General features: G+C 64.7%; 317 protein-coding genes, 6 tRNA genes, 1 pseudogene and 1 riboswitch. Of the genes and pseudogenes, 160 read left to right on the top strand and 164 right to left on the bottom strand.

Translation table 11 applies throughout. The features are described 5' to 3' along the window. A partial coding sequence (locus OWC48_RS22080; protein ID WP_282521831.1) for an OmpA family protein occupies positions 1–1,149 on the top strand: 1,149 nt, incomplete at its 5' end. 67 nt (positions 1,150–1,216) lie between these two features. On the opposite strand, the gene OWC48_RS22075 is transcribed toward OWC48_RS22080, so the two are convergent. The 7 genes from OWC48_RS22075 to OWC48_RS22045 form a co-directional block, all read right to left on the bottom strand. Then, positions 1,217–2,974, bottom strand: coding sequence for an alkaline phosphatase (locus tag OWC48_RS22075; RefSeq protein WP_282521830.1), 1,758 nt, complete (start codon positions 2,972–2,974; stop codon positions 1,217–1,219). 163 nt (positions 2,975–3,137) lie between these two features. Continuing rightward, the gene (gene argG, locus OWC48_RS22070; protein WP_166346871.1) at positions 3,138–4,475 is read right to left on the bottom strand and encodes an argininosuccinate synthase; all 1,338 of its coding nucleotides are present in this window, start codon (positions 4,473–4,475) and stop codon (positions 3,138–3,140) included. Positions 4,476–4,568: 93 nt separating this feature from the next. After that, positions 4,569–5,345: a phosphatase PAP2 family protein gene (locus tag OWC48_RS22065; RefSeq protein WP_282521829.1), complete on the bottom strand. Its 777-nt coding sequence runs from the start codon at positions 5,343–5,345 to the stop codon at positions 4,569–4,571. Between the two features lie 268 nt (positions 5,346–5,613). Then, on the bottom strand, positions 5,614–6,108 hold the full coding sequence (locus OWC48_RS22060) for a hypothetical protein (RefSeq protein ID WP_282521828.1): 495 nt from the start codon (positions 6,106–6,108) through the stop codon (positions 5,614–5,616). Positions 6,109–6,277: 169 nt separating this feature from the next. After that, positions 6,278–7,480 (bottom strand): 23S rRNA (adenine(2503)-C(2))-methyltransferase RlmN, encoded by a 1,203-nt coding sequence (rlmN, locus tag OWC48_RS22055; RefSeq protein WP_071908693.1) that lies wholly within the window; start codon positions 7,478–7,480, stop codon positions 6,278–6,280. 166 nt (positions 7,481–7,646) lie between these two features. Continuing rightward, positions 7,647–8,294, bottom strand: coding sequence for an invasion associated locus B family protein (locus tag OWC48_RS22050; protein ID WP_282521827.1), 648 nt, complete (start codon positions 8,292–8,294; stop codon positions 7,647–7,649). A gap of 105 nt (positions 8,295–8,399) precedes the next feature. Next, on the bottom strand, positions 8,400–9,239 hold the full coding sequence (locus tag OWC48_RS22045) for an SDR family oxidoreductase (protein WP_282521826.1): 840 nt from the start codon (positions 9,237–9,239) through the stop codon (positions 8,400–8,402). A gap of 240 nt (positions 9,240–9,479) precedes the next feature. On the opposite strand from OWC48_RS22045, the gene OWC48_RS22040 reads away from it, so the two are divergent. The 3 genes from OWC48_RS22040 (at position 9,480) to OWC48_RS22030 (ending at position 12,877) form a co-directional block, all read left to right on the top strand. Next, positions 9,480–10,454 (top strand): NADPH:quinone oxidoreductase family protein, encoded by a 975-nt coding sequence (locus OWC48_RS22040; RefSeq protein ID WP_014490699.1) that lies wholly within the window; start codon positions 9,480–9,482, stop codon positions 10,452–10,454. Positions 10,455–10,849: 395 nt separating this feature from the next. Then, positions 10,850–11,704 (top strand): hypothetical protein, encoded by an 855-nt coding sequence (locus OWC48_RS22035; RefSeq protein WP_282521825.1) that lies wholly within the window; start codon positions 10,850–10,852, stop codon positions 11,702–11,704. An 18-nt stretch (positions 11,705–11,722) separates the two neighbouring features. Further along, positions 11,723–12,877, top strand: a complete 1,155-nt coding sequence (locus OWC48_RS22030; RefSeq protein ID WP_282521824.1) for a TAXI family TRAP transporter solute-binding subunit — start codon at positions 11,723–11,725, stop codon at positions 12,875–12,877. Positions 12,878–13,116: 239 nt separating this feature from the next. Here the strand turns inward: OWC48_RS22030 and OWC48_RS22025 are convergent, their stop codons facing one another. After that, entirely contained in the window at positions 13,117–13,488 is a 372-nt protein-coding gene (locus tag OWC48_RS22025) for a YkvA family protein (RefSeq protein WP_282521823.1), read from the bottom strand. Positions 13,489–13,579: 91 nt separating this feature from the next. Then, a complete protein-coding gene (locus tag OWC48_RS22020; RefSeq protein WP_282521822.1) occupies positions 13,580–13,882 on the bottom strand; it encodes a 4a-hydroxytetrahydrobiopterin dehydratase in 303 nt (100 codons plus the stop codon). Positions 13,883–14,033: 151 nt separating this feature from the next. On the opposite strand from OWC48_RS22020, the gene OWC48_RS22015 reads away from it, so the two are divergent. Both OWC48_RS22015 and OWC48_RS22010 read left to right on the top strand, forming a co-directional pair. Next, a complete protein-coding gene (locus OWC48_RS22015; protein ID WP_282521821.1) occupies positions 14,034–15,479 on the top strand; it encodes a TAXI family TRAP transporter solute-binding subunit in 1,446 nt (481 codons plus the stop codon). A gap of 165 nt (positions 15,480–15,644) precedes the next feature. Beyond that, positions 15,645–17,186, top strand: coding sequence for an alkaline phosphatase (locus OWC48_RS22010; protein ID WP_282521820.1), 1,542 nt, complete (start codon positions 15,645–15,647; stop codon positions 17,184–17,186). Positions 17,187–17,210: 24 nt separating this feature from the next. Here OWC48_RS22010 and OWC48_RS22005 read toward each other — a convergent pair whose 3' ends face one another. Next, positions 17,211–17,594, bottom strand: coding sequence for a response regulator (locus OWC48_RS22005; RefSeq protein WP_282521842.1), 384 nt, complete (start codon positions 17,592–17,594; stop codon positions 17,211–17,213). A gap of 187 nt (positions 17,595–17,781) precedes the next feature. On the opposite strand from OWC48_RS22005, the gene OWC48_RS22000 reads away from it, so the two are divergent. The 3 genes from OWC48_RS22000 (at position 17,782) to OWC48_RS21990 (ending at position 22,094) form a co-directional block, all read left to right on the top strand. Beyond that, positions 17,782–18,558: a Crp/Fnr family transcriptional regulator gene (locus OWC48_RS22000; protein ID WP_282521819.1), complete on the top strand. Its 777-nt coding sequence runs from the start codon at positions 17,782–17,784 to the stop codon at positions 18,556–18,558. A gap of 291 nt (positions 18,559–18,849) precedes the next feature. Continuing rightward, the gene (gene typA, locus OWC48_RS21995; RefSeq protein WP_282521818.1) at positions 18,850–20,676 is read left to right on the top strand and encodes a translational GTPase TypA; all 1,827 of its coding nucleotides are present in this window, start codon (positions 18,850–18,852) and stop codon (positions 20,674–20,676) included. A gap of 173 nt (positions 20,677–20,849) precedes the next feature. Beyond that, positions 20,850–22,094, top strand: a complete 1,245-nt coding sequence (locus OWC48_RS21990; protein ID WP_282521817.1) for an NAD(P)/FAD-dependent oxidoreductase — start codon at positions 20,850–20,852, stop codon at positions 22,092–22,094. Positions 22,095–22,234: 140 nt separating this feature from the next. Here the strand turns inward: OWC48_RS21990 and OWC48_RS21985 are convergent, their stop codons facing one another. Genes OWC48_RS21985 through OWC48_RS21970 form a run of 4 tightly spaced genes read right to left on the bottom strand, consistent with a single transcriptional unit; the run spans position 22,235 to position 25,394 of the window. Beyond that, positions 22,235–22,642, bottom strand: coding sequence for a thiol-disulfide oxidoreductase DCC family protein (locus tag OWC48_RS21985; protein WP_282521816.1), 408 nt, complete (start codon positions 22,640–22,642; stop codon positions 22,235–22,237). Between the two features lie 60 nt (positions 22,643–22,702). Further along, positions 22,703–24,022 carry an SDR family oxidoreductase gene (locus OWC48_RS21980; protein WP_282521815.1) on the bottom strand — a complete coding sequence of 440 codons (1,320 nt, stop codon included), beginning with the start codon at positions 24,020–24,022 and terminating at the stop codon, positions 22,703–22,705. An 8-nt stretch (positions 24,023–24,030) separates the two neighbouring features. Beyond that, entirely contained in the window at positions 24,031–24,498 is a 468-nt protein-coding gene (locus OWC48_RS21975) for a DUF2269 domain-containing protein (RefSeq protein ID WP_282521814.1), read from the bottom strand. After that, entirely contained in the window at positions 24,495–25,394 is a 900-nt protein-coding gene (locus tag OWC48_RS21970; protein ID WP_282521813.1) for a dienelactone hydrolase family protein, read from the bottom strand. The genes OWC48_RS21975 and OWC48_RS21970 overlap by 4 nt, the downstream gene beginning before the upstream one ends. Positions 25,395–25,655: 261 nt before the next feature. On the opposite strand from OWC48_RS21970, the gene OWC48_RS21965 reads away from it, so the two are divergent. Both OWC48_RS21965 and ppa read left to right on the top strand, forming a co-directional pair. Then, positions 25,656–26,165 carry a GNAT family N-acetyltransferase gene (locus tag OWC48_RS21965; RefSeq protein WP_014490714.1) on the top strand — a complete coding sequence of 170 codons (510 nt, stop codon included), beginning with the start codon at positions 25,656–25,658 and terminating at the stop codon, positions 26,163–26,165. Positions 26,166–26,343: 178 nt separating this feature from the next. Next, positions 26,344–26,880 carry an inorganic diphosphatase gene (ppa, locus tag OWC48_RS21960; RefSeq protein ID WP_014490715.1) on the top strand — a complete coding sequence of 179 codons (537 nt, stop codon included), beginning with the start codon at positions 26,344–26,346 and terminating at the stop codon, positions 26,878–26,880. A gap of 43 nt (positions 26,881–26,923) precedes the next feature. Here the strand turns inward: ppa and folD are convergent, their stop codons facing one another. Genes folD through OWC48_RS21945 form a run of 3 tightly spaced genes read right to left on the bottom strand, consistent with a single transcriptional unit; the run spans position 26,924 to position 28,484 of the window. Further along, entirely contained in the window at positions 26,924–27,808 is an 885-nt protein-coding gene (gene folD / locus OWC48_RS21955; RefSeq protein WP_282521812.1) for a bifunctional methylenetetrahydrofolate dehydrogenase/methenyltetrahydrofolate cyclohydrolase FolD, read from the bottom strand. A 1-nt stretch (position 27,809) separates the two neighbouring features. Further along, positions 27,810–28,178 (bottom strand): DUF167 domain-containing protein, encoded by a 369-nt coding sequence (locus OWC48_RS21950; RefSeq protein WP_282521811.1) that lies wholly within the window; start codon positions 28,176–28,178, stop codon positions 27,810–27,812. 15 nt (positions 28,179–28,193) lie between these two features. Continuing rightward, on the bottom strand, positions 28,194–28,484 hold the full coding sequence (locus tag OWC48_RS21945) for a YggT family protein (protein WP_007598721.1): 291 nt from the start codon (positions 28,482–28,484) through the stop codon (positions 28,194–28,196). Positions 28,485–28,673: 189 nt separating this feature from the next. On the opposite strand from OWC48_RS21945, the gene OWC48_RS21940 reads away from it, so the two are divergent. Beyond that, positions 28,674–28,749 (top strand) — tRNA-Ala (locus OWC48_RS21940). 121 nt (positions 28,750–28,870) lie between these two features. Here the strand turns inward: OWC48_RS21940 and OWC48_RS21935 are convergent. From OWC48_RS21935 to OWC48_RS21905, 7 genes are all read right to left on the bottom strand, one after another. Beyond that, positions 28,871–29,683, bottom strand: a complete 813-nt coding sequence (locus OWC48_RS21935) for an enoyl-CoA hydratase (RefSeq protein ID WP_282521810.1) — start codon at positions 29,681–29,683, stop codon at positions 28,871–28,873. Positions 29,684–29,834: 151 nt separating this feature from the next. Continuing rightward, the gene (locus OWC48_RS21930) at positions 29,835–30,629 is read right to left on the bottom strand and encodes a glutamine amidotransferase (RefSeq protein ID WP_282521809.1); all 795 of its coding nucleotides are present in this window, start codon (positions 30,627–30,629) and stop codon (positions 29,835–29,837) included. Positions 30,630–30,821: 192 nt separating this feature from the next. Further along, positions 30,822–31,601: an SDR family oxidoreductase gene (locus tag OWC48_RS21925; RefSeq protein WP_282521808.1), complete on the bottom strand. Its 780-nt coding sequence runs from the start codon at positions 31,599–31,601 to the stop codon at positions 30,822–30,824. Between the two features lie 231 nt (positions 31,602–31,832). Then, positions 31,833–32,321: a TerB family tellurite resistance protein gene (locus tag OWC48_RS21920; protein ID WP_282521807.1), complete on the bottom strand. Its 489-nt coding sequence runs from the start codon at positions 32,319–32,321 to the stop codon at positions 31,833–31,835. A gap of 121 nt (positions 32,322–32,442) precedes the next feature. Further along, a complete protein-coding gene (locus OWC48_RS21915) occupies positions 32,443–33,852 on the bottom strand; it encodes an adenylate/guanylate cyclase domain-containing protein (protein WP_282521806.1) in 1,410 nt (469 codons plus the stop codon). Between the two features lie 51 nt (positions 33,853–33,903). Further along, positions 33,904–35,271: a cytochrome P450 gene (locus OWC48_RS21910; protein WP_282521805.1), complete on the bottom strand. Its 1,368-nt coding sequence runs from the start codon at positions 35,269–35,271 to the stop codon at positions 33,904–33,906. A gap of 34 nt (positions 35,272–35,305) precedes the next feature. Beyond that, on the bottom strand, positions 35,306–36,676 hold the full coding sequence (locus OWC48_RS21905) for a hydrolase (protein ID WP_282521804.1): 1,371 nt from the start codon (positions 36,674–36,676) through the stop codon (positions 35,306–35,308). 136 nt (positions 36,677–36,812) lie between these two features. Here OWC48_RS21905 and OWC48_RS21900 point away from each other — a divergent pair, with 136 nt between their 5' ends. Then, the gene (locus OWC48_RS21900; RefSeq protein ID WP_282521803.1) at positions 36,813–38,501 is read left to right on the top strand and encodes an MFS transporter; all 1,689 of its coding nucleotides are present in this window, start codon (positions 36,813–36,815) and stop codon (positions 38,499–38,501) included. A gap of 26 nt (positions 38,502–38,527) precedes the next feature. Here OWC48_RS21900 and OWC48_RS21895 read toward each other — a convergent pair whose 3' ends face one another. Together OWC48_RS21895 and OWC48_RS21890 are read right to left on the bottom strand one after the other, a co-directional pair. Further along, the gene (locus OWC48_RS21895; protein WP_282521802.1) at positions 38,528–38,743 is read right to left on the bottom strand and encodes a hypothetical protein; all 216 of its coding nucleotides are present in this window, start codon (positions 38,741–38,743) and stop codon (positions 38,528–38,530) included. Positions 38,744–38,905: 162 nt separating this feature from the next. After that, positions 38,906–39,214 carry a hypothetical protein gene (locus OWC48_RS21890; RefSeq protein WP_282521801.1) on the bottom strand — a complete coding sequence of 103 codons (309 nt, stop codon included), beginning with the start codon at positions 39,212–39,214 and terminating at the stop codon, positions 38,906–38,908. A gap of 253 nt (positions 39,215–39,467) precedes the next feature. On the opposite strand from OWC48_RS21890, the gene OWC48_RS21885 reads away from it, so the two are divergent. After that, a complete protein-coding gene (locus tag OWC48_RS21885; RefSeq protein WP_282521800.1) occupies positions 39,468–40,529 on the top strand; it encodes a polysaccharide deacetylase family protein in 1,062 nt (353 codons plus the stop codon). Positions 40,530–40,602: 73 nt separating this feature from the next. Here OWC48_RS21885 and OWC48_RS21880 read toward each other — a convergent pair whose 3' ends face one another. Next, entirely contained in the window at positions 40,603–40,977 is a 375-nt protein-coding gene (locus OWC48_RS21880) for a hypothetical protein (protein WP_282521799.1), read from the bottom strand. Between the two features lie 284 nt (positions 40,978–41,261). On the opposite strand from OWC48_RS21880, the gene OWC48_RS21875 reads away from it, so the two are divergent. Further along, positions 41,262–41,918: a hypothetical protein gene (locus OWC48_RS21875; RefSeq protein ID WP_282521798.1), complete on the top strand. Its 657-nt coding sequence runs from the start codon at positions 41,262–41,264 to the stop codon at positions 41,916–41,918. A 22-nt stretch (positions 41,919–41,940) separates the two neighbouring features. Then, positions 41,941–42,762 (top strand): class I SAM-dependent methyltransferase, encoded by an 822-nt coding sequence (locus tag OWC48_RS21870; protein WP_282521797.1) that lies wholly within the window; start codon positions 41,941–41,943, stop codon positions 42,760–42,762. A gap of 1 nt (position 42,763) precedes the next feature. Here OWC48_RS21870 and OWC48_RS21865 read toward each other — a convergent pair. From OWC48_RS21865 to OWC48_RS21850, 4 genes are all read right to left on the bottom strand, one after another. After that, a tRNA-Thr gene (locus tag OWC48_RS21865) sits at positions 42,764–42,839 on the bottom strand. A gap of 99 nt (positions 42,840–42,938) precedes the next feature. Further along, complete coding sequence (locus OWC48_RS21860; protein ID WP_282521796.1) at positions 42,939–44,714, bottom strand: heme biosynthesis protein HemY; 1,776 nt, start codon at positions 44,712–44,714, stop codon at positions 42,939–42,941. A gap of 37 nt (positions 44,715–44,751) precedes the next feature. Next, a complete protein-coding gene (locus tag OWC48_RS21855) occupies positions 44,752–45,969 on the bottom strand; it encodes a COG4223 family protein (RefSeq protein ID WP_282521795.1) in 1,218 nt (405 codons plus the stop codon). Between the two features lie 65 nt (positions 45,970–46,034). Next, positions 46,035–46,781: a uroporphyrinogen-III synthase gene (locus OWC48_RS21850; protein ID WP_282521794.1), complete on the bottom strand. Its 747-nt coding sequence runs from the start codon at positions 46,779–46,781 to the stop codon at positions 46,035–46,037. 151 nt (positions 46,782–46,932) lie between these two features. Between OWC48_RS21850 and tsaD the strand changes: the two genes are divergently transcribed. The 3 genes from tsaD to OWC48_RS21835 are packed head-to-tail and all read left to right on the top strand — an operon-like array spanning position 46,933 to position 49,405. Next, positions 46,933–48,006: a tRNA (adenosine(37)-N6)-threonylcarbamoyltransferase complex transferase subunit TsaD gene (gene tsaD, locus OWC48_RS21845; RefSeq protein ID WP_282521793.1), complete on the top strand. Its 1,074-nt coding sequence runs from the start codon at positions 46,933–46,935 to the stop codon at positions 48,004–48,006. Between the two features lie 2 nt (positions 48,007–48,008). Further along, a complete protein-coding gene (locus OWC48_RS21840; protein ID WP_282521792.1) occupies positions 48,009–48,989 on the top strand; it encodes an NAD(P)H-dependent glycerol-3-phosphate dehydrogenase in 981 nt (326 codons plus the stop codon). A 2-nt stretch (positions 48,990–48,991) separates the two neighbouring features. Then, positions 48,992–49,405, top strand: coding sequence for an EVE domain-containing protein (locus OWC48_RS21835; protein WP_282521791.1), 414 nt, complete (start codon positions 48,992–48,994; stop codon positions 49,403–49,405). Between the two features lie 88 nt (positions 49,406–49,493). Here OWC48_RS21835 and OWC48_RS21830 read toward each other — a convergent pair whose 3' ends face one another. Further along, positions 49,494–50,588, bottom strand: coding sequence for an adenylate/guanylate cyclase domain-containing protein (locus OWC48_RS21830; RefSeq protein ID WP_282521841.1), 1,095 nt, complete (start codon positions 50,586–50,588; stop codon positions 49,494–49,496). A gap of 101 nt (positions 50,589–50,689) precedes the next feature. Between OWC48_RS21830 and OWC48_RS21825 the strand changes: the two genes are divergently transcribed. Beyond that, positions 50,690–51,145 carry an SRPBCC domain-containing protein gene (locus OWC48_RS21825; RefSeq protein WP_085403026.1) on the top strand — a complete coding sequence of 152 codons (456 nt, stop codon included), beginning with the start codon at positions 50,690–50,692 and terminating at the stop codon, positions 51,143–51,145. Positions 51,146–51,254: 109 nt separating this feature from the next. On the opposite strand, the gene OWC48_RS21820 is transcribed toward OWC48_RS21825, so the two are convergent. Further along, complete coding sequence (locus OWC48_RS21820) at positions 51,255–52,424, bottom strand: DNA topoisomerase IB (RefSeq protein ID WP_282521790.1); 1,170 nt, start codon at positions 52,422–52,424, stop codon at positions 51,255–51,257. A 410-nt stretch (positions 52,425–52,834) separates the two neighbouring features. Between OWC48_RS21820 and acs the strand changes: the two genes are divergently transcribed. Both acs and OWC48_RS21810 read left to right on the top strand, forming a co-directional pair. Then, positions 52,835–54,781: an acetate--CoA ligase gene (gene acs, locus OWC48_RS21815; protein ID WP_282521789.1), complete on the top strand. Its 1,947-nt coding sequence runs from the start codon at positions 52,835–52,837 to the stop codon at positions 54,779–54,781. Between the two features lie 412 nt (positions 54,782–55,193). Further along, positions 55,194–55,709, top strand: a complete 516-nt coding sequence (locus OWC48_RS21810) for a L,D-transpeptidase (protein ID WP_282521788.1) — start codon at positions 55,194–55,196, stop codon at positions 55,707–55,709. A 50-nt stretch (positions 55,710–55,759) separates the two neighbouring features. Here OWC48_RS21810 and OWC48_RS21805 read toward each other — a convergent pair whose 3' ends face one another. Further along, positions 55,760–56,341 carry a thermonuclease family protein gene (locus tag OWC48_RS21805; RefSeq protein WP_282521787.1) on the bottom strand — a complete coding sequence of 194 codons (582 nt, stop codon included), beginning with the start codon at positions 56,339–56,341 and terminating at the stop codon, positions 55,760–55,762. A gap of 69 nt (positions 56,342–56,410) precedes the next feature. Next, a complete protein-coding gene (locus tag OWC48_RS21800; protein WP_282521786.1) occupies positions 56,411–56,605 on the bottom strand; it encodes a DUF1674 domain-containing protein in 195 nt (64 codons plus the stop codon). Positions 56,606–56,792: 187 nt separating this feature from the next. Here OWC48_RS21800 and OWC48_RS21795 point away from each other — a divergent pair, with 187 nt between their 5' ends. The 3 genes from OWC48_RS21795 (at position 56,793) to purH (ending at position 61,772) form a co-directional block, all read left to right on the top strand. Further along, on the top strand, positions 56,793–58,139 hold the full coding sequence (locus OWC48_RS21795; RefSeq protein WP_282521785.1) for an RsmB/NOP family class I SAM-dependent RNA methyltransferase: 1,347 nt from the start codon (positions 56,793–56,795) through the stop codon (positions 58,137–58,139). Positions 58,140–58,294: 155 nt separating this feature from the next. Beyond that, positions 58,295–60,013 carry a heparinase II/III family protein gene (locus OWC48_RS21790; RefSeq protein WP_282521840.1) on the top strand — a complete coding sequence of 573 codons (1,719 nt, stop codon included), beginning with the start codon at positions 58,295–58,297 and terminating at the stop codon, positions 60,011–60,013. 59 nt (positions 60,014–60,072) lie between these two features. After that, a riboswitch (ZMP/ZTP riboswitch) is annotated at positions 60,073–60,154 on the top strand. Positions 60,155–60,179: 25 nt separating this feature from the next. Further along, positions 60,180–61,772 (top strand): bifunctional phosphoribosylaminoimidazolecarboxamide formyltransferase/IMP cyclohydrolase, encoded by a 1,593-nt coding sequence (gene purH / locus OWC48_RS21785; RefSeq protein WP_282521784.1) that lies wholly within the window; start codon positions 60,180–60,182, stop codon positions 61,770–61,772. A gap of 101 nt (positions 61,773–61,873) precedes the next feature. Here purH and OWC48_RS21780 read toward each other — a convergent pair whose 3' ends face one another. Next, on the bottom strand, positions 61,874–63,259 hold the full coding sequence (locus tag OWC48_RS21780; protein WP_282521783.1) for an MFS transporter: 1,386 nt from the start codon (positions 63,257–63,259) through the stop codon (positions 61,874–61,876). Between the two features lie 100 nt (positions 63,260–63,359). On the opposite strand from OWC48_RS21780, the gene ggt (OWC48_RS21775) reads away from it, so the two are divergent. After that, entirely contained in the window at positions 63,360–65,111 is a 1,752-nt protein-coding gene (gene ggt, locus OWC48_RS21775) for a gamma-glutamyltransferase (protein ID WP_282521782.1), read from the top strand. A 96-nt stretch (positions 65,112–65,207) separates the two neighbouring features. After that, positions 65,208–66,503: an MFS transporter gene (locus OWC48_RS21770; protein WP_282521781.1), complete on the top strand. Its 1,296-nt coding sequence runs from the start codon at positions 65,208–65,210 to the stop codon at positions 66,501–66,503. Positions 66,504–66,536: 33 nt separating this feature from the next. On the opposite strand, the gene OWC48_RS21765 is transcribed toward OWC48_RS21770, so the two are convergent. Continuing rightward, positions 66,537–67,202 (bottom strand): glutathione S-transferase family protein, encoded by a 666-nt coding sequence (locus OWC48_RS21765; protein WP_282521780.1) that lies wholly within the window; start codon positions 67,200–67,202, stop codon positions 66,537–66,539. Between the two features lie 163 nt (positions 67,203–67,365). Between OWC48_RS21765 and OWC48_RS21760 the strand changes: the two genes are divergently transcribed. The 4 genes from OWC48_RS21760 to panE all read left to right on the top strand — a co-directional run bounded on the left by OWC48_RS21760 (position 67,366) and on the right by panE (position 71,139). Continuing rightward, on the top strand, positions 67,366–67,947 hold the full coding sequence (locus OWC48_RS21760) for a DUF2239 family protein (RefSeq protein WP_404979809.1): 582 nt from the start codon (positions 67,366–67,368) through the stop codon (positions 67,945–67,947). A gap of 89 nt (positions 67,948–68,036) precedes the next feature. Then, positions 68,037–69,386 (top strand): MATE family efflux transporter, encoded by a 1,350-nt coding sequence (locus OWC48_RS21755; RefSeq protein ID WP_282521778.1) that lies wholly within the window; start codon positions 68,037–68,039, stop codon positions 69,384–69,386. A gap of 107 nt (positions 69,387–69,493) precedes the next feature. Further along, complete coding sequence (locus OWC48_RS21750) at positions 69,494–70,102, top strand: 2-hydroxychromene-2-carboxylate isomerase (RefSeq protein WP_282521777.1); 609 nt, start codon at positions 69,494–69,496, stop codon at positions 70,100–70,102. 113 nt (positions 70,103–70,215) lie between these two features. Continuing rightward, complete coding sequence (gene panE, locus OWC48_RS21745; RefSeq protein ID WP_282521776.1) at positions 70,216–71,139, top strand: 2-dehydropantoate 2-reductase; 924 nt, start codon at positions 70,216–70,218, stop codon at positions 71,137–71,139. Positions 71,140–71,146: 7 nt separating this feature from the next. Here the strand turns inward: panE and OWC48_RS21740 are convergent, their stop codons facing one another. From OWC48_RS21740 to OWC48_RS21725, 4 genes are all read right to left on the bottom strand, one after another. After that, positions 71,147–71,740, bottom strand: a complete 594-nt coding sequence (locus OWC48_RS21740; protein ID WP_282521775.1) for a cytochrome c — start codon at positions 71,738–71,740, stop codon at positions 71,147–71,149. A gap of 203 nt (positions 71,741–71,943) precedes the next feature. Beyond that, a complete protein-coding gene (locus tag OWC48_RS21735; RefSeq protein WP_282521774.1) occupies positions 71,944–73,224 on the bottom strand; it encodes a sorbosone dehydrogenase family protein in 1,281 nt (426 codons plus the stop codon). Positions 73,225–73,599: 375 nt separating this feature from the next. Continuing rightward, entirely contained in the window at positions 73,600–74,586 is a 987-nt protein-coding gene (locus tag OWC48_RS21730; protein ID WP_282521773.1) for an NAD(P)-dependent oxidoreductase, read from the bottom strand. 76 nt (positions 74,587–74,662) lie between these two features. After that, a tRNA-Gly gene (locus tag OWC48_RS21725) sits at positions 74,663–74,737 on the bottom strand. 275 nt (positions 74,738–75,012) lie between these two features. On the opposite strand from OWC48_RS21725, the gene trxA (OWC48_RS21720) reads away from it, so the two are divergent. Together trxA (OWC48_RS21720) and OWC48_RS21715 are read left to right on the top strand one after the other, a co-directional pair. Next, the gene (trxA, locus tag OWC48_RS21720) at positions 75,013–75,936 is read left to right on the top strand and encodes a thioredoxin (protein WP_014490757.1); all 924 of its coding nucleotides are present in this window, start codon (positions 75,013–75,015) and stop codon (positions 75,934–75,936) included. 98 nt (positions 75,937–76,034) lie between these two features. Continuing rightward, the gene (locus OWC48_RS21715) at positions 76,035–76,712 is read left to right on the top strand and encodes an LON peptidase substrate-binding domain-containing protein (protein WP_282521772.1); all 678 of its coding nucleotides are present in this window, start codon (positions 76,035–76,037) and stop codon (positions 76,710–76,712) included. A 2-nt stretch (positions 76,713–76,714) separates the two neighbouring features. Here the strand turns inward: OWC48_RS21715 and OWC48_RS21710 are convergent, their stop codons facing one another. The 3 genes from OWC48_RS21710 to OWC48_RS21700 all read right to left on the bottom strand — a co-directional run bounded on the left by OWC48_RS21710 (position 76,715) and on the right by OWC48_RS21700 (position 78,302). Beyond that, positions 76,715–77,308: a cytochrome b/b6 domain-containing protein gene (locus OWC48_RS21710; RefSeq protein ID WP_282521771.1), complete on the bottom strand. Its 594-nt coding sequence runs from the start codon at positions 77,306–77,308 to the stop codon at positions 76,715–76,717. A gap of 44 nt (positions 77,309–77,352) precedes the next feature. Further along, entirely contained in the window at positions 77,353–77,631 is a 279-nt protein-coding gene (locus OWC48_RS21705) for a PepSY domain-containing protein (protein WP_028150199.1), read from the bottom strand. A gap of 320 nt (positions 77,632–77,951) precedes the next feature. Further along, positions 77,952–78,302 (bottom strand): hypothetical protein, encoded by a 351-nt coding sequence (locus OWC48_RS21700; protein WP_028150198.1) that lies wholly within the window; start codon positions 78,300–78,302, stop codon positions 77,952–77,954. 91 nt (positions 78,303–78,393) lie between these two features. Here OWC48_RS21700 and OWC48_RS21695 point away from each other — a divergent pair, with 91 nt between their 5' ends. Then, positions 78,394–78,924 (top strand): TetR/AcrR family transcriptional regulator, encoded by a 531-nt coding sequence (locus OWC48_RS21695; protein WP_282521770.1) that lies wholly within the window; start codon positions 78,394–78,396, stop codon positions 78,922–78,924. 122 nt (positions 78,925–79,046) lie between these two features. Then, the gene (locus tag OWC48_RS21690) at positions 79,047–79,244 is read left to right on the top strand and encodes a Trm112 family protein (RefSeq protein ID WP_011083431.1); all 198 of its coding nucleotides are present in this window, start codon (positions 79,047–79,049) and stop codon (positions 79,242–79,244) included. Positions 79,245–79,359: 115 nt separating this feature from the next. Here the strand turns inward: OWC48_RS21690 and OWC48_RS21685 are convergent, their stop codons facing one another. Beyond that, a complete protein-coding gene (locus OWC48_RS21685) occupies positions 79,360–80,580 on the bottom strand; it encodes a ubiquinone biosynthesis hydroxylase (protein ID WP_282521769.1) in 1,221 nt (406 codons plus the stop codon). Between the two features lie 148 nt (positions 80,581–80,728). Between OWC48_RS21685 and tesB the strand changes: the two genes are divergently transcribed. After that, a complete protein-coding gene (tesB, locus tag OWC48_RS21680; RefSeq protein WP_282521768.1) occupies positions 80,729–81,592 on the top strand; it encodes an acyl-CoA thioesterase II in 864 nt (287 codons plus the stop codon). Positions 81,593–81,629: 37 nt separating this feature from the next. Here the strand turns inward: tesB and OWC48_RS21675 are convergent, their stop codons facing one another. Further along, entirely contained in the window at positions 81,630–82,541 is a 912-nt protein-coding gene (locus OWC48_RS21675; protein WP_282521767.1) for a DUF4339 domain-containing protein, read from the bottom strand. 238 nt (positions 82,542–82,779) lie between these two features. On the opposite strand from OWC48_RS21675, the gene OWC48_RS21670 reads away from it, so the two are divergent. From OWC48_RS21670 to xth, 12 genes are all read left to right on the top strand, one after another. Then, on the top strand, positions 82,780–83,118 hold the full coding sequence (locus OWC48_RS21670; RefSeq protein ID WP_008142802.1) for a P-II family nitrogen regulator: 339 nt from the start codon (positions 82,780–82,782) through the stop codon (positions 83,116–83,118). Positions 83,119–83,191: 73 nt separating this feature from the next. Further along, positions 83,192–84,493, top strand: a complete 1,302-nt coding sequence (locus OWC48_RS21665; protein ID WP_282521766.1) for an ammonium transporter — start codon at positions 83,192–83,194, stop codon at positions 84,491–84,493. 42 nt (positions 84,494–84,535) lie between these two features. Beyond that, positions 84,536–84,850 carry a helix-turn-helix transcriptional regulator gene (locus OWC48_RS21660; protein ID WP_282521765.1) on the top strand — a complete coding sequence of 105 codons (315 nt, stop codon included), beginning with the start codon at positions 84,536–84,538 and terminating at the stop codon, positions 84,848–84,850. A gap of 12 nt (positions 84,851–84,862) precedes the next feature. Then, the gene (locus OWC48_RS21655) at positions 84,863–85,219 is read left to right on the top strand and encodes an SRPBCC domain-containing protein (protein ID WP_282521764.1); all 357 of its coding nucleotides are present in this window, start codon (positions 84,863–84,865) and stop codon (positions 85,217–85,219) included. A 41-nt stretch (positions 85,220–85,260) separates the two neighbouring features. Next, the gene (locus OWC48_RS21650) at positions 85,261–85,863 is read left to right on the top strand and encodes an ATP-dependent Clp protease proteolytic subunit (RefSeq protein WP_282521763.1); all 603 of its coding nucleotides are present in this window, start codon (positions 85,261–85,263) and stop codon (positions 85,861–85,863) included. A 392-nt stretch (positions 85,864–86,255) separates the two neighbouring features. Then, positions 86,256–86,594 carry a P-II family nitrogen regulator gene (locus OWC48_RS21645; protein WP_008142813.1) on the top strand — a complete coding sequence of 113 codons (339 nt, stop codon included), beginning with the start codon at positions 86,256–86,258 and terminating at the stop codon, positions 86,592–86,594. Between the two features lie 37 nt (positions 86,595–86,631). Then, complete coding sequence (locus OWC48_RS21640) at positions 86,632–88,080, top strand: ammonium transporter (RefSeq protein ID WP_028158681.1); 1,449 nt, start codon at positions 86,632–86,634, stop codon at positions 88,078–88,080. Positions 88,081–88,295: 215 nt separating this feature from the next. After that, entirely contained in the window at positions 88,296–88,700 is a 405-nt protein-coding gene (locus tag OWC48_RS21635) for a GFA family protein (protein WP_282521762.1), read from the top strand. Between the two features lie 359 nt (positions 88,701–89,059). Next, positions 89,060–90,274, top strand: coding sequence for an aminotransferase class I/II-fold pyridoxal phosphate-dependent enzyme (locus OWC48_RS21630; RefSeq protein ID WP_282521761.1), 1,215 nt, complete (start codon positions 89,060–89,062; stop codon positions 90,272–90,274). Between the two features lie 9 nt (positions 90,275–90,283). Beyond that, positions 90,284–92,764 carry a DNA translocase FtsK gene (locus tag OWC48_RS21625; RefSeq protein ID WP_282521760.1) on the top strand — a complete coding sequence of 827 codons (2,481 nt, stop codon included), beginning with the start codon at positions 90,284–90,286 and terminating at the stop codon, positions 92,762–92,764. Positions 92,765–92,914: 150 nt separating this feature from the next. Next, positions 92,915–93,658 carry an outer membrane lipoprotein carrier protein LolA gene (locus OWC48_RS21620; RefSeq protein WP_028150187.1) on the top strand — a complete coding sequence of 248 codons (744 nt, stop codon included), beginning with the start codon at positions 92,915–92,917 and terminating at the stop codon, positions 93,656–93,658. 119 nt (positions 93,659–93,777) lie between these two features. After that, the gene (gene xth / locus OWC48_RS21615; protein ID WP_282521759.1) at positions 93,778–94,593 is read left to right on the top strand and encodes an exodeoxyribonuclease III; all 816 of its coding nucleotides are present in this window, start codon (positions 93,778–93,780) and stop codon (positions 94,591–94,593) included. A 116-nt stretch (positions 94,594–94,709) separates the two neighbouring features. Here xth and OWC48_RS21610 read toward each other — a convergent pair whose 3' ends face one another. Then, a complete protein-coding gene (locus OWC48_RS21610; protein ID WP_028158686.1) occupies positions 94,710–95,153 on the bottom strand; it encodes a cyclic nucleotide-binding domain-containing protein in 444 nt (147 codons plus the stop codon). Between the two features lie 59 nt (positions 95,154–95,212). Beyond that, positions 95,213–95,899 (bottom strand): response regulator transcription factor, encoded by a 687-nt coding sequence (locus OWC48_RS21605; RefSeq protein ID WP_007598630.1) that lies wholly within the window; start codon positions 95,897–95,899, stop codon positions 95,213–95,215. A 204-nt stretch (positions 95,900–96,103) separates the two neighbouring features. On the opposite strand from OWC48_RS21605, the gene OWC48_RS21600 reads away from it, so the two are divergent. Together OWC48_RS21600 and OWC48_RS21595 are read left to right on the top strand one after the other, a co-directional pair. Continuing rightward, positions 96,104–96,673 (top strand): L,D-transpeptidase, encoded by a 570-nt coding sequence (locus OWC48_RS21600; protein ID WP_282521758.1) that lies wholly within the window; start codon positions 96,104–96,106, stop codon positions 96,671–96,673. Positions 96,674–96,679: 6 nt separating this feature from the next. Beyond that, complete coding sequence (locus OWC48_RS21595) at positions 96,680–97,465, top strand: 2-keto-4-pentenoate hydratase (RefSeq protein ID WP_282521757.1); 786 nt, start codon at positions 96,680–96,682, stop codon at positions 97,463–97,465. Between the two features lie 141 nt (positions 97,466–97,606). Here OWC48_RS21595 and OWC48_RS21590 read toward each other — a convergent pair whose 3' ends face one another. After that, the gene (locus tag OWC48_RS21590; RefSeq protein WP_282521756.1) at positions 97,607–98,296 is read right to left on the bottom strand and encodes a YggS family pyridoxal phosphate-dependent enzyme; all 690 of its coding nucleotides are present in this window, start codon (positions 98,294–98,296) and stop codon (positions 97,607–97,609) included. A 109-nt stretch (positions 98,297–98,405) separates the two neighbouring features. Between OWC48_RS21590 and OWC48_RS21585 the strand changes: the two genes are divergently transcribed. Beyond that, the gene (locus OWC48_RS21585; RefSeq protein WP_282521755.1) at positions 98,406–100,109 is read left to right on the top strand and encodes a diguanylate cyclase domain-containing protein; all 1,704 of its coding nucleotides are present in this window, start codon (positions 98,406–98,408) and stop codon (positions 100,107–100,109) included. Here the strand turns inward: OWC48_RS21585 and OWC48_RS21580 are convergent. Then, positions 100,106–101,152 carry a GGDEF domain-containing protein gene (locus OWC48_RS21580; RefSeq protein WP_282521754.1) on the bottom strand — a complete coding sequence of 349 codons (1,047 nt, stop codon included), beginning with the start codon at positions 101,150–101,152 and terminating at the stop codon, positions 100,106–100,108. The genes OWC48_RS21585 and OWC48_RS21580 overlap by 4 nt on opposite strands. A gap of 190 nt (positions 101,153–101,342) precedes the next feature. Between OWC48_RS21580 and leuS the strand changes: the two genes are divergently transcribed. From leuS to holA, 3 genes are all read left to right on the top strand, one after another. Beyond that, the gene (gene leuS, locus OWC48_RS21575; RefSeq protein WP_282521753.1) at positions 101,343–103,967 is read left to right on the top strand and encodes a leucine--tRNA ligase; all 2,625 of its coding nucleotides are present in this window, start codon (positions 101,343–101,345) and stop codon (positions 103,965–103,967) included. After that, positions 103,954–104,505 (top strand): LPS assembly lipoprotein LptE, encoded by a 552-nt coding sequence (gene lptE, locus OWC48_RS21570; protein ID WP_282521752.1) that lies wholly within the window; start codon positions 103,954–103,956, stop codon positions 104,503–104,505. Before leuS ends, lptE begins: the two co-directional genes overlap by 14 nt. Positions 104,506–104,615: 110 nt before the next feature. After that, positions 104,616–105,644, top strand: a complete 1,029-nt coding sequence (holA, locus tag OWC48_RS21565) for a DNA polymerase III subunit delta (protein ID WP_071908756.1) — start codon at positions 104,616–104,618, stop codon at positions 105,642–105,644. A gap of 281 nt (positions 105,645–105,925) precedes the next feature. Here the strand turns inward: holA and OWC48_RS21560 are convergent, their stop codons facing one another. From OWC48_RS21560 to hemJ, 7 genes are all read right to left on the bottom strand, one after another. Further along, complete coding sequence (locus OWC48_RS21560; protein ID WP_028150177.1) at positions 105,926–106,813, bottom strand: ParB/RepB/Spo0J family partition protein; 888 nt, start codon at positions 106,811–106,813, stop codon at positions 105,926–105,928. A gap of 139 nt (positions 106,814–106,952) precedes the next feature. Next, the gene (locus OWC48_RS21555; RefSeq protein WP_282521751.1) at positions 106,953–107,837 is read right to left on the bottom strand and encodes a ParA family protein; all 885 of its coding nucleotides are present in this window, start codon (positions 107,835–107,837) and stop codon (positions 106,953–106,955) included. A 30-nt stretch (positions 107,838–107,867) separates the two neighbouring features. Further along, a complete protein-coding gene (gene rsmG / locus OWC48_RS21550) occupies positions 107,868–108,548 on the bottom strand; it encodes a 16S rRNA (guanine(527)-N(7))-methyltransferase RsmG (RefSeq protein ID WP_404979812.1) in 681 nt (226 codons plus the stop codon). Between the two features lie 96 nt (positions 108,549–108,644). Beyond that, a complete protein-coding gene (gene mnmG / locus OWC48_RS21545; protein ID WP_282521749.1) occupies positions 108,645–110,525 on the bottom strand; it encodes a tRNA uridine-5-carboxymethylaminomethyl(34) synthesis enzyme MnmG in 1,881 nt (626 codons plus the stop codon). 696 nt (positions 110,526–111,221) lie between these two features. After that, complete coding sequence (gene mnmE, locus OWC48_RS21540) at positions 111,222–112,580, bottom strand: tRNA uridine-5-carboxymethylaminomethyl(34) synthesis GTPase MnmE (RefSeq protein ID WP_282521748.1); 1,359 nt, start codon at positions 112,578–112,580, stop codon at positions 111,222–111,224. Between the two features lie 316 nt (positions 112,581–112,896). Then, positions 112,897–114,162, bottom strand: a complete 1,266-nt coding sequence (rho, locus tag OWC48_RS21535) for a transcription termination factor Rho (protein ID WP_014490793.1) — start codon at positions 114,160–114,162, stop codon at positions 112,897–112,899. Between the two features lie 247 nt (positions 114,163–114,409). After that, positions 114,410–114,844: a protoporphyrinogen oxidase HemJ gene (gene hemJ / locus OWC48_RS21530; protein WP_282521747.1), complete on the bottom strand. Its 435-nt coding sequence runs from the start codon at positions 114,842–114,844 to the stop codon at positions 114,410–114,412. Between the two features lie 459 nt (positions 114,845–115,303). On the opposite strand from hemJ, the gene OWC48_RS21525 reads away from it, so the two are divergent. Genes OWC48_RS21525 through dnaQ form a run of 4 tightly spaced genes read left to right on the top strand, consistent with a single transcriptional unit; the run spans position 115,304 to position 118,128 of the window. Next, positions 115,304–116,143 carry a pyruvate, water dikinase regulatory protein gene (locus OWC48_RS21525; protein WP_282521746.1) on the top strand — a complete coding sequence of 280 codons (840 nt, stop codon included), beginning with the start codon at positions 115,304–115,306 and terminating at the stop codon, positions 116,141–116,143. An 8-nt stretch (positions 116,144–116,151) separates the two neighbouring features. After that, on the top strand, positions 116,152–116,760 hold the full coding sequence (locus tag OWC48_RS21520; RefSeq protein ID WP_282521745.1) for a Maf family protein: 609 nt from the start codon (positions 116,152–116,154) through the stop codon (positions 116,758–116,760). A 23-nt stretch (positions 116,761–116,783) separates the two neighbouring features. Next, on the top strand, positions 116,784–117,383 hold the full coding sequence (gene coaE / locus OWC48_RS21515; protein ID WP_282521839.1) for a dephospho-CoA kinase: 600 nt from the start codon (positions 116,784–116,786) through the stop codon (positions 117,381–117,383). A gap of 28 nt (positions 117,384–117,411) precedes the next feature. Continuing rightward, complete coding sequence (dnaQ, locus tag OWC48_RS21510; protein WP_282521744.1) at positions 117,412–118,128, top strand: DNA polymerase III subunit epsilon; 717 nt, start codon at positions 117,412–117,414, stop codon at positions 118,126–118,128. Here the strand turns inward: dnaQ and secB are convergent. After that, positions 118,125–118,610 (bottom strand): protein-export chaperone SecB, encoded by a 486-nt coding sequence (gene secB, locus OWC48_RS21505; protein ID WP_282521743.1) that lies wholly within the window; start codon positions 118,608–118,610, stop codon positions 118,125–118,127. The genes dnaQ and secB overlap by 4 nt on opposite strands. Before the next feature lie 413 nt (positions 118,611–119,023). Between secB and OWC48_RS21500 the strand changes: the two genes are divergently transcribed. The 3 genes from OWC48_RS21500 to OWC48_RS21490 are packed head-to-tail and all read left to right on the top strand — an operon-like array spanning position 119,024 to position 121,849. Then, complete coding sequence (locus OWC48_RS21500; protein ID WP_014490800.1) at positions 119,024–119,731, top strand: Tim44/TimA family putative adaptor protein; 708 nt, start codon at positions 119,024–119,026, stop codon at positions 119,729–119,731. Beyond that, entirely contained in the window at positions 119,709–121,262 is a 1,554-nt protein-coding gene (locus OWC48_RS21495; protein ID WP_282521742.1) for a murein transglycosylase A, read from the top strand. Before OWC48_RS21500 ends, OWC48_RS21495 begins: the two co-directional genes overlap by 23 nt. Beyond that, entirely contained in the window at positions 121,259–121,849 is a 591-nt protein-coding gene (locus tag OWC48_RS21490; RefSeq protein ID WP_282521741.1) for a Smr/MutS family protein, read from the top strand. Before OWC48_RS21495 ends, OWC48_RS21490 begins: the two co-directional genes overlap by 4 nt. Here the strand turns inward: OWC48_RS21490 and OWC48_RS21485 are convergent. Genes OWC48_RS21485 through hslV form a run of 5 tightly spaced genes read right to left on the bottom strand, consistent with a single transcriptional unit; the run spans position 121,846 to position 126,046 of the window. After that, positions 121,846–122,970 (bottom strand): hypothetical protein, encoded by a 1,125-nt coding sequence (locus OWC48_RS21485; protein WP_282521740.1) that lies wholly within the window; start codon positions 122,968–122,970, stop codon positions 121,846–121,848. The genes OWC48_RS21490 and OWC48_RS21485 overlap by 4 nt on opposite strands. Positions 122,971–122,998: 28 nt before the next feature. Continuing rightward, positions 122,999–124,303 carry an ATP-dependent protease ATPase subunit HslU gene (hslU, locus tag OWC48_RS21480; protein ID WP_282521739.1) on the bottom strand — a complete coding sequence of 435 codons (1,305 nt, stop codon included), beginning with the start codon at positions 124,301–124,303 and terminating at the stop codon, positions 122,999–123,001. Positions 124,304–124,353: 50 nt separating this feature from the next. Beyond that, positions 124,354–124,986, bottom strand: coding sequence for a DUF2585 domain-containing protein (locus tag OWC48_RS21475; protein ID WP_282521738.1), 633 nt, complete (start codon positions 124,984–124,986; stop codon positions 124,354–124,356). Further along, a complete protein-coding gene (locus OWC48_RS21470; RefSeq protein WP_282521737.1) occupies positions 124,983–125,468 on the bottom strand; it encodes a GNAT family N-acetyltransferase in 486 nt (161 codons plus the stop codon). The genes OWC48_RS21475 and OWC48_RS21470 overlap by 4 nt, the downstream gene beginning before the upstream one ends. A gap of 17 nt (positions 125,469–125,485) precedes the next feature. Next, on the bottom strand, positions 125,486–126,046 hold the full coding sequence (hslV, locus tag OWC48_RS21465) for an ATP-dependent protease subunit HslV (protein ID WP_282521736.1): 561 nt from the start codon (positions 126,044–126,046) through the stop codon (positions 125,486–125,488). 241 nt (positions 126,047–126,287) lie between these two features. On the opposite strand from hslV, the gene hisB reads away from it, so the two are divergent. The 7 genes from hisB to coaA all read left to right on the top strand — a co-directional run bounded on the left by hisB (position 126,288) and on the right by coaA (position 131,023). Further along, complete coding sequence (hisB, locus tag OWC48_RS21460; RefSeq protein ID WP_014490808.1) at positions 126,288–126,881, top strand: imidazoleglycerol-phosphate dehydratase HisB; 594 nt, start codon at positions 126,288–126,290, stop codon at positions 126,879–126,881. A gap of 65 nt (positions 126,882–126,946) precedes the next feature. Then, on the top strand, positions 126,947–127,477 hold the full coding sequence (locus OWC48_RS21455) for a DUF2628 domain-containing protein (RefSeq protein ID WP_282521735.1): 531 nt from the start codon (positions 126,947–126,949) through the stop codon (positions 127,475–127,477). Beyond that, positions 127,474–128,124 carry an imidazole glycerol phosphate synthase subunit HisH gene (hisH, locus tag OWC48_RS21450; RefSeq protein ID WP_282521734.1) on the top strand — a complete coding sequence of 217 codons (651 nt, stop codon included), beginning with the start codon at positions 127,474–127,476 and terminating at the stop codon, positions 128,122–128,124. The genes OWC48_RS21455 and hisH overlap by 4 nt, the downstream gene beginning before the upstream one ends. After that, positions 128,121–128,858, top strand: a complete 738-nt coding sequence (hisA, locus tag OWC48_RS21445; protein ID WP_282521838.1) for a 1-(5-phosphoribosyl)-5-[(5-phosphoribosylamino)methylideneamino]imidazole-4-carboxamide isomerase — start codon at positions 128,121–128,123, stop codon at positions 128,856–128,858. Before hisH ends, hisA begins: the two co-directional genes overlap by 4 nt. 10 nt (positions 128,859–128,868) lie before the next feature. Then, positions 128,869–129,642 (top strand): imidazole glycerol phosphate synthase subunit HisF, encoded by a 774-nt coding sequence (gene hisF / locus OWC48_RS21440; RefSeq protein WP_282521733.1) that lies wholly within the window; start codon positions 128,869–128,871, stop codon positions 129,640–129,642. Positions 129,643–129,720: 78 nt separating this feature from the next. Continuing rightward, a complete protein-coding gene (locus tag OWC48_RS21435) occupies positions 129,721–130,041 on the top strand; it encodes a phosphoribosyl-ATP diphosphatase (protein ID WP_028150153.1) in 321 nt (106 codons plus the stop codon). Positions 130,042–130,066: 25 nt separating this feature from the next. After that, complete coding sequence (gene coaA / locus OWC48_RS21430; RefSeq protein ID WP_028150152.1) at positions 130,067–131,023, top strand: type I pantothenate kinase; 957 nt, start codon at positions 130,067–130,069, stop codon at positions 131,021–131,023. A gap of 119 nt (positions 131,024–131,142) precedes the next feature. On the opposite strand, the gene OWC48_RS21425 is transcribed toward coaA, so the two are convergent. From OWC48_RS21425 to OWC48_RS21415, 3 genes are all read right to left on the bottom strand, one after another. Then, the gene (locus OWC48_RS21425) at positions 131,143–133,377 is read right to left on the bottom strand and encodes an ATP-binding protein (protein ID WP_282521732.1); all 2,235 of its coding nucleotides are present in this window, start codon (positions 133,375–133,377) and stop codon (positions 131,143–131,145) included. A gap of 119 nt (positions 133,378–133,496) precedes the next feature. Then, positions 133,497–133,970, bottom strand: coding sequence for a hypothetical protein (locus OWC48_RS21420; RefSeq protein ID WP_282521731.1), 474 nt, complete (start codon positions 133,968–133,970; stop codon positions 133,497–133,499). A gap of 99 nt (positions 133,971–134,069) precedes the next feature. Beyond that, a complete protein-coding gene (locus OWC48_RS21415; protein ID WP_282521730.1) occupies positions 134,070–135,608 on the bottom strand; it encodes a YifB family Mg chelatase-like AAA ATPase in 1,539 nt (512 codons plus the stop codon). A gap of 227 nt (positions 135,609–135,835) precedes the next feature. Between OWC48_RS21415 and OWC48_RS21410 the strand changes: the two genes are divergently transcribed. Together OWC48_RS21410 and OWC48_RS21405 are read left to right on the top strand one after the other, a co-directional pair. Continuing rightward, a complete protein-coding gene (locus OWC48_RS21410; protein ID WP_027534981.1) occupies positions 135,836–136,081 on the top strand; it encodes a PilZ domain-containing protein in 246 nt (81 codons plus the stop codon). Positions 136,082–136,160: 79 nt separating this feature from the next. Further along, a complete protein-coding gene (locus tag OWC48_RS21405; RefSeq protein ID WP_282521729.1) occupies positions 136,161–136,934 on the top strand; it encodes a tetratricopeptide repeat protein in 774 nt (257 codons plus the stop codon). Positions 136,935–137,043: 109 nt separating this feature from the next. Here the strand turns inward: OWC48_RS21405 and OWC48_RS21400 are convergent, their stop codons facing one another. The 7 genes and pseudogenes from OWC48_RS21400 to rsmI all read right to left on the bottom strand — a co-directional run bounded on the left by OWC48_RS21400 (position 137,044) and on the right by rsmI (position 144,264). Further along, positions 137,044–138,336, bottom strand: coding sequence for an AAA family ATPase (locus OWC48_RS21400; protein WP_282521728.1), 1,293 nt, complete (start codon positions 138,334–138,336; stop codon positions 137,044–137,046). Further along, a complete protein-coding gene (locus tag OWC48_RS21395) occupies positions 138,333–139,067 on the bottom strand; it encodes a CpaD family pilus assembly protein (protein ID WP_063980257.1) in 735 nt (244 codons plus the stop codon). Before OWC48_RS21395 ends, OWC48_RS21400 begins: the two co-directional genes overlap by 4 nt. 52 nt (positions 139,068–139,119) lie before the next feature. Continuing rightward, positions 139,120–140,637 (bottom strand): type II and III secretion system protein family protein, encoded by a 1,518-nt coding sequence (locus OWC48_RS21390; RefSeq protein ID WP_282521727.1) that lies wholly within the window; start codon positions 140,635–140,637, stop codon positions 139,120–139,122. A 13-nt stretch (positions 140,638–140,650) separates the two neighbouring features. Further along, on the bottom strand, positions 140,651–141,466 hold the full coding sequence (gene cpaB / locus OWC48_RS21385; RefSeq protein WP_282521726.1) for a Flp pilus assembly protein CpaB: 816 nt from the start codon (positions 141,464–141,466) through the stop codon (positions 140,651–140,653). 506 nt (positions 141,467–141,972) lie between these two features. After that, positions 141,973–142,917 carry a glutathione synthase gene (gene gshB / locus OWC48_RS21380; protein WP_282521725.1) on the bottom strand — a complete coding sequence of 315 codons (945 nt, stop codon included), beginning with the start codon at positions 142,915–142,917 and terminating at the stop codon, positions 141,973–141,975. Positions 142,918–142,927: 10 nt separating this feature from the next. Beyond that, positions 142,928–143,327, bottom strand: a pseudogene (locus tag OWC48_RS21375) (YraN family protein). Then, a complete protein-coding gene (rsmI, locus tag OWC48_RS21370) occupies positions 143,314–144,264 on the bottom strand; it encodes a 16S rRNA (cytidine(1402)-2'-O)-methyltransferase (protein WP_282521724.1) in 951 nt (316 codons plus the stop codon). Before rsmI ends, OWC48_RS21375 begins: the two are co-directional and overlap by 14 nt. Positions 144,265–144,603: 339 nt before the next feature. Here rsmI and OWC48_RS21365 point away from each other — a divergent pair, with 339 nt between their 5' ends. Then, complete coding sequence (locus OWC48_RS21365) at positions 144,604–145,839, top strand: penicillin-binding protein activator (protein ID WP_282521837.1); 1,236 nt, start codon at positions 144,604–144,606, stop codon at positions 145,837–145,839. A 102-nt stretch (positions 145,840–145,941) separates the two neighbouring features. Here OWC48_RS21365 and hemW read toward each other — a convergent pair whose 3' ends face one another. Genes hemW through rph form a run of 3 tightly spaced genes read right to left on the bottom strand, consistent with a single transcriptional unit; the run spans position 145,942 to position 148,443 of the window. Beyond that, on the bottom strand, positions 145,942–147,096 hold the full coding sequence (gene hemW, locus OWC48_RS21360; RefSeq protein ID WP_282521723.1) for a radical SAM family heme chaperone HemW: 1,155 nt from the start codon (positions 147,094–147,096) through the stop codon (positions 145,942–145,944). After that, positions 147,083–147,718, bottom strand: a complete 636-nt coding sequence (gene rdgB, locus OWC48_RS21355) for an RdgB/HAM1 family non-canonical purine NTP pyrophosphatase (protein ID WP_282521722.1) — start codon at positions 147,716–147,718, stop codon at positions 147,083–147,085. The genes hemW and rdgB overlap by 14 nt, the downstream gene beginning before the upstream one ends. An 11-nt stretch (positions 147,719–147,729) precedes the next feature. Beyond that, entirely contained in the window at positions 147,730–148,443 is a 714-nt protein-coding gene (gene rph / locus OWC48_RS21350) for a ribonuclease PH (RefSeq protein ID WP_028148792.1), read from the bottom strand. Positions 148,444–148,624: 181 nt separating this feature from the next. Between rph and hrcA the strand changes: the two genes are divergently transcribed. Both hrcA and grpE read left to right on the top strand, forming a co-directional pair. Continuing rightward, positions 148,625–149,713 (top strand): heat-inducible transcriptional repressor HrcA, encoded by a 1,089-nt coding sequence (gene hrcA / locus OWC48_RS21345; RefSeq protein ID WP_014490831.1) that lies wholly within the window; start codon positions 148,625–148,627, stop codon positions 149,711–149,713. 96 nt (positions 149,714–149,809) lie between these two features. Continuing rightward, the gene (grpE, locus tag OWC48_RS21340) at positions 149,810–150,415 is read left to right on the top strand and encodes a nucleotide exchange factor GrpE (RefSeq protein WP_063980247.1); all 606 of its coding nucleotides are present in this window, start codon (positions 149,810–149,812) and stop codon (positions 150,413–150,415) included. Positions 150,416–150,486: 71 nt separating this feature from the next. On the opposite strand, the gene pncA is transcribed toward grpE, so the two are convergent. After that, positions 150,487–151,209: a bifunctional nicotinamidase/pyrazinamidase gene (gene pncA / locus OWC48_RS21335; RefSeq protein ID WP_028155509.1), complete on the bottom strand. Its 723-nt coding sequence runs from the start codon at positions 151,207–151,209 to the stop codon at positions 150,487–150,489. A gap of 112 nt (positions 151,210–151,321) precedes the next feature. Next, positions 151,322–152,263, bottom strand: a complete 942-nt coding sequence (locus OWC48_RS21330) for a hypothetical protein (protein ID WP_282521721.1) — start codon at positions 152,261–152,263, stop codon at positions 151,322–151,324. A 394-nt stretch (positions 152,264–152,657) separates the two neighbouring features. Here OWC48_RS21330 and dnaK point away from each other — a divergent pair, with 394 nt between their 5' ends. From dnaK to OWC48_RS21265, 13 genes are all read left to right on the top strand, one after another. After that, complete coding sequence (gene dnaK, locus OWC48_RS21325) at positions 152,658–154,559, top strand: molecular chaperone DnaK (RefSeq protein ID WP_014490835.1); 1,902 nt, start codon at positions 152,658–152,660, stop codon at positions 154,557–154,559. 245 nt (positions 154,560–154,804) lie between these two features. Next, positions 154,805–155,932, top strand: coding sequence for a molecular chaperone DnaJ (gene dnaJ / locus OWC48_RS21320; protein WP_282521720.1), 1,128 nt, complete (start codon positions 154,805–154,807; stop codon positions 155,930–155,932). A gap of 88 nt (positions 155,933–156,020) precedes the next feature. Next, on the top strand, positions 156,021–156,620 hold the full coding sequence (locus OWC48_RS21315; RefSeq protein WP_028148799.1) for a class I SAM-dependent methyltransferase: 600 nt from the start codon (positions 156,021–156,023) through the stop codon (positions 156,618–156,620). 57 nt (positions 156,621–156,677) lie between these two features. After that, on the top strand, positions 156,678–157,256 hold the full coding sequence (locus tag OWC48_RS21310; protein WP_282521719.1) for an NADPH-dependent FMN reductase: 579 nt from the start codon (positions 156,678–156,680) through the stop codon (positions 157,254–157,256). A gap of 6 nt (positions 157,257–157,262) precedes the next feature. Beyond that, positions 157,263–157,973, top strand: a complete 711-nt coding sequence (gene pyrF, locus OWC48_RS21305) for an orotidine-5'-phosphate decarboxylase (RefSeq protein WP_282521718.1) — start codon at positions 157,263–157,265, stop codon at positions 157,971–157,973. Between the two features lie 18 nt (positions 157,974–157,991). Further along, the gene (locus OWC48_RS21300) at positions 157,992–158,297 is read left to right on the top strand and encodes a DUF1330 domain-containing protein (RefSeq protein WP_282521717.1); all 306 of its coding nucleotides are present in this window, start codon (positions 157,992–157,994) and stop codon (positions 158,295–158,297) included. A 408-nt stretch (positions 158,298–158,705) separates the two neighbouring features. Then, positions 158,706–160,007 (top strand): calcium-binding protein, encoded by a 1,302-nt coding sequence (locus OWC48_RS21295; RefSeq protein WP_282521716.1) that lies wholly within the window; start codon positions 158,706–158,708, stop codon positions 160,005–160,007. Between the two features lie 152 nt (positions 160,008–160,159). Then, positions 160,160–161,845: a type I secretion system permease/ATPase gene (locus OWC48_RS21290; RefSeq protein WP_282521836.1), complete on the top strand. Its 1,686-nt coding sequence runs from the start codon at positions 160,160–160,162 to the stop codon at positions 161,843–161,845. Beyond that, on the top strand, positions 161,842–163,206 hold the full coding sequence (locus OWC48_RS21285) for an HlyD family type I secretion periplasmic adaptor subunit (protein WP_282521715.1): 1,365 nt from the start codon (positions 161,842–161,844) through the stop codon (positions 163,204–163,206). Before OWC48_RS21290 ends, OWC48_RS21285 begins: the two co-directional genes overlap by 4 nt. Before the next feature lie 178 nt (positions 163,207–163,384). Then, positions 163,385–164,467 (top strand): helix-turn-helix transcriptional regulator, encoded by a 1,083-nt coding sequence (locus OWC48_RS21280; protein WP_282521714.1) that lies wholly within the window; start codon positions 163,385–163,387, stop codon positions 164,465–164,467. Between the two features lie 18 nt (positions 164,468–164,485). After that, positions 164,486–165,496, top strand: a complete 1,011-nt coding sequence (locus OWC48_RS21275; protein WP_282521713.1) for a M23 family metallopeptidase — start codon at positions 164,486–164,488, stop codon at positions 165,494–165,496. A 103-nt stretch (positions 165,497–165,599) separates the two neighbouring features. After that, complete coding sequence (gene dapB / locus OWC48_RS21270; RefSeq protein WP_282521712.1) at positions 165,600–166,415, top strand: 4-hydroxy-tetrahydrodipicolinate reductase; 816 nt, start codon at positions 165,600–165,602, stop codon at positions 166,413–166,415. A gap of 106 nt (positions 166,416–166,521) precedes the next feature. Further along, positions 166,522–167,145, top strand: a complete 624-nt coding sequence (locus OWC48_RS21265) for a 2,3-bisphosphoglycerate-dependent phosphoglycerate mutase (RefSeq protein ID WP_014490847.1) — start codon at positions 166,522–166,524, stop codon at positions 167,143–167,145. Between the two features lie 121 nt (positions 167,146–167,266). Here OWC48_RS21265 and OWC48_RS21260 read toward each other — a convergent pair whose 3' ends face one another. Next, positions 167,267–168,163 (bottom strand): bifunctional helix-turn-helix domain-containing protein/methylated-DNA--[protein]-cysteine S-methyltransferase, encoded by an 897-nt coding sequence (locus OWC48_RS21260; protein ID WP_282521711.1) that lies wholly within the window; start codon positions 168,161–168,163, stop codon positions 167,267–167,269. Positions 168,164–168,218: 55 nt separating this feature from the next. Then, positions 168,219–168,752, bottom strand: coding sequence for a DUF2244 domain-containing protein (locus OWC48_RS21255; RefSeq protein ID WP_282521710.1), 534 nt, complete (start codon positions 168,750–168,752; stop codon positions 168,219–168,221). Between the two features lie 22 nt (positions 168,753–168,774). On the opposite strand from OWC48_RS21255, the gene nth reads away from it, so the two are divergent. Genes nth through OWC48_RS21240 form a run of 3 tightly spaced genes read left to right on the top strand, consistent with a single transcriptional unit; the run spans position 168,775 to position 172,354 of the window. Further along, the gene (gene nth / locus OWC48_RS21250) at positions 168,775–169,542 is read left to right on the top strand and encodes an endonuclease III (RefSeq protein ID WP_282521709.1); all 768 of its coding nucleotides are present in this window, start codon (positions 168,775–168,777) and stop codon (positions 169,540–169,542) included. A gap of 60 nt (positions 169,543–169,602) precedes the next feature. Beyond that, entirely contained in the window at positions 169,603–170,739 is a 1,137-nt protein-coding gene (locus OWC48_RS21245) for an HlyD family secretion protein (RefSeq protein ID WP_282521708.1), read from the top strand. After that, positions 170,726–172,354: an MFS transporter gene (locus OWC48_RS21240; RefSeq protein WP_282521707.1), complete on the top strand. Its 1,629-nt coding sequence runs from the start codon at positions 170,726–170,728 to the stop codon at positions 172,352–172,354. Before OWC48_RS21245 ends, OWC48_RS21240 begins: the two co-directional genes overlap by 14 nt. A 54-nt stretch (positions 172,355–172,408) precedes the next feature. On the opposite strand, the gene OWC48_RS21235 is transcribed toward OWC48_RS21240, so the two are convergent. Both OWC48_RS21235 and OWC48_RS21230 read right to left on the bottom strand, forming a co-directional pair. Then, positions 172,409–173,149, bottom strand: coding sequence for a sulfate transporter family protein (locus tag OWC48_RS21235; protein ID WP_282521706.1), 741 nt, complete (start codon positions 173,147–173,149; stop codon positions 172,409–172,411). A 172-nt stretch (positions 173,150–173,321) separates the two neighbouring features. Continuing rightward, complete coding sequence (locus tag OWC48_RS21230) at positions 173,322–174,494, bottom strand: hypothetical protein (protein WP_282521705.1); 1,173 nt, start codon at positions 174,492–174,494, stop codon at positions 173,322–173,324. A gap of 286 nt (positions 174,495–174,780) precedes the next feature. On the opposite strand from OWC48_RS21230, the gene OWC48_RS21225 reads away from it, so the two are divergent. Beyond that, positions 174,781–176,424, top strand: coding sequence for a protease pro-enzyme activation domain-containing protein (locus OWC48_RS21225; protein WP_282521704.1), 1,644 nt, complete (start codon positions 174,781–174,783; stop codon positions 176,422–176,424). A 101-nt stretch (positions 176,425–176,525) separates the two neighbouring features. On the opposite strand, the gene nikR is transcribed toward OWC48_RS21225, so the two are convergent. Further along, positions 176,526–176,972, bottom strand: a complete 447-nt coding sequence (gene nikR, locus OWC48_RS21220) for a nickel-responsive transcriptional regulator NikR (RefSeq protein ID WP_282521703.1) — start codon at positions 176,970–176,972, stop codon at positions 176,526–176,528. A 132-nt stretch (positions 176,973–177,104) separates the two neighbouring features. Beyond that, on the bottom strand, positions 177,105–179,594 hold the full coding sequence (locus tag OWC48_RS21215; protein WP_282521702.1) for a heavy metal translocating P-type ATPase: 2,490 nt from the start codon (positions 179,592–179,594) through the stop codon (positions 177,105–177,107). Between the two features lie 50 nt (positions 179,595–179,644). On the opposite strand from OWC48_RS21215, the gene OWC48_RS21210 reads away from it, so the two are divergent. Beyond that, a complete protein-coding gene (locus OWC48_RS21210) occupies positions 179,645–179,920 on the top strand; it encodes a metal-sensitive transcriptional regulator (protein WP_007598521.1) in 276 nt (91 codons plus the stop codon). Between the two features lie 152 nt (positions 179,921–180,072). Here OWC48_RS21210 and OWC48_RS21205 read toward each other — a convergent pair whose 3' ends face one another. Then, on the bottom strand, positions 180,073–181,044 hold the full coding sequence (locus tag OWC48_RS21205; protein WP_282521701.1) for a YiiX/YebB-like N1pC/P60 family cysteine hydrolase: 972 nt from the start codon (positions 181,042–181,044) through the stop codon (positions 180,073–180,075). Positions 181,045–181,236: 192 nt separating this feature from the next. Between OWC48_RS21205 and OWC48_RS21200 the strand changes: the two genes are divergently transcribed. Next, on the top strand, positions 181,237–182,634 hold the full coding sequence (locus OWC48_RS21200) for an NAD(P)/FAD-dependent oxidoreductase (protein ID WP_282521700.1): 1,398 nt from the start codon (positions 181,237–181,239) through the stop codon (positions 182,632–182,634). Here the strand turns inward: OWC48_RS21200 and OWC48_RS21195 are convergent. From OWC48_RS21195 to pheS, 3 genes are read right to left on the bottom strand one after another with little or no spacing between them, the layout of a single operon-like run. Beyond that, positions 182,631–183,401 (bottom strand): sulfite exporter TauE/SafE family protein, encoded by a 771-nt coding sequence (locus OWC48_RS21195; protein WP_282521699.1) that lies wholly within the window; start codon positions 183,399–183,401, stop codon positions 182,631–182,633. The two genes, OWC48_RS21200 and OWC48_RS21195, sit on opposite strands and share 4 nt — an antisense overlap. Further along, entirely contained in the window at positions 183,398–185,806 is a 2,409-nt protein-coding gene (gene pheT / locus OWC48_RS21190; protein ID WP_282521698.1) for a phenylalanine--tRNA ligase subunit beta, read from the bottom strand. Before pheT ends, OWC48_RS21195 begins: the two co-directional genes overlap by 4 nt. After that, positions 185,803–186,885: a phenylalanine--tRNA ligase subunit alpha gene (gene pheS, locus OWC48_RS21185; protein ID WP_282521697.1), complete on the bottom strand. Its 1,083-nt coding sequence runs from the start codon at positions 186,883–186,885 to the stop codon at positions 185,803–185,805. The genes pheT and pheS overlap by 4 nt, the downstream gene beginning before the upstream one ends. Before the next feature lie 136 nt (positions 186,886–187,021). Here pheS and OWC48_RS21180 point away from each other — a divergent pair, with 136 nt between their 5' ends. After that, positions 187,022–187,429 carry a hypothetical protein gene (locus tag OWC48_RS21180; protein WP_028148823.1) on the top strand — a complete coding sequence of 136 codons (408 nt, stop codon included), beginning with the start codon at positions 187,022–187,024 and terminating at the stop codon, positions 187,427–187,429. 26 nt (positions 187,430–187,455) lie between these two features. On the opposite strand, the gene rplT is transcribed toward OWC48_RS21180, so the two are convergent. Both rplT and rpmI read right to left on the bottom strand, forming a co-directional pair. Then, a complete protein-coding gene (rplT, locus tag OWC48_RS21175) occupies positions 187,456–187,815 on the bottom strand; it encodes a 50S ribosomal protein L20 (protein WP_014490867.1) in 360 nt (119 codons plus the stop codon). Positions 187,816–187,903: 88 nt separating this feature from the next. Then, entirely contained in the window at positions 187,904–188,104 is a 201-nt protein-coding gene (gene rpmI, locus OWC48_RS21170; RefSeq protein ID WP_008539890.1) for a 50S ribosomal protein L35, read from the bottom strand. 271 nt (positions 188,105–188,375) lie between these two features. Here rpmI and OWC48_RS21165 point away from each other — a divergent pair, with 271 nt between their 5' ends. Beyond that, positions 188,376–188,780, top strand: a complete 405-nt coding sequence (locus tag OWC48_RS21165; RefSeq protein ID WP_282521696.1) for a hypothetical protein — start codon at positions 188,376–188,378, stop codon at positions 188,778–188,780. Positions 188,781–188,843: 63 nt separating this feature from the next. Here OWC48_RS21165 and infC read toward each other — a convergent pair whose 3' ends face one another. After that, positions 188,844–189,383: a translation initiation factor IF-3 gene (gene infC, locus OWC48_RS21160; protein WP_071917037.1), complete on the bottom strand. Its 540-nt coding sequence runs from the start codon at positions 189,381–189,383 to the stop codon at positions 188,844–188,846. A 251-nt stretch (positions 189,384–189,634) separates the two neighbouring features. Between infC and OWC48_RS21155 the strand changes: the two genes are divergently transcribed. Both OWC48_RS21155 and OWC48_RS21150 read left to right on the top strand, forming a co-directional pair. Beyond that, positions 189,635–190,423: a carboxylesterase gene (locus OWC48_RS21155; RefSeq protein WP_282521695.1), complete on the top strand. Its 789-nt coding sequence runs from the start codon at positions 189,635–189,637 to the stop codon at positions 190,421–190,423. A gap of 160 nt (positions 190,424–190,583) precedes the next feature. After that, positions 190,584–191,051: a nuclear transport factor 2 family protein gene (locus OWC48_RS21150; RefSeq protein ID WP_282521694.1), complete on the top strand. Its 468-nt coding sequence runs from the start codon at positions 190,584–190,586 to the stop codon at positions 191,049–191,051. 85 nt (positions 191,052–191,136) lie between these two features. Here OWC48_RS21150 and OWC48_RS21145 read toward each other — a convergent pair whose 3' ends face one another. The 3 genes from OWC48_RS21145 to OWC48_RS21135 form a co-directional block, all read right to left on the bottom strand. Next, on the bottom strand, positions 191,137–191,934 hold the full coding sequence (locus OWC48_RS21145) for an acyl-CoA thioesterase domain-containing protein (protein ID WP_282521693.1): 798 nt from the start codon (positions 191,932–191,934) through the stop codon (positions 191,137–191,139). Between the two features lie 183 nt (positions 191,935–192,117). Continuing rightward, positions 192,118–193,293 (bottom strand): tRNA epoxyqueuosine(34) reductase QueG, encoded by a 1,176-nt coding sequence (gene queG, locus OWC48_RS21140; RefSeq protein WP_282521692.1) that lies wholly within the window; start codon positions 193,291–193,293, stop codon positions 192,118–192,120. Next, entirely contained in the window at positions 193,242–193,934 is a 693-nt protein-coding gene (locus tag OWC48_RS21135; protein WP_063980220.1) for a glutathione S-transferase family protein, read from the bottom strand. Before OWC48_RS21135 ends, queG begins: the two co-directional genes overlap by 52 nt. Before the next feature lie 169 nt (positions 193,935–194,103). On the opposite strand from OWC48_RS21135, the gene OWC48_RS21130 reads away from it, so the two are divergent. The 3 genes from OWC48_RS21130 (at position 194,104) to OWC48_RS21120 (ending at position 197,213) form a co-directional block, all read left to right on the top strand. Then, on the top strand, positions 194,104–194,910 hold the full coding sequence (locus tag OWC48_RS21130) for an undecaprenyl-diphosphate phosphatase (protein WP_282521691.1): 807 nt from the start codon (positions 194,104–194,106) through the stop codon (positions 194,908–194,910). A 233-nt stretch (positions 194,911–195,143) separates the two neighbouring features. Further along, a complete protein-coding gene (locus tag OWC48_RS21125; protein WP_282521690.1) occupies positions 195,144–196,469 on the top strand; it encodes an FAD-binding oxidoreductase in 1,326 nt (441 codons plus the stop codon). 3 nt (positions 196,470–196,472) lie between these two features. Next, positions 196,473–197,213 (top strand): SDR family oxidoreductase, encoded by a 741-nt coding sequence (locus OWC48_RS21120; protein WP_282521689.1) that lies wholly within the window; start codon positions 196,473–196,475, stop codon positions 197,211–197,213. Positions 197,214–197,379: 166 nt separating this feature from the next. Here the strand turns inward: OWC48_RS21120 and OWC48_RS21115 are convergent, their stop codons facing one another. Beyond that, entirely contained in the window at positions 197,380–198,345 is a 966-nt protein-coding gene (locus tag OWC48_RS21115) for a complex I NDUFA9 subunit family protein (RefSeq protein WP_282521688.1), read from the bottom strand. 163 nt (positions 198,346–198,508) lie between these two features. Between OWC48_RS21115 and OWC48_RS21110 the strand changes: the two genes are divergently transcribed. Next, positions 198,509–198,595 (top strand) — tRNA-Leu (locus OWC48_RS21110). Between the two features lie 189 nt (positions 198,596–198,784). On the opposite strand, the gene OWC48_RS21105 is transcribed toward OWC48_RS21110, so the two are convergent. Further along, the gene (locus OWC48_RS21105; RefSeq protein ID WP_282521687.1) at positions 198,785–199,915 is read right to left on the bottom strand and encodes a PepSY domain-containing protein; all 1,131 of its coding nucleotides are present in this window, start codon (positions 199,913–199,915) and stop codon (positions 198,785–198,787) included. Between the two features lie 629 nt (positions 199,916–200,544). Between OWC48_RS21105 and OWC48_RS21100 the strand changes: the two genes are divergently transcribed. From OWC48_RS21100 to OWC48_RS21065, 8 genes are all read left to right on the top strand, one after another. Then, positions 200,545–202,584, top strand: coding sequence for a TonB-dependent siderophore receptor (locus OWC48_RS21100; RefSeq protein ID WP_282521686.1), 2,040 nt, complete (start codon positions 200,545–200,547; stop codon positions 202,582–202,584). A gap of 78 nt (positions 202,585–202,662) precedes the next feature. Then, positions 202,663–202,750, top strand: a tRNA-Leu gene (locus tag OWC48_RS21095). A 620-nt stretch (positions 202,751–203,370) separates the two neighbouring features. Next, positions 203,371–204,729, top strand: coding sequence for an RNA-binding domain-containing protein (locus OWC48_RS21090; RefSeq protein WP_282521685.1), 1,359 nt, complete (start codon positions 203,371–203,373; stop codon positions 204,727–204,729). Positions 204,730–204,884: 155 nt separating this feature from the next. Beyond that, positions 204,885–206,594, top strand: coding sequence for an ATP-binding protein (locus OWC48_RS21085; protein ID WP_282521684.1), 1,710 nt, complete (start codon positions 204,885–204,887; stop codon positions 206,592–206,594). Between the two features lie 295 nt (positions 206,595–206,889). Continuing rightward, positions 206,890–207,162, top strand: a complete 273-nt coding sequence (locus tag OWC48_RS21080) for a hypothetical protein (RefSeq protein ID WP_282521683.1) — start codon at positions 206,890–206,892, stop codon at positions 207,160–207,162. 1,097 nt (positions 207,163–208,259) lie between these two features. Further along, the gene (locus OWC48_RS21075; RefSeq protein ID WP_282521682.1) at positions 208,260–211,214 is read left to right on the top strand and encodes a formate dehydrogenase subunit alpha; all 2,955 of its coding nucleotides are present in this window, start codon (positions 208,260–208,262) and stop codon (positions 211,212–211,214) included. Between the two features lie 12 nt (positions 211,215–211,226). Continuing rightward, positions 211,227–211,829: a formate dehydrogenase FDH3 subunit beta gene (gene fdh3B, locus OWC48_RS21070; RefSeq protein WP_014490880.1), complete on the top strand. Its 603-nt coding sequence runs from the start codon at positions 211,227–211,229 to the stop codon at positions 211,827–211,829. Between the two features lie 49 nt (positions 211,830–211,878). Next, a complete protein-coding gene (locus OWC48_RS21065) occupies positions 211,879–212,877 on the top strand; it encodes a formate dehydrogenase subunit gamma (protein WP_282521681.1) in 999 nt (332 codons plus the stop codon). Positions 212,878–212,912: 35 nt separating this feature from the next. Here the strand turns inward: OWC48_RS21065 and OWC48_RS21060 are convergent, their stop codons facing one another. Continuing rightward, complete coding sequence (locus OWC48_RS21060) at positions 212,913–214,898, bottom strand: 4Fe-4S binding protein (RefSeq protein WP_282521680.1); 1,986 nt, start codon at positions 214,896–214,898, stop codon at positions 212,913–212,915. A 249-nt stretch (positions 214,899–215,147) separates the two neighbouring features. On the opposite strand from OWC48_RS21060, the gene OWC48_RS21055 reads away from it, so the two are divergent. The 5 genes from OWC48_RS21055 to OWC48_RS21035 all read left to right on the top strand — a co-directional run bounded on the left by OWC48_RS21055 (position 215,148) and on the right by OWC48_RS21035 (position 217,379). Beyond that, positions 215,148–215,609, top strand: coding sequence for a DUF3305 domain-containing protein (locus OWC48_RS21055; RefSeq protein ID WP_282521679.1), 462 nt, complete (start codon positions 215,148–215,150; stop codon positions 215,607–215,609). A 20-nt stretch (positions 215,610–215,629) separates the two neighbouring features. After that, positions 215,630–216,265: a DUF3306 domain-containing protein gene (locus tag OWC48_RS21050; protein WP_282521678.1), complete on the top strand. Its 636-nt coding sequence runs from the start codon at positions 215,630–215,632 to the stop codon at positions 216,263–216,265. Between the two features lie 66 nt (positions 216,266–216,331). After that, positions 216,332–216,913 carry a molecular chaperone TorD family protein gene (locus OWC48_RS21045; RefSeq protein WP_282521677.1) on the top strand — a complete coding sequence of 194 codons (582 nt, stop codon included), beginning with the start codon at positions 216,332–216,334 and terminating at the stop codon, positions 216,911–216,913. A 74-nt stretch (positions 216,914–216,987) separates the two neighbouring features. Continuing rightward, on the top strand, positions 216,988–217,113 hold the full coding sequence (locus OWC48_RS21040) for a hypothetical protein (protein WP_282521676.1): 126 nt from the start codon (positions 216,988–216,990) through the stop codon (positions 217,111–217,113). Positions 217,114–217,169: 56 nt separating this feature from the next. Further along, on the top strand, positions 217,170–217,379 hold the full coding sequence (locus OWC48_RS21035) for a hypothetical protein (protein WP_282521675.1): 210 nt from the start codon (positions 217,170–217,172) through the stop codon (positions 217,377–217,379). Between the two features lie 7 nt (positions 217,380–217,386). Here the strand turns inward: OWC48_RS21035 and OWC48_RS21030 are convergent, their stop codons facing one another. Further along, complete coding sequence (locus tag OWC48_RS21030; protein WP_282521674.1) at positions 217,387–218,658, bottom strand: MFS transporter; 1,272 nt, start codon at positions 218,656–218,658, stop codon at positions 217,387–217,389. A gap of 300 nt (positions 218,659–218,958) precedes the next feature. On the opposite strand from OWC48_RS21030, the gene OWC48_RS21025 reads away from it, so the two are divergent. The 11 genes from OWC48_RS21025 (at position 218,959) to OWC48_RS20975 (ending at position 232,485) form a co-directional block, all read left to right on the top strand. Then, a complete protein-coding gene (locus tag OWC48_RS21025; protein ID WP_282521673.1) occupies positions 218,959–220,284 on the top strand; it encodes a UbiA family prenyltransferase in 1,326 nt (441 codons plus the stop codon). Between the two features lie 117 nt (positions 220,285–220,401). Further along, on the top strand, positions 220,402–221,016 hold the full coding sequence (locus OWC48_RS21020; RefSeq protein ID WP_071908880.1) for a ribonuclease D: 615 nt from the start codon (positions 220,402–220,404) through the stop codon (positions 221,014–221,016). A gap of 146 nt (positions 221,017–221,162) precedes the next feature. After that, positions 221,163–221,894 carry an LPS export ABC transporter periplasmic protein LptC gene (gene lptC, locus OWC48_RS21015; protein ID WP_282521672.1) on the top strand — a complete coding sequence of 244 codons (732 nt, stop codon included), beginning with the start codon at positions 221,163–221,165 and terminating at the stop codon, positions 221,892–221,894. Positions 221,895–221,899: 5 nt separating this feature from the next. Further along, on the top strand, positions 221,900–222,613 hold the full coding sequence (locus OWC48_RS21010) for an LptA/OstA family protein (RefSeq protein WP_282521671.1): 714 nt from the start codon (positions 221,900–221,902) through the stop codon (positions 222,611–222,613). A 246-nt stretch (positions 222,614–222,859) separates the two neighbouring features. After that, a complete protein-coding gene (gene lptB, locus OWC48_RS21005) occupies positions 222,860–223,870 on the top strand; it encodes an LPS export ABC transporter ATP-binding protein (protein WP_282521670.1) in 1,011 nt (336 codons plus the stop codon). A gap of 90 nt (positions 223,871–223,960) precedes the next feature. Next, complete coding sequence (gene rpoN, locus OWC48_RS21000; RefSeq protein WP_282521669.1) at positions 223,961–225,574, top strand: RNA polymerase factor sigma-54; 1,614 nt, start codon at positions 223,961–223,963, stop codon at positions 225,572–225,574. A gap of 84 nt (positions 225,575–225,658) precedes the next feature. Further along, complete coding sequence (gene hpf / locus OWC48_RS20995; protein ID WP_212484999.1) at positions 225,659–226,258, top strand: ribosome hibernation-promoting factor, HPF/YfiA family; 600 nt, start codon at positions 225,659–225,661, stop codon at positions 226,256–226,258. Positions 226,259–226,479: 221 nt separating this feature from the next. Next, positions 226,480–226,941, top strand: a complete 462-nt coding sequence (gene ptsN, locus OWC48_RS20990) for a PTS IIA-like nitrogen regulatory protein PtsN (protein ID WP_008141251.1) — start codon at positions 226,480–226,482, stop codon at positions 226,939–226,941. A 275-nt stretch (positions 226,942–227,216) separates the two neighbouring features. Next, the gene (locus OWC48_RS20985; RefSeq protein ID WP_282521668.1) at positions 227,217–228,953 is read left to right on the top strand and encodes a ShlB/FhaC/HecB family hemolysin secretion/activation protein; all 1,737 of its coding nucleotides are present in this window, start codon (positions 227,217–227,219) and stop codon (positions 228,951–228,953) included. A gap of 19 nt (positions 228,954–228,972) precedes the next feature. Beyond that, entirely contained in the window at positions 228,973–231,147 is a 2,175-nt protein-coding gene (locus OWC48_RS20980; RefSeq protein ID WP_282521667.1) for a filamentous hemagglutinin N-terminal domain-containing protein, read from the top strand. Between the two features lie 39 nt (positions 231,148–231,186). Next, the gene (locus OWC48_RS20975; protein ID WP_282521666.1) at positions 231,187–232,485 is read left to right on the top strand and encodes an MBG domain-containing protein; all 1,299 of its coding nucleotides are present in this window, start codon (positions 231,187–231,189) and stop codon (positions 232,483–232,485) included. Between the two features lie 376 nt (positions 232,486–232,861). Here OWC48_RS20975 and OWC48_RS20970 read toward each other — a convergent pair whose 3' ends face one another. Next, positions 232,862–233,500, bottom strand: a complete 639-nt coding sequence (locus OWC48_RS20970) for a TetR/AcrR family transcriptional regulator (protein ID WP_282521665.1) — start codon at positions 233,498–233,500, stop codon at positions 232,862–232,864. A 279-nt stretch (positions 233,501–233,779) separates the two neighbouring features. On the opposite strand from OWC48_RS20970, the gene OWC48_RS20965 reads away from it, so the two are divergent. The 3 genes from OWC48_RS20965 to OWC48_RS20955 are packed head-to-tail and all read left to right on the top strand — an operon-like array spanning position 233,780 to position 237,346. Next, the gene (locus OWC48_RS20965) at positions 233,780–234,583 is read left to right on the top strand and encodes an SDR family NAD(P)-dependent oxidoreductase (protein ID WP_282521664.1); all 804 of its coding nucleotides are present in this window, start codon (positions 233,780–233,782) and stop codon (positions 234,581–234,583) included. A gap of 36 nt (positions 234,584–234,619) precedes the next feature. Continuing rightward, positions 234,620–235,750, top strand: coding sequence for a DUF5938 domain-containing protein (locus OWC48_RS20960; RefSeq protein WP_282521663.1), 1,131 nt, complete (start codon positions 234,620–234,622; stop codon positions 235,748–235,750). A gap of 57 nt (positions 235,751–235,807) precedes the next feature. Next, positions 235,808–237,346, top strand: a complete 1,539-nt coding sequence (locus OWC48_RS20955) for a long-chain fatty acid--CoA ligase (RefSeq protein ID WP_282521662.1) — start codon at positions 235,808–235,810, stop codon at positions 237,344–237,346. A gap of 189 nt (positions 237,347–237,535) precedes the next feature. On the opposite strand, the gene OWC48_RS20950 is transcribed toward OWC48_RS20955, so the two are convergent. Beyond that, positions 237,536–237,940: a nuclear transport factor 2 family protein gene (locus OWC48_RS20950; RefSeq protein WP_085398148.1), complete on the bottom strand. Its 405-nt coding sequence runs from the start codon at positions 237,938–237,940 to the stop codon at positions 237,536–237,538. 1,700 nt (positions 237,941–239,640) lie between these two features. On the opposite strand from OWC48_RS20950, the gene OWC48_RS20945 reads away from it, so the two are divergent. Further along, a complete protein-coding gene (locus OWC48_RS20945; protein ID WP_282521661.1) occupies positions 239,641–239,823 on the top strand; it encodes a hypothetical protein in 183 nt (60 codons plus the stop codon). A 283-nt stretch (positions 239,824–240,106) separates the two neighbouring features. Here the strand turns inward: OWC48_RS20945 and OWC48_RS20940 are convergent, their stop codons facing one another. The 8 genes from OWC48_RS20940 to OWC48_RS20905 form a co-directional block, all read right to left on the bottom strand. Beyond that, entirely contained in the window at positions 240,107–240,379 is a 273-nt protein-coding gene (locus tag OWC48_RS20940) for a DUF1150 domain-containing protein (protein WP_011083553.1), read from the bottom strand. Between the two features lie 51 nt (positions 240,380–240,430). After that, complete coding sequence (locus OWC48_RS20935) at positions 240,431–240,856, bottom strand: Hsp20 family protein (RefSeq protein WP_014438749.1); 426 nt, start codon at positions 240,854–240,856, stop codon at positions 240,431–240,433. Positions 240,857–241,195: 339 nt separating this feature from the next. Next, positions 241,196–242,281 carry a sn-glycerol-3-phosphate import ATP-binding protein UgpC gene (locus tag OWC48_RS20930; RefSeq protein WP_282521660.1) on the bottom strand — a complete coding sequence of 362 codons (1,086 nt, stop codon included), beginning with the start codon at positions 242,279–242,281 and terminating at the stop codon, positions 241,196–241,198. A gap of 108 nt (positions 242,282–242,389) precedes the next feature. After that, on the bottom strand, positions 242,390–243,238 hold the full coding sequence (ugpE, locus tag OWC48_RS20925; protein ID WP_063980180.1) for a sn-glycerol-3-phosphate ABC transporter permease UgpE: 849 nt from the start codon (positions 243,236–243,238) through the stop codon (positions 242,390–242,392). Beyond that, on the bottom strand, positions 243,238–244,119 hold the full coding sequence (gene ugpA / locus OWC48_RS20920) for a sn-glycerol-3-phosphate ABC transporter permease UgpA (RefSeq protein ID WP_282521659.1): 882 nt from the start codon (positions 244,117–244,119) through the stop codon (positions 243,238–243,240). The genes ugpE and ugpA overlap by 1 nt, the downstream gene beginning before the upstream one ends. Before the next feature lie 48 nt (positions 244,120–244,167). Then, a complete protein-coding gene (gene ugpB, locus OWC48_RS20915) occupies positions 244,168–245,484 on the bottom strand; it encodes a sn-glycerol-3-phosphate ABC transporter substrate-binding protein UgpB (RefSeq protein WP_282521658.1) in 1,317 nt (438 codons plus the stop codon). A 220-nt stretch (positions 245,485–245,704) separates the two neighbouring features. Then, complete coding sequence (locus OWC48_RS20910; RefSeq protein WP_282521657.1) at positions 245,705–246,907, bottom strand: CaiB/BaiF CoA-transferase family protein; 1,203 nt, start codon at positions 246,905–246,907, stop codon at positions 245,705–245,707. Positions 246,908–247,092: 185 nt separating this feature from the next. Further along, on the bottom strand, positions 247,093–247,518 hold the full coding sequence (locus tag OWC48_RS20905; RefSeq protein ID WP_014490914.1) for an organic hydroperoxide resistance protein: 426 nt from the start codon (positions 247,516–247,518) through the stop codon (positions 247,093–247,095). Positions 247,519–247,672: 154 nt separating this feature from the next. Here OWC48_RS20905 and OWC48_RS20900 point away from each other — a divergent pair, with 154 nt between their 5' ends. Next, positions 247,673–248,131: a MarR family winged helix-turn-helix transcriptional regulator gene (locus OWC48_RS20900; protein WP_282521656.1), complete on the top strand. Its 459-nt coding sequence runs from the start codon at positions 247,673–247,675 to the stop codon at positions 248,129–248,131. Positions 248,132–248,135: 4 nt separating this feature from the next. On the opposite strand, the gene OWC48_RS47075 is transcribed toward OWC48_RS20900, so the two are convergent. From OWC48_RS47075 to OWC48_RS20885, 3 genes are all read right to left on the bottom strand, one after another. After that, positions 248,136–248,372 (bottom strand): GIY-YIG nuclease family protein, encoded by a 237-nt coding sequence (locus tag OWC48_RS47075; protein ID WP_282521655.1) that lies wholly within the window; start codon positions 248,370–248,372, stop codon positions 248,136–248,138. Between the two features lie 139 nt (positions 248,373–248,511). Then, positions 248,512–248,587: transfer RNA gene (locus OWC48_RS20890), tRNA-Ala, on the bottom strand. Positions 248,588–248,683: 96 nt separating this feature from the next. Further along, positions 248,684–249,091, bottom strand: a complete 408-nt coding sequence (locus tag OWC48_RS20885; protein WP_063980175.1) for a TIGR02300 family protein — start codon at positions 249,089–249,091, stop codon at positions 248,684–248,686. A 170-nt stretch (positions 249,092–249,261) separates the two neighbouring features. Between OWC48_RS20885 and aroA the strand changes: the two genes are divergently transcribed. The 13 genes from aroA (at position 249,262) to OWC48_RS20820 (ending at position 262,001) form a co-directional block, all read left to right on the top strand. Then, on the top strand, positions 249,262–250,599 hold the full coding sequence (gene aroA / locus OWC48_RS20880; protein ID WP_282521654.1) for a 3-phosphoshikimate 1-carboxyvinyltransferase: 1,338 nt from the start codon (positions 249,262–249,264) through the stop codon (positions 250,597–250,599). Continuing rightward, positions 250,596–251,234, top strand: a complete 639-nt coding sequence (cmk, locus tag OWC48_RS20875; RefSeq protein WP_282521653.1) for a (d)CMP kinase — start codon at positions 250,596–250,598, stop codon at positions 251,232–251,234. The genes aroA and cmk overlap by 4 nt, the downstream gene beginning before the upstream one ends. 265 nt (positions 251,235–251,499) lie before the next feature. Then, on the top strand, positions 251,500–253,203 hold the full coding sequence (rpsA, locus tag OWC48_RS20870; protein WP_014490919.1) for a 30S ribosomal protein S1: 1,704 nt from the start codon (positions 251,500–251,502) through the stop codon (positions 253,201–253,203). 257 nt (positions 253,204–253,460) lie between these two features. Further along, positions 253,461–254,441 (top strand): signal peptide peptidase SppA, encoded by a 981-nt coding sequence (sppA, locus tag OWC48_RS20865; RefSeq protein ID WP_282521652.1) that lies wholly within the window; start codon positions 253,461–253,463, stop codon positions 254,439–254,441. A 171-nt stretch (positions 254,442–254,612) separates the two neighbouring features. Further along, positions 254,613–254,918 carry an integration host factor subunit beta gene (locus OWC48_RS20860; RefSeq protein ID WP_007598410.1) on the top strand — a complete coding sequence of 102 codons (306 nt, stop codon included), beginning with the start codon at positions 254,613–254,615 and terminating at the stop codon, positions 254,916–254,918. Between the two features lie 71 nt (positions 254,919–254,989). Beyond that, positions 254,990–255,382, top strand: a complete 393-nt coding sequence (locus tag OWC48_RS20855) for a lipopolysaccharide assembly protein LapA domain-containing protein (RefSeq protein ID WP_282521651.1) — start codon at positions 254,990–254,992, stop codon at positions 255,380–255,382. A gap of 66 nt (positions 255,383–255,448) precedes the next feature. After that, entirely contained in the window at positions 255,449–256,120 is a 672-nt protein-coding gene (locus tag OWC48_RS20850) for a phosphoribosylanthranilate isomerase (RefSeq protein ID WP_282521650.1), read from the top strand. Then, entirely contained in the window at positions 256,117–257,334 is a 1,218-nt protein-coding gene (gene trpB, locus OWC48_RS20845; RefSeq protein ID WP_028149800.1) for a tryptophan synthase subunit beta, read from the top strand. The genes OWC48_RS20850 and trpB overlap by 4 nt, the downstream gene beginning before the upstream one ends. Continuing rightward, complete coding sequence (trpA, locus tag OWC48_RS20840) at positions 257,331–258,167, top strand: tryptophan synthase subunit alpha (protein ID WP_282521649.1); 837 nt, start codon at positions 257,331–257,333, stop codon at positions 258,165–258,167. The genes trpB and trpA overlap by 4 nt, the downstream gene beginning before the upstream one ends. A gap of 113 nt (positions 258,168–258,280) precedes the next feature. Then, positions 258,281–259,222 (top strand): acetyl-CoA carboxylase, carboxyltransferase subunit beta, encoded by a 942-nt coding sequence (gene accD / locus OWC48_RS20835; RefSeq protein WP_282521648.1) that lies wholly within the window; start codon positions 258,281–258,283, stop codon positions 259,220–259,222. Then, complete coding sequence (locus OWC48_RS20830; protein ID WP_282521647.1) at positions 259,219–260,562, top strand: folylpolyglutamate synthase/dihydrofolate synthase family protein; 1,344 nt, start codon at positions 259,219–259,221, stop codon at positions 260,560–260,562. Before accD ends, OWC48_RS20830 begins: the two co-directional genes overlap by 4 nt. 103 nt (positions 260,563–260,665) lie before the next feature. Beyond that, complete coding sequence (locus OWC48_RS20825; RefSeq protein WP_282521646.1) at positions 260,666–261,418, top strand: metallophosphoesterase; 753 nt, start codon at positions 260,666–260,668, stop codon at positions 261,416–261,418. Positions 261,419–261,560: 142 nt separating this feature from the next. Then, a complete protein-coding gene (locus OWC48_RS20820; RefSeq protein WP_282521645.1) occupies positions 261,561–262,001 on the top strand; it encodes an SRPBCC family protein in 441 nt (146 codons plus the stop codon). Between the two features lie 74 nt (positions 262,002–262,075). On the opposite strand, the gene trxA (OWC48_RS20815) is transcribed toward OWC48_RS20820, so the two are convergent. The 11 genes from trxA (OWC48_RS20815) to ubiE form a co-directional block, all read right to left on the bottom strand. After that, on the bottom strand, positions 262,076–262,396 hold the full coding sequence (gene trxA / locus OWC48_RS20815; RefSeq protein WP_008540017.1) for a thioredoxin: 321 nt from the start codon (positions 262,394–262,396) through the stop codon (positions 262,076–262,078). Between the two features lie 67 nt (positions 262,397–262,463). Continuing rightward, positions 262,464–265,973: a double-strand break repair helicase AddA gene (gene addA / locus OWC48_RS20810; RefSeq protein ID WP_282521644.1), complete on the bottom strand. Its 3,510-nt coding sequence runs from the start codon at positions 265,971–265,973 to the stop codon at positions 262,464–262,466. Continuing rightward, positions 265,967–269,113 carry a double-strand break repair protein AddB gene (addB, locus tag OWC48_RS20805; protein ID WP_282521643.1) on the bottom strand — a complete coding sequence of 1,049 codons (3,147 nt, stop codon included), beginning with the start codon at positions 269,111–269,113 and terminating at the stop codon, positions 265,967–265,969. The genes addA and addB overlap by 7 nt, the downstream gene beginning before the upstream one ends. A gap of 216 nt (positions 269,114–269,329) precedes the next feature. Continuing rightward, on the bottom strand, positions 269,330–270,052 hold the full coding sequence (locus OWC48_RS20800) for a nucleotidyltransferase family protein (RefSeq protein ID WP_282521642.1): 723 nt from the start codon (positions 270,050–270,052) through the stop codon (positions 269,330–269,332). Positions 270,053–270,207: 155 nt separating this feature from the next. Further along, entirely contained in the window at positions 270,208–270,525 is a 318-nt protein-coding gene (locus OWC48_RS20795; protein WP_282521641.1) for a PilZ domain-containing protein, read from the bottom strand. 89 nt (positions 270,526–270,614) lie between these two features. Continuing rightward, entirely contained in the window at positions 270,615–272,195 is a 1,581-nt protein-coding gene (tsaE, locus tag OWC48_RS20790; RefSeq protein WP_282521640.1) for a tRNA (adenosine(37)-N6)-threonylcarbamoyltransferase complex ATPase subunit type 1 TsaE, read from the bottom strand. Then, positions 272,192–274,696 (bottom strand): PAS domain-containing sensor histidine kinase, encoded by a 2,505-nt coding sequence (locus OWC48_RS20785; RefSeq protein WP_282521639.1) that lies wholly within the window; start codon positions 274,694–274,696, stop codon positions 272,192–272,194. The genes tsaE and OWC48_RS20785 overlap by 4 nt, the downstream gene beginning before the upstream one ends. A gap of 190 nt (positions 274,697–274,886) precedes the next feature. Beyond that, on the bottom strand, positions 274,887–275,345 hold the full coding sequence (dut, locus tag OWC48_RS20780) for a dUTP diphosphatase (protein WP_282521638.1): 459 nt from the start codon (positions 275,343–275,345) through the stop codon (positions 274,887–274,889). Next, complete coding sequence (gene coaBC, locus OWC48_RS20775) at positions 275,342–276,793, bottom strand: bifunctional phosphopantothenoylcysteine decarboxylase/phosphopantothenate--cysteine ligase CoaBC (protein ID WP_282521637.1); 1,452 nt, start codon at positions 276,791–276,793, stop codon at positions 275,342–275,344. The genes dut and coaBC overlap by 4 nt, the downstream gene beginning before the upstream one ends. A gap of 57 nt (positions 276,794–276,850) precedes the next feature. Then, positions 276,851–278,425 (bottom strand): 2-polyprenylphenol 6-hydroxylase, encoded by a 1,575-nt coding sequence (gene ubiB, locus OWC48_RS20770; RefSeq protein WP_282521636.1) that lies wholly within the window; start codon positions 278,423–278,425, stop codon positions 276,851–276,853. Continuing rightward, positions 278,422–279,183 (bottom strand): bifunctional demethylmenaquinone methyltransferase/2-methoxy-6-polyprenyl-1,4-benzoquinol methylase UbiE, encoded by a 762-nt coding sequence (ubiE, locus tag OWC48_RS20765; RefSeq protein ID WP_282521635.1) that lies wholly within the window; start codon positions 279,181–279,183, stop codon positions 278,422–278,424. The genes ubiB and ubiE overlap by 4 nt, the downstream gene beginning before the upstream one ends. Before the next feature lie 81 nt (positions 279,184–279,264). On the opposite strand from ubiE, the gene mutM reads away from it, so the two are divergent. Beyond that, a complete protein-coding gene (gene mutM, locus OWC48_RS20760; protein ID WP_282521634.1) occupies positions 279,265–280,164 on the top strand; it encodes a bifunctional DNA-formamidopyrimidine glycosylase/DNA-(apurinic or apyrimidinic site) lyase in 900 nt (299 codons plus the stop codon). A 245-nt stretch (positions 280,165–280,409) separates the two neighbouring features. On the opposite strand, the gene OWC48_RS20755 is transcribed toward mutM, so the two are convergent. Then, complete coding sequence (locus OWC48_RS20755) at positions 280,410–281,153, bottom strand: ParA family protein (protein WP_282521633.1); 744 nt, start codon at positions 281,151–281,153, stop codon at positions 280,410–280,412. A gap of 244 nt (positions 281,154–281,397) precedes the next feature. On the opposite strand from OWC48_RS20755, the gene ggt (OWC48_RS20750) reads away from it, so the two are divergent. Beyond that, positions 281,398–283,077, top strand: a complete 1,680-nt coding sequence (gene ggt / locus OWC48_RS20750) for a gamma-glutamyltransferase (protein ID WP_282521632.1) — start codon at positions 281,398–281,400, stop codon at positions 283,075–283,077. 3 nt (positions 283,078–283,080) lie between these two features. Here the strand turns inward: ggt (OWC48_RS20750) and OWC48_RS20745 are convergent, their stop codons facing one another. Next, positions 283,081–284,439 (bottom strand): serine protease, encoded by a 1,359-nt coding sequence (locus tag OWC48_RS20745; RefSeq protein ID WP_282521631.1) that lies wholly within the window; start codon positions 284,437–284,439, stop codon positions 283,081–283,083. Positions 284,440–284,672: 233 nt separating this feature from the next. Here OWC48_RS20745 and OWC48_RS20740 point away from each other — a divergent pair, with 233 nt between their 5' ends. After that, positions 284,673–285,476, top strand: a complete 804-nt coding sequence (locus tag OWC48_RS20740; RefSeq protein ID WP_282521630.1) for a molybdopterin-synthase adenylyltransferase MoeB — start codon at positions 284,673–284,675, stop codon at positions 285,474–285,476. A 119-nt stretch (positions 285,477–285,595) separates the two neighbouring features. Here the strand turns inward: OWC48_RS20740 and OWC48_RS20735 are convergent, their stop codons facing one another. Together OWC48_RS20735 and OWC48_RS20730 are read right to left on the bottom strand one after the other, a co-directional pair. Then, positions 285,596–285,910 (bottom strand): YrhB domain-containing protein, encoded by a 315-nt coding sequence (locus tag OWC48_RS20735; RefSeq protein WP_282521629.1) that lies wholly within the window; start codon positions 285,908–285,910, stop codon positions 285,596–285,598. Positions 285,911–286,063: 153 nt separating this feature from the next. Next, entirely contained in the window at positions 286,064–287,065 is a 1,002-nt protein-coding gene (locus OWC48_RS20730; protein WP_014490950.1) for a D-glycerate dehydrogenase, read from the bottom strand. A gap of 312 nt (positions 287,066–287,377) precedes the next feature. On the opposite strand from OWC48_RS20730, the gene OWC48_RS20725 reads away from it, so the two are divergent. Beyond that, on the top strand, positions 287,378–287,908 hold the full coding sequence (locus OWC48_RS20725) for an SH3 domain-containing protein (protein ID WP_282521628.1): 531 nt from the start codon (positions 287,378–287,380) through the stop codon (positions 287,906–287,908). 177 nt (positions 287,909–288,085) lie between these two features. Here OWC48_RS20725 and irrA read toward each other — a convergent pair whose 3' ends face one another. Then, positions 288,086–288,577, bottom strand: coding sequence for an iron response transcriptional regulator IrrA (irrA, locus tag OWC48_RS20720; protein ID WP_063980150.1), 492 nt, complete (start codon positions 288,575–288,577; stop codon positions 288,086–288,088). 352 nt (positions 288,578–288,929) lie between these two features. On the opposite strand from irrA, the gene fabA reads away from it, so the two are divergent. The 3 genes from fabA to fabI all read left to right on the top strand — a co-directional run bounded on the left by fabA (position 288,930) and on the right by fabI (position 291,684). Beyond that, the gene (gene fabA, locus OWC48_RS20715) at positions 288,930–289,451 is read left to right on the top strand and encodes a bifunctional 3-hydroxydecanoyl-ACP dehydratase/trans-2-decenoyl-ACP isomerase (protein WP_282521627.1); all 522 of its coding nucleotides are present in this window, start codon (positions 288,930–288,932) and stop codon (positions 289,449–289,451) included. A gap of 39 nt (positions 289,452–289,490) precedes the next feature. After that, positions 289,491–290,714, top strand: coding sequence for a beta-ketoacyl-ACP synthase I (gene fabB / locus OWC48_RS20710; protein WP_282521626.1), 1,224 nt, complete (start codon positions 289,491–289,493; stop codon positions 290,712–290,714). 172 nt (positions 290,715–290,886) lie between these two features. Further along, a complete protein-coding gene (fabI, locus tag OWC48_RS20705; protein ID WP_282521625.1) occupies positions 290,887–291,684 on the top strand; it encodes an enoyl-ACP reductase FabI in 798 nt (265 codons plus the stop codon). A 112-nt stretch (positions 291,685–291,796) separates the two neighbouring features. On the opposite strand, the gene OWC48_RS20700 is transcribed toward fabI, so the two are convergent. The 4 genes from OWC48_RS20700 to OWC48_RS20685 form a co-directional block, all read right to left on the bottom strand. Next, positions 291,797–292,393, bottom strand: a complete 597-nt coding sequence (locus OWC48_RS20700) for a glutathione S-transferase family protein (protein WP_282521624.1) — start codon at positions 292,391–292,393, stop codon at positions 291,797–291,799. A gap of 205 nt (positions 292,394–292,598) precedes the next feature. Next, the gene (locus OWC48_RS20695; RefSeq protein ID WP_282521623.1) at positions 292,599–293,432 is read right to left on the bottom strand and encodes a hypothetical protein; all 834 of its coding nucleotides are present in this window, start codon (positions 293,430–293,432) and stop codon (positions 292,599–292,601) included. Positions 293,433–293,538: 106 nt separating this feature from the next. Then, a complete protein-coding gene (locus OWC48_RS20690; RefSeq protein ID WP_282521622.1) occupies positions 293,539–294,003 on the bottom strand; it encodes a GNAT family N-acetyltransferase in 465 nt (154 codons plus the stop codon). Positions 294,004–294,010: 7 nt separating this feature from the next. After that, positions 294,011–294,937 carry a hydrogen peroxide-inducible genes activator gene (locus tag OWC48_RS20685; protein WP_282521621.1) on the bottom strand — a complete coding sequence of 309 codons (927 nt, stop codon included), beginning with the start codon at positions 294,935–294,937 and terminating at the stop codon, positions 294,011–294,013. Between the two features lie 114 nt (positions 294,938–295,051). Here OWC48_RS20685 and katG point away from each other — a divergent pair, with 114 nt between their 5' ends. After that, complete coding sequence (gene katG / locus OWC48_RS20680) at positions 295,052–297,217, top strand: catalase/peroxidase HPI (RefSeq protein WP_282521620.1); 2,166 nt, start codon at positions 295,052–295,054, stop codon at positions 297,215–297,217. 76 nt (positions 297,218–297,293) lie between these two features. Here the strand turns inward: katG and pnp are convergent, their stop codons facing one another. The 8 genes from pnp to rimP all read right to left on the bottom strand — a co-directional run bounded on the left by pnp (position 297,294) and on the right by rimP (position 307,749). Next, positions 297,294–299,450, bottom strand: coding sequence for a polyribonucleotide nucleotidyltransferase (pnp, locus tag OWC48_RS20675; protein ID WP_282521619.1), 2,157 nt, complete (start codon positions 299,448–299,450; stop codon positions 297,294–297,296). A 464-nt stretch (positions 299,451–299,914) separates the two neighbouring features. Next, on the bottom strand, positions 299,915–300,184 hold the full coding sequence (rpsO, locus tag OWC48_RS20670; RefSeq protein WP_008131787.1) for a 30S ribosomal protein S15: 270 nt from the start codon (positions 300,182–300,184) through the stop codon (positions 299,915–299,917). 2 nt (positions 300,185–300,186) lie between these two features. Then, a complete protein-coding gene (truB, locus tag OWC48_RS20665; protein WP_282521618.1) occupies positions 300,187–301,305 on the bottom strand; it encodes a tRNA pseudouridine(55) synthase TruB in 1,119 nt (372 codons plus the stop codon). Continuing rightward, positions 301,305–301,733, bottom strand: a complete 429-nt coding sequence (gene rbfA, locus OWC48_RS20660) for a 30S ribosome-binding factor RbfA (RefSeq protein ID WP_014490965.1) — start codon at positions 301,731–301,733, stop codon at positions 301,305–301,307. Before rbfA ends, truB begins: the two co-directional genes overlap by 1 nt. 155 nt (positions 301,734–301,888) lie before the next feature. Further along, positions 301,889–304,600 (bottom strand): translation initiation factor IF-2, encoded by a 2,712-nt coding sequence (gene infB / locus OWC48_RS20655; protein WP_282521617.1) that lies wholly within the window; start codon positions 304,598–304,600, stop codon positions 301,889–301,891. A 70-nt stretch (positions 304,601–304,670) separates the two neighbouring features. Beyond that, positions 304,671–305,354, bottom strand: coding sequence for an RNA-binding protein (locus tag OWC48_RS20650; RefSeq protein ID WP_282521616.1), 684 nt, complete (start codon positions 305,352–305,354; stop codon positions 304,671–304,673). Between the two features lie 23 nt (positions 305,355–305,377). Continuing rightward, complete coding sequence (gene nusA, locus OWC48_RS20645; protein WP_085405048.1) at positions 305,378–306,988, bottom strand: transcription termination factor NusA; 1,611 nt, start codon at positions 306,986–306,988, stop codon at positions 305,378–305,380. A 2-nt stretch (positions 306,989–306,990) separates the two neighbouring features. Then, entirely contained in the window at positions 306,991–307,749 is a 759-nt protein-coding gene (rimP, locus tag OWC48_RS20640; protein WP_282521615.1) for a ribosome maturation factor RimP, read from the bottom strand. 382 nt (positions 307,750–308,131) lie between these two features. Between rimP and OWC48_RS20635 the strand changes: the two genes are divergently transcribed. Then, a complete protein-coding gene (locus OWC48_RS20635) occupies positions 308,132–309,214 on the top strand; it encodes a DUF2336 domain-containing protein (RefSeq protein ID WP_282521614.1) in 1,083 nt (360 codons plus the stop codon). Here the strand turns inward: OWC48_RS20635 and trmB are convergent. The 16 genes from trmB to murJ all read right to left on the bottom strand — a co-directional run bounded on the left by trmB (position 309,211) and on the right by murJ (position 324,359). Beyond that, positions 309,211–309,921, bottom strand: coding sequence for a tRNA (guanosine(46)-N7)-methyltransferase TrmB (gene trmB / locus OWC48_RS20630; RefSeq protein ID WP_282521613.1), 711 nt, complete (start codon positions 309,919–309,921; stop codon positions 309,211–309,213). The genes OWC48_RS20635 and trmB overlap by 4 nt on opposite strands. Then, positions 309,918–311,075, bottom strand: coding sequence for a M20 family metallopeptidase (locus OWC48_RS20625; protein WP_282521612.1), 1,158 nt, complete (start codon positions 311,073–311,075; stop codon positions 309,918–309,920). The genes trmB and OWC48_RS20625 overlap by 4 nt, the downstream gene beginning before the upstream one ends. An 85-nt stretch (positions 311,076–311,160) precedes the next feature. After that, on the bottom strand, positions 311,161–311,574 hold the full coding sequence (locus tag OWC48_RS20620; RefSeq protein ID WP_008131807.1) for a helix-turn-helix domain-containing protein: 414 nt from the start codon (positions 311,572–311,574) through the stop codon (positions 311,161–311,163). Between the two features lie 220 nt (positions 311,575–311,794). Further along, positions 311,795–313,408 (bottom strand): apolipoprotein N-acyltransferase, encoded by a 1,614-nt coding sequence (gene lnt / locus OWC48_RS20615; RefSeq protein ID WP_282521611.1) that lies wholly within the window; start codon positions 313,406–313,408, stop codon positions 311,795–311,797. Next, positions 313,405–314,523: a hemolysin family protein gene (locus OWC48_RS20610; RefSeq protein WP_282521610.1), complete on the bottom strand. Its 1,119-nt coding sequence runs from the start codon at positions 314,521–314,523 to the stop codon at positions 313,405–313,407. The genes lnt and OWC48_RS20610 overlap by 4 nt, the downstream gene beginning before the upstream one ends. 1 nt (position 314,524) lies before the next feature. Beyond that, positions 314,525–315,013, bottom strand: a complete 489-nt coding sequence (gene ybeY, locus OWC48_RS20605) for an rRNA maturation RNase YbeY (RefSeq protein WP_404979803.1) — start codon at positions 315,011–315,013, stop codon at positions 314,525–314,527. A gap of 82 nt (positions 315,014–315,095) precedes the next feature. Beyond that, a complete protein-coding gene (locus OWC48_RS20600; protein ID WP_282521608.1) occupies positions 315,096–316,091 on the bottom strand; it encodes a PhoH family protein in 996 nt (331 codons plus the stop codon). 64 nt (positions 316,092–316,155) lie between these two features. Further along, positions 316,156–317,550 carry a tRNA (N6-isopentenyl adenosine(37)-C2)-methylthiotransferase MiaB gene (gene miaB / locus OWC48_RS20595; protein WP_282521607.1) on the bottom strand — a complete coding sequence of 465 codons (1,395 nt, stop codon included), beginning with the start codon at positions 317,548–317,550 and terminating at the stop codon, positions 316,156–316,158. A 189-nt stretch (positions 317,551–317,739) separates the two neighbouring features. After that, entirely contained in the window at positions 317,740–318,420 is a 681-nt protein-coding gene (locus OWC48_RS20590) for an HAD family hydrolase (protein ID WP_282521606.1), read from the bottom strand. 4 nt (positions 318,421–318,424) lie between these two features. Beyond that, a complete protein-coding gene (locus OWC48_RS20585) occupies positions 318,425–318,880 on the bottom strand; it encodes a Fur family transcriptional regulator (protein WP_028150589.1) in 456 nt (151 codons plus the stop codon). Between the two features lie 38 nt (positions 318,881–318,918). Continuing rightward, a complete protein-coding gene (gene rimI / locus OWC48_RS20580; RefSeq protein WP_282521605.1) occupies positions 318,919–319,404 on the bottom strand; it encodes a ribosomal protein S18-alanine N-acetyltransferase in 486 nt (161 codons plus the stop codon). Further along, positions 319,401–320,096: a tRNA (adenosine(37)-N6)-threonylcarbamoyltransferase complex dimerization subunit type 1 TsaB gene (gene tsaB / locus OWC48_RS20575; RefSeq protein WP_282521604.1), complete on the bottom strand. Its 696-nt coding sequence runs from the start codon at positions 320,094–320,096 to the stop codon at positions 319,401–319,403. The genes rimI and tsaB overlap by 4 nt, the downstream gene beginning before the upstream one ends. Before the next feature lie 88 nt (positions 320,097–320,184). After that, a complete protein-coding gene (locus tag OWC48_RS20570) occupies positions 320,185–320,754 on the bottom strand; it encodes a NifU family protein (protein WP_028150592.1) in 570 nt (189 codons plus the stop codon). Between the two features lie 321 nt (positions 320,755–321,075). Continuing rightward, complete coding sequence (locus OWC48_RS20565) at positions 321,076–321,570, bottom strand: universal stress protein (protein WP_282521603.1); 495 nt, start codon at positions 321,568–321,570, stop codon at positions 321,076–321,078. A 110-nt stretch (positions 321,571–321,680) separates the two neighbouring features. Continuing rightward, positions 321,681–322,733 (bottom strand): tryptophan--tRNA ligase, encoded by a 1,053-nt coding sequence (trpS, locus tag OWC48_RS20560; protein ID WP_282521602.1) that lies wholly within the window; start codon positions 322,731–322,733, stop codon positions 321,681–321,683. 75 nt (positions 322,734–322,808) lie between these two features. Next, on the bottom strand, positions 322,809–324,359 hold the full coding sequence (murJ, locus tag OWC48_RS20555) for a murein biosynthesis integral membrane protein MurJ (RefSeq protein ID WP_282521601.1): 1,551 nt from the start codon (positions 324,357–324,359) through the stop codon (positions 322,809–322,811). Between the two features lie 124 nt (positions 324,360–324,483). Between murJ and OWC48_RS20550 the strand changes: the two genes are divergently transcribed. Continuing rightward, complete coding sequence (locus OWC48_RS20550; RefSeq protein WP_282521600.1) at positions 324,484–325,485, top strand: adenosine kinase; 1,002 nt, start codon at positions 324,484–324,486, stop codon at positions 325,483–325,485. Positions 325,486–325,636: 151 nt separating this feature from the next. Here the strand turns inward: OWC48_RS20550 and OWC48_RS20545 are convergent, their stop codons facing one another. Then, positions 325,637–327,331: an AMP-binding protein gene (locus OWC48_RS20545; protein WP_282521835.1), complete on the bottom strand. Its 1,695-nt coding sequence runs from the start codon at positions 327,329–327,331 to the stop codon at positions 325,637–325,639. 118 nt (positions 327,332–327,449) lie between these two features. Continuing rightward, the gene (locus OWC48_RS20540) at positions 327,450–328,643 is read right to left on the bottom strand and encodes a serine hydrolase (protein ID WP_282521599.1); all 1,194 of its coding nucleotides are present in this window, start codon (positions 328,641–328,643) and stop codon (positions 327,450–327,452) included. Between the two features lie 345 nt (positions 328,644–328,988). Between OWC48_RS20540 and OWC48_RS20535 the strand changes: the two genes are divergently transcribed. Both OWC48_RS20535 and OWC48_RS20530 read left to right on the top strand, forming a co-directional pair. After that, positions 328,989–329,309: a hypothetical protein gene (locus OWC48_RS20535; RefSeq protein WP_028150598.1), complete on the top strand. Its 321-nt coding sequence runs from the start codon at positions 328,989–328,991 to the stop codon at positions 329,307–329,309. Positions 329,310–329,421: 112 nt separating this feature from the next. Further along, complete coding sequence (locus OWC48_RS20530; protein WP_282521598.1) at positions 329,422–330,915, top strand: NAD-dependent succinate-semialdehyde dehydrogenase; 1,494 nt, start codon at positions 329,422–329,424, stop codon at positions 330,913–330,915. A 12-nt stretch (positions 330,916–330,927) separates the two neighbouring features. Here the strand turns inward: OWC48_RS20530 and OWC48_RS20525 are convergent, their stop codons facing one another. Continuing rightward, entirely contained in the window at positions 330,928–331,305 is a 378-nt protein-coding gene (locus OWC48_RS20525; protein ID WP_282521834.1) for a helix-turn-helix domain-containing protein, read from the bottom strand. Between the two features lie 552 nt (positions 331,306–331,857). Here OWC48_RS20525 and OWC48_RS20520 point away from each other — a divergent pair. Both OWC48_RS20520 and OWC48_RS20515 read left to right on the top strand, forming a co-directional pair. Further along, positions 331,858–332,778, top strand: coding sequence for an NAD(P)H-binding protein (locus OWC48_RS20520; RefSeq protein ID WP_308776825.1), 921 nt, complete (start codon positions 331,858–331,860; stop codon positions 332,776–332,778). Then, a complete protein-coding gene (locus tag OWC48_RS20515) occupies positions 332,775–333,140 on the top strand; it encodes a nuclear transport factor 2 family protein (protein ID WP_282521597.1) in 366 nt (121 codons plus the stop codon). Before OWC48_RS20520 ends, OWC48_RS20515 begins: the two co-directional genes overlap by 4 nt. Positions 333,141–333,235: 95 nt before the next feature. On the opposite strand, the gene OWC48_RS20510 is transcribed toward OWC48_RS20515, so the two are convergent. From OWC48_RS20510 to OWC48_RS20500, 3 genes are all read right to left on the bottom strand, one after another. Beyond that, complete coding sequence (locus OWC48_RS20510; protein WP_282521596.1) at positions 333,236–335,449, bottom strand: SulP family inorganic anion transporter; 2,214 nt, start codon at positions 335,447–335,449, stop codon at positions 333,236–333,238. 457 nt (positions 335,450–335,906) lie between these two features. Further along, positions 335,907–336,821: a phosphoribosylaminoimidazolesuccinocarboxamide synthase gene (locus OWC48_RS20505; RefSeq protein ID WP_014490995.1), complete on the bottom strand. Its 915-nt coding sequence runs from the start codon at positions 336,819–336,821 to the stop codon at positions 335,907–335,909. A 78-nt stretch (positions 336,822–336,899) separates the two neighbouring features. Further along, positions 336,900–337,817 (bottom strand): pirin family protein, encoded by a 918-nt coding sequence (locus OWC48_RS20500; RefSeq protein WP_282521595.1) that lies wholly within the window; start codon positions 337,815–337,817, stop codon positions 336,900–336,902. A gap of 64 nt (positions 337,818–337,881) precedes the next feature. Here OWC48_RS20500 and OWC48_RS20495 point away from each other — a divergent pair, with 64 nt between their 5' ends. The 3 genes from OWC48_RS20495 to OWC48_RS20485 all read left to right on the top strand — a co-directional run bounded on the left by OWC48_RS20495 (position 337,882) and on the right by OWC48_RS20485 (position 341,151). Further along, positions 337,882–338,454, top strand: a complete 573-nt coding sequence (locus OWC48_RS20495) for a GNAT family N-acetyltransferase (RefSeq protein WP_282521594.1) — start codon at positions 337,882–337,884, stop codon at positions 338,452–338,454. A 62-nt stretch (positions 338,455–338,516) separates the two neighbouring features. Then, complete coding sequence (locus OWC48_RS20490) at positions 338,517–339,581, top strand: helix-turn-helix domain-containing protein (RefSeq protein ID WP_282521832.1); 1,065 nt, start codon at positions 338,517–338,519, stop codon at positions 339,579–339,581. Positions 339,582–339,723: 142 nt separating this feature from the next. Then, the gene (locus OWC48_RS20485) at positions 339,724–341,151 is read left to right on the top strand and encodes a serine hydrolase (RefSeq protein WP_282521593.1); all 1,428 of its coding nucleotides are present in this window, start codon (positions 339,724–339,726) and stop codon (positions 341,149–341,151) included. A 190-nt stretch (positions 341,152–341,341) separates the two neighbouring features. On the opposite strand, the gene OWC48_RS20480 is transcribed toward OWC48_RS20485, so the two are convergent. Beyond that, on the bottom strand, positions 341,342–342,709 hold the full coding sequence (locus OWC48_RS20480; RefSeq protein WP_028155377.1) for an MmgE/PrpD family protein: 1,368 nt from the start codon (positions 342,707–342,709) through the stop codon (positions 341,342–341,344). Positions 342,710–342,828: 119 nt separating this feature from the next. Between OWC48_RS20480 and OWC48_RS20475 the strand changes: the two genes are divergently transcribed. Next, entirely contained in the window at positions 342,829–343,944 is a 1,116-nt protein-coding gene (locus tag OWC48_RS20475) for an aromatic acid exporter family protein (protein WP_282521592.1), read from the top strand. A 548-nt stretch (positions 343,945–344,492) separates the two neighbouring features. Here the strand turns inward: OWC48_RS20475 and OWC48_RS20470 are convergent. Both OWC48_RS20470 and OWC48_RS20465 read right to left on the bottom strand, forming a co-directional pair. Continuing rightward, on the bottom strand, positions 344,493–345,143 hold the full coding sequence (locus OWC48_RS20470; RefSeq protein ID WP_282521591.1) for a 2-hydroxychromene-2-carboxylate isomerase: 651 nt from the start codon (positions 345,141–345,143) through the stop codon (positions 344,493–344,495). A 22-nt stretch (positions 345,144–345,165) separates the two neighbouring features. Continuing rightward, on the bottom strand, positions 345,166–346,560 hold the full coding sequence (locus OWC48_RS20465; protein WP_282521590.1) for an MATE family efflux transporter: 1,395 nt from the start codon (positions 346,558–346,560) through the stop codon (positions 345,166–345,168). Positions 346,561–346,751: the final 191 nt, after the last annotated feature.

Below are 346,751 nucleotides of genomic sequence, written 5' to 3'. Positions count from 1 at the left end.
CCCGCGGCGCCCGCCGGTGCCGCAGCGCCGAGCACAGTCCCGGGCTCGGCGGCCGCAACGCCGCCGCCCAACCGCGCGCAATTCGCTCCGCCGACGGTCACGCCTGCGTTCCAGGCCAGGCCGACAGTCGTCGCACCGCTGCCGCCTCCGCCGCGGCCGCCGCAGCGTGACCTGACACCGCTCGCGATCGGTGCGGGCGTGGTGGCCGGCGTCGTGATCGGCGCGACCATTGCCGACCTCCACAACCAGCGACGCGAGGCCATCGAAGGCGGCCGCACCGTCTACACCGAACCTGATCGCATCATCATCCGCGATCCGGGCGGGCAGGCCTACGTCCGCGGCAACGACCTCTATCGCTTCCGCTATGGCGCCCGCGACATCCGCACCGACACCATCGGCGGCGAAACCCGCACGGTCGTGATCCGTCCTGATGGCAGCGAGGTCATCACCGTGGTCGGTCCCGACGGTTCGTTGCTGCGGCGAATCCGCAGGGACCCCGGCGGGCGCGAGATCATCATCATCGACAACAGCTACCGCGATCCGCGGTCGGTCGGCGGCTTCTATGTCGACGTGCCGCCGCCGGTGGTCAACATGCCCTACGATCGCTACATCGTCGACGCTCAGGAGGCATCGCCGGACGTGATCTACCAGACCATGGAGGCACCGCCGGTACAGCGGATCGATCGGCGTTACACGCTCGACGAGATCCGCTACAGCCCCAATGTTCGCATGCAGATGCCGAGCATCGACGTCAACACGATCACCTTCGAGACGGGCTCGTGGACCATCCCGCCGGACCAGGCGGCCCGGCTGCAGGGGATCGCCGACGGTCTCAACCGTGCGATCCAGCGCAACCCGCGCGCGGTGTTCCTGATCGAGGGACACACCGACGCGGTCGGCAACGAGGTCGACAATCTGTCATTGTCGGATCGCCGTGCGCAGTCCGCGGCCGAATTGCTGACCCAGCAGTTCGCCGTGCCGGCGGAGAACCTGACCTCGCAGGGCTATGGCGAGCAGTATCTGAAGGAGCAGACGCAAGGACCGAGCCTGATCAACCGGCGCGTCACCGTCCGCAACATCACGCCGCTGCTCAACGGCGGCCAGGCCTCGCTGCCGCCGCCCCCGCCCGGCACCGCACCGCCGCGCTGAGGCGAAGCACAAATGCAAAATGGCCGGGAGCAATCCCGGCCATTTTTGTTTGGAACGCGTGTCGCCACTACTGCGCCGCAGCGAGTCCAAGCGCATCGACCATCACGCGAAACACTTCGGTGTTGTCCATCGAGCCGTGCACGCGCTCGCTGGCCGGCCCGGTCGCCGTCAGGATGACATCTTCGCCCGAATGCACGCTGGCGCCGATCATCGCCGACAGATTGCCCGGGCGCAGCACCGCACCGGGGACGTCCTTGTATTTGTCGTTGGCCTTGAAGGTCCCGTCGTCACCGGCCTTGACGGTCGGCTCGTTGGGATTGTCGAGCTTCGGCCGGAATGTCTCATAGTGATCGGGCAGGCTGGCCGAGAAGATGGCGAGCCGGCGGCTCACATCGACGCGTGACGGATAGCCCTCCGCATCCGGCGCCGGATAATTGGGAAATCCGGCCTGCTCGTAGACGCCGACGCGCTCGCGCAGCGGCACGTTGGGCGTGGTGCCCATGTCGTCGTTCACCGTGCCGACAAGGCTGTTGGGATGATTGTGGTCCGCCAAGACCAGGATGAGGGTATCGTCGCCGCGCGCCCGTGCCCATTCGCGCGTCTGGCGGACGGCATTGTCGAGCATGATCGTGTCGTAGACCGCCCGCTCCATGTCGAGCAGGTGCGCATATTTGTCGATCAGTCCGGACTCGACCATCAGGAAGAAGCCGGTCTCGTTCTTCGAGAGGATGTTCAACGCCGCCTGCACCTGCTCGGTCAAATCAGGCTGCTCGGGAAATTTCTTCACGCCGCCGCCTTTGAGGAATTTGCGGTCGAGCACGCCATCCATGTTGCCGGTCGCGAACAGGCCGAGCAGCTTGCTTGTCTCCGGCTTTGCGGCCAAGGCCCCGAGCTCGCTCGCGGTCGTCGCAACCTGATAGCCGGCCTCGCGGAACTTCGCGATGTAGTCGGCTTCGTCCTTGCGTTTGGAGCCGGCCGCGGACTTCGGCAGAAAATTCGCGCTGCCGCCACCCATCAGCACATCCGGCTTCGCCGCGAAAAACTGCTCGACGATCTCGTCATAGGCGGCGCGCCGGCGGGTGTGCGCAACCATCGCGGCCGGCGTCGCGTCTTCGATCTCGGTGTTGGTGACGATGCCGATCGCCATGCCGTGCCGCCGCCTGGCAAGACTCGTGATGGTTTCGACGCGGGGATCGTCGAACGGGCTTGCGGTGCGGTCCGCATAGACGCCCAGGGCGTTGACGGCGCTCTTGTGACCGGTCGCATAGGCGCTGGCCGAGTTCGCGGAGTCCGTGATGATCGAGTCCGAGCCCGCGGTCGCCACCAGCGCCATGTGAGGCATGTCATCGATCGCGAGCTTGCCGCGGCTCTTGCCCTCCGCAATCCCCTTGGACAGGATTCGCGCCGCGACCCGATGCGCCGGCGACATGCCGTCGCCGATGAACAGGATGACGTTCTTCGCCTTGCGCGGACCCGTGTCGTAAACCGTCCATGCGACGCTGCGCTGCTGCGTGCCGTCGCTGACATCCACCGTGACGGTGCCGGGCTTGGTCAGCGTGACGTCGCGCAAAATCAGCGCCGACTGGTCCTTGCCGTCCTCGCGATCGATGAAGGTCCCGCTACGTCCGAACGCGGCAGCATAGTCCGCGCCGTTCACGGTCACCTTCAGCCTGGCCGGATCGACCGGCCCGGGAAACTCGACCTTGAAGTCGAACCGGGCGCCGGCCAGGATCTCGGCACGATCGATCGGATAGATCGCCTGCGCCGACAGCGACGTTGTCCAACAGAGGACGATGAGTGAGGCGAGTGCCGATCCCTTGACCATGCGCGATGCTCCGTAATCCCGTTTCCGACAGGAGCGGAACCCTAGCGGCCGCGCATGACATCGTCATTATGCGCGTAGCCCGGATGGAGCGAAGCGCAATCCGGGAATCTAGCGGCTGGACGAGAGGCCCCGGATTTCGCTTCGCTCCATCCGCGCTACAAGATCAACCCTTGTCGCTCTCGAGCCGGAAGATCTGCGAGCCTTCGCTGCCCGACAGCAGGCCCGTGTCCGTGTAGAGCTTCAGCTTGGTGCGCGTGTCGGCGATGTCGAGATTGCGCATGGTGAGCTGACCGATGCGATCGGCCGGCGTGAATGCCGCGTCCTCCACCTTCTCCATGCTGAGCCGTTCCGGCGCATAGGTCAGGTTCGGACTCTCGGTGTTGAGGATCGAATAGTCGTTGCCGCGGCGCAGCTCCAGCGTCACCTCGCCGGTGACGGCGCGCGCGACCCAGCGCTGCGCGGTCTCGCGCAGCATCAGGGCCTGCGAATCGAACCAGCGGCCCTGATAGAGCAGGCGACCGAGGCGCATGCCGCTGATGCGGTATTGCTCGATAGTATCCTCGTTATGGATGCCGGTGACGAGGCGCTCATAGGCGATGTGCAGCAGCGCCATCCCGGGCGCCTCGTAGATACCGCGGCTCTTTGCCTCGATGATGCGGTTCTCGATCTGGTCGCTCATGCCGAGTCCGTGGCGGCCGCCGATCGCATTGGCTTCGAGGAACAATGCGACGGGATCGCTGAAGGTCTGGCCGTTCAGCGCAGTCGGCTGGCCTTCCTCGAAACGCACCACGACCTTCTCGGCCTTGACGTTGCAGTCGTCACGCCAGAACGGCACACCCATGATCGGGTTGACGATCTTGATGCCGCTGTCGAGGCTTTCGAGATCCTTCGCTTCGTGCGTGGCGCCGAGCAGGTTGCTGTCGGTCGAGTACGCCTTCTCCGCGCTCATCTTGTAGGCGAAGCCCTGCGCCGTCATGAACGCCGACATCTCGGCGCGACCGCCGAGCTCGTCGATGAATTGCTGGTCGAGCCAGGGCTTGTAGATGCGCAGGCTCGGATTGGTGAGCAGGCCGTAGCGGTAGAAGCGCTCGATGTCGTTGCCCTTGAAGGTCGAGCCGTCGCCCCAGATGTTGACGCCGTCTTCCTTCATCGCCGCGACCAGCATCGTGCCGGTGACGGCGCGCCCGAGCGGCGTGGTGTTGAAATAGGTGATGCCGCCGGTCGAGATGTGGAAGGCGCCCGACTGGATCGCGGCGATGCCTTCGTGGACGAGCTGCGTGCGGCAGTCGACGAGCACCGCCTTCTCGGCACCGAACGCCTCGGCCTTGCGCGGGATCTCGTTGTAGTCGGCTTCATCGGGCTGGCCGAGATTGGCCGTGTAGGCGTAGCAGCGCGCGCCCTTCTGCTTCATCCAGAGCAGCGCCGCGCTGGTATCCAGACCGCCCGAAAACGCGATGCCGACTTTCTCACCCTTGGGCAGGCTTTTCAGGATCGTGGTCATGGGGCTTCCAATCGGGTCTCAAGGGGCTGATGGCGTTTGTGGGTTGACCGCGCGAATATCAAATTTCGCACGCCTCGGCACGCATTTAATGGCTCAAATCGACGGCTCGGGGCCCGTCTTGCGGCCGAACAGGCGCTGGCGGAGCCGGTAGGCGGGCATGTTCAGCCGGGTCAGGGCGGCATCGACCGCCTCGTCCGAGAACCGGGTCCGCGGCCAGCGGTAAATCAGCGCGTAGGCGAACCAGATCACGACGAAGGTGACGAGGCCGGCGATCGAGACATCGGTGAAGAAGTGGCCGCCGAAGGCCATCCGCAGCCCGCTGGTGACCATGCCGAACACAACCGCACCGGCATAGGCGAGCGGTCGCCATGCCGGCGGCGCCAGCGCAGCCGGCGCCAGCGTCCAGAACGCGGTCGCGCCCTCGCCCGAGAAGAACGAGCAGTTGCGGGCGCAATCGCCGCGCGGATCCCACCACGGCACGAATTGCTGGTCGCCGGCAAACTCAGTCACCACCACCGGACGCGGCCGGCCCCAGTAGGTCTTGAAGGTGAGATTGGTGAGGATGCCCGCCGACAGCGTCAATGTCACCAGCAGGAAGATGATCGCGCGCCCCGACACCATCAAGGGACGGTCGGGCCGGACCATCTTGGCCACGAGCGCCACGAGCGACGGCAGCGCGAATGCCCAGGCGATCCACATTGCGGCGTCACGCGCAACGCCGGCCCAGCCGACCAGCTTGAGCGGAAATGTCTTCGTCTCGGGGTCAAAGAACAGCGCGGCGAGCTTGAGATCGAGTTCGGGATAGAGGCCGAAAACGACGCCGATCACGAGCCACAGCGCCAGGCCGATAAAGAGTCCAGTCCGGTTCATGGCGCGCGGTTTAGCGGAGTGGGGCGGGGATGGAAACCCCGTGCGAGATGCCCCATCCTCCCCTGGAGGGGAGGATCGGGTCGCATGCAGCGAAGCGAAATGCGAACCGAGGTGGGGTGAAGCCGAGCAAACGGTACATCCACCAACGTCCCGCGCGTAGGTCGACAAAAATGGGACACCACCATCCGGGATAGTCTGTCACCCCGCCCCGCTCGCGCGACGCGCGATCGACCCTCCCCCTCCAGGGACCCTCCAGGGGAGGGTAAAATCACCGCGCATCCGGCCGCGAATTCGACGGCAGCGGCGGAGGCGGCTTGTGCGGGGGCGGCGGATTGCGCCAGGCGCCGGCGTTGCGGCCGGCGATCAGCCAGTAGACCACGCCGGAGACGATGCCCGCGCCGGTCATGATCTCCAGATGCCGCCGCACGATGCCTTCGAACTGGAGCGTATCGGAGTGAAAGGGAATGAGGCCGAGATAGCAGGCGAGACCGACAAGGCCACCGCCAACGGCATAGGCCAGTGCGCTGCGGATGTAGAGCGCTTCGGTGATCGCGACGATCACCGCGGCCGGAACCAGCGCAAAGCCCGAGACGAAGATGAAGCCGAAGCCGAGCAGGATGTCGATCGCGCCCTGATCGACGGGACCGGCGCCGAGATCGGCGAATTCCGGAAACAGCAGCGCGACGACGACGATCATCCCGCCGACGAAGCAGGCGGCGAGAAAGCCGATGAAGATGACGATGAGGCGGCCGATCAGGGACATGCCAAAAATGCCAACTCAGCCGTCATTGCGAGGAGCCACCCGGTCCCGCCTCCGGCGGGCCGGATGACAGGCTCCGCGACGAAGCCATCCAGACTGTCTCAACGGAAAGATTCTGGATTGCTTCGCTGCGCTCGCAATGACGAGGATGCGAGAGCGCGAGCATGATCCATCAATCCGTCATCGCCATGGCGCGCAGCGCCTGACGTTCGCGGGCCGAGAGCTTCTCGGTCTCCGATTTGAGCTGGCCGCAGGCGGCGAGGATGTCGCGGCCGCGCGGGGTGCGCACCGGCGAGGAGTAGCCGGCGTTGAAGATGTATTCGGAGAATTTTTCGATCTGGTCCCAGTCCGAACATTCATAGGCCGTGCCGGGCCAGGGATTGAACGGGATCAGGTTGATCTTGGCGTGAATGCCCTTGAGCAGCTTCACCAGCAGCTTTGCATCATCGAGCGAATCGTTGACGCCCTTGAGCATCACATATTCGAAGGTGATGCGGCGTGCATTCGAGGCGCCGGGATAGTCGCGGCAGGCCTGCAGCAGTTCCTTGATCGGATATTTGCGGTTGAGCGGCACCAGCTCGTTGCGCAGCTCGTCGCGCACCGCATGCAGCGAGATCGCGAGCATGACGCCGATCTCGTCGCCCGCGCGCACGATGTTCGGCACCACGCCCGAGGTCGACAGCGTGATGCGGCGACGGGAGATGCCGATGCCTTCATTGTCGCCGACGATCAGCAGCGCGTCGCGCACCGCGTCGAAATTGTAGAGCGGCTCGCCCATGCCCATCATCACGATGTTGGTGACGCGGCGCGTGCCGTCCTCGCGATCGGCCCAGTCATTGAGGCGGTCGCGCGCCACCATCACCTGTCCGACGATCTCGCCGGCGGTGAGGTTGCGCACCAGCCGCTGCGTGCCGGTGTGACAGAAGGAGCAGTTCAGCGTGCAGCCGACCTGGGAAGAGACGCAAAGCGTGCCGCGATCGGTCTCGGGGATGTAGACGCACTCGACTTCATGCGCACGCTCGACATTGTCGCCGCTCGGCAGCCGCAGCAGCCATTTGCGGGTGCCGTCGTTGGAGATCTGCTCGGCCACGACTTCGGGACGGTCGACCGTAAAATGCTGCGCGAGCTCGGCGCGAATGCCCTTCGAGATCGACGTCATATCGTCGAAGCTTTGGGCGCCACGGAAATAGAGCCAGTGCCACAGCTGCTGGACGCGCATCTTGCGCTGCGCGGGCGCAACGCCGATCTCGCCGAGGCGGTCGGCAAGCTCGCTGCGCGACAGGCCGATCAGCGAGGGCCTGGCCGGCGGCACATAGGTTTCGAGCGGTGTCTTCTCCACCAGTATCGCGTTGTGCGGCTCGGTCGTCGGTTGCATCGATAGGCCTAATTGCTGGGTCGTTCCGGGGCAGCTCGAAGACCTGAACCTGGAACCTCAAGATTCCGGGTTCGCGCTTCGCGCGCCCCGGAATGACGAAAGAAAATCTGGAACCGGCCCTATATAGCAACCGGAACGGCCGATTGCGACCTTCTCGCCCGCAGCCTTAACGCCTGCAATCCTGGGCGATCCGGTCGAGCGCCTGGGCGAGGCCCTTCAGCGAAAACGTATCGGTCGTCTCTGTTCCCTTGGCCGAGACACCCTTGACCACGAGATCGGCGGATTTGCGCATGGCCTCGACCATCCGCTCTTCTTCGGCCGCGTTCTTGATCCAGAGGCCGTCGCCCTGCGTGTACATCGCGAAGGCGGCGCCGCCGACCTCGACCGAGGATTCCGAGCCCGGCTTCAGCGCATAGCCGATCATGACCGAGACTTCGTTGTTCACCTTTTCGGCCGGCCGGGTCGAAACGAAGGCATAGGCGGGATCGCGCGGGCGGTTCGGCGGGTTGGTCTTCGACGACGACGGTTTGGCCAGCGCGAAGCAAACCTTCTTGCCGTTCGGTGTGGCCGAATAGGCGCCCCAGGTGCCGAACTGGCCAATCAGGGTCGGCTCCGCGCCGCCCGCAACCGCGGCGGCTGGAGTCACCGGCTTGCTCTCGGGCTTTGCTACTGTCTTTGCAGCCGGATTGGCCGCCGGTGCAGCCGCCTTCGGCGCGGCTTTGGGCGCCGGTTGCGCGGTCTGCGCCCGCGCGGAATCGGTGATTCCCACGGCTATAACGCCCGTCATCAAGGCTAAAATCAGCACCCGCCACATGCTGGAGTGGTTCCCTCAATATTGTGACTGGAAGATGGCCCGGCCGCGCTTTGTCCCCCGGCAGGGATAACCGGGAAAGTCCAATTTGGGAAGGCAGTTAGCGGCTCAGCCTTTGGATCGCGCAGCGCGCTGCTCGGCCCATTGTGCGTCGGTCCAGCGCAACAAATCCTCGGCGCCGGAGCTGCGCAAATGCGCGCCACCGTCGATCACGACCATCTCGCCATTGATGTAACCGGCACGGTCCGAGACCAGGAAGCTGGCGAGGTCGGCGAGCTCACCGTGCTCGCCGGTGCGCCCCATCGGGTTGCGGGCGGTCCAGCCTTCGTCGCGGCCTTCGGGACGGAGCTGCCCCGAGGCGCCCGCGGTCGGGAACGGGCCCGGGGCGATCGCGACGGTGCGGACGCCCTTCGGACCCCACTCGACCGCGAGACTCCTGGTCATCGCCAGCACCGCCGACTTCGCCATCGCCGACGGAACCGTGAAGGCGCGGCCGGTGATGGTCGAGGTCGAGAGGATCGACAGCACGACACCGCCATGCTTGCCGTCGATCCAGCGCTTGCCGGCGGCGAGCGTGCAATACATCGCGCCATGCAGCGTCGGCGCGAGGATCGCGTCGGCAGCGCGAAACGACAGATGCTCGCTCTGCGCGATGAAGGTTGCGGCAGCGTTGTTGACGAGAATATCGAGCGGCGCCTCGCGCCAGATCGCGTCCATCATGCTCTCGACGGCCGCGCCGTCGCGAATATCGCAAGCCATCGTCGTGACCTTGCCGCCGGTCTGCGCGCGCATCTCGCTCGCCGTCGCTTCCAGCCGGTCGAGCTTGCGGCCGCAGATCACGAGCTCGGCGCCGAGCGCGAGGAAGCGGCGTCCCATCGCGGCGCCGAGGCCGGAGCCGCCGCCGGTGACGAGGATGCGCTTGTCCCTGAGCAGCCCTGTTTCAAACATCGTTTGAATCCTCTTTCCACGTAAGCCGTCATTGCGCGGAGCGAAGCGACGAAGCAATCCAGACTATTTCCGCGGGACGGGCTCTGGATTGCTTCGCTTCGCTCGCAATGACGAGGATAAGCCGGCGCGTAGCGTCAGACAAAGAATCCGGATTGTCGCCCGTGCCTAAATCCGGCAAAACCCGATCAACTATAATTCCGCTCGAAACGCCCAGTGCTTACTTCTCAAGAAGGTGCCGCCATGAAAGCCATCCTCTGCTCGCAATATTGCCAACCCGACGATCTCGTGCTTGCCGACGTGCCGGATCCGGTGGCAGGTCCCGGCGAAGCGGTGATCGCGATCAAGGCGGCGGCGCTGAACTTCTTCGACATCCTGATGATTCAGGGCAAGTACCAGATCAAGCCGCCGTTCCCGTTCTCGCCCGCCGCTGAAGTCGCCGGCGTGATCGAGAGCATCGGTCCCGGCGTGACTGATCTGAAGGTCGGCGATCGCGTCGTCGCCTCTTGCGGCCACAATGGCGCGCGCGAAAAGATCGCGCTGCCGGCGGCATCGATCGTCAAGATTCCCGACAATCTCGACTATGACCGCGCGGCCGGCATCATCATCATCTACGGCACCGCGCTGCATGCGCTGGAAGACCGCGCGAGCCCAAAGCCGGGCGAGACGCTCGCGGTGCTGGGCGCAGCCGGCGGCACCGGCTTGGCTGCCTGCGAGCTCGGCAAGCTGATGGGCCTGAAGGTGATCGCCTGCGCCTCGTCGGATGAGAAGCTCGAATTCGCGAAAGCGCACGGCGCCGAGCTGACACTCAACTACGGCAAGGAAGATCTGAAGGAAGGCTTGCGAAAACTCACCGGCGGCAAGGGCGTGGACATCATCTTCGATCCCGTGGGTGGCGCCTATGCCGAGCAGGCACTGCGCTCGATCGCCTGGGAAGGCCGCTTCCTGGTCATCGGTTTTGCCGCCGGCGACATTCCGAAGATGCCGCTGAACCTCGCGCTGCTGAAGGGCTGCGACATCCGTGGCGTGTTCTGGGGCGCATGGACCCGGCTCAACCCGGCCAAGAACCGCGCCAATCTCGAGAAGCTCGTGAAGTGGACCGCGGAAGGAAAGATTTCCTCGCATGTCGACCGCACCTTCCCGCTGGCACAAACCGCCGACGCGCTGAAGGTTCTGGCGGGACGCCAGGCCATGGGCAAGGTGATCCTGCATCCATGATCATGTGAGCGGCAGCGCTTGCCTGCCACACGCACCCGCCACATATGCGACAGTCGTCGCCCGCCTTCTGCGCAATTGCGTACTGAGGCGGGCGGCCCAGATGTCAGAGACGCCAGAGATTTGAGCCGAGACGCTGCGGCCCACTGGATGCCCCGGGGTTAAAGCCAGCGGAGTCTGGGAAAACCTTCCTCAACCATCACCGCCAAAATCGTGGTGCATTCCCCGGCTCCGCCTCAATCAAACCCAAATATTTCCTGTTTCGCGCAAACCGTTGTCGTTTTTTGGGCTGATTCCCACTGCGTTTTACGGGTTCCATTTGCGGGACACTTTGGACAAAAGCAAGAAGACTTAAGCCGAATTGCCCCTGCGTTGCGTTAGTAATGGGGAGCATGACCATGGAGACGACGGCGCATCGCCCGTCGAAGGAGTCGAAGGCGTTCGACTCTGATCGAGCCACATCACATCCGCCGACCGCATCCTTCATCCGTGCGCGCGCCGCGCGGGCCGATCTTTCGCAGGACGATCCGATTCCACTCTTCCTGTCCGATCCGCTCGGTGCGCCGGACCCGCGCGAATATGCGCCCATTGAGGTGCGCTCCAGAATTGTGCCGCGTGTTCTCGCGGCGGTTCTGACGGCATCCACCGTGGCAGTTCTGGTCACACTGTTTCAGTCCGACTTTCGCGGCCTCTTGGCCGCCAATGCCGGTAGCTGGATGAGCATCGCATCGGAGCAGGCAATGGCGTCCGCCAGCGTGCCGGCCGTACCGCAGACCCCGCAAAGGGATCCGGACCGCGTGACCAACACGAGGCTGGCGAGCGCCGACACGCAGGGTCTCCCTGCACCGTCAACGCCGAGCCGCGAAGCGATCGCGACCGCCTATCAGACGGCGCTGCAAGCCCAGGCACCCGCGCCCGCACCCGTCGCGGCGCCGCCGGCGCCCCCTCCGCCCGCCAAGACGCTCGCCAAGACGCTCGATGCCGACACGCTGGCCGGGCTGATGACACGCGCGAAGAGCCTGTTGAGGATCGGGGATATTGTTGCAGCCCGCCTGCTGCTCGAGCGCTCGGCCAATGCACAGGATGCAGAGGCCGCGTTTCTGCTGGCGCAGACCTATGACCCGGCCGTGCTGGGCACCAGCGACGCGCGGAGCATCGCCGGCGACGCGACCGTCGCGCGCGACTGGTACCAGAAGGCCGCGGCACTCGGGTCGGCGGAGGCGCGGCAGCGCCTCGCTCAGCTTCAGAACTAGAACTTTTTAGAGGGTATCATGCGTAACGCTTTGGGAATGGCGGTTGCCGCCATCATGACGATCTGTGCCTTCGCGGCACGCGCCGAGCAGACCGAATACGATCCGGCCAAGGTCTCGGACAGCCTGAAGGCCATCTTCCAGTTCGGCTCGACCTCGACCAAGCAGTCGCTGAACGCCAATACGGTCACGCTGATCACCGGCACGATCGGCGGCACCTACGTGCAGTTCGGCGCCGACCTCGCCTCCGTGCTCGACGACGGCAACAAGATCCGCGTGCTGCCAATCGTCGGCCGCGGCTCGGTGCAGAGCGTCGCCGACATTCTGTTCCTGCAAGGCGTCGATCTCGGCATCGTACGGGCGGATACGCTCGACTATCTCGAGCGCAAGGGCTTTGCCAAGGACATCAAGAAGCAGTTCACCTATGTGACCAAGCTCTACAATGAAGAGATGCAGGTGATCGCACCGAAATCGGTCGCGACGCTCAAGGACCTCGAAGGCAAGACCGTCAGCGTCGACCTGCCGAACGGCGGTACCTTCGTCACCGCGCTCACCGTGTTCGAACGGCTCGGGATCAAGGCGAACTTCGTCTATGTCGAGCAGCGCATCGCGATGGAGAAGCTGAAAGCCGGCGAGATCGACGCCGTCATCGTGGTCGGCGGCAAGCCGTACAAGTCAGTGTCGACCTTCAGCAATGACGGCCGCTTCCACCTCGCGGGGGTCGACTATGCAAAGCCGCTCCAGAGCGACTATCTGCCGGCGACGCTGACCGCCAAGGACTATCCGAACCTGATCAAGGAAGGCGATAACGTGGACACCATCGCGGTGCCGGCGGTGCTCGCGGCCTACAACTGGGCGCCCAACACCGACCGTTACCGTAAGCTTGCGCTGTTCGTGGATGCGTTCTTCACGAAATTCCCGACCCTGCAGAACCCGCCTTTCCATCCCAAGTGGAAGGAAGTCTCGCTCCCGGCACCTCTGACGGGCTGGAACAGATTGCCGGTGGCGCAGCAATGGCTCGACAAGCACGGCGTCGAACCGGTGACCCGGCAGCGCTTCGAGGCGTTCCTCAAGCAGAACCCCGCGGCCCAGAAGGTGTCGGACGCAGACAGGGAAGCGCTGTTCAAGCAATTCCAGGCGTGGGACGCGGGGAACGCGCGGGCGGAGAAGAAGTAACGAGCGGCATTGCGGCCGATGGTGTCGCAAGCGGCACCCACACACTCGCTGTCATCGCCCGGCTTGAGCGGGCGATCCAGTACTCCGTGACGTCAGTGATTGAATCGAGAGGCCGCGGCGTACTGGATTCCCCGCCTGCCGCCTACGCTAAAGCTTCGGCGGCCCTGGACCGCAACCCCGGCGAAGCCTTGGCGTAGCCGGGTCGCGGGGAATGACAGCGGTACGCTCGGCCTACGCTCCTATACCTCATCCACCCCGCGCTTCAGCACGGCGCGGGCGGCTTCGCGGTGCTCCGTCGTGATGTGGCCGGCGACCATACGGATGGCGGTGGCGAGCACGGCGGCGTCATCAGTGAAGCCGAGGATCGGCATCACGTCGGGAACGAAATCGAACGGCAGGATGAAATAGGCGATCGCCCCGAGCAGCGACGCCTGGACATGGCGCGGCGTCTGCCGGTCGAACGCACAATAATAGGCCGCGAGCAGGTCTTCCGCGAACGGCAATTGCGCGGCGACACGCTTCAGCTTGCGCCAGAAACGGCGGCGCACGCTCTCATGATCCTCCGCGAGCCGATCGGCCGGCTCGAAGCCGATGCTGTGTTCGGCAGCCATGTTCGACAAACTCCCCGTTCAGCCAGGGCCGGCAGATGGCCGCATCTCCTGCTGATCACAACATGGGGATGCAGCCGATCCTCGCAAGATGTCAGGTAGCTGTCAGCTTGGCGATCGTGTTCATCGTCCTGGCGAGCTCGATGTCGAGCTTGGTGACGCCGCCGGCGTCATGGGTCGCCAGCACCACCTCCACCGTCTTGTAGACGTTGCGCCATTCGGGGTGGTGATCCATTTTCTCGGCAACCAGCGCCGCGCGGGTCATGAACCCGAACGCCTCGTTGAAATCCTTGAAGACAAAGGTCTTCCCGATGGCGTCGCGGCCCTGAACCTCGGTCCAGCCCGGTATGGCGCCCAGTGCCTGCTTGCGTGCTTCCGCCGTCAGCCGCTCTGCCATGATCGCCTCCATTTTCAGGGGAACTTTACCCTAACACCGTGCATATGGCCCTGGTTCAGACCGGATTTCGTCCATCCGCTAACCATGACGGAGATGTAACCCCTCGGGACAAGAAATTTGCTATGATTGCGGGTGTAAATCGCCGGCCAAAATGAAACTGAGCCTCAAGCGCCTGTTTGGGAGATCGATGACCGGGGGATTGGACCTGGCCGAAGCGCCCACCCCGCCTTCGCCGCGATCAGCGGCGCGGAGGACGGCGCTCGTATCTCTGGCGCTGGTGCTTGCGATCATCGGCGCGCTCGTCGGCGGCTACTATTTTGCGATGCGGCCGGTGACGCTGAAGATCGCGGTCGGTCCGGCCAATAGCGACGACCTCAAGGTCGTGCAGGCGCTGACGCAGGCATTCGCGCAGCACAAGAGCTATGTGCGGCTACGCCCGATCCAGACCGACGGCGCCACCGCCAGCGCCGATGCGCTCGCGGAAAACAAGGCCGATCTCGCCATCGTGCGCGGCGACGTCGACGTGCCGAAGAACGCGCAAGCCGTCGCGACCCTGCGCAAGAACGTCGTGGTGCTGTGGTCCGTGCCCGGCAAAGGCAAGAAGAAGGGCGCGAAGATCACCAAGATCGCGCAGCTCGCCGGCCATCGCGTCGGGGTGATCGGCCGAACCCAGGCCAACGTCAATTTGCTCAAGGTGATCCTCCAGCAATACGGCGTCGATCCCGCCAAGGTCGAGGTCATACAGTTCCCGGCCAATGAAGCCGCCGAGGCGATCAAGGCCCAGAAGGCCGATGCCTATCTCGCAGCCGGCCCCGTCAACAGCAAGATCACGTCGGATGCGATCGCGGCTTCCGCCAAGGACAGCGGCACGCCGACCTTCCTCGCGATCGATTCCGCGGACGCGATCGCGCAAAACCATCCCGTCTACGAAGCAGCGGAGATTCCCGCCGGCACCTATGGCGGCTCCCCCGATCGCCCCGATGACGAGGTCAAGACCATCAGCTTCTCGCACCACATCGTGGCGCGCAAAGGTGTGTCCGACACCACCATCGCGGCGTTCACGCGCCAGCTCTTCGCCGTGCGCCAGCAACTGGTGGCGGAATTCCCGATGGCGGCGAAGATCGAGACGCCCGACACCGACAAGGATGCGGTGATCCCCGTGCATCCGGGCGCCGCCGCCTTTGTCGACGGCGAGGAAAAGACCTTCCTCGACAAATACAGCGATTACATCTGGTGGACCCTGATGGCGCTCTCGGCGATGGGCTCGCTCGGCGCCTGGTTCGCGGGCTACCTCAAGAAGGACGAGCGCGACAACAACAGCCATTTGCGCGACCGCCTGTTCGACATGATCGCGGCGGCGCGCAAGAGCGAGACGACCGAAGAGCTCGACCAGATGCAAACCGAGGCTGACGAAATCTTGCGCGACACGCTACGCTGCTTCGATCACGGCGCCATCGAAGAGGGCGGGCTCACCGCCATCAACATCGTGCTCGATCAGTTCCACGCCGCCGTCGCCGATCGCAAGGCCGTGCTGTTTGCCATGCCGCAAAGCCTGCAGCGCGCAGGCGCGCAATTCAGGGCCGCCGGCAACGCCTAAACGCTTGCCGCGTTATTGCTGCGTCATACTGTCTCAGTATAGCTTTCGCTGTCATTCCGGAGCGCGCGCAGCGCGAATCCGGAATCTCGAGATTCCGGGTCCGGTCCTTCGGACCGTCCCGGAATGACGACGCGAGATGCGCACGAGACAAAAGGCGAAGCCGCCATGAACATCAAATTCTCCCGCCGCCGCTTCCTCACCACCGGCGCCGGTGCGCTCGGCGCGATCGCGATGCCCCATCTTTCGCGCGCGGCCGACCGGCCGGCGGTTACGCATGGCGTGCAGTCCGGCGACGTCACGGTCGACGGTGGCGTGGTCTGGGCGCGCACTGACCGGCCATCGCAGATGCTGGTCGAGGTGGCCACGACCGAGTCCTTCAAGGACGCCCGCGCGCTGCCGCCGATCGCGGCGCTGCCGGAGAGCGACTTCACCGCGAAGATGCTGATCGAGAACCTGCCGGGCGGACAGGACATCTTCTATCGCGTCCGCTTTCGCGACCTCTCACACAGCGCGATCGAGGGCGAAGCTGTCATCGGCCGCTTCCGCACTGCGCCCGCCGACCGTCGCGACGTCAGCTTCGTCTGGGGCGGCGACGTCGCAGGGCAAGGCTGGGGCATCAATCCCGATGATGGCGGCATGTTCACCTTCTCCGCGATGCGCAAGCATCGCCCGGATTTCTTCCTGCATTCCGGCGACACGATCTATGCCGACGGTCCGATCGAATCCGAAGTGAAGCTCACCGACGGCAAGATCTGGAAGAACGTCACCATCCCCGAAAAGGCCAAGGTCGCGGAGACGCTGGACGAGTACCGCGCCGCGCACAAATACAATCTCACCGACGACAACGTCCGCGCCTTCAATGCCGAAGTGCCGATCTTCGTGCAGTGGGACGACCATGAGGTGACCAACAACTGGTCGCTGTCGAAGGAGTTGCCGGCGTCCTACAAGGTGCGCGACATCTCGCTGCTGGCGGCCCGCGCCGGCCGCGCCTTCCACGAGATGTATCCGATGCGGGAGAGCATCGTTGAGCCGGGCCGGGTCTATCGCCAGATCTCCTATGGCCCGCATCTCGACGTGTTCGTGCTCGACGAGCGCAGCTATCGCGGCCCGAACGGCGCCAATCTCGAAGCCGCTTACGGGCCCGCCAGCTACTTCCTCGGCCCGGACCAGATCGCCTGGCTCAAGCGCGGCCTCCTCAACTCGCGCGCCACATGGAAAGTGATCGCCTCCGACATGCCGCTCAGCCTCGTCGTCTCGGACACGCCGAAGGGCGGATCGGAAGCCATTGCGCAGGGCGACGGCCCGGTGCGCGGCCGCGAGTTCGAGATCGCCGACATTCTGCGCTTCATCAAGATGGCGCCGATCAACAACACGGTGTGGCTGACCGCGGACGTGCACTACGCCGCCGCGCATTATTACGATCCGAACAAGGCGCAATTCCAGGAGTTCGAGCCGTTCTGGGAATTCGTGTCGGGCCCGCTGCATGCGGGCACCTTTGGTCCAAATGCGCTCGACAACACCTTTGGACCGGAGGTGCGCTTCGTCAAAGCGCCGGGCAAGGACAACCAGAATCTGCCGCCGTCCGCGGGCATGCAATTCTTCGGTCACGTCAAGATCGACGGCGCATCCGGCCAGATGATGGTGACCTTGCGCGACCGCGCCGACGTCCCGCTGTGGTCGACCACGCTCGATCCGAAATTTGCCTGAAGCCCGGAGAACGCCGACGGGCGATCAGGCGCCGCGCGAGCGCAGCGCGGCCTCCAGCGCGTCGCTCGAGCAGGGCTTTTGCAGCCGCGGCCGTGCCTTGAATTCGGAAGCGATCCGAGCTTCGGCACCGTAGCCCGTCACGAAGACGAAGGGAATCTGCGCTGCCGCCAGCCGGTCGGCGACGGCAAAGCTATTCTCGCGGCCGAGCTCGACGTCGAGCAACGCGAAATCCGGCGCGCGCGCTGCGATCGCCGCCAGCGCCTGCGCCACCGACCCCGCGGTTCGCACGCTCTTCACGCCAAATCCGAGCAGGCGATCCTCGAAATCGATCGCAATGATCGGATCGTCCTCAACGATCAGAACATCGGCGGGCATGCCGGTCGATCCGTCCGGGGAAGCAGGTATCATGATGGTGGATATCGAGGGCTGCATGTTCTTACCGATCGAGGACAGTCTCATCCCGATGCCTGCGCCCAGCGCATCGGAGGGTTCCAGGAACGAAACTCACCACAGAACAGTTTTCACGTCTGTCCACTTGTGCACATAGCCCATGATCGGACCTCGCTAGTGTTGAAAGGAGAGCAGGGGATTTACGATGGACGCCCGTATCAGCAAGACAACCGAGATCGGCAGCCGGCCGGCCAACAATCTGCTGCGGCGCTTGAGTCCGGCTGATTACGCGCTGCTGGCACCGCACGTCACCCTGGACACCGCCGGGGCCAACGAGCTGCTCTACAGTCCCGGCGACGATGTCCAGGTCGTGCACTTTCCCTGCGGGCCGTCGCTCGCGACATTTCTCGTTCCCAATGAGGACGGCCGCGACGTCGAGACCATCCTGGTCGGGCGCGAAGGCGCAGTGGGCGGCATCGTCAGCGAGGGATTTTTGCCGGCCTATACCCGCATCTGCGTGAAATTCGGCGGACCATTCGCGCGCATTCACGTCGCCAAGCTGGAAGCTGCCAAGATGCGCTCGGCCTCGCTGCGCAACATCTTCGCCCGCTATGCCGACTGCATGCTGGCGCAGATCTTCCAGTCCACCGCCTGCAACGCCATCCACTCCATCGAACAGCGTACGGCAAAGTGGATCATTGCGGCGATGGAGCGGACCGGCGACGAGAGCAGCGTGCCGCTGACGCATGAGCAGCTTGCGACGCTGCTCGGGGTCGGCCGCAGCTATGCGAGCCGCGTGCTCCAGTCGTTCAAGGCCGAGGGCGTGCTCGATACCCGGCGCGGCGCGATCCTGGTCCGCAATCTCGACGGCTTGCGCCTGCGCGCCTGCCTGTGCAACGACGCGGTGAAGATGCACTTCGAGGAGGTGCTGCGCGGGGTCTATCCGACCGAGGAGGCGGACCTGAGCTCCGCGCAGGGCTGATCGAGGCGGCCGCCGGCCGAACAAGGGCCGGTTTGACACCGGATTGTCACTAAGCCCCGGGGATTCCCGGGCAAAATTCAATCAACCAAGGCCCAAAGAACACATTGTTTTTTGGCGGTTTTTGCATATATTGCGCCGCAACGCGTAGGGTGCCTGGTCGAGATGGCCGGGCGGCCCTTTTTGGGCGGAAAGCGCCCGTTTCCAGTCTTCCAGCGTTATTTCGAGAAGAGGTCCCGGTCTGACCGGCGAGATCGCGCTTAACCCATTGTCCGACCGCAAAGAAGCTCACTCATGAACCTTCGTAACGTCGCCATCATCGCCCACGTCGACCACGGCAAGACGACCCTGGTCGACAAACTCCTCCAGCAATCCGGTACGTTCCGCGAGAACCAGAAGGTGACGGATCGCGCCATGGACTCCAACGATCTGGAGCGTGAGCGTGGCATCACCATCCTGGCCAAGGCGGCCTCGGTGCAGTGGAAGGACACCCGCGTCAACATCGTCGATACTCCCGGCCACGCCGATTTCGGTGGTGAGGTCGAGCGCATCCTGAACATGGTGGACGGCGCCCTGGTGCTGGTCGACGCCGCCGAAGGCCCGCTGCCGCAGACCAAATTCGTGGTCTCCAAGGCGCTCAAGGTCGGTCTCAAGCCGATCGTCGTCATCAACAAGGTCGACCGCCCCGACGCGCGTCCGACCGAAGTCATCAACGAGGTGTTCGACCTGTTCGCGGCGCTCGACGCCAGCGAGGAGCAGCTCGATTTCCCGATCCTGTACGGGTCGGCCAAGCAGGGCTGGATGGCCGAAAGCCCCGAAGGTCCGCAGGACAAGGGCATGGAGCCGCTGTTCGACCTGATCCTGCGCCACGTTGCGCCGCCGACGGTCGAGGAAGGGCCGTTCAGGATGATCGGTACCATCCTGGAGGCCAATCCCTATCTCGGCCGTATCATCACCGGCCGCATCTCGTCGGGCGTGCTCAAGCCGAACCAGCAGGTCAAGGTGCTGCATGCCGATGGCAAGCTGGTCGAGTCCGGGCGCATCACCAAGATCCTGGCATTCCGTGGTCTCGAGCGCACGCCGCTCGATGAAGCCGAAGCCGGCGACATCGTCGCCATTGCCGGCCTGACCAAGGGCACCGTCGCCGACACCTTCTGCGATCCGACCGTCGAGGTGCCGCTGCCGGCGCAGCCGATCGATCCGCCGACCGTGTCGATGTCGTTCATCGTCAACAACTCCCCGCTCGCCGGCACTGAAGGCGACAAGGTGACGAGCCGCATGATCCGCGACCGTCTGCTGCGCGAGGCCGAAGGCAACGTCGCGTTGCGCGTCGTCGAGGCCGCCGACAAGGATGCGATGGAAGTGTCCGGCCGCGGCGAATTGCAGCTCGCGATCCTGATCGAGACCATGCGCCGCGAGGGCTTTGAGCTCTCGGTGTCGCGCCCGCGCGTCGTGTTCCAGAAGGATGAAGCGACCGGCGCCACCATGGAGCCGATCGAGGAAGTCGTGATCGACGTCGACGAGGAGCATTCCGGCGTCGTCGTGCAGAAGATGAGCGAGCGCAAGTCCGAGCTGATCGAGATGAAGCCCTCGGGCGGCAACCGCCAGCGCCTGGTGTTCTACGCGCCGACCCGTGGCCTGATCGGCTACCAGGGCGAGCTGCTCACCGACACCCGCGGCACCGCGATCATGAACCGCCTGTTCCACGGCTATGCCCCGTACAAGGGCGAGATCCAGGGCCGCCGCAACGGCGTCTTGATCTCCAACGACCAGGGCGACGCGGTGGCCTACGCGATGTTCAAGCTGGAAGACCGCGGTCCGATGATGATCGAGCCGGGCTGGAAGGTCTACAAGGGCATGATCGTCGGCGAGCACACCCGCGACAACGATCTCGAGATCAACGTGCTCAAGGGCAAGCAGCTCACCAACATCCGCACCACGTCCAAGGACGAAGCGGTGCGCCTGACCCCGCCGATCCGCATGACGCTGGAAAAGGCGCTCGCCTATATCGAGGACGACGAGCTCGTCGAGGTCACCCCGAAGTCGATCCGCCTGCGCAAGAAGCACCTCGACCCGAACGAGCGCAAGCGCGCGGAAAAGTCCAAGGAAGCGGTGGCGTAAGCTACCGCTCTCAACGCTGTCATGCCCCGGCTTGACCGGGGCATCCAGTACGCCGCAGCTTATCGATTCAACCACAAATGTCTCTGGAATACTGGATCACCCGCTTCCGCGGGTGATGACAGCTGTGCGCGTGGCGACTTCAGCACACCCAGCGAACGTGCTAGAGCCCGCCCATGTCCCTGCCCTCCTCCATCAATGTCGCGATCATCGGCGCCGGTGCAGCCGGCCTCGGTGCGGCGCATGCGCTGGCTGGCTCCGGCCTCTCCGTGATCGTACTGGAGGCGCGCGGCCGGCTCGGCGGCCGCGCCTGGACCGTGCAGGCCTCGCCTGAGGTCACCTTCGACGTCGGCTGCGGCTGGCTGCACTCCGCCGACAAGAATTCCTTCGTCGGAATCGCAAAGCAGCTCGGCTTCGAGGTCAACAAGGACCTGCCGCCCTGGCGCGAGCGCGCCTTCGGCAACGCGTTTCCGCAGGCCGAGCGCGACGATTTCATGCGTGCGATGGACGCGTTCTACGAGCGCCTGTGGCAGGCCGCGCAAAAGGGCAAGGACGAACCCGCGAGCCTGAGCCTCGATCCGGGCAATCGCTGGAATCCCATGATCGATGCGGTCTCGACCTACATCAATGGCTGCGAACTGAAGGACATGTCGACACTGGACTGGGACGCCTATGAGGACAGCGACCTCAACTGGCGCATCCGCCGTGGCTATGGCGCGCTGGTCGCGGCCTATGGCGCGCCCTGCCCGGTGGCCCTGGGCTGCAATGTCACGCTGATCGATCATTCCGGCCAGCGCCTCCGCATCGAGACGTCGCAGGGTACGCTGACCGCCGACAAGGCGATCGTCACCGTTCCGACCAATCTCATCGCCGATGAGGCGATCCGCTTCTCACCGCCGCTCCCGGCCAAGGTCGATGCGGCGGCCGGCCTGCCGCTCGGCGCCGACGACAAGGTGACGCTGGCGCTCGAGGATGCAGAAGCCTTTCCGAAAGAGGGCAATCTGCGCGGCGCCACGATGCGCACCGAGATGGGCACCTACCACATCCGCCCGTTCGGCCAGCCCTGCATCGAGGGCTTTTTCGGCGGCAGCTTCGCCCGCGAGCTGGAAGACGCCGGCGACGGCGCCATTGCCGCGCACAGCATCGACGAGATCGCAGGCTTTCTCGGCAACGACATCAGGCGCAAGCTCAAGCCGCTGTACGAGTCGCGCTGGGCCCACGACCCCTTCGCAAGAGGCTCCTATTCGCACGCGCTGCCGGGGCACGCTGGTGACCGGGCCGTGCTGGCTGCGCCGGTGGATGGACGGCTGTTCTTCGCGGGCGAAGCGACGTCGCCAAGCTTTTTCACGACGGCGCACGGGGCCAGGGACAGCGGGGAGCGCGCGGCGAAGGAAGTGCTGACGACTCTGAGCAAGCCGTAAACCGCAAACTCGGTCATTGCGAGCGCAGCGAAGCAATCCAGAATCTTTCCTTGGAGACAGTTTGGATTGCTTCGTCGCGGAGCCTGTCATCCGGCCCGCCGGAGGCGGGACCGGGTGGCTCCTCGCAATGACGAGGGAAGCTACTCAATCACCCGCGCCCGCAGATCGGCATCGGGCACAAAGCAGGCGTCATACTTCCCGAAGATGCGGTAGCGGTTGCGGGCGATGACGCTGTACACGGGGTCTCGCAGCAGTTTTGGCACGGCAAACAACGCGCGCACCCAACTCCATCCCGGCAGATGCGACAGCACGGTCAGCGCGGCGTCGGATTTCATAAAGGCCTCGCCGTCATGGACCACGGCGTTGGTATCGGGATCATCAGGATCGATGCCGAACGTACGCGCAAGCCGCGCCCCATAATCCGACTGGATCGGCGTGAAGCGAAACCGCTTCGCCGTGTCCCGCTTGGCGACGAAGCGGACCCAGCGCGAGCAGAAGATGCAGACGCCGTCGAACAGGATTACGTCATCGTCGGGCCATTTGCTCATCAGTCTCTCTATCTTACGCGTTTTCTTCACGCGAACCGGGATCCACTTCGCTCGAAAACGCTATCGATTATCCAGCATCAGCAGCGCGACCAGCATCAGCACGATCGCGGGGCCTGTCTTCACCAGCGCACCGAGCGGCTCGATCCAGAGGTCGGGCGTGAGGATCGCCGCGCCCACCATGTAGCCGAGTGAGGCGACGATGCCTGCGACCAGGCCGATCGCCGCAGTACGGCGGAAGGCGATCAGCATGCCGATGCTCATGTCCATCAGGCTGGTGCCGATGGTGATGGGATCGACCAGCGCGGGCGGGAAGTTGTGCACACTCAAAATTCCGGCGGCGGCGCGGTAGGAGACGAACAGCGCGATGAAGCCGGAGACGAACCAGAACGCGACCAGGCTGGCGAAAATCAGCGCCTTGATCAGGAACAGCCGCGCGAACCATTTGTCCTGGATGGTGGCGGGATGGCGCCCGATCGTATCAGCCAACGTCTTCGGCGCGACGCCCGTGGCGGCAATCCACGGCGAGGGATCGCCGGTCACGCCGCGGCGCAGCTCGGCGATGGCGGTGGAGCGCATCGGCGGCATCCAGCCGAGATAATTGGCGAGATCGCCAATCTTCGCGCCGAGATCGAGCATGAAGGACGGCATCGCGAGGCGCGGCCAGCCGGCCGTGCCGAAGGCGTGGCGGAACTGTTTGATGACGCCCGCCATGGTGACTGGCTCGGCCTGCATCAGGTCCCACGTCACGGCTTTGACTGAGGCGTCGTCGATATCGCGCGCGGCGAGCCAGGCGATGGTCGCCGAAATGTCCTCGACGGCGACGGACTGGAATGGCGTCGACATCGCCTTCTGCGGCAGGTCGAGCGGTACGGCGGCGAGCGCACGCAGCATGGCGCTGCCGCCATAGGCTGATGGTGCGACGACGAAGCCGGGCCGCAGAATCGCGTGGGGAATGCCGGAGGCCGCAATCAGGCACTCGGCCTCGCGCTTGGTCGTCGCGAAGGCGGTGCGATCCGCCTCCGCGGTCCCGGGGATCGAGATGTGCACCAGCCGGATCGCGCGGCCGCTATCGGCGATCGCCTGAAGCAGACGCGCGACGAAATCGCGATGCACCGCGCCGGTGTCGCTGCCGGGACCATCCTGCAGCACGCCGAGACAGTTCACGACGACGTCGACGGCGTGCTCGCTGAAGAGGCGCGTCAGCGCGGCTGCATCGAGTGGCAGGATCGGCTGCTCGATGTCAAGCGCGCTCATCTTCTGCGCGGGCGACAGGCTGCGCGCGACGCCGACCGCACGAAATCCCCGCGCGCGCAGATCGTCGGTGACGAAGCGCCCGATCAGGCCGGAGGCGCCGAGCACCAAAACGGTTCGCTGGGTCATCGCATCTCTCAAAACGGCTTCGCGATCATCAACCACAGGATCAACATCGTTGCGCCGAAGCCGGGGAAGCCGAACGCGAACCAGCGGCGGTAGAGCACGAAGTAGCGTTCCGGCAGAGCGCCGCGCTGCTCGGCTGCCTTGCGCGCGAGATCTCGCATCTCGATTTGCATGAAGACGACGGGGACCCAGAACAGGCCCGCAAAGACGTAGAGCCCAAGCGAGGCCAGCAGCCAGCGTTCCGTGATCGGCATGGCCGAAAGCATCATCAGCAGGCCGCCCGTCACCGGCTGGAGGATCACGGCCGACAGCGTGAAGACCGCATCCGCGATCACCACCACCGAAGCGGTGCGCGCAATGAATTCGGCGTCATTCGTGCGATGCGCCATCAGCATGAAGAAGGCGATGCCGGTGCCGGTGCCGAGAATGACAATGGCGCCGAGCACATGGAGGTATTTGACCAGGAGATACAGCGTCATGGCTTCTTGGCCGCCGCAGGTTTGGACTGGTTCAGCGCAAGCCCGAGCTCGCGGCTGGCGGCTTTGACGCCGGCTTCGCCCTCGATCATCCAATGCCCCTCGCTGCCGACGGCCGGCAATGTGCGGAAGTCCACCTTGCCGCCTGCGCCATGAAACGCATCGGCCAATTGCCGCGAGAACGCCGGCGCGAAATAGCTGTCATTGGTCGCTACGAGCCATGTCACGGGAATGCGCGCCGCCTTGCCGAACTCGGCCGCCGCGGCGAGAAGCGTCTGCGGCGCGCAGATCCGGTTCGGTTCGTCATTGGCGTGGCCACCGCGCCCCGGCGCAAACACTGCGATCGCGGAGATCGCGTTCGGATCGGCACTCGCGAGCGCCAACGCCCCCCAACCGCCGGCGGAATGGCCGAGCACGACGACCCTGTCTTGACGAACGAAATCCTGCTTTCGCAAAAAATCCAGCGCGAGCGAAATTTCGGCGGCCGTCGCGCGACCCGAACGCGCGTAATCCGCCTCGTCGCAGCCGCCCTGGTCCTCGACATAGCGGCCGCCGGTCGCACCATGGCCGAGCCGCTCCGGCACCAGCACGGCGAAGCCGCGTGCGACGAGAAACGCGACCAGCGCGCGGTATTCAGGCTGCGGCATTTGCGCCCGACGCAGCACATTCTGCGTCGAGGCATGTGCGATCACCGCAAGCCGGAACGGACCGGCGCCGACGGGGCGAAACAGCAGCGCATGCGCGGCAATGTCGGTATCCGGCGATGGCACGCGCCATTGCTGCCGGCGAAACGGCTCGCCCTCCTCACCCGATGACCCAAACGTGACCTGTGCGCACAGAGGCGGCGCCAGCAGCAACGCCAGCACGGGCAGAAGGGCGAAGATGTTGAAGAGCCGCATGAATTGCCGCAGGCGAACACGGACGGCGACCGATCTGCAGGAACGAATCATTGTCGGCGGACTTTTTGCGTTGCCATCGCGGTTCATTGATTGCCGCAGGGCAGTTTTGCACCGGCAATGGCAGGCCGCTGCCGTTCGAAATGGCGTCCTGTCTTTTTTCGGTACAACATGGTTAAAATACTGATGCACAAAATCCACACGTTAACCGATAATTAACGATAGGTCTTGCCGCCGGCGCGACGACTTGGTTTGATTGCGTCCATGAGCACAACCCTGATCGAGGTCCGGCCGGCCAAAGCTGCAGATGCAACTGCGGTGGCGTCCACCCATGACGAAGCCTGGCGCTCCGCCTATCAGGGCATCATTCCCGGTGGCGAACTGGAAAAGCTGATCAACCGCCGCGGACCGCAGTGGTGGGACAGTGCGATTCGCAAAGGCAGCCGCGTCAGCGTGCTCGTGTTCGGCGACAAGATCGCCGGCTATGCCAATTATGGCCGCAACCGCGCCCGCAGCCTGCACTTCGACGGCGAGATCTACGAGCTCTATCTGCGTCCGGAATTCCAGGGTCTCGGCTTCGGCCGCCGTCTGTTCACCGCAGCCCGCCGCGACCTGATGCAGAGCGGCCTGAAGAGCATGGTGGTGTGGGCGCTCTCGGACAACGATCCGGCGACCGAGTTCTACCGCGCCTTGGGCGGCCGCATGGTGGCGCGCTCCTCCGAGCGTTTCGGGCCGAAGTCGCTCGACAAGGTTGCCTTCGCTTGGACCAATTGAGCTGCTGAAAGTCTAGCCGGCAGCGTTTCCCATCCGTCGATACCGTTGCCTTTTGAGCCGGTAGTCGCTGGATTCATTATTTCACAAAAACACGATGGATTGGCGGGCCAAGCCCGCGTATGACAGCGCCAAAATCGCTGCCGGGCGCGATTTAACCTCGGCAACAACGGAGCCTTGAATGCGTATCGATGCGGTCTCGATCGGAAAAAACGTACCCCACGACGTCAACGTCATCATCGAAGTCCCCGTGGGCGGCGAACCGATCAAATACGAGATGGACAAGGAAGCCGGCACGCTCGTTGTCGATCGCTTCCTCTACACGCCGATGCGTTACCCCGGTAACTACGGCTTCATCCCGCACACGCTGTCCGATGACGGCGATCCCTGCGACGTGCTGATCATCAACACCCGCGCCATCATCCCCGGCGCCGTCATGAGTGTGCGTCCGGTCGGCGTGCTGTTCATGGAAGACGAAGCCGGCGGCGACGAGAAGATTCTCGCTGTGCCGTCGTCGAAGCTGACGCAGCGCTACGACAAGGTGAAGTCGTACTCCGACCTGCCCGACATCACGCTGCAGCAGATCCAGCACTTCTTCGAGCACTACAAGGATCTCGAGAAGGGCAAATGGGTGAAGATTTTGCGCTGGGGTGGCCCGGAAGACGCGCAGAAGCTGATCCTCGAAGGCATCGAGCGCGAGAAGAAAAAGAAGGCGTGAGCTCTTCTCCCTCTCCCCGCAAGCGGGGCGAGGTGAAGAGAACCTACACCGCCGGCTTCGGCAGCCCTGCGATCGCGCACGCCGCGCGCAGCGTATTCACCAGCAGGCAGGCGACCGTCATCTGGCCGACGCCGCCCGGGACCGGCGTGATCGCGCCGGCAACGGCGAGTGCTTCCTGATAGGCGACATCGCCGACGAGGCGCGTCTTGCCGTCGTCCTTGGGGATGCGGTTGATGCCGATGTCGATCACGGTCGCGCCCGGCTTGAGCCAGTCACCACGCACCATCTCGGGTCTGCCGACCGCGGCATAGACCAGGTCGGCGCGCTTCACGAGCCCGGGCAGATCGCGCGAGCGCGAATGCGCGATGGTCACCGTGGCGTTCTCGTTGAGCAGCAATTGCACCAGCGGACGACCGACCAGATTGGAGCGGCCGATCACGATGGCATTCATGCCTTCGAGCGAGGCGTGGACGCTCTTGGTCAGGATGATCGAGCCGAGCGGCGTGCAAGGCGACAGCGCCTCGAAACCGCCGGCGAGCCGGCCGGCATTGTTCGGATGCAGGCCGTCGACATCCTTGGCGGGATCGATGGCGTTGATGACGGCCTCGGTGTTCAGGCCCTTCGGCAGCGGCAGCTGCACCAGAATGCCGTGCACGGCCGGATCGCGGTTGAGCTTGGCCACGACGGCCAGCAGATCGGCCTGCGACACGTCGGCCGGCAGCTTGTGCTCGAACGAGGCCATGCCGGCCGCCTGGGTCTGAGTGTGCTTCGAGCGCACATAAACCTCGCTGGCGGGGTCGTTGCCGACCAGAACCACCGCGAGGCCCGGCACCAGATTGTGCTCGCGCTTGACGCGGGCAACCTCGTCAGCGACGCGCGCGCGGAGTTCCGCGGCGATGACTTTTCCATCGATGATCTTGGCCGTCATGTCAGTTCCCTAGGTCTGTCGGTTTGGCGTCTGCCGATCTGGCTTGGGCGAGCTTGCGCAGGGCTTCGCCGAGCCGCGCCGGATCGCCGTCGACCGCGATCTGCTTCAGCCGCGAGGTGGCACCGGATAGCAGCTTTACACTGGCCTTGGGAACGCCGAGCGATTTCGCCAATAGCACCAGAACGGCCTTGTTGGCCTCGCCGCCATCGGCGATCGCGCGCACCCGCACCTTGAGCACGCTGCGGCCATCGGCCAATTGCTCGATCCCGTCGATGTCGTCGCGGCCGCCGCGCGGCGTCACCCGCAGCGCGATGCTGATTCCTGCGGCCGAATAGCGCCAGGGTTCCTTGAAGGCCTGTTTCGCAACCAAGGCGCTCCCGCCTGCTTAGATCACGTTCGGGTAGATGTAATACAGGATCACCCGCTCGATGAACATGATGAGCAGGATCAGGATGATCGGCGAGATATCGAGGCCGCCGAGGCTGGGCAGGAAATTGCGAATCGGCGCCAGCACCGGCTCGGTGATCCGGTACAGGAACTCCGCCACCGCCGAAACGAACTGGTTGCGGGTGTTCACGACGTTGAAAGCGATCAGCCAGGACAGGATCGCGGAGGCGATCAGCAGCCAGACGTAGAGGTCGAGCACGATGATGACGATGTCCAGAACGGCACGCATGGCTTTTGAAGACTCTGGCTTTCGGTCGGGATTGACGCTTTTTGCTAGATATCGGTTCCCCCCGGCCCAAACAAGGGAAGTCGGTGCCGGGATGGTTAAAACCGGGTCACACCTGTCCTTGACTTGACCTTGCCGGGGACTTAAATGGCGCCCGGTTGTCGGCCGCATTCACCAGAGTGGCCGCCAAACGGGGCCATAGCTCAGCTGGGAGAGCGCGTCGTTCGCAATGACGAGGTCGGCGGTTCGATCCCGCCTGGCTCCACCAGCCTTCGCTCGCTTCGCGAGCTACGGCTCGGCAGGCCCGGACAGCCTCTCGTAGCGAAACGAGCGAAGGCTGCCGCGGCGAAGCCCGCAGGGCGAAGCCGGGCTACCTCCGCAAAATCCCCCTACTTCCCCTTAAACCTCGGCGGCCGCTTCTCCATGAAGCTCGCCACCCCCTCCCGGAAATCGCTGCCGTTCAGCGCGACCATCATCTCGCGGTTGGCCTCGATCGTCGCCTCCGCCAGCGTCTGGAACGGCACCTCGTAGAGTTGCCGCTTGATCACGGCCATCGCGCTCGGCGAGACGAAATCGGCGAGGTCGCGTGCATAGGCGTAGGTTTCCTCGCGGAGTTTTTCAGGCGCGCAGAGCCGGTTGACCAAGCCGATCCGCAACGCCTCTTCGCTCGACACGCGCCGCGCCGAGAGCAGCAAATCCATCGCATTGGCGTGGCCGACGATGCGCGGCAGCATCCAGCTGATGCCGTGCTCCGCGATCAGGCCACGCCGCGCGAAGGCCGTGGTGAAGACGGTATTATCGGCAGCAAAGCGCAGGTCGCAATAAAGCGCGTGGACGAGGCCGATGCCGGCGGTGGCGCCGTTGAGCATGGCGATGACGGGCTTTCCGATCGACGGATAGAAGCCGTAGCGCGTCTGCCAGTCCGGCCGGCGGTTCATGTCGAAGGGCGGCAGGTTCGAGGCACGCCTGACGTCGTTGGGGTCGAGCCCCTTCAGCGCATCCATGTCGGCGCCGGCGCAGAAGGCGCGGCCCGCGCCGGTGAGCACGATGACGCGGACATCGTCATCGGCGCTCGATGCTTCCATCGCGTGACGCACGTCGCGCTCCATCGTCGGCGTCCACGCATTCATGCGATCAGGGCGATTGAGCGTGATGGTCGCGACCTTGTCGCTCACCTCATAGAGAATGTGTTCGTAGGCCACGGCGCTCTCCCTGTGTCTGCCGGCACGCGTTCGCGCGCGCTCGTTAGGAACGAGCCTAGCATATCCAGGGATCAGGCAAGGGCTTGCGCCGAGGACTTAGGCCAAGAACTTAGGCCAAGGACTTAGGCGAAGCACCTGCGCGATGGCGCGATCACTCGGCGGCTTGCGCCAGCGCCGGCCGGCGCGCCAGCCAGCCGTCGATGAAATGATCGAGCCAAGCCCGTTCCGCAACGTCGTAGACGGCACGGTCCGCGAAATGATGATGCCGCTCGCGCGCGCCGGGCGCGCCGAGGCCGTCATAGCCGCGCGTGGTCCAGCAATGCATCATCGCGCAGGTCACGTCAGGATGAAATTGCACCCCGAAAGCGTTCTCGGAGCGGAACGCCTGGATCGGAAAATCGTCGCCTTCCGCAAGCAGCTCGGTGCCGACGGGCAGCTCAAATCCCTCGCGATGCCAGTGATAGACCTGCGCCGGCCAATTCGGGCAGAGCGCGTGGCCCGCGGCGGTCGGACGGATCGGATAGTAGCCGATCTGGGCCAGTGCCTGCGCATGCGGTGCGACGCGGGCCCCCAACTGCATCGCCAGCATCTGCGCGCCGAGGCAGATGCCAAGGAACGGTCGCTGTTCGCGGAGCGGAATTTCGATCCAGTCGATCTCGCGGCGGATGTAGTCGTCGGGGTCGTTGGCGCTCATCGGACCGCCGAAGAAAACCGCGCCGGCATGCTGATCGAGCGTGTCGGGCAGGGGATCGCCGAAGCGCGGTCGGCGAATGTCGAGGCGATGGCCGAGCGCGCGCAGCGCATTGCCGACGCGGCCCGGTGTCGAGGATTCCTGATGCAGGATGATCAGAACCGGCAACCGGGCTTCGGAGGCGGCGGCGCTCGGCGTCCTTCTGGGGAAGGGCACCAATTCTGCGCCACCAAACCTGTCCGTCCGGAACGACATGGCCTCTGCGAGTGCTATCGGTTCAGACCGCCAGCATAGCTAAGCGGTAGTTAACATCGTGTGAGTTCGCGCACACGCGTCCCGATATTGAAGCAAGCTCCGGGCCATTACGGAGCTTTGAGCTTTCTTCAAAGCGTTTTCGAGCGAAGTGGATACCGGTTCGCGTCAAGAAAACGCGTCAGAACAAGAAATCTAGTGCCTCTGCCTCTGGAACCGGCTGGTGGCGGACAGGATGAAGCCGCGCGGGAAGAAACGCAGCGCGAACGGCACGATCTTGATGCCGAGACCAGGCAGCACTGCCCGTTTGTTGGCCATCAGGCCTCGATAGGCCTGTTGCGCGACATCGGCGGCAGACACGTTGAGAAGAGCCGTATCATGCCCGGACCCGACGCCGGCGCGCGCCTGGAATTCGGTGGGCACCGGACCCGGGCAAAGTACGGTGACGCGAACGCCGCGCGGCGCGAGCTCCGCCCGCAAGGCCTCGGTGAGGGAAATCACATAGGCCTTGGACGCGTAGTACACGGCCATGCCGGGGCCGGGCAGAAAGCCCGCGACCGATCCGACATTGAGAAGACCGCCCTTGTTCCTGATCAGCTGATCGGCAAAGCGCAGCGACAGATCCGTCAGAGCCCGGACGTTGACATCGACGATGCCGACCTGCTCGACGCGGTCGCGCTCGATCGCATCGCCGAACACGCCGAACCCGGCATTGTTGACGAGATGGTCGAGCTCGACGCCTTCGGCGGCGAGCACGGCCGCGATCTTCTCGCCCGCATCCGCCTCCTGCAGGTCGCAGGCGATCACGATCGGCTTCTTGCCGCCCTTGGCGGCGAGCTCGTTCGCAAGCGCCTCCAGCCGGTCCACGCGTCGCGCCGTCAGCGCGAGGCGATGCCCGTTGGCGGCGAACACACGCGCCAGCTCCGTGCCGATGCCCGCCGAGGCACCGGTGATCAACGTTACCCGCTCAGTCACGATCGAAGTCTCTTGAATTGAAGTTTTTTGGCCCCGCAATAGCGGAACGAGAGCATAGGCCGAGCGCGACAGGCAAGCGTCACCGACAGCATGGCTGCTTGAGCGGGCAACAGGGAAGCAGGAAAACCACGGATTTTACGGGGAAATCCGGGGCCGGGGTGGCCGACGAGGGTATATTAAAGTTTCGTCATGTGGTCAGCACAACCGCCGATAATACCGCGTCGAGACGGCTCAACCCCCGACGGCACCGTCCTTGACCTGACCAACGGCGCGATTTGCGACCGCATGCTTGAGGTCGATCCGGTCCCGCTGGGCGATCCCGAGCAGGTCGGAGGCGCGCCAGACGACGTTGTCCTCGAACTCGGAGACCTGGCCATCGGCATAGACCAGCTCCCACATCATCTGGACGATGCGCTTGCGGCCCTCTTCGTCGAGCGAGCGCATGATGACACTGGTGAAGTGATAGAGGTCGACGGCCTCGCCCTCGACCTGGGTGGCGTCCGCGATCAGGCGATCGGCGGTACCGTGATCCAGCCCGAAATGGCTTTCGATCAGGCTGTGCAGCTTGCGCTGCTCGGTCGCCGTCGGCTGACCGTCCAGCGAGACCACGTGAACCAGCAGCGCAGTCGCCGCAAGGCGGTAATCGCTATCGCCGAATGCGCGATCCCCGGCATGAGGGGCGACAATGTCGGTGATGAATTGGCGCAGGCCGTCGAGCATAGGATCCTACCGAAATCGATGGAGCCGCGGGAGTGCGGCCGCCACCAGCATTATATGAGCGGGAAACTCAACCGCCGCAACGTGCCTCAGCTCCGCGCGGGCATTACCTTTCGGCAATCTGTCACGGTATCTCGTACACCACCATCTTGTCGGCGATGCCGCGCAGGGCCGCCTGCTTCTGGATCGGCTTGATCGCGCGCTGCTCGAGCACTTCGGCGACCGCGGGCGCATCGAGCACGGGGCCCGTGATGTGGATCTCCTGCGCCGTCGACAGGCTCTGGACGCGAGCGGCGATGTTGACGGTCTGGCCGAAATAATCCTGGCGTTCGTTGAGCATCACCGCAAGACACGGGCCTTCATGAATGCCGATCTTGACGATGAGATCGTCGGTGCCGCGCTGCCTGTTGAGCTCGTCCATCGCGGACCGCATCCGCAGGCCCGCGACGATGGCGTGCTCCGGGCGGACGAAGGTCGCCATCACGGCGTCGCCGATCGTCTTCACCACCGCGCCCTTCTCGGAGGAGATGATCTCGAGCAGCGCATGGAAATGCGCGCGCACGAGATCGAAGGCGGCGAGATCGCCGACGCGCTCGTAGAGCGCGGTCGAGCCCTTCAAATCGGTAAACAGGAAGGTCAGCGACGTGATCTGGAGCCGCTGGTCGAGGCTGAGATTGTCCGCCTTGAAGACATCGCGAAACGTCTGGTTCGACAGCATGCGCTTGGCGGTGAGGAACGGCTTGCGCTTGCCGATGAGATGATGGAGCGCCTCGGCCGCGATGAACACCGACGGCAACACGCGCACGCCGGCCTGGTTCTCCAGCGACAGCCGCAGCGGCCCCGGCCGCATGGTCGTCGTCCCCGTCGGAGCCTGCACCTTGTTGTACATGATCGCGAACTGCTGGCGCTCCTTGGTCGGCTCGCCCTGGACGTCGATGAAATGGGCGGCGTGCGTCACCGGCTCGAAGATGATGATGAAGTCGCCCGGCAGTTGCAGCGACATGGTCGCCTTCTCGCCGGCCGGCAGCTCCATGGTATCCAGCGTCACCTCGTTGGCGAGCGTCGCAAACGATTCCTTGTTGAAGTCGACGCCGGAGCTCCAGAACACCTGCTTGAAATATTCCCACACCGGAAGCGTATCGGGATCGTGCGCGGCGATGCGCCGCACGCGCGGATTCACGGTGAAGGAGACCTCGACCTGATCGTCGACCGACGCCTTGTAGCCGCAGGCGCAGAGCGCGCAGTGATAATCGTCCGGCTTGAGCGCCTTCAGCGTCGAATGGGCGCCCAGCACGCCGCCGCAGCCCGGACAGAGCACGTTCCAGCCGAGATCGAACAGTCCGAGCCGCGCCGAATGCAGGAAGGTGGAGATCGTGTGCTCTTCGTCGAGGCCGTGCTGCCTGGAGAAATCGAGGACATTGACGCGGTTGAGCTCGTGATCCTCGCCGTTCTCGATGAGACGCGCAATCGCATCGACCACCTTGGCATCGGCGGTCTGCTTCAGAACGGAAAACTGGGCCTGGATGTCGCTCATGGCGGAGGCTCTATCTGGGGTGGATCGCGCCATCGGGCAGACGAATGTCTGTCACCGACGCGTGATGCGGAACAAAGGTGAATGGTCCGGCTGGGTCGTCACGACGCCGAGCGGGATCACCGGAACCCTGTCGGCAAGCTCGATACGGAACGCGCCGATCAACCGGGCCAGCGCCAGCACGGATTCGGCTTGCGCGAACGGCGCGCCGATGCAGACGCGTGGACCCGCGCCGAACGGCAGGTAAGCGAAACGGTCGGGCGCCTCCTTCGACATGAAGCGCTTTGGAATGAAGGCATTCGGCTGATCCCACAGCTTCTCATGGCGGTGCAGCAGCCAGGGCGCGATCATGATGATGTCGCCCTTGCCGATCTCGACGCCGGCCGCATTGTCCTTCTCGCGCGCGGCACGCGCGACCAGGAAGGCCGGCGGATAGAGCCGCATGGTCTCCTCGATCACCGCGCGTGTGAACTTCTGGCGATCGATGTCGGCCATGCTGTCGAGATGCTCGCCATGCGTCTCGGAGGCAACTTCCTCTTGCGTCTCCGGATCGAGCGCGAGCAGATAGAGCGCCCAGAACAGCGCGGTTGCCGTGGTCTCGTGACCCGCCAGGATCATGGTCGCGACCTCGTCGACGAGCTGCGCGTCGGAAAAGCCCTTGCCGGTCTCGGGATCGCGCGCCGCGTCCATGAGATCGAACAGGTCGCGCGGCGGCGCGCCGTCCTTCTTGCCCATCGTGCGCCGTTCGGCGATCAGCATCGCGACGAATTCGGTCCAGCGTTTGCGGAAGCGCGCGCGGGCAAAATCCATCGGGGTCGGCCAGGACACCGGCAGCAGCATGTCGAGGAAATAGGGCCGTCCCAGCCGCGCGCCGTATTCCATGACGAAGTTGCGCAAGGTCGGGCCGTGACGGTCCATGCCGAACGAGAACATCGTGCGCCCGGCGATCTCCAGCGTCATGCGCTGCATCGCCTCGCGCAGATCGACCGGCTCGCTTGTACGCTCATCCAACTTCGCGATGGTCTCGTCGAGCACCGCGGTCATATGCGGGACGAGATTTGCAGTCGCACGCGGCGTGAAGGCCGGCGCGAGCGTACGGCGCTGATGCGTCCAGGCATGGCCTTCCGCGATCAGAAGTCCTTCGCCGAGCACCGGACGCAGCATGCGGATCCCCGCCGGCGTGCGCGTGTAGTTTTCATAGTTGTTGAGCAGGACATGCCGGATTGCGTCCGGCTGATTCAGGATGAAGCTGTTATGGAGGAAAAAGCGGCCCTTGATGACCTCTTCTTCGTAGGCACGCTGCCCCCAGGTTGCGATCATGTTCTGCTTGAGGACCGCGACCCGCCCGAAAAACGACATATCGTCGGGCGCACGCGGCGGGGTCGGAGGGATGATGGGCCGACGCACACTGGCGATGTTCATGGCTCTCTCCCGCAGATGTGACCCAGCCCAATAGCTAGTAAGTCAGCTCGGCAATCGCAATCCTGTTCTCGGAGGCGGGCCAGGCGCGCGCCACAATTCGTTCTTCGCCGAACTGGGCCACGATGTTACGCCCGGCCTCCGCGGCCGGGAGCCGCAAGGTTGCTGCCGAATCCGTGGGCACACCCGGCTTGACGTCGGCCGGCTCCTTGCCGTCGAGCAACACCACGTCCCGCGGCAGGCCGAAATAGCCGCGCGGGCGCGACATGATCACGACGGCGCCGGCATCCTTGTCCGCCGGCCCGAGCGGGCGCGCGGCACGCAGATGCACGACATCGGACGAGCGCGCGAACGGCGAGCGGTAGATATGCGTCGTCGGCGCGTCTGGCGATGTCAGGACGAATTCGAGGAACCAGGAAGGCTCGACCTGCGCTGGACCCCAGCGGCCGTCGGCGCCGGTCTTCGCGCTGTGCACCGCGCCGCCTTTGCGCTCCCCGGTATCAGGGTCGACGCGGAAGACATCGACGGTTGCACCTGCCACCGGGCGATTGGTCGACACGCCGCCCGGCGTGCCGGTCACAAGGCCGCTCAACCTGACGCTTTGCTCCGGCACAATCGCGATCCGCGCGGGCTCGCGGCCGGCAATGAATTTGTAGATCTCGCGGAAGGCGCGCGGGTGAAACGCCACTTCGCGATGGTCGAGCGCGCCGAGCACGAGATTGGTGGCGCCCGTCAACTCCGGCCCTTCGACGGTGACGCCGGTCGGCGTGCCCGGCTTGCCGATGAAGCGGCCGTCCGCTTGCGCGTACTTGTCCATGCCATCGCTGCGCAGGGTGAGGAAGGCCGTGCCCGGCGTCACCTCGCTCTCGCCCTCGTTCAGGCCGCGCAGAAATGCGCCGCGGCCGTTGAATTCGTTGTTCGGCTGGTCCTCGGTTGCGAAGATGCCGTGATTGGGCGTGCCGCACAGGACCGCATGGCTGACATCGTCAGCCCCGCCGTTCCTGATGACGTTGCGAATGGCGTAGCCGCCGCGCGAGCTGCCGACCAGCGCCACGCGGACCGCGCCGGTGCGGCGCTTCAAGTCCGCGATGGCCGCCGCGAGCTCGCGGCGCTGGTCCTCGGCCGAGGAGCGCCCCGCCTGCTCGACCTTGTCGTCGCTCCGAGCATTGGGATCGGTGAAATTTATCGCCGCCATGCGATCCCGCGCGATGCCGTTGGATTCCATCCGCCAAAGCGTCGTCATCCAGAGCGCGTCGTAATCGCCATTGCCGTGGACAAACAGAATCGGGGGCACCTCGGCGCTCTGCACCGCGGGCGTGGTCTGGGCCAGCGCGCCTGTCCTCAAGCTCGCAACCGCGAAAGGCAAGCTGCCTGCCCCCAGCAGGATCGACCGTCGCGACAGCTTCATATGTTTCTCCGGCAAAACCATCTCTTTGTACCGCTTATACCGGCCTAACCACTGGACAGCGAAGGACTTTCGCGGGCATCACTGAGCCTGCCGGAATCACCTGAGACCACTTCTGCCAGCCCATATGGAAGGGGATATGACCGAGCAGCCGAACCGTCAGAAATTCGCCGGCGACGGCATCGCCGCACCCCTGCGGTACACCGTGTTCCGGCGCATCTGGCTCGCCAGCCTGCTCTCCAATCTTGGCCTCCTGATCCAGGGCGTGGGCGCGGCCTGGGCGATGACGCAGATGGCGGCCTCGGCCGACAAGGTGGCGCTGGTGCAGACCGCGCTGATGCTGCCGATCATGTTGATCTCGATGCCGGCCGGCGCCATCGCCGACATGTATGACCGGCGGATCGTGACCTTGATTTCGCTCGCGATCGCGCTGATCGGCGCGACTGCGCTGACGGTGCTGGCCTGGCTCAAGCTGATCACTCCGGAAACGCTGCTCGTCTTCTGCTTTGTAGTGGGCAGCGGCAATGCGCTGTTCGGGCCGGCGTGGCAATCCTCGGTCAGCGAGCAGGTCCCGCCCGAATCACTGCCGTCAGCCGTCGCACTGAACGGCATCAGCTACAATATTGCACGCAGCTTCGGTCCCGCGGTCGGCGGCGTCATCGTCGCCTCGCTCGGCGCGGTGGCGGCGTTTGCCTGCAACGCGATCCTCTATCTGCCGCTGCTGGTGGTGCTGCTGCTCTGGCGGCGCAGCACCGAGCCCTCGCGCCTGCCGCGGGAGAAGCTCAACCGCGCGATGGTCTCGGGCTTCCGCTACATCACCAATTCGCCGCCGATCAAGATCGTGCTGTTGCGCACGCTGGTGATGGGCCTGATCGGCGGCGCCATCATGGCCCTGATGCCGCTGATCGCGCGCGACCTGCTGCATGGCGGCGCGCAGACCTACGGCATCATGCTGGGTGCCTTCGGCATGGGCGCCGTCGTCGGTGCGCTCAACATCCATGAATTGCGCAAGCGCATGAGCGGCGAGGCCGCGATCCGCGCCTGCACCATCTCGATGGCATTCGCGATGGCCGCGCTTGCCGTGAGCACGGAGCCGGTGCTGACGGCGGCGGCGCTTGTGCTCGCCGGTGCGGTCTGGATGGCCGCCGTCGCGCTGTTCAACATCGGCGTGCAGCTCTCGGCGCCGCGCTGGGTCGCGGGCCGTTCGCTCGCGGCGTTCCAGGCCTCGATATCCGGCGGCATCGCGATCGGCGCCTGGGGCTGGGGCCATCTCACCGATTATGCCGGCGTCGAGGTCGCGCTGCTCACGGCCGCCAGCCTGATGCTGATCTCGCCGGTGCTCGGCATTTGGCTGGCGATGCCGCGCGTCGGCGCCCGCAACGAGGACGCGGACGTGCTGGCCGATCCGGAAGTCAAACTGTCGCTGACGGCGCGCAGCGGGCCGCTGGTGGTCGAGATCGAATATAGGGTGAGCCAAGAGAACGCGCGCGCCTTCCACAATGTGATGCAGGACGTGCAGCTCTCCCGGCAGCGCAACGGCGCCTATGGCTGGTCGATTGCGCGCGACATCGCGGACCCCGAATTGTGGACCGAGCGCTACCACTGTCCGACCTGGCTCGATTATCTGCGCCAGCGCAACCGCTCGACGCAGTCCGAACGCGCGTTGCATCAGCAGGCGATCGATTTCCATATCGGCCCCGATCCGGTGCGGATCCGCCGCATGCTGGAGCGTCCGTTCGGCTCGGTGCGCTGGAAGGAAGAGACGCCGGATCGTGCCGGCGCCGAGGTGCTGCCTGTGGTCGCGAGCGCGGCGGGAAGCAGCACGTAGGTTTTGCTGCGTAGCTACGAGAACCCCTACTGCCCGTGATCCGTCAGCACCTTGTCGCAGGCTTTGCTGAGGCGGGTGCGGTTCTGCTTGAGGCAAGCGAGCACGGCGCCATCGCCATTGTTCATCACGGCACGGCAGAAGCGCGTCACATCGCGCGCGCAGGCATCGTGGCCGGGCTGCTGTTGCGCCGAGACGCTCGATGCGCACAGAATCAAAGAAACAATGAAAAGAAATCTGGTCATCGCGTAATGCCTCTTACCCCAAGGATGTGCGGGGGAAGCTAGTGCGACGATCCCGGAGCCGCAACGGCTTTATTGCCGAGCGGGACTGGCGCGCGTGGCCCCGGCTTGACGCCGAGAGCACATCGCGATGGGAGCCAACAACGATCGCGGTTGCGCGTTGTCCTACTGCTTGTCCTGGGCGTCAGCGACCTTGCGTGAGGCGCCCTTTGCGAGGTCCTTGTCCATCACCGCGCGGCAGCCGGCGCTCAGGTCGGAACGATGCTTCATCATGCACGCCGTGATCTTCGGGACGTTGGGGATTTCCGAGGAGCACAGGCGGAAGGCATCGCCGGTGCACTGCTGCTGCGCCTCGGCCGAGAAGGCGAAGCTCGAGGTCGTCGCGACGATCGAGACGATGGCGGCAAGGCCCAGAGCCAAGCTGGCGTCGCGGATCCTACTGGTCAGCGTTTCGGCAGAAAAAGACTTAGCCATTTGAAGCTCCCATGGGCGTCGCCGGAAGCGGGCCCCGTTGTTGATGGGAACTACGATGCTCCGGCAAAACAGTTTCCACTGTGATGACGGTCACGGGTCGCCCGCCCTCTGTGACCTCCGTCACATGGTGCACCTCGCTGAAAATCCGGCTCAAACGCCGTCGTGTTGGTGTCACGTTAACTGTTCCTTCGCATTAATGGCTCGTCGCGCGGGAGATTCCGCCGGGTTGGTTGCGTAATTGGAAAGAATAGCGATGCGTAATGCGTTGGGCCTGATGCTGGCCAGTGTAGTTGCGGCGGTCGTGATCGCCGCCGGCGGTTGGTTTTATTATTCCGCGCGCGCCGATCAGGGCGCCCCCAAAACAACGGCCGCCCGTGCCGCCGATCAATTGCCGGCACAGGCGAAGCTCGCGGCCAAGGATGACGTCGAGACCACCGCGGCGATCGCGGCCAGGCCGACGGCAGTTGCTCAGGCAGCGGCGCCTGCGCCCGCTCCGGCCATGCCGGTGCAGCAGCGGTCGACCTGTGCCAATCCGAACGCGCTGGGCGTTGCCCGCGTGGTCGAGATCGACACCACCGGCGGACCCGGCTTCGGCTTCGAGCATTTCAAGCAGTTCGACTTCCTCACCGACAAGGAGGTCGTGCTGACCTTCGACGACGGTCCCTGGCCGGTCAACACGCCCGCAGTGCTGAAGGCGCTCGCGGATGAATGCACCAAGGGTCTGTTCTTCTCGGTCGGCAAGCACGCGACCTATCATCCGGAAATCCTGCGCCAGGTGCTGGCCCAGGGCCACACGGTCGGCACGCACACCTGGTCGCATGTCAACCTGAACGGCAAGAAGATGACGGAGCAGCAGGCCAAGGACGAGGTCGAAAAGGGTATCAGTGCGGTGAGATTCGCGCTCGGTGCCAACCCCGCGCCGTTCTTCCGCTTCCCGCAGCTTCAGCACAATCCGGCGATCGTGAGCTATTTCGGCACCCGCAACGTCGCGATGTTCTCGACCGACATCGACTCCTTCGACTTCAGGAAGGGTGCCACACCGGAGAAGATCGTCGAGACGGTGATGACGCGGCTCGACAAGCTCGGCAAGGGCATCATCCTGATGCACGACTTCCAGAAGCACACCGGCGAAGCGATGCCGGCGCTGCTCGCGCGGCTCAAGGCCGGCGGATACAAGGTCGTGCAGATGAAAGCGAAGACGACGCTTCAGACGCTGCCGGAATATGACGAGGCGCTGATGAAAGATATGAAGGTGCCGACCGCAAGCACGAACACGCGTCCGATAACGAGCGTGGTGCAGACGGTGTCGCAGTAAGCCCGAAACGCTTCCTCAATGCGCGCATGGCCGGGCTCTTGCCCGGCCATTTGCTTTTGTAGCGAGCAGCGGCTTACCAGTAGATGCCGTGGCGATGCAGCTCGCTGATGATGCGGCCTTCGGTCCAGCTGCGGTTGTGCTTCGGCTTGCCCGCCTTCGCCGTCTTCGTGGCGGGCTTGCTTGTCGTCACCGGCGCTGAGGTCGTCGTTGTCGCGGTCACGGCAGGAGTCGTCGCCACGGCGGGAGCAGGGGCCGAGACTGCCGGCGGACGATCGACGTATTTCGGAGCTTCCGTGGCTGGCGCGACTTCGCTGATTTGTATCGTCGGCGCGGTGGTCGTGGTGGCTTGCGGAGCGGCCGTTGCCGTGGCCAGTGACAGGCTGCGGTCGCCGGCATGGGCAGATGCAGAAGCCAGGACCATGGCGGCCACCAGAATGATCTTGCGCATGTGAAATCTCCCCGTGTTTGCGAGACCGCGAGACTAGGGGACTCACGACGGGGGTTACGTGACTGGCATCACATAGACTGCGCGCTCGGTCTTGAATCCGCGATCAGGCATCCGCGGCGGTAAACCCGCGACGTCACGTCCGGAAAGGTCTCGGAATCGCGCAGACATCCCGGTGAAAGCCTAGGACGCGCCGCGCAGGATGGCGCGTTTCACGATTGTTTCCGAATGTTTCTGATCGTGGTAGACGCTCGACACGTATCAAAAGGCGTGCCGAGTCCGCCCGTATGACCTTCATCCAGCGAGTGAAGCGTAAGCTGCTGCCGCCGCGAGAGGTTGTTCAGGGGTACGAGAATCCTGAACTGGTCGAAACGATTTTCCTGAAGACAATCAACTACAACCCGGACAGCGACTGGCCGCTGGTCGCGGGCATGAACACGGTTCTGGATTTCGGCGGCGGCGCTGGCCTGCATTACAAGGTGGCGCGCCGGCAATGCCCGGACATTCGATGGGCGGTGGTTGAGACGCCTGCAATGGTGCGGCGCGCCAAGGAGCTTGGCACCGATAGGCTGATGTTTTTCGAGCGCATCGACCAGGCCGCCGACTGGCTCGGCAGTGTCGATCTCATCCACTCGAATGGGGCCATACAATACGTCCCGGATGCATTGGAAACCGTCAGAACGCTGTGCACGGTTCGGCCGGCAACGTTGGCATGGTACCGCGTTCCGATCAGCGAAGAGACCCGGCGAGAGGTTCAGACATCGTACCTCAGCGACAACGGCCCAGGGTCGTCGCTCGCCTCCAGGGAGAAGCTCGTCAGATACGAGCGCAACTGGATCTCCGAGCAAGCATTCATCCAGGCCCATGAGGGATTTCGCATCACTGAGCGGAGCCCGGATCGCACCGAGCGCGGCACGCAACAATTCAGGTTCGCGCGGGTCTAGCTTGCGACAATACGGGGGCGATGTGTTCGACAAGTTTGCAGACTGGTTACGTCAGACGGCCTTTTTCTCGACGGCTATCGACATCGCGCGCCAGACGTTACCAGAGCCCGCGCTGATCTGGTTGCGCACGCAGATGGTGCGCAATCTCCGTGGAACGCCTGGCGAGGTGTTCGGCGAGATCTATCGTCGCAACGTCTGGGGTTACAAGGAAACCGCTTCCGGCGGCGGATCCACGCTGCACAATACCCAAAGGGTGCGGGAAAGCCTTCCTGGTCTGGTTGGCGACCTCGGGATCCGTACCCTGCTCGATTTGCCTTGCGGTGATTTTCATTGGTTGTCGAAGATCGAACTTCCAATTTCTCGCTACATTGGGGGAGACATCGTTCCGGAACTGATTGCGCGAACGGGTGACCAATACAGTCGCCCAGATCGCACGTTCCTCCGGATCGATCTCTGCAACGATCCGCTCCCGGAAGCTGACCTGCTGCTCTGCCGCGATTGCTTCATTCATCTTTCCGAAGAGATGATTTTTCAAGCAATCGACAACATTCTTCGATCCAACATCAAGTATCTCCTGACCACCACTTACCCGGCTGGCCGAAATCGTGCGATCCGCACGGGTGACTTCTTCTCCATCGATCTGAACGCTCCGCCCTACAACTTCCCGCCGCCGATCAAGGTGCTGGACGACTACGTCCCACCGTTCGACCGGCGGCAACTGGCGCTGTGGGAAGTCGAAAGCCTGCGCAAAGTCCGAGGCAATGGTATGCCGTCTCGCGGCGAGGCTGCATCGGAGCGAGGACGAAACAACGGCGGGGAAAACGACGAAAAATCAGAGCGATAAATGGTGCCGCAAGAGGGATTCGAACCCCCGACCCCGTCATTACGAATGACGTGCTCTACCAACTGAGCTATTGCGGCGAACCCTGCCGGGACCCGGCAATGCCGGTCCCGATACGCGCGCTCCTGATATCGGGCGTGGCCCGAATTGGCAAGGTGGAGCGGGCTTCGAAATGTGCCTTACGCGCCCCAGCGGGACCAGAATCCGCGCCAGCCGCCGGCCTGGGCCTTTGCATGGGTTCTGGGCGTGCCGATTTGTTCCGCAAATTCATCGCTCGGACCCTCGTCATCGATCCCGGGATCATCGGGAGCGCGGACGATCGGGATGACGGCCTGGATCGGGGCCGGCGCAGGCTTGCCGAGGTCGGCACGGGTCCGGAACACCGGCGTTGCCGCCTCCGGCGATGATTCGGCCGTCTCAGGGGCGGGATTGACCGGCTCGGCGGCCGGCGTGACCGCGGGCTCTTCCTTGGCGGCCTCGCCGGTCGTCTCCTTGGCCTCAGGAGGCGAATTGTCCTGTGCGGCGGGCAGCGGATCCGGTGCAGCCGCCGGCGGTTCCACCGGGGCTTCGCTCGGGGCCGCCGTCACCCGCTTCGGCGGCGGCGCGGCCAGCATGGCTTCCTCGAAGGCCGAGGATTCGATCGTGGCGCCCTTGTCGGAGGGGAGGCTCGCGACCGGCGTTTGCCACTGGAAGGCATCGAGACGGCCGGTGACCGGCGAGACCGGACGCCAGCGGTCGCTGACATAGCCGTCCGCGGTCCAGGCCGGATCGTGGCGGGCGCGCACCGCGCGCAGGGTCCAGGCGCGGGCACGGCCGCCGTCGCCATGCTCGGTACGCTCGAGCTCGGCCATCAGCAGCGCGACGCGCTGGGTTGGATCATTGACGTAGGGTGCCAGCACCGCGCGCGCGCGGGCGAACTCGGAGGCGTCGATCGCGGCGCGCGCGATCGCGAGCTGGCCCTCGACATGGCCCGCCTTGTCGGCCGGCGTCTTGGCCGCCAGCGTCTCGACCCGCTGCAAGCGCTGTCGCGCGGAGTCGCCGAGCTTCACATGCGCGTAGGCGTCGGCAAGATCCGGATGCGGATTGGCGAGCCACGCGGCCTCGACCAGCTTCATGGAGCGCCGCACCTGATGCGCCTCGCTCTCGAACCTGGCCGCGAGCACCGCGGCCGGCACCAGCGTCGGCGCGAGCTTGATGGCCTCCATCACGCTCTCGCGCGCCACGTCGCGGTCCATGGTTTCCAATTCCAGCGCGCGGGCCGTGAGCAGCACGCCGCGCTGGCGGCGATAGGCCGCCTTGTCGATCAGGCCCGCGGACAGATTCGAATCGAGGATCGCGAGTGCGCCGCTCCAGTCGCCGCGCGCGCAGCGGAAGCCGAGCACCGCGTGCGAGGCCCAGGTCGAGGACGGCGACAGCTTGATCGCCTCCTCCGCGATCATCACGGCGCCGACCGCATCGTCGGCGCGCTGCGCCTCGATGAACAGGCCTCGCAGGCCGAGCAGCCGGGTATCCTCACGCTCGGCCATGACGCGGAAGACGCGCTGGGCCTCGTCGCGATTGCCTTCGAGCTGGGCCGACTGCGCGTGCAGCAGCAGTGCGAGCGGATCGTTCGCGGCCAGCCGCCGGGCGGTATCGGCGTGACGGCGGGCGAGGGCGGTATCGCCATGACCGATCGCGAGCAGGCCGTGGGTGATGGCATGGCGGCCGCGCGCATGGCGTTTCTCATGACGGCGGCGGCGCAGGCGTCCCGGCGCGCGCCAGATCATCGTCACGATGCTCCAGACCAGCACGACCGCCGCTGCAAAGATGCCGAGCAGAAACACGAACCTCGGAAGCGTCGTTGACGCGCGGAAACCGCCCGCGGTCAGGACGAGATCGCCGGGCTGATCGGCAACCCAGGCCGCGCCGGCCGCCGCCAGCGCAATCAGGACGAGGAAGAGGACGATGCGAAGCATGGCGATCCCTATTACGCGCAGATTATTGCGCGAACCTTTACTGAGCAGGCTTGACCAGGTCGGGCTTGGCGAGATCCGCCATGGCATCGTCGGCGAATTTGCGGGAGGCGCCGAGCGCGGCGTCGCGAGCATCGGCCTTGTCGAGCCAGGCCTGTGCCGGTGCACGATCGGCCTCGGACAGCGTCTTCAGCTCGCGCCGCGCTTCCGCGAAATCGTTGCGGAGCGCCGCCGCCGTCACCCGTGCGACGATGGCGCCGCGATCATTGCCGACGCCGTCGGTGCGCTCGATACGAACGAGTTTCGATGCCCCCGCCTGGAGACGCTCGACGATGCCGGCACCGGCGGCTGGGGCTTCCGCCGGCGGAGAGAGCTTTGGCACGATGTTGAGCAGCTCGCGGCTCAGCGCGACCGGCGTCGGAATGCCTGACGATGCAAAGGTGTCGAGCGGCTTCAGCATATCGGGCTTGGCCGCGAGCGACCGCGCCGCGGCCAATTGCGATTCGTAAGCATCGCCATGCCGAACCGCGACGTCGAGCAGAGCCGCCGCCACGACATGGCGCAGTGGCTTGTCATTCGTCGCCTTGTTGTCGGCAATCTTCTCGCCCTGCTGTGCGAGCTCGGCGCGCTCCGTCTTGCTGGCACGCTCCAGCTGCGCAATGCGGTCGCTGAGAGCGGCAAGATCAGGCGCGGCAGCGCGCGGTGCCGATTTCACGTCGTTGGCGATCTTGTCGGACTGTGCGCGCAGATTGGCGATGTCACTGCGCAAGGCATTTGCGGATTTCTCCAGCGCATCGATCCGCGCCACCACGGCCGGATCGGCGGCGGGCTTGCCCGCCTTGGCTTCGACCGCGGCGACACGTCCGCTGAGCGCGTCGACCGTCGCGCTCGTGACCTGCGGCGCGGCCGGCGGCGCCTGCACGGCGGGCCAGCCCAGCATCCAGCCGACGGCAATCACGATCGCGGCTGCGACCGCGCCGGAGAACGGCGCAATGACCCAGGGCGAAACCGGCGCCGCTGGAGCGGACGCAGCCGCGGCCTCCGCGTGCGCGGGCTCCGGGTCGGGCTTGGCCTCTTCGGATTTGGACTCTTCGACCGTGGCCTGCTCCGGCGTCGGCTGAACCTCCGGTTCGGCGGCCGCCGTCGGCTGCGGCTGGGTCGAGACTTCGGTTGCCTCGAGGTCGATGGTGGGCGGGGTGCGCTTGGCACGGCCGGACTCGGGAGCCAATCCTGCGTCTTCAGGCTTGTCGTCGGCCATCGTGACGGTTCCTCACACTTACATGCCCTAAACGGACCCGATCGCGTCGGATTCGGCCCGACCTCTTACGCCAAACGGGTCCGCAAAGCACGCTCCAAGGTATCAAATAGGGCATTTTCGTCCGGCGTCGCGGCCCCAAGAACCTGCGACGCGCCGGCATCGCGCAACACGCTGGCGACCGTCTCGGACAGGCAGCATTGCGGGATCGCCAGCGCCGAGATTTCGACGCCTTCGTCCCGTGCCGCATCCAGGAAGGCCCGCGCGCTGCGACGGGAGTAGTGCAGCACCGCCTCGATCCCATGCGCGGCAAAGCCATCGCAGACATCGCGCGGCAGGATCTTGACCGGAGTCATGCGATAGGTGGTCTGCGTCACCACGCTGAAGCCCTCCGCGCCGAGCTCGCCGCCGAGATCGCGCGACAGATCCGCGCCCGCGAGATAGAGCAGCGTGCTTTTCTTCTTCAGCACCTTGTCGCGCGCGCCCTGCATCACCTTGTCGCGCAAGGCCGCGGCATCGCCACCGGCGACGGTCACCTCGGCGAAGCCGGCGTCGCGCGCCGCGGCAGCCGTGTGCTCGCCGACCGCAAACAGCGGCAGCTCCAGGAGGCCAAGCTCGTGTAATTGCGGCGCGACGGCGCGGATCGCATTGGCCGACGTGACGATGATGGCGCCGTAGTCGGCCTCACTCTCGTCATGGAAGGCGACCGGCTCGAACTTGAGCATCGGGGCGAGCAGCACCACTTGACCCCGCGCCCGCAAATTTTCCGCCGTCGCCTCATTGTCGGGATGCGGCCGTGTGACAAGAATGGACATCGCTTGTGTTCCCGAACCACGTGGCGGTGACGCATTCACGAAGGCGGCTGCGCGTGACGATTGCGCAAGTGGACCCCGGAATGCTACCGGACGTACCAGAACTCTGCTTTACGGATGAGCGCAAGGGCGCAAATTGGATAACAATTCGCCAATGCTGGTACTGGGCATCGAAACCACCTGCGACGAGACCGCCGCGGCCGTGATCGAGCGCGCGCCCGACGGCAGCGGCAAGATCCTGTCCAACATCGTGCGGTCCCAGATCGAGGAGCATGCCCGCTTCGGCGGCGTGGTGCCGGAGATCGCCGCACGCGCGCATGTCGACGTCCTCGACGGCATCATCGACCGTGCCATGCACGAGGCTGGCATCGACTATGCGCAGCTCAACGGTGTCGCGGCCGCGGCGGGGCCGGGGCTGATCGGCGGCGTCATCGTCGGCCTCACCACCGCCAAGGCGATCGCGATGGTGCACGACACGCCGCTGGTCGCGGTCAACCATCTCGAAGCGCATGCACTGACGCCGCGCCTCACCGACGGAATTGAATTTCCCTACTGCCTGTTCCTCGCCTCGGGCGGGCATACCCAGATCGTCGCCGTCACCGGTGTCGGCCAATATGTGCGGCTCGGCACCACCGTCGACGACGCGATGGGCGAAGCCTTCGACAAGGTCGCGAAGATGCTGGGTCTGCCCTATCCGGGCGGGCCGCAGGTCGAACGCGCCGCGGCAAGCGGCGATGCCACGCGCTTCGCCTTCCCCCGCCCGATGCAGGGACGGCCCGATGCCAATTTCTCGCTGTCGGGATTGAAGACGGCGGTGCGCAACGAGGCGAGCCGGTTAGCCGAGATCGCGCCGCAGGATATCAGTGATCTCTGCGCGAGTTTTCAAGCCGCCGTGCTCGACTCGACGGCCGACCGGTTGAGCGTCGGCCTGAGGCTTTTCCGCGAGCAGTTCGGCGCTCCGCATGCACTCGTCGCCGCCGGCGGCGTCGCAGCCAATCAGGCGATCCGCGGCGCCCTGCATCACGTCGCGCGGCAGGCCGGGACGCAACTGATCATGCCGCCGCCCGCGCTCTGCACCGACAACGGCGCGATGATCGCCTGGGCCGGCGCCGAGCGCCTGGCGCTTGGCATGACCGACACGATGGAAGCCCAACCCCGCGCACGCTGGCTGCTCGATGCCAACGCCACGGCGCCGGCCGGTTACGGCAACACCCGGGCGGGATTCTAGCTATGACGGCGTTCCGGTCCGTCGCGGTGATTGGTGCGGGCGCATGGGGCACGGCACTGGCGACGGTCGCGGCGCGCGCCGGGCGGCACGTGACGCTCTGGGCGCGCAACAGCGAACATGTCGCGCGAATCGCCTCGACCCGCGACAATCCGCGGCTGCCCGGCGTGCGGCTTGCGCCGGAGATCGTCGTGACGCACGAGCTTGCTGAGGCCGCGCGCGCGGACATGGTGCTGATCGCGACGCCTGCGCAGCATTTGCGCGGCGCGGTCAACATGCTGTCCTCACATCTGGCAAGGCCGGTGCCGATCGTCGCCTGCGCCAAAGGCATCGAGCACGGCACCCATAAATTCATGACCGAAATCATCGCGGAAGCCGCACCTCACGCGCAGCCGGCGATCCTGTCGGGCCCGAGCTTTGCCGACGACGTCGCGCGCGGCTTGCCGACCGCGGTGACACTGGCGGCGAAGGACGAAGCGCTGGCGAGCGCGCTGGTGCAGGCGCTGGGCTCGGCGACCTTCCGGCCCTATCACACCACAGATGTCCGCGGCGTCGAGATCGGCGGCGCGGCCAAGAACGTGTTGGCGATCGCGGTTGGCATCGCGGTCGGGCGAAAGCTCGGCGCCTCCGCCCAGGCTGCGCTGACGACCCGCGGCTTTGCCGAGCTCACGCGTCTCGGCCGTGCCCTCGGCGCGCGCGGCGAGACGCTCACGGGCCTGTCCGGCCTCGGCGATCTGATCCTGACCTGCTCGAGCCCGCAATCCCGCAATCTCGCGCACGGCCTTGCGCTGGGCCGCGGCGAGCAGCCGCCCGCGGGCAAGCTTGCGGAAGGCGAGTTCACCGCACCGGTGTTGATCGAACTCGCAGCTTCGCACAACGTCGAGATGCCGGTATCAGAAGCGGTCGCTTCGATCCTGAGCGGCCGGAGCACGATCGACGCTGCGATCTCGGGGCTGTTGACGCGCCCCTTCAAGGCAGAGGAATGAACATGGCGTACTGGCTGGTGAAATCCGAACCGTCGGTGTGGTCCTGGGACCAGCAGGTGGCGAAGGGCGCCAAGGGCGAGGCCTGGACCGGCGTGCGCAATTACACCGCGCGCCAGAACCTCGTGAACATGAAGAAGGGCGACAAGGCGTTCTTCTATCATTCCAACGAGGGCAAGGAGATCGTCGGCATCGCGGAGATCGTCAAGGAAGCCTATCCCGATCCGACCGACAAGACCGAAAAATTCGTCTGCGTCGACATCAAGGCCGACAAGCCCTTGAAGACGCCGGTGACGATGGCCGCGATCAAGGCGGACAAGAAGCTCGCTGATATGGCGCTGGTGAAATATTCGCGCCTGTCGGTGCAGCCGGTGACGGCGGAAGAGTGGAAGCTCGTCTGCAAGATGGGCGGGATGTAAGTTATTGCCGTAGCCCGGATGGAGCGCAGCGCAATCCGGGAGAGTCTTCATGCCGCACGACCCCGGATTACGCGGCGCTCCATCCAGGCTACGATGTCCGCACTTGCGTCGCCGGCAGCGTAAACACCTCGCAGGGCGACGCGATGCCGCGCAGCGGATGCGATCCGAGCGCGACGAGAGGCGTGTCCGTCTCCGCGGCCAGCGCCCCCGATACCAGCACGGTCCGTTCCAGGGGCTTGCACAATCCCTCGAGCCGGCTGGCGAGATTGACGGCGGGACCGATCGCCGTGAAATCGAGCCTGTTGGCGGCGCCGATATTGCCCCAGAGTATTTCGCCGAGATGAAGGGCCGCGCCGAATGCAAGCGGCGGCAGTCCTTGAGCGCCGCGCTCCCCGTTGAGATACGCCATGCCGGCTTCGGCTGCGCCTGCGGCACGCAGGGCGGCATCGCACGCGCGGCGCGGTGAGGCCTCGACCACCGGGAAGATCGCGAGCACGCCGTCACCGATGAATTTCAGCACCTCGCCGCCGAAGGCATGAACGGCACCGGCGATGCGATCGAACCAGGCGTCGAGCGCTGCGATGACGTCGGCCGGCGGTGTGGTCTCCGACAAGGTCGTGAAGTTGCGCAGATCCGCGTAGAGGAGGGCGGCTTGAATGGTCTCGCCGAGATCACGCCGCAGCGGCGCCGCCAGCACCCGCTCCGCGCTGCGCTTGCCGAGATAGGCATCGAGCGTCGCGCGCAACGTGGCGCGCGCGGCGAGCACGGCCAGCGGCGTCGCGGCGAAACGCGCAGCCTGGCGCAATTGCTCGATCTCGTCCGCGGTGAACGGACGCGGCCCGATCCAGCCGAGCTGCGGCCCATCTTGTCGTCCGACCACCTCTTCGTGCACCTCGCCGCTCGCGATGTCGCGCAGCCAGCGGCGACCGGCATCATTGGGCGGGTCGGGTGCCAGCCCACTTGGTGCGAAGCCGAGCGCCTCGATGACCCGGCCGGTCTCCGCGCGCCACAGCCAGGTCCGCTTCGCGATCAGCGGATGCGGCACCTCCAACGTCAGGCTGCCTGCCGCAAGCGGCACACCATCGGCGACCAGATGAGCGCCGAGTTCCGCGAGCAGACGGTCGGCCCCGGAGCAATCCGAGGCAGCATCGACGAGCCAGGCGAGGGTCCGGGAGAGTTGCATGGCCCGATGATGACGAAGGTGGACCGTCTTTGTCACGGGCAATCCTTGACGCACCGCTCCACCGCCGCCATGTGCCAATATCAGCCCAGGGATGATCGCCGATGACCGAGCCGTTCGTAGTGCGACGCGAAACCCAGATCGCGGCCCCTCGCGCCACCGTCTTCGCCTATTTGACCGACCCCGAGAAAATCCTGAGCTGGATGGGCTCCGACGCGACCACGGAGCCGCACCCCGGCGGGCTTTATCTCCTCAAGGGCATCGGCCCGCGTGGCGGCGTCGGCCGCGGCACCTTCCGCGAGGTCGTGCCGGTGCATCGTCTGGCCTATACGTTCGGCTGGGAGGGCGGTCAGGAAGTGCCGCCCGGCTCGAGCCTGATCGAGATCGACCTGATCGAGCGCGACGGCGGCACGCTGCTGCGCATGACCCATAGCGGGCTCCCGACCGAGGAACAGGCCGCCGCACACGCGAAAGGTTGGGCGCATTATCTGGGCCGCCTCACGAGCGCAGCCGCGGGCAGCGATCCCGGTCCGGATAAGGGTATCTCAGACAAGATGTAGCTCTCGTAGGGTGGGCAAAGCGAAGCGTGCCCACGCGGCCTATCAACAATGTCGTGAAGAATGGTGGGCACGGCGCTTCGCGCCTTTGCCCACCCTACGGCACCGCCGCTTAAACTGCCGCGGTCGCCACCACCTGCTGCAAAAGTTGCTCGCGCCTGGCCTGCGAACGCTGGCCCTTCATGGTCGCGGCGAACCGTTCGAGGATACCGTCCTCGAAGGCGGTGACGATGGTGTCGTGGACGTAGCTCTTGCGGCAGATCGCCGGCGTGTTGGAGAGCTTGTCGGCCGCGGCGCGGATCGCGTCCAGCACCTGCTTCTTGCGGCCGCGCTGGCTGGTCGCCGGCGTGATCCGCGACAGCGATTCCACCACGACTGCGGACGCCATCAGCGTGCGAAAATCCTTCAGCGAAATCTTGATGCCGGCGATCTCGCGCAGAAACGCGTTCACCTGCGTGGTGCTGACCGCGCGCACGATGCCGTAGGCATCGCGATATTGGAACATGCGCTTGCCGGGAACGCCGCTCAGGATGCCGATGGCGCGCACCAGCTTGGCCGCGTCGCACTCCTTGCGCACCGCCTTGCCACCCTTCGCCTTGAAGGTCAGCACGAAACAGTCGTCTTCCAGCGAGACGTTGGATTTCAGCAGCGTGGTGGCGCCGCGGGTGCCGTTGAGGCGGGCATAGGATTCGTTGCCGGGACGGATCGCGGTGCGCGCGATCAGCTCGATCACGGCGGAGAGTGCGAATTCACGCGTCGGCTCGTCGCCCGACAGGAATGCCGAGACCTTGCGCCGGATCTTTGGCAATGCGCCGACGAGCTTTTCCAGCCGGTGCGCCTTGCGGTGCTCGCGAACCTTTTCCCAATCGGCGTGATAGCGATATTGCAGCCGGCCCGCGGCATCGCGTCCCACTGCCTGGAGATGCGTGCTCGGATCGGCCGAGTAACGCACCTGGCGATAGGCCGGCGGCACCGCCATGGCGTGCAGCCGGCGGATGGTGCGGGCGTCGCGGATATGCGCGCCGTTGGGACGGACGAAGGAATAGCCCTTGCCGCGCTTGATGCGCCGGATGGTCAGCTCGTTCTGGTCGCCGAGCCGCAGCCCCAGTTCCTTGGCGAGCGCCTCGACCGTCGCCGCGGGCGCCGTGTCGAACACCTTTTTCGGGCTGGAACGGGTGGAACCGGCCGGTTTCGGCCATTGTCCGAGGGCTTTGGCCAGCGCGACAGCAGCAGGATCGGCCGAAGCGAGCCGCATCGTCCCGAGATTCTGCTGATCCATCATAGTCTTAAGCCTTAGCCCTGTCTGTTATCGGTCAATGCCGCTGTTCTGATTTTTGTTCCAAGGGGTCCTTGGGCGGTCTCTTGGGACCCGGGTTAGCCACTTAGGGTGTTCCGAACCGCATTGCGAGTCCCGAATCAGTGACAAGCGGTTTCTAAATACCTCCTGCGGCGCATGGACGCCCTGCACGGGCCTATTCCGGCGATTTGGTAAAGACCTGGAAAGCCGCGCCGGCCTGTTTCAGATCTGCGACAGTCGCGCCAGGCGGCGTTGATCCTTCGCATGGCCGGCCGCTCGCCGAAGGTCCAGCTTGTGCTCCTTGTCGGGTCCGGTTAGGCGGACGCATAATCGGTTCAACGATGACGTCGGCTCGCCAGTCACCTGGGCTCGGCTTGCCGTATCTGGAGGGAAGCATGTCCGAGAAGACCTACGACGTCCCCGCGGAATGGGCCAAGCGCGCCTGGATCGACCAAGCCAAATACAAGGACATGTACGCCCGCTCGATCGCGGACCCGAACGCCTTCTGGGCCGAGCAGGCCAAGCGCATCGACTGGATGCACGCGCCGACTAGAATCGAGAACGTCTCGTTCGCGCCCGGCAACATCTCCATCAAATGGTTCGAGGACGGCGTCCTCAACGTCGCCCATAATTGCATCGACCGGCATCTGCACAAGCGCGCCAACCAGACCGCGATCATCTGGGAGGGCGACGATCCCTCACAATCCAGGCACATCACCTACAAGGAGCTGCACGACGAGGTCTGCCGGATGGCCAACATCCTGCGCACCCGCAACGTCAAGAAGGGCGACCGCGTCACCATCTACCTGCCGATGATTCCCGAAGCGGCCTACGCGATGCTGGCCTGCGCGCGGATCGGCGCGATCCACTCCGTGGTGTTCGCGGGCTTTTCGCCGGACAGCCTCGCCCAGCGCATCAACGACTGCCAGTCCAAGGTGATCATCACCGCGGACGAAGGTCTGCGCGGCGGCAAGAAGGTGCCGCTGAAGGCCAATGTCGATGCAGCGCTCGCAAAGGCCGACGGCGTCGACTGGGTCGTGGTGGTCAAGCGCACCGGCGGCACGGTCGAGATGAATCCGTCACGCGATCTCTGGTATCACGACGCCGCCAAGATGGTGACGACGGAATGCCCGGCCGAGCACATGCACGCCGAAGATCCGCTGTTCATCCTCTATACGTCGGGCTCGACCGGCCAGCCCAAGGGCGTGCTGCACACCTCGGGCGGCTATCTCGTGTTCGCCGCGATGACGCATCAATACGTCTTCGACTATCACGACGGCGACATCTACTGGTGCACCGCCGACGTCGGCTGGGTCACCGGACACAGCTACATCCTCTATGGGCCGCTGGCGAACGGCGCGACCACGTTGATGTTCGAAGGCGTGCCGAATTATCCGGACAATTCCCGTTTCTGGAACGTCATCGACAAGCACAAGGTCAATATCTTCTACACCGCGCCGACCGCGATCCGCGCACTGATGCAGAGCGGCGACGAGCCCGTGAAGAAGACCTCGCGTGCAAGCCTCCGGCTGCTCGGCTCGGTCGGCGAGCCGATCAATCCCGAAGCCTGGGAGTGGTATCACCGCGTCGTCGGCGACGACCGCTGCCCGATCGTCGACACCTGGTGGCAGACCGAGACCGGCGGCATCCTGATCACGCCGCTGCCGGGCGCGACCAAACTGAAGCCGGGCTCGGCGACGCAGCCGTTCTTCGGCGTCGTGCCTGAAATCGTCGATGCCGACGGCAAGGTGCTGGACGGCGAGACATCAGGCAATCTCTGCCTGACGCGATCGTGGCCGGGCCAGATGCGCACGGTCTATGGCGATCACGCCCGTTTCGAGCAGACCTATTTCTCGACCTACAAGGGCAAGTATTTCACCGGCGACGGCTGCCGGCGCGATGCCGACGGCTATTATTGGATCACCGGCCGCGTCGACGACGTCATCAACGTCTCCGGCCACCGCATGGGCACCGCGGAAGTCGAGAGCGCGCTGGTCGCACATGAGAAGGTGTCGGAGGCCGCCGTGGTCGGTTACCCGCACGACATCAAGGGCCAGGGCATCTACGCCTATGTCACCCTGATGGCCGGCGTCGAGCCGAGCGAGGATCTGCGGAAAGAACTCGTCACCTGGGTGCGCAAGGAGATCGGCCCGATCGCCGCGCCCGACCAGATCCAGTTCTCGCCCGGCCTGCCCAAGACCCGTTCCGGCAAGATCATGCGCCGCATCCTGCGCAAGATCGCCGAGGACGAGCCGGGCAGCCTCGGCGACACCTCAACGCTCGCCGATCCCGCCGTGGTCGACGACCTCGTCAAGAACCGGCAGAACAAGAAATCGGCGTAAGGCTCCGCTCTCGTGCCCCGGACGCAGCGCAGCGCTTCTTCAGCGGTGCGCAGCAGAGCCGGGGCCGATCCAACGGCAGAGCGTGTGGCCTCCTGGGTCCCGGCTCTGCGCAGCAGGGCCAAGGCGCTGCAGCGCGTCCGAGACACAGAGAGCCCCCCAAATAACGGCCATTCACACCCTCACGCACTTGTCAGGGCGCGCGGCTCCGCGCCCGCATCTTTCCAGCCAAGTGTTGTTTTCTTGTCATTTACTTTATTTCGAACATTTTCTTTGTTCCGCGTGCTGGCGGGCCCTTGGCGGCCGCGCGTGGAAACCATCCGGTTAACAGGCGCGGTTAAGAATATCCGGGCAAGCGGGCAATTGCCGGTGCTGCGTAGTTTTTGACGATCCGTTCGGGGCAGAGGAAAAATTGATGTCGGTAAGGATTGCTGTGGCGCTCACCGCCACCATCGGGGTTGGGGTCTTGATGTCGACGGCGGCGCAGGCGCGGCCGGAAATGGTGGGGGCGCACCTGGCCGACTATTCGCCGGGCACCATCGTGGTCAAAACCAACGAGCGGCGGCTCTATCTCATCCTCGATAACGGCCACGCCGTGCGCTATCCGGTCGGTGTCGGCAAGTCCGGCAAGCAATGGGCCGGCACCACCCGCATCGACGGCAAATATATCAACCCGGCCTGGTCGCCGCCTGCGGAAGTGAAGCGCGACAAGCCCAGCATCCCGGACGTCATTCCGGGCGGCTCGCCGCGCAACCCGATGGGCGTTGCGGCGATGACGCTGGCCGGCGGCGAATATGCCATCCACGGCACCAATGTGCCGGGCTCGGTCGGCGGCTTCGTCTCCTATGGCTGCATCCGCATGCTCAACGACGACATCACCGATCTCTACAGCCGCGTCTCGGTCGGCACGACGGTGGTCGTGACGCGCTGATCGCCGGGATCAGGCAAGCAAGAGCCGCGTCTTTCGACGCGGCTTTTTTGTTACCAGAAGCGCCAGCCGCGCGCGCACCAGCCGTCGCGATGGCCGCCATTGTAGCTGCGCGCGTAACCGCCGGCGAGCAGTGCGGCAGATACGTCCGCGGTTCGCCTTGTCGCAACATTAGCGAGAACGCGGCCGTATTTGTCGGGGCCAAGATTGGTGATCGTCACGCCGCCCTGGCCGAGCAGATCGCGCAGCGCGCCGGTCGCCGCTTGAGCCTTGTCCAATTCATCCTGGCAGGATGCTTTCATCTCGGGCGCATCGATGCCGCGCAGGCGAACGCGCGCAATGAGAACACGTCCGTCGCGCTGGTGCACGCGAGCGAGAAAGGTATCGCCGTCGATCGTGCGAATGACGTCGACCGGCTGACGGATGTCCGGATCGGCCTGCTGCAAAATGATCTTGGCATCCCGCGATTGACCGTCGATCGCATGCGGGAAGGGCCAGTTCATCCCGTGCCGGAACGTAAGCACGACGGCCACCGCGATTCCGACCACGAACATCCACGGCAACAGCCCCGAGAAGTGGCGACCGAACGGCGAACCACTGTATGAAGGCCGGTGGCTGGGATCGAAACGCGGCATCCGCGCACGCTAGGGCTGAGTCGGGCGATCCGGCAACATAGCCTCAAAAGCCAGCCTCAAACGACAGCCTCAAAAGTCCGAGGCGATACCTTTGCGCTCCCAATCGCCGTAGCGGGTGGGCTCAGGTCCCTTCGGTCCCTGCAATTCCTTCGGCGCCGCCGCGGCGTGGGCAGCAGCAGCCTGCCGCCGCGCTTCGGCTTCGGCCAGCGCGCGCTGGGCGGCCGGGGTGAGCTTGCGATCGGGAACGGAGGGCTGGTCACTCATCTCGATGGTTCCTAGCGCAGGATCACTGGGCGTGCGAGGTCCAATATCGCATTGCTGAAATAGTCATGACGGGCTGTAAACACGAGAGGCCATTCTTACATTTGGCATATTCGCGTGCCAGAGATCGGTCTCTCGAGGCATGCGCCCATTGCGGCGGAACTGCCGCTCGCTAAGAACCTTAAGCCGCATGCCATCTCAACGTTTCGCCCCTCCGTCCGAAGTGCCTGGTCTCGCGGCACGGCGGATTGCCGCCGACATCGTCGACGGCGTGCTGCACAAGCACCGCACGCTTGACGATCAACTCGACGGCAGCGGTGCCCATCCCGGATTGAAGACGCTCGCCGACCGCGATCGCGCGCTGATGCGCCGCCTGGTCGCGACCGTGCTGCGCCGGCTCGGCACGCTCGGCCATGTGCTGTCCCGCCTGCTCGACAAGGGCATTCCCTCCGAAGCGCCGCGCGCACAGAGCGCACTCCTGATCGGCGCCGCCCAGATCCTCTGGATGGACGTGCCCGATCACGCCGCGGTCGATCTCTCCGTCCGCCTCGTCCAATCCGACCGGCGCGCCGCGCGTTATGCCGGCCTCGTCAATGCCGTGCTGCGCCGCTGCGCGCGCGAGGGCAAGGCGCTGGTGGATGAAGTTGCCGCGCAATCGCTGGACCTGCCGCCCTGGCTGCTCGCGCGCTGGAGCGCGCATTACGGCGAGGCGACCGCAAGGGATATGGCGCTGGCGCTCGGCCACGAGCCCTCGCTCGACCTCACCGTGAAATCGGATGCCGCGCAATGGGCGAGCCGCCTGCATGGCGAGACGCTGCCGACTGGCACGGTGCGGATGCTGCTGCACGGCTCGGTGACGGTGCTGCCGGGCTTTGCCGAAGGACAATGGTGGGTGCAGGATGCCGCCGCCGCGCTGCCGGCGCGATTGTTCGGCGACATCAAGGGCAAGGCCGTTGCCGATCTCTGCGCCGCACCGGGCGGCAAGACCGCGCAACTGGCCCACGCCGGCGCGCATGTCACGGCGATCGACCGCTCACCCGCCCGGGTGGCACGTCTGCGCGAGAATCTGACGCGGCTGTCGCTCCAGGCCGAGACTGTCGTCGCCGACGCCGTGGAATGGGCCGGCCCTGCCGAGGGTTTTGACGGCATCCTGATCGATGCGCCCTGCACATCGACCGGCACGATCCGGCGCCATCCCGATGTCGCGTGGCTCCGGCAGGAATCCGACGTCGCCGCCCTGACCGCGCTCCAGCGGCGGCTGCTGAAGAAATCCGTCTCGCTGCTCAAGCCGGGCGGGACGCTGGTCTACTGCACCTGTTCCCTGGAACCCGAAGAGGGCGAGCAGGCGATTGCCGCGCTGCTGGCCGTGGAGAGTGGCCTGCGCCGCGTGCCGGTCGACGCTTCCGAGGTCTCGGGGCTCAGCGAGATCATCACCACAGAGGGCGACCTGCGCACGCTGCCCAGCCACCTGCCTAACGCCGATCCCAAGCTCGGCGGGCTCGACGGTTTCTACGCAGCCCGGCTCGTTAAATCCTGATTTTGCACCGGTTTTTGCGCCGGCGCTGATTCGCGACACTTCAAGATGGTGTCAGACGTCCGATTTTGGGATTAAGAAGGATTCGTCGTTAATCCTCTCCCCCTCCAAGGCAAGGCGTGTCGGTCGCTCAACGCAGACGTATCTCGACGCTGGTGATGAACCGCTTCGCGCGGAACATGCTCGCGCGCGCGAGCGGCGGTTCCGTTGCGCTGTCGCGGGTCTGGCCCGGCCGTACCGACCGGCTGATCATCGCGCCGCATGACCTGCGCACGGCGGATGCGACCCGCGCCGCAGAGATCTATGCCGGCCGCTTCGTCTTCGCCGGCAAGATCGTCAATTGCCACGGCCGCTCGATCTTCGATCTCGAACCGCCGTCGGAAGACTGGGAGGTCGCGCTGCTCGGCTTCGGCTGGCTGCGCCATCTGCGCGCCGCCGACACCGCGCTGACGCGCGCCAATGCGCGCGCGCTGGTCGAGGACTGGATCGCCAACCCCGCCAACAAGCGCCGCGCCGTCGCACGGCGCGCCGACGTGCTGGCGCGGCGTGTGATCTCGCTGCTGTCGCAGGCGCCGCTGGTGCTCAACGACACCGACAACAAATTCTACCGCCGCTATCTGCGGGCGCTGGCGCGGGAGGTCCGCCTCCTGCGCTACACCATGGTCAACATTCCCGACGGGGTGCCGAAGCTCCAGGTGCTGATCGCGCTATGCTACGCGGCGCTGTGCCTTGCCAACCAGGCAGGGCAGATCCGCAGTGCGTCGAAAAAGCTCTCGGACGAGTTGCAGCGGCAGATCCTGCCCGACGGCGGCCACATCTCGCGCAATCCGGGCGCGCTGATCGAGATCTTGATCGACCTGCTGCCGCTGCGGCAGACCTTTGCCGCGCGCAACATCGCGCCGCCGCCGGCGCTGCTCAACGCGATCGACCGCATGATGCCGATGCTGCGCTTCTTCCGGCACGGCGACGGCAATTTCGCGCTCTTCAACGGCATGAGCGCGACGCCCTCGGACCTGCTCGCCACGCTGCTCGCCTATGACGACACCCACGGCGCGCCGATGGCGAACATGCCGCATACTGGCTTCCAGCGCCTCGACGCCGGCCAGACCACGCTGATCATCGACACCGGCCCGCCGCCGCCGGCCGGCGTCAGCCACGACGCCCATGCCGGCTGCCTGTCGTTCGAATTGTCTTCCGGCATCAGCCGCATCGTCACCAATTGCGGCATGCCGACCACGGGCCGCGACAATTGGCGGCCGTTCGCACGCGGCACCGCGGCGCATTCGACGCTGACCTATCACGAGACGTCCTCATGCCAGTTCGTCGAGATGTCGGCGATGAAGCGCCTCCTGCACGGCTCGCCCGTTACCAGCGGCCCCGTCGAGGTCGAGAGCTATCGCGAGATCGTTCAGAACGGCACGCTGCTCACGACCTCGCACGACGGCTATCTCGCGAAATTCGGCGCGATCCATCGCCGCGTGCTGATGGTCGCCAATGACGGCGCGCGCATCGACGGCGAGGACACGCTGTCGCCGCCGCAGGGCGGACGCTTCAAGGGCGCCGACGCCGACTTCGCGTTGCGCTTCCATCTGCATCCGGCGGTGAAGGCGAGCCGGCTGTCGGATGCCCGTGGCGTCATGCTGGTGCTGCCGAACCGCGACGTCTGGACCTTCGAGGCGCTCGACGACAAGGTCGATCTCGAGGACAGCGTGTTCCTGGCCGGCAATGACGGCCCGCGCCGCACCGCGCAGATCGTGATCCGGCAGGATGCGCGGCAGGGGCCCTCGATCCGCTGGAGCTTCGTCCGCTCCACCGCTTCGCCGGCAGTCACCAATGCCCGCCGCAACGCCCGGCGCGAGCCGGAACTTCCGCTGTAAACGCGCACGATTCGGCCCCATCTCATCGTTGTGAAAACGGCCGAAAGCTGCTATCGAGCCCTCGCTCGCGCGACTGGCGACCTTGGATGGAGCACCATCGGGAAGCGCGGGACAAAGACGCCGCGCGCCTGGGCATAGACACTCCTTAAGACAGAGGATCTTGCTCATGACTGACCATCCCCGCCGCGTTACCCGTGCTCTTCTCTCCGTCTCCGACAAGACCGGCCTGATCGAGTTCGCAAAGGCGCTTGCCGCGCACGATGTCGAGCTGGTCTCGACCGGCGGCACCGCCAAGGCGATCGCCGCGGCCGGCCTCAAGGTGAAAGACGTTTCCGACCTCACCGGCTTCCCCGAGATGATGGACGGCCGCGTCAAGACGCTGCATCCGAAGGTGCATGGCGGCCTGCTCGCGATCCGCGACAACAAGGAACATGCGGACGCCATGAAGGCGCACGGCATCGCGCCGATCGACCTCCTGGTCGTCAACCTGTATCCGTTCGAGGCCACCGTCGACAAAGGCGCGGGCTTCCAGGATTGCATCGAGAACATCGACATCGGCGGCCCCGCGATGATCCGCGCCGCGGCAAAGAACCATGACGACGTCGCCGTCGTGGTCGAGGCCGAGGACTACAAGGCCCTGCTCGACGAGCTCGCGGCCAACAACGGATCGACGACGTTGAAGCTGCGCCGGCGGCTTGCCGCAAAGGCCTATGCGCGCACTGGAGCTTACGACGCCGCGATCTCGAACTGGTTCAACCGCCAGCTCGAAATCAACGCGCCCGACTTCCGCGCCTTCGGCGGCAGACTGATCCAGTCGCTGCGCTATGGCGAGAACCCGCACCAGACCGCGGCGTTCTATGCGACGCCCGACAAGCGGCCGGGCGTCTCCACCGCGCGGCAGCTCCAGGGCAAGGAGCTTTCCTACAACAACATCAACGACACCGATGCGGCCTATGAGTGCATCGGCGAGTTCGACGCCAAGCGCACCGCGGCCTGCGTCATCGTCAAGCACGCCAATCCGTGCGGCGTGGCCGAAGGGTCCGATCTCGTCAGCGCCTATCGCAAGGCGCTGGCCTGCGATTCCACCTCGGCGTTCGGCGGCATCATCGCGATGAACCGCGCACTCGACGCCGACACCGCGCGCGAGATCACGAAGATCTTCACCGAGGTGATCATCGCGCCCGATGCCAGCGAGGAGGCCATCGCCATCATCGGCGCGCGCAAGAATCTGCGCCTGCTGCTCGCCGGCAGCCTGCCCGATCCGCGCGCGCCTGGCCTCACCGCCAAGACGGTCGCCGGCGGCCTCCTCGTGCAAAGCCGCGACAACGCCGTGGTCGACGACATGACCTTCAAGGTCGTCACCAAGCGTGCGCCTGATGATGCCGAGATGCGCGATCTGAAATTCGCGTTCCGCGTGGCAAAGCACGTCAAGTCCAACACCATCATCTACGCCAAGGATCTGGCCACCGTCGGCATCGGCGCGGGCCAGATGAGCCGGGTGGATTCAGCGCGGATCGCGGCGCGCAAGGCGCTGGATGCGGCGAATGAGCTCAAGCTCGCCGAGCCGCTCACCAAGGGCTCGGTGGTGGCGTCGGACGCGTTCTTCCCGTTCGCCGACGGCATGCTCGCCTGCATCGAGGCCGGCGCCACCGCCGTGGTGCAGCCCGGCGGCTCCATGCGCGACGACGAGGTGATCAAGGCCGCCGATGAGCACGGCATCGCCATGGTGTTCACGGGCACGCGGCACTTCAGGCACTAACTCACCGCGAGCGTAGCCCGGATGGAGCGCAGCGAAATCCGGGTTTCACGTCCCAGCAACAGCGGCCCCGGATTGCGCTTCGCTCCATCCGGGCTACGCCACTACTCCCGTACCCGCATCAACAACCCCAGCCCCGCGACGAAGAACACCACCAGCACGGCCATGCCGGCCTTCTGGCTCGCCGTTACCGCGGTGATCATGCCGATCAGCAGCGGGCCGATGAAGGACGTTACCTTCCCCGTCAGCGCGAACAGCCCGAAATACTGCGCGATGCGATCCTTGGGCGCGAGACGGATCAGCAGCGTGCGCGAGGCGGCCTGAAGCGGGCCGCCGGCAGCGCCGATGAGACAACCCAAAACGAGATAAGCGCGCTCGGCCGCGCTGGAGAACAGGGGCGCGCCCGGAAGAGGTGGTGCGACCTTGACGAACAGGACACTGTCCTTGTCGACCAGAAGAATGGCCGCCACCGCCAGCAACAGAACAAGCAGGCTGCCGGCGATGACGTGCTTCGGCCCGAGACGATCGTCGAGCTTGCCGCCAAGCCATGCGCCAAGGGCGCCGGCAATCGCGAGCATGATGCCGAAGGTGCCGATCTGGATCGTGTGCCAGCCGAAGGTGCCGGCGGCATAGATGCCGCCGAACGCGAACAGCGACACCAGACCGTCGGTGTAGATCATGTTGGCGAGCAGAAATGCCGCGAGCGATTTCCGCTGCGGCAGACCCTTGATCGATTGCTTGAGATCCGACAATCCCTCGCGCAGCGCCTCGCGCACCGGGTGCTTCGCCGGATAATCCGGCGTGAACAGGAACAATGGCGTCACGAAGATGATGAACCACAGCCCGGTCAGCGGCCCCACGATGCGATCGCCCTGATGGCTGACCGGATCGAGCCCGAACAGCGGCTTGAAGCCGAGCAACGTGCGGCCGGTCTCGGGATTGGCGGCGAGGAAGCCGAGCACGATGACGAGGCTGACGATGCCGCCGATGTAACCCGTGGCCCAGCCGGTGCCGGAGAGCCGGCCGATCCGCTCAGGCGGCACCAGGGTCGGCATCATCGCGTTGTTGAAGACGGTGGCGAATTCCGCACCGACGCTGGCGAGCGCGACCGCCGTGAGCAGCGGCGGAATGATGGCGAGATCGCCGGGCTTGCCGATCCACAGCGTGCAGGCCGCCAGCACCAGCAGCGCGCCGAATCCCGCGATCCACGGCTTCCTGCGGCCCGAGGCATCGGCAATGGCGCCGAGCACCGGCGACATCAGCGCGATCGCGAGGCCCGCGGCCGCCATCGCGAAGCCCCACAACGACTGGCCGGTGGCGGGATCTGGCGCAATGCTGGTGGCGAAATATGGCGCGAAAATAAAGGTCGTGATCAGTGTGAAATAAGGCTGCGCGGCCCAGTCGAAGAAAATCCAGCTGATGACGGCGGCGCGCGGCGGATAGGTCCGCTGCGCGCCGACCAAGCGCGCATCCGGGGCGATCGTCGTCATATTCCAGTCCCCATCACGAACAGTTTTGCCTCTGTGAGGGCAAACCGTATAGCATTGAAGCGACGCGTGTGAACTGCCCCAAGGCCACGGCGGAAGCTTGATGATGTCGTCATATTCGACACGGCGGACATTTTTCGCCTTCGTTACCATTCTGGCGTTTGGTCTTGCGCCTGCGACCGCCCAGGATGCGCGGCGGGCCTATGTCCCACCCGCGCTCGACACGGTGCACGCCGTTCCGTCCGAGCACGGCATGGTGGTGGCGCAGGAAAAGATATCGGCGCAAGTCGGCACCGACATCCTGCGCCGCGGCGGCAACGCGGTCGATGCCGCGGTCGCCACCGGCTTTGCGATGGCCGTGACGTATCCGCGCGCCGGCAATATCGGCGGCGGCGGATTCATGGTGATCCATTCGGCCGAGCGCAACGAGGACATCACGATCGATTATCGCGAGACCGCGCCGGCTGCGACCACCCCGCAGATCTTCCTCGGCGCTGACGGCAAGCCCGATGCTGCGAAGTCGCGCGATTCCGCGCTCGGCATCGGCGTGCCCGGCACCGTCGCAGGTCTTGCGCTGGCCTTGGAAAAATATGGCTCGGGCCGGTTCACGCTTGCACAATTGCTCGAGCCCGCGATTGCGCTCGCCCGCGACGGTTTTGTCGTCACCGACGACCTTGCCGACACGCTGCCGGGTTGGCACCGGCGGCTGGCGCGCTGGCCCTCGTCGGCCAAGATCTTCTCGCGCCCCGACGGCACGTCGCTCGGCGAAGGCGACAGGCTGGTGCAGAGCGATCTCGCCGAAACGCTGTCGGCCGTCGCCGCACAGGGGCCGCGCGGCTTCTATGAGGGGCCGGTCGCGGAAAAGCTCGCCAAGGCCGTGACTGACGCCGGCGGCATCATGACGCCGGCCGATCTGAAATCCTATTCTGCGGTGGTCCGTGCCCCGGTGCTCGGCACCTATCGCGGTTACGACATCGTCTCGATGCCGCTGCCTTCCTCCGGCGGCGTGGTGCTGGTGGAGACGCTCAACATCCTCGAGGGCTTTCAGCTCGCCGATCTGAAACAGGGGTCGCCGGCTTCGCTGCATCTGCTGATCGAAGCCATGAAGCGCGCCTATGCGGATCGTGCGCGCTATCTCGGCGATCCCGCTTTCGTCAATGCACCGATCGAGACGCTCACTGCAAAGGACTACGCCGCCAAGCTGCGCGCCGGCATCTCCACGGAGCGCGCTACGCCGTCGAAACAGCTCGTCTCCGCCCCTCCCGCGCCGCGCGAGGGGACCAACACCACGCACTTTTCCGTCGTCGATGCCGGCGGCAATGCCGTCAGCAACACGTATACGCTGAATTTCAGCTACGGCGTCGGCCTCGTTGCCGACGGAACCGGCGTGCTGCTCAACAACGAGCTCGACGATTTCACCGCGGCGGTCGGGGCTTCCAACGCCTACGGCCTCGTCGGTTTCGAGCCGAATCTGCCCGGGCCCGGCAAGCGGCCGTTGTCCTCGATGTCCCCGACCATCGTGCTCAAGGACGGCAAGCCGGTGCTGGTGACGGGCTCGCCCGGCGGCAGCCGCATCATCTCGACCGTGCTCCAGGTCATCGTCAACGTGGTCGACTACAAGATGGATGTGGCCGCCGCCGTGGCAGCACCGCGGCTGCATCACCAATGGCTGCCGGACGAGGTGCGCATCGAAGGCGGCTTTCCCGGCGATGTGCTCTTGAAGCTGAAGGCGATGGATCACCTCATCGTCGAGTCGATGGGACAGACCTCGGCCAATTCGATTATGGTGACGCCGAACGGGCCACTCGGCGCGCCCGATCCGCGTACCCGCGGCGCGGAAGCCGCGGGACAGTAGTCGCGCCGTTCATGGCACGGCAGCGCGCGCCTGCTTGCGCGGGCTGCCCTGCGTGCTACCACCGCGCAGCTTTAAGGGACCGCCGGGGAAACGCACATGAGCACAGCCGATCCGACCCAGCGCATTGAGCGCGCAGAGATCGAAGACACCAGCCTTCTCGCCTTCTACCGCGACATGAACGCGCCGGAGCGGCGGACGTTCTGGGCTTGCGCCGCAGGCTGGGCGCTGGACGGCATGGACTTCATGATCTATCCGCTGGTGATCGGCACCATCATCGCGCTGTGGAAGGTCGATGCGGCCTCGGCGGGACTCGCCGGTACCGTGACCCTGCTGGCCTCCGCGATCGGCGGCTGGCTCGGCGGCTATCTCTCCGATCATATCGGACGTGTCAGGACGCTCCAGATCACCATCATCTGGTTCTCGTTCTTCTCGCTGGTCTGCGCGGTCGTGCAGAATTTCGACCAGCTCCTGATCGCACGCGCCGTGCTCGGCCTCGGCTTCGGCGGCGAGTGGGCGGCGGGCGCCGTGCTGATGGGCGAGGCGATCCGGCCGCAATATCGCGGACGCGCGGTCGGCTCGGTGCAGTCGGGCTGGGCGGTCGGCTGGGGTCTCGCCGTGCTGTCGCAGGCGATCCTGTTCTCGGCTTTGCCGCCGGAGACGGCGTGGCGCTGGATGTTCGTGATCGGCGCGCTGCCGGCGCTGCTGGTGTTCTACATCCGCCGCTCCGTCACCGAGCCGGAGATCGCGGCCGAGGCCCGCGCAAAACAGGCCGCGAGCGGCGATCGTCCGGCGCTCTGGGAAATCTTCTCCGGCCCGATCCTGAAGACCACGATCCTGGCCTCGCTGATGGCGACCGGTTGCCAGGGCGGCTACTACGCCGTCACCTTCTGGGTGCCGCAGTTCCTGACCAAGGAGCGGCACCTGTCGATCGTCGGTTCGACCGGCTATCTCTCGACGCTGATCATCGGCTCGTTCATCGGCTATCTCGTCGGGGCCTGGCTCGCGGATCGCATCGGCAGGCGCAATCTGTTCCTGATCTTCTCGATCGGCGCCATGGCCGTGGTGCTGCTCTACACGCAGCTGCCGCTCACCAACGAGATCCTGTGGGTGCTCGGCTTCCCGCTGGGCTTCTTCGCCTCGGGCTATTTCTCGGGGATCGGCGCGTTCCTGACCGAGCTCTATCCGACGCGGCTGCGCGGCTCCGGCCAGGGCTTCTGCTACAATTTCGGCCGCGGCATCGGCGCGCTGTTTCCGTTCCTGGTCGGCGCGCTCTCGGCGACGACGTCGCTCGCGAATGCGATCGCGATGTTCGCGGTGGTGGCTTACGCGCTGTTCTTCATTGCCGCCTTCGCCCTGCCGGAGACGCGCGGGCGCGTGCTTCACGCGGATTGATCCGGCGCTGTCACGCCGGGGCGGTGAGGAAACTTACCGCCCCACCTGGTACGGCCCGCCCTTTTCCAGCGCTCTGGCGTACGCCGGCCGCGCGTGGATGCGCTCCAGGAACGCCATCGCCTTGGGATGGCCGAGCTCGAGCCCGCCACGCGCCTGCGCGGCTTCGAGCGGGAAGCTCATCTGGATATCGGCGGCGGTGAACTCGGTGCCGGCGAACCACTCGGTCTTGCCGAGCTCGCCCTCCCAATAATCCATGTGCTGCTTGAGCTGCGGATTGACCAGCGCGGTGAGCGCCTGGTTCGAGACCTTGCGCACCAGCGGGCGAAGCAGCGCGGGTGCGCGCTTCGGCATCAGCGTGAACAGCAGCTTGAGCAGCAGCGGCTGCATCGCCGAGCCCTCTGCATAGTGCAGCCAATAGGTGAAGCGCAGCCGCTCGGGCGTGTTCGGCGGCGGTATCAGCCGGCCGTTGCCGTAGGTGGCGATGAGATATTCGATGATCGCGCCTGACTCGGCGATGGTGTTGCCGTTGTCGGTGATGACGGGCGACTTGCCGAGCGGATGGATGGCGCGCAGCTCCTTCGGGGCGCGCATGTCCGGCTGGCGCTGATAGCGCACGATCTCGTAGGGCACGCCCAACTCCTCGAGCAGCCACAGCACCCGCTGCGAGCGGGAATTGTTGAGGTGGTGAACGGTCAGCATCGGTGGGGTCCCCAGGCTAGGCGTGGTCGATCGACCGCGCGTTCGTGCCAGCCCGGGAACGCAATGTCGAGCCATCCAGACGGATAATTTCACCCGGGTATATTGCGTCAGCAAATTACCCGGGTATTAAATGGCCAGCGTCATCAATATGGCAATGATTTCAATGCAGCGAACTTTCACAGCCTTCCAGGGCCATCGCCGCCTGGCGTCCGGGCCAGCGGGAGAGGTCGCGCTGGTCGTCAAGCGGATAGCGCCACCGCCGGACGAGCCCATCATCATCTTCGAGGACGGCACGGGCCGACCGATCGACTTCGATCTGCGCGGCGGGGATCGCGAGGTGCTGGCGCGGGTGGCGAAGCTTGTCCCGCCCCCGGTCGAGGAGACCGCACCACCGAGCGAGCCGCGCGGGCGCGGCCGGCCCAGGCTCGGCGTGGTCGCGCGCGAGGTGACGCTGCTCCCGCGACACTGGGAATGGCTCAATGCGCAACCGGGCGGCGCCTCGGTTGCGCTACGGAAGCTCGTCGACGAGGCAAGACGCGTCAGCGGCGACAAGGACCGCGAGCGGCAGGCGCGTGACGCGGCCTATCACTTCATGTCGACCATGGCGGGTAATCTGCCGCAGTTCGAGGAAGCTTCGCGCGCTCTGTTCGCGGATGACCGGCGGCGCTTCACCGGACTGATCGCCGACTGGCCGGTCGACGTCCGCGACCACATCGTCAAGCTCGCCTACAGCGACCGCGCTTAGGCGCAGCACTTTCTCTCACCCCATCGACGGCCAAGCCGCGCGTGCATCGCGCGGCAACGGCTTCGCACGCCCTGATGAAAGGCCTATCCATGTCCGCGCCAAAACCGCTCTGGACGACATTCCTCCGCTTCCTCGCGCCGCTGGTGCTGAGCAACGCGCTGCAATCGCTGTTCGGGACCGTCAGCAACGTCTATCTCGGCCAGATGATCGGCGTCGACGCGCTCGCCGCGGTGTCGGCGTTCTTCCCGGTAGTGTTCTTCTTGTTCGCCTTCGTCATGGGCCTGAGCACCGGCGCCACTGTGCTGATCGGCCAGGCCTTCGGCGCCGGTGAGCACGGCAGGATCAGGATCGTCGTCGGCACGACGCTCGCCATCGGCCTGCTGCTCTCGCTTTCGGTTGCCTTGGTCGGCGGCCTCTTCAGCCGGCAACTGATGACGATGCTCGCGACGCCAGCGGACATCCTCGACCAGGCCAGTGCCTATGCGCGCATCATGCTGCTCACCATGCCGCTCGGCTTCGTCTTCCTGCTGATGACGGCGATGATCCGCGGCGTCGGTGACGCCGTGACGCCGCTGCTGGCGCTGGCCTTGTCGACCACCATCGGGCTGATCCTGACGCCGATGCTGATCCGCGGCGCGTTCGGGATACCTGCCGCCGGCATCACCAGTCCGGCCTGGGCGGCCGCGATTGCCAACGCACTGACACTCATCGCGCTGGCCGTCTATCTGCTGCGGACGACGCATGCACTGGCACCGGATGCCGCGCTGCTGCGTCATCTGCGGCTCAATCGTGCCGTGCTCGGAAAGATCCTCGGCATCGGGTTGCCGAGCGCGGTCGGCATGGTGGTGATGGCGATCGCCGAGCTGGTGCTGCTCGGACTCGTCAACGGCTTTGGATCGGACGCCACCGCCGCCTATGGCGCGGTCAACCAGGTGATGGGCTACACGCAGTTCACGGCAATGTCGATTTCGATCGCGGTCTCGATCCTCGGCGCACAGGCCATCGGCGGCGGCGACAGGACGCTGCTCGATGGCATCGTGCGCGCCGGCCTCATGTTCAACATCGTCCTGACCGGCGGGCTGGTGGGGCTGATCTATCTGGCGCCGCGGGCCGTGCTCGGCCTCTTCATCACCGACAGTGCCGTGCTCGACCTCGCCGGGGGACTGCTTCACATCGCGCTGTGGAGTTCGGTGCCGTTCGGCTTGGCCACCGTGTTTTCCGGAGCCATGCGCGCGGCCGGCGTCGCCTTGACGCCAATGCTGCTGTCGATCTTCGCCATCCTCGCGATCGAGCTGCCGGCCGCTGTGATCCTGAGCCGTACGATCGGCCTGGAGGGCGTGTGGGCCGCCTATCCGATCGTGTTCTGCGCCATGTTCGTTTTGCAGATGGGCTATTACCTCACGGTGTGGCGCAGGCGCGCGATCCGGCGTCTGATCTGACCGGAACATCAAGATATTATGACCATCATTAAACGGTGGACCGGTGGCGCGCGCTGCGCCACAATGGATGAAAAGCCAGATCAAAGGCCAGGTCAGGGAGAACGATTTTGACCCGCACAGCCCCGCAATTCCTGTTCGATTTCGGCAGCCCGAACGCCTATCTCAGCCATCTCGCGATCCCGGCAATCGAGCAGCGCATCGGCGTCAAATTCGAGTACGTGCCGATCCTGCTCGGCGGCATCTTCAAGTCGACCAACAACAAGTCGCCGGCCGAGACGCTCGCCGGCATCAAGAACAAGCGCGAATTCCAGGCGATCGAGACCGAGCGCTTCGTCAAGCGCTTCAAGGTCCAGCCCTACGTCATGAATCCCTTCTTCCCGGTCAACACGCTGAACCTGATGCGGACCGCGATCGCGGCACAGGCCGAGGGCGTGTTCGAAAGATATGTCGAGGCCGCCTTCCACCACATGTGGCGCGAGCCGAAGAAGATGGACGACCCGGAAGTCGCAGCGAAGGCGCTAGCATCCTCCGGCCTCGATGCCCAAAAACTGTTCGCGCGCGCCGGGGAGCCCGAGGTCAAGGGCAAGCTGATCAAGAACACCGAGGACGCTGTTGCCCGCGGTGCGTTCGGCTCGCCGACCTTCTTCGTCGGTAACGAGATGTTCTTCGGCAAGGAGCAGCTGCGCGAGGTCGAGGAGATGGTGCTGGAGACGTAGTCCGTTCGTTCTCCGGCGACAGAATGTGATCGCGGTAGCATTCTGGATTGCTTCGCTTCGCTCGCAATGACGACTATAGATAGACCGCCAATAGCAACAATAAGGACAATCCCATGCGTATCCTCGTGGTCGGTGCCGGCGCCATCGGCGGCTATTTTGGTGGCAGGCTGTTGCAGGCCGGCCGCGACGTGACCTTCCTGGTCCGGCCGCGGCGCGCCGGCGAGCTCGCGAGCGCCGGCCTCGTCATCAAGAGCCCGAACGGCGACGTGACCTTGAAGAATCCGCCGACCGTTCAGGCCGACGCGCTCAAGGATAAATTCGACGTCGTGCTGTTGAGCTGCAAGGCGTTCGACCTCGACGACGCCATCAAGTCGTTCGCGGCCGCTGTCGGGCCTGATACCGCGATCATTCCCATGCTCAACGGCATGAAGCATCTCGACACGCTCGACGAAAAATTCGGCAAGGAGCGCGTGCTCGGCGGCCTCTGTGCCATCGCGGCAACCTTGAACGAGAAGCGCGAAGTGGTGCAGCTCCAGCCGATGCAGTCGCTCAGTTACGGCGAGCGCGACGGCAAGCTCTCGGACCGGGTCAAGGCGATCGACGAGGCCTTCAAGAGCGGCATCAATGGCGCCGCCGCCAGCCAGAACATCATGCAGGACATGTGGGAGAAATGGGTGTTCCTGTCTTCGCTCGCCGCAAGCACCAGCCTGATGCGAACCTCCGTCGGCAACATCCTCGCGGCCCCCGGCGGCAGGGACTTTTTGCTCGGCATGCTGGACGAGACCAGCGCGATCGCCACCGCGTCGGGCTACACGCCGGGCGGCCCGTTCTTCGAGCGCGTGAAGGGCAACCTCACCACCGAGGGATCGCCGATGACGGCATCCATGTTCCGCGACATCAAGGCGGGCCTGCCGGTCGAGGCCGATCACGTCATCGGCGACCTCATCGCGCGCGCCGATGCAGCCAAGGTGCCGGTGCCGAAGCTGCGCGTCGCGTATACGCATCTGAAGGCGTACGAGAAGCAGCGGGCGGGGTAGCTCAGCGCTATTTGAAATACGCGAGATAGTGCGAGACGGCGGTGATTTCCTCATCGCTCATGTGATAGGCGACATCCGCCATCGCGGCGACGCCGCCGCCGACGCGCTGGCCCGCCTTGTAATCGTGCAGCGCCTTGACCAGATATTCCTCGCGCTGGCCTGCGAGCCGCGCAACCGCCTTGGTGCCGGCGAAGCTATCCGTGTGACACGAGGCGCAGCGGCGGCCGACGGCAACTTGCGCGCCCTTCTTCGACAGGTCCGGATCCCCGTCTTCCGCTGCCTTCGGCGGCGTCATCTGCGCGAAATAGGCGCCGAAATTGCGGATGTCCTCGTTGGTGATCTCCTCGACGATCGGCTGCATCTGGTCGTTCTTGCGCGAGCCGGCGCGGAAAAACACGAGCTGCCACTGGATGAATTGATCGGGCTGGCCGGCCAGCGAGGGGATGTTCTCCGTCTGCGAGATGCCGTTCTCGCCGTGACAGCCGGAGCAGACGGCGGCCTTCTCCTGGATCGCGGCATTATCGGAGGCTTGAGCTCGGACGATTGCAAGTGCTGCGAGCGATAGCGTCACAGACAGAATTCCAAACCGAACGGCTCGCATGGCTGATTTCTCCGACTGTCATTGCCGGGCTTGACCCGCCTGCTTGGCGTAGGCCCGGCAATCCATCCCGTTTGCAAAGAGGTTTCTCGTTTTGATGGATGCCCGGATCAAGTCCGGGCACGACGAACGCGTTCCGCTGCGAGCCTGTCACAAACAAAAGAGGCTGCGGCCGTCATCCGGTCGCAGCCTCGTGTCCTCTTACGCTACTTCTTGCTGTAGCTGATGCGATAGATCGCGCCGGCCCAGTCGTCGGCGACGAGGATCGAGCCGTCCTTGGCGAGGATGATGTCGTTGGGACGGCCGAGATAGCCCTGGTCGCCCTCGATCCAGCCGGAGGCGAACACCTCCTTCTTGGCGTTCTTGCCGTCGGGGCCGACGATCACGCGCGTGATATTGCCACCCTGGTACTTGTGGCGATTCCAGGAGCCGTGCTCGGCGATCAGGATGTTGTTCTTGTACTCGGCGGGGAATTGATCGCCGGTATAGAACTTCATGCCGAGCGGAGCGACGTGGGCACCGAGATTCAGCACGGGCGGCGTGAACTCGGAGCACTTGTGACCCATCGCGAACTTCGTATCCAGCAGGTCACCCTGGTGGCAGTAGGGATAGCCGAAATGCTCGCCGATCTTCGAGATCATGTTCAGCTTGTCTGAGGGCAGATCGTCGCTGATCCAGTCGCGCGCGTTCTCGGTGAACCAGTACTTGCCGGTACGCGGATCGACGTCGCCGCCGACCGAGTTGCGAACGCCGAGCGCATAGATTTCGGCGTTGCCGGTCTTGGGATCGACGCGCCGGATCTGCGAGACGCTGGTCGGGGGCACGCCGACGTTGAAGGGCGGTCCGAACGGCAGGTAGAACCAGCCTTCCTTGTCGACCGCGATATACTTCCAGCCATGCGCGGCATAGGAGGGCATGTCGTCATAGACGACCTTGCCGTCGCCGAGCTTGTCGAGATTGGCTTCGGCGTTGTCGTAACGGATCAGCTTGTCGACCGCGATGACGTAGAGCGCGCCATCCTTGAAGGCGAGACCGGTGGGCATGTTCAGCCCCTTCAGGATGGTCTTGACCTCTTTCTTTCCGTTGTTGTCCTTGATGGCATAGACGTTGCCGAGGCCGAACGAGCCGACGAACAGCGTGCCCTTGTCACCCCAGGCCATCTGCCGTGCCGCGAGAACGCCGGGCGCGTAGACTTCGATCTTGAAGCCGGCCGGCAGCTTGATCTTCTTCATCATCGCGGCGAGCTCGGCCTCCGACGCGCCGGTCGGCGGGCCCGACGGCGGCGCGAGGCCCTTCTGCGCCTCGGTCTCGTCGCCGAGGAACCAGTCATCCGGCGGATGGGTCCAGAACTCCTTGGTGCCGGATTCGTATTTCTTCAGCTGGCGGTTCTTGTCCTGCTGTTGCGCGCTGACTGCACTTGTCCCCGCGAGAAGGGCAACCGCTGCAAGCGCCAGGACGGATTGAAAGACGGTTTGATGGAATTTCATCGCGTCACTCCCCTAAGGCAGCCGTCAGGGCTGCACGTTATTTTGTTTTGCTAGTCGAGAGGCGAAGTTCGGACTCTGTCAGGACGACAGATGCAAAAAGGTTAGCACATCTGCGGACGGTGAGAAGCGCGTCGGGAGCACTGCAGTCAGACTCAATGGAAATTGAGACTGAATGCCACGAAGATTTGCACGGCGACGATAACGGTCTCGCTGCAACGCGGAATCAAAATGGCGCGTGGCTGATTTGCAGGCAGCAGGAGGGGCGTACAAAATTGCGAAAACAACCCCATGAACAGTAGAACGGCTCACCCCGGTCTGCTCCCGGCGACGCCGGGCAGACACTTGTTGCGTCGAGCAAAACGGCAAAGACGGCGATTACGAGGCGACGGGATAGGGTCCGTCGTCGAATACCGTGTCGTGATAGCCTTTCGACCCGATCTCGCGGGCCAGCGTGCTGCGAAAATCCGTGCCCGCGCGCAGGCTGTTCAGGACATGCGCGAAGTCGAATTCGGGCCGCCAGCCTAGCTCGCGCCGCGCGCGGTCGTTGACATAGACGCGGTCGATCTCGGGGAATAGCCGCCATCCGCGCGCCGCATAGAGCTGCGCGCAGTCCGTGTAGAGCTCGCGCACGACACCGGCCGCGTCGCGCGCGAGCGCCGCGAGATGACGGGGCTCGAACGGGCTGGTGGCGGAGATGATGTAACGGGCAAAGCCGATCTTCGGCGCACGCTCGACGGCGAGCAGATGGGCGCTCACCGCGTCCGCTATATCCAGCCGTCTATAGAGCAGCTCGTTGGCCTGTGCGTTGTCCAGCGGGTAAGCCGAGCGCATCGCGGGATCGTCATCGTCCTCCGGAAAGAAGCGCGAGGTCCGCAAGACGACGACCGGTAACCCGCGCTCACGAAAGAACAGCTCGCACAGAGTCTCAGCCATCAGCTTGGTCGTGCCGTAGATGTTCTTCGGCACCGGCGCCAGATCCTCGGTGACCCACACCGCGGCCTGTCCGGCCTCGGGTCGAAGCTGGGAGCCGAATGCGCTGGTGGTGCTGGTGAAGACGAAGCTGCGCACGCCAGCGGCTACGGCTGCCTCGAGCAGATTGAGCGTGCCGGTGACGTTGGTGTCGACGAAATCTTGCTTGCCGTGGGTTGCCACATGCGGCTTGTGCAGCGTCGCGGTGTGGATGACGGCGGTGACGCCCTCCATCTGCCGCCGCGCGAAGTCCGGGTCGACGATCGAGCCGACGGCATCGGTGAGGGGCGATGGCTTCAGATCAAGCCCGCGTACGGGAGAACCGCGCCCCCGGAGCATACGGAGAACGGCCTCCCCGAGATGGCCCGCGCTGCCTGTGACCAGAATTGTCATTTGGGACCCAATACAGCCGCCAGCGGCGTGGAAAACCACGGCCTGACCCGGTTTGGCTGGATGCTTTGGGAAAAATTGGAGCGGGCGAAGGGGCTCGAACCCTCGACCCCGACCTTGGCAAGGTCGTGCTCTACCACTGAGCTACACCCGCATCCTGTGTCGGCCGCACGACGCGCCGGCAACGGCTGTCGTATGCCAAAAGCGGGCGGCGAATGCAACAGCTACCGGCAGCATAGATTCGGTTTCGAAGGCCCCATATGGACCCCGAACCCGACCAAATCGGCCAAAATCGCCTTCGAACCGCCGAATCGGCCGTCATGGATTGAAATTCGGCCGCCCCGGCCCAATTTTAGGGCCGACAGCGAAGCATATGAATTGGCGACGTGCTAAAGACCCGCCATTCCAGACATCAGACGAGGGGATCCCGTGACGATCATCGACCAAGGTAACGGAGCGGCGGGCCCGGCTGCGGCCGATCTGATCAAGGACACCACCACCCAGACCTTCGTGAAGGACGTCATCGAGGAATCGAAGCGCCAGCCGGTGCTGATCGACTTCTGGGCGGAGTGGTGCGGCCCCTGCAAGCAGCTCACGCCCGTGCTGGAAAAGGCGGTCAAGGCAGCCAAGGGCAAGGTCAAGCTGGTCAAGATGAACATCGACCAGCATCCGGCGATCCCGGGCCAGATGGGCATCCAGTCGATCCCGGCCGTGATCGCCTTCGTCAACGGCCAGCCGGCCGACGGCTTCATGGGCGCCGTGCCGGAGAGCCAGGTCAACGCCTTCATCGAAAAGGTGACCAAGGGCGTGACGGCGCCGGGCGAGCCCAATATCGCCGAGATCCTGCAAGAGGCCGAAGCGGTGCTCGCCGAGGGAGACGCCGCCGCCGCGGCGCAGATCTATGCCGAAGTGCTGCAGCACGATTCGACCAACATCGCGGCCCTTGCCGGACTCGCGAAATGCTACGCCGTCTCCGGCGCGATGGAGCAGGCCAAGCAGACGCTGGCCATGGTGCCGGAATCCAAGCGCAACGACCCCGCCGTGAAGGCCGTGCAGACCGCGATCGATCTCGCCGAGCAGGCGGAGCAGCTGGGGCCGGTGGCCGAGCTGGAACAGAAAGTCGCCGCAAACCCGCTCGATCATCAGGCTCGCTTCGACCTTGCGACCGCGCTGAATGCGCAGGGCAACCGGGCGGCGGCGACCGAGCAGTTGCTGGCGATCATCAAGCGCGACCGCAAGTGGAACGACGACGGCGCCCGCAAGCAGCTCGTGCAATTCTTCGAGGCCTGGGGTGGCACGGATGATGCTACCGTCGAGGGACGAAAGCGCTTGTCGACGATCCTGTTTTCGTAAGGGTTATTGTTGGAGCATGATCTTGTCGGAAAACCGCTTCACACTTTGCGCTGACGCGGTCCTCCGGATCATGCTCTAACGAGATCAGGGGGGACCAGATGCCGATCAACATCGAATATCGCGGCCCCGCCGACCTGCCGGAGATCATTCCGGTATTTCCGCTGCCGGGTGCGCTTTTGCTGCCGCGCGGCCAGATGCCGCTCAACATCTTCGAGCCGCGCTACCTTTCGATGGTCGACGATTCCTTGCGCGACGGCCATCGCCTGATCGGCATGATCCAGCCCGACGTCGCACACTCGCCGAAGAATTCCGACAGGCCGGCGCTGTTCCGCGTCGGCTGCGTCGGCCGCATCACCCAGCTCGCCGAATCCGGCGACGGCCGCTACATCCTCGAGCTCACCGGCGTCTCGCGCTTCAAGGTGGTCAAGGAGCTCGAAGTGCTGACCGCCTACCGCCAGTGCAAGGTGGACTTCTTCACCTTCGTCGACGACTTCACCGCGCGCATGGGCGAGGACGAGGTCGATCGCGAGGCGCTTCTGACCGTGCTGGCGGACTTCTTGAAGGCCAACAATCTCAAGGTCGACTGGGAAGGCGTCGAGAGCGCGCCCAACGAGGCGCTCGTCAACGCGCTGGCGATGATGTCGCCCTATGGCCCCGCCGAAAAGCAGGCCATGCTGGAGGCGCCGGATTTGAAGACGCGCGCCGAAATCCTGATCGCGGTGACCGAGATGGATCTCGCCAAGAAGCGCACCAGCGGCGATCCGCCGTTGCAGTGATCTCAGTTGTGATGCCGGATGCGCTTGCGTCCGGTGAACATCGCGCGGATCAGGTTCTCGCGCTGGAGAAGCCCCATCAGCACGACGCCCAGCACGTGTACCACGGCCAGCACGATGACGGCGTCGGATGCTATCGCGTGGGTGTCCTCGACCCACCACAGGCCGAAGAAGGTGACGGTCACCGACATGGCCCCCGTGATGGCCGAGACGGCGATCGCCAGCAGCAGCGCCACCAGCATCAAGGTGCCGGCTGGATTGAGGCCGATATAGCGGCCGGTCATGCCGCGGCGTAGATTCCAGAGATAGTGTGGCGCGGCCCGAAGCCGGACGCCGACCATGCGGAAGCGCGAATAGCGGCTTCCCCGAAAACCCCAGACCAGGCGGAAGGCGAGAAGCCCGAGCACCGTATAGCCGACGATGCGGTGAAGGGTATCGTAGACGGTGGGCGTGAACCACGCGGCCAAGATGCTGACCGCGAGGGCCCAGTGCCAGAGGCGTAGCGGGAGGTCCCAGACTGCGACCGTCCGCGAAGCCGTTCGATCCGCGGGGGTCCCGTCAGACACCCCGCGCGTTTCTGGCACCGCTTCGTCGATCAAGCCGTGACTATCCTCAAGCCTTGTTCAAGCCCTTGCTTGAATCCTTACTTGGCAACCGTCTTCTTCAGGCTAAGGTCTTCCGGGCTGTAGAACAGCTCGTAGAGCTTGCCTTCCTTGACGCCGTAGACCTCATAGCACGAGCCTTCGATCTTGGAGCGCCGCACTTCGTAACCCAGCGCCTTGGCCTTGGCTTCGGCTTCGGCGGCCGGCTTCCACGACGCCTTGTCGAGCTTGGTGCAATCCTTGAACCCGTCGGCCATGGCCGCCGAGCTCATACCCATGCCGACCGTCAGTGCAATTGCAACAACACGAATGACCTTCACGAACGTCTCCTCCTCTGTCGTGTGCGCGCGTGGCGCGAAGCGGGAGCGAGGGAAGCAAAGGCGATGATGAAGTCAATCCGGTTCGGGGCCTGACAGCTTTAGAGTTATTCTAACGGTCCGAAAAACATCAGTGCTCTCCGCGTGCAGCGTGCATTTGGACGGTCGCTGCGGCCTTACGCCTCACAGGTTCGATGGCGAGCAATTCCGATGCGCCGCACCTAGAGCCGTTCCCGTTCCGATGAAATCGGAACGGGGCTCTAGGTTTTCGTTTTGACGCGTTTTCTCGACGCGAACCGGTATCCACTTCGCTCGAAAACGCTCTAATAGCCGGCGACCGCCAGCACGACGACCGCGCTCAGCATCATCCAGCCGAAATGGCGTCCGCGCGTGGCCCAGGCGTTGGCGCAAGCGGAGAGGCCGAACACACAGGCCAGGGTCGCGACGATCCAGTGACGCGCCGTCTCCGAGCCCATCCACGGTGCCGCGATCAGAAGCACGCCGCCGCCGATCCAGGCGACTGTCGAGGCCTGCCAGACCAGGCGGATCAGGGTGCGCAGCCGTTCCGGCTCGATGGTCGCGCGCGGAAAGACCTTGGTCTCGCCGAGGAGGCCGTGAATGAGGGCCACGACAATGGTCAGGACGCCGGAGCACTGGAGCAAGAGATCACGCATCGAGGCCTCCATACATGTGTGTATGGTGAGATAGGCGCTGGCCCTCCGCCTGTCAATACACTAGTGTATGGTCGAACTTTCGGGAACTGACATGGCCGAGCAGCTCTCCGCCGACGACTGGATCAAGGAAGGCCTGAAGGCGCTCGCCAAAAACGGCTTCACGGCCCTGAAGGCCGATCCGCTGGCGAAAGCCATGGGCGTCTCGCGCGGCAGCTTCTATTGGCATTTTGCCGATCTCGGCGCGTTCCACGCCGAAGTCCTGAAGCGCTGGCGCGAGATCGCGGCCGAACAGATCATCGCCGACGTCGAGGCTGCCGGCGACGAGCCGCTGAAGGCGCTGCTGCGGAGATCCTTTGGCGCCCGGCTCGACCTGGAGCGCGCCGTGCGCAGCTGGGCGGCGTTCGATGCGGCCGCGCAAGGCGCGGTCCGCGCGATCGACCGCCGCAGGATCGACTATATCGAGACGCTGCTTGCGATGCGGGGGCTCGAGCCGGCGAAGGCACAGGCGCGCGCGCAGATCCTGTACTGGACATTCCTGGGCTTTGCCTTGTCGGGCACGCCGGTGCCGGCGGCGCGGCTCCAGGGCCTGCTCGACGAGATCATGCGGATCGTCTCTGCCTAAGTTCTTATTTTGACGCGTTTTCTTTATGCGAACCGGTACCCACTTCGCTCGAAAACGCTCTGGTGTCGCAATGGGCGACCGCGATTTTCTGTGCTAGAGGCAAGCGATCTTCGGAGACCCCAATGAACGCGCCCACCGAACGCCCCGAAACCAGCGTCGATCCCAAATTGCTGGAGATCCTGGTCTGCCCGCTGACCAAGGGTCCGCTGGAGTTCGATTCCGCAAAGCAGGAGCTGATCTCGCGCAGCGCCAAGCTCGCCTACCCGATCCGCGACGGCATCCCGATCATGCTGCCGGAAGAGGCGCGGAAGATCGATTGAGGATCTTGTAGCCCGGATGGAGCGCAGCGCAATCCGGGAGTCTCCAAGCCGACGCAGCAGTCCCGGATTACGCTTCGCTCCATCCCGGCTACGACATTGCGGCGCAAATCCTCGCTTACAGCGCCTCACCCTTCAGCAACCGCGGGATCTCACCGGTCAAGCCGGCGGCCTGGCGGATGAAGAGGTTCTTCAGCGGCGGAGCGCGGTCGACGAGGCCGAGGCCGATGTCGCGCACCGTGCGCAGCAGCGTCGACTGGTTGGAAAACAGGAAGTTCAGCGAGTTCGTGGCAACGCCCATCGCCATGGTGTCGAAGCGGCGCCAGCGCTGGTAACGTTCGAGCACGTCGACCCCGCCGAGATCCATGCCGAGCCGCGCGGCATCGACCACGACCTCGGCCAGTGCTGCGACATCCTTCAGCCCCATGTTGAGGCCCTGGCCCGCGATCGGGTGGATGACATGCGCGGAATCACCGACCAGCGCGAGACGCTCGGCGATGAAGGAACGCGCCACGAAATAGGACAGCGGGAACGCGCGCGGCTTGTCGAGCGCCTTGACCTCGCCGAGATGCAGGCCGAACCGGCGCTCCAGCTCGCCGTGGAACTCCTCGTCGCTCAAGGCGATGATGCGCGCGGCCTCGCTGCGGCGCTCGGTCCACACCAGCGAGGATCGTTTTCCCGACAGCGGCAGGATCGCGAAGGGACCCGCGGGCAGGAAGTGTTCCTCGGCGCGGCCGTCGTGATCGCGCTCATGGCCGACGGTGACGACGATGCCGGACTGATCGTACTCCCAGCCATGGGTGACGATGCCGGCGCGCTCGCGCAGTTTCGACCGCGCGCCATCGGCGGCGATCAGCAGGCTTGCCGCAATCACGCTGCCGTCGCCGAGCGTCACGTCGACGCCTTCCGGGCGCGCGTCATAGGACGCGACCGTCGTGGCGCGCAGATCGATGCCCTCGGCCTCGGCCCGCACCACCAGCGCGTCGATCAGGCGGCGGTTCTCGACCATATGCGCAAAGGGCTCGCCCGGCGCGACATCGCCGGCAAAGTTCAGAAAAACCGGACGGGTGGCGTCTTCCAGCTTTGAATCGGTGACGACCATGTCGAGGATCGGCTGCGCCTCGCCCCTGACGTCATCCCAGGCGCCGATTGCCTCGAACAGGCGGCGGCAGGCGGCCACGATCGCGGTCGCGCGCGGGTCGCGGCTCGGACGGGTCGCGAGCGCGGGGTCGGCGACGATGACGGGAATCTCGGGCCCGAGCCCCTGGCGCAACGCCAGGGCCAGCGCGAGGCCGGCAAACGCGCCGCCACCAATGACAATGCTACCCTGTACTGACATACCAAAATCCCGGCTAACTCTTGGTCTTGCTAGCAGACTTGAGCTGGGCGAAACAGTGCGGTGAAACAAGGGCGGAACGGCCCCAATGTGTCATTCCGGGGCGCCTCGCGGGAGCAAGGTCCGGAACGACGGCAAGAAAGTTCAATCCATGTCCAAAAGCTTGATCGACCTGATCTCGATCCTCGACCTCGAGCAGCTCGAGGTGAACCTGTTCCGCGGCAACAGCCCGAAGACGGGCTGGCAGCGGGTGTTCGGCGGTCAGGTGATCGGGCAGGCGATGGTTGCGGCCTGCCGCACGGTCGAGGGCCGGCTGCCGCATTCGCTGCATTGCTATTTCATCCTGCCGGGCGATCCGCAGATCCCGATCATCTACCAGGTCGAGCGCCTGCGCGACGGCAAGAGCTATTCGACCCGCCGCGTCACCGCGATCCAGCACGGCAACGCGATCTTCTCGATCATGGTGTCGTTCCACAACGACGAGGAGAGCGCGTTCGATCATCAGGACAAGATGCCCGACGTGCCGCCGCCGGAGAAGCTCACGGCGGAGGAGGTGGCGAAGCAGCCGATGTTCAAGGAGATGCCGGAATTCATCCGCCGCTACTACGAGTCCGATCGTCCGATCGAACTGCGCCCGGTCGAGCTCAGCCGTTATTTCGGCGAGAAGATCGACGACGGCCGTATTCACGTCTGGATCAGGACCGCGGCGAAGTTGCCCGACGATCCGGCGCTGCACATGTGCGCGCTCGCCTACGCCTCGGATTTTTCGCTGCTCGACGCGATCATGGCGCGCTACGGCCGCACGCTGTTCGACAAGCGCATGATGCCGGCAAGCCTCGACCACGCGATGTGGTTTCATCGCCCGTTCCGCGCCGACGAATGGCTGCTCTACGCGCAGGATTCGCCGAACGCACGAGGCGGCCGCGGCTTGACCCGCGGCTCGATCTTCAAGCCCGACGGCACGCTGGTGGCCTCCGTCGCGCAGGAAGGCTCGGTGCGCGAGCGGAAGGCCTAGAACCCAGGCGCGAGTTCATCGCGCCCGGGATTTGCGATCAAGCTCCGAGCGACCCGCGCGGAGCGAGCTCGGTCTGCGACGCGAACCAGTTCATGATCCAGCGATACACCCACGGAATCGGGATGATCAAGCTGGACAGGATCGCGGCGACGATGCCGCGCCAGAGAATCCCGAGACCGCTGCCCTTGAAGACGATCTCACGGCGCGTACCTTCGATGCTGCGGCAGAACCAGCGCATCTGAGCCGCGGCGACCCAGGCCCAGCCGATGATGGTGATGACGGAGATCGCGAACAGCAGGTTCCAGCCGATATAGGCCCAGACCGAGCCGGTGAAGCTGAGACCGAGCGGCTGCTCGTTGGAGGCGAGGTTTGCGACCATCCATTTGATCAGCAGCCAGTAGAGCACGATCTGCGCGATGAACAGCAGATTGCTCAGCAGCGCACTGCCGATGAAGCCGATCACGATCGCCAGAACGATGAATCCGAAGAACCAGGGCACCAGCGTCATCGCATTGCCGGTGAAGCTGAGATTGGGCCGCCCGGGCACCTTCACGCAGGACACGATCCATTTCGTGTACCAGACGAACACCCACGGGATCGGGATGATGAAGCACATGCCGATCAGCATCACGATGCTGCGCCAGGTGAACTCGAGGATGCCGAAATCGACCGCCAGCGCTCCTCCGCTGGCGCCGCCGCCACCAGCGTAGCCGGCGCCAGCGTAACCACCGCCACCCATCATCGGCGGTCCGCCGGCCGGCATCATCGGGGGCGCACCGCCGCCGCCGATCAGGCCGGGGATTTCGGCGGCCTTCTGCCAGCCGGCCATGCCCTCGGACCACACCAGCGTATCCGGGCGCACAATTCCCTGCGCGACCAGGTCGCGGAATTGCCCTTCCGGATAGGGCCCCTGCTGCTTGCCCTCGGATGCGTAGAACCAACTCGCCATAAAGCGTCCCCCTCAAACATACTTTGTACCGGCCGGGACGCTTCGGTTCACCGCATCCATGCCAAAAACGCATTGTGAAGGATGAACGGATGCCCTGTACAGAGGCGGCGGTTCACATGGCCAAACGTTTTTCCGCTTCAGTCTGCAAGTTTTTTATGCCATTTGCCCGGAAAGATGCCAGATTGACGCGGCGCCGGGGACATACGGCGCGGCGCATCCCCGGGGAATAGGCCTGACCATGAAACTCGTCGTCGCGATCATCAAACCCTTCAAGCTCGATGAAGTCCGCCAGGCGCTGACCGCGATCGGTGTCCACGGCATGACCGTGACCGAGGTGAAAGGCTACGGCCGCCAGAAGGGTCATACCGAGATCTATCGCGGCGCGGAGTATGTCGTGAACTTCCTGCCAAAGCTGCGGATCGAGATCGCGGTCGCCTCCGACGTCGCCGACAAGGCGGTCGCCGTGATCACCGCGACGGCGCGCACCGGCCAGATCGGCGACGGCAAGATCTTCGTCACGCCGATCGACCACGCGCTGCGCATCCGCACCGGCGAAACCGACAGCGACGCGCTTTAAGAAAACTTCTTCGATCGCACCGGGCAACGACGCCACAGCGTGCGACGCAATCACTATGCTTGGGGGAAATGACATGGCGGGATTGTTGCGCCGCGCGGCCGTTGTGGCTGCGCCGGCCGGATTTATGTCGATCATTGCCGCGCCTGCGCAGGCCGCGGGCTCCGAGATCAACACCGCCGACACCGCCTGGATGATCGTCGCCACCGCGCTGGTGCTGATGATGACGATCCCCGGCCTGGCGCTGTTCTATTCCGGCATGGTGCGCAAGAAGAACGTGCTCGCCACCATGGCGCAGAGCCTCGCCGCGGTGACGATGATCTCGATCCTCTGGGTGGCGTTCGGCTATTCGCTCTGCTTCGTCGGCGACGGGCCGTGGATCGGCACGCTCGACCGCTGGTTCCTCGCGGGGATGACGATGGACAGCGTCAATCCGGCGGCGAAGACGATCCCGGAAGCGCTGTTCATGCTGTACCAGATGACCTTTGCCATCATCACGGTGGCGCTGGTCGCGGGCTCGGTCGCCGACCGGATGCGATTCTCCGCCTATCTGGTGTTCTCGGTCGCCTGGTTCATCTTCGTCTACATTCCGTTGGCGCATTGGGTGTGGGGCGGCGGCTTCCTCGCCAGCATGGGCGTGCTGGATTTCGCCGGCGGCCTCGTCGTGCATCTGTCGGCCGGCACCGCCGGCCTCGTCGCCGCCAAGGTGATGGGCCGCCGCCACGGCTACGGCACCGAAAATCTGTCGCCGTTTGATCTGTCGCTCGCGGTGATGGGCACCGGCCTATTGTGGGTCGGCTGGTTCGGCTTCAACGGCGGCTCGGCGGGCGCGGCCAATTCGCGCGCGGTGCTGGCGATCATCGCGACGCATCTTGCGGCCTGCTCCGGCGCGCTGACCTGGGGCGCGATCGAATGGTCGACCCGGCGCAAGCCTTCGGTGCTCGGCATGATCTCCGGCGCTGTCGCCGGGCTCGGCACGATCACACCGGCCTCGGGCTTCGTCGCGCCCTGGCATGGCATCGTCATCGGCATCGTCGCCGGCGCGGTCTGCTACTGGGCCTGCACCTGGCTCAAGCACCGCTTCAACTATGACGACTCTCTCGACGTATTCGGCGTCCACGGCATCGGCGGCCTGACCGGCACGCTGCTGGCCGGCGTGTTCGCGACCAGCGCGATCGGCGGCACCGCCGGCCTGGTCGAGGGCCATCCGCAGCAATTGCTGATCCAGCTCTACGGGGTCGCCGTCACCTTCGTCTGGGCCGCCGGCGTGAGCTTCGTTCTGCTGAAGCTGGTCGCCCTGTTCGTGCCCTTGCGCGTATCCCGTGAGCACGAGCTGGAGGGACTGGACATTTCGCAGCACGGGGAAGCGCTTCAGTAATCGGGGCTTGCGCGACACATAAGTACATGCTTATGTGTTGGCATGATCGAAGCCGACATCTTCAAGGCGCTGGCTGACCCGACGCGCCGAAAGGTCTTTGAGAAGCTCGCTGGCGGAAGCCTGAATGCCAGCGCTTTGCGCGACGGTTTGGAGATCAGCCAGCCGGCGATGTCGCAGCATCTTTCGGTGCTGCGTGCGGCAGGCCTCGTGCGCGAACAGCGGCAGGGCCGCTTCGTGAATTACGAAGTCGATCCCGAAGGAATCGTGGCCATCGGGGCCTGGCTTGCGCGCTACCGTGCCTACTGGCCGAAGCGCATGGAAGCACTCGCCGATCTCCTCAAGGACATGGATCAATAAGGACTGGGATCAATGAGCGACGCCGCGAAGCCTGATCGTCCCGACGAAGCCCTGGTACTTGAATATGATTTCGATGCGCCGCCGGCAAAGGTCTGGCGCGCCGTGACCATTCCGGCCTTGCGCGAGCGCTGGCTGCCGGATTGCGACCTTGCGGGCGCCGAGCCGGAATCATCGATCCCGGGCGAAGAGGTGCGCTACCGGCTTCGCGATTCAGAGCCGCCGTTTCGCGAGAGCCACGTCATCTTCCGGATCGAGCCGAACGAGGACGGCGGCACCCGCTTCCGCATCATCCAGCAAGCCTGCGATATCGGCATAAAGCTGCCGCAGCCGGCCAACAGCAATTGCTGCTTGATGCGCGCGGCCGCCTAACACCAACAACACTTCATCATCTGCAGACATGGAGGTCGCCAATGCGCGACATGCTTCAGCTCGTCCCTATGGTTGTCGAACAATCCGCCCGCGGCGAGCGATCCTTCGACATCTATTCGCGGCTCCTGCGCGAGCGCATCATCTTCCTCAACGGCGAGGTCAATGATGCGATGTCCGGACTGGTCTGCGCGCAATTGTTGTTCCTGGAGGCGGAGAATCCGAACAGGCCGATCAATCTCTACATCAACTCCTATGGCGGCGTGGTCACCTCTGGTCTCGCCATGTACGACACCATGCAGTTCATCAAGGCGCCGGTTCATACGCTGTGCATGGGCACCGCGCGCTCGATGGGCTCGTTCCTGCTGATGGCCGGCGAGCCAGGTCACCGCGCCGCGCTGCCCAATGCGAGCCTTCACGTGCATCAGCCGCTCGGCGGCTTCCAGGGCCAGGCGTCCGACATCCTGATCCATGCCAACGAAATGCAGGAGACCAAGCGGCGCATCACCCGGCTCTACGCGCAGCATTGCGGGCGCACCGAGGCGGAGGTGGAACGGACCCTGGACCGCGACCACTTCATGACCGCGCAGCACGGGGTCGAATGGGGGTTGATCGACCGGGTCTTTGCGGAGCGCGAGGCCGCCTGACGGTCCAGGCCGGTTGCGCGCATCCCGTGAGCACGCCGAGGGCCGGTTCGATATTTCGTAGGGCGGCGGGGCCTTTGTCAGGCTTCTTCTGTAATTAAATACCTTCTTGCTGCCCGACACGTGAGCAGCAATTGTGTCGACAGCCTGTCGTGCCTGCTTTTTGATCAGGCGTGACCACGTTTTGAGCGCGACGTAATAGCGCACTGCACCGCAACACGCGGCAAACGCGAAAACACCCGTTTTCATAGTCCGTTAGGCAACGCGCCCGATCTGGCACGGCATTTGATTCTAAGGGTGCTGGCTGTGCCCGCGTAGTGAACTTCTCCCTCGTGGCGAACCAGTCGAGAAACGCCCGGCCATGTCCGGACCGGGCCCAAGCGGGGATAGGACCCATGAAAATTGTTATGGCGATTATCAAGCCATTCAAGCTGGAAGAAGTCCGTGACGCCCTGACCGCCATCGGCGTTCACGGTCTCACGGTGACGGAAGTCAAGGGATATGGCCGCCAGAAAGGCCATACGGAAATCTATCGCGGTGCTGAATATGCCGTGAGCTTCCTGCCCAAGATCAAGATCGAAGTCGCTGTCGCCTCCGACCAGGTCGACAAGACAATCGACGCCATCACGTCCGCCGCGAAAACCGGACAGATCGGCGACGGCAAGATCTTCGTCATCAACCTCGACCATGCGGTTCGCATCCGCACCGGCGAGGCCGATGCCGCGGCCCTTTGATTTCGCGCTCAACCTTTACCAATCAGGAGTGAATAAAATGACGTTTAAGCGTCCCTATGGCGCGGGATTGGCGGCTCTCGCAGTCGGCATGTTCGCTGCGACCGCGGCCTATGCCGAGCCAACGGTCAACAAGGGAGACAACGCCTGGATGCTGACATCGACAGTGCTCGTGCTGTTGATGACGATCCCCGGCCTCGCGCTGTTCTACGGCGGTCTCGTCCGTTCTAAAAACATGCTCTCGGTGCTGATGCAGGTGTTCTACACCGTCTGCGTCGTCACCGTGATCTGGGCCGTATACGGCTACAGCCTCGCCTTCACCGGCGGCTCCGACTTCATCGGCGGCTTCTCCAAGGCCTTCATGATGGGCGTCACCACCGACTCGAAGGCCGCGACCTTCTCGGTCGACGCCAACATCTCGGAGCTCATCTATATGTGCTTCCAGATGACCTTCGCGGCGATCACGCCCGCCCTCATCGTCGGCGCCTTCGCCGAGCGCATGAAGTTCGCGGCGATCGCTCTGTTCATCCCGCTCTGGGTCACGCTGATCTACTTCCCGATCGCGCACATGGTCTGGTACTGGCCCGGCCCGGACATGATCCAGGACGCTGCCAAGGCACTTGCTGCTGCTACTGATGCGGCTGCGAAGACCGCGGCGCAGGCCAAGCTCGACGAGATCAACGCCGACGCCGGCTGGATCTTCAAGAAGGGCGCGATCGACTTCGCCGGCGGCACCGTGGTGCACATCAACGCCGGCATCGCAGGTCTCGTCGGCGCTCTGCTGATCGGCAAGCGCGTCGGCTACGGCAAGGAGCTGATGGCCCCGCACTCGCTGACCATGTCGATGATCGGCGCCTCGCTGCTCTGGGTCGGCTGGTTCGGCTTCAACGCCGGCTCCAACCTCGAAGCCAACGGCGGCGCTGCCCTCGCCATGACCAACTCCTTCGTCGCCACCGCGGCCGCCGCGCTGTCGTGGATGTTCGCGGAGTGGATCGTGAAGGGTCACCCGTCGGTGCTCGGCGTCATCTCCGGCGCTGTCGCGGGCCTCGTGGCCGTCACGCCTGCCGCCGGCTTCGCCGGCGTGATGGGTGCGATCGTCCTCGGCCTCGTGGTCGGCGTGGTCTGCCTGTTCTTCTGCACCGTGGTGAAGAACGCGCTCGGCTACGATGACAGCCTCGATGTGTTCGGCGTGCACTGCATCGGCGGCATCGTCGGCGCCCTCGGCACCGGCATCCTCGTCAATCCGGCGCTGGGTGGTGCGGGCATCATCGACTACACCGCGATCCCGCCGAAGGTTGCCGATTACGACTTCGCGGCGCAGATGACCTCCCAGCTCTGGGGCGTCTGCACCACGCTGGTGTGGTCGGGCATCGGTTCGGCGATCCTCTACAAGGTCGTCGATGTGATCGTTGGCCTCCGCGCCAATGTCGAGACCGAGCGTGAAGGCCTCGACATCACCGAGCACACCGAGCGCGCCTACAACATGTAACTCTCCTCCCGGACGCGATCTCCTCGGGGATCGCGTCCACAACTACGGTTTGGGCACATACCCGGCAATGCCCAGACTGTTGAGGGGCTCCAGCGCAAGTTGGAGCCCCTTTCTTTTGGCCGTCTTTTGTTCTGCGCGACAAAGAAAAAGATTGCCATTCCAGATTGCCGGCGCAGAAATATCGACCACAACGAAAAACAAATCGGGAGGTCGTCATGCGTTTGGAAGGCGGATGTTATTGCGGCGAAGTGCGCTACGTGGCCGAGGGCGATCCGATGATGCAGGCCCAGTGTCATTGCCGCGAGTGCCAGTACATCTCGGGCGGCGCGCCCAACACCTTCATCGCGATGCCGGTGGCCGGCTTCAGCTACATCACCGGGCAGCCCAAGCAGTTCACGCGCAAGGACCTCGAACGCGCCGTCACGCGCGAATTCTGCGCCGAATGCGGCACCCATCTGGTGACCAAGGTTCCGGGACTGCCCGCGGCGATCCTGAAGGTCGGCACCCTGGACGAGCCAAAGCAGTTCCATCCGCAGATGGCGATCTACACCTGCGACAAGCAGGAGTTTCATGCGATCCCCGCGGGCATGGCGAGGTTCGAGAAGCTGCCGGGGCATTGAGCGCGCCCATCCCGAGAGACTCGTCATGCCCGGGCTCGTCCCGCCTGCGCGGCCGAAGCCCGCTTCGGCGAGGCGAAGGCCCGGGCATCCACGTTCTTGGGCGTGCCAGGAAGGCCGTGGATGGCCGGGACAAGCCCGGCCATGACGGGACCCGGGCCCGCCCCGTATCCGTCGTATCCGACCTCATTTTCCTCCTCCGGACGGGCCGGACCTCAAATCTGGGTCACGGAAATGACTCTTGATGGCGCGGAAAGCCGATGGTTAATCGCGTCTTAACCTCGCCCTATCTATGGTGAACTGAACCGCTTCCCGCCGGCGCCTTGGTGCGACCGGCTGTTCCAAGAGTGCTGGCGTCCAGAATGGCTATAACCGCTTCATCCCGTGCGCCGCAGGACAGTGGAAGCTCCGATAGCGAACGCTCGCCCTTCGTCCGGCTGAACGAGCTGCTGGCACCCCATCAGCCGGGTAAGCCCTTGATTACGCTTGCAGTCGGCGAGCCCCAGCATCCCGTGCCTGATTTCGTCGGCCCGGTGCTGGCCAAGCACATCGCCGATTTCGGCCGTTACCCCGCGAACAAGGGCACCGACCCGTTCCGCAAGGCAGCCGGCGCCTGGCTGTCGTCGCGCTTCAAGCTGCCGCGGCCGCTCGACCCCGAGAACGAGATTCTCGTCCTCAATGGCAGCCGCGAGGGGCTGTTCCTCGCCGCGATCGCGGCCGCGCGCTATGTCGGCCCGCGCCCCGGCAAACCCGCGATCCTGATGCCGAACCCGTTCTATCCGGTCTATGGCGCCGGCGCCCGCGCCGCGGCCTGCGAGCCGGTCTATCTGCCGACCACCGTCGAAAACGGCTTTCTGCCCGATCTCGATGCCATCGACGAAGCGACGCTGGCGCGCACGGTGGCGTTCTATCTGGCCTCGCCGGCCAATCCGCAGGGCTCGGTCGCCAAGCCCGACTATTTCAGGCGGTTGAAGCAGCTCGCCGACCGCTACGGCTTCGTGATCCTCAGCGACGAGTGCTATTCCGAGATCTACACCCGCGAGGCCCCGGGCAGCGCGCTCGAATGCGCCGGCCCTGACTTCACCCGCGTGGTTGCGTTCCAGTCGCTGTCGAAGCGCTCCAACCTGCCGGGTTTGCGCGTCGGTTTCGCCGCCGGCGACAAACGATTCATCGGCATGTTCCTCGAGCTGCGCAACATCGCGGCGCCGCAGGTGCCGGTGCCGCTCCAGCATGTCGCGACCGTTGCCTACGGCGACGAGGCGCATGTCGAGGAGAACCGCAGGCTCTACCGGATCAAGTTCGATCTCGCCGACCAGATCATCGGCGATCGTTACGGCTATCGCCGGCCTGACGCCGGCTTCTGCGTCTGGCTCAACACGTCCGCGCTCGGCGACGACGTGTCGATCACGCTCAGGCTCTTCAAGGAAGCAGGCGTACGCGTGGTGCCCGGCAGTTATCTGGCGCGGCTCCAGCCCGACGGCTTCAATCCGGGCGCAGGTTTCATTCGCCTTGCGCTGGTGCAGGATGGCGAGACCACGGCGCAGGCGCTGCACCGCCTGGTCGAGACTCTGGGTTAGGCGGGGCCCATGAGCATGTCGGCAATCGAACGTGTCATTCCACTGGTCGGCCATCTGCCACCGTCGATCCGCGAGGGGTTGGCGCGGCGTATGCGCGAGCTCACCGGTCTCGGCCTGATCGTGCTGTCCGGCGTCGCCTCGGCCGCGCTGATGACCTGGTCGGTGCAGGATCCAAGCCTCAGCCACGCGACCTCGCGGCCGATCCGCAACATTCTCGGCTATGCCGGCGCGATCGGCGCCGATCTTGCGATGCAGATCCTCGGGCTCGGCGCGATCATGCTGGTCCTGACGGTCGCGGTGTGGGGCTGGCGCATGATGACCCATCGCCCGTTCGACCGCGAGGCGCTGCGGCTCGGTTCCTGGATTCTCTGCACCGTGATCGCTGCGGGCTTCGTCAGCTGCTGGCCGCATGGCGGCGCCTGGCCGCTGCCGACCGGCCTCGGCGGCGTGGTCGGCGATGCGCTGGTACGCGCGCCCGCGGTGATTTTCGGACCGGCGGGCATGATCTATCGCATGGTGCTGGGCACGATCCTGTTCGCCGCGATGGGCGCGACCTTCCTGATCGCCTGTGGCCTTGGCGCGCGCGAACATGACGACGAGCTCACGGAGATCGAGGACGACGACAAGCCGCTCGACGAAGACGAGGAGAGCGATCGCGGCTCGGTCTCGCTGGGCTGGCTGTTCCACGCAGTGATGAGCACGAAGGCCCGGCTGATCTGGCTGCTCGGCACCGCTTACCGCTCGCTGGTCTCGAGCGGACCGAAGACCAAAGTCGTTGCGTTCAGCCGCCAGGAGCCGAATCTCGGCGGCGGCCGCGCCGCGCCGTCGATCTCGCCGCAGTCCGAAGACGAGATTGACGAGGACGAGCACGAAGAAGAGGAAGACGAGGAGGAGGAAGAGGAGGAGCCGGCCGCGCGTGCCCCGCGCAAGAAGGCTGCACCGAAGGCCGCTTCCAAGAAATCCTCCGACAAGTTCGAGCTTCCGTCCGTGTCCGTGCTGGCCGCGCCCAAGGCGGGCGATCGCCAGCCGCTCAGCAAGGCCGAGCTGGAAGCCAATTCGCGCGCGCTCGAAGGCGTGCTGCAGGATTTCGGCGTGCGCGGCGAGATCGTGAAGGCCAATCCGGGTCCCGTGGTCACGCTGTACGAGCTGGAGCCGGCGCCCGGCATCAAGTCGTCGCGCGTGATCGGGCTCGCCGACGATATCGCCCGCTCGATGAGCGCGCTGTCGGCGCGCGTCGCGGTCGTGCCGGGCCGTAACGCCATCGGTATCGAACTGCCGAACGCGCATCGCGAGAAGGTCTATTTGCGCGAACTGCTGATCGCAAAGGAAGCGACCGAAACGGTTGCAAAGCTGCCGCTCTGCCTCGGCAAGACCATCGGCGGCGACCCCGTGATCATCGACCTCGCGCGCACGCCGCACATGCTGATCGCCGGCACCACCGGCTCCGGCAAGTCGGTCGCCATCAACACCATGATCCTCAGCCTGGTCTACCGGCTGCGCCCGGACCAGTGCCGCCTGATCATGGTCGATCCGAAGATGCTCGAACTCTCCGTCTATGACGGCATTCCCCATCTGCTCACGCCCGTCGTGACCGACCCGAAGAAGGCGGTGGTCGCGCTGAAATGGGCCGTGCGCGAGATGGAAGAGCGCTACAAGAACATGGCCAAGCTCGGTGTGCGCAACATCGACGGTTACAATACGCGCCTGCTCGAGTTGAAAGCCAAGGGCGAGGAACCGACGCGCACGGTGCACACCGGCTTCGACAAGGAAACCGGCAAGGCGATCTACGAGGAAGAGAAGCTCTCGCTCGACCCGCTGCCCTACATCGTCATCATCGTCGACGAAATGGCCGACCTGATGATGGTCGCCGGCAAGGACATCGAAGGCGCGGTGCAGCGCCTCGCGCAGATGGCGCGCGCCGCCGGCCTGCATGTGATCCTCGCGACGCAACGCCCGTCGGTCGACGTCATCACCGGCACCATCAAGGCGAACTTCCCGACCCGCATCGCCTTCCAGGTGACGTCCAAGATCGACAGCCGCACCATCCTGGGCGAGATGGGCGCCGAGCAGCTGCTCGGGCAGGGCGACATGCTCTACATGGCGGGCGGCGGCCGCATCAGCCGCGTTCACGGACCTTTCGCGTCGGACGAGGAAGTCGAGAAGGTGGTGCGTCACCTCAAGACGCAGGGCCAGCCCGAATACCTCGAGGCCGTCACGGCCGAAGAGCCGACCGAGGACGAGGACGGTCGCGCCGTGTTCGACGCCAGCGGCATGGGCGCGGATGGCGGCGGCGATCTCTTCCAACAGGCCGTGGCCATCGTCAAACGCGACCGCAAGGCCTCGACCAGCTACATCCAGCGCCGGCTCCAGATCGGCTATAACCGCGCCGCGTCCTTGATGGAGCGCATGGAACTGGAAGGCATCGTCGGACCCGCCAACCACGCCGGAAAGCGCGAGATTCTGGTCGAGGAAGAAGACAGCCATATGTGAGGCGAACCGCCTCTGAACATAATTTCACGCAAAATCGATATCTGCATTGGCGAAATCACGCTAAAAAGGCGCCCAGCCACACAGGACGACGCGTTGATCAGACATCCGGACATTCGATTCGCTGCCACCATCGCCGCGCGAAGTGCGCGCATGGCCGGCGTGCTTCTCGTCACCGCCGCGATGGTGACCGCGGCGTCGTTCGCGCAGACCGTGCCCGTGCCGAAGCCCGCGCCGAAGGGCCGCGATGGCGGAGGCCCCGCTGTCACCGGCGCGACCCAGACGCCGCCGAACCCGGTCATCCCGGATCCGCGCCGCAACGTGCCGACCAGCATCTTCCAGACCTTCGACGCCAACCAGAAGGCGCAGGCGGCCAAGGTCAGCGCCTATCTGTCCTCGCTCTCGACGCTGGTCGGGAATTTCGTCCAGGTCGGCCCCGACGGCAGCAAGACGCAGGGCGACTTCTACATCCAGAAGCCCGGCAAGGTGCGCTTCGAATATGACGCGCCGAGCCCGATCGACATCGTCGCCGACGGATCGTCGCTGGTGGTGCGCGACCGCAAGCTCGCCACGCAAGACGTCTATCCGCTGTCGCAGACGCCGCTGCGCTTCCTGCTGTCCGATCGCATCGACCTGATGAAGGATACCAACGTCGTCAACGTCTCGGCCGACGACGTCTTCGTCAGCGTCACCATCGAGGAGAAGCAGGCGCTGGTCGGCACCAGCCGCCTCCTGCTGATGTTCGGCGCCAAGGACGGCCAGTTGAAGCAGTGGACCGTCACCGACCCGCAGGGCTACGACACCACGATCGCGGTCTACAATCTCGATGCGGGCAAGAAGCTCGATCCTGCCATGTTCAAGATCGATTTCACCAATTACGGCCCATCGCCGGGATAGGTGCCGTAGGGTGAGCAAAGCGAAGCGTGCCCACCAATCGCGCTCCAAACCGAAAAGACGTGGGCACGGCGCTTTGCGCCTTTGCCCACGCTACGAGAGCTTGCTAAGACGCATCCCTCATGCGTCTTTCCCTGACAACCTGGAACATCAACTCGGTGCGGCTGCGCATCGACCTGGTCGCGAAGTTTCTCAAGAGCACGCGGCCGGACGTGCTGTGCCTCCAGGAGACCAAGTGCATCGACGATGCCTTTCCGCTGAAGCGTTTCAAGCGGCTGGGCTACGAGCATGTCGCGCTGAACGGGCAGAAGGGCTATCACGGCGTCGCCATCGTCTCGAAGATTCCGTTCGAATCGAAAGACATCCGCACCTTCTGCGACAAGGTGGATTCGCGCCACATCTCGGTCTCGTTCGGCGAGAAGGCCAGCATCGCAAAGCCGCTGGTGCTGCATAATTTCTACGTGCCCGCCGGCGGCGACATTCCCGATCCCGCGCTGAACGAAAAATTCGATCACAAGCTGTGCTTCCTCGACGAGATGAAGGCCTGCGAGCCGCTGCATCCGCGCGGGGAGGATCGCCACATCCTGGTCGGCGATCTCAACGTCGCGCCGCACGAGAACGACGTGTGGTCGCACAAGCAGCTTCTGAAAGTGGTCTCGCATACGCCCGTGGAGACCGAGAAGCTGCAAGCCGCACTGGCAGCCGGTGAGTGGGTCGACGTCGCGCGCGAGCGCTTTCCGATGTCGGAGAAGGTCTATACGTGGTGGAGCTATCGTTCCGCCGACTGGACCGTCGGTGATCGCGGCCGCAGGCTCGACCACATCTGGGTCTCGCGCGCATTGAAGGACGCGGTCAGCGATTTCAAGATCCTGCGCGACGCGCGGAGCTGGGAGCGCCCGTCGGACCACGTGCCGGTGACGGTGACGCTGGACGTGTAATCTCGGAAGCCCGTAGCCCGTAGCCCGGATGGAGCGCAGCGCAATCCGGGATTCGCGAATACGGAAAGACTTCCCCGGATTACGCTTCGCTCCATCCGGGCTACGAAGAGGATCACTCAGGACGTCAGCTTCGCGCCCGCCATCAGGATATCGCTCGCGATCTGGCTGGAGCGCACCGCGAATTCGTCACGCAGACGCACCGCAGCCGCGGGATCACTCTCGAGCACGCGTTGAAACAGGCTGCGCGCGACGCGGATGACGGAGGCGTGCTCCAGCGCGACCGCGCTCGACGGCCGCTTCATCGGCACCACCAGCGCGAGCTCGCCGATCAGCGCGCCGGGACCCGCGATCATCTCCGCGCCGGCGCCGTCATCGACCCGAAAGGCGCCGCGTTGAACCACGTAGCCGGCATCGGCTTCGTCGCCGAGATTGAACAGGACGTCGCCGCGGACGAAATTACGCTGCTCGGAGCCAATCGCCAGCATGCGCAACGACGCGTCTCCCAACAAGCGCAGTGTCGGGACACGCTCGAGAAGCGCTACGTCGTCGTCGATTGACATTCAGGTCCGGGGCTCAAAGGGCATGCGATCTAAAACGATTCGCACGCCCCCAAAGCGTATCACGGCACCAGCTTGTAGCCACCGGCTTCCGTGACCAGGATTTCCGGGTTGGCGGCGTCCTTCTCGATCTTCTGGCGGAGGCGGTAGATGTGGGTTTCCAGCGTGTGGGTGGTGACGCCGGAATTATAGCCCCAGACCTCCTGGAGCAGGGTCTCGCGCGAGACCGGCATCTGGCCGGCCCGGTAGAGGAAGCGGAGGATGGCGGTTTCCTTCTCGGTGAGCCGGACCTTGCGGGCATTGGCCGCGGTCAGCATCTTCGAGCCCGGGCGGAAGGAGTAGGGGCCGACCGAGAACACCGCGTCCTCGCTCGCCTCGTGCTGGCGGAGCTGGGCGCGGATGCGGGCCAGCAGCACGGCGAAACGGAAGGGTTTTGCGACGTAGTCGTTGGCGCCGGATTCCAGCCCCAAAATCGTGTCGGAATCGGTGTCATGCCCGGTGAGCATGATGATCGGGGCCTTGAAGCCGCCCTTGCGCAAGGAACGAACCACCTCGCGGCCATCGGTGTCGGGCAGGCCGACATCCATCAGGACGAGATCGGGGGCATTAGCCTTCGCGGCGCTCGCGCCCTTGGCGCCGGTATCGACGGCGGAGGCCTCAAATTCTTCGTGCAGCGATAATTGCTCCACCAACGTATCGCGCAGATCGGTATCGTCATCCACGATGAGGATCTTGCGGGCATTGGCCATAGGGGGTCATCCTTTTGGAGTCCGGCTCGGCGCGCATGCATGCTGCACCCAGCCGCGAGGGAAAGTTAGGGGGGTCGCCGTTATTATTGTTGTTCGTGTTGAAGTAGTGGGCTGTTACCGATTCACAAGCCAGAACCACTCTAACTCAAAATCTCAGGCCGTTTTGATGAATGTCCTGTAATGAATTCGACATCGCACGTTCACATGAAAAACAAAGCAGCTTCAGTTAGTTACCCAAGGAATCGAAGCTCCGGACCGGTTCAGGCGATCCGCGTTAAACCTGCCGCCGGGAATCCGCGCCGGGGCTGGCTGACGGCCGGCGGGCTGACGATCCCGGTGGCGCTGGGGCGGGGCGGAATCCTGGCAAACAAGCGCGAGGGCGATGGCGGCACCCCCAGGGGCAGCTTCCGTCCCAGGCAATTATGGTGGCGGGGCGACCGCCACAGCCGTCCGCGGACCTTTCTTCCGGCCCGGACCATCGGTGACACGGACGCCTGGTGCGAGGACGCCGGAGATCGCCACTACAATCAGGCGATCCGGCTCGGACCGGAGCAGGGCGGTGACCGTCTCAAGCGGACCGACCATCTCTATGACTTCATCATCGAAATCGACCACAACACCAGACCGCGCATCGCCGGCCGCGGCAGCGCGGTGTTTTTGCATCTGGCGCGCGACAATTTCGGGCCGACCGCGGGCTGCGTCTCGATGACCAAAGCGGCGATGCTGCAATTGCTGCGGCGACTGGGACCAAGAACAAGAATCATCATCGGGTGAGGGCACATGCTCGACAAGGATCAGATCGCCGCCGCATCGCAGGCCCTGGTCAAACATTGGCGCGACTGCACCAAGTTTGACGCGCTGGAGCCGCGGTTGCGGCCGCAGAGCCGCGCCGATGGCTATGCCATCCAGGCCGTCCTCGAAAGCCAATCGCTTGGAAAACTGTTCGGTTGGAAGATCGCGGCCACAAGCGAGGCCGGACAGAAGCACATCAACGTCGCGGGACCGCTGGCCGGCCGCATCATGAGCGACACCGTGATCGCCGACGGCGGCACGGCGTCGATGAAGGGCAACGAGATGCGCGTCGGCGAGCCTGAGTTCGCCTTTCGCATGGGCCGCGATCTGCCGCCGCGCGCGACGCCGTACAGTGTCGACGACGTGCTCGCCGCCGTCGACACCTTGCATCCCGCGATCGAGATTCCCGACTCGCGCTTTGGCGATTTCGCCAGCGCCGGCGAGGCGCAGCTCATCGCCGACAATGCCTGCGCGCATCTGTTCGTGCTGGGCGCCACGACGACTGCGAACTGGCGCGCCATGGATCTCGTCGAGGAGCGGCCGCAGATCACCCTGCGCGGCCAGCGCTATCTCGGCCACGGCAAGAACGTGCTCGGCGATCCCCGTGTTGCCCTGGCCTGGCTTGCCAACGAGCTGCGTGGGCTCGGCATCACCTTGCGGGCAGGGGAGGTGGTGACGACAGGCACGTGCCATCCGCCGCTGCCGATCCAGGCCGGCGATCATTTCGCGGTGGACTTTGGTGTGCTGGGGAAGGTGTCGGTGGGGTTTGCGTAGAGGCGGCCTCACACACCGCCGTCATTGCGAGCGCAGCGAAGCAATCCAGACTGTCACCGCGGAAAGACTCTGGATTGCTTCGCTGCGCTCGCAATGACGAATTCGAACGCCGTTGCTGGGCGCGGCCGTCGATGACGACTCTTACCGATGCCCGAAGATCGCGCTCCCGACGCGCACATGGGTGGCGCCGAGCATGATCGCGGTGGCGAAATCCGCGCTCATGCCCATCGAGAGCTTCTTCAATCCATTGCGCTCCGCGATCTTGGCGGTCAGCGCGAAATGCGCCGCCGGCGGCTCGTCGACCGGCGGGATGCACATCAACCCGGAGATCGTCAGCCCGTAGCTGTCGCGGCAGCTCGCGATGAAGGCATCGGCCTCGCCGGGAGCGATGCCGGCCTTCTGCGGCTCCTCGCCGATGTTGATCTGGACGAACAGTTCCGGGTGCCTGTTCTGGGATTCGATTTCCTTGGCTAACGCCTGGCAAATGCTCGGGCGGTCGACCGAATGGATGGCATCGAACAGTGCTACCGCCTCCTTCGCCTTGTTGGACTGAAGCGGCCCGATCAGATGCAGCGCGATGCCGGAATAAGCGGACGTTAACGCGGGCCACTTGCCTTTGGCCTCCTGCACCCGATTTTCGCCGAATACGCGCTGTCCGGCGTCGATGACCGGGATAATTGCATCCGCGGCGAACGTCTTGGACACCGCGATCAGCGTCACCGAGGCGCGATCGCGCCGCGCTTCCTTGCAGGCGCGGACAATTTCGGCTTCGACCGCGGCGAGCGCGTTTGGTGAATGGCCGGTTACCGGCGCGGCGTTGGTTTCGGTCATGACGTCGGTTCGGACTGGATTGTTGCGGAGCTAGTTCTAATTTTACCGAGTTCAAGAAAGAGTTTTTGAACCCTTCGCTTTACCTTGGCCGATGGGGTGGGCAGCGAAGATGGCAAACGTCAGTTTCAACCGCAAACGAGTGAAACTCAAGCAGGTTCTCGGAATCCGGGCACGGCTTGCGTTGCTCGCGGTGATTCTGGTGACGCCTTTGATGTTCGAGCGCATCCGTTCGCTCGAGGACACGCGCGCGCGGCAGATCGCGCAGGCCGCGACCGAATTCACCACCATTGCAAGACACAGTGCCGATGCGCAGCGTGAAGTGATCTCGTCGGTCGAAACCATCCTGAAATCTGAAGCCTTCATCCGCGCCTCCGCCGGCGGCATCAGCAAGAGCTGCGACGTGCTGCGCGCGAGCCTGCCGTCGAACCTTCCCTGGATCCGCACGCTGTTGATCGCCGGCCAGGACGGACGCATCCAGTGCGCCACCAACAACATGTATGTCGGCCTCGACCTCAGCGACCGGCCTTACTTCCAGCAGGCGCAGGAAACCGGCCGCTTCGTGCTGAGCGACTTCATCCTGTCGCGGCCCGTGCTGTCGCCGACTGTGATGGCGGTTTATCCGGTGTCGGCCTTCAGCGGTGTGGCGGATGCCGTCGTGCTCGCCACCGTGAACCTCGACTGGATGTCGAAGGTCATGAGCAATCTCGGCGGCCGTGCCGGCATCACCGCCGTGCTGGTCGACAGCGCCGGCACCGTGCTCGCCGCGCCGGCCGACCAGCACAGCGCGATCGGCCGTCCGCTCGACAACATGCCGCTGATGTCGGCGATCGCCGACAAGGCGTTGCGGTCGGACCAGGACGAGGGCTCACTGTCTTTCCTCGCCGCCGACGGCTCCCGCCGCGCGGTGAGCTATATCCGCATCGCCGGCACCAATGCCCGCCTGATTGCCAGCATCGACGAGGACAAGGTGTCCGCGGCGGTCAGCCGCGACATCCGCACCGCCTATCTCCAGCTCGCGTTCGTCGTCCTGTTCGTCCTGCTAGGCGCGCTGATCGCCGCCGAGAAGCTCGTGATCAAGCCGATCGAGATGCTGGCCGACATGGCCAAGCGCCTCGGCGAGGGCGACCTCTCGGCCCGCGCCGCGCGCAACCGGCTGCCGGCCGAGTTCGTGCCGCTGGCCCGCGCCTTCAACGCGATGGCCGCGCAGCTCAGCCAGCGCGAGCGCGAGCTGATCGCGAGCAACGACCGCCTGACCGTGATGGCCTCGATCGACATGCTGTCGGGGCTGGCCAATCGCCGCGGCTTCCAGAGCCGGCTCGACTTCGAATGGATGCGCGCGCAGCAATATGGCAGCGAGCTTGCTCTGCTGATGATCGACGTCGATCACTTCAAGCTGTTCAACGACACCTATGGCCATCTCGAAGGCGATTCCTGCCTGACCCGGCTCGGCGAATCCTTGTCCGGCATCGCCGCCGACACGATGGGCTTTGCGGCCCGCTATGGTGGCGAGGAGTTCTGCCTGCTGCTGCCGAACACCGATGTGAATCGCGCCGTCGAGATCGGCGAGCAGGTGCGCGCGGCCGTGCTGAAGCTGTGCCTGCCGCACATCACCTCCGCCCACATGATCGTCACCGTCTCGATCGGCGTTGCCGCAACGAAGCCGAACGAGACGCTGCGCCCCGGCGATCTCATCGAAGCCGCCGACGCCGCGCTCTACGCCGCAAAGCACCGCGGCCGCAACAATGTCATGGAACACGGCATCCAGGTGATCGAGAACGGCGCGGCCGACATGATGCTGGCGGCGAGCGCCTAGCCCGCAGCCGTAGCGCGATCGAGTTCGACCTCCGTCACCACACGATTACGGCCGCCGCCCTTGGCGAGATAGAGCGCGCGGTCGCAGCGCTCGATGAGATCGGTGATCGCCTCGCCGGTGCGGTACTGCGCCACGCCGATCGACACGCTGATGTTGGGCAGGGTCTCGCCGGTCGAGCGGCGCGTGATCGTGCATTCGGCGATCGCGCGCCTGATGCGCTCGGCGATGTCGGCGCAAGTGGCGAGATCGGCATCCGGCAGCACCGCGATCAGCTCCTCGCCGCCATAGCGGGCCGACAGATCCTGCTCGCGAACCTTTTCGCGCAGCACCTTTGCCATCAGGCGCAGCACCTGGTCGCCGACGCCATGGCCGAAATTGTCGTTGAAGGTCTTGAAGTGGTCGATGTCGAGCATCAGCACGCCGAGCGGCTCGCCCCAATCCGCGGTCGTCTGCGCCTTGCGCAGGAATTCATCGAGCGCCCGCCGGTTTGCCAGCCCCGTCAGCGTATCGGTCCGGGCGCGCTCTTCGGACTTGGAGAGCGAGTCGCGGATCACGTCGAGCTCGCGGGTCTTTTCGGCAAAGCCGGCCTCGAGCCGCGTCGCCCTCGTAGCGGCCCGCGCCAGCTCATTCATGAGCTGGGCGACCAGCGCCTTCGGATCGACGCCGGCCCTGCCCCGATCAGCGACCTCGCTGATCGCCTGCATCTGGTAACGATTGTCGGCCATGGCCGTCGCCAGAAACTCTTTCGCCGCCCCCATGAGGGCATGCAGCCGATCGGACGTCTCGGAGGCGACGGCGCCCGCCCGGGGCGCGACATAGGTCTCGAACAGATCCTGGTTGGTCCTGGCGTCGAAGGGACGGTTGTGGTCGATCAGGAGATCGATCGCATTGCGCAGGTCGTCGTGGCTGCCTGCGAAATAGTGGAACCAGACGGCAAAATTGGTCGGCGTCGGCGGAATCCCCTGTTCGGCCATGCTCCGCACCGCCCGTCCGGCGACGGACGCGGCATAGTCGTAATCGAGATCGTCGAAGCCTGATTCCATCGCCTGGCGGGGTGCTGTCGGCGGCCAACCTCGCACCGACCCCTTAATCCGATCCCAATGGGGTGGTCCGTACTTTAGCGGAGCAGGCTTGCGGGGCCGCCGCCAGCGGCAACCCATTGACCCCCTAAGGACTTCTATGGCCTAGTCCGCCGTCTTTAAACGGCCGAATCCACGAAAACCCAACGATTCCATGACCTCCGAACGCTACAACGCCCGCGATGCCGAACCGCGCTGGCAAGCCGCCTGGGACCAGCAGGCGATCTTCGTCTCCAAGAACGACGACTCGCGGCCGAAATACTACGTGCTGGAGATGTTCCCCTACCCGTCCGGGCGCATCCATATCGGCCATGTCCGCAACTACACGCTCGGCGACGTGCTGGCCCGCTTCATGCGCGCCAAGGGGTTCAACGTCCTGCACCCGATGGGCTGGGACGCGTTCGGCCTGCCGGCCGAGAACGCCGCCATCGAGCGCAAGGTCGCGCCGAAGGCATGGACCTACGACAACATCGCCGCGATGAAGAAGCAGCTCCGCTCGATCGGGCTGTCGCTGGACTGGTCACGCGAATTCGCGACCTGCGACCCCAGCTACTACACGCATCAGCAGAAGATGTTTTTGGACATGCTCGCCGCCGGCCTCGCCGAGCGTGAGAAGCGCAAGCTCAACTGGGATCCGGTCGACATGACCGTGCTCGCCAACGAGCAGGTGATCGACGGCCGCGGCTGGCGCTCGGGTGCCGTTGTCGAACAACGGGAAATGAGCCAGTGGGTCTTCAAGATCACGAAGTACTCGCAGGAGCTGCTGTCGGCGCTGGATGGGCTCGACCGTTGGCCCGACAAGGTACGGCTGATGCAGCGCAACTGGATCGGCCGCTCCGAGGGCCTGCTGGTCCGCTTCGCGCTGGATCAGGCGACGACGCGCGCCGGCGAGAGCGAGCTGAAGATCTTTACGACGCGCCCGGACACCCTGTTTGGCGCCAAATTCATGGCGATCTCGTCAGATCATCCGCTGGCTCAGGCAGCCGCCGCGAAGAACCCGAGGCTTGCCCAGTTCATCGCCGACATCAAGAAGATCGGCACCGCGCAGGAGATCATCGACACCGCGGAAAAGCAGGGTTTTGACACCGGCATCCGCGCGGTGCACCCGTTCGATCCGAGCTGGAAGCTGCCGGTCTATGTCGCGAACTTCGTGCTGATGGAATACGGCACGGGCGCGATCTTCGGCTGCCCCGCGCACGACCAGCGCGACCTCGACTTCGTCAACAAGTACAATCTCGGCAACACGCCGGTGGTGTGCCCCGAGGGCCAGGACCCGAAGACATTCGTCATCACCGATACCGCCTATGACGGTGACGGCCGCATGATCAATTCGCGCTTCCTCGACGGCATGACCATCGAGCAAGCCAAGGACGAGGTCGCAAAGCGGCTGGAAGGCGAGCTGCGCGGCAATGCGCCGGTTGGCGAGCGTCAGGTCAATTTCCGCCTGCGCGACTGGGGTATTTCACGGCAGCGCTATTGGGGCTGCCCGATTCCGGTCATCCATTGTCCTAAGTGCGATGTGGTGCCGGTGCCGGACGCCGACCTGCCGGTAACGCTGCCTGATGACGCGACCTTCGACAGACCGGGCAACGCGCTCGACCATCACCCGACCTGGAAGCACGTCACCTGCCCCAAATGCGGTGGCAAGGCTAGCCGCGAAACCGACACCATGGACACCTTCGTGGATTCGTCCTGGTATTTTGCGCGGTTCACCGATCCCTGGAACGAGAACGCGCCGACGACGCCAGCTGTCGCCAACCGGATGCTGCCGGTCGACCAGTATATCGGAGGCGTCGAGCACGCGATCCTGCATCTGCTCTACAGCCGCTTCTTCACCCGCGCGATGAAGGCGACCGGTCACATCGCGCTGGACGAGCCGTTCGCCGGCATGTTCACGCAGGGCATGGTGGTGCACGAGACCTATCAGAAGGCCGACGGCACCTATGTGCAGCCGGCCGAGGTGAAGATCGAGGTCGGCGGCAATGGCCGGCGCGCGACGCTGCTGACGTCAGGCGAAGACATCCAGATCGGTCCGATCGAGAAGATGTCGAAGTCGAAGAAGAACACGGTCGACCCCGACGACATCATCGAGACCTACGGCGCCGACGTCGCCCGCTGGTTCATGCTGTCGGACTCCCCGCCCGACCGCGACGTGATCTGGAGCGACGAGCGCGTCCAGGGTGCCTCGCGCTTCGTGCAGCGGCTGTGGCGGCTGGTGAACGATGCAGTGGAGCTCGGCCAGGCCGCGCCGGCAGATCGTCCGGGCTCGTTCGGCCCGGATGCGACCGCCTTGCGCAAGGCCGCCCACGGCGCGCTGGACAAGGTCACCACCGGCATCGAGCGGCTGCACTTCAATGTCTGCCTCGCCCATATCCGCGAATTCGCCAATGCGTTTTCGGAGGTGCTCCAGCGCCCCGGCCAGCCCACACCTGACCTCGCCTGGGCGGTCCGGGAGGCCAGCCAGATCCTGGTTCAGCTGTTCTCCCCGATGATGCCGCATCTGGCCGAGGAGTGTTGGCAGGTTCTGGGCCATAGCGGGCTGGTTTCCGAAGCCGATTGGCCCCAAATCGAACGCGATTTACTGGTTGAAGACAGCGTGACCCTGGTGGTCCAGGTCAATGGCAAGAAGCGGGGTGAGGTCACAGTTGCAACAGCGGCCCAGAATCCGGAAATCGAGGCTGCCGTTTTGGCCCTCGATGCGGTAAAGCTGGCCCTGGACGGCAAGCCCGTCCGCAAGGTGATCATCGTCCCCAAGAGGATCGTGAATGTTGTCGGCTAGGATCCGCATCGCAGCCCGCTTGCTGGCGGTCGCCGCATTGGCGGCGCTGACGGCTGGCTGCTTCCAGCCGATGTACGCCGAGCGTACCGACGGCACCCCGGGCCTGCGCGAGAAGCTGATGGGGGTCGACCTTCCGCCGATCAACAAGGCCAATGCCTCCCGCGAGGCCCGTGTCGGCGTCGAGGTCCGCAACGCCCTGGCCTTCAAGCTCTACGGCACGGCCACGGGCATGCCGCCGACCCATCGCCTGGAAATTCGCTTCGCGAGCAGCAAATCGTCGCTGATCGTCGATCCCAATACCGGCCTGCCGAACAGTGAAAACTACGGCATCGACGCCCAGTACAATTTGATCGAGGTCGTCAGCGGCAAGTCGGTCATGACCGGCACGACGTTCGCGCGCGTGTCCTATGACATGCCCGGCTCCTACCAGCGCTTTGCCCGCAACCGGGCCCTGCGCGATGCCGAGGATCGTGCCGCCAACGAGATCGCCGAGAACATCAACACTCGCCTCGCCTCGTTCTTCATCGCCGGCACTTAAGTCATCCCCGTCATTCCGGAGCGCCCGCAGGGCGGATCCGGAATCCAGAGATTATTGATCGAGATTTCCGGGTTCGCGCTTCGCGCCCGCCGGAATGACAATTGGGCCCGATGGTCGCGCTGCGCGGAAAAGAGATCGACGCCTTCCTCGCCCGTCCCGACGGGGGCCGACCGATCATCCTGCTCTACGGTCCCGATGCCGGCCTCGTGCGCGAGCGCGCCGATGCACTGATTGCCTCAGCCGTCGACGACCCCAACGATCCCTTCTCGCTGGTCAAGCTCGACGGCGACGAACTCTCCGCCGAGCCGTCGCGGCTCGTCGATGAAGCCATGACGGTGCCGTTGTTCGGCGGCCGCCGCGCCATCCGTGTCCGTGCCGGCTCGCGCAGCTTTGCCAGCGGTATCGATACGCTGGCGGAGATGGGCGTGAAGGATTGCCGCATCGTGATCGAGGCCGGCGAGCTGCGCCCGGAATCGCCGCTGCGCAAAGCCTGCGAGCGCGCCAAGACGGCCGTGGCGATCGGCTGCTATCCCGACACCGAGCGCGACCTTGCCAAGCTGATGGACGACGAGCTCCGCATCGCCAATTTGCGCATCGCGCAGGATGCCCGCGCGGCGCTGATGTCATTCCTCGGCGGCGACCGCCAGGCCTCGCGCAATGAGCTGCGCAAGCTGACGCTCTATGCCCATGGCAAAGGCGAGATCACGCTGGATGACGTGATGTCCGTCGTTGCCGATGCGTCCGAGCTGAAACTCGATCCCATCGTCGACGGCGCCTTCGCCGGCCGGCCCGACATCGTCGAGACCGAATTTGCAAAGGCTATGATCGCCGGCACCTATCCCGGCGTGATCATCTCCGCCGCGCAGCGCCAGGCCGCGTGGCTGCACAAATCTGCGCTCGCGATCGCCGACGGCCAGCCTGCCTCCGCCGTGCTCGAGGGCGGCTATCCGCGCCTGCATTTTTCGCGAAAGCCCGCGGTGGAAACGGCGCTGCGCAATTTCAGCGTGGCGCGGCTCGCCGCAATCATCGAGCAGCTCGCGACCGCAGCGCTCGACACCCGCAAGCAATCGACGCTAGCCGCCGCCATCGCCCAGCGCACGCTGATGGCCATCGCCGCGAATGCGAAGCGGCGCGGCTGAGGCACCGCTCTCTCCCCGTCATTGCGAGCGAGTCCCTCTCCCCTCGTCATTGCGAGGAGCGCAAGCGACGAAGCAATCCAGAGTCCCTCCGCGGAAAGATCCTGGATTGCTTCGCTTGCAATGACGTGTGGAGAGAGTTGCGCGCCGCAATGACGGTGATAATTCCTCATCCTGAGGAGCGCGCCTTGCGCGCGTCTCGAAGGATGAAGGCCCGGGCCCTCGCCCTTCGAGACGCCGCTTCGCGGCTCCTCAGGGTGAGGGAGACAGACTGTGAATGACGTCTACAGCGCGCCCTTCGCAAGCCGCTTCATCACCTCGTCGAGCTGATCGAGGTTGCGGTAGTTGATCTGGACGGAGCCGCCGGGGTCGCGGTGATTGACCGTGACCTTGAGGCCGAGCGCATCGCTGACGCGCTTTTCGAGATCGATCGTGTCGGGGTCTTTTTCCTTGCCCCCGGTGCTGCGCGCCTTCTGCGGCTTGCGCTCCGGCACACCCTCTTCATGCGCGAGCGCCTCGGCCTGGCGGACGTTGAGGCCTTCCGCGACAATGCGCCTGGCTGATGCGAGCGGATCGGGCACGCCGATCAGCGCGCGGGCGTGGCCGGCGGTCAGCTCGCCGCTCGTGATCAAGGCCTGCACTTCGGCCGGCAGTTTCGTCAGCCGCATCATGTTGGCGATATGGCTGCGGCTCTTGCCCACGACCTTTGCGATGTCGTCCTGGCTGCGTTTGAACTCGTTGGCGAGCGCGTGATAGCCCAGTGCCTCTTCCATCGGGTTGAGGTCTTCGCGCTGCACGTTCTCGACGATCGCGAACTCCAGCGCATCGCTGTCGCTGATGTCGACCGGGACGATCGGCACTTCATGCAGGCCGGCCATTTGCGATGCGCGCCAGCGCCGTTCGCCGGCGATGATCTCGAAGCGATCCTGCGCGCCCTTCACCGGACGCACGACGATCGGCTGGATCACGCCGTGCTGCCTGATCGAATCCGAGAGCTCCTTGAGCTCCGTTTCCGAAAAGGCGCGGCGCGGGTTGCGCGGATTGGGCTTGATGAATTCGATCGGCACCTTGCGCTGCGCGCGCGGACGATCGACATGCTGAGCCTCGCCGCCGACATCACCGATCAGACTCGCAAGACCCCGACCCAGTCGCGAACGCGCTTCGTCGGCCATCGCCAGCTCCCTTGGATTCACGGTGCAACACTCCAGAACTGAATTTCGAATCGTAGGGTGGGCAAAGCGAAGCGTGCCCACCAGTTTGCGCGGAAGATGGTGGCACGGCGAAGACGCCTTTGCCCACCCTACGGCAGTGTCAATGCGTGGTGCGCAGCTCGCGCTCGCGCTGGATCACTTCGGTGGCGAGCCGCAGATACGCTTCGCTGCCGACGCATTTGAGATCGTAGACCAGGACCGGCTTGCCGTAAGACGGCGCTTCCGAGATGCGCACGTTGCGCGGGATCATGGTCTTGTAGACCTTCTCGCCCATGAACTGACGGACGTCGGCGACGACCTGGTTCGAGAGGTTGTTGCGCGAGTCGAACATGGTCAGCACGATGCCGTGGATCGACAGGTTCGGATTGAGCGTCGAGCGCACCTGCTCCACCGTCTGGAGCAATTGCGACAGACCTTCGAGCGCGAAGAACTCGCACTGGAGCGGCACCAGGATCGCATCGGAGGCCGCCATCGCGTTCACCGTGAGCAGGTTGAGCGACGGCGGGCAGTCGATCAGCACATAGGTGTAATCGGCGTCCGGCGAGACATTGTTGTTGAGCGCGCCGATGGCGTCGCGCAGCTTGAAGGCGCGGCCGGGCGTGGTGCCGAGCTCGAGCTCGAGGCCGGAGAGGTCCATGGTCGAGGGTGCGATGTGCAGCCGCGGCACCGCGGTCGACACTAAGGCTTCACGCAGAGGGGCTTCACCGATCAGCACGTCATAGGTCGAGCAGGAGCGATTGCGGCGGTCGATGCCGAGGCCGGTCGAGGCGTTGCCCTGCGGATCGAGATCGACGATCAGGACGCGCTCGCCGATCGCAGCGAGTGCCGTGCCAAGATTGATCGCTGTGGTTGTTTTTCCCACGCCGCCCTTCTGATTCGCCAGCGCGAGAATGCGCGGGTGGCCCTGCGGGACCTCAGCAGCCTGTTCTTGGGTGGCCTGTTCTTCGACGGTCTGTTCTTGCTGCGGTTCGTCAATCACGCTCATCGCAAATTCCCCACTCGACCCCTGAACGCCTTAGCGCCGCTCGACCGACGTCAGCTCGACGATCCAACCGTCGCCGGTACGGCTTTGGTGAAGCTGCGGTCGGATATTCCAATACTTAGCGGCTTCGGTCAATTCAGCCTCTACATCTTGACCCTTCGGAAATAACGCCTTTGCACCCTCGCGCATCAGCGGCTCCGCAAAGCCGATGAGTTGATGTAGCGGAGCCAGCGCACGCGCGGTGACGCAATCGACGGGGCCGGTGATTCTATCCACATTATCCCCGATCTCAGCGAGATGTACGACCCCCGGAGATGTGGTGACGCGGACCGCTTCGCGCAAAAAGGCGGCCTTCTTGGCGATTCGCTCGACGAGGTGGACGCTCGCGCCCGGCGTCCCGGCCATGGCACAGGCAAGGACGATTCCGGGAAAGCCGCCGCCGCTGCCGAGGTCGGCCCAGCGTTTGGCCGAAGGGGCGAGATCGACGAGCTGGAGCGAGTCGGCGATGTGCCGGGTCCAGAGCTGCGGCAGGGTCGAGGGCGCGACCAGATTGGTCTTGGCCTGCCATTCGCGGAGCAGCGCGATATAGCGATCGAGCCGTTCCTCGGTTTCACGTGAAACGGGGGCGAGCCTGAGCGCCGCGAGCTTGTCCGCAGCGATGATCGCGTCCAGCGACCGATCGTTGGCGCTGGCCTTATCAATCTTCGGCTTGATCGGCGTCGGCTCGGATCGGCGACTCGCGCCCTCGCCCGCCGATGGTTTCCCTGATGACGATCTGCCGCCCGGCCCGCGCTGTTTCACGTGAAACGCCTATGCGATCGCCTTTGAGGTCTTCCGTGCCTCGCGCCGGAGATAGGCCGCGAGGATGCCGAGCGCCGCCGGCGTCATACCGTCGATCCGGCCAGCCTGGCCGACGGTGAACGGCCGTGCCTTCTCCAGCTTGGCCCGCACCTCATTGGAAAGACCGGGGACCTGCTGGTAATCGACGTCCGACAGCACCATCCCCTCGTCTCGCCTGAAAGCTTCGACGTCGGCGCTCTGGCGCTCGAGATAGACGTCGTACTTCGCGTCGATCTCCAGATGGGTGGCAATGATCGGGTCGATCGCCGACAGCTCCGGCCAGACGGTCCGGACCTGGCTCCAGCCGATGTCCGGATAGGCCATCAACTCGAACGCCGAACGGCGCTGGCCGTCCCGGTTCAGGGACAGGCCGTGCTTGATCGCCTCGTTCGGCGTGATGGTCAGGGACTTCGACAGCGCCCTGGCCGCATTCAGAGCGTCCATCTTGGCGCGGTGATGCTGCGTCCGGGCACGCCCGACGCATCCGAGCGCAATCCCCTTCTCGGTGAGGCGTTGATCGGCGTTGTCCGCCCTCAGCGTCAGCCGGTACTCGGCGCGCGAGGTGAACATCCGATAGGGTTCGCTGATCCCGCGGGTGACGAGGTCGTCGATCATCACACCGAGATAGCCATCGGCACGGTCGAACACGGTCAGCGCGGCGCCGCTCGCGGCCAAAGCCGCGTTCAGGCCAGCCACAATGCCCTGCCCGGCAGCTTCCTCGTAGCCGGTGGTGCCGTTGATCTGACCGGCCAGGAACAGGCCGCGCAGACGCTTGGTCTGGAGGGTCGGATCGAGCTCGCGGGGATCGACGTGGTCGTACTCGATGGCATAGCCCGGACGGACCATCTTCACCTGCTCCAGGCCAGGAATGCTGGCGAGGATCGCGAGCTGGACCTCCTCCGGCAGCGAGGTCGAGATGCCGTTGGGATAGACGGTGCTATCGTCGAGCCCCTCCGGCTCCAGGAAGATCTGATGGCCGTCGCGGTCGCCAAAGCGGACGATCTTGTCCTCGATCGAGGGACAGTAGCGCGGTCCGGAGCTCTTGATCTGGCCGGAGTACATCGGGGAGCGATGGACGTTCGCGCGGATCACCTCATGGGTCGCTGAGGTCGTCCGGGTGATCCCGCACTGGATCTGCGGGGTCGTGATCCGCTCCGTCATGACCGAGAACGGCTCCGGAGGCTCGTCTCCGGGCTGCATCTCGACCGCGGACCAGTCGATCGTGGTGCCGTCCAGACGCGGCGGAGTCCCGGTCTTGAGCCGTCCAAGGGTGAAGCCGGCGCGCTCGAATGAGCTCGAAAGACCCATCGCCGGGGCTTCGCCGACCCGGCCGGCGGGCCAATTCTTCTCACCAAGATGGATCAGACCCCGGAGGAAGGTGCCGGTGGTGACGACGACAGCCCCTGCCCGAAGCTCCCGAGCGTCGGCCAGACGCAGTCCGATAACCTGCCCATCCGCTACGATCAGCTCGTCCGCCTCGCCCTCGATGACGGAAAGACCTTCGGTGTCCCGGATCGCGGCCTGCATGGCTGCGGCATAGAGCTTCCGGTCGGCCTGAGCCCGGGGACCGCGGACCGCCGGACCCTTGCGGCGGTTGAGAACGCGAAACTGAATGCCGCCGGCATCGCCGACCCGGCCCATCAGGCCATCGAGCGCATCGACCTCGCGGACCAGATGGCCCTTGCCGAGACCGCCAATGGCGGGATTGCAGGACATCGCGCCGACGGTGGAGAAACGGTGCGTCACCAGAGCGGTCGTCGCACCCATCCGGGCGGAAGCGGCCGCGGCTTCACAGCCGGCGTGGCCGCCGCCAATCACGATGACGTCGAAACTCTCTCGCTCTGTTCGCATGGGCGGACTTCTATCGCAGCGGCGGAGAAGCCGGAAGTGGAAACTGGGTGAAGCCGTTGTTTCACGTGAAACGGGGCGGCCAGCGGCAATGCGCATTTTCGCGAAAACAACCCCATGCACAGTAGAAAGAGCATTGAGCGGACTGCTGTTTCACGTGAAACAAGATGGGTCTAACCAGGAGAGAACTCCTGGCGAGATCTCGCACGGCTCTGGACGGGGTAGAGAAGGCACAAGCGATCGGCATGCTCCGTCATTGCGAGCGGAGCGAAGCAATCCAGAATCCCTCTGTGGAGGCAGTCTGGATTGCTTCGTCGCAAGGGCTCCTCGCAATGACGGGATTGGGGGCCGAGTGTCGTTCACAGCCAAGACCGCTTGAGCAGCGAAATCGAAACTCCCGCCCAAATCTGCGGGCCCAGAAGCCGTAATGAGGGCCGCTCGCGTTTCACGTGAAACAGGCCGGAAGCGCCCACCACCTGTTTCAGTGAAACAGCAGGTAGCTCGTAGCCCGGATGGAGGACCGCGAAATCCGGGAAAGGTGTTCCGGCTGGGAGCCCGTCCCCGGATTGCGCTTCGCTTCATCTGGGCTACGAAACTGCACGCGTTCCACGTGAAACGGACCGGAACCCCATCCCGCTGCTGTTTCGCGTGAAACGCAAGAATTGGAGCAAGCGCTAGTTCTACAATGAAGAACTATTCCTACTTTCCGATGCAGAATTTTTGGAAGATGGCCCCGAGGACGTCCTCGACGTCGACCCGACCCAACAGGCGACCCAAGGCATAGGCCGCAGCACGCAGCTCTTCGGCGGCAAGCTCTTCGCCGTCTTCTACAAGCTCCAGGCTCCGGCGCAAGCTGTCTGACGCCCGGCGCAACAGATCTCGCTGGCGGGCCCGGGTCACCAATGCGCCCTCGGTCGTCGCGAAAAACTCGGCGGCGAATTTCACCAGAGCATCGATCAGGTCGGGAACGCCGTCCCCCCGGCTCGCGGAGATCCCGAACTCGCCGCGCCGCCCGACTTCCCCCGCCTCGCCCAGATCGATCTTGTTGCGGACGATCCAGACCGAGCCGCTCGATTGATCATGCCCGGGGCCGGACTTCATCAGCGATTGCATCGTGCCCGGATCGACGGCGCGCCCACCGTCCACCAACCACAGCACGAGGTCGGCATCTTCGGCTCGCGCTCGCGCCCGCCGCACGCCTTCCTGTTCCACGGGATCGTCGGTCTCGCGGATGCCAGCCGTATCGATCACCGTGACCGGGTAGCCATCGAGATCGAGCTGCACCTCGATCACGTCGCGCGTGGTGCCGGCGTGCGGCGAGACGATCGCGACCTCGCGGCGCGCCAGTTGATTCATCAGCGTCGACTTGCCGACATTCGGCTCGCCGGCGATCGCGACGACCAGGCCGTCACGCAGGCGCTCAGAATGTCCCTGTGCCGCAAGGACTTCTGCGATTTCGTCATGCAGCGCTTTGATCGCTTTCACCGCCGGCGCCCTCAGCTCGGCCGGCACATCGCCCTCGTCGGAAAAATCGATGCCGGCCTCGATCAGCGCCGACGCCTCAATGATGCGCTCACGCCAATCGCGCGCGCGATCGCCGAGCAGGCCTTGCAACTGGCGCAGGGCCTGGCGGCGCTGGCGATCGGTATCGGCATGGATGAGATCGTCGAGGCCCTCGGCTTCGGTGAGATCGAGCTTGCCGTTCTCGAAGGCGCGCCGCGTGAACTCGCCGGGCTCGGCTGCGCGTGTATTCGGAATATAAGAAATCGCAGCGAGGAGTGTCGCGAGTACCGCGCGGCCGCCATGGACGTGAAATTCGGCGACGTCCTCGCCGGTCGCGCTGGCCGGCCCCGGAAACCAGAGCACGACCGCGTCGTCGAGCGGCTGGCCCGCGCCATCGCGGAGCAACCGGCGGCTGGCCTGTCTCGGCGCCGGCGGCTTGCCCGCGAGCCTCGTCAGGACCAGGCCGGCCTGCGATCCGGAGACCCGCACCACGGCGATCGCGCTCGGCGCACGGCCGGACGACAGCGCAAAGATGGTCTGGTCTCGCGGATGCATGGCCTATTTGTCCAGCTGGCGGGGAAAAGGCAAACGGCCCGTTCTCGCGATGCCGACGCCCCCTTTTGCCGCGCTCCGGCCCGCAGCAACCGCCATATTGCGCCGCAATATGCGGCGCAGCCCTTTGCTGCAGAAGTAGCCGCGCTCCGGCATCAAATAGTTAGCCAAAGTCGAGCATTACGTAAATATATCAACAACTTCCAGAAATCCCGGCTTTTCCCTGCTTCCATCGTTATGCTGCACTTCTTCCGCAGCAATGCCGCACAAAAGAAAAAGGGCGCCCGAAGGCGCCCTCTGATCTCATGCTGCATCGCACTCAGGTGTTCATCGAGTCGAAGAACTCCGAATTGCTCTTGGTCGAGCGCAACTTGTCGAGCAGGAAGTCGATCGCGTCCATCGTGCCCATCGGGTTGAGGATCCGGCGCAGCACGTACATCTTCTTAAGCACCTGCGTATCGGTGATGAGCTCCTCCTTGCGGGTGCCGGAGCGCGAGATGTCTATCGCCGGGAAGGTGCGCTTGTCCGAGACCTTGCGGTCCAGGATCAGTTCCGAGTTACCGGTGCCCTTGAACTCTTCGAAGATGACTTCGTCCATGCGGCTGCCGGTATCGACCAGCGCGGTCGCGATGATGGTCAGCGAGCCGCCCTCCTCGATGTTGCGGGCAGCACCGAAGAAGCGCTTGGGGCGCTGGAGCGCGTTGGCGTCGACACCGCCGGTCAGCACCTTGCCGGATGACGGCACCACGGTGTTGTAGGCGCGGCCGAGGCGGGTGATCGAATCGAGCAGGATCACGACGTCGCGACCATGCTCGACCAGACGTTTTGCTTTCTCGATCACCATCTCGGCGACCTGGACGTGGCGCACCGCCGGCTCGTCGAAGGTCGACGACACGACCTCGCCCTTCACCGACCGCTGCATGTCCGTGACTTCTTCCGGACGCTCGTCGATCAAAAGCACGATCAGATAGCATTCCGGATGATTGTGCGTGATCGAGTGCGCGATGTTCTGCATCAGCACCGTTTTACCCGTGCGCGGCGGCGCTACGATCAGCGCGCGCTGGCCCTTGCCGATCGGCGCGACGATGTCGATCACCCTTGCAGAAAGGTCTTTCCGGGTCGGATCGTCGATTTCCATGCGGAAACGCTGATTCGGAAACAGCGGCGTGAGGTTGTCGAAATTGACCTTGTGCTTGGCCTTTTCCGGGTCCTCGAAATTGAGTGTGTTGACCTTCAGCAGCGCGAAATAGCGCTCGCCCTCTTTCGGGCTGCGAATGTGGCCTTCGATGGTGTCGCCGGTGCGCAGGCCGAAACGGCGGATCTGCGAGGGCGAAACGTAGATGTCGTCCGGGCCCGGCAGATAATTCGCATCGGGCGAGCGGAGGAAGCCGAAGCCGTCGGAGAGCACCTCGACGACGCCTTCGCCGACGATGTCGGTTTCGGCGAGCGCAAGTTGCTTGAGGATGGCAAATAACAGCTCCTGCTTGCGCATGGTGCTGGCATTCTCGACCCCATTCTCTTCCGCGAACGAGACGAGCTCGGCCGGCGTCTTCGACTTGAGGTCCTGGAGTTTAATTTCCCGCATTGGGGTGGTCCTGTGGGGTAACCTTGGGAGGGGGTGCGAGGAGGCTCGGAAATGCGGACGTGAGAAGGTAAGGTCCGCAGGTCTGGCAAGGAGAGTGCCGATGAGGCTTCAAACCTGATGCGGTGTCCGGCCTCTGGAAAGCTCAGACAAAACCACATCCGCCTGCGTTGGGTGGGATATCGCTAATATAGAAAATCGCTTCCCACTCCGCAAGCCGAAGCGCTGAGCGATTCATCGCTAGCCTTGCCTAGAACGGCTTCACGATCACCATGATGACGATCAAAATCATCAGCGCAGTCGGCACCTCGTTGATAATTCGATAGAATTTCTGGCTACGCGAACGCCGGTCGGCGGCGAAATCCTTGCACCAGCGTGAAAAAAAGCCGTGGACCCCAGACATCGCCAGGACCAGTGCCAGTTTTACGTGCAGCCAGCCGAACGAGAACCAGTGGCCGGACCAGGCGAGATAGAGCCCGGCAAGCCATGTGACGATCATGGCAGGGTTGATGATCGCCTTGAGCAGCCGGCGTTCCATCACCTTGAACGTTTCCGACTGCTTCGAGCCGATCTCGGCCTCGGAGTGATAAACGAACAGCCGTGGCAGATAGAGCATGCCCGCCATCCAGGAGATGACGGCGATCACATGCAGCGCCTTGATCCAGAGATAGACGTCTTCGAACATTTTCTGCGCCCGGCTTTCTGTCCAGCGCAGGGAACGCTGGGGATAGTAAGAACTCGTTAAGGTCTCACCCTGCACACTTATCCGTCCATAGGGCCTTCCTTAAAACTAGAATCTTAGATTCTTAAGGTTTGAGTCTATGTGACCGTGAATTGGACTCACACAATTCCGTCCGCACGTTCACGCGCGCTTGTTCACATCCATCAACATATCCCTGACGCTTCCGGCGGCTTCCGATAAGTCGGCCAGCTTCAAAGGCTTGCGCGCTTCTGTCGGCAGCTTATCAAGGGAGTTGTCCGCGCAATCCCGTTCCCCTCTCGGCAGGGCGCCGAACTTGTTCCGATGGGCAGTGGTGTGAAGAAAATTGGCACTTGTCCCGTCCCTGGTGTCGCACAACCCTTTCCGAGGGGTTAAGGTCCACAGAAATCCACAAACCACACCGCCTCCATACAAAGGGCTTTTGTGCCGACCTCGAACAATTATTTCCATCTCCACCTGGTCTCCGACTCCACCGGTGAGACGCTGATCACCGTCGCGCGCGCCGTCGCGGCGCAGTACGCCAACGTCACCCCGGTCGAGCATGTCTATCCCTTGGTGCGCAGCCAGAAGCAGCTCGATCGTGTGCTCGACGAGATCGAGGAGGCGCCGGGGATCGTGCTGTTCACGCTGCTGGAGAAGGATCTGGTCTCCCGGCTCGAGGACAAGTGCAAGCAGATCAACGTTCCGAGCCTGTCGATCATCGGGCCGGTGATGCAATTGTTCGAAGCCTATCTCGGCGCCGCGACCACGGGCCGCGTCGGCGCTCAGCACGTTCTCAACGCGGAATATTTCAAGCGCATCGACGCGCTGAACTACACGATGATCCACGATGACGGCCAGCATGTCGAAGGCCTCGACGATGCCGACGTGGTGCTCGTCGGTGTGTCCCGCACCTCCAAGACACCGACGTCGATCTATCTGGCCAATCGCGGTATCCGTACCGCCAACGTGCCGCTGGTGCCGGGCATTCCGGTGCCGGAGCAGTTGGGGAAGCTGACGCGGCCGCTGGTGGTGAGCCTGCATGCGACGCCGGAACGCCTGATCCAGGTGCGCCAGAACCGCCTGCTCTCGATGGGTGCCGATTCCAGCGGCGACACCTATACCGACAGGCAGGCGGTCGCCGACGAGGTCGCGTTCGCGCGCAAGCTGAGCGCCAAACACGACTGGCCGCTGCTCGACGTCACGCGGCGATCGATCGAGGAAACCGCCGCGGCGATCATGAAGCTTTACAGTGATCGCCAGCGCAATCGGCCCACGGAATAGTTCAGGCGATGTCTCTCTGGCGCGGCGAAACTCCGTTGATACTGGCCTCGCAGAGCAGCGCGCGAAAGATGCTGCTGGCCAGTGCCGGACTGGAGTTCAAGGCGATTACGGCCGATATCGACGAGCGCGGCATTCAGGCCGCCTCGAAACTTTCAGGCCCGCATGACATCGCCCTGCTGCTGGCGCGCGAGAAGGCCAAGGCGGTCTCGGCCGGTCATCCGGGGAGCTATGTGATCGGTGCCGACCAGACCCTGGCTCTGGGCGAGCGTCTCTTCAACAAGCCCGCAGGCCGCGCGCAGGCGATGGCGCAACTGCTCGACCTCGCCGGCAAAAGCCACGCGCTGAATTCCGCGGTGGCCGTGGCGCGAGATACCAAGATCGTTTTCGAGGATGTTTCGGTGGCCCGCATGACCATGCGGCCGATGACCGAGACGGAGCTGTCGATCTATCTCGACGCCGCCGGCGATGCGGTGACGACCAGCGTCGGCGCCTATCAGCTCGAAGGCCTCGGCAGCCATCTGTTCGAGCGCATCGAGGGTGACCATTTCACCATTCTCGGCCTGCCGCTGCTGCCGTTGCTTGCGTTCCTGCGGCGCGAACGGCTAGTTGCTGTGTGAATGACAGAGATGGCTGCGTGCAGATGCGGATCCTTGGACTGACCGGCTCGATCGGGATGGGAAAATCCACCACCGCGAAATTGTTCGCGGAGGCCGGCGTTCCCGTCTACGACGCAGATGCTGCCGTCCATCAGCTCTACGAGGGCGAGGCCGCGCCCGCGATCGAGGCCGCCTTCCCCGGCACCACCGCGAACGGCAAGGTGGATCGCCCAAAACTGTCCGCGCGCGTCGTGCATGATCCGGCCGCGATCAAGCAGCTCGAGCAGATCGTTCATCCGATGCTCGGCGCCTCCCGGCAAAAATTCTTCGCCGATGCGGAAGCAGGCAAGGCGCCCGTCGTGGTGCTGGATATCCCGCTGCTGTTCGAAACCGGCGGCGAGAAGCGGGTCGACGCCGTCGTCGTGGTGTCGACCTCGCCGGAACTCCAGCGCAAGCGTGTGCTGGAGCGCGGCACGATGGACGAGGCCAAGCTCGACGCGATCATCGCCAAACAGACGCCGGATGCCGAGAAGCGCAAGCGGGCCGATTTCGTAGTGGATACGTCACACGGACTTGAACCCGTCCGCGCCCAAATCACGCACATTCTGGCCGAGGTCGTTAAGATGCCGCAGCGGCGAGCCTGATTCGCTGCCTCACACGGCTTCCTAGATCATGCGTGAAATCGTTCTCGACACCGAAACCACCGGCCTCGATCCGCTCCGCGGCGATCGCCTGGTCGAAATCGGCTGCGTCGAGATTTTCAACCGCATGCCGACGGGCCAGACGTATCACGTCTATATCAATCCCGAACGGGACATGCCGGCGGAAGCCTTTGCGGTGCACGGGCTGTCGGCCGAGTTCCTGTCGACCAAGCCGCTGTTCCACGAGGTAGTCGATCCGTTTCTGGAGTTCATCGGCGATGCGCCGCTGGTGATCCACAACGCTTCGTTCGACATCGGCTTCATCAACGCCGAGCTCGACAAGGTCAAACGCGTCGCGATCCCGCGCGAACGGCTGGTCGATACGCTGCTCTTGGCGCGCCGCAAGCATCCGGGCGTGTCGAACCGGCTCGATGATCTCTGCTCGCGCTATTCGATCGACAATTCACACCGCACCAAGCACGGCGCGCTGCTCGATGCCGAACTCTTGGCCGAAGTTTATGTCGATCTGGTCGGGGCGCGGCAATCGCAGTTGCTCCTCGCTTCGAAAGGCGAGGACATTCGCATCAATGCGGCTGGCGATGCGCCGCGGCGGCAGCGGGCCGTGCCGCTCGCGCCACGGATTTCCGATGCCGAGCGCGAAGCCCATCGGGCCTTCATCGCAACGCTCGGCGACAAGGCGATCTGGAACGAGTTCCTGCCCGCTCCAGCCACCCCTCCGGCCGGTTAGGCCTGACCGCTTGGCTGCTGAGCGGCCATTTGCCGCTCCATGTTCTGACGATAGAGACCGACGAAGTCGACCGGATCCAGCATCAGGGGCGGGAACCCGCCGTCGCGCACGGCGGTTGCGATGATCTCGCGGGCGAACGGGAACAGCAGACGCGGGCATTCGATCATGACCAGCGGATGCAGGTTCTCCTTCGGCACGTTGGTGATGCGGAACACGCCGGCATAGGCGAGCTCGAACGAGAACATGATCTTACCGGCGGTCTCGGCCTTGCCCTCGACCGACAGCGTCACCTCGAACTCGGTTTCGCTGAGATTGATGGCGTTGACGTTGATCTGGATGTTGATCTGGGGCGGCTGGCCCTGCTGCTGGAGCGAGGTCGGCGCGTTCGGATTCTCGAACGAAAGGTCCTTGATATACTGCGCCAGAACGTTGAGCTGGGCAGCCTGGGCCGCCTCGGGAGGGGTGCCGTTGCCGTTGGTCATGAGAGTCTCTCCTTACCCGATTGGGGCTGAATTTCGCGGCGGTTGGCTAACATAGGGCCCCCTCACTCCACAAGGACGAACGGTCCCGGATCGGGTATCCGCGCCGCGCCCGCAATTGTGACGTTCCCCCGGCCCTCCTGACGAAATCGCGCGTTAAACGATTGAAGATGCGCGATTTCCGGGCAGGATCGGGTTTCCCCTTAAGCATAAAACGCGCTACACTCAGCGCTGTGCCAAAAGGCGCCATTGGCCGGGCAAGATTTCGTGCCTACATCCCGAGGACCAGACGCGCGGACCTAAAATGGCGATGTAGACTTGCCGTTCCCGTATGGAACGGTCTACTGGCCGGATTGATTTTCCCGGCGACGACCGAGACGGCCCCCTTTTAGCGAAGACCAGAAAGCGAATACGACGTGGACATCTACACCATCATCTTCCTGGCGCTGGCGGTCTTCATCTTTCTGAGGCTGCGCAGCGTGCTGGGACAGCGGACGGGTAACGAGCGGCCGCCGTTCGACCGCACCGCCGCCCGCAATGCGCTGGGGGGTGCCCAGGACAAGAACGTCGTGACCATGCCGGGCAAGGTGATCGACCAGGCCCCGCTGGCGCCGACCGCCGAGCCGGCTCCGCCCTCCGACCGCTGGAAGGGCCTGACCGAACCGGGCACCGCGCTCGCCCAGGGCCTCGACGCCATCGTCGACAAGGACTCCACCTTCGACCCGCGCCATTTCATCTCGGGCGCCCGCGGTGCCTATGAGATGATCGTGCTGGCCTTTGCCAATGGCGACCGCCGCGCGCTGCGCGACCTGCTGTCGTCGGAGGTCTATGACAGCTTCGACGCCGCCATCAAGGAACGCGAGAAGAACGAGCAGAAGACCGAGACGCGTTTCGTCTCGATCGACAAGGCCGAGCTCGTCGGCGCCGAACTGCGGGACCGCACGGCTCAGCTCACCATCCGATTCGTCTCGCAGATGATCTCGGCCACCCGCGACAAGAGCGGCAATATCGTCGACGGTAGTGCGGACACGGTCGCCGACATCACCGACATCTGGACCTTCGCCCGCGATATCACCTCTCGCGATCCAAACTGGAAGCTGGTTGGCACCGGAAGCGCGAATTAAGAATTTCCTGAAGAACAGCGCGGCGGCGCTTTGCGCAGGTGCCGTCGTGCTGTCGTCGTTTTCGCTCGGCGCCGAGGCGGCGCGGCGTCACTATCGCAGCCATCACCATCATCTCCCTGCACTTGCCGCCGCCCCGCCGCGGGCCTTGCCCTATCCGCAGCTCCCTTTGCCGTTCGAAATCCCCGGCGCGCAATATCTGCCGCTGACTTGGGCGGACGTGAAAGGCTGGAGCGACGACGACCATCTGGCCGCCTACAAAACGTTCCGCGCGAGCTGCCGGACGATCAACGCGCAGACCGGTGCGGCCGAACCGAAGGCGCTTGGCGGCTCGCTGAGCGAGCCCTGCCGTGCCGCCAAGTCGCTCGAGCTCACCGACGACGCCAAAGCCAGGACGTTCTTCGAAGAGAATTTTGCACCGCTGCGGATCTCGCGCCTCGGCGAGCCCGACGGTTTCGTCACCGGCTATTACGAGCCGGTGCTGGAGGGATCGCGCACGCAGACCGATGTTTTCAACGTGCCGGTCTATCGCCGGCCCTCGAACCTGTTTGTGCGCGGCTACAAGCAGGACTCGGTCAGCCTGCCCAACAAGGGCCCGGTCTATCGCAAGATCGGCCGCCGCAAGCTGGTGCCCTATTACGATCGCGGCGAGATCGAGGACGGCAAGATCGCCGGCCGCGGGCTGGAGATCGCCTGGCTGAAGGACCCAACCGATCTGCTGTTCGCCCAGATCCAGGGCTCGGCGCGGATCAAGTTCGACGACGGCGGCACGGTCCGGCTGAATTACGACGCCTATAACGGCTTTCCCTATACGGCTGTCGGTCGTGTCCTGATCGAGCGCGGCATCATTCCGAAGGAAGAGATGTCGATGCAGAAGATCAGGGAGTGGATGGCGCAGAACCCCGATGGCGCCAAGGATCTGCGCCGTCAGAACCGTTCCTACATCTTCTTCCGCGAGGTCAACCTCTCCGACAAGGAAGAAGCGGTGGGTGCGCAGGGCATTCCGCTGACCGCCGGCCGCTCGATCGCGGTTGACAAGGCGCTGCACGTCTACGGCACGCCGTTCTTCATCGAGGGCGAGCTGCCGATCGATTCCGAACGCTCCAAGACGCCGTTCCACCGGCTGATGATCGCGCAGGATACCGGCTCGGCCATCATCGGCCCCGCGCGCGCCGATCTCTATTTCGGCGCCGGCGCGGATGCCGGCCGCGTCTCCGGACGGCTGCGCCATCCCATGCACTTTGTCATGTTGGTACCGAAGGGCCTCGATCCCACGTCGCGCGCCGCCCGGCTGCCGGTGCCGGACCCGCGTCCCTCGGACAAGATCGCAAGGCTGTTTCCGCAGACCGATCCTACCAAGGATTCGGTCAAGGATCAGACCAAGCCGGCGGCTCCAGCGGCGGCCGTGGAACAAGGCAAAGGTGAGACAGTCGCCGTTGCCAATCCGGTCCCGTTGCCGGTGCCGCGTCCGGTGATAGAGCCCGATCAGGAGCCGCGGCGGCCGGTCAAGAATCGTCCCCATCGGCAGCAATGAAGCGATCGTCCCGTCCGCCCGTGCTGGAGCCTCGTCCCTCGCCGCGCCGCCGCGCGCTGAGCGAGGAGGAGCGCGCGCTGTGGGATGCGGTCGCAAAACAGATCAAGCCGCTGCGGAAGCATCGCGCGGCAAAGACGCATGCCCCGCCGCGCATCGAGCCTTCACCGGCAGCGCCGGCCTCGCGATCTGCGCCATCGCCACGGCCGATCGCTGCCGCGCCGGCGGTGCGCGTCGCAAAGCCCGCCATGCCGCCGCTGGCACCGCTGGGCAAGCGCGAGCGCACAAAATTGTCGCGCGGCCGCAGCGAGATCGAAGCGCGGCTCGATCTGCACGGCATGACCCAGATACGCGCCCATCGGGCCCTGACCGGCTTCCTGCACCGCGCCCATCAGGACGGCCTGACCTTCGTGCTCGTCATCACCGGCAAGGGACGGAGCGGCGGCGAAAGCGGCGTGCTCCGCCGCCAGGTGCCGGAATGGCTGAGCCTGCCGGAATTCCGCGCCTTCGTCGTCGGCTTCGAGGAGGCGCATATCGGCCATGGCGGCGAGGGCGCGCTCTATGTGCGGATACGCCGGGCGAGGTATTAGAACGGCCGGACGATTCCGACGCGCGGGATCAGTGTGAGGATCAGGCCGAAGATATTTGTCTTCCGATCCTCCGACGCGATCAGCGGTGCATTGTATTTGGCCGGCAGCATCTTCACCGCATGCAGGATCAGGAACAGGCAGACCGCCCAGTTCGAGATCCAGCGCGAATAGTCGAACACCATCGCGAACATCACGAGATAGGCGAGGCTGATGCCGATCAGCGCCGCGATGACGAGGCGCCGGTGCATGTCGTTCGCGAGCGCGCCGATCAGGTTCGCAAGATAGCGCCAGAGTGGCGTGTGCAGCCAGATCAGCAGGGCAAACACCGGCACGCCGAGGATGTTGTGGGGCAGGCGGCCCCAGGTATCCGAAACCTCCTTCGCCAGCGGCTGGTACCAGATGTAGGCGAATTGCAGCAGGTCGGTCCGCGCCGGATCTGCCATCCGGGTCTTCAGATACGCAACGAAATCCGCTTCGGGGATCGGCATCGTTCCCAAAAACTGCGCCGCGAAGAACAGCGCGCTCACGCCAAGCAATGCGACCAAGCCGAATGCGGCATTCGCTCTGGTGACGCCATGCGCGAGGTAGTGCCTGATCACGACGATGGTGATGATCGTCGGCACATACATCAGGAGATGAATGTGGTGGATCAGCACGAGGACGATCGAGAACAGCGCGGCCGTCGCGACGAACAGCAGCGAGCCGGCCGGCATCAGCAGCAGGATCAGCGCGAGTGCGCAGCCATAGATGTCGAAATGGCCGAGCGTGTGCATGAAGTTCTTGAGAAAGAACGGCGAGCCCGCGATGAAGACGAACAGCGGCAGCGTCTTCGCGGTGAAGCCGAACGTCTTCTGAAATAATCTGGCGTACAGTCCCAGCGTCACCAGCCACGTCGCTCCGCCGAGCGCGAACACCAGCCAAACCGGCACCTTGTCCGTGAACAGCGCGACGATGGCGCCGATCAGCGCGCGCTTGATGAAGCCGAAATGGTAGTCGACGAGGAGGTGGATGTAGGGGACGTAAGGCGGCAGCTGGATCTTGTGGACGAACACGCCGACGATGACCGCGGCGTTGATCGCGAGCAGGAGACGCCAGGGGTTTTGCAGGATGTGCGCGGTCACGCCGCATCAATAGCGCGGCAGCGCCGAATTACAAAATGAACCGGCTCAGATCGGCGTTCTTGGCGAGGTCGCCGACGTGCTTCTGCACGAAATCCGCATCGACCTTGACGGTCTCGCCGCTGCGGTCGGGGGCGGTGAAGGAGATTTCGTCCAGCACCCGTTCCATCACCGTCTGGAGCCGCCGCGCGCCGATGTTTTCGACGGTGGAATTGACGGCGACCGCGACGTCGGCGAGCGCGTCGATGGCGCTGTCGGTGATGTCGAGCGTCACGCCCTCGGTCTGCAGCAGCGCGACATATTGCTTGATCAGCGACGCCTCGGGCTCGGTCAGGATACGGCGCATGTCGTCGCGGGTCAGGGCCTGAAGTTCGACGCGGATCGGCAGGCGGCCCTGCAATTCCGGCAACAGGTCGGACGGCTTCGCGACGTGGAAGGCGCCGGACGCAATGAACAGGATGTGATCGGTCTTCACCGCACCGTGCTTGGTCGAGACCGTGGTGCCTTCGATCAATGGCAACAGGTCACGCTGCACGCCCTCGCGCGAGACGTCGCCGCCGACCCGGCCGTCGCGCGCGCAGATCTTGTCGATCTCGTCCAGGAACACGATGCCGTTATTCTCGACCGCGCTGATCGCCTCCAGCGTCAATTGGTCGGTATCCAGCAGCTTGTCGGATTCCTCGTTGACGAGGATCTCGTGCGAGTTCTCCACCGTCAGTCGCCGCGTCTTGCTGCGGCCACCCAACTTGCCGAAGATGTCGCCGAGCGACACCGCGCCCATCTGCGCGCCAGGCATGCCCGGGATCTCGAACATCGGCATGCCGCCGCCCGAGGACTGCGTCTCGATCTCGATTTCCTTGTCGTTGAGCTCGCCGGCGCGCAGCTTCTTGCGGAACGATTCGCGCGTTGCCTGGCTGGAATTGGCGCCGACCAGCGCGTCGAGCACGCGCTCCTCGGCGGCGAGCTGCGCGCGTGCCTGCACGTCCTTGCGCTTGCGCTCGCGCACCTGGGCGATCGCGACCTCGACGAGATCGCGCACGATCTGCTCGACGTCGCGGCCGACATAGCCGACCTCGGTGAATTTCGTCGCTTCCACCTTCAGGAACGGCGCGTTCGCGAGCTTGGCGAGCCGTCGCGCGATCTCCGTCTTGCCGACGCCGGTGGGGCCGATCATCAAGATATTCTTCGGGAGTACCTCTTCGCGCAAGGAGCCGGAGAGCTGCTGCCGCCGCCAGCGGTTGCGCAGCGCGATCGAGACGGCGCGCTTGGCATCGGCCTGGCCGACGATGAAACGGTCGAGTTCGGAGACGATTTCGCGGGGAGAGAAGTCTGTCATGGGACCTTAGCTAGGATCAGATGCGGGTCGGGACAAGCCGCATTTTTACGTCAGATGATGGGTGGACCCGATTGCCATTGCTTCACAGCGTCGATCGGATGGATCAGCATCAGGATATTGAGCGTCAGATTGTCGCGAATGTGGAGCGCCAGCATGATTTCGAAGGCGAGCCCGAGCAGGACGGTCACGGGTACGGGCAGCACGCGCGCGGCGAGGAACCCCAGCATCATGGCCAGATTGTCAGAAATCGAATTGACGATGCTGTCGCCGTAATAATCCAGCGAGATCGTACCGGCGCGGTAGCGCTCGATGATGAAGGGCGAGTTCTCGACGATCTCCCAGGCGCCTTCGATCAGCATCGCGATGATCAGCCGCGCCGGCCAGGATAAACTTGGAAGAGACAGCCGCAGCAATGGCAGGCGCGCGAACAGCAGCCAGGTCAAGCCGTAGAACAGGAAGCCATGCAGGATGTGAGAGAAGGTGTACCAGTCCGTGATGTGCTGCGAATTTTCGGAGCTGTTCACCACGCCATGCCAGAGCTTCACGTAACCGCAGGTGCAGATCGGCACCCGCCCCATCGCGAACAGGATCGAGGCTTGCAGCGCCAGCACCAGCAGTGCGATGCCGACCCAGGCCAACGGCGGTACGGCGACCTTGCTCTCGTGCGTGCTCGTCAGTGTCACGGCTCGCGCACCATCAGCAGCGCCGTCCCGTCCGGCGTCTCGACCATGCGGTCACGGACGAAGCCGGCCTTCTCATAGGCGCGCACGGCGCGTGCGTTGAGCGGATCGGGATCGGTGACGATGCGTGGCAGGCCCTGCCGCAACTGGCCGTCGACGAACTGGCGGATGAACGCGGAGCCGTGGCCGCGCGCGATCATGTCGTTTTCGCCGATGAACTGGTCGATCCCACGGGTGCCCTCCGGTTGCGGCCCAAAGCCGGTATTCCAGGCTGTCAGGCGATAGCATTGAAGATAACCGAACGGGTGGGTGCCAGCCAACACGATGAACTGGTCCATCGCGGGCTCATCGAGATCGCCGCTCACCAGCGCAAACTGCGCGTCCGGGTCGCCCCACCATTCCCGCACATGCGCCTCGCCCAGCCACCGCCGGATCAGCGGCAAATCGGCCGTGCTCATCGGGCGGAAGGTGTAGGCGGGCGCCATGTCCTGTTCGGTCTGGTCTAGCCGGTCGCCAGGCTTTCGATGGTCAGATTGCGGTTGGTATAGACGCAGATGTCGGCGGCGATATCGAGCGAGCGGCGGACGATGGTCTCGGCATCCTTATCGGTGTCGATCAAGGCCCGCGCGGCGGCCAGGGCGTAATTGCCCCCGGAGCCGATCGCCATGACGCCGGCTTCGGGCTCCAGCACGTCGCCGGTGCCTGTCAGCACCAGGGAGACGTCCTTGTCGGCCACGATCATCATGGCCTCCAGGCGGCGCAGATAGCGGTCGGTCCGCCAGTCCTTGGCGAGCTCCACCGCGGCCCGGGTTAGCTGCCCCGGATACTGCTCGAGCTTGGATTCCAGCCGTTCAAAGAGCGTGAAGGCGTCGGCCGTGGCGCCGGCAAAGCCGCCGATGACGTCGCCCTTGCCGAGTTTTCGCACCTTCTTGGCGTTGGACTTGATCACGGTCTGGCCGATCGAGACCTGGCCGTCGCCGCCGACCACCACCTTGCCACCCTTGCGGACCGTCAAAATCGTGGTGCCGTGCCAGCCCGGCGCGCTGTTTTGGGAATCCTGCATCAAATACCTCGTTGTCGGACCTGATTTAGGCGGTCGGGACCGACCGTACAACGGGCCGGTCCGGGCCCATTTCGCTCACCATAGGCAGAAGTAGAGGCCCGGCCAGCCGTTCCCGCAGTAGCGAAGGCGTCATTTGGCTGTTAAAAGACCGCCGTTTTCGGCTCCAAGAGCATGATCCGGAAAAGTGGGTACCGATTTTCCGACAAGATCATGCTCAAAACCAAGTGGAAACCGCTTTTCAATGCGCACCGCGACGATCAAGCGCAAGACCAAGGAAACCGACATCGAGGTCACCGTGAACCTCGATGGCACCGGCGTGGCCAATATCGCGACCGGCATCGGCTTTTTCGACCATATGCTCGATCTCCTCGCCCGCCATTCCCGCATCGACCTCACGGTCAAGGCGGTTGGTGATTTGCACATTGATCATCACCATACCACCGAAGACACCGGCATCGCGCTCGGCCAGGCGGTCAAGCAGGCGCTCGGCAACATGGCGGGTATCACCCGCTATGCCGGCGTGCACATGCCCATGGACGAGACGCTGTCGCGCGTGGTCATCGACATCTCGGGCCGCCCGTTCCTGGTGTTCAAGGCCGACTTCCCCCGCGACAAGATCGGTGAATTCGACACCGAGCTGGTGCGCGAGTGGTTCCAGGCCTTCGCCATGAACGCCGGCGTGACTCTCCACGTCGAGACCCTATATGGCGATAACAGCCACCATATCGCCGAGTCCTGCTTCAAGGGCCTGGCGCGGGCGCTGCGCACTGCCGTCGCGATCGATCCGAAGGCCGTGGGCGAAATCCCGTCCACCAAGGGTTCGCTCGGCGGCTGACGTCTTTCGGCCGGCGGCACGCGCCGCTTGCGGTATCACTGAATTCCTAGGAACGGGGCATCACCATGCCTGTCTACACAGTTCATGCTCCCTCCCCTGCCGGAGCCGATCTGCGCGCGACCGACAAGTTCGTGTTCGTGCGCGATGGTTTTCATTTCTGGGCGATGATCTTCGGCCCGTTCTGGCTGCTCTGGAACAGGCTCTGGCTGGCGCTGATCGGCTGGGTGATTTTCCTGGCTGCCTTCGATGCAGGGCTGCATAGCCTCGGCGTTGGCCGCAGCTCGATCTTCCTGGCCAATATGATCGTCGCGGTGCTGATGGGTTTCGAGGCCTCGAGCCTGCGCCGCTGGACACTGTCGCGCGGCAAGTGGCGCCAGCTCGACGTCGTCATCTCGGATGACGAGGACACCGCCGAGCGGCGTTTCTTCGAGCGCTGGAGCCTGAAGCAGCGCGGCATCGTCAACGATCAATGGGCCGTCGATCGCGGCGGCCCGCCGCCAACCCCCAACGTGCCGGGTCAGCAATTCTCAAATCCGCCACCGCTGCCGTCGGGCGGCATCATTGGATTGTTTCCAGAACCGGGAGGGTCAAGATGAGCGTCGCCATCATCGATTACGGTTCAGGCAATCTGCATTCCGCCGCCAAGGCGTTCGAGCGCGCCGCGCGCAGCCTGGAGATCCCACAAAAGGTCTTCGTCACCAGCGATCCGGATCAGGCCTACGGCGCCGACCGTCTGGTGCTGCCCGGTGTCGGCGCCTTTGCCGATTGCCGGCGCGGGCTCGATGCCGTCAACGGCATGGTCGAGGCGATCACCGAAGCGGTGCGCGTCAAGGCGCGGCCCTTCTTTGGTATTTGCGTCGGCATGCAGCTGATGGCGAGCCGCGGCAAGGAACATGTCACGACGGACGGCCTGAACTGGATCGGCGGCGACGTCGAGAAGATCACGCCGCGCGACGAGAGCCTGAAGATCCCGCACATGGGCTGGAACACGCTCGACATGCTGCGCGAGCATCCGGTGCTGGACAGGCTGCCGCTCGGCCCCAGGGGGCAGCACGCCTATTTCGTGCACTCCTACCACCTCAACGCTGCCAACGAGGCGGACGTGCTCGCGCGCGCCGATTACGGCGGACCGGTCACCGCGATCGTCGCGAAGGACACCGCCATCGGCACCCAATTCCACCCCGAGAAAAGCCAGCGTTTCGGCTTGGCCCTGATCTCGAACTTTTTGCGATGGAAACCGTGATTCTCTTTCCCGCGATCGACCTCAAGAACGGCCAGTGCGTGCGCCTCGAGCAAGGCGACATGGCGCGCGCGACCGTGTTCAACCTCAATCCCGCGGCGCAGGCGCAGAGCTTTGTCGAACAGGGTTTTGAGTATCTCCACGTCGTCGATCTTGACGGCGCCTTTGCCGGCAAGCCGGTGAATGCGCAAGCGGTCGAGGCGATGCTCAAGACGATCAAGATCCCGGTGCAGCTCGGCGGCGGCATTCGCGATCTCGCGACCGTCGAAGCCTGGCTCGACAAGGGCATCACCCGCGTCATCATCGGCACCGCCGCGGTGCGCGACCCTGAATTGGTGAAGGCGGCTGCAAGGAAATTCCCCGGCCGCGTCGCGGTCGGGCTCGATGCCCGTGACGGCAAGGTCGCTGTCGAAGGCTGGGCCGAGACCTCGCAGGTAACGGTGCTGGAGATCGCGAAGCGTTTCGAGGATGCCGGCGTCGCCGCCATCATCTTCACCGACATCGCGCGCGACGGCCTGCTCAAGGGTCTCAACCTCGATGCGACCATCGCGCTGGCAGATGCGATCTCGATTCCCGTGATCGCCTCCGGCGGCCTCGCCTCGATCGAGGACGTCAAGGCGATGCTGACGCCGCGTGCCAAGAAGCTCGCCGGCGCGATCGCCGGCCGCGCGCTTTACGACGGCCGGCTCGATCCCACCGCCGCCCTCACCTTGATCCGCAACGCGCGCGCCGCCTAGGAGCTGACACATGTTCAAGGTGCGCGTGATCCCCTGCCTCGACGTCAAGGACGGCCGGGTCGTCAAGGGTGTCAACTTCGTCGACCTGCGCGATGCCGGCGATCCCGTTGAAGCCGCGATCGCCTATGACGCCGCCGGTGCCGACGAGCTCACCTTCCTCGACATCACCGCGACCCACGAGAACCGCGGCATCATGCTGGACGTGGTCCGGCGTACGGCGGAGGCCTGCTTCATGCCCGTGACCGTCGGTGGCGGCGTGCGCAAGGTTGACGACATCAAGACGCTCCTGCGCGCCGGCGCCGACAAGGTCTCGATCAACAGCGCCGCGGTGTCGCGGCGCGAGTTCGTCAAGGAAGCCGCCGAAAAATTCGGCGAGCAGTGCGTGGTGGTCGCGATCGACGCCAAGCGGGTCAAGCGTGCGGGCGGCGACCGCTGGGAGATCTTCACCCATGGCGGGCGCAACTCGACCGGCATCGATGCCATCGAATATGCGCAGGAAGTGGTCTCGCTCGGCGCTGGTGAAATCCTGCTCACCTCCATGGATCGCGACGGCACCCGGCAGGGCTTCGACATCCCGCTGACCCGGGCGATCGCCGACAGCGTTCCCGTTCCCGTGATCGCCTCCGGCGGCGTCGGCAATCTCGATCATCTCGTCGACGGTATCCGCGACGGCCACGCCACGGCTGTGCTGGCCGCCTCGATCTTCCATTTCGGGGAATTCACCATCCGCGAAGCCAAGGAGCACATGGCCCGGCGCGGACTGGCCATGCGCCTCGATGCCTGACGACTCCCGTTCATAAAAATGCTACATAGGCCTGCGGGGAATGGCCTCCGTGGCCTTGTGTGTTTTCGAGTAATTCCGATGTCGCGTTTCACGATCCACGATCTGGCCGACACCATCGACGCCCGCGCGGCGGCCGGCGGCGAGGCGTCCTATACCCGCAAGCTCCTGGACAAGGGCGCCGAGCATTGCGCCAAGAAGTTCGGCGAGGAGGCAGTCGAAACCGTAATCGCAGCAGTCGAAAACGATCGCGCGCATCTGATCGCTGAAAGCGCCGACCTGCTCTATCACTTCCTTGTGCTGCTCAAGGCCCGCGGCGTAAAGCTGGAGGAGGTCGAGGCCGCGCTGGACAAGCGGACGAATATGTCCGGATTGGAAGAAAAGGCGTCCCGCAAGGGTTAGTAGATCCCAACGGAAAGGTCGCGTCATGGATATCCGCGCACCCGAGCAGCAATATAATCCGTACCGCGTCTATACGCGCGAGCAGTGGTCGCGACTGCGCGACGACACGCCGATGACGCTGGAGCCCGGCGAGTTCGACCGGCTGCGCTCACTGCACGATCGCCTGGACTTGCAAGAGGTCGAGGACATCTACCTGCCGCTGTCGCGCCTCCTGTCGATCTATGTCGATGCGATGCAGCGCCTGTATTACGCGGAGCGCCAGTTCCTCAACATCCGCGACCGCAAGATGCCCTACATCATCGGCGTCGCCGGTTCGGTCGCGGTCGGAAAATCGACCACGGCCCGCGTGCTTCAGGCACTGCTGGCGCGCTGGTCGCCGCGTCCGAAGGTCGAACTGATCACCACCGACGGATTTCTGTATCCCAACGCCGTGCTGGAGCGGCAGGGCATCATGCAGAAGAAGGGTTTTCCGGAGAGCTACGACCTGCCGCTGCTGCTCAGCTTTCTCTCCGACATCAAGGCCGGCCGCCGCCACGTGCGCGCGCCGGTCTATTCGCATCTGACCTACGACATCGTGCCGAACCAATGGGCCGAGATCGACCAGCCCGACATCCTGATCGTCGAGGGCGTCAACGTGCTGCAGACCGGCAAGCTGCCGCGCGACGGCAAGGCGGTGCCCGTCGTCTCCGACTTCTTCGACTTCTCGGTTTATATCGACGCCGACGAGGCGGCGCTGCGGCAATGGTACATCAAGCGCTTCCTGGCGCTGCGTGACACCGCGTTCACCAATCCAAAATCCTACTTCAACCGCTACGCGCTGTTGTCGGACGAGGAAGCCACCGCCACCGCGATCGCGATCTGGGAACGTACCAACCTCGCCAATCTCGAGGACAACATCCTGCCGACCCGCCCCCGTGCGACGCTGATCCTGAAGAAGGGCGCCGACCACACGGTGGCGAGCGTCGCGCTGCGACGGCTGTAAGCCGCGGTGCCGTAGGGTGGGCAAAGGCGCGAAGCGCCGTGCCCACCATCCATCGGCACTATCGGACATGATGGTGGGCACGCTGCGCTTTGCCCACCCTACGGCAGCGTCGATCGTCGCTACACCGCCAGATGCCGCGCCGCCGCCAGCCCGGCCAACGCCTCGTCCAGCTTGTCGCGGTCGAGCGGCTTGATCAGAAACCCGTTCATGCCCGCCTCGAAACAGGCATAGCGATCCTCCACCAGCGTATTGGCGGTGAGCGCGAGGATCGGCGTGTGGTGGCCGCCTTTGGCGGCCTCATGCGTGCGGATGCGTTTCGTCGCCTCGATGCCGTCGAGCTGCGGCATCTGGATGTCCATCAGCACGAGATCGTAGGGCGTGCCGGCGGATGACGCCGCGAGCCAGGATTCCAGCGCCGCCTCGCCATGAACGGCGATGACGACGCGGTGGCCGAGCTTGGTCAGCAGCGAGCGCATCAGCAGCGCGTTGATCTCGTTGTCCTCGGCGACGAGGATCGACAGGCCCGTTGGCGTGACGACGCCGGCGGGGGAGGCAGCCGGCGGCTCGGGCGCCAGTTCGGGCGAGGCGACCTCCGGCGTCAGCGCGAGACGTGCCGCGAGCGAAGCCGCACGCACCGGCTTGATCAGAAAGCCGGTGAAGGAAGCTGGAAATTTCTCGTGGCGCGAGCTCGACGTCAGCAGCACCAGCCGCTGTGCCGTATGCTTGCGCGCGGCCTCGCCGAGACGGTCGGCGATGGCGGCGCCGATCGCACGATCGACCAGCACCGCATGCCATGAGCGTTCCGGCAGCAGCGCCTCTGCGACGGCGCCATCCGAGACCAGGCAGGTCTGGCCGCCCCAGCGCTCGAGCCGCCGCGCGATCAGCGAGGCCTCGATGCCGTCGGCGATCAGGAGGATCGACTTGCCGGTGAGATCAGGGCTTGGGAACGCCGTCTGTCCCGCGCCGGATTGCGATGGTGCAAGCGGGATCGCGACCTCGAAGGTCGAGCCTTTGCCCGGCTCGCTCTCCAGGGTGATGCGGCCGCCCATGCGCTTGACGATGCGTTCGCTGATGGCAAGGCCGAGCCCGGTGCCGCCATAGGTGCGTGCGACGCGCTCGTCGGCCTGCTCGAACTCGCGGAAGATGCGCGTCCGCGCCTCGGGTGCGATGCCGATGCCGGTGTCGCGCACCAGAAAACTGATCTCGTTCGGCCAGATGCCGGGTTCGACGATCAGCGCGACGCCACCGCTCGCGGTGAACTTGATGGCGTTGCCCGCGAGGTTGAGCAGCACCTGGCGCAACCGGGCGACATCGCCGACGACCTCGAGCGGCAGGCGCTCGTCGACATAGGCGGCGATCTCGAGCATCTTTGCCTGCGCGCGCGGCGCGAGCAGCTCGGTGATTTCCTCGATCATGGTCGAGAGCGCGAACGGGCGCTGGTCGAGATCGAGCTTGCCGGCCTCGATCTTGGAATAGTCGAGCAGTTCCTCGATCAGCGCCATCAAGGCTTCGCCCGAGGTTTTCACCGCCCTGGCATAGGTCGTCTGCTCCGGCGTCAGCGTGGTGTCGAGCAACAGGCCGCCCATGCCGATGATGCCGTTGAGCGGCGTGCGGATCTCATGCGAGGCCATCGCCAGGAAGCGCGACTTGGCGCGGTTGGCGGCATCGGCCTGGTCGCGCGCGTCCGACAGCGCACGCTCGGTCTCGGTGCGGTCGGTGACGTCGCGTCCGACGCTCTGCAGTTCGGCGGGCTGACCGGCATCGAGACGGACATAGCCCTCGCGCCAGGCGATCCAGCGCGCGCCGTGCGGGGTGGTGATCCTCTGGTCGTGAATGCGCGTGCCGTTGCTTTCGCGGGCGCTGTCGCCCTGCTCGAGGACGTCGAAATCGAAACGCGTGCCGACCAGCGCGCCGCGCGCCTGTCCCGCGAGCGCGCAATAGGCGTCGTTGGCGAAGGTGATGCGGCTCTGGTGGTCGCGCAGCACGATCAGGTCACCCTGCTGTTCGAACAGGCTGCGCGCGCGCTCTTCCGCCTCCTTCAGTTCCCAATTGCGGTCGATCAGCGTCTCGTTGTGGGCGGCCAGCTTACGCATCCGCTTGTTGACGAAGCGCAGCCGCATGCTGAGCGTGGCGAGGCCGAGGCAGGCGAGCGCGAACAGGAAGCTTGCTCCAACCGCAAACGTATTGGGGTCGTAGCCGGAGTTCTCGGAGCGGCTGCCGGAAACGAAGCCATAGGCGCCGCCGAACGTTGCCGAGAAGATCATGAAGGAGCGGATCGCGAAAGCGATGCGGGGATGCTGTCGCCTGAAGCGGCGCATGCGCACCTTGATCCGGAACGTCCGATCCATCGCCATCGACCCCGACTCTTGCTCCGAAACCCCGCGCCGCCAATTGCGACGATGTCTCGCCGACCTTGCGAACAGCTTGAGGCCTCGGTTCGGCCTCCAAACAGGGTTGATGAGGTGTTAACGCCTCAGAGCGAGGCAGCGTGGAGCGGGAGCGGGCGGTGGCCGCCATTGGCACCGACGATCAGCGCCGCGGCCTCGCGCTGCGAAAACGTTTTCGAGCGGACATAGATGCGGTAATCGGCCGGTCCGTCGGTGGAGAGATAAATCACCGGGCCGCCGTCGACCGGCTCCGCGGCAATCGTGACAAGGCGGTTCGCCGGATTGGTCTGGCAGGAGTCCGGTTCAAAGCTCAGACCGTCGTCCACGACCGCGAAGTCCGCCGCGTCCGGATCGTCGGTGATCTGAACCCGCACCGTGGCCCGCGACAGATCGTCGGTGAAGGCGACATGGACGCCGGCCGTCCAGAACAGGGATGTCAGCTCGACTGAAGTATCGCCCAGCGCGATGCAGGGATGCGAGACCGATCCGATCTCGCCGCGGGCGAACACCGCGGCCGCCAGCAGGGGAACAACCGAGGCCAGGATCTTGAAACGCAACATGACACGCTACTCGCCCGGCCCTGTGTGGGGAACGCTTGGGCCTTATGGTTTGCAGAGCGTAAAGGAAACTCGTTACCGCCGGGTTGATGCGCGGAATGATCAGGCCATCTGCCGCACATCCTCCGCGAGTGCGCGGTAGGACAGCGCCTCGGCGAGATGCAGCCGGCCGATCTTGTCGGCGCCGTCGAGATCGGCGAGCGTGCGGGCCACCCGCAGCACGCGGTGATAGCCGCGCGCCGACAGCCGCATGGTCTCGGCGGCGTCGCGCAGCAATTTGGCGCCTTGCGCATCCGGCTTGGCGACGTCTTCCAACACCGAGGCTGGCGCCTCGGCATTGGTGCGAACATGCGGCAGGCCCGCATCCGCGTAGCGCGCGAGCTGGATGTCGCGCGCGGCTGCCACGCGCGCGGCGACTTCCGCCGAGCCCTCGGCCGGCGGAGGCAGGATCAGATCCGCTGCGGTCACCGCGGGAACCTCGATGCGCAAATCGATGCGGTCCATCAGCGGACCGGAGATGCGCGCCTGGTAGTCGCCGGTGCAGCGATCGATGCGGCCGCGCTTGCAGGCATAGCCGGGCTCGAACGCATGGCCGCAGCGGCACGGATTCATCGCCGCGACCAGCATGAAGCGCGCGGGATAAGTCACGCGATGATTGGCGCGGGAGACGGAGACCTCGCCGTTCTCCAGCGGCTGGCGCAGCGAATCCAGCACGCGCGGATCGAATTCGGGCAGCTCGTCGAGGAACAGCACGCCCTGATGCGCGAGCGAGATCTCGCCGGGTTTTGCGCGCATGCCGCCGCCGGTGAGCGCGGCCATGCTGGCGGAGTGATGCGGTGAACGGAACGGCCGCCGCGCGGTCAGCGCACCGCCCTGGATCTCGCCGGCAACGGAGGCGATCATGGAGACTTCGAGCAATTCGCCCGGCGACAGCGGCGGCAGGATCGAGGGCAGGCGTGCCGCCAGCATCGACTTGCCGGCACCGGGTGCGCCGATCATGAGCAGGTGATGTCCGCCGGCGGCCGCGATCTCCAGCGCGCGCTTGGCGCTCTCCTGGCCCTTGATGTCGCGCAGGTCGAGCGGGGAGGCGGCGACCTCGTGCACGCGCGGCGTGGGCCGCGACAGCACCTGCGTGCCCTTGAAATGGTTGGCGATCTGGATCAGCGATTGGGCCGCGATGATCTGGATGTCCGGGCTCGCCCACGCCGCCTCCGAGCCGCAGGCTGCCGGGCAGATCAAGCCTTCCTCGCGCACATTGGCGCCGATCGCGGCGGGAAGCACGCCGGCCACCGGCGCGATCGAGCCGTCGAGACCGAGCTCGCCGAGAACGGTAAAACCGGTCAGCGCATCCGGCGGGATCGCGCCGATTGCGGCCATCAGCCCGAGCGCGATCGGCAGGTCGTAATGGCTGCCCTCCTTGGGCAGGTCGGCGGGCGCGAGATTGACGATGATCCGCCGCGCCGGCAGCGCCAGCCCCGAGGCAATCAGCGCCGAGCGGACGCGCTCACGTGCCTCCGACACCGCCTTGTCGGGCAGGCCGACGATGGCAAAGGCCGGCAGGCCGGGCGCGACCTGCACCTGCACGTCGACCGCGCGGGCCTCGATCCCCTCAAAGGCGACGGTAGAAACCCGCTGAACCATGCCCGAACCAGCCTGCCCTCTCGCACAATTAGGGGTAGCAGAGCCCGATCTTTCTTGCAAGAACAATACAAGAACATCCCTGAGGGCCAGGAAAACCCTAACCGGTCGTAAACATCACGCCGACACTACGCCTCGAATGCGAGCGGCTCTCATCAGCACATCCCAACGAATGTTCGCTACTCCTAGAGCTGCGGGATGGGCCGTGATCTAACGGGTGAACAATTCAAATGCTTGCAAATCGCCGCAGAAGCGAACGACGGGTATGCACTCGGCTCGCCAAGATTCACTTTGGCGCGGGATCGCTGCCGCGAGACTGCACGATCACGGATATCTCGGATGGCGGGGTGAAAGTGGTGGCGGAGTTTCTGGAAGTGCCGCCGCAATTCACCATCATCTTCGCGCCCGATTATTCCCGCCAATGCCGCCTGCGCTGGCGCATCGGCTGCGAATTCGGCGCCGAGTTCACCGATTGAGCCGGACCGGCCGGGTTCCTTAACTGGACTTTAGCGTTAATCGGTAAGCATCGCTGATCAGTCGCCGAGTGATCAGAGTATGCCCAAGCGTTCGTCCCTTGCCTCTCCGCCGGCGAGATTCCTGCTTTCCGCGCTCGTGATGCTTGCCCTCGGCGGCTGCCAGACCACGAGTCTGGAGGACATCACCGGCGCGCTCGGCGGCAAGTCGGAAACCGCTGGCAGGGCCGATCCGAAGCCGGACATGGACGCGCTTCGCGAGCGCTATCGCGCCAAGCCTTCCGATCCCAACGTCGCGCTCGACTATGGCACGGCGCTGCGCGAGACCGGCCAGCGCGCCCAGGCCGTTGCGGTGATGGAGCAGGCCGTGCTCGCCCATCCCAGCAACAAGGCGCTGCTCGCCGGCTACGGCCGCGCGCTCGCCGACAGCGGCAATTTCCAGCAGGCTTTCGATGTGCTCAGCCGCGCACATACGCCCGAGGATCCGGATTGGCGCATCCTGTCGGCGCAAGGCGCGGCGCTCGATCAGCTCGGTCGCAACGAAGAGGCGCAGCAATATTATGCGGCAGCGCTGAAGATTGTGCCCGAAGAGCCGCAGGTTCTGTCCAATCTCGGCCTGTCCTACATGCTCCAGAACAATCTGCCGCGGGCCGAGGAAACGCTGCGCCGCGCCTATGAGCGCAATCGCGCCGATTCCCGCGTGCGCGCCAATCTGGCGCTCGTCGTGGGACTGCAGGGAAAGCAGGCCGAGGCCGAGACCATCGTGAAGGCCGACCTGCCGCCGGATCAGGCCGCAGCAAAGGTCACGGCGCTGCGGCAGTTGCTGGCGAAGAAGCAGCAGCGGGCGGACAAATAGCCCGCTCTCTCTTAGGACCTTATGGGATGAAACTCGCCTAGCGCCTCGTCGGATGTGCGTTCCCTCCCCCGCAAGGGGGGAGGGAACGGAGACAACACCGCTGTTTCGCTTACGACACCTTGCGATGCGGGGCTGACCCGCGACCCGCCCTGCCCTTGAGCTTCTTCAGGAGCGGTCCGAGCAGCGAGCGCTTCGGCTTCTTCACCTCGCCACGCCCGGCGAGGCGGTTCGCCATGTTCTGGAACAGAAGGGTGGTGCGGTGGTTCTTGGAGACCTCCGCGATCATCTGGCCGTTGTTGGCCGCGGTCGAGAACAGTTTCGAGTCGAACGGGATCGCCGCGATCGGCTGGCTCTCCATGGTCTTGGCGAACGCCTTGACGTCGATCTCCGCGCGCTTGTGCATGCCGACTTGGTTGATGCAGTACAGCGGCGGACGGTCGTTGGGCCGTGCCGCCTTGAGCACGCTCAGCATGTTCCTGGTGTTGCGCAGATTGGCCAGATCGGGCTCGGCCACGATCACGATGTCGTCGGCATTGACGAGCGCGCGGCGCGTCCAGCCCGACCATTGGTGGGGAACGTCGAGCACGATGCAGGGCGTGGTCATGCGCAGCGTATCGAAGATCGCATCAAAAGCTTCGGCGCCGAAATCGTAGACGCGGTCGAGCGTCGCGGGCGCAGCGAGGAGACTGAGGCGCTCGGTGCATTTGGCGAGCAGGCGCTCCATCAGCGCCGTGTCCGGCCGGTCCTGCGAGAGCACCGCGTTGGCGATGCCCTGCGCCGGGTCCTGGTTGTAGTCGAGGCCGGCGGTGCCGAAGGCGAGGTCGAGATCGATCACGACAGAATCGAGCGCGAGGTCGCGCGCGATAGTCCAGGCCACGTTGTGCGCGACCGTGGACGCACCGACGCCGCCCTTGGCGCCGACCACCGCGATGACGCGGCCGGTGATGATGGCTTCCGAGGCCGAGAACAGGCTGCAGATCGAGCGGACGACGTCGAGGGTTTCGACCGGTCCCACCACGTAGTCGTTGACGCCGCGGCGGACCAGCTCGCGATAGGGCGCGGTGTCGTTGGGGTTGCCGATCACGACCACCCGGGTGCCGGGATCGCAGACGCCGGCGAGATCGTCGAGGCCCTCGAGGATATCGCGTGTGCCGTCGGATTCGATCACGATGACGTTCGGCGTCGGCATCGTGTCATAGACTTCGATGGCCGCGGCAAGGCCGCCGCCCTTGGCGGTGAGATGCGCCTTGGCGAGACGGCGATCCTGCCCGGCGGCGGTGATCGCGGCGAGCGTCTGCTCGGTCTCGCAAAAGGCCTGCACCGAGATGCGAGGAACCGGCGCAATGTGGTCCTCGGGGTGCCGCGGGTCGTCCGCTTCTTCGTCGTCGTGAAAACTTGTCATTTGCCGGTGTCGCTGAGTTTGGCCTTTTCGGCCTCGGGATACATGGTCGTGGTCGCCATGCCCTTGCGGTAGCGCTCGAAGGCGATCTCGCGCCGTGCAGTGTAGGCGGGCGTCTCCGCCCGCGGCTGCTCGAGGTCGGCGGGGTTGTCGATCATGGCCGCGAGGTTGCGCTGGCTGGCGCAGCCCAGATTGAAGTACGGCCGGTTCTCGTTGTAGCCGGGGTCGAGGATGTTCGGACCGACGTCTTCCGGCCACAGCCCGCAGGGGCCGGCGACCGCGGCGATCTTCGAATAGCTCAGGCGGATGGTCGGCAGCAGGCCGGGATCCTCGGGGCGATAGGGATGCTGGACGATGGCGCGCGACGGCACGCCGCCGGATGCGAGCACCGACCGGATTTCGTGATAGGTCGCCGCCGCGGCGCGTGAATTCGCAGCGTCGCTCGGCACGTCGACGACCACTGAACCGGTGCCTTCGCGCACCCAGTCCCTGGCAATGCCCGCGACGTCCGCGTGCTGCGCGGTGGAGAGGCCCCCGCGCGCCTTGCCGACGAAGATCACGATCGACTTCTTGGCTTCCTGCACCGCGATCGGGTGGCGCTGGCGATAGTCGGTCGGCACCGTCTGGGTGACGATGTCCCCGGTGGTGTTGCAGGCGCCGAGCATGACGGAAAGCCCCGTCAGCGCCAGCGCGATCCGCAGGTTGCGACGTCGATCGGCGATCGTCTTCGTCATCGCTTTGTCCCCTCTTGCCCCGTTTCTTGCCCCGGTCCCCAAACCGTCCGTCTCAGTCGATGATGAAGCCGAAATCGCCGCGGCTGCCTTCCATCGGATCGACGCTGCGCGCGATGCCATAGAGCCGGTTCATGCGGCCGAGCAGCGCCGTCTGCGCGTCCGAGGCCGGCGCAAAGCCGTCGTCTGGTCGCGACAATTCCTTCTGGGCGACCGCGCGCACCACATAGGGCGTCACGATCACCATCAGCTCGGTCTCGTTGTTGACGAAGTCCTGGCTGCGGAACAGCGCGCCGATGATCGGCACCTGGTCGACGCCGGGCAGGCCGTTGATGGCCTGCTTGGTCTTCTGCTGGATCAGCCCGGCCATCGCCATCGAGCCCCCGGAGGGAATCTCCAGCGTGGTCTCGGCGCGGCGGGTCTGGACCGAGGGGATGGTGATCGAGTTGCTCGAGGTCGAGGACACCGCCTGCGTCAGCGTGATCGCATTCGTGTTCGACAGCTCCGAGACCTCGGTCATCACGCGCAGGCTGATACGGCCTTCGCTGAGCACGAGCGGGGTGAAGTTCAGCGAGATGCCGAACTTCTTGTAGGTGACCTGGGTGGTACAGACGTGGGTGACCGGATCGCAGGAATAGCCTGCAGGGATCGGGAATTCGCCGCCGGCGATGAAGGTGGCGGATTCACCCGAGATCGCGGTCAGGCTCGGTTCGGCAAGCGTGCGCATGACGCCGGCGCTTTCCATCGCGCGCATCGTGGCGCTGACGGTGGCGACACCCTTGGCGAGGCCGGCCACGCCGAGCCCGTTGCTGCCGACGATCGGTCCGCCAGAGACCGAGAACGGGTTGGAATTGTTGAAGTTCACGACCGCAGTCCCGGCATTCAGGCTGGCGCTGAGGTCGACGCCGAGCTGCTTGACGATGTCGCGGCGGACTTCGCCGACCACGACCTTGAGCATCACCTGGTCACGGCCGCGCACGACGATGTTGTTGACCACCTTGTCCGCGCCGCCAACGAGTTTTGCGGCGACGTCGCCGGCCTGCTGGGCCTCGATCGGGCTCGACACCGAGCCGGTCAGCATCACGCTGTCGCCGACGCCTTCGATCTGCACGCCCGGCAGCGATTGGCGCAGCGCGGTGCGCATGCCGTTGAGATCACGCTTCACCGCGATGTCGTAGGAGGCAACCTGCTGGCCGTCGGCGGTGAAGAACACGACGTTGGTCTGGCCGACCTGGCCGCCAATGATATAGGCGCGCTGCGACGAGCGGATCACTGCATTGGCGATCTTGGGATCGGCCACCAGCACGTCCTTGACCTCGCGCGGCAGGTCGATGACGACGGACTTGCCGACGCCGAGCGACAGCGAGCGCGTGCGCGCCGGCGCGATGGTCGAAACCGGCGACACGCCGAGATCCGGCGCCTGCATCGGCGCCTGGTCGCCGACCGGCGCATCCGCCGCGGTGACGAAGTCGGGAGCTGCGATCAGCCCCAGCATCAGCACCGCCCCCGTCCAGAACGAGCGTGCGCGCTTCCCCCGAATGCGCAGGCCCGTTCGATCATCCCCGTAGTTCATGGTGTCCCCATCATCACTTCTGTGACGTCAGTTGCCGTGCCTGCACCCCGAAGCGGATCACGTTCACGCCGCCGGGCCGCTTGGCCGCCAGGTCTTCGATCGAAATCTCCGACGCGTTGGCATCGGCGATGCTTCGCAACGCGAGCGTCAGCGTGCCGCCCTGGCGCGAGGCCGACAGCGTCGCGACCTGGTCCGGCTTGAGCTCGAGCGTGACGGTCTTGCCGAGCACGGCGTTCTGGCCGTCTTTTTCTTTCGGCGCCTGGTCGATCGCGAGCACACGGATGTTGCTCAGGATGACCTCAGACAGGATCAGGTCGTTGCCGCCGGTCGCGCCGTTGGCGCCATCAGGGTTCTTCAGGCGCCGTGTCAGGACGATGTCGACGCGGTCGTTCGGCAGGATGAAGCCGCCGGCGCCGGTCTCGGCTGAAATCTCGGTGGAGACGGCCCGCATGCCGGAGGGCAGGATCGCGGCCATGAAGCCCGAGCCCTCGGCCCTCACCAGCTTCTGCTCGCGGATCGGCTCGCCCTGCATCAATGGCACGCGCGCGATCGAGCCTGCGATCTGGGTCTGGGCGTCGGGCCTGCTGTCGCGGCGGATGAAGGCGCTGCTCGCGGTCGCCGCCGGCCAGGACTGCCATTGCAGATCCTCGGGTTTCACGGCCTGGCCGAGCTGGATGTCGTTCTTCGCGATCAGCACCTCGACCGTCGGCAGCTTTTCGGCGACGGGAAGGGCGGGCGCGGGCTTGTTGTCAAAGCCGCTCGCCAGATACGCAGCGACACCGCCGGCGCCCAGCGCGATGACGAGAACGACAATGCGTGCGGTGTTCATACGCTTCTACTCTTACGCGGGGTACTCGAACCGCACGTGGCGGGTTCCCCTGCGTCGATGAGTAGGGAGTAAAAGTATAAGGGGTGTTGCGAGGCCGAGTGTGATGGCCCGTGACGATGCGCGTTCTGGGCAGATGGTGAACGTCGCGTTATCCGGTCGGTCAATGGCCCCGTAGATTCACGCAGGGCGGGACGTTCGTTCGAACGATGCGCGCGGCGTCATGGTGAATGGGTGGTTAGTCATGGGCGCTTCGCGCAGCGTGCGCGGTAGTCGCTCCTCATCCTGAGGGGTTTGCGCAGCAAGCGTCTCGAAGGATGAAGGCCCGGCCGGTGGCCTCGCCCCTTCGAGACGCCGCGCAAGCGCGGCTCCTCAGGGTGAGGAGCGTGGTGCCTCGTGTTTCAATTGATGTCCGTAGCCCGGATGGAGCGAAGCGCAATCCGGGGTCGTGCAGCGCGTTGTGAGATCCCGGATTTCGCTGCGCTCCATCCGGGCTACGCGTGAGCGCCCTACTTCGCCCGCTTCTGCTCGATCACGTCCCAGAGTTTCGCCGCGACATCAGGGCCGCCGAGCCGCGCGATGGCGCGGATGCCCGTCGGCGATGTCACGTTGATCTCGGTGAGGTTGCCGTTGATGACGTCGATGCCGACGAACAGCAGGCCGCGCTCGCGCAGCGCCGGGCCGACGGTGGCGCAGATCTCGCGCTCGCGTGGCGTGAGCTCGGTCTCCTGCGCGGCGCCGCCACGGACCATGTTGGAGCGGAGGTCGTCGGCGGCCGGCACGCGGTTCACCGCGCCGGCGAACTCGCCGTTGACGAGGATGATGCGCTTGTCGCCGTGCTTCACCTCGGGGATGAACTGCTGGATCACCCAGGGCTCCTTGAAGGTGACCGAGAACATGTCGAACAGCGAGCCGAAATTCATGTCCTGCGGCATCACGCGGAACACTGCCGCGCCGCCATGGCCGTGCAGCGGCTTCATCACGACGGCGCCATGCTTATCCCGGAACGCGTTGATCTCGTCGAGGTCGCGCGAGATCAGCGTCGGCGGCATCAGCTGCGGAAAGTTCATCACGAACAGTTTTTCCGGCGCGTTGCGCACCGAGGCGGGATCGTTGACCACCAGCGTCTTCGGATGGATGCGCTCCAGGAAATGCGTCGAGGTGATGTAGGCGAGATCGAACGGCGGATCCTGGCGCAGCAGCACCACGTCGAAGCCGTTGAGCGCTTCGCGCCTGGGCTCGCCCAGCGTGAAGTGATTGCCGGGCTCGTCGCGCACGGTCAGGAGCTGGATGGGCGCGACGATCTCCTCGCCGACCATCGAGAGCTTGTCAGGCGTGTAATAGGACAGGCCATGGCCGCGCTTCTGCGCCTCCAGGAGCAGTGCAAAGGTGGAATCGCCCTTGATGTTGATACGGGCGATGGGGTCCATCTGGACGGCGACGTTCAGTTTCATGGTCTGCCTTTCAGGTCGAGGCGTCGAATGCCGCCAACACATGGCGCGGAAGTGAGCGCGGCGCAATCAGCATGGCGTCGAATCGCAGTTCGAATTCGGCATGCTCGGGATGCGCCACGAGCCAGCCTTGCGCGGCGTCGATGATTGCGCTGCTGCTGGCGCGCCGTCACGGCGAAGGCGGCGTCATCCAGCGTCGCGCGGGCCTTGACCTCGACGAAGGCGATCAGGTTGCGGCGGCGCGCCACGATGTCGATCTCGCCATGGGGTGTGCGGTAGCGCTTGGCGAGGATGCGGTAGCCCTTGGCCATGAGATAGGCGGCGGCGCGGCTCTCCGCGGAGATGCCGGTGCGGAACGCGGCGACGCGCTCGGGCGAGGCGACTTTCGGTTCCGCGCCCTCAGTCTTCGCCATCGCCGTCCCTCAGGTCCTTTGCGAGCTCGAGCGCGCGGGCATAGACCTCGCGGCGCGGCCGGCCCGACAGCGCGACCGCATGCGCGACGGCATCCTTGACGCTGTGCGCGGCGAGCTGCTCGCGCAGGAGACCGTCGAGCGCATCCGGCGTCAGCAGCTCCGCGTCCGCCGCAGGCGGCGCGATCACCAGCACGAATTCGCCGCGCGTCTCCAGCGTGTCCGCCCCGCGTGCCAGCTCCTGCAGCGGCGCGCGCGAAATCTCCTCGTGCAGTTTCGTCAATTCGCGGCAGATCGCGGCTTCGCGCGTCCCCATGATCTCGGCAAGCTCGGCGAGCGTGTCCTGCACGCGGTTGCCGGAGTCGAACATCACCAGCGTCGCATCGATGCGGGCGAGTTCCGCAAGGCGCGACTTTCGCGCGGCGGATTTCGCCGGCAGGAAGCCCTCGAAGAAGAAGCGGTCGGTCGGCAATGCGGCGACCGACAGCGCGGCCAGCACCGAGGACGGGCCGGGCAGCGCATAGACCGCATGGCCGGCCGCGCAGACCTCGCGCACCAGCTTGAAACCGGGGTCGGAGATCAGCGGCGTGCCGGCATCCGATACCAGCGCGATCGAGCCGCCCTGCCCCAGCGCCTCCAGGATCCTCGGACGCGCCGCTTCCGCGTTGTGCTCGTGATATTGCTTGAGCTGCGCGGTGATCGCGTAGCGCTCGGTCAGGCGCCGCGTGATGCGGGTGTCCTCGCAGGCGATGACGTCGACGCCGGCGAGCGTCTGAAGCGCGCGCAACGTGATGTCGCCGAGATTGCCGATGGGGGTCGCGACCAGATGGAGGCCCGGCGCCGCCTTCGGCGCCGTCAGCCGATGGGCGTCGATGGAGAAGCCGCGCGAGGCGGGATCCGTCGTTTCAGGTGTGTTTATCGGGCTCGGCTTTGCGCGCATAATGAATCGAACTTAGGCATGATCCCCGGGGCTGGGAACCGGTCCTCGGAAAAAGATCGCGCCAGGTCAGGGGTGAGGAAGGACTGGAATGTGATCCATCCGGCATCACATTGCAGAGGGAATGAAGCGTCGGCGCCATATTCGCGGCGGAAACGCCGCCTTGATGCGGGTGACGGAGGGTGGACGGCTAGCCAGGGCTTGAGGTGCGGCCGCGTTAAGTGGTCATTATCCTTTTGTTTTAGTTAACTATTTGCCGACATTATGCCTGAATCCGCGGCTTGTGTCGTGGAAAGAATGTTGTGACCGGCCGGCCGACGGCCGGTCAGAAGAGAAGTTATGATGCTGGGCCCGCGCGATCCAAAATCTCCCGTTCAGGGCTCCCGATTATCAGGAGCGACCCGGCGAAGCGCGCTCGGCCTGTTGCTCGGCGCCCCTTTGCTGTCGGCCTGCGCCGGCGTGCAGCAGAGTCTTAGCCAGTTCTCCAACCCGTTCAGCAGCTCCTCCCCGGCCCCGGCGCAGCCGGCCGGACCGCCGCAACAGGCTACCACCGCCGGCAGCGGCGGGGTGAAGGTTGCCGTGATCCTGCCGCTCTCGGCCGCCGGCAATGCCGGCCTTGCCGCGCAGTCGATGCGCAACGCCGCCGAGATGGCGCTGGCCGAGTTCCAGAATCCCAACATCCAGCTCCTGATCAAGGACGACAATGGCAGCCCGCAAGGCGCGCAGGCGGGCGCGCAGCAGGCGGTCGACGAGGGCGCCGAGATCATTTTGGGCCCGCTGTTCGCGCAGTCGGTGCCGGCGGTGGCGCAGGTCGCGCGTGCGCGCGGCATCTCCGTGATCGCGTTCTCGACCGATTCCAGCATTGCCGGCCGCGGCGTCTTTCTGCTGAGCTTCCTGCCGGAGTCCGACGTCAACCGAATCGTCGAATATTCCGCCGGCATCGGAAAACGCTCGGTCGCGGTGCTCGTGCCCGACAATGCCTATGGCAATGTCGTCGAGGCCGCGGTGAAGGCGGCGGTGCCGCGGCGCGGCGGCCGCATTGTCGCCTTCGAGAAATACGGCGCCGATCGCGCCACGCCGGCACGCACCGTGGCGCAGCAGCTCGGCAGCGCGGATGCGCTGTTCATCGCTGATGACGGCGATGCCGTCGTCGCGGTGGCCGATGCGATGACGGCCGCAGGCGCGAATTTGCGCAACATCCAGCTGCTGGGCACCGGCCTGTGGGACAATCCGCGCGTCTATGCCAATGCGAACTTGCAAGGCGGTCTCTACGCCGCGCCGGACCCGGCCGGCTTCCGCGCCTTCTCCGGCCGCTACCGCACCAAATACGGCGCCGAGCCGATCCGCACCGCGACGCTCGCCTATGACGCGGTCGCCCTCGTCGCCGCGCTCGCGCGCACGCAGGGCCCGACGCGCTTCTCTGCGGATGTGCTCACCAACCCTTCCGGCTTCGCCGGCATCGACGGCCTGTTCCGCTTCCGCGCGGATGGGACCAACGAGCGCGGGCTCGCCGTGATGAAGGTGACGACGGGTGGCGGCGTGGCAGTCGCGGGCTCGCCGAAGAGCTTTGGGGCTTGATGGCTTCGTAGCCCGGATGGAGCGCAGCGCAATCCGGGTTCTATCCGAGTGGCGAAAGCGTCCCGGATTACGCTGCGCTCCATCCGGGCTACGGCAGCTCGCTTAAGCCGCCAAATCCGCGACCACCGCATCCAACACGGGGAATCCGCTGCTGGTCACGCGCAAGCGCCCCGTAGCATCCACGATAATCGCGCCCTCCTCGCGCAACAGCGCGATGCGCTTGGGATCGAGCGGGCGGCCGGACAGCGCGCTGTAGCGCTCGGGGTCGATGCCCTCGGCGAGGCGGAGCCCCATCAGCAGAAATTCGTCGGCGCGCTCTTCGCTGTTGAGGAGATCGTCGGTGACGTTGCCGTGGCCGTTGGTCTCGACCCGCATAAGCCAGGCTTCGGGGCGCTTCTCAGTGGCGGTGGCGTGCCTGATACCGTTGATGTCGAGGCGGCCATGGGCACCGGGGCCGATGCCGGCATATTCCTCGCCGCGCCAGTACACCAGATTGTGCCGGCACTCGGCGCCGCGCCGCGCGTGATTTGAAATCTCGTAGGCGGGCAGGCCGAGTTTGTCGCAGGTCTCTTGCGTGACGTCGTAGAGCGCGCGCGCAACCGCTTCGTCAGGCGTCTTCAGCTTGCCGGCCTGGTGCAGGCCGAAGAACGGCGTGCCTTCCTCGATCGTCAATTGATAGAGCGACAGATGCTCGGCCGCTTCGTCGATCGCGAGGCGCAGCTCGTCGGCCCACATCGCCGGTGTCTGGTCGGGACGGGCGTAGATCAGGTCGAACGAATAACGGTCGAACGAGCGGCGCGCGATGGCGACGGCATCGAGTGCCTCGCGGGCGCTGTGCATGCGGCCCAGCGCTTTCAGCGAGGCATCGTCGAGTGCCTGCACGCCGAGCGAGACGCGGTTGACGCCGGCGGCGCGATAGCCGGCAAAGCGCGTGGCCTCGACGCTGGTCGGGTTTGCTTCCAGCGTCACCTCGACATCGCTTGCGACAGTCCAGTGCTTGCCGATGGCATCGAGCACCGCGCCGACGGTTGCGGGCTGCATCAGCGACGGCGTGCCGCCGCCGAGGAAAATCGAGGTGACTTCACGGCCGGGTGCGCGTTCCGCGGTGGTTGCGATCTCGCGCGCAAAGGCGGAGGCAAAGCGCGCCTCGTCGATCGCAGCGTGGCGGACGTGGCTGTTGAAGTCGCAATAGGGGCACTTCGACAGGCAGAACGGCCAGTGCACATAGACGCCGAAAGCTTGCTTAGCGCGGCTCAAGGCAGATCTCCGCCAGTTTCACGAAGGCGCGGGCGCGATGCGACAGGCCGAGGCCAAGCGGCGGCAGGCCGTGCTTCTCGATGCTGGTCATCTCGCCGAACGTGCGATCGTGGCCATTGGGCAGGAACATCGGATCATAGCCGAAGCCGGCGGTGCCGCGCGGCGGCCAGACCAGGGTGCCGTCGACGCGCGCCTCGACCTCTTCGAGATGATCGTCGGGCCAGGCGACGCAGAGCGCGGATACGAAATGCGCGGTGCGCTTGTCGGGCGTGGTGGCGCCGCGCTCCTGCAACAGGCGCTCGATCTGCGCCATTGCAACGGCAAAATCCTTGGCTGGACCGGCCCAGCGCGCGCTGTAGATGCCGGGCGCGCCATCGAGCGCGTCGACCACGATGCCGGAATCGTCGGCAAAGGAGGGAAGCTTCGTCGCCTGCGCCGCCGCGATCGCCTTGATCGCGGCATTGCTGCGGAAATCATTGCCGGTCTCGTCGGGCTCGGGCAGGCCGAGCTCACCGGCCGACACCGCCTCGATGCCGTAAGGCGCGAGCAACTCCTTCATCTCGGCGAGCTTGCCGGGATTGTGGGTCGCGATGACGAGCTTTCCGGTGATTCGGCGGTGCATGGGCCTATTGACTACGCGACAGCCAGTTTCTGCAAGTCCACGAGCCGTGCGATACCCTTCTGGGCCAGCGCCATCAGCGCGAGGAACTCGTCCTGTGTGAACGGTTCGCGTTCCGCGGTGCCCTGCACCTCGATGATGCGGCCATCGCCGGTCATGACGAAATTGGCGTCGGTTTGGGCTTCGGAATCCTCGGCATAGTCGAGGTCGAGCACGGGCGTGCCGTTGTAGATGCCGCAGGAGATCGCGGCGACGTTGTCGCGCAGCACCTTGGCCTTGATCATGTTGCGCGCCTTCATCCAGTTGATGCAATCGGCGAGCGCGACCCAGGCGCCGGTGATCGAGGCCGTGCGCGTGCCGCCGTCGGCCTGGAGCACGTCGCAATCGACCGTGATCTGGCGCTCACCGAGCGCTTCGAGATCGACGATGGTGCGAAGCGAGCGGCCGATCAGGCGCTGAATCTCGACGGTGCGGCCGCTTTGCTTGCCCGCGGAAGCCTCGCGGCGGGTGCGTTCGGAGGTCGCGCGCGGCAGCATGCCGTATTCGGCGGTGACCCAGCCGCGGCCCTGGCCCTTCAGCCACGGCGGCAGGCGGTCTTCCAGCGTGGCGGTGACCAGCACATGGGTGTCGCCGAATTTCACCAGGCAGGAGCCTTCCGCATATTTGACCACGCCGCGCTCCAGCGTCACGGGGCGCAATTCGTCGGGCGCACGGCGGCTTGGCCGCATGGGAAATCCTCCAAAACTCTCGGAAAAGGGCTATTCGCGGTGCTTGTAGGTGGGGTGAGGGTGGGCGGCAAGGGGGAAGATCGGCGCTTTTTCACCCCGGGTTTTCCACCCCGCAAACGCCACGCTTGTCAGAACCCTCGGGGATGGACAAATTATAAGCGTCTGAGAGGAGTTACCGTCCGTGGCCCATCACGATCCGATCCATCTGATCGCGCCGCGCGCAGGCCTCGCCCAGCTCAACGAGCGTTCCCGCGACATCTTTCGTCAAATTGTCGAAAGCTATCTCGCGACCGGCGAGCCGGTCGGCTCGCGCAATATTTCGCGGCTGATCGCGATGCCGCTGTCGCCGGCCTCGGTCCGCAACGTCATGGCCGACCTGGAACAGCTCGGCCTGATCTATGCGCCCCACACCTCCGCCGGCCGTTTGCCGACGGAACTGGGCTTACGCTTCTTCGTCGACGCCCTGATGCAGGTCGGCGACCTCAATGACGCCGAGCGGCAGTCGATCCAGAGCCAGCTCACCTCCGTCGGTCAGGCGCAGTCGGTCGAGGCGGCGCTGGACCAGGCGCTGACGCGGCTGTCCGGTCTCACCCGCGCCGCAGCGGTCGTGCTGACCCCGAAATCCAATGCGCGGCTGAAACACATCGAATTCGTCCGTCTGGAACCCGAGAAGGCGCTGGTGATCCTGGTCGGCGAGGACGGTCAGGTCGAAAACCGCGTGCTGTCGCTGCCGCCGGGAGTTCCCTCCTCGGCGCTCACGGAAGCCGGTAATTTCCTCAATGCGCGAATCCGCGGCCGCACGCTGGCCGAGGCGCGGCTCGAGCTCGAAACCGCGCTCGGGGAAGCCCGCGCCGAGCTCGATCAGCTGACGCAAAAGGTGATTTCGGCCGGCATTGCGAGCTGGTCCGGCGGCGAGAACGAGGACCGCCAGCTGATCGTTCGCGGCCACGCCAATCTGCTCGAGGATCTGCACGCACTGGAGGATCTGGAGCGCGTTCGGCTCTTGTTCGACGATCTCGAGACCAAGCGCGGCGTGATCGACCTTCTGGGACGCGCCGAGACCGCCGAGGGCGTACGGATCTTCATCGGTTCGGAGAACAAACTGTTTTCCTTGTCGGGCTCCTCCACCATCATCTCGCCCTATCGGGATGCCGCCGGCCACATCGTCGGCGTTTTGGGCGTGATCGGGCCGACGCGGCTGAATTATGCCCGTGTGATCCCGACCGTGGACTACGCCGCGCGCATCGTCAGCCGCCTCCTGGGGGGCTGACCGGCGTTTCCTCCGATCACGGGCGCTTGATTTTCGTGAGCTTAGGCACGATATCCGGGCCAACAATCCCTTGAGACGAGTTCGAGAAGAGAGCCGATGACCGATCGAGACCGGCAGCCCGACGACACGACCCCGCCGACCGACGAGCCCGTGGTGTCAAAACCCTACATCATGCCCGACGATCCGGAGCCCGGCTCGGTCGAGCTGTTGCAGAAGGAAGCCGCCGAGGCGCGCGACCGCATGCTGCGGACGCTGGCCGAGATGGAAAATCTGCGCAAACGCACCACCAAGGAGGTCGCCGACGCCCGGCTCTACGGCATCACCGGCTTTGCCCGCGACGTGCTCGACATCGCCGACAATCTCCAGCGTGCGCTCGATGCCGTTCCGGCCGAGGCCCGTGCCGCGGCCGATCCGGGCCTGACCTCGCTGATCGAGGGCGTCGAGCTCACCGAGCGCTCGCTGCTCAACGCGCTGGAAAAGCACGGCGTGAAGAAGTTCGATCCGCAGGGCCAGAAGTTCGACCCGAACTTCCAGCAGGCGATGTACGAGGTGCCGGATGCGTCGGTGCCTGCGGGTACCGTCGTGCAGGTCATGCAGGCTGGCTACACCATCGGCGAGCGCGTGCTGCGCCCGGCGCTGGTCGGTGTCGCCAAGGGCGGCACCAAGGCTGCGCCGGCGGCGAACAGCAACGAAGTGAACTGAGCGGCGAACCAAGCCTTGGCGTCATTCCGGGTTCGATGCTTTGCATCGCCCCGGAACGACCGATTGCTATCTTACGCGCTCACCGCGATATCCGCGGACTGAATCCGCTTCACCCCGGCTTTGGCCATGTCGGCCCAGGCTTTTGCGAGCGAACCCTGCGTGTCGATGCCGCGGCAGGCGTCCTCCACCACATAGACCTCGAAGCCCGCCTTGCGCGCATCGAGCGCGGTCCAGGCGACGCAGAAGTCCGTCGCGAGGCCGGCGACAAAGACGCGCTTGATCTTGCGGCCCTTCAGGTAGCCGGCGAGGCCGGTCGAGGTCTTGCCGTCGGCTTCGAGGAAGGCCGAATAGCTGTCGACGTCCTTGTGAAACCCCTTGCGGATGATGAGCTCGGCATGCGGGATCGCGAGATCTTTCGACAGCGCCGCACCGTCGGTGCCCTGCACGCAATGATCGGGCCACAGCACCTGCTTGCCGTAGGGAAGATCGACGGTCTCGAACGGCTTCTTGCCGGAGTGCACCGATGCAAACGAGATGTGGCCTGGCGTGTGCCAGTCCTGGGTCATCACCACGTTCGCAAATGCTTTCGCCATCTTGTTAATGACGGGAACGACCTGTTCGCCTTCCTTCACGGCGAGGCTGCCGCCGGGCAGGAAGCAGTTTTGCACGTCGATCACGAGCAGCGCGGAGGCATCGTCCGGCTTGATCGATGCGGCCGCAAGGAGCGCGGTTGGAGCAAGGGCTACGAGAGCGCTTGTCCCAAGCGCCGCGAGGATTTGTCGTCGATCAAGCATCGTTCGCCTCCCTCCGGGATGATCCAACGGAAGGAGCCTAGTTCCGTTCGTATACGAACAGAAGCCCGAAAATGCAGCCGGTTCTGTCCAGCGCTTGGGCTAACCCTTGAGACTAACCCTTGGGCTGGATGCCGTCGCGCACGGCGCGGAAGCGGGTGAAGGCGGCCGACCACTGGTCGCGCGGGGCGCTTGCGATGATGCGCAGCGAGGCGCCGCCGCTCGAGAAGCGGATCCACTGCACCACGGTCACGGGCGTCTTGTCCTTGCCGCTGACGCCGTCGATCCGGGTCTCGAAACCCTGCTGGCCGTTGATGCGGATCGGCTCGGACATGGTGACCCGCGACTCGCGCACGCCGGGGATCTGGAGCGCCGCCTCCTGGGCGAAGCGGGCGCGGTCGTCGGCCTGCTGCGGGGTGGCGCCGATCAGGCCGAGGATCATGAACGGCTTCGACTCATAGCCTGTGGCCTCGTTGCCGTCGGCCAGGATGATGCTGGAGCCCGGCGCCAGCGTGCGGATGTCCTTGAAGTCGGCGAGATCGGTGATCTTGAACGGCATCAGCCCGATCTGCTCTTCGGCCGAGACCTGCTTGCGGGTGACGGCGCTCGCAAACATCTGCCGCACCGCCTCGTCGGTGTAGATCTTGGTCGCGTTCTCCGGGATCTGCACCGCGACATAGCCGGAGAAACCGGCGCCCGGCACGATCATCGAGTAGCGCTTCACCGGCGTCTCGCCGGCCTTGCCGCTTTCCGTGGTGAAATAGGCAAGACCTGCGGGGGTCTCGATCTTGTCCTGCTTGACGCCGGCGGTGCCGCCGGGATTGGAATTGAAGGCGCTCACGACCTCGCCATAGGCCGCCGGCGGCAGCTCGGTGATCAGCACCTTGACGTTGCCGTCCTCGCTCTCGAAGCCCGGAAATGTCTTGGCCGTGCTCAGGCCGACCAGCGGCACCATGCCGAGGCGCAAGCCGGGCGGGAAAACGGCATCGGCCGCGAGGGCCGGAAGCGCTGTGGCGACGAGGACGGCGAGCGCGGCGAGGGGGCGGATGAGCTTCATGGGCACTCTGATTGGTTCACATTGAGGCCGTTCGATGGTCGGCCATTGGGCCGCTTTGTCGCGCGAAGCCGCCTTGATGGCGGCTGTCCGGCCGCCCGCCTTTTAACGGGTTTGGCCCACCGGTAACAGGGCGGGGCAGATCACGGTGGCCGGGCCGGCTGACGCCTGAACCTGTTAATAATTCATCACCTGCAAGGGCGGTGAAGCCCGGATATGATCTTCCAAAACCCAATGTTTTCATGGCCGAAACTTGCGTTCGGTCCTTGCGGGCCCCTCCCCCCCTCCTATATGAGCGTCAACCATCGCAATATCGCGGATGTTTGATCTTAGGGGGTTTGGATCGGGTGCCTCTTGGGCCCAGCCAACCTGCCGCAAAAACAAGGATATCAGGACCATGGGAAAGGTCATTGGGATCGACCTCGGCACCACGAATTCGTGCGTCGCCGTGATGGATGGCAAGAACGCCAAAGTCATCGAGAATTCCGAAGGCATGCGCACGACGCCTTCGATCGTCGCCGTAACGGACGACGGTGAGCGCCTCGTCGGCCAGCCTGCCAAGCGCCAGGCCGTTACCAATCCCGAGCGTACGTTCTTCGCAGTGAAGCGCCTTATCGGCCGCCGCTACGACGACCCGATGGTCGAGAAGGACAAGAAGCTTGTTCCGTACAAGATCGTGAAGGCTTCCAACGGCGACGCCTGGGTCGAGGCCGACGGCCAGACCTACTCGCCCTCGCAGGTGTCTGCGTTCATCCTGCAGAAGATGAAGGAGACCGCGGAAGCCCATCTCGGCCAGAAGGTCGACCAGGCGGTCATCACCGTTCCCGCTTACTTCAACGATGCGCAGCGCCAGGCGACCAAGGACGCCGGCAAGATCGCGGGCCTTGAAGTGCTGCGCATCATCAACGAGCCGACCGCGGCCGCGCTCGCCTATGGTCTGGACAAGACCAAGACCGGCACGATCGCCGTGTACGATCTCGGCGGCGGCACGTTCGATATTTCCATTCTCGAAATCGGCGACGGTGTGTTCGAGGTGAAGTCGACCAACGGCGACACCTTCCTCGGCGGCGAAGATTTCGACATGCGGCTGGTCGGCTATCTCGCCGACGAGTTCCAGAAGGAGCAGGGCATCAACCTGCGCAACGACAAGCTCGCGTTGCAGCGCCTGAAGGAAGCCGCTGAAAAGGCCAAGATCGAGCTGTCGTCGACGACGCAGACCGAGATCAACCTGCCCTTCATCACCGCGGACCAGACCGGCCCGAAGCATCTGACGATGAAGCTCACCCGCGCCAAGTTCGAGGCGCTGGTCGACGACCTCGTCCAGAAGACGGTCGAGCCCTGCCGCAAGGCGCTGAAGGACGCCGGCGTCACCGCCGGTGAGATCGGCGAAGTCGTTCTGGTCGGCGGCATGTCGCGCATGCCGAAGGTCCAGGAAGTCGTGAAGCAGCTGTTCGGCAAGGAGCCGCACAAGGGCGTCAACCCGGACGAAGTCGTGGCGATCGGTGCCGCGATCCAGGCCGGCGTGCTCCAGGGCGACGTCAAGGACGTGCTGCTGCTCGACGTGACCCCGCTGTCGCTGGGCATCGAGACGCTGGGCGGCGTGTTCACCCGCATCATCGACCGCAACACCACGATCCCGACCAAGAAGAGCCAGGTGTTCTCGACCGCCGAGGACAACCAGAATGCGGTCACGATCCGCGTCTTCCAGGGTGAGCGTGAAATGGCGGCCGACAACAAGATGCTCGGCCAGTTCGACCTGATGGGCATTCCGCCGGCTCCGCGCGGCATGCCGCAGATCGAGGTGACCTTCGACATCGACGCCAACGGCATCGTCAACGTCTCGGCCAAGGACAAGGCCACGGCCAAGGAGCAGCAGATCCGCATCCAGGCCTCCGGCGGCCTGTCGGAAGCCGACATCGAGAAGATGGTCAAGGACGCCGAGGCCAATGCCGAGGCGGACAAGAAGCGCCGCGAGGCCGTCACCGCCAAGAACGAAGCGGATGGCCTGGTGCACTCCACCGAGAAGGCTCTCGCCGAGCACGGTTCGAAGGTTGCCGAGACCGAGCGCCGCGCCATCGAGGATGCCGTCAGCGATCTCAAGGAAGCGCTGAAGGGCGACGATGCCGAGGCGATCAAGGCCAAGACCCAGACGCTGGCCCAGGCTTCGATGAAGCTCGGCGAGGCCATGTACAAGCAGCAGGCCGAGGCCGACGCCAAGAAGGATGCGGCCAAGGACGACGTCGTCGACGCGGAATTCACCGAAGTCGACGACGACAAGAACAACAAGAAGTCCGCCTGATCCCCAAGAGGGTGATGATGCGGACGGCTTGGACCCCACACGCGCTACCGGCCTCCTCCCTCACGGGGGAGGCCGTCGTGTCGGGCTCGGCGGGGCGTGTCCCCGTTACGATCGATCAATTCCCAGCCGTTATGATGAGCGTCGCCGTGCCGCCCTCTGCCGCGAAGCAAAGGGCTGCCTATATCGTCTCATGGCGACGTTGCTCCGCTCCGACTTGAATCGCGATTGGATAGACCGAGTTCAACATGTCCACGTCCACCAAGCGCTGCTATTACGAAACCCTGGAAGTCGAGCGCACTGCCGACGATTCCGTCCTGAAATCGTCCTTCCGCAAGCTTGCGATGAAATTCCACCCGGACCGCAATCCCGGGGACGACACCAGCGAAGTCAAGTTCAAGGAAATCAACGAGGCCTACGAGGTCCTCAAGGACAAGGACAAGCGCGCGGCCTATGACCGCTTCGGCCATGCGGCTTTCGAGCAGGGCGGCGGCGGCGCCGGCTTCGGCGCGGGCTTCGCCTCCTCCTTCTCCGACATCTTCGAAGACCTGTTCGGCATGGCCGGGCAGCGCGGCCGCGGTGGCCGCGAGCGTGGCGCCGACCTGCGCTACAACATGGAAATCACGCTCGAGGAAGCCTTTGGTGGCAAGACCGCGCAGATCGAGATTCCGGTCTCGGTCACCTGCGAGGCCTGCTCGGGCATCGGCGCCAAGGCCGGCACCAAGCCGAAGACCTGTTCGAGCTGCGGCGGCGCCGGCCGTGTGCGGCAGTCGCAGGGCTTCTTCACGCTGGAGCGCACCTGCCCGGGCTGCCAGGGCCGCGGCCAGATGATCGAGGATGCCTGCCCGTCCTGCTCCGGCCAGGGCCGGGTCACCCGCGAGCGGATGCTGTCGGTCAACATTCCCCCGGGGGTCGAGGACGGCACCCGGATCAGACTCGCCGGCGAAGGCGAGGCCGGGGTTCGCGGCGGCCCGCCCGGCGACCTCTACATCTTCCTGTCGCTGGCTCAGCACCAGCTCTTCCAGCGCGACGGCGCCGATTTGCACTGCCGGGTGCCGATCTCGATGGTGACGGCCGCCCTCGGCGGCGAATTCGAGGTGCCGACCATCGACAGCGGCAAAACCAAGGTGAAGGTGCCGGCCGGAACCCAGTCGGGCCGCCGATTCCGCATTGCATCAAAAGGCATGCCGGTGCTGCGCTCGCGCCAGATGGGCGACATGTATGTCCAGGTCGCCGTCGAGACCCCGCAGAATCTCACCAAGAAGCAGCAGGAATTGCTGGCGGAATTCGAAAAGCTCTCCTCCGGCAATACCCAGCCGGAATCGGTCGGCTTCTTCGCCAAGGTCAAGGATCTCTTCAGCAATCGGGCGAACTGACTCGTCTTGACCGTATCGCCTTCGGCCTATACCTGTTTATGACCATTTTCTGACACGCCGCGGTCCTGCGGTCCCGTCCGGTCCAGACATGCCATTGCCATCGTCCGCGCGTGCGTTGAAGAAGCCTCGTCTCGATGACGAGGTGCGCTTTCTCAGATCGTGGATCGAAAAGCCGCTGCACATGGGTGCAGTGATGCCTTCGGGCAAGCTGCTCGCCCGGACCATGGCGCATTACGTCGACGTCAACTCGGACGCACCGGTGGTCGAGCTCGGGCCCGGCACCGGCGCCATCACCTCGGCCCTGGTCGAGCGCGGCGTCGACCAGAAGCGCCTCGTCCTCGTCGAATACAATCCCGGCTTCTGCGCCTTGCTGCGCGACCGCTATCCGCAAGCCAAGGTGGTGCAGGGCGATGCATATCGCCTGCGCGATACGCTCTGGAACGTGCTCAGCGCGCCGGCTTCCGCGGTCGTCTCCGGCCTGCCGCTCGTGACAAAACCGATGCTGACGCGGCTCCGGCTGGTCCGCGACGCCTTCGCGGCGCTGACCCCGGGCGCGCCCTTCGTGCAGTTCACCTATGCGGTGGTGCCGCCGATCCCGAAATCGCTGCCCGGCGTGTCCACAGAGGCCTCAGAACGGATCTGGATGAACCTTCCGCCGGCCCGCGTCTGGGTGTATCGCAAGGACTAATTCCGCCGGCATTCCCCTTTGCACGGCGGGCTCGTTTCGCCGAACGCATGGAAGCGGATGTCCGCACCTAAAATCCTGGTCATTCCCGGCTCGCTGCGCACCGGCTCGCACAATGCGAAGCTGGCGGCGGTCGCCGCCTATGAATTCGCCCAGGCCGGTGTCGACGTCACCCGCATCTCGCTCGCCGATTTTCCGCTGCCGATCTATGACGGCGATCTCCAGGCCAAGTCCGGCGTGCCCAAGCACGCGATCAATCTCAAGCGCATGATCGGCGTGCATCATGGCGTGCTGATCGTTTCGCCCGAATACAACGCCTCGGTGCCGCCGCTGCTCAAGAACGCGATCGACTGGGTCAGCCGCGTACATGAGCTGCACGAGACGCGCGGCGACGTGTTTCGTAACCGCGCCTTCGCGCTCGCCGGCGCCTCGCAGAGCCGGCTCGGTGCGGCCCGTGCGCTCCAGGCATTGCGGCTGATCCTGACCTCCTGCCACGCCAATGTGATTGCCAGCCAGCTCACGCTCGCCTTTGCCGACCAGGCCTATGACGATATGGACAGGCTCAAGAACGAGGGCGACGTCGCCGCGTTGAAGGAGCTGGTAGCGCAGTTGATCGACATTTCCCAACGCATGATGTGAGGTGACATGACGCCAGCCGAGATCGCCCCGAAAGACCGCCTGATCGTAGCGCTCGACCTGCCCAGCGTCGACGCCGCGGAGGCGATGATCGCAAGACTCGGCGACAGCGTCACCTTCTACAAGATCGGCTATCAGCTCGCTTATGCCGGCGGCCTGCCGCTGATCGGCAAGCTCGCCGACAAGGGCAAGAAGGTGTTTGCCGACCTCAAGATGCACGACATCGGCAACACCGTCACGCGTGGTGTGGAGAGCGTGGCGAGGCTGGGTGCAACCTTCCTCACCGTGCACGCCTATCCACAGACCATGAAGGGCGCGGTCGAAGGCCGCGGCAGCGCAAGCCTGAAGCTTCTCGCAGTTACGGTGCTGACGTCCTACAACGACGACGATCTGCACGCGGCCGGCTATCGGCTCAGCGTCGCCGAGCTGGTCGAAGCGCGCGCGCAGCAGGCGCAGGTGCTCGGCGTCGACGGGCTGGTGTCCTCGCCCGAGGAGGTCGGCGCCTTGCGCAAGATCGTCGGCCACCAGATGCATCTCGTCACGCCTGGCATCCGCCCGGCGGGTTCTGCGACTGGCGACCAGAAACGCATCATGACGCCGGGCCGCGCAATTGCCGCGGGCGCCGATTATCTCGTCGTCGGACGGCCGGTGGTTGAAGCCACCGACCCCAGGGCGATCGCGGAAGCCATCCAGGCTGAGATCGCGCAGGCGCTCGGCTAATAACAAAGGAGAAGAAAAATGGCAGCAAAGGGCTACTGGATCGGACGCGTCGATGTGAGCAATGACGAGGGTTACAAGCCCTATGCCGTCGCCAATCTCGCGATCTTCAAGAAACACGGCGGACGTTACGTCGTCCGCGGTGGCCGCTTCACCACCGTCGAAGGTGCCAGCCGCAGCCGCAACGTCGTAATTGAATTTCCGGACTACGAGGCCGCGATCGCCTGCTACAACTCGCCGGAGTATCAGGCCAACATCAAGGTGCGCGCGCCGCACTCGATCGCCGACCTCATCATCATCGAGGGCTATGACGGCCCGCAGCCCTGAAGACGGATTGTCGCGAGAGCCGATCCTGGATTGACGCGAGCATTATCGGCTCCCGCGGACAGCGCGCGCGTACGATCATCGCACGCGATCGGGAGAGCATCGCAGACATCTCCGCTCGCACTCACGCCGACATCACCTTGCATCACCTTGACGGACTCATTCGCTTGAACGCGTGAGTGCCGTTCGCGCCTGAGACGAAGACTGTGGCCGTCATTGGGTCCACCAGCTTGCCGTATTCTTTTGTCCCCAAATGGGGATTGCTGGATCGCTCTCCTTTCATCCAAGGTTGCTTGATCGGAGCCCACATCGATCGGTGATGGGCAGCAAGCCAACCCGAAATCTGCGACGTCCGTGACGGGCCGCAAGGCGACCCGCATCGCGCATTTCCATGCAAAGGGAGTGGAGATCATGGCACTGATCATCGGAACAGCAGGCGACGATGTGTTGCCTGGCACGAATGGAGACGATCAGATCTTTGGCCTTCAAGGCAACGACACGATTACTGGCCTGGACGGCAATGATGAGGTAAGCGGCGGCGCGGGCAATGATTCCATCGATGGCGGTGCCGGCAACGATACCCTGGATGGCAATGCCGGTATCGATACGATCACCGGTGGCGCCGGCGACGACACGATCAACGGCGGCGCGGGCGACGACACGCTGAACGGAAATGCCGGCGCCGACATCATCCATGGCGACCAAGGCAACGACACCATCGATGGCGGAACCGGCGCTGACCAGCTCTTTGGTGACGCCGGCGACGACAGCATCCACGGCGGCGACGGCAATGATGACATTCATGGCGGCGCGGGTGCCGACACCCTGTGGGGCGACGCCGGCGACGATACGTTGAGCGGCGACGCCGGTAATGACGTCTTGAATGGCGGCGACGGTAACGACGTACTCAACGGTGGATTCGGAGATGACACTCTGAATGGCGATGCCGGCAACGACACGCTGAACGGCGGACTTGGCAATGACCTGCTGAACGGTGGTACCGGTGACGACATCCTGAACGGCGGTTTGGGCGCCGATACGCTCAACGGTGGCGATGGCAACGACACCATGCACGGCGACGCGGGCGACGACATCATGGACGGCGGCGCCGGTAACGATACGATGTTCGGCGATGCCGGAGACGACGAGATGGCCGGCGGCGCGGGCAACGATGTCATGAGCGGCGGCGCCGGTGATGACGAAATGAGCGGCGGAACCGGCAACGACACGCTCGACGGCGACGCCGGAGATGACACGCTCGATGGCGGCGACGGCACCGATGTCCTGAACGGCGGGGCTGGTGCTGACATCCTGTCGGGCGGCGCCGGCAATGACACCCTGAACGGCGGTAACGGCGATGACGAGTTGAACGGCGGCAATGGCGCCGACGTCCTCAACGGTGGACTCGGCGATGATGTGCTGACGGGCGGTGCTGGTACCGATACGCACAATTTCGGCGACAACACAGCCACGAACTTCGGCAACGATGAAATCACCGATCTCAGCTTTGCCGATGGCGATGCCGTTGTTGTCGACGCTCCGCCAGGCTTTGACCCGGCTACAGTGGTAGTGGACGACGACGGCACCAACACCGTGCTGGATTTCGGCTTCGGCGCCATCCAGCTCGATGGCATCACGGGCGGCGCGACACCGTTCGAGTCGATCGCCGAAATCAACACTGCCGCCGGTTATACGGCCGTTGACGTTGTCTAGTGCCGACTAGTAGCGGGGCGGCTGTCAGGCCGCCCCGCCCTCATTTCAGTCAGTGATAGTGCCGGCAAGTTATGTACTCGCGTAACCGTGGTGCGATCCCAGCATCTGGTCAGAGATTGCTGGTGGCCTTGATTCCCGGACGATTCGCATTGGTGTGGATCGTCTGTTTCAGCGTGTCCGTAAACCTGCTGCTGCTGGTCGTACCTTTCTTTTCCATCGAAGTGTTCGACCGCGTGCTCAGCAGCGGAAGCGTCGAGACGCTCGTCGGCCTCACCGTCATCGCCGTCGGCGCTCTCGCCTTCAGCGCCGCCTTCGACACGTTTCGTAACCGCCTGTTGAGCCGGTTCGCGGTCGGGTTCGAGCACTGCCTCGCTCCGATCATCCTTGAAGGCAGCATCACCGGCGCGGCGCCGGGCGACGGCCGGCAGCACGATCTGGTCAAGCTTCGCGAGTTGAGAACTTTCCTGTCGAGCGGAACGGTCACATCGCTGATAGATGCTCCATTCCTCCCGGCGTTCATTCTCATCCTGTTCTTCCTGCACCCCTGGTATGGCGTCATAGCCCTGATCGGGGTGGGGGCCCTGCTGGCGATGGGTGTTGCAAGCCACCGGATCGCGCGCGGGGAAATTGCGCAGGCTTCGCAGGCCGCGTTGAAGACGCAGGCGTTGCTCGATGGAATCGTCCGGCACTCCAGCGTGGTGCGGGCGATGGGCTGGACCCGGGGCGCCATCCGCGCGTTCATGAGCCTCAATGACGAAGCCCTGGCTCCGGTGGTGCGGGCCAGCGAACGCATCTACACGATCAGCGCCGCCGCGCGAATGGTCAGGACCATTCTGCAGATTGCCGCGATCGGATGCGGTGCCTGGCTCGTGCTCCAGAACGAGGTGCTGTCCGGCAGTCTGATCGCGAGCTCGATCCTGATAGCGCGCACATTGCAGCCCATGGAAGGATTGGTCTCGGCCTGGCGCGCGTTGGCATCTGCGCAGGACGCTTGGACGCAGGTCTGCAACGCCGCGATGCCGGTGCTTGCGCGTCCGCGGAAGACGTTGCTTCCGCCGCCAGCCGGCATGCTCAAGGTCGAACGGGTGACATTCCGGATTGGCGGGACGCAGCGGCCCATCCTCGCGGGCATATCATTTCAATGCCGGCCGTCCGAACTTGTCGTCGTGATCGGACCGACCGGCGCCGGAAAATCCACATTGCTGCGCTTGATGGCAGGCCTCGAGCGGCCGGCCAGCGGTACGATCCGGTTGGACCACGCAGCACTCCATACTTGGGATCCCGACCAGCTTGGGCAATTCGTCGGCTATCTCCCCCAGGACGTGCAGCTCCTGGATGGAACGGTGGCCGAAGCCATTGCCGGGTTTGACGAATGCGCACGGGACGAGGCCATCGTCGCCGCGGCCATGCTCGCGCAGGCGCATGAGATGATCCTGTCCCTTCCGGCCGGCTACCAGACCGAGATCGGCCGCGACGGCTGCAGGCTTTCCGGTGGCCAGCGTCAGCGCATTGGTCTTGCACGCGCCTTCTTCGGCGATCGCAAATTGATCCTGCTGGATGAGCCCAATGCCAATCTCGACCCGGACGGCGAAGAAGCGTTGTGCTCCGCCATTCAGTCGGCCAAAGCGCGCGGTGCAGCGTCGGTGATCGTCACCCACCGGCCGCGGCTGTTGACCATCGCCGATGCCGTGCTGCTGTTGAGGGACGGCAACCAGGTCGCCTTCGGACCGCCATATGATGTTCTTCGCGCCCAGCGGCCGGCACCGGTACCGGGTTCGGCAGGGCTCCCGCGCAATGTCGAACCTCAGAGGCTGCCAGGCAGGAGGGTCATTCCATGACGCAGATCGGTCATGCCTCCGCGATGTCTGCGCCTGTTGCCGTGCTCGGCTCGAAGACGTGGCCGACCGAGCAGCCGCGATCCGACATGCGACGGATCATCGCTTGGGGTTGTGTACTGCTCGTCCTGCAATTTTGCGGCTTCGGCGTGTGGGCAACCACGGTTCCGCTCCGCGGCGCCGTCGTGGCACCAGGATTCATCAAGGTCCATTCGAAGCGCAAGGCGGTGCAACATCTGGAAGGCGGGATCATCAAATCGATCTATGTCCGGGAGAACGATCACGTCGAAGCCGGTCAACTCATTGCACGGCTCGACACCGCGCAGATCGAAGGGACCCTTGGGTCCCTCGAAACGAAGTTCTTTGCTGACCTGGCGATGGAGGCCCGGCTGGCGGCGGAGCAAGACGGCACGAAGTCAATCCGGTTTCCGGACGAATTGCGGGAAAGTGCGACGCGTCTCTCCGCACGTATCGCCATTCAAACCCAGGAGGCCGAATTTGCCGCGCGACTGGCCGCGATTGAGAACGAGCGCAAGGTGATCGATCAGCAGATGCTGCAAAACGCGGACACCATCCGCGGCCTGCAGAGCAACACCCAAGGACTTGAACAGCAACTCAAGCTGTTGCGGGAAGAGATCGCCGACACGAGTTATCTCCTCGCAAAGGGCCTCGCCCGGAAACCACGTGTGCTGGCCTTGCAACGGGCGGAAGCCGAGGCCACCGGACAGGTCGATCGCAATGCCGCGTCAATCTCGGAGATGCAGGGCAAGATCGCGGAGTTGCAGGACAGACGCCGGCAACTGGGGTTCAACCAAAATCAGGATATCGCCAAGCAGCGGCATGCGACGAGCGAGGAGATCGGCGACCTCAGACATCGAATTGCCGCGTTGCGTGCCCAGCTTGTCCGGTCTGAATTGCGTGCCCCGGAAAGTGGAAGGATCGTCGGCCTCAACAGCAGGGACCTCAATGCCGTGCTTGGACCTCGGGAAACCCTTTTGGAAATCGTTCCGATGCAAGATCGGCTTGTCATCGAGGCGACATTGAAGCCTGCCGATCGGGAAGAGGTCTATGTCGGACAGATGGCGCGTGTGCGGGTTCACGCGCTGAACATTCGCCGCCGGCCGATGCTCGAGGGAAGGGTGGTCGGCGTTGCGGCAGACGCACTGACCGACACCCATTCCGGCGACAGCTCCTATTTGGCCGAGGTTGAGCTCGACCCCAACGCGCCGACGGCCCCCTACATCTCCACATTGATGCCTGGAATGCCTGTCGAGATATTTGTCGAGACGGGGGAACGAACCTTCGCGGAATATCTTTTGCAGCCGATGACGTTACGGATCAACCGTGCGTTCAGGGAGAATTAAGCGCTGGTAAGGGGTGGGCCGGCCTATGAGGGAGGCGACCGTGCATGAGTGCAGTAAAGCACTACCTTCCGCACAGGATGATTTTCGTTCCGATTGCGTCGAGCGCGCCTCGAAGCAAGGCAATGACGGATGCGGTCCGTCAGGGTCTTGTCCGGAGCCGCGGCCGCAACAGGCCGCAATGGAATATTTTGCGAAGGCCATGGCGGAATTGCTCGGCTGCCGGAGCTGCTACGTAGCCGTGCTATCCGCCTCCGGGCTGGAAGAAGCCAGAATCGGAGACGCTCCTACCGACCCGTCATGCGCGACGATGGTTGAGCGATTTGCGCGCAAGGGCACTGCCGAGGACGTCGCCTCGCTCGAGCCGATCAATTCCCGGACCTCCTTCGTCCGCAAGTTGATCGGCGCGGAACCCCCGGTAAAGAGTCATTCGGTCATTGGCAGGTTTGCTTCCGATGAGCGAACCACGGTCGTATTCGTGGCCGGATGGCGACCGGCCGCGCTTGCGGCAGCGGAGATTCCCGGTTTGGCGCATACCGTGCGCCCGTTATGGAAAGCTGCTCATTCACTTGCCCGGCAAGCGCCGGGGCAGGTCGATGCGCAACTCTGGCTCGAAGAGCTGACCTTTCCCGCCATCGTCGTGGACCAGGGCCTGCACATTTACGCAGTCAATCGTGGTGGACGTGTGCTGCTCGCCAAGCGCGAGCTGCTCAGGATGGATGTAGGCAGGCTCGCTGGCTCATGCGCTTCCGTGACCGAAAGCTTGCGGGGGGCAATCGGGAAAGTGCTGATCGAGACCGGGACTCACGGATGGTTCAACACTACGGTTCCGCTCTCGACGGATCGTCAGCAATTCGCCTTCGCCAAGATCGGCGCTGTTCCAACCCATGACAAGCTGGGACAGGCCCTCATCGTCGTGCCGCAATTCGATGACGCGCAGGGCGCGCACTGCATTGCGTCAGCCTTCGGGTTGAACTGGGCTGAGGAAAGAATCGTCGCCCGGATTCTTCAATTCCAGTGCCCTCGCGATATTGGAGCCGAGCTTGGGCTGACCGAGGCAACGGTGCGAACCTACACCAAGAGGATCATGCTCAAATTGGGGATCAACCGACAGTCGGAATTCTTTCTCCTGTATCATCTCACCCAATCGCCTTTTGGCGCTGGCAGGCGCGAGAACTGGGTGAGCCGGCCGGCCTCCGACGGTCGATTGGACGAAGAGGGTCCGATGAGATTGCGGACGGCTGGCAAGCATTCGCCTGACTGAGTACGGGGGTTCTCCGCGATGTCGAGGCGCATGGGCTGCGCAGGTTTCCTCTACCGGACGTTCGTTGCCCTGGCGTTGGCCGGAGCCGGCTTCGCTGCCCATGCCCAGAGCATTCAATTGGCGCTGCCGATTGCCTGCGAGCCTGGCCGTACCTGCTACATCCAGAATTACACGGATCTCGATCCGTCGCGGTCGGCGCGAGATTACAAGTGCGGCACGCTGACTTATGACGGCCACAACGGCACCGACTTTCGTTTGCCCTCATTGGCAGTGCAAAGGGCTGGCGTGGACGTGCGCGCGGCGGCAGGCGGCCGCATTCTTCGTACACGCAATGACGCTCCGGACGGCGCTTTCACAAAATCGGGACGCGAAGCCGTGCGCGAGGCCGAATGTGGCAATGGCGTTGTCATCGAACATCCGGAGCAGTGGGAAACCCAGTACTGCCACCTCGCCGCCGGCAGTGTGTTGGTCAAGCCTGGAGATAAGATCGACCTCGGACAGCCGATCGGCCGTGTCGGACTCTCTGGCCTCACGGAATATCCTCACCTGCATTTCACCGTGAGGCACGATGGCGCGGTCGTCGATCCCTTTGCGTATGGCGTTCGTCCCGGGTCTTGCGAGGGCGGTCAATCGCTCTGGCTTGCTGCCCTCCGCTCGAAACTTGAGTACCGGGAACGAGCCATCCTCAATGCAGGCTTTACGACGGGGCCGGTCACGATGGAACTCATCGAGGACGGCAGTGCCGAGAGCCAGATGCCGTCCGCCAGTTCGATGGCGATCGTTGCGTTCGTGCGGGCAATCGGGCTGAAGGCAGGCGATGCGCAATGGCTGGTCATCAAGGGTCCCCTCGAGAACGTCATCGCGGAAAATCGGTCTGCACCACTTCAGGCCAACAAGGCGCAATTCATGCTCTTTGCGGGCAAGAAGCGGCCGCCCGGGGGTTGGGAACGCGGCTCCTACAAGGCCACTTATGTTGTCGAGCGCGATGGCCAGATCGTGCTCAGGAAAGACCTGGAGCTCATGCTCTAGCGTTGCGCCCGTGCTCGGGGAGACCCGCGCCGCGGGCCTTTTGAAGGCCTGATCGGTTGCCGGAACGGCCCGCTCCCGCTATAGGGCGTGGAGAGGGTGAACCATGTCCGATATGCGTTTGATTGTTGCTGGGGCAGGCGGCCGGATGGGCCGGGCGCTGGCACGAGCGATTGCCGACACCGAAGGCGCGGTGCTGGCGGGAGCCCTGGAGGTACCAGGCTCGGAGCTGCTCGGCAAGGATGCCGGCGTGCTCGCGGGCCTGCCGGCCAACGGCATCAAACTCTCGGCGGACCTCTGGGCGATGTCGAAGGACGCCGACGGCATTCTGGATTTCACCGTGCCGGCGGCGACCATCGCCAATGTCGCGATCGCGGCCGAGCGCGGCCTCGTGCACGTCATCGGCACCACAGGACTGTCGGCCTCCGACAACGCCGTGATCAAGAGCGTCACCAACCGCGCGGTCGTGGTGCAGTCGGGCAATATGAGCCTGGGCGTCAATCTGCTCGCCGCGGTGGTCAAGCGCGTCGCGAAGGCACTCGACGAGAGCTTCGACATCGAAGTCGTGGAAACCCACCACCGCATGAAGATCGATGCGCCCTCGGGCACTGCGCTGATGCTGGGCCAGGCCGCTGCCGCCGGCCGCGGCATCTCGCTCGATGAGCATTCGGATCGCGGCCGCGACGGCATCACCGGCGCGCGCAAGCCGGGCGACATCGGCTTTGCCTCCCTGCGCGGCGGCACCGTCGCCGGCGAGCACAGCGTGACCTTCCTCGGACCGTTCGAACGCCTGACGCTGTCGCATCTCGCCGAAGACCGCATGCTGTTCGCACACGGCGCGCTCAAGGCGGCGCTGTGGGCGCATGGCAAGAAGCCGGGGCACTACTCCATGGCCGACGTGCTCGGTCTCGCAGACATCTGAGCGAGCTGAAGCATGAACCGGACCCGAAGGGCCGCGTTAGCGCAAGATGTGAAGCGGCTTTCCGCCAAGATCATTCCTCAACAATAACCTGAATGGAAAGCAGTCAATGAGCGAACGTCTCCTCGTGCTCGTGCGCCACGGTCAGAGCGAGTGGAATCTGAAGAACCTGTTCACGGGCTGGAAGGATCCTGATCTCACCGAGCTCGGCGTGAAGGAGGCCACGGAAGCCGGCCGCAAGCTGAAGGCGCAGGGCCTCGTGTTCGACGTCGCCTACACCTCGGTCCTGACGCGCGCGCAGCACACGCTCGATCTCATTCTCGGCGAGCTCGACCAGAAGGGCCTGCCGACCTCCAAAGACCTCGCGCTGAACGAGCGCGACTATGGCGATCTCTCCGGCCTCAACAAGGACGACGCCCGCAAGAAATGGGGCGAGGACCAGGTGCTGATCTGGCGCCGCTCCTACGACGTGCCGCCGCCCGGCGGCGAAAGCCTGAAGGATACGCTGGCGCGCGCGCTGCCCTATTACGTGCAGGAGATCCTGCCCGGCGTGCTCAACGGCAAGCGCACGCTGGTCGCCGCCCACGGCAACTCGCTGCGCGCGCTGATCATGGTGCTGGAAAAGCTCTCGCCCGAAGGCATTTTGAAGCGCGAGCTCGCGACCGGCGTGCCGATCATCTACCGGCTCAACGCGGATTCGACGGTGGCCTCGAAGCTGGATCTGGCGGGTTAGACTTCGTCGCCACGCACGGTGCCGTAGGGTGGGCAAAGCGAAGCGTGCCCACGCTGTGTCAGCGATTGAGAAAGACGGTGGGCACGGCGCTTTGCGCCTTTGCCCACCTACGGCAGCTCGCCTACTGCATCCCCAGCTGCCCGGCCTCCCAGCCCAGCATCGCCTGCTTGCGGGTGATGCCCCAGTGATAGCCGGTGAGCGTGCCGCTCTTGCCGAGCGCGCGGTGGCAGGGCACGACGAACGAGACCGGGTTCTTGCCGACCGCAGCGCCGACGGCGCGTGAGGCCTTAGGGCTGTTGATGTTGCAGGCGATGTCGGAATAGGACACCGCGCGACCCATCGGGATCTTCAGCAGCGTCTCCCACACCCGCACCTCGAAATCGGTGCCGATCATCACCACGCGCAACGGCTGGTCCGGCCGCCACAGCTTGGGGTCGAAGATGCGCTGTGCGAGCGGTGCGGTGCCTTCGTGATCCTCGACGTAAGTTGCGTTGCGCCATCGGCGCGTCATGTCGGCGAGCGCGACCTTCTCCTCACCGGGATCGGCGAACGCAAGTCCTGACAGGCCGCGGTCGGTGGCGATCACGATCGCCGTGCCGAACGGCGAGGGATGGAAGCCATAGCGTAGCGTCAGGCCCGCGCCGCCGTTCTTCCATTCGCCGGGCGACATCGCTTCATGGGTGACGAAGAGATCGTGCAGCCGGCCCGGTCCAGAAAGACCCGAGTCGAGCGCTGCATCGAGAATGCTCGCGGAGTCCCGCAACAAACCCTTGGCGTGATCGAGCGTCAGCGCCTGCATGAACGCCTTCGGCGTGATCGAGGCCCAGCGACGGAACAGATGGTGCAGCTCATCCGGCGTGACGCCCGCCGCATCCGCCATCGCTTCGATGGCCGGCTGGGTGCGCCAGTTCTCCGAGATGAATGCGATCGCCCGGCGCACGGAGTCGTAATCGCGCAACGCGGCGTTCTGGGAGCCTGGCTTGGCCAGGCGCTGGTCATTTATGGCGAGTGTCATCATGAGTGGAAATGTAGGCGTGGCGCCGGGCCGAAACCACCCGATTTCCGATCCGGACTCAGGAGACCGGGTTGTAGGTCGGGCCGCGCTTGGCAGCGTTCAGAGCTTCAACCAAGCCTTTGTAAAAACTTGCCTTTTCGTCCGGACCCAGGAAGCGGGCGATCTGGATCTGGTGGCCGCGCGAGATCAGATAGAGATGCTCGATGCCAAAATCCTCGTCGACTTCCATGTCGAGGCGGACCCAGAGCGGATTGAACGTCCATTCGGCGACCTGGCCGCGATGACTGACGCGCCGCACCCGCAGCTCGGACGCCGTGACCGAAATTTCCTCGCGCGCCCGCGCGGTGCGGAAATTGGCTTTGAAGGCCCACCAGATCACCAGCACGTCGAGGCCGAAGAAGCCGAACACCGGCCACGCTCCCATCATCAGGAAGGCGAGGCCGGTGGCAAAGCTAACCACGCTCAGGAACAGCATCACGGCGAGGAAGCCGGTGCGGTTCAGCGAGCGGTGCGGCGTCAGCAGCGCGGAGAAGATCTGCGGCTCCGTCCCGCTTTCAGATCGCCCGCGCTCAATTTCGTTGCCTGTGCTCATCGTCCCTCAGTATATCCCGATCATGGCGAAAATCACCCGCAAGCCGGCCCCGCGCAAAGCGTCCGTGCCGAAGAAAAAGGCAAAGGCGACTGTCGCGAAGCCGAAGGCTCCCGCCAGGAAATCGCTCAAGGCCACAAGACCCAATCCGATAAGACCCTGGACGCCGGCCGAGATCCACGAGGTCTTCAGCCGTTTCCGCAAGGCCAATCCGGAGCCGAAAGGCGAGCTCGAGCACGTCAATCCGTTCACGCTGCTGGTCGCCGTGGTGCTGTCGGCACAGGCCACCGATGCCGGGGTCAACAAGGCGACGCGCGCATTGTTCGAGATCGCCGACACGCCGCAGAAGATGCTCGACCTCGGCGAAGAACGCTTGCGCGAATACATCAAGACCATCGGCCTCTATCGCACCAAGGCGAAGAACGTGATTGCACTGTCGGCCAAGGTGCTCAGCGAATTCGGCGGCGAGGTGCCGCGCACGCGCGCCGGGATCGAATCCCTGCCAGGCGCCGGGCGCAAGACCGCCAACGTGGTGCTCAACATGGCCTTCGGCGAGCACACCATGGCGGTCGACACGCATGTCTTCCGCGTCGGCAACCGCACCGCGCTCGCTCCCGGCAAGACGCCGCTCGAAGTCGAGCTTGGTCTCGAAAAGGTGATCCCGTCCGAGTTCATGTTGCACGCCCATCATTGGCTGATTCTGCACGGCCGCTATACTTGCCTCGCGCGCAAGCCGCGCTGCGAGGTTTGCCTGATCAACGATCTCTGCCGATGGCCGGAGAAGACGGTCTGAGGCGGAATTCGCCGTCATTCCGGGGGACAATGTGAAGCAAGCCGGTTTTGGGGGCCTATCGTGAGTCAGCAGGAACAAGTCTCGTCGCCGCCACCGGCCGCGGCACCGGCTCCGCCGCCGAAGCCGACGCAGCAACCGGCGAGCTCGCTCTGGAGTCGGCTCGCGATCCCGGTGTTCGCCGTGATCGTCGCGCTCGCCTTCGTGGCACTGGCGACGCTGCGCTTCGACGAATGGGTCGGCAACGCTGTGGTCCAAACCACCAACGACGCCTATGTGCGCGCCGATCTGACGCGGCTTGCAAGCCGCGTCTCCGGCGAAGTGCTGACCGTCGGGGTCTCTGACTTCCAGCGCGTCAAGGCCGGCGATCTCCTGATCCAGATCGATCCCGCCGACTACCAGGCCCAGGTCGCGCAGTCCGAGGCCGCTGTCGCCGCCGCGCAGGCCGTGCTCGACAATCTGAGCAATCAGGTCGAGCTGCAATATGCGACCATCGCGCAGGCGCAGGCCGCGCAGCTGTCCGCGGAAGCGTTGGAAGTCGAGGCTCGGCAGGAGCAGGATCGCCAGAAATCGCTGACGCAGACGGAAGCCGGCACGCGGCAGCGGCTGGAACAGGCCGTCGCGGGCTACGCGAAGGCGCAGGCCGACGTGCGTGCCAGTCGCGCCGTCATCGCCGCGCAGCAGCATCAACTCGAAGTTCTGCAGGGCACCAAGAAGCAGCGCGCCGCCGATGTCGCGGCGGCCAAGGCGACGCTGGCGAGCGCGAAGCTGAAGCTCGGCTATACCAGGATCACCGCGCCGTTCGACGGCGTCGTCGGCGAGCGCCAGGTGCAGCCCGGCGACTACGTCAACATCGGCACCAACCTCATCAACGTGGTGCCACTGCCGAAGGTCTATGTGATCGCGAACTACAAGGAGACCCAGCTCACTCATGTCGCGCCGGGCCAGCCGGTCGAGATCACCGTCGATAGCTTCCCGCGCGAGAAGCTGCGCGGCAAGGTGGAGCGCATTGCGCCCGCGACCGGCGCGCAGGTGGCCCTGCTGCCGCCGGACAACGCGACCGGCAATTTCACCAAGGTCGTGCAGCGCATTCCTGTGCGCATCCAGTTCGACGACAACCAGCCGCTGCTGTCGCGGCTGGTGCCGGGCATGTCGGTCGTCACCAGCATCGACACGAAGGCCGGCAATGGCGGAAAATGACGATGCCGGCCACGGACCTCTCTCGCGCGGCGGCATCGCGCCACAGCCCTTGTTTGCCGTGGCGGCGGTGCTGCTCGGCTCGTTCCTCGCCAATTTCGACAGCCGGCTGACCACGGTCGGCCTGCCGGACCTGCGTGGTGCGTTCTCGCTCTCGTTCGACGAGGGCGCCTGGCTTTCGACCGCCGGCATCGGCTCGCAAATCCTGATTGCGCCGGCGGTGGCGTGGCTCGCGACGGTGTTCGGCCTGCGCCGCGTGCTCGGCATCCCGAGCCTCGTCTACGCCGCGGTGTCGCTGATCATTCCCTTCGTGCACGATTATCCGACGCTGCTCGCCCTCAGCGTCGTGCACGGCCTGCTGCTCGGCACCTTCGTGCCTGCGACGCTCATGATCGTGTTACGAAACCTGCCGATCCGATGGTGGGTGCCGGCGATCTCGCTCTATTCGATCCGGGTCGGCTTTGCGCTTGATACGTCGAGCTCGCTGGTCGGCTTCTATGTCGACCATCTCGGCTGGCAATGGCTGTACTGGCAGAGCGTCGTGATCGCGCCCTTGATGGGCCTGATGGTTTATCTGGGCACGCCGAGCGAGCCGGTGAACCGCACGCTGCTGCGCGAGGCCGATTGGGGCGGCATGCTGTTGCTCGGCGCCGCGGTCTCGATGATCTATGCCGGCCTCGACCAGGGCAATCGCCTGGACTGGCTGGGCTCCGGCACGGTGATGGCGCTGCTCGTCAGCGGTGTGGTGCTGTTCGCAGGCTTCCTCGTCAACGAGTCGCTGGTGCGACAGCCCTGGGCGCATGTGAACGTGCTGTTCTCGCGCAATGTCGGGTTGGGGCTGGTCTTGATCCTGCTCTACACGCTGACCAGCCTCTCCAACTCGTCGCTGGTGCCGAATTTCCTCGGCAATGTCGTTCTGCTCAGGCCGGAGCAGAGCGGGATGGTGCTGCTCACCTATGGCGCGCTGCCGATGTTCGTGCTGGTGCCGATCTCGATCTGGCTGCTGCGGCATTTCGATACGCGGTTCGTCGTGGTGCTGGGCTTTGCCTGCTTTGCCGCGGCCAATCTCTGGGGCACGCAGCTCAGCCATGTCTGGGCGCGCGAGGATTTTGTCGGCATCGTGCTGCTCCAGGCGATCGGGCAGTCGCTGATCCTGCTGCCGCTCATCGTCACGCTGCTGTCGAACGCCGATCCGAGCCGCGCCACCTCCTTTGCCGCCTACATCCAGATCATGCGGCTCGGCGGCGCAGAGATCGGCATCGCGCTGATGGGAACGTGGCTGCGCGTGCGTGAGCAGGTCCATTCCTTCTATCTCGGCCAGAACCTTTTGGTCGGCGATGCCGATGTGGTGGGTAGGCTCAAGCAGCTCGCCGATTACTTCGCGGCCCATGGCACCGGCATGGCGCAGGCGCGCGCGGTCGGCACGCTCGCGGGCCTGGTGCAGCGCGAGGCCAATGTGCTCGCCTATATCGACGGCTTCTGGCTGTGCTTCTGGCTCGCGATGGTCGCGCTCGGCGTCGTCGCGCTGATCACCCGGGCGCCACCGGGCCCGTTCACGCCGGCGCCGTTCGGTTTCGCCAAGATGCTGCTGCGCAAATGCGGGGCGCAAGTAAACTGAGAAGTAAACTGAGAAGTGAACTGAGAGGTGGGCTGACAGGTGAGCCGAGAGGTCTCACCGCATCTGCCGCGCCGGCTCTATCAGCTCGGGCCGCGGTCCCGACAGGCGCTTGTGCATGTGGACCATGAACGCCATGCCGAAGATCGGCGTCGCCAGATTGACGATCGGGATCGAGACGAAGGCTGCAATGAAAAGGCCGGCGGTGAAGATGGTCGCCGCGTTGTCGCGCCGCAACGCCTTGGCGTCCTCCGGCGAGCGGAAGCGCATCGCGGCGAGCTCGAAATATTCGCGACCGAGCAGCCAAGCGGCGGCGACGAAGAAGATCAGGAATCCGGCACCGGCGAACAGGACCAGTGGCAAGGCCACCAGATAGACCACGAGCGTCAGCAGCGCGGTCTTGACGCCCTCGTAGATCGCCTGGCTGAACGGCAGCGCGGCGCCCGGCCGCTCGGCGGGATAGTGCTCCCGCTCGACGATGTCGGCGACGTCGTCGACGAACAGGCTCGCCACCAGCGAGGTGATCGCAGGCATCAGGAACACGCCGCCGAACACGACGCCGAGGCCCGCCGCGATCGAGACGATCCAGGCGAGGACCTCGAGCGAGGAATGCCAGCTCGGCCCGAGCAGGCCTTCCAGCCAGACCTCGCCATAGGTCGCAAACCAGCTCAGCAGCCGCTGCAAGCCGATCGCCAGCACGATGATCAGCACAAGTGCAAGCCCGATCGATCGCCACAGGATCGAGCGCATCGGCGGCGAGATCAATTGCGACAGCGCCTTTACGGCGGCATCCAGCATGCGAGTACCTCTCAGCAAAACCACCCGCGAGAGGTAGACACCTGAAGTCGCTTCGGCAAGGGTTCCCGACCCGCTCTGGCCTGCGGCTTTATCGCTTGAGCATGATCTCCGCGCAAACGCGTTCTGCGTGTGTCGCGAGGGAAAACCGCCTCACACTTTTCCGGATCATGCTCTAACGTTCCGCCGCGATGCTGGCCCAGCAGGTGATGGCGCTACAGACCGTGCTCCAGCGACCGAAACCCTTGTAGATCTGGGCGGCGATCTGCTCCTGCTGTTGCAGGGTGCCTTCGGCCTTGATCTGCGGATCGGAGACGTTGCGGATCGCGAGCCAGCGCGGTGCCTTGTCGCCCATCTCCTGCGCGACCAGGCCAAGGATGGCATCGCCCATTTCGGAGACGTCACCGAGTCCCTGGAGATGGAAGTGGTCGTCCGAGGTGTCGAAGCCGAAGAAGTCGGTGGTGACCACGGAGGAGGACAGGCCGCTCGGCTTCACGACGAAGATCTTCGGCGCCCTTGTGTTGTCCTTCGGCAATTGCTCGGCATTGGCCTTGAACAGCGTCTTGGCCTGCGCGAACTTCTTGGTCACGGCGGATCTGCTGGAAAAATGCTCCTGCGCGAACGGCTGCTTCTTGAACTTCGACAGGCAGTCGAAGCGAACGATCGGGCTGACGACGACGTCGCCGACCTCGAATTCCTTGCCGATGCCGCCGGCCGTGCCCGTGGTGATGACGAGCGTCGGCTGCACCTCGGTGATGATCTGGCGCCAGACGTCGATGTTCGGCAGTTGCGGGCCGTCCTGCGACATGTGCGAATCGGATTTGAAGATCACGACCTTCTTCTTGCCGATGGCGGTGGTCCAGTAGGTGCCGAGCCGTTTCAGCTCCTTGGCCGGACAGCCGTTGCGCATCTTCTTGGAGATGGCCGCGTAATTATGCGTATAGGGTACGTAATCGTTGCGGGAGTCCTTGCCCGGCGTCAGCACGCGGCTGAGGGCGTGGCCTTCGTCGACGGTCCAGGTCACGACCAGCACGTCGGCGCGCGGCAGCGGTCCCTTGCCGTTGCCCTTCGGCTTCGGCCCGGTTTGCGGCGCCAACCCCTTCGGCCAGGCAATGTCGGTGAAGCGCGACAGCCCGGTCGAGGTCGAGAAGGCCATGAACTCGCGGCCTTCGCTCGATTCGGAATCGAAATCGATGATCTCGCGCCGAAAGTCTTCGGTCGTGACCTTCGCGGATCTCTTCACCGCGCCCTTGGCCACGCGTTTCACCACGAAGGTGTCGGGCGGGGGCGGCGTCGTGATCGGATCGAAACCGAGATTTCTCTCAACCCATTTGCGGTCAGCACGCATCGCATTGTCTCCGCCAAATTGATTTTCAGACGTCTGATTCTGGCAAACGTCTTCCGTTGGTCGGCCAGACAAGCCAACAGTTGCAATTTTAAATCGAAATCCTTGTCGCCGAATGGTCGTGAATATTGACCGATTCCGTGTCGATCTGAGCCAGTTGGATGTTGCCTCTGCCAAACAAGAGGTTTGCTGAAAAAATATCGCTCAAAGCCTGAACCAATTTTGGCTTGAGATTACACCTATAGTTGAGGTGCGACAATCTGCCTTCCAATCACAAACGGAGGAAGTCATGGCAAGCTCGACCACGCGCGTGACGCTGGCGAACAGCGCACGGAAATTGCCGAAGGGAGCCAAGCTCGTCGGGGCGGCCGATCCCAAGCAGGAAATCGAGATCAGCGTCCGCCTGCGCGCGAAGCGTGCCGACGATGAGCAGGTGATGGCGCTCGGCGCGCAACCGCCGCGCGAGCGCCAGTATCTCTCGCGTGCCGAGTTCGGCGCAACGATGGGCGCTGATACCGCCGACGTCGCCAAGATCGACGATTTCGCGCATCACCACGATCTCAACGTCAAGAGCGTGCATCTGGCGTCCCGCACCGTGAAGCTGACCGGGACGGTGAAGGCAATGAGCGCAGCCTTCGGGGTCAAGCTCAACAAGGTCAGATACGAAGGCGCGATCCATCGCATGCGCAAAGGCAGCGTGCAGATCCCGGCCGAGCTCGCAGGTATCGTGGTCGGCGTGCACGGCCTCGACAACCGGCCGGTGGCGCAACCCCACTTCCGCCGCAAGCTGCCGCAGAAGGGCGCAGCCGCACGCGCCGCGCAGGGCGGCAGCTTCTCGGTCGATCAGATCGCCCAGCTCTACAATTTCCCGGGCGGCGAGACCGGCGCCGGCCAGTGCATCGCCATCATCGAGCTCAACGACATCGACCAGAAGGGCCATCCCACGGGCGCCGGCTACAAAACGTCAGATTTGCGCACCTTCTTCAAGAAGGCGGGCATCCCGATGCCGAAGATCGCACCCGCGAGCGTCGACGGCGGCGCCAACAAGCCCGGCCATTCCGACGCCGACGGCGAGGTCGTGCTCGACATCGAGGTGGCCGGTGCGATCGCGCCCGGCGCCAGGATCGTGGTTTATTTCGCGCCCAACACCACCAACGGCTTCATCGATGCGGTCAAGGCCGCCGTCCATGACACCGCGCGAAAACCTTCGGTGATCTCGATCAGCTGGGGCGGGCCGGAAGACCAGGAAGGCTCGCAGCAATTCGTCGACGGCCTGAACGAGGCGGTCCGCGACGCCGCCGCGATGGGCGTCACCGTCTGCGTTGCCTCCGGCGACAATGGTTCGGCCGACATGGGCGCGGACTGGGACGGCAAGCCACACGCGGATTTCCCGGCCTCGAGCCCGTTTGCACTCGCCTGCGGCGGCACCAATCTGAAGGCGCCGAACGGCGATATCAACGAGGTGGTCTGGAACGGCGGGCCGCGGGGCGGCGCAGGCGGCGGCGGTGTCAGCGTCGTGTTCCCGCGGCCGCAATACCAGGCTCAAGCCCATGTTCCGAAATCACCGACGCATCACAATGGCCGCGGGGTACCCGATGTTGCCGGCGATGCCGATCCCGCGACCGGCTACCAGATCTTCCTCAACGGCGTCGGCACCACCATCGGCGGCACAAGTGCGGTGGCGCCGCTGATGGCGGGGTTGATCGCGCGCATCAACGAGGCGACGACGAAGAAATTCGGCAAGACCGTCGGCTTCATCAACCCGCTGATCTACGCGTCGCACACGCAAGGCGTGTTCCGCGACATCACGATCGGCAACAATGACATCACCGGCGATCTGCACGGCATGTACAAGGCCGGCCCCGGCTGGGACGCCTGCTCCGGCCTCGGCGTCCCCAACGGCGAAGCGCTGCAGAATTTGCTCTCGGCGTGAGCTCCGGGTGACGGGGAGTCTCTGCGAGTCCAGCTGTTACCGCCCTTGCGGAGGCTCCCCCCTCACCCCGACCCTCTCCCCGCAAGCGGGGCAAGGGAGAACTACTCGTGCCGGTGTCCGTGCTTGCGCGCCCTCGCCTGCTTCCCTTCACCGGTCGGGATCATCACCACGCGGCCGTAGCGGACGCCGCGTTCGGCGATGATGTGGTCGGCGAAATGCCTGACCTCGCCGGCGTCGCCGCGCAGCGCCGTCATCTCCATGCAATTGTTGTCGTCGAGATGGACGTGCAGGGTGGCCAGCGCGAGGTCGTGGTGGCCGTGGAATTCCTGCACCAGGCGCTTCGAGAGATCACGCGCGGCATGGTCGTAGACGTAGACGAGGCCGGCCACGCAAGGGCCGGTCTGTGCGGTGTCCTCCGTGCTCTGTTGCAGGCCGGCGCGCGCGAGGTCGCGGATGATCTCGGAGCGGTTCTGGTAGCCGCGCGCTTCCGCCGCCGCGTCGATCTCCGCCAGAAGATCGTCCTCGATCGTGATCGTAATCCGCTGCATCAGGTCCTCTCCGCGTCTCGCCTGTGTCCCGTGAACCGTAGCCCGGATGGAGCGAAGCGCAATCCGGGACGGTGCCAATATGTGGGCAGGATCCCGGATTTCGCTTCGCTCCATCCGGGCTACGCAGTTCCTTCATAATTTCGTCGAGCGCAGCCGTAGCGCATTCCCGACCACGCTCACCGAGGACAGCGCCATCGCCGCCGCGGCGATGATCGGGGACAGCAGGATCCCGAACGCCGGATAGAGAATGCCGGCCGCGATCGGAATGCCGGCGGCGTTGTAGATGAAGGCGAAGAACAGGTTTTGCCGGATGTTGCTCATGGTCGCCTGCGACAGTCGTCGCGCACGCACGATGCCGGTGAGATCACCGCCCAGCAGGGTGACGCCGGCGCTCTCCATCGCCACATCCGTGCCGGTGCCCATGGCGATGCCGACCTCGGCGGCCGCCAGTGCGGGCGCGTCGTTGACGCCGTCGCCCGCCATCGCGACGCTGCGCCCGGCCTTTTGCAGCTTCGTCACCACCGCGCTCTTCTGGTCGGGCAGAACCTCGGCCTCGACCTCGGCGATACCGAGCCGGCGCGCCACCGCTTCCGCCGTCGTGCGATTGTCGCCGGTCAGCATGATGACCTTGATGCCCTCACCGGCCAGCGCTTTCAGCGCTTCCGGGGTCGAGGCCTTGACCGGATCGGCGATCGCGAACAGCCCGGCCAGCTTGCCGTCGACGGCCATGTTGATCACGGTGGCGCCGTCCTGGCGCATCCGTTCGGCCTCGGCATCGAGCGCTCCGGTGTCGATGCCGATCGACCCCAGGTATCTTGCGTTGCCGAGCACGATGCTCCTGCCGTCGATTATTCCGGTCGCGCCCTTGCCCGTCGGCGAGTCGAACTGTTCGACCTGAGCGAGGGTGAGTTGCTTCTCTTTCGCGGCGCGCACGATGGCGTCGGCGAGGGGATGCTCGCTGGCGCGCTCGACGCTGGCGGCAATGCTGAGGATGTCATCCTCCGCAAAGCCGGCAGCCGGAACGATCGCGACCACTTTCGGCTTGCCCTCGGTCAGCGTGCCGGTCTTGTCGACCACCAGCGTGTCGATCTTCTCCATCCGCTCCAGCGCCTCGGCGCTCTTGATCAGGACGCCTGCCTGCGCGCCGCGGCCGACGCCGACCATGATCGACATCGGGGTCGCCAGGCCGAGCGCGCAGGGGCAGGCGATGATCAGCACGCTGACGGCGGCAACGAGGCCGAACGCCAGCCGCGGCTCAGGTCCGAACCAGGCCCAGGCGGCGAAGGCGGCGATGGCGACGGCGATCACGGTCGGCACGAACCAGCCAGCCACCTGGTCGGCCAGCCGCTGGATCGGCGCGCGCGAGCGCTGCGCGTCCGCGACCATCTGCACGATCTGCGACAGCAGCGTCTCGCGACCGACCTTGTCGGCGCGCATGATGAAGCCGCCCGACTGGTTGAGCGTGCCGGCGATGACTTTCGCACCCGGCTCCTTGGTGACCGGCATGGATTCACCGGTGACGAGGGATTCGTCGAGCGCGGAGCGTCCCTCGAGGATAATTCCGTCGACCGGCACCTTCTCGCCGGGACGGACGCGCAAATGGTCGCCGGCGTGGAGCTGTTCGATTTCGACCTCATGCTCGCCGCCATCGGCATCGACGCGGCGCGCGGTTTTTGGCGCAAGCTGCAACAGCGCCTTGATCGCGCCCGACGTCGCGTCGCGGGCGCGCAGCTCCAGCACCTGGCCGAGCAGCACCAGCACGGTGATCACAGCGGCGGGCTCGAAATAGACGGCAACGGCACCGTCATGACCGCGGAAGGTCGCCGGGAAAATCTGCGGCACGACAGTCGCGACGACGCTGTAGACATAGGCGACGCCCGTGCCCATCGCGATCAGCGTGAACATGTTGAGGTTGCGGGTGACCAGAGACTGCCAGCCGCGGACGAAGAACGGCCAGCCGGCCCACAGCACGACGGGCGTGGCGAATGCGAGCTGGAGCCAGTTCGACAGCGCCGGATCGATCCAGTCGTGAGGGCCGGCGAGATGGCCGCCCATCTCCAGCACCACCGCCGGCAGCGCCAGCGCGCCGCCGATCCAGAACCGCCGCGTCATGTCGGCCAGTTCCGGATTGGGTCCGGTCTCCAGGCTCGCGACCTCCGGCTCCAGCGCCATGCCGCAGATCGGGCAGCTGCCGGGGCCGACCTGGCGGATCTCCGGATGCATCGGACAGGTGTAGATCGTGCCCGCGGGCATCTCGGGTTCGGGCGCCTTCTCTCTGGCGAGATACTTTGCGGGATCGGCGGCGAATTTGGTGCGGCAGCCGGCCGAGCAGAAATGGAAGGTCTCGCCGTGATGTGTGTGGTGATGCTTCGAGGTCGCGGGATCGACCGTCATGCCGCAGACGGGATCGAGGACTTTTGTCGCGGCGGCGCCGTGGTCATGGGCGTGATGCTGGGCATGGTCGCCGTGCCCGCCGCAGCAGGAGGACGCCGCGGGCTTGTCGGCTGGCGGAGCCGCCATGGGGGCGGCCTCGGGAGCAGCCTTGGGGGTGGCATTGGCGGAACAGCCGCATCCGGACGGTGTTTCCGACGTGTGATGGTGCCCGTGTTCGGCGTCGTTCATTGCCATGCTCCGGCCTTGCAACATATACCCTAGGGGGGTATATAGAGCGCATGCGCAAGGACATCAAGGCATCCGTCGGAAAACGTCTCGGCCGGATCGAGGGTCAGGTTCGCGGCCTCTCGAAAATGGTCGAGGAGGACCGCTACTGCATCGACATCGTGACGCAGATCTCGGCCGTGCGTGCCGCGCTGCGCCGGGTCGAGGAAGAGGTTCTGAAAGATCACGTCGCCCATTGCGTCGAGCACGCGATCGCGAGCGGCGACAAGGCCGATCAGCGCGAGAAGATCGCGGAGCTGATGGCGGTGATCGGGCGGGCGGAACGGTAGGCTCTCTCACCATCGTCATTGCGAGGAGCGCAGCGACGAAGCAATCCAGACTGCCTCCGCCGAGGGACTCTGGATTGCTTCGCTGCGCTCGCAATGACGGCGGAAAGAGCGGTGCAATGTCTCTCCCCGCGTTCGCGGGGACGACAGCGGGGCTACGCCGCCATCTCCTGCGCGCGTCCCCGTGCGCGGTACATCGCCAGTTCGTTCAGCAGCACAAAATGCTCGGAGCAGGTGGCGCCCATCTCCGCGGGTTGCGCGCTTATTTGCTCAGCCGGAATTTCACCCGGCGCCTCTTGGTCAATCGCTTCAGGAACGAGCGGCGGCGCACGGAGCGTTTCTGGAAACACACTGAATGTGCCCGCTACCTCCTCGAGCGGCTTCTGCTTGTCGGCCCAGTGGAGCGCTGTGTAGTCGAAGCCGTGCACGATGGTGGGTTTGACGACTTCGAAATAGGGCGAGATGTCGAAGTCGCGGGGCATGTAGAGCGAGGAATCGCGGATGTGCAGGATCTCGCGGCGGGCCGCGCGGCTGCCGGCCTTGGTGATCTTCGGCAGGATCGGATAGCGCACGGCATCGAAGGCCTGCGCGATCAGCGCCGAGCAGATGATTTTTGTCGGATCGCCCGATCCGATCGCGATCATGCGCCGCCGCCAGCGTTGCGGGATCGGCAGTGGGAACAGGAAGCGCATCAGGTCGATGATGTTCTTGGTGTCGTAGCCGAAGCCGATGCGGTTGATCGCATAGCGGCAGACCGTGGTGCGGTCCTCATAGGACAGCCCGACCGGGCGGCAGACGCGGGTGTGATACGGGAAGTATTTCGACAACGGCGCCGAGGTGACGCCCTCGCCGATATTGGCCTCGATCAGCACATGCGGCTCGCCGTTGGGCTCCACGGCGCCCTCGACCGGACCGACATAGAGCGCGGCATGGGACCAGGTCGACTGCGTCAGATATTTGATGATGCCCGAGATGCGGTTGTTGCCCTCGACCAGCAGCACGTCGCCGGGCTCGATGACGCCGCGCAGGTGCTCCGGGTCGCTCGGCGTGAACGGCTCGTAGCCCGGCACCTCCTTCGAGAGGTACGCGGCAATCAGCTTGCCGACTGAGTCCAGAACCGTCCCCATTTCAAACTCCCCCCACGGCCTTTTCCGGCCGTCTTTTTCCCTTCTCTATCATGGTCGAAACCTGTTGCAATTCGGTTCATCACTCTGTGAGATCAAGCACGATTGATTCACCATGATGGTTGCCGTGCAACACCAGATGCAGCAAGGTTCGCGGGCTGTTCCCATTCGCCGCAAGTTCCCGGAAACCATGACATGACAATCACGCGCCGCAGCTTCCTATCGGCGTCGGCGGCCCTTGCCGCGATGCCGGTCCTGCGCGCGACTGCCGCACCCCTGCCGCGCGAGGCCGACATCGTCGTGATCGGTGCTGGGGCGGCCGGAATTGCCGCGGCGCGGCGCATCATGGCGGCCAACCGCAAGGTCGTCGTCGTGGAAGCGGCATCCCAGATCGGCGGCCGCTGCGTCACGGACAGCACGACCTTCGACGTGCCGTTCGATCGCGGCGCGCGCTGGATGCACAATCCCGAGACCAATCCGATGATCCGGCTGGCGCGCAGTGCCGGGCTCGACGTCCTGCCGGCACCGACCGGCCAGAAGATGCGTATCGGCCGCCGCAATGCCCGTGCGGGCGAGACCGAGCAATTCCTGGCGGCGCTGGTTCGCGCCAACCGCGCCATCGACGACGCCGCGCGCGGCAAGCTGGATACCTCTTGCGCGTCCGTGCTGCCGAAGGATCTCGGCGACTGGGCCGGTGCGGCCGAATTCGTGCTTGGTGCGAGCTTTGCGGGCAAAGACCTCAAGGAGCTCTCAGCGATCGACAAGGCGCGTGCGCAGGACCGCAACACCGCGATCGCGTGCCGTCAGGGCCTGGGGACCCTGCTCACCAGGCTCGGCGAACAGGCGCCGGTGGCGCTGGCGACGCCGGTGAGCAGGATTGTCTGGAGCAATCGCGATGTCAGCGTGGAGACGTCATCCGGGAAGATCGCCGCACGTGCCGCCATCGTCACGGTCTCGACCAATGTGCTGACATCGGGCGCGATCAAGTTCGGGCCTGACATTCCCAAGCGCCCGCTCGACGCCGCGTCAAAGCTCACGCTCGGCAGCTACGATCGCATTGTGCTGCAACTGCCGGGTAATCCGCTGGGGCTGTCGCGCGACGACATCCTCATCGAGCAGAGCAATTCGACGCGCACGGCGCTGATGCTCGCCAATATCGGCGGCTCCTCACTGTGTTCGATCGATGTCGGCGGCTCGTTCGGCCGCGATCTCTCCGAGCAGGGCGAGAAGGCGATGGTCGCCTTCGCCAGGGAATGGATCACGAAGCTGTTCGGCAGCGAGGCTGCGGCCGCCGTGCAGAAGACCACCGCAACGCGCTGGAACGCCTCGCCCTTCGTGATGGGCGCGATGTCGGCGGCCTCGCCCGGCGGGCAGCTCTCGCGAAAAATCCTGACCGAGCCGATCGGCAACATGTTCCTCGCCGGCGAAGCCACGCACGAGACGCTGTGGGGCACCGTCGACGGCGCCTGGGAAAGCGGCGAGCGCGCGGCCGATGCGGCCTTGCGCAAGATCGGCGCGCTCAAGGACGAGCCGGCCGACGTGCCGACGCAGTCGACGAAGAAGCGCCGCGCCCCGCGGCAGCAGGCCAACTAGCGCAAAATCCCGTCCAGCACCGGCAGCCCCGCGATCACCGCCAGCGCGATCAGACCGTAGCAGATCGCGCGAAACAATTTTTCGCTGGCGCGGCCGAACAGCGACGCACCGAACGCGACGCCTATCGCATAGACCGGGCCGACGATCAGCGACAGCACCAGCGACTCGCGTGAGATCAGGCCGGTCGCCGCGTAGCTGACCATCGAGAAGAAATCCGACGCGCCGAAGAACAGCAGGATATTGGCGCGCGCGACGATCGGCGCGATGGGGCGGCCGAGCCAGTAGCCGACGATCGGCGGGCCGCCGGTCTGCGCCAGACCGCTGCAGAAGCCCGAGAGGCCGCCGATGCCGACCGAGAGCCAGGCGTGGTCCTTGCCGCGATAGCGCCAGCCCGACAGCAGCAGCAGCAACAGCGCAGCGACGAAGCAGGAGATGATCCAGCGCGTGGTGACGGGCTCGAGCACGCTGAGGAAATAGGTGCCAACCGGCACGCCGACCAGCGCGCCGAGCACGATCACCGCGGTGGCCTTGCGGTCCGCCTTCCGCCACGCGTCGGGCAGCAGCGGCAGGGCCGCGACGAAATCGATCACCAGGAGTAGCGCGGCAACGAGACGCGGCGCCGCGATGCTGCTCGCCAGCGGCATGAAGATCAGCGCCGAGCCGAAGCCGGAGAAGCCGCGCGCGGTGCCCGAAAGGAAAGCGACGGCGCAGAGCGCCATCGCAATGGTGAGGCTGACGTCCTTCGGAAGAAAATCCGCAAGGGTCATCCGCGCAAGACGCCGCCGGTCTTCTTCGTGACCTCCGCCACGATCTTCGCGGCGACGGCCTCGATCTCCTGGTCGGTCAGCGTCTTCTCGCGCGGCTGGATCGTCACGGCGATCGCGATCGACTTCTTGCCGTCATCGATGCCCTTGCCCTCGTAGACGTCGAAGACATTCACGCCGGTGATCAGCTTCTTGTCGACGCCTTGCGCGGCGCGAACGATGTCGCCGGCCTTTACGGTGCGGTCGACAATGAAGGCGAAGTCGCGCGTAACAGGCTGGAAGGCCGACAGCTCGATCACGGGCTTGGCGCGGGTCGGCTTCTTCTTCGCCTCGGGGATGCGGTCGAGAATTACCTCGAACACCATTAGCGGGCCGTCGGCGCCAAGCGCCTCGAGCGCGCGCGGATGCATCTCGCCGAAATAGCCGAGCACGTTCTGCGGGCCGATCTGGATCGTGCCCGAGCGACCCGGATGCAGCCAGGCTGGTCCGCCCGCGACGATCTGCAGCGCCTGCATTGGCGCACCGGCCGCGGCGAGCACCGCGAGCGCGTCGGCCTTGGCGTCGAACAATTCGGCCTGCGCCGAACCCGACCAGTGCCGTCCCAGACCTTCGGACGAGGCAAAGCCGCGGCGCACGCCGCTGGCCGCCATGAACTGATCCTGCGGGCGGTCGCCTTTGAACACCTGGCCGACCTCGAACAGCGCGACATCGCCAAAGCCGCGATCGGCATTGGCCTGCGCCGCTGCGATCAGACCCGCCAACAGCGTCGGCCGCATGTCGGAGAGATCCGAGGCGATCGGGTTGGCCACTTCGAGCTCGCGCTGGCCGCCGCCGAACAGGGTTGCCGCTGACTTCGTGATGAAGGACCAGGTCACCGCTTCGATGATGCCGCGGCTCGCGAGTGCGCGCCTGGCGCGACGGGTGCGGAGCTGGAGCGGCGTCAGCACCGGCTTGCGGGCGTCCTCGCCGCGCTCGAACGGCGTCATCGGCACCTTGTCGACGCCGTAGATGCGCACGATCTCCTCGACGATGTCGGCCTTGCCATGCACATCGGTGCGCCACGAGGGCACCGCGACCTTCACCACCGGACCCGGGCCGGCCATCATGAAGCCGAGATGGGTCAGGATGCGCTTCATCTCCGGCTGCGGCACCTCGATGCCGGAGAGCCGCTTGACCTCGGTGACCGGAAAATCGATCACGCGGTCGTCGCCGAAGGCCTTGCCGACCACGATGTTCTCCGACGGCGCGCCGCCGCACATCTCCATCACCAGCTTGGTCGCGAGCTCGAGCCCCGGCACCATGAAGGCCGGATCGACGCCGCGCTCGAAGCGGTAGCGCGCGTCCGAATTGATGCCGAGCTTGCGGCCGGTCTGGGCGATGTTGATCTCGTTCCACAGCGCCGATTCGATCAGCACGTCGGTGGTGTTCTCGTCGCAGCCCGAGGCTTCGCCGCCCATGATGCCGGCGAGCGATTCGACGCCGTGCTCGTCCGCGATCACGCAGATGGCGGGATCGAGATTGTAGGTGCGGCCGTCGAGCGCGAGCAGCGTCTCGCCATCGCGGGCGCGGCGCACGACGAGATTGCCCTTCACCTTCTTGGCGTCGAACACGTGCAGCGGGCGCGCGCGGTCGTAGGTCATGAAGTTGGTGATGTCGACCAGCGCATTGATCGGACGCAAGCCTATCGCGGTCAGCCGCTTCTGCAGCCATTCCGGCGACGGCCCGTTCTTCACCCCGCGCACGAGGCGCAGCGCGAAGCCGGGACACAGCGTGGCGTCCTCGACCGCGACCTTCACGGGACAGGGGAATTCGCCCTTGATCGGCTTGATGGTGGGGTCCTTGAACTTGCCCATGTCGGCGGCGGCGAGATCGCGTGCGATGCCGTGCACGCCGGTGCAGTCCTGCCGGTTCGGCGTCAGATTGATCTCGACCACGGGATCGCCAAGACCCGCCCATGCGGCGTAAGCAGCGCCGATCGGCGCATCCGCCGGCAGCTCCATGATGCCGTCATGGTCGTTGGAGATCTGGAGTTCGGCCGCCGAGCACAGCATGCCGCGGCTCTCGACGCCGCGGATGGTGCCCACACCGAGCGTGATGTCCTTGCCGGGAATGTAGGTCCCCGGCGGCGAGAACACGCTGACCAGGCCCGTGCGCGCATTCGGCGCGCCGCACACGACCTGCACCGGTGCGCCACCATCGCCGGTGTCGACCATGCAGACGCGCAGGCGATCCGCGTTCGGATGCTGCTCGGCCGAGATCACCTTCGCGATGGTGAACGGCTTCAGCGCCTTCACCTTGTCCTCGATGTTCTCGACCTCGAGCCCGATCATGGTGAGCTTGTCGGCGAGCTTTTCCAGCGGCTCGTCGGTGTCGAGATGATCCTTCAGCCAGGAGAGGGTGAATTTCACGAGCTCAGTCCTCCCGCAAGCGTCGGCACTTCGAGCGGCTTGAAGCCGTAATGGGACAGCCAGCGGACGTCGCTGTCGAACAGCTGGCGCAAATCGGCGATGCCGTATTTCAGCATGGCGATGCGGTCGATGCCCATGCCCCAGGCAAAGCCCTGGTACTCGTCGGGATCGATGCCGCAGGCGCGCAGCACGTTCGGATGCACCATGCCGCAGCCGAGAATCTCGAGCCAGTCCTCGCCCTCGCCGAAGCGGATCTCGTCCTTGCCGCGGCGGCACTGGATGTCGACTTCCAGCGACGGCTCGGTGAACGGGAAGAACGACGGCCGGAAGCGCATGTTGATGTGGTCGACCTCGAAGAACGCCTTGCAGAACTCGTGCAGGATCCATTTGAGGTGGCCGAGATGCGAGTGCTTGTCGATGACGAGGCCTTCGACCTGGTGGAATTGCGGTGTGTGGGTCGCGTCCGAATCGATGCGGTAGGTGCGGCCCGGGCAGATCACGCGGATCGGCGGCTTCTGGGTGAGCATGGTGCGCACCTGCACCGGCGAGGTGTGGGTTCGAAGCAGCATGCGCGAGCCGTCCTCCTTCGGATGGAAGAAGAAGGTGTCGTGCATCTCGCGGGCGGGATGGCCTTCCGGAAAATTCAGCTTGGTGAAGTTGTAGTCGTCGGTCTCGATGTCGGGGCCTTCCGCGACCGAGAATCCCATGTCGGCGAAGATCGTCGTCAACTCGTCCCAGACCTGGCTCAGCGGATGGATGCGGCCGGCTTCAGTCGGCGCATCGCGCAGCGGCAGGGTGACGTCGATGGTCTCGGATGCGAGCCGCGCATCGAGCGCCGCCGACTTCAGCACGTCGCGCCGCGCGGCGAGGGCCTGGGTGACCTCGTCCTTGGCCTGGTTGATCGCCGCGCCTTGCGTCTTGCGCTCGTCCGGCGACATCTTGCCGAGCGTTGCAAGCAAGGCCGAGATCGAGCCCTTTTTGCCGAGGGAGGCAACGCGAACGGCTTCGAGGGCGGCTTCGTCCCCGGCAGCACTGATCTGCGCGAGGATGGATTGGACGAGACTGGCGAGGTCGGACACGGTCGGATCCTTTCAAAACGCTGCCGGTTGTGGCCGCAGCCGGGCCGGAACGTCAAGCCGTATAGCCGTCGTAAATGCAGGGCATTTGAACCCTATAGGCATGGCTGGCACCAACCTGAAGTCGAGGGAGAGGACGATGCGTTTACGATCCTGGGTGGTCGGCTTGAGCTTGGTTCTTTTGGGAAGCGCGGCTCACGCCGCGGAGGAATGCCCGGCCAAATCGACGTCGATGGATGACATCATCGCGGTCCTGAACGCGGCGCCGAGCTGCGACCGTGCCATGACGCTGTTCGATGCTTGCGCATACGGCGCCAGCGGCGACGTGCAATTCGGCGAAGCGGTCGAGAAGAAGTGCGAGGCCGATTTTGTCGGCCGGCTGAGAACGCCGCAGAAGCTCAGCTATCAGCGCGAGTTGCGGGTCTGCGACCGGAAGTACCGGAACAAGTCCGGCACCATGTATATCTCGGCCACGGCCTTCTGCCGGGCAGAGGTCGCCCAGCGTTACTCGCGACGTGCGCTGAAAGCCGGCGGAGCCGGCCGTTAGTGCTGGGCTTGCTCTGAAGCAGCCTCTTAGGCCGCCAGCGCGGCCTTGGCCTTCTCGGCGATCGCCTGGAACGACGCGGGCTCGTGGATCGCGAGATCCGACAGCACCTTGCGGTCCACGGTGATCCCCGACTTGGCGAGACCGTCGATAAATCGGCTGTAGGTCAGGCCGAACGGACGCACAGCGGCGTTGAGACGCTGGATCCAGAGCGCGCGGAATGTCCGCTTCTTGCGCTTGCGATCACGGAACGCGTACTGCTGGGCCTTTTCCACGGCCGGCTTGGCGGCGCGGATGGTGTTCTTGCGGCGGCCATAGAAACCCTTGGCGGCCTTGTAGACTTTCTTGTGCTTGGCGTGGGCGGTCACACCGCGTTTGACGCGAGACATGACAAAATCCTTCAGAGATGACTTGGTTTTCGGATCGCCGCGCTAGCGCGGCGGAGGTGGCAATGATCTTCGACGATCTTGGACGCGATCAGGCGTTCGGCAAGAAGTACTTCTTGACGTTGTCGCCGTCGGTCTTGAACAGCACGCGAGTGCCGCGCAGCTGACGGATCTGCTTCTTCGTCCGCTTGATCATGCCGTGACGCTTGCCGCGCTGGGCGTGCATCACTTTGCCGGTGGCAGTCACCTTGAAGCGCTTTTTAGCGCCCGATTTGGTCTTCAGCTTGGGCATTTGGCTCTCCTAATGGCCACAGAAATCCGCCCGCGAAGGCGGCTGGCCGTCAAAAATGCTCGTTAGAGCGTTGATTGTGCTCAGGTTTTACGAACAAGCGCGAAACCCGCACGGACACCGCCACGGCAGCCCTTAATCAGCCGGGCGATGAAGGCTGGGCTTATGACAGAGGACAAGCCAAATGGCAACGCTGAACCGCCGAAACCTGCCCGGCGACTATTCGGAGTTACCACCCATATGTCCAAGCCGTGTCGCCTGGAGCAGGACCAAAATGGCCCATTTTTCCCGATCGCTTTCGTCTTTGACGGACCTCGCCCGCCCGCGCCGCCTGGCGCTGCTTGCCGTGCTTGCCACGGCCGCGCTGCCCTCGACCGCGGACGCCCGCATGGGCAGCTATGACGGCATCTGGAACGTCACTTTCGCCACCACGCGGGGCAATTGCAGCTCCGGTTACAGCGTCCCGTTCACCGTCACCGGCGGCCGGGTGTCATCTGCCGGCGGCGGCCGGGTCTCCGGCACGGTTCATCGCGGCGGCGCCGTCGCGGTCCAGGTCTCGGTCGGCGCGTCCCACGCCAGCGGAGGCGGCCGGCTCGGCGGGATGGCCGGTGCAGGCTACTGGAACGGCATCATTTCCGGCGACCGCTGCAGCGGCACCTGGCAGGCGACGCGGTCCTGATACAGAAACGGCCCGCCGGAAATCCGGACGGGCCGTTGAACTCTCAGTCCTGAAAAGCGGACGTCAGCGCGGCGCCAGCACCATGACGACCTGACGGCCCTCGAACCTGGCGTCCTGCTCGACCTTGGCGAGCTCGGCGACGTCGTTCTTGATCTTGTCCAGAAGCTTGGTGCCGATCTCCTGGTGCGCCATTTCGCGGCCGCGATAGCGCAGCGTGATCTTGACCTTGTCGCCCTCTTCGAAGAACCGCTGCATCGCGCGCATCTTCACGTCGTAATCGTGGTCGTCGATCATCGGGCGGAGCTTGATCTCCTTGATCTCGACGATCTTCTGCCGCTTGCGGGCTTCGGCGGCCTTTTTCTGGGCGGAATACTTGTACTTCCCGTAGTCCATGATCTTGCAGACGGGAGGGCTGACATTCGGCGAAATCTCGACCAGATCCATGCCAGCTTCCTGGGCCATGCGGATGGCCATGACGGTTTCGACCGTGCCCTTGTTGTCACCGGTCTGATCGATCAGCTGGATTTGCGCATTGCGAATATCATCATTGATGCGCGGCCCGTCTTTGCTGGCAACGGGCGGGGCTTTATTGGGACGGCGAATGGGTGGTTCTCCAAAGTTGTGAAAGAGGCGGCTAGTCTGAAGGAAGATGCGTTTGCGGGCAAGCAAGTCGCGCGTGCGGGAGGCGAAAAAGCCTCAAATGCGAGGCATTTTGGTCACGCCCGTGGGCACGCTGCAGGACATAGACACCTTGCTTCTGTTCCGCAAGCGTCCCAAAGGGCCAATACCAATGCTGGGCTGCGCCGCGGAACACATCCAGACAGCTCAAACCGAACAACCAGAGTAAACGTTCCATGACCAATGCAATTCCCGAAGCCGTGCTCGGCTTCATCGATGTGGGCGAGGGCCCGTCCGCACGCAGGATCGCGGTGCGCAGCCGCGCCGGTCGAGGACCTGGACTGGTCTGGCTCGGCGGGTTCAAGTCGGACATGCAGGGCGGCAAGGCCGTGGCGCTGGATGCCTGGGCTGCGGACCATGGCCGCGCCGCAGTCCGGTTCGACTATTCCGGCCATGGCGAATCCGGCGGCGCGTTCGCCGATGGAACCATCGGAAGCTGGCTCGAGGACAGCGTGGCGGTGTTCGAGCGGTTCTGCGACGGCCCGCAGGTTCTGATCGGTTCCTCCATGGGCGGCTGGATGGCGCTGCTGCTCGCGCGCGAGATCAGGAAGCGGGCCAGTAAGGCCTCGCTGGCGGGCCTGGTGCTGATCGCGCCCGCGCCCGATTTCACCGAGGAGCTGATGTGGAAGAATTTTTCCGCCGCGGTGAAGAAAGAAATCGAGACCAAGGGCTTCTGGCTGCGGCCGTCGGACTATGGTGACGGCTCGCCCTATCCGATCACGCGGAATTTGATCGAGGAGGGCCGCAATCATCTGGTGCTCGGCAGCGCCATCGATCTCGGCTGTCCCGTCCGCATCCTCCAGGGCGCGCAGGATCCGGATGTGCCCTGGCAGCACGCCTTCGCGCTGACGCATCGCCTGCCGGCCGATGACGTGGTGCTGACCATGATCCAGGACGGCGATCACCGCCTCTCCCGTCCGCAGGACATCGCCCGCATTCTTGCCGCGGTGGCTGAGATCGGGTGAAGTGTCTCTGATCAGTCGGTGTCATCGTCCGCCTTGTGCGCAATTGCGCACTGGGGCGGACGATCCAGTATTCCACCAGCGGTCGTGATTGAGCCGATGGGCCGCGGCGTACTGGATGCCCCGCCTTCGCGCGGCATGACGAATAAGGGAAGCAACGCCAATGACCACCACCACCATGCTGCGCGCCTTCTGCGACGCCGTCGAGCAGCGCAACGGCAAAGCGTTCGCCGAACTGTTCACCGAGGACGGCGTCTATCACGACGTCTTCTACGGCGCCTTCGAAGGCCGCTCCAAAATCGCAGCGATGGTCGACGACTGGTTCTATCGCACGGCGACCGATTTCCGCTGGGACATGCATGATCCCGTAACCGACGGCACCACGCTCTATGCGCGCTACACCTTCAGCTATCGCTCGACCTTGGCCGAAGCGAACGGCGCGCGGGCGATGTTCGAGGGCGTCGCGATCATGACGCTGCGCGACGGCAAGATCGTGAGCTATCACGAGGTCGCCAACACCGCGCCGGCGTTCGTCGATCTGAAGTTTGCGCCGGAACGGATTGCGAAGATCGTCGGCAAGCAGGGCGCCGAGCTGAAAGCGCGGCCGGAGATGAAGCGGCATCTGGCGTAATGCACCACTCTCTCATTCCCTCCCCCCTTGCGGGGGAGGGGCAGGGAGCGCAGCTGCGCAAGCCGCTGATGTCTGTGATGCCCAGTTACGGTGACGGTTGCTTCGCCATCGGCTTGCGCTGCGCCAGTGCTGCGACCGTCGCGGTACCGATCGGGCCCTGCTCGTCGTAGAGCCAGCATTCGCCGATCGCGACACCATCGGTCGCCTGGTGATTGACCACGTCGAAGCCGATCCAGTTCGTCACCGGCAGGCGGTGCAGATAGATCGTCACGTCGCTGTTGATGTAGCCGAGCCCCTTGTCGCCGGCGTTCGCAAAGGGGCTCGCGTAGTCGGCACCAACAGCGACATGAACGAACGGCGTCATCGGCGCACCGGCCACCAGCTCGCGCACCTCGCTCATCCAGAGCCGGCGCGGACCGAGCGAGCCCATATGGCCGACGATCGGCCGCGTCGTCCATTTGCCGTTCATGCCGAGCCTGGGATCGGTGGGTTTGGGAATGTCGTCCGGCTTCGGCGCGTCCCAGTTCGGCGGCGACCAGACGTTGCCGTCCGGATTCTGCGTTTTGCGCAGCAGCTGGCACGAGGCACGCGCCATGCTGACGCCGCCGGAGACAAATTCGGCCTCGACCACGCGAATGCGTAGTCCGTCGCGCACCAGCCGCGTCGTTACCTCGATCGGCTTGTCGATGGTCGGCAGCCGAAACATGTCGACCGTGAGCCGCGCCGGCACGAATTCTGGGCCGGAATGGCGCTCCTCGATGGCGAAGCCGAGCAGGCCGACGATGACGCGTCCGTGCAGCGATTTCGGATCCCAGGGACCGTTGGCCACTTCCGTCGGATGGAATGTATCGCCGTCGCGGGTGAAGAAAGGCATGTTTGTCATGACGCGCGACTTTGAGGAAAGCTGCGGGGAAATCAAGTGTGGTGGCAGCGGGCGCGGCAGCCACAACAACCGCTGTCATCGCCCGGCTTGACCGGGCGATCCAGTACTCCGAGACGGTTGTGGTTCAATCGATGAGCCGCGGCGTACTGGATGCCCCGCTTTCGCGGGGCATGACACCGAGAATTAGGAAACGGTTTGCCACTCCTCACGCACGCTGTCGTCCTGCTCGCCGGCAATCGCGTTCGTCTTGATCGCCGCGAACTCTTCATCGGGCACCAACTGCCCCAGCGCCCACACCGCAGCGCCACGCACCAACGCGCTCTCATCGCCGAGCAATCGTCGCACCTCCCCCACCAACTCCGCATCCCCGGAGTTGCCAATCGCGATCAGCACATTCCGCAAAAAGCGGTCACGGCCGATGCGCTTGACCGGCGACTTCGTGAACAGCGCGCGAAACGATGCATCGTCGAGCCGTGCGAGTTCGGCAAGCGACGGCGCGCGCAATTCGTCGCGCGCGGCGAGCTTTGCCTCGCGCCCCTCCTGCGCGAACTTGTTCCAGGGGCAGGCCGCAAGGCAATCGTCGCAGCCATAGATGCGGTTGCCGATGGCGTTGCGAAACTCGTGCGGGATCGGTCCCTTGTTCTCGATGGTCAGATACGAGATGCAGCGCCGCGCATCGAGCTTGTAGGGCGCCGGAAACGCCGACGTCGGGCAGATGTCGAGGCACGCCTGGCATGAGCCGCAATGATCGATCTCGGCGTCGTCGCGCGGCAGCTCGAGCGTCGTGTAGATCGCGCCGAGGAATAGCCAGGAGCCGAACTCGCGTGAGACGAGATTGGTGTGCTTGCCCTGCCAGCCGAGATGCGCGGCTTGCGCCAAGGGCTTTTCCATCACCGCCGCGGTGTCGACGAACACCTTGACGTCCGATGGCGCCGTCGCGACCAGCCAGCGCGCCAATGCCTTCAGGCGCTTCTTGATGAGGTCGTGATAGTCGTCGCCCTGGGCATAGACCGAGATCGCCGCGCGCGTGCGCTGCTGCAGGATCGCGAGCGGATCCTGGTCGGGCCCGTAATTGACGCCGAGCATGATGACGCTGCGCACGTCCTGCCACAGCCCGCGCGGATCGACGCGGCGCTCCGGCTGTGCTGCAAGCCAATCCATGTCGCCATGGCCGCCCGAAGCGATGAATTCAAGAAAACGCTTTCCGGCGCTTTCGATCGTGCCGGATGCGGTGATGCCGATGCAGTCAAAGCCGAGCGCGCGTGCCTCGTTTGCAAGCGCCGCCTTCAGTTCGGTCGGATCCGAGTTCAGAAATCCAGGTCCACGTAGGTCCGCGACGCCGGCACGCCCGCCAGCCATTCGCTCAGCAGCGGGCGGAACGACGGGCGGGATTTCACCCGCGCGTACCACGCCTTTGCTGCGTCGTCCTCGCTCCATGGCACGTCGCCCAGATAGTCGATCGCCGAGAGATGCGCCGCGGCGGCGAGATCCGCGTAGGTGAGCCGGTCGCCGGCGAGGAAGTTCCGCGTCTGCGCCAGCCAGCCGATATAGGCCAGATGATAGCGCACGTTGGCCTTGGCGGCTCGCATCACGTCGGCCGAGGGTGCGCCGCCGCCGTTCTCCTCGCTCATGAAGCGCTTGTAGATGCGCTCGGTGACCAGGGGATGCGAGACCTCCTCGAAGAATTTCTCGTTGAACCAGGCCATCAGCCGGCGCACCTCGACGCGCTCGGCGACCGTTTCCGGCATCAGGCGCTTCGGTCCCATGTCGGCGCCATAGGCCTCGTCGACATATTCGGCGATGATCGCCGCGCCGGGTATGGGCGATTGTTCCTTGTCCACCAGGACGGGCGTGGTACCGGCCGCATTGAGCAGCAGAAATGCCTCGCGCCGCTCCCAGCTGCGCTCTTCGACCAGCCGCAATTCGAGCCCGTATTCTCCCGCGATCAGGCGGATGAAACGCGAATGCGGGCAGAACGGGTGATGAAACAGCGTAAACATGAAGCCTTTGACTATTTGATGGTGATTAAGAATCCATCAATGTTTGTGCGGCGCCACACTAGTCCTTCAAAACCGCGAGGCAAGGGCGCGATGCCGCATTTTGCGATTGCGAGAGAAGGACGAATAGGCGAGAAGAGCCCCGCTTTTCCAGCGGAAATGGACCGTAAATATGTCAGACGCAATACGGGCAGTGATCCTCGGCATCATCGAGGGTGTGACCGAGTTCCTTCCCGTGTCCTCGACCGGCCACCTTCTGCTCGCGGAGCGCTTCTTCCATCTCGGCGAAGGCGCGTTCTGGGATTCGTTTACCGTTCTGATCCAGCTCGGCGCGATCCTTGCGATCGTCGTGCTGTACTTCAAGAAATTGTGGGACGTCGCGATCGGCATGTTCACCGGCGACGCCTATGCGCGCCGTTTCGTGATCGGTGTGCTGGTGGCGTTCCTGCCCGCGGTCATCGTCGGTCTCGTTGCCGGCAAATACATCAAGACCCTGCTGTTCAATCCGTGGGTGGTGTGCTTCTCGCTGATCGTCGGCGGCGCCATCCTGCTGTGGGTCGATCGGCTCGATCTCAAGGCGCGCGAGCATGACGCCACCCGCTTTCCGCTGCTGATGTATCTCTATATCGGCATCGCGCAGTGCATCGCGATGATCCCGGGCGTGTCGCGCTCCGGCGCCAGCATCGTCGCCGCGATGTTTCTGGGTGCCGACAAGCGCGCGGCGGCGGAGTTCTCGTTCTTCCTCGCCATCCCCACCATGATCGGCGCGTTCGCCTACGATTTCTACAAGAACCGCTCCGAGATGACGATGGACCACATGGGGATCGTCGCGATCGGCTTCGTGGTGTCGTTCATCACCGCGATCATCGTGGTGAAGACGTTCTTGGGATACGTCACCCGCCACGGGTTTGCGGTGTTCGCCTGGTGGCGCGTGATCGTCGGCACGCTCGGCCTGATCGCGCTGGCGCTCGGCCGTTAACCTTAGAAACGCTTTGAGCCCGTAGCCCGGATGGAGCGCAGCGTAATCCGGGGCCGGCAGCGCTTGTGGCACCATCCCGGATTGCGCGGAGCCTGTCATCGGGCGGCGCTTTGCGCCGACCCAGTGGCTCCATCCGGGCGACGCTTCTACCGCGCCTTCAACGTAAAATAAGCTTTTGATCGGTAGGCAGTTTCCAGAGCAGGGCGGCGCGCGCCCGGCACAGGAGCTGAGCCATGACCCTCGTCAGCGGCTGGGGGCGTTTCCCGGTCGTCGATAGCGAGCTGCTGCGGCCGCGGTCGTTCGAGGCCGTGGGCGAAGCCGTGGTGACAGGCTCGGTGGCTCGGGGCAACGGCCGCGCCTATGGCGATGCCGCGATCGGCGCCGCAAGGACCATCGCAATGACGGGGTTCGACCGGGTCCGGTCGTTCGATCCCGTGACCGGACGCATCCGCCTCGAAGCCGGCGTGCTGCTGTCGGACCTGATCGACACCTTTGGTCCGCGCGGTTTCCTGCCCTTCGTCGTGCCGGGTACGCGCTTCGTCTCGGTTGGCGGCGCCATTGCCGCCGATGTCCACGGCAAGAACCATCATTGCGAGGGCGGTTTCGGCCGCTATGTCGACAGCATTTTGCTGCGCACCGGGCAGGGCGAGACCATCGAAGCCTCGCGCGAACAGAATTCCGACGCCTTCTTTGCGACCGTCGGCGGCATGGGCCTCACCGGGGTGATCCTGGAGGCGACGATGCGGCTACGGCCGGTCGAAACGGGGTGGATCCGCGAGCGGGTGATCTCCGCATCCGATCTCGACGCCGCGATGCGCGCGCTCGATGCGGGCGATTCCGCCACCTATTCGGTGGCCTGGATCGATTGTGCCGCACGCGGCAGTGATCTCGGCCGCTCGCTGATCTATCTCGGCGAGCACGCAAGGACAGACGAGCTTGCCGACGGCGCCGGTGCATTTCCCGCCGGCAAAAATCCCGGCCTCGCGGTGCCCGTCGACCTGCCGTCGATGACGCTGAACCGCTACAGCATCCGCGCCTTCAACGAGCTCTACTACCGCATGGGCGCGCGGCGCGCCGGCGGCGACCATGTGGTCTCGCTCTATCCGTATTTCTTTCCGCTCGACAGCATCGCCGACTGGAACCGCATCTACGGCCGGCGCGGCTTTCTTCAGCATCAATGCGTGATTCCGGAGCTGGGCGCCCGCGCCGTGCTCGGCGAGATCCTCGATCGCGTCGCCCGGCGCGGCGATGCCTCCTTCCTCGCGGTGCTCAAGAAACTCGGCCAGGGCGACGGCATCCTATCGTTCCCGCTGCCCGGCTACACGCTGGCGCTGGATTTCCCGGTGAAGGGCGACATCCTGAATTTCCTCGACGAGATCGACCGCCTGGTCGTCGCCGCCGGCGGCCGGCTTTATCTCGCCAAGGACGCCCGCCAGTCGCGCGCCACGTTCGAAGCCGGCTATCCGGCCTTGCGGCGCTTCAACGCAATCCGCAAATCGCTCGATCCCGCCGGGACCATCCGCTCAAAACTTTCGCAACGCCTGTTCGATGAGGTTTAAGCCGTGACGTCACGCAAGTCCGCAATTGTGCTCGGTGGCTCCTCCGATATCGGCCGCGCCGCCGCGCGCGCCTTTGCCAAGGCCGGATACGATGTCGCCCTCGCGGGCCGTGACGTCGCCGCACTCGAGCCTGATGCGGCCGATCTGCGCGCGCGCTACAATGTCGAGGTTGGCCTCCACAAATTCGATGTGCTCGATACCGCTTCGTTCGATGGCTTTGTGAGCGGCCTTCCTGCGTTGCCTGATGTCGTCATCTCGATCGTCGGCCTACTGGGCGTGCAGCAGAATGCCGAGAGCGATCTCGCGCATGCCACGACGATCATGCGCTCCAACTACGAGGGCCCGTCGCTGATCCTCGGCCTGTTCGCGGAGAAATTTTTGGCACGCGGCAGTGGTACGCTCGTCGGCGTCTCATCCGTCGCCGGCGATCGCGGCCGTGCTTCCAACTATGTCTACGGATCGGCGAAGGCGGGCTTCTCCGCCTTCCTGTCGGGCCTGCGCGCCCGGGCCAGTCGCGGCGGCGTTCACGTCGTCACGGTGAAGCCGGGCTTCGTCCGTACGAAAATGACGGAAGGCATGAAGCTGATCGGCCCGCTCACCGTCGAGGCGCCGGTCGTCGGCGATGCGATCCTCAACGCCGTCGAGAAGAAGACCGACGTCGTCTATGTCAGCGGCAAATGGCGTCTCGTGATGCTCATCATCAAGACGCTGCCGGAAGCGGTGTTCAAGAAGCTGAAGTTTTGAGGCAGTTGCGACCCGCACTACAGTCTCGTCATGCCCGGCCTTGTGCCGGGCATCCACGTTCTTGGTGGCCGCGGTGAGAAAAACGTGGATGGCCGGGTCATAGGCGAGCGAAGCGACGCCGTCCTTCGGACGGCTATGCCCGGCCATAACGACGGAGAGAGATGCCCTACGCGCTCTTGCGCTGGAACTGACCCGCAGCGCGGAAACGCCAGAGATATTGCGGGGCGATCGCTTCCAGCGAATCGGCTGATATGCCGAGCCCTTCCAGCGTCAGCCCTGCCGCCTTCGCCGCATCCGACACCACATTGTCGCGTGCGAGCAGCGTGACCTGGTCCGGGGTCAGCTTCAGCGCGCCCGGGGCGAATTGCAGGAAATTGGCCTGGAAACGGGCGAGCCCGAATGACAGCGGCACCAGCATCGGCTTGCGGTCGGCGATCGCGATGATGGCCTCGATGATCTCGCGCATGGTCAGCACTTCCGGCCCGCCGAGCTCGTAGGTCGCGCCCGCCTTGGCCTTGCCGTCGACGGCATCCGCGATCGCGGTGGCGACGTCGCCGACATAGACCGGCTGCATCCTGGTGTCGGCGCCGATCAGCGGCAGCACGGGCGACATCCGGGCGAGCGCCGCGAAGCGGTTGGTGAACTGGTCCTCGGGGCCGAACATCACGGAGGGACGGAAGATGGTGGCCGAGGGCACCGTGGCCAGCACGGCCGCTTCGCCGGCCGCCTTGGCCTTGGCATAGCGCGAGGGCGATTCCGCATCGGCGCCGATCGCGGAGACATGCACCAAACGCGCACCGGCGGCGGCCGCCGCCTTTGCGACGGTCTCGGCGCCCCTGGCCTGGACGGCGTCAAAGCTCTGCGCGCCGCCCTCGGTGAGGATGCCGACCAGATTGATCACGACATGCGAATCACGCAGCGCCGCCTCGACCGAGGCCGGATAGCGCAGATTCGCCTGCACGGTGTGGACCTGCCCGACCTTGCCGGAGGGCTGGAGGTACCCGGCCAGTTCCGGCCGCCGCACCGCGACCCGGACCCGGTAGTCCCGGCGGCACAGCGCGCGGACGACATTCCGGCCCAAAAACCCCGATCCGCCGAAAACCGTGACGAGAGTTTCCAGATTCGATGCCATGGGATCCATTCCTGGGGTCCATTCCTGCGGAAAGAGTGCGTGTTATCAGGCTTGTATCGGGCCGGTTTGCGATGCGCAATCCGCATCCCCGCGCAGGTGCCAAGCAGCATTTGACAACCGCGTCACCGAACCGTAGTAACCGCCTCCGTGCCCCAAACGGCATGCCCAGGTGGTGGAATTGGTAGACGCGCTGGCTTCAGGTGCCAGTGGCTTAACGGCCGTGAAGGTTCGAGTCCTTTCCTGGGCACCATACGATTCTGGAAAATGAGCAATTCCAGCTAGTTGAGCCCCATCCGCGTGCTTGGACGGCTGCCTTGGCCACGGGTGGTTTTGTCTCCCCGGCGAGCGCGCTCAGCCCATCCGCTCCCTCCTGGCGAGGATGGCGGCCGCGGGTTCTTGGCTTGCAAGAATACGCTCGCCGTGTCGGCACCGGCGCCTCCTATTTCGCAGAGCGTTTGCGCTGGATGCGACCGCCCGGTTTGCTGGCCCACAAATACAAACCGCTCACCAGCACCGTGATCGTCACGATGTCGAAAAACGCCCAGACGAGCTTGGGCGCCAGACCGGGAAACGTCGTCGGAAAATGCAACGGCTCGGCGATAAGCAGCGCCTTCGTGACACCCGTCGGCTCGAATACGTCCGACACGCCACCGGTATGGGCGTCGATGAGCACCGCGTAGAAGAGCTCCTGTGTCATCATTTGTCCGTCCTTCATCAGAACCACGTAGTGGTTGGACGGACTGATCTCAGCGTTCGGGAACACCAACGACATCACTCGCGCTGCCGGCACCTTGCCGCGGGCAGCAGCAACCGCAGCTTCGATTGACCCGGGCCGATCGACCTCTTCCATTCGCCCTGCTTGTGTCACGACGACCCGCCGCCGAATCTCGTCGGACATGGCTGTCCTTACCGAAGTGGAAACGGGGCCATGCAGGGTGTTGATTGCTCCGGTCGTGGCAACGAGGAGCAGCCATGCCATCGTAATGATGCCCGTCAGATTGTGCAGGTCGAGCCAGAATATTTTTCGGCTCTTGTTCGTGCGAACCGTGCCAAATCCAAATCGGCGGACGAATGGCGGATAGAGTATCAAGCCCGAGACGACAGAGGCGATGACAACGAGTGCCATGCTGGCAAGGAACAAGCCGCCGGGCAGCCCCAGATACAAATCCGCGTGCAGCGTGTGCAGGAATTGCATCACGGGACTACGCCGTTCCGGCATCGTTGTGAGCTCACCGGTGCGAAGGTCGATCGCCTCGCGGTGTATCCGGGTGGGTCCGGCATCCGGGGTCGGCGCCGAGCGCGTCTCCACGATTGGCCACCGCTTTGCAAATTCGAGTGAGATCATCGTATCGCCGGGGTGTCTCGCCAGCGCTGCCGAGACGATGGAATCAAGCGTTGGCGCGCCCTTGCTTTCCGGGACTTCGGCCAACATTCCCGATGAACCAAACGCCTCGTCGATCTCCTTTTGAAATATCAGCGGCAGGCCCGTCAGGGAGAGGATCAGCAGGAACAGCGTCGAGATGATGCTCGTCCAGCGGTGGATGCCGGCCCACGTCCGCAGCGATCGCATGTTGGGTCGCTTCCGCGCGGCGGTACGCGACGCATTTACCAGTAGCGATGTCATGTCGGGTCTTGAGTCCCCAGCAATTGCGCGTCTGTGACAATTGACCGCGGTGGTTTCGCGCGGTCTGCCTCATGGCTCGTCGCGATCACATCCGGCGCGTTGCGGTCTTACGAAGTTTTTCGCATCGTGCGTTCGGGCGGCAGCAAAAGGCTTTCGCGCTTACCAACAATCGATGCGATGTGAAATCGAAACGTAGAGCGGCGCGCCAGGATCAGCTGGAAGCTTAGACGCCTTCTAGTTGGCATGGATTTTCCCGAATGCTTATTCGCTCTCGTCCCAAGCGATTCGTGTCTGGGACGGGGCATCAAGAAGAAAACTCCGGGGACTGCATGCTTAACGACGTGACCTTCTCGCGCGCATTTGGGCTTGCGTGCGTGTCAGTATTTTTGACCACGACCTCATCCGTCGCACAGCAGTCGGGCCGCCAACAATCGGCGACGTCCGGACAGTCACTCCCTCCCGTGACCGTCGTTGCGCCCGAGCAGCGAGCCTCTCCCGCGCGGCAACAGCGGTCATCGAATACATCGCGCTCTGCAACGACGCGGCGGGCAGAGCGACGTGAGAACGCGCCGGTGATGAGCGCGCCGGCCACGCTTGGAGCAAAACAGGCAGCGTTGCCGGTGCCGTATGTTGGAGGGCAAGTCGCGCGGGGCGGACAGGTCGGCCTGCTCGGCAACAGGGATTATATGGATACGCCATATAGCCTCACGAGCTACACGGAAAAGACCATCCGCGATCAGCAGGCGACGAGCGTCGCCGAGGTCCTGACCAATTCCGATCCGTCAGTACGGGCGGCGATCGGTAGCAGCAATCGCTATGACGCGCTGACCATTCGCGGCTTCCGGGTCGAGAACGGCGAGATCGCGCTGAATGGGCTGTACGGCCTCGTGCCGGCTTACCGGATCAACCCTGCGCCGATCGAGCGCATCGAGCTGCTCAAGGGGCCCGGGGCGTTCCTCAATGGCATGGCTCCGTCTGGCAGCATCGGCGGCAGCGTCAATGTCGTGACCAAACGGGCAAACGAGGACCTGACGCGTCTGACTGCCGGCTACATCTCGAATGCGCGGTTTGGCACGGAAATCGACGTGGCGCGCCGTTACGGCGAACAGCGGGAATGGGGCGTTCGTTTCAACGGCGGGATCGATGGCGGCAATACGACGATCGACCGTCAGTCGGTACGCGACGGAGTCGGTTCGCTTGGCGTTGACTATCGGGGCGAGCGCTTCAGGTGGTCCGCCGATGTCATCTATCAGGACGACTGGATGAAAGCGGCAGCTCGTGGCTACACGCCCGTCACTGGCATCGCGGTGCCGAACGCTCCGGACCCTCGCATCAACCTTGCCCAGCCGTTCGACTATGCCCGCGCGAAGAGTCTCACCGGGCTTACGCGCGCCGAATATGATGTGTCGAATAATGTCACCGTGTTCGGCGCAATCGGCGGCAACCAATTCACCTTCGACAAGCAGGAAGCCCCCGGCGCCACCATTCTAAACACAGCAGGCGATGCCCTCTCGACCTCTCGCTTCCAGACCGGCAAAAACGACGGCGTATCGGGCGAAGCCGGCGTGCGGGCGCGTTTCGACACAGGTCCGGTTGGTCATGAGGTCGTTGTCAGCGGCAGCGCCATGAACCGCACTGACCGGCTCGGTCAGACCAATTACGGAAACTATCTTACCAACATCTACACGCCGACCCTGCTGGCGAGTCCGGGCGCCCCGGTTTCTTCATTCCCTGAGGGGAAGTCGGCTTTCCTTGGTCTGAGAAGTGTCGGCGTCGCCGATACGCTCTCGATGATGAACGGGATGCTTCAGGTGATCGTCGGAGCGCGACAGCAGCAGGTCATCGCGAACAGCTATGCCCCCGTGAGCGGCCTGGAAACGACCCACTACGATCAGAGCGCCACGTCGCCTTCCGTGGCCCTGGTGGTTCGGCCGATCAAGGAGCTGTCCTTCTACGCCAACTACATCGAAGGCCTCACGCCTGGACCAACGCCGCCGTCCGGCGCCGCCAACACCAATGCGGTGTTCGCGCCCTTCAAGACAAAGCAGTATGAAGTCGGAACCAAGCTTGATCTCGGAGGCTTCGGCGCGAGCCTCGCGGCATTCCAGATCAGCTTGCCGAACGGCGTGACCGATCCGGTTACCAGGATCTTCAGCCTCGATGGCGAGCAAAGGAACCGTGGCATCGAGTTCAATACGTTCGGTGAAGTCGGGCCCGGGATCCGCGTCCTGGGAGGGGTGACTTACCTCGACGCGCGGCTGACAAAGACTGAAGGGCACCTCCATGATGGCAACCGTGCCATCGGTGCTCCGGAATGGCAGAGCAATCTCGGTGTCGAGTGGGACACTCCGTTCCTGCCCGGGCTGACCACGACGGCGCGTACCATCTACACCAGCCAAGCCTATGTCAGCGCTGACAACATCCAAAGTGTCCCGGCCTGGATGACGTTCGACATTGGTGCACGTTACGCAACCCAACTGGTGGGACGACCCACCACGTTCCGTGCTTCTCTCACCAACCTCTTCGACAAACGCTATTGGATCGGCAATCCGACTGGTTATGTGATCAGCGGCATGCCGCGTACGTTGTGGTTGTCAATGACGGTTGACTTCTGACGCTGCCAGAAAGGGCCATCGTCCTGCGCCAAGCGCGTCACCGAACCGTAGTAACCGCCTCCGTGCCCCAAACGGCATGCCCAGGTTGGTGGAATTGGTAGACGCGCTGGCTTCAGGTGCCAGTGGCTTAACGGCCGTGAAGGCGCGAGCCCTTTTCTGGGCACCACCCCCAACCCAAGTGGTTGAAATCGCTCATTTGCAGGGAATTTGAGCCGCTAACCGGTACACAAGACCGGGACACAGCGCGTATGAACTATCGAATGGCCTACCTCTCGAAAGATACCGACTCTTCATTCTACAGCTTCAGGACGCGCACACCCCTCGACGTCCTCCGCGCGAGATCGGAAGCGCGCCCTTGGCGTAAAGGTTGAAGGCCGCAAGAGCTATCGCGAAATTGACGACGAGAAACACGGCGAGGAAATGATCGCCCTGGCCAAGCGGTTGCGCCGAAAGACCCCAAAGGGCGGTCGCCGTTCACTCCGAGCTATCGCCGATGAGCTGGCGCGATCCGGCCATAGTAGCGAAAGCGGAAGGCCCCACGCAGCAACTGCAATCGGACGCATGTTGGGGGAAATTAATTAGGGCTTCCGACTAGGACTGCTTCGGTGTGCTTTGTGACCAAGCGACAATTCGATTTAGTGTCCGCTTAGTGCCACGACCTGCGCTCAGTGTAGCTCCGCGCGCTTTGCATCACTGTGGGTTGTACTCGCCCTGGTGGCGACTGGCGGGTAATGCGCGCTATACCAGCTTCGAATTTGCGACCGATTCGTTGCCACCGGAGCGCCAATGTCTGACCCGAACGCCGATCTGGATGACCTCGTTAACGAGCCGCGAGAAACCCTAGACGTAGAAGTGAAGGAATGGCTCGACCTGACCGACAATGACCACCGCGCCCTCTTAGCTAAAGAGATCATTGCCCTTGCAAATCATGGCGGGGGCGTCGTGGTGGTCGGCTTTGAAGAGCAGACGGACGGGACTTTCAACGTGGCAGCTGGTCGGCCCGCAAACCTGGATGCTTGGTCGCAGGACAGCATCCAATCGGTTGTGGCTAAGTACATCGATCCTGGAGTTCAGTGTCGCGTGCTTCATCGGTCTCGAACCGGCGGAACTGACAAGTATCCCGTCATTGTCGTGCCCGGCGGCCACAGGGTGCCAATCCGTGCCAAGGCGGGCTCACCAGACGGCAAGAAACTTGTACCCCATCGTGTGTATATTCGTCGGCCTGGCCCTGCTGGCGAGGAGCCCAAGAGCGCGGAAGAATGGGACCGCTTCTTTGAGCGGTGTCTCCAGAATCGACAAGCGGAGCTGCTTGACGCGATGCGTTCAATCATGGCCGGTGTGATTCCAAGCGCCCGGCCTACAACACCCAGTCTGCTTGATCAGCTGCAGGATTTCCAAGCAAAGGCGATCGTGCGTTGGGAAGGCCGCGTTGCTGCTCTGCCGCCGGGCGTGCCGCCGACACTACCGAATGGTCACTATGATCTATCGATTGCCATAGACGGCGATTTTGATCGTCAATCCCTTTCCGACCTCAATGACACTATCCGCCTCGCGGTCCGGAACCATTCGGGCTGGCCACCCTTCGTGAATCTCAGTCGAAATCCCTACAGACCTATTGCAGTAGATGGAGCCATCGAGTGCTGGGTCGGGCCTGACACGGACGGGTCCTACGACAAGCCGGCCCACCATGACTTCTGGCGCATTTCGCCCGCGGGCTTGCTGTTCTTGCGGCGAGGATATCCAGAAGATGGAGGATGGAAGGACGTCAAACCTGGAACATCCCTCGACATTACCACGCCGACTTGGCGCTTAGGCGAAGCGGTCCTTCAGGCGCTCTACATCGCCCGTGCGCTCAATGGAGCGAATGCAAATCTCATCCTGGCGGCTAAGTGGACCAAGCTCGCTGGCCGGGTTCTCGTCTCCCATGGCAATACTCGTAGGATAATGTTCGGTGGGCGCAGCACCAGCCAAGATCAGCATGAAGCCACTGCTACGGTCGCGGTGTCTTCGCTTCCAGATGCTCTTCCCGAAGTGATCTTCTCAATGCTCGCACCTTTGTACGAGCTGTTCGACTTCTTTAAGTTGCCTAAGCGGCTGGTGGAGGAGGAGCTGAAGGAGATGTCGCGAAATACGTTTGCGATGTAGTTCAGCTAAAATCTTCGCTGCCGCTCCTTGACCGGATTCAGGCTCGCTCTTATGTTTCCGGTCGCCGGTAGCTTTCGGACGCAACGTCCCAAGGTGTCAAGCGGCGTCACATGATCCGGATCACGCAAGGTGCTCCGGTGAGAAAGGAACTGAAAATGAGCACGATTCGCTCAACGGCTGCTGCTGTGTCCAAAATCAGCCAGGACGCATCTGTCATCCAGACAGACCCCTCCGCTGGTCGCATCGCCCACGCGATCGCAGCATTCCCCTACGATCCCCTGACCGCGACGATGGATATCGTCGACAACTCCGTCGAAAACGGAGCTTCTGGCGTTTCTGTGTCCTTCGCTAAGAAGGGCAAGACCATCGAGCAGATTGTCATCGCCGACAACGGAAGCGGTATTGCGGATGCGATTATCGACGAGGTGCTTCGCGCAGGCAGTCGCACCGAACATCTCTATCGGTCGACCTCGCTATCGCGGTTCGGTGTGGGACTGAAGGGTGCCGGGTTCGCGCTCGCCACTAATATTGAGATCCTGACCCGGAGCGAGACTGGTGTGATCCAGCGCCGCTCTATCGACCAGGGGCGGATCGAGCGCACGGATCGCTGGGAGCAGGAAGCTCGTGCGCCGACAGCCGAGGAGCGCAAGTTCTTTGAGGTGGCGCTTGCCGCCCTTCCTGGTCCGACGACCAAATCGGGTGGAAAGGGGACGGTCGTTGTTCTGCGCGCTGTGAAGCTTCAGACCCGCGATCTGACGAAGCTGCGCTCGAACCTGGTACGCAAAGCAGGGGAGACCTACGGCAAGATCCTCTCTGCGACCGCAGACAGCATTCGCCGCTTGTCCATCAACATCGACGACATTCCGGTGGAGCCGTTCGATCCGCTCCATCGCGAGAATCCTGACACCCAGTCGATTTACCGCCGGGAGAAGATCGACTTCGACGACGGCACCTCGGCGTTTTTCACGGCCATCGCGCTGCCGCATCCGAACTCCCAGCCGGAAGAACTCGTGCGGCGGTATCGCTACAACCAGAAGCACCAGGGTGCGTATGTCTACCGGAACGGCCGTTTGGTACGCAGCGGCGAGACCTTCGGCCTGTTCAGCCGTGATTTCCATCTCAACGCCTTCCGGGCGGAGATCGAGTTCGATAGCTCGGCAGATACACACTTCAAGGTCGACGTTGCGAAATCCACCATCGTTCTCGACGACGAGGCGGAAGCCAAGTTCAAGGACTTGTTCCGCGACTCGGCCCGTACAGCGGACGCGCTCTGGCGTCAGAAGGATGTCCCGACGAAGGTTGAGATCGACGACCTGTTCAATGAGTCAAATCGGCTCATCGGGTCTCGTGCCAACCTGCTGATCGAAGCTGTTAACCAGAAGAAGGGCGAGCTTCGTGTTCCCCGGCGTGGGCCGGTCGTCGCTCCTCCGAAGCCCACGCAGCCGATCGTCGTGGACGATCCCGCCCTCGAGGCAGATGTCCCCGCCTCCGACCAACCTTCGGAACAGACGCCGCCGCCGGCCGTGAAGCGGGGCTTTGCGCCTTACCTGCGGGCCGTTGATAGCCTGCCCGACGGGGTGCTGTACCGCCCGCTGATGGACGGAGAGGTTGGCGGTCTGGTTGTTGAGGTCAACATCTCTCACCCGTTCGCTAAGACTGTCTTCGAGGCGGCTGGGATTGAATCTGGAGCAGGGAACGGCAAGCGCGCGGTCCCGCGGCGCGCGACCACTGCCATCCAGCAGCTGCTCTATGTCCTCGGGTATTGCGAGTACACGATGTCCGGAGACGATGATGATGAGACCGGGCGGCTGTTCGAGCAGTACCGCCGGTACTTGTCGATGAACGTCACGGCTCTCCTCGACTAACAGCACCCGCCGCTCGCCACTTTTCACGGTGGCGGGCGGCGACTTCCCTGACTCATGTGATCTTATCGACGAATCTAGTGTCATTTCAGCCCAAGGAACGGCCAAAGAGATTTTGCTCGAGGTGCCAGACAATTACGTCCTGGAATAGCCACAACAGATGCTTGGTCTGCCAGCGCAAGCGGAGTCGGGAATACTACGAGCGGAAGAAGGCCTCGGGGGGGCGACTTCTCAGAAGAAATTAAGGCCCGACTTCGATCAGAACATCCGGCACATAGAGCCGCAGCGGAGTTATCCTATGTCTGAAAAAAAGCCGACCCGAGAAGTCCCTGAACATCGTATCAAGCCTCTGCGTAGCCATGGAAAGCTGATGAAACTTGGCGGCTACACTGACGAGGATGCCACTGAAATGATCACGGCGCGGATCGCTCAGGAACTCGCGTCCAAACTTTTGGAATTCAATAAAATCAGAATCGAGCGGGACGAATATGGGAATGTCGTTTTCGACGTGAAGCTGGAAGTCATCGTACCTGAAACACCAGCTGGGAACGCCAAGGAGGAAGGGCCATAGACAGTGGGGATGAGATGATTGGACTGAGACTGGCTGGCCTTGGCGATGCCGACGACTCGGGTCTTGAAGCCGGTACACAACACCGGTACACAAGGCCCAGCCGGTCGGCTCGAAACGCCCGCAAATGCCGCTGTTCGCGATGGTGGCGACCCAGTCCTTTTCTGGGCACCAGCCTTTTCTGGATATCCAGCATTTCCAGATAGATAAATCGCATCCTTGTGTTGCGTGCCCCTTGGCCGTGCAACGAAGGGCTGTGGCCCCGCCGATGCGCCGGATGGGTCTCTCTCGGTCATTCCTGCAGCGCATTCCGGCCGGATTGTCGGCGCCTGCCATCACGGACCTGACGCGTACTTCGGATACCTCCTTGTCGGTCGCGTCGAGATGCGCCCCCACGCGGCACGCGCAATTGTATCGGGGGCGCCGTGGCTCGTGCCCCGATGCCGATGATTCTCAAATCACGCCCGGTGACAGGCGGTCACTTTGAGTGCCAACCGGGGAGGGGAGCGCCCCTTCGCATGGCACGGCGTCTCGCCCAAAATGGCCCCGCCGACCCGACGCGGATTTCGGCGATCGCTCACGATGTCGACGTATCATTCGTATCGATCGCGAGTTCGTCACTCGCGCCGCGTGTGACGTCACCCATCCGGCAATCATCTGCTCGATGTTTCGCCGTTTCCAATTCGCACGACAATCTGCTGAGCCGAACGGCTGATAACAATGATGTTGACGACGATTGGCCGCTTGTTGCGGTAACACGAGCGCAAAGCTGCGTGCACGGCCGCTCCTGCAGATTATGCAACGCAGGTCTGTGATTGATGTCCGGCGCAAAACTCGGATAGCCTTCGGAAAGGCCTGACCCCGACAGGGAGTGTGCTTCGTTGAAGAATGATCAAGCGCCAAAGCTTCTTCGACGTGACTTGCTTCGGCTGACCATTGTCGGTGCCGGTGCGTTGGGTGCCGGCCAATTGTTGCCGGCGGCGGCTTCCGCAAAGCCTGTTGATCTCGATCAGAAGCGGAAGGCTCGCTATCGACCTGACTCCCAGGAAGTCAGGAATTTCTATCGCGTCAACAGCTATCCCGCTCGATAGGAGACTTCCGTGCTGATCAGGAAGTCCGAGCGTCGTCCGGAGCGTGCCAGGCTTTTCGATGCGGCGGCCGACGAAGCATCGGCGAAACTGGACCGGCGGACGTTCCTGAAGCGCTCTGGAGTCACGGCCGGCGCATTGGCCGCGGTGGGTGAACTCGCGCTGCACAGCGTGCGCAAGGCCGAAGCCGGTCCGCCGCCGCCTGTCGGCGCAACGGTCACGACCCGCAAGAACGTCTGCACGCATTGCTCGGTCGGCTGCTCGGTGATCGCCAAGGTCGCCAACGGCGTATGGATCGGGCAGGAGCCCGACTACGACAGTCCGATCAATCGCGGCTCGCATTGCTGCAAGGGTGCGGCAGTTCGCGACGACGTGTTGAACGAACGACGCCTGCGTTACCCCGTCAAGCTCGTCAACGGACAGTGGACGCGCATCTCCTGGGAGAAGGCGATCGACGAGATCGGCGACAAGCTGCTGGATATCCGCCAGAAGGCGGGGCCCGACTCGGTCTATTGGCTTGGCTCCGCCAAGTTCACCAACGAGGCCGCTTATCTCAATCGCAAGCTTGCTGCGTTCTGGGGCACCAATAATTCCGATCATCAGGCGCGGATCTGCCACTCCACGACGGTCACCGGCGTAGCCAATACCTGGGGCTACGGCGCGATGACCAACAGCTACAACGACATCCGCAACGCCAAGACCATCCTGTTGATGGGTGGCAATCCCGCCGAGGCCCATCCGGTTTCCCTGCAGCACATTCTTGAAGGCAAGGAGCTCAACCGCGCCAACATGATCGTGGTCGATCCCCGGATGACGCGGACCGCTGCGCACGCGACCGAATATGTCCGGGTTCGCCCCGGCACGCATATCGCCACGATCTACGGCATGCTGTGGCACATTTTCGAGAATGGCTGGGAGGACAAGGAATTCCTCGCTCAGCGCGTCTATGGCCTGGATGAGGTCCGGAAGCAGGTTGCGAAGTGGCCGCCCAAGGAGGTCGAGCGCGTGACCGGCCTACCCGAGGCGCAGGTCAAGCACGTCGCCGAACTGTTCGCCAAACAAAGGCCGTCCACCCTGATTTGGGCGATGGGGCAAACTCAATTCACCACCGGCACCTCCAATGTCCGTGCCAGCTGCCTGTTGCTGCTCGCCACCGGCAACATGGGGCTGCCCGGCGCAGGCGCCAACATTTTCCGCGGCCACACCAACGTGCAAGGTGCAACCGATCTCGGTCTCGATGTCACCTCGCTCCCGCTGTATTACGGTCTTGCCGAGGAGGCCTGGCGGCATTGGTGCCGGGTATGGGAGGTCGATTACGACTGGATGAAGTCGCGCTTCCCCGACAAGAAGCTGATGGAAACCCCTGGTATTCCCAGCACGCGCTGGTTCGATGCAACCTTGTTGCCGAAGAATCAGATCAGTCAGCCCAATCCGGTGCAGGCCATGTTCATCATGGGGCATGGCGTCAATACCATCACCCGGATGCCGGAGGCCGTGAAGGGCATCGAGAAGCTGGAGTTGCTGGTGGTCTGCGATCCCTATCCGACCGCGTGGTCGGTGCTGTCGGAGCGCAAGAACGGCACCTACCTCCTGCCGGCCTGCACGAGCTTCGAGATGGAAGGTTCGCGCACCAACTCGAACCGCTCCCTGCAATGGGGCGAAAAGATCGTCGAGCCGGTCTTCGAATCGAAGAACGACTACGACACCATGTACCTGTTCGCCCGCAAGTTCGGATTTGCCGACCTGATGTTCAAGAACATCAAGGTCGAGAACGGCGCAGTCTCGGCGGACGACATCCTGCGCGAGATCAACCGCGGCGGCTGGTCGACCGGCTATTGCGGCCAGTCGCCGGAGCGGCTCAAGGCCCACATGAGAAACCAGCACAAGTTCGATCTGGTGACGCTGCGGGCGCCGAAGGACGATCCGGAGGTCGGTGGAGATTATTACGGCCTGCCCTGGCCGTGCTGGGGTACGCCCGAGTACAGGCATCCGGGCACGCCGATCCTCTACAACACGAATCTTCCGGTGAAAGAGGGCGGCGGCACCTTCCGCGCGCGGTTCGGAGTCGAGCGCGTCGTGAAGCGCAAGGTGATGGAGAACGGGCAGGAGGTGGAGCGGGAAGATCACGATAATCTTCTTGCCGAGGGCTCGTACTCCGTCGGTTCGGAGATCAAGGACGGTTATCCCGAGTTCACCCTTGGCGTGCTGAAGAAACTCGGCTGGGACAAGGACCTCACTGCGCAAGAACGCGAGACGATCGAGCGCATCAATCCGGCCGATCCCGACAAGGTGTCATGGTCGACCGATCTGTCCGGCGGCATCCAGCGGGTCGCGATCGAACACGGCTGTTCGCCTTACGGAAACGCCAAGGCCCGCATGATCGCGTGGAATCTTCCCGATCCGGTTCCGGTGCATCGCGAGCCGATCTACACGCCGCGTCCCGACCTCGTCGCCGACTATCCGACCTTGCCGGACGCGAAGCAATTCCGCGTGCCCAATATCGGCTTCTCCGTGCAGAAGGCCGCCGTCGATCGCGCGATCTCGAAGCAGTTTCCGCTGATCCTGAGCTCGGGCCGTCTGGTTGAATACGAAGGCGGCGGCGAGGAAACCCGGTCCAACCGATGGCTCGCCGAATTGAAGCAGCACATGTACGTCGAGATCAACCCGGCGGACGCAGCCGAGCGCGGCATCGTCGATGGCGGCTGGGTTTGGGTGACCGGTGCAGAGAACAGCTCGCGGGCCCGGATGAAGGCGCAGGTGACTGAACGCGTCGGCAAGGGCGTTGCCTGGATGCCGTTCCATTTCGCGGGCTGGTACGAAGGCGCCGATCTCCGGGCGAAATATCCGACGGGAGCCGATCCCATCGTGCTCGGTGAGAGCGTCAACACGCTGACGACCTATGGCTATGATCCTGCCACCGGCATGCAGGAGCCGAAAGCCACGCTGTGTCAGATCAGGGCCGCATGAGAGGTTAGACCGATGGCACGCATGAAATTCCTGTGTGATGCGGACCGTTGCATCGACTGCAATGCCTGTGTGACCGCCTGCAAGAACGAGAACGAGGTGCCTTGGGGCATCAATCGGCGTCGCGTCGTCACCATCAATGACGGCAAGCCGGGCGAGCGGTCGGTGTCGATGGCCTGCATGCACTGTACCGATGCGCCTTGCGCGTCGGTGTGTCCGGTCAAGTGCATCTATCCGACCGAAGACGGCATCGTCCTGCACGACAAGGATCTGTGCATCGGCTGCGGCTATTGCTTCTACGCCTGTCCGTTTGGAGCGCCGCAATATCCCCAGGTCGGGAATTTCGGCTCGCGAGGCAAGATGGACAAGTGCACCTATTGCGCGGGCGGCGGCGGGCCGGAGGCGCCGGGCAGCGCCGAGGAATATGCGAAATACGGCTCGAACCGCTTTGGCGAAGGCAAGCTGCCGATGTGCGCCGAGATGTGCTCGACCAAGTCGCTGCTCGCAGGCGATGGCGACATCATCGCCCAGATCTACGAGGAGCGCGTCGAGAAGCGCGGCTATGGCTCCGGAGCCTGGGGCTGGACAACCGCCTATCACGAGGACGTCAAGTCGTAGGGGACCTGCGCTTACCGCGACGATCAGGGACGAAGATTGGGTATCCGTCATGACGGCTTTCGCACGCATTCGCTTCGCAGCGCTGTTGTTGATGCTGTTCGGTCTCGCGACAGCCCCGGTGCTCGCCCAGAAGCTTGGTCCCGACGGGGCGCCCAATCCGACCGCCAGTGTGACCAATCAGAAGACGCTTCTCGAGCAGGCGCCGCGTACCCAGGGCCGGATCGACATCCCAGATGTCAAAGCCAGCGTGCTGATGCAGCCGGCGGGACGGACCTGGGATTATTTCCACGAAGTCCTGCTCCACTGGGGTGGGGCGGTGGTGATCGTCGGCATGCTTGCAGTGCTCGCGCTCGCCTATCTGATCATGGGGCGGCTTCGCATCGAAGCGGGGCGCTCCGGCCAGACGATCGTCCGCTTCAAGGCTTTCGAGCGGTTCGCGCATTGGCTGACAGCGGTCTCCTTCGTGCTGCTCGGATTGACCGGCCTGAACATCACCTTCGGCAAGGTCCTGCTGCGGCCCCTGGTCGGCCCGGATCTATTCTCGGACATCTCCCAGATCGCGAAGTACGTGCACAATTTCACGAGCTTCGCCTTCGTGGCGGGCCTCGTTCTGATCACGGTGCTTTTCTTCAGGGACAATCTGTTCAAGCAAGTCGATATTGACTGGGTCAAGCAGGGCGGCGGCTTCATCAAGTCGAAACATGCGCCTGCAGGCCGCTTCAATCTCGGTGAGAAAATGGTCTATTGGCTGTCGGTCGCAGCCGGCCTTCTGGTATCGGCATCAGGATTCGTGCTGCTGTTTCCCTTCTACGGGACCAACATTGCCGACATGCAGATCGCCCAGGTCGCCCACGCCGTCATCGCGATCCTTTTCATCGCGCTGATCCTGGGACACATCTATATCGGCACGCTCGGCATGGAAGGCGCGTTCGAAGCCATGGGTACGGGCGAGGTCGATATCAATTGGGCGAGAGAGCATCACGACCGCTGGCTTGCCGAAAAGCTCGAAGCGGAAGGCCGGCAAGCCTCGGCCACGCCGGCTGAATAGCGCGATGGCGCTCGCACCAACCTGAACCGGGCATTTCAGCCGGAGCGGCCGTCCGGGTCTTTCTTCGCGTTCCGGTCACGCAGGTAATCGTCGGTGGTGCGGACGGTTGGGCCCGGTGCGCCATAAGATTCGAAGCCCTGTTCGGCCACGAAACCGACGCGGCAGTCGCCGCACATCTTGATGGCGTCGAGCCGCTGCGCCGAGCCCGAATACATCCAGTGCTGGCCTTCGAGCTTCGCCACCACACGTTCGATGCTGCTCTTGACGCCGAATGGCTTGCCGCAGCGGATGCAGCAAAACGGCTCCTCTTCCTTGAGAACCCGGGTCGGCGCCCGGCTGGCACGGAAGTCGATCTGCGGAACCAGTGTGATGACTTTTTCCGGGCACGTCGTCCGGCACAGGCCGCACTGGACGCAGGAGTCTTCGACAAAACGCAATGCCGGGCGCTCGGGGTCGTCGCGCAGCGCGCTCGTCGGGCACACCGACACGCAAGACAGGCAAAGCGTGCAGCCCGCAGTATCGATCTCGACCGCCCCGAACGGCGCGCCCTCGGGCAACGGAATGACATCGACGGGTGCAGGCGCCGCGCGATGCAGTTCGGCCAGCGCAAAGCGCAGCACGTCGCGCTTGCCGCCCACGGCGCGGAAGCTCGCAGGGCGCGGAGTGGGCGCGTCGGCCGGCGCGGTGCGGAGCGCTTCGATCAGGCCGTCCGGATCGTCGGTCGCGATGACAGAAAGCCGGGCCTGGCCGAAGCCGAGTCCGGCAAGGATCGGATCGGCGAGCGCGACCGTCCGCGTCAATCCGGAGACGTCATGGCGCGGCTTGGCCCGTAGCAGGAAACGCACCGCCGACACGCCATAGCCAAAAGCCGCGATGATGCTCTCCAACCCGATTTGCGTGACCTCGTTGACCGCAAACGGCAGCACGTTCGCGGGCAAGCCGTCGCCGAACCGCGACAGCGCGTCGATCAGCGGCGCGCCGTGGCTTTCGTCATGGACGAGGACAATTGCCCGCTCGCCGCCCGCCTGACGGTATGCGAGCAGCATGGCACGCAGCTTTCTGACCAGCGCGTCTTCCGCCGGCAGCGCATAGGACGCGGCGCCGGTGGGACAGGCCGTCGCGCATTGGCCGCAGCCCGCGCAGATGTTGGCGTCGATCGCCACATGATTGCCGGCAGGTGTGATCGCGCCGGCCGGACAGGAATCGAGACAGCGGGTGCAACCGGTCCGCTTCGAGCGCGAATGCGCGCAAAGCCCGGCGTCGAAGGTGATGTAGCGTGGCTTCTCGAAGGTCCCGACGAGGTCGCGCGCTTTCAGCACGGCCTGGAGGATTGCTGCGGGACTGCCGGGATCAGCGCGCAGGTAACCGTCGCGCAAGTCGGCAGGAACCAGCGCAGGCCCGCCGGTCAAGTCGAGGACGATGTCGCAGCTCGAACGGGCGTTGTTGCGTGACTTGCCAAACGTCAGGGCGCGACGCGAGGACGGTGCGGCTTCGGCGAAATCGTCGACCACCACATCGAACGCGCCCAGATGTCCCTTGACACTCGTTATCCGGCCCTTGGCGATCGGAAAATCAACGCTACGCGGCGGTGCGATCGCGGCTGGCGGCGCAATCAGCACGGTGACGTCGAGATGTTCCTTGAGCAAGTCGCCGGCCTCGATCGCGGCCTCGTCGCGGCCGTAGATCAGGATGACTCCGCTGCTTTCCAGCTGGACCATCGGCGCGGGTGCGGTGACTTCGGCCGCGGCGGCCAGCAGCGCGGCCATCTTCGGTCCGGCGCGGTCGGCATCGCCAGACCATCCGGCGGTCTCGCGGATGTTGGCAAACTGTATCGAATTCGCACGATTATTTTCGGAAGCAACCTGCGAAAACAGTGCTGCCTGCTGCGTGCAGGCCACCGTGAGCGGACCATCTTCGGCGGCGACAGCCTTGAATCGGCCGAGTTCGGCGCCGCAGAGCTGCGTCGCCGCCGTCACTTCACCACGGCAACCGCGGCGAATTGCGTCTGCATCGAGCGGCATCGTCCCTTCGCATGAGCAGATCAGGAGGCGCCTGCCGGTGTCGGATATGACGGTCACAATATCTCGCGCTCCCAAAATAGAGCGGCCACCTACTGGCCCGTTCACCCCCGAAGTATATACTCCGGATATCGGAAAAGACGACGCCCGTATCATGAGCGCACGATTACCGCTCTCGGCGGGGCGCGAGCGCGAGGCGTCGCTGGATTGGCTTCGGAAGCAGGAACCACGTCTCGATCACGAGAGGGTACATTGATATCGACAAGTCTTGCACGCATTGCTGTCGGTGTCGCAATCGAACGGCGCAAGGCGAAAAGTGCGTGGGCCGATTTTCTGTGGCGGCCCGTCTCGGTATTCGCGGGAGAGCCGACCGCGGAGCCTTGGACTCCGATTGGAGGCGAAGGCGAGGTCACGTTGTTCTACGCAGGTGATGCCGTGATCGAGCTGCACCGGACCGAAACCACCAACTATCGCGAAAATCTCACGTCAGGCTCGCCGACGCTGTGGGTCAATTTGCGTCCGACCGGTTCCGAGCCGCCCTACGAGCTGCTCGCGGTTACGGCCGATCCGGCGGAGGGCGAGGCGTTTACCGATGCAGGCAGCAATCTGGTCGAAGCCGTGCCGATGCCACCAGGCATCTCCGAGATCGTCGGCCGGTTCGTCGCCGAGCATCATGTCGAACGACCATTCGTCAAACGGCAGCGCAATCGTTAGCAGCGGCATGAGAGAGATCGATGTCAGAGACTAACGTCTTCGTTCGCTGGGCGCGGCTCAAGCAAGCCTCGAAAAGCCAAAACGCTGAACTTGCTCCGACCGACAGTGAGCAGGCTGCTCAGCCGTCCGTGGCGAATGACGGGACCGACCGGCCTTTCGATCCCGCCAGTTTGCCGTCGATCGAATCTATTGCCGCTCACACCGACATTGCGGCGTTCCTGCAGACGGGCGTTCCGGCCGAACTGACGCGCCTGGCATTGCGCCGTGCCTGGGCAACGGACCCCGCGATCCGCGACTTCGTCGGGATTGCGGAGAACCAGTGGGATTTCAACGATCCCAACGCAATTCCCGGATTTGGCCCGCTCGATCCCGCAGACAACGTCGCCGATCTCGTCGCGCGGATGTCGAAGGGGCTGGAGCAGGTGGGAGACGCGTTTGCGGACGCGCCGCCGCCAAGCGAGCTCATTCCGCAAAGGCGTTCCGATGCCGAACAGCCCGGTCTCGAGCCGACGACATTGGCATCTCAATCGCTGCCCGATGATGCCGCGGCGCGACCGGACCAGGACCGGAATGAGAGAATGCAGTGCGTCAGCCCTGCCGTCGGAGAGCCGCCCTCCCAGCGAACACGACGTCATGGCAGCGCATTACCACGCTAGCAACCGGCAGGATTAGATGTCTTGCGCGATCGAACAATGATGGATCTAGCCTCGAGGACCGCTTCAGTGCGTATCGTCGATGAGTACGACCTCGCCCGGGCGCAGGAATATGCGCTATTGGCCACGTTGCTGACGCGCAGCCCGGACACGCAGCTGCTGCACCGGATCTCTGCATTGCGCGGCGATGCAAGTGCGATGGGCAAGGCGCACATGGCGCTGGCGGATGCGGCGCGCCGGACAAATGAGCAGACCACATCGCGCGAGTTCTTCGCCCTCTTTGCAGGGTTGGGCAAGGGAACACTGCTGCCTTATGCGTCACACTACCTGTCCGATACCCTGTATGGCCGTCCACTTGCGCGGTTGCGGGAAACTCTCGAGGGGCTCGGCCTCGAACAGGCCCCGGAGCGTACGGAGCCCGAGGATCACGCCGGATTTCTCTGTGAGATCATGGCAGGCCTCGCCGGCGGGAGCCTTGCAGCGCCAGCGGGCGCCGAGCGCCTCTTCTTCGATCAGCATGTCTCACGCTGGATGAGGCACTTTTTCGCCGATCTCGAGCGGGCCAGTTCGGCAGACTTCTATGACGCCGTTGGCGCGCTCGGACGAACGTTTATCGATATCGAGACGGAGGCCTTCGCGCTTCCGGGTTGAACACGGTGTTTTGTACGGGCGCTGCACCAATCCGTTTGGGAGCGTGCTAGGTTATAGGGGTAGGGATCAACAGGATGCGCGTTTTCATTATTGCCTGCCTGTTCGCCGCTGTTGTCGCACTCGGTGCCGCCGGCATCCTTGATCGTTTCGTGCAGGAGTCCGCGACGACGGCGTTCGCCGAGTCGAGTGCCCGCGTTTAGCGGTCATTATTGTTTGTTAAGCTTTCTGTTCTCCACATAGACGTGGGAGACGCCATATGCGCCGGTCGCTGATCGCTTGTTTCGTCGTTGCAGCTCTGATCGCCGGTTCTGCCCTGATCTTCAGGACGCAATCTCGCTCGATAGAGCTGTCCGCCGCGGCCATGCCGTCCTTGGTCGAGCTGCACGCCATGGCCGGCGTCCATCAGCTTCCGGATCAGGAGATCGACGATCAGTCGCTCATTTTCCCGGCCACGGTAAAGCACTAACCGGCCCTCAGACCACCCGTCTCCCGGTCCGTTCCGCCACCGCCTTCTGCACAAAGTACATCGCGACCAGCGAGACGATCGCCGACGCGACCACGACGTAGCCGATACGGTCGAAATGGAGCAGCGAACCATCCGGTTGTTGCGCGATGATGGCGGCGGCGAGGACCGAACCGAGCCCGCCGGAGAGCTGCTGAAGCGACGCGCTGACCGCGCTGAACGAGCCGCGCTGGCTGGGGTCGGGGATCGCCGACATCAGCGCCTGCGACGGGATCATGCGCGAGAAGATGCCGACGAACATCAGCACGTTGACGAGGATCGCGGTCGCGAGCGAGACGTGGCCGAGATGGGTGTAGATCAGCACCATGATGACAGACACCACGCTGCCGAAGACGAAGGTCGGGTACTTGCCGAACGCGTCGCTGGCCCTGCCGACCAGCGGCCCCGTGACGATGCTGAACAGGCCGGAGACGAGATAGATCGTCGGCAGATGCAGGATGTCGATGCCGAGATTATGCACGGTGAAGGCGCTGGAGAACGGCATCAGCATGTATCCGCCCGTCGCCAGCAATGTCGTGACGGCGAAGGCCAGCGTATAGCGCGGTTGTCCGATGGTCGCGATCAGGTGGCGGAACGGGTTTCTGTCCTGCTTCAGTTTCAGATGCGCGTCGACCGGCTCCATCGCGAAGGCGATGATGGCGATCGCGACGATCGACAGGCCGACGATCGCAATGAAGCAGACATGCCAGTTCCAGTGATTGGCGAGAAACAGGCCCGCGGGAATGCCGAGCACCTGGCTCGCGGCGAACGCCGTCTGGACGAAGCCCATCACGCGGCCGCGCAGGTGCAGCGCGAACAAATCGGTGATGATGGCCAGCACGACCGAGCCGATCACGCCGCCGAACAATCCGGTCACGATCCTGCCGAGCAGCAGCACATGGTAGGTCTGCGCGGCGGCGCAGAGCAGGGTCCCGAGCGTGAAGCCGACATAGAAGAACAGCAGCAGGCGCTTGCGGTCGAAGCGATCGGCAAAGCCGGCGGCCAAAATGCCCGAAAGTCCCGCGCTGAACGCGTAGGCCGACACCGCGACGCCGAATTGCCCGGCCGTGATGTCGAGCGCGGGCATCAGGATGGCGCCGAGCGGCGACATGATGATGAAATCGAGAATGATCGTGAACTGCGTAAACGCGAGCAGCGCGATCAGGAGCGCCTGGTAGCGCGTAAAGCCGCGCTGGCGTTCCTGTTGGTCGTCGATAGGCGCAGCGAGCGTCTGTTCGGTCATGACACCTGATTTCATTGTGAGCGGGGCGAGCGAGCGCGCGAAACTGGCAGATGGGGTCGGCCGGGAGGATTTTCACGGGGCGCGCGGCAAAAGCCCTGCCGGACCATGAAGCTGGCGCCGGGTTGTGGGATCCATGCAACAGCAGGGTGCATGGATTGGCCCCGGCATCCCCCAGGGGCCGCCCGCCCTTCTCCGCCGGTTAAGTCGCCCTTAGCGAATGCCGCCTAGGCTCTCGGCCGTCCATTTCCCTGCTCCCCGGCCTCAAGGCCGGTCATGTTGCGGCCAATAGAGCGTTTTCGGATGGAGCAGCCTGCCTGGCACTACGATTCTGGCGTCCCCACACCGTCGGCGACCCCCGCCGCGGCGCGGACGCTTGTCATCGATCTCGAGGGTGCCCTGCTCCGTTCCGAATTGCTGCTGGAAGCGCTGTTCTCCAGCCCCGGCCGCATGCTGGCCCGCTTCGGCGCGGGTGGACGCCCGGGCATGGCGGCGCTCACGGGTATCCTGGCGCAAGCCGAGCTCGACTACGCCCATCTGCCCTATGATGCCGACGTGCTGAACCAGGCGCTGGCGGCGCGGGCGCGGGGCGAGACGATCTATCTGGTGGCCGGCCGCTTTGCGCACCATGCGGCGGGCATTGCCGCGCATCTCGGGTTCGATGGCGTCGTTGCGCCGGCCGATCTCGCAGCGGCTGACCGGCTGCCGTTCGACCGCGCCTCCATGGAGCGCATCGAGACGCGCGGCAGCAGCCGTGCCAGCCTCAAAACCTGGGCGCAGGCGCTGCGCGTCTATCAATACGCCAAAAACACGCTGGTGTTCGTGCCCGCGATCACGGCGCATCAGATGAACCTTGCGACGCTCGGCTACGCGTTGCTGGCGTTCCTGGCGTTCTCGGCCTGCGCGTCGGGCGCCTACCTGATGAACGATCTGCTCGACCTCGCCGCCGACCGGCAGCATCCGACCAAGCGCCATCGCGCGCTGGCGGCAGGTCGACTGCCGATGTCCTCGGCGCTGCTTGCGATCCCCGCGCTATGGCTGCTCGCGGTTGCTGCCAGCCTCTGCATCTCGCCGCTGTTCCTTGGCGTGCTCGGCGGCTATCTCGCCACCACGATCGCCTATTCGCTCGCGCTCAAGCGCAAGATGCTGGTCGACGTCGTGACGCTCGCGGGCCTCTACACGCTGCGCATCATCGCCGGCGCGGTCGGCGTCGGCGTGGTGCTGTCGGAATGGCTCTTGATCTTCTCGCTGTTCGTGTTCACCTCGCTCGCCCTGATCAAGCGCTTCAGCGAGCTCAGCATGCGCGAGAGCGCCGGCCTCGCCGATCCCTCCAACCGCGATTACAGGATCACCGAGCTGCACATCATTGGCGCGATGGCGGCGGCGAGCGCCATGAACGCGGTGACCGTGTTCTCGCTCTACGTCTCCTCCTCCGCGGTGACGCCGCTCTACAGCCGTCCTTGGATGCTGTGGCTGCTCAACCCGCTGCTGCTCTACTGGTTCGGCCGTGCCCTGATGATGGCGCATCGCCGCGAGATGCCCGACGATCCGATTCTCTACACTTTTCGCGATGGCGCCAGCCGCGCGACGGTGGCGGCGATGATCTGCATCATGCTGGCGGCGATCTGACCGCGCCCCGGCGGGAACAGCTGCCGCTTGCGCGGCCCGCCGCCAGTGGCTACATCGCGGGCAATCCGATTAGCTTATGATGCCGACAGACCAATTCGATTGAGGTTTTGAAACGCCATGACCGTACGCCTGCATCGCGGCGACCTGCCCGACCTGTCCCGCTACACCGGAGCGGTGGCGATCGACACCGAGACCATGGGGCTGAACCCGCACCGCGACCGGCTCTGCGTGGTGCAGCTCTCGCCCGGCGACGGCAGCGCCGACGTGGTGCAGATCCCCAAGGGTCACACCGACGCGCCGAACCTGAAGGCCCTGCTGGCCAATCCTGGGATCACGAAGATATTCCATTTCGCGCGGTTCGACGTCGCGGTGCTGTACCAGACCTTCGGCGTCATGACCGGCCCGATTTATTGCACCAAGATTGCCTCCCGCCTGACCCGCACCTACACCGACCGGCACGGCCTCAAGGACCTCGTGCGCGAGGTGCTCAATGTCGACCTCTCCAAGCAGCAGCAATCCAGCGACTGGGGTTCCGACAGCCTGACCGAGCCGCAGCTCGCCTACGCCGCCTCCGACGTGCTGCACCTTCATGCCCTGCGCGAGCGGCTCGACGCCATGCTGGTGCGGGAAGGCCGTACCGCGCTGGCAAAAGCCTGTTTCGACTTCCTGCCGACCCGCGCCCTGCTCGACCTCCAGGGCTGGGCGGAAGAGGACATTTTCGCGCATTCCTGAGGCCTCCGGTCGCTGTTAGCTTAGGGCTGCCGCCGCGTTTCGGACACTTTCGTGCGGCCTGTCGCAGGCTGCATATTCAGGCGGCGCCGGATACAATGGCGTGCGCCCGTCAACCGGACGAGACGAGCGACACCTCGGGAGCTCAGGTGAATTCGGCCCATAATCCCACCTACGACGCCGCGCTTGCGGCGAAGTTTGCCAGCGCGGCGCGCCACAGCCGCCTGGTGCGGATTCTGCGCATTGCGGTGCCGGTGACGGTGGCCGGGTCCATGGCCGCGATCGTCGCCGTCTCGACCTTCCTCAATCCGTTCCAGATCCCCGTGAAGCTCGACTCCGGAAATCTCGTGGTGACAGGCACCAAGATCACGATGGAAACGCCGCATATGTCCGGCTTCACCCCGGACCAGCGGCCCTACGAGCTCTGGGCCAAGACCGCGACGCAGGACATCACCGACCCCGATCATGTCGATCTCAATGATCTGCGCGCAAAGGTGCTGATGGAAGACAAATCGACCCTGCTGCTCGATGCCCGCACCGGCCGCTTCGACAACAAGGCGCAGCAGCTCGACCTGCACAAGGACATCTTCCTGCGCACCTCGACCGGCTACGAGGCGCGGCTGAACTCGGCGTTCGTCGACATGGGCAAGGGAACGGTCTCCTCGGATGAGCATGTCGACGTCAAGTTGACCAACGGAACGCTGACCGCCGATCGGCTGCGGATCACGGAAGGCGGCGACGTCATCCGCTTCGAGGGCAATGTAGTGATGCATCTGGACAAGCTGGATGATCCCGCCGTCGCCCAGCCTGCGCCAGCCGAGCAGCCGGCGCCGCCCGTGAAGACACGCACGCCGCAGAACAAGTCTGCCAATTCAAAGTGATTTTCATGATGAGATTCTTTTCGCGCAACGAAGACAAGCGGCGCGCCATTCTCGGTGCGGCCGCGCTCGTCGCTGTCGCGCTGGTCGCAACCGGTGCGGCCGTCGCACAGAGCACGATGCAAGGCGTGCCCAACGCAATGCAGGGCTTTTCGCAAAACCGCGACCAGCCGATCCAGATCGAAGCCGCCTCGCTCGAGATGCGCGACAAGAAGAAGGAGGCAACCTTCTCCGGCAATGTGAAGGTCATCCAGGGCGACACCACCATGACCTCGAAGACGCTCGTGGTGTTTTACGATTCGGGCGGCGGCGACAAGCCGGCCACGCCGCAGCCTGCACCTGCGAAAGGGGCGAAGGCGGCTCCGATGCAGTCGGCGCAGCCGGGGCCGGGCGGCAGCTCCTCGATCAAGCGGCTGGAGGCGCGCGGCAATGTCGTCGTCACCCAGAAGGACCAGGTTGTGACCGGCGAGACCGCCGTGTTCGACACCAAGACCAATCTCATCACCATGCTCGGCGGCGTCGTCCTGACGCAGTGCAAGAACGTGCTGCGCGGCGACCGTCTGGCGGTCGACATGACCACGGGCGTCTCGCGGGTGGAATCCGACAGCGGCAGGGTGCAGGCATTGCTGCCGCAGGGCGGCAGCAATGATTGCGGATCGGGTAACCCGGGCAAGCCCGCCGCGGCGCCGCCGCTGCAACTGCCCGGTGCCGGCAAAAAGTAAATTCCTGAAGTAACTTCAGAGACTTGGGCCAGATGCCGCCGATCCGAGGTTGAAGCTTGCCCGGCGAGGCTGTATCTAGCGCGAAGGGCTTTCCAAGCGGGGTTCGCCGCTTTTCGGGCGTGTTTCACTGGGCATGAGACATCCCTTCACTCATGCTGTGCCGGCGAATCGCAAGGCCGGTGCGGCAGATCGCGGGATCGCGCGCGGATCATCGCGCAGGATTGTCGTGAAAGGCTAGAAGGCGGGATGGTCGATCTCTTCAGCATGTTCCGTCGGCGCCCCGCCAAACGCGGCCGGCCAGGATTTGCGCGCCAGGACATCACCGCCCTCGGTGACAGCGTCGGCGGTCTCGTGCCCAGCCCGGTGCGCGATGCATCGCCGATCGCCCGTGACCAGTCGATGCGCGCGCCCGACCATTTCCAGGCCGACTACCAAGCCGACTACCAGACCGAGCCGCCGCGTGCCCAGGCGGTGCATCCCGTGAGGGCCGCCAGCAGGCCCAATGGCGCCGGCGGGCCGCAGCTTCTGAAGCGGCCGGGCTACCTGGCTGTGCATAGCGTGGAAAAGAGTTTCGGCAGCCGCCAGGTGGTGCGCGGCGTCAGCATCTATGTGCGCCGCGGCGAAGCGGTCGGCCTGCTCGGCCCGAACGGCGCCGGCAAGACCACCGTGTTCTACATGATCACCGGCCTGATCAAGCCCGATCGCGGCGCGATCGAGCTTGACGGCCACGACGTCACCAAGCTGCCGATGTATCAGCGCGCGCGGCTCGGCATCGGCTATCTGCCGCAGGAAGCCTCGATCTTTCGCGGCCTCACCGTCGAGCAGAACATCCGGGCCGTGCTCGAAGTGGTCGAGCCCTCGCGCAAGAAGCGCGAGCAGCAGCTCGACTCGCTGCTCGACGAATTCAACATCACGCGCCTGAGGAAATCGCCGTCGATCGCGCTGTCGGGCGGCGAGCGCCGCCGCGTCGAGATCGCGCGCGCCCTGGCGACGCGTCCGAACTACATGCTGCTCGACGAGCCTTTCGCGGGCATCGATCCGATCGCGGTCGGCGACATTCAGGACCTCGTCCGCCATCTCACCAACCGCGGCATCGGCGTGCTGATCACCGACCACAATGTCCGCGAGACGCTCGGCCTGACCGATCGCGCCTATATCGTCTATGCCGGTGAAATCTTGACCGAGGGTAGCCCGGATGAGATCGTCGCCGATCCCGACGTGCGCCGGCTTTACCTTGGCGAGGAATTCCGCCTCTAGCCCGTTTTTCGATTTCGTCAAGCCGTGTACATCGAGCCCGGACTAGGATAAGCAAAAATCGGACCAACTTTTGGGATCGGTTCTTGCTTCATGGCGCTCACGCAGAGATTAGAGTTTCGGCAATCGCAGTCGCTGGTTATGACGCCGCAGCTGATGCAGGCGATCAAGCTGCTGCAATTGTCCAATCTCGATCTCACGACCTTCGTGGAAGAGGAGCTCGAGCGAAACCCCCTGCTGGAGCGGGCCAACGACGAGCCGCCCGCGGGTGAAGCCCCGGCCGAGACCGGCCAGTTCAGCGATTCCGACGGTGGCCACAACGACGAGCCGGGCGGCGGTCCGGGCGAGGCGTTCGAGCCGGGCCAGGAAGAATGGATGAGCAAGGATCTCGGCACCCGCGCCGAGATCGAGCAGACCCTGGATACGGGTCTCGACAACGTCTTCTCCGAGGAACCAGCCGAGGCCGCCGCGCGCAACGCCCAGGATGCGGCGCCGACCACCTATACCGAATGGGGCGGCGGTGCCTCGGGTGACGAGGACTACAATCTCGAAGCCTTCGTTGCCGCGGAGATCACGCTCGGCGACCATCTTGCCGAGCAGCTCTCGGTCGCCTTCACCGGCCCGGCTCAGCGCATGATCGGCCAGTACCTGATCGACCTCGTCGACGAGGCCGGCTATCTGCCGCCGGATCTCGGCCAGGCCGCCGAGCGTCTTGGCGCATCGCAAGCCGATGTCGAGGCCGTCCTTGCCGTGCTGCAAAAATTCGATCCGCCCGGCGTTTGCGCGCGCAATTTAAGCGAATGCCTGGCGATCCAGCTCCGCGAGCTCGACCGCTACGATCCGGCGATGCAGGCCCTCGTCGAGCACCTCGATCTGCTGGCGAAGCGCGACATCGCGTCGTTGCGCAAGCTCTGCGGCGTCGACGACGAGGACATCGCCGACATGATCGGCGAGATCCGCCGGCTCAATCCCAAGCCCGGCATGAAGTTCGGCTCGGCGCGGCTCCAGACCATGGTGCCCGACGTCTATGTCCGCCCGGGCCCGGATGGCGGCTGGCATGTCGAGCTCAACAGCGACACCTTGCCGCGCGTGCTGGTCAACCAGACCTATTATTCCGAGCTGTCGAAGAAGATCGGCAAGGACGGCGACAAGTCCTATTTCACCGACGCGCTCCAGAACGCGACCTGGCTGGTGCGCGCGCTTGATCAGCGCGCCCGCACCATCCTGAAAGTTGCGACGGAAATCGTGCGCCAGCAGGACGGCTTCTTCACCCACGGCGTGGCGCACCTGCGGCCGCTGAATCTGAAGGCCGTTGCCGACGCCATCCAGATGCATGAATCCACGGTGTCGCGCGTCACCGCCAACAAGTACATGGCGACAAATCGCGGCACATTCGAATTGAAATATTTCTTCACGGCCTCGATCGCCTCCGCCGACGGCGGCGAGGCGCATTCCGCCGAGGCCGTGCGTCACCACATCAAGCAGCTGATCGATTCGGAAGCGCCGTCGGCGATCCTGTCGGACGACACCATCGTGGAACGGTTACGCGCCTCGGGAATTGATATTGCCCGCCGCACGGTCGCGAAGTACCGCGAAGCCATGCGCATTCCCTCGTCGGTACAACGCCGCCGTGACAAGCAGAGCGCTCTTGGTAACGTCCTCTCCACCGCAATGCCCGATCGCTCCCGCAACACCGAGCCGGCCTGATTGCGCTGGCGCGAAATCGCGCTACTCTCGATCCCCCATCGAGACCGATCCAAGCTGGGCACTTAAAACCAAGCGAGGCATCACATGACCCTCAGAATCTCGGGAAAGAGCGTCAGCGTCGGCGACGCTCTGCGCGGCCGCGTCACCGATCGGACCGACGAGGTCCTGCGCAAATATTTCGACGGCAATTATTCCGGCCACATCACCCTGAGCAAGGATGGCTTCGGCTTCCGCACCGACTGTGCTCTGCATCTTGATACGGGAATTACGCTGGAGGCCGATTCGAACGCGCCGGATGCCTATGCCAGCGCCGACCAGGCGCTCCTGATGATCGAGAAGCGGCTCAAGCGCTACAAGAGCCGGCTCAAGGACCGCTCGGCCCGCAAGGCCCATGTCGCCTCCGCCGCTCTCGCCGCCCTGGATGCCACGAGCTACGTGCTGGAGGCGCCGGGCGAGGGTGAGGATGAGGACGAGGTCACCGGCTACAGTCCCGTCATCATCGCCGAGGCCACCACCTCGCTGAAGCAGCTGTCGGTGAGCGAGGCCGTGATGGAGCTGGACCTCAGCGGAGCGCCCTGCCTGGTATTCCAGCACGGCTCCAGCGGCCGGGTGAACATCATTTACCGCCGGGCCGACGGCAATGTCGGCTGGATCGACCCGCCGGGGGCCAAACCGGACGGTTAAGGGCTGGAACCGGCCCCCGTACCAACCGCAGCCCTTAACAATGAGCGGGGCAAAGCCGCACGCAGCAGTTGGCACCGGGATTGCGTTGGAGTAGAAGCGCCCCACATCAGGATCGGGGCTAAGTCCCCCTCCTGCTTCACCTTCTTGATGCCGGCCAGGCATGGTTTGACCAAGCTGGCCAATTCGGAACCTGACGGTTTAATTCACCTCGGAAACCCTCCATGCCGATTACCGATCTGGTCGCACCCGAGGCGATTCTCCCGGCATTGAAGGTCAACAGCAAGAAGCAGGCGCTGCAGGAGCTCGCGGCCAAGGCCGCCGAGCTGACCGGGCAGAACGAACGCTCCGTGTTCGAGGTGCTGCTGCAGCGTGAGAAGCTCGGCACCACCGCGGTCGGCTACGGCGTCGCCATTCCGCACGGCAAGCTGCCCAAGCTGGAAAAGATCTTCGGCCTGTTCGCGCGGCTCGATCGCCCGATCGATTTCGAGGCGATGGACGGTCAGCCGGTCGATCTCGTCTTCCTGCTGCTCGCCCCCGAAGGCGCCGGCGCCGATCACCTCAAGGCGCTCGCCCGCATCGCCCGCCTCCTGCGCGACCAGGACATCGCCAAGAAGCTCCGCGCCTCGCGCGACGCCCAGGCGATCTATTCGGTGCTGGCGCTGCCGCCGGCGACCGCGGCGTAACTTCGCTTTTCCTCGTCGCCCGCTGAGACGCGGAATCGATCCACGCCATTGCCAATGGTACGCGGCCATCTCCGCAGCATGCGCGCGGGATGTCGTGATCGCGTAACAACCGGCGAGATCACGCGAAAAAATTTCCCCATTTGAGACGTCCGGCACATCGCGCCATGTCGGACTCCGCTAATGACGCCAAGGAACGCAAGCGGTGCTTGGATCGGCGCGCCGTCCTGCGCTTTCGCTGATGTGGTGACCTATCGCCCGAAGGTCGGGCCCATAGGATGAAAGTGGTTGGCGCGGTGCAGTGCAGGGCTATCGTGGTGGGGCTAGCGATAGCAGGTACCGCAGTCCCGGCCGTCGCGCAGGATGCCGGATCGCTGCTCCGCGAGATGCAGCGGCAGCAGGAGTTGCAGCGGCAGGAAAGGCTGCCGGCCCCTGACGAGATTCGACCGCAGCAGGCGCCCGCCGCCATTCCCGACCGGGGCGAGCGCATCATCGTGAAGGGCGTTCGCTTCACCGGCAAGGTGGAGCTGCTGCCACAGCCCGAGCGCGACCAACTCGTTGCCTCGGTGCGCGGCAAGCGCCTCGGCATCAAGGGGCTCTATGCGCTGGCCGATCAGGTGACGGCCGTGCTCCAGGGCCGCGGCCGGTTGCTGGCGCGCGCGCTGCTGCCGCCTCAGGACATCACCAACGGCATCGTCACGATCGAGATCGCCGAGGGCGCGCTCAAGACCATCACGCTCGACCGCGCCAACGGCGTGCGCGTGCGTGAGGACCTGTTGCGCGCGATCATCGAGGGTCGTCTCAAGCCGAACGGCGTGACGCGGCAGGATCTGGAAGATGCGCTGTTGCGGATGAACGATCTGCCGGGCGTGTCGGTGCATGCCAAGCTCGCGCCGGGCGATGCGCCGAACACCAGCAAGCTCGTCGTCGGCGTCGCGCAGGCGCCCATTCTCGGGGGCGGTATTTGGGCCGATAATTACGGCAGCTCCAACGTGGGCAAGGCGCAGGGCAACGGGCTCATCTCGCTCACCGACGTGTCCGGCTACGGCGACCTGACGCGGCTCTCCGGCACGGTGTCGCAAGGGCAGGAGTACGGCTCGCTGACGACGAGCGTGCCGCTCGGCGCCAGCGGCTTCACTGCCAATGCGAGCTACGGCTATCTCGACTACCACAATATCGACGCCATCGGCAGCGCCCTCGGTCTCACCGGTTTTGCCCATTTCGCCAATGGCGGCGTCGACTACAGCCTGATCCGCTCGCGCGATTTCAACCTCCAGCTTGGCGGCACCGTGACCTGGAAGGCGCTGGTCGACGACAGCATCGTCGGCAAGCTTCAGGACAAGCGCTCGACCTCCGGCACGCTCGGCCTCAACGGCGACCGGCGCGATGCGCTGCTCGGCGGCGGCATCACCAACTGGTCGGTGAGCTGGACTTTTGGCGATCTCGATCTTTCGCGCGTGGCGAGCGCGCTCGCGGCGGACCAGGCCGGGCTCCGGACGCAAGGGCAGTTCAATCGGATCAATGCCTCGGTTGCCCGGCTTCAGGCCTTGCCCGGCGACTTCGCACTGTTCGGTCGCCTCTACGGGCAATGGGCCGACAAGAATCTCGATTCCTCGGAAGATTTTGCGCTGGGCGGCCCGTTCGGCGTGCGCGGCTATCCCGTGGGCGAGGCGCGCGGCGATATGGGCGTGCTCGGCACGCTGGAGCTTCGCTACAACGCGCCGCTGCCTGTGCGCTTCGGCAGCCTGCAACTCGCGAGCTTCCTGGACGGCGGCTACGTCAAGATCAACGTGTCGCCGAACGGCATCGCGCCGGTCACTGTCTGCGGCTGCAATGATTACGGGCTCGCCAGCGCCGGCCTCGCCGCGCGCTGGACGCGCGAGTGGCTCAACGTCTCGGCGAGCTGGGCCCATACGCTGGGCGACAATCCCGGCCGTTCCGTCATCACCGGCGCCAATGCCGATGGCGTCAAGGCCAACGACCAGTTCTGGCTGCAAGCCGGCATTCGCTTCTGATGTTTCGAGGGGGCACGCGATGACATCGACCCTGCCGCGGATGCGACTCGCAATCGCGCTGTCCGCGACCACGATGCTGACGCCGCCGGCGCTGGCGCAGACGCTGCCGACCGGCGGCCAGGTCGTGTCGGGACAGGCCACGATCAGTCAGTCCGGCAACGCCATGATGATCAACCAGTCGAGCGACCGGATGATCGCCAACTGGCAGAGTTTTTCGATCGGCGCCGGCAGCTCCGTGACCTTCAACCAGCCCGGCGCATCCTCGGTCGCGCTGAACCGCGTCGTCGGCCAGGACCCGTCAAAAATCCTCGGCAGCCTCAGCGCCAATGGGCAAGTGTTCCTGATCAATCCGAACGGCATCGCCATCGGCAAGACCGGCAGCGTCCAGACCGGTGGCTTCGTCGCTTCCACGCTCGGCATCAGCAACGCGGATTTTCTCGCCGGTCGCTACAACTTCACCGGCAGCGGCGGCGCGATCAGCAACGAGGGCAGCATCTCCGGCAAGGTGGTGGCGCTGATCTCGCCGAGCGTCAGCAATTCCGGCACCATCACCGGCAGCACGGCGCTCGCCGCCGGCACCGACGTGCTGCTGGACTTCAATGGCGACGGCCTGCTCTCGGTCGAGGTCAAGGCCTCCACCGTCAAGACCCTGGTCGAGAACAAGGGATTGATCCGCGCCGATGGCGGGCTCGCCATCCTCACCGCCAAGGGCGCGAGCGACGCCATGAAGGGCGTCGTCAACAACACCGGCGTGGTGCAGGCCGCGAGCATCGGCAGCAGGAACGGCCGCATCCTGCTGCTCGGCGATGCCAAGCATGGCGAGGTCAATGCCGGCGGCACGCTGCGGGCCCGCTCGGTCGAAACCTCCGCCGCCAAGGTCAATCTCGCCGCCGATCTGAAGGTCGATACGCTGGGCGGACATTGGCTGATCGATCCCGTCAACATCACCATCGACGCCAACTACGCTGGCGTCTTGCAGACGGCGCTTGCGAGCGGCGACGTGACGGTGACGACCTCGGGCAGCGGCACCGACGCGGGCAACGTCACGGTCAACTCCGCCGTCACCTGGGGCTCGCATATCCTGACGCTGCGGGCCGACAACGCCATCGTCATCAATGCGCCGCTGACCTCGACCGGCACGACGAGCAGTGACGGCCTGGTCCTGCAATACGCACAGACCACGGCCACCGGTGGCTACACCATCAACGCGCCGGTCAACCTGGCGGCGGGCAGCCTGTTCCAGACCCGGAAAGGATCCGACGCCGCCATCACCTATGCGGTGATCACCGATGTCAATGCCCTGCAGAACATCAACACCAACCGGTCCGGCAACTATGTGCTGGGCGCGAACATCGATGCCAGCGCCACGGCGGGCTGGAATGCTGGCGCCGGCTTCACGCCGATCGGCGGCATCGGCGATATCAGCAAATATTTTTTCGGCATTTTCGACGGGCTCGGTCACCGCATCAGCAACCTGATCATCAACCGGCCGTCCAGCGATAACATCGGCCTGTTCGGCTACATCGATGGCGGGACCATCCGCAATGTCGGATTGGAAGGCGGCAGCGTGACGGGCAACAATGCCGTCGGCGGGCTGGTGGGGTCGAGCGGCCTCTGGGTCTACGGCGGCACGAGCAGCGTCGCTTACAACACCATCAGCAACGTTTACAACACCGGCAATGTGACCGGCAGCGGCGCCATGGTCGGCGGGCTGGTCGGCGACGCCTATATCACGACGATCAGCAACTCATGTGCCACCGGCACGGTTGCGGGCTATGGCGCCGCCGGCGGGCTGGGAGGGCGCGTCGTCGCCTCTTTCGTCTCCAACTCGTATGCGACCGGCAACGTGTCCGCTAGCTGGGACGGTGCTGGCGGGCTGATCGCGTACAATATCGGTACGTGGATGGGACCGGGCCCCGGGGATTATGCCATCGGTACGGTGAGCCACTCTTATGCCACGGGTACCGTATCTGGCGGCATCAACGTCGGTGGCTTGTTGGGATACAGCAACATCGGTCTCGTCACCGATAGTCACGCCACCGGCAATGTTTCGGGCACCGGCGCAATTGGCGGTACAGGCACAGCTGCCGGCGGACTGGTGGGATTCCAACAGTACAGCCGGGTGGAGCGGTCTTACGCCACCGGCAACGTGTCCGGTGTCGTGGCAGTCGGCGGACTGGTGGGAGGCAGCTGATACGGCGCCGCGGTAAGCCAGTCTTACGCGACCGGCAATGTGTCCGGAACGAGGTCGGTCGGCGGGCTGGTCGGGCACAGCAATGAAGCCGTTTCGGTGCTCGATTCCTACGCCACGGGAGCGGTTTCAGGAAATTCCGAGGTCGGCGGGCTGGTGGGGGTGAATCAGGAAAGCCATGTGAGCCGAAGCTACTTCGCGGGCACCGTGTCGGGAACCAGCAATGTCGGCGCGATCGTGGGGATGAATTGGGATGGCGGCGACGTCACCCAAAGCTATGCGAACAGGGAGACATCGGGGCAGAGCGCCGCCTGTGGCGCATCTTTCGGCGGCGGCATCTGCGATGGCGGCATGCTCACCACGGCACAGCTGCGCGATCCCTTCACCTTCATCAACAACGGCTATGACTTCGCCGCCGTCTGGGGCAAGTCCGTCAGCGGCGCCAATAACGGCATGCCGGTGCTGCGCGCGTTCGGCGACACCGTCTACGATGCCTATGTCAACGTCGCGGGCTCGGCCAGCACCACCTATGGCAAGCTGGCCTCGCTCGGCGGATTGACGATGACCGGCGTGAACGCCAATCGCGTCACGCTCGGCTGGGGCAGCGCAGTCACCACCGCACTGGGCGCGGGCAGCTACAATCTCAGCGGCCCCGACGTTATCAACGCGACCGGCTCGGGCGGCGCGGTCTATGTCGGCTCGGTCGCGGTCGGCCTCACCATCGACAGGGCGGCGCTCACCATCACCGCCAACGCGTCCAAGACCTATGACGGCCTCGCCTTCTCCGGCGGCAGCGTCGCTTATTCCGGCTTCATGAATGGCGAGACTGCATCCGTGCTGTCGGGCGCGCTTCTTTATGGCGGCACGGCGCAGGGCGCGGTGAATGCCGGCCGCTACAGCCTGACGGCGTCGGGCCTCTCCTCGGCCAATTATGCTATCACCTATGTCGACGGTTCGCTGACCGTCAACAAGGCGCCGCTCACCATTGCAGTCAACGGCGTCACGAAGAATTACGACGGCGTGCCGTTCTCCGGCGGCAGCGCGATCTATTCCGGATTCGTGAACGGGGAGGGGCTGTCCGCGCTATCAGGCACGCTCGTCTACGGCGGCTCGGCCCAGGGCACGCGAAATCCCGGGGTCTACGGCATCGCCGCCTCGGGGCTGACATCCGCGAACTACGACATCACCTATGTCGACGGCCGGCTCGCGATCATTCCGCGCGACGCAGGCGCCTGTTCGCTTGGGGCCGGCGGCAACCCGGTCTGCGGCGCCACTCCGCCCAATCCCGCCGCGCCGCTCGGGCTGAACGACCAGGCGCCGATCGAGATCGTGCTGCCTTAGAGCACTCGGCAGCGCCGCGCTGTAACCCCGCACTCCATCATTGCGAGGAGCTCGCAACAAAATTGCGAAGCAATTTTGCGCTGAAGCGACGAAGCAATCCAGAATCTCTCCGCGGAAAGATTCTGGATTGCTTCGCTGCGCTCGCAATGACGAGGAGAGCGCAGGCGATCTAACACCCATGAAAGCGGGCACGCCTTCGTGCGAAGGCGTGCCCGCTTAAAACTCACTTCGTGCGAAGCGCGTGCTCAGTACACGCTCACCGCTTGCAGCTCGTTGCTCCAGGCGTTGGCGACCGCGGCCTAACGCCTTGCATTCGCCGCGGCCATTCCCGGACAGAAATTTCTGGCCACGCCTTCGCCGGCGCCGCGCGTGCGCTTCAGCAGACCGTCGGCAGCAGGCGCCGGACTTCGTCGAGCAGTTCGGGAATCGCCGTCTTGTCACCCGCGAGGTGCTTGAGCAGCGCACTTTGAAACAGACCGTCGAACAGCGCATAGAGCGCGGCGGGCGACGACGCCGGCCGCTTGCTGCCGAGCTCGGCATAGCGGGAGGCGATGCGCCAGATCATCGCTTCCAGGCTCTTGTCGATCTCGAGTACATCCTTGCGAAACGCCGCCTCGAACATCGCCTGCGAGCGCAAATCGTACCAAAGGCGGTGCATCCGGGCTTCGTTCTGCAGCGTTGCTGCGAGCTTGGCGAGGAAACCCTCCGTCAATTCGTCGCGGCTCGTTGCTGTCGCGACGACATCGTCATATCGCGTCACGCACTTCGCCTTGTAGTGGCGGACGCAGCAGCAGATCAGGTCGAGCTTGTCGCTGAAATAATAGTGGAACACGCCGTGCGTGAACGCCGAGTTCTGCGCGATTTCGCGCAGGCTGGTGCGTGCGAAGCCGAGCTCTCCAAGCGTTTCGAGCGCGGCCTCGGCAAGCTCGACGCGCCGCGCGTTGAACTTCTCGTCGCGCAGCACCTCGGCCGCATCAGCCACACGCCGGGCCGCTCCCGTCACCTGCCGCGCCATCTCGTCCCTTCCTCAGTCCCGTTCTTTCAAGGACTTATACCGCGTCGACCGCGGAATGCTCCATCCCCTCACAACCACTTCCTTTGACAACTGTCAAATTCGTTCTTGACAAGTGTCAAGATATTGGCGGAGGTTCGCACCAAGAATTTGGACAGTCGTCAAGACGTCCGACCATGGAGGAACGCTTCGCTGGGTGCCACCGAAAGGCCTGCGCCCATCGACCTGGTGCGCGCCGATTGGCGCGGCACGAATCGATCACCAGCAACGGAGGAGTGCGTCATGAGTGGGAAGAGCCTTGCAGGCAGGAAAGCCCTGGTCACCGGCGGTGCTAGAGGAATCGGCGCGGCCATCGCGCAAGCTCTGGCGCGAGCCGGCGCCTCGATCATGATCGCCGACATCCTGGAAGAGACCGGCCGCGCCAGCGCAGCCGCTATCGCGAAGGAAGACGTCGCCACGGGCTTCGTCCAGCTCGACGTCACCGACGACGCTCAATGGGAGCGGGCGGTTGCCGAGACCGTCGCAACCCTCGGCGGCTACGACATTCTGATCAACAATGCCGGCATCGAGATCACGTCGCTGATCTCCGAGGTCAAGGCCGAGGACGCACGGCGGATGTGCGACGTCAATATCGTCGGCACCGTGCTCGGCATGAAGCACGCCTTCCGTGCCATGCGCCCGGGCGGGCCGGCCGGCAAGGGCGGCGCCGTCGTCAACATCGCCTCGGTTGCGGCAACGATCGCCTTTCCGAGCATCGCGGTCTATTCGGGCACCAAATCCGCGGTTGACCGCATGACGCGGGTCGGAGCGATGGAAGCCGGCAAGCTCGGTCTCGGCGTGCGCGTAAACTGCATCTATCCGGGCCTGATCCCGACCGACATGGGCATGCAGCTCGCCAACGACATCGTCAAGGTCGGGCTCGCGGCTGACGTCAACGCCGCAGTCGGCTCGGTGGTGGAGCAAACCCCGCTCGGCCGTCTCGCCGAGGTCACGGACATCGGCGATGCCGCGGTGTTCCTGTGCTCGAACGAGGCGCGCTTCATCACCGGCATCGGACTGCCGGTCGATGGCGGCATGGGCATGTAACGACAAAGCCGACAACAAGCATTTCGGAGGAACGCAATGAGCGAGAAGAAGCCCGTCATCGTCTATGGCGCTTCCGGCTATACTGGCCGGCTGGTCTGTGAATATCTGCGCGAATACAACATCCCCTTCATCGCCGCCGGCCGCAGCAATGAGAAGCTCAACGCCGCGATGAAGTCGAATGTAGCGGGCATCGAGACCGCCGACTATGAGGTGGTCAAGGTGCCGCACACCGTGGCTGCGCTGACTGAATTGTTCAAGGGCGCCTCGGTGGTGCTCAACACCGTGGGTCCCTTCGCCAAGTTCGGCGGCGAAGTGGTGCAGGCTTGCCTCGCTTCCAAGTGTCATTACACCGACACCACCGGTGAGCAGGACTGGCTGATCACGCTCGAGCAGGAGTGGGGCACGAAGTTCGCCAATGCCGGGCTGCTGTTGGCGCCGGGCATCGCGCAGATGTACACCACCGGCGAGATCGCAGCCCAGCTGTGCCTGGAGACGCCCGGCCTCGACACGCTCGACATTGCCGTGTTCTGGGGTGGCAGCCCGACCATCGCATCGACGCAGACCATCCTGGTCAACGCCGCGATGGCCAAGGCCTACTACCTGGAGCAGAACAAGTACGTCGAGCATCAGCCCGATGCCGGCCTGTACAACCTCGCCATCCCCGGTCAGCACGAGCTGGCGCTGGCGTTGCCCTGGGGAGGCACCTCGCACCCGGTGTGGTTCAAGCGCGATCCGCGCGTGGCCAACGTGAAGGTGCTGGGCGGCGTGTTCAATCGCGCGCTGATGCTGGGCGTGCCGCAGATCGTCGCGGCCGCGCTGGAGGCGACCAAGGATATGAATCCCGACGACCGCTACGCCGCATTGGCGCAGACCGCCGCCGGTGTGATGAACACCATGCCGCCGCGCGAGAACCCGCGCGTCAACAAGTCCTTGGATTCGGTACATGCCTCCGGCCCGTTGGGGCGCGCGCACTGCGTCATCTACGGCAACAGCAACTACAAGCAGACCGGCTTGCTGCAGGCCTATGCCGCGGCACACCTGCTGCAGCAGCCGCCGAAGCGCGTGGGGTTCGCCTCCGGCTGCCAGGCGTTCGGCCATCACGAGCTGCTCGGGCAGTTGCGCAGCTTCGGGCTCGTCAGCAAGCCGGTTCTGACCGTGCACGATTAAGTCAATCGCGGGTGGCGCGGACCTCCGCGTCACCCGCTACCGCTTCGGGTGTTGATCATGCGCTTCATCGATTACCTGGACAAAGGTGCCTCGCTCGGCGCCGACGCGCCGTGCCTCACCATGGATGGACGCGACCTCAGCTATCGCGACGTGCAGTTGCTGAGCTACCGCGTCGCGCGCGGGCTCGCGCGATCGGGGATTGCTGCCGGCGAGAAGGTCGCAATCCTTTCCGGCAACGATCCGGTCGCGTTTGCCTGCGTGTTCGGCATTTCCCGCGGCGGTGCGGTCTGGTGCCCGATCAATCCGCGTAACGAGGCGGCCGAAAACCGGCTCATCCTCGAGCAATTCGACTGCAGCCTGCTGTTGTTTCATTCAAGCTTCGCGCCGATGGTCGAGACGGTGCGTGCAGAGCTGCCGAAGCTTCGTGCCGTCGTCTGCCTCGATGCTGAGTTGTCCTTCGCGCCCTCGTTCGACAGCTGGCTCGCCGGCCTTGCAGACGACCACTATCAACGCGAGACGATCGACGATCTCGCGATGATCCCGGGCACCGGCGGCACCACCGGCAAGCCGAAGGGGGTCATGCTGTCGGGCCGCAACATCGAGGCGATGACGGCACTGACGCTGATGGGCTATCCTTTCAAGGGCCGCCCGATCTACCTCGCGCTTGCGCCGCTGACCCACGCGGCCGGCGTGCTGTGTTTCCCGATCTTGGCGCTCGGCGGCCGCATCGTGATCATGCATCACCCCGACATCGCGGAATTTCTCGATCTGATCGAGCGCTATCGCGTCACGCACACCTTCCTGCCGCCGACCGTGATCTACATGCTGCTCGATCATCCGAAGCTCGACTCCGCGAGGCTCGGCTCTCTGCAATGCTTCTGGTACGGCGCGGCGCCGATCTCGGCCGCGCGGCTTGCGGAGGCGCTCCAGCGTATCGGGCCGATGGCGCAGTTGTTCGGTCAGACCGAAGCGCCGATGATGATCTCGATGATGGCGCCTCGCGAGCATTACAATGCCGACGGCACGATCGCGATGGAGCGTCTCGCCTCGGCCGGGCGGATCAGCCCGCTGGTGCAGGCCGGCATCATGGATGGCGACGGCAATTTGCTGCCGACCGGCGCCCGCGGCGAGATCGTGGTCCGCGGTTCGCTGGTGATGGAGGGCTATTACAAGAATCCCGAGGCTACGGCGGAAGCCTCCGCGCATGGCTGGCACCATACCGGCGACATCGGCTACATCGACGACGACGGCTACCTCTATATCGTCGATCGCGCCAAGGACATGATCATCACCGGCGGGTTCAACGTCTACTCGATCGAGGTCGAGAACGCGCTGCGGGCGCATGAGGCGGTGCAGGATTGCGCCGTGATTGGCCTTCCGGACGAGAAATGGGGTGAGCGGATCGTCGCCGTGGTGCAGCCCCGCGCCGGCCAAAGCGTCGATGCGACGGCGCTGGCCGCCTTCGTCAAGCAGCGGATCGGCAGCGTCAAGACACCGAAGCAGATCGAAGTCTGGGACGATCTGCCCCGCTCCAAGGTAGGCAAGGTGCTGAAGCCGGACATCCGCGCACGGCTGTCGGATCGCTCGGGCGGCTGAGCCTTGTACTCATAGGCATAACGTCCGCTTTCGAAGTGCCGGCTCAACCCCGTCGACTTAACGCAGGCGTTAAATCTCGCTGCTGGGTTTCAAGTCCTGGCCGGGGGACGCCATGCCCGCTACGAGGGGCGAACCGGACGTGGGTCGCTAGTTCGGGAATGTTTGCAAATGACCCCAAAGCGGAAATCACTAGCTCGGTACCCCGCTTAGGTGAAATGTCGTAGCAAGGATGCGCCAGCCGTCGGGGGAGCGAACAAGGTTGTACGACTGCCGCCATTGCCTTGTAACGCTTCCATCCGGTCGGAGGTTTTTCCACGTTACAGTTCCGAGAGCACTGCGTTCGCCTATAGGAACGGCCACTACATCGTGCAGAGTTCCACTTTCGGCCCCTTCGCGTCGGTAGGTGTCGGCCACTCCTTGGAAAAACCGCGCAATCTCGTCACGTGACTGAAAACAATGTATCGACCCGTCACCCCGCATGGTGATGCAGGGAGCGCAGTAGAGTTTGGCGATTTGATCACCATCCCAGGTGGTGAATGTCTCCATGTATTTGTTGAAGAAGGCAGATATCTCGACTTCAAGCGCTTCCGGCATGATTTGTCTCCAGAGCTTTCATGTTCTGCGACGAGCAAGCCAACCCGAATTGTCTTGGGTCGCGATACAGCGCACGCGGAATTCGGATGGCGACATGCCGTTCAGCCGATCCGCTGCTGGGTCCAACTCCGCGCAACTGGCCTGCTCTACAGTTACGATCTGATCCGCGGCCAACCAAGCTACGATTGGAACTGAAGGGCCAATGATTACGAGATAGGCCAAGCCGAGAGCGGGAGACCAACGTTCGATACCAAGCCCCGTCCGGTAGACCGCGGCCATTCCTAAGCCGAAGCACGCGATCCAAACGGCAAGCCAACAAGCAGAGATCATTCGTCTCTCCCCGCCCAACAGTGTGCGCAATGCTACCGTTGACGCCCATCTCTCGCCAGAAGACGGTTTGCACCGAAGGGGCAATGCACTTGACCGATTCTCGATGGTTAGGCTCACCTACCCGTCGGGTGTTGATGGAAACGACGAGGTCATTGAATGAAAAAGGCGGATCGGCGATGTCGCCTATTGGCCCATCAGCGAAGTGACGACACCGCTCAAGGAGGTCCGCTTAGCGAGGGGTGCGGACTGGATTTGCTCGCTCTGAGTTCTTCGCATCTTGACCCGAAGTCGACCTTAAACTCGTAACCAGCGAGAGGCTGATCGCAGCTTAGCAGAGTCCCTGGTGGGACTTAGCACAAGCGGCACGCCCCCCAGGATGCGCAGCAACCCGCGCAACCGCCGAACCCCCAGCCACCATAGCCCCAGCCATCGAACCCGATGTCGTCATCGAACCCGATGTCGAACCCGCAGCCGCCGCAACCGCAACCACGGAAGCCACGGCAACCACGGAAGCCACCGCAACCTCGGATGCCAACGAACCCGCCACCACCGCAACCTCGAATGCCAACGAGCCCGCCACCACCGCAACCTCGGATGCCAACAAACCCGCCACCACCGCAACCTCGGCCGCCAACAAACCCGCCGCCGCCGCAACCTCGGCCGCCGCCGCACCCCCCGCAACCATGGCCGCACCCGCAACCACCGCACCCGCGCGCTAGCTGCACGCCGCTGCCAAAGTTTTCTCTATCGAAAAGATGGAACGTGGCCAGACTGACGTCGGCCATTTCCTCTTCGCCAAGAAAGAAGCGCTGATTTGGCGAGGTGTTGGATTGCGGGATACCGGTAGCGGGCATCGTGGATGCGGATGCGCTACTCGCCAGCGAAAGACCCAGTCCGGCCGCACCTAGCACCTTCACGGTGGCGGCTTTGGCTGTGCGTTTCTGCTTCGAAGCTTGCTTGACCCGTGGCATGGTCGCACCCTCCGTAGTTCTTGTGAAAGCGCTCTGCAAGAGTGCGCTCGGCGAAACCGGCGCGCAAGGGTTACCTGTGCCATAAAATGCGAAACATCTCATCGAGCTCCATTCATCTTCAGACCGAGATCGACACATGACTGCTTTTGGTTGAGCAGAATAACGCCAGCTGACCAGCGTAAGAGGCGTCGCGATGTCGGCTGTCTACGGGAAAGCGGACGTCACACGATGGTTGAGCTGACCGCAGCTTTTGACCCAGAACAGACCTTCGCACTTGGAGGTTCAGCCCAAGTTCGCAGTCGCCGATCAATTCTCATGCGGATGTGATTTGCGTGTTATCGCGCTGCGACGCCAATCCTGTATGGTACAGGCGAAGGACCTATCGGCAGGAGCTACCCCATGCTCGGCTCGATCATGTTTAGCTTGGTCGTCATCGGGTTGATGTTTTGGTGCGGGCGCGTAACGGCGAACTTTGCGGCAGAGAGAGGCCGGTCTAAACGCATTTGGTTCCTCTGGGGAGCGCTGTTCTTTCCCCTCTTTCCGGCTCAATGGTTTGTTTTGGGGCTGCTACCAAAAAAGTAAGGCCGCTTCAGTCGGCAGCGTCGTTTTTTAGGCCAAGCCTGCGATGTCGACTTATGGCCCTTAGCGGACGTGCCGCGGCGGGGTTTCTTTGTCTGGTTTCGGGGATGAAGCAGGACTGCATATCAGGAGCTGAGGCGACAGCTTCATGAATACACACCCTAGCAAGTGCCCTCACCGTGAGGGGGCTCGTCATCTGGCGGGCGCAAAAAAATACGCGGGCCGCCTTGCTTGAGGCATGCCCGCGCATTTGAATTCGTCTGTCGCGCGCGAGAGCGCGCGCGTGTCAGTGGACGCTCACCGCCTGCAGCTCGTTGCTCCAGGCATTCGCGACCGCGGCTTCGCGGCTGTCGGTCAGCATGATCGGCGTGCCGTCGGCGGCGTGGAGCGCGAAGAGCTTGAGGCCCGGCGCGATTTTCGGCGCCTCGGGAAACAGGCCCGGTACATCCTCGGAGCGGATCTGCTTCACATAGGCGATATGGCCCTCGCCGAGGGTTGCCAGCGTCTCGGGCGAGACGTTCTTGGCTTCGTATTCGAACGCAACGTGACCTTCACTCATGGTCTCGACTCCTTCACAGAAACTAAGCGGTCGAGTCCGCTACTCGTTCCATTATTCGTGCTCATTGATAGCGATTGTCTTAACGATCCTCTCCGGTTCAGGCCGGGCAAGATCGACCGACAGCAGCCCGTTCTTCAAATCCGCGCCCAGCACGAGCATCCCCTCCGCCAGCACGAAGGTGCGCTGGAAGTGGCGCGCGGCAATGCCGCGATGGATGTATTGCCGGGTCTTGTCGTCCTGCTGACGCCCGCGAATCACGAGCTGGTTTTCCTCAATGGTTACATCGAGTTGGTCGCGGGTGAATCCGGCGACCGCCAACGTGATCCGCAGCCGCTCGGGCTGGCCGTCCGACCGGTCGCACCTCTCGATATTGTAGGGAGGGTAGCCGTCGGCGCCTTTGACGACGCGGTCGAGCACGCGCTCGATCTCGTCGAAGCCCAGAAGGAACGGACTGGAAAGCGTGGGAACACGAGACATAGTTTACAAAGTCCTCTCGAAGCGACTTTGGCATTTCAGGGCCCGGAAGCGGCGCCCCTTGGTCAGCAATATGGTCATAACCCCGTGTCGGTTCAAGGACGTAGCGGGAGCCCTGTGGATTGGCGATTGCCTGCCGTCGCCCAAAATGCCTCCGCATCGTCATGGCCGGGCTTGTCCCGGCCATCCACGGCCTCACTCGCGGCACCAAGAACGTGGATGCCCGGGACAAGCCCGGGCATGACGAATTAGCGGGACGATTTCTCCAATGAAAACAAACCCCCGGCTACTGTGCATGGGGTTGTTTTTCGCGTTTTTGATTGGCCGGCCCCTCGGAGCCGGTCAGGCCTCGATCCGCGTCCGCCCGTCGCCGCTGAAAAGGTGCAGCTTCGCCCGTACCGCCGCGACGCGGATCCTCGCGCCGATGGCGGGGGCCTCGGTTCCGGGAATGCGGACGATGACCTCGCCGGGCGGCAGCTCGCCGGGGGTGGCGGCGACGCGCTGCTCGTCCTGGGCCCGGGTGCCATAGACGAAGGTTTCGGCACCGACGCGCTCGATCGCTTCCACGGTCAGGGGCAGTGCGACACCGCCGGCCGGGGTCTGGTCGGTGATGACGAAATCTTCCGGGCGGATGCCGAGGATGCCGGCCTCGGTCGCACCGCCGCCGAGCTGTGACTTGATCTCATCGGCGCGCGTCGACATCAGGTTCATCGGCGGCGCCCCGATGAAGGAGGCGACGAAGGTCGTCGCCGGCTTCTCGTAGATCGCGAGCGGATTGCCGATCTGCTCGACCTGGCCGCCATTCATGACCACGAGAACGTCGGCGAGCGTCATCGCCTCGAGCTGGTCGTGGGTGACGTAGATCGAGGTCGTGTTGAGCCGGCGCTGCAATTTGCGGATCTCGACGCGCATCGCGATGCGCAGCTTTGCGTCGAGGTTCGACAGCGGCTCGTCGAACAGAAACACTTTTGGCTGGCGCACGATGGCGCGGCCCATGGCGACGCGCTGGCGCTGGCCGCCGGAGAGCTGACGCGGCTTGCGCTCCAGCATCGGCGCGAGCTCGAGCACGCGCGCGGCTTCCTCGACGCGGGTCTTGACCTCGGCCTCCGCCATGCCGCGGTTGCGCAGGCCGTAGGCCATGTTGTTGAAGACGCTCATATGCGGATAGAGCGCGTAGTTCTGGAACACCATCGCGATGTCGCGATCGGCGGGCTCGATCTGGTTGACGACGCGGCCGCCGATGTCGATCTCGCCGCCGGTGACGGTCTCGAGACCTGCGACCATGCGCAGCAGCGTGGACTTGCCGCAGCCGGAAGGGCCGACCAGCACGCAGAACTGTCCGTCGGCGACGTCGACATTGACGCCCTTGATGGCCTCGAAGCCGCCGGTGTAGGTCTTGCGGACGTTGCGCAGGGTGACGTTAGCCATGAGTTTTTCCAGCGAATGGCGAATGGGGAGTGGCGAATTGGGAAGGCATGCACGCGAGAGCCGTCAAAAGGCTTTCCATTCGCCATTCGCTACTCACCACTCGCCCCCTCACTTTTCCGTCTCGACCAGGCCGCGCACGAACAGTTTCTGCATGGCGACGACGACGAACACCGGCGGCAGCATGGCCAGCACGGCGGTCGCCATCACGATCGGCCATTCGGTCAGCGCGTCGGTGGTGGTGATCATCTTGCGGATGCCGACCTGGATGGTCTGCATGTCGTCGCGCGTGGTGATCAGCAGCGGCCAGAGATATTGATTCCAGCCGAGGATGAAGAGGATCACGAACAGCGCCGCCATATTGGTGCGCGACAGCGGCAGCAGCGTATCCCAGAAGAAGCGCAAGGGGCCGGCGCCGTCTATGCGCGAGGCCTCCAGCAGCTCGTCCGGCACGGTCATGAAGAACTGGCGGAACAGCAGCGTCGCGGTGGCCGACGCGATCAGCGGCAGCGCGAGGCCGGCATAGCTGTCGAGCATGTGCAGATCGGCGACGATCTTGTAGGTCGGGTAGATGCGCACCTCGACCGGCAGCATCAACGTGATGAAGATGATCCAGAAGATCGCCATCCGGAACGGAAAGCGGAAATACACGATCGCATAGGCCGAGATGATCGAGATCGCGATCTTGCCGATCGCGATCGCCAGCGCCATCACCAGCGAGTTCAGCATCATGTTGCCGACGGGCTCGCGTGTCGAGCCGCTCGTGCCGACGAAGATGGTCTTGTAGTAGACCTCGAAGAAATGGCCGCCCGGCAGCAGCGACATCTGCCCGTTCGCGATCAGGGCGTTGTCCTGGGTCGAGGCGACGATCGCGATGTAGACCGGGAATGCGACGATCGCGATCCCGATCCAGAGAATCGCGTGGGCGACGTAGCGCCGAAAGCCCTCTTCTTCGACCATCAGTAGGTCACCTTGCGTTCGACGAAGCGGAACTGGATTCCCGTCAGCACGATCACCATGACCATCAGGATCACCGACTGCGCCGCGGAGCTGCCGAGATTGCCGCCGAGCAGGCCGTCGGAATAGACCTTGTAGACCAGCGTGACCGTCGATGTGCCGGGACCGCCGCGGGTCATGGTGTCGATGATGCCGAAGGTGTCGAAGAAGGCGTAGACGATGTTGACGACCAGCAGGAAGAAGATCGTGGGCGACAGCAGCGGGAAGGTCACGGTCCAGAACCGGCGCATCGGACGGGCGCCGTCGATCGCGGCGGCCTCGAACACGCTTCGGGGGATGGCTTGCAGGCCGGCGAGGAAGAACAGGAAATTATAGGAGATCTGCTTCCACGCCGCGGCGAGGATGATCAGCCCAGCCGCCTGGTTGCCGTCGAGCAGCGGATTCCAGTCGACACCCAGGCCGCGCAGATAGCGCGACAGCACGCCGAGCGAGGGATGCAGCATGAAGATCCAGAGCACGCCGACCACGGGCGGCGCCACCGCATAGGGCCAGATCAGCAGCGTGCGGTAGAGCATTGAGCCGCGCAGCGGCTTGTCCGCCATCACGGCGAGCAAGAGCGCGAAGGACAGCGACGAGACGGCGATGGCGAACGAAAAGACGAACGTACGGACGACCGCCTCGAAATAGGCGGGGTCTTTGAACAGCTCGATGTAATTCTCGAACCAGACAAAGGTGCTCGAGAGACCGAAGGCATCCTGGAGCAGGAAGGACTGGATGACCGCCTGCAGCGCAGGCCAGTAGAAGAATATCAGGACGATCGCGAGTTGCGGCGCAACCAGCGCGTAGGGCAATAGCTTTGACTGGAAAATGGCTTGCTTTTGCATGATGTCAGCTGAGCGGCAGGCCGGCTTACCGGCCTGCCGCTCATCGCCTCACTTGACGGCGGTCTTTTCGAACTGACGCAGCATCGTGTTGCCGCGCTCGACGGCGGCGTCGAGCGCCTGCTTGGCGGTCTTCTTGCCGGCCAGCGCCTGCTCGATCTCTTCCGACCAGACGTCACGGAGCTGAACCATATTGCCGAGACGCAAGCCGCGCGAATTCTCGGTCGGCTCCTTGTTGGTCAGTTCGAGCAGCGGGGTCTCGAGATAGGGCTGATCCTTGTAGAAACCTTCTTCCTTCGCCTTGGCGTAGGCCGCCTTGGTGATCGGCAGATAGCCCGAGGCCTTGTGGATGTAGACTTGGCGATCGGTGTCCGAGAGGAAGGTCAGGAATTTCGCAACGCCCTTGTATTCCTCGGCCGACTTGCCGCCCATGACCCAGAGCGAGGCACCGCCGATGATCGAGTTCTGCGGCGCACCCTTGGCGTCCGGATAGTAAGGCATCGGCACGGCGGTGAAGTTGAACTTGGCCTGCGCCTTGACGTTGCCGAAGAACGCCGACGAGGTCAGGTAGATCGGGCATTCGCCGGAGGTGAAGCGGCCTTCGCCGGTGTTGGTGCGGCCGGCATAGTCGTAGGTCTTGGTCTTCTGGAGTTCGACCAGGGTTTCGAGATGCTTGACCTGGAGCGGGCCGTTGAACTCGAGCACGGTGTCGAAACCGTCGAGGCCGTTGGCCTTGCTGGCGAGCGGCACGTTGTGCCAGGCGGAGAGCTGCTCGAGATTGACCCAGGTGACCCAGGAGCCGGAGAAGCCGCAGGTGTCATGACCCGCAGCCTTCAGCTTCTTGGCGGCCTCGAACGTTTCGGGCCAGGTCTTGGGGATATCGACGTTCGCCTTCTTGAGCTCGTCGAGGTTGACCCACATGACGGTCGACGACGAGTTGAACGGGAAGGACAGCATCTCGCCCTTCGAGGTCGAGTAGTAGCCGGTGATGGCGGGCAGGTAGATCTTGGGGTCGAACTTCTCGCCGGCCTCGGCCATCAGCTTGTAGACGGGCTTTACGGCGCCGGTCGCGGCCATCATGGTCGCGGTGCCGACTTCGAACACCTGCATGATGTGCGGGGCGTTGCCGGCGCGGAACGCCGCGATGCCGGCGTTCATCGTATCGGGATAGTTGCCCTTGTAGGTCGGGATCACCTTGTAGTCGGTCTGCGAGGCGTTGAAGTCGGTGGCGAGCTTGACGATGACGTCGTTGTTGGCGCCGGTCATCGCGTGCCACCACTGGATTTCGGTCACGGCCAAGGCCGGCGATGCGCCCATGCCGATCGTGATCGCAACTGCGGCAGCCGCCCCAAAGTGTCGAAGAGCCATCAAGTAAACCTCCCTTGGCCGTCAAAAAGAAGCGCTTGCGCTAGCAGCGCCATATGACGTTCACATGACTGTGTAAGCGGGAGAAACGAAAGCAGCAAGCGCGGCCAAAAGGGAAGCCGTCAAATAGGCGAATGCCGAGCGCGCAGCCTCCTCCGTTCGCGGTGCACATGCGTGCCCGCGCCGCAGTGCGGCATTTGCTCGGGTGAGGCGGCGAGGGCGTTTAGCGCTTGCGCTCGGGGCCGCAGACGGTGCCCTGCTCGACCATCGCGTCGATCTCCGATTTGGAGTAGCCGAACTCGCCGAGCACCTCCGCCGAGTGCTGGCTGAATTTCGGCGGCAGACGGCGCAGGCTCGGCTTGCTGCGATCGAGCCGGATCGGCGAGGCCACCCCCTTGTACCAGTCCTTCTCGATGACATCGCCGCGGGCGATCGTGTGCGCGTTCGTCAACGCCTGGTCGATCTTCTGCACGGGACCTGCGGGCAGGCCGGCGGCGAGCAGACGATTGCACAGCGGCTCGGCCTCGTGCTGGCTGAACACGGCGGCCAACTCGGCCCGCAGCGCCTCGCGATTGGCGATGCGGTCCTTGTTGCGGGCAAAGCGCGGATCGGTGCCGAGCTCGGGCTTGCCGATCTCCTTGGCAAGCTTGCGGAAGGTGCCGTCATTGCCGACACCGATGAAGATGTTGTCGGTCCTGGTCGGGAAGATCGCGTAAGGCACGAGGTTGGGATGCTCGTTGCCGGTGAGCGACGGCGGCTTGCCGTGCATGAAATAATTCGCGGTGTGCGGATGCATGATGGCGAGGCCGGTCTCGTACAGCGTCGTCTCCAGGAACTGGCCTTTCCCAGAGCGCTGCCGCTCCGACAGCGCCATCAGGATGCCGATCGCCGCATAGAGGCCGGTGGTGATGTCGACCAGCGGCACGCCGATCCGCATCGGACCGCTCTCGGGCGAACCGGTCGCCGCGATCATGCCGGTCATGGCCTGGATGATGGCGTCATAGCCGGGATTGCCGCCGCGCGGACCGTCGGCGCCGAAGCCGCAGATCCGGCAATGCACCAGGCGCGGGAATTTCTTGCTGAGCACATCGTTGCCGATGCCCCATTTCTCCAGCGTGCCCGGCTTGAAATTCTCGATCAGGACGTCGGCGGTCTCCAGCATCTTGAGCAGCACGATTCGGCCGCCCTCGGAGGCGAGGTCGAGGCCGATCGAGCGCTTGTTGCGGTTGATGCCGATGAAATAGGCCGCGTCTTCCTCATGGAACGGAGGGCCCCAGTCGCGCACCTCGTCGCCGGCGGGCGGCTCGACCTTGATCACGTCGGCGCCGTGGTCGGCGAGGATCTGGGTGCAGTAGGGACCGCCAAGCACGCGCGTGAGATCGATGACGCGCAGTCCGCTCATTGCGCCCAAAACGGCTTCAGTCATGCCTTCGCTTCCCCTGTGTCGGTCGTTGATCACAGGCGTAGCGAGGTTTTTTTGCGCCAGCAATGGCTTGGCGCGTAGGGGCGTATGCGGTGCCGCCGTGCAATCCCGCGGCGTGGCAAAACAACAAAACCAAAGGAAAGCGGCCGGCCCGAGGGGGATCTCGGGCCAGCCAATCCGCCGTTTGATCAGACGACCGTCAGGCGAACGTCGACATTGCCGCGCGTGGCATTGGAGTAGGGGCACACCTGGTGGGCCTTCTCGACCAGCGCTTCGGCTTCCGCGCGGGCAAGGCCCGGCAGCGAGACGGCGAGGTCGATGTCGAGACCGAAGCCACCGGCCGAGCGCGGGCCGATGCCGACGGTGGAGGTGACCGAGGCGTCAGCCGGAACCTTCGGGCCGCCCTGCGAGGCCACGAACTTCATCGCGCCGATGAAGCAGGCGGCATAGCCCGCCGCAAACAGCTGCTCGGGATTGTTGCCGGCGCCGCCTCCGCCGCCGAGCTCCTTCGGCGTGGTGAGCTTGACGTCGAGCGCGCCGTCGAGGGTCGCCGCATGGCCGTCGCGGCCGCCGGTGGCTTTGGCGCTGGTCTTGTACAGGACGTTCACGGACATTTTCGTCTCCTCAGGTGTTCGGGTTGGGGTGGAACCTACATCGCAAACAATTAGATTGCGCGCAATTGAAATTTGCATGCCTCACATTTAATTGTTCGCAATTGAATGTACGGCCGCCCGGTCCCAGAATGGAGGAAACCGCGTGAGATTCTCGATGCCCCGGAAATTATCGGCGCTGGACCCGCAGCGCCTCGACAACCAGATCTGCTTCGCGGTCTATTCGGCCGCGCATGCCTTCAACCGCGTCTACAAGCCGCTGCTCGACCGGCTCGGCCTGACTTACCCGCAATATCTGGTGATGCTGGTGCTGTGGGAGCGCGACGACGTGCCGGTCAAGGACATCGGCGAAAAGCTGTTCCTCGATTCGGGCACCCTAACGCCGCTGCTCAAGCGCCTCGAGGCCGCGCACCTCGTCAAGCGCACACGCTCGCGCGAGGACGAACGTCAGGTGCTGATCGCGCTGACCCCGCAGGGCCACGCCTTGAAGGAAAAAGCGCGTGCCGTGCCGCATTCGATCCTGGCGGCGTCGGATTGCTCGGTTTCGGAACTGGTCGCGATGAAGGACGAGATCGTCGCGCTGCGCGACCGGTTGAATGCGGTGATCGGGGAGTAGGGGGCTAGGGGCGCTTTTTGGCGAAGGCGCGGCCGGACGCTGACTTCAGGTACTTCTCGAACGCGACGGCCTGCTTCTCGTTGCTGAACGCAATGTAAGTCTTGAGACGCCAAGGTCCGAATTTCGACGTGTGTGGCACCTCGCCGGCATTGTGCTTTGTCAGTCGGGCGCGCAGGTCGTCAGTGATCCCGACATAGAAATGGAGGGAATCAAGGCTCTCGAGAATGTAGACGTATCTCACGGCAGGCTCCCGAGCTGTCGAGGGAGAGCTTACATCCGCTTTCGATCTGCTAAAGCCCGGCTTCGCCCTTCGGGCTACGCCGCGACAGCCTTCGCTACGATGGGCTTGCCGAGCCGAAGCTGGCGAAGCCAGCGAAGGCTGGTGGAGCCAGGCGGGATCGAACCGCCGACCTCTTGCATGCCATGCAAGCGCTCTCCCAGCTGAGCTATGGCCCCTTAGTCTTCCAATTGGGACGATCCTTTCGGATCACTCCCGACCGGCGAGCCTGGTGACTCGCGCGGTGCACCCTTTTTCACAGATCAGGGCTGATCTCAAGTCTCTTCATCACCTCCGACATCACCAATGATGTCGGTAACGTCCTCATCGCCCTCTTCGTCGTCGGCGATAAAGGTCGAATCATCGTCGTCATCGTCTTCGATGGTCTCGTCGACCTCGATGTCGTCCTCGGATTCGGGCACCGCGGCCTTGACCTTGCCGGTGTTCTCCTCGGCGTCGGCCTCCTCGAGCGAGACCTCTTCGACCTCTGCCGGCTCCGGCGTGGTGTCGGCAGCCGGCGTGTGGCGAGGTTCGGCGCCGCGGGTTGCGCGAGCCGGCGCCACTGGCGCGATCGGTACGACTTCGCCGGTATAGGGCGAGATCACCGGATTCTTGTTGAGGTCATAGAATTTCTTGCCCGTGGTCGGGCAAATACGTTTGGTTCCGAGTTCGGACTTGGCCACGGCAGGAATCCTGGGAATGTCTGAAAAGCGGTGTTTCACTTGGCTAGTTGGCGGCCCGCTGTCAATAGCGCATTACGGGAGAAAGACATGCCCGTGACGGCGGGCAGACCTTGTGGTACCTGCCCCGCGAGCCCCGCAGGGACGTTTCGGGCCTATCCAAGGACACAAACTTGACTGATTCCGACAAGCCGACGCCGCTTCAGTCGCGCGCAAGCGGTCCCCTGACCGGGAAAGTACGGGTCCCCGGGGACAAGTCGATCTCCCACCGCGCCCTCATCCTGGGCGCGCTCGCGGTCGGCGAGACCAAGATTTCTGGCCTGCTCGAGGGCGAGGACGTCCTCAACACCGCAAAATCCATGCAGGCGCTGGGCGCCAGGGTCGAGCGTACCGGCGATTTCGCCTGGAAGGTGAACGGCGTGGGCGTTGCCGGCTTCGCCGAGCCCAGGGCGCCGCTTGATTTCGGCAACTCCGGCACCGGCTGCCGGCTCGTCATGGGCGCCGTCGCCGGCTGCCCGATTTCGGCGGTTTTCGACGGCGATGCCTCGCTGCGCAGCCGCCCCATGCGCCGGATCCTCGATCCGCTCGAGAAAATGGGCGCCAAAGTGGTGTCCGGCGGCGAGGGCGGCCGTCTGCCGCTGACCGTCCAGGGCGCGCGCGATCCGCTGCCGATCACCTACAAGACCCCGGTCGCCTCGGCCCAGATCAAATCGGCCGTGCTGCTGGCGGGCTTGGCCGCGCCCGGCACCACGACGGTGATCGAGACCGAGGCCAGCCGCGACCATACCGAACTGATGCTGAAGCACTTTGGCGCCGACATCACCTCCGCGCAGGAGGGGCAGCACGGCCGCCGCATCACGCTGATTGGCCAGCCCGAGCTGCATGGCGCCACCGTCGTGGTGCCCGCCGATCCCTCTTCGGCGGCCTTCCCGGTCGTCGCGGCGCTGATCGTCGAAGGCTCCGATGTCGTCCTGTCCGACGTGATGACCAATCCGCTGCGCACCGGCCTGTTCACCACGCTGCGTGAAATGGGCGCCTCGATCGAGGAAAGCGAAGTCCGCGGCGATGCCGGCGAGCCGATGGCGCAGCTGCGCGTACGCGCGTCGAAACTGCGTGGCGTCGAGGTGCCGCCGGAGCGCGCGCCGTCGATGATCGACGAATATCTCGTGCTGGCGGTGGCGGCCTCCTTCGCCGAGGGCACGACGATCATGCGCGGCCTGCACGAGCTGCGGGTCAAGGAATCCGACCGCCTGGAGGCCACCGCCGCCATGCTCCGTGTCAACGGCGTGAAAGTCGAGGTCTCCGGTGACGATCTGATCGTCGAGGGGCGCGGCCACGTTCCGGGCGGCGGCACTGTCGCCACGCACATGGATCATCGCATCGCGATGTCCGCGCTGGTGATGGGCTGCGCCTCCGACCAACCCGTGACCGTCGACGACACCGCCTTCATCGCCACCAGTTTCCCGGACTTCATCCCGATGATGCGTTCGCTAGGGGCCGAGTTTTCATGATCATCGCCATCGACGGGCCCGCGGCCTCGGGCAAGGGGACGCTCGGCAAGCGCCTCGCCCATCATTACGGCTATCGTCATCTCGATACCGGCGTCATCTACCGCGCGGTGGCCTATGCCTTGATGGAATCCGGTCACGATCTCCGGGACGAGGTGGCTGCGGTGCAGGCTGCGCTGGAGCTTGATCCCGAAAAGTTCGGCAATCCCGCCCTGAAGACCCAAGAGGCCGGCGAGGGCGCCTCGATCGTCTCGGCGATCCCCAGGGTTCGCGAGGTCCTGCTCAATTTCCAGCGGCAATTCGCCGCCGATCCGCCCGGCGCCGTGCTCGACGGCCGGGACATTGGAACCGTGATCTGCCCCCATGCCGACGTGAAGATCTTCGTGGTCGCCGATCCCAAGGTCCGCGCCCGCCGCCGGACCATGGAGGCCAAGGCGAGGGGCGAGGAGGCGGACGAGGCGGCGGTGCTCGCCGACATCATCCGGCGCGACGAGCGCGACAAGAACCGGCCGATTGCGCCCTTGAAACCGGCCCCGGATGCTTACTTGCTAGATAACTCCCAACTGGATATAGAAGGCGGCGTCCGGGCCGCCATCGACATTATCGAGGCCGTCCGAGCGGGCCGGTCGCGGGGTTAAGCCGCCGCCGTCATTGGAGGAAGCGCCCGCTCCCGCTCTTTGAGGTCGATACCCCGGTCCCCTGTTTGGGCCCGGCGCGATCCAGGCTCCGGACCAAGATTTCCACGTATCGAACGCGCGGGCCTCAGCCGGCCCGCCTCCGCTGCTCCGCCTCCATGCCGGAGCAGCGAGCGGTCGCTCGAAGGTCTTGCGGACCTTCCGACACTGCGTGTGCGATGCGCCCATGAACCCAACGGCCGGCACGACATCCGCAACTGGAGAACAAATGGCTTCGACTTCTGCTGATACCTATAGCCCGTCGCGTGACGATTTCGCCGCGATGCTCGACGAGTCCTTCGCAGGTGGCAACCTGCAGGAAAGCTCCGTCGTCAAGGGCAAGGTGGTTGCAATTGAGAAAGACATGGCCGTCATCGACGTCGGCCTGAAGACCGAGGGCCGCGTTGCCCTGCGCGAATTTTCCGGCCCCGGCCGTGACAGCGAGATCAAGGTCGGCGACGAGGTCGAAGTGTTCCTCGATCGCATCGAGAACGCCCTCGGCGAAGCCGTGCTGTCGCGCGACAAGGCGCGCCGCGAGGAGAGCTGGGGCAAGCTCGAGAAGGCCTTCCAGAACAACGAGAAGGTCAACGGCGTCATCTTCAACCAGGTCAAGGGCGGCTTCACCGTCGACCTCGACGGTGCCGTGGCCTTCCTGCCGCGCTCGCAGGTCGACATCCGTCCGATCCGCGACGTTGCGCCGCTGATGAACAACTCGCAGCCGTTCCAGATCCTCAAGATGGATCGCCGCCGCGGCAACATCGTCGTCTCCCGCCGCACGGTTCTCGAAGAGACCCGCGCCGAGCAGCGTCAGGAGCTGGTGCAGAACCTCGAAGAGGGTCAGGTCATCGACGGCGTGGTCAAGAACATCACCGATTATGGTGCGTTCGTTGATCTCGGCGGTATCGACGGTCTGCTGCACGTCACCGACATCGCGTGGCGCCGCGTCAACCACCCGACCGAGGTGCTCTCGATCGGCCAGACCGTGAAGGTCAAGATCATCAAGATCAACCACGAGACGCACCGCATCTCGCTGGGCATGAAGCAGCTGCTGGACGATCCGTGGCAGGGCATCGAAGCCAAGTACCCGCTGGGTGCCCGCTTCACCGGCCGCGTCACCAACATCACCGACTACGGTGCGTTCGTCGAGCTCGAGCCGGGCATCGAAGGCCTGATCCACGTCTCCGAGATGTCGTGGACCAAGAAGAACATGCACCCCGGCAAGATCGTTTCGACCTCGCAGGAAGTCGAAGTGCAGGTGCTGGAAGTCGATTCCGTCAAGCGCCGCATCTCGCTCGGCCTCAAGCAGACCATGCGCAACCCGTGGGAGGTCTTCGTCGAAGGTCACCCGACCGGTTCGGTGGTCGAGGGCGAGGTCAAGAACAAGACCGAGTTCGGTCTGTTCCTGGGCCTCGAGGGCGACGTCGACGGCATGGTCCATCTCTCCGACCTCGACTGGAAGCTTCCGGGCGAGCAGGTGATCGACAACTACAAGAAGGGCGACGTGGTGAAAGCCGTGGTGCTCGATGTGGACGTCGAGAAGGAGCGGATCTCGCTCGGCATCAAGCAGCTCGAAGGCGACCCCTTCGCCGAGCCGGGCGATGTCAAGAAGGGCGCGGTCGTGACCTGCGAAGTGCTCGAAGTGAAGGAAAGCGGCATCGAGGTGAAGATCACCGGTACCGACTTCTCGACCTTCATCAAGCGTTCGGAGCTCGCCCGTGATCGCAACGACCAGCGCGCCGAGCGCTTCGCCGTCGGCGAGAAGGTCGATGCCCGCGTGATCCAGTTCGACAAGAAGGCCCGCAAGGTCCAGGTGTCGATCAAGGCGCTCGAAGTCGCCGAAGAGAAGGAAGCCATCGCGCAGTACGGCTCCTCCGATTCGGGGGCGACGCTCGGTGACATCCTCGGCACCGCGCTCAAGAACCGCGACAAGTAAGCGAAACGCCTGTTTCGCAACCATCAAAGCCCCGGTTCGCGCCGGGGCTTTTTTGTTTGCGGCTTGTAGCCCGGATGGAGCGCAGCGAAATCCGGGGCCTCGCCACGATCGAAAGCGGTCCCGGATTGCGCTGCGCTCCATCCGGGCTACCCCAGCCTTGTTTTCTTCAAATTACGCCGCAATTGATGTATCCAGATAAGCCAATGGTCACGCTGTGACGGCACAACGCGCCCAGCCTTTCATTTGGAGATATTCCGATGTCGCTCGATTCGGACATCATCGTCGATCGTCGCAGGATTCGTCGCAAGCTGACGTTCTGGCGCGTGCTGGCTGCGCTGATCGCGATCGCGGCGATTGCGGGCTTCGCGCTGATCGCAACACCCGGTGCGCGCGGCACGTTCGCATCCGCCGGCTCGATCGCGCGGGTCCAGATCGATGGCCTGATCCGCAGCGACTCCGAGCGCACCCAGGCGCTGGAGCGACTGGAGAACTCGCAGGCCGCCGCCGTCATCATTCACATCAACTCGCCGGGTGGCACCACCGCCGGCTCCGAGCAGCTTTATGACTCGCTTGTGAGGTTGAAGGCGAAGAAGCCGCTCGTCGTCGTGGTCGAAGGCCTCGCGGCGTCCGGCGGTTACATCACCGCGATTGCGAGCGACCACATCATCGCCCAGCAGAGCTCGCTGGTCGGTTCGATCGGCGTGCTGTTCCAGTTTCCCAACGTCACGGAGCTGCTGAAGACCGTCGGCGTGAAGGTCGAGGAGGTGAAATCCTCGCCGCTGAAGGCCGCGCCGAACGGTTTTGAGCCGACCAGCCCCGAGGCACGCGCCGCGCTCGATGCGCTGGTGAAGGATTCCTATGCCTGGTTCAAGGGATTGGTGAAGGAGCGGCGTGGCATGGATGACACGCAGCTCGAAAAAGTCGCCGATGGCCGCGTCTTCACCGGACGCCAGGCGATCGATCTCAAGCTGATCGATCAGCTCGGCGACGAGAAGACCGCGGTGACCTGGCTGGTCGAGCAGAAGGGCGTCAAGAAGGGCCTCACCGTCCGCGATTACAAGCTCCAGCCCCGCTTTGGCGATCTGCCATTCCTCAAAACGGCTGCTGTCGTCACGCTGGAAGCGCTTGGTTTAGGCTCGATTGCGCATCAGATCGGGCAAACCGGCGTCGCGCAGGCCGTCGATCGACTTGGAATGGATGGAATGCTGGCCCTGTGGCAGCCGGCTGCGTCAAATTGATGGAACCGGGCGAGCTTCAGAGGCTTTTCCCGTCTGGCGGGTGACGGGTCAGCCCGCTTTTTCGGCATTTGTCACGCATTTTCCCGACGCTCAACCTTCATTTGGCGTCTTGACAGATCACGGTATTTTCACGGAAATGGTCATCCGCACGCTTCCGGGTCCTATCTCTCGATGATCAAATCCGAACTTGTTCAGCGTATCGCCGAGCACAACCCGCATCTGTACCAGCGGGATGTCGAGAACATTGTGAATGCGATTCTCGAAGAGATCGTAGCGGCTCTCGCGCGCGGTGATCGCGTCGAGTTGCGCGGCTTCGGTGCCTTCTCGGTCAAGCATCGCCCTGCGCGCGCAGGGCGCAATCCGCGCACCGGCGCCCATGTACCCGTCGATCAGAAGAGCGTTCCGTTCTTCAAGACCGGCAAGGAAATGCGCGAACGGCTGAACCGCGACCATCCGGATCCAGGCGCGCCAGACTGAGGCCGGCGTCAGGGTTTTCCGCGGTCGCGAGAGATGCGGCCGGAAGCTTGATTCAAGGCGAGCGAAGCGAGATGCGAAAGTTCCTGACCGCGCTGATCGTGATTCCGCTGGGCCTGATCCTGGTGACCTTCGCCGTCGCCAACCGGCATTTCGTCACGGTCTCTTTCGACCCCTTCATTACGAACGACCCGTCATTCTCGGTGACGCTGCCGCTGTTCCTGCTCCTCATCCTGGTGGCGGCCCTCGGGGTCGTTGCGGGCGGCTGCGCGGTCTGGCTCGGCCAGCGGCACTGGCGGCGCGCGGCGCGCCGGAATGATGCGGATGCACGGGCTGCCAGGACCGAACTGGCCGATCTGCGGGCCCAGGCGGCCGCAGCGAAGCCCGAGCCCCAGCGCCTCCCCGTTCCCTCCGGGGTGGGCCTTTACGGGCCCATCGGGCGAGACAAGCAGCGCGCGACGTTGTAGAAGCGGCCGCAACCGAAAACCCGGTTTTCCGGCCGCAGACCCGCGGCCTTCACCTGCTTTGAGACCATGTCCCTGCTCGTCAAAATCTGCGGCCTGTCCACGCGCGAGACGCTCGAAACAGCGCTCGACGCCGGCGCCGACATGGTGGGGTTCGTGTTCTTTCCGCCGTCGCCGCGGCACGTCTCTCTGGAGCTTGGCCGCGACCTCGGCCGCCAGGTGAAGCGGCGCGCGATCAAGGTCGCGCTCACGGTCGATGCCGATGACGCCACGCTCGACAACATCATGGACGCGCTGTCGCCGGATATCCTTCAGCTCCACGGCAAGGAGAGCGTCGCGCGCCTGCGCGACATCAAGCAGCGGTTCGGCCGTCCGGTGATGAAAGCGGTGCCGGTCGCAACCGCCGCCGATCTCGCCGTGCTGCCTGGCTACGCAGAGGTTGCCGATCGCATCCTGTTCGACGCGCGTGCGCCAAAGGACGCGACACGTCCGGGCGGCCTCGGCGCGGCCTTCGATTGGCATCTGCTCGAAAACCTGGAACTCAAGCTGCCGTATATGGTCTCGGGCGGACTTGATGCCCACAACGTCGCCGAGGCTCTTCGGGTCACGCGCGCCGGCGGCGTCGACGTCTCCTCCGGTGTCGAGAGCGCCTCCGGCGTCAAGGATCCCGAGATGATCAAGGCCTTCATTCGCGCCGCGCGCGCCACCCAAGATGCAAGTCAAGAGTTGAGCGTTCGATGAACATCGCCAAACCAAATTCCTACCGCAGCGGTCCCGACGAGCGCGGGCATTTCGGCATTTTCGGCGGCCGCTTCGTCGCCGAAACCCTGATGCCGCTGATCCTGGATCTGGAGAAGGCCTACACGGCGGCCAAGGCCGATCCGGCGTTCCAGGCCGAGATGAACGGCTATCTCAAGAATTATGTCGGCCGGCCCTCGCCGCTCTATTTCGCCGAGCGCCTGACCGAGCATCTCGGCGGCGCAAAAATCTATCTGAAGCGCGAAGAGCTCAACCACACCGGCTCGCACAAGGTGAACAACGTGCTCGGCCAGATCATGCTGGCACGGCGCATGGGCAAGAAGCGCATCATCGCCGAGACCGGCGCCGGTCAGCACGGTGTCGCCACCGCGACGCTGTGCGCGCGCTTTGGCCTCGAATGCGTGGTCTATATGGGCGCCGTCGACGTCGAGCGGCAGCAGCCCAACGTCATCCGCATGGAGATGCTGGGCGCAACCGTGGTCCCGGTGCAGTCGGGCACGCGCACGCTGAAGGACGCCATGAACGAGGCGCTGCGCGACTGGGTCACCAACGTGCACAACACGTTCTATTGCATCGGCACGGTGGCGGGCCCGCATCCCTATCCGACGCTGGTGCGCGACTTCCAGTCGATCATCGGCAACGAGACCAAGACGCAGATGCAGGAGGTCGAGGGACGCCTGCCGGATTCGCTGGTCGCCTGCATCGGCGGCGGTTCGAACGCGATGGGCCTGTTTCATCCGTTCCTCGATGATCCCTCCGTCGAAATCTTTGGCGTCGAAGCCGCCGGCCATGGGCTCACGCAACTGCATGCGGCCTCGATCGCGGGCGGCCGTCCCGGCGTGCTGCACGGCAACCGCACTTATCTCTTGATGGATGCGGACGGCCAGATCCAGGACGCGCATTCGATCTCCGCCGGCCTCGACTATCCCGGCATCGGCCCCGAGCATTCCTGGCTGCACGAGATCGGCCGCGTCAACTATCTCTCGGCGACCGATGACGAGGCGCTCGCAGCATTCCAGTTGCTGTCGCGGCTGGAAGGCATCATCCCCGCGCTCGAGCCCGCGCATGCCATCGCCAAGGTGATGGAGCTCGCGCCGAAGCGGCCGAGAGATCACCTGATGGTCGTCAATCTCTCCGGCCGCGGCGACAAGGACGTCCCGCAGGTCGGCGACATCCTGAGGGGCAAGAGCAAGTGACCACGCGTATCGACACCCGTTTTGCCGAACTGAAGAAGCAAGGCCGCTCGGCCTTCGTCACCTATGTGATGGCCGGCGATCCCGATCTCACGACGTCGCTCGATATCGTCAAGGCGCTGCCCAAGGCAGGCGCCGACGTCATCGAACTCGGCATTCCCTTCACCGATCCGATGGCCGATGGTCCTTCGATTCAGGCGGCAGGTCTGCGCGCGCTCAAGAACGGCATGACCTTGAAGAAGACGCTGGAACTGGTGCGCGACTTCCGCAAGGACGACAACGTCACGCCGCTGGTGCTGATGGGCTACTACAATCCGATCTACATTTACGGCGTCGACAAGTTCTTGGCCGATGCCAAGACATCAGGCGTTGACGGCCTGATCATCGTCGATTTGCCGCCGGAGGAAGACGACGAGCTCTGCATTCCCGCGCTGAAGGCGGGCCTGAACTTCATTCGCCTCGCGACCCCGACCACCGACGACAAGCGCCTGCCCGCGGTGCTCGCGAACACATCAGGCTTTGTCTACTACGTCTCTATCGCCGGTATCACCGGTGCCGCGGCGGCGGACGCGAATGCCGTCGGTGAAGCTGTCGCGCGCATCAAGCGGCATACCAAGCTGCCGATCTGCGTTGGTTTTGGCATCCGCACGCCGGAGGCGGCGCGCGCCATTGCCGAGAAGGCCGATGGTTCGGTGGTCGGCACCGCGTTGGTCGACGCGCTCAAGAACAGCCTCGACGCCGAGGGCCGGGCGACCGCCAAAACCGTTAACGCGGTAGCCGAGCTGACCGCGGCCCTGGCCCAGGGCGTCAAGGGCGCGAAACAGGCGGCGGAGTAGGCCATAATTCCGCTTCTGGGGCGGGCGAACACGGCGGCTTGCCGGGCAGGGGCCCGGCCGCCATATATCCCTTCAGGCGGCCCTTCCGCGGGGCTCGCACATCGGAGCAAACCATGAACTGGCTTACCAATGTGGTCCGGCCGAAGATCCGCAACATGCTGCGGCGGGAGACGCCGGAGAATCTGTGGATCAAGTGCCCGGATTCCGGGCAGCTCGTGTTCTACAAGGACGTCGAGGCCAACCAGTTCGTCATCCCCGGCTCGAACTACCACATGCGCATGGGCGCGGTGGCGCGTCTGAAGTCGATCTTCGACAACGAGACCTGGTACGACGTCGCGCTGCCCGACGTCACGCCCGATCCGCTCAAGTTCCGTGACGAGAAGAAATACGTCGACCGCATCAAGGATGCCCGCGCGCGAACTAACCTCAACGACGCGATCAAGGTCGGCTACGGCAAGCTCGAAGGCGCCGCCATCGTCGTCGCCGTGCAGGATTTCGATTTCATGGGCGGCTCGCTCGGCATGGCCGCGGGCGAAGCCATCGTGCGCGGGCTCGAGCTCGCGGTCGAGAAGAAATCGCCGTTCATCGTGTTCGCCGCGAGCGGCGGCGCGCGCATGCAGGAAGGCATCCTGTCGCTGATGCAGATGCCGCGCACCACCGTCGCGGTGCAGATGCTGCGCGAGGCGAAACAGCCCTACATCGTCGTGCTGACCAACCCGACCACCGGCGGCGTCACCGCGTCCTATGCGATGCTGGGTGACGTCCAGATCGCCGAGCCCGGTGCGCTGATCGGTTTTGCCGGCGCGCGCGTGATTGAGCAGACCATCCGCGAGAAATTGCCGGAAGGCTTCCAGCGCGCCGAATATCTGAAGGATCATGGCATGGTCGACATGGTCGTGCATCGTCACGAGCTGCGCCCGACCCTGGCGCGGCTCTGCCGCCTGCTGACCAAGGCGCCGGCGCAGGAAGGCGCATCGAAATCGGTGCAGCCGGTGGTCAGTCCGGCGCAGATCGTCTCGGCCGCCGAGACCGCGCCGGCCGCGCCGCACGCGTGAACGCGTCCTCTGACAGCGCAAAGCCGCCGCTCGGTGAATTGATCGGGCGGCTGTCGGCCCTGCATCAGAAGCGCATCGATCTCGGGCTGGAGCGGATGCACCGCCTGCTCGAGCGGCTTGGCCACCCTGAACGCAAGCTACCGCCGGTGATTCATATCGCCGGCACCAACGGCAAGGGCTCGACGCTCGCTTATCTGCGCGCGACGCTGGAGGCCGCCGGCCTGCGTGTCCATGCCTACACCTCGCCCTATCTCGTCCGCATCAACGAATGCTTCCGTCTCGGCCGCGTCGGCAGCGGGGTGCTCGTCGGCGACGACGAATTGCGCGCGGCGCTGGAAGAGGTCGAGCGGGTCAATGCCGGCGAAGCCGCGACCGTGTTCGAGCTGAAGACCGCGGCTGCCTTCCATCTGTTCGCGCAGAACCCGGCCGATGTCGTGCTGCTCGAAGTCGGCCTCGGCGGCCGGCTCGATTCGACCAATGTGATCGACACGCCGGCGGCGTGCGTGATCACGCCTGTCAGCATGGACCACATGGAGTTTCTCGGCGATACGCTGACCTCCATCGCCGGCGAGAAGGCGGCGATCATCAAGCGCGGCGTGCCCGTGGTTTGCGCCGAGCAGACGGGCGAGGCGATGGCGGTGATCGAGGCGCAGGCTAGGCGCATGCGCGCGCCGCTGTTTGCCGCGGGCGAGAGCTGGCACGTCAATGTCGAGCACGGGCGTCTGGTCTATTCCGACGATCGCGGCCTGATGGATCTGGCGGCGCCGCGCCTGTTCGGCCGCCACCAGTTCGACAATGCCGGCCTTGCGATCGCGACGCTGCGCGCGATCCCGAGTTTCAAGGTCAACCAGGCGGCCTTCGAGGCGGGCATCGTCGGCGCCGAATGGCCGGCGCGGATGCAGCGCATCACCTCGGGCGAGCTGCTCGCGCTCGGACCGCAGGGCTCGGATATCTGGCTCGACGGCGGCCACAATGCCGAAGGCGGGCGCGTCGCGGCGGCCGCGCTCGGCGATCTCGAAGAGCGGGTCTCGCGGCCGCTGGTCGTGATCGCGGGCATGATGGCCAACAAGGACGCGGAAGGTTTTCTCGCCAATTTCGCCGGCCTGACCCGTCACATCATCGCGGTGCCGATCCCCGACACCGAGAATGCGATGCCGGTCGACCGCCTCGCGGATGCCGCGCGCAGCCTCGGCATGCGGGTCGAGACCGCGCCCGGCATCGAAGCCGCACTGCGTGGCTTGGCGAAGCTCGCCTACGAGGTGCCGCCGCGCATCCTGATCACCGGTTCGCTTTATCTCGCCGGCCACGTGCTGGGCATCAACGGCACGCCTCCTGCATAGAGGTTGCGTAGCCCGGATGGAGCGAAGCGCAATCCGGGAATCGCGCCACAAACGATCAAGGCCCCGGATTACGCTTCGCTCCATCCGGCCTACAGGAATCTCAATGCGCTTCGCCGCGATTGCCGACGTCCACGGAAACCATCTCGCGCTGGAGGCGGTGCTCGCCGACATCCGCGCGCAGGGCATCGCCGACATTGTCAATCTCGGCGACATGCTGAGCGGCCCGCTCGATGCGCGCCGGACCATCGAGATCCTGATGCAGCTCGACGCCGTGCAGGTGCTCGGCAATCACGACCGCTATCTGCTCGACCGCCCGCCGGAAAAGATGGGCTCATGGGACCGTCCGGCCCATGCAGCGCTCAATGCCGCGCAACTCGACTGGCTGCGCGCGCAGCCGATGACGCGGGTGTTTCGTGAGCAGGTCTTCCTTTGCCACGCGACGCCCGATGACGATGAAGTCTATTGGCTCGATACCGTGCATCCCGACGGCACGGTGGCGTTATCGCCGCTCGACCGCATCGAGCAGTTCGCGCAAGGCATCACGCAATCGCTGATCCTCTGCGCGCACACGCATCTCGCCCGCGCGGTGCGGTTGCGCGACGGCCGGCTGATCGTCAATCCCGGCAGCGTCGGCAGCCCCGGCTATCGCGACGTGCATCCATTCCCGCATGTCGTCGAAGCCGGCACGCCGCACGCGCGCTACGCGATTCTTGAGCTCGTTGACGGTGTTTGGCAGGTGACGTTCCGCCAGATCGCTTACGATCATGAGCCGATGGCCGCGCTCGCGCGCCGCAACAATCAGCCGGAACTGGCAAATGCGCTGGCGACCGGTTGGATCAAGCAGACGGCTCTGTAGCCCGGATGGAGCGAAGCGCAATCCGGGAATCTTGCCATAAGCGACGGCCGCCCCGGATTACGCTACGCTCCATCCGGGCTACGGTTGGACTTCTTGAGAAGCGCGCTCATTATCGGCGTACATAACAAAGAGGGAGCGCGCCATGGATGACGGAGATGTCTGGCGACACGAATATGCTATCGAGACATCGGCAGCCCCGGAGACGATCTGGAGCATTCTCCGCGACGTGCCGGGTTGGAAAACCTGGAACGCAGGTATCGAGCAGATCGACATTGACGGGCCATTTGCGGCCGGGACCTGGTTCACGATGAAGCCTCCCGGCGAGGAGGCGCTGCGCTCGCAGCTGATCGAGGTCCGCGAGAACGCGTGCTTCATCGACGAAACGCGAGTCGGCGACCTCGTCATCAAGGTCGCCCATCGCATCGAAGCTCTTGTCGATTCTCTTGGACCGAAGCGCACGCGGATCGTTTACGCCGTCGACGCGCGAGGACCGCAAGCGTCCGAGATCGGTCCGGCTGTCGCGTCGGACTTTCCCGATGTTCTCGCCAGTCTCGCCAAACTCGCCGAAACGAGATCGGCATGATTGCCGTCGAGCAAAAATAAAACGGCCGGCGTGTAGCCGGCCGTTGAAGAATTCTCGGTTACACGCGCGGCGGATCAGACCGCGGACGTGATCCACTGCTGCAGCTTCGCCTTCGGCGCCGCGCCGACCTGGCGGGAGGCCATCTCGCCGCCCTTGAAGATCATCAGCGTCGGGATCGACATCACGCCGTATTTCGACGCGGTCTTCGGGCTCTCGTCGACGTTGAGCTTCACGATCTTGACCTTGTCGCCCATCGCGCCGGCGATCTCGTCGAGCGCGGGTGCGATCATGCGGCAAGGGCCGCACCATTCGGCCCAGAAATCGACGACCACGGGGCCGTTCGCCTTGAGCACTTCGGCTTCGAAATCGGCGTCGGAAACCTTGCTAACGGCCATTGGAGTACCTCACTCGGTTGAAAGAATCGGCGCGCATGGGAATCGCGCTTGGGATCATGGCGTCAACCTATGAACGGCCCCTTGCCGGGTCAAGGACGCTCACACTGAGATGAAGGGATGCCAGCGCCGCGTCCAGCGCGGGGGCTGAAATCTCCATATATTCAAGGGCCTCGGTCCAGAGCAAGACGGCCCTGATCGGCTTTTGGGGATAAAGCCGCGCCAGCACCGCCCGGTACAGCGCAAGCTGCCGGACATAGGCGGCGGGCGCCTCCGCGGCGCTTTTGGGCGCCGCCTGGTTGGTCTTGAAATCCACGATCAGAACCTCGTCCGGACGAACGACCAGCCGGTCGATCTGCCCCGACACCAGCGCTGGCGGCCGCCCAGGCCGGTCCAATCGGCCGACGATCGAGACCTCGGCACGGCTGCCGGTGGCAAACACCGGGGCAAAGCGCGGTTCGGCGATCAGGGCGAGCACCTTGTCGGCCAGCGCGGTCCGGTCGGCCGTCGTCCAGTCGGGCGCGTTGCGTGCCATGAAGCCAAGCGCGGCCTCGCGCCGACGCTCAGTGGCGATGTCGGGCAGGGACTGCAGCAGCCGGTGCACCAGCGTGCCGCGTTGCAGCGCCAGCGCGCGCGACTGCACCGATTCGCCTGATCGCACGCTACGGCCTTCCTCGGTCGACTGGCCGGAAGGGCGCACGGGGTCGTCATCGACGGTCTCGCGCGGTACCGGTGTCCGCAGCCAGGCCGGCAATGCGACCCTCTGGTCCACCGACATCGCAGGCGTGCCGAGCGCCGTGACATCCTCCGGCCGGGCGAATCGGGTCACCTTACCGAGCGGCGTCTCGATCGTCTGCCTGTCCAGGCCCGAGCCGGTGAGCCCGGTGTCGATGAGGTCGTACCAGCTCAGCTTGCGCACCGTCTTCATGTTGCCGGGCATGCAGCCGCCGACGATCAGCCGATCGGCCGCGCGCGTCATCGCGACATAGAGCAGGCGGCGATACTCGTCCTCGGTCTCCTCGATCAAGGCCTTGCGTGCGTCGGCGACGGGCTTGGGATCATCGGCCTTGCGCCCGGCCCAGACCACGACCTCGCTGCCATTGCCGCGCGGCACGTGGATCAGCCGGACCCGCTGCGAGTCCGCGGGCGATGATGTCGTGTCGACCATGAACACGACGGAGGCTTCCAGGCCCTTGGCGCCGTGCACCGTCATGACCCGCACCTCGTCGCGCGAGATCTCCATGTCGCGCTTCACCTCGGTATCGGCCGAGCGCAGCCAGGCCATGAAGCCTTGCAGCGAGGCCGGTGCCTTGCGCTCGTAATTCAGCGCCAGCTCCAGAAACTCGTCGAGCGCGTCGTTGGCCTCATGGCCGAGCCGACGCAGGATGCGCGCGCGTCCGCCGTCGCCGCCGAGCAGCCAGGCGTAGAAGGCGAACGGAGTCTCGTCGCGCGACCGCGCCTCGCAGGCTTCAAGCCGCCGCAGTGCCGTGGCGAACGTCTCGCTTGTGGCTGCATGTTCGGCAAGCGCGCGGCGCAGCGATCCCTTACGGCCGTGGGCCAACTGAAACAGGTCGTCGTCATCGAGCCCGAACAGCGGGCTCTTCAGCGCAACCGCGAGCGCAAGATCGTCCTGCGGCAGCAGCAGCGCGTCCGCAAGGTTCATCAGGTCGATGATCGCGATGTGCTCGGTGAGCTTCAGCCGGTCGGCGCCGGCGACCGGAACATTGGCGTGCTTCAGCGCCTGGATCACGGCGTCGAACGCATTGCCGCGCCGGCGCACCAGGATCAGCATGTCGCCATAACGCAGCGGCCGGCGCTCACCTTCGTGCCCGGTCAGCGTGCCGCTCTCGACCAGCCGTTTGATCTCGGTCTGGATGCGGCGCGCGAGCTTGACTTCGGGGCTGGTGGCAGCGACGCCGTCGAATGGCGCGCGCCAACCCTCGATCTCCTGCCTGTCGTCGGCGACGGCCAGATCCCAGAGCTCGACGACGCTCGGACCGGCATCACTGAGCGCATTGTGCAGCGGGTGGCCGATGTCGATCGAGTGAATGCTTTTGTAGATCGCCGGTTCGCGAAACACATGGTCGACGGAATGCAGGATTTCCGCGCCGGACCGGAACGAATAGGTAAAGGCGACTGGATCGAATTTCAGTCCAGCCGAGGTGAATTTACGGTCCAACTCTCGCTTGCGCGCGTCGAATTCGCGCGGGTCGGCGCCCTGGAACGAGAAGATCGACTGCTTCTCGTCGCCGACGGCGAAGACCGTGCGGTTCAGTCCTTCGCGTGCGCCTTCGCCCGCCGTGAACTCGGAAATGATGTGCGCGACGATATCCCATTGCCGCGGGCTTGTGTCCTGGGCTTCGTCGATCAGGACGTGATCGACGCCACGGTCGAGCTTGTAATGCACCCAGCCTGAAGCGACGCGGTTCAGCATCGCCAGCGTCTTGTCGATGAGGTCGTCGTAGTCGAGCAGCCCGCGCTCCTGCTTCTCGCGGCGGTAGTTCGCCGCGGCCGCGGTCGCGATGTGCAGCAGCGCCGCGGTGCGGTCGCGCATGGTCACCGCGCGGCGCTTCTCGATCAATCCGCTGAGGCGCTGCACCTCGTTCTCGAACAGCCGGGCGACAGATGGGTTGTGATCGCCAAACTTCTTGGTCAGCACCGCCTTGCGCGGCAGTTTTTCGTCGGTGAGGAAGACGCCGAGATAGGCATCGACCTGCGCGGCGCCGGAAAACACCTTGGCCTCGCGGAGCCGGCTGGCCTGGTCGTTGTCGGACTTGCTGCCGTCCTCCAGCGCGAAGGCGATGTCGTCCCAGCGCGACCGCGGCAGGAATGGACCGTCGAGAATTTCCGTCTCGACGTCCTCGATCCGATCGCTCGCCTCCACGCCCAGCACCGCCGCCATCTGCTCAGCAGCTGCCCCGGCGTTGCCGGCCTCGTCGGTCCAGGCCATGAAATGATCGCGGCTGAGACAGGCCTCGCGCACGACCTCCTTGAAAGTGACGTCGGCCGCGCTCGCCATCGCGGTCAGCAGCGCGCGGCCAGTGACGGTCTCCGGATCGCGCGCGGCTTCCAGCAGCACCTTCAGATTGGCGCGCTCCATCATGTCGGTCTGGTCGCGCTCGTCGATCACGGCAAAGCGCGCGGGAACATTGGCCTCGAACGGAAATTGCTGGAGCAGCCGGGTGCAGAGCGCGTGGATGGTCTGCACCTTCAATCCGCCCGGCGTCTCCAGCGCGCAGGCGAAAAGCTTTCGTGCTTCGCGGCGTAGTTTTCGATCGGGATGTGGGATGCCGACCGCCTTAATCGCCGCGTCGAGCGCGTTGTCGTCCAGCGTCACCCAATGACCGAGCGTCGTGAACACGCGCTCGGCCATGTTCGCGGCGGCGGCCTTGGTGAAGGTGATGCAGAGAATCTTTTCCGGCGGCACGGCCGACAGCAGCAGGCGGATCACCCGCTGCACCAGCACATGGGTCTTGCCAGAGCCGGCATTGGCCGACACGAACGCCGACGCGGTCGGATCGGACGCGCGCGCCTGCCGCGCACGCACCTCGTCGGGAATGGGACGCGGCAGCTTCACCATTCCTCGATCCCCAGGCCGCCGGCCGCGGACCATTCCTTGATCCGGGCGAGGTCGTCATAGGTGCCGTAGCGGTTGGTCCACATCGGCAGGTTCAGCGAGGTATACGCCTGATTCTCGTCCTCGAAGGCGCGGATCAGCGCCTCGAGCTTGGCCCGTGCTTCGGCGGCGGCCGTGTCAGGCGGCTGCGGCTCGTCGCCTTGCCTATACTTGAGCTCGAGGATGCGCTCCTCGCCCGGCGGATTGTTGCCGCTCAGGCGCACATAGACGAGCTGGCTGACGGACGAACCCGCGTCGATGTCTGGAAATCCGCCCTCGCGCAGGATCGCCGCTTCGAGGGTGAGCTGCGGCGACAGGCCCATGCGGACCTGCTTGCCGGTCGGCGGCTGCCCGGTCTTGTAGTCGAGGATGGCATAGCTGCCGCCCTGGCGCCGCTCGATGCGGTCGGCGCGGGCGGAGAGCTGGAAGCTGCGGTCGTGGTCGAGCCTGATCGAGATCTCGCCCCGCGTCTCCGCCGTGATGACCTCGATCACGTCGCGGCGTACCGTCTCCCATTCACCGAACCAGCGCGCGATGCGCTGGAAGCGCGGCCACCATAGCGCCCGCGCTTCGGGGCGCTCCATCAGCGGCGCAAAATACTTTTCGCCGATCGCGCGCAGCACGCGCGCGGGATCGTCGGGCAGGCGCGTGGCATAGCTTTCCGTGAACTCGCCGAGCGCATCGTGGATCGCCGAGCCACGGTCGGCGGCCGACAGCGGCATGTCGACGGGGTCGAGCGCGTCGAGCCGCAAAATGTGCTTTGCGTAGATCGTGTAGGGATCGCGCAGCCAGTCCTCGATCGCGGTGACCGACATCTTCAGCGGCCGCGTCGCGCGCGGCGGCCGCGGCTCGGGCTGCTTGACCGGCTTGACCTCGTCGGGCTGGTCCAGCGCGCCCGCAAACTGCACGTATTTTTCGCCCGTGCGGATGGCCGTCTTCCAGAGCTCGTCGCCTGCGACCGCCTCTAACCGGTGCAGGAAGCGCGAGGCGACCGCCGGTGCGCCGCCGGCCTTCGCGGAATGGGTCAGGATGACCTCGTCGCCGCCGAGCAGTTGCGCAAAATCGTGTGCGGAGAGGCCGATGCGGCGCTCCGGCAAATCTAAGCCAAGCTCGTGCCGCATCGGCCGGCTGAGCCAGGGATCGATGCGCGGCGCCGGCGGCCAGACGCCCTCGATCAGGCCGCCGATGATGATCCGGTCCGCCTGCATCAGGCGCGATTCCAGCGGGCCGTAGATCTGCAGCCGCGCGCCGGGTCTGTCCCGCCGCCGCACCGCGCGATCGCCGAACGCGGTCTGGAAGACGTCGGCGTAGTCAGGCAGCGTCACCATCAATCCGCTGGTGGTGCCGCCGCGCAGGAGGTCGTCGAAGGCGTTGGCGAGTGCGAGGCCCTCGCGCTCCTCGAAGGCGAGCGGGATGCCCTGCTCGTCGCGCGACAGCTCGATCATGATCTCGCGATGGCGGTGCGCGAGCTCGGCGAAGTCGTACGGTTTCGATGACGCGAGACTCTCGATCGGCGCCAACGACTTCTGCAGGGCATCGATCAGCGCCTGGATGCCATCGAGGTCCTCCGCCTTCAGACGCGCACGCGGCTCCGCACGGTGCAGCGCGGAGACCTCGCTGCGCCACAGCTTTGCCAGTTCCTCGCGGAAACGATTGAATTCGCGCAGCAGCCCCGCGGTGCCCGCGGGCGGCCGCGTGCCGCGCAGGACCGCAAGCTCGAGGCCCTCGATCGCCGCCTTCCATCCACCAGGCAGCCGGCCAAGCCGGCATAGCGGATGCTTCAGCATCGCCAGCAGCGTCGGCGGCTCCAATCCCTTGGTCGCCGCTTCCGATGCCAGACGCGCAAAAACGCCGGCGGATGTTTCCATCAGCACGTCGCCGCCGGAATCGTCGAACGCGAGATCCCATCGCGTCAGCGCGGCCATCACCCGCCGCGCCAGCGCGCGGTCCGGCGTCACCAGCGCCGCCGATTTGTCGAGATGGCGCGCCTCGCGCATCGCAATGGCGATCGCAAGCGCTTCCATTTCAGGATTGGGGGCTTCGACGACCGCGAGGTTTGTCATGCCGCCCGCGATCTTCGCGGCGACGTCAGGCTGCTTCAACCGGTCGTGCCAGACTTCCGTCTTGGCCGACGGACGCATCGATTCCGATGCGAGCAGATCGCGTCCGCCTTCTGCCGGCGGCTGGAGGATGTCGACGTCGCTGCGCTTGATGCCAAGGCGGTCCAGCAGCGCATGCATGGCATATTGCGGATGGTTCGACGCCGGATGCTCCGCGAACTTGCCGAGCGAGTCACGAACGCCGCCGATGGTACGCCAGGCGTCGTCGTCGAGATCGGTGTCGAGGCCCGGCAGCACGACGGCGCCATGCGGCAGCGATGCGACCGCGTGCAGGAATTTTGCGGTGGCCGGCATCGATCCGGTCGAGCCGGCCGCGATCACCGGGCCATGGGGATGTGCGGTCAGCCGTTTTGCTTCCGCCGCAATCAGGAGATCGCGCCGCGCTGCGGGCTCGATCCGGTTGATCTCCGCGAGATGACCGGGCCAGGCAATGCGCGCGATGCGCAGGAATTCGAGCGAGTGCTGCCAGTAGCGGTCGAGCATATCAGGCACCAGGCCGTCGAGCGCGCTCCAGTCGACGCCGCGCGTCACCATGTCGTCGATCAGGCGTGCGAGGTCGCCGGCCAGCGCCAGCGTCGAGGCGGGGCCGCCGACCACCAGCGGGGACAGCACCGGGCCCTTGGCCCAGGCCGCCACGAGCTGCGCCAGCGTCAGCCGCCGTTCGAGCTCGCCAAGCCGTGGCGGAATGTCGAGCGGCGCTGCGCCGGAGAACTGCTCGCCCTCGTCGGCGAACGCGAGCTCGTCCTCGTCGATGTCGCCGAGCGCGACGATGCGCGGCAGGACCACCGCATCGGCCGCCATCTCGTCGAGAAAGATCTCGCGCACGACGCGCATGGCGCGCCTTGTCGGCAGGTACAGCGTGGCATCCGCAAGCCGCGCCGGTTCCTTGCGCGCCTCGAAGCCGTCGACCAGCCGGCCGTCGAGCAGGCTCGAGACGACCGTGCGCAGGAACGGAACTGAGATGGGAACGCTGAAAACGCGCATGGGCTGCCTGATTCGGGAATCAGGCGCCAATATAGGGACGCGGATTCAAATGGTCATGGGGCGCGGCGGGGTCTTTCCCCGCTGTTCGCGAGGTTGGCGCCGGTGCCGTAGGGTGGGCAAAGCGAGCGTGCCCGCGCATTTTTGCGATCGAGAGAGATGGTGGGCACGGCGCAAGGGCGCCTTTGTCCACCCTACGGCACTGTGATTGGAGCAGCCTTACGCCACGCTCTCCAGGAACGCCTCTTCCGCCGCGTGCACGGCATCGGGCGTGCCGACATGCATCCAGACGCCGTCGAGGCGGAGGCCGAACAGGCGCTCCTGCTCGTTGGCGCGGTCGAACATTTTTGTCAGCGAGAACTCGCCCTGCGGCGCGCCTTCGAAGATCGTCGGCGACAGGATCGCCGCGCCGGCATAGACGAACGGAACGACCTCTTTTTCCTTGCGCTTGCGCAGGGCACCGTCGGGCAGCATGCCGTAATCGCCGCGGCCGCTATAGCCGATGCTGGTCGCTGTCGGCGCCATCAAGAGCAGGATGTCCATGCGCTCAGGGTCGAAGTTTTCCGCAAGCCGCGCCAGGTTCGAGCGCACGCCGTCGATCCACAGCGTGTCGGAATTGACATGGAAGAACGGCGCGTCGCCGAGCAGCGGCAGCGCCTTGACCACGCCACCACCGGTGCCGAGCACCTGGTCGCGCTCGTCCGAGATGGTTACGCGCGGATGCTGGCGGGATGCGGTGTGGTTGATGATCTGGTCCGGCAGATAGTGCACATTGACGATCGCCTCGGTCACGCCGGCGTCGCCGAGCTTGTCGAGCACGTGGTCCAGCAGCGGCTGGCCGGCCACCGGCACGAGCGGCTTCGGCATCTTCTCCGTCAACGGACGCATGCGCAGCCCGAACCCCGCGGCGAGCACCATGGCTTTGGTCGGCTTGACGGACATCGTTCGCTTTCTCAGACTCGTCTTTCCCGGAATCCTGGACTTAAGAACTTTTGAAGTTCGCGTACGCAGCAATCCTAACACGGACCGCAATTGGCCGCACCGCGTCTTAACCGCCTTAACCACCTGCCGTGACGGTTGTGCGACGGGTGTTGCCCTCACGCCCCGACGGGTGTGGATCGCGCCTTTTTCTTCTTGTCGCCGAGCTTGAGAAAATTGACGCCGATCTGGTCGCCATTGACCCACGCCAGCTCACAGCGCCGGTACGCAAGTCCGGTGGACGACAGCAGGAGAAAAAATTCCTTCAGATGCAGGCCTTCGACCGAGCCGTCGATGGTCAGCTTGGCGCCACTCTCGGAGACGTCCTCCATGGTGCACTCGCGCCGCCAGGTGCCGTCGATCCCCATCATCTGGGCCGGGATCCCGCGCTCGAAAACAACCCGGCTGTTGCCACGATGGTCCGTCTTGACCGCCATCTGCCCTTGCTCCAGCCCCGTCCTTGTCCGGCTGCCTGCGGGCGATGATACCGATGCGACGGCTAACAGGCGGTAAATCGGGCCGCGAATCAGGCTTGGGGCTGCCCTTCAGGCTGCTCTTCGGACGGCTCTTGGGACGCCCCTTGGGACGTCCCTTGGGGCGGCGGGACGTTGGCGAGATACCAGTCGCGCAGGTGAACCAGCGCGGGATGTGCCAGCGAGCGCTGGAGGTAGGTCCAGATCCGCGGCTGGTGGCGCAGATAATGCGGCTTACCGTCGCGGCGGTTGAGGCGGGCGAAGGTGCCGAGCAGGCGCGTGTTCCGCTGCGCCGACATGATCGCGTAGAGTTCCGCAAAGCCCGCCGCATCGAAGCTCGCATCGCTCGCGCGCCGCGCCTTGATGTAGCGCGACAGCAGCGTCAGCTCGATGTTCTCAGGGACATCGATGCGGGCGTCCTGGAGCAGCGACACCACGTCGTAGGATTGCGGTCCGAGCACGGTGTCCTGGAAGTCGATCACACCGACGCGTTCGATACCGGTGCGCATCCCGAGCCAGATCAGATTGGGCGAGTGGAAGTCGCGGATGATCCACGTCCTCGGCGCGGCCAGCGGCTTCCTCAGCAGCTCGCGCCACATTGCGAAAAACTCCGCGCGCTTCTCGTCGCTCAGCGGCGCATTGCGGTCGGGCAGATACCATTCCGGCATCAACCCGATTTCGATCAAGAGTGCTTCGGTGTCGAACACCGGAATAGCGTAGGTCTGGCTCGCCAGCGGCAGTGTTTCCGGCAGCGTCGTGCGATGCAGCGCGGCCAGCACGTCGGTTGCGGTCTCGTAGCGCTCGGGAATCGGGCGCGGCGGATCGCCTTCGATCACGCCTTCGCTGCCGAAATCTTCGGTGATCAGGAAGCCGTGGTCGAGATCGGAATGATGGATCGCGGGCGCGGAGATGCCTTGCGCGCGCAGGCCCTCGTCGATGGCGACGAAGGGCTTTACGTTCTCGGCGAGATGCACCGCCGCGCTGTAGGATTTTCCGTTGTACATCGCAGCGCCGTCGGGCCGCTGCGGAAAGTTCATGAGGATGACGATCTCGTCGTCGCGCAGCAGTCGCGCATAGGAGCGGGTCGAGGCATCGCCGGGCATGCGCTTGCGCGTTGCATCCATGTAGCCGGATGCCTCGAGGAATTCCCGCAGCGCCTTCAGCCGCGCGACTTGCGCGGCGGCCTTGCCGTAACCCGTGATGTCGGCGGCGCGCGCATTCGAGCCCAGCGCCGGCCGGTGCGTCAGCGCGATGTCGATGCGGTCTTCCGGCATCGCCGACGGTGCGCGTTCCGGCCATTCGATCAGGACGAGCGTGGCATCGGGAAGCGGCGACAGGCCGATCTCCTCCAGCTCGCTCTCGTCCTCGACGCGGTAGAGATCGGCATGCATCGCCGGAAACGGCGGCAGCTCGTAACCCTGCACCAGCGTGAAGGTCGGGCTCGGGACTTCCAGCGCCTCGTCGCCGGCGAGATAGCGGATCATGGCGCGCGCAGCCGCAGTCTTGCCCGCGCCGAGATCGCCGGTGAGGGTGATGACGTCGCCGGGGCCGACCAGCAACGCGAGGTCGGCCATCAATTGTGCGGTGGCCGTCTCGTTGACAAGCGCGACGGAGAATGTGGTCGGTTCAGTCATTCGGCGGCGTCGCGATGCGCCGCCTGGTCGGTCGGGAAGTCGCAGATCACGACCGTGCCCCTGCCCACGATCGAATCCACCCGCACCTTGCCGCCATGCAGCTCGACGAAGGAGCGCACCAGCGACAGGCCGAGCCCGGCGCCGCGATGACGCGACCCCTGCGAGCGGCTTTCAAACCAGTTGAACACCTTGTCCTTCATGTCGGCAGGTATTCCAGGCCCGGAATCTGTCACAGTGAAGACCACGCTGCGTTCGGTGCGGCGCGCGCTGATGCCGACGGTGGAATCCTGTGGAGAAAACCCGACTGCGTTGGCGAGGAGGTTATAGAGCACCTGCACCACGCGCTTCTCGTCGCCGACGAAGCTGCCGATGTCGGGCGCGATCTCGACCTTGAGGCGGATGCGATCGGTGGCGAGGCGGTCCTGGATGCCCTCGGCGGCGAGCTCGATGGCCTTGCTGACGTCGACCGGGCCGAGTTCCAGCTTCATGGCGCCGGCGTCGATCGTGGCGAGATCCAGGATGTTGTTGGTCAGCGCCAGCAGGGCGTTGGTGGATTTGGTGACGTAGTCGAGATATTCGGCCTGTTTCGGCGTCAGCGGCCCGGTCGAGGGATCGCTGAGGAAATGTGCGAATCCGATGATGGTGGTGAGCGGCGAGCGCAGCTCGTAGGAGACGTGGTGGACGAAATCCACCTTCATCTGGTCCGCGGCCTCCAATGCCTCGTTGCGCTCGCGCAGCGCACGCTCGACATTCTCGGTGTCGGTGATGTCCTGGAACGTCAGCATGGTGGCGCCGTCATGCAGCGGACGGATCATGCCGTCGAGCACGCTGCCGTCCTTGCGCTCGAGCTTCAGCGGCACGTCGGCGCGGCTCTCGATCGAGGTGACGGCCTCGCGGATCTGCCGCCAGACTTGCGGGTCGTCGAACAGCTGATGGCACCAGCCTTCGACCGTCTGGATGTGCGGCTCGTCGCGCATGGCGTCGCTCGACAGCTTCCACATCCGGACGAAGGCCGGGTTGAACAGCTGCGCCCTGCCGTTGCTGCCGAACACCGCGACGCCCTCGGCGAGGCTGTCCAGCGTCTCGCGCTGGACGCGGATCATGCCGTCGAAGCGGCGGGCGAGCTCGAGGCTTTCGGTGACGTCGTCGAACAGATAGGTGACGCCGCCTTCCGGATTCGGCGTGGTGACGACGGAGAGCGCGCGGCCGTCGGGCAGGTACCAGGTGTCCTTGGCGGTCTCGACCGCGCGATAGGCCTCGTGCAGCTTGGCCTTCCAGGCACGGAAGTCCGGCTGCTCCGGCAATTTGCGCGCAGCGCGGAGCTGGTCGAGTACGCTTGAATCGTCTGGGTCGGCGTCTAGGAAGGTGCGGTCGAGGTCCCACAGCCGGCGGTAGGAATCGTTGTAGAAGGCGAGCCGGCGGTGGCCGTCGAACACGGCAACGCCGGAGGAGAGCTGGTCCAGCGTGCGCCGATGCGCTTCCGCCATCCGCACCAGCGCCGAGCTCAGCGTATCCGCCTCGCTGGCATCGATGGCGACGCCGACATTGCCGCTGCCGACATTGACCGCGCGCACGTCGTAGATGCGCCGCTCGCCGCCGATCACGATCGGCAGCCGCGAGGTGAAACTGGCCGCGTCCTTCAGGCCCCGGTCCATCGCGGTCCGGTCGGCACTGTCGAGCAGCTCGAGCTTGCGCTGCTGGGCGTCGGTGACGCTGCTTGCCTCGGTCGCGCGCACATAGGCCGGATTGGCGTAGGTCAGCGCGCCGTTCTCGGCCTTGGCCCAGATCGGCCAGGGTGCGGCGGCGGCAAAGCCGCGCAGCATCTCGGTCTCGTCGGCGAGGGCCTTGTAACGCAGATTGGTCTCGGCCAAATCGCGCCGGAGTCCGGAGAGTTCGCGAATCCTGACGATGGCCTGGCCGCCGATGGCGCGGCCGATGGCCTCCAGCGTGTGGCCGTGCGCGGTGGTCAGCGTCAGCTGGAACCCGTCGCCGCGGTCACGTAGCGCATCGACCGCGTGATCCATTTGGAGCGCGGGTTCTGGCGGCAGCCACGTTCCGAACGCCAGGACGCGCTGGGGGGAGGAATCGCGCGGTAGCACCATGGAGATGTCGCCGGAAATCTGCGCGCGATTGTCGCCGGCCGGCCAGGAGATCAGGATCTGCGGCTCGGCGAACAGCAGCGCGCCGAAGCGATCGGACTGGAGTTGCAGTTCGCCGATCCGCGCGCGCAGCCGCGCCTCGTTGTTCGCCGTGCGCACGCGCGTGCGCATCAACAGGATCGCGGCCACGACCGAGAAGCCGAGCAGCGCGAGCGCGGTGGCCAGCACCGCGAGTTCCTGCCGGTTGAAGTCCAGCATTATGGAAAGTGTGTCGACGAGGTCGGCAGCCTCAGCCGGCGCAGCCGGCAGCAGCGCCGCGAGAGCGCCTCCCAACAGGCCGTTGCGCGCCAACGATGTGCACGACAACAGCGTCCGACGCATCGACACGATCACGCCTGACATAGTTGCCCCAAGACCGCACGGATTTGCGCGCGACGACCCCCGTCGCGCGCGAATCAAACGACAATACCCTCACCGTGACTCCAGCGGTAAGAGTCCAGATCGTGAACGCAGCGGCGGTCCCACAAAAATGCCGGGCGCGCGGTTCCCGGTTCACGTGGTTCTGCGGTGATTCGGCTGGAGTTGCCGTGCGTTAGCGGCCGGTCGAGCCGAAGCCGCCGGCGCCGCGATCGGTCGCAGACAATGTCGCCACGGGAACCAGCGCGGCCTGCACCACCGGCGCGATCACCATCTGCGCGATGCGCTCGCCGCGCCTGACCACGAAGGGCGCCGTGCCGTGGTTGATCAGGATCACCTTGATCTCGCCGCGATAGTCCGCATCGATCGTGCCGGGCGAGTTCAGCACGGTGACGCCGTGCTTGGCGGCAAGGCCCGAGCGCGGCCGCACCTGCGCCTCGTGGCCGGGCGGCAGCGCGATCGCGAGACCCGTCGGCACCAGCGCATATTGGCCGGCGGCGAGCGTCAGCGGCTCGCTGTCGGAAACTGCGGCCATCAGGTCGAGGCCGGCGGCTTCGGAGGTCTGATAGGCCGGCAGCGGAAGGCCTTCGGCGTGGGCCAGTTGCTGCAGTTCGACCGTGACTTTCGTGCTCAAGATGCCGGCTCCCGGGATTTGTCGGTCACGCTCTTTGCGACATGCGCGACCAGCTCGATGGCGACCTGTTCCTTGGTCATCACCGGCCAGGAATCAACTGCGATCTCGCCGTCCTCCTCACCATTCTTGCGACTGATCAGATGCACGGTGTTGCGGTCGCCGCCCATCACGCCGGTCGCCGGTGAGACGTCGTTGGCGACGATCCAGTCGCAGCCCTTGCGGGCCAGCTTGGACTTGGCGTTGTCGATGAGGTGCTCGGTCTCGGCGGCAAAGCCGATCACCAGCGGCGGGCGCCGGTCGGTCAGCTTCGAGATCGTGGCGAGGATGTCGGGATTCTCGACCAGCTGAAGCGGCGGCATGCCGGCTGAGGTCTTCTTCAGCTTCTGCCCGCCCTCACTGGCGACCCGCCAGTCGGCGACCGCGGCCGCGAAGATCGCGATGTCGGCGGGAAGTGCCGCCTGCACCTGCTCCAGCATCTGCCGGGCCGACTCTACACGCTTCACCGTCACGCCCGGGGGATCGCCGAGATCGACCGGGCCGCTGACCAAAACCACCTCGGCGCCGGCAGCCTGCGCGGCGGCGGCGATGGCGAAGCCCTGCTTGCCGGAGGAGCGGTTGGCGATGTAGCGCACCGGGTCGATCGGCTCGTGCGTGGGACCTGCGGTGATCAGCACGCGCTTGCCGGCGAGCGGTCGCGGCACCGGCGGCCGCAGCAGGCGCTCGGCGGCAGTGGCGATCTCGATCGCCTCGGACATGCGGCCGATCCCGGCCTCGCCCGCCTCGGCCATCTCGCCGGAATTCGGGCCGATCAGCGCAACGCCGTCACGCTGAAGCTGCGTGACGTTGCGCCGCGTCGCCGCGTTGTTCCACATCAGCGGATTCATCGCCGGCGCCAGCAGAACCTTGCGGTTGGTCGCGAGCAGGATGGCGCTGGCGAGATCGTCGGCATGGCCATTGGCCATCTTCGCCAGGAGGTCGGCAGTCGCGGGCGCGACGACAATCAGGTCGCAGTCGCGTGCCAGACGGATGTGACCGGCGTCGAACTCGCTCTGCGGGTCGAACAGGTCAGTGTAGACGCGCTCATGCGACAGCGCGCTCACGGCCAGCGGCGTGACGAATTGCTGCGCCGCCTTGGTCAATACGCAACGGACCTCGATCCGGCGTTCCTTGAGCCGACGGATCAGGTCGAGCGACTTATATGCCGCGATACCGCCGCCGATGATCAGGGTAACGCTCGCCTCGGGAACGGCGCCGGTCCGTTGCGGCGTGGAGGTGGTGGATTGGGCCGGCGGCAGCGCAAACGGCGTCAGCGGCTCCTCGCGGCCCTCGATCAGCTCGCCGAGGATGACCCGGACCTCTTCCTCGACCGACCTGCGGTTCCTGGCCGAGCGCAGGCGCAAATAGGTTTTGACGCCCTCGTCGAGCTTGCGGATGGTCAGGCTTGCCATGACGCCCCTCCAGCACGGAATGATAGCGATGCTATCGTTTCCGTGATTGCAGTGCAATCAAAGATTCCGGACGGCGATCAGGATTCCGATGAAGGTGGCGGCAATGATCCAGAGCGCCACGGTGCGCCACCGGTTCTTGCGGCCCTCGCTGCGGCCCATCGCCGCGATGCTCTCCGGCGACAGCCGCAGGCCCTCCCGCGTCATGGTCTCCAATTGCTCGAGCACCACGACGGAGCGCTGCGCGATGTCGGGCAGGCGCATCAGCACGCGGGCGAGCTCGCCGGTGCCGGACAGCGCGCCCTGCACCCGGCCGATCGGTCCGAGATTGCGTTCGATCCATTCGCGCACCACGGGGTCGGCGACCTTCCAGATGTCGAGCTTGGGATTGAAGCCGCGCGCCACGCCTTCGACGACGACCATGGTTTTCTGAAGCAGGATCAGCTCGGGTCGCGTCGTCATGTCGAACAGGCCGGTGACCTCGAGCAGCAGCGTCAGCAGCCGCGCCATCGAGATCTCTTCGGCCGTCCGGTTGTGAATGGGCTCGCCAATCGCGCGGATGGCCTGCGCAAAATTCTCGACCGAGTGATGCGCCGGCACATAGCCCGCCTCGAAATGCACTTCTGCGACGCGGCGATAGTTGCGGGTGATGAAGCCGAGCAGGATTTCGGCGAGGAAACGCCGCTCCTTCATCCCGAGCCGGCCCATGATGCCGAAATCGACCGCGACCAGACGGCCGGCGTCATCGAGGAACAGATTGCCCGGATGCATGTCGGCGTGGAAGAACCCGTCGCGCAGCGCGTGGCGCAGAAAGCTCTGGATCACCTTGCGGCCGAGATCGGGCAGGTCGACCTGCGCCTCTTGCAGGCGCTTGTGATCGTTCAGCGCGATGCCGTCGATCCATTCCATCGTCAGCACATTGTGCGTGGTGCGGTCCCAGTCGACGGTCGGCACGCGAAAATCAGGATCGTCGCCTGTGTTCTCCGCCATCTCCGACATTGCCGCCGCTTCCAGCCGCAGGTCCATCTCCATCGCGACCGAGCGCGACATGGTGTTGATGACTTCGATAAGTCGCAAACGCCGCGCCTCGCTCGAATAGGTCTCAGCCTTGTGCGCGACGTAGAAGAAATCGGAGAGATCGCGGCGGAATCGCGAGGCCACGTTGGGCCGCAGCACTTTTACGGCGACCGGCTTGCGGATGCCGTCGCGCAAGACTTCGCCGCGATGCACCTGCGCGATCGAGGCTGCCGCGACCGGCGGGCCGAGGCTCGCGAACACGTCCTTGAGCGGACGCTCCAGCGAGCTCGCGATCGCGGCTTCCGCTTCGGCTTGCGAAAACGGCGGCAAGCGATCCTGGAGGCTTTCCAGATCACGCGCCATGACGACGCCGACGACGTCGGGACGCGTGGCCAGAAACTGCCCGAGCTTGAGATAGGCTGGGCCCATCCGGGTCAGCGCGCGCGTCAGCCGTGGTCCGTGCTTTGGACCGCGCCGTTCCACGAGGCGCGCAAGCTTCAGCGCGAGTTGCCCTGGCGGCGGCACCAGGGTCGGATCGACGGAACCGAACACGCCCTCGCGCGCAAACACGAACGCGGCGCGGATCAGGCGCGAAATGTGGGTAATGGAAGAAATCACAAACGCCAGCCCGAATGCAGCGCGACGATGCCGCCGGACAATGTCTGCCAGCCGACGCGGGCGAAGCCGGCGTCGCGGATCATGTCGGCGAAGGCGTTGGGTTTCGGAAACTTGCGGATCGATTCGACGAGATACTGGTAGGACTCGGCGTCGCCCGTGACCATGCGGCCGAGCGGCGGGATCACCTTGAACGAGAACAGGTCATAGATCCGGTCGAGCCCGGGCATTTCGACGGTGGAGAATTCCAGGCACAGGAAGCGGCTGCCGGGCCTCAGCACGCGATAGGCCTCGCGCAGCGCCAGGTCGATCCGCGGCACATTGCGAATGCCGAAAGCGATCGTATATGCGTCAAAGCTGCGGTCGGCGAAGGCGAGCGCTTCGGCATTGCCCTCGACGAAATCGACCTGGGTCTCGAGATGCCGCTTCGCAGCACGCTCGCGGCCCACGGCCAGCATCTCGGCGTTGATGTCGCAGACCGTGGCATGGAAGCCGGGACCTGCCGCCTTGGCAGCGCGGAACGAGATGTCGCCGGTGCCGCCGGCAACGTCGAGCAGCGCGAACGGCCGGTCACCCCGCGGCGGGTTGAGCGCGTTGATCATGATGTCCTTCCAGACCCGGTGCAGGCCACCGGACATCAGGTCGTTCATCAAGTCATAGCGCGACGCCACGCTGTGAAACACATCGTTCACCAGCGTCTGCTTGTCCCCCAAGGGAACGTCCCTGAAGCCAAAATGCGTGGTTTCGCCCGGCCGATCCATTACTCTACTCCACTGGGCGGACCATAGCGCGGCCGCCGCAATGGCGCTATCACACCGCCCTCATAAGGTGAATGCCTGACCATGCCTGAATTGCCCGAAGTCGAGACCGTCCGCCGCGGCCTTCAGCCCGTCATGGAGGGTGCGAAAATCCTCGTCGCGGAGGCCCGCAGGCCGGATCTGCGCTTTCCCTTCCAGCCCGATTTCGTGGCCCGGCTCCAGGGGCAGGTCGTCACGGGGCTTGGCCGCCGTGCAAAATATCTCATGGCCGATCTCGCCTCCGGCGATGTGCTGCTGATGCATCTGGGCATGTCGGGCTCGTTCCGTGTCATCAAGCCGGACAACAGGGCCGTGCCGGGCGAGTTTCACTACCCGCGGGCCAAGGACTCCACGCACGACCATGTGCTGTTTCGGATGTCCTCCGGCGCCGACATCGTGTTCAACGACCCGCGCCGCTTCGGTTACATGAAAGTGATCGCGCGCAACGCGCTCGAGGACGAGCCACTGCTGCGCGATCTCGGTCCCGAGCCGCTCGGCAACGAATTCGACGCGGCGATGCTGGCGCGGTCGTGCGAGGGCAAGACGACGAGCCTGAAGGCCGCGCTGCTCGACCAGCGCGTGGTCGCGGGGCTTGGCAACATCTATGTCTGCGAAGCGCTGCATCGCTCGCATCTGTCGCCGCGCCGCATTGCTGCGACACTCGCGACCAAGGGTCGCAAGGGTGTCGGCGGCGGCGAGCCGACCGATCATGCGAAGCGGTTGGTGGGTGCCATTCACACCGTGCTCAACGACGCGATCAGGGCCGGCGGCTCCAGCTTGCGCGACCATCGCCAGACCTCGGGCGAGCTCGGCTATTTCCAGCACTCCTTCAAGGTCTATGACCGCGAGGGCGAGACCTGCAAGACGCCAGGGTGCGGCGGCACCGTGAAGCGATTCACCCAGAACGGGCGCTCCACCTTCTGGTGTCAGAAATGTCAGAAGTGAGTGTGAAGGTCGAAGCCTGAAAAACGCGAAGGCCCGTAGCCCGGATGGAGCGTAGCGCAATCCGGGTCCAGACTTTCTGCAGAGAGACTTTCCCGGATTTCGCTTCGCTCCATCCGGGCTACAAGGGTCATCAAAAAACGCGAAGCGAAGCAATCCGGTCGGGCTGGTGGCCGGACTGCTTCGTCGCTTGGGCGCTTCGACCGGATAAGTGAAGAGCCCGCCTGGCGTCGGAGCGATCGCCCCGCTCAGGACGCCAGTGTCGTGGTCTCGTCCGCCGCGTGCTCGGCGGCGGCATGCAGCATCCCGTCCGCGACCGAGATGACCTGGTCGATCAGGACATTGGTCGTGGCTTCGAGCTCGAGCCGGGTCTCGATCCAGCGCCAGAGGCCGCGGATCTCGTCCGCCGACTTGCCGTTCGGCGCGAATTCGCTGACGGCGAGGCCGCTCGCGAGCGAGTCCTGATGGTCGTTGCGCATCACGATCAACGGGCGTGCGAGCACCTCGGCGAGATCGAGGGCGGCTTCCTCGGCGAGCGTGTTGGCGGCGTTGTCGATGCGCTGGCCGCGGATCGGCGCCTGGTTCAGCACGAAGCTGTAGGGCCGCTTCCAGGCGCGCGCGACGCTGAGCGTCGAGACGGTCGCCTCGATGTCGGCGACGCTCGGGCGGGCCGGAATCAGGCAGAGGTCGGAATGGCGGATCGCAGCGGTGGTCGCGGCGCTGAGGCCGGCCGCGGTGTCGACGATCGCAAGCTGCAGGCCGCTGTCGGCCAGCATCTTCAGGCGCGGCGCGATGTCGGCCGCGTGATAGATCGGCTCGACGACGAGATCGTCAGCGTGGCGGCGACGCAGCCAGTTGGACAGTGTACCCTGCGGGTCGGTTTCGATCAGGCGGACGGTGAAGCCGGCCTGCTTGGCCGCCAGCGCGAGGCCGATGGCAAGCGTGCTCTTGCCACTGCCACCCTTTTGGGTGGCCAGTACGATCGTGTGCATGGAAAGTTGAATCCTCTGGAATGCCTGGGGTCTCTGGGTAACGCCACGCGAACGTGCATCGCTTCTCGATGCTGAGCGCTACTCGCTCAGGACGTGCCCTGCCCGATCCAAAGGGGACCGCGGATGTCCGAATCAACGCTAATGATGATGGCAGAATCGGGAATGCCAGCTAATCCGTACCAATACTGGACCCGTCATCGCGCGTATGATGTGCTTGCCGCCGCAAATAAAAAGGGCAGGCGGCATGGGCGGAAACTGGCGCGACCGGACGGCAACGATCTTTGAATGTCAGAAGATGCCGGCGGTCTCGAGCCGCGGCATGGTGGTCAGCAACCATCCGCTGGCCTCCAGCGCCGGCGCCGAGGTGCTGGCGGCGGGCGGTAACGCCATCGACGCCGCGATCGCGACTCTGTTCACGCTGACCGTGGTCGAGCCGATGATGGTCGGCATCATCGGCGGCGGCATGGCGCATATACGTCTGGCCGACGGCAGCCACCGCTTCATCGACGGGCAGAGCACCGTGCCTGCGGCGGTGCGCGACACCACCTACACCTCCAGGCCCGGCTCGGCGCATGACGTGTTCGACACCGTCGGCAACGAGAACCTCAACGGCCCGAAGGCGGTCGCCACGCCGGGCTCGCTGAAAGCCTGGTGCGAGACGCTGCGCCGCTTCGGCACCATGTCGCTCGGCGACGTGATGCAGCCCGCGATCAAGCATGCCGCGCGCGGCTATGCGGCGACGCCGTATTTGCACGAATGCATCAGCGAGAGCGCCGCCGGGATGCGCAAGGACAAGTCGATCGCGGCGATCTATTTGCCTGATGGCGAGCCGCTCAAGGTCGGCGAACGCGTGGTGCAGGCCGAATATGCCGAGACGCTCCGCACCATCGCTGACCACGGCGAAAAGGCCCTCTACGAGGGGCCGCTCGGTGACATCCTCGTCGACTACATGGAAAAGGCCGGCGGCTTCATCCGCCGCAACGATCTCAGCGGCTACAAGACCGTCGAACGGCAGCCGATCCGCGCCGACTATCGCGGCTGGACCATCCTTGGCCCGCCGCCGCCCGCGGCCTCGGGCGTGCACATCGCGCAGATGCTGAACATTCTCGAGGGCTATGACATCGGAGGCCTCGGCTTCGGCACGCCGGAGACGATCCACTATCTCGCCGAAGTCCTGAAGATCGCCTTTGCCGATCGCGCCGCGGCCAGTGGCGATCCGGATTATGTCGGCGTCCCCGTGGAGCGGCTGACGTCGAAGGCCTATGCCGAGCAACGCCGCCGCGCCATCGATCCGGCGCGGGCGCAGGCCTGGGGCGCCGGCGTCTCGCAGCTCGAAGGCGCGCACACCACGCACATGACCGCCGCGGATGCGTTCGGCAACGTCGTCGCGACCACGCAGACCATCAACAATCTGTTCGGCGCCAAGATCATGATTCCGGGCCTGGGCGCCATCGCCAACAACTACATGAACCTGTTCGATCCGCGTCCCGGCCACGCGCTGTCGCTGGCGCCGGGCAAGCGCGTCACCACCTCGATGTCGCCGATGATGGCGCTGAGCGGCGGCAAGCTCCGCTACGCGCTCGGCCTGCCCGGGGGAAAACGCATCTTCCCCAGCGCGATGCAGGCGCTGGTCAATCTGATCGACCACGGCATGAGCCTGCAGGAAGCGGTCGAGGCGCCGCGCATCTGGACCGAAGGCAACGCGCTCGAAGTCGAGCAGAAGGTGCCGGAGGCCGTGCGCGCGAAGCTTGCGGGTCTCGGCCACAAGGTCCAGCCCGTTGCGACCGTGGCGGGCGGCATGAACGGCATTGCCTTCCACGACGACGGCACCATGACCGGCGCCGCCTGCTGGCGCGCGGATGGCACGCCGGTCGGGATCTCCGGCGGCCTCGCGCGCAGCGGTGTGCGGTTCAGGTTGAACTGATTGTTACTTCCGCACGCAGATCACGCGAACGACCGCCGCCTTCGCGTCCGTCGACGTGCCGTTCGCCGTGACACCGTTCGCCTTCAGGAAATCACGCACCGTCTCTGCAGACACCATCACCGCCTGCGACGCCGGCACCGATGTCGCAGGGCCCGCGACCATCGCCGGCTTCAACAGCGCGACGCCCGCGAATTTTCCGTCGCCGTCGATGGCCGGGCTGCCGGAGAAGCCGACCGCCGGTGGCGGCGACAGTGCCGAGTCGCTGCTGGTGACCGGCGCCAGCGCGCCCTTGAGGCTTGATACACTGGCCGCACCGCCCTGGCTCTGCGGATCGGCGATGCCGATGACATCGACGCTCGTCTTCGCTGTGCCGCCGGTGAGGCTGAGCGGCTTCAGGCCGCGCGCGCCGTAGATGTGCAGCAACGCGAGATCGTGCTCCTTGTCCTCGGCGAGACGGTCGGCGCTGCCATAGCCGGCAATGGTGATCGCAAGACAGCTATCGGTGACGAGGCGGTCCGTGACAATCGCACCATCGTCGCTGACGACGATGCCGGTGCCATATTCGACGGTCTTGCGCGGCGGCGGCCCGGCCTGCGGTCCCGTCGGAAATGCATTGAACGCGCTCGACATCGCGATCACGACCGGCTCGACGGTGTTCTCGGTCGCCTGGTCGTAGAGGATCGTCATGGTGCGGACTTCGTCGCCCTTAAAGGTGCCTCGCACGTAGAATTTCTTGAGGCCCTGCAATCCCGACAGCACGAAGAAGTCGGGCTTCACCACGGTGTAGTCGACCTTGCGCCCAGACGGTTCCTTCTCCAGCTCGGCGAGTTTCGCCGTGGTCGGATTGGCTTCCTTGCGGCGGCTCAGCAGCACCTGCACCGTGCCGGTCGGCGACGTCCATTTCGAGCCGTTGGCATCGGTCGCCTGCTGCGGCACCAATTTGCCGGGGATGCCGAGCCGGGCGCCGCTGGCCGGCTCCATCACGATCTTCCAGCCGACGCTCTCCTGCTTGCGCCGCGCGGTCTCGGCGAGCGCGGCGCGCTCCTGCGGATTGAGCACGCCGGTCGGCTTGCCACCCTTGGCCTTCTGATATTCCTTGATCGCCTCGACCATGCGCGCGCTGACGTCACCGGTGATGGCGCCGTTATATTGGCCGACCCAGGCGAGGTCGGACTGGAGCGACAGCCGTTCCGCCTGCGCCATCGCATCAGCCGTGGCCGACGGCGTCTGCAGTGCGGGAGGCCGGATCGGCACGGTCTGGACCGGCTTCGGCTTGGTGCCGGGGACCTCTGACGTCGTCATCTGGGCGCTCGCGCCTGTGGCAGCCGCAAACATCAGTGTTGCCGCAAGCATCGATCTCATGACAAATCCAGCCAGCCCATTGAACGTGCTGCCATTGAAGCACATCTCGTTGGTCGCGAACAATGTTGGGGTGGTTCAGTTGGTGTAGGGGCCACGAACTCAGGCCCTCATCCTGAGGAGCGGCCGAAGGCCGCGTCTCGAAGGATGGCCGCAGGCGAGATCGGTGCCTTCATGGTTCGAGACGCGCGTTCCGCGCTCCTCACCATGAGGGTTTGAGAGAACGAAGGACGACGATGCTGAGCCCGGACGAACTCGAACGCTATGCCCGGCATATCGTGCTGCGCGATGTCGGCGGGCCGGGCCAGGCTGCGCTGAAGCGGGCCTCCGTGCTGGTGATCGGCGCCGGCGGGCTCGGCGCGCCCGCGCTGATGTATCTGGCGGCCGCCGGCGTCGGCACGCTCGGCGTGGTCGATGACGACGTGGTCTCGCTGTCAAACCTCCAGCGCCAGGTGATCCATACGACGCCCGATATCGGCCGACACAAGGTCGAGAGCGCGGCCGAGCGGATCTCCGCGCTCAATCCGCATGTCCGCTTCGTCGGCCATGCCACCTGGCTCAATGCCGACAATGCGCTGAGCATGATCGGAGACTACGATCTCGTGCTCGACGGCTCCGACAATTTCTCGACGCGTTATCTGGCCTCGGACGCCTGCTTCTTCGCGAAGCGGCCGCTGATCACGGCGGCGCTCGGCACCTTCGACGGCTCGCTCACCACCATCCGCGCGCATGAGAAGAACGAGCAGGGCGTGTTCAATCCGACCTATCGCTGCCTGTTTCCGGAAGCGCCGCCGCCCGGCACCGTGCCGGCCTGCGCCGAGGCCGGCGTCATGGGCGCGCTTGCTGGCGTGATGGGCTCGATGATGGCGCTGGAGGCGATCCGCGAGATCGTCGGCTTCGGCGACGGCCTGGTCGGCCGCCTCCTGATGATCGATGCGCGCGCGATGCGCTTCGAAACGCTGCGCTACGCGCGCGATCCGGCCAATCCGCTCAATGGCGATGGGCCTGTGTTCGACGACCTGAGCATCCACCGCGAATAGCGGGGTAAATTCACCGTCCGCGTTGCTCTTAGAAGGCGACTTTGAAGCCGATATGGCCAGCATGTCGGCGCTGGGCCGAGCGATTGTACGCTATACCTTTCCTCTAGCTTTGCGTGTGCTCACCAAGTTGGAAGTTGCGGCGTTTGTTGAAGCCATATTGGAGGGAGCGTCTTCTCGTACTCCGTCAAATAGTGCTCCAGCGGCTTGGCCGTTCCCGTTACGCGCAGCTCAGACGTGTTCCTGTTCACAATGATCGGAGCGTTCCCGACGAGCACCGCTGAAGGATTGCCATCATCGAGGAATTCTCTGGATTCATAGAAGAATACCCAGCCGTATGGCTTCGCGATTGTGAGTTCACGCACAATGCACGCCTGTCCCTCGCAAAGAATGTCCACCCAAGCGCTTGCAAGCGCTGCTGCCTTATCGAAGTCCATGGTACCGGCGTCTCGTCAATTTTGTGAAACGTCGCCAGCTTACGACACGGTTCAGCGGGCAAACCATATTTGGTCGACCGCAAGGCATTACGGCCACTTTGGGATCAAGACGATCTTTGCCGCGTATGAGTGCGGCGCTAGCGCGCCGCGCCTCTAGAGCATGCTCGGCAGCACGCGGTCCGGCGGCTTGTGCGCGTCGAGGAAGGTGCGGATGTTGATGATCACCTTCTCGCCCATCTCGACGCGGCCCTCGATCGTTGCCGAGCCCATATGCGGCAGCAGCGCCACCTTGCCGGCCTTGGCGAGCCGCACCAGCTTTGGATTGACTGCGGGCTCGTGCTCGTAGACGTCGAGGCCGGCGCCGCCGATCTCGCCGCCTTCGATCAGCTTGATCAGCGTGTCCTCGTCGGTGACCTCGCCGCGCGCGGTGTTGACGATGTAGGCGTCCTTGCGGATCAGCTTCAGCCGCCGCGCCGACAGCAGATGATAGGTCGCCGGCGTGTGCGGACAGTTCACCGAGATGATGTCCATCCGCGCCAGCATCTGGTCGAGGCTCTCCCAATAGGTCGCCCCTAACTCTTCGGCGATCTTCGGCGCCACGGGGCGGCGATTGTGGTAGTGGATCTGGAGGCCGAAGGCGCGGGCGCGGCGCGCGACCGCCTGGCCGATGCGGCCCATGCCGATGATGCCGAGACGCTTGCCGCCGATGCGGTGGCCGAGCATCCAGGTCGGGGACCAGCCGGGCCAGGGCTTTCCTTCGGTCAGGATCGAGGCGCCTTCGATCATCCGGCGCGGCACGGCCAGGATCAGCGCCATGGTCATGTCGGCGGTGTCTTCGGTCAGAACCTTTGGCGTGTTGGTGACGGTGATGCCGCGGGCATGCGCGGCCTCGACATCGATATTGTCGACGCCGTTGCCGAAATTGGCGATCAGGCGGAGCTTGCAGTCGGGCTGGTTGACGATGTCGGCGGTGATGTGGTCGGTGACGGTCGGAACCAGCACGTCGGCGGTACGCGCGGCCTCGGCGATCTGCTCGGCCGACATCGGCGTGTCCTCGAGATTGATCCGCGCGTCGAATAGCTCGCGCATCCGGGTCTCGATCGAGTCCGGCAGCTTGCGCGTCACCACCACGAGGGGCTTTTTCTTCACCGACATGTCATGCCCTCATGAGGCGCCGCAAGCCGCCTCTGTCGCCAAAGGCCGGCCGTTGAGGCCTCATTAACCCGGTTGTTCGACACTGCCTTTGCCGTGTCGTCCCCGGCGCTTCCTTCAAGCTCTCCCGACATTTCCGACCGGAAAATCGGGGCAAACTGGTTGTTCACGTGTCCGTCCTCTCTAGCAGAAGGCCGGGCCAAGACAAGAACCAGGGTCAAGGCTTCGGGAACACGAGAGAGGGGGCTTGCGCGGCAAGTTTGGAATTTTGGGTGAGGGCCCGGCTCGGCGGGGTCCTCGACAGGAGACGGGTTGATGGCGTTGGGGCGTTTTTGTTCGGTGATGGCGCTCGTTTGCACCTGGTTGAGCGCGTCGGTCAGCCCCGGTCACTCAGCGAAGGACACCACCCCCCAGACCGCGAGCGGCCTCCCGGTGCCGCGTTATGTCAGCCTCAAATCGGATCACGTGAATGTCCGCGCCGGCCCGACCAAGGACAATGATGTGGCCTGGGTTTACACCCGCTCCGGCCTGCCGGTCGAAATCACCGCCGAGTTCGAGAACTGGCGCCGGGTGCGCGATTCCGAAGGCGCCGAGGGCTGGGTCTATCATTCGCTGCTGTCGGGCCGCCGCACCGCGGTCGTCACCATGAAGCACAAGGACGACCTGGCGCCGATCTACGACCGCGCCGATATCGACAGTGCGGTTGCGGCCAAGCTCCAGGCCGGCGTCGTCACGCAGGTCAAGAAGTGCACTGCAAACTGGTGCCGTGTCACCGGCAACGGTTTTGACGGCTGGATCCAGCAGGAGCGCCTCTGGGGCGTCTATTCGGACGAGCAGGTGAATTGACGCGATAGAAGCGAGCTATTTGCTCCGGCGTCATGCCCGGGCATAGCCGTCCGAAGGACGGCGTCGCTTCCGCTCGCCTATGTCCCGGGCATCCACGTACTTCTCGCCAGCCCCAAAACGTGGATGGCCGGGACAAGCCCGGCCATGACGACTAAATCAGCAGTTTAGAACTGAAACTCAGCGCTTCTTGCGCAGGCGCACGACCATGTCGATGCGCGCGATCTCGTAACCCTCGGGCACCTCCGGCATCTTGGACAGCGCCAGATGCGGATCCTCGATATCGACCAGCTCGTGGCTGTTCTCGAGGTAATAATGGTGGTGGGTGGTGACGTTGGTGTCGAAATAGGTCTTGGTGCCGTCGACGCTGACCTGACGCAGCAGGCCGGCATCGGTCAGCTGGTTCAGCGTGTTGTAGACGGTCGCGAGCGACACCGGCACCTTGGCCAGCGTCGCCTCCTCATAGAGCATTTCAGCCGTGAGGTGGCGAGCACCCTTGCCGAACAGGAGCCAGCCGAGCGCCATGCGCTGGCGCGTCGGACGAAGCCCCGCGGACTGGAGCATTTCGTTGACGTCGTGCCACGGGCAGCCGGTCAAGGCCGGCTGGCGGCCGGACAGGAGGGCGGCGGAATGGACGTCGTCGTCGTGATGGGGCGCGGGATTCTCGCTCATTTCCAGATTTCGGGCACGCGTGGACACTGCATCTCCATGCAATATATGGACAGATAGATGCAGATGCAAGTTTCTCGCAACTAGAGAGGTTCTAATGAGAAGTGGAACCGGGCGAACACGTCGTCACTTTACCTTCATGAGATTGCTTTGCCACCTGAAATGCCTGTGTTAGAGAGCCCGCGGTTCCGCTTGGCCGATTATGGCGCAGCCGGGCATTGAGGCCCGGCCCGCAGTCCATCCTGGCTTGTGGCAGTCGCGCCTGACGACGGTAATTGGCGCGGCTTTCCGAACGAAACGGGGCCCATTTTCGCCAGAAACGCCGCTCAATCGGGGTTAGAACAGAGGCTTCCGCATGCTGAACAGGCGCAACGGTTACGAATACGAAGATCTGCTGGCATGTGGCCGCGGCGAGATGTTCGGCCCGGGCAATGCCCAGCTGCCGCTGCCGCCGATGCTCATGTTCGACCGCATCACGGATATCAGCGACAATGGCGGCGAGTTCGGCAAGGGAGTGGTGCGGGCCGAGCTCGACGTGAAGCCCGACCTCTGGTTCTTCGGCTGCCACTTCAAGAACGATGCCGTCATGCCCGGCTGCCTCGGTCTCGATGCGCTGTGGCAGATGGTCGGCTTTTTTCTGGGCTGGACCGGGGGTGAAGGTCGCGGCCGCGCGCTGGGCCTGAACGAATTAAAGTTCAGCGGCCAGGTGCTGCCTGAGGCCCGCAAGGTTGTGTACAACGTCGATATCAAACGCGTGATGCGTTCAAAGCTCGTGCTCGGCATCGCCGACGGGTGGCTTTCGGTCGATGACCAGATTATTTATCGCGCGAAGGATCTGAAGGTCGGCCTGTTCAAGCAGGGCACGAACCTGAGCTGAGCGCATCACCACGAAGACAACGATTAAGGCGAGGCTGTCATGAGGCGGGTTGTGGTCACCGGGATGGGTATCGTCTCGTCGATCGGAAACAACACCCAGGAAGTGCTTGCGAGCCTCCACGAGGCGAAGTCGGGCATTTCGCGGGCTGAGAAATATGCCGAACTCGGTTTTCGTTCGCAGGTGCAAGGTGCGCCGACGATCGATCCTGCGACGGTCGTCGACCGGCGTGCGATGCGCTTCCTCGGCCAGGGCGCCGGCTGGAATCACATCGCGATGGAGCAGGCGATCCAGGACTCCGGTCTGTCGCCTGACGAAGTCTCCAACATCCGCACCGGCATCATCATGGGGTCCGGCGGCCCGTCCGCCCGCACCATCGTCGAATCCGCCGACATCACCCGCACCAAGGGACCGAAGCGCGTCGGACCGTTTGCAGTGCCGAAGGCGATGTCGTCCACGGCCTCGGCGACGCTTGCGACCTGGTTCAAGATCAAGGGCGTGAACTATTCGATCTCCTCGGCCTGCGCGACGTCGAACCATTGCGTCGGCAACGCCTATGAGACGATCCAGATCGGCAAGCAGGACGTCATCTTCGCCGGCGGCTGCGAGGAACTGGACTGGTCGCTCTCGGTGCTGTTCGACGCCATGGGCGCGATGTCCTCGAAATACAACGATACGCCCGCCACCGCCTCGCGTCCCTATGACGTCAACCGCGACGGCTTCGTGATTGCCGGCGGTGCCGGCGTGCTGGTGCTGGAAGAGCTCGAACATGCCAAGGCGCGCGGCGCGCGCATTTACGGCGAGATCGTCGGCTACGGCGCGACGTCGGACGGCTACGACATGGTGGCGCCCTCCGGTGAAGGCGCCGAGCGCTGCATGCGCATGGCGATGTCGACGGTGAAGACCAGGGTCGATTACATCAATCCGCACGCGACCTCGACGCCGGCCGGCGATCCGCCGGAGATCGACGCGCTGCGTCGCGTGTTCGGTGCCGGCGAGAAGTGCCCGCCGATCTCGGCGACCAAGGCGCTGACCGGCCATTCGCTCGGTGCGACCGGTGTGCAGGAGGCGATCTACTCGCTGCTCATGATGAACAACGGCTTCATCTGCGAGAGCGCTCACATCCAGGAGCTCGATCCCGTGTTCGCCGACATGCCGATCGTGCGCAAGCGCATTGACAACGTCAAGATCGGCACCGTGCTGTCGAACTCCTTCGGCTTCGGCGGCACCAACGCCACGCTGGTGTTCAGCCGGCTGGATGTGTGAGCCCAGCATGCTGTCATGCCCCGCCTAGTGCGCAATTGCGCACGGGGGCGGGGTATCCAGTACGCCGCGGCCCTGCGATTATCATGACTGTTTCGGAATACTGGATCGCCCGCCCCAGTGCGCAAGGCGCACAAGGCGGGCGATGACGTCGAGAATAGGAGCGACGGCTGCAATGGAAGGACTGATGAAGGGCAAGCGCGGTCTGATCATGGGCATCGCCAATGATCATTCGATCGCCTGGGGCATGGCGAAGACGTTGCATGCCCACGGTGCCGAGCTTGCCTTCACCTTCCAGGGCGAGGCGCTGGGCAAGCGCGTCAAGCCGCTGGCGGAGTCTCTCGGCGTGGAATTGGTGCTGCCTTGCGACGTCGAGGACATCGCCAGCGTTGATGCGACCTTCGCCGTGCTGCGCGAGAAATGGGGCAAGCTCGATTTCGTCATCCACGCCATCGGCTTTGCCGACAAGAACGAGCTGAAGGGCCGCTACGCCGACACCAGCCGCGAGAATTTTTCGCGCACCATGGTGATCTCCTGTTTCTCGTTCACGGAGGTCGCAAAACGCGCCGCCGAGCTGATGACGGAGGGCGGCAGCATGATCACGCTGACCTTCGGCGCCTCGGAGCGCGCGATGCCGAACTACAACGTGATGGGCGTGGCCAAGGCGGCGCTGGAGGCCTCCGTGCGCTACCTCGCCTCCGATTTCGGACCGCGCGGCATCCGCGTCAACGCGATCTCCGCAGGCCCCATCCGTACGCTCGCCGGCTCGGGCATCGGCGAGGCACGCGCGATGTTCGGCTTCATGCAAAAACATTCGCCGCTCCGCCGCGGCGTCACGCTCGACGAGCTCGGCGGTTCGGCGCTGTATCTGCTGTCGGATCTCTCCGGCGGCGTGACCGGCGAAATCCACTATGTCGATTCCGGCTACAACATCGTCCTGATGCCAAGGCCGGACGATTTGAAGACGGAATAGACACGTAGGGTCGGCAAAGGAGCGCAAGCGACGTGCCCACCATCTCTCAACAGTTGCGAGACGAATGGTGGGCACGCTCCGCTTTGCCCACCCTACAAGTTCTCAGCTTGCCCTAACCCGCTGCGATCAGCTCCGCGCGCTGGAACGCCGGTCGCGCCATGCAGCGCGCGAGATAGGCATCGAAGGCTGGGCGCGACGGCACCATCTTGAACAGCCGCACCGCGAAGTTCAGGCCGGAGCCGATCGTGACGTCGGCGGCGGAAAATTCCTCGCCGAGGATCCACGGCCCCTTCGCGAGTGCAGCTTCCAGCACGTCGAAGTCCTGCGTGGCGCTGCCCCAGGCCGCGGTCGAGGTCGGGATCTCGATCTTGGTGAAGATCTGGATGATGGCAGGCTCGATGCAGCCTGGCGAAAAGAACAGCCATTGCAAATAGCGCGCACGACGCGGATCGGTCACCGCGGGCGCGAGCTTCGCTTCGGGATAGCGGTCGGCGATGTAGGCGCAGATCGCAGCGGCTTCGCCGAGCGCGGCATCGCCGTCGCTGAGCGCCGGCACCTTGCCCATCGGATTAACCTTCAAATAATCCGGCGCCTTCTGCGCACCGGTCGAGATGTCGGTCAGCACGCGCTCATAGGGCAGGCCGCTCTCTTCCATCAGCCAGAGCGTCGTGAACGAGCGCGAGCGTGGCGACCAATGGAGCTTGATCATGGCAGCGGACCTTTCATCGGTGGGAGGCGCGGGGAGAGCCTATTCATTGCGTGTCTGCTCCGAATTCGCAACGCACTACGTCTGGGAGGATGCCGCTTTCGTTAACCGACATCTTGGTCAATGCGAAATCCGTCTGCGGGTTGACCGAACGCCTTCAATCAGAGCGGCGCGGGATATGCGGGTCGTCGTAGCTGTTCACCTCGCTTCACTGCGCGAAATACGGCGGTAGGATCTTGTCCAGTCGCTTTGTCAGAAAGTCGCGGGTGGTGTCGCGCAGGGTGGTGTTGTTGGCGGAGTCCGCGGCCGTCTCCGGAAACATGGACTTGTCCACCTTCTGCAAAAGCTCGTTCGAAACGAAGTTGTCTGCCATATGCTTCATGACACCTTCGAACGTCACGGCGGGGCACTTCATGATTTCGAAGGTGCGGCCGTCGACCCACGTCACGCCGATATAGGAGAAGACATACGCGTAGGAGATGAGGCCGACACCCCGGCTGAAGATGCCGACGCCGCTGAGCGACTGATTGGTCCCGTCAAGCTGTCCTTCGCTGCGCATGACGACGAGATAGCGCTCGCAACCGGCATTGCCCGCGACTTGCCGGATCAGGTTCGACAATTCCTCGCGCTGATTGCGGAACAGGCCGGATTTGGGGTGGTAGTAGGAATCGAGTGCGCCCTTGGCGTAAGTGATCCGTCGCACCGGCGTGTTGCCTGCGGCGGCCCGCGCCCGCGCAAAGACGAGATCGTCAAGGCCCCAGGATACCGGGATTTCTGCATAGTCGTTGCCGAACACGGTCAGACCGATCTTCTGGACGACGAAGATGTCCCCGGTCCCCGCAATCACGCCGACGCCGCAAGGACCGGCAGTCGCCGGCTCCGCAGGCTTGGCTGGCGCCTTAGGCTTCGCTGCCTTCTTGGCCGCCGGTTTTGCCGGTGTCGCGGTCTGAGCGGGGGATGCGGTGGTTGCGGGAGGGGTTTGCGCTGCTGCCGGAGCCAGAAAGGGCAGCAGGACGAGCACTGAGGCAGCAAATCGAAACATGGATTCCAGGGGATCAGCGGCAGGAGGTCATGGGACATGAGGTCATCGGACATGCCACACTAGGTTGGGATCATGACAACCGCAAGCTGCACCCGAAGGTCGCCGTCTATCCGGTGAGCCGCGGCCGCCTCCACCGATAATACTTCATCATAAACCCATTCGACGGCTCGATCTCTTCCTTCTCGAACACGAAACCTTCGCGCTCGTACCAGCGCCAGGCTTTTTCGTTTTCACGGACGCAGCGCAGGTACATTTCATCTGGCATGTGCGTGCGCGTGAAGGCGAGCAATTGTCGTCCGAGCGACTGCCCTTGGTAGGCGGGCCCGACGAAAAGCATGTCGAGATAGAGTTTTGGCAGATGCAGCGCCAGCATCGCAGCGATCGTGCCGTTGTCGTCGGCGACGAACAGGCTCCAGCCGTTCCCGACCTCGCGCCTGATGCGTGCGCGCAGATTTGCCAGCAGGAATTCACTCGCCTCGGCGAGGCCGGTCGAGACCCAGCTTTCCATCCAGACGCGGCCGACCTCGTCATATTCCTCAGTGCGGGCGGGGCGGATGACGGGATGCGACATCGAGGCTTCAGTCACGCTGACTGCGCACGGATGGTCGTGCGCGCACCTTGCCGGCCGACAGGCACACCACTTCGGAGATTTGCAGAAGCTGGCGCGCCAGCGGGCTGGTCTTGCGCCAGACCATGCCGATGGTGCGCGAGGGCTCGGGGTCGCGGAAGCGCGACAGCGAGACGGAAGCGGAGCGCGTCTCGACCGGCACGGCCATTTCCGGGATCAAGGTGACGCCGATGCCGGCGCTGACCATCTGGACCAGCGTCGAGAGCGAATTCGCATCCAGCATCTCGCGCGGCGGCGCCGATTGCATGTTGCAGAACGACAGCGCCTGATCGCGGAAGCAGTGCCCCTCTTCGAGCAGCAGCAGCCGCATCTCGCGCATCATCTCGCGCGATGGCACCGGCGTGCCTTCGTCGGAGCCCGGCCGCACCAGCAGGAATTTTTCGTCGAACAGCGCGACTTCGGTGAGCGAAGGCTCGGACACCGGCAGTGCAACGATGGCAGTGTCGAGCCGGCCTTCCACCAGTTCCTGGATCAGCCGCGGCGTCATCGTCTCGCGCACGCGGATGTCGAGCTCCGGATGCATGCGCGTCAGATTCTTGGTGATCTTCGGCAGCAGATAGGGCGCGATCGTCGGGATCATGCCGATCCGCAGCCGGCCCGCAAAGCGGTCCTGCGAGGCGCGCGCGAAATCGCCGAGCTCATCGACCGAGCGCAGGATGTCGCGGACGCGCGGTGCGAGCTCCTCGCCGAACCGGGTCAGCGCCACCTGACGGGCGCTGCGCTCCAGCAGCAGGCCACCGAGCGCCTCCTCCAGTTCCTTGATCTGCATCGACAGGGCCGGCTGGGAGATCGAGCTTGCCTCCGCGGCGCGGCCGAAATGGCCGTGACGCGCCAGCGCGTCGAAATATCTGAGCTGGCGCATCGTCACGTTGGCCATCAGAAAATCCTATCGCAGCGATCATTAAAGTCAACTTCCCCTGATCGAATGCGAAGCCTAGAGTAATTCTACCTGGTCAAAGGCGCGAGTTCGACGCCACCAGAGGAGGTATTCATGGATGACACTTCGAAGTGCCCGTTTTCGGGCGGAAAACCCACGCGCGTGAACCGCGACTGGTGGCCGACCCAGCTCAGCATCGAGATGCTGCATAAGAATTCCACCCTGTCCGACCCGATGGGCAAGGAGTTCGACTATGCCAAGGAATTCAAGTCGCTCGACCTGAATGCCGTCATCAAGGACCTGACGGCTCTGATGACGGACTCGCAGGAATGGTGGCCCGCCGATTTCGGCCACTATGGCGGCCTCATGATCCGCATGGCCTGGCACAGCGCGGGCACCTATCGCACCACGGACGGCCGCGGTGGCGCCGGCGCCGGTCAGCAGCGTTTCGCGCCGCTCAACAGCTGGCCCGACAACGCCAACCTCGACAAGGCACGCCGTCTGCTCTGGCCGATCAAGCAGAAATACGGCCGCAAGATCTCCTGGGCCGACCTGATGGTGCTCGCCGGCAACGTCGCGCTGGAATCGATGGGCTTCAAGACCTTCGGTTTCGCGGGCGGCCGCGCCGACGTGTGGGAGCCGGAGGAGCTCTATTGGGGTCCTGAAGGCACGTGGCTGGGCGACGAGCGCTACAGCGGCGAGCGCCAGCTCGCCGAACCGCTGGGCGCGGTGCAGATGGGCCTCATCTACGTCAATCCGGAAGGCCCGAACGGCAAGCCTGACCCGGTCGCCGCGGCAAAGGACATCCGCGAGACGTTCGCCCGCATGGCGATGAACGACGAGGAAACCGTCGCACTGATCGCCGGCGGCCATACCTTCGGCAAGACCCACGGCGCGGGCGATCCGTCGCTGGTCGGTCCGGAGCCGGAAGCGGGCGCGCTCGAGGATCAGGGCCTCGGCTGGAAGAGCAAGCACGCTTCGGGCCTGGCGGGCGATTCCATCACCAGCGGTCTCGAGGTGACCTGGACGACGACGCCGACGAAGTGGAGCAACAACTTCTTCGAGAACCTGTTCAAGTACGAATGGGAGCTGACGAAGAGCCCGGGCGGCGCGAATCAGTGGACGGCCAAGGGTGCCGACGCGATCATTCCCGATGCCTTCGACAAGTCGAAGAAGCACCGGCCGACGATGCTGACGACCGACCTCTCGCTGCGCCTCGATCCGGCCTACGAGAAGATCTCGCGTCGCTTCCTGGAAAACCCGGATCAGTTCGCGGACGCCTTTGCCCGCGCCTGGTTCAAGCTCACCCATCGCGACATGGGTCCGATCCAGCGCTATCTCGGCCCGCTGGTGCCGAAGGAAACGCTGATATGGCAGGATCCGATTCCGAAGGTCGACCACGAGCTGGTCGGCGACCAGGACATCGCCGCACTCAAGACCAAGATCCTGGCTTCGGGCCTCTCGGTCTCCGAGCTGGTCTCGACCGCCTGGGCGTCGGCCTCGACGTTCCGCGGCTCGGACAAGCGCGGTGGTGCCAACGGCGCGCGCATCCGTCTTGCCCCGCAGAAGGATTGGGAGGTGAACCAGCCGGCTCAGCTCTCCAAGGTCCTCGGCAAGCTCGAAGCGATCCAGAAGGACTTCAACGCATCGGCCGGTGCGAAGAAGGTCTCGCTCGCCGACCTCATCGTCCTCGGCGGTTCTGCCGCGGTCGAGAAGGCTGCGAAGGATGCCGGCGTGGACGTGAAGCTTGGCTTCACGCCGGGTCGCATGGATGCCTCGCAGGAGCAGACCGACGCGGAGTCCTTCGCGCCGCTCGAGCCGCGGGCCGATGGCTTCCGCAACTATATCGGCAAGCGGCATCAGTTCCTGCACCAGGAAGAAGCCCTCGTCGATCGCGCGCAGCTGTTGAAGCTCTCCGGTCCCGAGCTGACCGCGCTCGTCGGCGGTCTGCGTGTGCTCGGCGCCAATGCGGGCGGTTCGAAGCACGGCGTCTTGACCTCGAAGGTCGGAACGCTGAGCAACGACTTCTTCATCAACCTGCTCGACATGAGCGCGCAGTGGACGCCGGCGGCTGACGGCACCTACGAGGCCCGCGACCGCAAGACCAACGCGGTGAAGTGGACCGGCACGCGCGCCGATCTGATCTTCGGTGCGCATTCGCAGCTCCGCGCCTTCGCCGAGGTCTATGCCTCGTCGGACGCCAAGCAGCAGTTCGTGCAGGACTTCGCCAAGGCCTGGACCAAGGTGATGAACCTCGACCGCTACGACCTCGCGGCCTGATCCAAGGGTCTAAGCAAGCGACAAACAAAAAGGGCGGCCGAGAGGCCGCCCTTCGTGTTTCTGATGTGCGGGTCGATTACTCGCCGGCGGCTTCGCGCGGGGCCTTCTCGCCGTCGCCGCCCTTGCCTTCGAGGTCTTCGCCGGTGGTCTGGTCGACCACCTTCATCGACAGCCGGGTCTTGCCGCGATCGTCAAAGCCGAGCAGCTTGACCTTGACCTTGTCGCCTTCCTTGACGACGTCGGAGGTCTTCTGCACGCGCGCCGAAGCGAGCTGGCTGATGTGGACGAGACCGTCCTTGGAGCCGAAGAAGTTCACGAAGGCGCCGAACTCCATCACCTTGACGACGGTGCCGTCATAGATCTGGCCGACTTCCGGATCGGACGCGATCGACTTGATCCACTTGATCGCGGCCTTCATCGCCTCGCCGTCGCTGGAGGCGACCTTCACGGTGCCGTCGTCCTCGATGTTGACCTTGGCACCGGTCTTCTCGACGATCTCGCGGATCACCTTGCCGCCGGTGCCGATCACTTCGCGGATCTTGTCGGTGGCGATCTTGAAGGTCTCGATGCGCGGCGCGTATTCGCCGAGCTCGGCGCGGGCGTTGGTGAGCGCCTTGGCCATTTCGCCGAGGATGTGGATACGACCATCCTTGGCCTGACCGAGCGCCACCTTCATGATCTCTTCGGTGATGCCCTCGATCTTGATGTCCATCTGGAGCGAGGTGATGCCCGCTTCCGTGCCGGCCACCTTGAAGTCCATGTCGCCGAGATGATCCTCGTCACCGAGGATATCCGAGAGAACCGCGAAGCGCTTGTCTTCGAGGATCAGGCCCATCGCGATACCCGCGGTCGGCCGCTTCAACGGCACGCCGGCATCCATCAGCGCGAGCGACGCGCCGCAGACCGAAGCCATCGAGGACGAGCCGTTCGACTCGGTGACCTCCGACACCACGCGCGTGGTGTAGGGGAATTCGTGATGCGGCGGCAGCACCGGGTGGATCGCGCGCCAGGCCAGCTTGCCGTGGCCGATCTCGCGACGCTTGGTGCCGCCGAGGCGACCGGTCTCACCGACCGAGTAGGGAGGGAAGTTGTAGTGCAGCAGGAACGTCTCTTTGTACGTTCCGGACAGCGCGTCGATATACTGCTCGTCCTCGCCGGTGCCGAGCGTGGTCACGACCAGCGCCTGGGTCTCGCCGCGGGTGAACAGCGCCGAGCCGTGGGCGCGGGGCAGCACGCCGACTTCGGCGACGATGTTGCGCACGGTCTTGCTATCGCGGCCGTCGATGCGCTTGCCGGTGTCGAGGATGTTCCAGCGAACGATCTTGGCTTCCAGCTCCTTGAACACGCCGGAGACGCGCAGCTTGTCGTATTTCGGTTCCTGCCCTTCGGGGAAGTAATGGGCGATCACCTTTTCCTTGACCTTGCCGACCGCGGCGTAGCGATCCTGCTTGACCGGAATGGCGTAGGCGGCGCGGAGCTCCTGCTCGACGAGGCCGAGCATTTCCTTCTCGAGCGCCGAATTGTCGATCACCGTGACTTCGCGCGGCTCCTTGGCGGCCTTCTCGGCGAGCTCGATGATGGCGTTGATCACCGGCTGGAAATGGCGGTGACCGAACATCACGGCGCCGAGCATGATGTCCTCGTTGAGCTCCTTGGCTTCCGATTCCACCATCAGCACGGCGTCGGCCGTGCCGGCGACGACGAGGTCGAGCTGGGTATCGACCATCTCGTCGAGCGTCGGGTTGAGAATGAACTCGTCATTGGCGAAGCCGACGCGCGCTGCGCCGATCGGGCCCTTGAAGGGCGCGCCGGACAGGGTCAGCGCGGCCGATGAGGCCACCAGCGCCACGATGTCAGGGTCGTTCTCCATGTCGTGCGACAGCACGGTGACGATCACCTGGGTCTCGTTGCGCCAGCCGTCGACGAACAGCGGACGGATCGGACGGTCGATCAGCCGGGAGACCAGCGTCTCCTTCTCGGTCGGACGACCCTCGCGCTTGAAATAGCCGCCGGGAATGCGGCCGGCTGCGTAGGTCTTCTCCTGGTAGTCGACCGTCAGCGGCAGGAAGTCGACGCCTTCGCGCGGCGCCTTCGCCGCGACGACGGTGGCGAGCACCACGGTCTCGCCATAGGTGGCGACGACGGCGCCGTCGGCCTGACGCGCGATCTTGCCGGTTTCGAGCTTGAGAGGGCGTCCACCCCAGTCGATCTCGACTGAATGCTTATTGAACATAGAGGTCTTCTTTCATGGGTTCTCGAAAGAAGGACGGCCCGAAAAACAAAAACCATGCGCAAGATTGCGGGACGTTGATCGAAGCGGGCGATCAGCGTCCTGCGATCCTGCCATGGTTTTCGGATTTCGGATGGCGTCCATCCTTTCGGGTCATACGGGCGCCTTGCCCGTTGTGCCCAGCCGCCGGATTGCTGCTGGACTGTCAGTCGGCACGAACGCGAACACCGGATTTTCGGTCCTCGCCCATCGTGCCCCGGATGCTAGCCGTCACTCGACCATGATCCGGAAAAGTGCAAAGCGGTTTTCCGAAAAGATCATGCTCAAACAACAATCCAAAGTGCGATTCTTATCGCGCTTTGGGCTCGCACCCGACGCGCACGCAGCCTCGATCAAAAACCTTTAAACAAACGCTTTCGCTCGAAACCGCGCACGAAAACGCGCGCCAGTGGCGCGCGCAGGAACACTTAACGACGAATGTTGTGCTTCTCGAGCAGCGCCTTGTAACGCGCCTCGTCCCTCTTCTTGAGGTAGTCGAGCAGCGAGCGGCGGGTCGAAACCAGCTTCAAGAGGCCGCGACGCGAATGGTTGTCCTTCACGTGGGTCTTGAAATGGTTGGTGAGGTTGTTGATGCGTTCCGACAGGATCGCGACCTGAACCTCCGGCGAGCCGGTGTCGCCGGCCTTGTTGGCATTCGTCTTGATGACTTCCGCTTTGCGTTCTGCGGCAATCGACATCGTCAATTTCTCTCGTTGCGACCGGTGCTGGCAGTCAGACCGGTCAGGTTGAACACACGCTTGGGGATGATTTCGCCGTTGCCGACTTCAGCAAGCGCCAATAGACGGCCTGCCACCGTGACATAGACTGTGCCGCTACTAGTGGGCGCATCCCGTCCGCGCAATAAAACGGCCTGGCCCCGATGGAGCCTTGCCGCATCAGCCCGAGTGACGGCCAGTGCCGGGATGTCGTCCAGCGCGGTCTCAACGGGCATAAGCGCGTCGGCGAGGCTGCCCTCGCCGGACGCGGCTCTATCGCATAAAGCCTCCAACTGATCCAGCGGAATCATGTCGTTCTCGTCAAATGGGCCGACCAGGGTCCGCCGCAGCGCGCAGATATGGCCGTAAGTGCCGAGAATCCGGCCCATATCGCGGGCCAGCGCCCGGACATAGGTACCCTTGCCGCACTCCGCCTCGAACACCGCCCGGTCGTTATCCGGTTGATCCACAAGGGTTAAATGGTGAATCTCGACCGGACGGGGGGCCAGTTCCACGACCTCGCCGTCGCGGGCGAGGTCGTAGGCGCGCTCGCCCTGGACCTTGATCGCGGAATAGCGCGGCGGGATCTGCTCGATCACCCCGGTGAAGCGGGGCAGCAGGGCCAGGATGGCCTCCCGGGTCGGGCGCTGGTCGGAGGTCGCGGTGACCCGGCCCTCGATATCATCGGTGTCGCGCTCCTCGCCCCAGCACACGGTGAACTGGTAGCGCTTGCGGCCGTCCATCACGAAGGGAACCGTCTTGGTGGCCTCGCCGAGCGCGATCGGCAGGCCGCCGGAGGCGAGCGGGTCGAGCGTGCCGGCGTGTCCCGCGCGCTTGGCGTTGAACAGGCGCTTGAGCACGGCGACGGCTTGCGTCGAGGTCATGCCGATCGGCTTGTCGAGCACGACCCAGCCATGGACGTCGCGGCGGTCGCGGCGCGGCTGGTTGCCCTTCTGCTTGTTGGCGCGGGGATCGTTGTTGACGCGGCGCGGCTCCTGATGCGGCTGGGGATCGCCGCCGAGATCCGCAAAATTATTTTTCTGCACGTCGCGCTGATCGGTCTCTTCGCCGCCGATCGTGCCGTGAGCCGGGTCCATCGTCATCACTCTTCTTCCCGATCCGAATCCGGATCCTGTTCCAGGTCCTTCTGCACCGCAGGTGTTCGCAAAAGCTTCTCGATCCGTTCCGCTTCGTCGAATCGTTCGTCGACGCGGAAGCGAAGATCAGGTGCAAATTTCAGGTTAACGCGATGCGCGACTTCGCCGCGCAGAAACTTCTTGTTGCGCTCGAGCGCAGCGATGACGACCTCGGTGTCGCGGCCACCGAGCGGCATCACATAGACTGTCGCGAGCTTCAGGTCGGGCGACATCCGCACCTCCGGCACGGTGATGATGTGACCTTCGAGGTCATCATCATGCACATTGCCTTGCGCCAGAATCTCGGCCATCGCGTGGCGAACCTGCTCGCCGACACGCAACTGGCGTTGCGAGCCGCCCGGCGCGGAACTTTTCTTCTGATGGTGGCGGGGCATGGTTGAAAATCACCTCGTCGTGCCCGCGTTTGGGACACGAGCATTGTCATTTGTCCTGTTGAAACGAATGCGGTGCGATGGCCGGAATAAATCCGGCCATCGCACTCCCGCAATTTCAGCTCAAAAAGATCCGGGCGCTTCGGTAAGATTTGGACTTACAGGGAGCGCTGGATCGTCTCCACGCGATAACACTCGATCACGTCACCGGCACGCATGTCGTGATAGTTCTCGAAGGCCATGCCGCATTCCTGACCGGACTGCACTTCCTTCACTTCGTCCTTGAAGCGCTTCAGCGTCGACAGCTTGCCTTCGTGCACGACGACGTTGTCGCGGATCAGGCGCACATTGGCGCCGCGTTCCACGGTGCCGTCGGTGACGCGGCAGCCGGCGACCTTGCCGACCTTGGAGATGTTGAAGATCTCCAGGATCGCGGCATTGCCCAGCATGGTTTCGCGCAGGGTCGGCGCGAGCAGGCCGCTCATCGCCTTCTTCACGTCGTCCACGAGGTCGTAGATGATGTTGTAGTAGCGGATCTCGATGCCGTTGCGCTTGGCGGCCGCAGCCGCCTCCTTGTTGGCACGAACCGAGAAGCCGATGATCGCGGCGTTGAAGCCTTCCGCGAGCGTCACGTCCGATTCCGAGATGCCGCCGACGCCGGCATGCAGGATGCGGGCTGCGACTTCGTCGGTGCCGAGCTTCTCCAGCGAGCCGAGGATCGCTTCCAGCGAGCCTTGCACGTCGGCCTTGATGATCAGCGGGAATTCCTTGCGGCCCGCCGTCTTCAATTGCGACATCATCTGCTCGAGCGAGCCGCGCATGCCGGAGATCGAGGCAGCCGCGTTCTCGCGCTTCTGGTGCGCGCGGTAGCTGGTGACCTGGCGGGCGCGGGCTTCGTTCTCGACCACCGCGAGACGATCGCCGGCCTCCGGCGGACCGTTGAAGCCGAGCACCTCGACCGGCACCGAAGGACCTGCCTCCTGCACCGTCTCGCCCTGATCCGAGATCAGCGCGCGGACGCGGCCCATCTCGGCGCCGGCGACGATGATGTCGCCGACACGGAGCGTGCCGCGCTGGACCAGCACGGTCGCCACCGGGCCACGGCCGCGATCGAGCTTGGCTTCGATCACGGTGCCTTCGGCCGGGCGATCCGAATTGGTCTTGAGGTCGAGGATGTCGGCCTGGAGCGCGATCATCTCGAGCAGCTTGTCGAGATTGGTCTTGTTCTTGGCGGACACTTCGACGTCGACGACTTCGCCGCCGAAAGATTCCACCTGCACCTCGTGCTGGAGCAGCTCGGTGCGCACGCGCTCGGGCTTCGCATCGGGCTTGTCGATCTTGTTGATGGCAACGATGATCGGCACCCGCGCCGCCTTGGCGTGGTTGATGGCTTCGATCGTCTGCGGCATGACGCCGTCATCGGCAGCAACCACCAGCACGACGATGTCGGTCACCTTGGCGCCGCGGGCGCGCATCGCGGTGAACGCGGCGTGGCCGGGCGTGTCGATGAAGGTGATCTTCTTGCCGCTTTCGGGCGACAGCACCTGATAGGCGCCGATATGCTGGGTGATGCCGCCGGCCTCGCCGGAGACGACGTTGGCATGGCGGAGCGCGTCGAGCAGCGAGGTCTTGCCGTGGTCGACGTGACCCATCACGGTCACCACCGGCGAACGCGTCTCGGTGTCGGTGGAATCGTCGACCTGGTCGAACAGACCCTCTTCGACGTCCGACGCGGCAACGCGCTTGACGGTGTGACCCAGTTCTTCCGCGATCAGCTGCGCGGTGTCGGCGTCGATCACGTCGGTGATCTTGTGCATCGCGCCCTGCTTCATCAGCATGCGGATGACGTCGACCGCGCGCTCGGCCATGCGGTTGGCGAGCTCCTGGATCGTGATCGCTTCCGGAATGACCACCTCGCGGATGAGCTTTTCCTTCGGCTCGTTCGCGGCATGGCCCTTCAGGCGCTGGGTCCGGCGGCGGAACGAGGCAATCGAGCGCTCGCGCACGTCGTCGGCATTGAATGCGGTCACGACGGTCAGGCGGCCGCGCTCCTTCTGCGGGCCGGGCTTGTGGGTGGGCTTGGGGGCTACCACGGGACGCGCGGCGCCGCCGGGACCGCGACGGATCTGACGCGGACCATCGTCCTCGTCCGGTCCGGCCGCGACCGCGGGAGCGCGACCCAACGGGCCGCCTCCCGGCCTCGCGGTGGTCGTTCCAGGGCGCGCGGTCGTTGTTCCCGGGCGTGCTGTGGTCGTGGTGGTGCCGGGGCGCGCTGCGGGCGCGCCAGGACGCGGCGCGGGAGCGGCCGGGGCGGCAGTTGCAGGGCGCGCGGCTGACGCGGGCTGCTCGCCTTCGCCAAAACGCTTCTTGGCCTCGGTTTCGGCCTTGCGCTTGGCTTCCTCTTCGTGACGGTGGCGCTCTTCCTCGGCCTTGCGGCGAGATTCGGCGGCCTCGCGGTCGGCGCGCTCGGCGGCTTCGCGGACAGCGCGGCGCTGGGCCTCTTCCTCGGCATGGCGGCGTTCTTCGACTTCGCGCACCTTGGCATCGGCCAGCGCACTGGCGCGGGCGGAACGTTCGTCCTCAGTCAGCGTGCGCAGCACCACGCCGGAGCCGGCATTGCGCGGCGGCGGCGCCGGGCGTGAAGGGGTGGGCGCAGGTGCAGCTGGCGCCGGCTTTGCAACAACGGTGGGTGCCTGCGGCTCAGGGCTGCCGTCGATACGGCGCTTGCCGCGCTTCTCGACCACGACCTGCTTGCTGCGGCCATGGCTGAAGCTCTGGCGCACAGTGCCCGTTTCGACGCGCGGCTTGAGCGATAGCGTCTTGCTCGGAACGCTCAGCTTCTTGTCGTCAGGGGTCTTGGTATCAACCATTCAGCAGTCCTAATCCTGATTTATCAGTGTTGTGCGTTGCCGCACCGTCCTATCGGGTGGTCGTTGTCTCTCAGAAATCCTGGCCGGGCTTTTCAGCAGTCTTGTCAGCGTCCGCCATCCGGTATCGGACCAGCATCTGGCTACGTGACAGGAATGACTTGCTCGCCGGGCCCGCGAGCAGGGCAGCATGTATCACATTTGACCGGGTAAGTGCCAAATCCAATTCTATCGATTTCAGCGCAGTGACGACGGGAATCTGCGGCTTGGCACCGCGATTTCCGTCATTTTGACGTGCCAGCATGTCCAATTTGCGGATTCCGTCCGCGGCCCCGTCGCTGGCATGGATCAGGACCTCGGCCGTGCCTTCCCGCAGGGCGCTTTCGACCTTGCCGAAGCCAGCCACAATCTGGCCCGCCTTGGCGGCAATCCCAAGGGCTTCCGTCACACTCCGAACCAGGAGCGCCTCGATGTCGGCGGGAAGCGTCTGGGGAGTGCGCAGCTCGCGCTTGAAGGCCTTGCTAAATTGGTGACGCCGCACGGCTTCCGCAACCACCTCGCGCGAGGCGGTGACCCACATGCCGCGTCCGGGCAGCTTGCGCTTGAGATCGGGAACTATGTCGCCTTGCGGCGAAATGACGAAGCGGATCAGCTCGTCGATCGGCCGGACCTCGCGACTGACCGCGCACATCCGCATGGTCGCGGACCTTTCGGTCCGCGGTCCATGGTCGAGATCGTGGTCGGTATCTGCGAGCATCCGGGCGACATTCTCCTTCGTCCTTAAGCCGGCTGATCTTCGGTCGCCTCGGCCTCCTCGGCCGGCTTGGCGAGATCGGCTTCGGTGATCCAGCCGGCCTTGACGCGGGCCTGCATGATCATGGCTTCGGCATCGTCACGGGAGATCTCGATACCGTCGAGCGCACCCGGATATTTGGTCTGCTCGCCGCCTTCCTTGCGCTCGGTCCAGCCGACCAGATCGTCGGTGGCGCAGCCGGCGAGATCCTCGACCGTCTTGATGTCGTTCTCGCCGAACTTGACCAGCATCTTGGAGGTGACGCCGGGCACGTCCTTGACGGCGTCCTCGACACCGAGCTCCTTGCGCTTGGCCTCGATCTCGGCCTCCTGCTGCTCGAGATATTCGCGGGCACGGTTCTGGAGCTCCTGCGCGGTCTCCTCGTCGAAGCCTTCGATGCCGGCGAGTTCCTTCAGGTCCACCATCGCGAGTTCCTCGACCGAGGTGAAGCCTTCGGACGCCAGCAATTGGCCGACCACTTCGTCGACATTGAGCGATTCCATGAAGACGCGGGTGGAGTTCTCGAAGTCGGCCTGGCGGCGCTCCGATTCCTCCTGCTCGGTCAGGATGTCGATGTCCCAGCCGGTGAGCTGCGAGGCCAGACGCACGTTCTGGCCGCGGCGGCCGATCGCCAGCGAGAGCTGGTTGTTGGTGTCGGGTACGACGACCTCGATGCGCTCGCGGTCTTCGTCGATGACGACCTTGGAGACTTCGGCCGGCGCCAGCGCGTTGACCACGAAGGTCGCGATGTCGGGCGACCACGGAATGATGTCGATCTTCTCGCCCTGCAGCTCGTTCACCACCGCCTGCACGCGCGAGCCGCGCATACCGACACAGGCGCCGACCGGATCGACCGAGGAATCGCGGGAAATCACGCCGATTTTCGCGCGCGAGCCGGGATCGCGGGCCACCGCCTTGATCTCGACGATGCCGTCATAGATTTCCGGCACTTCCTGCGCGAACAGCTTCGCCATGAATTGCGGATGAGTGCGGGAGAGGAAGATCTGCGGGCCGCGGGTCTCGCGGCGGACGTCGAAGATGTAGGCGCGGACGCGGTCGCCGTTGCGGAACACTTCGCGCGGCAGCATCTCGTCGCGGCGGATGATGGCTTCACCGCGGCCGAGGTCGACGATCACGCTGCCATATTCGACGCGCTTGACGACGCCGTTGACGATGTCGCCGATGCGGTCCTTGAATTCCTGATATTGCCGGTCGCGCTCGGCCTCGCGCACCTTCTGCACGATCACCTGCTTGGCCGATTGCGCGGCGATGCGGCCATATTCCAGCGGCGGCAGCGTATCGGCGATGGTGTCACCGACCTGGGCGCCGGGATTGGCGCGCTGGGCATCCACCAGCGAGATCTGGTTGGAATGATTTTCGACCTTCTCGACCACCAGCATGTGGCGCGACAGCCGCAGCTCGCCCTTCTTCGGGTCGATCTCGGCATGAACGTCAGTCTCGCTGCCGTAACGTGCCCGTGCCGCCTTGGCGATGGCGTCTTCCATCGCCGCGATGACGATGCCGCGGTCGATCGATTTCTCGCGCGCAACGGCATCGGCGATCTGGAGCAATTCAAGTCGATTGGCGCTGACTGCCATGGCTAGTCTCCTTCGTCAGGCTCGATCTCGCCCCGTCGCGCGCGTTCGGCGGCCAGGCGGTGCTTCTTCGTATTGGTCGGTGCCGGCTTCTTTTTTTGCGGCTTGGTGTTCTTGGTGATCTTCGCACTGATTTCCGCGTGCGGTGCAGCCGGCGGCTCGATGCCGAGATCGCGGCGCATCTGGCGCTCCTCGGCCTTGCCGCGGCGCATAGATTCCGCGATCAGCTCATCGGTCAGCACCAGACGTGCCTCGCCGATATCTTCCATCGTCAGGAGAACGTCGGCAGCGTCGGCCGCCTTGGCGTCGTCGCGGTGCAGATGCACGCGGTCGCCCTCGACGGTACCAAGCACGCCACGGAACCGCTTCCGCCCCTCATGGGCGACCGCCATGTCGATCTTCACCAGATGGCCGGAATAGCGTTCGAAATCCGACCGGCGCACCAGCGGGCGGTCGATCCCCGGCGAGGAGATTTCCAGCCGGTAAGCGCGATCGATGGGGTCGGCGACATCGAGCACCGGCGACAGCGCCCGCGAGATCGCCTCGCAATCCTCGAGCTGCATCGAGCCGTCCGGCCGCTCGGCCATGATCTGCACGGTGCAGCCGGCCTCGCCGGAAATGCGGATCCGCACCAGGCGGTAGCCCATGCCCTCGAGCACCGGACCTGCGACCGCGGACACACGTGCCGCCACGCCCGGCTCGACCACGAGCCTCGGCTCGCCCAGCAACTCGGCATCCGTGGAACCAGTGTTCGGTTCGGTCATATCAGGGGTCAAGGCGCTCGATGGTTAAGGCTTGGTTAAAGACTTGAACAGGTTCGGTTGCAGAGCCTGTTTCGGAACCCTTTATCCCGGCAGCTCGCCGGGCCGCATATCTTCCACCAAGCCGCGTTCAGGTAATAAAAAAGAGCGGGTCCTTTCGGGCCCACTCTCACTACGCGGATCGTATGAGAAGATGAATTGGCGCTGATATAGCCCTTTCCGTCCTCCCGGACAAGGCCCATCGCGGGAAAGACGAGGCTTTTTGCGCCCGGCCTGTGGCCCCCCGCGCAACGCTTCCTTCATCTAGGAGGCCTAAATTCCCTGATTGTGGGGCGGCTTGGACCAAGGGCGCACCCGCGGCGTGCCCTGTACGAGTTGCGTTTTCATGACCGCTGCCACGTCGCTCATTCCCGGACTGGACGATATCGTCAAACGCGGCGACCCCCGGCGTCGCGGCGAGATCGCGCGCGCCATCGCCCAGCTGTTCTTCCAGGACGCCGAGAAGCTCCGTCCCGATCTCGTCGATCTCTTCGACAATCTGTTGATCGACCTCGTTCCGCATGCCGAGCTTACCTCGCGGGTTGACCTCGCCGAGCGCTTCTCGCGCCTGAACAATGCGCCGCCGCATCTGGTGAGCCAGCTCGCGCGCGAAAACGAGATCATGGTGGCGGGCCCGGTGTTGCGCCGCTCGCCGGTGCTCGACGACGCCGCTCTCGTCGAGATCGCGCGGCTGAAGGGCCAGGGCCATCTGCTGGCGATGACCGAGCGCCCCGCGCTGTCGGTTGCCGTCACCGACGTGCTGGTCGAGCGCGGCGATCGTGACGTGGTGCGTCGCGCCGCGGGCAATGCCGGCGCGGTGTTCTCGCAAGGCAGCTATTCCGAGCTGATCAAGCGTGCGTCGCAGGACGGCGTGCTGACGCTCAGGATCGGCCAGCGCAACGATCTCTCGGGCGAGCACCTGAAACAGCTGCTCGACGGCACGCTCGACGTCATCCGCCGCCGCCTCTCGAGCGTGGTCAATCCCGTGCGCCAGGTCGAGATCAAGCACGCCATGGCGGCGATCGAGGAGGCCGCGCTGCCGCCGGGGCCGCGCCGCGATTTCTCGGCTGCACAGCGCACGGTGCTGACCTTGCATCGCGAGGGTCATCTCGGCGAGAGCGCACTGCTCGGCTTCGCCAAGGCGCTCAAATACGAGGAATCGATCGCCTCGCTTGCGGCGATGTCCGGCGTCCGCCTCTCGATCCTCGATCGCCTGGTCGCGGGCGACCGCTACGATCCGATCCTGATCCTGGGTCGCATGCTCAATCTCGGCTGGCCCACGGTGCGCGCGCTGATCCTGATGTGGTACGGCCCGCATCGCACGCCGGCCGATGCCGATCTCGAGCAGGCGCGCGTGAACTTCACGCGCCTGATGCCGTCAACGGCCGAGCGCGTCGTGAAATTCTGGCGCAACCGGCAGACGATCTAGCGCCGCCTGAACCGCAGATACGTCGTCTTGCGCCCTTCGCGCGTGGCCTTCCGGCCGTAGCGCGTCATGGTGTAGCCGTCCCATGGCCGACGGAAATCGTCGGCGCATTCGGCGAGCCACTGAAAATCCGTCGATCGCGCCAGATGCATCAGCGTCCACGCGCAATAATCGTCGATATCGCACACGAAACGGAATTCGCCGCCCGCCCTCAGCACGCGTGCCATCGCGGCGATGGTCCGGTCCTGGACGAAGCGCCGCTTCCAGTGCCGCCGCTTCGGCCAGGGATCGGGATGGATCAGGTCGATCCGCGACAGCGATGCCGGCGGCAGCCAGGCCAGGAGCTCGGTGGCATCGCCCGCGAACAGGCGGATGTTGCCGATGTTGGCGGCCTCGATCTGTGCGAGGATTTTTGCCATGCCGTTGACATAGGGCTCGCAGCCGATGAAGCCGGTCGTGGCGAAGTTCTGGGCCTCGGCCGCAAGATGCTCGCCGCCGCCGAAGCCGATCTCGAGCCGCACATCGTCGGCCGCGTGATCGAAGATATCGTTGGCGTTCGCCGGCTTCTCACCCTCGATGTCGAGCGAAAGATGCGGCAGCAGATGATCGATCAGCTCGGCCTGGTGCTGCCTGAGCTTGTGGCCCTTGCGGCGCCCGAAGAAGGCGCGCTCGCTGTCATCGCGATCGGGATCTGATTTTCGTTCGCTCATCGCAGCGTCTGGTACAGGCGATGGAGCAGCCGCGCGCGGGGTTCGAGCGACGAGACGTAGATCTGCTCATAATGGGTGTGTGCGCCCTTGCCGTCGACGCCGAGTCCGTCGAGCGTTGCGGTGTGCGCGGCGGTGAAATTGCCATCCGAGCCGCCGCCGGTGTGGGTGTCGATCAACTCGAAGCCGATCTCGGTGGCAAGCGACTTCGCATGCTCGTACAGCGAGGCGCCTGCGTTGCTCTTCTCGTAGGGTGGACGGTTGAGCCCGCCCGTGACCTTGACCGTGACGCCATCCGTCTTCGACGTCAGCCCGAGGATCTTGCCGACGAACTCTTCCGCGTCGGCAAAGCTCGGCACGCGCAGGTCGACTTCGGCATAGGCCTCTTCCGGCGTGACGTTGGGGCGCGTGCCGCCGCGCGCCACGCCGACATTCACCGTAACGCCGCGTGCCAGATCATTCATCGCTTCCAGCGCCAGGATGACGTTGGCAAGCTCGCGGATCGCGCTGCGGCCATCCTGGGGCCGCGTGCCGGCATGTGCGGGTACACCCTTGATGAAGACTTCGAATCGTCCGACGCCCTTGCGCCCGGTGACGATCTTGCCGCCGTCGCGCGCGGGCTCAGTCACCAGCACGTATTTGGCCTTGCGCCCTTCCGCCTCGATCAGCTTGCGCGAGGTCGGGCTGCCGATCTCCTCGTCGGAGGTGAACAAATGGGTGATGCCGAGCGGCGAGCGATCGCCGGCGGCGCAGAGCGCGCGAAAGGCGTGATGGGCGATATAGGCGCCGCCCTTCATGTCGTAGATGCCGGGACCGAACGCGCTGTCGCCTTCGACCTTGAACGGCAGGCGCTCGATGAATCCCCTGGGATGAACGGTATCGAGGTGGCTCAGCACCAAAATGCCCGGCCGGTCCTGGCCCCAGGTCGAGCGTGCAACGAGATGATCGCCGCAACCATCGACGCCGGCGACGCGCTCGAGCGTAACCGGCAGATCGCGGTATTGCTCCGCGACCACGGAGATCAGCTTGTTGACCTGTTCAGGTGTGTCCGTCGGCGTCTCGATCTCCACCCAGCGGCGGATGCCATCGAGAATAGTTTGTGAATCGAACCAATTGGACTTGGTCATGAACGCATCTGTGCCTTTGAACCGCATCATCTGATAGCACGCGCATCAGGGCGCGGCCGCAAATGACGACATAGGCCAGATTTGGCGCAGTCTCAAATCGGATTGAGCCGTCGCGTCACCGTTTGTCGGGACCTTCGCGGGCGGCGATCTGCTCGACGAGATCGACGATCGAGCGGCGCATCTTCGAATCAGTGATTCGGGTGAACGCCTTGGTCAAGGCGAGACCTTCGGAGGTCGCGAGGAAGTCCGAGACATAGGAAGGCGAGGCGCCTTCGGCGAAGCCATCCGGGCCGGCCACGCCGCTCGGCCCGCCCTCGAACAGGAACGACACCGGCACCTGCAGAATCTCGGCGATCTGCTGGATGCGGCTCGCGCCGACGCGATTCGTGCCCTTCTCGTACTTCTGGATCTGCTGGAAAGTCAGGCCCAAAGCTTCACCGAGCTTTTCCTGGCTCATGCCCAACATGATGCGGCGCATACGCACGCGGCTGCCGACATATTTGTCAACAGGGTTGGGCGCTTTCGACATTTCCTCAGCCTCCAAACATCACCTTCGGCGCAATCACAAGAATGCCTCCGGTGCCAGCATCGTCAAAATCAAACCCTGTTATTGGGAAACATTGCGGAGAAATTTAGCAACGCCCACTGTCTTTCGCAGCAGGTGCAGAATGAGGAACCCCTGTGCAGTCTGTCAACCGTGGGACTACGGTTGTCAAAGGATTCCGGGCGCGGCGGCGGCGAGAGCGTGATCAGGGGTGCCGTTTGGCAACACGTCGGCGGACCGCCAGAATCACGGCCAGCGCAACGAGCATGGCTGCGGGCACGTCGCCCACCCGCGCATAGACGGTCGGCGGAATTGCGGCGGGCAGGTTTGCATCCAAAATGCCTTCGACGCCGAGGCCGAGGCTGGCAACGGTTCGTCCCACCGGATCGATCACCGCTGACACGCCGGTATTGGCGGACCGGACCAGCGGCAATCCGAGCTCGATCGCACGCATCCGGGCCTGCTCGAGATGCTGATAGGGGCCGGTCGACATGCCGAACCAGCCGTCATTGGTGAGGTTCACGATCCAGCCCGGACGCTCGTTGCGGGCGGCGACCTCGCCTGGAAAAATTGCTTCGTAGCAGATCAGCGGCAGCGCGGGCGGCGCGCCGGGCACCGCTAGCGCATGTCGCACGCTGCCGGGAATGAAGCCGCCGCGCACGCGCGTGAGTTGCTCGAAGCCGAGCTTCTCCATCAGGTCCTGGTAGGGCAGGAATTCGCCGAACGGCACGAGGTGCAGCTTGTCGTAGACCGAGAGCACGCTGCCGTCGTGATCGATCACGTAGATCGAGTTGTAGGCGCGCGTGATCGGCGTGCCCCGCGGCAGGTCGGGGGCGCGGACCGAGCCTGTGATCAGCACCGTGCCCTTCGGCAGCAGCTCGGCGATCTCAGCCATCGCGTCGGCTTCGCGGGTCAGGAAGAACGGAAAGGCGGATTCCGGCCAGATCAGGATGGTGGCATCGCGCACGCCGGTCGATTGCGGCCCCGAGGCGCGGTCCGACAGCGCCAGATATTTCTTCATCACCTCCGCCTTGGCGGCGTAGTTGAATTTCGCGTCCTGCTGGAGGTCCGGCTGCATCAGGCGCAGCTTCACACCCGCGACCATCGTGGTCGGATGCAGCGACAGGCGGATCGCGCCGAAGATGCTCATGACAACCAGAAGCGCAATCGCAGCGGCCGGCGCGCGCCATGCCGGGCGGCGATCGGGCGTGCGGTCGATCAGCGCCGCCGGGCTTGCGAAGATCGCAACGCTAAGGAACGTCATGCCCCACAGGCCGATCAGCGACGCTGTCTGCGCCAGCGGCAGCGGCTCGGACAGGGCATAGCCGAACGCGTTCCAGGGGAAGCCGGTCAATGCGTGACCGCGCAGCCATTCGGCGATGGTGAGGCTTGCGGCGAGCGCGAGGATGCGCGTCGCATCCTTGGTCCAGAGCAGGCGGGCCAGCGCGAATCCGATCGCGGTGAAGATGGAGAGATAGGCCGGCAGGCCAAGCACGGCGAACGGCGTCAGCCAAGCGAACACATCGGCGTCGACGAAGAAGGCGTAGCCGATCCAGTAGAGGCCGGGGACGAAATAGCCGAGCCCGAACCAATAGCCCGTCAGAGCCGCGGCGGGGACGCCGCGATATCGTCCGGCGCCCGCACCATCGATCAGCCAGACCAGCACCGGGAAGGTAATGAACAGCACCGGAAAGACATTGAACGGCGCCAGCGCCAGCACCGACAGCGCGCCGCACCCCATCGCGACGAGCGCGCGCTTCCATCCCCAGGTGAGGATGATGGCAAGCGCAATCTGCCGAAGCCGCTGGAACGAAGTCACTGCGGACCGGTCCCGTCGCTTGGCGGCGGGACGGGCGTGTCGCTGGAAGGCGGTTGACCGCTCTCCGGCGTGGCCTCGCGGCGGCGGCTCTCGCGCTGGGTACGCGGCGCGGGACGCTCCTTCCGCGTCGAGATGCGCAACCGCTTGACGCGGCGCGGATCGGCATCGAGCACCTCGATCTCGTAATGGCCGGGGCCGGAGATCACCTCGCCGCGCACCGGCAGGCGCCCGACGAAGCTGACCAGATAGCCGCCGAGCGTCTCGACTTCCTCGCCGGCCTCGCCGGTGACGAAATCCTCGCCGATCACCGTGCGGACGTCGTCGAGGCTGGCGCGGGCGTCTGCAATGAAGGCGTTGTCGGGCAGCCGCACGATCGAGGGCGGCTCGTCGCTGTCATGCTCGTCGTCGATCTCGCCGACGATCTGCTCGACGATGTCCTCGAGCGAAACCAGTCCGTCGCTGCCGCCATATTCGTCGACCACCAGCGCCAGATGGATGCGCGTGGCCTGCATTTGCGCCAGCAGGTCGATCGCGCGCATCGACGGCGGCACGTAGAGCAGCTTGCGGATGATGCGCGCATCCTGCAGCGGTAGCGCCAGGTCGACCGTACGCAGGTCGAGGCCGGCCGGCAGCGGCTTCTTGCGCTTGGTTTTCGTGGCCTCGGACACCCGTGCGCGCGCGGTCATGAAGGCGAGCAGATCGCGGATGTGGACGATGCCGACGGGGTCATCCAGCGTCTCGTTGTAGACGACGAGGCGCGAATGGCCGGCGCCCTCGAAGCGGTCCATCAACTCGCCGAGCGGGATGTCGCGCTTCACCGCGATGATGTCGGCACGATGCACCATGACGTCGGCGATGCGGCGCTCGTGCAGACCGAGGATGTTGCGCAACATGGTGCGCTCGACGGTCGAGAAGCCGGTGTCGTCAGGCGTCGTGGCATCGAGCACGACCTGGAGATCGTCGCGCACCGATCCCGCCTTCCAGCCGAACAGGGTGCGAATGGCACGCAGCAGCCAGCCTTCCGCGGTCGGCCGCATCACCTCGCCTGATGTCACCACGACCGGCAAATTGGCGGTATTGCGCGGATTGTCGTGAATAGGGTCGGAATCGGGCATCTCAATGCGTCCCCGGGCGGTCTGCATAGGGATCGGGTATGCCGAGATGAGACAGGATCTCTCGTTCGAGCGCTTCCATCTCCTCCGCGTCGCCATCGTTCTCGTGGTCGTAGCCGATCAGGTGCAGGAAACCATGCACGGCGAGATGGCTCAAATGATGATCGAACGGCTTCTGTTCCTCGTCCGCCTCGCGCCGCATGGTCTCGTAGGCGATCGCGATGTCGCCGAGCATGCGCGGCGCATCGCCTTCCTTCCACTCGCCCTCCGGCTGGAGCGCGGGGAACGACAGCACGTTGGTCGGCTTGTCGATGCCGCGCCAGTTGCTGTTGAGCGTGCGGATGCCGGCATCATCGGTCAGCATCACGGCCACTTCGGCGTCGGCAACGTCCTCGTCGACACTCTCGGCGGCGGCTGCCACCGCACGCTGGATCACCGTTTCGGAATCGGGCTCGCGCTGCCAGCAATCGGCAACGACGAGGACCTCGGTCATGGGAAGGTTTGGATGTGACATCTTGTTTGTTCGGAACCAAAGGACGCCCTGTCCGCGCCCATATGGTCCGGCTGTTGTCTCGTCAGGATTTACCGGCGGCCGGCCGTTGCGGCTGCCCTTCATAGGCAGAGACGATTCGTGCCACGAGCTCGTGGCGGATCACGTCCTCGGCTTTGAAATGAACTTGTGCAATGCCTTCGACGCCGCTCAACAGGCGCGTTGCCTCGGCGAGGCCCGAGGTCTGGCCGTTCGGCAGGTCGATCTGCGAGGGATCGCCCGTCACGATCATGCGGCTGTTCTCGCCGAGACGGGTCAAGAACATCTTCATCTGCATCGACGTGGTGTTCTGCGCCTCGTCCAGGATGATGGCAGCGTTGGTCAGCGTGCGGCCGCGCATGAAGGCGAGCGGCGCGATCTCGATCTCGCCGGTCTGGAGCGCCCGCTCGACGATGCGCGCGTCCATGAGGTCGTAAAGCGCGTCGTAGATCGGACGGAGATACGGATCGACCTTCTCGCGGAGATCGCCGGGCAAAAAGCCGAGCCGCTCGCCGGCCTCGACCGCCGGACGCGACAGGATGATCTTGTCGACTTCCTTGCGCTCGAACAGCTGCGCGGCATGCGCGACCGCGAGCCAGGTCTTGCCGGTGCCGGCGGGGCCGATGCCGAACACCAGCTCGTGGCGCTTCAGCGCGCGGATGTAGGAATCCTGCGCGGCGGTGCGCGCGCGCACCGGGCGCTTGCGCAAATTGATGCTGTCGAAGGTGGATTTGGCCGATTTGGCGTCGAATTCGAACAGCGAGCCCTGTGCGATCACGGCGCGGATCGCGCCTTCGACTTCGCCCTGGTCGAGATCCTGCCCCTTCACGGCCTGCGCGTAGAGTGCCTCCAGCACGCGGCGCGCGGCGTCGCAGCCGTCGCGCGTGCCGCCGATGGTGATGTGGTTGCCCTTGGAGTCGACCACCACGCCGAGCCGCCGCTCGATCTGAGCGAGATGCTGGCCGTAGGGGCCGACCAGCGCGGAAGCGGCGCGGTTGTCGTCGAAGTCGATGACGACCTGGGTCTCGGGCGGAACTTGCATGTCGCGGTCAAATTTGCGGCTGGGAGCGAGCGAAGACGAATCCGATGCGCTTTTTGGCAAGGGTTCAGGCTCCAATGGCTTGCGATAAAGCGGGCTCGCGCGGGTTACGCGGCGTCACGAGCTCACCGAGGAAACTATAGCGTTCGAGGCTGTCGATCCGGACCGGCAGGATTTGTCCGATGATGTCGGGCGAGGCCATCACATGCGCAGGCTGGAGGAAGGCGGTGCGGCCGACGATCTGGCCCTCCTTGCGGGCCGGACGCTCGAACAGCACATCGACCGTTGAGCCAATCGCGGCCTTGTTGAAGGCCGATTGCTGGCTGTCGATCAGTTCCTGGAGCCGCTCCAATCGCTGGTCCATCTCGGCGGGGGACACCGTCTCCTGCATATCCGCGGCCGGCGTTCCCGGCCGGGCGGAGTATTTGAACGAATATGCCGCAGCGTAGCCGATTTGCGTGACAAGCGCGAGGGTGGCGAGAAAATCTTGCTCGCTTTCGCCGGGGAAGCCCACGATAAAATCTGATGAAAAAGCAATATCTTGGCGCGCGGACCGGAAACGGTCGATGACATCGAGATAATCATCGGCGGTATGTTTCCGGTTCATGGCGGCGAGAATCCGGTCCGAACCCGACTGCACCGGCAGGTGCACGAACGGCATCAGCTCACCGAGATCGCGATGGGCTGCAATCAAACTGTCATCGACATCGCGGGGATGGCTGGTCGAATAGCGCAGCCGCGCGATGCCCGGAATCTTCGCCAGATGTTCGAGCAACCGGCCGAGCGGCCAGCTTGTCCCGTCCGGTCCCTCGCCGTGATAGGCGTTGACGTTCTGCCCGATCAGCGTGAGCTCGCGCACGCCGTTGTCGGCGAGCCGCTTCACGTCGTCGACGATCTTCGCCACGGGACGCGAGACTTCGGCGCCGCGCGTATAGGGCACCACGCAGAAGGTGCAGAACTTGTCGCAGCCTTCCTGCACCGTGACGAAAGCGGAAACGCCGCGCGCACGGATCGCGTCGGGTTTGGGCTGGGCCAGGAAGCCGAACTTGTCGGCTGCGGGAAATTCGGTCTCGATCGCACGACCTTCGTCGCGCGCGCGCTTCAAAAGCTCCGGAAGGTGATGATAGCTCTGCGGGCCGACCACGACGTCAACCACCGGCGCGCGGCGCGTGATCTCCCCACCCTCGGCCTGCGCCACGCAGCCCGCCACCGCGATCTGCATCGCCCGGCCCCCGCGCGCGGCCTCGTCCTTGGCGACCCGCAGCCGGCCAAGCTCGGAATAGACCTTTTCGGAGGCCTTCTCGCGGATATGGCAGGTGTTGAGGATGACGAGGTCGGCATCCTCCGCGTTGGCCGTCTCCACGAATCCTTCAGGAGCCAGCGTGTCCACCATGCGCTGGGCATCGTAGACGTTCATCTGACAGCCATATGATTTGATGTGCAGCTTGCGCGGCGGCGTCATGGAACCCGGAATTGAGGTGGAGGACGCCCCTCAGATATAGGCTAGAGGGGCGAAAATCCAGCGATTGGGGGCCCCAAACGGTATTCCGGGGCGCCCAGAAGGCGGGTGAACCCGGAATTTCAGCAAAACCTCGGGATTCGACCCTTCACGCGCACCGTTCGTGCCCCGGATGATGCCAATTGGTCGGAATCAGCCCGCCGGGGCGTCCGCCTCGACCCGCCGGACCAGCTCCGGCAATTGCCGCATATCGTCGAACGTCAGGCCGGCGCCGGCGGCTCGCAGCCTTTCGGCGTGACCCGGCGGGCAGTGGCTGCCGCCATGAAACCCCAGCACGGCCATCCCGGCGGCGTGTGCGCCGGTTACGCCGGGGACGCTGTCCTCGATCACCAGGCATCGTTCCGGTGCGACCTTCATCTGCGCGGCGGCAAAGAGGAACAGGTCGGGTGCGGGCTTGCCGCGTGCGACCTGGCTTGCGGAAAAGATGTTCGGGGCGAGCAGGTCGTAGAGTCCGGCGCAGGTCAGGCCGTGATGGATCTTTTCCGGCGTGCCGCTCGATGCGACGCATTTGGGCAAATCGATCGCGCCAATCGCTGCCGCGACATGGGTGATCGGCTGGAGATCGCTGGCGTAGAATTGCAGCGTGGCTGCACTCACCTGGCTCTCGAGATCGTCGGGAAGACTGCGGCCGATCTCCTGCTCGACCATCCGCCGCGCGTCTTTCTCGGAGACGCCGAGGAAGCGCACCAACACCTGCTCCGACGTGATCGGATAACCGTGCCGCGTGAGCACGTCGGCATGCGCGCGACAGGAAATGACCTCGCTGTCCACGAGCACGCCGTCGCAATCGAAGATGATGAGATCGATGGACACTAGATCAAGACGTCGGCTTGTCGTCGTCGAGCGGAACGCAATAGAGCTCGAGCCGATGATCGACCAGCTTGTAGCCGAGCTTGCGGGCAATCTCCGCCTGCAGCTTCTCGATCTCTTCGGAGGTGAACTCGATCACCTTGCCGTCGCGCAGATTGATGAGGTGGTCGTGATGGCTGTCGCGCATCGTCTCGTAGCGCGCGCGGCCCTCGCGGAAATCATGGCGCTCGATGATGCCGGCATCCTCGAACAGCTTGACGGTGCGATACACGGTCGAGATCGAGATCTTGTCGTCGACGGCGACGCAGCGCCGGTACAGTTCCTCGACGTCGGGGTGGTCGACCGATTCCGCCAGCACGCGGGCGATGACGCGGCGCTGCTCGGTCATGCGCATGCCGGTGGCGGCGCAGCGTGCCTCGATGCCGGTCGCCTTGGAGGCGGAGGAAGGTTTAAGTCCAGTCATAGGGTGTCTGCCTGACGGGGCGCTTTCTGCCATCAATGTTACGACAAGTCACGTCGCATCAGAAGTGCGTTCAATTGTTCCCCGTTGGGCTGCTTATAGTAGCGTTCGCGGCGCCCGACCACCATGAATCCGGCCCGATCGTAGAGCCGCCGCGCCGGCTGGTTATTTTCTTCGACTTCGAGAAATATTGTGCGCACGCCGCGCCCCGCGAGGTGGCCGAGATGCGTCATCAGCAGTGTGTGGGAAAGGCCACGGCCGCGGTGAGCCTGGTCGACCGCGATAGAGAGGATTTCCGCTTCGTCCGCGCCGATCCGCGAGACCGCGAATCCGATGGTCTTGCGGCCGAGCCGCAACCGGTGCACGAGCGTGTTGCGCTCGCCGATCATGCCTTCGAACTCGCTTTCGCCCCAGCCGCGGGCAAAGGATTGTCCGTGCAGTTGCGCCAGCCGCGCGGCGTCGCGCGTGGAGGCCGGCTCGACGGCGGCCGTGCCGCCGCGCCACCATTCCGAAAACCATCTCATCATGAGGTTGCGGCTTGTGCGGCGAGGTGTGGCTGTGCGGCCGGCTTTGCGTCGGGCGCCTTCAGATAGAACGGCCGCGCCGGCGTGGTTTCGGGATTGGCCGCGGCGCCGAGCCAGGCGACCCAGCCGATGTCGGGCGCGGGCTGGGCGTCGACCGCAACGGGTTGCGGACCGTCCTTCGGCCAGCGATCGGCGAGGATCTTTGCGGCATTGCCGACCAGATGCGGCGCACCGAATTGCGAGGCCGCGATCGCCGCGTCAATGGGAGCGACGCTCGGCCGCACCAGCTGGCTGCCGTCGCCGGCCACGATTTGGAAGTAGACGTGATCGTGCCGCGCGTCGATTGCCGAGATCACCGGCGCCGTTCCGCTCTGGCCGACGACGGTGGCGGCATAGGCCGAAAGCGTCGTCAGCCCGACGGCGGGCCGCTTCGCCGCAAGCGCGAGGCCGCGCGCCGCCGAAATGCCGACCCTCAGGCCCGTGAAGCTTCCGGGGCCGACGGTGACGGCGATGCGGTCGAGCGAGGTGAAGGCAAGATCGGCCGATTGCATCACGCGCGCGATCATCGGCATCAGCGCTTCGGCGTGGCCGCGCTTCATCAGAAGCGATTCCTGCGCAAGCAGCTGGCCGGCGTCGGTGTCGAGAACGGCGGCCGCGCACGCCTCCAGCGCGGTATCAATGGCAAGGATCAGCATGGAAAAGCGAATGGCGAGTGGCGAATAGCGAACACTCTAGCCGATCGGAATGCCATTCGCCATTCGCTACTCGCCATTCGCTTACCGATTACATCGGCCGGACTTCGACCACGTCGGGCACGAAATGCTTCAGCAAATTCTGAATGCCGTGCTGGAGCGTCGCGGTCGATGACGGGCAGCCGGCGCAGGAGCCCTTCATGTTGAGATAGACGATCCCGTCCTTGAAGCCGCGGAAGGTGATGTCGCCGCCGTCATTGGCGACCGCGGGCCGCACGCGGGTCTCGATCAGATCCTTGATCATGTCGACCGTCTCGGCATCGGACTCGTCGAAGAACTCGTCCTCGTCGTCGAGCTCGGCATCGCTTGGAGCCGCGCCATCGGCGAGCAACGGCGCGCCGGACATGTAGTGCTCCATGATGGCGCCGAGGATCGCGGGCTTGAGCTGCTGCCATTCACCGTTCGCCTTGGTCACGGTGATGAAATCCGATCCATAGAACACGCCGGTGACGCCGGGCACGTCGAACAGCTTTTCGGCCAGCGGCGAGCGCGTGGCCGATTCGCGGCTCGAAAATTCCATCGGGCCGCCGTCGACGACGACGCGGCCCGGAATGAACTTCAGCGTGGCGGGATTGGGGGTGGCTTCGGTTTGAATGAACATGGTTTTCTCCAGACGTCGCCGGTTCAAGGCCGGCGCGCAAGCTATCCAGTAGCAGATGGCGACGAGGAACGCACGGTCAAGGGGGAGTGGGGCATTAGTTCAAGATTTTCAGAGGGTTGGACTCCGCTTACCCTTCCCTGGAGGGGGAGGATCGATCGCGCGAAGCGCGAGCGGGGTGGGGTGATCTCTCCATACGGGCCGTGTGCGAGGCGGAGAGACCGTGACCCCACCCCGCTCCGCATTTCGCTTCGCTCCATGCGAAGCGACCCACGAGCGAGCTACGCTCGTCTCGGACCCTTCCAGGGGAGGGTAAGAAACAGGTTACGACAGCGAATCCACGCTTCCGTCGCTCAGCGCGCCCGAGATGATCGTCACCGGCACCGGGAACGTGCCCAATTCATGCGCGAGCAGTGCGACCAAGGGTCCCGGACCCTCCGCGCCGGGATTGGCGGCGAGCACCAGCATGGCGATGTCAGGGTCCTCGTCGATCACCGCGAGCAGTTGCTCCATTGCATCGCCTTCGCGGATCACCCGCTCCGGGGTGATCGCCGCGATGCCGTTGGCGCGGCCGGCGGCGCGGTCGAGCGCGGCTTCCGCCGCCTCCTGCGCCTCGGCGCGCATGATGTCGGCGACACCCAGCCATTCCTGGCTCTGCTGCTCGGACTCGATGATGCGCAGCATCACCACGCCGCCGCCGGCACGGATCGCCCAGCGGCTGGCATAATAGACCGCGCGATCCCATTCGGCGGTGTCATCGACGATCACGAGGCATTTGGGCTTGTGACCCGGCTCGAAGCAAAGTCGCTTGCTGGTCATGCATGTCCCGGAATGTGCACGGCCGGCATGCTGCCACACTCCCTCACGCTTGGGGAGAGGAGAAGCGGCCGGCGCAGTGGACGCCGGCCGGGTCTCGCAAATGCGGGAAATCAGCGCCGGCGGATGAAGCCGACGATGTCCTTCGAGAGCTTCATGGTCTCGTCGGCGATGGCGCGGGCCCGGTCGGCGCCATCGTTCAGGATCGCGTCGATATGACCGGGGTCGGCGACGAGGCGCTTCATCTCGCCGGCGATCGGCGAGAGTTTCGTGACGCACAGATCCACCAGGGAATTCTTGAAGCTGGAGAACTGGCCGCCGCCGAATTCTCTGAGCACGTCGGCCTTGGAGCGGCCGGAGAGCGCGGCGAAGATGCCGACGAGATTGTCGGCCTCGGGGCGCGCTTCCAGGCCCTTTTCCTCTGACGGCAGCGGCTCCGGATCGGTCTTCGCCTTGCGCACCTTCTGCGCGATGGTGTCGGCGTCGTCGGTCAAATTGATGCGCGAATTGTCGGACGCATCCGACTTCGACATCTTCTTGGTGCCGTCGCGCAAGGACATTACGCGCGTCGCCGGTCCTGTGATCAGCGGTTCCGGCAGCGGGAAGAACAGGCCGTCATTGGCGCCGAGGCTGCGGATCGAGTCACCAAAGTCGTTGTTGAACTTCTGCGCGATGTCGCGCGAGAGCTCGAGATGCTGCTTCTGGTCCTCGCCGACCGGAACGTGGGTGGCGCGGTACAGCAGAATGTCGGCGGCCATCAGCACGGGATAGTCGAACAGACCCACGGACGCGTTCTCGCGATCCTTGCCGGCCTTCTCCTTGAACTGGGTCATGCGGCCCAGCCAACCCATGCGCGCGACGCAGTTGAAGATCCAGGCGAGCTCGGCATGGCCGGAGACCTGGCTCTGGTTGAACACGATGTGCTTCTTCGGATCGATGCCGCTCGCGATGAACGCGGCGGTCACCTCGCGGGTGTTGCGCGCGAGCTCGACCGGCCCGCCCCAGACGTCCACGCCTTGCGTGATCGCGTGCATGTCGACGACGCAATAGATGCAGTTGTGGGTTTCCTGCATCTTCACGAAGTTGACGATCGCGCCGAGATAATTGCCGAGATGCAGATTGCCGGTCGGCTGGACGCCTGAAAAGACCCGTTCAACGAATGCCATGGTAAGTCTTCCTGGAAGGTATTCGGCCGTCGTTTCCAACAGCGGCGCTGCCCCGTCAAGGGTAATTCGATGGCGTCACGCCTCGGACCCAGTCCGGGCCGGGCGCTTCAGCACGTTGGCCGCCTCGCGCCATGAGGCCGCGCCGAGGACCTGCAGGAGCACGCCATAGACGGCGATTGCGGCTGCGATCTGCACGCCCAGGACGATGAAGCGGATCAGCCCATGCGCCTCGGCGGGCGACAGGCCGGTCGTCAGCCAGAGCAGGGCGCCCATGGCAGCCGCGGCGAGCACGATCCGCGGCAGCCGGTTGCGGGCGGCCGCATCGACCGAGAAGCCGAACTCGCTGGTGCCTTTCCGCAGCAGCGAGATCGCACTGCTCCAGGCGCCGGCCGCGATGCTGGCAGCGATTCCGCTCGTGCCAAGGACGTGCCCGAGCACGACAGCGAGGGCGATCGCGACCACAAAGCCCTTGGCGGTTGCCAGCAGCGGCGTCATCGTGTCGCTGCGGGCATAGTAGGCCGGCGACAGCGCCTTGATCAGCACATGCGCCGGCAGGCCCAGCGCCAGCCACATCAGCGCATGCGCGGTGGCCGCACTGTCGTCCGCGCCGAACGCGCCATGCTCGAACAGCAATCGCACGATCGGCTCGGCCAGAACGATCAGGCCGAGCGTCGCGGGCAGCGCCAGCCCGGTCGCCAGTTCCAGCGCGCGCGATTCCGCATGTGCCACGGCGTTACGGTCGCCGCTACGCACCGCGCGCGTCAGCTCCGGCACCAGCACCGTGCCCATGGCGACACCGACGATGCCGAGCGGCAGCTCGATCAGGCGGTTGGCGAAATAGAGCCAGGACACCGCGGAGGGCGTGGCGGAGGCGATGATCGCGCCGGCAACCATCAGCCATTGCGGGCCCGAGCTTGCGATCATGCCCGGGATGGCTTTGGCAAAGAAGGCGCGCATCTCCTGGTCGAAGCTGACATGCAGCGGCGTCGCCAGTTGCGCACTTCGCTGCGACAGCAGCATCAGCAATTGCAGCAGGCCGGCGACGCCGACCGTGGCGGCGAGCATCCACGCGGCGAAACTCGCATCAGCATGCCAGGCGAGCAGCGCCGCGATCGCGGCAATGAGCGCGATATTGAACAGCAGCGGCGAGAACGCCGTGAGAGCGAAGCGGCCTTGTGCGTTGAGCAGTCCCATCAGCACCGTGACGGGGCCGGCAAAGGCGAGATAAGGCAGCATCAGCCGCGCATTCTCGACGGCGAGATCGCGCGTGCCGCTACCCAGAAATCCGGGCGCGATCACCGTGATGATCAGTGGCATCACAAGTGCGATGACGATCGAGATCGCGATCAGCGCCGCGCTGACCGTGCCGAGCACGCGCCCGGCGAACGCTGATGCGGCCTCTTCGCCGTCGCGGTCACGGACGCGCAGCCAGGCCGGGATCAGCGCCGCGTTCAGCGCCCCCTCGCTGAGCAACCGGCGTACCACATTGACGAGCTGGAACGCGGCCAGAAACGCATCGGCCACCACGCCGGTGCCCAACAGAGCGGCAATCATGGAATCGCGGGCAAAGCCCAGCAGCCGCGAGGCCAATGTTCCCGTCGAGACTGTCAGGAAGGAGCGGATCATCGGGAATCATAATACCGTTGCTTGCCCGCTTGGGGCCGGTCGTGATAGGCCGCGAGCCAGATTTCAGACTGACAGGAAGCGGATTTTCGCGGGTATCGCAATCCGGCAAACAGGATCAAGGTGAATGGCTGACGTGAAATATGACGTTCTCGGCATCGGCAACGCGCTGTTCGACGTGCTGGTCAAGACCGACGAGGCCTTTTTGGGCAAGCACGGCATGACCAAGGGCAGCATGTCCCTGATCGATGAGGCGCGGGCCGCCGCCATCTACAAGGACATGGGCCCGGCGACGGAAGTCTCGGGGGGCTCTGCCGCCAACACCATCGTCGGCATCGGCAGCCTCGGGGCACGCGCGGCCTATGTCGGCAAGGTCAAGGACGACCAGATCGGCAAGCTCTATGTCCACGACATCCGCGCCGCCGGCGTCGCCTTCAACACGCCCGCTGCGAAGGATGGCCCTGCGACCGGCTGTTCCTACATCCTGGTCACTGGTGACGGCGAGCGCACCATGAACACCTATCTCGGCGCCGCGCAGGATTTGTCGCCCGCCGACATCGATCCGGCCGAGATCGCGTCTGCCGGTATCGTCTATCTCGAAGGCTATCTCTGGGACCCCAAGAACGCCAAGGACGCCTTCGTCAAGGCGGCCCAGATCGCCCATGATGCCAAGCGCAAGGTGGCGCTGACGCTGTCGGATTCGTTCTGCGTCGACCGCTATCGCGACGAATTCCTCGGGCTGATGCGCAATGGCACCGTCGACATCGTGTTCGCCAACGAGTCCGAGCTGCATTCGCTCTACACGACCTCGGACTTCGACACTGCGCTGAAGCAGCTGCGCAACGACGTCAGTCTCGGCGTGGTCACCCGCAGCGAGAAGGGCTGCGTGGTGGTGACGCCGACCGAGGCCGTCGCAGCGCCGGCTTCGCCGATCGTGAAGCTCGTGGACACCACCGGCGCCGGTGATCTCTTCGCCGCCGGCTTCCTGTACGGTCTCGCGCGCAACCTTGCGCACAAGCAGTGCGGCGAGCTCGGCGCGCTCGCGGCTGCCGAAGTGATCCAGCACATCGGCGCGCGTCCGCAGGTGTCGCTGAAGGAGCTGGCGCAGCAGCGCGGGTTAACGGTTTAAGGCGACGCCGCCTCATTCTCAGCTGTCGTCGCCCGGCTTGACCGGGCGACCCAGTACTCCGAGACCTTAGTGGTTCATCGAGAGGCCGCGGCGTACTGGATTCCCCGCCTTCGCGGGGAATGACAGTCGCGCTGTGGCGAGAGCACTCAGCTCACGCCGTCTTCGCCGCCTTCAATCCCAACCGCTGCTCCACCGCATCGCGCATCACGAATTTCTGGATCTTGCCGGTCACGGTCATCGGAAACTCGTCGACGAACTCCACATAACGCGGGATCTTGTTGTGCGCGATCTGGCCGTCGCAGAACGCGCGGACCTCTTCGGCCGTCAGCGTCTCGCCCGGCCTGACCCTGATCCAGGCGCAGAGCTCCTCGCCATAGCGGGCGTCTGCCACGCCAAAAATCTGCACGTCCTGAATCTTGGGGTGGCGATACAGGAATTCCTCGATCTCGCGCGGATAGAGGTTCTCGCCGCCGCGGATCACCAGATCCTTGATGCGGCCGACGATGTTGCAATAGCCTTCATCGTCGATGGTGGCGAGATCGCCGGTGTGCATCCAGCCATTGGCATCGAGCACGTCCGCCGTCTTTTCCTTCTCCTCCCAATAACCCAGCATGATGCTGTAGCCGCGGGTGCAGAGCTCGCCGCGTTCGCCGCGCTTGACGATCCTGCCCTCGAGATCGACGACCTTGACCTCGACATGCGGATGGATCCGTCCGACGGTCGAGACGCGCCGTTCGAGCGGGTCGTCCGTCGCGCTCTGGAAGCTGACCGGACTGGTCTCGGTCATGCCATAGGCGATGGTGACCTCGCGCATGTTCATCTCGGTGTTGACGCGCTTCATCACCTCGATCGGGCAGGGCGCGCCCGCCATGATGCCGGTGCGCAGCGATGTCAGGTCGAACTTCGGGAATTCGGGGTAGTCGAGCTCCGCGATGAACATCGTCGGCACGCCGTATAGCGCCGTGCACTTTTCCTGCTCGACCGCGCGCAGCGTCGCGAGCGGATCGAAACCCTCGCCGGGATAAACCATCGTCGTGCCGAGCGTGACGGAGGCGAGGTTGCCCATCACCATGCCGAAGCAATGATAGAGCGGCACCGGAATGCAGATGCGATCCTGCTCGGTCAGGTGCATCGCACGTCCGGTGAAATAGCCGTTGTTGAGGATATTGTGGTGCGTCAGCGTCACGCCCTTGGGCGATCCCGTGGTACCGCTGGTGAACTGGATGTTGACGGGATCGTCGAATTGCAAGGCAGCGCCGAGTGCAGTGAGCTGCTCGCGATGCTGCGCTCCGCCGATGCGCGCGACCTCTTCGAACGGGATCGTGCCTGGTGCTACGGGGCCACCGATCTGGATCACCATCCGCAAGTCCGGCAGTCGCGCTGCGTTTAGTTGTCCGGGCTTGGCGCCGGCCAGTTCCGGCAGCAGCGTGTTGAGCATCTCTATGTAATGACTGGTCTTGAACGCGGTCGCCGTGACGATCGCCTTACAGCCGACCTTGCGCAGCGCGAACTCCAGCTCGCTCAAGCGGTAGGCGGGATTGATCGTCACCAGGATCAGGCCGGCCTTGGCGGCGGCGAACTGGGTCAGCGTCCATTCCGGCCGGTTCAGCGACCAGATGCCGATCCGCTGCCCCCGCTCGAGGCCGAGCGCGAGAAAGCCGGCGGCGAGCGCGTCGACCCGTTCGGCAAATTCCGTCCAGGTCCACCTGACGTCGTGGCTTGGCGAGACCAGCGCCTCGCGATGGCCCCAGCGCCGCACAGCGCGGTCGAGGCTGCGACCGATGGTTTCGCCGAGCAGCGGCGTGTCCGAGATGCCGCAAACATAGCTGTCGGCTTTGTCAGCCAAATTGTCCGCCAAGCTCGTCTCCTCAAAGCTCTTGCCTCGTGCCTGAAGCCGATGGCCTTGGCACGAGGTTATCCATTGCAGCGAAGGCGCGCGACGCCGCGCGCCTCATACTAAGGGGTTAGGCCGCCTTCTTCCCGCTGCCGGCATCGAGCCCGGCATACACACCACGCTCGAAGCCTGCGAACGTCTCAAGGCACTTTCCGTCCGCGAACGGCAACAGCTGCATCAGGATCACGCCGGTGACGTCGCGCGCCGGGTCGATCCAGTAATAGGTGTTGGCGAGGCCCGCCCAGGCGAGGCTGCCCGCGCTGCGGCCTTCCGCCGTCTTGGCGGTGTTGATCATGAAGCTGAGGCCCCATTTCTTCGCCTGCTCCGGATAGAGATCGACGTCGTTGGTGTAGATCGGCGCCGCCGTCGCCAGCTTGGTCATGTTGAGATCGCCCATCTGGTTCTGGCCCATCATGGCGATCGTCTCGGCCTTCAGCACCTGATTGCCGTTGCCGCGGCCCTTGTTCAAAACCATCTGGGTGAACTTGATGTAGTCCGCCGCGGTCGAATAGAGGCCGCCGCCACCCATGTGGAATTCGGGGTTCTGCTCGAGCTCGAACGGAATCGCGCCAAGCTGGCCGTCCTCGCCGCGCGCATGCATGCCGACCAGCCGCTTGCGCATGTCGTCGGTGATCTTGAAGCCGGTGTTGCTCATGCCGAGCGGGGCGAACAGATTGTCGCGCAGATATGCGTCAAGCCGCTTGCCGCTGACCGCTTCCACGGCCTTGCCGACGAAATCGATATTGGTGCCGTATTCCCAGCGCGTGCCGGGATCGGTCATGATCGGCGTCTTCAGTGCGGCGTTCTGGCAGGTGATAATCCCGGGCGTTCCGGTTTTCTCCATGTAGGCGCCGAAATCGGCATTCCACATGTCGTAGCAAAAGCCGGCGGTGTGGGTCATGAGCTGGCGCAGCGTGATCGCGCCCTTCGCCGGTCGCAGCTTCGGCTCGCCCTTGGCATCAAAACCCTCGAGCACCTGCGGCTTGGCGAGGTCGGGCAGCACCGAACCGATCGGCGCATCCAGCGACAGCTTGCCCTGCTCGACGAGCTGCATCGCGCCCGCACTCGTTACGGCTTTCGTCATCGAGGCGATCCAGAACACGCTGTCCGCTGTCATCGCATCGGGCTTGGACAGGTCGCGCTTGCCGAACGCGCCTTGATAGATCACGTCGCTGCCGCTGGCGGCGATCGCGACGACGCCGGGAATCTCCTTGGCGTCGCTCTTCTGGCGCAGGATCTCGTCGATCTGGGCTTTGCTTTGCATACGCGTTTCCTCCGGTTTGATTATTGTTGGAAGCGAATGATTGTCCTCCTGCACGGTCCGCGCGGCAAGCGCGTCCAGATGCCCGCGCCGGTCGCGATGTCGTGACTTGACGGTCGGTGGTCTGCACAGGACGAGAGAGGGCTGAACTGCAACACTCCGTCACAATCTGCGGTGGATGGCCGCAACTCACCGTGACCGTGGATGGGCTCTGGCGATATGTTTCACGTGTTTGAAGCACTTGAAACATTTTGTGCGTTGCGGCGTTTCCGCATGCGGCCAATCGACGGCCAACGTTAAGACTTGATGCAAATATTGGCGGTCGGTCACGACCGCGGGGGACCTCAGATGATTTCGACCTGGAGCGAATGGAAGCGCTATCCCCGTCCCGGACGGGGCGACAATCTCGAGGCGCCGATTTCGCCCGGCATCTACGAGGTCCGGATCGCCGGCACCGGCGCGCTCTATTCGTTCGGCGCCGTCGACAATCTGGCACAGGCGCTGGCGCTGCTGCCGGTCGGCTCGAAATCCTGGTTCGGCCGCCGCGACACCTCCGACGTTCCCGATCTCGAATACCGGACGTGCGCGACGTCCTCGAAGGCCGACGCCAAGGCTGCCGCCGAGCGCATGATCGGCCGGCGCGAGACCTATATGAGTGGCGCGGCATAACCGCGCCGTTGCCACTTTAACTCCCAGCAGATGTGCGTTGCGGGACGGTGCATTGCCCGCCGTCTGTCCCTATATTTGGGGCCAATCCGATCGCGCCCCGAGGAGTAACGCCATGACCCCGACTGCCGCCGCACGCGCCCCGCAAGCTACGTCCAATCTGCGCGACCGGTTGAAGGATCCGTCGTTGCTGAAGGAGGCCTGCTACATCGACGGCGCCTGGGTCGGCTCGCCGGTCTTCGCGGTGAACAATCCCGCGACCGGCATCGAGCTCGCGAAAGTCCCGCAGCTTGGTGCGGACGATACGACCAAGGCGGTCGAAGCCGCCGAGCGCGCCTTTCCGGCCTGGGCCAAGCACACCGCCAAGCAGCGCTCCAACATCCTGCGCAAATGGTTCGAGCTGATCATTGCCAACCGTGAGGACCTCGCGCTGATCCTCACCTCCGAGCAGGGCAAGCCGCTCTCCGAGGCGCTCGGCGAGGTCGATATCGGTGCCGCCTATATCGAGTTCTTCGCCGAGGAAGCCCGTCGCGTCTATGGCGAGACCATCCCGACGCAGCGGCCCGATGCGCGCCTGCTCGCGATCAAGCAGCCGATCGGCGTCTGCGGCGCCATCACGCCGTGGAATTTCCCGAACTCGATGATTACCCGGAAGGTTTCGCCGGCGCTGGCGGCCGGCTGCACCGTGGTGCTGAAGCCCGCCAACGAGACGCCGCTGTCGGCGCTGGCGCTGGCCGTGCTCGCCGAGAAGGCCGGCGTGCCCAAGGGCGTGCTCAACATCATCACCGGTGACGCGCCGCCGATAGGCAAGGTGCTGTGCGAGCACCCGGCGGTGCGCTTCGTCGGCTTCACCGGCTCGACCGCGGTCGGCAAGATCCTCTATCAGCAGGCTTCCGTCGGCGTGAAGCGGCTCGGCCTCGAGCTCGGCGGCAACGCGCCGTTCGTGGTGTTCGACGACGCCGATATCGATGCCGCGGTCGAAGGCGCGATCGTCTCGAAATACCGCAACATGGGCCAGACCTGCGTCTGCGCCAACCGCCTCTACGCCCAGGACAAGATCTACGACGAGTTCGTGCAAAAGCTCTCGAAGAAGGTCGCGGCGATGAAGATCGGCGATGGCATCGAGAGCGGCGTCACGCAGGGCCCGCTGATCAATTTGAAAGCGGTCGACAAGGTCGAGCGCCATATCGCGGACGCCGTCAAGCGCGGCGCCAAGGTCGTGACCGGCGGCAAGCGCAGCGAGCTCGGACGCTCCTTCTTCGAGCCGACGGTGCTTGCCGACGTCAAGCCGGACTCACTGGTGGCGCAGGAAGAAACGTTTGGTCCGCTCGCGCCGGTGATCCGCTTCAAGGACGAGGCCGATGTCATCGCGATGTGCAACGCCTCGCCGTTCGGGCTCGCCTCCTACTTCTACTCCCGCGATCTCGGCCGCGTCTGGCGCGTCGCCGAAGCGCTTGAGTCAGGCATGGTCGGCGTCAACACCGGCCTGATCACGACCGAAGTCGCCCCCTTCGGCGGCGTCAAGGAAAGCGGCCTGGGCCGCGAAGGCTCCCGTCACGGCATGGAAGAATATGTCGAGATCAAATACGTGATGATGGCGGGGGTGTGAGACCCTCGCCGATCAGTCCTTGCTTCGACGCAGTTCGCTGGGACTGCGTCCGAGCTCGCGTCGCATCCATTTGGCCAGATGAGACTGATGGGCAAAGCCCGCTTCGAGGGCAACATCGCTTAGCTTGCGATCGCCTTGAAGGAGGAGCTGGCGTGCGTGCTCCACTTTCCTTCTCAGGATGTAGCGATGAATCGTGACATCCATGGCCGCCTTGAACCAGGTCCGTAGATGCGAGCTGCTGACGCCGGCCTCGCGGCTGAGAATGTCGATGGTGAGCGGCTGGTCGAGATTTGCATCGATATAGGTCAGGACTCTCTGGAGCTGCGCGTTCGAGAGGCGGATGGCCTCTCCCGGCGGATCATTCGCCAGGTCGATCAATTCGACCGCCATTGCCATTCCCACGTTTTCGGCAAACAGCGGACCGCTCGGCGAGCCCGCTTTCACGTCGCTTTCGAGAGCCTGTCCAAGCAGAAAGATGCGGTCATTCCGCAACATATGATGATGCGTGAGTCGGGCGGCTGCCAATTGTCGACTCCTTGATGCGGCATGGTCCAGCATGCTTGGTGCGAGCCGGATCTGAAGCGACTGGTAGGGCGTCTCAGCCACGAAGCCTCCGATGGCGCCGGACGGAATCACATCGATATCGCCGGCCTGACGCAGAAACTTGGCGCCGGTCTCGAGACAAAGTGAGCGCGTCGCGGGACTGAGATGGATGATGATCCGGTGATCGCCGATCGGCTCCAGCGCGACGGAATCTGGCTCGGTTCGCCTAGCCGCGGCGGTGGTGCCGGCCGATGTTGACGCCGAACTCGATCTCGCACGCATGGGCCAGGCTCCAGATCTTGGCGGAACGTGTTCGATATTTGGCGCATCGTGCGCGATTTTCAACGGCGCCGACGTCAAAGAACTCATCTGTCGTTTCGTGGCAAATGAGGATGCCAAGTGAGTCATTACGTGATTGTCGGAGCCGGCCCGGTCGGGCGCGAAGCCGCGCGCCTTCTTGCGGAAGAGGGGCACAGCGTCATCCTGACCAGCAGGAATGCCGGATCGCTCAATGCCGGCGATGTGCGTACGGTTTCGTCGGATGCCACCGATGCCGCACAGCTGGCGGCCCTCAGCAAGGGCGCGGATGCGATCTTCATGTGCGCCATGGCGGCCTATCATCGTTGGCCGACCGACTTCTTTCCGATCATGGACGGAACGGTCAAGGCGGCGGAGCAGGTTGGTGCCAGGCTGCTCGTGGTCGGGAATGTCTACGGCTATGGCGCGGGGGCTGCGAGCCCTCTCACGCCGGACCTGGAGCCGGACCCGACCACCCGAAAGGGTACGACCCGGCACATCATGTGGCAGCGTGCGTTGCGATCGAGCGTTCCCGCCCTTGAAGTGCGGGCGAGCGATTATCTCGGCGACGGCGCAGTCGCCTATTTTTCCCTGCTGGCGTTGCCGTCGCTGCTTAGGAGCGAGCCGGTTGCCTTCCTCGGCGATCCGGATGCCGCGCATGCCTGGTCTTTCACCAAGGACACGGCGAAGACGCTGGTCGCGGCGTCGCGCTTCACCGGAGAATGGGGCCGCGCCTTTCACGTGCCGTCACAGTCGGCGTCGGTGCGCGAACTGGTACAGAGATTCGCAGCCGCGTTGAAGATCGACGTTCCTGGTCTGTCGCGGCTCGCCCCGGCTGACCTGGAAGGCATCGGCTTCAGCGAAGGGATCGAGATGGCCTATTTGTTCGAAAAGCCGCTTTTGCTCGATGCCGGCGATACCGAGAAACTGCTGGGCGTGACCGCGAGCAGTCTGGACACGATGGTCCGCGACACACTTTCGCAAGTGGCAGGCATGGATGTGACAGGGAAGGAAACAAAATGAGCGAACAGGTGACCAATCTCGTCCAGAACTACATCGCGGTCTGGAACGAGAGAGATGTCGGGAAGCGCCGGTTGCTGATCGACGGAGTCTTCAGCGACGCGTGCGTCTATATCGATCCGAATGACTCGGTTGCTGGAAAGGATGCGATCGAGCGCCTGGTGGAAGCCTTGCAGGCGAGACTTCCGGATCTCCGCTTTACCCTCGCAGGTCACGTAAACGCGCATCACGATCAGGTCCTGTTCGGCTGGACGCTGGCTGCGCCCGGAGCCGCAACACCTGCCGCCACAGGCGTCGACATGGCGGTGCTGGATGGTGACCGCATTCGGCAGCTTCATGGATTTGTAAATCCGCCGCAGCAATAGCCTCGTAGCCAGGATGGAGCGAAGCGAAGTCCGGGACTTTTGAGCGGTATGAGAGATCCCGGATTGCGCTTCGCTCCATCCGGGCTACGGCGGCCCTACCGCCGCAGCACCGCGATCGTCCTGTTCGCGAACGTCAGCCGCTCGGCCATGACCGATACGAAATAGGTCAGCAGCTTGTGGCTGAGCGCGGGGTCCTCGTCCCTGATCGCATCGAACTGGTGCGTGTTGAGCACATAGAGCACGCTGGCGACCTCGGCCTGGATCGTAGCGCTGCGCGGCGTGTTCGATACCAGTCCCATCTCGCCGATCGTGGTGTAGCGCCCCAGGCTGCGCACGCGCGTGGTGCGGTCGTCGGCGGGGACCATGATGCCGACGCGGCCGTCGAGGATGAAATGCATGGAATCGGCGGGGTCGCCGGCCTGCACGATGATGTCGCCGGCCTCGACCTCGAGGCGCTGGCAGCGGTGGATCAGCGCGTCGGCGTCGGCCTCGCTGTCCAGTATCCCCGTGAACCAGTCGCGCAAACTGGCTTCTTCCTGCACCAGCCCCTGATGCTGCGAGATGAGTTCGTTCTCGCACCATTCCAGCGCATGATCGAGCTCGCCGATGATGGTGACGCCCTCGCCGACGAAGTCGCTGGAGCGCAGCACCTTCTCGGCCGCCGCCGACAGGTGCACCAGGATCAGCTCGACGCCGAGGTCATGCGCGCTGCGTTTGATCTGGGCGAAGCTGTAGGCGGCCGAGGAGTCGACGCCGGTGACGAGCTTGAAGTCGAACAGCAGATAGCGGCACTCCGGGCGCTCCTGGAGCAGCTGCTTGACGTGCTGGTAGAGCCGGTTGGCGGAGCCGAAGAACAGATAGCTCTGCAAGTTCAGGCCCTGGATGTTGCCGCCATGGGCCAGCAGCACGTCCTGGTCGTCGCGCGAGCGGTCGAGCGAAGAGCGATATTCCGAGCCGTCGAAACTGTATTTGATCGACTCCACCCGTGCGGCGCTGAACGCAAACGTCGCGCAGCCGATGATCACGCCGATCAGGATGCCCGGCACGAAGCCCCAGGTCACGATGATGACGATGATGGCGATCAGGGAGAGATATTCGAGCTTCGACAGCCGCTTGCGCGACTCGATGATCCATTTGTGGAGCTGGTCGGCGCCGAGATAGAGCAGGAGGCCGCCGATGACGAATTTCGGGATGAAGCCGAGCAGATCGGGCGCGACGGCAAGCATCAGCAGGGACAGTGCCGCGACGGTCAGGCCGGACAGGCGCCCGCGGCCGCCGCTGGAGAAATTGAGGATCGAGCGGCTGATCGAGCTGCAGCCGGCATAGCCACCCAGCATGCCGGTCAGGATATTGGCGGCGCCGGTGACGTTCAGCTCGCGCTCCAGATTGGCCTCGCGATGCACGGCGACCTCGATGCCGGTGGTGTTGAACAGCGTGCTGGAGGCCGTGACGAAGATGACGGCAACCACGTTGCCGAGCAGGTCCGGCACGGCAAACCAGGGATAGTGGGCGAGATCGTCGGTGTGCCAGGGCAGCACGAAGACCGCCTGCGGCGGCGGCTGAAACGTCCAGCCCAGGGCGCGGGCGTGATCGAATGAAACGCCGGTGATCCAGAACGCCAGATGCGCCGTGAGCACGCCGCCGACCAGGATGATCGGCAGTCCGAACGGGCTGCGCGAGCGATGCCAGGTCAGGTACAGCACCAGCGCCATCGCGCAGGCGGCGCCCAGTTCCAGCAATGTGGTGCCGTTGGCGAAGTGCGGCAGCGTCGTGAACTGGAGCGGGTGGTTGGTGATCACCCGCACCGCGCCCAGGGCGATGAGAAGTCCGGTGGCGCCGAGGAAGCCGCCGACGACGGGATAGGGCACGTAGCGGATGGCGCGGCCCAGCCGCGTCAGGCCCAATCCGCACAGCACCAATCCGGTCAGCACCGTCGACAGGCCGAGCGTGATGAGAACCGGCGAGAGCAGCGGTCCCGACAGGTTCGCCGTCTCGAGGCGCTCGACCACCGAGGCCGCCAGAATTCCCGTCACCGCCGCGGTCGAGCTGTCGGGAGCACCAATTGCGAAGGGCAGGGAGCTGCCGAGCCCGATGACGACCGCAAGCACCGCGGAGCTGACGAAAGTCGCCGTGATTCCGTAAGACAGGTAAGGCGAGAGCGGCCCGGCGAAGATCAGCAGCGAATAGGACAGCCCGAAGGTGACGGTCAGGACGCTGGCCGCCGTTCCGCCCAATATATCATTCAACGCACGCTTGAGGGCCGGATTGAATCGCGAAGCCGGACTGAAAATAATTGCTGGATCGGTCACGCCGTTGCGCTCGCCCCTGAAAAGTCCCGTCCCGAGACGTAGACGAGTACGGGCTTAGCGCAACTGGATTCTTGTAACTGTGAAATATCCGACAGTTCTGCGGTGAGGATCTCCGTTCACGACGTGTGAATGGTCAACCATATGGTGGACGGAAAAAACGAAGCCTGCGCCGCAACATTCGATGTTGTGCCAGAAAGCCGTTCCACACCCACCGCTGTCATTCCCCGCGAAAGCGGGGAATCCAGTACGCCGCGGCCTCTCCGTATCCCATCGCCATCTCTGGAATACTGGATCGCCCGGTCAAGCCGGGCGATGACAGTTGAGGGTGTAGCGGACAGCTTTCCAATCCCGTCATTGCGAGGAGCGAAGCGACGAAGCAATCCAGACCGGTACCGCAGAGAGATTCTGGATTGCTTCGCTTCGCTCGCAATGACGGAGCGAGACGAAACAGCCGGGCTTAGATCTTCAGCTCTTTCCCCGTCACGCGCCGATACGCTTCCAGATAGCGCTTGCTGGTTGCATCCACGACGCTGGCGGGCAGCGGGGGCGGCGGCGCGTCGCCGTTCCAGCGGCCGGCGTGGCGCTCGACGTCGAGATAATCGCGCAACGGCTGCTTGTCGAAGCTCGCCTGCGGCTGGCCGGGCTTGTAGGCATCGACGGCCCAGAACCGCGAAGAATCCGGCGTCATGACTTCGTCGATCAGGATGATGCGGCCGTCCTTGTCGCGGCCGAACTCGAACTTGGTGTCGGCGATGATGATGCCCTGTTCGCGGGCGAGCTCCTCGCCGAGCGTATAGACCGCGCGCGTCATGCTCTCGAGCGTGTAGGCGACCTCGTCGCCGACGACTTCGCGCATCTTCGCGATGGTGATGTTCTCGTCATGGCCGGTCTCGGCCTTGGTCGCCGGGCTGAAGATCGACGGCGCGAGCTTCTCGCTCTCGACGAGGCCCGCCTTCAGCTTCTCGCCGGCCAACGTGCCGCTGGCGGCATATTCCTTCCAGGCGGAGCCCGAGAGGTAGCCGCGGATCACGCATTCGATCGGGAAGACGGTGGTGCGGCGCGACAGCATGGCGCGGCCGAGGATCTCGGCGCGATGCGGCTTCAAGGCCGGCACGGCGGCAATGATCTCGTCGGCGTCGGCGCTGATCATGTGATGCGGCACCACGCCTTCGAGCTCGTTGAACCAGAATGCGCTGATCTGGGTCAGCACCGCGCCCTTCATCGGGATGGTCTCGCCCATCACGACGTCGAAGGCGCTGATGCGGTCGGTGGTGACCAGCAGCAGGCGGTCGTCGTCAACGGCGTAGATATCGCGCACCTTGCCGCGTCCGATCTTGGGTAGGGGCAGGTCGCTGGAGAGCATGGCGGTCATCGGCAGGGCCTTCGCAGACAAGTCCATCGGACAGGAGATTCAGGCCGCACTGGATGGTACGGCCTAAATCGGGATAGCCTATTCCGGCAGCGGAATGAACTCATGTTCCTGCGGAACCCCGGCGAAGCGGCCGGTTTTCCAGTCCTCCTTGGCCTGCTCGATCCGCTCCTTGCTGGAGGAGACGAAATTCCACCAGATATGGCGCGGGCCTTCCAATGCATCGCCACCGAGAAACATCATGCGCGTCGCTTTCAACGCCTTCACGGTGATGCGGTCGCCGGGCCGGAAGATCAGGAGCCGCGGCCCCTCGTACCGCTCGTTCGCGATCTCGACCTCGCCGTCGACGACATAGATCGCGCGCTCCTCGTGGTCGGGGTCGAGCGGCACGCTGGCGCCCGCGACCGCCGTGACCTCGGTGTAGAACCAGGGCGAGACCATCGTAACCGGCGAGGTGATGCCGAAGGCGGAGCCCGCGATCACCCGCGCGGTAAAATCGCGCTCGGAAATCATCGGCAGATCGCCGGCGCCGTAATGCTGGAACGACGGCGCGATCTCTTCGGATCCGGCCGGTAGTGCGATCCAGCTTTGCAGGCCGAGCATCTGCTGGCCCGAGGCGCGTTGCGCGTCCGGGGTACGCTCGGAATGGGCGATGCCGCGGCCTGCGGTCATCAAGTTCATCGCGCCGGGTGCGATCTCCTGGACGTTGCCCTCGCTGTCGCGATGCATGATGGAGCCGTCGAACAGGTAGGTGACGGTGGCAAGCCCGATATGCGGATGCGGCCGCACATCCATGCCCTTGCCGGAGACGAACTGCACCGGGCCGAAATGATCGAAGAAGATGTAGGGCCCGACCATCTGCCGCCTGCCATGCGGTAGCGCGCGCCGCACCACGAATCCGTCGCCGAGGTCGCGGGTGCGCGGCACGATGACGAGATCGAGCGCATCGCAGGACATGGGATCGCCGAGCACGGGATCGTTCGAGGGTTGCCAGCTCATGGTGGTCTCCTGTTTCTTGCTGGTATGATCGTAACAGAACAATGTCGGGAACGGGAGGAGACCGATGATCCCACCGCTCAAGCCAGGCGCCAGGCTGCTCGAGGTCACAGGCCCCAGAATCGAGACGGAACATTTGATCCTGCGGCCATGGTGCGCGGGCGATATTGCACCGAACGCCGCGATGCTGTCCGATCCCGGCACCGCCCGCTTCATCGCCGCCGACGGCAAGCCGGTCACGACCGAGATTGCCGGCTGGCGTAACGCGGCCGTGATCTCCGGACACTGGGCGCTCCACGGCTTCGGCATGTTTGCGGTCGAGGAAAAATCGAGCGGCAGCTACATCGGGCGGGTTGGTCCGTGGTGCCCGCCGGGCTGGCCCGGCTTCGAGGTCGGTTGGGGCATCGCCAGGGAATTCCGCGGCAAAGGCTATGCGGTGGAAGCGGCCAGCGCATCGATCGACTGGGTGTTCGACAGCTTTGAGATCGACGAGATCATGCACTGTATCGAGAGCACGAATACGCCGTCGCAGGGCGTGGCGCGCAGCCTGGGCGCCCGGAAGGAGCGCGAGATCGATCTGTTCGGCAAGCCGGCCGACGCCTGGATCACGTCGCGCGCCGCGTGGACCCGGCGAAATTGAATCGGTCTTTGATCTGAACTAGGTTCGCGTCACGCGCCTGCGTGCGCGATCGGGTCGACCGGATGCTGCTTGCCCATCTCGAACTCGCCTTTCGCGCCGGCGCCGTGGCGCTGCTGCTGGTGTTGGCGGCGTCGTTGTTCTCGGACTTCCGCAACGTGCTGGCGGCTCGCCTCGGCGCAGCCTTCGCGCTCGGCTCGGCCGCGCATGCGGTGAGCTATTCGGTCGGCGTGACGTCGCTGGTGCCGGCCTGGCATGCGCCGCTGATCGCGCTGTCGACCGGCAACATCGTGGTGTTCTGGCTGTTCACGCGCGCGCTGTTCGACGACGATTTTCGCCTGCGCCGGTGGCACGGGCTGGTCTGGGGACTGGTGACGGCCTTCAGCTTCGCCGGGTGCGTCTGGATCGCGCCGGGCGGCCATGTGCGGTTCTCCGTCACCGTGGTGAACCTGATCGTGCTCGGCTTCATCGCGCTCGCTGTGGGGCAGACGATCGCCTCGTGGCCGGCCGACCTGGTCGAGCGCCGGCGGCGTGCCCGCGTCTTCATCGTCTGCGCCGCCGCGCTCTATGGCGGACTGAACGCGCTGCTCCAGATTGCCGTCGCCGGCAGCGACGTCGGCAATGCCGCCAACACCATCAATGCCGGCGTGCTGGCCTGCGTCGTCGCGGCCATCGCCTACGCGATGATGCGTGTCGATGGCGCCGACCTGTTTCCGGCGAATACGGGAATCACGCCGGCGGTCATTCTGAGCCATCCGGCAGCCACCGATGAAGCCGTCGACCAGAAGCTGATCGATGCCCTGATGCGGCTGATGGCGGACGAGCGGATCTATCGCCAGGAGAACATCACCATCGGCGTGCTGGCGAGCCGGCTGAAAATTCCCGAATACAGGCTGCGCCGGCTGATCAACCAGCGGCTCGGCTACCGCAATTTCAATGTATTCCTGAACAACCACCGGATCGAGGAAGCTAAGGCCGCGCTCGCCGATCCCGCGCAGGCCGAGGTCCCCGTCATCACCATCGCGATGGATGCCGGCTTCCAGTCGCTCGGTCCCTTCAACCGGGCCTTCAAGGCGGTGACGGGCGTGACGCCGACGGAATACCGGCGGCTCAAGGTGAGTGCGGCATAAGTTCTAAGCCTTTCTAATCACGCCGAAATTCCAGAATCGACCAGCCCGGTTCAGTTTCAGCCAGTCCATTTTCCAAATCCGGCGAGCACTCCTCCGCCTGCTCCGGCTTCCTCCCGGCACATGCCCCAGCCGGAGAAAGCCCGTGACCCGCCGCCGCAAGATCATCCTCCTCGCCACCGCCATCGCCTGTATCGGCCTCGCATTCGGCGCGGCTCGCGCGCGCAACGCGCCGCAGGTCGCCACCGGCTTCCTCGCCGACATCCTCTGCGCCGAGACGTTCGTCTCTGGCCTCGATCCGCAGCGGACTTTTGCCGAGACCACCGACGCGATGCCCGGGACTAGCCTGATCACCTGGGCGATTGACTACCGGATCGACCGGGTGCGCAAGGACGTCACCGTGACGCTGTTCGGCCTCGGCCGCAGCCATGCCGTCTATCGCGAGGGGCTGGGCTGCACGCTCGAGCACGGCGCTGATATCGCCGACGTCGCGCCGCCGGCCGACGACAAGCAGCCCGCATTGCTCCCCGAGATCGCGGGACCTTCGGTCGTGCCGCCGCAAAGCGAGGGGCTATCAGCCGCACTCGATCGCGCCTTCACCGAACCCTCCCAGCCGCCCGCCCGCCGCACCCGCGCCATCGTCATCATGAAGTCAGGCCGCGTCATCGCCGAGCGTTATGCGGATGGTGTCGGGCCGGAGACGCCCCTGCTCGGCTTCTCCATGACGAAGTCGGTGATCTCGGCGCTAACAGGCATTCTCGTGCGCCAGGGCAAGTTGAAGCTCGATGGGCCTGCGCCGGTCGCCGCCTGGAAAAACCCGGACGATCCCCGCCACGCCATCACCGTCGACCAGCTGCTGCGGCACACCGCGGGCCTCGCGCTCGGCAGCTCGTTGCAGGCTTCGCTCGGCTCCGCCTTCGAACCGGTCAATCGCATGAAATTCATCGAGGACGACATGGCCGCCTATGCCGCCAGCATGCCGCTTGCGACCGCGCCGGGCACGGTGTGGAATTATCACGACGGCAACACCATCATGCTCGCGCACCTGATCCGCAACGCCGCCGGCGGCAGTCCTGCGGACGCGTTGCGCTTTGCGCGCCGTGAATTGTTCGCGCCGCTCGGCATGCGCCACGTCACGCTCCAGCTCGACGGCGCCGGCACGATCGAGGGATCGAGCGAGATGCTGGCCTCCGCGCGCGACTGGGGGCGCTTCGGCCAGCTCTATCTCGATGACGGCGTCGCCGGCGGCAAGCGTATTTTGCCGGCGGGATGGGTGAGTTACTCCGCCACGGCCACGCCGAATGCCTGGGTCGGCATCGGCGCCGGCTTCTGGACCAACCGGGACGACAGTTTTGGCGCGAATTTCCGCGTCGAGCACGGCTGGCCGCGCGATGCCTTCTTCGCCAAGGGTACGATCGGGCAGTACACGATCGTTATTCCGTCGGAGCGGCTTGTGATCGTGCGGCTGGGCCGCTCGCCCAACTGGCCGCCGGAAGCGGACGGCGTGTTCGACCTGGTGCGGGATGTGGTGGCAGCCACGCGCGAGAAGGGGAAAATGGCGGGGGTGGATTGAGGTCTTTCTTACCCTCCCCTGGAGGGGGAGGGTCGATCGCGCGCAGCGCGAGCGGGGTGGGGTGAACTCTCCGCACGGGCGCTGTTCGTCGCGGAGAGACCGTCACCCCACCCCGTCTCATATTTCGCTGCGCTCAATATGAGCCGACCCTCCCCCTCCAGGGGAGGGTAAGTGGCCGCCGCCGCGGCTCCTACCTCCCCAGCTCCGTGGCCTTCGCCACGCGGTCGAACCGCTCCAGCGTCATGATCGCGTCCGCAAACTTCTCCGCGCGCGCGTTCAGCACCGGGCGTGCCAGCGTCAGAAACTTCTGCTGCATCGCCTGCGCATCGGGGAAAGAATTCGGCTCTCCGGAAGGATCGGCATAGAGCCGCTCATGCACGCCATCGTCCGTCGTGATGCTGACGCGCGCGCCGAACGGATGGGTGCGGCCGACCTCGAGGCGGTCGTCCTGCACCACGTCGAACTTGTCGGCGAGTGCGTCGATGGCGGCGTCCCCAAGGCGGTTGTAGTCGTCCCAGCCGAACGAGCCCTGGTCGAGCGCGAGCGCGCCGGTGAAGAACATCGAGAACTGGCCGCCGACGATCGAGGTGGGATGCCGCTTGGTCGCGGCATCGCCGGTCAGCGTGATGCCGTTCCGATGCAAACCGATCTCGACGCGCTTGACCTGGTCCGGCGTCAGATTGTGCTCGCGCCGCATCGCGATCAGCGCGTCGATCGCCGCATGGGTGTAGCGGCAGCTCGGATACGGTTTTACGCCGATCTTCATCGTCTCATAGGTCTTGCCGAGCTCGGCCACCGCCTTGTCGGGATGCGCATCGTCGGTGTAGCCGGCGAGCAGGCCGTGCTTGCCCTCGACCGATTCGGTCGCGCCGACGAAATCGTTGCGCGCCAGCGTCGCGGCGATCACGCCATTCATCGCGGCGGCGCCGACCTGGTAGCGCTTGTTCCAGGCGCCGTTGACGAGGAATTGCAGCGAGCCCGCGGCCTGGCTGCCTGAGACGCCGAAGGCGGCGATGATCTGCTGCTCGGACAGGCCGAACAGTTTGCCAGCGGCGGCCGCCGCGCCATAGGTGCCGGCGGTCGCGGTCGGATGGAAGCCGCGCGCATAATGCGAGGTCGGGTCGAGCGCGTTGCCGAGCCGGCAGCAGACCTCATAGCCAGCGACGATCGCGGTCAGCACGTCGCGGCCTGACGCGCCGACCATCTCGCCGACGGCGAAGGCGGCCGGAACCACCGGCGCGCTCGGATGCAGCGAGGAATCGGCGTGGGTGTCGTCGAAGTCGAGGGAATGGCCGAGCGCGCCGTTGAGCAGCGCCGCGACCGCCGGTGTCCAGGTCTTGCTGTCGCCGAACACGGTGGACTCGCCCTTGGTGTCGAGCGCGAGCGCTTCGAGCATCTTCAGGATCGAGGGTGTGGATTCCGCCTCGCTGCGGGCCCGGATGGCGCTGCCGAGGAAGTCCAGCGTCAGCACCTTGGCGCGATCCAGCACCTCCGCCGGAATATCCTGGTATTTCAGATTGACGACATAGGCGGCGAGCGTTGCGGTTTCGTGAGCCATCGTGTTTCCTCGTTTTGGCGCGCAAGTTAGGCGGGCTGATTTGGCCTTTCAAGCGGCCTTGGGGCCGCGGGCATTAGCCATGCTTTTGCCTGGCTTCAAAGGGATCGGGACTTCTGACGATGGCATTTGCAAAACAGCTGTTCGACCGGATCCGATCACGGCGGACGCAACTCGGATTGGCGATCCGGGTCACGGTGGCCGCGGTGGCCGCCTATGCGATCGCTACCGCGCTGCATCTGCTATTGCCGCTCTGGGCCGTCCTGACCTCGCTGATCGTGACCCAGATGAGCGTCGGCCGCTCGCTGAAGGCGACGCGCGACTACGTGCTCGGCACCATCGGCGGCGCCCTCTATGGCGGCGCCATCGCGATCCTGATCCCTTATTCGACCGAAGCCGGTTTGTTGGGGCTGCTGGTGCTGGCGGTCGCGCCGCTCGCCTTCGTGGCCGCGATCAACCCAAGCCTGAACGCCGCCACGGTGACCGCCATCATCGTGCTGCTGGTTCCGACCATACATCATTCCGATCCCTTGGCGTCGGCGATCGACCGCGTCAGCGAGGTCGGGGTCGGCGCCATCACCGGCCTGCTGGTCTCATTCCTGGTGCTGCCGTCGCGCGCCGTGCGGCAGATCCGCGCCAGCGCGGCCACGCTGCTCGAGCTGATTGCGGATGCCTTCACCGAACTGCTCGCGGGGCTCACGCGCGGCCGCGACAACGACGCGCTGCACCGGATCCAGGACGGCATCGGCACGGCAATGGTGGGCATGAATGCCATCGGCGCCGAAGCTGAGCGTGAGCGCTCCGCGCGACTGTCGAGCGGGCCCGACACCGGCCCGCTGCTGCGCACCGTGCTGCGGCTGCGCCATGATGTCGTGATGATCGGCCGTGCCACGGTGGTGCCGCTGCCGGCCGAGGTGCAGATGCGGCTTGCAGCCCCGCTGACGGAAGTCTCGACCGTGATCGCGCGATTCCTTCGCTCCGCCGCTGCTGCTTTGCGCGAGGGCGCCGGCGCGCCGGCGATCCATCCGGTCCACGTCGCGCTCCAGCATTATGCCGAGGCCGTCGCCGCCGTCCGTCATGACGGCCTGCTCCGCGGTCACCCCGGCGACACCGCCGAGCGCTTCTTCGCGATCGGCTTCTCGCTGGAGCAGATGCACCAGAACCTCTGCGATCTCGATCGCGTCGTCGGCGAATGGTCGGAAGCCTCGACCGACAAGTCCGCGCGCGTGGCGGAATGAGCCGTGGACTAAGCTGTTAAACGTTGTCTTCCGACCGCAAGGCGGATGTCGCCCGACTTGGCTGTGATCAGCGGAATATAACCCAAGGCAGATATCAGGGACCATTATATTGCTTTGTCCGCCGTGCGCTGACGTGTCCTAAATCCGGCACTGGTAGCTCAGTTGTATGGCCTGGATTGTCGCCTTCGCAGTTTTAGTCTTTCTTTACCGTCGCGCGACGTGCGCTGGCGACCGGTTCGCGGAACTGAAACCAACGGGAATGCTGCGCTCGCCACTCTTCTACGCACAAACAGCACTCCTATGCATGCTCTTGATGCTCATGATGGCCCCGAGTTACCTGCCACACGAGCGGTGGGCCGTCGCTGCCTATCTCGTCATTTTGGTCATCGTGCTCGCGGCGCTCTTGCTCGTGCGACGAGCCTTGAAATGGCGGTATCCGATTTGACACGATTACTTCGGCAATTGGCCCGAGGGCGGCATGCATCGATGTTGGCTTGAACGTCGACTTTCGGGAGCAAAGCCGAGCTGGCGTATTTGTGCGTAAAGGCCTACCGCCGTGCCAGGCCCTTGCTTTGCATGCGCCAGACCAGCAGGTCGATGCGGTCCTGGCCGAAGAACGGCTCGGTCTCGAACACGAAGGTCGGCACGCCCCAATGGCCCGAGGCCGCGTGGTCCTTTTCGTTCTCGGCGATCACCCGCTCGTAGCGATCGGGGTCGGCGCTGACCGATTCATCCATCGCGGCGAGATCGAAGCCGGCTTTCTCGGCGGCGCGGGCGAGGTGATCGCCCTCGTTCCAGCCCGCCACCGAGCCGTCCCACAGCACGCGTGCGATCGCGTCGGTGAATGCGAGCGAGCGTCCCTCGAGCTGTGCCATGGCACCCAGCCGGGTCAGGCGGTGGATGTAGGGCTGCTCGGCGGCGACATCGAACGTCGTCTTGTCCTGCACGATCGGATCCGGTCTGGGAAACCGGAACGGGATGCCCTCGTGCTGCGCCACGCGCGTGCTGTCGAGCACCACATAGCGAATGAAGTTCGGGCTGGCTTTCTTGAAGAAGCCGGGCACGCGGACGGCGAGCGGATAGACCGGCCGCAGGTTCACTGCGAGATCGTACTCTTCAACGAGCTTGAGCGTCTTCGGCAGCGCCAGATAGCTGAAGGGACTGCGGTAGGAGTAGAAGAGGTCCACGGACAGGGTCATCGCACCGGCTCCATGATCCCGATCATCCTGCCAGTTTGCGCGTCAGCTCGCGGAATCGCAAGATCAGGAGCCCGGCATAGACGAACGTCCCGATCGAGAAACCGATCCAGACACCGACCGCGCCAAGCCCGGCGTTGAAGGCCAGCAGCCAGGCGATGGGAAATGCGACGCACCAATAGCCGATCGCGGCGAACACCAGCGTCATCTTGGTGTCATTGATGCCGCGCAGCGCGCCGCCCACGATGGTCTGGAGGCCGTCGGCGATGAAGAAGGTCGCGCCGACCAGCAGCAGCGTTGCCGTCAGCTCGACCGTCGCCGCGCTGGCCTCGCTCCGGCCGAAGAACAGCCGTCCGAGCTCGTAGCGGCCGAGGATGACCGCGACGGTCAGGGCGGAGACGAACGCGATCCCGAGCACGGCTGCGACGAGGCCGGCGCGTCTCAAAGCGACCATGTCGCCGCGGCCGAAGGCATGGCCGACGCGCACCGTCGCTGCCATGCCGATGCCGAGCGGGACCATGAACAGCACGACGCTGACCTGGAGCGCGATCTGGTGCGCGGCGATCGCCGTGGTCGAGATCAGTCCCATCAGCAGTGCGGCGGAGGAGAACAGGCCATATTCCATCAGCAGCGAGAACGAGATCGGCGCGCCGATCGCGACGAGCTGGCGCATCAGCGGCCAGTCGATGCGCCAGAGATGGGCGAGCGGATGATAGTCGGCGAACGGCTTGCGCCATGCGGCAATGGCAAGCGCAGCGAGGAAGGTGCCGAGATTGACGAGCGTGGTCGCAAGCCCCGCGCCGAACAGGCCGAGCTCCGGCAGGCCGAACAGGCCGTGCATCAGGCAATAGACCAGGGCCGCGTTGGCGGGGATTGCCGCAATGGTGATCCACAGCGGCGGCTGCGGCCGGTTCACCGCGCTCATCATGCTGCGCAACGCGATGAAGCCGAGTGCCGGCGCGATGCCCCAGGCCAACCCGTTCAGATAGCGCTGGGCGAGCGCGGCCGATTGCGGCGCCTGTCCGAGCGCCAGCAAGATGCGCTCGCCATAGAGCGGCGAGGCCATCATCGGCAGCGAGATCAGGAGTGCGACCCACAGGCCGGCGCGCAGCGAGCGGCGGATACGCTTGACGTCGCCGGCGCCGAACGCCTGCGCGGCCAGCGGCGACACCGCAGCCATCAATCCGAGCCCGAAGGTGAAGCTGACGAAATAAACCGTATGCGCCAGCGCGGCGGCCGCGACCGCATCCTCGCCGAGCCGCCCGATCATCGCGAGATCGGTCGTGATCATCGCGATCTGCCCGAGCTGCGTCAGCATCAGCGGCACGGCCAGCCGTAGCGTCTCGACGAACTCTTCGGCGAGATGGTTCTGCGGCACGCCGGCTTGCGGCTGCGGACGAGGTTGCACGGTGTCGAGCATGGCGGTTGCAATAGCACAGCCGCACGTCGAAAACATGGCCCAGAAAGCGAGATGGCTCTTCCCCTCTCCCCTTGTGGGCCTGTTGCGTAATTCGTCAATTGTGATTCCCTCGGGCAAAGCCTTGGAGGGTAGCGATGGCGGTTAAGCAGACGGGACAGCCGAGCTTTGTGGAAGCGCTGATGCCGAAGGGG

The organism is Bradyrhizobium sp. Arg816 (assembly GCF_029989365.1).
In the GTDB taxonomy this organism is placed as follows: domain Bacteria; phylum Pseudomonadota; class Alphaproteobacteria; order Rhizobiales; family Xanthobacteraceae; genus Bradyrhizobium.
This window is presented reverse-complemented; position numbering and strand designations above follow the sequence as displayed.

Bases quoted from the DNA above. Each gene is read 5' to 3' on its own strand.
- OWC48_RS22075 (WP_282521830.1), bottom strand. From the start codon at position 2,974: ATGGTCAAGGGATCGGCACTCGCCTCACTCATCGTCCTCTGTTGGACA.
- argG (WP_166346871.1), bottom strand. From the start codon at position 4,475: ATGACCACGATCCTGAAAAGCCTGCCCAAGGGTGAGAAAGTCGGCATC.
- OWC48_RS22065 (WP_282521829.1), bottom strand. From the start codon at position 5,345: ATGAACCGGACTGGACTCTTTATCGGCCTGGCGCTGTGGCTCGTGATC.
- OWC48_RS22060 (WP_282521828.1), bottom strand. From the start codon at position 6,108: ATGTCCCTGATCGGCCGCCTCATCGTCATCTTCATCGGCTTTCTCGCC.
- rlmN (WP_071908693.1), bottom strand. From the start codon at position 7,480: ATGCAACCGACGACCGAGCCGCACAACGCGATACTGGTGGAGAAGACA.
- OWC48_RS22050 (WP_282521827.1), bottom strand. From the start codon at position 8,294: ATGTGGCGGGTGCTGATTTTAGCCTTGATGACGGGCGTTATAGCCGTG.
- OWC48_RS22045 (WP_282521826.1), bottom strand. From the start codon at position 9,239: ATGTTTGAAACAGGGCTGCTCAGGGACAAGCGCATCCTCGTCACCGGC.
- OWC48_RS22040 (WP_014490699.1), top strand. From the start codon at position 9,480: ATGAAAGCCATCCTCTGCTCGCAATATTGCCAACCCGACGATCTCGTG.
- OWC48_RS22035 (WP_282521825.1), top strand. From the start codon at position 10,850: ATGGAGACGACGGCGCATCGCCCGTCGAAGGAGTCGAAGGCGTTCGAC.
- OWC48_RS22030 (WP_282521824.1), top strand. From the start codon at position 11,723: ATGCGTAACGCTTTGGGAATGGCGGTTGCCGCCATCATGACGATCTGT.
- OWC48_RS22025 (WP_282521823.1), bottom strand. From the start codon at position 13,488: ATGGCTGCCGAACACAGCATCGGCTTCGAGCCGGCCGATCGGCTCGCG.
- OWC48_RS22020 (WP_282521822.1), bottom strand. From the start codon at position 13,882: ATGGCAGAGCGGCTGACGGCGGAAGCACGCAAGCAGGCACTGGGCGCC.
- OWC48_RS22015 (WP_282521821.1), top strand. From the start codon at position 14,034: ATGAAACTGAGCCTCAAGCGCCTGTTTGGGAGATCGATGACCGGGGGA.
- OWC48_RS22010 (WP_282521820.1), top strand. From the start codon at position 15,645: ATGAACATCAAATTCTCCCGCCGCCGCTTCCTCACCACCGGCGCCGGT.
- OWC48_RS22005 (WP_282521842.1), bottom strand. From the start codon at position 17,594: ATGATACCTGCTTCCCCGGACGGATCGACCGGCATGCCCGCCGATGTT.
- OWC48_RS22000 (WP_282521819.1), top strand. From the start codon at position 17,782: ATGGACGCCCGTATCAGCAAGACAACCGAGATCGGCAGCCGGCCGGCC.
- typA (WP_282521818.1), top strand. From the start codon at position 18,850: ATGAACCTTCGTAACGTCGCCATCATCGCCCACGTCGACCACGGCAAG.
- OWC48_RS21990 (WP_282521817.1), top strand. From the start codon at position 20,850: ATGTCCCTGCCCTCCTCCATCAATGTCGCGATCATCGGCGCCGGTGCA.
- OWC48_RS21985 (WP_282521816.1), bottom strand. From the start codon at position 22,642: ATGAGCAAATGGCCCGACGATGACGTAATCCTGTTCGACGGCGTCTGC.
- OWC48_RS21980 (WP_282521815.1), bottom strand. From the start codon at position 24,022: ATGACCCAGCGAACCGTTTTGGTGCTCGGCGCCTCCGGCCTGATCGGG.
- OWC48_RS21975 (WP_282521814.1), bottom strand. From the start codon at position 24,498: ATGACGCTGTATCTCCTGGTCAAATACCTCCATGTGCTCGGCGCCATT.
- OWC48_RS21970 (WP_282521813.1), bottom strand. From the start codon at position 25,394: ATGCGGCTCTTCAACATCTTCGCCCTTCTGCCCGTGCTGGCGTTGCTG.
- OWC48_RS21965 (WP_014490714.1), top strand. From the start codon at position 25,656: ATGAGCACAACCCTGATCGAGGTCCGGCCGGCCAAAGCTGCAGATGCA.
- ppa (WP_014490715.1), top strand. From the start codon at position 26,344: ATGCGTATCGATGCGGTCTCGATCGGAAAAAACGTACCCCACGACGTC.
- folD (WP_282521812.1), bottom strand. From the start codon at position 27,808: ATGACGGCCAAGATCATCGATGGAAAAGTCATCGCCGCGGAACTCCGC.
- OWC48_RS21945 (WP_007598721.1), bottom strand. From the start codon at position 28,484: ATGCGTGCCGTTCTGGACATCGTCATCATCGTGCTCGACCTCTACGTC.
- OWC48_RS21930 (WP_282521809.1), bottom strand. From the start codon at position 30,629: ATGTCGTTCCGGACGGACAGGTTTGGTGGCGCAGAATTGGTGCCCTTC.
- OWC48_RS21920 (WP_282521807.1), bottom strand. From the start codon at position 32,321: ATGCTCGACGGCCTGCGCCAATTCATCACCGACATTGTCGCCCCTCAT.
- OWC48_RS21915 (WP_282521806.1), bottom strand. From the start codon at position 33,852: ATGAGCGACATCCAGGCCCAGTTTTCCGTTCTGAAGCAGACCGCCGAT.
- OWC48_RS21910 (WP_282521805.1), bottom strand. From the start codon at position 35,271: ATGAACATCGCCAGTGTGCGTCGGCCCATCATCCCTCCGACCCCGCCG.
- OWC48_RS21905 (WP_282521804.1), bottom strand. From the start codon at position 36,676: ATGAAGCTGTCGCGACGGTCGATCCTGCTGGGGGCAGGCAGCTTGCCT.
- OWC48_RS21900 (WP_282521803.1), top strand. From the start codon at position 36,813: ATGACCGAGCAGCCGAACCGTCAGAAATTCGCCGGCGACGGCATCGCC.
- OWC48_RS21895 (WP_282521802.1), bottom strand. From the start codon at position 38,743: ATGACCAGATTTCTTTTCATTGTTTCTTTGATTCTGTGCGCATCGAGC.
- OWC48_RS21890 (WP_282521801.1), bottom strand. From the start codon at position 39,214: ATGGCTAAGTCTTTTTCTGCCGAAACGCTGACCAGTAGGATCCGCGAC.
- OWC48_RS21885 (WP_282521800.1), top strand. From the start codon at position 39,468: ATGCGTAATGCGTTGGGCCTGATGCTGGCCAGTGTAGTTGCGGCGGTC.
- OWC48_RS21880 (WP_282521799.1), bottom strand. From the start codon at position 40,977: ATGCGCAAGATCATTCTGGTGGCCGCCATGGTCCTGGCTTCTGCATCT.
- OWC48_RS21875 (WP_282521798.1), top strand. From the start codon at position 41,262: ATGACCTTCATCCAGCGAGTGAAGCGTAAGCTGCTGCCGCCGCGAGAG.
- OWC48_RS21860 (WP_282521796.1), bottom strand. From the start codon at position 44,714: ATGCTTCGCATCGTCCTCTTCCTCGTCCTGATTGCGCTGGCGGCGGCC.
- OWC48_RS21855 (WP_282521795.1), bottom strand. From the start codon at position 45,969: ATGGCCGACGACAAGCCTGAAGACGCAGGATTGGCTCCCGAGTCCGGC.
- OWC48_RS21850 (WP_282521794.1), bottom strand. From the start codon at position 46,781: ATGTCCATTCTTGTCACACGGCCGCATCCCGACAATGAGGCGACGGCG.
- tsaD (WP_282521793.1), top strand. From the start codon at position 46,933: ATGCTGGTACTGGGCATCGAAACCACCTGCGACGAGACCGCCGCGGCC.
- OWC48_RS21840 (WP_282521792.1), top strand. From the start codon at position 48,009: ATGACGGCGTTCCGGTCCGTCGCGGTGATTGGTGCGGGCGCATGGGGC.
- OWC48_RS21835 (WP_282521791.1), top strand. From the start codon at position 48,992: ATGGCGTACTGGCTGGTGAAATCCGAACCGTCGGTGTGGTCCTGGGAC.
- OWC48_RS21830 (WP_282521841.1), bottom strand. From the start codon at position 50,588: ATGCAACTCTCCCGGACCCTCGCCTGGCTCGTCGATGCTGCCTCGGAT.
- OWC48_RS21825 (WP_085403026.1), top strand. From the start codon at position 50,690: ATGACCGAGCCGTTCGTAGTGCGACGCGAAACCCAGATCGCGGCCCCT.
- OWC48_RS21820 (WP_282521790.1), bottom strand. From the start codon at position 52,424: ATGATGGATCAGCAGAATCTCGGGACGATGCGGCTCGCTTCGGCCGAT.
- acs (WP_282521789.1), top strand. From the start codon at position 52,835: ATGTCCGAGAAGACCTACGACGTCCCCGCGGAATGGGCCAAGCGCGCC.
- OWC48_RS21810 (WP_282521788.1), top strand. From the start codon at position 55,194: ATGTCGGTAAGGATTGCTGTGGCGCTCACCGCCACCATCGGGGTTGGG.
- OWC48_RS21805 (WP_282521787.1), bottom strand. From the start codon at position 56,341: ATGCCGCGTTTCGATCCCAGCCACCGGCCTTCATACAGTGGTTCGCCG.
- OWC48_RS21800 (WP_282521786.1), bottom strand. From the start codon at position 56,605: ATGAGTGACCAGCCCTCCGTTCCCGATCGCAAGCTCACCCCGGCCGCC.
- OWC48_RS21795 (WP_282521785.1), top strand. From the start codon at position 56,793: ATGCCATCTCAACGTTTCGCCCCTCCGTCCGAAGTGCCTGGTCTCGCG.
- OWC48_RS21790 (WP_282521840.1), top strand. From the start codon at position 58,295: ATGAACCGCTTCGCGCGGAACATGCTCGCGCGCGCGAGCGGCGGTTCC.
- purH (WP_282521784.1), top strand. From the start codon at position 60,180: ATGACTGACCATCCCCGCCGCGTTACCCGTGCTCTTCTCTCCGTCTCC.
- OWC48_RS21780 (WP_282521783.1), bottom strand. From the start codon at position 63,259: ATGACGACGATCGCCCCGGATGCGCGCTTGGTCGGCGCGCAGCGGACC.
- ggt (WP_282521782.1), top strand. From the start codon at position 63,360: ATGATGTCGTCATATTCGACACGGCGGACATTTTTCGCCTTCGTTACC.
- OWC48_RS21770 (WP_282521781.1), top strand. From the start codon at position 65,208: ATGAGCACAGCCGATCCGACCCAGCGCATTGAGCGCGCAGAGATCGAA.
- OWC48_RS21765 (WP_282521780.1), bottom strand. From the start codon at position 67,202: ATGCTGACCGTTCACCACCTCAACAATTCCCGCTCGCAGCGGGTGCTG.
- OWC48_RS21760 (WP_404979809.1), top strand. From the start codon at position 67,366: ATGCAGCGAACTTTCACAGCCTTCCAGGGCCATCGCCGCCTGGCGTCC.
- OWC48_RS21755 (WP_282521778.1), top strand. From the start codon at position 68,037: ATGTCCGCGCCAAAACCGCTCTGGACGACATTCCTCCGCTTCCTCGCG.
- panE (WP_282521776.1), top strand. From the start codon at position 70,216: ATGCGTATCCTCGTGGTCGGTGCCGGCGCCATCGGCGGCTATTTTGGT.
- OWC48_RS21740 (WP_282521775.1), bottom strand. From the start codon at position 71,740: ATGCGAGCCGTTCGGTTTGGAATTCTGTCTGTGACGCTATCGCTCGCA.
- OWC48_RS21735 (WP_282521774.1), bottom strand. From the start codon at position 73,224: ATGAAATTCCATCAAACCGTCTTTCAATCCGTCCTGGCGCTTGCAGCG.
- OWC48_RS21730 (WP_282521773.1), bottom strand. From the start codon at position 74,586: ATGACAATTCTGGTCACAGGCAGCGCGGGCCATCTCGGGGAGGCCGTT.
- OWC48_RS21715 (WP_282521772.1), top strand. From the start codon at position 76,035: ATGCCGATCAACATCGAATATCGCGGCCCCGCCGACCTGCCGGAGATC.
- OWC48_RS21700 (WP_028150198.1), bottom strand. From the start codon at position 78,302: ATGCGTGATCTCTTGCTCCAGTGCTCCGGCGTCCTGACCATTGTCGTG.
- OWC48_RS21695 (WP_282521770.1), top strand. From the start codon at position 78,394: ATGGCCGAGCAGCTCTCCGCCGACGACTGGATCAAGGAAGGCCTGAAG.
- OWC48_RS21690 (WP_011083431.1), top strand. From the start codon at position 79,047: ATGAACGCGCCCACCGAACGCCCCGAAACCAGCGTCGATCCCAAATTG.
- OWC48_RS21685 (WP_282521769.1), bottom strand. From the start codon at position 80,580: ATGTCAGTACAGGGTAGCATTGTCATTGGTGGCGGCGCGTTTGCCGGC.
- tesB (WP_282521768.1), top strand. From the start codon at position 80,729: ATGTCCAAAAGCTTGATCGACCTGATCTCGATCCTCGACCTCGAGCAG.
- OWC48_RS21675 (WP_282521767.1), bottom strand. From the start codon at position 82,541: ATGGCGAGTTGGTTCTACGCATCCGAGGGCAAGCAGCAGGGGCCCTAT.
- OWC48_RS21670 (WP_008142802.1), top strand. From the start codon at position 82,780: ATGAAACTCGTCGTCGCGATCATCAAACCCTTCAAGCTCGATGAAGTC.
- OWC48_RS21665 (WP_282521766.1), top strand. From the start codon at position 83,192: ATGGCGGGATTGTTGCGCCGCGCGGCCGTTGTGGCTGCGCCGGCCGGA.
- OWC48_RS21660 (WP_282521765.1), top strand. From the start codon at position 84,536: ATGATCGAAGCCGACATCTTCAAGGCGCTGGCTGACCCGACGCGCCGA.
- OWC48_RS21655 (WP_282521764.1), top strand. From the start codon at position 84,863: ATGAGCGACGCCGCGAAGCCTGATCGTCCCGACGAAGCCCTGGTACTT.
- OWC48_RS21650 (WP_282521763.1), top strand. From the start codon at position 85,261: ATGCGCGACATGCTTCAGCTCGTCCCTATGGTTGTCGAACAATCCGCC.
- OWC48_RS21645 (WP_008142813.1), top strand. From the start codon at position 86,256: ATGAAAATTGTTATGGCGATTATCAAGCCATTCAAGCTGGAAGAAGTC.
- OWC48_RS21640 (WP_028158681.1), top strand. From the start codon at position 86,632: ATGACGTTTAAGCGTCCCTATGGCGCGGGATTGGCGGCTCTCGCAGTC.
- OWC48_RS21635 (WP_282521762.1), top strand. From the start codon at position 88,296: ATGCGTTTGGAAGGCGGATGTTATTGCGGCGAAGTGCGCTACGTGGCC.
- OWC48_RS21630 (WP_282521761.1), top strand. From the start codon at position 89,060: ATGGCTATAACCGCTTCATCCCGTGCGCCGCAGGACAGTGGAAGCTCC.
- OWC48_RS21625 (WP_282521760.1), top strand. From the start codon at position 90,284: ATGAGCATGTCGGCAATCGAACGTGTCATTCCACTGGTCGGCCATCTG.
- OWC48_RS21620 (WP_028150187.1), top strand. From the start codon at position 92,915: ATGGCCGGCGTGCTTCTCGTCACCGCCGCGATGGTGACCGCGGCGTCG.
- xth (WP_282521759.1), top strand. From the start codon at position 93,778: ATGCGTCTTTCCCTGACAACCTGGAACATCAACTCGGTGCGGCTGCGC.
- OWC48_RS21610 (WP_028158686.1), bottom strand. From the start codon at position 95,153: ATGTCAATCGACGACGACGTAGCGCTTCTCGAGCGTGTCCCGACACTG.
- OWC48_RS21605 (WP_007598630.1), bottom strand. From the start codon at position 95,899: ATGGCCAATGCCCGCAAGATCCTCATCGTGGATGACGATACCGATCTG.
- OWC48_RS21600 (WP_282521758.1), top strand. From the start codon at position 96,104: ATGAAAAACAAAGCAGCTTCAGTTAGTTACCCAAGGAATCGAAGCTCC.
- OWC48_RS21595 (WP_282521757.1), top strand. From the start codon at position 96,680: ATGCTCGACAAGGATCAGATCGCCGCCGCATCGCAGGCCCTGGTCAAA.
- OWC48_RS21590 (WP_282521756.1), bottom strand. From the start codon at position 98,296: ATGACCGAAACCAACGCCGCGCCGGTAACCGGCCATTCACCAAACGCG.
- OWC48_RS21585 (WP_282521755.1), top strand. From the start codon at position 98,406: ATGGCAAACGTCAGTTTCAACCGCAAACGAGTGAAACTCAAGCAGGTT.
- OWC48_RS21580 (WP_282521754.1), bottom strand. From the start codon at position 101,152: ATGGAATCAGGCTTCGACGATCTCGATTACGACTATGCCGCGTCCGTC.
- leuS (WP_282521753.1), top strand. From the start codon at position 101,343: ATGACCTCCGAACGCTACAACGCCCGCGATGCCGAACCGCGCTGGCAA.
- lptE (WP_282521752.1), top strand. From the start codon at position 103,954: ATGTTGTCGGCTAGGATCCGCATCGCAGCCCGCTTGCTGGCGGTCGCC.
- holA (WP_071908756.1), top strand. From the start codon at position 104,616: ATGGTCGCGCTGCGCGGAAAAGAGATCGACGCCTTCCTCGCCCGTCCC.
- OWC48_RS21560 (WP_028150177.1), bottom strand. From the start codon at position 106,813: ATGGCCGACGAAGCGCGTTCGCGACTGGGTCGGGGTCTTGCGAGTCTG.
- OWC48_RS21555 (WP_282521751.1), bottom strand. From the start codon at position 107,837: ATGAGCGTGATTGACGAACCGCAGCAAGAACAGACCGTCGAAGAACAG.
- mnmG (WP_282521749.1), bottom strand. From the start codon at position 110,525: ATGCGAACAGAGCGAGAGAGTTTCGACGTCATCGTGATTGGCGGCGGC.
- mnmE (WP_282521748.1), bottom strand. From the start codon at position 112,580: ATGCATCCGCGAGACCAGACCATCTTTGCGCTGTCGTCCGGCCGTGCG.
- rho (WP_014490793.1), bottom strand. From the start codon at position 114,162: ATGCGGGAAATTAAACTCCAGGACCTCAAGTCGAAGACGCCGGCCGAG.
- hemJ (WP_282521747.1), bottom strand. From the start codon at position 114,844: ATGTTCGAAGACGTCTATCTCTGGATCAAGGCGCTGCATGTGATCGCC.
- OWC48_RS21520 (WP_282521745.1), top strand. From the start codon at position 116,152: ATGTCTCTCTGGCGCGGCGAAACTCCGTTGATACTGGCCTCGCAGAGC.
- coaE (WP_282521839.1), top strand. From the start codon at position 116,784: ATGCGGATCCTTGGACTGACCGGCTCGATCGGGATGGGAAAATCCACC.
- dnaQ (WP_282521744.1), top strand. From the start codon at position 117,412: ATGCGTGAAATCGTTCTCGACACCGAAACCACCGGCCTCGATCCGCTC.
- secB (WP_282521743.1), bottom strand. From the start codon at position 118,610: ATGACCAACGGCAACGGCACCCCTCCCGAGGCGGCCCAGGCTGCCCAG.
- OWC48_RS21490 (WP_282521741.1), top strand. From the start codon at position 121,259: ATGAAGCGATCGTCCCGTCCGCCCGTGCTGGAGCCTCGTCCCTCGCCG.
- hslU (WP_282521739.1), bottom strand. From the start codon at position 124,303: ATGACAGACTTCTCTCCCCGCGAAATCGTCTCCGAACTCGACCGTTTC.
- OWC48_RS21470 (WP_282521737.1), bottom strand. From the start codon at position 125,468: ATGGCGCCCGCCTACACCTTCCGCCCGATGAGCACGGCCGATTTGCCG.
- hslV (WP_282521736.1), bottom strand. From the start codon at position 126,046: ATGCAGGATTCCCAAAACAGCGCGCCGGGCTGGCACGGCACCACGATT.
- hisB (WP_014490808.1), top strand. From the start codon at position 126,288: ATGCGCACCGCGACGATCAAGCGCAAGACCAAGGAAACCGACATCGAG.
- OWC48_RS21455 (WP_282521735.1), top strand. From the start codon at position 126,947: ATGCCTGTCTACACAGTTCATGCTCCCTCCCCTGCCGGAGCCGATCTG.
- hisH (WP_282521734.1), top strand. From the start codon at position 127,474: ATGAGCGTCGCCATCATCGATTACGGTTCAGGCAATCTGCATTCCGCC.
- hisF (WP_282521733.1), top strand. From the start codon at position 128,869: ATGTTCAAGGTGCGCGTGATCCCCTGCCTCGACGTCAAGGACGGCCGG.
- OWC48_RS21435 (WP_028150153.1), top strand. From the start codon at position 129,721: ATGTCGCGTTTCACGATCCACGATCTGGCCGACACCATCGACGCCCGC.
- coaA (WP_028150152.1), top strand. From the start codon at position 130,067: ATGGATATCCGCGCACCCGAGCAGCAATATAATCCGTACCGCGTCTAT.
- OWC48_RS21425 (WP_282521732.1), bottom strand. From the start codon at position 133,377: ATGGCGATGGATCGGACGTTCCGGATCAAGGTGCGCATGCGCCGCTTC.
- OWC48_RS21420 (WP_282521731.1), bottom strand. From the start codon at position 133,970: ATGTTGCGTTTCAAGATCCTGGCCTCGGTTGTTCCCCTGCTGGCGGCC.
- OWC48_RS21415 (WP_282521730.1), bottom strand. From the start codon at position 135,608: ATGGTTCAGCGGGTTTCTACCGTCGCCTTTGAGGGGATCGAGGCCCGC.
- OWC48_RS21410 (WP_027534981.1), top strand. From the start codon at position 135,836: ATGCTTGCAAATCGCCGCAGAAGCGAACGACGGGTATGCACTCGGCTC.
- OWC48_RS21405 (WP_282521729.1), top strand. From the start codon at position 136,161: ATGCCCAAGCGTTCGTCCCTTGCCTCTCCGCCGGCGAGATTCCTGCTT.
- OWC48_RS21400 (WP_282521728.1), bottom strand. From the start codon at position 138,336: ATGACAAGTTTTCACGACGACGAAGAAGCGGACGACCCGCGGCACCCC.
- OWC48_RS21395 (WP_063980257.1), bottom strand. From the start codon at position 139,067: ATGACGAAGACGATCGCCGATCGACGTCGCAACCTGCGGATCGCGCTG.
- OWC48_RS21390 (WP_282521727.1), bottom strand. From the start codon at position 140,637: ATGAACTACGGGGATGATCGAACGGGCCTGCGCATTCGGGGGAAGCGC.
- cpaB (WP_282521726.1), bottom strand. From the start codon at position 141,466: ATGAACACCGCACGCATTGTCGTTCTCGTCATCGCGCTGGGCGCCGGC.
- gshB (WP_282521725.1), bottom strand. From the start codon at position 142,917: ATGAAACTGAACGTCGCCGTCCAGATGGACCCCATCGCCCGTATCAAC.
- rsmI (WP_282521724.1), bottom strand. From the start codon at position 144,264: ATGCGCGCAAAGCCGAGCCCGATAAACACACCTGAAACGACGGATCCC.
- OWC48_RS21365 (WP_282521837.1), top strand. From the start codon at position 144,604: ATGCTGGGCCCGCGCGATCCAAAATCTCCCGTTCAGGGCTCCCGATTA.
- rdgB (WP_282521722.1), bottom strand. From the start codon at position 147,718: ATGCACCGCCGAATCACCGGAAAGCTCGTCATCGCGACCCACAATCCC.
- rph (WP_028148792.1), bottom strand. From the start codon at position 148,443: ATGCGGCCAAGCCGCCGTGCGCCCGACGAATTGCGCCCCGTGACGCTG.
- grpE (WP_063980247.1), top strand. From the start codon at position 149,810: ATGACCGATCGAGACCGGCAGCCCGACGACACGACCCCGCCGACCGAC.
- pncA (WP_028155509.1), bottom strand. From the start codon at position 151,209: ATGCTTGATCGACGACAAATCCTCGCGGCGCTTGGGACAAGCGCTCTC.
- OWC48_RS21330 (WP_282521721.1), bottom strand. From the start codon at position 152,263: ATGAAGCTCATCCGCCCCCTCGCCGCGCTCGCCGTCCTCGTCGCCACA.
- dnaK (WP_014490835.1), top strand. From the start codon at position 152,658: ATGGGAAAGGTCATTGGGATCGACCTCGGCACCACGAATTCGTGCGTC.
- dnaJ (WP_282521720.1), top strand. From the start codon at position 154,805: ATGTCCACGTCCACCAAGCGCTGCTATTACGAAACCCTGGAAGTCGAG.
- OWC48_RS21315 (WP_028148799.1), top strand. From the start codon at position 156,021: ATGCCATTGCCATCGTCCGCGCGTGCGTTGAAGAAGCCTCGTCTCGAT.
- OWC48_RS21310 (WP_282521719.1), top strand. From the start codon at position 156,678: ATGTCCGCACCTAAAATCCTGGTCATTCCCGGCTCGCTGCGCACCGGC.
- pyrF (WP_282521718.1), top strand. From the start codon at position 157,263: ATGACGCCAGCCGAGATCGCCCCGAAAGACCGCCTGATCGTAGCGCTC.
- OWC48_RS21300 (WP_282521717.1), top strand. From the start codon at position 157,992: ATGGCAGCAAAGGGCTACTGGATCGGACGCGTCGATGTGAGCAATGAC.
- OWC48_RS21295 (WP_282521716.1), top strand. From the start codon at position 158,706: ATGGCACTGATCATCGGAACAGCAGGCGACGATGTGTTGCCTGGCACG.
- OWC48_RS21285 (WP_282521715.1), top strand. From the start codon at position 161,842: ATGACGCAGATCGGTCATGCCTCCGCGATGTCTGCGCCTGTTGCCGTG.
- OWC48_RS21280 (WP_282521714.1), top strand. From the start codon at position 163,385: ATGGAATATTTTGCGAAGGCCATGGCGGAATTGCTCGGCTGCCGGAGC.
- OWC48_RS21275 (WP_282521713.1), top strand. From the start codon at position 164,486: ATGTCGAGGCGCATGGGCTGCGCAGGTTTCCTCTACCGGACGTTCGTT.
- dapB (WP_282521712.1), top strand. From the start codon at position 165,600: ATGTCCGATATGCGTTTGATTGTTGCTGGGGCAGGCGGCCGGATGGGC.
- OWC48_RS21265 (WP_014490847.1), top strand. From the start codon at position 166,522: ATGAGCGAACGTCTCCTCGTGCTCGTGCGCCACGGTCAGAGCGAGTGG.
- OWC48_RS21260 (WP_282521711.1), bottom strand. From the start codon at position 168,163: ATGATGACACTCGCCATAAATGACCAGCGCCTGGCCAAGCCAGGCTCC.
- OWC48_RS21255 (WP_282521710.1), bottom strand. From the start codon at position 168,752: ATGAGCACAGGCAACGAAATTGAGCGCGGGCGATCTGAAAGCGGGACG.
- nth (WP_282521709.1), top strand. From the start codon at position 168,775: ATGGCGAAAATCACCCGCAAGCCGGCCCCGCGCAAAGCGTCCGTGCCG.
- OWC48_RS21240 (WP_282521707.1), top strand. From the start codon at position 170,726: ATGGCGGAAAATGACGATGCCGGCCACGGACCTCTCTCGCGCGGCGGC.
- OWC48_RS21235 (WP_282521706.1), bottom strand. From the start codon at position 173,149: ATGCTGGATGCCGCCGTAAAGGCGCTGTCGCAATTGATCTCGCCGCCG.
- OWC48_RS21230 (WP_282521705.1), bottom strand. From the start codon at position 174,494: ATGCGTGCTGACCGCAAATGGGTTGAGAGAAATCTCGGTTTCGATCCG.
- OWC48_RS21225 (WP_282521704.1), top strand. From the start codon at position 174,781: ATGGCAAGCTCGACCACGCGCGTGACGCTGGCGAACAGCGCACGGAAA.
- nikR (WP_282521703.1), bottom strand. From the start codon at position 176,972: ATGCAGCGGATTACGATCACGATCGAGGACGATCTTCTGGCGGAGATC.
- OWC48_RS21215 (WP_282521702.1), bottom strand. From the start codon at position 179,594: ATGAACGACGCCGAACACGGGCACCATCACACGTCGGAAACACCGTCC.
- OWC48_RS21210 (WP_007598521.1), top strand. From the start codon at position 179,645: ATGCGCAAGGACATCAAGGCATCCGTCGGAAAACGTCTCGGCCGGATC.
- OWC48_RS21205 (WP_282521701.1), bottom strand. From the start codon at position 181,044: ATGGGGACGGTTCTGGACTCAGTCGGCAAGCTGATTGCCGCGTACCTC.
- OWC48_RS21200 (WP_282521700.1), top strand. From the start codon at position 181,237: ATGACAATCACGCGCCGCAGCTTCCTATCGGCGTCGGCGGCCCTTGCC.
- OWC48_RS21195 (WP_282521699.1), bottom strand. From the start codon at position 183,401: ATGACCCTTGCGGATTTTCTTCCGAAGGACGTCAGCCTCACCATTGCG.
- OWC48_RS21180 (WP_028148823.1), top strand. From the start codon at position 187,022: ATGCGTTTACGATCCTGGGTGGTCGGCTTGAGCTTGGTTCTTTTGGGA.
- rplT (WP_014490867.1), bottom strand. From the start codon at position 187,815: ATGTCTCGCGTCAAACGCGGTGTGACCGCCCACGCCAAGCACAAGAAA.
- rpmI (WP_008539890.1), bottom strand. From the start codon at position 188,104: ATGCCCAAGCTGAAGACCAAATCGGGCGCTAAAAAGCGCTTCAAGGTG.
- OWC48_RS21165 (WP_282521696.1), top strand. From the start codon at position 188,376: ATGGCCCATTTTTCCCGATCGCTTTCGTCTTTGACGGACCTCGCCCGC.
- OWC48_RS21155 (WP_282521695.1), top strand. From the start codon at position 189,635: ATGACCAATGCAATTCCCGAAGCCGTGCTCGGCTTCATCGATGTGGGC.
- OWC48_RS21150 (WP_282521694.1), top strand. From the start codon at position 190,584: ATGACCACCACCACCATGCTGCGCGCCTTCTGCGACGCCGTCGAGCAG.
- OWC48_RS21145 (WP_282521693.1), bottom strand. From the start codon at position 191,934: ATGACAAACATGCCTTTCTTCACCCGCGACGGCGATACATTCCATCCG.
- queG (WP_282521692.1), bottom strand. From the start codon at position 193,293: ATGGCTGGCGGGCGTGCCGGCGTCGCGGACCTACGTGGACCTGGATTT.
- OWC48_RS21135 (WP_063980220.1), bottom strand. From the start codon at position 193,934: ATGTTTACGCTGTTTCATCACCCGTTCTGCCCGCATTCGCGTTTCATC.
- OWC48_RS21130 (WP_282521691.1), top strand. From the start codon at position 194,104: ATGTCAGACGCAATACGGGCAGTGATCCTCGGCATCATCGAGGGTGTG.
- OWC48_RS21125 (WP_282521690.1), top strand. From the start codon at position 195,144: ATGACCCTCGTCAGCGGCTGGGGGCGTTTCCCGGTCGTCGATAGCGAG.
- OWC48_RS21115 (WP_282521688.1), bottom strand. From the start codon at position 198,345: ATGGCATCGAATCTGGAAACTCTCGTCACGGTTTTCGGCGGATCGGGG.
- OWC48_RS21105 (WP_282521687.1), bottom strand. From the start codon at position 199,915: ATGCGATCGCTGCGGACGTGGGCCGGCATCCACCGCTGGACGAGCATC.
- OWC48_RS21100 (WP_282521686.1), top strand. From the start codon at position 200,545: ATGAGCGCGCCGGCCACGCTTGGAGCAAAACAGGCAGCGTTGCCGGTG.
- OWC48_RS21090 (WP_282521685.1), top strand. From the start codon at position 203,371: ATGTCTGACCCGAACGCCGATCTGGATGACCTCGTTAACGAGCCGCGA.
- OWC48_RS21085 (WP_282521684.1), top strand. From the start codon at position 204,885: ATGAGCACGATTCGCTCAACGGCTGCTGCTGTGTCCAAAATCAGCCAG.
- OWC48_RS21080 (WP_282521683.1), top strand. From the start codon at position 206,890: ATGTCTGAAAAAAAGCCGACCCGAGAAGTCCCTGAACATCGTATCAAG.
- fdh3B (WP_014490880.1), top strand. From the start codon at position 211,227: ATGGCACGCATGAAATTCCTGTGTGATGCGGACCGTTGCATCGACTGC.
- OWC48_RS21065 (WP_282521681.1), top strand. From the start codon at position 211,879: ATGACGGCTTTCGCACGCATTCGCTTCGCAGCGCTGTTGTTGATGCTG.
- OWC48_RS21060 (WP_282521680.1), bottom strand. From the start codon at position 214,898: ATGCCGCTCGATGCAGACGCAATTCGCCGCGGTTGCCGTGGTGAAGTG.
- OWC48_RS21050 (WP_282521678.1), top strand. From the start codon at position 215,630: ATGTCAGAGACTAACGTCTTCGTTCGCTGGGCGCGGCTCAAGCAAGCC.
- OWC48_RS21040 (WP_282521676.1), top strand. From the start codon at position 216,988: ATGCGCGTTTTCATTATTGCCTGCCTGTTCGCCGCTGTTGTCGCACTC.
- OWC48_RS21035 (WP_282521675.1), top strand. From the start codon at position 217,170: ATGCGCCGGTCGCTGATCGCTTGTTTCGTCGTTGCAGCTCTGATCGCC.
- OWC48_RS21030 (WP_282521674.1), bottom strand. From the start codon at position 218,658: ATGACCGAACAGACGCTCGCTGCGCCTATCGACGACCAACAGGAACGC.
- OWC48_RS21025 (WP_282521673.1), top strand. From the start codon at position 218,959: ATGGAGCAGCCTGCCTGGCACTACGATTCTGGCGTCCCCACACCGTCG.
- OWC48_RS21020 (WP_071908880.1), top strand. From the start codon at position 220,402: ATGACCGTACGCCTGCATCGCGGCGACCTGCCCGACCTGTCCCGCTAC.
- OWC48_RS21010 (WP_282521671.1), top strand. From the start codon at position 221,900: ATGATGAGATTCTTTTCGCGCAACGAAGACAAGCGGCGCGCCATTCTC.
- lptB (WP_282521670.1), top strand. From the start codon at position 222,860: ATGGTCGATCTCTTCAGCATGTTCCGTCGGCGCCCCGCCAAACGCGGC.
- rpoN (WP_282521669.1), top strand. From the start codon at position 223,961: ATGGCGCTCACGCAGAGATTAGAGTTTCGGCAATCGCAGTCGCTGGTT.
- hpf (WP_212484999.1), top strand. From the start codon at position 225,659: ATGACCCTCAGAATCTCGGGAAAGAGCGTCAGCGTCGGCGACGCTCTG.
- ptsN (WP_008141251.1), top strand. From the start codon at position 226,480: ATGCCGATTACCGATCTGGTCGCACCCGAGGCGATTCTCCCGGCATTG.
- OWC48_RS20985 (WP_282521668.1), top strand. From the start codon at position 227,217: ATGAAAGTGGTTGGCGCGGTGCAGTGCAGGGCTATCGTGGTGGGGCTA.
- OWC48_RS20980 (WP_282521667.1), top strand. From the start codon at position 228,973: ATGACATCGACCCTGCCGCGGATGCGACTCGCAATCGCGCTGTCCGCG.
- OWC48_RS20970 (WP_282521665.1), bottom strand. From the start codon at position 233,500: ATGGCGCGGCAGGTGACGGGAGCGGCCCGGCGTGTGGCTGATGCGGCC.
- OWC48_RS20965 (WP_282521664.1), top strand. From the start codon at position 233,780: ATGAGTGGGAAGAGCCTTGCAGGCAGGAAAGCCCTGGTCACCGGCGGT.
- OWC48_RS20960 (WP_282521663.1), top strand. From the start codon at position 234,620: ATGAGCGAGAAGAAGCCCGTCATCGTCTATGGCGCTTCCGGCTATACT.
- OWC48_RS20955 (WP_282521662.1), top strand. From the start codon at position 235,808: ATGCGCTTCATCGATTACCTGGACAAAGGTGCCTCGCTCGGCGCCGAC.
- OWC48_RS20950 (WP_085398148.1), bottom strand. From the start codon at position 237,940: ATGCCGGAAGCGCTTGAAGTCGAGATATCTGCCTTCTTCAACAAATAC.
- OWC48_RS20945 (WP_282521661.1), top strand. From the start codon at position 239,641: ATGCTCGGCTCGATCATGTTTAGCTTGGTCGTCATCGGGTTGATGTTT.
- OWC48_RS20940 (WP_011083553.1), bottom strand. From the start codon at position 240,379: ATGAGTGAAGGTCACGTTGCGTTCGAATACGAAGCCAAGAACGTCTCG.
- OWC48_RS20935 (WP_014438749.1), bottom strand. From the start codon at position 240,856: ATGTCTCGTGTTCCCACGCTTTCCAGTCCGTTCCTTCTGGGCTTCGAC.
- OWC48_RS20930 (WP_282521660.1), bottom strand. From the start codon at position 242,281: ATGGCTAACGTCACCCTGCGCAACGTCCGCAAGACCTACACCGGCGGC.
- ugpE (WP_063980180.1), bottom strand. From the start codon at position 243,238: ATGGTCGAAGAAGAGGGCTTTCGGCGCTACGTCGCCCACGCGATTCTC.
- ugpA (WP_282521659.1), bottom strand. From the start codon at position 244,119: ATGCAAAAGCAAGCCATTTTCCAGTCAAAGCTATTGCCCTACGCGCTG.
- ugpB (WP_282521658.1), bottom strand. From the start codon at position 245,484: ATGGCTCTTCGACACTTTGGGGCGGCTGCCGCAGTTGCGATCACGATC.
- OWC48_RS20910 (WP_282521657.1), bottom strand. From the start codon at position 246,907: ATGACTGAAGCCGTTTTGGGCGCAATGAGCGGACTGCGCGTCATCGAT.
- OWC48_RS20905 (WP_014490914.1), bottom strand. From the start codon at position 247,518: ATGTCCGTGAACGTCCTGTACAAGACCAGCGCCAAAGCCACCGGCGGC.
- OWC48_RS20900 (WP_282521656.1), top strand. From the start codon at position 247,673: ATGCCCCGGAAATTATCGGCGCTGGACCCGCAGCGCCTCGACAACCAG.
- cmk (WP_282521653.1), top strand. From the start codon at position 250,596: ATGATCATCGCCATCGACGGGCCCGCGGCCTCGGGCAAGGGGACGCTC.
- rpsA (WP_014490919.1), top strand. From the start codon at position 251,500: ATGGCTTCGACTTCTGCTGATACCTATAGCCCGTCGCGTGACGATTTC.
- sppA (WP_282521652.1), top strand. From the start codon at position 253,461: ATGTCGCTCGATTCGGACATCATCGTCGATCGTCGCAGGATTCGTCGC.
- OWC48_RS20860 (WP_007598410.1), top strand. From the start codon at position 254,613: ATGATCAAATCCGAACTTGTTCAGCGTATCGCCGAGCACAACCCGCAT.
- OWC48_RS20855 (WP_282521651.1), top strand. From the start codon at position 254,990: ATGCGAAAGTTCCTGACCGCGCTGATCGTGATTCCGCTGGGCCTGATC.
- OWC48_RS20850 (WP_282521650.1), top strand. From the start codon at position 255,449: ATGTCCCTGCTCGTCAAAATCTGCGGCCTGTCCACGCGCGAGACGCTC.
- trpB (WP_028149800.1), top strand. From the start codon at position 256,117: ATGAACATCGCCAAACCAAATTCCTACCGCAGCGGTCCCGACGAGCGC.
- accD (WP_282521648.1), top strand. From the start codon at position 258,281: ATGAACTGGCTTACCAATGTGGTCCGGCCGAAGATCCGCAACATGCTG.
- OWC48_RS20825 (WP_282521646.1), top strand. From the start codon at position 260,666: ATGCGCTTCGCCGCGATTGCCGACGTCCACGGAAACCATCTCGCGCTG.
- OWC48_RS20820 (WP_282521645.1), top strand. From the start codon at position 261,561: ATGGATGACGGAGATGTCTGGCGACACGAATATGCTATCGAGACATCG.
- trxA (WP_008540017.1), bottom strand. From the start codon at position 262,396: ATGGCCGTTAGCAAGGTTTCCGACGCCGATTTCGAAGCCGAAGTGCTC.
- addA (WP_282521644.1), bottom strand. From the start codon at position 265,973: ATGGTGAAGCTGCCGCGTCCCATTCCCGACGAGGTGCGTGCGCGGCAG.
- addB (WP_282521643.1), bottom strand. From the start codon at position 269,113: ATGCGCGTTTTCAGCGTTCCCATCTCAGTTCCGTTCCTGCGCACGGTC.
- OWC48_RS20800 (WP_282521642.1), bottom strand. From the start codon at position 270,052: ATGTCCGTCAAGCCGACCAAAGCCATGGTGCTCGCCGCGGGGTTCGGG.
- OWC48_RS20795 (WP_282521641.1), bottom strand. From the start codon at position 270,525: ATGGCGGTCAAGACGGACCATCGTGGCAACAGCCGGGTTGTTTTCGAG.
- tsaE (WP_282521640.1), bottom strand. From the start codon at position 272,195: ATGACTGAACCGACCACATTCTCCGTCGCGCTTGTCAACGAGACGGCC.
- OWC48_RS20785 (WP_282521639.1), bottom strand. From the start codon at position 274,696: ATGTCAGGCGTGATCGTGTCGATGCGTCGGACGCTGTTGTCGTGCACA.
- coaBC (WP_282521637.1), bottom strand. From the start codon at position 276,793: ATGGCAAGCCTGACCATCCGCAAGCTCGACGAGGGCGTCAAAACCTAT.
- ubiE (WP_282521635.1), bottom strand. From the start codon at position 279,183: ATGGATCGGCCGGGCGAAACCACGCATTTTGGCTTCAGGGACGTTCCC.
- mutM (WP_282521634.1), top strand. From the start codon at position 279,265: ATGCCTGAATTGCCCGAAGTCGAGACCGTCCGCCGCGGCCTTCAGCCC.
- OWC48_RS20755 (WP_282521633.1), bottom strand. From the start codon at position 281,153: ATGCACACGATCGTACTGGCCACCCAAAAGGGTGGCAGTGGCAAGAGC.
- ggt (WP_282521632.1), top strand. From the start codon at position 281,398: ATGGGCGGAAACTGGCGCGACCGGACGGCAACGATCTTTGAATGTCAG.
- OWC48_RS20745 (WP_282521631.1), bottom strand. From the start codon at position 284,439: ATGAGATCGATGCTTGCGGCAACACTGATGTTTGCGGCTGCCACAGGC.
- OWC48_RS20740 (WP_282521630.1), top strand. From the start codon at position 284,673: ATGCTGAGCCCGGACGAACTCGAACGCTATGCCCGGCATATCGTGCTG.
- OWC48_RS20735 (WP_282521629.1), bottom strand. From the start codon at position 285,910: ATGGACTTCGATAAGGCAGCAGCGCTTGCAAGCGCTTGGGTGGACATT.
- OWC48_RS20730 (WP_014490950.1), bottom strand. From the start codon at position 287,065: ATGTCGGTGAAGAAAAAGCCCCTCGTGGTGGTGACGCGCAAGCTGCCG.
- OWC48_RS20725 (WP_282521628.1), top strand. From the start codon at position 287,378: ATGGCGTTGGGGCGTTTTTGTTCGGTGATGGCGCTCGTTTGCACCTGG.
- irrA (WP_063980150.1), bottom strand. From the start codon at position 288,577: ATGAGCGAGAATCCCGCGCCCCATCACGACGACGACGTCCATTCCGCC.
- fabA (WP_282521627.1), top strand. From the start codon at position 288,930: ATGCTGAACAGGCGCAACGGTTACGAATACGAAGATCTGCTGGCATGT.
- fabB (WP_282521626.1), top strand. From the start codon at position 289,491: ATGAGGCGGGTTGTGGTCACCGGGATGGGTATCGTCTCGTCGATCGGA.
- fabI (WP_282521625.1), top strand. From the start codon at position 290,887: ATGGAAGGACTGATGAAGGGCAAGCGCGGTCTGATCATGGGCATCGCC.
- OWC48_RS20700 (WP_282521624.1), bottom strand. From the start codon at position 292,393: ATGATCAAGCTCCATTGGTCGCCACGCTCGCGCTCGTTCACGACGCTC.
- OWC48_RS20695 (WP_282521623.1), bottom strand. From the start codon at position 293,432: ATGTTTCGATTTGCTGCCTCAGTGCTCGTCCTGCTGCCCTTTCTGGCT.
- OWC48_RS20690 (WP_282521622.1), bottom strand. From the start codon at position 294,003: ATGTCGCATCCCGTCATCCGCCCCGCCCGCACTGAGGAATATGACGAG.
- OWC48_RS20685 (WP_282521621.1), bottom strand. From the start codon at position 294,937: ATGGCCAACGTGACGATGCGCCAGCTCAGATATTTCGACGCGCTGGCG.
- katG (WP_282521620.1), top strand. From the start codon at position 295,052: ATGGATGACACTTCGAAGTGCCCGTTTTCGGGCGGAAAACCCACGCGC.
- pnp (WP_282521619.1), bottom strand. From the start codon at position 299,450: ATGTTCAATAAGCATTCAGTCGAGATCGACTGGGGTGGACGCCCTCTC.
- rpsO (WP_008131787.1), bottom strand. From the start codon at position 300,184: ATGTCGATTGCCGCAGAACGCAAAGCGGAAGTCATCAAGACGAATGCC.
- truB (WP_282521618.1), bottom strand. From the start codon at position 301,305: ATGACGATGGACCCGGCTCACGGCACGATCGGCGGCGAAGAGACCGAT.
- rbfA (WP_014490965.1), bottom strand. From the start codon at position 301,733: ATGCCCCGCCACCATCAGAAGAAAAGTTCCGCGCCGGGCGGCTCGCAA.
- infB (WP_282521617.1), bottom strand. From the start codon at position 304,600: ATGGTTGATACCAAGACCCCTGACGACAAGAAGCTGAGCGTTCCGAGC.
- OWC48_RS20650 (WP_282521616.1), bottom strand. From the start codon at position 305,354: ATGCTCGCAGATACCGACCACGATCTCGACCATGGACCGCGGACCGAA.
- nusA (WP_085405048.1), bottom strand. From the start codon at position 306,988: ATGGCAGTCAGCGCCAATCGACTTGAATTGCTCCAGATCGCCGATGCC.
- rimP (WP_282521615.1), bottom strand. From the start codon at position 307,749: ATGACCGAACCGAACACTGGTTCCACGGATGCCGAGTTGCTGGGCGAG.
- OWC48_RS20635 (WP_282521614.1), top strand. From the start codon at position 308,132: ATGACCGCTGCCACGTCGCTCATTCCCGGACTGGACGATATCGTCAAA.
- trmB (WP_282521613.1), bottom strand. From the start codon at position 309,921: ATGAGCGAACGAAAATCAGATCCCGATCGCGATGACAGCGAGCGCGCC.
- OWC48_RS20625 (WP_282521612.1), bottom strand. From the start codon at position 311,075: ATGATGCGGTTCAAAGGCACAGATGCGTTCATGACCAAGTCCAATTGG.
- OWC48_RS20620 (WP_008131807.1), bottom strand. From the start codon at position 311,574: ATGTCGAAAGCGCCCAACCCTGTTGACAAATATGTCGGCAGCCGCGTG.
- OWC48_RS20610 (WP_282521610.1), bottom strand. From the start codon at position 314,523: ATGCCCGATTCCGACCCTATTCACGACAATCCGCGCAATACCGCCAAT.
- ybeY (WP_404979803.1), bottom strand. From the start codon at position 315,013: ATGACCGAGGTCCTCGTCGTTGCCGATTGCTGGCAGCGCGAGCCCGAT.
- OWC48_RS20600 (WP_282521608.1), bottom strand. From the start codon at position 316,091: ATGCAAGTTCCGCCCGAGACCCAGGTCGTCATCGACTTCGACGACAAC.
- miaB (WP_282521607.1), bottom strand. From the start codon at position 317,550: ATGACGCCGCCGCGCAAGCTGCACATCAAATCATATGGCTGTCAGATG.
- OWC48_RS20585 (WP_028150589.1), bottom strand. From the start codon at position 318,880: ATGACTGGACTTAAACCTTCCTCCGCCTCCAAGGCGACCGGCATCGAG.
- rimI (WP_282521605.1), bottom strand. From the start codon at position 319,404: ATGATGAGATGGTTTTCGGAATGGTGGCGCGGCGGCACGGCCGCCGTC.
- tsaB (WP_282521604.1), bottom strand. From the start codon at position 320,096: ATGCTGATCCTTGCCATTGATACCGCGCTGGAGGCGTGCGCGGCCGCC.
- OWC48_RS20570 (WP_028150592.1), bottom strand. From the start codon at position 320,754: ATGTTCATTCAAACCGAAGCCACCCCCAATCCCGCCACGCTGAAGTTC.
- OWC48_RS20565 (WP_282521603.1), bottom strand. From the start codon at position 321,570: ATGACCAGCAAGCGACTTTGCTTCGAGCCGGGTCACAAGCCCAAATGC.
- trpS (WP_282521602.1), bottom strand. From the start codon at position 322,733: ATGGCATTCGTTGAACGGGTCTTTTCAGGCGTCCAGCCGACCGGCAAT.
- murJ (WP_282521601.1), bottom strand. From the start codon at position 324,359: ATGATCCGCTCCTTCCTGACAGTCTCGACGGGAACATTGGCCTCGCGG.
- OWC48_RS20550 (WP_282521600.1), top strand. From the start codon at position 324,484: ATGGCTGACGTGAAATATGACGTTCTCGGCATCGGCAACGCGCTGTTC.
- OWC48_RS20540 (WP_282521599.1), bottom strand. From the start codon at position 328,643: ATGCAAAGCAAAGCCCAGATCGACGAGATCCTGCGCCAGAAGAGCGAC.
- OWC48_RS20535 (WP_028150598.1), top strand. From the start codon at position 328,989: ATGATTTCGACCTGGAGCGAATGGAAGCGCTATCCCCGTCCCGGACGG.
- OWC48_RS20530 (WP_282521598.1), top strand. From the start codon at position 329,422: ATGACCCCGACTGCCGCCGCACGCGCCCCGCAAGCTACGTCCAATCTG.
- OWC48_RS20525 (WP_282521834.1), bottom strand. From the start codon at position 331,305: ATGGCGGTCGAATTGATCGACCTGGCGAATGATCCGCCGGGAGAGGCC.
- OWC48_RS20515 (WP_282521597.1), top strand. From the start codon at position 332,775: ATGAGCGAACAGGTGACCAATCTCGTCCAGAACTACATCGCGGTCTGG.
- OWC48_RS20505 (WP_014490995.1), bottom strand. From the start codon at position 336,821: ATGACCGCCATGCTCTCCAGCGACCTGCCCCTACCCAAGATCGGACGC.
- OWC48_RS20500 (WP_282521595.1), bottom strand. From the start codon at position 337,817: ATGAGCTGGCAACCCTCGAACGATCCCGTGCTCGGCGATCCCATGTCC.
- OWC48_RS20495 (WP_282521594.1), top strand. From the start codon at position 337,882: ATGATCCCACCGCTCAAGCCAGGCGCCAGGCTGCTCGAGGTCACAGGC.
- OWC48_RS20490 (WP_282521832.1), top strand. From the start codon at position 338,517: ATGCTGCTTGCCCATCTCGAACTCGCCTTTCGCGCCGGCGCCGTGGCG.
- OWC48_RS20480 (WP_028155377.1), bottom strand. From the start codon at position 342,709: ATGGCTCACGAAACCGCAACGCTCGCCGCCTATGTCGTCAATCTGAAA.
- OWC48_RS20475 (WP_282521592.1), top strand. From the start codon at position 342,829: ATGGCATTTGCAAAACAGCTGTTCGACCGGATCCGATCACGGCGGACG.
- OWC48_RS20470 (WP_282521591.1), bottom strand. From the start codon at position 345,143: ATGACCCTGTCCGTGGACCTCTTCTACTCCTACCGCAGTCCCTTCAGC.
- OWC48_RS20465 (WP_282521590.1), bottom strand. From the start codon at position 346,560: ATGCTCGACACCGTGCAACCTCGTCCGCAGCCGCAAGCCGGCGTGCCG.